323 protein-coding genes, 16 pseudogenes and 1 riboswitch (2 of these 340 only partly in view) are annotated in these 461,373 nt (G+C 73.6%); of the genes and pseudogenes, 157 read left to right on the top strand and 182 right to left on the bottom strand.

All coding sequences use genetic code 11. The features are described from left to right. The 12 genes from GHR20_RS34980 to GHR20_RS34925 all read right to left on the bottom strand — a co-directional run. Nucleotides 1-171 carry the 5' portion of a ferredoxin gene (locus GHR20_RS34980; protein WP_111582932.1) on the bottom strand. 24 nt of this gene lie to the left of the window's left edge, so only the first 171 of its 195 coding nucleotides appear in the window; it begins with the start codon at nt 169-171; its stop codon lies beyond the left edge, outside the window. A gap of 44 nt (nt 172-215) precedes the next feature. Further along, a complete protein-coding gene (locus tag GHR20_RS34975; RefSeq protein ID WP_111582931.1) occupies nt 216-1,430 on the bottom strand; it encodes a cytochrome P450 in 1,215 nt (404 codons plus the stop codon). 70 nt (nt 1,431-1,500) lie between these two features. Further along, complete coding sequence (locus GHR20_RS34970) at nt 1,501-2,700, bottom strand: cytochrome P450 (RefSeq protein WP_111582930.1); 1,200 nt, start codon at nt 2,698-2,700, stop codon at nt 1,501-1,503. 43 nt (nt 2,701-2,743) lie between these two features. Further along, on the bottom strand, nt 2,744-4,000 hold the full coding sequence (gene ccrA, locus GHR20_RS34965) for a crotonyl-CoA carboxylase/reductase (protein WP_153815533.1): 1,257 nt from the start codon (nt 3,998-4,000) through the stop codon (nt 2,744-2,746). Nucleotides 4,001-4,060: 60 nt separating this feature from the next. Next, nucleotides 4,061-14,170 carry a type I polyketide synthase gene (locus tag GHR20_RS34960; RefSeq protein ID WP_153815532.1) on the bottom strand — a complete coding sequence of 3,370 codons (10,110 nt, stop codon included), beginning with the start codon at nt 14,168-14,170 and terminating at the stop codon, nt 4,061-4,063. Nucleotides 14,171-14,216: 46 nt separating this feature from the next. Continuing rightward, a complete protein-coding gene (locus GHR20_RS34955; RefSeq protein ID WP_153815531.1) occupies nt 14,217-32,759 on the bottom strand; it encodes a type I polyketide synthase in 18,543 nt (6,180 codons plus the stop codon). A 46-nt stretch (nt 32,760-32,805) separates the two neighbouring features. Next, nucleotides 32,806-38,268, bottom strand: a complete 5,463-nt coding sequence (locus tag GHR20_RS34950) for a type I polyketide synthase (protein ID WP_153816266.1) — start codon at nt 38,266-38,268, stop codon at nt 32,806-32,808. 35 nt (nt 38,269-38,303) lie between these two features. Then, nucleotides 38,304-49,250, bottom strand: coding sequence for a type I polyketide synthase (locus tag GHR20_RS34945; RefSeq protein ID WP_153815530.1), 10,947 nt, complete (start codon nt 49,248-49,250; stop codon nt 38,304-38,306). Nucleotides 49,251-49,321: 71 nt separating this feature from the next. Beyond that, on the bottom strand, nt 49,322-72,736 hold the full coding sequence (locus GHR20_RS34940) for a type I polyketide synthase (protein WP_153815529.1): 23,415 nt from the start codon (nt 72,734-72,736) through the stop codon (nt 49,322-49,324). A gap of 781 nt (nt 72,737-73,517) precedes the next feature. Then, nucleotides 73,518-74,075, bottom strand: coding sequence for a MepB family protein (locus GHR20_RS34935; RefSeq protein ID WP_153815528.1), 558 nt, complete (start codon nt 74,073-74,075; stop codon nt 73,518-73,520). A gap of 73 nt (nt 74,076-74,148) precedes the next feature. Continuing rightward, on the bottom strand, nt 74,149-74,637 hold the full coding sequence (locus tag GHR20_RS34930; RefSeq protein WP_194859071.1) for a GNAT family N-acetyltransferase: 489 nt from the start codon (nt 74,635-74,637) through the stop codon (nt 74,149-74,151). Nucleotides 74,638-74,884: 247 nt separating this feature from the next. Then, nucleotides 74,885-75,817 carry a LysR family transcriptional regulator gene (locus GHR20_RS34925; protein ID WP_153815526.1) on the bottom strand — a complete coding sequence of 311 codons (933 nt, stop codon included), beginning with the start codon at nt 75,815-75,817 and terminating at the stop codon, nt 74,885-74,887. Between the two features lie 114 nt (nt 75,818-75,931). Between GHR20_RS34925 and GHR20_RS34920 the strand changes: the two genes are divergently transcribed. Continuing rightward, a complete protein-coding gene (locus tag GHR20_RS34920; protein ID WP_153815525.1) occupies nt 75,932-76,774 on the top strand; it encodes an alpha/beta fold hydrolase in 843 nt (280 codons plus the stop codon). Between the two features lie 418 nt (nt 76,775-77,192). Here the strand turns inward: GHR20_RS34920 and GHR20_RS34915 are convergent, their stop codons facing one another. From GHR20_RS34915 to GHR20_RS34855, 14 genes and pseudogenes are all read right to left on the bottom strand, one after another. Then, nucleotides 77,193-78,446, bottom strand: a complete 1,254-nt coding sequence (locus GHR20_RS34915) for an MFS transporter (protein ID WP_153815524.1) — start codon at nt 78,444-78,446, stop codon at nt 77,193-77,195. Beyond that, entirely contained in the window at nt 78,443-79,294 is an 852-nt protein-coding gene (locus GHR20_RS37920) for a GNAT family N-acetyltransferase (protein ID WP_243878229.1), read from the bottom strand. Before GHR20_RS37920 ends, GHR20_RS34915 begins: the two co-directional genes overlap by 4 nt. Before the next feature lie 155 nt (nt 79,295-79,449). Beyond that, nucleotides 79,450-79,653 (bottom strand): MbtH family NRPS accessory protein, encoded by a 204-nt coding sequence (locus GHR20_RS34905; RefSeq protein WP_046421857.1) that lies wholly within the window; start codon nt 79,651-79,653, stop codon nt 79,450-79,452. A gap of 149 nt (nt 79,654-79,802) precedes the next feature. Then, nucleotides 79,803-88,058 carry a non-ribosomal peptide synthetase gene (locus tag GHR20_RS38225; protein WP_275549829.1) on the bottom strand — a complete coding sequence of 2,752 codons (8,256 nt, stop codon included), beginning with the start codon at nt 88,056-88,058 and terminating at the stop codon, nt 79,803-79,805. A gap of 134 nt (nt 88,059-88,192) precedes the next feature. Beyond that, nucleotides 88,193-99,628 (bottom strand): annotated as a pseudogene (locus tag GHR20_RS38220) (amino acid adenylation domain-containing protein); the annotation flags it as partial. 94 nt (nt 99,629-99,722) lie between these two features. Next, complete coding sequence (locus tag GHR20_RS34895; RefSeq protein WP_153815523.1) at nt 99,723-118,460, bottom strand: non-ribosomal peptide synthase/polyketide synthase; 18,738 nt, start codon at nt 118,458-118,460, stop codon at nt 99,723-99,725. Between the two features lie 575 nt (nt 118,461-119,035). Further along, nucleotides 119,036-120,388, bottom strand: a complete 1,353-nt coding sequence (locus GHR20_RS34890; protein WP_153815522.1) for a serine hydrolase domain-containing protein — start codon at nt 120,386-120,388, stop codon at nt 119,036-119,038. A 105-nt stretch (nt 120,389-120,493) separates the two neighbouring features. Next, entirely contained in the window at nt 120,494-121,702 is a 1,209-nt protein-coding gene (locus GHR20_RS34885; protein WP_111582916.1) for a cytochrome P450, read from the bottom strand. Nucleotides 121,703-122,855: 1,153 nt separating this feature from the next. After that, a complete protein-coding gene (locus GHR20_RS34880) occupies nt 122,856-125,039 on the bottom strand; it encodes a discoidin domain-containing protein (protein WP_153815521.1) in 2,184 nt (727 codons plus the stop codon). 50 nt (nt 125,040-125,089) lie between these two features. Continuing rightward, a complete protein-coding gene (locus tag GHR20_RS34875; RefSeq protein ID WP_153815520.1) occupies nt 125,090-126,697 on the bottom strand; it encodes a glycoside hydrolase family 13 protein in 1,608 nt (535 codons plus the stop codon). Nucleotides 126,698-126,746: 49 nt separating this feature from the next. Then, a complete protein-coding gene (locus GHR20_RS34870) occupies nt 126,747-127,625 on the bottom strand; it encodes a carbohydrate ABC transporter permease (protein WP_148023459.1) in 879 nt (292 codons plus the stop codon). Beyond that, on the bottom strand, nt 127,622-128,575 hold the full coding sequence (locus tag GHR20_RS34865) for a sugar ABC transporter permease (protein ID WP_148023460.1): 954 nt from the start codon (nt 128,573-128,575) through the stop codon (nt 127,622-127,624). The genes GHR20_RS34870 and GHR20_RS34865 overlap by 4 nt, the downstream gene beginning before the upstream one ends. 5 nt (nt 128,576-128,580) lie before the next feature. After that, a complete protein-coding gene (locus tag GHR20_RS34860) occupies nt 128,581-129,933 on the bottom strand; it encodes an extracellular solute-binding protein (protein ID WP_148023461.1) in 1,353 nt (450 codons plus the stop codon). A 131-nt stretch (nt 129,934-130,064) separates the two neighbouring features. Further along, on the bottom strand, nt 130,065-131,063 hold the full coding sequence (locus tag GHR20_RS34855; protein ID WP_111582910.1) for a LacI family DNA-binding transcriptional regulator: 999 nt from the start codon (nt 131,061-131,063) through the stop codon (nt 130,065-130,067). A gap of 410 nt (nt 131,064-131,473) precedes the next feature. Between GHR20_RS34855 and GHR20_RS37900 the strand changes: the two are divergent. Continuing rightward, a pseudogene (locus GHR20_RS37900) lies at nt 131,474-132,090 on the top strand (MFS transporter); the annotation flags it as partial. 88 nt (nt 132,091-132,178) lie between these two features. Here the strand turns inward: GHR20_RS37900 and GHR20_RS34850 are convergent. After that, the gene (locus GHR20_RS34850; protein WP_153815519.1) at nt 132,179-132,817 is read right to left on the bottom strand and encodes a TetR/AcrR family transcriptional regulator; all 639 of its coding nucleotides are present in this window, start codon (nt 132,815-132,817) and stop codon (nt 132,179-132,181) included. Between the two features lie 74 nt (nt 132,818-132,891). On the opposite strand from GHR20_RS34850, the gene GHR20_RS34845 reads away from it, so the two are divergent. After that, a complete protein-coding gene (locus tag GHR20_RS34845; RefSeq protein WP_153815518.1) occupies nt 132,892-134,490 on the top strand; it encodes an FAD-binding oxidoreductase in 1,599 nt (532 codons plus the stop codon). 101 nt (nt 134,491-134,591) lie between these two features. On the opposite strand, the gene GHR20_RS34840 is transcribed toward GHR20_RS34845, so the two are convergent. Continuing rightward, nucleotides 134,592-134,975: a helix-turn-helix domain-containing protein gene (locus tag GHR20_RS34840; RefSeq protein ID WP_111582907.1), complete on the bottom strand. Its 384-nt coding sequence runs from the start codon at nt 134,973-134,975 to the stop codon at nt 134,592-134,594. Between the two features lie 94 nt (nt 134,976-135,069). Here GHR20_RS34840 and GHR20_RS34835 point away from each other — a divergent pair, with 94 nt between their 5' ends. From GHR20_RS34835 to GHR20_RS34820, 4 genes are all read left to right on the top strand, one after another. Beyond that, the gene (locus GHR20_RS34835; RefSeq protein ID WP_153815517.1) at nt 135,070-135,909 is read left to right on the top strand and encodes an NAD(P)H-binding protein; all 840 of its coding nucleotides are present in this window, start codon (nt 135,070-135,072) and stop codon (nt 135,907-135,909) included. A gap of 184 nt (nt 135,910-136,093) precedes the next feature. After that, nucleotides 136,094-136,486 carry a VOC family protein gene (locus GHR20_RS34830; protein ID WP_111582905.1) on the top strand — a complete coding sequence of 131 codons (393 nt, stop codon included), beginning with the start codon at nt 136,094-136,096 and terminating at the stop codon, nt 136,484-136,486. A 275-nt stretch (nt 136,487-136,761) separates the two neighbouring features. Further along, nucleotides 136,762-138,726: an ABC transporter ATP-binding protein gene (locus tag GHR20_RS34825; protein ID WP_194859164.1), complete on the top strand. Its 1,965-nt coding sequence runs from the start codon at nt 136,762-136,764 to the stop codon at nt 138,724-138,726. A 204-nt stretch (nt 138,727-138,930) separates the two neighbouring features. Beyond that, nucleotides 138,931-140,400 (top strand): MFS transporter, encoded by a 1,470-nt coding sequence (locus tag GHR20_RS34820; RefSeq protein WP_153815515.1) that lies wholly within the window; start codon nt 138,931-138,933, stop codon nt 140,398-140,400. Between the two features lie 241 nt (nt 140,401-140,641). Here the strand turns inward: GHR20_RS34820 and GHR20_RS36990 are convergent, their stop codons facing one another. Beyond that, a complete protein-coding gene (locus GHR20_RS36990) occupies nt 140,642-140,812 on the bottom strand; it encodes a hypothetical protein (protein WP_187278993.1) in 171 nt (56 codons plus the stop codon). A gap of 202 nt (nt 140,813-141,014) precedes the next feature. On the opposite strand from GHR20_RS36990, the gene GHR20_RS34815 reads away from it, so the two are divergent. Then, entirely contained in the window at nt 141,015-142,244 is a 1,230-nt protein-coding gene (locus tag GHR20_RS34815; RefSeq protein WP_153815514.1) for a cytochrome P450, read from the top strand. A gap of 34 nt (nt 142,245-142,278) precedes the next feature. Here GHR20_RS34815 and GHR20_RS34810 read toward each other — a convergent pair whose 3' ends face one another. Continuing rightward, nucleotides 142,279-142,761, bottom strand: a complete 483-nt coding sequence (locus GHR20_RS34810; RefSeq protein ID WP_148023468.1) for a hypothetical protein — start codon at nt 142,759-142,761, stop codon at nt 142,279-142,281. 233 nt (nt 142,762-142,994) lie between these two features. Here GHR20_RS34810 and GHR20_RS34805 point away from each other — a divergent pair, with 233 nt between their 5' ends. Next, nucleotides 142,995-145,406: a SpoIIE family protein phosphatase gene (locus GHR20_RS34805; RefSeq protein ID WP_153815513.1), complete on the top strand. Its 2,412-nt coding sequence runs from the start codon at nt 142,995-142,997 to the stop codon at nt 145,404-145,406. On the opposite strand, the gene GHR20_RS34800 is transcribed toward GHR20_RS34805, so the two are convergent. Beyond that, a complete protein-coding gene (locus tag GHR20_RS34800; RefSeq protein WP_153815512.1) occupies nt 145,390-146,016 on the bottom strand; it encodes a TetR family transcriptional regulator in 627 nt (208 codons plus the stop codon). The genes GHR20_RS34805 and GHR20_RS34800 overlap by 17 nt on opposite strands. A 108-nt stretch (nt 146,017-146,124) precedes the next feature. Between GHR20_RS34800 and GHR20_RS34795 the strand changes: the two genes are divergently transcribed. Next, nucleotides 146,125-146,817, top strand: coding sequence for a hypothetical protein (locus GHR20_RS34795; RefSeq protein WP_111582899.1), 693 nt, complete (start codon nt 146,125-146,127; stop codon nt 146,815-146,817). Nucleotides 146,818-146,894: 77 nt separating this feature from the next. Here GHR20_RS34795 and GHR20_RS34790 read toward each other — a convergent pair whose 3' ends face one another. Further along, nucleotides 146,895-147,503: a TetR family transcriptional regulator gene (locus GHR20_RS34790; protein ID WP_153815511.1), complete on the bottom strand. Its 609-nt coding sequence runs from the start codon at nt 147,501-147,503 to the stop codon at nt 146,895-146,897. Between the two features lie 103 nt (nt 147,504-147,606). Here GHR20_RS34790 and GHR20_RS34785 point away from each other — a divergent pair, with 103 nt between their 5' ends. Both GHR20_RS34785 and GHR20_RS34780 read left to right on the top strand, forming a co-directional pair. Next, entirely contained in the window at nt 147,607-148,032 is a 426-nt protein-coding gene (locus GHR20_RS34785) for a nuclear transport factor 2 family protein (RefSeq protein ID WP_148023472.1), read from the top strand. Beyond that, a complete protein-coding gene (locus GHR20_RS34780) occupies nt 148,029-148,877 on the top strand; it encodes an NAD(P)H-binding protein (protein ID WP_153815510.1) in 849 nt (282 codons plus the stop codon). The genes GHR20_RS34785 and GHR20_RS34780 overlap by 4 nt, the downstream gene beginning before the upstream one ends. A 13-nt stretch (nt 148,878-148,890) precedes the next feature. On the opposite strand, the gene GHR20_RS34775 is transcribed toward GHR20_RS34780, so the two are convergent. Beyond that, the gene (locus tag GHR20_RS34775; RefSeq protein ID WP_153815509.1) at nt 148,891-149,526 is read right to left on the bottom strand and encodes a TetR/AcrR family transcriptional regulator; all 636 of its coding nucleotides are present in this window, start codon (nt 149,524-149,526) and stop codon (nt 148,891-148,893) included. Between the two features lie 137 nt (nt 149,527-149,663). Here GHR20_RS34775 and GHR20_RS34770 point away from each other — a divergent pair, with 137 nt between their 5' ends. Continuing rightward, entirely contained in the window at nt 149,664-150,122 is a 459-nt protein-coding gene (locus tag GHR20_RS34770; protein ID WP_153815508.1) for a cupin domain-containing protein, read from the top strand. Between the two features lie 15 nt (nt 150,123-150,137). On the opposite strand, the gene GHR20_RS34765 is transcribed toward GHR20_RS34770, so the two are convergent. Next, nucleotides 150,138-150,965 (bottom strand): alpha/beta hydrolase, encoded by an 828-nt coding sequence (locus GHR20_RS34765; RefSeq protein WP_153815507.1) that lies wholly within the window; start codon nt 150,963-150,965, stop codon nt 150,138-150,140. 160 nt (nt 150,966-151,125) lie between these two features. Here GHR20_RS34765 and GHR20_RS34760 point away from each other — a divergent pair, with 160 nt between their 5' ends. After that, nucleotides 151,126-151,956, top strand: a complete 831-nt coding sequence (locus GHR20_RS34760; protein ID WP_153815506.1) for a DUF4097 family beta strand repeat-containing protein — start codon at nt 151,126-151,128, stop codon at nt 151,954-151,956. 210 nt (nt 151,957-152,166) lie between these two features. After that, the gene (gene gvpJ, locus GHR20_RS34755) at nt 152,167-152,535 is read left to right on the top strand and encodes a gas vesicle protein GvpJ (RefSeq protein WP_153815505.1); all 369 of its coding nucleotides are present in this window, start codon (nt 152,167-152,169) and stop codon (nt 152,533-152,535) included. Between the two features lie 42 nt (nt 152,536-152,577). Here gvpJ and GHR20_RS34750 read toward each other — a convergent pair whose 3' ends face one another. Both GHR20_RS34750 and GHR20_RS34745 read right to left on the bottom strand, forming a co-directional pair. Next, entirely contained in the window at nt 152,578-154,026 is a 1,449-nt protein-coding gene (locus GHR20_RS34750) for an aminotransferase class V-fold PLP-dependent enzyme (RefSeq protein WP_243878426.1), read from the bottom strand. A gap of 210 nt (nt 154,027-154,236) precedes the next feature. Beyond that, nucleotides 154,237-155,487 carry an NAD(P)/FAD-dependent oxidoreductase gene (locus tag GHR20_RS34745; protein ID WP_153815503.1) on the bottom strand — a complete coding sequence of 417 codons (1,251 nt, stop codon included), beginning with the start codon at nt 155,485-155,487 and terminating at the stop codon, nt 154,237-154,239. Nucleotides 155,488-155,725: 238 nt separating this feature from the next. Between GHR20_RS34745 and GHR20_RS34740 the strand changes: the two genes are divergently transcribed. After that, nucleotides 155,726-157,099: a deoxyribodipyrimidine photo-lyase gene (locus GHR20_RS34740; RefSeq protein WP_153815502.1), complete on the top strand. Its 1,374-nt coding sequence runs from the start codon at nt 155,726-155,728 to the stop codon at nt 157,097-157,099. 77 nt (nt 157,100-157,176) lie between these two features. Beyond that, entirely contained in the window at nt 157,177-158,685 is a 1,509-nt protein-coding gene (locus GHR20_RS34735; RefSeq protein ID WP_153815501.1) for a cryptochrome/photolyase family protein, read from the top strand. Between the two features lie 58 nt (nt 158,686-158,743). On the opposite strand, the pseudogene GHR20_RS34730 reads toward GHR20_RS34735, so the two are convergent. The 4 genes and pseudogenes from GHR20_RS34730 to GHR20_RS34715 all read right to left on the bottom strand — a co-directional run bounded on the left by GHR20_RS34730 (nt 158,744) and on the right by GHR20_RS34715 (nt 163,390). Further along, nucleotides 158,744-159,651, bottom strand: a pseudogene (locus tag GHR20_RS34730) (B12-binding domain-containing protein). Between the two features lie 149 nt (nt 159,652-159,800). Further along, entirely contained in the window at nt 159,801-160,397 is a 597-nt protein-coding gene (locus tag GHR20_RS34725; protein ID WP_153815500.1) for a sigma-70 family RNA polymerase sigma factor, read from the bottom strand. Between the two features lie 122 nt (nt 160,398-160,519). Continuing rightward, on the bottom strand, nt 160,520-162,646 hold the full coding sequence (locus GHR20_RS34720; RefSeq protein ID WP_153815499.1) for an MMPL family transporter: 2,127 nt from the start codon (nt 162,644-162,646) through the stop codon (nt 160,520-160,522). A 150-nt stretch (nt 162,647-162,796) separates the two neighbouring features. Continuing rightward, on the bottom strand, nt 162,797-163,390 hold the full coding sequence (locus GHR20_RS34715; protein WP_243878228.1) for a MarR family winged helix-turn-helix transcriptional regulator: 594 nt from the start codon (nt 163,388-163,390) through the stop codon (nt 162,797-162,799). A 250-nt stretch (nt 163,391-163,640) separates the two neighbouring features. On the opposite strand from GHR20_RS34715, the gene GHR20_RS34710 reads away from it, so the two are divergent. Further along, the gene (locus tag GHR20_RS34710; RefSeq protein WP_153815498.1) at nt 163,641-164,846 is read left to right on the top strand and encodes a phospholipase D-like domain-containing protein; all 1,206 of its coding nucleotides are present in this window, start codon (nt 163,641-163,643) and stop codon (nt 164,844-164,846) included. Nucleotides 164,847-164,871: 25 nt separating this feature from the next. Here the strand turns inward: GHR20_RS34710 and GHR20_RS34705 are convergent, their stop codons facing one another. Then, nucleotides 164,872-166,386: a DUF1254 domain-containing protein gene (locus tag GHR20_RS34705; protein WP_153815497.1), complete on the bottom strand. Its 1,515-nt coding sequence runs from the start codon at nt 166,384-166,386 to the stop codon at nt 164,872-164,874. 326 nt (nt 166,387-166,712) lie between these two features. On the opposite strand from GHR20_RS34705, the gene GHR20_RS34700 reads away from it, so the two are divergent. Continuing rightward, nucleotides 166,713-167,279, top strand: a complete 567-nt coding sequence (locus GHR20_RS34700) for a fasciclin domain-containing protein (RefSeq protein ID WP_243878227.1) — start codon at nt 166,713-166,715, stop codon at nt 167,277-167,279. Here GHR20_RS34700 and GHR20_RS34695 read toward each other — a convergent pair. From GHR20_RS34695 to GHR20_RS34675, 5 genes are all read right to left on the bottom strand, one after another. Further along, nucleotides 167,245-168,075 carry an ABC transporter ATP-binding protein gene (locus tag GHR20_RS34695; RefSeq protein WP_153815495.1) on the bottom strand — a complete coding sequence of 277 codons (831 nt, stop codon included), beginning with the start codon at nt 168,073-168,075 and terminating at the stop codon, nt 167,245-167,247. The genes GHR20_RS34700 and GHR20_RS34695 overlap by 35 nt on opposite strands. Beyond that, on the bottom strand, nt 168,072-169,046 hold the full coding sequence (locus GHR20_RS34690) for an iron ABC transporter permease (protein WP_153815494.1): 975 nt from the start codon (nt 169,044-169,046) through the stop codon (nt 168,072-168,074). The genes GHR20_RS34695 and GHR20_RS34690 overlap by 4 nt, the downstream gene beginning before the upstream one ends. 56 nt (nt 169,047-169,102) lie before the next feature. Then, a complete protein-coding gene (locus GHR20_RS34685) occupies nt 169,103-170,140 on the bottom strand; it encodes an ABC transporter substrate-binding protein (RefSeq protein WP_153815493.1) in 1,038 nt (345 codons plus the stop codon). Between the two features lie 99 nt (nt 170,141-170,239). Continuing rightward, nucleotides 170,240-170,614, bottom strand: coding sequence for a darcynin family protein (locus GHR20_RS34680; protein ID WP_153815492.1), 375 nt, complete (start codon nt 170,612-170,614; stop codon nt 170,240-170,242). Between the two features lie 73 nt (nt 170,615-170,687). After that, nucleotides 170,688-171,581, bottom strand: a complete 894-nt coding sequence (locus tag GHR20_RS34675) for an NAD(P)H-binding protein (RefSeq protein WP_153815491.1) — start codon at nt 171,579-171,581, stop codon at nt 170,688-170,690. Between the two features lie 107 nt (nt 171,582-171,688). Between GHR20_RS34675 and GHR20_RS34670 the strand changes: the two genes are divergently transcribed. After that, on the top strand, nt 171,689-172,669 hold the full coding sequence (locus tag GHR20_RS34670) for a LysR family transcriptional regulator (RefSeq protein ID WP_194859070.1): 981 nt from the start codon (nt 171,689-171,691) through the stop codon (nt 172,667-172,669). Nucleotides 172,670-172,703: 34 nt separating this feature from the next. Here GHR20_RS34670 and GHR20_RS34665 read toward each other — a convergent pair whose 3' ends face one another. The 13 genes from GHR20_RS34665 to GHR20_RS34605 form a co-directional block, all read right to left on the bottom strand. Next, the gene (locus GHR20_RS34665; protein WP_153815489.1) at nt 172,704-177,008 is read right to left on the bottom strand and encodes a non-ribosomal peptide synthetase; all 4,305 of its coding nucleotides are present in this window, start codon (nt 177,006-177,008) and stop codon (nt 172,704-172,706) included. Continuing rightward, entirely contained in the window at nt 176,995-177,276 is a 282-nt protein-coding gene (locus GHR20_RS34660; protein WP_153816264.1) for a phosphopantetheine-binding protein, read from the bottom strand. Before GHR20_RS34660 ends, GHR20_RS34665 begins: the two co-directional genes overlap by 14 nt. A gap of 147 nt (nt 177,277-177,423) precedes the next feature. Next, nucleotides 177,424-179,007 carry a long-chain-fatty-acid--CoA ligase gene (locus tag GHR20_RS34655; RefSeq protein ID WP_153815488.1) on the bottom strand — a complete coding sequence of 528 codons (1,584 nt, stop codon included), beginning with the start codon at nt 179,005-179,007 and terminating at the stop codon, nt 177,424-177,426. A 25-nt stretch (nt 179,008-179,032) separates the two neighbouring features. Then, nucleotides 179,033-179,581 carry an FcoT family thioesterase gene (locus GHR20_RS34650; protein WP_148023496.1) on the bottom strand — a complete coding sequence of 183 codons (549 nt, stop codon included), beginning with the start codon at nt 179,579-179,581 and terminating at the stop codon, nt 179,033-179,035. Further along, on the bottom strand, nt 179,578-180,468 hold the full coding sequence (locus GHR20_RS34645; RefSeq protein ID WP_153815487.1) for a TauD/TfdA family dioxygenase: 891 nt from the start codon (nt 180,466-180,468) through the stop codon (nt 179,578-179,580). The genes GHR20_RS34650 and GHR20_RS34645 overlap by 4 nt, the downstream gene beginning before the upstream one ends. 39 nt (nt 180,469-180,507) lie before the next feature. Beyond that, a complete protein-coding gene (locus GHR20_RS34640; protein ID WP_153815486.1) occupies nt 180,508-181,881 on the bottom strand; it encodes an MFS transporter in 1,374 nt (457 codons plus the stop codon). Between the two features lie 5 nt (nt 181,882-181,886). Then, nucleotides 181,887-182,642, bottom strand: a complete 756-nt coding sequence (locus GHR20_RS34635; RefSeq protein WP_153815485.1) for an aspartyl/asparaginyl beta-hydroxylase domain-containing protein — start codon at nt 182,640-182,642, stop codon at nt 181,887-181,889. Between the two features lie 289 nt (nt 182,643-182,931). After that, nucleotides 182,932-183,522: a sigma-70 family RNA polymerase sigma factor gene (locus tag GHR20_RS34630; RefSeq protein WP_243878226.1), complete on the bottom strand. Its 591-nt coding sequence runs from the start codon at nt 183,520-183,522 to the stop codon at nt 182,932-182,934. A 243-nt stretch (nt 183,523-183,765) separates the two neighbouring features. Continuing rightward, entirely contained in the window at nt 183,766-184,545 is a 780-nt protein-coding gene (locus GHR20_RS34625) for a hypothetical protein (RefSeq protein WP_153815483.1), read from the bottom strand. A 133-nt stretch (nt 184,546-184,678) separates the two neighbouring features. Further along, nucleotides 184,679-185,227 carry a copper chaperone PCu(A)C gene (locus GHR20_RS34620; RefSeq protein ID WP_153815482.1) on the bottom strand — a complete coding sequence of 183 codons (549 nt, stop codon included), beginning with the start codon at nt 185,225-185,227 and terminating at the stop codon, nt 184,679-184,681. Next, nucleotides 185,224-187,518: a heavy metal translocating P-type ATPase gene (locus GHR20_RS34615; RefSeq protein ID WP_343336035.1), complete on the bottom strand. Its 2,295-nt coding sequence runs from the start codon at nt 187,516-187,518 to the stop codon at nt 185,224-185,226. Before GHR20_RS34615 ends, GHR20_RS34620 begins: the two co-directional genes overlap by 4 nt. Further along, nucleotides 187,515-187,745 carry a hypothetical protein gene (locus GHR20_RS34610; RefSeq protein WP_153815481.1) on the bottom strand — a complete coding sequence of 77 codons (231 nt, stop codon included), beginning with the start codon at nt 187,743-187,745 and terminating at the stop codon, nt 187,515-187,517. The genes GHR20_RS34615 and GHR20_RS34610 overlap by 4 nt, the downstream gene beginning before the upstream one ends. A gap of 189 nt (nt 187,746-187,934) precedes the next feature. Then, a complete protein-coding gene (locus tag GHR20_RS34605; protein ID WP_153815480.1) occupies nt 187,935-189,026 on the bottom strand; it encodes a HoxN/HupN/NixA family nickel/cobalt transporter in 1,092 nt (363 codons plus the stop codon). 27 nt (nt 189,027-189,053) lie between these two features. After that, nucleotides 189,054-189,257: riboswitch (cobalamin riboswitch) on the bottom strand. 253 nt (nt 189,258-189,510) lie between these two features. On the opposite strand from GHR20_RS34605, the gene GHR20_RS34600 reads away from it, so the two are divergent. Further along, nucleotides 189,511-190,653, top strand: coding sequence for a ferritin-like protein (locus GHR20_RS34600; protein WP_243878225.1), 1,143 nt, complete (start codon nt 189,511-189,513; stop codon nt 190,651-190,653). A gap of 11 nt (nt 190,654-190,664) precedes the next feature. On the opposite strand, the gene GHR20_RS34595 is transcribed toward GHR20_RS34600, so the two are convergent. Further along, nucleotides 190,665-191,219, bottom strand: a complete 555-nt coding sequence (locus GHR20_RS34595; protein WP_153815478.1) for an ALF repeat-containing protein — start codon at nt 191,217-191,219, stop codon at nt 190,665-190,667. Nucleotides 191,220-191,340: 121 nt separating this feature from the next. Then, on the bottom strand, nt 191,341-192,072 hold the full coding sequence (locus GHR20_RS34590) for a GNAT family protein (protein ID WP_153815477.1): 732 nt from the start codon (nt 192,070-192,072) through the stop codon (nt 191,341-191,343). Between the two features lie 86 nt (nt 192,073-192,158). On the opposite strand from GHR20_RS34590, the gene GHR20_RS34585 reads away from it, so the two are divergent. Then, entirely contained in the window at nt 192,159-193,658 is a 1,500-nt protein-coding gene (locus GHR20_RS34585) for a PLP-dependent aminotransferase family protein (RefSeq protein WP_153815476.1), read from the top strand. Between the two features lie 189 nt (nt 193,659-193,847). Here GHR20_RS34585 and GHR20_RS34580 read toward each other — a convergent pair whose 3' ends face one another. Continuing rightward, nucleotides 193,848-195,098 carry an NAD(P)/FAD-dependent oxidoreductase gene (locus tag GHR20_RS34580; protein ID WP_153815475.1) on the bottom strand — a complete coding sequence of 417 codons (1,251 nt, stop codon included), beginning with the start codon at nt 195,096-195,098 and terminating at the stop codon, nt 193,848-193,850. 139 nt (nt 195,099-195,237) lie between these two features. Between GHR20_RS34580 and GHR20_RS34575 the strand changes: the two genes are divergently transcribed. Both GHR20_RS34575 and GHR20_RS34570 read left to right on the top strand, forming a co-directional pair. Further along, nucleotides 195,238-195,813 carry a TetR/AcrR family transcriptional regulator gene (locus GHR20_RS34575; RefSeq protein ID WP_181516216.1) on the top strand — a complete coding sequence of 192 codons (576 nt, stop codon included), beginning with the start codon at nt 195,238-195,240 and terminating at the stop codon, nt 195,811-195,813. A gap of 180 nt (nt 195,814-195,993) precedes the next feature. Then, on the top strand, nt 195,994-196,416 hold the full coding sequence (locus GHR20_RS34570; protein WP_153815474.1) for a hypothetical protein: 423 nt from the start codon (nt 195,994-195,996) through the stop codon (nt 196,414-196,416). Here GHR20_RS34570 and GHR20_RS38215 read toward each other — a convergent pair. Beyond that, nucleotides 196,398-196,529, bottom strand: a complete 132-nt coding sequence (locus GHR20_RS38215; RefSeq protein ID WP_275549803.1) for a hypothetical protein — start codon at nt 196,527-196,529, stop codon at nt 196,398-196,400. The genes GHR20_RS34570 and GHR20_RS38215 overlap by 19 nt on opposite strands. Before the next feature lie 68 nt (nt 196,530-196,597). Here GHR20_RS38215 and GHR20_RS34565 point away from each other — a divergent pair, with 68 nt between their 5' ends. Next, nucleotides 196,598-197,116: a TetR/AcrR family transcriptional regulator gene (locus GHR20_RS34565; RefSeq protein WP_194859069.1), complete on the top strand. Its 519-nt coding sequence runs from the start codon at nt 196,598-196,600 to the stop codon at nt 197,114-197,116. A 64-nt stretch (nt 197,117-197,180) separates the two neighbouring features. Here the strand turns inward: GHR20_RS34565 and GHR20_RS34560 are convergent, their stop codons facing one another. The 5 genes from GHR20_RS34560 to GHR20_RS34540 form a co-directional block, all read right to left on the bottom strand. Further along, on the bottom strand, nt 197,181-197,387 hold the full coding sequence (locus GHR20_RS34560; protein ID WP_111582857.1) for a hypothetical protein: 207 nt from the start codon (nt 197,385-197,387) through the stop codon (nt 197,181-197,183). A 494-nt stretch (nt 197,388-197,881) separates the two neighbouring features. Continuing rightward, nucleotides 197,882-198,787 (bottom strand): class I SAM-dependent methyltransferase, encoded by a 906-nt coding sequence (locus GHR20_RS34555; RefSeq protein ID WP_153815472.1) that lies wholly within the window; start codon nt 198,785-198,787, stop codon nt 197,882-197,884. Between the two features lie 89 nt (nt 198,788-198,876). Continuing rightward, nucleotides 198,877-199,983: an NAD(P)-dependent alcohol dehydrogenase gene (locus tag GHR20_RS34550; RefSeq protein WP_153815471.1), complete on the bottom strand. Its 1,107-nt coding sequence runs from the start codon at nt 199,981-199,983 to the stop codon at nt 198,877-198,879. A gap of 2 nt (nt 199,984-199,985) precedes the next feature. Further along, nucleotides 199,986-201,404 (bottom strand): aldehyde dehydrogenase family protein, encoded by a 1,419-nt coding sequence (locus GHR20_RS34545; protein ID WP_153815470.1) that lies wholly within the window; start codon nt 201,402-201,404, stop codon nt 199,986-199,988. Between the two features lie 8 nt (nt 201,405-201,412). Then, nucleotides 201,413-202,168, bottom strand: coding sequence for a (5-formylfuran-3-yl)methyl phosphate synthase (locus tag GHR20_RS34540; protein ID WP_153815469.1), 756 nt, complete (start codon nt 202,166-202,168; stop codon nt 201,413-201,415). Nucleotides 202,169-202,554: 386 nt separating this feature from the next. Here GHR20_RS34540 and GHR20_RS34535 point away from each other — a divergent pair, with 386 nt between their 5' ends. Next, nucleotides 202,555-203,820 carry an oxygenase MpaB family protein gene (locus GHR20_RS34535; protein ID WP_153815468.1) on the top strand — a complete coding sequence of 422 codons (1,266 nt, stop codon included), beginning with the start codon at nt 202,555-202,557 and terminating at the stop codon, nt 203,818-203,820. A 28-nt stretch (nt 203,821-203,848) separates the two neighbouring features. Here the strand turns inward: GHR20_RS34535 and GHR20_RS34530 are convergent, their stop codons facing one another. Beyond that, nucleotides 203,849-204,388: a GNAT family N-acetyltransferase gene (locus GHR20_RS34530; protein ID WP_153815467.1), complete on the bottom strand. Its 540-nt coding sequence runs from the start codon at nt 204,386-204,388 to the stop codon at nt 203,849-203,851. Between the two features lie 172 nt (nt 204,389-204,560). After that, a complete protein-coding gene (locus GHR20_RS34525; RefSeq protein WP_153815466.1) occupies nt 204,561-205,202 on the bottom strand; it encodes a hypothetical protein in 642 nt (213 codons plus the stop codon). A 136-nt stretch (nt 205,203-205,338) separates the two neighbouring features. On the opposite strand from GHR20_RS34525, the gene GHR20_RS34520 reads away from it, so the two are divergent. After that, nucleotides 205,339-205,692: a hypothetical protein gene (locus tag GHR20_RS34520; RefSeq protein WP_194859068.1), complete on the top strand. Its 354-nt coding sequence runs from the start codon at nt 205,339-205,341 to the stop codon at nt 205,690-205,692. 90 nt (nt 205,693-205,782) lie between these two features. Here the strand turns inward: GHR20_RS34520 and GHR20_RS34515 are convergent, their stop codons facing one another. Both GHR20_RS34515 and GHR20_RS34510 read right to left on the bottom strand, forming a co-directional pair. Next, entirely contained in the window at nt 205,783-206,505 is a 723-nt protein-coding gene (locus GHR20_RS34515; protein WP_153815465.1) for a DUF1990 family protein, read from the bottom strand. Nucleotides 206,506-206,508: 3 nt separating this feature from the next. Next, nucleotides 206,509-206,694, bottom strand: coding sequence for a hypothetical protein (locus tag GHR20_RS34510; RefSeq protein WP_243878224.1), 186 nt, complete (start codon nt 206,692-206,694; stop codon nt 206,509-206,511). Nucleotides 206,695-207,154: 460 nt separating this feature from the next. Between GHR20_RS34510 and GHR20_RS37895 the strand changes: the two genes are divergently transcribed. The 6 genes from GHR20_RS37895 (at nt 207,155) to GHR20_RS34480 (ending at nt 219,082) form a co-directional block, all read left to right on the top strand. Further along, on the top strand, nt 207,155-207,565 hold the full coding sequence (locus tag GHR20_RS37895; RefSeq protein ID WP_243878223.1) for a DUF1990 family protein: 411 nt from the start codon (nt 207,155-207,157) through the stop codon (nt 207,563-207,565). A 174-nt stretch (nt 207,566-207,739) separates the two neighbouring features. Next, nucleotides 207,740-216,136 (top strand): type I polyketide synthase, encoded by an 8,397-nt coding sequence (locus tag GHR20_RS34500; RefSeq protein ID WP_153815463.1) that lies wholly within the window; start codon nt 207,740-207,742, stop codon nt 216,134-216,136. Between the two features lie 128 nt (nt 216,137-216,264). Then, nucleotides 216,265-216,735, top strand: a complete 471-nt coding sequence (locus GHR20_RS34495) for a flavodoxin family protein (protein WP_153815462.1) — start codon at nt 216,265-216,267, stop codon at nt 216,733-216,735. 114 nt (nt 216,736-216,849) lie between these two features. Next, entirely contained in the window at nt 216,850-217,695 is an 846-nt protein-coding gene (locus tag GHR20_RS34490; RefSeq protein WP_153815461.1) for a PhzF family phenazine biosynthesis isomerase, read from the top strand. 168 nt (nt 217,696-217,863) lie between these two features. Continuing rightward, a complete protein-coding gene (locus GHR20_RS34485) occupies nt 217,864-218,697 on the top strand; it encodes an NAD-dependent protein deacetylase (RefSeq protein ID WP_243878425.1) in 834 nt (277 codons plus the stop codon). 181 nt (nt 218,698-218,878) lie between these two features. Further along, nucleotides 218,879-219,082 (top strand): cold-shock protein, encoded by a 204-nt coding sequence (locus GHR20_RS34480; protein ID WP_111582846.1) that lies wholly within the window; start codon nt 218,879-218,881, stop codon nt 219,080-219,082. 108 nt (nt 219,083-219,190) lie between these two features. Here the strand turns inward: GHR20_RS34480 and GHR20_RS34475 are convergent, their stop codons facing one another. Both GHR20_RS34475 and GHR20_RS34470 read right to left on the bottom strand, forming a co-directional pair. Further along, nucleotides 219,191-219,796 (bottom strand): lytic transglycosylase domain-containing protein, encoded by a 606-nt coding sequence (locus GHR20_RS34475; RefSeq protein ID WP_243878222.1) that lies wholly within the window; start codon nt 219,794-219,796, stop codon nt 219,191-219,193. 217 nt (nt 219,797-220,013) lie between these two features. Then, a complete protein-coding gene (locus tag GHR20_RS34470) occupies nt 220,014-220,778 on the bottom strand; it encodes an alpha/beta hydrolase (protein WP_153815459.1) in 765 nt (254 codons plus the stop codon). 612 nt (nt 220,779-221,390) lie between these two features. On the opposite strand from GHR20_RS34470, the gene GHR20_RS37890 reads away from it, so the two are divergent. Then, complete coding sequence (locus GHR20_RS37890; protein ID WP_243878221.1) at nt 221,391-221,681, top strand: hypothetical protein; 291 nt, start codon at nt 221,391-221,393, stop codon at nt 221,679-221,681. 188 nt (nt 221,682-221,869) lie between these two features. Here the strand turns inward: GHR20_RS37890 and GHR20_RS34460 are convergent, their stop codons facing one another. From GHR20_RS34460 to GHR20_RS34410, 11 genes are all read right to left on the bottom strand, one after another. Then, entirely contained in the window at nt 221,870-222,217 is a 348-nt protein-coding gene (locus GHR20_RS34460; RefSeq protein WP_111582844.1) for a VOC family protein, read from the bottom strand. Between the two features lie 178 nt (nt 222,218-222,395). Then, nucleotides 222,396-223,394 (bottom strand): type I glyceraldehyde-3-phosphate dehydrogenase, encoded by a 999-nt coding sequence (gene gap / locus GHR20_RS34455; protein WP_153815458.1) that lies wholly within the window; start codon nt 223,392-223,394, stop codon nt 222,396-222,398. Nucleotides 223,395-223,502: 108 nt separating this feature from the next. Next, nucleotides 223,503-224,459 (bottom strand): helix-turn-helix domain-containing protein, encoded by a 957-nt coding sequence (locus GHR20_RS34450; RefSeq protein WP_153815457.1) that lies wholly within the window; start codon nt 224,457-224,459, stop codon nt 223,503-223,505. 82 nt (nt 224,460-224,541) lie between these two features. Beyond that, on the bottom strand, nt 224,542-225,042 hold the full coding sequence (locus GHR20_RS34445; protein ID WP_153815456.1) for a hypothetical protein: 501 nt from the start codon (nt 225,040-225,042) through the stop codon (nt 224,542-224,544). 5 nt (nt 225,043-225,047) lie between these two features. Further along, nucleotides 225,048-227,429: a SpoIIE family protein phosphatase gene (locus tag GHR20_RS34440; protein ID WP_243878424.1), complete on the bottom strand. Its 2,382-nt coding sequence runs from the start codon at nt 227,427-227,429 to the stop codon at nt 225,048-225,050. Nucleotides 227,430-227,539: 110 nt separating this feature from the next. After that, entirely contained in the window at nt 227,540-231,796 is a 4,257-nt protein-coding gene (locus GHR20_RS34435) for a HAMP domain-containing protein (protein WP_148023526.1), read from the bottom strand. A gap of 411 nt (nt 231,797-232,207) precedes the next feature. After that, nucleotides 232,208-233,224, bottom strand: a complete 1,017-nt coding sequence (locus tag GHR20_RS34430; protein WP_153815454.1) for a LacI family DNA-binding transcriptional regulator — start codon at nt 233,222-233,224, stop codon at nt 232,208-232,210. 26 nt (nt 233,225-233,250) lie between these two features. Beyond that, nucleotides 233,251-234,270 (bottom strand): ABC transporter permease, encoded by a 1,020-nt coding sequence (locus GHR20_RS34425; RefSeq protein ID WP_153815453.1) that lies wholly within the window; start codon nt 234,268-234,270, stop codon nt 233,251-233,253. Then, complete coding sequence (locus tag GHR20_RS34420) at nt 234,267-235,235, bottom strand: ABC transporter permease (RefSeq protein ID WP_153815452.1); 969 nt, start codon at nt 235,233-235,235, stop codon at nt 234,267-234,269. Before GHR20_RS34420 ends, GHR20_RS34425 begins: the two co-directional genes overlap by 4 nt. Further along, entirely contained in the window at nt 235,232-237,025 is a 1,794-nt protein-coding gene (locus GHR20_RS34415) for a sugar ABC transporter ATP-binding protein (RefSeq protein ID WP_153815451.1), read from the bottom strand. Before GHR20_RS34415 ends, GHR20_RS34420 begins: the two co-directional genes overlap by 4 nt. A gap of 60 nt (nt 237,026-237,085) precedes the next feature. Further along, nucleotides 237,086-238,201 (bottom strand): ABC transporter substrate-binding protein, encoded by a 1,116-nt coding sequence (locus GHR20_RS34410; protein WP_243878220.1) that lies wholly within the window; start codon nt 238,199-238,201, stop codon nt 237,086-237,088. Nucleotides 238,202-238,685: 484 nt separating this feature from the next. Between GHR20_RS34410 and GHR20_RS34405 the strand changes: the two genes are divergently transcribed. After that, a complete protein-coding gene (locus GHR20_RS34405; RefSeq protein WP_208446858.1) occupies nt 238,686-240,578 on the top strand; it encodes an arabinofuranosidase catalytic domain-containing protein in 1,893 nt (630 codons plus the stop codon). A gap of 236 nt (nt 240,579-240,814) precedes the next feature. Continuing rightward, complete coding sequence (locus GHR20_RS34400; RefSeq protein ID WP_148023532.1) at nt 240,815-241,822, top strand: LacI family DNA-binding transcriptional regulator; 1,008 nt, start codon at nt 240,815-240,817, stop codon at nt 241,820-241,822. 108 nt (nt 241,823-241,930) lie between these two features. Here GHR20_RS34400 and GHR20_RS38210 read toward each other — a convergent pair whose 3' ends face one another. Together GHR20_RS38210 and GHR20_RS34395 are read right to left on the bottom strand one after the other, a co-directional pair. Continuing rightward, nucleotides 241,931-242,053, bottom strand: coding sequence for a hypothetical protein (locus GHR20_RS38210; protein ID WP_275549802.1), 123 nt, complete (start codon nt 242,051-242,053; stop codon nt 241,931-241,933). 27 nt (nt 242,054-242,080) lie between these two features. Next, the gene (locus GHR20_RS34395; RefSeq protein WP_153815450.1) at nt 242,081-242,536 is read right to left on the bottom strand and encodes a hypothetical protein; all 456 of its coding nucleotides are present in this window, start codon (nt 242,534-242,536) and stop codon (nt 242,081-242,083) included. Nucleotides 242,537-243,236: 700 nt separating this feature from the next. On the opposite strand from GHR20_RS34395, the gene uppS reads away from it, so the two are divergent. The 7 genes and pseudogenes from uppS to GHR20_RS34360 all read left to right on the top strand — a co-directional run bounded on the left by uppS (nt 243,237) and on the right by GHR20_RS34360 (nt 248,960). Beyond that, nucleotides 243,237-243,926, top strand: a complete 690-nt coding sequence (gene uppS / locus GHR20_RS34390) for a polyprenyl diphosphate synthase (protein WP_243878219.1) — start codon at nt 243,237-243,239, stop codon at nt 243,924-243,926. Beyond that, nucleotides 243,923-245,386 (top strand): oxygenase MpaB family protein, encoded by a 1,464-nt coding sequence (locus GHR20_RS34385; protein ID WP_153815448.1) that lies wholly within the window; start codon nt 243,923-243,925, stop codon nt 245,384-245,386. Before uppS ends, GHR20_RS34385 begins: the two co-directional genes overlap by 4 nt. Before the next feature lie 448 nt (nt 245,387-245,834). Further along, nucleotides 245,835-246,221 carry a nuclear transport factor 2 family protein gene (locus GHR20_RS34380; protein WP_111582832.1) on the top strand — a complete coding sequence of 129 codons (387 nt, stop codon included), beginning with the start codon at nt 245,835-245,837 and terminating at the stop codon, nt 246,219-246,221. 228 nt (nt 246,222-246,449) lie between these two features. Then, the gene (locus GHR20_RS34375) at nt 246,450-247,871 is read left to right on the top strand and encodes an FAD-dependent oxidoreductase (RefSeq protein WP_243878218.1); all 1,422 of its coding nucleotides are present in this window, start codon (nt 246,450-246,452) and stop codon (nt 247,869-247,871) included. A gap of 107 nt (nt 247,872-247,978) precedes the next feature. Further along, a pseudogene (locus tag GHR20_RS34370) lies at nt 247,979-248,074 on the top strand. A 72-nt stretch (nt 248,075-248,146) separates the two neighbouring features. Continuing rightward, on the top strand, nt 248,147-248,680 hold the full coding sequence (cpt, locus tag GHR20_RS34365; protein WP_153815447.1) for a chloramphenicol phosphotransferase CPT: 534 nt from the start codon (nt 248,147-248,149) through the stop codon (nt 248,678-248,680). Nucleotides 248,681-248,774: 94 nt separating this feature from the next. Beyond that, nucleotides 248,775-248,960, top strand: coding sequence for a hypothetical protein (locus GHR20_RS34360; RefSeq protein ID WP_153815446.1), 186 nt, complete (start codon nt 248,775-248,777; stop codon nt 248,958-248,960). Nucleotides 248,961-249,048: 88 nt separating this feature from the next. Here GHR20_RS34360 and GHR20_RS34355 read toward each other — a convergent pair whose 3' ends face one another. Beyond that, nucleotides 249,049-249,651: an AAA family ATPase gene (locus tag GHR20_RS34355; protein ID WP_194859067.1), complete on the bottom strand. Its 603-nt coding sequence runs from the start codon at nt 249,649-249,651 to the stop codon at nt 249,049-249,051. A gap of 340 nt (nt 249,652-249,991) precedes the next feature. On the opposite strand from GHR20_RS34355, the gene GHR20_RS34350 reads away from it, so the two are divergent. Beyond that, the gene (locus tag GHR20_RS34350) at nt 249,992-250,783 is read left to right on the top strand and encodes an IclR family transcriptional regulator (RefSeq protein ID WP_208446857.1); all 792 of its coding nucleotides are present in this window, start codon (nt 249,992-249,994) and stop codon (nt 250,781-250,783) included. A 115-nt stretch (nt 250,784-250,898) separates the two neighbouring features. On the opposite strand, the gene GHR20_RS34345 is transcribed toward GHR20_RS34350, so the two are convergent. Both GHR20_RS34345 and GHR20_RS34340 read right to left on the bottom strand, forming a co-directional pair. Beyond that, the gene (locus tag GHR20_RS34345; protein WP_153815443.1) at nt 250,899-252,167 is read right to left on the bottom strand and encodes a glucarate dehydratase family protein; all 1,269 of its coding nucleotides are present in this window, start codon (nt 252,165-252,167) and stop codon (nt 250,899-250,901) included. After that, a pseudogene (locus GHR20_RS34340) lies at nt 252,164-253,131 on the bottom strand (5-dehydro-4-deoxyglucarate dehydratase). Before GHR20_RS34340 ends, GHR20_RS34345 begins: the two are co-directional and overlap by 4 nt. 113 nt (nt 253,132-253,244) lie before the next feature. On the opposite strand from GHR20_RS34340, the gene GHR20_RS37885 reads away from it, so the two are divergent. From GHR20_RS37885 to GHR20_RS34320, 5 genes and pseudogenes are all read left to right on the top strand, one after another. After that, nucleotides 253,245-253,664: an NAD(P)-dependent oxidoreductase gene (locus GHR20_RS37885; protein WP_243878217.1), complete on the top strand. Its 420-nt coding sequence runs from the start codon at nt 253,245-253,247 to the stop codon at nt 253,662-253,664. Next, nucleotides 253,661-254,074 (top strand): hypothetical protein, encoded by a 414-nt coding sequence (locus GHR20_RS37880; RefSeq protein ID WP_243878216.1) that lies wholly within the window; start codon nt 253,661-253,663, stop codon nt 254,072-254,074. The genes GHR20_RS37885 and GHR20_RS37880 overlap by 4 nt, the downstream gene beginning before the upstream one ends. A 73-nt stretch (nt 254,075-254,147) precedes the next feature. Beyond that, nucleotides 254,148-255,653, top strand: coding sequence for an aldehyde dehydrogenase (NADP(+)) (locus GHR20_RS34330; protein ID WP_153815442.1), 1,506 nt, complete (start codon nt 254,148-254,150; stop codon nt 255,651-255,653). A 260-nt stretch (nt 255,654-255,913) separates the two neighbouring features. Further along, nucleotides 255,914-256,804 (top strand): DUF2804 domain-containing protein, encoded by an 891-nt coding sequence (locus GHR20_RS34325; protein ID WP_243878215.1) that lies wholly within the window; start codon nt 255,914-255,916, stop codon nt 256,802-256,804. Between the two features lie 98 nt (nt 256,805-256,902). Beyond that, nucleotides 256,903-256,998: pseudogene (locus GHR20_RS34320) on the top strand. Nucleotides 256,999-257,057: 59 nt separating this feature from the next. On the opposite strand, the gene GHR20_RS34315 reads toward GHR20_RS34320, so the two are convergent. After that, nucleotides 257,058-257,561 (bottom strand): DUF4232 domain-containing protein, encoded by a 504-nt coding sequence (locus GHR20_RS34315; RefSeq protein ID WP_153815440.1) that lies wholly within the window; start codon nt 257,559-257,561, stop codon nt 257,058-257,060. 206 nt (nt 257,562-257,767) lie between these two features. Between GHR20_RS34315 and GHR20_RS34310 the strand changes: the two genes are divergently transcribed. Then, complete coding sequence (locus tag GHR20_RS34310; protein WP_153815439.1) at nt 257,768-258,181, top strand: hypothetical protein; 414 nt, start codon at nt 257,768-257,770, stop codon at nt 258,179-258,181. 44 nt (nt 258,182-258,225) lie between these two features. On the opposite strand, the gene GHR20_RS34305 is transcribed toward GHR20_RS34310, so the two are convergent. Then, nucleotides 258,226-259,119, bottom strand: a complete 894-nt coding sequence (locus GHR20_RS34305) for a helix-turn-helix domain-containing protein (protein ID WP_153815438.1) — start codon at nt 259,117-259,119, stop codon at nt 258,226-258,228. Nucleotides 259,120-259,370: 251 nt separating this feature from the next. Here GHR20_RS34305 and GHR20_RS38425 point away from each other — a divergent pair, with 251 nt between their 5' ends. Then, nucleotides 259,371-259,859 carry a hypothetical protein gene (locus GHR20_RS38425; RefSeq protein WP_343336046.1) on the top strand — a complete coding sequence of 163 codons (489 nt, stop codon included), beginning with the start codon at nt 259,371-259,373 and terminating at the stop codon, nt 259,857-259,859. Then, nucleotides 259,742-260,845, top strand: coding sequence for an MFS transporter (locus GHR20_RS34300; RefSeq protein WP_343336044.1), 1,104 nt, complete (start codon nt 259,742-259,744; stop codon nt 260,843-260,845). The genes GHR20_RS38425 and GHR20_RS34300 overlap by 118 nt, the downstream gene beginning before the upstream one ends. Here GHR20_RS34300 and GHR20_RS34295 read toward each other — a convergent pair. Next, nucleotides 260,819-261,529: an adenosylcobinamide amidohydrolase gene (locus GHR20_RS34295; RefSeq protein WP_153816257.1), complete on the bottom strand. Its 711-nt coding sequence runs from the start codon at nt 261,527-261,529 to the stop codon at nt 260,819-260,821. The genes GHR20_RS34300 and GHR20_RS34295 overlap by 27 nt on opposite strands. A gap of 113 nt (nt 261,530-261,642) precedes the next feature. Here GHR20_RS34295 and GHR20_RS34290 point away from each other — a divergent pair, with 113 nt between their 5' ends. Further along, nucleotides 261,643-262,176, top strand: coding sequence for a GNAT family N-acetyltransferase (locus GHR20_RS34290; RefSeq protein ID WP_153815437.1), 534 nt, complete (start codon nt 261,643-261,645; stop codon nt 262,174-262,176). A gap of 547 nt (nt 262,177-262,723) precedes the next feature. Further along, nucleotides 262,724-263,278: a hypothetical protein gene (locus GHR20_RS34285; RefSeq protein ID WP_153815436.1), complete on the top strand. Its 555-nt coding sequence runs from the start codon at nt 262,724-262,726 to the stop codon at nt 263,276-263,278. A gap of 56 nt (nt 263,279-263,334) precedes the next feature. Here GHR20_RS34285 and GHR20_RS34280 read toward each other — a convergent pair whose 3' ends face one another. Next, complete coding sequence (locus GHR20_RS34280; protein ID WP_153815435.1) at nt 263,335-264,231, bottom strand: universal stress protein; 897 nt, start codon at nt 264,229-264,231, stop codon at nt 263,335-263,337. A 469-nt stretch (nt 264,232-264,700) separates the two neighbouring features. Between GHR20_RS34280 and GHR20_RS34275 the strand changes: the two genes are divergently transcribed. Next, a complete protein-coding gene (locus GHR20_RS34275) occupies nt 264,701-265,612 on the top strand; it encodes a universal stress protein (RefSeq protein ID WP_153815434.1) in 912 nt (303 codons plus the stop codon). A gap of 1,139 nt (nt 265,613-266,751) precedes the next feature. Here GHR20_RS34275 and GHR20_RS34270 read toward each other — a convergent pair. Together GHR20_RS34270 and GHR20_RS34265 are read right to left on the bottom strand one after the other, a co-directional pair. Beyond that, on the bottom strand, nt 266,752-267,426 hold the full coding sequence (locus tag GHR20_RS34270; RefSeq protein ID WP_153815433.1) for a CBS domain-containing protein: 675 nt from the start codon (nt 267,424-267,426) through the stop codon (nt 266,752-266,754). A 175-nt stretch (nt 267,427-267,601) separates the two neighbouring features. Further along, complete coding sequence (locus tag GHR20_RS34265) at nt 267,602-268,249, bottom strand: FMN-binding negative transcriptional regulator (RefSeq protein ID WP_153815432.1); 648 nt, start codon at nt 268,247-268,249, stop codon at nt 267,602-267,604. 265 nt (nt 268,250-268,514) lie between these two features. Here GHR20_RS34265 and GHR20_RS38420 point away from each other — a divergent pair. Continuing rightward, nucleotides 268,515-268,640 (top strand): annotated as a pseudogene (locus GHR20_RS38420) (glycosyl transferase); the annotation flags it as partial. 178 nt (nt 268,641-268,818) lie between these two features. On the opposite strand, the gene GHR20_RS34255 reads toward GHR20_RS38420, so the two are convergent. Further along, the gene (locus GHR20_RS34255; RefSeq protein WP_153815431.1) at nt 268,819-269,898 is read right to left on the bottom strand and encodes an acyl-CoA desaturase; all 1,080 of its coding nucleotides are present in this window, start codon (nt 269,896-269,898) and stop codon (nt 268,819-268,821) included. Between the two features lie 174 nt (nt 269,899-270,072). Then, on the bottom strand, nt 270,073-271,044 hold the full coding sequence (locus tag GHR20_RS34250) for a hypothetical protein (RefSeq protein WP_153815430.1): 972 nt from the start codon (nt 271,042-271,044) through the stop codon (nt 270,073-270,075). Between the two features lie 174 nt (nt 271,045-271,218). Between GHR20_RS34250 and GHR20_RS34245 the strand changes: the two genes are divergently transcribed. The 4 genes from GHR20_RS34245 (at nt 271,219) to GHR20_RS34230 (ending at nt 274,644) form a co-directional block, all read left to right on the top strand. Then, a complete protein-coding gene (locus tag GHR20_RS34245) occupies nt 271,219-272,007 on the top strand; it encodes an SAM-dependent methyltransferase (protein WP_153815429.1) in 789 nt (262 codons plus the stop codon). Nucleotides 272,008-272,130: 123 nt separating this feature from the next. Next, nucleotides 272,131-272,577 (top strand): MarR family transcriptional regulator, encoded by a 447-nt coding sequence (locus GHR20_RS34240; RefSeq protein ID WP_111582811.1) that lies wholly within the window; start codon nt 272,131-272,133, stop codon nt 272,575-272,577. Continuing rightward, complete coding sequence (locus GHR20_RS34235; protein ID WP_194859066.1) at nt 272,570-273,994, top strand: MFS transporter; 1,425 nt, start codon at nt 272,570-272,572, stop codon at nt 273,992-273,994. The genes GHR20_RS34240 and GHR20_RS34235 overlap by 8 nt, the downstream gene beginning before the upstream one ends. 92 nt (nt 273,995-274,086) lie before the next feature. Next, a complete protein-coding gene (locus GHR20_RS34230) occupies nt 274,087-274,644 on the top strand; it encodes a cysteine hydrolase (protein WP_153815428.1) in 558 nt (185 codons plus the stop codon). Between the two features lie 15 nt (nt 274,645-274,659). Here the strand turns inward: GHR20_RS34230 and GHR20_RS34225 are convergent, their stop codons facing one another. After that, a complete protein-coding gene (locus GHR20_RS34225; protein WP_343336034.1) occupies nt 274,660-275,769 on the bottom strand; it encodes a DUF6745 domain-containing protein in 1,110 nt (369 codons plus the stop codon). A 302-nt stretch (nt 275,770-276,071) separates the two neighbouring features. Then, complete coding sequence (locus GHR20_RS34220; RefSeq protein ID WP_153815427.1) at nt 276,072-276,398, bottom strand: hypothetical protein; 327 nt, start codon at nt 276,396-276,398, stop codon at nt 276,072-276,074. A 174-nt stretch (nt 276,399-276,572) separates the two neighbouring features. Here GHR20_RS34220 and GHR20_RS34215 point away from each other — a divergent pair, with 174 nt between their 5' ends. The 6 genes from GHR20_RS34215 to GHR20_RS34190 are packed head-to-tail and all read left to right on the top strand — an operon-like array spanning nt 276,573 to nt 282,741. Next, entirely contained in the window at nt 276,573-277,523 is a 951-nt protein-coding gene (locus GHR20_RS34215; RefSeq protein WP_148025720.1) for an STM4015 family protein, read from the top strand. 7 nt (nt 277,524-277,530) lie between these two features. Next, complete coding sequence (locus GHR20_RS34210) at nt 277,531-278,496, top strand: STM4015 family protein (RefSeq protein WP_153815426.1); 966 nt, start codon at nt 277,531-277,533, stop codon at nt 278,494-278,496. Beyond that, the gene (locus GHR20_RS34205) at nt 278,477-279,634 is read left to right on the top strand and encodes an STM4014 family protein (RefSeq protein WP_153815425.1); all 1,158 of its coding nucleotides are present in this window, start codon (nt 278,477-278,479) and stop codon (nt 279,632-279,634) included. Before GHR20_RS34210 ends, GHR20_RS34205 begins: the two co-directional genes overlap by 20 nt. A gap of 1 nt (nt 279,635) precedes the next feature. Further along, the gene (locus GHR20_RS34200; RefSeq protein ID WP_153816254.1) at nt 279,636-280,442 is read left to right on the top strand and encodes an STM4013/SEN3800 family hydrolase; all 807 of its coding nucleotides are present in this window, start codon (nt 279,636-279,638) and stop codon (nt 280,440-280,442) included. Then, nucleotides 280,439-281,821, top strand: coding sequence for an STM4012 family radical SAM protein (locus GHR20_RS34195; RefSeq protein WP_153815424.1), 1,383 nt, complete (start codon nt 280,439-280,441; stop codon nt 281,819-281,821). The genes GHR20_RS34200 and GHR20_RS34195 overlap by 4 nt, the downstream gene beginning before the upstream one ends. An 8-nt stretch (nt 281,822-281,829) precedes the next feature. Continuing rightward, nucleotides 281,830-282,741, top strand: a complete 912-nt coding sequence (locus tag GHR20_RS34190; RefSeq protein WP_153815423.1) for an STM4011 family radical SAM protein — start codon at nt 281,830-281,832, stop codon at nt 282,739-282,741. A 669-nt stretch (nt 282,742-283,410) separates the two neighbouring features. Here GHR20_RS34190 and GHR20_RS34185 read toward each other — a convergent pair. After that, nucleotides 283,411-284,304 (bottom strand): LysR family transcriptional regulator, encoded by an 894-nt coding sequence (locus tag GHR20_RS34185; RefSeq protein ID WP_153815422.1) that lies wholly within the window; start codon nt 284,302-284,304, stop codon nt 283,411-283,413. A 92-nt stretch (nt 284,305-284,396) separates the two neighbouring features. Here GHR20_RS34185 and GHR20_RS34180 point away from each other — a divergent pair, with 92 nt between their 5' ends. Continuing rightward, nucleotides 284,397-285,485: an alcohol dehydrogenase catalytic domain-containing protein gene (locus GHR20_RS34180; protein ID WP_194859065.1), complete on the top strand. Its 1,089-nt coding sequence runs from the start codon at nt 284,397-284,399 to the stop codon at nt 285,483-285,485. Nucleotides 285,486-285,531: 46 nt separating this feature from the next. Here GHR20_RS34180 and GHR20_RS34175 read toward each other — a convergent pair whose 3' ends face one another. Next, a complete protein-coding gene (locus tag GHR20_RS34175; RefSeq protein WP_153815421.1) occupies nt 285,532-286,482 on the bottom strand; it encodes an NAD(P)-dependent oxidoreductase in 951 nt (316 codons plus the stop codon). Between the two features lie 71 nt (nt 286,483-286,553). Here GHR20_RS34175 and GHR20_RS34170 point away from each other — a divergent pair, with 71 nt between their 5' ends. The 3 genes and pseudogenes from GHR20_RS34170 (at nt 286,554) to GHR20_RS34160 (ending at nt 289,222) form a co-directional block, all read left to right on the top strand. Next, nucleotides 286,554-287,006: a MarR family transcriptional regulator gene (locus GHR20_RS34170; RefSeq protein ID WP_148025727.1), complete on the top strand. Its 453-nt coding sequence runs from the start codon at nt 286,554-286,556 to the stop codon at nt 287,004-287,006. Between the two features lie 33 nt (nt 287,007-287,039). After that, nucleotides 287,040-288,005, top strand: coding sequence for an amidohydrolase family protein (locus tag GHR20_RS34165; RefSeq protein ID WP_153815420.1), 966 nt, complete (start codon nt 287,040-287,042; stop codon nt 288,003-288,005). Between the two features lie 130 nt (nt 288,006-288,135). Next, nucleotides 288,136-289,222: pseudogene (locus GHR20_RS34160) on the top strand (barstar family protein). A gap of 6 nt (nt 289,223-289,228) precedes the next feature. Here GHR20_RS34160 and GHR20_RS34155 read toward each other — a convergent pair. The 4 genes and pseudogenes from GHR20_RS34155 to GHR20_RS34145 all read right to left on the bottom strand — a co-directional run bounded on the left by GHR20_RS34155 (nt 289,229) and on the right by GHR20_RS34145 (nt 291,596). Continuing rightward, on the bottom strand, nt 289,229-290,071 hold the full coding sequence (locus GHR20_RS34155) for a class I SAM-dependent methyltransferase (RefSeq protein WP_153815419.1): 843 nt from the start codon (nt 290,069-290,071) through the stop codon (nt 289,229-289,231). A gap of 75 nt (nt 290,072-290,146) precedes the next feature. After that, complete coding sequence (locus tag GHR20_RS34150) at nt 290,147-290,749, bottom strand: nitroreductase family protein (RefSeq protein ID WP_153815418.1); 603 nt, start codon at nt 290,747-290,749, stop codon at nt 290,147-290,149. A 67-nt stretch (nt 290,750-290,816) separates the two neighbouring features. Next, nucleotides 290,817-290,960 (bottom strand): annotated as a pseudogene (locus tag GHR20_RS37875) (zinc-binding dehydrogenase); the annotation flags it as partial. Between the two features lie 117 nt (nt 290,961-291,077). Further along, complete coding sequence (locus tag GHR20_RS34145; protein ID WP_243878213.1) at nt 291,078-291,596, bottom strand: hypothetical protein; 519 nt, start codon at nt 291,594-291,596, stop codon at nt 291,078-291,080. Nucleotides 291,597-291,666: 70 nt separating this feature from the next. On the opposite strand from GHR20_RS34145, the pseudogene GHR20_RS34140 reads away from it, so the two are divergent. Continuing rightward, nucleotides 291,667-292,017, top strand: a pseudogene (locus GHR20_RS34140) (MerR family transcriptional regulator); the annotation flags it as partial. Between the two features lie 22 nt (nt 292,018-292,039). Here GHR20_RS34140 and GHR20_RS34135 read toward each other — a convergent pair. Further along, the gene (locus tag GHR20_RS34135; RefSeq protein WP_194859064.1) at nt 292,040-293,299 is read right to left on the bottom strand and encodes a TetR/AcrR family transcriptional regulator; all 1,260 of its coding nucleotides are present in this window, start codon (nt 293,297-293,299) and stop codon (nt 292,040-292,042) included. A gap of 295 nt (nt 293,300-293,594) precedes the next feature. Beyond that, nucleotides 293,595-294,743, bottom strand: coding sequence for an acyl-CoA dehydrogenase family protein (locus GHR20_RS34130; RefSeq protein WP_111583033.1), 1,149 nt, complete (start codon nt 294,741-294,743; stop codon nt 293,595-293,597). A 283-nt stretch (nt 294,744-295,026) separates the two neighbouring features. On the opposite strand from GHR20_RS34130, the gene icmF reads away from it, so the two are divergent. Then, a complete protein-coding gene (icmF, locus tag GHR20_RS34125; protein WP_153815415.1) occupies nt 295,027-298,257 on the top strand; it encodes a fused isobutyryl-CoA mutase/GTPase IcmF in 3,231 nt (1,076 codons plus the stop codon). 54 nt (nt 298,258-298,311) lie between these two features. Here the strand turns inward: icmF and GHR20_RS34120 are convergent, their stop codons facing one another. Both GHR20_RS34120 and GHR20_RS34115 read right to left on the bottom strand, forming a co-directional pair. Then, nucleotides 298,312-299,937 carry a multicopper oxidase family protein gene (locus tag GHR20_RS34120; RefSeq protein WP_153815414.1) on the bottom strand — a complete coding sequence of 542 codons (1,626 nt, stop codon included), beginning with the start codon at nt 299,935-299,937 and terminating at the stop codon, nt 298,312-298,314. A gap of 90 nt (nt 299,938-300,027) precedes the next feature. After that, a complete protein-coding gene (locus GHR20_RS34115; protein ID WP_153815413.1) occupies nt 300,028-300,528 on the bottom strand; it encodes a hypothetical protein in 501 nt (166 codons plus the stop codon). A gap of 237 nt (nt 300,529-300,765) precedes the next feature. Between GHR20_RS34115 and GHR20_RS34110 the strand changes: the two genes are divergently transcribed. After that, a complete protein-coding gene (locus tag GHR20_RS34110; protein WP_181516177.1) occupies nt 300,766-301,059 on the top strand; it encodes a heavy-metal-associated domain-containing protein in 294 nt (97 codons plus the stop codon). Nucleotides 301,060-301,175: 116 nt separating this feature from the next. Continuing rightward, nucleotides 301,176-301,640 carry a GNAT family protein gene (locus GHR20_RS34105; protein WP_153815412.1) on the top strand — a complete coding sequence of 155 codons (465 nt, stop codon included), beginning with the start codon at nt 301,176-301,178 and terminating at the stop codon, nt 301,638-301,640. Between the two features lie 513 nt (nt 301,641-302,153). Here the strand turns inward: GHR20_RS34105 and GHR20_RS34100 are convergent. Further along, nucleotides 302,154-303,116, bottom strand: coding sequence for an SDR family NAD(P)-dependent oxidoreductase (locus tag GHR20_RS34100; RefSeq protein ID WP_153815411.1), 963 nt, complete (start codon nt 303,114-303,116; stop codon nt 302,154-302,156). 562 nt (nt 303,117-303,678) lie between these two features. Further along, the gene (locus GHR20_RS34095; RefSeq protein WP_194859063.1) at nt 303,679-304,626 is read right to left on the bottom strand and encodes a DUF2218 domain-containing protein; all 948 of its coding nucleotides are present in this window, start codon (nt 304,624-304,626) and stop codon (nt 303,679-303,681) included. 125 nt (nt 304,627-304,751) lie between these two features. Between GHR20_RS34095 and GHR20_RS34090 the strand changes: the two genes are divergently transcribed. After that, nucleotides 304,752-305,324, top strand: a complete 573-nt coding sequence (locus GHR20_RS34090) for a winged helix-turn-helix domain-containing protein (protein WP_153815409.1) — start codon at nt 304,752-304,754, stop codon at nt 305,322-305,324. A 207-nt stretch (nt 305,325-305,531) separates the two neighbouring features. Here GHR20_RS34090 and GHR20_RS34085 read toward each other — a convergent pair whose 3' ends face one another. Together GHR20_RS34085 and GHR20_RS34080 are read right to left on the bottom strand one after the other, a co-directional pair. Beyond that, nucleotides 305,532-308,126 carry an MFS transporter gene (locus tag GHR20_RS34085; protein ID WP_153815408.1) on the bottom strand — a complete coding sequence of 865 codons (2,595 nt, stop codon included), beginning with the start codon at nt 308,124-308,126 and terminating at the stop codon, nt 305,532-305,534. Further along, a complete protein-coding gene (locus tag GHR20_RS34080; RefSeq protein ID WP_153816252.1) occupies nt 308,123-308,578 on the bottom strand; it encodes a MarR family transcriptional regulator in 456 nt (151 codons plus the stop codon). The genes GHR20_RS34085 and GHR20_RS34080 overlap by 4 nt, the downstream gene beginning before the upstream one ends. Nucleotides 308,579-309,365: 787 nt before the next feature. On the opposite strand from GHR20_RS34080, the gene GHR20_RS34075 reads away from it, so the two are divergent. From GHR20_RS34075 to GHR20_RS34060, 4 genes and pseudogenes are all read left to right on the top strand, one after another. Next, a complete protein-coding gene (locus GHR20_RS34075) occupies nt 309,366-310,361 on the top strand; it encodes a GNAT family N-acetyltransferase (protein ID WP_153815407.1) in 996 nt (331 codons plus the stop codon). A 171-nt stretch (nt 310,362-310,532) separates the two neighbouring features. Further along, the gene (locus GHR20_RS34070; protein WP_153815406.1) at nt 310,533-310,772 is read left to right on the top strand and encodes a hypothetical protein; all 240 of its coding nucleotides are present in this window, start codon (nt 310,533-310,535) and stop codon (nt 310,770-310,772) included. Between the two features lie 2 nt (nt 310,773-310,774). After that, a pseudogene (locus GHR20_RS34065) lies at nt 310,775-311,806 on the top strand (alpha/beta hydrolase); the annotation flags it as partial. Between the two features lie 89 nt (nt 311,807-311,895). Continuing rightward, nucleotides 311,896-311,991: pseudogene (locus GHR20_RS34060) on the top strand. A 45-nt stretch (nt 311,992-312,036) separates the two neighbouring features. On the opposite strand, the gene GHR20_RS34055 reads toward GHR20_RS34060, so the two are convergent. After that, nucleotides 312,037-312,465 (bottom strand): hypothetical protein, encoded by a 429-nt coding sequence (locus GHR20_RS34055; RefSeq protein WP_153815404.1) that lies wholly within the window; start codon nt 312,463-312,465, stop codon nt 312,037-312,039. A gap of 115 nt (nt 312,466-312,580) precedes the next feature. Here GHR20_RS34055 and GHR20_RS34050 point away from each other — a divergent pair, with 115 nt between their 5' ends. The 5 genes from GHR20_RS34050 (at nt 312,581) to GHR20_RS34030 (ending at nt 317,719) form a co-directional block, all read left to right on the top strand. Beyond that, nucleotides 312,581-313,324, top strand: coding sequence for a beta-phosphoglucomutase family hydrolase (locus GHR20_RS34050; protein ID WP_153815403.1), 744 nt, complete (start codon nt 312,581-312,583; stop codon nt 313,322-313,324). After that, entirely contained in the window at nt 313,321-315,708 is a 2,388-nt protein-coding gene (locus GHR20_RS34045; RefSeq protein WP_153815402.1) for a glycosyl hydrolase family 65 protein, read from the top strand. The genes GHR20_RS34050 and GHR20_RS34045 overlap by 4 nt, the downstream gene beginning before the upstream one ends. A 177-nt stretch (nt 315,709-315,885) precedes the next feature. After that, nucleotides 315,886-316,626: a beta-glucanase gene (locus GHR20_RS34040; RefSeq protein ID WP_111583030.1), complete on the top strand. Its 741-nt coding sequence runs from the start codon at nt 315,886-315,888 to the stop codon at nt 316,624-316,626. A gap of 38 nt (nt 316,627-316,664) precedes the next feature. Next, nucleotides 316,665-317,423 (top strand): PIG-L family deacetylase, encoded by a 759-nt coding sequence (locus GHR20_RS34035; RefSeq protein WP_153815401.1) that lies wholly within the window; start codon nt 316,665-316,667, stop codon nt 317,421-317,423. An 80-nt stretch (nt 317,424-317,503) separates the two neighbouring features. Further along, nucleotides 317,504-317,719, top strand: coding sequence for a hypothetical protein (locus GHR20_RS34030; protein ID WP_148025746.1), 216 nt, complete (start codon nt 317,504-317,506; stop codon nt 317,717-317,719). Nucleotides 317,720-317,802: 83 nt separating this feature from the next. On the opposite strand, the gene GHR20_RS34025 is transcribed toward GHR20_RS34030, so the two are convergent. Beyond that, nucleotides 317,803-318,387, bottom strand: a complete 585-nt coding sequence (locus tag GHR20_RS34025; RefSeq protein ID WP_243878212.1) for a putative immunity protein — start codon at nt 318,385-318,387, stop codon at nt 317,803-317,805. Between the two features lie 507 nt (nt 318,388-318,894). On the opposite strand from GHR20_RS34025, the gene GHR20_RS34015 reads away from it, so the two are divergent. Then, nucleotides 318,895-319,302, top strand: coding sequence for a cation transporting ATPase C-terminal domain-containing protein (locus GHR20_RS34015; protein ID WP_153816250.1), 408 nt, complete (start codon nt 318,895-318,897; stop codon nt 319,300-319,302). A 122-nt stretch (nt 319,303-319,424) separates the two neighbouring features. Further along, nucleotides 319,425-320,486 carry a cytochrome c oxidase assembly protein gene (locus GHR20_RS34010; protein ID WP_153815400.1) on the top strand — a complete coding sequence of 354 codons (1,062 nt, stop codon included), beginning with the start codon at nt 319,425-319,427 and terminating at the stop codon, nt 320,484-320,486. Between the two features lie 10 nt (nt 320,487-320,496). On the opposite strand, the gene GHR20_RS34005 is transcribed toward GHR20_RS34010, so the two are convergent. After that, nucleotides 320,497-321,087: a helix-turn-helix domain-containing protein gene (locus tag GHR20_RS34005; protein ID WP_153815399.1), complete on the bottom strand. Its 591-nt coding sequence runs from the start codon at nt 321,085-321,087 to the stop codon at nt 320,497-320,499. 40 nt (nt 321,088-321,127) lie between these two features. Here GHR20_RS34005 and GHR20_RS34000 point away from each other — a divergent pair, with 40 nt between their 5' ends. The 5 genes from GHR20_RS34000 (at nt 321,128) to GHR20_RS33980 (ending at nt 325,558) form a co-directional block, all read left to right on the top strand. After that, the gene (locus GHR20_RS34000; protein WP_343336033.1) at nt 321,128-321,643 is read left to right on the top strand and encodes an N-acetyltransferase family protein; all 516 of its coding nucleotides are present in this window, start codon (nt 321,128-321,130) and stop codon (nt 321,641-321,643) included. A gap of 111 nt (nt 321,644-321,754) precedes the next feature. Further along, nucleotides 321,755-323,134, top strand: coding sequence for a chloride channel protein (locus tag GHR20_RS33995; RefSeq protein WP_243878211.1), 1,380 nt, complete (start codon nt 321,755-321,757; stop codon nt 323,132-323,134). Nucleotides 323,135-323,342: 208 nt separating this feature from the next. Beyond that, nucleotides 323,343-324,314, top strand: coding sequence for an alpha/beta hydrolase (locus GHR20_RS33990; protein ID WP_153815397.1), 972 nt, complete (start codon nt 323,343-323,345; stop codon nt 324,312-324,314). Nucleotides 324,315-324,368: 54 nt separating this feature from the next. After that, a complete protein-coding gene (locus GHR20_RS33985) occupies nt 324,369-324,962 on the top strand; it encodes a YdeI/OmpD-associated family protein (protein ID WP_243878210.1) in 594 nt (197 codons plus the stop codon). A gap of 125 nt (nt 324,963-325,087) precedes the next feature. Then, nucleotides 325,088-325,558: a GreA/GreB family elongation factor gene (locus tag GHR20_RS33980; RefSeq protein ID WP_153815395.1), complete on the top strand. Its 471-nt coding sequence runs from the start codon at nt 325,088-325,090 to the stop codon at nt 325,556-325,558. Between the two features lie 29 nt (nt 325,559-325,587). Here the strand turns inward: GHR20_RS33980 and GHR20_RS33975 are convergent, their stop codons facing one another. From GHR20_RS33975 to GHR20_RS33955, 5 genes are all read right to left on the bottom strand, one after another. Beyond that, nucleotides 325,588-328,074, bottom strand: coding sequence for an ATP-dependent Clp protease ATP-binding subunit (locus GHR20_RS33975; protein WP_153815394.1), 2,487 nt, complete (start codon nt 328,072-328,074; stop codon nt 325,588-325,590). Between the two features lie 23 nt (nt 328,075-328,097). After that, on the bottom strand, nt 328,098-329,066 hold the full coding sequence (locus GHR20_RS33970) for a Dyp-type peroxidase (protein ID WP_153815393.1): 969 nt from the start codon (nt 329,064-329,066) through the stop codon (nt 328,098-328,100). Between the two features lie 499 nt (nt 329,067-329,565). Next, nucleotides 329,566-329,904, bottom strand: coding sequence for an NUDIX domain-containing protein (locus GHR20_RS33965; RefSeq protein WP_148025756.1), 339 nt, complete (start codon nt 329,902-329,904; stop codon nt 329,566-329,568). A 73-nt stretch (nt 329,905-329,977) separates the two neighbouring features. Continuing rightward, complete coding sequence (locus GHR20_RS33960; RefSeq protein WP_153815392.1) at nt 329,978-330,877, bottom strand: YegS/Rv2252/BmrU family lipid kinase; 900 nt, start codon at nt 330,875-330,877, stop codon at nt 329,978-329,980. Nucleotides 330,878-330,911: 34 nt separating this feature from the next. Further along, entirely contained in the window at nt 330,912-332,504 is a 1,593-nt protein-coding gene (locus GHR20_RS33955) for an FAD-binding oxidoreductase (RefSeq protein ID WP_111582769.1), read from the bottom strand. 152 nt (nt 332,505-332,656) lie between these two features. Between GHR20_RS33955 and GHR20_RS33950 the strand changes: the two genes are divergently transcribed. Together GHR20_RS33950 and GHR20_RS33945 are read left to right on the top strand one after the other, a co-directional pair. Then, a complete protein-coding gene (locus GHR20_RS33950; RefSeq protein WP_111582768.1) occupies nt 332,657-333,265 on the top strand; it encodes a TetR/AcrR family transcriptional regulator in 609 nt (202 codons plus the stop codon). Continuing rightward, entirely contained in the window at nt 333,262-334,824 is a 1,563-nt protein-coding gene (locus tag GHR20_RS33945) for a glycerol-3-phosphate dehydrogenase/oxidase (RefSeq protein WP_153815391.1), read from the top strand. Before GHR20_RS33950 ends, GHR20_RS33945 begins: the two co-directional genes overlap by 4 nt. Before the next feature lie 84 nt (nt 334,825-334,908). Here GHR20_RS33945 and GHR20_RS33940 read toward each other — a convergent pair whose 3' ends face one another. The 4 genes from GHR20_RS33940 to GHR20_RS33925 all read right to left on the bottom strand — a co-directional run bounded on the left by GHR20_RS33940 (nt 334,909) and on the right by GHR20_RS33925 (nt 340,211). Further along, the gene (locus GHR20_RS33940) at nt 334,909-336,360 is read right to left on the bottom strand and encodes a WGR domain-containing protein (protein WP_153815390.1); all 1,452 of its coding nucleotides are present in this window, start codon (nt 336,358-336,360) and stop codon (nt 334,909-334,911) included. Nucleotides 336,361-336,469: 109 nt separating this feature from the next. Further along, entirely contained in the window at nt 336,470-337,444 is a 975-nt protein-coding gene (locus tag GHR20_RS33935; RefSeq protein ID WP_153815389.1) for a threo-3-hydroxy-L-aspartate ammonia-lyase, read from the bottom strand. 116 nt (nt 337,445-337,560) lie between these two features. Continuing rightward, on the bottom strand, nt 337,561-338,211 hold the full coding sequence (locus tag GHR20_RS33930) for a PAS domain-containing protein (protein WP_148025762.1): 651 nt from the start codon (nt 338,209-338,211) through the stop codon (nt 337,561-337,563). A 113-nt stretch (nt 338,212-338,324) separates the two neighbouring features. Beyond that, nucleotides 338,325-340,211 (bottom strand): ATP-binding cassette domain-containing protein, encoded by a 1,887-nt coding sequence (locus GHR20_RS33925; RefSeq protein ID WP_153815388.1) that lies wholly within the window; start codon nt 340,209-340,211, stop codon nt 338,325-338,327. Between the two features lie 681 nt (nt 340,212-340,892). Here GHR20_RS33925 and GHR20_RS33920 point away from each other — a divergent pair. The 5 genes from GHR20_RS33920 (at nt 340,893) to GHR20_RS33900 (ending at nt 347,210) form a co-directional block, all read left to right on the top strand. Continuing rightward, nucleotides 340,893-342,371, top strand: coding sequence for a glutamate--cysteine ligase (locus tag GHR20_RS33920; protein ID WP_153815387.1), 1,479 nt, complete (start codon nt 340,893-340,895; stop codon nt 342,369-342,371). Nucleotides 342,372-342,554: 183 nt separating this feature from the next. Further along, nucleotides 342,555-342,836, top strand: coding sequence for a hypothetical protein (locus tag GHR20_RS33915; protein ID WP_111582761.1), 282 nt, complete (start codon nt 342,555-342,557; stop codon nt 342,834-342,836). 184 nt (nt 342,837-343,020) lie between these two features. Then, complete coding sequence (locus GHR20_RS33910) at nt 343,021-344,775, top strand: carbohydrate binding domain-containing protein (protein ID WP_153815386.1); 1,755 nt, start codon at nt 343,021-343,023, stop codon at nt 344,773-344,775. Between the two features lie 173 nt (nt 344,776-344,948). Continuing rightward, entirely contained in the window at nt 344,949-345,827 is an 879-nt protein-coding gene (locus GHR20_RS33905; RefSeq protein WP_153815385.1) for a DMT family transporter, read from the top strand. A gap of 156 nt (nt 345,828-345,983) precedes the next feature. After that, a complete protein-coding gene (locus GHR20_RS33900; protein ID WP_243878209.1) occupies nt 345,984-347,210 on the top strand; it encodes a hypothetical protein in 1,227 nt (408 codons plus the stop codon). Nucleotides 347,211-347,228: 18 nt separating this feature from the next. Here the strand turns inward: GHR20_RS33900 and GHR20_RS33895 are convergent, their stop codons facing one another. Both GHR20_RS33895 and GHR20_RS33890 read right to left on the bottom strand, forming a co-directional pair. Further along, on the bottom strand, nt 347,229-347,618 hold the full coding sequence (locus GHR20_RS33895) for a RidA family protein (protein ID WP_153815383.1): 390 nt from the start codon (nt 347,616-347,618) through the stop codon (nt 347,229-347,231). A gap of 43 nt (nt 347,619-347,661) precedes the next feature. Further along, nucleotides 347,662-348,513 (bottom strand): helix-turn-helix transcriptional regulator, encoded by an 852-nt coding sequence (locus tag GHR20_RS33890; protein ID WP_148025767.1) that lies wholly within the window; start codon nt 348,511-348,513, stop codon nt 347,662-347,664. Nucleotides 348,514-348,600: 87 nt separating this feature from the next. On the opposite strand from GHR20_RS33890, the gene GHR20_RS33885 reads away from it, so the two are divergent. Then, entirely contained in the window at nt 348,601-349,392 is a 792-nt protein-coding gene (locus GHR20_RS33885) for a glucose 1-dehydrogenase (protein ID WP_148025768.1), read from the top strand. 12 nt (nt 349,393-349,404) lie between these two features. Here the strand turns inward: GHR20_RS33885 and GHR20_RS33880 are convergent, their stop codons facing one another. Continuing rightward, nucleotides 349,405-350,277, bottom strand: a complete 873-nt coding sequence (locus tag GHR20_RS33880) for an SGNH/GDSL hydrolase family protein (protein ID WP_153815382.1) — start codon at nt 350,275-350,277, stop codon at nt 349,405-349,407. Nucleotides 350,278-350,706: 429 nt separating this feature from the next. Between GHR20_RS33880 and GHR20_RS33875 the strand changes: the two genes are divergently transcribed. The 8 genes from GHR20_RS33875 (at nt 350,707) to GHR20_RS33840 (ending at nt 360,714) form a co-directional block, all read left to right on the top strand. Beyond that, nucleotides 350,707-351,045: a GNAT family N-acetyltransferase gene (locus tag GHR20_RS33875; RefSeq protein ID WP_153815380.1), complete on the top strand. Its 339-nt coding sequence runs from the start codon at nt 350,707-350,709 to the stop codon at nt 351,043-351,045. Between the two features lie 317 nt (nt 351,046-351,362). Then, nucleotides 351,363-352,115: a GNAT family N-acetyltransferase gene (locus GHR20_RS33870; protein ID WP_153815378.1), complete on the top strand. Its 753-nt coding sequence runs from the start codon at nt 351,363-351,365 to the stop codon at nt 352,113-352,115. Nucleotides 352,116-352,414: 299 nt separating this feature from the next. Then, nucleotides 352,415-353,173: a polysaccharide deacetylase family protein gene (locus tag GHR20_RS33865; RefSeq protein WP_153815376.1), complete on the top strand. Its 759-nt coding sequence runs from the start codon at nt 352,415-352,417 to the stop codon at nt 353,171-353,173. Nucleotides 353,174-353,431: 258 nt separating this feature from the next. After that, entirely contained in the window at nt 353,432-354,583 is a 1,152-nt protein-coding gene (locus GHR20_RS33860; protein WP_243878208.1) for an EfeM/EfeO family lipoprotein, read from the top strand. Beyond that, on the top strand, nt 354,580-355,806 hold the full coding sequence (efeB, locus tag GHR20_RS33855; protein ID WP_194859173.1) for an iron uptake transporter deferrochelatase/peroxidase subunit: 1,227 nt from the start codon (nt 354,580-354,582) through the stop codon (nt 355,804-355,806). The genes GHR20_RS33860 and efeB overlap by 4 nt, the downstream gene beginning before the upstream one ends. 241 nt (nt 355,807-356,047) lie before the next feature. Then, a complete protein-coding gene (locus GHR20_RS33850) occupies nt 356,048-357,871 on the top strand; it encodes an alkaline phosphatase family protein (RefSeq protein ID WP_153815373.1) in 1,824 nt (607 codons plus the stop codon). Between the two features lie 107 nt (nt 357,872-357,978). Then, entirely contained in the window at nt 357,979-358,980 is a 1,002-nt protein-coding gene (locus GHR20_RS33845) for an aminoglycoside phosphotransferase family protein (RefSeq protein ID WP_153815371.1), read from the top strand. Between the two features lie 186 nt (nt 358,981-359,166). Further along, nucleotides 359,167-360,714 (top strand): N,N-dimethylformamidase beta subunit family domain-containing protein, encoded by a 1,548-nt coding sequence (locus GHR20_RS33840; protein ID WP_243878207.1) that lies wholly within the window; start codon nt 359,167-359,169, stop codon nt 360,712-360,714. Between the two features lie 11 nt (nt 360,715-360,725). Here the strand turns inward: GHR20_RS33840 and GHR20_RS36985 are convergent, their stop codons facing one another. Then, nucleotides 360,726-360,893, bottom strand: coding sequence for a hypothetical protein (locus GHR20_RS36985; RefSeq protein ID WP_181516173.1), 168 nt, complete (start codon nt 360,891-360,893; stop codon nt 360,726-360,728). Between the two features lie 110 nt (nt 360,894-361,003). After that, nucleotides 361,004-361,249: pseudogene (locus tag GHR20_RS33835) on the bottom strand (TetR/AcrR family transcriptional regulator); the annotation flags it as partial. A gap of 2 nt (nt 361,250-361,251) precedes the next feature. Between GHR20_RS33835 and GHR20_RS33830 the strand changes: the two are divergent. Both GHR20_RS33830 and GHR20_RS33825 read left to right on the top strand, forming a co-directional pair. Further along, nucleotides 361,252-362,643, top strand: a pseudogene (locus GHR20_RS33830) (amidohydrolase family protein); the annotation flags it as partial. Nucleotides 362,644-362,747: 104 nt separating this feature from the next. Beyond that, nucleotides 362,748-362,842: pseudogene (locus tag GHR20_RS33825) on the top strand. A gap of 48 nt (nt 362,843-362,890) precedes the next feature. On the opposite strand, the gene GHR20_RS33820 reads toward GHR20_RS33825, so the two are convergent. Beyond that, the gene (locus GHR20_RS33820; protein ID WP_153815370.1) at nt 362,891-363,769 is read right to left on the bottom strand and encodes a universal stress protein; all 879 of its coding nucleotides are present in this window, start codon (nt 363,767-363,769) and stop codon (nt 362,891-362,893) included. A gap of 359 nt (nt 363,770-364,128) precedes the next feature. Here GHR20_RS33820 and GHR20_RS33815 point away from each other — a divergent pair, with 359 nt between their 5' ends. Then, on the top strand, nt 364,129-364,764 hold the full coding sequence (locus tag GHR20_RS33815; RefSeq protein WP_343336032.1) for a CBS domain-containing protein: 636 nt from the start codon (nt 364,129-364,131) through the stop codon (nt 364,762-364,764). A 66-nt stretch (nt 364,765-364,830) separates the two neighbouring features. Here GHR20_RS33815 and GHR20_RS33810 read toward each other — a convergent pair whose 3' ends face one another. Beyond that, nucleotides 364,831-365,523 carry a pyridoxamine 5'-phosphate oxidase family protein gene (locus tag GHR20_RS33810; protein ID WP_153815368.1) on the bottom strand — a complete coding sequence of 231 codons (693 nt, stop codon included), beginning with the start codon at nt 365,521-365,523 and terminating at the stop codon, nt 364,831-364,833. 375 nt (nt 365,524-365,898) lie between these two features. Between GHR20_RS33810 and GHR20_RS33805 the strand changes: the two genes are divergently transcribed. Next, nucleotides 365,899-366,291 (top strand): VOC family protein, encoded by a 393-nt coding sequence (locus GHR20_RS33805; protein ID WP_111582743.1) that lies wholly within the window; start codon nt 365,899-365,901, stop codon nt 366,289-366,291. A 178-nt stretch (nt 366,292-366,469) separates the two neighbouring features. Beyond that, on the top strand, nt 366,470-366,820 hold the full coding sequence (locus GHR20_RS33800; RefSeq protein WP_111582742.1) for a metalloregulator ArsR/SmtB family transcription factor: 351 nt from the start codon (nt 366,470-366,472) through the stop codon (nt 366,818-366,820). Nucleotides 366,821-366,869: 49 nt separating this feature from the next. On the opposite strand, the gene bla is transcribed toward GHR20_RS33800, so the two are convergent. After that, on the bottom strand, nt 366,870-367,799 hold the full coding sequence (gene bla / locus GHR20_RS33795; protein ID WP_153815366.1) for a class A beta-lactamase: 930 nt from the start codon (nt 367,797-367,799) through the stop codon (nt 366,870-366,872). Nucleotides 367,800-367,926: 127 nt separating this feature from the next. Between bla and GHR20_RS33790 the strand changes: the two genes are divergently transcribed. Beyond that, on the top strand, nt 367,927-368,898 hold the full coding sequence (locus GHR20_RS33790) for a LysR family transcriptional regulator (RefSeq protein WP_153815364.1): 972 nt from the start codon (nt 367,927-367,929) through the stop codon (nt 368,896-368,898). Nucleotides 368,899-368,909: 11 nt separating this feature from the next. Beyond that, nucleotides 368,910-369,842, top strand: coding sequence for a serine hydrolase (locus GHR20_RS33785; RefSeq protein WP_153815363.1), 933 nt, complete (start codon nt 368,910-368,912; stop codon nt 369,840-369,842). A 36-nt stretch (nt 369,843-369,878) separates the two neighbouring features. On the opposite strand, the gene GHR20_RS33780 is transcribed toward GHR20_RS33785, so the two are convergent. Both GHR20_RS33780 and GHR20_RS33775 read right to left on the bottom strand, forming a co-directional pair. Then, the gene (locus tag GHR20_RS33780; protein WP_153815361.1) at nt 369,879-370,511 is read right to left on the bottom strand and encodes a response regulator transcription factor; all 633 of its coding nucleotides are present in this window, start codon (nt 370,509-370,511) and stop codon (nt 369,879-369,881) included. After that, entirely contained in the window at nt 370,508-371,710 is a 1,203-nt protein-coding gene (locus tag GHR20_RS33775) for a sensor histidine kinase (RefSeq protein WP_194859061.1), read from the bottom strand. The genes GHR20_RS33780 and GHR20_RS33775 overlap by 4 nt, the downstream gene beginning before the upstream one ends. Nucleotides 371,711-371,924: 214 nt before the next feature. Between GHR20_RS33775 and GHR20_RS33770 the strand changes: the two genes are divergently transcribed. Beyond that, the gene (locus GHR20_RS33770; RefSeq protein ID WP_153815359.1) at nt 371,925-372,491 is read left to right on the top strand and encodes a heme-binding protein; all 567 of its coding nucleotides are present in this window, start codon (nt 371,925-371,927) and stop codon (nt 372,489-372,491) included. A 165-nt stretch (nt 372,492-372,656) separates the two neighbouring features. On the opposite strand, the gene katG is transcribed toward GHR20_RS33770, so the two are convergent. The 4 genes from katG to GHR20_RS33745 form a co-directional block, all read right to left on the bottom strand. Continuing rightward, a complete protein-coding gene (katG, locus tag GHR20_RS33765) occupies nt 372,657-374,882 on the bottom strand; it encodes a catalase/peroxidase HPI (protein ID WP_153815358.1) in 2,226 nt (741 codons plus the stop codon). 33 nt (nt 374,883-374,915) lie between these two features. Further along, entirely contained in the window at nt 374,916-375,353 is a 438-nt protein-coding gene (locus tag GHR20_RS33760) for a Fur family transcriptional regulator (RefSeq protein WP_153815357.1), read from the bottom strand. Nucleotides 375,354-375,963: 610 nt separating this feature from the next. After that, nucleotides 375,964-376,701: a DUF1345 domain-containing protein gene (locus GHR20_RS33750; protein ID WP_153815356.1), complete on the bottom strand. Its 738-nt coding sequence runs from the start codon at nt 376,699-376,701 to the stop codon at nt 375,964-375,966. A gap of 102 nt (nt 376,702-376,803) precedes the next feature. Beyond that, nucleotides 376,804-377,517 carry an acetate uptake transporter gene (locus tag GHR20_RS33745; protein WP_243878206.1) on the bottom strand — a complete coding sequence of 238 codons (714 nt, stop codon included), beginning with the start codon at nt 377,515-377,517 and terminating at the stop codon, nt 376,804-376,806. Between the two features lie 349 nt (nt 377,518-377,866). Here GHR20_RS33745 and GHR20_RS33740 point away from each other — a divergent pair, with 349 nt between their 5' ends. Both GHR20_RS33740 and GHR20_RS33735 read left to right on the top strand, forming a co-directional pair. Next, entirely contained in the window at nt 377,867-379,051 is a 1,185-nt protein-coding gene (locus GHR20_RS33740; RefSeq protein WP_153815355.1) for a hypothetical protein, read from the top strand. A 20-nt stretch (nt 379,052-379,071) separates the two neighbouring features. Further along, complete coding sequence (locus tag GHR20_RS33735; RefSeq protein ID WP_153815354.1) at nt 379,072-380,346, top strand: Tat pathway signal protein; 1,275 nt, start codon at nt 379,072-379,074, stop codon at nt 380,344-380,346. 36 nt (nt 380,347-380,382) lie between these two features. Here GHR20_RS33735 and GHR20_RS33730 read toward each other — a convergent pair whose 3' ends face one another. Together GHR20_RS33730 and GHR20_RS33725 are read right to left on the bottom strand one after the other, a co-directional pair. After that, entirely contained in the window at nt 380,383-380,694 is a 312-nt protein-coding gene (locus tag GHR20_RS33730) for a hypothetical protein (protein WP_181516166.1), read from the bottom strand. Between the two features lie 103 nt (nt 380,695-380,797). Next, nucleotides 380,798-381,385 carry a TetR/AcrR family transcriptional regulator gene (locus GHR20_RS33725; RefSeq protein WP_153815353.1) on the bottom strand — a complete coding sequence of 196 codons (588 nt, stop codon included), beginning with the start codon at nt 381,383-381,385 and terminating at the stop codon, nt 380,798-380,800. Between the two features lie 87 nt (nt 381,386-381,472). On the opposite strand from GHR20_RS33725, the gene GHR20_RS33720 reads away from it, so the two are divergent. Continuing rightward, on the top strand, nt 381,473-382,402 hold the full coding sequence (locus GHR20_RS33720) for an SDR family oxidoreductase (RefSeq protein WP_153815352.1): 930 nt from the start codon (nt 381,473-381,475) through the stop codon (nt 382,400-382,402). A 116-nt stretch (nt 382,403-382,518) separates the two neighbouring features. Here GHR20_RS33720 and rox read toward each other — a convergent pair whose 3' ends face one another. Then, complete coding sequence (gene rox, locus GHR20_RS33715; RefSeq protein ID WP_153815351.1) at nt 382,519-383,952, bottom strand: rifampin monooxygenase; 1,434 nt, start codon at nt 383,950-383,952, stop codon at nt 382,519-382,521. Between the two features lie 327 nt (nt 383,953-384,279). Between rox and GHR20_RS33710 the strand changes: the two genes are divergently transcribed. After that, nucleotides 384,280-385,086, top strand: a complete 807-nt coding sequence (locus GHR20_RS33710; protein ID WP_153815350.1) for an SGNH/GDSL hydrolase family protein — start codon at nt 384,280-384,282, stop codon at nt 385,084-385,086. 27 nt (nt 385,087-385,113) lie between these two features. Here the strand turns inward: GHR20_RS33710 and GHR20_RS33705 are convergent, their stop codons facing one another. From GHR20_RS33705 to GHR20_RS33665, 9 genes are all read right to left on the bottom strand, one after another. Next, nucleotides 385,114-385,362 (bottom strand): hypothetical protein, encoded by a 249-nt coding sequence (locus GHR20_RS33705; protein ID WP_148025792.1) that lies wholly within the window; start codon nt 385,360-385,362, stop codon nt 385,114-385,116. Beyond that, nucleotides 385,349-385,606 (bottom strand): DUF6400 family protein, encoded by a 258-nt coding sequence (locus tag GHR20_RS33700; protein ID WP_153815349.1) that lies wholly within the window; start codon nt 385,604-385,606, stop codon nt 385,349-385,351. Before GHR20_RS33700 ends, GHR20_RS33705 begins: the two co-directional genes overlap by 14 nt. 174 nt (nt 385,607-385,780) lie before the next feature. After that, complete coding sequence (gene rpmG / locus GHR20_RS33695; protein ID WP_153815348.1) at nt 385,781-385,945, bottom strand: 50S ribosomal protein L33; 165 nt, start codon at nt 385,943-385,945, stop codon at nt 385,781-385,783. Nucleotides 385,946-386,131: 186 nt separating this feature from the next. Then, a complete protein-coding gene (locus tag GHR20_RS33690) occupies nt 386,132-387,088 on the bottom strand; it encodes a hypothetical protein (RefSeq protein ID WP_153815347.1) in 957 nt (318 codons plus the stop codon). A gap of 142 nt (nt 387,089-387,230) precedes the next feature. Then, nucleotides 387,231-388,541, bottom strand: a complete 1,311-nt coding sequence (locus GHR20_RS33685) for an FAD-dependent oxidoreductase (RefSeq protein ID WP_153815346.1) — start codon at nt 388,539-388,541, stop codon at nt 387,231-387,233. Between the two features lie 78 nt (nt 388,542-388,619). After that, nucleotides 388,620-389,759, bottom strand: coding sequence for an XdhC/CoxI family protein (locus GHR20_RS33680; RefSeq protein WP_153815345.1), 1,140 nt, complete (start codon nt 389,757-389,759; stop codon nt 388,620-388,622). Further along, nucleotides 389,752-391,887 carry a xanthine dehydrogenase family protein molybdopterin-binding subunit gene (locus GHR20_RS33675; RefSeq protein WP_153815344.1) on the bottom strand — a complete coding sequence of 712 codons (2,136 nt, stop codon included), beginning with the start codon at nt 391,885-391,887 and terminating at the stop codon, nt 389,752-389,754. The genes GHR20_RS33680 and GHR20_RS33675 overlap by 8 nt, the downstream gene beginning before the upstream one ends. Continuing rightward, on the bottom strand, nt 391,884-392,876 hold the full coding sequence (locus tag GHR20_RS33670; RefSeq protein WP_153815343.1) for a xanthine dehydrogenase family protein subunit M: 993 nt from the start codon (nt 392,874-392,876) through the stop codon (nt 391,884-391,886). Before GHR20_RS33670 ends, GHR20_RS33675 begins: the two co-directional genes overlap by 4 nt. Beyond that, a complete protein-coding gene (locus tag GHR20_RS33665; RefSeq protein WP_153815342.1) occupies nt 392,873-393,442 on the bottom strand; it encodes a 2Fe-2S iron-sulfur cluster-binding protein in 570 nt (189 codons plus the stop codon). The genes GHR20_RS33670 and GHR20_RS33665 overlap by 4 nt, the downstream gene beginning before the upstream one ends. A 279-nt stretch (nt 393,443-393,721) precedes the next feature. Between GHR20_RS33665 and GHR20_RS33660 the strand changes: the two genes are divergently transcribed. The 3 genes from GHR20_RS33660 (at nt 393,722) to GHR20_RS33655 (ending at nt 395,898) form a co-directional block, all read left to right on the top strand. Beyond that, a complete protein-coding gene (locus tag GHR20_RS33660; protein ID WP_153815341.1) occupies nt 393,722-394,300 on the top strand; it encodes a TetR/AcrR family transcriptional regulator in 579 nt (192 codons plus the stop codon). A gap of 124 nt (nt 394,301-394,424) precedes the next feature. Then, nucleotides 394,425-394,580, top strand: a complete 156-nt coding sequence (locus tag GHR20_RS36980; protein WP_146609769.1) for a DUF6131 family protein — start codon at nt 394,425-394,427, stop codon at nt 394,578-394,580. A 151-nt stretch (nt 394,581-394,731) separates the two neighbouring features. Further along, on the top strand, nt 394,732-395,898 hold the full coding sequence (locus GHR20_RS33655; protein WP_243878204.1) for a PP2C family protein-serine/threonine phosphatase: 1,167 nt from the start codon (nt 394,732-394,734) through the stop codon (nt 395,896-395,898). Between the two features lie 25 nt (nt 395,899-395,923). Here GHR20_RS33655 and GHR20_RS33650 read toward each other — a convergent pair whose 3' ends face one another. Continuing rightward, nucleotides 395,924-398,437: a SpoIIE family protein phosphatase gene (locus GHR20_RS33650; protein WP_153815339.1), complete on the bottom strand. Its 2,514-nt coding sequence runs from the start codon at nt 398,435-398,437 to the stop codon at nt 395,924-395,926. A gap of 358 nt (nt 398,438-398,795) precedes the next feature. Here GHR20_RS33650 and GHR20_RS33645 point away from each other — a divergent pair, with 358 nt between their 5' ends. Together GHR20_RS33645 and GHR20_RS33640 are read left to right on the top strand one after the other, a co-directional pair. Further along, a complete protein-coding gene (locus GHR20_RS33645; RefSeq protein WP_243878203.1) occupies nt 398,796-400,268 on the top strand; it encodes a penicillin-binding transpeptidase domain-containing protein in 1,473 nt (490 codons plus the stop codon). Nucleotides 400,269-400,440: 172 nt separating this feature from the next. Continuing rightward, nucleotides 400,441-401,442, top strand: coding sequence for an NAD-dependent epimerase/dehydratase family protein (locus GHR20_RS33640; RefSeq protein ID WP_153815338.1), 1,002 nt, complete (start codon nt 400,441-400,443; stop codon nt 401,440-401,442). Between the two features lie 11 nt (nt 401,443-401,453). Here GHR20_RS33640 and GHR20_RS33635 read toward each other — a convergent pair whose 3' ends face one another. Both GHR20_RS33635 and GHR20_RS33630 read right to left on the bottom strand, forming a co-directional pair. Continuing rightward, nucleotides 401,454-402,563, bottom strand: coding sequence for a HAMP domain-containing sensor histidine kinase (locus GHR20_RS33635; RefSeq protein ID WP_153815337.1), 1,110 nt, complete (start codon nt 402,561-402,563; stop codon nt 401,454-401,456). Between the two features lie 2 nt (nt 402,564-402,565). Continuing rightward, complete coding sequence (locus GHR20_RS33630) at nt 402,566-403,360, bottom strand: response regulator transcription factor (RefSeq protein WP_241670806.1); 795 nt, start codon at nt 403,358-403,360, stop codon at nt 402,566-402,568. 113 nt (nt 403,361-403,473) lie between these two features. Between GHR20_RS33630 and GHR20_RS33625 the strand changes: the two genes are divergently transcribed. From GHR20_RS33625 to GHR20_RS33615, 3 genes are read left to right on the top strand one after another with little or no spacing between them, the layout of a single operon-like run. Continuing rightward, nucleotides 403,474-404,166 (top strand): glycosyltransferase family 2 protein, encoded by a 693-nt coding sequence (locus tag GHR20_RS33625; protein WP_194859060.1) that lies wholly within the window; start codon nt 403,474-403,476, stop codon nt 404,164-404,166. Continuing rightward, complete coding sequence (locus GHR20_RS33620; protein WP_153815335.1) at nt 404,163-404,780, top strand: DUF2064 domain-containing protein; 618 nt, start codon at nt 404,163-404,165, stop codon at nt 404,778-404,780. Before GHR20_RS33625 ends, GHR20_RS33620 begins: the two co-directional genes overlap by 4 nt. Next, nucleotides 404,777-405,613 (top strand): class I SAM-dependent methyltransferase, encoded by an 837-nt coding sequence (locus tag GHR20_RS33615; protein WP_153815334.1) that lies wholly within the window; start codon nt 404,777-404,779, stop codon nt 405,611-405,613. The genes GHR20_RS33620 and GHR20_RS33615 overlap by 4 nt, the downstream gene beginning before the upstream one ends. A 322-nt stretch (nt 405,614-405,935) precedes the next feature. Here the strand turns inward: GHR20_RS33615 and GHR20_RS33610 are convergent, their stop codons facing one another. Next, nucleotides 405,936-407,219 carry a molybdopterin-dependent oxidoreductase gene (locus GHR20_RS33610; RefSeq protein ID WP_194859059.1) on the bottom strand — a complete coding sequence of 428 codons (1,284 nt, stop codon included), beginning with the start codon at nt 407,217-407,219 and terminating at the stop codon, nt 405,936-405,938. A gap of 194 nt (nt 407,220-407,413) precedes the next feature. On the opposite strand from GHR20_RS33610, the gene GHR20_RS33605 reads away from it, so the two are divergent. Further along, nucleotides 407,414-408,715, top strand: coding sequence for a hypothetical protein (locus GHR20_RS33605; RefSeq protein ID WP_153816242.1), 1,302 nt, complete (start codon nt 407,414-407,416; stop codon nt 408,713-408,715). Nucleotides 408,716-408,838: 123 nt separating this feature from the next. Then, nucleotides 408,839-409,528 carry an alpha/beta fold hydrolase gene (locus tag GHR20_RS33600; RefSeq protein WP_148025807.1) on the top strand — a complete coding sequence of 230 codons (690 nt, stop codon included), beginning with the start codon at nt 408,839-408,841 and terminating at the stop codon, nt 409,526-409,528. 94 nt (nt 409,529-409,622) lie between these two features. Here the strand turns inward: GHR20_RS33600 and GHR20_RS33595 are convergent, their stop codons facing one another. Beyond that, complete coding sequence (locus GHR20_RS33595) at nt 409,623-410,492, bottom strand: MBL fold metallo-hydrolase (protein ID WP_153815333.1); 870 nt, start codon at nt 410,490-410,492, stop codon at nt 409,623-409,625. Nucleotides 410,493-410,689: 197 nt separating this feature from the next. Between GHR20_RS33595 and GHR20_RS33590 the strand changes: the two genes are divergently transcribed. The 3 genes from GHR20_RS33590 (at nt 410,690) to GHR20_RS33580 (ending at nt 414,115) form a co-directional block, all read left to right on the top strand. Then, nucleotides 410,690-411,889, top strand: a complete 1,200-nt coding sequence (locus GHR20_RS33590) for a mannosyltransferase family protein (RefSeq protein ID WP_111582709.1) — start codon at nt 410,690-410,692, stop codon at nt 411,887-411,889. A 190-nt stretch (nt 411,890-412,079) separates the two neighbouring features. After that, nucleotides 412,080-413,768 (top strand): cytochrome c oxidase subunit I, encoded by a 1,689-nt coding sequence (ctaD, locus tag GHR20_RS33585; protein ID WP_111582708.1) that lies wholly within the window; start codon nt 412,080-412,082, stop codon nt 413,766-413,768. Next, nucleotides 413,765-414,115, top strand: coding sequence for a cytochrome C oxidase subunit I (locus GHR20_RS33580; RefSeq protein WP_153815332.1), 351 nt, complete (start codon nt 413,765-413,767; stop codon nt 414,113-414,115). Before ctaD ends, GHR20_RS33580 begins: the two co-directional genes overlap by 4 nt. Nucleotides 414,116-414,163: 48 nt before the next feature. Here GHR20_RS33580 and GHR20_RS33575 read toward each other — a convergent pair whose 3' ends face one another. The 4 genes from GHR20_RS33575 to GHR20_RS33560 form a co-directional block, all read right to left on the bottom strand. Then, nucleotides 414,164-414,877: a DUF2993 domain-containing protein gene (locus GHR20_RS33575; RefSeq protein ID WP_194859058.1), complete on the bottom strand. Its 714-nt coding sequence runs from the start codon at nt 414,875-414,877 to the stop codon at nt 414,164-414,166. 143 nt (nt 414,878-415,020) lie between these two features. Next, the gene (locus GHR20_RS33570) at nt 415,021-417,177 is read right to left on the bottom strand and encodes an MMPL family transporter (RefSeq protein ID WP_153815331.1); all 2,157 of its coding nucleotides are present in this window, start codon (nt 417,175-417,177) and stop codon (nt 415,021-415,023) included. 183 nt (nt 417,178-417,360) lie between these two features. Then, on the bottom strand, nt 417,361-418,200 hold the full coding sequence (locus GHR20_RS33565; protein ID WP_243878202.1) for a class I SAM-dependent methyltransferase: 840 nt from the start codon (nt 418,198-418,200) through the stop codon (nt 417,361-417,363). A 40-nt stretch (nt 418,201-418,240) separates the two neighbouring features. After that, nucleotides 418,241-418,906, bottom strand: a complete 666-nt coding sequence (locus tag GHR20_RS33560; RefSeq protein ID WP_111582705.1) for a ScbR family autoregulator-binding transcription factor — start codon at nt 418,904-418,906, stop codon at nt 418,241-418,243. A gap of 228 nt (nt 418,907-419,134) precedes the next feature. Here GHR20_RS33560 and GHR20_RS33555 point away from each other — a divergent pair, with 228 nt between their 5' ends. Beyond that, on the top strand, nt 419,135-420,028 hold the full coding sequence (locus GHR20_RS33555) for a TIGR01777 family oxidoreductase (protein WP_153815330.1): 894 nt from the start codon (nt 419,135-419,137) through the stop codon (nt 420,026-420,028). A gap of 79 nt (nt 420,029-420,107) precedes the next feature. Here the strand turns inward: GHR20_RS33555 and GHR20_RS33550 are convergent, their stop codons facing one another. Continuing rightward, on the bottom strand, nt 420,108-420,611 hold the full coding sequence (locus GHR20_RS33550; protein ID WP_243878201.1) for a lamin tail domain-containing protein: 504 nt from the start codon (nt 420,609-420,611) through the stop codon (nt 420,108-420,110). Nucleotides 420,612-420,844: 233 nt separating this feature from the next. Here GHR20_RS33550 and GHR20_RS33545 point away from each other — a divergent pair, with 233 nt between their 5' ends. Further along, complete coding sequence (locus GHR20_RS33545; protein ID WP_153816238.1) at nt 420,845-421,714, top strand: class II glutamine amidotransferase; 870 nt, start codon at nt 420,845-420,847, stop codon at nt 421,712-421,714. A gap of 12 nt (nt 421,715-421,726) precedes the next feature. Here the strand turns inward: GHR20_RS33545 and GHR20_RS33540 are convergent, their stop codons facing one another. The 4 genes from GHR20_RS33540 to GHR20_RS33525 all read right to left on the bottom strand — a co-directional run bounded on the left by GHR20_RS33540 (nt 421,727) and on the right by GHR20_RS33525 (nt 426,206). After that, on the bottom strand, nt 421,727-423,460 hold the full coding sequence (locus GHR20_RS33540) for an LCP family protein (RefSeq protein WP_202489383.1): 1,734 nt from the start codon (nt 423,458-423,460) through the stop codon (nt 421,727-421,729). 299 nt (nt 423,461-423,759) lie between these two features. Then, nucleotides 423,760-424,122, bottom strand: a complete 363-nt coding sequence (locus GHR20_RS33535; RefSeq protein WP_111582702.1) for a metalloregulator ArsR/SmtB family transcription factor — start codon at nt 424,120-424,122, stop codon at nt 423,760-423,762. A gap of 156 nt (nt 424,123-424,278) precedes the next feature. After that, nucleotides 424,279-425,520 (bottom strand): TerD family protein, encoded by a 1,242-nt coding sequence (locus GHR20_RS38205; RefSeq protein WP_153815328.1) that lies wholly within the window; start codon nt 425,518-425,520, stop codon nt 424,279-424,281. Between the two features lie 101 nt (nt 425,521-425,621). Then, nucleotides 425,622-426,206: a TerD family protein gene (locus tag GHR20_RS33525; protein WP_148025813.1), complete on the bottom strand. Its 585-nt coding sequence runs from the start codon at nt 426,204-426,206 to the stop codon at nt 425,622-425,624. 169 nt (nt 426,207-426,375) lie between these two features. On the opposite strand from GHR20_RS33525, the gene GHR20_RS33520 reads away from it, so the two are divergent. The 4 genes from GHR20_RS33520 to GHR20_RS33505 all read left to right on the top strand — a co-directional run bounded on the left by GHR20_RS33520 (nt 426,376) and on the right by GHR20_RS33505 (nt 429,079). Continuing rightward, the gene (locus GHR20_RS33520; protein ID WP_111582699.1) at nt 426,376-426,753 is read left to right on the top strand and encodes a BlaI/MecI/CopY family transcriptional regulator; all 378 of its coding nucleotides are present in this window, start codon (nt 426,376-426,378) and stop codon (nt 426,751-426,753) included. 6 nt (nt 426,754-426,759) lie between these two features. Further along, a complete protein-coding gene (locus tag GHR20_RS33515; RefSeq protein WP_111582698.1) occupies nt 426,760-427,695 on the top strand; it encodes a M56 family metallopeptidase in 936 nt (311 codons plus the stop codon). 22 nt (nt 427,696-427,717) lie between these two features. Next, nucleotides 427,718-428,656 carry an ADP-ribosylglycohydrolase family protein gene (locus GHR20_RS33510; protein ID WP_153815327.1) on the top strand — a complete coding sequence of 313 codons (939 nt, stop codon included), beginning with the start codon at nt 427,718-427,720 and terminating at the stop codon, nt 428,654-428,656. Nucleotides 428,657-428,719: 63 nt separating this feature from the next. After that, on the top strand, nt 428,720-429,079 hold the full coding sequence (locus GHR20_RS33505) for an STAS domain-containing protein (RefSeq protein ID WP_187279220.1): 360 nt from the start codon (nt 428,720-428,722) through the stop codon (nt 429,077-429,079). Nucleotides 429,080-429,103: 24 nt separating this feature from the next. On the opposite strand, the gene GHR20_RS33500 is transcribed toward GHR20_RS33505, so the two are convergent. Continuing rightward, on the bottom strand, nt 429,104-429,397 hold the full coding sequence (locus GHR20_RS33500) for a hypothetical protein (RefSeq protein ID WP_148025817.1): 294 nt from the start codon (nt 429,395-429,397) through the stop codon (nt 429,104-429,106). A gap of 454 nt (nt 429,398-429,851) precedes the next feature. Here GHR20_RS33500 and GHR20_RS33495 point away from each other — a divergent pair, with 454 nt between their 5' ends. Further along, nucleotides 429,852-430,310 carry a cyclic nucleotide-binding domain-containing protein gene (locus GHR20_RS33495; protein ID WP_111582694.1) on the top strand — a complete coding sequence of 153 codons (459 nt, stop codon included), beginning with the start codon at nt 429,852-429,854 and terminating at the stop codon, nt 430,308-430,310. 59 nt (nt 430,311-430,369) lie between these two features. Continuing rightward, nucleotides 430,370-430,981: a CBS domain-containing protein gene (locus tag GHR20_RS33490; RefSeq protein ID WP_111583012.1), complete on the top strand. Its 612-nt coding sequence runs from the start codon at nt 430,370-430,372 to the stop codon at nt 430,979-430,981. Nucleotides 430,982-431,071: 90 nt separating this feature from the next. Here the strand turns inward: GHR20_RS33490 and GHR20_RS33485 are convergent, their stop codons facing one another. From GHR20_RS33485 to GHR20_RS33475, 3 genes are all read right to left on the bottom strand, one after another. After that, nucleotides 431,072-431,674, bottom strand: a complete 603-nt coding sequence (locus tag GHR20_RS33485) for a hypothetical protein (protein ID WP_153815326.1) — start codon at nt 431,672-431,674, stop codon at nt 431,072-431,074. 32 nt (nt 431,675-431,706) lie between these two features. Then, on the bottom strand, nt 431,707-432,408 hold the full coding sequence (locus GHR20_RS33480; RefSeq protein ID WP_153815325.1) for a CBS domain-containing protein: 702 nt from the start codon (nt 432,406-432,408) through the stop codon (nt 431,707-431,709). A 121-nt stretch (nt 432,409-432,529) separates the two neighbouring features. After that, nucleotides 432,530-434,275, bottom strand: a complete 1,746-nt coding sequence (locus GHR20_RS33475; RefSeq protein WP_153815324.1) for a GAF domain-containing sensor histidine kinase — start codon at nt 434,273-434,275, stop codon at nt 432,530-432,532. Nucleotides 434,276-434,513: 238 nt separating this feature from the next. Here GHR20_RS33475 and GHR20_RS37860 point away from each other — a divergent pair. Then, a pseudogene (locus GHR20_RS37860) lies at nt 434,514-434,642 on the top strand (pyridoxamine 5'-phosphate oxidase family protein); the annotation flags it as partial. A 24-nt stretch (nt 434,643-434,666) separates the two neighbouring features. Here the strand turns inward: GHR20_RS37860 and GHR20_RS33470 are convergent. From GHR20_RS33470 to GHR20_RS33455, 4 genes are all read right to left on the bottom strand, one after another. Beyond that, nucleotides 434,667-435,734: a zinc-dependent alcohol dehydrogenase family protein gene (locus GHR20_RS33470; RefSeq protein WP_153815323.1), complete on the bottom strand. Its 1,068-nt coding sequence runs from the start codon at nt 435,732-435,734 to the stop codon at nt 434,667-434,669. A gap of 141 nt (nt 435,735-435,875) precedes the next feature. Then, nucleotides 435,876-438,269, bottom strand: coding sequence for a phosphoketolase family protein (locus tag GHR20_RS33465; RefSeq protein WP_243878200.1), 2,394 nt, complete (start codon nt 438,267-438,269; stop codon nt 435,876-435,878). 49 nt (nt 438,270-438,318) lie between these two features. Then, nucleotides 438,319-439,182 carry a universal stress protein gene (locus tag GHR20_RS33460; RefSeq protein ID WP_153815322.1) on the bottom strand — a complete coding sequence of 288 codons (864 nt, stop codon included), beginning with the start codon at nt 439,180-439,182 and terminating at the stop codon, nt 438,319-438,321. A gap of 189 nt (nt 439,183-439,371) precedes the next feature. Then, nucleotides 439,372-440,268: a universal stress protein gene (locus tag GHR20_RS33455; RefSeq protein WP_153815321.1), complete on the bottom strand. Its 897-nt coding sequence runs from the start codon at nt 440,266-440,268 to the stop codon at nt 439,372-439,374. Between the two features lie 228 nt (nt 440,269-440,496). Here GHR20_RS33455 and GHR20_RS33450 point away from each other — a divergent pair, with 228 nt between their 5' ends. From GHR20_RS33450 to GHR20_RS33435, 3 genes are all read left to right on the top strand, one after another. Then, nucleotides 440,497-441,159: a CBS domain-containing protein gene (locus GHR20_RS33450; protein ID WP_153815320.1), complete on the top strand. Its 663-nt coding sequence runs from the start codon at nt 440,497-440,499 to the stop codon at nt 441,157-441,159. A gap of 125 nt (nt 441,160-441,284) precedes the next feature. After that, nucleotides 441,285-441,986 (top strand): response regulator transcription factor, encoded by a 702-nt coding sequence (locus GHR20_RS33445; protein WP_153815319.1) that lies wholly within the window; start codon nt 441,285-441,287, stop codon nt 441,984-441,986. A gap of 357 nt (nt 441,987-442,343) precedes the next feature. Then, entirely contained in the window at nt 442,344-442,697 is a 354-nt protein-coding gene (locus GHR20_RS33435) for a CBS domain-containing protein (RefSeq protein ID WP_153815318.1), read from the top strand. A gap of 10 nt (nt 442,698-442,707) precedes the next feature. On the opposite strand, the gene GHR20_RS33430 is transcribed toward GHR20_RS33435, so the two are convergent. Beyond that, the gene (locus GHR20_RS33430) at nt 442,708-443,148 is read right to left on the bottom strand and encodes a universal stress protein (protein WP_153815317.1); all 441 of its coding nucleotides are present in this window, start codon (nt 443,146-443,148) and stop codon (nt 442,708-442,710) included. 205 nt (nt 443,149-443,353) lie between these two features. On the opposite strand from GHR20_RS33430, the gene GHR20_RS33425 reads away from it, so the two are divergent. After that, nucleotides 443,354-443,584 carry a hypothetical protein gene (locus GHR20_RS33425; RefSeq protein WP_111582682.1) on the top strand — a complete coding sequence of 77 codons (231 nt, stop codon included), beginning with the start codon at nt 443,354-443,356 and terminating at the stop codon, nt 443,582-443,584. Between the two features lie 15 nt (nt 443,585-443,599). Here GHR20_RS33425 and GHR20_RS33420 read toward each other — a convergent pair whose 3' ends face one another. Both GHR20_RS33420 and GHR20_RS33415 read right to left on the bottom strand, forming a co-directional pair. Further along, complete coding sequence (locus GHR20_RS33420; RefSeq protein WP_153815316.1) at nt 443,600-444,562, bottom strand: TIGR03943 family protein; 963 nt, start codon at nt 444,560-444,562, stop codon at nt 443,600-443,602. Continuing rightward, nucleotides 444,559-445,533: a permease gene (locus GHR20_RS33415; RefSeq protein WP_343336031.1), complete on the bottom strand. Its 975-nt coding sequence runs from the start codon at nt 445,531-445,533 to the stop codon at nt 444,559-444,561. The genes GHR20_RS33420 and GHR20_RS33415 overlap by 4 nt, the downstream gene beginning before the upstream one ends. A 291-nt stretch (nt 445,534-445,824) precedes the next feature. On the opposite strand from GHR20_RS33415, the gene GHR20_RS33410 reads away from it, so the two are divergent. The 3 genes from GHR20_RS33410 (at nt 445,825) to GHR20_RS33400 (ending at nt 448,638) form a co-directional block, all read left to right on the top strand. Beyond that, complete coding sequence (locus GHR20_RS33410) at nt 445,825-446,658, top strand: serine hydrolase (RefSeq protein WP_153815314.1); 834 nt, start codon at nt 445,825-445,827, stop codon at nt 446,656-446,658. Nucleotides 446,659-446,741: 83 nt separating this feature from the next. Then, on the top strand, nt 446,742-447,155 hold the full coding sequence (locus GHR20_RS33405) for an SRPBCC family protein (protein WP_111582678.1): 414 nt from the start codon (nt 446,742-446,744) through the stop codon (nt 447,153-447,155). Between the two features lie 175 nt (nt 447,156-447,330). Then, entirely contained in the window at nt 447,331-448,638 is a 1,308-nt protein-coding gene (locus tag GHR20_RS33400) for a hypothetical protein (RefSeq protein ID WP_153815313.1), read from the top strand. Nucleotides 448,639-448,671: 33 nt separating this feature from the next. Here the strand turns inward: GHR20_RS33400 and GHR20_RS33395 are convergent, their stop codons facing one another. Further along, a complete protein-coding gene (locus GHR20_RS33395; RefSeq protein WP_343336030.1) occupies nt 448,672-450,603 on the bottom strand; it encodes a hypothetical protein in 1,932 nt (643 codons plus the stop codon). 307 nt (nt 450,604-450,910) lie between these two features. On the opposite strand from GHR20_RS33395, the gene GHR20_RS37855 reads away from it, so the two are divergent. From GHR20_RS37855 to hypA, 9 genes are all read left to right on the top strand, one after another. After that, nucleotides 450,911-452,764 carry a hypothetical protein gene (locus tag GHR20_RS37855; protein ID WP_243878421.1) on the top strand — a complete coding sequence of 618 codons (1,854 nt, stop codon included), beginning with the start codon at nt 450,911-450,913 and terminating at the stop codon, nt 452,762-452,764. Further along, nucleotides 452,716-452,916, top strand: coding sequence for a hypothetical protein (locus tag GHR20_RS37850; RefSeq protein ID WP_243878199.1), 201 nt, complete (start codon nt 452,716-452,718; stop codon nt 452,914-452,916). The genes GHR20_RS37855 and GHR20_RS37850 overlap by 49 nt, the downstream gene beginning before the upstream one ends. After that, nucleotides 452,913-453,986, top strand: a complete 1,074-nt coding sequence (locus GHR20_RS33380; RefSeq protein WP_111582676.1) for a hydrogenase expression protein HypE — start codon at nt 452,913-452,915, stop codon at nt 453,984-453,986. The genes GHR20_RS37850 and GHR20_RS33380 overlap by 4 nt, the downstream gene beginning before the upstream one ends. Nucleotides 453,987-454,074: 88 nt before the next feature. Further along, complete coding sequence (locus GHR20_RS33375; RefSeq protein WP_148025832.1) at nt 454,075-455,868, top strand: nickel-dependent hydrogenase large subunit; 1,794 nt, start codon at nt 454,075-454,077, stop codon at nt 455,866-455,868. After that, complete coding sequence (locus GHR20_RS33370) at nt 455,861-456,433, top strand: NifU family protein (protein WP_153815311.1); 573 nt, start codon at nt 455,861-455,863, stop codon at nt 456,431-456,433. The genes GHR20_RS33375 and GHR20_RS33370 overlap by 8 nt, the downstream gene beginning before the upstream one ends. Further along, entirely contained in the window at nt 456,430-457,026 is a 597-nt protein-coding gene (locus GHR20_RS33365; RefSeq protein WP_153815310.1) for a DUF5947 family protein, read from the top strand. Before GHR20_RS33370 ends, GHR20_RS33365 begins: the two co-directional genes overlap by 4 nt. A 26-nt stretch (nt 457,027-457,052) precedes the next feature. Then, nucleotides 457,053-457,259 (top strand): hypothetical protein, encoded by a 207-nt coding sequence (locus GHR20_RS33360; RefSeq protein ID WP_037653844.1) that lies wholly within the window; start codon nt 457,053-457,055, stop codon nt 457,257-457,259. Between the two features lie 20 nt (nt 457,260-457,279). Next, nucleotides 457,280-457,468 carry a hypothetical protein gene (locus GHR20_RS33355; protein WP_111583010.1) on the top strand — a complete coding sequence of 63 codons (189 nt, stop codon included), beginning with the start codon at nt 457,280-457,282 and terminating at the stop codon, nt 457,466-457,468. A 7-nt stretch (nt 457,469-457,475) separates the two neighbouring features. Next, nucleotides 457,476-457,817, top strand: a complete 342-nt coding sequence (gene hypA, locus GHR20_RS33350) for a hydrogenase maturation nickel metallochaperone HypA (RefSeq protein ID WP_111582672.1) — start codon at nt 457,476-457,478, stop codon at nt 457,815-457,817. A gap of 75 nt (nt 457,818-457,892) precedes the next feature. On the opposite strand, the gene hypE is transcribed toward hypA, so the two are convergent. From hypE to hypF, 4 genes are all read right to left on the bottom strand, one after another. Beyond that, nucleotides 457,893-458,882 carry a hydrogenase expression/formation protein HypE gene (gene hypE, locus GHR20_RS33345; RefSeq protein WP_243878420.1) on the bottom strand — a complete coding sequence of 330 codons (990 nt, stop codon included), beginning with the start codon at nt 458,880-458,882 and terminating at the stop codon, nt 457,893-457,895. Nucleotides 458,883-458,982: 100 nt separating this feature from the next. Further along, nucleotides 458,983-460,125 (bottom strand): hydrogenase formation protein HypD, encoded by a 1,143-nt coding sequence (gene hypD / locus GHR20_RS33340; protein ID WP_153815308.1) that lies wholly within the window; start codon nt 460,123-460,125, stop codon nt 458,983-458,985. Beyond that, on the bottom strand, nt 460,122-460,412 hold the full coding sequence (locus tag GHR20_RS33335; RefSeq protein ID WP_111582669.1) for a HypC/HybG/HupF family hydrogenase formation chaperone: 291 nt from the start codon (nt 460,410-460,412) through the stop codon (nt 460,122-460,124). Before GHR20_RS33335 ends, hypD begins: the two co-directional genes overlap by 4 nt. 3 nt (nt 460,413-460,415) lie before the next feature. Further along, a protein-coding gene (hypF, locus tag GHR20_RS33330; protein WP_153815307.1) for a carbamoyltransferase HypF crosses the window boundary here: on the bottom strand, nt 460,416-461,373 show its end. The gene runs 1,376 nt beyond the window's last position; 958 of the gene's 2,334 nt are visible here — the last part of the coding sequence; its start codon lies beyond the right edge, outside the window — the gene reads right to left on this strand; the stop codon is at nt 460,416-460,418.

Here is a 461,373-nt window from a genome sequence, read left to right as displayed (position 1 = left end):
CTGGACCGGACAGGCCATGGGGACGTCACGCACGCGGGGGTCCCCCGCGCCGTCCTCCTGTCCCGGGACCAGGTCGACCAGTGCCTCGTCGTCCTGGGTGAAGACGCCGGGTGCGGTCATGACGCACTGGCCGGAGCCGATGCACCGGTCGCGGTCGATGGTGATGCGCAAGGCGTGGCCCGCCCCCCTTCGTTCGGTTCCTGGCGCCCGCGAGGTCACCAGGTGACGGGCAGTTCGATCGGGCCCTGTGCGTCGTGCCCGGCCTTCAGCGGCACCTCGTCCAGGGGTACGGCCAGCCGCAGGCCGGGGATGCGGGTGAAGAGCGCCCCGAGGGCGATCTCCAGTTCGGCGCGGGCGAGGTTCTGTCCCAGGCACTGGTGGATGCCGTGGCCGAAGCCGACGTGGTGTCGGGCGTTGCGGCGGGCGTCGAAGACGTCGGGGTCGTCGTACGCCTTGGCGTCGCGGTTCATCAGCGTGATGGAGACCAGGACGGCCTCCCCGGTCCTGATGGTCGTGCCGCCGACCTCGATGTCCTCCTTGGCCATCCGGACCATGTAGTCGGAGACGGAGGTGAACCGCAGCAGTTCCTCCACCACGCCCGGCACCGCGGCGGGGTCGTTCAGCAGCACCTCGATCTGCTCGGGGTGCTGCATGAGGGTGAGGGCGCCCAGCGCGATGGCGTTGACGGTGGTCTCGTGGCCGGCCACCAGCAGCACGAGCGCGATCATGACCACCTCGTTGTGGTCGAGTCCGCCCTCCTCCAGCTGGCGGGCGATCAGCTCGTCCAGGAGGCCGTCACCGGGCTCGGCCTGCTTCTTGGCGACCAGGCCGTGCAGGTACTGGTACAGCTTGGCGAAGGCCGCGTCGGCGTCCCCGGAGGTGGCGGCGCCCACGAAGTCGCGGGAGCACTCCTCGAAGAAGTCGTGGTCGTCGTAGGGGACGCCGAGGAGTTCGCAGATCGCCATGGAGGGCACGGGCAGGGCGAAGGCCGACACCAGGTCCACGACCGGGCCCTTGGCCAGCATGTCGTCCAGGAGCCGTTCGACCAGGCTCTGCAAGCTGGGCCGGATGGCGTTCATGCGCTTGACGCCGAAGCTGGGAATCAGCATGCGCCGCTGCCGGGCGTGCAGCGGGTCGTCCACGCCGATCAGCGGGAACGCGAGGCCGCCGCGGTCCTCGGTGCGCTGGACGACGACGGGGAAGACCGGGTGGCCCCAGTCGGAGGACAGCCGGGGGTCGGCGAGCAGCGCCCGGCCCTCGGCGTGCCCGGTGATCAGCCACGCCGGCCGGCCGTCGAACAGCGTGACCCGCGTCAGCGGGCTCTCGCCCCGCCATTCCGTGTACGCCTGCGGCGGCTGGTACGGGCAGGTCCGGTCCTGGGGGAAGGCCGGGGCCTCGGACCCGGTGTGGCGGATGTCGGTCTCGGTCATGTCGTGCCTTTCGGGCGATCGGCGGTGCGGTGGTTCGGCGGTGCGTGAACGGCCACGCGGGGCGGGGGCGTCACCAGGTGACGGGCAGCTCGTGCACGCCGTAGAAGACCATGTCGTCGCGGAAGCGGAGTTCCTCGACGGGCTTGGCCAGGCGCAGGGTCGGGAAGCGGCGGAACAGCGACTCGAAGGCGATCTGCAGCTCTATACGGGCGAGTTGCTGGCCGATGCACTGGTGTGCGCCGAAGCCGAACGCCAGGTGCGGGGCGGGGCGGCGGGTGATGTCGAAGCGCTCCGGGTCCTCGACGAAGGCGGGGTCGAAGTCGGCGGCGAGGACGTGCGCCACGACCTGCTCGCCCGCCGCGATGCGGACGCCGCCCAGTTCCACGTCCCGGGTGGCGACGCGCTCGCCGCCGAACTGGCCGATGGTGAGGTAGCGCAGCAGTTCCTCGACCGCGTTGCCCACCAGCGAGGGGTCTTCGCGCAGCAGGGCCAGCTGGTCGGGGCGGTCCAGGAGCAGCGCGGCGCCGAGGCCGATCATGCAGGCGGTGGTGTCGTGGGCGGCGATCAGCAGGGTGCCGGCCGCGTTCATGAGGAACATGTCGTCGAGGACGCCGTCGGGGTCCTCGGTGGTGGTCAGCGCCGAGATCAGGTCGTCGCCGGGGCTGCTGCGGCGTTCCTGGACGAGCTGGTAGAGCAGCCCGCCAAGACGCATGCCGGCGGCCTCGGTGGCGGCGGCGTCCTGGTCGACCCGCATCATCGCCTCGGCGATCTCCTGGAACTCGGGCCGACGTTCGACCGGGACGCCGAACAGGTCGGAGATCACCATGGCGGGCACCGGGTTGGCGAAGGTCTTCACCAGGTCGACGGTGCCGCCCTGGGCCGCGATGGCGTCGAGGCGTTCGTCGACGATGCGCTGGATGTTCGGCCGCAGCGCCTGCATGCGCCGGACGGTGAACTCCTTGGCGAGCAGCTTGCGGTCGGCGGTGTGTTCCGGCTCGTCCTGCCACAGCAGGCTGCCGCGGCCGGGCTTCTGGGTGACGATGCCGTCCTGGGTGTGCAGGGCGTGGGGCACCTGGACGCTGAAGGAGGGGTCGCGCAGCAGGGTGCGCACCTCCTCGTAGCCGCTCACCAGCCATGCCTCGTGGCCGCTGGTGAAGGTGGCCCGGGTCACCGGGGCGGCAGCGCGGACCTCGGCGATGCCGTCCGGCGGCAGGAACGGGCAGCTGCGGGCCTTGGGGACGGCGGGTGCGGCGCCGGTGGGCTCGGACATGACTCTCCTTGCGCTGGGGTGAGGGGTGCCGTGCGGCGGGTGGTCAGGCGGCGGGGAGTTCGAGCGTGCTCTCGCCGCGCCGGGGCGCGTTCACGAGGACGGCCATGTTCCCGGAGGGGTGCACGTTGTCGTGCATCATCTGGTGCATGCGCCCGATGTCCTGGAAGGTCTCGCAGGCGGCCAGGCAGGGGTCGAGCATGCCGTTGCCGACGAGTTCGATGACCTCGCGGCACTCGCGGGTGCCGGCGTAGTGCGAGCCCTGGAGGCGCTTGGAGCGCATCCACAGGTGGCGCAGGTCGACGTCCCCGTTGTAGCCGGAGGTGCCGCCGCAGATGACCACCATGCCGGCGTTGTCGCACAGGTACATCGAGGTGGGCAGGGTGTCCTGGCCGCTGTGCTCCAGGACGATCCGGGGGGACCTGCGCTCGCCGAGGATCTCCCAGATCTTCTTGCCGATGCCGCGGGCGCCGCGCAGGAATCGTGCCGATGCCTCGGCGTCCTGGAGGTCGGGCAGCCGCCCCCAGTGGTCGAAGTCGCGTCGGTTGATGGTGCCCGCGGCGCCGAGGCGGCGGCAGTACTCCGAGCGGTCCTCGCTGGAGACCATGGCGATCGGGACGCCGCCGGCCAGCCGGACGAGCTGGATGGCCATCGAGCCGAGACCGCCCGCGCCGCCCCAGATCAGCACGGGGTCGCCGGGGCGGACCGTGTTGCCCTGCCAGCCGAACAGCTGCCGGTAGGCGGTGGGCCCGGTGAGCAGGAAGGCCGCGGACTCCTCCCAGGACAGCCGGGCGGGCTTGGGGTGGCACTGGTACTCGTCGACGCGGCAGAACTGGGCGAAGGAGCCGTAGTTGGTCTCGTACCCCCAGGCCCTGATGCTCTCCGAGACCAGCGGGTCGGTGCCGAGCCGGATGTCCTCGGCGGTCTCGTCCCACTGGCCGCTGGTGAGCAGCACATGGTCGCCGATCTTGACGTGGCGGACGCCCTCGCCGACGGCCCAGACCACGCCGGACGCCTCGGAGCCGCCGATGTGGAAGTCCTCGGGCTGGCCCTGGCGCTGCCGCATGCCGATGACGTCGACGGGCTTGCCCAGCGAGGACCACACGTTGTTGTAGTTGATGCCGGCCGCCATCACGTAGACCAGCACCTGCCCCCGGCCGACCGCCGGGGTGTCGACGACCTCGGTGCGGAACGCCTGCTTGGGCTCGCCGAAGCGGTTCTGGCGGATCACGGAGGCGTACATCCGCTCCGGTACCTCACCGAGCGGCGGGGTCTCGCCGATCTCGTACAGGGTCTTGGTCATGGTTCTTCTCCCACGTCTGCTCGTCCGTGTCCTGAGGTGCTCGCGGTGGCCGCGGGCCGGTCATGCGGTGGTGGTGGTGTTCTCGGCCGCGGCGGGGCGGTGCGCGTCGGTGACGACGTCCGCCAGCCAGGAGTCCACGGCCGCGGCGGTGGCGCCGGCGTGGTCCTCCAGCATCGAGTAGTGGTCTCCGGTGACCTCGATAGTCGTGTCCACGTGCTCGGGCGGCGCCGCGCGCCCGCCGCCGTCCGCGGCGGCGGCCGGTACGGGTTCGCTCGCCCGCACCAGGAGGGTCGGGGCGGTGATCTCGGGCGCGGCCCAGTCGTCGAAGAGGCGCATGTAGCGGCCCATAGCGGTGAGTTGCTCGCCGCCGGACCTCATGAAGTCCAGGCGCTCCGACTGCGCCTGGGCCATCGCGTTGAGCACCTGGGGGTCGAAGGGGATCGCGCGGCTGAAGCTGTCGATCATGACCACGGCCGCGGGCCGCTCCCCCATGGCCTCCAGGTGCGCGGCGACGCCGTGGGCGAGCCAGCCGCCCGAGGAGTAGCCGAGCAGGACCACGGGCTTGCCGCCGGCGCACGCGCGTACGGTCCGGGCGTGCAGCCGGAGCACGGCGTCCGGGTCGGCGGGGACCGGTTCGTCCTTCTCGTAGCCGGGGTTGACCAGCGCCCACAGGTCGAGGCGGTCGCGGAAGGGCGCCGCGAACCGCGCGTACTGATGGGCTCCGGCCGGTACGACGTACGGCGAGAAGCACATCACCGCGTACGGCAGGTCGTCGCCCTGGGACAGCCGTACGGGGGCCGGGAGTTGCTCCAGGTCCTCGGGCTTTTCGAAGGAGGGCCGGAAGCGGGCCGCCTCCATCAGCATCCCCATGGCCTCGGCGGCCGTACCGGTCCGGCTGGCGTGCCGGTAGAGCTGGACCAGCATGTCGGTGGGCCGCTCCTGCGCCCCGCCGGCGGCGCCCTGGAGGAGGGTCAGCAGGTGCCGGGCGAGCCGGGCGGGGGTGGGGTGGTCGAAGGCCAGTCCGGCGGGCAGCCGCAGACCGGTGGCGGCCGACAGGCGACGGCGCAGGTCGATCGCGGTGAGCGAGTCGAAGCCGAGTTCCAGGAAGTGCGCGGTGGGCAGGACGTCCTCGGCGGAGGCGTGTCCGAGGACCACGGCGCTCTGCGCGCGGATGTGCTCCAGGAGCCTCTCCTCCCGCTCGGCCGGGTCGAGCCGGGCCAGTTCGGTGGCCAGTTCCGCTCCGGCGCCGCTCTCCTCCTCCTCGTCCCGCTCGGCCTCCAGGAGCCGTTGTACGTCGGGCAGTTCGGCCAGCAGCGGGCTGGGCCGCCCCACGGTGAAGGCGGGCAGGAACTTCGCCCAGTCGATCGGGGCGACGGTGAGGGTGGCCTCGTCGTGCTCGACGGCCTGGCGCAGGGCGGTGATCGCGAGTTCGGGGGGCATGACGCCGAGGCCCCGCCGCTCGCCGCGTTCCCGTACCGCGTCGTCGACCATGCCGCCGTCGGCCCAGCCGCCCCAGGCGACCGAGGTCGCGGTCAGGCCGCGGGCCCGGCGTCGCAGGGCGAGGGCGTCGAGGAAGGCGTTGGCGCCGGCGTAGGAGCCCTGGCCGCCGCTGCCCCAGACGCCCGCGCCGGAGGCGAAGAGGACGAACGCGTCCAGTGCGCGGCCGTCGAGGAGTTCGTCCAGGTGGACGGCGCCGGTGACCTTGGCGGCCGCGGCGTCGGCGAACTCCTGGAGGTCGGCGTCGGCCAGCAGGGAGGAGCGTGCCGTGCCGGCGGCGTGCAGCACCGCGGTGAGCGGATGCCGGGACTCGATGCCGGCGAGCAGCCGGGCGAGCGCGGCACGGTCGGCGATGTCGCAGGCGGCGATGGTCACTTCGACGCCGAGGGCGGTCAGCTCGGCGTGCAGTTCGCGCGCGCCGGGGGCGTCGGGTCCGCGCCTGCTGGTGAGCACCAGGTGCCGGGCGCCCGCACCGGCGAGCCAGCGGGCGAGGTGGCGGCCCACACCGCCGGTGCCGCCGGTGATGAGGACGGTGCCGCGCGGCTGCCACGGCGTGGCCGGCTCCGGACCGGCGGGCCGGGCCCGGACCAGGCGCCGGCCGTACACGCCGTCGGCGCGTACGGCGAGCTGGTCCTCGTCGTGCTGGGCCAGCACTCCGGCCAGTCGGCGCAGCGTGTGCTTGTCCACCGTCTCGGGCAGGTCGACCAGGCCGCCCCAGCGCCGGGGCAGTTCGAGTGCGGCGACGATGCCCAGGCCCCACAGCTGGGCCTGGCCGACGTCGTGCAGCGGGTCGCCGGGCCCGGTGGAGACGGCGCCGCGGGTCGCGCACCACAGGGGTGCCCGGACGTCCAGGTCGCCCAGTGCCTGCACGAGGGTGACGGTGGTGGCGAGGCTCGCGGACAGCGCGGGGTGGTCCGGGTGGGTGCCGGGGGCGAGGCCCAGCAAGGAGAGGACACCGGCGGGCTGTTCGCCGCCGAGTTCCTCGGCGAGCAGCCGCGCCGTCCGGGCGCGGTCGCTGTCGACGGGGATCTCCACGACGCGCACCTTGGCGCCGTGGGCGCCGAGCACGCCGACGACGCAGGGCGGCCACTGTCCGTCCGCCAGACCGGCGGGCAGGACGGCGAGCCACAGGCCGTCGAGACCGGGGGCCGGGTCGTCGGCCAGCCGCCGGAAGGAGACGCGGTAGCGCCAGCCGTCCACCGTGGACTTCTCGCGGCCGCGCCGCCGCCACGCGGCCAGGACCGGCAGCGCGGGCGCGACGAGGGCGGCGTCCTGTGTCCCGAACCGGTCGGTGAGCCCGGCGGCGTCCGCGTTCTCCACGAGTTCCCAGAACCCGGCCTCGACCGGATCGGTGCCCGCGGGGGCGGGGTCGGCGCTGTCCAGCCAGTACCGGCGCCGCTGGAACGCGTACGTCGGCAGGTCCACGCGCCGTACCGGATGCCCGGCGAAGGGCACCGTCAGGTCCACGGGCACGCCGCTGACGTGCAGTTCGGACACGGAGCGCAGGAAGCGGTCCATGCCTCCCCGGTCCCGGCGCAGCGAGGCGCCGGTGACGGCCTCCGTCTCGGCGTCCTCCGCGATCTCCTGCACCGCGTCGGCGAGCAGCGGGTGCGGGCTGCATTCGACGAACACGCCGTGCCCGTCGGCCAGGAGCGCGCGCACGGTCCCCTCGAACTCCACCGTGTGGCGCGCGTTGCGGTACCAGTACCCGGCGTCCAGGGCGGTGGTGTCCTGCGGGGCGCAGGTCAGGGTGGAGTAGAAGGGGATGTCCGCGCTGGCCGGGGTGACCGGGGCCAGCAGGTCGAGCATCTCCTCGCGCAGGCTCTCGACCTGGGCGGAGTGCCCGGCGCCGGTGGCGCCGCGGACCTTGCGCACCCGCACGCCCTCGGCTTCGAGCTCCGCGAGGAGGGCGTCGACGGCGTCGGGTTCTCCGGAGACGGTCAGGGCGGCGGGCCCGTTCACGGCGGCGACCGACAGCCGGTCGCCGTACTTCTCCAGACGGGCGCGCACCCGGTCGGCGGGCAGGGCGACGGCGAGCATCGCGCCCTTGCCGATGAGCTTGGTCAGGCTGCGGCTGCGCAGGGCCACGATCCGGGCCGCGTCGTCCAGGGTGAGCGCGCCCGCGACGTACGCGGCGGCGACCTCGCCCTGCGAGTGGCCGACGACGGCGGCGGGTGTCACTCCGTACGAGCGCCACAGCGCGGCCAGCGACACCATCACGGTGAACAGCGCGGGCTGGGCGACCTCCACCTCGGCGAGGCCCGGTGCGCCCGGTGCGGCGCGCAGCACGTCGAGCAGGGACCAGTCGAGGTAGGGGGCGAACGCCTCGGCGCAGGCCGTCGCCTGCTCGGCGAAGACCGGGGAGGTGTCGAGGAGTTCGCGGGCCATCTCCGTCCACTGCGAGCCGTGGCCGGGGAAGACGAAGGCGACCTTGCCGGCAGCCGTGGCGGTGCCCTGGACCACGTGGTCGGCGGGGGTGCCGGCGGCGAGCGCGGCGAGTCCGGTCCGCAGGTCGTGCCGGTCGCGGCCGACGACCACGGCCCGCTGGTCCAGCCGGGTCCGGGTGGTGACGAGGGCGCGGCCGGTGTCGGGCAGGGACAGCCCTTCGTCGCGGTCGAGGCGGGCCAGGAGCCGGCGGGCCTGCTCGCGCAGGGAGCCGGCGGTCTTGGCGGACAGGGCCCAGGGGTAGACCTCCGGGGGCGGGACGGCGCCGGCGGGCTCGGTGTGTTCCGCGGGGAGTTGCTCGGGCGTGGCTCGGGGGGCGGGGGGCCGTTCGCCGGCCGCGGCGGGCGCGGGCCGGGGGGCCGCTTCGATGATGGTGTGCACATTGGTGCCGCTCATCCCGAAGGAGGAGACGGCCGCGCGCCGGGGTCCCTGCCGCTCGGGCCAGGGGGTCTGTTCGGTGAGCAGGCGTACCTGGCCGCCGGACCAGTCGACGTCCGGGGTCGGTTCGTCGACGTGCAGGGTCCGCGGGAGGACGCCGTTGCGCATCGCCATGACCATCTTGATGACACCGCCGACGCCCGCGGCCGCCTGCGCGTGGCCGATGTTGGACTTCAGCGAGCCGAGCCACAGCGGCCGGTCCGCGTCGCGTTTCTTGCCGTACGTGGCCAGCAGGGCCTGCGCCTCGATCGGGTCGCCGAGCCGGGTGCCGGTGCCGTGGCCCTCCACGGCGTCCACCTCGTCCGGGGCGAGCCGGGCGTTGGCCAGTGCCTGCCGGATGACCTGCTGCTGGGCCCTGCCGCTGGGCGCGGTCAGGCCGTTGGACGCGCCGTCCTGGTTGATGGCACTGCCGCGTACGACGGCCAGCACCTCGTGTCCGTTGCGGTGGGCGTCGGACAGCCGCTCCACCAGGACCAGGCCCACGCCCTCGGCGAAGCCGGTGCCGTCGGCGGACGAGGAGAACGCCTTGCAGCGGCCGTCGGCGGACAGTGCGCGCTGCCGGCTGGACATGGTGAACGCGGACGGTCCGGCCATCACCATCACACCGCCGGCCAGTGCCATGGCGCACTCGCCGCCCCGCAGTGCCCCTACGGCGAGGTGGAGGGCGGTCAGCGAGGACGAGCAGGCGGTGTCGACGGTGACCGACGGACCGTGCAGGCCGAAGGTGTAGGAGAGCCGCCCGGAGATCACGCTGGCCGCGTTGCCGCTGGGCAGGTAGCCCTCGACGCCGTCGGGCACCTTGAGCGGGCGGCCGGTGTAGTCCTGGTAGCCGGAGCCGACGAAGACGCCCGTGGCGCTGGCGCGCATCGTGTCGGGTGCGATCCCGGCGCGTTCGAAGACCTCCCACGCGGTCTCCAGCAGCAGCCGCTGCTGCGGGTCCATGGCGACGGCCTCGCGGGGGCTGATGCCGAAGAGCGCGGGGTCGAACTCGTCCGCGTCGTGCAGGAATCCGCCCTGGGTGGTGTACGTCGTACCGGAGTGGTCGGGGTCCGGGTGGTAGAGGGCGTCGATGTCCCAGCCGCGGTTGCCGGGGAAGCGGGTGATCGCGTCGCGGCCGTCGGCGACCAGTTCCCACAGGTCCTCGGGGGAGCGGACGCCGCCGGGGTAGCGGCAGGCCATGCCGACGATGGCGATCGGTTCGTCCAGCACGGCGGCGGCCGCCGCCGCGGTGGCCGTGTCGTCCTGGCCGCCGGTGAGTTCGGCGAGCAGGCGGTCGGCGAGGTCCGCGGCCGTGGGGTGGTCGAAGACCAGGGTGGTGGGCAGGGTGAGGCCGGTGGCCTCGTTGATCCGGTTGCGCAGTTCCACCGCGGTCAGGGAGTCGAAGCCGAGGTCCCGGAAGGGCCGGTCCGCCTCGACGGCGCCCGCGGTGCGGTGGCCGAGCACGGTGGCGGCGTGGGTGCGTACGAGGTCCACGAGGGCGCGGGCGCGGTCCTTTGCCGACAGTCCGGCGAGGCTCTCGGCGAGGGCGCCGGTGCCGGGGCCCGCCTCGGGGGCTTCCTCGGTGAGCGCGTCGCGGACCTCGGGGAGGTCGCCGAGCAGCGGGCTGGGGCGGCCGAGGGTGAACGGCACGATGAACCGCGCCCAGTCCACGTCGGCCACGGTCACCAGGGTCTCGTCCCCGTCGAGCGCGCGCTGGAGGGCGCCGATCGCGGCGGCGGGAGGCATCGCGCACAGGCCGCGGCGGCGCAGCCGCTCCTCGTCGTCGCCGTCCTCGACCATGCCGCCGTCGGCCCACGGGCCCCAGGAGACGGCGGTCGCGGTGCGGCCCCGGTCGCGGCGGCACCGGGCGAGGGCGTCGAGGAAGGCGTTGCCGGCCGCGTAGGCGGCCTGGCCGCCGCTGCCCCAGACGCCGGAGATGGAGGAGAACAGCACGAAGGCGTCCAGCTCCTGGTCGCCGAGCAGTTCGTCCAGGTGTGCCGCGCCGTCCGCCTTGGCGGCGAGCGCGGCGGCGAAGGCGTCCGGGGTGGTGGCGTCCAGCATGCCGGGGTCGGCGACCCCGGCGGCGTGCACGACGGCGGTGAGGGTGTGCTCGGCGAGCAGGGCCGCGACGGCGTCCCGGTCGGCGAGGTCGCAGGCGGCGAGGGTGACCTGGGTGCCGAGGGCGGCCAGTTCGTCGCGCAGCGCGGCGGCGCCCGGCGCGTCGGCGCCCCGGCGGCTGGTGAGGACGAGGTGTTCGGCGCCGCCTCGGGCGAGCCAGCGGGCGACGTGGCCGCCGAGAGCGCCGGTGCCGCCGGTGACGAGGACGGTGCCGCGCGATCGCCAGCGGCGGCCGGCGGCGCGTGCCGGTGCGTGGACGAGCCGCCGGGCGAAGACACCGGAGGTGCGGAGCGCGAGCTGGTCCTCCGCCGGCCGGCCCGTCAGCGCCTGCCCCAGTACGTCGGCCAGGCGGGTGGCGGTCCGGTCGTCGAGGGTCTCCGGCAGGTCGATCAGGCCGCCCCAGCGGCGGGGCAGTTCCAGGGCGGCGGTGCGGCCCAGCCCCCAGACCTGGGCGTGCCGGGGTTCGCGTACGGCGTCTGAACCGTTCACGGCCACCGCGCCCGAGGTCAGGCACCACAGCGGGGCGTCGACGCCCGCGTCGCCCAGGGCCTGGAGGAGCCGCAGGGTGGGGAGCGCCGGGTCGCCGGTGAGGAGCAGCGAGAGCACGCCGTCGACCGGTCCGGTCCCGGCCAGTTCCCCGGTCAGTTCCCCGGTCAGGGTGGCGCGGTCGCTCGCCGCGCCGACGATCAGCGTCCTGAGCGTGGCGCCCCGGGCGGCGAGCGCGGCACGCACCGCGTCGGTCCGCTCGTCCGCCTCCTCGGGAACGGCCAGCAGCCAGGTGCCGCCGGTTCCGGTCGGGGCGGGTTCGCCGAGGCGCTGCCACGACTCGCGATAGCGCCAACGGTCCACGGCGGACTGCTCTTTGCGCTGCCGCCGCCAGGACGAGAGCCTCGGCAGTACGTCGCCGAAGGTGTCGCCCGCGTCGATGTGCAGGGTCTCCGCGAGGGCGGGCAGGTCCTCCCGCTCCACGGTGTCCCAGAACTCCGCGTCCACCGGGTCCACCGCCGTGCCGGCCGCGCTCTGGGGGGCTTCGACCCAGTACCGCTCGTGCTGGAACGCGTACGTCGGCAGATCGGTCGTGCGCGCGCCCGCGAAGAACGCGCTCCAGTCCACCGCCACGCCGTACGTGTGCAGTTGGGCCACGGCGGTCACGAGCGCCTGCCGCTCCGGACGCTCGCCGCGCAGGACCGGTACGGTGACGGCCTCGTCCAGGCAGTCCCGCGCCATACCGCTCAGGACGCCGCCCGGGCCGACCTCCACGAACGTGGTCACGCCCAGTTCGTGCAGGGTGCGGACGCCGTCGGCGAAGCGGACCGCCTCGCGGACGTGCCGGACCCAGTACTCCGGGGTGTAGGTCTCGACGGGGCGGCCCGTGAGGTTGGAGACGACGGGCAGCCGGGGCTTCTCGAAGGCCAGGCCGCGGACGACCTGGGCGAACTCCTCCAGCATCGGGTCCATCGACGGCGAGTGGAAGGCGTGGCTGACCTTCAGCCGGGACGTCTTGCGGCCCTGCCCGGCGAAGTCGGCGGCGATCGCCAGGGCCGTCCGCTCGTCACCGGAGACGACGACCGAGGAGGGGCCGTTGACGGCGGCGATGCTCACGGCGTCGGTGAGGTGGGGCAGGACCTCCTCTTCGGTGGCCTGTACGGCGACCATCGCGCCGTCCGTGGGCAGTGCCTGCATCAGCGTGGCGCGGGCACGGACCAGTGTCGCCGCGTCGTCCAGGGAGAGCGCGCCGGCCACGTGTGCGGCGGCGACCTCGCCAACCGAGTGGCCCATCACGAAGTCCGGTCGCAGGCCCAGGGATTCGAGGAGGCGGAACAGCGCCACCTCGACCGCGAACAGCGCGGGCTGGGTGCACCCCGTCTGATGCAGGGACTCGGCGTCGACGTCGAGCGGCATGTCCAGGCGTGCGCACACCTCGTCCCAGGCGGCGGCGAAGACGGGGAACGCGGCGTACAACTCGCGTCCCATTGCGAGGCGTTGAGAGCCCTGGCCGGAGAAGAGGAAGGCGGTCCTGCCACCGGCCGGGCGGCCCAGCAGGACCTGCGGTGACGGGGCACCGGCGACCAAGTCCGCCAGCCCGAGAAGGAGTTCGGCCTGGTCCTCCCCCACGACGGCGGCCCGGTGGCGCATGGCCGTGCGGGTGGTGGCCAGCGACAGCCCGATGTCGTGCGGCCGGGCCTCGCCGCGGGCGAGGGGCAGCAGCCGGGCGGCCTGCTCCCGCAGCGCCGTGTCGCTCTTGGCGGAGAGCACCCAGGCCAGGGGGCCATCGGCGGTGCCTGCGGCGGGCGCCGGGTCCTGGGCCGGGGCCTGTTCGATGATGGTGTGGGCGTTGGTGCCGCTGACCCCGAAGGACGAGATCGCGGCCCGGCGCGGGCGGTCCGTCTCCGGCCAGTCCACCGCCTCGGTCAGCAGCCGTACGTCACCGGCCGACCAGTCCACGTGCGGGGTCGGCTCGTCCACGTGCAGAGTGCGCGGGAGGACGCCGTGACGCATCGCCATGACCATCTTGATGATCCCGCCGACACCGGCGGCGGCCTGGGCATGGCCGATGTTGGACTTCAGCGAGCCCAGCCATAACGGCTGCCCTTCGGGGCGCTCCCGGCCGTAGGTGGCGAGCAGTGCCTGGGCCTCGATCGGGTCGCCGAGGGTGGTGCCCGTGCCGTGTGCCTCCACGGCGTCGATCTGGGCGGGAGACAGTCCGGCCGAGGCCAGGGCCTGGCGGATGACGCGCTGCTGTGCGGGACCGTTGGGCGCGGTCAGGCCGTTGGACGCGCCGTCCTGGTTGACGGCGCTGCCCCGGACGACGGCCAGCACCCGGTGCCCGTTGCGGCGGGCGTCGGACAGCCGCTCCACCAGCAGCATGCCCACACCCTCGGCCCACCCGGTGCCGTCCGCCCCGGCGCCGAACGCCTTGCACCGCCCGTCGGGCGACAGCCCGCGCTGACGGCTGAACTCCACGAACGGGGTGGGGGTGGTCATCACCTGCACGCCGCCGGCCAGGGCCATGGAGCACTCGCCGCCGCGCAGCGCCTGGACCGCCCAGTGCATGGCGACCAGCGAGGACGAGCACGCCGTGTCGACGGTGACCGCCGGACCCTCAAGACCGAAGGTGTAGGAGATGCGGCCGGACATCACACTGGCGGAGTTGCCGGTCCCGAGGTGGCCGTCGGACTCGCCGCCGACTCCGACGAGGAGATTGACGTAGTCCTGGTACCCGGAGCCGACGAAGACTCCGGTACGGCTGCCGCGCACCGACTCCGCGTCGATACCGGCCCGTTCGAACGTCTCCCACGTCGTCTCCAGCAGCAGCCGCTGCTGCGGATCCATCGCCACGGCCTCACGCGGCGAGATACCGAAGAAGGCGGGATCGAACTCCCCCGCGTCGTACAGGAATCCACCATGCCGCGCGTACGTCTTCCCGGACGCCTGCGGGTCCGGGTCGTAGAGGCCGTCCACGTCCCAGCCCCGGTCCGCCGGGAACTCGCCGACCGCGTCGCCGCCGGAGGCCACCAGCCGCCACAGGTCCTCGGGCGAGCGCACCCCGCCCGGATACCGGCACGCCATACCGACGATCGCGATGGGTTCCTGGTTCTTCTCCTCGACTTCGCGCAGGCGCTCCCGGACCTGGCGAAGGTCTGCGGTGACGCGCTTGAGATATTCGAGAAGCCTGTCTTCGTTGCTGCTCATCCGCCTCATCCGTCCTCGGCTGTCGTCAAAGGTAGAGCGCCAAGAACTAGGAATTTTCTAGATCTTGATCGATCAGATCGAAGATGTCGTCGACCGTCGCGTCCTGGAGCTGACGCTGTGCGTCGGCCGATCCGGTGTGCTGCTCGCCGGCGGAGTTCATCTGGGCCAGCAGCTCCTGGAGCCGCCTGCGCACGCCCGACCGGACCGTCTCCTCGGCGGTGGCGGCCGTCCCGATCACCGCCTCCAGCCGGTCGAGTTCGCTGAAGACCGACACCTCGTCCGGGCTTGTCCCGCCGGTGAGTTCGCCGTCCAGGTGGCGGGCGATCGCCTCGGGGGTCGGGTGGTCGAAGACCAGGGTCGCGGGAAGGGTGAGACCGGTGTCGGCGGTGAGCAGGTTGCGCAGCTCCACCGCGGTCAGGGAGTCGAAGCCGAGGTCCCGGAACGCCAGGTCCGGCTCCACCGCCGTGGCGCCGCTGTGGCCGAGTACGGCCGCCGCGTGCGCGCACACCGTGTCCACGAGCAGGCGCCGGCGTTCGTCCTCGGACAGGGTGGCCAGCTTCTCCCGCAGCGCGGACGGCTCCGTGCTCTGCCCGGCGGGCCGCCGGTCCGCGAGGGCGTCCCTGACCTCGGGCAGGTCGCCCAGCAGCGCGCTGGGCCTGCCGACGGTGAACGGGACGACGAACCGGGCCCAGTCCACGTCGGCCACGGTGACCGTGCCGTCGGCGCCGCTCAGTGCGCCGTGCAGCGCGGAGACGGCCCGCTCCGGCCGCAGCGCGGTCAGGCCGCGGCGGCGCAGCCGCTCCTCGTCGCCTGCGTCGGCGACCATGCCGCCCTCGGCCCAGGGTCCCCAGGCGATGGCGGTCGCGGCAAGGCCCCGGGCCCGCCGGTGCTGCGCCAGGCCGTCGAGGAAGGCGTTGGCGGCCGAGTACGCCGCTTGTCCGCCGCCGCCCCACACACCGGAGATGGAGGAGAAGAGCACGAAGGCGTCCAACTCCCTTTCCCCGAGCAGTTCATGGAGGTGCAGGGCGCCGAGTGCCTTCGGGGCGACCGTCGCCGCGAAGTCGCCGAGGTTCGTCTCGGCGAGCATGCCCGCCTCGGCGGTGCCGGCCGCGTGGACCACCGCGTCGACGGGGTGTTCGGCGAGCAGCGCGGCCAGCGCCGCACGGTCCGCGACGTCGCAGGCGGCGACGGTCACGCGGACGCCCGACTCCTGCAACTCCGCCTGCAACTCGGCGGCACCGGGCGCGTCGAGGCCCCGCCGACCGGTCAGCACCAGGTGCTCGGCACCCGCACCGGCGAGCCAGCGGGCCACATGCCCGCCCAGCGCACCCGTTCCCCCGGTGATCAGCACCGTGCCACGCGGGGACCATGAACGGTCGCTCCGGGTGGCGGGCAGCCGCGACAGGCGCCGTACGAACACGCCGCGCTCACGGATCGCGACCTGGTCCTCGGCCGACTGCGCGAGCACCGCGAGGAGCCGGCCCGCGATCCGGTCGTCGACCGTGCCGGGCAGGTCCACGAGGCCGCCCCAGCGCCGCGCGTGCTCCAGCGCCGCCACCCGGCCGAGCCCCCAGACCTGGGACTGGTGGGGGTCCGTCACCGTCTCGGCGGGGCTCACGCCCATCGCGTTCCGGGTCACGCACCACAGCGGGGCGTCGATCCTCGCGTCGCCCAGGGCCTGGACGAGCAGGACGGACAGCGCGACGCCGGCGGTCAGTCCGGGTGCCGCCGGGGCGGCCTCGCCGTCGACGGCGAGCAGTGACAGGACGCCCGCCACCGTCGCGTCACCGGCGGCCAGGGCGAGCCGGGCGGTCAGCTCCGCCCGGTCCGTGGACGGCTCGACCGGGACCGGCAGCGTGATCAGGCCCCGTTCGGTCAGCCCGCGCAGACAGGCGGTGATCCAGTCGTCGCCGTGGTGTCCGGCGCCGACGGGAACCAGCCACACACCGTTGCGGGCGGGGCTCTGCGGGGCGGGGTCGGATATCGCCTTCCAGGTGATGCCGTAGCGCCAGCCGTCCACGGTGGACTGTTCCTTGCGCTGCCGCCGCCAGGACGAGAGCCTCGGCAGTACGTCGCCGAAGGTGTCGCCCGCGCCGATGTCCAGGGTGTCCGCGAGAGCTTGCAGATCCTCCCGCTCCACCGTGTCCCAGAACTCGGCGTCCACCGGGTCCGTCGCCGTGTCGGCCGCGCTCTCGGGTGCTTCGACCCAGTACCGCTCGTGCTGGAACGCGTACGTCGGCAGGTCGGTCTTCCGCGCGCCCGCGAAGAACTGGCGCCAGTCCACCGTCGCGCCGTACGTGTGCAGTTGGGCCAGCGCCGTCACGAGCGCCCGCCGCTCGGGGCGTTCGCCCCGCAGGACGGGCACTGTCACGGCCTCGTCCAGGTAGCCCTGCGCCATACCGCTCAGGACGCCGCCGGGGCCGATCTCCACGAACGTGGTCACGCCCAGGTCGTGCAGGGTGCGGACGCCGTCGGCGAAGCGGACCGCCTCGCGGACGTGTCGTACCCAGTAGTCGGGGGTGTAGGGCTCGGCCAGGCGTCCGGTGAGGTTCGAAACGACGGGAATGCGGGGTTCGTTGAACGTCAGGTCGCCGATGGTCCGGGCGAACGCGTCCAGCATCGGGTCCATCAGCGGCGAGTGGAAGGCGTGGCTGACCTTCAGCCGGGATGTCTTGCGGCCCTGTTCCGCGAACGTCTCGGCGACCGCGAGGACCGCCTCCTCGGTGCCGGAGACCACCACCGACTGGGGCCCGTTGACCGCCGCGACACCGACGCCGTCGGTCAGATGCGGCAGCACCTCCTCCTCGGTGGCCTGTACGGCGACCATCGCACCGCCCTCGGGAAGCGCCTGCATCAGCGCGGCACGCGCCGACACCAGCCGCACCGCGTCGTCCAGCGACAACACCCCCGCCACATGCGCGGCGGCGATCTCCCCCACCGAATGACCGGCCACGTAATCCGGCCGCACACCCCACGATTCGAGGAGCCGGAACAACGCCACCTCGACCGCGAACAGCGCCGGTTGAGCGTTCCCCGTCTGGTGCAGGGACTCGGAGTCGACGTCGAACGGCGTGTCCAGACGCGCGCACACCTCGTCGTACGCGTCGGCGAACACCGGGAACGCCTCGTACAACTCCCGCCCCATTCCCAGGCGTTGTGATCCCTGGCCCGAGAACAGGAAGCCTGTCTTGCCTCCGGGCCGGCCCTGGACGACTCCGGGCGAGGGCGTTCCGGCGGCCAGCAGGCCCAGTTCGCGGCGGAGTTCGTCGTGGGTCTCGCCGATGACGGCCGCCCGGTGGCGCAGGGCGCTGCGGGTGGTGGCCAGGGAGAAGCCGACGTCGGCGGGTGAGGTGCCGTCCTGCACATGGGCCAGCAGCTGCCGGGCCTGGTCGCGCAGGGCGGCGCCGCTCTTGGCGGAGAGCACCCAGGGCAGGAGGCCGCCCGGGGCGGTGGCCGGCTCCTCGGCTTCGGTGGGCGGGGCCTGTTCGATGATGGTGTGGGCGTTGGTGCCGCTGACCCCGAAGGACGAGATCGCGGCCCGGCGCGGGCGGTCCGTCTCCGGCCAGTCCACCGCCTCCGTCAGCAGCCGTACGTCACCGGCCGACCAGTCCACGTGCGGGGTCGGCTCATCGGCGTGCAGGGTCCGGGGCAGGACGCCGTGGCGCATCGCCATGACCATCTTGATGATCCCGCCGACACCGGCGGCAGCCTGGGCGTGACCGATGTTGGACTTCAGCGAGCCCAGCCACAGCGGCCGGTCCTCGGGGCGCTCCCGGCCGTAGGTGGCGAGGAGGGCCTGGGCCTCGATCGGGTCGCCGAGCCTCGTCCCCGTACCGTGCGCCTCGACCGCGTCGATGTCGGCGGAGGTCAGACCGGCGGAGGTGAGCGCCTGCCGGATGACCCGCTGCTGCGCGGGACCGTTGGGCGCGGTCAGACCGTTGGACGCGCCGTCCTGATTGATCGCGCTGCCCCGGACGACGGCCAGCACCCGGTGCCCGTTGCGGCGGGCGTCGGACAGCCGCTCCACCAGCAGCATGCCGACGCCTTCGGCCCATCCGGTGCCGTCGGCCCCGGCGCCGAACGCCTTGCACCGCCCGTCGGGCGACAGCCCGCGCTGACGGCTGAACTCCACGAAGGCGCGCGGGGTGGACATGACCATCACGCCGCCGGCCAGGGCCATGGAGCACTCGCCGCCACGCAGCGCCTGGACCGCCCAGTGCAGGGCGACCAGCGACGAGGAGCAGGCCGTGTCGACGGTGACCGCCGGTCCTTCCAGGCCGAGGGTGTAGGCGATCCGGCCGGACATGATGCTCGCGGAGTTGCCCGTGCCGAAGAAGCCCTCGGAGTCGTCGATGGCGTGGAACGCCTGGGCGGCGTAGTCCTGGTAGCCGGAACCGACGAAGACTCCGGTACGGCTGCCGCGCACCGACTCCGCGTCGATACCGGCCCGTTCGAACGTCTCCCACGTCGTCTCCAGCAGCAGCCGCTGCTGCGGATCCATCGCCACGGCCTCACGCGGCGAGATACCGAAGAAGGCGGGGTCGAACTCCCCCGCGTCGTACAGGAATCCGCCGTGGCGGGTGTACGTCTTGCCGGAGGCGTCGGGGTCCGGGTCGTAGAGGCCGTCCACGTCCCAGCCCCGGTCCGCCGGGAACTCGCCGACCGCGTCACCGCCGGAGGCCACCAGCCGCCACAGGTCCTCGGGCGAGCGCACCCCGCCCGGATACCGGCACGCCATACCGACGATCGCGACGGGTTCGTCGTCCGCGGCGGGTGCGGTGGCCGATTCCGGTGCGGTCTCGAGAAGGCGGCCGGTGATCTCGGTGCGCAACTGCCGGGCGAGTGCCTGGGTGTTGGGGTGGTCGAAGACCAGGGTGGCGGGCAGGGTGAGGCCGGTCTCGGCGTTGAGCCTGTCGCGCAGTTCGACGGCGGTCAGGGAGTCGAAGCCGAGGTCCTTGAAGGCCCGGTCGGCCTCGACCTCGCCGATGCCGCTGTGGCCGAGGACGGCCGCCGCGTGGGTGCGGACGAGGTCGACCAGCAGGGTGTGCTGGTCCGTCCCGGGCATCCCGGTGAGGCGGTCGGCCAGGGGTGAGGCGGTGGCCGTGCCGGGTCCGGCCGGGGCGCTGTCCGCGGTGCGGAGCCGCTCGGCCTGCGGGAGGTCGCCGAGCAGGGCGCTCGGGCGGCCCAGGGTGAACGGGGGCAGGAACCGGTCCCAGTCGATGTCGGCCACCGTGGTGGTCGCCGCGCCGGAGTCCAGTGCCCGTCCGAGTGCGGCCACGGCGTGCGTGGCGGGCATCGGGAGCAGGCCGCGCCTGCGCAGCCGTTCGTCCGCGCCGTCGCCCTCGGCCATGCCGCCGCCCGCCCAGGGGCCCCAGGCCACGGCGGTCGCCGGCAGTCCTCGGGCGCGGCGGCGTTCGGCGAGTCCGTCGAGCAGGGCGTTGGCGGCCGCGTAGGCGGCCTGGTGGCCGCCGCCCCACACGCCGGCGATGGACGAGAAGAGGACGAAGGCGTCCAGCTCCCGGCCGTCGAGGAGCGCGTCGAGGTGCAGGGCGCCCGCCGCCTTGGCGGAGAGTACGTCGGCGAAGGTGCCCGGCGTCATGGTCTCCAGCGGGTCCAGGTGGTCGACGCCCGCCGTGTGCACGACGGCGTTCACCGGGTGCTCGGCGAGCAGCGCGGCCAGCGCCTCGCGGTCGGCGACGTCGCAGGCGGCGACGGTCACGCGGACGCCCGCCTCCTCCAGCTCCGCCGTCAACGCGGCGGCGCCGGGCGCGTCGAGGCCCCGGCGGCTGGTCAGCACCAGGTGCTCGGCGCCCGCACCGGCGAGCCAGCGGGCCACATGCCCGCCCAGCGCACCCGTACCGCCCGTGATCAGAACGGTGCCGCGAGGCGTCCACCCGGGGGCGGCGCCGGGGTGGCGGCGGGCGGTGGCCCGGGTGAGCCTGCGGCCGAAGACGCCGCGGGCGCGCAGGGCGATCTGGTCCTCGGCGGATTGGGTGAGGACCGCGGCGAGACGGCCGGTGATCCGGTCGTCGATCGTGTCCGGGAGGTCGATCAGACCGCCCCAGCGCCGCCCGTGCTCCAGCGCGGCGACCCGGCCCAGGCCCCAGACGGCGTGCTGGGCGGCGCTCGGCACCGGGTCGGCGCGGCCGGTGGACATGGCGGACCTGGTCAGCGCCCACAGCGGGGCGTCGATGCCCGCGTCGCCGAGAGCCTGGACGAGGGCGAGGGTCAGCGCGGTGCCGACGGAAAGGGCCGGGTGGGCGGCGTGCGGACGCTCGTCGGTGCCGAGGAGGGAGAGCACGCCCTCGACCGGTACGTCCCGTACGGCATCGGTGAGTCGGCGCAGCAGTGCGTCCCGGTCGGCGGCGGGGTCGACCGTCACCCGGATCAGCCGGGCGCCACGGGCGGCGAGCCCGTCGGCGACGGCGGACGCCCACGCGGCCTCGGTCGGCGGGGCAGCGGCCGTCAGGTTCTCGGCGGCCCGCGAGTCGTCCGCGCCACCTGACGTGCCCGACGGGTCCTCGGCGGTGGCCAAGAGCAGCCAGTCGCCCGGCAGTTCACCGGTCCGCAGACCGCTGAGCGGCTTCCAGTCCGTGCGGTAGGACCAGCCCTGCACGGCGGACTCCCGGCGCCGCTGCCGGCGCCACGCGGACAGCCGGGGCAGCACCGCGTCCAGCTGTTCGGCGGGCAGGTCGAGGGTGGCGGCGAGGGAGTGGGCGTCCTCACGCTCCACGCTCTCCCAGAACCCGGCCTCCACGGTGTCGGCCGCCGGGGCGGCGGCTGCCGGCGCGGTGGTCCGGAGCCAGTACCGCTGGTGCTGGAAGGCGTAGGTGGGCAGTTCGGCGCGCCGGGCGCCGCGCCCGGCGAAGAACGCCGGCCAGTCGACGGGGACGCCGAGCACGTGCAGGCGCGCGACGGCGCCGGTGATCGCCTCGGGCTCGGTGCCGCCGGACCGGGTGGCGGGCACGGTGACCGCGCCGTCCAGGCAGCCCTGGGTCATGGCGCTCAGCACCCCGCCGGGGCCGGTCTCCACGAAGGTGGTGACGCCCAGGTCGCCCAGGGTGCGGATGCCGTCGGCGAAGCGCACGGCCTCGCGGACGTGCCGGACCCAGTAGTCCGGCGTGTACGTGTCGACGAGTTCGCCGGTGAGGTTGGAGACGACGGGTGTCCGGGGCTTCTCGAAGCGCAGACCGCTGACGACGTGCGCGAAGTCCGCCAGCACGGGGTCCATCAGCGGCGAGTGGAAGGCGTGGCTCACCGTGAGCCGGTTCGTCTTGCGGCCCTGGCGGGCGAAGAGGTCCGCGACGGCCGTCACGGCGTCCTCGGTTCCGGAGACCACGACGGACTGCGGGCCGTTGACCGCCGCGATGTCGGTGCCCTCGGTGAGGTGCGGCCGTACCTCGTCCTCGGTGGCCTGTACGGCGATCATCGCGCCGCCGGCGGGCAGGGCCTGCATGAGCGCGGCGCGGGCGGTCACCAGGGTGGCGGCGTCCGCCAGCGAGAGGGCCCCGGCGACGTGCGCGGCGGCGATCTCGCCCACGGAGTGCCCGGCCAGGTAGTCCGGTCGTACGCCCCAGGACTCCAGCAGGCGGTGGACGGCGATCTCGTGGGCGAACAGGGCGGGCTGGGTGAAGGCGGTGCGGTTCAGTGCGGCGCCGTCGTCGTGGCCGTCGGCGCCGAAGGCCACCTCCCGCAGCGGCCGGTCGAGGTGCCGGTCGAGGTGGGCGCACGCCTCGTCGTAGGCCGCCGCGAAGGCCGGGAAGGCGTCGTACAGTTCGCGTCCCATGCCGACGCGCTGGGAGCCCTGGCCGGAGAACAGGAACCCGACCCGGCCGGTGTCGGCGCGGCCGAGGACGACGCCGGGGGCGGGCGTCCCGGAGGCGAGGGCCCGCAGGCCCTCGGTGAGGCGCTCGCGGCCGTCGCCGGTCACGGCGGCGCGGTGCTCCAGGGCGGCCCGCGTGGTGGCCAGCGAGAACCCGAGGTCGGTGAGGGAGGGTCCGGCGCCGTCGGCGGTCAGGGCGAGCAGGCGTTCGGCCTGGGCGCGCAGCGCGGTCTCGGTCTTGCCGGACAGCACCCACGGCACGGCCGGGGAGGCGACCTCGACGGGGGCGACGGGGGCCGGTTCGGCCGTCGGCGCCTGTTCGATGATGGTGTGGGCGTTGGTGCCGCTGACGCCGAAGGAGGACACGGCGGCCCGGCGCGGACGGCCCGTCTCCGGCCAGTCCGCGGGCTCCGTGAGCAGCCGTACCGCGCCCGTCGACCAGTCCACGTGCGGGGTCGGCTCATCGGCGTGCAGGGTCCGGGGCAGGACGCCGTGGCGCATCGCCATGACCATCTTGATGACGCCGGCCACGCCGGACGCCGCTTGGGCGTGGCCGATGTTGGACTTCAACGATCCCAGCAGGAGCGGCTGTTCGCGGTCCTGCCCGTAGGTCGCGAGCAGCGCCTGCGCCTCGATCGGGTCGCCGAGCGTCGTGCCCGTGCCGTGCGCCTCCACCGCGTCCACGTCGGCGGTGGTGAGCCCCGCGGAGGCGAGGGCCTGCCGGATGACCCGCTGCTGCGCGGGACCGTTGGGCGCGGTCAGGCCGTTGGACGCGCCGTCCTGGTTGACCGCGCTGCCCCGCACCACCGCGAGGACCTCATGCCCGTTGCGCAGGGCGTCGGACAGGCGCTCCACCAGCACCACGCCGACGCCCTCCGCCCAGCCGGTGCCGTCCGCTCCGGCGCCGAACGCCTTGCAGCGGCCGTCGGCGGACAGTCCGCGCTGGCGGCTGAACTCGACGAACGCGGCCGGTACGGCCATGACGTTGACGCCGCCCGCGACGGCCATGGTGCTCTCGCCGCCGCGCAGCGACTGGATGGCCAGGTGCAGGGCGACCAGCGACGACGAGCACGCGGTGTCGACAGTGACGGCCGGCCCCTCCAAGCCGAACGTATAGGCGACGCGCCCGGAGACGACGCTGGCGGCGCTGCCGGTGAGCAGGTGGCCCTCGACACCCTCGGGGACCTCCGGCAGGCCGGCGCCGTAGCCCTGGTAGGACATGCCGACGAACACGCCCGTGCGGCTGCCCTTCATGGCGGCCGGGTCGATCCCGGCCCGCTCGAACGCCTCCCAGGTGGCCTCCAGGAGCAGGCGCTGCTGGGGGTCCATCGCGAGCGCCTCGCGCGGCGAGACCCCGAACAGCGCGGCGTCGAAGTCGCCCGCGTCGTAGAGGAATCCGCCGTCGCGCGCGTACGTCTTGCCGGGGGTGCCCGGGTCGGGGTCGTAGAGTCCCTCGACGTCCCAGCCGCGGTCCTCGGGGAAGCCGGAGATCGCGTCGCCGCCGGAGGTCACGAGCCGCCACAGGTCCTCGGGCGAGCCGACGCCGCCGGGGAGGCGGCAGCTCATGGCGACGATCGCGATGGGTTCGTCGCCGTCGGCGACGTGGTCCCGCTCAGGCCGCGCGGCGTCCGGGGCGCCGAGCAGTTCCGTGCGCAGGAAGTGTGCCAGGGCGGTGGCGTCGGGGTGGTCGAAGACCAGGGTGGTGGGCAGTTTCAGGCCGGTGTCGGCCGTGAGTTTGTTGCGCAGTTCGACGGCGGTGAGGGAGTCGAAGCCGAGGTCGCTGAACGCCCGGTCCGGGGGCACGGCCGTGCCCCCGTCGTGGCCGAGCACGGCGGCGGCGTGGGTGCGCACGAGGTCCACCAGGGTGCGGTCCCGCTCGCCCGCCGACAGCCCGGCCAGCCGTGCGGCGAGCGCGTTGCCCGCCTCGGCGCCGCCGGCGGCCGGGGCGTCCAGGGCGCGGGCCGCCTCGGGCACGTCGGAGAACAGGGCGCTGGGCCGGGTGACGGTGAAGGGGCCGATGAACCGCTGCCAGTCGAAGTCCGCGACGGTGAGGGTGGTGTCGTCGTCGGCCAGTGCCTGCTGGAGCGCGGCGAGCGCGAGGGCGGGGCGCATCGGCGGCAGTCCGCGCCGGCGCAGCATCTCCTCGCCGTCGCCGACCTGGGCCATGCCGCCCTCGGCCCAGCCGCCCCAGGAGACGGCGAGCGCGGTGCGGCCGCGGGCCCGCCGGTGCTCGGCGAGGGCGTCCAGGCAGGCGTTGGCCGCCGCGTAGGCGGCCTGGCTGGCGCCGCCCCAGATTCCGGCGCCCGAGGAGAACATGACGAAGGCGTCGAGTTCCTGACCGGCCAGCAGTTCGTCCAGGTGGACGGCGCCGGCGGCCTTCGCGGACACCGTACGGGCGAACCCGGCCGGGTCGCTGTCCTCGATCATGGCGTGGTCGCCGACGCCCGCGGCGTGCACGACGGCGTCCACCGGGTGCTCGGCGAGCAGCGCGGCCAGCGCCTCGCGGTCGGCCATGTCGCAGGCGGCGACGGTCACGCGGACGCCCGACTCCTCCAGCTCCGCCGTCAACGCGGCGGCGCCGGGCGCGTCGAGGCCCCGGCGACCGGTCAGCACCAGGTGCTCGGCGCCCGCACCGGCGAGCCAACGGGCCACATGCCCGCCCAGCGCACCCGTACCACCGGTGATCAGCACGGTGCCGCGCGGCGACCACTCCCGTGCCGGGTGGGCGGCGCGGGTGGCCCGGACGAGCCGGCGCCCGTAGACGCCGGAGGCGCGGACCGCCACCTGGTCCTCGGCCCGCTGGCCGAGGACGGCGGCCAGCCGGGTCGCGGCGCGGGCGTCCAGCAGGTCGGGCAGGTCGATCAACCCGCCCCAGCGCTGCGGGTGTTCGAGCGCGGCGGCCCGGCCGAAACCCCACACCTGGGACTGGAGCGGGCGGTCGAGGCGGTCGGAGCGGCCGGTGGCCACCGCGCCGCGGGTGGCGCACCACAGCGGGGCGTCGATGCCCGCGTCGCCGAGCGCCTGCGTCAGGCAGAGGGTCGCGGCGAGGCCGTACGGCAGACCGGGGTGCCCGGCCGCGGCGGTCTCCTCCTCGGCGAGCAGGGAGAGCACGCCGCTGACCGGGCCGATGCCGGCCAGCTCGCGGGCCAGTGCGCGGCGGTCGGTGCCGGGCCGGGCGACGAGCGTGACCGGTGCCGGGCCGTGGTCGGTGAGCGCGGCGCGCACCGAGGCGGTCCACTCGCTCTCCCGGGCCACCACGAGCAGCCAGGGCCCGGCCGCGCCGGGTCGCGGGAGCGCGCCGAGCGGCTTCCAGGTGACGCGGTAGCGCCAGCCGTCGACCACGGACCGTTCGCGGCGCTGCCGGCGCCACGCGGACAGCCGGGGCAGGAGCGCGCTGAGCGAGGCGTCCGCGCTCACCCCGAGGGTCGCGGCCAGGGATGCGGCGTCCTCGCGCTCCACGCTGTCCCAGAACCCGGGGTCCGCGGCGTCGGCCGGGTCGCCGACGGCTGCCGGGTCCTCGTCGCCCGCCAGCCAGTAGCGCTCGCGCTGGAAGGCGTAGGTGGGCAGGGTGATCCGGTGGGCGCCGGGGACGAGGGCCCCCCAGTCGGGGGACGCGCCGCGCACGTACAGTTCGGCGAGCGCGGAGACGACGGCCTGCCCCTCGGGGCGGTCGCCGCGCAGGGCGGGCACGGCGACGGTGTCGTCCAGGCAGCCCTGCGTCAGGGCGGTGAGGACGCCGCCGGGGCCGATCTCGACGAACGTGGTCACGCCCAGGTCGTGCAGGGTGTGCACGCCGTCGGCGAAGCGGACCGCCTCGCGGACGTGTCGTACCCAGTACGCGGGGGTGTAGGGCTCGGCCAGGCGTCCGGTGAGGTTCGAAACGACGGGAATGCGGGGTTCGTTGAACGTCAGGTCGCCGATGGTCCGGGCGAACGCGTCCAGCATCGGGTCCATCAGCGGCGAGTGGAAGGCGTGGCTGACCTTCAGCCGGTTCGTCTTGCGGCCCTGGCGGGCGAAGAGGTCCGCGACGGCCGTCACGGCGTCCTCGGCTCCGGAAAGCACCACGGAGCGGGGCCCGTTGACCGCCGCGACACCGACGCCGTCGGTCAGATGCGGCAGCACCTCCTCCTCGGTGGCCTGTACGGCGACCATCGCACCGCCCTCGGGAAGCGCCTGCATCAGCGCGGCCCGCGCCGACACCAGCCGCACCGCGTCGTCCAACGACAACACCCCCGCCACATGCGCGGCCGCGATCTCCCCCACCGAATGACCGGCCACGTAATCCGGTCGCACACCCCACGATTCAAGGAGCCGGAACAGCGCCACCTCGACCGCGAACAGCGCCGGTTGGGCGTTCCCCGTCTGATGCAGGGACTCGGAGTCGACGTCGAACGGCGTGTCCAGACGCGCGCACACCTCGTCGTACGCGTCGGCGAACAGCGGGAACGCCTCGTACAACTCCCGCCCCATGCTCAGGCGTTGCGAACCCTGGCCCGAGAACAGGAAGCCGGTCCTGCCCTCGGAGCGGGCGTGCCCCACCGTCAGGTCGGCCGCCGGTTCGCCGGTGGCGAGGGCGGTGAGGGCGCGGCGGAGTTCGTCGGGGGTCCGGGCCAGGAGTACGGCGCGGTCCTCGAAGGTCTCGCGGGCGGCCAGGGAGCGGCCGATGTCGGGGGCCGTCCAGCCGTCCGTGGCGTCGAGGTGGCCGGCGAGCCGGGCCGCCTGGGCGCGCAGGGCCGGCTCACCCTTGCCCGACAGGACCCACGGCACCAGCGCGCCGGAGTCCGGGGTCGGCAGCAACTGCGCTGTCTCGGGGGCCTGTTCGATGATGGTGTGGGCGTTGGTGCCGCTCACACCGAAGGAGGAGATCGCGGCCCGGCGCGGGTGATCGGTCCGCGGCCAGTCGACGGATTCGGTCAGCAGCCGTACGTCACCGGCCGACCAGTCCACGTGCGGGCTCGGCTCGTCGGCGTGCAGGGTGCGCGGGAGCACTCCGTGGCGCATCGCCATGACCATCTTGATCACCCCGGCGACGCCCGCGGCGGCCTGGGTGTGGCCGATGTTGGACTTCAACGAGCCGAGCAAAAGCGGTCGTTCGCGGTCCTGCCCGTAGGTCGCGAGCAGCGCCTGCGCCTCGATCGGGTCGCCGAGCGTCGTGCCCGTGCCGTGCGCCTCCACCACGTCCACGTCGGCGGTGGTGAGCCCCGCGGAGGCGAGGGCCTGCCGGATGACCCGCTGCTGCGCGGGGCCGTTGGGCGCGGTCAGACCGTTGGACGCGCCGTCCTGGTTGACCGCGCTGCCCCGCACCACCGCGAGGACCTCATGCCCGTTGCGCAGGGCGTCGCTGAGCCGTTCCACGAGCACCACGCCCGCGCCCTCGGACCAGCCGGTGCCGTCCGCGTCCGCGCCGAAGGCCCGGCAACGGCCGTCGGGCGAGAGCCCGCGCTGGCGGCTGAACTCCACGAAGACGCTCGGACTCGCCATGACGGTGACGCCGCCGGCCAGGGCCATCGCGCACTCGCCGGCCCGCAGCGACTGCATGGCCAGGTGCAGGGCGACCAGGGACGAGGAGCAGGCGGTGTCGATCGTGACGGCGGGGCCTTCGAGGCCGAAGGTGTAGGCGACCCGGCCGGAGACGACGCTGGACGCGCCGCCGACCAGCCGGTGGCCCTCGACGCCTTCGGGCGTGCGCCGCACATCGGCTCCGTAGCCCTGGTAGGCCATGCCGACGAAGACGCCGGTGCGGCTGCCGCGCAGCTGTCCGGGGGTGATCCCGGCGCGTTCGAACGCCTCCCACGAGGTCTCCAGGAGCAGGCGCTGCTGCGGGTCCATGGCCAGTGCCTCGCGCGGCGAGATCCCGAAGAAGCCCGCGTCGAAGCCGGTCGCGTCGTAGAGGAATCCGCCGTCGCGCGCGTAGGTGGTGCCGGGGCGGTCGGGGTCGGGGTCGTAGAGCGCGTCGGTGTCCCAGCCGCGGTCGGCCGGGAACCCCGAGATGGCGTCGCCGCCGGACGCCACCAGGTCCCACAGGGCCTCGGGCGAGTCGACGCCGCCGGGCAGGTGGCAGCTCATCGCGACGATGGCGATGGGCTCGTCGTCGGCGGCGGCCGGGTGCCGCTCCTGCGGTGCGGCCGTGCGCGCGCCGAGGAGTTCGCTCTGAAGGAAGCGGGCGAGCGCGGTGGCGCTGGGGTGGTCGAAGACCAGGGTGGGCGGCAGGGCGAGGCCGGTCGCCGTGTTGATCCGGTCGCGGAGTTCGACGGCGGTCAGGGAGTCGAAGCCGAGGTCCTTGAAGGCCCGGTCGGGCTCGATCTCGGCGACGCCGCTGTGGCCGAGGACGGCGGCGACGTGCGCGCGGACCAGGTCGGTCAGGGCCTGGGCGCGCTCGGCCTGGGGCAGTCCAGCGAGCCGGGCCGTCAGGGGCGCGTCGCCGGTCCCGGGTGCGGCGGGCGCGGCGGTGCGGGCTTGGCGCACCTCGGGCACGTCGGACAGCAGGGCGCTGGGCCGGCCGAGGGTGAACGGTCCGATGAAGCGTGCCCAGTCGATGTCGGCCACGACGAGCGCCGTGTCGTCGCAGTCCAGGGCGCGCTGGAGCGCGGTCACGGCGAGCGCGGCGGGCAGGGTGGTGACGCCGCGGCGGCGCAGGTGTTCCTCGTCGGCGTCGGAGACCATGCCGCCGTCGGCCCAGGGGCCCCAGGCGAGGGAGGTCGCGGTCAGGCCCCGGGCCCGGCGCCGGGCGGCGAGCCCGTCGAGGTGGGCGTTGGCGGCGGCGTAGGCGGTCTGCCGGCCGCTGCCCCACACACCGGCGATCGAGGAGAAGAGCACGAAGGCGTCCAGGTCGCGGTCGCCGAGCAGGTCGTCCAGGTGGGTGGCGCCGTGGGCCTTCGCCGCGAGGGTGCGGGCGAAGTCGTCCGCCGTCAGTTCGCCGAAGGGGGTGAACTGGGGGACGCCCGCCGCGTGGAAGACGGCGGTGCAGGTGTGCTCGGCGAGGAGGGCCGCCACCGCGTCGCGGTCGGCGAGGTCGCAGGCGGCGAGGGTGACGCGGGCGCCCAGTTCCGCCAGTTCGGCGGCGAGCGCGGGCGCGCCGGGGGCGTCGGCGCCGTGGCGGCTGGTGAGCACCAGGTGTTCGGCGCCGGTGGCGGCGAGCCAGCGGGCGATGTGCCCGCCGAGGGCGCCCGTGCCGCCGGTGACCAGGACGGTGCCGCGCGGTGTCCACGGCCGGCCGGTGCCGCCGCGGGCGTGGTCGAGCCGGGCGGCGAACACACCGGAGGCGCGGACGGCGACCTGGTCCTCCCACTCCCCCTGGCCGTCGGTGCCGGCGGCTGCCTGGCCGTCCGTGGCGCCGGTCGCCCGGCCGTTCGCGGCACCGGTCGCCTGCCCGAGGACGGCGGCGATCCGCCCGGCGGCGCGTTCGTCCACGGTCTCGGGCAGGTCGATCAGGCCGCCCCAGCGGCGGGGGTGTTCCAGGGCCAGGGCACGCCCGAGGCCCCACACCTGGTTCTGTACGGGGCTGAGCGGGGCCTCGCCCGAGCGGCCGGTGGCGGCGGCGCCGCGGGTGGCGCACCACAGCGGGGCGTCGATGCCCGCGTCGCCCAGCGCCTGCGCCAGGGCCACGGTCTGGGCGAGGCCCCGGGAGAGCGCGGGGTGTCCGGGTGAGGGCGTCTCGTCGGTCGCGAGCAGGGACAGGACGCCGTCGAAGGGTCCGGCCTGGGCCAACTCGCGCGCCAGGAGGGCGCGGTCGGCGGTGGCACCGACCGCCAGCGGGACCAGCCGCGCGCCCCGTCCGGCGAGGGCCGCGCCGACCGCCTCGGCCCAGGTGTCGCCCTCGGGTGCGGCGAACAGCCAGGCGCTGCCGGAGAGATCGCCCGCGGAGAGGCCGTCCAGCGGCTGCCAGGTGATCCGGTAGCGCCAGCCGTCCGCGGCGGACTGCTCGCGCCGCCTGCGTCGCCAGGCGGACAACTTCGGTACGACGACGTCGAGTTCCCCGGGGCTCAGCTCCAGGGTCGCGGCGAGGGACTCGGCGTCCTCGCGCTCGACGCTCGCCCAGAAGTCGGCGTCGACCGCGTCCACGGCGGCCGTCTCGGTCTCCGTGGTCTCCAGCCAGTAGCGCCGCCGCTGGAAGGCGTAGGTGGGCAGGCCGACGCGCCGGGCGCCCGGGAAGAGGGCCTCCCAGTCGGGGGACGCTCCGTGCACCTGGAGTTCGGCGAGCGCGGTGACGACGGCCCGGGGTTCGGGGCGGTCGGCGCGGAGTGCGGGGATGGTGACGATGCCGTCGGCGCAGCCCTGTGCCATGCCGCTGAGGACCCCGCCGGGGCCGATCTCCACGAAGGTGGTGACGCCGAGACCGGCCAGGGTCCGGACGCCGTCGGCGAACCGGACCGCCTCGCGGACGTGCCGGACCCAGTACTCCGGGGTGTACGGCTCGGCCAGGCGGCCGGTGAGGTTCGAGACCACCGGGATGCGCGGCTCGTCGAAGGTCAGGTCGCCGACGGCCTCGCGGAACTCGTCCAGCATCGGGTCCATCAGCGGCGAGTGGAAGGCGTGGCTGACCTTCAGCCGGGACGTCTTGCGGCCCTGCTCCCGGAAGGCGTCGGCGAGCGCGGCGACCGCGTCCTCGGCGCCCGAGACCACCACCGACCGCGGCCCGTTGATCGCCGCGATGCCGACCTCGCCGGTCAGATACGGCCGTACCTCGTCCTCGGTCGCCTCCACGGCGGCCATCGCGCCGCCCTCGGGGAGCGCCTGCATCAGCGCGGCCCGTGCCGACACCAGCTTCGCCGCGTCCCGGAGCGACAGCACGCCCGCCACATGCGCGGCGGCGATCTCCCCCACCGAGTGACCGGCCACGTAGTCCGGCCGCACACCCCACGACTCGAGGAGCCGGAACAACGCGACTTCGAGGGCGAACAGCGCCGGCTGGGTGTGGCCGGTGCGGTTCAGCTGCTCCGCGTCCGTGTCGAGGGTGACGTCGAGGTGGGCGCGGATCTCGTCGTAGGCGGCGGCGAACGCGGGGAAGGCGTCGTAGAGTTCGCGGCCCATGCCGAACCGCTGCGAGCCCTGGCCGGAGAAGAGGAAACCGGTCCGGTCGCCGAGGCGGCCCGCGTTCTGCACGACGGCGGCCGCGGGGGCGCCGGACGCCAACGCCCTGACACCCTCGGTGAGTTCTTCCATGCTCGCGCCGACGACGGCCGCCCGGCGGTCCCAGGCGGTGCGGGTCGTGGCGAGGGAGAAGCCGATGTCGGCCGGTGAGCAGCCGGGTCCGTGGTCCTCCAGGAAGGCGAGCAGCCGCTGGGCCTGGGCGCGCAGCGCGGCCTCGCTCTTCGCCGAGAGCACCCACGGCCGTACGCCGGCGGGAGCTCCGGCCGGTGCGGTGGCGGGCTCCTCCTCGGGGGCCGGGGCCTGCTCGATGATGGTGTGCGCGTTGGTGCCGCTGACGCCGAAGGAGGAGACGGCGGCGCGGCGGGGGTGGTCGGACCCGGGCCAGTCGACGGCCTCGGTGAGCAGCCGTATCCCGCCCGTCGACCAGTCGACCTGGTCGGTCGGCTCGTCCACGTGCAGCGTCCGCGGCAGGACGCCGTTGCGGATGGCCATCACCATCTTGATGACCCCGGCGACGCCGGAAGCCGCCTGGGTGTGCCCGAGGTTGGACTTGACGGACCCGAGCCACAGCGGCCGGTCCTGCGGGTGCTCCTGGCCGTACGTGGCGAGCAGGGCCTCCGCCTCGATCGGGTCGCCGAGGGTGGTGGCCGTGCCGTGGGCCTCGACCGCGTCGACCTGGGAGGCGGTCAGGCGCGCGTTCTCCAGCGCCTGCCGGATCACCCGTTCCTGCGACGGGCCGTTGGGGGCCGTGAGGCCGTTGGAGGCGCCGTCCTGGTTGACGGCGCTGCCCCGGATGACCGCGAGGACGTCATGGCCGAGCCGGCGGGCGTCGGACAGCCGCTCCAGGAGCAGGACGCCGACGCCCTCGGACATGCCCGTGCCGTCGGCGGTGGCGGAGAACGCGCGGCAGCGGCCGTCGGGCGACAGGCCGCGCTGGGCGCTGAACGCGACGAAGGTGTTCGGGGTGGCCATCACGGTGGCGCCGCCCGCCAGGGCGAGCGAGCACTCGCCCCGGCGCAGCGCCTGGGCGGCCAGGTGGAGCGCGACCAGTGAGGACGAGCAGGCGGTGTCGACGGTGACCGCCGGGCCTTCGAGGCCGAGGGCGTAGGAGATGCGGCCGGAGACCACGGCGGCGGTGTTCGCGGTGACGAGGTGGGCCTCGATGTCGCTGTCGCCCGGCCGCTGGAGGTAGGCGTGGTCCTGCCCGTTGGTGCCGACGAACACACCGGCGCGGGTGCCGCGCGCGGTGGCGGGGTCGATGCCCGCGCGCTCGAACGCCTCCCAGGAGGTCTCCAGGAGCAGCCGCTGCTGCGGGTCCATGACCAGGGCCTCGCGCGGGGAGATCCCGAAGAACGCGGGGTCGAACTCCCCGGCGTCGTGCAGGAATCCGCCCTCGCGCACATAGCTGTGGCCGGTCCGGCCGGGCTCGGGGTCGTAGAGCGTGCCGAGGTCCCAGCCCCGGTCGGTGGGGAACCCGGAGATGCCGTCGCCGCCCGAGGCGACCAGCCGCCACAGGTCCTCCGGCGAGGCGACGCCGCCCGGGTAGCGGCAGGCCATACCGACGATGGCGACGGGCTCGGTGTCCTTCGCCTCCAGCTCACCCAGCTGCCTGCGGGTCTGGCGCAGGTCCACCATCACGCGCTTGAGGTAGTCCCTGAGCTTGTCGTCGTTCGACATGTTTTACGTCCTCGGTAGCAGTGCGTGAGAGGTGTGCGTGAGAGGTTCAGAGAGACCCGAGCTCTTGGTCGATGAGGTCGAACATCTCGTCGTCGGTGGCCGCGTCGATCCGGTCGAGGTCGAGAGCGCGGTCGGCGCCGGGGCCGGAGTCGGCGGTGTTCGACGCGCTGCCCCGGGTGGTGTCGGTCCACTTCCAGAGCAGTGCCTTCAGACGGGCGGTGACCTTGTCCCGTACGGCGTCCTGCGGGGCGAGCGCCGTGAGCAGCGCCTCCAGCCGGTCGAGTTCGCCGAGCACGGGCGGCATCCCGGCGGCCGGCTCCCGTACGAGGTTCTTGTGCAGGAGCCGGGCGACGGCGACGGGGTTGGGGTGGTCGAAGACCAGGGTGGGCTTGAGCCGGAGTCCGGTCGCGGCCTTGAGCCGGTTGCGCAGTTCCACGGCGGTCAGGGAGTCGAAGCCGATGTCCCGGAAGGCGGTGGTGGGTTCGACGCGGGCGGCGGTGGCGTGGCCGAGGGCGGCCGCCGCCTGGTTGCGGACCAGGTCCAGCAGGATCTTCTCCTGGTCGGCCTCCGGCTTCCCGGCGAGGCGGCGGGCCAGGGCGGGGATGCCCGGGTCCGTGGCCTCGCCGGACGCGGTGCCGGTGTCGCCGACGAGGCCGCCGAGGAGGGCGGGCAGCATGCCGGCGCGGGCCATGGCGCGCAGTCCCGGCACGTCCAGCCGGACCGGCACCAGCACCGGCCGGTCCACGGTGAGGGCTGCGTCGAACAGGGCCAGTCCCTCCGACGGGGTGAGCGGTACGACTCCGGCGCGCCCCATCCGGTTGCGGTCGGCGCCGGTGATCCGGTCGCCCATGCCGCCGTTGTCCGTCCACAGGCCCCAGGCCAGCGAGGTGGCGGGCAGGCCCGCGGCCCGGCGCCGGTGCGCCAGTCCGTCCAGGAAGGCGTTCGCGGCGGCGTAGCCCGCGGCGCCGGCGCTGCCGAGGACTCCGGCCAGAGAGGAGAAGAGCACGAACGCGGAGAGGTCGAGGTCCCGGGTCAGCTCGTGCAGGTTCAGTGCCCCGTCGGCCTTGGGCCGCAGCACGGTGTCCAGGCGCCGCGGGGTCAGGGCGGTGATCACCCCGTCGTCCAGGGCCCCCGCCGCGTGCACCACGGCCACCAGCGGGTGGGCGGCCGGGACCGAGGCCAGCAGGGCGGCGAGGGCGTCCCGGTCCGCGATGTCGCAGGCGGCCACGTCGATGTGGGCGCCCAGGCCGGAGAGTTCGGCGACGAGTTCGCCGACGCCCTCGGCCGCGGGGCCCCGGCGGCTGGCCAACAGGAGCCTGCGGGCGCCGCGTTCGGCGACGAGGTGGCGGGCGAGGGACCGTCCGAGGCCGCCGGTCGCGCCGGTGAGCAGCACGGTCCCCTCGGGGTCCCACGCGGGAGCGGTGGGTTCGTCGGGCGGGGTGATCCGGGCGAGGCGCGGCACGTACAGCTTTCCTGCGCGCAGCGCGGCCTGCGGCTCGTCGAGGGCGGCGAGCGCGGCGGTCAGCGCCGGGTCGGTGGTGACGTCCGCGACCGAGTCGTCCGCGTCCACGAGCAGGATCCGGTCCGGGTGCTCGGTCTGGGCCGACTTCACCAGACCGGCGACCGCCACGTGCGCCAGGTCGCCCTCCGGGCCGCCCGGTTCGACGGCGCCCCGGGTCAGCACGACGAGTCGCGCGTCGGCGAACCGCTCGTCCGTGACCCACTCCTGGACCACCGACAGCACACGGGCCAGCGCGTCGCGCGTCGCCGTGGCGGGGTCGCCCTCGCTCCGGGGGCAGGGCAGCAGGACGTGCCCGGGCAGGGCCGTACCGTCGTCCACGGCCTCGCGCAGCGCGTCGAGGTCGGGGCAGGGGCCCCCGTCGCCGAGGACCGTCCACCCCGCCTCGGCGGCGGGGGCGGGGGCGGACGTCGTGGTGTGCTCGACCCAGTCGACCCCGAACATCCAGTCCCGGTGGGCCACGCGCGAGGCCAGTACCTGCTGCGCGGACATGGTCCGGGTCCGGACGGAGGCGGCCGAGGCGACCGGAGAGCCGTCGGCGTCGGCCAGTTCGATCGCCACCGCGTCCTCACCGGCGGGCCGCACGCGGACGCGTACGGCACCCGGCCCCGGCGCGTGCACGGACAGACCGCTCCAGGCGTACGGCAGGGACACCTGGTCCAACTCCCCGGTACGCGGGAGGCCGAGGGCGGCGTCCAGCAGGGCGGGGTGCAGCGCGTAGCGGCCCGCCCGGCTCTGCTCGGCGGCGGGCAGTACGGCCTCGGCGTACAGCTCCTCCCCCACGCGCCAGGCGGCGCTCAGGTAGGGGCGGTCCTGGACGTCCACGGGTTCGGCGTCCGCCGGCGGCCAGAGCATCAGGTCGAAGTCCGGCGCCGGGGTGTTCCGGGTCAGCTCGCCGGTGGCGTGCCGGACCCATGGCTCGTCGGCGCCGCCCGCGGCGGGCCGGCTGAAGACGCGTACCGGGCGCCGGTCGGGGTCGTCGCCCGCGCCGAGCTGCACCTGGACACGGACGGCGCCCTGTTCGGCCAGGACCAGCGGGGCGTCCACGTCGAGCTGGTCCAGGTGCGGGAACCCGGCCTGCCGGCCTGCGGACAGGGCGAGTTCCACGAACGCGGTGGCCGGGAGCACCGGGACGCCTGCGACCGTGTGGTCCGCGGTCCAGGGCAGGTCGGCCGGGGACAGCCGGCCGGTGAACAGCAGGTCTTGCGCCCCGGCGGTCTCCACCACCGCGCCGAGCAGGGCGTGGGCCGCCGGGTCCAGTCCCGCCGAGGAGACGTCGGCCGCGGCCGTGCCCTCGAGCCAGTAGCGCTCGCGCTGGAAGGCGTACGTGGGCAGGCCGACCCGCCGGGCGGCGGGGAACAGCGTCCGCCAGTCGGGGGAGACTCCGTGCGCGTGCAGCTGTCCGAGGGCGAGCGTGAGCGCCTGGGGCTCGGGCCGGTCGGTGCGCAGGGCGGGCACGGTGACGAGGTCCGCGTCGTCGAGGCAGCCCTGGGCGAGGGCACTGAGGACGCCGCCGGGGCCGATCTCCACGAACGTGGTCACGCCCAGGCCGTCGAGGGTCTTGACGCCGTCGGCGAACCGGACCGCCTCGCGGACGTGCCGGACCCAGTACGCGGGGGTGTACGGCTCGGCGAGTCGTCCGGTGAGGTTCGAAACGACGGGAATGCGGGGTTCGTTGAACGTCAGGTCGCCGATGGTCCGGGCGAACGCGTCCAGCATCGGGTCCATCAAAGGCGAGTGGAACGCGTGGCTGACCTTCAGCCGGGACGTCTTGCGGCCCCGGCCGGCGAACTCCTCCGCGACCGCCAGCACCGCTTCCTCTGCTCCCGAAACCACCACCGCCTGCGGCCCGTTGACCGCCGCGACCCCGACCTCGCCGGTCAGGTACGGCAGCACCTCGTCCTCGGTGGCCTGTACGGCGACCATCGCGCCGCCACCGGGCAGCGCCTGCATGAGACGGGCCCGGGCCGACACCAGCTTCGCCGCGTCTTCGAGGGAGAGCACACCCGCCACATGCGCGGCCGCGATCTCCCCCACCGAGTGTCCGGCCACGTAGTCGGGCCGGACCCCCCACGACTCCAGCAGCCGGAACAGGGCCACCTCGACGGCGAACAGCGCGGGCTGTGCCGAACCCGTCCGATGCAGCTCGTCCGAGTCCACGTCGACCGGTGTGTCCAAGTGCGCGCACACCTCGTCGTACGCCGCCGCGAACACCGGATACGCCTCGTACAACTCACGCCCCATGCCCAGGCGTTGCGAGCCCTGTCCGGAGAAAAGGAACCCGGTCCTGCCCCGGTCCGCCCGGGCGCGTCCCGTCACCAGCTGGGGCGCGGGCTCGCCGGCCGCGAGGGCGGTCAGTCCCGCGCGCAGTTCGTCCCCGTCGGCGCCGACGATCGCCGCCCGGTGCTCCAGCGCCGAGCGGGTGACCGCCAGCGAGAAGCCCACGTCGGCGGGCGAGGCGGCCAGCAGGTCGGCGGACGACAAGAGTCGTCGTGCCTGTTCCCGCAGCGCCTGTCCGCTCTTCGCGGAGAGCACCCACGGCACCACGGTGGTCCGCGCCGGCGCCGGTGCCTCGGCCGGGGTGACCTCCTCGTCGGGCTCGGGCTCCGGTTCCTCGGGGGCCGCTTCGATGATGACATGCGCGTTGGTGCCGCTGATCCCGAACGAGGAGATCCCGGCCCGGCGGGGGTGGTCCGTCTCGGGCCACGCGGTCGCCTCGGTCAGCAGCTCGACCGAACCGGCCGACCAGTCGACCCGGGGGGTGGGCCGGTCCACGTGCAGCGTCTTCGGCAGCACACCATGCCGCATCGCCAGCACCGTCTTCATCACCCCGGCGACGCCGGCCGCGGCCTGCGCGTGCCCGATGTTGGACTTCAACGAGCCCACCAGCAGCGGGCGTCGGCGGTTCTGCCCGTAGGTCGCCAGCAGTGCCTGCGCCTCGATCGGGTCGCCGAGTTCGGTGCCCGTGCCGTGCGCCTCCACGGCGTCGATCTCCTCCGCGGACAGCCCGGCCCCGGCCAGCGCTTCGAGGATCACGCGCTGCTGCGAGGGGCCGTTGGGCGCGGTCAGGCCGTTGGAGGCGCCGTCCTGGTTGACGGCGCTGCCCCGGACGACCGCGAGCACCGGGTGGCCGAGCCGCCGGGCGTCCCGCAGCCGCTCCACCAGCAGCAGCCCGGCGCCCTCGGACCAGGACGCGCCGTCCGCCGCCGCCGCGAAGGACTTGCAGCGGCCGTCGGGGGCGAGCCCGCGCTGACGGCTGAACTCGACGAAGGCGGACGGGCCCGCCATGACCGTCACTCCCCCGGCCAGCGCCATCGTGCACTCGCCGCCCCGCAGGGCCCGCACGGCGAGGTGCAGGGCGACGAGCGAGGACGAGCAGGCGGTGTCCACGGTGACCGCGGGGCCCTCGAAGCCGAAGGTGTAGGCGATGCGTCCGGAGGCGACGCTGCCGGAGTTCCCGGTGCTCATCAGCCCCTCGACGCCTTCGGGGAGGACGCCGGGCGTGAAGCCGTAGTCGTGGTACATGAGGCCCGCGAAGACGCCGGTGCGGCTGCCCTTGAGGGTGGCGGGGTCGATGCCCGCGTGTTCGAAGGTCTCCCAGGCGGTCTCCAGCAGCAGCCGCTGCTGCGGGTCCATGGCCAGTGCCTCGCGCGGTGAGATCCCGAAGAAGTCCGCGTCGAAGTCGGCCGCGTCGCGCAGGAAGCCGCCCTGCCGGGTGTAGACCTTGCCGGGCCGCTCGGGGTCGGGGTCGTAGAGCGCGTCGACATCCCAGCCGCGGTCCTCGGGGAACCCGGAGACGGCGTCCGTGCCGTCGGCCAGCAGCCGCCACAGTTCCTCGGGGGTGCCGACGCCGCCGGGGAAGCGGCAGCCCATGCCCACGATGGCGATGGGCTCCTGGTCGCGGGCCTCCAGCTCGCGCACGCGCCGCCGGGCCTGGCGCAGATCGGTGGTGGCCCGCTTGAGGTAGTCCCGGAGCTTGTCTTCGTTCATCATCGGTGTTGCCCGCCCCTTTTGGCCTGCGCGGTTCAGGAGTTGCCCAGTTCGTCGTCGAGGAGGTCGTACAGCTCCTCGTCGCTGGCCGAGCTGAGGTCGTCGTCGGCCCCGGCTCCGCCGGTGTCTGACGGGTCGGCCGGCTCGTTCCCGTTCCAGCGGGCGAGCAGGGCCTTCAGACGCATGTTGATCCTGGTCCGGGTGACGTTGTCGAGACCGTCCGCGCCGGCGCCGTCCAGGGCGGCGGCGAGGCGGTCCAGCTCGTCGAAGACCGGTGCCGTGCCCGCCGTACCACCGGGAAGGTCCTTCAGGACCCGCTGTGCGAGCGCCGCGGGCGTCGGGTGGTCGAAGACCAGCGTCGCGGGCAGGCGCAGGCCGGTGGCCCGGTTCAGCCGGTTGCGCAGCTCCACCGCGGTCAGCGAGTCGAAGCCGAGTTCGCCGAAGGCTTGGTCGGGCTGGACGGCCTTGGCCGAGCTGTGTCCGAGGACGGCGGCGGCCTCGGACCGCACCAGGACGAGGACGGCGTCCGCGCGCTCGCTCTCGGGCAGCCCCGCGATCCGCTGCGCCAGCGGTACGGCGGACGCGCGGTCGGTACGGCGCGGCCGGCCGCCGACGAGTGCCTTGAGCAGCGGTGGGACCGGCGCGGTCGCGTTGCGCAGCGCGGCCAGGTCCAGCCGGGCCGGCACCACCACGGGGGCGTCCGACGCCAGTGCGGCATCGAGGAGTTCGAGGCCGTCCTCGTCGGACAGCGGCAGCACGCCGCCGCGGGCGAGCCGGCCGCGGTCGGCTCCGCCGAGGTCCTCGGTCATGGCGCCGGCGCGCTGCCACAGGCCCCACGGCAGTGACACCGCGGGGAGCCCCTGGGCGCGGCGCTGTGCGGCGAAGGCGTCCAGGTAGGCGTTGGCCGCCGCGTAGTTGGCCTGGCCCGGGGTGCCGAGGGTGCCCGCGAGGGAGGAGAAGACCACGAACGCCGAGACGTCGCCGACGAGTTCGTGCAGGTGGACTACGGCGTCGGCCTTGGGGCGCAGTACCGTGTCCAGCCGTTCCGGGGTGAGCGAGGGGAGCACACCGTCGTCGAGGACGCCGGCGGTGTGCACCACGGCCGTCACCGGGACACCGGACAGCGCCTCGGCGAGGGCGTCCCGGTCGGCCACGTCGCAGGCGGCCCAGCGCACTTCGGCTCCGGCCGCGGTCAGTTCCGCCTGGAGTTCCGCCGCGCCCTCCGCGTCCGCCCCGCGCCGGCTCATCAACAGCAGGCGGCGTACGCCGTGTTCGGCGACCAGGTACCGGGCGACGAGTCCGCCGAGGGCGCCCGAGGCACCGGTGAGCAGGACGGGACCGGACCCGAAGTCCGCCGTGGCCCGGGGGGCTTCGGCGGCGGTCCTGGTGAGCCGGGGCAGCAGGAGGGTGTCGCCGCGCAGCGCGGCCTGCGGCTCCTCGAAGGCGAGCAGCCGGGGCACGACGGTCGCCGCGATCCGCTCCACGCCGGTGTGCCCGTCGCCCTCGCCCTCGTCTCCGCTCTCCATGTCCACATCCGCGTGTGCCTGCGGGTGCGCGTCGGCGTCGGTATCGGCGTCGATGAGGACGATGCGGTCCGGGTTCTCGGACTGCGCCGAGCGGATCAGACCCCATACGGCGGCCTGCACCGGGTCGGCCGTCGCCGGGCCGCCCGCCTCCGGGCCGTCCCCCGCCTGCGGGCCGCCACCCGCCTCCGGGCCCTTACCCGCTTCCGGTCCGTCCCCGGCGACGACCGCGCCCCTGGTCACCAGCACCAGACGGGCGACCCGGTCCTCGGCCAGCCACCACTGGACCAGCCCCAGCACCTTGCGCAGGACGTCCCGGACGCGCTCGGTGTCGTCGCCCGACCCGACGGGGCAGGGCACGACCACGGCGTCCGTGTACGCCCGCGCACCGGTCTCCGTCGCGGGGGCGGCGAGCAGGGCGGAGATGTCCTCGTAGGCCCGTACGACCGTGGTGTGCCCGTCGGCCTGTGCGGTGAGCGGCGCCCAGTCCACGGTGAACAGGGAGTCCCGGGCGCTCGTGCGCAGTTGCTCGGCCGACACCGGGCGCAGCGTCAGCGACTCCACCGAGACGACGGGCCGGCCCGTGCCGTCGGCGGCCTCCAGCCGTACGGTGTCCCCGCCGGCCGGGGAGAGCCGCACCCGCAGGGTGGTCGCTCCGGTGCCGTGCGGGGTGACCCGGGACCACGCGAAGGGCAGCAGGGGACCGTCGGCGGCCGGTACCAGGCCGCCCGCGCCCAGCGCGTGCAGCGCCGCGTCGAGCAGGGCCGGATGCAGGCCGAAGGTGTCCGGCCGCGCCTCGTCGGTGACGGCGAGCTCGGCGTAGACCGCGTCGTGGCCGCGCCAGGCGGCACGCAGTCCCTGGAAGACCGGGCCGTAGCTCAGGCCGAGGTCCGCCAGGCGGTCGTAGAAGCCGTCCAGGTCCACCGGCCGGGCGTCGGCCGGGGGCCAGCTGCGCAGGTCGGTGCCGGGCGGGGTGGCGCCCGTGGTGAGGACCCCGGTGGCGTTGCGGACCCAGGATCCGGTGCCGGCGCGCGAGTGCACGCTCAGCGGACGGCGGCCGGAGTCGTCCTGGGCGCCCACGAGCACCTGGAGCGCGACGCCGCCCTCCTCGGGCAGGATCAGCGGTGCGTGCAGGGTGAGTTCCTCCACCAGGTCGCAGCCGGTCTCGGCGGCGGCGTGGGCGGCCAGTTCCACGAAGGCCGTGCCCGGCAGCAGGACCGTGCCGAGCACCGCGTGGTCGGCCAGCCAGGGCTGGGCCCGCAGGGACAGCATCCCGGTGAGCAGATGGCCGCCGGCGTCCGGCAGTTCCACCGCCGCGCCCAGGAACGGGTGGTCGGCGGCGTCCAGCCCGGCCGCCCGTACGTCACCGGCGGGGGCGGCCGCCTCCAGCCAGTACCGCTCGTGCTGGAACGCGTAGGTCGGCAGGTCGGTGCGGCGCGCGCCCGGCAGGACGGCGTCCCAGTCGATGCCGACGCCGTGCACGTGCGCCTGGGCCAGGGAGAGCATCAGCCGGTCGCGTCCGCCGTCGCGGCGGCGCAGTGTCGGTACGACCGCCGCGTCCGCCTCGGCGGCCTCGATGGCGTCCTGGATGCCCGCCGACTGCACCGGGTGCGGGCTGACCTCGACGAACACGTCGTACCCGTCGGCCAGGGCGGCCCGGATCGCGTCGTGGAACCGGACCGTCTGGCGCATGTTGCGGTACCAGTAGCCGCCTTCCAGCTGGTCCGTGTCCAGTTTTCCGCCCGTCACCGTGGAGTAGAACGGCACGGCGCCGGGGAGCGGGCCGACTCCGGCGAACCCCTCGGTGGCCCGGGCTTCGACGCGTTCGATCTGGGGCGAGTGCGCGGCGTAGTCGACGGCGACCCGGCGGGCCTGCACGCCCTCCTGGCGGCAGTGCGCGAGGAGTTCGTCCAGGGCGTCGGTGTCACCGGAGACCACGGCGGTGGCGGGGCCGTTCACGGCGGCGATGCCGAGGCGGCCGTCCCACCGGGCGACGAGTTCCCGCACCCCGGCGTCCGGGAGCGGCACCGAGGCCATGGCGCCGAGACCCTGGAGTTCGCGTACCGCGAGGCTGCGCCGGACCACGATGCGGGCGCCGTCCTCCAGGGAGAGCGCGCCGGCGATCACCGCCGCGGAGACCTCGCCCTGGGAGTGCCCGACGACCGCGTCGGGGGTCACCCCGAAGGAGCGCCACACCTCGGCGAGGGCGACGGTCATCGCCCAGAGCACGGGTTGCAGGACGTCGACCCGGTCCTGCTCCACCTCGGAGGTGCCGCGCAGTACGGCGGTCAGGGACCAGTCGACGTGCGGTGCGAGGGCGCGTTCGCAGGCGTCGACGCGGTCGCGGAAGACCGGGGAGGTCGCAAGCAGTTCGGCGGCCATGCCCGTCCACTGCGAGCCCTGCCCGGGGAAGACGAACACGGTCCTGCCGCCGCCGCGCGCGCTGCCGGTCACCGCGCCGGGCGGGGTGGCCCCGGCCGCGACACCGGCCAGTCGCTCGCGGAGTTCCGGGAGGGTCCGCCCGACCACGACGGCGCGGTGTTCGAAGGCCGCCCTGGTCGTGGCCAGCGAGTGCGCCACGTCGGCCAGGAAGGCCGCCGTGCCGTCACCGTCGTCACCGTCGTCACCGGGGACGCTCTCGTCGAGGTGGGACACGAGGCGGGCGGCCTGCGCCCGCAGCGCCGCCTCCGTCCTGCCGGACAGCACCCACGGCACGGCCGCGCCGGATGCGGACGCCGCCGGCGCTTCCTCGGCCGCGGGGGCCTGTCCGGTGACCGTGGGGGCCTGTCCGGTGACCGTGGGGGCCTGTTCCGAGACCGCGGGGGCCTGTTCGGAGACCGCGGGGGCCTGTTCGGAGACCGTGGGGGCCTGTCCGGTGACCGTGGGGGCCTGTTCGATGATCGTATGGGCGTTGGTGCCGCTGACCCCGAAGGACGACACGGCGGCCCGGCGCGGGCGGTCCGTCGCCGGCCAGTCCACCGCCTCGGTCAGCAGCCTGACCTCGCCCGCCGACCAGTCCACATGGGGCGTCGGCTCGTCCACGTGCAGGGTCCGCGGCAGCACACCATGCCGCATCGCCATGACCATCTTGATCACCCCGGCGACACCCGCGGCGGCCTGCGTATGGCCGATGTTGGACTTCAGCGAGCCCAGCCACAGCGGCTGTCCTCCGGCCCGTTCGCGCCCGTACGTGGCGAGCAGCGCCTGCGCCTCGATCGGGTCGCCGAGCTTCGTCCCCGTACCGTGCGCCTCGACGGCGTCCACGTCGGCCGGGGCGAGGCCGGCGGACGCCAGCGCCTGGCGGATGACCCGCTGCTGCGAGGGACCGTTGGGCGCGGTCAGGCCGTTGGAGGCGCCGTCCTGGTTGACGGCGCTGCCCCGGACGACGGCCAGCACGCGGTGGCCGTTGCGCTCGGCGTCGGACAGCCGCTCCACGAGGAGCATGCCGACGCCCTCGCCCCAGCCGGTGCCGTCGGCGCCGGCCGCGAACGCCTTGCAGCGGCCGTCGGGGGACAGTCCGCGCTGGCGGCTGAACTCCACGAAGACCGTCGGGCTCGCCATGACGGTGACACCGCCGGCCAGCGCCATCGTGCACTCGCCGCTCCGGAGGGCCTGGACGGCGAGGTGCAGGGCGACGAGCGAGGAGGAGCAGGCCGTGTCGACGGTGACGGCGGGGCCCTCCAGGCCGAAGGTGTAGGAGACGCGCCCGGAGGCGACGCTGCCGGAGCCTCCGGTGGTGAGCAGTCCCTCGACGCCTTCGGGCAGTTCGCGCGGGCCCTGCCCGTAGTCGTGGTACATCAGGCCGGTGAAGACGCCGGTACGGCTGCCGCGCATCGCCGCCGGGTCGATCCCGGCGCGCTCGAACGCCTCCCAGGATGCCTCCAGCAGCAGCCGCTGCTGCGGGTCCATGGCCAGCGCCTCGCGCGGCGAGATCCCGAAGAATCCGGCGTCGAACTCGGCCGCGTCGTGCAGGAATCCGCCGTCTCGCGCGTAGGTCTTGCCGAGGCGCTCCGGGTCGGGGTCGTACAGCCCCTCGACGTCCCAGCCCCGGTCGTCGGGGAACCGGGAGATGCCGTCGCGGCCGGCGGCCACCAGCCGCCACAGGTCCTCCGGCGAGCGTACGCCGCCCGGGAGGCGGCAGCTCATGCCGACGATGGCGATCGGCTCGTCCGCGTCGGCCACGGTCCGCCGTACCCCGGCCCCGGCCGTGGCGGCGGGGGCGTCGTCGAGGAGTTCGCGGCCGATGTGCCGGGCGAGGGCGGTGGGGGTGGGGTGGTCGAAGACGAGGGTGGCGGGCAGGCGCAGGCCGGTGGTCCCGGCGAGCCGGTTGCGCAGTTCGACGGCGGTCAGCGAGTCGAAGCCCAGGTCCTGGAAGGCGTGCCCGGGCTGGACGGCCCGGGGCGAGGCGTGCCCGAGCACGGCGGCGACCTCGGCGCGGACCAGTTCGAGGAGCGCCTCCGCGCGCTCGTCGCCGGTCAGTCCGGCGAGGCGCCCGGCCAGGGTTTTGGTGGCCGCGCGCTGGGCCGTGCCGCGCGGGGCGCCGCGCACGAGTCCGCGCAGCGGGGCCGGTACGGTCCCGGCCGCGCGGTCGCGCAGGGCGGTGGTGTCGAGGCGGACGGGCACGAGCACGGGCGCGTCGGCGGCGAGCGCCGCGTCGAACAGCCGTAGGCCGTCCTCGGTGGTCAGCGCCAGGACACCGGAGCGCGCCATCCGCGACCTGCCCGCCTCGTCCAGGGCGTCGGCCATGGCGCCCTCCTGCTCCCACAGGCCCCAGGCGAGGGAGACCGTGGGCCGGCCCTGGGCGCGGCGGTGCCGGGCGAAGGCGTCGAGGAAGGCGTTGGCGGCGGCGTAGTTGCCCTGACCGGGGTTGCCGAAGACGCCCGCGGCGGAGGAGAAGAGGACGAACGGCGTGCCCTCACCGGTGAGTTCGTCCAGATGGAGCACGGCGTCGGTCTTGGGCGCGAGGACGGCGCGCAGACGCTCAGGGGTGAGGGCGGCGAGCACGCCGTCGTCGAGGACTCCGGCGGTGTGGACGACGGAGTCGACCGGGTGGGCGGCCAGCAGCCGGGCGACGGCGGCACGGTCGGCGAGGTCGCAGGCGGCCCAGGTCGCTTCGGCGCCCAGCGCCGCGAGGTCGTCCGCCAGGTCCACGGCACCCGGCGCGTCCGCGCCCCGGCGGCTGACGAGGAGCAGCCGGCGCACGCCGTGCCCGGTCACCAGGTGCCGGGCGAGGGTGCCGCCCAGCGCTCCGGAGGCGCCGGTGAGGAGCACGGTGCCGAGGCCGGCGGCGCCGGGGGTGGGGGTGGTGCTCTTTTGCCCGGTGGAGGCCGCGCGGACCAGTCGCGGTACGCCGGCTTCTCCCTCGCGGACGACGACATGGGGTTCGCCGGACCGTACGATGCCGGGCACGAGGGTGGCCGCCTCGTCCGGGCGGTCGGTTTCGAGCAGCACGATCCGGCCCGGGTGCTCCGCCTGGGCCGAGCGCACCAGTCCGCCCACCGCGGCGTGCGCGAGGTCGTCGCAGCGCGCCACCAGGACGAGGCGCGCCGTGCGGTCCTCGGCCGTCCAGTGCTGGACCAGCCGCAGCGTCTCGGTGGTGACCGCGTGCACCCGCTCGGCCTCGCTCAGCCCTTCCGGCCCGTCGGGGCACGGCAGCACGACCACGTCCGGCTGCGCCGCCCCGCCGACGTCGGGATCGGCGTCGGAGTCGGCCAGCGCGTCGAGGTCCGCGACGTACGCGACGACCGTCCCGTCCGTGTCGTCCGCGGTCGGACCGAGCGGCGTCCGCTCGACGGTGAACAGCGCGTCACCGGAGCGCTCGCGAAGCTGCTCGGCCGAGACGGGCCGCAGCGTGAGCGACTCGACGGACGCCACCGGCCGGCCGGTGGCGTCGGCCACCGTCAGGGACACCGCGTCCGTACCGGTGGCCGCGAGCCTCACCCGTACGGTGGAGGCGCCCGTGGCGTGCACGGACACCCCGGACCAGGCGAACGGCAGCAGCGGCCCGTCGGTCTCGGCCACGAGCGGGCCGCCCGCGCCGATGGCGTGCAGCGCGGCGTCGAGCAGCGCCGGATGCACCAGGAAGGAGCCGGTGTCCGTGCCGTCGGGGAGGGCGACCTCCGCGAAGACCTCGTCGCCCTTGCGCCAGGCGCTCCGCAGCCCGCGGAAGAGGGGACCGTAGGCCAGTCCGAGGGCGGCCGACCGGTCGTAGAAACCGTCGAGTCCGAGCGGCTCGGAGTCCGCGGGCGGCCATGCGGTGAGGGTCCGGCCGGCGGTCGTGTCCTCCTCGCCGCTTCCCGTCGGGGCCCCTTCGGTGACGAAGCCGGTCGCGTGCCGGACCCACGGCAGGTCGGTGTCGTTCTCGGGGCGCGCGTGCACGGTCAGCGGCCTGCGCCCGGACCCGTCGGCCGCGCCGACCCACACCTGCACCGCGATGCCGCCCTGCTCGGGCACCACCAGGGGCGCTTCGAGGGTGAGGTCCTCCAGCAGGTCGCAGCCCGCCTCGTCGGCGGCGCGCACGGCCAGTTCGACGAACGCGGTGCCGGGCAGCAGCACGGTCCCGAGCACGGCGTGGTCGCTCAGCCAGGGATGGGTGCGCAGGGACAGCCGGCCGGTCAGCAGCCGCTCGTCGCCGCCGGCCAGGGAGACGGCGGCGCCCAGCAGCGGGTGGTCGGCCGAGCCGAGTCCGGCGGCGCGGACGTCCCCGCGGGCGGCCGGTGCGGTGTCGAGCCAGTAGCGCTCGTACTGGAAGGCGTACGTGGGCAGGCCGACGCGGCGGGCGCCGGGGAAGAAGGCGGGCCAGTCCGGGGAGACGCCGTGCACGTGCAGTTCGGCGACGGCGGCGACCAGCGCGGCCCGCTCGGGGCGGTCGGCGCGCAGGGCGGGCACGGTGACCGCGTCCTCGTCCAGGCACCCCTGGGCGAGCGCGCTCAGCACACCGCCCGGGCCGATCTCCACGAAGGTGGTCACACCCAGCTCGCCGAGGGTCCGCACACCGTCGGCGAAGCGCACCGCCTCGCGGACATGCCGCACCCAGTACGACGGGGTGTACGGCTCGGCGAGCCGCCCCGTGAGATTCGAAACGACGGGAATCCGCGCCTTGTTGAAGACGAGCCCCCCGACGACCTCGCCGAACTCCTCCAGCATCGGGTCCATCAGGGGCGAGTGGAAGGCGTGACTGACCTTCAGCCGGGACGTCTTACGACCCAGCTCGCGGAAGGTCTCAGCAATCGCGGTGACCGCGTCCTCGGTACCCGAAACCACCACCGACCGCGGTCCGTTGACCGCCGCGATGCCGACTCCGTCGGTCAGGTACGGCAGCACCTCGTCCTCGGTGGCCTGTACGGCGACCATCGCACCGCCGCTCGGCAACGCCTGCATGAGACGGGCACGAGCCGACACCAACTTCGCCGCGTCCTCAAGGGACAGCACACCCGCCACATGCGCGGCCGCGATCTCACCGACCGAGTGACCGGCCACGTAATCCGGCCGGATGCCCCACGACTCCAGGAGCCGGAACAACGCCACCTCGACGGCGAACAGCGCGGGCTGCGTCGAACCCGTCTGATGCAGGGATTCCGCATCGACATCGACCGGCGCGTCCAGGAGCCCGCACACCTCGTCGTACGCGGCAGCGAACACGGGGTACGCCGCGTACAACTCACGTCCCATGCCAAGGCGTTGCGAGCCCTGGCCGGAGAAGAGAAACGCGACGCGTCCGCCGGTGCCGGAGAGGCCGCGTGTGACGCCCGGGGCCGGGGCGCCGGAGGCCAGGGCGCGCAGGCCCGCGGCGAGTTCGTCCGGCGTCTCGCCCTGGACCACCGCGCGACGGTCGAGGGCCGTGCGTGTCGTGGCCAGGGAGAACGCGACGTCGAACGGGGAGACGTCGGCGTCCGTGCGGGCGAGCAGCCGTTCGGCCTGGGCGCGCAGGGCCTCCTCGGTCCTGCCCGAGATCACCCAGGGCACCGGTCCGCCCTCGGCCGGGCGCACGGCCTCCGGGGCGACGGCCTCGACGCTCTCCGCGCCGTCCTCCGGTGCTTCCGGGTCCTCGGTGTCCGGCGTGAACGCCTCGGCCGACGGGGCCTCTTCGATGATCGTGTGCGCGTTGGTGCCGCTGATCCCGAAGGAGGAGATGCCGGCCCGGCGCGGCTGGTCGGAGGCGGGCCAGGGCGTGTTCTCGGTGAGCAGCCGTACGGCGCCCGCCGACCAGTCGACGTGCGGGGAGGGGGCGTCGACGTGCAGCGTGCGCGGCAGTTCGCCGTGGCGCAGGGCCATGACCATCTTGATGATGCCCGCGACACCGGCCGCGGCCTGGGTATGGCCGATGTTCGACTTGATGGAGCCCAGCATGAGCGGCTTGTCGCCGGGGCGGCCCTGCCCGTACGTGGCGAGGAGTGCCTGCGCCTCGATCGGGTCGCCGAGCCGGGTGCCCGTGCCGTGCGCCTCGACCGCGTCGACCTGCGCGGTGGTCAGCCTTGCGGCCGCCAGGGCCTGGCGGATCACCCGTTGCTGGGAGGGCCCGTTGGGGGCGGTCAGGCCGTTGGACGCGCCGTCCTGGTTGACGGCGGAACCCCGGACGACGGCGAGGATCTCGTGTCCGTTGCGCCGGGCGTCGGAGAGGCGTTCCACCAGGAGCAGTCCGGCGCCTTCGCCCCAGCCGGTGCCGTCGGCGCCGGCCGCGAACGCCTTGCAGCGGCCGTCGGGTGCCAGTCCGCGCTGGCGGCTGAAGCCGACGAAGGTGGCGGGGCCGACCATCGCGGTGACACCGCCCGCCACCGCCAGCGAGCATTCGCCGTTGCGCAGCGACTGGACGGCCAGGTGCAGGGCGACCAGGGACGACGAGCACGCGGTGTCGATCGTGACGGCCGGGCCCTCGAGGCCGAAGGTGTAGGCCACCCGGCCGGAGGCGACACTGCCCGAGGTCCCCGTGCCCAGGTAACCCTCCAGGTCCTGCGGGGAGTTCTGGAGGGCGGCGAGGAACTCGTGGTTCATCACGCCGGTGAACACACCGGTCCTGCTGCCCGCGAGGGAGGCGGCGTCGATGCCGGCCCGCTCGAAGAGTTCCCACGACGTCTCCAGCAGCAGCCGCTGCTGGGGGTCCATGGCGAGCGCCTCGCGGGGCGAGATCCCGAAGAGAGCGGCGTCGAACCGCGCGAGGTCGCTCAGGAAGGCGCCCTCGCGGGCGTAACTGGTCCCGCGGGTCTCCGGATCCGGGTCGTAGAGCGCGTCCAGGTCCCAGCCGCGGTCGGCCGGGAACCCGGCGACGGCGTCACGGCCGCCCGCGACCAGCTCCCACAGATCCTCGGGCGAGTCGACGCCTCCCGGATAGCGGCAGCTCATGCCGATGATGGCCACCGGCTCCCCGGCGGCGTCCTCGTAGTCACGAAGGCGCCGCCGGGTCTCCTGGAGGTCAGCGGTGACTCGCTTCAGGAAATAGCGGAGCTTGTCCTCGTTCGCCACCGAAATCGTCCCTCACCCCTGCGATGACTTACCGGAATTCGGCAAGGGCTCACCGGGACGCGCCGGAGCGGTCAGGAAATCCCGAATTCCTTGCCGAGCAGATCGAATACTTCGTCGTCCGTGGCCGATTCCAGATCGCTGCCGCTCGCACCAGGGATTTCCTGGTCCGATGCCTTGCCGGATTCACCGGCGATCAGCAGCACTTCCTGGAGCTTCGCCAGGATCCGGTCGCGAGCTTCGCTCGCTGCCAACTTCGTGACCAATTCTTGTTCCACCTTGTCCAAGTCGGCAAGTAGGGAATCCACTAAAGCCGGTTCGGCAGCCCCCGTGACCTCGGTGAACACCTGACGGGCGAGCACAGCGGGTGTCGGGTGGTCGAAGACCAGGGTCGCGGGGAGCCGCAGCCCGGTGGCCCGGTTCAGCCGGTTGCGGAGTTCGACGGCGGTGAGGGAGTCGAAGCCCAGATCCTGGAAGGCGTGTTCCGGCCGGATCGTACGGTCCGAGGCGTGCCCCAGGACCGCGGCCACCTCGGCCCGCACCAGATCCAGCACGCTCTTCTCCCGCTCCCCCTCGGGCAGCCCCGCCAGGCGCTCGGCCAGCGAGGGCCCGGAGCCGGACGCGGACGCGGAGGAAGCGGCGCCCCGCACGCTCCTCCGGCCGGCCGAGGCGGGCACGAGGGCGCGCAGCAGCGGCGGTGTCTCACCGCCGCACAGGGCGCCGGTGTCGATACGGACCGGGGCGAGCATCGCCTCGTCCGTGGTCAGCGCCGCGTCGAACAGTCGCAGCCCCTCCCCGGTCGGCAGCGGCAGCACACCGCTGCGCGCCATCCGCGCCCGGTCGGCGGCGGCGAGACCGTCCGTCATCGCGCCGGGCTGCTCCCACACCCCCCACGCCAGCGAGGTGGCGGGCAGTCCCCGGGCGCGTCGGGAGCCGGCGAAGGCGTCGAGGAAGGTGTTGGCCGCCGCGTAACTCGCCTGACCCGCGCCGCCGATCAGACCGGCGACGGACGAGAACACCACGAAGGCGGCCAGGCCCATGTCCCGGGTGCACTCGTGCAGGTTCAGGACGGCGTCCACCTTGGGCCGGAAGACCTCCCTCATCCGCTCCGGCGTGACCGAGCCGACCACACCGTCGTCCAGCACGCCCGCGGTGTGTACGACGGCCGACAGCCGCCGGCCGTCCAGCAGCGCGGAGACGGCCTCCCGGTCGGCGACGTCGCAGGCCGCCCAGGTGATCTCGGCGCCCTGCGCGGCCAGTTCGGCGGTCAGGTCGGCGGCGCCCGGCGCGTGGGCGCCCCGGCGGCTCGCCAGCAGCAGCCGCCGTACCTTGTGTGCGGTCACCAGGTGCCGTGCGACGAGGGCGCCGAGCGATCCGGAGGCACCGGTCACGAGAACCGTGCCGTCGGTGAGGTCCGGCGCGCCGCCGTCACGGGCTCCGGCTGCCTTCACCAGGCGCGGCACGCACACCTCCCCGCCCCGGACCGCGAACTGCGGCTCACCGGCGGCCAGTACGGCAGGCAGCACCCGGACCACCTCGTCCGTGTCCTCGGCCTCCGCCAGCACGAACCGGTCCGGATGCTCCGACTGCGCGGACCGCACCAGCCCCCACACCGCCGCATGAACCAGCTCACCAGGACGCGTCACCAACACCAGACGCCCCGCACGCTCCCGCGCCGACCACCACTGGATCAGCGCCAGAACCTCGCTCGCGACGCGGTGCACGTGCTCGGCGGTCGGGGTACCGGGGATCTCCGGGCACGGTACGACCGCGACGGCGTCGGCCTCGGCTTCGTCGGCGTCGGCTTCGGCTTCGGCTTCGGCTTCGGCTTCGGCTTCGGGAAGGTCGGCGGACAGCGCGGCCAGATCCGGATAGACCCGTACGTCGAGTGGGGCACCCCCCTCCATGAGGGTCATGGGCTGCCACGCCAGGCCGAACAGCGAGTCGCCGGCATGCCCGCCGGGGCCGCCGGCCGCGAGCAGCTGCTCGCGCGACACCGGCCGCAGCGACAGCGAACCGACCGTGGCCACCAGAGCGCCCGACGCGTCGGCCACGGTCAGCGACACCGTGTCCGTACCCGTACGGGAGACCTTGACCCGCAGTGCCGTCGCGCCCGTGGCCCGCACTCCCACCGCGGACCAGGCGAAGGGCAGCAGCGGCCCGTCGGCCACGGGGACCAGACCGCCCGCGCCGATCGCGTGCAGCGCCGCGTCCAGCAACGCCGGATGAACGGCGAACGCGTCCGCCCCCTCGGGGAGGGCGGCCTCGGCGAGAGCGACCTCGGCGAGGACGTCGTCCCCGTCGCGCCATACGGAGCGCAGGCCGCGGAAGATCTGGCCGTAGCCCAGGCCGAGTCCGTCCAGGCCCTCGTAGAAGCCGTCGAGGTCGACGGGCTCCGCTCCCGCCGGCGGCCATACGCCGAGGTCCACGCCATGCGGCGGTTCGGGCAGCTCGTCCGTCAGGTAGCCGACGGCATGCCGGGTCCAGGGCGCGTCGTCCGGGGCGTCGTCCGGCCGCGCGTGCACACTCAGCGCCCGCCTGCCGGACTCCTCCTCGGGCCCGACCCACACCTGTACGGCGACCCCGCCCTGGTCCGGGACGATCAGCGGCGCTTCCAGTGTCAGATCCTCGACCTGGGCGCAACCGGCCTCGTCGCCCGCGCGCACCGCCAGCTCCACGAGCGCGGTACCCGGCAGCAGCACCCGGCCCATCACCATGTGGTCGGCGAGCCAGGGGTGTGTCCTGAGCGAGAGCCGCCCGGTGACCAGGAACCCACCGGCGCCGGGCAGCGCGACCACCGCACCGGCCAGCGGGTGCTCGGCCGCGCCCAGCCCGAGCCCGGCGGCAGCGGCACCACCGCTGAATTCCTCCGGCACCTCCAGCCAAAATCGCTCGTACTGGAAGGCGTAGGTCGGCAGATCGACCCGCCGCGCACCCGGGAGGACCGCCCGCCAGTCCGGGGAGACACCGTGCACATGCAACTCGGCGAGCGCGGTGACGACGGCCTGCGGCTCGGGACGGTCGCCCCGTACGACGGGGACGGTCACGATGTCGTCCGCACAGCCCTGGGCCAGAGCGCTCAGCACACCGCCCGGACCGATCTCCACGAACGTGGACACACCCAGCGCGTGCAGGGTCCGCACACCATCCGCGAAACGGACCGCCTCACGGACGTGCCGCACCCAGTACGACGGGGTGTACGGCTCGGCCAGACCGCCCGTGAGATTCGAAACGACCGGGACACGCGGCTCGTCGAAGGTCAAGCCTCCGATAGCCTCCGCGAACTCCTCCAGCATCGGGTCCATCAACGGCGAGTGGAACGCGTGACTGACCTTCAACCGGGACGTCTTACGGCCCAGCTCGCGGAAGGCGTCGCCGATCCCGACAACCACGTCCTCCGCGCCCGACACCACCACCGACTGCGGCCCGTTGACCGCCGCGATACCGACCTCCTCGGTCAGATACGGCAACACCTCTTCTTCCGTTGCCTGTACGGCGACCATCGCACCGCCAGCCGGGAGCGCCTGCATGAGACGGGCACGCGCCGACACCAACTTCGCCGCGTCCGCAAGGGACAGCACACCCGCCACATGCGCGGCCGCGATCTCACCGACCGAGTGCCCGGCCACGTAATCCGGTCGAATGCCCCACGACTCCAACAACCGGAACAACGCCACCTCGACGGCGAACAGCGCGGGCTGCGTCGAACCCGTCTGATGCAGGGATTCCGCATCGACATCGACCGGCACGTCCAGAAGCCCACATACCTCGTCGTACGCCGCCGCGAACACGGGGTACGCCGCGTACAACCCACGCCCCATACCGAGCCGTTGCGACCCCTGCCCCGAGAACAAGAACCCGACCTTGCCGTCGCTGGCCGGTTCGCCCCGCACGACCCGGGCGGGAGCCGGGGACCCTTCGGCCAACGCACGGAGACCGTCGAGGAGTTCGTCGCGGCCCTCCCCCACCACGGCGGCCCGGTACTCCAGGGCCGAGCGGGTGGTGGCGAGGGAGAAGGCGAGGTCGGCCGGCCGCAGTTCCGTGGTCGAGGCCAGGGACAGCAGGCGCTCCGCCTGGGCCCGCAGTGCCGTGTCGCTCTTGGCGGACAGCACCCACGGAACGACCGCACCGGACTCGGGAGCGGGCTCCGAATCCTCCGGGGCTGGTGCCTGTTCGACGATCACATGGGCGTTGGTGCCACTGATGCCGAAGGAGGAGACGGCGGCGCGGCGAGGACCGTCGTGCGCGGGCCAGTCCACGGCCTCGGTCAGTAGCCGTACGTCACCCGCCGACCAGTCCACGTGCGGGGTCGGCTCGTCCACGTGCAGGGTGCGCGGCAGCACACCGTGCCGCATCGCCATCACCATCTTGATCACACCACCGACACCCGCGGCCGCCTGCGCATGACCGATGTTCGACTTCAACGACCCCAGCCACAACGGCCGTTCCCCGGCACGCTCCTGACCGTACGTCGCGATCAACGCCTGCGCCTCGATCGGATCACCCAGCCGCGTCCCCGTACCATGCGCCTCCACAGCGTCCACCTGATCCGGAGACACACCGGCGTTCGCCAGCGCCTGCCGGATCACCCGCTGCTGCGCCGGACCGTTCGGCGCCGTCAGACCGTTCGACGCACCGTCCTGATTCACCGCCGTACCCCGGACAACCGCCAACACCTGATGGCCGTTACGACGGGCATCGGACAACCGCTCCACCAGCAGCATGCCCGCACCCTCAGCCCACCCCGTACCGTCCGCTTCCGCGCCGAACGCCTTGCACCGGCCGTCCATGGACAGACCCCGTTGCCGGCTGAACTCCACGAACGTCGAGGGAGTGGCCATCACGGTGACGCCGCCGACGAGGGCCATCGAGCACTCGCCGCTGCGCAGCGCCTGCGCCGCCAGATGCAGCGCCACCAGGGACGACGAGCACGCCGTGTCGACCGTGACCGCCGGGCCTTCGAGCCCGAAGGTGTACGAGACCCGGCCGGAGGCGATGCTGCCCGCGCTGCCGCTGCCCAGGTAGGCGTCCATGCCCTCCGCGGCCGTCTTCACCCGGCCGCCGTAGTCGTGGTACATCACGCCCGCGAAGACACCGGTCCTGCTCCCCCGCACCGTCGCCGGGTCGATCCCGGCCCGCTCGAACGCCTCCCACGACGTCTCCAGCAGCAACCGCTGCTGCGGATCCATCGCCAGCGCCTCACGCGGCGAGATCCCGAAGAAGGACGGGTCGAACTCGGCGGCCCGGTGGAGGAAACCACCGTGGCGCGCATAGGACTTGCCGGAGCGGTCGGGGTCCGGGTCGTAGAGGTTCTCGACGTCCCAGCCCCGGTCCTCGGGGAAGCTGGAGATCGCGTCGCCCCCGGAGGCCACGAGACGCCACAGGTCCTCGGGCGAGCGCACCTCGCCGGGGAACCGGCAGGCCATGCCCACGATCGCGATCGGCTCGTCCGTGCCGGTCACCGCGGCCACCGCGGCCTCGGGCCGCTCCTGGACGCCCAGGGTCTCGGCCAGCAGGAAGCGGGAGAGCGCCGCGGGCGTGGGGTGGTCGAAGACCAGGGTCGCGGGGAGCCGCAGCCCGGTCGCCGCGTTCAGGCGGTTGCGGAGTTCCACCGAGGTGAGCGAGTCGAAGCCGGCGTCCTGGAAGGCGTGTTCCGGCTGGACGGCCCGGGCCGAGGCGTGCCCGAGCACGGCGGCGACCTCTGCCCGCACCATGTCCAGTACCACCTGTTCGCGCTCGGCCGCGGGCAGCCCGGCCAGCCGCTCACCCAGCGAGCCCTTCGGCGCGCTCCGCGCCGCGCGCCGTACCGGTGCGACCCGTACCAGTCCGCGCAGGACCGACGGCACCGTGCCCTGGAGGCCGCTCGGGTCGAGTCGCAGGGGGGCGACGGTGGCCCGGTCCAGGGCGAGCGCCGCGTCGAAGAGCCGCAACCCTTCGTCGACGGCTATCGGGGCCAGACCCACCCGCTTGAGCCGGGTGAGGTCGGCCTGGTCGAGCCGGTCGGCCATGCCGCCGTTCTGCTCCCACAGCCCCCACGCGAGTGAGGTGGCGGGGAGTTGCTGGTCGCGGCGGAATCCGGCGAAGGCGTCGAGGAAGGTGTTCGCCGCCGCGTAGTTGCCTTGTCCCGCGCTGCCCAGGATGCCGGACACCGAGGAGAAGACGACGAACGCCGACAACTCGCCGGTTAGTTCATGGAGGTTGAGGACGGCGTCGACCTTGGGCCGCAGCACCTTCGCCATGCGGTCGGGGGTGAGCGAGGCGATCACGCCGTCGTCCAGGACGCCGGCCGTGTGCACCACGGCCGTCACCGGTGTGCCGGACAGCACCTCGGCGAGGGCGTCCCGGTCGGCCGCGTCGCAGGCCGCCCAGTTCACCTCGGCGCCCCACGCGGTCAGTTCGGCCTCCAGCTCGACCGCGCCGGGGGCCTCCGCGCCACGTCGGCTGAGGAGCAGCAGGCTCCGTACCCCGTGCTCGGCGACCAGGTGCCGGGCGACGAGGCCGCCCAGTGCCCCGGAGGCACCGGTCAGCAGCACGACGCCGGCGCCGAAGTCCGGCGTGTCGGTGACGGTCCCGGTTGCCTTCACCAGACGCGGGACGCACACCTCCCCGCCCCGGACCGCGAACTGCGGCTCACCGGCGGCCAGTACGGCAGGCAGCACACGAACCACCTCGTCCGTGTCCTCGGCCTCCGCCAGCACGAACCGGTCCGGATGCTCCGACTGCGCGGACCGCACCAGCCCCCACACCGCCGCATGAACCAGCTCACCCGGACGCGTCACCAACACCAGACGCCCCGCACGCTCCTGTGCCGACCACCCCTGCACCAGCGCCAGAACCTCGTCCGTGACGCGGTGCACCCGGTCGGCCTGCGTACCGGACCCCACCGGGCACGGAACGACCACGGCCGCCGCCCGTGACCCCTCCGACTCCCGCAGCGCGGCGAAGTCGGCGACCGTCTCGATCGGCACCGCCTCGGCCGCGGCGGGAAGAGCGCAGGGCGTCCACTCCAGCTCGAACAACTGCTGCTCGCCGCCGCCGACATCGCGCAGCTGCTCCGTCGAGACCGTCCGCAATGTCAGCGACTCGACCGAGGCCACCGGTTCACCGGCGCCGTCGGCCACGGCCAGCGTGAACGAACCGGACGCCGTCCGCGACAGCTTCACCCGCACCATCGCCGCACCGGCCGCCTGTACGAAGACGCCGGACCAGGCGAAGGGCAGCGCCGGGCCGTCGTCCAACGGCACCAGCCCACCGGCGGCCAGGGCGTGCAGGGCGGCGTCCAGCAGCGCCGGGTGCAGGGCGAACGCCGTCGCGTCCGCGGCCAGCTCCTCCGGCAGCTCGACCTCGGCATAGACGTCGTCCCCGGCACGCCACACCGAGCGCAGGCCCTGGAAGAGCGGGCCGTACTCCAGGCCCACGGCGGCCGTGCCCGCGTAGAAGTCCGTCAGGTCGACGGCCTCCGCACCCGCCGGCGGCCAGGACCCGGGGTCCACGGCGGACGGTGCCGACGCCGAGGACAGCACACCGGTCGCATGCTGCAGCCACGGCCCGGCACCGGTGCGGGAGTGCACGCTCAGCTGCCGACGGCCCCACTCGTCCTCGGCGCCGACGGCCACCTGAAGGGTGACGCCCTCACGCTCGGGCACCACCAGGGGGAGTTCGAGAGCCAGGTCCTCGATCCATCCGCACCCCGTCTCGTCACCCGCCCGGATCGCCAGCTCCACGAACGCGGTGCCGGGCAGCAGCACGGTCCCGTGCACGGCGTGATCGGCGAGCCATGGATGGGTTTCCAGGGAGAGCAGGCCGGTGAGCAGGACGCCGTCGCTGTCGGCCGTCGTGATCGCGGCACCGAGCAGCGGGTGATCCGCCGGTCCCAGACCGGCGGCCCGTACATCACCGGACGCCCGGGGAACGTCGAGCCAGTAGCGCTCGCGCTGGAAGGCGTAGGTGGGCAGGTCGACGCGCCGGGCACCGGGCAGCAGGGCCTGCCAGTCGGGCGAGACGCCGTGCGTGTGCAGCAGTCCGAGCGCGGCGGTGATCGCGTACGGCTCGGGACGGTCGGCGCGCAGGGTGGGCACGGTCACGATGTCGTCCGCACAGCCCTGGGCCAGAGCGCTCAGCACACCGCCCGGACCGATCTCCACGAACCTGGTCACACCCAGCTCGTGCAGGGTCCGCACACCATCGGCGAACCGGACCGCCTCACGGACATGCCGCACCCAGTACGACGGCGTGTACGGCTCGGCCAGACCGCCCGTGAGGTTCGAAACGACCGGGATGCGCGGCTCGTCGAAGGTCAAGCCTCCGATAGCCTCCGCGAACTCCTCCAGCATCGGGTCCATCAGGGGCGAGTGGAAGGCGTGGCTGACCTTCAGCCGGGACGTCTTACGACCCAGCTCGCGGAAGGTCTCAGCAATCGCGGTGACGGCGTCCTCGGTACCCGAAACCACCACGGACTGCGGCCCGTTGACCGCCGCAATGCCCACGCCATCGGTCAGATACGGCAGCACCTCTTCCTCGGTGGCCTGTACGGCGACCATCGCACCGCCACCCGGCAACGCCTGCATCAACGCGGCACGCGCCGACACCAGCTTCGCCGCATCCTCAAGGGACAACACCCCCGCCACATGCGCGGCCGCGATCTCCCCGACCGAATGACCGGCCACGTAATCCGGCCGGATGCCCCACGACTCCAGGAGCCGGAACAACGCCACCTCGACGGCGAACAGCGCCGGCTGAGTCGAACCCGTCTGATGCAGCTCGTCCGAGTCCACGTCGACCGGTGTGTCCAAGTGCGCGCACACCTCGTCGTACGCCGCCGCGAACACCGGATACGCCTCGTACAACTCACGCCCCATGCCCAGGCGTTGCGACCCCTGACCGGAGAACAAGAACCCTATCTTGCCCCCGACAGCACCGCCCGTCGAAGCCGCGCCGGAAGCGAGCGCCTCCAACTCCTGCCGCAGTTCCGCCGGATGCGCGCCCACGACCACCGCACGGCGTTCCAGTGCCGCACGCGATGTCGCCAGCGAGAACGCCACGTCCTCGGGACGGAGCCCGTTGCCCTCGGCACCCTCAGCGCCCTCAGCGCCCTCAGCGCCCAGGAAGGACAGCAGCCGGGACGCCTGGGCCCGCAGTGCCGTGTCGCTCTTGGCGGACAGCACCCACGGGACGACCGAACCCGACGCCGGAGTGGGCACCGACTCCACCGGGGCCGGGGCCTGTTCCACGATCACATGGGCGTTGGTACCGCTCACGCCGAAGGAGGAGACGGCGGCACGGCGCGGCCCGTCGTGCGCGGGCCAGTCCACGGCCTCGGTCAGCAGCCGAACCTCGCCCGCCGACCAGTCCACGTGCGGGGTCGGCTCGTCCACGTGCAGGGTCCGCGGCAGCACACCGTGCCGCATCGCCATGACCATCTTGATGATCCCACCGACACCCGCGGCGGCCTGCGCATGACCGATGTTCGACTTCAACGACCCCAGCCACAACGGCCGTCCCCCGGCACGCTCCTGACCGTACGTCGCGATCAACGCCTGCGCCTCGATCGGATCACCCAGCCGCGTCCCCGTACCATGCGCCTCCACGGCATCCACCTGATCCGGAGACACGCCGGCGTTCGCCAGCGCCTGCCGGATCACCCGCTGCTGCGCCGGACCGTTCGGCGCCGTCAGACCGTTCGACGCACCGTCCTGATTCACCGCCGTACCCCGCACAACCGCCAACACCTGATGCCCATGCCGGCGGGCATCGGACAGCCGCTCCACCAGCAGCATGCCCGCACCCTCAGCCCAGCCCGTGCCATCGGCCCCGGCCGCGAACGCCTTGCACCGGCCGTCCGCCGACAGGCCCCGCTGGCGGCTGAACTCCACGAAGACGCTCGGGCCGGCCATCACGGTGACGCCGCCGACGAGGGCCATGGAGCATTCGCCGCTGCGCAACGCCTGTGCGGCGAGGTGCAGGGCGACGAGCGACGACGAGCACGCCGTGTCCACCGTCACCGCGGGACCCTCAAGCCCGAACGTGTACGAGACGCGGCCCGAAGCGACGCTGCCCGCGCTGCCGTTGACGAGGTAGCCCTCCAGACCTGGCGGTGAGGTGTGCACCCGGCCGCCGTAGTCGTGGTACATCACGCCCGCGAAGACACCGGTCCTGCTCCCCCGCACCGTCGCCGGATCGATCCCGGCCCGCTCGAACGCCTCCCACGACGTCTCCAGCAGTAACCGCTGCTGCGGATCCATCGCCAGCGCCTCACGCGGCGAGATCCCGAAGAACTCGGCGTCGAAGTCCGCCGCGTCGCGCAGGAAGCCGCCCTCGCGGGTGTAACTGGTGCCCCACTGGTCGGGGTTCGGGTCGTACAGGTTCGCCACGTCCCAGCCGCGGTCCTCGGGGAAGCCCGACACGGCGTCGCGACCGGAGAACACCAGCTGCCACAGCTCTTCGGGCGACCGCACACCGCCGGGATAGCGGCAGGCCATGCCCACGATGGCGATCGGCTCGTCGGCCGCCGCGCCGGATGCTGGCCGGGTCGCCGGCACGGTCGCCGTCGCCTCGCCGGAACCCGCGGCCTCGGCGGTGAGGAAGCGGGCCAGGGTGAGCGGGCTCGGGTAGTCGAAGATCAGGGTGGCGGGCAGGCGCATCCCGACGGCCGAGTTGAGCCGGTTGCGCAGTTCGACGGCGGTCAGCGAGTCGAACCCGATGTCCTTGAACGCGTCGTCCGCGCCGACCGACCCGGCACCGGCGTGCCCGAGCACGGCGGCGACCTCACCGCGCACCAGGTCGAGGACCACCTGCTCGCGCTCGGCCACCGGCAGCCCGGCCAGCCGCTCACCCAGCGAGCCCTTCGGCGCACTCCGCGCCGCGCGCCGCACCGGTGCGACCCGTACCAGTCCGCGCAGGACCGACGGCACGGGCTGTCCCTGTGCCTCGCTCGGCCGGCCCTGTCCGCCGCGGAAGGCGGAGGTGTCGAGCCGGATCGGGGCGACGGCCGCCCGGTCGGTGGCCAGGGCCGCGTCGAACAGCCGCAGGCCGTCCGCCGGCGGGATCGGGGCGAGGCCCATGCGCTTGATGCGGGTGAGATCGGTGTGGTCGAGGCCGCCGGTCATGGCGCTCTCGCCGGCCTGCGCCCACAGGCCCCAGGCCAGCGACGTGGCGCGCAGTCCCAGGGCCCGGCGGTGCTCGGCGAGGGCGTCGAGGAACGTGTTGGCGGCGGCGTAGTTGCCCTGCCCCGGCGTGCCGAGGGTGCCCGCCGCCGAGGAGAAGAGCACGAACGCGGACAGGTCCCCGCAGAGTTCGGCCGCGAGATCGTGCAGGTTCAGCGCGGCGTCCACCTTGGGGCGGAACACGGTGTCCAGCCGCTCGGGGGTCAGCGATCCGATGATTCCGTCGTCCAGAACGCCGGCGGTGTGCACGATCGCGGACAGCTTCTGCCCCGGACCGGCCAGGAGTGCGCGGACGGCGTCGCGGTCGGCCACATCGCACGCGGCCCAGGTGATGTCGGCGCCCCGCGCGGTCAGCTCGGCGGTGAGGTCGGCCGCGCCGGGGGCGTCCCCGCCCCGGCGGCTGACGAGCAGCAGGCTGCGCACGCCGTGCTCGGCGACCAGATGCCGGGCCAGCAGCCCGCCCAGACCGCCCGACGCACCGGTCAGCAGGACGGTACCGGTGCCGAGGGCGGGGACCTGCGGCTCGGGGTCCGGCGTGGCGGCGCGGACCAGCCTCGGCACCCGGATCTCGCCGTCCGCGCGGACCAGGGCCTGCGGCTCGGCGGACGCGAGCAGGCCGGGCAGCGCCCGGGCCGGACCGGCATGGCCGGCACCGCTGCCGCTCTCGGTGTCCGCCGAGGTCTCGACCAGCACGATGCGGCCGGGATTCTCGGTCTGCGCCGAGCGCACCAGCCCGCGGACCGCCGCCTGGGCGAGGTCTCCGGTACGGGTCACCAGCACCAGGCGCGCCGGGCGATCCTCGGCCAGCCACCACTGGAGCAACTCCAGTACGGCGTAGGTGACTTCGCGGACCTGCGTGGCGAGATCCGTGCCCGTCCCGGTCGGGCAGGGCACGATCACGGCACCGGCGGCGGCATCGGCGTCCGCTCCGGCCGCCGTCACGGCCGGTGAGCCGGCGTCCCGGAGGGCGGCGAGATCGCCGTACGACTCGATCCTCGTGCCGTCCGGCACGGACGGCAGTCCGACCGGTGTCCACTCCAGGGCGAAGACCGCGTCGTCGCCGCCGGAACCGGCGCGCAACTGCTCCGCGGCTACCGGGCGCAGGGTCAGCGAGTCGATCCGCGCGACCGGTTCACCGGTGCCGTCGGCCAGCAGCAGCGACACCGTGGAGGCGCCGGCGCGCGAGACCTTCACCCGCAGGGCGGAGGCACCGGCGGCGGTCAGCCGCACCCCGCTCCAGGCGAACGGGAGCAGCCCGTGCCCGGTTCCGGCGTCGGGCTCCACCGCGCCGAGCCAGACGGTGTGCAGGGCGGCGTCGAACAGCGCGGGGTGCAGCCCGTACGCGCCCGCGTCCCTGCCGTTCGCCCCCGCATCCCTGCCGTTCGCGCCGTCCTCCGTGCCGTCCGCGCCGGGCAGCTCCACCTCGGCGAAGAAGTCGTCCCCGGCGCGCCAGGCGGCGCGCAGCCCCTGGAAGACGGGGCCGTAGTCGAGTGCCAGTGCGGCGAGGCGGTCGTAGAACCCGTCGACGTCGATCGGCTCGGCGCCCGCGGGCGGCCACGCGGCGAGCGCACCGTCCATCGGCTCTTCCGTGGCGACGGTCAGAGCGCCGGAGGCGTGCCGGACCCAGGCCCGCGCGGGGTCGTCCTGGTGGGGGCGCGCGTCGCCGTCGTCGGTCCGCGAGTGCACGGTGAGCGACCGGCGACCCGTGCCGTCGTCGGCGCCGACGCGCACCTGTACGGCGACGCCGCCGCGCTCGGGCACGAGGAGCGGTGTCTCCAGGGTCAGTTCTTCCAGCAGGTCGCAGCCCACGGCGTCGGCGGCGGTGACGGCCAGTTCCACGAACGCGGTGCCGGGCAGCAGGGCGATCCCGCCGACCGCGTGGTCCGTCAGCCACGGATGCGTATGGGTGGAGAGCCGCCCGGTGAGGAGATGTCCGTCGCCGTCGGCCAGCGGCACGGCGGCCCCGAGGAGCGGATGACCGGCGTCGCCCTGGCCCACCGCGCTCATGTCGCCGACGGCGGCGGGGGCGTTGAGCCAGTAGCGCTCGCGCTGGAAGGCGTAGGTGGGCAGGTCGACGCGCCGGGCCCCCGGGAAGAAGGCGTCCCAGTCCACTTCGGCGCCACTGACGTGCAGTTGGGCGTACGCGGTGGTGAGCGCCTGGGGTTCGGGGCGGTCGGCGCGCAGTACGGGGACGGTGACGACGTCGTCCACACACCCTTGCGCCATCCCGCTGAGGACACCACCGGGCCCGATCTCCACGAACGTACCGACACCCAGCCCGTGCAGGGTCCGCACACCGTCCGCGAAACGAACCGCCTCGCGGACATGCCGCACCCAGTACGACGGGGTGTACGGGTCGGCCAGACCGCCCGTGAGGTTCGAAACGACCGGGATACGCGGCTCGTTGAAGGTCAGCCCACTGACGACCTCGCCGAACTCCTCCAGCATCGGCTCCATCAGCGGTGAGTGGAAGGCGTGGCTGACCTTCAGCCGGGATGTCTTACGCCCCCGGCCGGCGAACTCCTCCGCGACCGCCAGGACCGCGTCCTCGGCACCGGAAACCACCACCGAACGGGGCCCGTTGACCGCCGCGATACCCACGCCATCGGTCAGATACGGCAGCGCCTCTTCCTCGGTGGCCTGTACGGCGACCATCGCACCGCCACCCGGCAACGCCTGCATCAGACGAGCACGGGCTGACACCAACTTCGCCGCATCCTCAAGGGACAGCACACCCGCCACATGCGCGGCCGCGATCTCCCCCACCGAATGACCGGCCACATAGTCCGGCCGCACACCCCACGATGCGAGAAGCCGGAACAACGCCACCTCGACCGCGAACAACGCGGGCTGCGTCGAACCGGTTTGATTCAACTCCTCCGAATCAACATCAACGGGCGCGTCCAGGTGCCCGCACACCTCGTCGTACGCCGCCGCGAACACCGGATACGCCTCGTACAACGCACGCCCCATACCCAGGCGTTGCGACCCCTGCCCCGAGAACAGGAAACCGGTCTTGCCCGTCGGTCGGGCGCGCCCGGTGACGAGGTTCGCCGCCGGTTCGCCCGCCGCGAGGGCCGCGAGGCCCGCCCGCAGTTCGGCGGGATCGGTGCCGATCACGGCGGCGCGGTGTTCCAGCGCCGACCGTGTCGTGGCCGTCGAGAATCCGGCGTCCACGGGCGACACCTCGTCGGTCGCGAAGGCCAGCAGCCGGTCCGCCTGGGCGCGCAGCGCCGCTTCGGTCCTCGCCGAGAGCACCCACGGCACGGGCACCGGGCGGTGCTCCCGCGCCGGTACGGCGGCGGCCGTGGCGGGCGCTTCTTCGAGGATCGTGTGCGCGTTGGTGCCGCCGATGCCGAAGGACGAGACCGCGGCGCGGCGGGGCCCGGCGGTCCCGGGCCAGGGCACCGGTTCGGTCAGCAGCCGTACGGTGCCCGCCGACCAGTCCACGTGCCCGGTCGGCTCGTCCACGTGGAGGGTCCGCGGCAGCCTGCCGTGCCGCATGGCCAGGACCATCTTGATTACCCCGGCGACACCGGCGGCGGCCTGCGTGTGACCGATGTTCGACTTGACCGAGCCCAGCCACACCGGCCGGTCGGCGGAGTGCTCGCGGCCGTACGTGGCGAGCAGCGCCTGCGCCTCGATCGGGTCGCCGAGCTTCGTCCCCGTACCGTGTGCCTCCACGGCGTCCACGTCGGCGGGGGCGAGCCCGGCGGACGCCAGCGCCTGCCGGATCACCCGCTGCTGCGAGGGCCCGTTGGGTGCCGTGAGCCCGTTCGACGCGCCGTCCTGGTTGACCGCGCTGCCCCGGACCACGGCCAGCACCTGATGGCCATTGCGCCGGGCGTCGGAGAGCCGCTCCACCAGCAGCAGTCCGACGCCTTCGCCCCAGCCGGTGCCGTCGGCGCCGGCGGCGAACGCCTTGCAGCGGCCGTCCGCCGACAGGCCGCGCTGGCGGCTGAACTCCACGAACAGGTCGGGTGTCGTCATCACGGTGACGCCCCCGACCAGGGCCATGGAGCACTCGCCGCTCCGCAACGCCTGCCCGGCGAGGTGCAGGGCGACGAGCGACGACGAGCACGCCGTGTCCACCGTGACCGCCGGGCCCTCGAGCCCGAACGTGTAGGAGATGCGCCCGGAGACGACCGAGGCCGCCTTGCCGGTGAGCGCGTACCCCTCGATCTCCTCGGGCGCGTTGCGCAGCCCGTTGGCGTAGTCCTGGCCGTTGGTGCCGATGAACACACCGGTGCGGCTGGCGCGGACGGACGCGGGGGCGATCCCGGCGCGCTCGAACGCCTCCCACGCGGTCTCCAGCAGCAGCCGCTGCTGGGGGTCCATGGCCAGCGCCTCGCGCGGCGAGATCCCGAACAGAGCCGCGTCGAAGCGGTCGGCGCCCTCGATGAAGCCGCCCTCGCGGGTGTACGTCGTGCCGGGCCGGTCGGGGTCGGGGTCGTAGAGCGCGTCGATGTCCCAGCCGCGGTCGGTGGGGAAGCCGGACATCGCGTCCCGGCCGGAGCCGAGCAGCTCCCACAGCTCCTCCGGGGTGCGGACACCGCCGGGGAAGCGGCAGCTCATGCTGACGATCGCGAGCGGCTCGTCGGCCGCGACGGCGGTCGTCGCGTGCGGTACGGCGTTCTCCGGGCCGGGTCCGCCGAGGAGTTCGCCGCTCAGGTGGCGGGCGAGGGCGGCGGGGGTCGGATGGTCGAAGACCAGGGTGGCGGGGAGTTCGAGACCGGTGGCCTGGCTCAGCCGGTGCCGCAGTTCGACGGCGGTGAGGGAGTCGAAGCCGGTCGCGCGGAACGTCCGGTCGGCGTCGAAGGTGGTCCTGCCCGTGTGGCCGAGCACCAGCGCGGACTGCTCGCGCACCAGGTCCAGCAGGACGCGCGCCCGCTCCCCGGGGGTGGCATCGAGGAGGCGCCGGCCCAGCGCGGAGGCGGGCACCTCGGTGCTCTGCGCGGCCCGGGCGCGCGCTTCGAGGACCTCGCGGGCCTCGGGTACGCCGTGCAGCAGCGGGCAGGGACGGGTGCCGGCGAAGGCCGGCACGAAGCGGTCCCAGTCCACGTCCGCGATCGTCACGGAGGTCTCGCCGTGGGTCAGCGCACCGTGCAGTGCGGAGAGCGCGGGGAGCGCCGCGATCGGTCGTACGCCGCGCCGCCGCAGGTGGTCACCGGCCGCACCGTCGGCCATGCCGCCGTCCGCCCAGGAGCCCCAGGCGACGGCCAGCGCGGGCAGTCCCTGCGACCGGCGCTGTTCGGCGAGCGCGTCGAGGAAGGCGTTCGCGGCACCGTAGGCGCCCTGGCCGCCGTTGCCCCAGACGCCGGTCATGGAGGAGAACAGCACGAAGGCGTCGAGGTCCTGGCGGTCCCGGGTCAGCTCGTGCAAGTGGAGCGCCGCGTCCGCCTTGGGCCGCAGTACGCCGTCGAGGCGCTCGGGCGTGAGCGAGTCGATCAGGCCGTCGTCGAGGACGCCCGCCGTGTGCACCACGGCGTTCACGGGGTGCCGGGCGAACAGTTCGGCGAGGGCGTCACGGTCGGCGGCGTCGCAGGCGGCGACGGTGACCCCGACACCCGACTCCTCCAGTTCCGCCCGGAGTTCGGCGGCGCCCGGGGCCTCGGGTCCGCGGCGGCTGACCAGCACCAGGTGCTCGGCGCCGGCACCGGCGAGCCAGCGGGCCACATGGCCGCCCAGCGCGCCCGTGCCACCGGTCACGAGCACGGTGCCGCGCGGCGACCAGGCCGTTTCCGCCGGTGCGGCGGTCTGCGGCGCCCGCACGAGGCGCCGTACCGACACACCGGAGGCGCGGACGGCGAGCTGGTCCTCGTCGGCCCGGTTCAGCAGACCGGCCAGGCGGGCCAGCGCGCGGGGGTCCGGTGCGGCGGGCAGATCGACGAGGCCGCCCCAGCGCTGCGGCTGTTCCAGGGCGGCGACCCGGCCCAGGCCCCAGAGCCGCGCGGCGGCCGGGTCGGTCAGCGGGTCCGCCGGGCCGGTCGACACCGCGCCGCTGGTCAGGCACCACAGCGGGGCCTCGAACCCAGCGTCGCCGAGGGCCTGGAAGAGGAGCAGGAGCCGGTGGAGGAGGAGTCGGTGAGACGCGCCGGTTCCCGCGTCCGGTGCCGCCGCGAAGAGGACCCGGTCGGGCCGCTGCTCGTGCGCGGCTTCGGCCAGGGACCGGGCGAGTGCGGCGCGGTCGGTGTCCTCGGTCATGGCGAACGGTACGAGTGTCACTCCGAGTTCCGTGAGCCCCGCGCGAATCGCCTCGGTCCACGCGGTCTCCTCGGGGACCACGTACAGCCAGGTCCCCGACGGAGCGGCTGCGACGGGATCACCGAGCGGCTGCCAGGTGATCCGGTAGCGCCAGCCGTCGGCGACGGACCGCTCGCGCCGCTGCCGGCGCCAGGCGGACAACTTGGGTGCCACTACGTCCAGTTCGGCGGGCTCCAGCCCGAGGAGCGCACCGAGCGAGGCCCGGTCCTCGCTCTCCACGGAGTCCCAGAACTCGGCGTCCGACGATTCCGGCGCCCCGCCGGTGACGGTCCGGGGTACGTCGAGCCAGTAGCGCTCGCGCTGGAAGGCGTAGGTGGGCAGGTCGACGCGCCGGGCCCCCGGGAGGAAGGCACTCCAGTCCACTTCGGCGCCGCTGACGCGGAGTTCGGCGAGCGCGGTCACGACGGCCCGCTGTTCCGGCCGACCGGCGCGCAGTACGGGGATGGTGGCGATGTCGTCCACACACCCCTGCGCCATCCCGCTGAGGACACCACCGGGCCCGATCTCCACGAACGCACCGACACCCAGCCCGTGCAGGGTCCGCACACCGTCCGCGAAACGAACCGCCTCACGGACATGCCGCACCCAGTACGACGGGGTGTACGGGTCGGCCAGACGGCCCGTGAGGTTCGAAACGACCGGGATACGCGCCTCGTTGAAGGTCAGCCCACCGACGACCGCGCCGAACTCCTCCAGCATCGGCTCCATCAGCGGCGAGTGGAAGGCGTGACTGACCTTCAGCCGGGACGTCTTGCGACCCTGCTCCCGGAAAGTCTCGGCAATCCCGGCGACCGCGTCCTCCGCGCCCGACACCACCACGGACTGCGGCCCGTTGACCGCCGCGATGCCCACGCCATCGGTCAGGTGCGGCAGTACCTCGTCCTCGGCGGCCTGTACGGCGACCATCGCACCGCCACCCGGCAACGCCTGCATCAACGCGGCACGCGCCGACACCAGCTTCGCCGCGTCCTCAAGGCACAGCACACCCGCCACATGCGCGGCCGCGATCTCCCCCACCGAATGCCCGGCCACGTAATCCGGCCGCACACCCCACGACTCCAGGAGCCGGAACAACGCCACCTCGACCGCGAACAGCGCCGGCTGAGTCGAACCCGTCTGATGCAGCTCGTCCGAGTCCACGTCGACCGGTGTGTCCAGGTGTGCGCACACCTCGTCGTACGCCGCCGCGAACACCGGGTACGCCTCGTACAACTCGCGCCCCATACCGAGGCGTTGCGAGCCCTGCCCCGAGAAGAGGAAGCCGAGCTTGCCGCCGACGGCACCGCTCACCGGGGCGGCCCCGGAGACGATCGCCTCCAACCCGTCACGGAACTCGGCGAGTTCCGCTCCCACGACCGCCGCCCGCCGCTCCAGCGCCGCCCGGGACGTCGCCAGCGAGAAGGCCACGTCCTCCGGTCGGGCGTCCGCGCCCCGGTCGTCCAGGAAGGACAGCAGCCGGGACGCCTGCTCCCGGAGCGCCGTGTCGTTCTTCGCCGACAGCACCCATGGGACGACCGCGCCCGAGCCCGGGGCCGGGGGCTCCTCGGCCGTGCCGGGTGCCTGTTCGACGATGACGTGCGCGTTGGTTCCGCTGATGCCGAAGGAGGACACCGCCGCCCGGCGCGGCAGTTCGCCCGCGGGCCAGTCCACCGCCTCGGTGAGCAGTCGTACCTCGCTCGCCGGCCAGTCCACGTGCGGGGTCGGCTCGTCCACGTGCAGCGTCCGCGGCAGTACACCGTGGCGCATCGCCATGACCATCTTGATCACACCGGCCACCCCGGCGGCGGCCTGCGTGTGACCGATGTTCGACTTGAGCGAGCCGAGCCACAACGGCCTTTCCGGTGACCGTTGTTGGCCGTACGTGGCGATGAGGGCTTCCGCCTCGATCGGGTCGCCGAGCCGGGTCCCCGTGCCGTGGGCCTCCACCGCGTCGACGTCGGCGGGCGCGAGTCCGGCGGCCGTCAGTGCCTGGCGGATGACGCGCTGCTGCGAGGGCCCGTTGGGTGCCGTGAGTCCGTTCGACGCGCCGTCCTGGTTGACCGCGCTGCCCCGGACCACGGCCAGCACCTGATGGCCGTTGCGCCGGGCGTCGGAGAGCCGCTCCACCAGCAGCATGCCGACGCCCTCGGCCCAGCCCGTGCCGTCCGCGCCGGCCGCGAACGCCTTGCAGCGGCCGTCCGCCGACAGGCCGCCCTGGCGGCTGAACTCCACGAACATGCCGGGCGTGGACATCACCGTGACACCACCGGCCAGGGCCATGGTGCACTCGCCGGCGCGCAGCGACTGGACGGCCAGGTGCAGGGCGACCAGGGACGACGAGCAGGCCGTGTCCACCGTGACGGCGGGGCCCTCCAGGCCGAACGAGTAGGCCACGCGGCCCGAGGCGACACTCGTCGTGGTGCCGGTCAGCAGATAGCCCCCGGCTTCGTCGGCCGGCTCGTGCAGCCGGGGGCCGTAGTCCTGGGCCGTCGCGCCGATGAAGACGCCCGCCCGGCTGCCGCGCAGGGTGGCCGGGTCGATGCCCGCCCGTTCGAACGCCTCCCAGGCGGTCTCCAGGACCAGCCGCTGCTGGGGGTCGATCGCGGCGGCCTCGCGGGGGCTGATCCCGAAGAAGTCGGCGTCGAAGTCGGCCGCCCCGTGCAGGAAACCGCCGTGCCGTGTCGAGGACGTGCCGGGGGTGCCGGGCTCCGGGTCCCAGAGCGCCTCGACGTCCCAGCCGCGGTCCGCCGGGAACCCGGAGACGGCGTCGCCGCCCGAGGCGAGCAGCCGCCACAGGTCCTCGGGAGAGCCGATGCCGCCGGGCAGGCGGCAGCTCATGGCCACGATGGCGACGGGCTCGTCGGGGTCGGCCACCGTCGTGGGAGTACGGTCCGCCGGGTCCTCGGCGCCGAGGGAGCGGGCCGCGAGGTGGCGGGCGAGCGCGGCCGGGGTGGGATGGTCGAACAGCAGCCCGCTGGGCAGGCGCAGACCGGTGGCGGCGCCGAGCTGGTTGCGCAGTTCCACCGAGCTGAGCGAGTCGAAGCCGAGGTCCTTGAAGGTCCAGTCACCGGCGACCTGGCTGCCCTCGGCGTGGCCGAGAACGGCGGCGATGTGTGCGCGGACCAGGTCGAGCGTGGCCTCTTCCCGTGCGGCGGCGGGCAGTTCGGCCAGCCGTCGGCCGAGGGCGCCGACCGGCGTGTCGTCGGTTTCGGCGACGGCGTCCGCCCGCGGGTCCGCGGGGGCCCGGCCGGGGGTGGTGGCGGGGGTGGTGGTGACGGGTGCGGTGCCGGCCGCGTCCAGCCAGTACCGCTGCCGTTCGAACGCGTAGGTGGGGAGCGCGACCTTGCGGTGCGCGTCATGTCCGCCGCCGAACAGGGCGTGCCAGTCCGGTTCCAGGCCGTTGACGTGCAGTGCGGCGACGGCCGTCAGCAGGGCGGACGGCTCGGGGCGGCGGGCGCGCAGGGCGGGGACGAACAGGGAGCCGGCGTCGGCCCCCGCGCGGGCCATGGAGGTGAGGACGCCGCCGGGGCCGAGTTCGAGGTAGGCGCGTACGCCGTGCTCGTCGAGGCGGGCGACGCCGTCGGCGAAGCGGACCGCCTCGCGTACATGGCGGACCCAGTACGCGGCGCCGCATCCCTCGTACGCCGGGAGCTCCCCGGCGAGCCGGCCCGTCACGTTGGACACGATCGGGATGCGCGGGGCGTGGAAGGTGAGGCCCTCGGCCACCTCGCGGAACTCCGCCAGCATGGGTTCCATGTGCGGGGAGTGGAAGGCGTGGCTGACCCGCAGCCGGCTGGTCCTGCGGCCGAGGGCGGCGAAGGCGTCGGCGATCTCGGTGGCGAGGTCCTCGTCGCCGGAGACGACGACGGAGTCCGGGCCGTTCAGCGCGGCGATGCTGACGCGGTCGGTGTGCGCGCCGACGCGCTCGCGGACCTCGGCCTCGGTGGCCTGCACCGCGATCATGGCGCCGCCGGCGGGCAGCGCCTGCATCAGCCGGCCGCGTGCGGCCACGAGGGCGCAGGCGTCGGCGAGCGAGAGGACACCGGCCACGTGCGCGGCGGCGAGTTCGCCGATGGAGTGGCCCATGAGCACGTCGGGGGTGATGCCCCAGCTCTCCAGCGCCCGGAACAGGGCGACTTCGAGGGCGAACAGCGCGGTCTGGGTGTACAGGGTCCGGTCGAGTTCGCCCGCCGCCTCGGTGCCCTCGGCGGCGAACATGACCTCGCGCAGCGGCCTCGGCAGCAGGGGGTCCAGGTGTGCGCACACCTCGTCCAGGGCGGTGGCGAACGCCGGTACGGTCTCGGCCAGTTCGCGTCCCATGCCGGCGCGCTGACTGCCCTGGCCCGAGAAGAGGAAGGCGAGTTCGCCGCGCGGTGCCGTACGGCCCGTGGTCAGCGCCGCGTCGACGCCGTCGGTGGACAGCGCGCGCAGGGCGCGCAGGAAGTCGGCGCGGTTCTCGCCGACGACGACGGCCCGGTGTTCGAAGGCGGTGCGGCCGGTGGCCAGCGAGCGGCCGACCTCGGGCAGGGCGAGCGCGGGATGTGCCTCGGCGTGGGCCAGCAGGGCGGCGGCCTGGCCGCGCAGCCCGGAGGCGGTCCTGGCGGACAGCGGCCAGCAGGTCGCGGCCGTACCCGCGCCCGGTTCCGGGGTGTCCGTCTCCGGCGTGCGCGCCGCTCCCGGGTCCGCGCCTTCCGGGTCAGCTCCCGTGCGGTCCGCCGCGGCCGGGGCCGTCGCCGTCCGGTGCTCCGCCAGCACGATGTGGCAGTTGGTGCCGCCCATCCCGAACGAGCTGACCCCGGCGACGAGGGGGCGGCCGTCCTGCGCGGCCCAGGCGCTGTGCTCGGTCTGTACGCGCAGGTTGAGCCGGTCCAGCGGGATCGCCGGGTTCGGTGTCTCGAAGTTGAGGCTGGCGGGCAGTTCGCGGTGGTGGAGCGCGAGGGCCGCCTTGAGCAGGCCGGTGATGCCGGCGGCGCCCTCCAGATGGCCGACGTTGGTCTTGGCCGAGCCGACCCGCAGCGGATCGCCGGGCGCGCGTCCGGTGCCGAGCACCGCGCCGAGCGCGGCCGCCTCGACGGGGTCGCCGACCTTGGTGCCGGTGCCGTGCAACTCGACGTAGCCGACGTGCGCGGGATCGATCCCGGCGCGCTCGCAGGCGAGCCGGAGCACCTGCTCCTGCCCGGACCGCAGGGGCACGGTCAGTCCGTCGCCGCCGCCGTCGTTGTTGACGGCGCTGCCGCGGATCACGCAGTACACGGGGTCGCCGTCCGCGACGGCTTGGGCGAGCGGTTTGAGGACGACGATGCCGCCGCCCTCGCCGCGGACGTAGCCGTTGGCGCGGGCGTCGAAGGTGAAGCAGCGGCCGTCGGGGGACAGCCCGCCGAACTTGGCCGCGCCCAGGGTGCTTTCGGGGACGATGTTGAGGTTGACGCCACCGGCGAGGGCGACCGTCGACTCGCCCTTGCGCAGGCTCTCGCAGGCCAGGTGGACCGAGACCAGGGACGAGGACTGTCCGGAGTCCACGGTCAGGCTGGGGCCGCGCAGACCGAGGAAGTACGAGACCCGGTTGGCGATGATGCTGCGGTGCAGGCCGGTGACGGTGTGCGGGGAGATGGCCGTGAGCCCGGAGCGGTGGTGCAGGGTCGCGTAGTCGTCCCAGATCGCGCCGACGAACACCCCGGTGCGGCTGGAGCGCAGGGTCCAGGGGCGGACGTGCGCGTCCTCCAGCGCCTCCCAGGCCAGTTCCAGGACGAGCCGCTGCTGCGGGTCCATCGCGGCGGCCTCCTTCGGGGAGAGCCCGAAGAACCCGGCGTCGAAGTGGCCGACGCGGTCGAGGAACCCGCCCCGGCGGATGTCGGTCCTGCCGGGCTCCGACGGGTCGGCGTCGGCCACCGCGGCCCCGTCCCACCGGTCCGGGGGTACGTCGGTGATCGCGTCCGTGCCCTCGCTGAGCAGCCGCCAGAAGGCCGCCGGGTCGGCGGCGCCCGGCAGCCGGCACGCCAGGCCGATGACGGCTATGTCACCGGCCGAATCCGCCGAAGCCGAACCGGCCCGATTCCCCGTCCCGTTGCGCTCGGACTCGACCATTTGCACTCCACCCGCCCACACAGAGAACGAAAAGGCACCGCACCGTTGCGGCCACGGCACGGGCGATCGGCACTGGTGATCGCCATGACCGGGGCGGCAACGGATTGCGGTGTGGCTCCAGTTTCGGCCCCATGGGCACGCCCCGCCGCTGTGGCGGATCAGTTTTAGGGGAATCCCCAAGGGGTGGAATCTCCGGGGGCGGAATATCTAAGGAGAACCCTAGGGACGGTCGTGAGACAACTGCACCTCATACGGCTTTCCCCAGCTCTCCTCCGATGACGAGGTCCGAGGATTTCATGGTGCATTCGCAAGCAGCCGAGAATCCCCCGGCGCGGCCTTTTCCCACGGCGCGCCCCGCTTCGCGGAAGCGCGCGGGGATGATTCGTCAACATGGACCCGACCGAGCACACCCGCTACCGCCGGCTGCTGAGCAAGCACTTCACCATCCGCCGCATCCGTGAACTCGACCACCAACATGCCGGCGCCGGGGACCTACGCCCTGCTGCGCTACCTCGGCGTGGTGCAGATCGGGCCGCTCCGGGTGGCCGCGCAGGACTTCGAGTCCGAGGGGCGGTCGATCCGCGCGGGCGAGGTCGTCACGGTGTCGCTGCCCGCCGCCAACCGCGACCCGCAGGGCTTCGAGGACCCCGACATCCTCGACATCCGCCGCGGCCTCTCCCGGGCACGTGGCCTTCGGCAACGGCCCCCACCAGTGCATGGGGCACCACTTGGCCCGGCTGGAACTCGCCATCGGCCACGAGTCGTTGCAGCGGTGCGCTGTTCAGGGCGCCGGACGGCCCGGTGTTGCGGACGTCCAGGGGTGGTACAGGGCGCGGGCGCGCGTCAGGTCGGCAGGGCCGGGCCGAGCGAGGTCGACGAAGTGGTTCACCTGCCACGCCTGGGTGGTGCGGGCCTGGCGGCTGGTCGTGGCCACCCAGGGCGGGTAGACGCGGAACCCGCGCTTTCCGCCGGAGCCGTCGCGGGCGACAATGCCCCGCTCGCACAACACCTCGCGCGGGAACACGAACTGTCCAAAGCCGTCGTCGTCACGGCTGCTGATGACGAAGAGGTCCACGCCGTCCTCCGTGTCGAAGGGCCGGATCGGCCCTTCTTCCGACCGCTGCCACACGGTGACGAACTGGCCCGCCTTCGTCGGGGTGGTCTTGGCCACGCGGAACCGGACCGCATGGTCGTCGAGCGTGAACGCGCACGCCGCGTACTCGGCGCTCTCCGGTTCGGGCACCGGCGACGAGCAGGCGAAACCGCTCGGGTCGTAGACCGCTGCCTTCGCTGCCAGCAGGTCACCGTGGACGCCCGTCCACGGCTGATTCGTCACCATGCCGCCATCCTGTCATCGCACCGGCGCACTGCCTGGCGGCCCTCGTGAGCTTCCGGGCCCGATCGGCGCCCCGTCACTCCGCAGGAATGCGGAATTCGAATTCGGGGCGGTCCCACGGCACGGCGGGCGGGTTCGCGCGTACGGTTCCGGTCCGGATCGCGCCGACGCGGTGGTAGAAGTCCGCGGCGGGCAGGTGCGACACGACCTTGACGCGGTCGAGCCCGGCGGCGCGGGCCTCGGACCGCATGTGCGCGATGAGCAGGCGTCCGATGCCCCGGCCCTGCGCCTCGTCGGCGACGAACAGCAGGTCGAGCTCCGGCGGGGCGAGGACGAGCGCGTAGAACCCGAGGACCCGGCCGCTGTCCTCCTCGCCGCCCACGGCCACGAAGCTGCGGTGGGCCTCGATGTAGTCGGGACCGACCCGGTAGCCCGCGACCGCGGACGCGTACTCGCCCGCGTAGGCGCCCGAGCCACGCACGAGCCGCGTGAGCCGCTTGGCGTCCCGGGCGACGGTCCTCCGTATCGTGATCTGCCGGCCGACCGGGGAAGTGCGTGAACTCATCGGGAGAGTATGTCGCACCGGGGAGCGCCCTCGTGCGGCGAGTCGGCCGCCCGGGCCGGCGATCCCGCCCCGCTCTCGGCAAACCGCTGGTGGAAGCGGGGCCGTGTGACGGGTGTCGCCGCCGCGTCCTTACGCGGAGTGTCCGAGGCACCACACCCGCACGGGTGATCTCCCGGCGGAAGCGCTCGCCCCGGGCGTCGGTGATGTGTACGGCGGTGGGCCCCTCCCTCGGCGGGCTCGGCCCGGATCACCTGGGGGGCCGGAGCCGGTCGTCGAGTGCGGCACCGACGTCGGGGCAGTTCTTCCGGATGGTGTCGAGGAAGGCGCGCAGCACCGGGGAGTGATCGCGGGCCGCGAAGGACAGGATGAGATCGGGCAGGGGTGTGCGCGGGGTCACCTCACAGAACCGCACGCCCGGACGCGGGACCGCCCTCATGCGGGACGGCCCCAGGCCGACGCCCACGCCGGAGGCGGCGAGGCCGATGATCGTGTGCACGTCCCTCGCGACGGTCGCGCCGCCGAGAGCCGAGGAGTCCGTGCCGAGCAGGGTGCGCAGTCCGGCGACGACGGCGGGCTCGTCCTCGCCGGCCGACACGATCAGCGGCTGTGTCCGCAACTGGTCGGCACTCACCGAGTGTTGACCCGCGTACGGGTGCACCGTACTCACCACGGCGATCACGTGGTCGCGTCCGATCGGGACGGACACGAGATGCTCGGCTCCGGCACCCCGTGGTGGGCCGAGGGTGAAGGCCACGTCCAGCTCCCCGGCGACGAGAGCCGGGCCGCTGCGGCTGGTCGCCATCTCGTGCAGTTCCAGCCTCACGTCGGGCCGTTCACGGCCGAACCTGCTCAGGACGCCCGGCAGCGGGTCGAGCAGGGCCGAGGCGATGAAGCCGAGACGCAGGCGTCCCGTCTCGCCGCGCGCGGCGCGGCCCGCGTCGACCGTGGCCGCCGCCATCTCGTCGAGCGCCCGGCGTGCCCGCACGAGGAACGCCTCACCGGCGGCGGTGGGGAACACCCCCTGGCGGGTGCGGTCGAACAGCCGGGCCCCGACCTCGCGCTCCAGGTCGGCGATCTGCTTGGACAGGGGCGGCTGCGCGATGCCCAGCGCGCCGGCCGCCCGGCCGAAGTGTTCGTGCTCGGCGAGAGCGACCGCGTACCGCAGATGTCGCGCCTCCACGACCCACGCTCCCTCGACGTCCCCTCGGCTGCCGACGATACCCCAAAGATATCGCCAAGCCGCCTACCAGATCTAGGAATGGATGGCGCCGTGGTTCCTGTCTGGAATGGAGCCATGAACGTCTCTCTGACCGACACCGTCTTCGTCTTCGTGCACGGTGCCTGGCACGGCTCCGGACAGTGGGCGGCGACGCAGCGCGCGCTGGCCGGACTGGGCGCCGCGAGCGTGGCCGTCGACCTGCCGGGGCACGGCTTCGACGCGCCCCTGCCCACCGGCTACCTGCTGCCCGGTCAGCCGGGCCTGCTGACCGAGAGGTCGCGGCTCGCCCCCTTGACGATGGACGACTGCGCCGAGGCCGTACAGAGCGTCCTGCGCCAGGTGCGTCACCATCGCGCTGTCGTGCTCGTCGCGCACAGCGCGGGCGGCGGTCCCGCGTCCCTGGTCGCGGAGCGGGCGCCCGGACTGGTGGACCGGATCGTCTACCTCTCCGCGTTCGTCCCGGGCGGGCGGCCGCGGTTCCACGACTACCTGGGCTCACCCGAGAACGCCACCGCGCTGGGCAAGGACCTGACCCTCGGCGACCCCGAGGCCCTGGGCGCCGTACGGATCAATCCGCTCTCACCGGACCCCGCCTACCTCGACGAACTGCGGGAGACCCACTACCACGACACCCCCCTGGACCGCTTCGACCGGTGGCGGTCCGCGCTGAGCCCTGATCTGCCCCTGGCGATCGCGACGACTCCGGTCACCCTGACCGCGGCGCGGTGGGGACGAATTCCACGGACGTTCCTGCGCTGCGCCGAGGACCGGGCGCTGGCACCGGCCGCGCAGGACCTGATGATCGCGGAAGCCGACCGGGCCTTCCCCGGCAACCCGTTCACCGTGCATACCCTGCCCGGCAGCCACAGCCCGTTCGCCGCCCGGCCGGGCGAACTCGCCGCGGCCCTCGCCTCGTGACCCGGCGTCGGACCGTGCGGGCTTCCCCGTCCCTGAGCCGGGGACGGCCCGCGGCCGGTGGCGGTGGGCGGCTCGTCCTGCCGGTCGTGCTGAGCGCGACATGCACGCGGTTGCGTGGCCGCGGCGGGGCTCGTCCACTTCGCACCCGCCACCGGCCCGGGCGCCGCGTTTCGGCACGCCATGATCTACGAGGCCGCCGTCTTCGCCCTCACCGCGCTGATCAGTCTTCGGATGCGCGAGGGCAACCGACCGGCCGCGCCGCGGGCGGATGCGGCGCGTGCCGCGGGGACGGTCGACGCACCCGGACCGCGAGCCCGTCGAAGCGGCGGGACGCGAGGCGGCAGAATCATGAGCCCTGACACCGAGTCGGCTTGCGGCCCCCTCCGCCTCCGCCGTCCACGAACTCGTGCTGAAACGATCAGCGAGGCGATATCGTCCGGATACCCTTGCTGACGGTGGCCGTCACCGCCGCGACGACGACCAGCGCCGGGAAGACCAGCATCGCCGGACCCGGGCTCCAGCGGGCCAGGAGCGCGCCGGCCAGGACGGGGGCGAGGGCGGCGGCCGAGCCGGCGGCGAGCAGGACGCCGCTGACCACGCGGCCCTGTAAGTGGTCGGGGGTGACGGCGGCCTGGTGGCCGAAGAGGGCGGCGTTCGCGGTGGGTCCGAGGAAGACGGCGGCGGCCAGCGGCACCGCGGCCAGGACGGAGCCGGACAGCAGGGTGCTGACCGCCATCAGGGCGGCGGTCACCCAGCACAGCAGGGTGATCAGGACGGGCAGCCGTATGCGCCGCTGAAGCGCCGGGGCGGCGAAGGCCCCGAGGAAGCCGCCGAGGGCGAAGATCGCCCCGGCGAAGCCCACCAGGACCGGTGCGACGCCGGCCCGGCGCAGCGCGAGGGTCATCGCGAAGATCATGCCGGTGAAGGCCATGTTCAGCGGCGCCGCGATCACCAGCAGGGCCCGCAGGAACGGGTGCCCCAGCAGGAAGCGCAGGCCCTCCGCGGTGGACGCGCCGACGGGCGCGGCCACCTCCTTGCGGGGCTGCTGGAGGGGCCGTCTGATCCAGCAGACGGCCGCCAGGGACACCAGGAAGCTCAGCGCGTTGCCCAGGAAGGGCAGGAAGCGGCCGAGCCCGAACAGCAGGCCGCCCAGGGGCGGTCCGGCGAGCGAGACGCCGTAGGTCCGGGCCTCGTTGCGGGCGACGGCGGAGGCGAGCTGGTCCGGGCGGACCAGGCTGCGCACCGAGGCGTGCTCGGCGGTGCTGAAGACGGCGGTGGCGGCGGCGCCGGCGATCACGACCGCGAGGATCACCGGCAGACCGGCGGCGCCGCTCAGGACCGCCCAGCCGAGCAGCGCGTACACGGCGATCCGCAGCGCGTCGCAGACGATCATCAGCCGGCGGCGGTCGAACCGGTCGGCGAGGACACCGGCCGGCAGCCGGCACACCAGGGTGGTGACGAGCCCGGCGGTGCCGACGACCCCGGCGCGTGTCGGGGACCCGGTCTGCTGGAGCACCAGCAGCGGCAGGGCCAGGTCGACCATGGCGCCGCCCAGGTCGGACAGGGACTGCCCGGTCCACAGCAGATTGAAGTCGCGGTTGCGCCACAGGCTCGGCGGCGGACCGGTGTCCGCCGCCCCGGTGGTCTCCTCGGCGAGCGGCGGCCGACTCATCCGGCCTCCCCGGCGCTCGCCGCCCCGGCCAGGCCGTCGCCACTGGTCGCCCCGGCCAGACGCTCACCGCTGACCGTACCGGCCAAGCCCTCGCCACCCCTGGTCACCCCGGTCAAGTCCCCGCCCCTCGTCGCCCCGGTCAAGTCCTCGCCTCTCGCCGCCCCGACCAAACCCGCGCCACCCGTCATCCCGGTCAAGTCCTCGCCACCCGCCGCCCCGACCAAACCCGCGCCACCCGTCACCCCGGTCAAAGCCTCGCCACCCGCCGCCCCGCCCGAGCCCGCAGCGCCCAGCGCTCCGGTCGGGGACTCGGCGGCCGTACGCTCCCCGGCGTCCCCCCACCCCAGTGCCGTGGGGATGATCAGCAGCTTCGTCACCGCGCCGTCGTCGCCGACGACATCGCGCAGATGGCGGAAGCCCAGGCGGCGGCACATGGCCAGGCTGGCCGTGTTCCCGGCGCCGACCATGCCGTACGCCTCGCTGAGGCCGAGGTGTTCGGCGGCGTGCCGGAGCAGGCCGCGGACCGCCTCGCCGCCCAGTCCCTGCCCCCAGTAGCCGGGGGCCAGCGCGGTGACGAGTTCGTGGCCCTCGACGTTGCCGGTCGGCTTCACCTCGGCGTGGCCGACGTAGCGGCCCGCCAGCCACAGGCCCCAGACGTCGAACCGGCCCTGGGGGTAGATGTCGTCGAGGATGGCGCGGAACACCTCGCGGATCTGCGGTTCGGGCACGAGGTCCTGGCCCATCCAGCGGCACACCTCCTCGTCGCGGAGCAGCTCGACGAAGACGTCCTCGTGCTCTGGCCGGTACGGCAGGAACTCCAGGCGTTCGGTGCGCAGTTCGGGGGTCATGACGGGCTCCTCAGGAGTGATGCGGTTGCGGTGAGGGCCGAGAGCGGTGGGGCGCCGGTGCGGCGGTCCGTACGTGGGGGGAGCGTCGGCCGGGGTGCCCCGCCGGGCCGGCACACGGCCGGCCCGGCGGGGTGGTGCGGATACGGTACGGCGGGTCAGGCGCCCGCGTTCTCCATGCGCTCGCGCAGGCTCTTGGGCCGCATGTCGGTCCACACCTCGTCGACGTAGGCGGAGCACTCGGCCTCGGTGCCCTCCTTGCCCGCGGGCTGCCAGCCGGCGGGCACCTCGATGTCGACGGGCCACAGGGAGTACTGCTCCTCGTCGTTGCGCAGCACCTGGTAGCGGGTGTTCTCGTCCATGTCGTTCTCCTTCGTGTTCGATCAGGTTCGGTTCGGTTCGGGTGGGTGGGCCGGAAGCCGCGGGCGGCCGGCGGCGCGGGTCGGGGCGCGGGGTGCGCGAGGACCGTGCCGGGCGGCGCGCCGGGACGGTGCCTCGTGGGGGAACGCCGTCATCGGCCTCCCCTGGCGTGCCGGGCGAGGTGGCGCAGGGCGTCCGCGAAGTCCTCCGCCACCCGGCGCACGCTCGCCGTGTCGTGGACGCCGGGCCGGTGGTGCCAGGTGAAGGCGAGCCGGCCGTGCTGGACGGCGCCCACCACCTCCACCAGGTGCGAGCCGGGGTCGCGGGGATCGTGGTCCTGCCCGAACGAGCCGTGTTCGGCCCGGATCAGGCCGCCGTCCCCGGTCTCGGGGCGGGCGTCCCACTGGCCGAGGTAGTTGAACACCACCTGGCTGTGGGCGTGTTCGCCGAGACGTTCGCGGACCTCGGGCGGCCCGAAGGTGCGCAGCGCGCCGAAGCCGATCCCGTTGCCGGGCACGGCGCGCAGCTGGCGCCGTACCGACTTCACCAGGGAGCGCCAGTCGCGGTCGGGCCCGAGGTCGGCGGGGTCGGCCACCTGGAGGGCGACCGGATAGACGGTGGTGAACCAGCCGACGGTGCGGGACAGGTCGACCCCGTCGAGGAGGTCCTCGCGGCCGTGCCCCTCCAGGTCGAGCCGGACCCGGTCGTGCCCGGTCCAGCGGGCCAGCGCGAGGGCGAGGGCGGCGAGCAGGACGTCGTTGACGCGGGTGCGGTAGGCGGTGGGCGCGGAGCGGAGCAGGGCGGTGGTGTCGTCCTCGTCGAGTTCCACGCTGACGGTGGCGGCCGGGCCCGCGTCGGCCGCGGGCGCGGGAACGGCGGGGACGGTTTCGGAGCGTACGGCCTCTTCCCAGTGGGGCAGTTCGTGGTCGAGGCCGCCCTCGGCGACGTGCGCGGACAGCCGCGTGGACCAGTCCCGGAAGCTGGTGCTGCGCTCCCCCAGGGTGACGGGGCCGCCCGCGTGGGCCTGCCGGTAGGCGGTCTCCAGGTCGTCGCGCAGGACGCGCCAGGAGACGGCGTCCACCACGAGGTGGTGGGCGACCAGCAGCAGGAACACGGGCCGGTCCGGGTCGCCGGTGAACAGGGCGGCGCGCAGTTGCGGGCCGTGGGCCAGGTCGAAGCCGGCGTGCAGTTCGTCGGCGGCCTTCGCCATGGCCGCGTCGGCGTCCTCGGCGGACAGTCCGCTCAGGTCGTACCGGGCGAGGAGGTCCTGGCCGGGGGCGGGCGGCGGGTTGAACTGCCGCCAGCCGTCCGCCTCTTGGGTGAACCGCATGCGCAGGGCGTCGTGGTGGTCGAGCAGGGCGTCCAGCGCGGCGCGCAGCGCCTCGGGGTCGGGGGCGCCGTCGAGTTCGAGCAGCGCCGACTGGTTGAAGTGGTGGTGGGCCGCGCGGGGCGTGGTGAGGAACCACGTCTGGATCGGGGTGAGCGGTACCTCGCCGGTCGCCGGGCCGTCGTCGGACCGCCCGGGCGCGGTGCGGACCACCGCGGCGAGTTCGGCGACGGTCTGGTGCGTGAACAGGTCGCGGGTGGCCACGTGCAGGCCGTCGCGGCGCAGCCGGGAGACGACCTGCATGCTGAGGATGGAGTCGCCGCCGAGCGCGAAGAAGTTGTCGTCGGCGCCGACCTCCTCGATGCCGAGGACGTCGGCCCAGATGCGGGCGACACGGCGTTCGGTGTCGGTGCGGGGCGCGGTGCGCGGTCCGTCGGCGGCCTGCGCGGGGCCGGGGGCGGGCAGGGCCTGCCGGTCGGTCTTGCCGTTGGGGGTGAGCGGCAGCTTCTCGAGCGGTACGAACACCGACGGCACCATGTGCGGGGGCAGCAGCCCGCCGAGGTGCAGCCGCAGCTCGCCGACGGGCAGCGCGGCGGGGGCCTGTCCGTCGCCGGCGGGCTCGGGCGTGGACGTCGGTGCCGGTACGACGTAGGCGACGAGCCGGTCCGGGGCGCCGGTCGTCTCCCCCGGGCGTACGACCACCACGGCGTCCCGCACCAGGGGGCTGGTGCGCAGCGCGCTCTCGATCTCGCCGGGCTCGATGCGGAAGCCGCGCAGCTTGACCTGGTCGTCGGCGCGTCCGGCGAACCTGAGCCGGCCGTCGGCACCCCAGCGGACCAGGTCCCCGGTGCGGTACATCCGCTCCCCCGGGCCGCCGAACGGGTCGGCCACGAACCGCTGGGCGGTGAGCCCGGGCCGGCCCAGGTAGCCGCGGGCGAGGCCGGGTCCCGCGATGTACAGCTCACCGGTCACGCCGGGCGGTACGGGGCGCAGGGCGGCGTCGAGCACATGGACGCGGGTGCTGCCGGAGGGCCGGCCGATGGGCGGGGCGCCGGTGCCGGGGGTGAGCGGTCCGGTCCAGGTGGCGACGACGGTCGCCTCGGTGGGCCCGTACGAGTTGATCATGCGGCGCCCGGGTGCCCAGACGGCGACGAGGTCGGCGGGGCACGCCTCCGCGCCCACGATGAGGGTGCGCAGGTGGGGCAGGGCGGCGGCGGTCTCCGGCGGGACGGTGGCGAGCGCGGCCGGCGGGATCAGCGTGTGGCTGACCCGTCGTACGGCGAGCACCTCGGCGAGCCGCTCGCCGACCAGCGGTCCCTCCTCGCCGGTCACCAGCGCGGCCCCGCTGAGCAGGGACACGCACAGTTCCAGCACGGAGGCGTCGAAGCTGGGCGAGGCGAACTGGAGCACCCGGTCGCCGGGGCCCGCCGCGTACCGTTCGGCGGCCGCGGCGGCGAAGGAGGCCAGGCCCCGGTGGGTGACGACGACGCCCTTGGGGGTGCCGGTGGAGCCGGAGGTGTAGATGACGTAGGCGGGGTGGGCGGGGGTCAGCGGGGCGGTGCGGTCGGCGTCCGTGGGCGCCGACTCCGGTCCCTCGGCCGCCCATACCTCGGCCGGGTCGCCGACGACCAGGTGGGCGCCCGCGTCCCGGATCATGAACTCCCTTCGCTGCTCGGGGTAGTTCGGGTCCACGGGCAGGAAGGCGCCGCCGGCCTTGGCCACGGCGAGCTGGGCCACGACGGTGGCCGCCGAGCGGGGCAGCGCCAGGGCCACCACCCGCTCCGGTCCGACGCCGTCCCGGATCAGCCGGTGGGCCAGCCGGTTGGCCGCCCGGTCCACCTGGCCGTAGGTGAGCTCCCGGTCGCCGTCCAGCAGCGCGACCGCGTCCGGGGTGCGGGCCGCCTGCTGTTCGAACAGGTCCGGCAGGGTGCGCTCGGCGACCGGCCGGAAGTCGCCCCGGCCCTGGTCGAGCAGTGCCTTCAGCTCGTCGTCGGAGGCCAGCGGAAGGGCGCCCAGCGGGCGTTCGGGATCGGCGGCGACGGCGTGCAGCAGGGTGCCGAGCTGACCGGCCATCCGCTCGGCCGTGGCCGGGTCGAACAGGTCGGTGTTGTAGGTGAGCAGGGCGTGCAGCTCCCCGGAACCGGTCTCGGCGAACTCCAGGGTGAGATCGAACGCGGCCTGGTCCGATTCGGGTTCGACGTCGGCGACCTCCAGTCCGGGCAGGTCGAGTCCGGCGGCCGGGGTGTTCTGGAGGACCACCATGACCTGGAAGAGCGGGCTGCGGCTGGTGTCCCGGACCGGCTGCACCTCGTCGACGACCCGTTCGAAGGGCACGTCCTGGTGGGCGAAGGCGTCCTGGACGGTCTGCCGTACGGCGGTGAGGAACCCGGAGAAGGGCGTCCCCGCCTCGGCCCGCGAGCGCAGCACGAGGGTGTTCACGAAGAACCCGACGAGGGCCTGGATCTCGGGCCGGTCGCGGCCGGAGGTGACGGTGCCGACCGCGATGTCCTCGGCGCCGGAGAGCCGGGCCAGGTATGCCTGGGCGGCGGCGACGAGGGTGGTGAACAGGGTGGTCCCGTGGTCGCGGGCGAGCCGGGTCAGGCCCCGTACGGTCCGGGCGGGCACCACCAGCCGGGCGGTGGCCCCGGCGCTGGTGCGCACCGGCGGCCGGGGCCGGTCGGTCGGCAGCTCCAGCGGGGCGGTGTCGGCCAGGTGCTCCTTCCAGTGGGCGAGGTGCTCGCCCGCGCCGGTGTCCTGGGTGCGCTGCCAGTGCGCATAGTCGGCGTACTGCACCGGCAGCGGCGGCAACGGCTGCTGTACGACGCCGAGTTCGGCCCGGTAGTAGTGGGCGAGGTCGCCGAGCAGGACGGAGGTGGACCAGCCGTCCGTGACGATGTGGTGCAGGGCGAGGGTGAGCACGTGCTCGTGTGCGGCGAGCCGGACCAGGCCGGCGCGCAGCAGCGGGCCCTCGCGCAGGTCGAACGGCCGGGCGCGTTCGGCGGCGAGCAGCCGGCGCAGCCCGGGCTCCCGCTCGGCGGCGGCGAGCCCGGTCAGGTCGTGCACCGGCAGCGGGACCTCCCGCGGCGGGTGCACGCGCTGGACGCCGTGCCCGTCGACGCTGTCGAAGGTGGTGCGCAGCGACTCGTGCCGGGCGACCACGGCGGCGAGGGCCGCGCGGAGCGCGCCGGTGTCCGGGGTGCCGTGCAGCCGCAGCGCGAGCGCGGTGACGTACTCGGCGCCGGCGGGTTCGAACTCGTGCAGGAACCACAGGCGTTGCTGGGCGTGGGACATCGGTGCGACGGCGTCCCGGGCGACCGGGACGATGGCCGCGCGGCCGGAACCCTGCCGGTCGCCGAGCAGCCGGGCCAGCGCCGCCGGGGTGGGGTGGGTGAACACCGCGCGGGGTGTGACCTCGGTGTCGAAGACCTCCGCGAGGCGGGAGGCGAGCCGGATACTGAGGATCGAGTCGCCGCCCAGCTGGAAGAAGTCGTCCTCGGCGCCGGGCGGTTCGCTGCCCAGCACCTCGGCGAAGACGTCCGCCGTGCGGCGCTCGGCCTCGGTGCGGGGCGCCACCCGGGCGTGCCCCGGCCCTTCCTCGGGCGCGGGCAGGGCCGCCCGGTCGACCTTGCCGTTGCGGCTCAGCGGGAGCGCGGCGAGCGGGACGAACGCGGCGGGGACGAGGTAGTCGGGCAGGGTGCGGGCGGCGAAGGCCCGCAGTTCCGCCAGGTCGTCGGCGGCGGGTCCGACGACGTACGCCACGAGCCGCTTGGCGCCGGGCCGGTCCTCGCGGGCCACCACGGTGACGTCGGTGATGTCCGGGTGGGCGGCGAGCGCGGTCTCCGCCTCGCCGGGCTCCACCCGGAAGCCGCGGATCTTGACCTGGTCGTCGGCGCGGCCGAGGAACTCGACGGTGCCGTCCGGCCGCCTGCGGGCCAGGTCGCCGGTGCGGTACATCCGCTCGCCGGGCGCCCCGGACGGATCGGCGAGGAAGCGGGCGGCGGTGTCGCCGGGACGGCCCAGGTAGCCGCGGGCGACGCCTTCCCCCGCCAGGTACAGCTCGCCCGCGCAGCCCGGCGGCACGGGCCGCAGCCGGGCGTCGAGGACGTGGACGCGCATGTCGTCGAGCGGGCGGCCGATGGGCACGGTGCCGGGCACCGCCTCCGGGTCGGCGAGCGCGAAGGTCGTGGCGAAGGTCGTCGTCTCGGTGGGGCCGTAGCCGTCGACGACGGTCAGGCCGGGGCAGGCGGTGAGGACCCGGCGCACGGCCGGGGCGGGCACCACGTCACCGCCGGTCCACACCTGCCGCAGACCGCGGAAGCAGTCGGGGGCGTCCTGGGCGAGCAGCCGGAAGAGGCCGGCGGTCAGCCACAGCGCGGTCGGCCCGTCGCCGTCGGCGTACCGGCGCAGCAGGGCGGCGTCCACGGCCCCCTCCGGCGCCACGATCACACGGCCGCCGTTGAGGAGTGGTGCCCACACCTCGAAGGTGGCGGCGTCGAAGGCGACCGGCGAGTGCAGCAGCACCCGGTCGCACACGCCGTCCGTGAACCGGCTGTCGGTGGCCAGCGCGGCCACGTCCCGGTGCCGTACCGCGACCGCCTTGGGCAGGCCGGTGGAGCCGGAGGTGAACATCACGTAGGCCAGCCGGTCGGGGTCGGCGGCCGGGAGGTGCTCCGCGGGGCCGCCGGTCCGGGCGGCGGCCACGTCGGCGGCGGTGAGCCGGACCGTGGCGCCCGCCCCGTCGAGCAGGGTCTGCCTGCGCTCCTCGGGGGCCCGGGTGTCGACGGGCAGGTAGGCGCCGCCGGCCATGAGCACCGCGAGCTGGGCGACGACGAGTTCGGCGGAGCGGTCCAGGAGCAGCGCCACCCGGTCCTCGGCCGCCAGGCCGTCGGCGAGCAGGCGCCCGGCCAGCGCGGCGGCCCAGTCGCGCAGCTGCCGGTAGGTCAGCTCCCGCTCGCCGTCCTGGACGGCGAGCGCGTCGGGGGTGCGATCGGCCTGGTCGGCGAACAGGTCCACCGGGCTGCGCGGGGCGGCCGGCCGGGCGGTGGTGTTCCAGGCGGCGAGCAGTGCGCGGTCCGCCGGGACGAGCAGGTCGAGCCGGTCCAGGTCGGTGTCGAGGCCGTCGGCGAGGACGGTCAGCAGGGCGGCCAGCCGGTCCGCGGCGCGTTCGGCGGTGGCGGGGTCGAACAGGGCGGGGTCGTAGGCGAGGTCGAAGCCGAGCCGTCCGGCGAGGTGGGCGCGCAGACACCAGGGGAAGGTGGTGGCGTCGTCGGCGCGCACCTCCTCGACCCGGACGCCGGTACGGGCCGTCGCCGACTCGTCCACCGGGTAGTTCTCGAAGACCACCATGCTGTCGAACAGGGGCTCGCCGGGCGGGACCTCGCTCACGGCCTGGATGCGGGGCAGCGCGAGGAAGTCGAAGCGGCGGGCGTCGCTCTGCCGCTCCTGGAGGCCGCGCAGCCACGGCAGGACCGGGCCGGCGGGGACCGGGACGCGGGTCGGCACGGTGTTGATGAACATGCCGATCATGCCTTCGACGCCGGGCAGTTCGGCCGGGCGGCCGGAGACGGTGGTGCCGAACACCACGTCGTCCTGGCCGCTGGAGCGGGCCAGCAGCAGGGCCCAGGCGCCCTCCAGGACGGTGTTGACGGTGAGTCCGGCGCGTGCCGCGCCCTCCCGCAGCCGTTGCGAGACGTCCGCGTCCAGCTCGTGGTGGACGGCGGCGGCCGACCGGGCGCGGTGGGCCTCGGCGGGGGTGCGGTCGTACGGCAGCGGGGTGCGGGCGGTGAAGCCGGACAGCGCCTCTGCCCAGTGCCGTTCGGCCGCCGTCTCGTCCTGGGCGGCGAGCCAGTGCAGGAAGTCCGCGAACGGGCGCCGGGCCGGCGGCGCCGGGTCCGGGCCGCCGGTCAGGGCGGCGTAGCGTTCGCACACCTCGGTGAGCAGCTGCCCGGTGCTCCAGCCGTCGAGGACGATGTGGTGGGTGGACCACACCAGCAGCACCTCGTCGCCGGGCAGGGTGGCCAGGGTGAGCCGGGTGAGCGGGGCGGTGCCGAGGTCCATGCCGGCCGCGCGGTCCTCGGCGAGCAGCCGCTCGGTGGCCTCGGCGCGCTGTGCGGGGGTCAGGGCGCGCCAGTCGAGCCGGGTGACGGGCAGTTCGGCGTGCCGGTGGACCACCTGCACCGGGTGGGGCAGGCCGTGCCAGTGCACGGAGCCGCGCAGGGCGGGGGTGCGGTCGGTGATCTGCTGCCAGGCGGTGGCGAAGGCCCCCGGGTCGGCCACCCCGGCCAGTCGTACGGCGGTGCGGTCGAAGTAGGCGTGCTCGGTGTCCACGAGGCCGTGGAAGAGCATGCCGGACTGGAGCGGGGTGAGCGGCAGGACGTCCTCGGTGTCGCGGCCGGTGCCGACGAGCCGGTCCAGCTGGTCCTGGGCGAGTTGGGCGAGCGGGAAGTCGGAGGGGGTGCGGCCGCCCGCGGTGGGCAGGGCGCAGTGGGCCACGATGTCCCGCAGGGCGGCGAGGGTCTCCTCGGCGAGCCGGCGCACGGTGTCCTCGTCGTGGACGGCCGCCGGATAGGTCCAGCCGAGTTCGAGGCGCCCGTCCTGGACGACCCCGGTGATGTCCAGCACGTAGGGGCGCGGTTCGTCCGGGTCGGTGTCGCTGCCGGCCGGGGGCAGGGAGCCGCGGACCAGGCCGCCGCTCCCGGTGCCGCCGGTGTCCCACTGCCCGTGGTAGTTGAAGCCGATCTGCGGGGCGGGGGCGCCGGTCAGCGGGCTGCCGGGGACGAGGTGGCGCAGGGCGCCGTGGCTCAGGCCGCGCAGCGGCACCGCGCGCAGCTGCTCCTTGACCGAGCGGAGGGTGTCGTGCCACCCGGCGTCCGGGTCGGCGGTGAGGGCGAGCGGGTACTCGGCGGTGAACCAGCCGACGGTCCGTGACAGGTCGGCGTCCTCGAACAGGTCCTCCCGGCCGTGTCCCTCCACCCCAAGCAGCACGGTGTCGCGTCCGCACCAGCGGGCCAGGGTGCGGCCGAGGGCGCTGAGCAGCACGTCGTTGACCTGGGTGCGGTAGGTGTCCGGGACCTTGCGCAGCAGGGCGTCGGTGGTCGCGGCGTCCAGGGTGACCGTGAGGGTGGCGGCGGTGCCGTGGGTGTTGGGGCCGGGCCGGCCCGGGGCAGCGCGGCCGGGGCGGCGGCGGTGCGTGTCCAGTACGCCAGGTCGGCGTTCAGGGCCCCGGAGCGGGTGTGCCGGTCGAGCCGGGTGGCCCAGTGGGTGAAGGAGGTTCCGGTGGGGGGGAGTTCGACGGGCCGGCCGGCCGCCGCCGCGCGGTGGGCGGTCTCCAGGTCGGCCAGCAGGATGCGCCAGGAGACGCCGTCGATCACCAGGTGGTGTGCGGTGATGACGAGTTGGGGCGGCTGTGCCGGTCCCCGGTCGACGAACAGCGCGCGGACGACGCGGCCCTCGGCGGGGTCGAGCGCGGACCGCGCCTCGTCGGTGAGCCGCTGGACCTCGCCCTCCAGCGCGGCGCCGTCCAGGCCGGCCGTGTCGTGGTGGCTGAAGACGCCGTCCGGCGCCTGCGGCAGGGCTTCCTGCCGCCAGCCGTCGGCGGTGCGGTGGAACCGGGTGCGCAGGGCCGCGTGGTGGCGGACCAGGGCGTCGACGGCCGCGCGGACGGCCGGTTCGCCGGTGCCGGGGGCGAGTTCGAGGCGCTGGGTCATGGTGAAGCGGAGCCGGTCCCCGGGGTCGCGGCCGTCCAGGTACCAGTGCTGGATCGGAGTGAGCGGGGCCTCGCCACTCTCTTCGGCGGCGATGGTCCGGGGCGCCGACTCCTCGGTGCGCAGCGCCAGTTCGGCCACGGTCTGGTGGCGGAAGACGTCCTTGGTGGTGAGGGCGAGTCCGGCCTGCCGGGCGCGGGCGACGATCTGGATGCTCAGGATGGAGTCGCCGCCGAGCGCGAAGAAGTTGTCGCGGGCGCCGACCCGTTCCACACCGAGCACCTGCGCCCAGATCGCGGCCAGGCGCTCCTCCGTGCCGGGCCGGGGCGCGACGTAGGCGGTGGCGCTGTCGGGCTGCGCGGGCGGGGCGGGCAGGGCGCGCCGGTCGGTCTTGCCGCTGGTGGTACGCGGGATGCGGGCCAGCGGGACGAACGCGGTGGGCACCATGTGGTCGGGCAGGGTGCGGCGCAGCGCGAGGCGCAGGACGTCGGCGGACGGGACGCGGTCGCCGGCCGGCACCACATAGCCGACGAGCATGAGGCGGCCGCCGTGCTCGCGGGCGGCGACGGCGGCGTCGCCGACGTCCGGGTGGTCGAGGAGGGCGGCCTCCACCTCGCCGGGCTCGATGCGGAACCCGCGGATCTTGACCTGCTCGTCCACCCTGCCGAGGAACTCCAGCAGCCCGTCCCGGTCCCAGCGGGCCCGGTCCCCGGTGCGGTACATCCGCTCGCCGGGCGCCCCGAACGGGTCGGCGACGAAGCGGGCGGCGGTGAGGCCGGGCCGGTCGAGGTAGCCGCGGGCCACCTGGTCCCCGGCCAGGTACAGCTCGCCCGGCACCCCGGGCGGCACCGGACGCAGGGCGCCGTCGAGCACGTAGGCGCGCAGGTTGCCGCCGGGGCGGCCGATGACGGGCCGCTCGGGGCGGTCCGCGACGCGGCCGTAGACGGCGTCGACGGTGCACTCGGTGGGCCCGTACATGTTGTACACCGCGACCTGGAACTCGCTCTCCACCCGCACGAGTTCGCGCCAGTCGGCCGGGGTGACGGCCTCGCCGCCGACGAGCAGCAGGCCCGGGTGGTGGCGGCCGGGGGCCAGCAGTCCGGCGGAGGTCAGTTCCCGCAGGAAGGACGGGGTGACGTTCACCAGGTCGAGGCGGCGGTCGGCGACCCGGGCGCAGAACGCCTCGGGATCCAGGCGTACGTCCTCGTCGATCAAATGCACCTCGTGGCCGAGGGCGAGCAGCAGCGGCCCCTCCCAGGAGGTGTCGAAGGAGAAGGAGGCGCTGAGCGCGGCCCGCAGCCGGCGGCCGTCCGCGGTGTGCGGGGCGAGCAGGCCCGCCTCGTGGTCGCGGCACAGGTTGACGAGCTGCCGGTGTTCGACGGCGACGCCCTTGGGGCGGCCGGTGGAGCCGGAGGTGTAGATGACGTAGGCGGTGTGGCCGGGCAGCAGGGGCCGGACGCGGTCGACGTCGGTCGGGTCGTGGGCGGGCAGCCGGTCCCAGGGCACCTCGGCGAGGTCGGCGAGCAGGGTGTGCGGCCGGGCGTCGGTGAGCAGGAAGTCAGCCCGCTCCTCGGGGAGTTCGGGGTCGAGGCTGAGCAGGGTGGCGCCCGCCTTGGCGACCGCGAGCAGCGCGATCACCTGCTCGGAGGTGCGCGGGAGGCGTACGGCGACGACGTCCTCAGGGCCGACGCCCCGGGCGATCAGGTGGTGGGCGAGCCGGTTGGCGCGCTCGTTGAGCGTGCCGAAGCCGAGGGTGGTGTCGCGGGCGACCAGGGCGGTGTGGTGCGGGGTGCGGGCGGCCCGGGCCTCGAACAGGGCGGGGAAGGTGGTGTCCGGCTCGGGCAGCCGGGCGCCCTCGCCGAAGCGGAGCACCTGCCGCCGCTCGTCGTCGGTCATCAGCGGCAGCGCGCCGACGGCCCGTTCCGGGGACTCGGTCGCGGCCTCCAGCAGGACGCGCAGCCGGCCGGCCAGGCGCTGGACGGTGTCGCGGTCGAAGAGCCCGGTGTTGTACTCCAGGTAGCCGGTCAGGCCGTCGCCGGTCTCGACGAAGTCGAAGGCCAGGTCGAAGGTGGCGTTGCGGACCGGCGGGGTCACCGGCTCCGCGGTCAGGCCGGGCAGCCGGGGCGGCTCGGCGTCGAGGTTGTGCAGGGCCACCATGACCTGGAACAGCGGGGTGCGGCTGGTGTCCCGCTCGGGCTGGACGGCGTCCACCACCCGCTCGAAGGGCACCTCCTGGTGGGCGAACGCGGCCAGGACGGTCGTACGGACCTCGGACAGCAGCTCGCGGAAGGGCAGTTCGGGGCGGACCCGGGAGCGCAGTACCAGGGTGTTGACGAACATGCCGACGACGTCGTGCAGTTCGGGCCGGTCGCGGCCCGCGGTCACGGTGCCGACGGTGATGTCCTCCTGCCCGGCCCAGCGTGCGAGCAGGAGCTGGCAGGCCGTCACCAGGGTCATGTACAGGGTGGCGTCGGCCTCCCGGCCGCGCTCGCGCAGCCGCTCGGTGAGCGCGCCCGGCAGGGTGAAGGTCACCAGGTCGCCCTCGCGGGTGCGGACCGCCGGGCGCGGCCGGTCGGTGGGCAGCTCCAGCGGGGTGACGCCGTCCAGCGCCGCTCGCCAGTGGGCGAGTTCGGTCTCGGCGCGGTCGGCGCGGGCCCGCTGCCAGGCGGCGTGGTCGGCGTAGCGGACGGGCAGCGCGGGCAGTTCGGGCCGGCGGTCCGCGAGGGCCGCCGCGTACAGCTCGCTCAGGTCCCGGCCGAGCACGCCCATGGACCAGCCGTCGGTGACGATGTGGTGCACGGCCAGGACGAGGACGTGGTCGTCGGCGGCGAGGCGGGCGAGGCGGGCGCGCAGCAGCGGCCCGGTGGTCAGGTCGAAGGGGGTGGCGGCCACCCGCTCCAGGAAGCCGTCCAGGGCCGCGGGGTCCGGGAGTTCGGTCACCGGCAGCTCGACGGGGTGCGCCGGGCGGACGATCTGCCGTGCCTGGCCGTCCTGTTCGGCGAACGTGGTGCGCAGGATCTCGTGCCGGGCGACCAGGCCGTCCAGGGCCACGCCGAGCGCGGCGGTGTCCAGCGGGCCGCGCAGCCGCAGTGCGGACAGGGTCGTGTACTCGGTGCTGCCGGGTTCGAACCGGTCGAGGAACCACAGGCGTTGCTGCGCGTACGACAGGGGGGCCGGGGCGTCGGCGGGGAGGGCCGGGATGACGTCGGCGGTGTGCGCGGGTCCCGGTGCGCCGAGCGCGGCGGCGAGGGCGGACAGCGTGGAGTGGGTGAACAGCAGCCGGGGCGAGACGTCGGTGCCGAAGGCGGCACGCAGCCGGGAGGTGACCCGCACGGCGAGGATGGAGTCGCCGCCGAGGGCGAAGAAGTCGTCGTCGGCGCCGACCTCGTCGGTGTCCAGGACGTCCGTCCAGGCGGCGGCGACCAGCCGTTCGGCGTCGGTGCGCAGGGGGGTCCGCTCGCGGTCGGCGGCGAAGCCGTCGGGGCCGGGGGCGGGCAGGGCGCGCCGGTCGAGCTTGCCGTTGACGGTGAGCGGCAGCGCGGCCATCGGCACATAGGCCGCGGGCACCATGTGCGCGGGCAGCAGCCCCTCCAGATGGGCGCGCAGTTCGGCGGCGGGCGGGGGCGGCGCGGTGCGGTCGCCGGAGCCGGTGCCGACGACGTGGGCGACCAGCCGGCGGGTCCCGGTGGTGTCCTCGTACACGCCGACGGCGGCGGCGCCCACGCCCGGGTGGGTGTGCAGGGCGGCCTCGATCTCGCCGGGTTCGATGCGGTAGCCGCGGATCTTCACCTGCTGGTCGGCGCGGCCCAGGTATTCGAGGGAGCCGTCGGCCCGGCGGCGGGCCCGGTCCCCGGTGCGGTACATGCGGGTGCCGGGCCGGCCGAACGGGTCGGCGAGGAACCGGGTCGCGGTGAGGCCGGGCCGGTTGAGGTAGCCGCGCGCCAGGCCCTCACCGGCGACGAACAGCTCGCCGACGGCGCCGGGGGGCACCGGCCGCAGCAGCTCGTCGAGCACATGGACCCGCAGGTCCGGGATGCCGGCGCCGATGGGGCTCGCGGCGCCCGTGCGGGCCGTCGCGCGGTCCAGCGGGGCGTAGGTGACGTGCACGGTGGTCTCGGTGATGCCGTACATGTTGACCAGGCGCGGCGCGGTGTCCGGGTGGCGCAGGTACCAGTCGGCGAGCCGGTCCACGTCCAGCGCCTCACCGCCGAAGATCACCGTGCGCAGCGCCAACCGGGCGCTGACGTCGGGAAGTTCGGCGTCCGCCCGGGCGAGCGGGTAGAACGCGGAGGGGGTCTGGTTGAGGACGGTGACCCGTTCGTCGGCGAGCAGCCGCAGGAAGTCCTCCGGGGAGCGCGCGGTGTCCTCGGGGACGATCACCAGCCGGCCGCCGTGCAGCAGCGGGCCCCACAGCTCCCACACCGAGAAGTCGAAGGCGTAGGAGTGGAACAGCGTCCACACGTCGTCGGGGCCGAAGCCGAACCAGTGCCGGGTGCGGCCGAACAGCCGGACCACGTTGGCGTGCGGGACGACCACGCCCTTGGGGCGGCCGGTGGAGCCGGAGGTGTAGATGGCGTAGGCGGGGCTGTCGGGCAGGGCGCGGCGGGCCGGGCCCGCGGCCGGACGGCGGGCCAGGTCGGCGCGGACCTCGGGGTCGTCCAGCGGCAGCAGCGGTACGACCGGGTCGGTCTGGGCTCCGGCGGTGGTCACCAACGCCACCGGGGCGGCGTCGGCGAGCAGGTGGCGTACCCGTTCGGCAGGCAGCCGGGGGTCGATGGGCAGGTAGGCCGCGCCGGTCTTCAGCACGGCGAGCACGGCCACGACCAGGTCGGTGGAGCGGGGCAGCGCCAGGGCGACGAACGTCTCGGGTCCGGCGCCGAGTTCGGCGAGCCGGTGGGCGAGCTGTCCGGAGCGGGCGTCGAGGGTGGCGTAGTCGAGCCGGTCGGCGCCGCAGCTGACGGCCTCGGCGCCGGGGGTGCGGGCGGCCTGGGCGGTGAAGAGGCCGTCCAGGGTGTCGGCGGGCCGGCCCTCCTCGGTGCCGTTCCAGCGGACCGGGAGGTGCCGCCGTTCCTCGGCGGTGATCCAGGCGAGGTCGCGCACCGGCCGCTCCGGGTCGTCGGCCAGCTCGGTGAGCAGCAGGCACAGCCGGTCGGCGAGGTCCCGTGCGGTCGCGGACTCGAACAGCTCCGGGTCGTAGGCGAGGTCGAAGCCGAACCGGTCGCCCTGGTAGGCGCGCAGCACGAGCGCGTAGTTGGTGGCGTCGCGGGCGGACACCTCCGCCAGGCGTATCCCGGTGTCGGCCGAACGGGCCTCGTCGAAGGGGTAGTTCTCGAAGGCGACCATGCTGTCGAACAGCGGGCTGCCGGACGGCACGTCGCTCAGCGCGGTCAGCTCGGCGAGGGACACCGCCGCGAACCGCCGTGCGTCGGCCTGTGCTTCCTGGAGTTCCCTGAGCCACGCGGTGGCGGTACGGCGGCCGTCGACGCGGACGCGGGTGGGCAGGGTGTTGATGAACATGCCGACCATCGACTCGACGCCGGGCAGGTCGTCGGGGCGCCCGGAGACGGTGGTGCCGAACAGCACGTCCTGCTCGGCGCTGTAGCGGGACAGCAGCAGCGCCCAGGCGCCCTGCACCACGGTGCCGAGGGTGAGTCCGGCGGCGCGGGCGGTGCGGGCCAGCCGCGCGGAGACCTCGTCGGAGAGACCGGCCGTGTGCAGGCCGCCGGAGCGGGTCTCGTGTCCCGGGCGCCGGGTCCGGTCGGCGGGCAGCGGGGTGGGGGTGGCGAACCCGGCGAGGACGTCCCGCCAGTGCGCGCGGGCCGCCGCGCCGTCCTGCCCGGCGAGCCAGCGCACGTAGTCGCCGAACGGACGGCGGGCCGGGGGCCGGGGCGTGGCGCCGGTGGTCAGCGCCGTGTACTCGGCGAACACCTCGGTGAGGACCTGGGCCAGGCTCCAGCCGTCCAGGATGAGGTGGTGGGAGGTCCACAGCAGGTGCAGCCGGTCCCCGGGCAGCCGGACCAGGGTGAGCCGCATCAGCGGGGCGGCCGTGAGGTCCACTCCGCGCGCGAGGTCGGCGGCGCGCAGCCGGTCCCAGCGCGTGTCCCGCTCCGCCGCGTCCAGCTCCCGCCAGTCCACCTGCTCGATCGGCACGGTGACCTGGCGGTGCACGGCCTGGAGCGGGACCGGCACGCCCTCCCACACCACGGAGGCGCGCAGGGCGGGGGTGCGGTCGGTGACCCGCTGCCAGGCCCGGGCGAGCGCACCGGGGTCGGTGACGCCCTCCAGCAGCAGGGCGGCCTGGTCGACGTACACGTCGTCCGGTCCGCCGACCAGCCGGTGGAAGAGCATGCCCTCCTGGAGCGGGGTGAGCGGCAGCAGGTCCTCGATGTCCCGGCCGTCGCCGGCGATACGGTCCACACCGGCCTGGTCCAGGCGGGCCAGCGGGAAGTCGGAGGGGGTACGGCCGCCCGCGCCGGGTCGCGCGCAGTGCTCGGCGATGGCGCCGAGGGCCCGCGCCATGCCGTCGGCCAGCCGCTCCACGGTGGCGGCCCGGTGCACCTGGTCGCTGTAGTGCCAGGTGATCTCCAGCTCGCCGTCGGCGACCAGGGCGGACACGTCGAGCAGGTGGTCGAGGGGCTCGCCGGGGTCGGTGTCCCGGCCGGGCACGTCGGCGACGGGTGCGAAGTCGCCGCCGGCGGGCGCCTCCCACTGGCCGTGGTAGGTGAAGCACACCTGGGGCAGCGGGAGTTCGCCGAGGGCGCGGGCCTCCGCGCGGGGCGAGCCGAGGTGGGCCAGCGCCTGGTAGCCGAGGCCCCGGCGGGGCACGGCGCGCAGCTGCTCCTTGACGGCCTTGAGGGTGCTCCCCCAGTCGTCCGGTCCGGCCGGGGTCAGGGTGACCGGGTACTGGGTGGTGAACCAGCCCACCGTGCGGGACAGATCGGCGCCCTCGGCCAGGTCCTCCTCACGGCCGTGGCCCTCCAGCGCGACGGTCACCCGGTCGGTGCCCGTCCAGTCGGCCAGCACCCGGCCGAGCGCGCTCAGCAGTACGTCGTTGACCTGGGTGCGGTACACCCCCGGGACGCGCCGCAGCAGGGCCTCGGTGGTGGCGCGGTCCACCCGGGTGCGGACGGTGCGCACGGAGCCGGCGAGCGGGGTGCCGGGCAGGTCGACGGGGAGCGGGGTGCGGGGCTGGGCGGCCTCCCGCGTCCAGTGGGGCAGGTCGTCGTCGAGGCCGCCGGACCGTACCAGTTCGGCCAGTTCGCGCGCCCAGTCGGCGAACGCGGTGTGCTCGGGCTCGGGCCGGGGCTCCTCCCCCGCCGCCGCCTGCCGGTAGGCGTCCGCCAGGCCGGTGAGCAGCACCCGCCAGGAGACGCTGTCGACCGCCAGGTGGTGGACGGTGAGGAAGAGCCGCGGGCGCTCTGCGCCGGTGAGCAGGGCCGCGCGCAGCAGCGTCCCGGTGGCCGGGTCGAGGGCGGCGCGGGCCTGCTCGGCGGCCTCGGCGGGCGGGGTCCCTGGAGCGTGCCGGGTCAGCGGCGGGGTGTCCGTCCCTGCGCCGGGGTGCTGGAGCCAGGTGTCCCCGGAGCGGACGAAGCGGGTGCGCAGGGCGGGGTGCCGGGCCACCAGGACGGCCAGCGCCTGTTCCAGGGCCCGCTCGTCGAGGTCGTGCGGCAGGTCGAGCACCATCGACATGCTGAAGTGCCGCAGCGGGCCGTGCGTGGCGAAGAACCACTCCTGGACCGGCGTGAGCGGGGCGGGCCCCTCCTGCCTCGGGCGGCGGGGCGCCGGCACGGCGGCGGTGGCGAGGCCCGCGGCGGCGGCCAGATCGGCGACGGTCTGGTGCCGGAAGACGTCCTGCGAGCCGATCCGCAGCCCGGCGGCACGGGCCCGCGAGACGGCCTGGATGCTCAGGATGGAGTCGCCGCCCAGCTCGAAGAAGTTGTCCGTGACGCCGACCCGGTCCACCCCGAGCACCTCGGCCCAGACGGCCGCGAGGGTCTCCTCCTCGGGGGTGCGGGGGGCGACGAACTCCCGTTCCGTCTCCGGGGTTTCGGGGGCGGGCAGGGCGCGGCGGTCCAGCTTGCCGCTGGTGGTCAGCGGCAGCGTGTCCAGGGCGGTGAAGGAGGACGGCACCCAGGCGTCGGGCAGCACGCGGCGCAGGGCCGCCCGCAGGTCGGCGGGGGCGGGCCGGGGGGCGCCGGGCGCGGGCACCACGTAGGCCGCGAGCCGGGTGTGGCCCTGCGCGTCGGGTACGGCCACGACCGCGGCGGCGGTGATGCCGGCCAGCGCGAGCAGGGCGGCCTCGATCTCGCCGGGCTCGATGCGGTGGCCGCGCACCTTGACCTGGTCGTCGGCGCGTCCGAGGTAGTCGAGGCGGCCGTCGGCGGTCCACCGGGCCAGGTCGCCGGTGCGGTACATGCGGCCGCCCGCCGGGCCGAACGGGTCGGGCAGGAACCGGGTGGCGGTCAGACCGGGGCGGCCGGTGTAGCCGCGGGCCAGCTGGCCGCCCGCGAGGTACAGCTCGCCGCCGACGCCGGGCGGGACCGGCTGGAGCCGGTCGTCCAGCACATAGGCGCGCACGCCGAGCAGCGGTCGGCCCACCAGCGGGCGGTCCCCGCCGTCGATGCGGCAGGACAGCGCGTCGACGGTGCACTCGGTGGGGCCGTAGAAGTTGTGGGCGGCCACGTCCGGGTGGGCGGCCAGCTCCCGCCAGAGCGCGGGCCCGACCGCCTCGCCGCCCAGCATGAGGACGCGGGGGTGGTGCCGGGGGTCGGTGAGCAGCCCGGCGGGCAGCAGCTGCCGCAGGTAGGAGGGGGTGACGTCGAGGAAGTCGACGCGGTGCTCGACGACGTACTCGACCAGGGCGGCCGGGTCCATCCGGGTCACCTCGTCGACCAGGTGCAGCGGGTGGCCGTCGGCCATCAGCAGCACGCCCTCGAGGGAGGTGTCGAAGGAGAACGAGGCGGTGAGCGCGATGCGGAGCGGGCCGCCGCCCGCCTCGGCGACGAAGCCCGCCCGGTGCGCGGCGAGCAGGCGCGTCGCCGAGCGGTGGGACACGGCGACGCCCTTGGGGCGGCCGGTGGAGCCGGAGGTGTGGATGACGTACGCGGTGTGGTCCGCATCCAGCGGGGCGCGCCGGTCGGCGTCGGTCGGGTCGGTGTCCGGGGCGCTCGCGGGTACGGCGCGCAGCGCGGCCTCGTCCAGGACCAGGGCAGGGCGGGCGTCGTCCAGCAGGAACTGGACGCGCTCCTCGGGCAGCGCGGTGTCGAGCGGGAGGTAGCCGGCGCCGGACTTCCAGACGGCGAGGATCGCGGTGATCATGTCGGCGGTGCGCGGCAGCCGCAGCGCGACGAGTTGTTCCGGTCCGGCGCCGCGCGCGATGAGGTGGTGGGCGAGCCGGTTGGCGCGGGCGTTGAGCGTGCCGTAGTCGAGGCGTTCGCCGCCCGCGACGAGGGCGAGGGCGTCCGGGGTGCGGGCGGCCCGGCGCTCGAACAGTGCCGCGTGCGGGGTGTCGGGCTCGGGGTGGTGCGTGCCGGGGTTCCCGAAGCCGAGGACCTGGCGGGTCTCGGCCTCGGAGAGGAGGGGCAGGGTGCCCAGCGGGCGGTCGGGGGCGGCGGTGGCGCCCTCCAGGAGACGCAGCAGCTGTCCGGCCAGCCGTTCGGCCGTGGCCGCGTCGAACAGGTCGGTGCGGTACTCCAGCAGCCCGGTCAGGCGCTCGCCGTCCGGTACGAACTCCACGCTCAGGTCGAAGGTGGCGGCCTGCCGGGGCACGTCGACCGGGCTGGCGGCGAGGCCGTGCGGGGATGCTGCGGCGGGCGGGTCGGGGTGCAGCAGGACGAGGACGTCGAACAGCGGGTTGCGACCCGGCTCGCGGGGCGCGCCGACCGCCTCCACGACCCGTTCGAACGGCGTGTCGCCGTGCGCGAAGGCGTCGTTGACGGTGTCGGCGGCCCGCTCCAGCAGTGCGCGGAAGGAGCCGGCGCGGTCCACCGCGGTGCGCAGCACGACGGTGTTCACGAAGAAGCCGACGGTGCGTTCCAGCTCGGTGCGGGAGCGGCCGGGGGTCAGGGAGCCGACGGTGATGTCGTCCTGTCCGGACCAGCGGGCCAGCAGGGCCTGCGTCGCCGCGACCAGGGCGGTGTGCAGGGTGCTGTGCTGCTCCCGCGCGAGGGCGCGCAGCCGGGTGGTGAGCGCGGCGGGGACGGTGAAGGTGTGGACGGCGCCGGTGCCCGCCTCCTCGCCGCGCCGCGGCCGGTCCAGGGGCAGCTCCGGTGCCACCGCGCCGGTCAACCGCTCCTTCCAGTGCGCGAGTTGGCCGTCGAGCCGGGCGCCCGCGAGCTGTTCGCGCTGCCACACCGCGAAGTCCGGGTACTGCGTGACCACCGGCGGCAGTTGGGGCGCGGCACCCCGGGCGAGGGCGTCGTAGGCGGTGCACAGCTCGTCCAGGACGACACCCATGGACCAGCCGTCGGTGACGATGTGATGAGCCGTCAGCAGCAGGACGTGCGCGGTGGCGGACTCGCGCAGCAGCAGGGCGCGCAGCAGCGGGCCCTGCCGCAGGTCGAAGGGGCGGGCGTACTCCGCTCTCAGGTCCGCGTCCGGGTCGGCGGTGTCGCGTACCGGCAGCGGCACCGGGCCCGCCGGGTGCACGCGCTGCGCCGGGCGGCCGTCGGTCTCCTCGAAGGTGGTGCGCATGGCCTCGTGCCGGGCCACGACGGCGGCCAGGGCGGCGCCCAGCGCCTCCTGGTCCAGCGAGCCGGTGAAGCGGACCGCGACCGCGCTGTTGTAGCGGGGGTCGCCGGGCGTGAGCCGGTCCAGGAACCACAGGCGCTGCTGGGCGAAGGACAGCGGCAGCGGGCGCTCCCGGTCGGCGCGCGGGATGCCCGGCCGGGCGGCGGGGGCCGCGCCGCCGGCCCGTCCGGCGAGCCGGCGGCGCAGCGCCTCGCGCATCTGCTCGGGCAGTGCCTCGGCGCGGTCCCGCCGGGAGGGGCGGGCGGGGCCGGAGGAGTTCGAAGGGGTCGAAGACGTCATGGTCGTCGGATCCTCACCGTTCGTGGTCGTTGCCGCCGAGCGCGGCGTCTTCGTTGTCGTGGCTGTCGAGCGCGGCGTCTTCGTCGTCGCTGTCGGGTGCGGCGTCCTCGTCGTCCTGACCGTCGTGGCCGGTGCCGTGGTCGTCGTCGCCGTACGCGGCGTCCTCGAATTCGCTGAGGATCTGCTCCTCCACCAGGAGTGCCAGGGCGGCGACGGTGCGGGAGACCAGGACGTCCCGGGGGGTCAGCGTGATGGCGAACGCGTCGTTGGCGCGGGAGGCGATGAGCAGGGCGCGCATGGAGTCGCCGCCGAGCAGGAAGTAGTCGTCCTCGGCGCCGACGGACGTCCCCAGGGTCTCCTCCCAGATCTCCGCGACCGCCTCCTCGGTGGGGGTGCGCGGTGCCACGTACTCGGGCCGGTCCCGCTCCTCCTCCGGTGCCGGCGCGGGCAGGGCCGCCCGGTCGGTCTTGCCGTTCTCGGTGAGCGGGAAGCGCTCCAGCGCCACGAACGCCGACGGGACCATGTGGCCCGGCAGGAACCGGGCGGCCAGGGACCGCAGTTCGGTCGGGGCGGGGGGCTCGGCGCCGGGGGCGGTGAGCAGGTGGGCGACCAGGCGCGGCAGGCCGGGTTCGTCCTCCCGTACGGTCACCACCGCGTCCAGCACGTCCGGGTGGCGCACCAGGGTCGCCTCCACCTCGCCCGCCTCGATGCGGTGGCCGCGCAGCTTGAGCTGGTGGTCGGTGCGTCCCAGGTAGTGCAGTTCGCCCGCGCTGTCGCGGCGCACCAGGTCACCGGTGCGGTACATGCGGGTGCCGGGCGGCCCGAACGGGTCGGCGCGGAAGCGGCCGGCGGTCAGTCCCGGGCGGCCGAGGTAGCCGCGGGCCAGCGCGGGCCCGGACAGCCAGAGTTCGCCGGGGACGCCGTCGGGCACCGGCCGCAGCCGGGCGTCGAGGACGTAGGCGCCGGTGGCGGGCAGCGGGCGGCCGATGGGCGGAGCGCCGCCGTCGGCCGTCAGCGGTGCCGACCAGGTGGCGACGACAGTGGCCTCGGTGGGGCCGTAGGAGTTGACCATGCGGTGGTGCGGCGCCCAGCGGGCCACGAGGTCGGCGCCGCACGCCTCGGCGCCGACGATCAGCGTCTTGAGGTCCGGCAGGGTGCCGGGCGTGCCGGGGGGCAGGGTGCCCAGCGCGGCCGGGGGCAGCAGGGTGTGGGTGATGCGTTCGGCCCGCATCACGTCGGCCAGTTCGGCGCCGAGCAGCGGTCCGGGCCGGGGGACGACGAGCCGGGCGCCGTGCGGCAGGGACATGCACAGCTCCAGCACGGAGGCGTCGAAGCTCGGCGTGGCGAAGGCCAGCACCCGGTCTCCCTCGGCCACTTGATAGTGGGCGGCCTCGGCGGCGGAGAACGCGGCGAGCCCGCGGTGGGTGACGACGACGCCCTTCGGGGTGCCGGTGGAGCCGGAGGTGTAGATGACGTAGGCCGGGTCGTCCAGGTCCAGCGGGCGCCTGCGGTCGGCGTCGCCGGGCCGGTGTCCGGGGGCCTCGTCCGGCGGCGCGGCGAGCAGTCCGGCGATCTCCTTGGCGTCGAGGGTCAGGGCGGGGGCCGCGTCGCGCAGCATCAGCGCGATCCGCTCCTCGGGGTAGGCGGGGTCCACGGGCAGGAACGCGGCGCCCGCCTTGGCCACCGCCAGCTGGGCCAGCACCATGTCCACGGAGCGGGGCAGCAGCAGCGCGACCACGTCGCCGGGTCCGGCGCCCCGGGCGATGAGCCGGTGCGCCAGCCGGTTGGCCCGCGCCTCCGCCTCGGCGAAGGTGAGCAGGGCGCCGGGCGCGGCGAGCGCGGGGGCGTCCGGCCGGCGGTCGACGGCCGCCTCCACCAGGGCGGGCAGGGTGACGGCCGCCACCTCGGCGGGCTCCGGGCGGGAGGGCCCGCGCAGCAGCCGCTCGCGCAGTGCGGGCGGCAGCACATCGAGGTCGTCCAGGCGGGCGGTGCCGTCCGTACCGGCCAGGGTGTGCAGGGTGTGCAGCAGCTGCGCGGCGAGGGAGCCGGCGGTGTCCGCGTCGAAGCACCGCGGGTCGTAGCCGAGTTCGACGGCCAGCCGGTCGCCGGGCGAGACCACCACGGTGAGCGGGTAGTTGGTGGCCTCCCGGGCGTCCAGGTCGCGCAGGGCGAGCCCGTGGGCGCCCGCGGTCGCGTCGCCGACCGGATAGTTCTCGAACACCACCAGGCTGTCGAACATGCCGGTGCCGGAGGGCAGTTCGCTCAGCGCCCGCAGCGCGTTCAGGGGCAGGTGGTCGTGGCGCCGGTCCTCCGCGCGCGCCTCCTGCACCGCGCGCAGCCAGCCGGCCGCGGGCGCGGCGCCGTCGACGGCGATCAGGGCGGGCAGCGTGGTGATGAACAGGCCGGTGATGGTGTCGGCGCCGGGCAGGTCGGCGGGCCGTCCGGAGACGGTGGTGCCGAAGCACACCTCCGGCTCGCCGCTCCACCGGGCCAGCAGCAGCGCCCAGGCGCCCTGCACCAGGGTGTTCAGGGTGAGGCGGTGCCGGCGGGCGAACTCCTGGAGCCGGGTGGTCTCCTCGGTGCCGAGCCGCTGCGACAGCCAGGTGCCCGAGCGGGCCGTGGTGCCGGGGGCGGGCCTGCGGTCGTACGGCAGCGGGGTCGGGGTGCGCAGTCCGGACAGGACGCCGCGCCAGTGGTCCTCGGCGGGGCCGGTGCCGCGGGCGGCGAGCCAGGCGGCGTAGTCCGCGAACGGGCGGCGCTCGGGGAGCCGGGGCCGCTCGCCCCGGGCCAGGGCCTCGTGGGCGGCCAGCACGTCGGCGAGGACGTGGAAGACGCTCCAGCCGTCCAGCAGGACGTGGTGGAAGGTCCACACGACCCGTACCGCGTCCGGTCCGAGCCGGACCAGGGCGAGCCGCAGCAGCGGGGCGCGCTCCAGGGCGAGACCCCGGGCCCGTTCCTCGGCGAGCAGCCGCTCCAGCTCCGCCTCCCGCCGCTCCTCGGGCAGCGCGCTCCAGTCGTGCTCGGTGACCGGCAGGACCACGTCCCGGTGGACGATCTGGAGCGGTACGGGCACGCCGTGCAGGGCGACGGAGGTGCGCAGCACGGGGGTGCGGTCGACGACGTGCTGCCAGGCCGCCGCCAGCATGCCCGGGTCGCGGGCGCCGTCCGCCACGAAGGTGATCTGCTCGACGTACAGGCCGTGTTCGGCCTCGTCCAGGCCGTGCATCACCATGCCGGTCTGGGTCGGCGTGAGCGGGTACACGTCCCCGACGTCCGTCCCGCTGCCGACGAGCCGGTCGACAGTGGTCTGGTCCAGTGGCGCGAGCGGGAAGTCGGACGGGGTGCGACCGCCGGCGCCGGGTTCGGCGCAGTGCCGGACGATCTCGCGCAGTTCACCGGCCAGTTCGGCCGCGAGCCGGGCGACGGTCTCCGGGCGGTGCACCTCGCGGGAGTAGGACCAGGTGAACTCCAGCCGGTCGCCGGTGACCCGGCCGAGGACGTCCAGCAGGTGGGGGCGGTCGGCGGCGCGGTCCATGCCGCCGGTGAGGCCGTCGCCGTGGGGTGCGCCCAGCAGGCCGCCCCGCGTGGGCGTCCGGTCCTGCCGGCCGAGGTAGTTGAAGCACACCTGCGGCAGGGCGGGCAGGGCGGCGCCGGCCGTGGGGTGCAGATAGCGCAGCGCGCCGTAGCCGAGGCCGCCGTTCGGTACGGCCCGCAGGTTCTCCTTGACGGATTTGAGCACGGCACCGGTGCCGGCGTCCCGGGGCACGTCCAGGGCGACCGGGTAGACGGTGGTGAACCAGCCGGTGGTGCGGGCGAGGTCCGTGTCGGCGAAGAGTTCCTCGCGGCCGTGGCCCTCCAGGGTGACCGCCACCCGGTCCCGGCCCGTCCAGCGGGCCAGGACCCGGCCCAGCGCGGTGAGCAGGACGTCGTTGACGCGGGTGCGGTACGCGTCCGGCACGTCCTGGAGCAGGCGGCGGGTCTCCTCGGCGTCGAGCCCGGCGGTCAGGCTCTCCTCGACGGCGACGGTGTTCGCGCCGCCGGTGTGGTCGGCCGGCAGGGCGGTCATGGCGTCGACGCCCTGCCAGTGGGCGAGTTCGGCGTCGAAGCCGCCCGCCTCGGTGTGCTCGGCGAGCCGCCGGGCCCACGCCTGGAAGGACGTGCTCTTGGCGCCGAGTCCGGGCCGCTCCCCCTCCCGCAGGGCGCGGTAGGCGCTCTCCAGGTCCTCCAGGATCAGCCGCCAGGACACGGCGTCCACGACGAGGTGGTGGGCGGCGAGCAGCAGCACCGGCCGTCCGGCGCCGCCCGTCCGGCACAGGGCCGCGCGCAGCAGCGGCCCGTGGGCCAGGTCGAACCCGGCGCCGAGGGCGGCGGCCACCTCGCGGGGCTCCGCGTCCCGGTGCACCTCCAGGTGCGGGGCGGTCTCGCCGGGCGCGGTGCCGTACTGCCGCCACCGGCCGTCCCCGGCCGCCTCGAAGCGGTGCCGCAGCGCGTCGTGGTGCTCCAGTACGGCGGCGAGCGCGTCCCGCAGCACCGACTCGTCGGGATCGGCGGCCAGTTCGAAGGCCACCGTCTGGCTGAAGTGCGCGGGGTCCCCGGTGAGCGTGTCGAGCAGCCAGTGCTGGACGGGGGTGAGCGGGGCCTCGCCGGTCACCGGGCCCTGCTCGGCGCCGGACGTGACGTGGTCCGGCACCTTCTCGGCCGCGGCGGCGAGTTCGGCGAGGGTCTGGTGGGTGAACAGGTGCCGGGGGTTCAGGGCGAGCCCGGCGCGGCGGGCGGCGGAGACGATCTGGATGCCGAGGATGGAGTCGCCGCCGAGCATGAAGTAGTTGTCGTCCGCGCCCACTTCGGGCACGCCCAGCACCTCGCACCAGATGGCCGCGAGGGCGTGCTCCGCCTCGGTGCGCGGCGGCCGGCCCGCGCCGGTGGCGGCCGCGGCCCGCTCGGGGGCGGGCAGGGCGCGCCGGTCGAGCTTGCCGGTGGCGCCGAGCGGCAGCCGCTCCAGCGGCAGTACGAGGGCGGGGACCAGATGGTCGGGAAGGCCGGCCGCGAGGAAGGCGCGCAGTTCGGCGGGGTCCGGCAGGCCGGCCGCGCGGGGCACCGCGTAGCCGATGAGCCGGCGGTGGCCGTCCTGCTCCACCACCCGGGCCGCCGCTCCCGCCACGGCCGGGTGGCGGGCCAGCGCGGCCTCCACCTCGCCGAGTTCGATGCGGAAGCCGCGCACCTTCACCTGGTCGTCGCCGCGCCCGAGGTAGACGAGGTCGCCGTCGGCCGTCCAGCGGACCCGGTCTCCGGTGCGGTACATGCGGCTGCCGGCGGGGCCGAACGGGTCGGGCAGGAAGCGGGACGCGCTCAGGCCGGGGCGGCGCAGATAGCCGCGGGCGACGCCGGTCCCGGCGAGGAACAGCTCGCCGGGCGCGCCGACGGGCACCGGGCGCATCCGCTCGTCCAGCACATAGGCGCGGGCGCCGCCGAGCGGGCGGCCGATCGGCGGGTCCCGGTCGGGGTCGGCCGGGTCGCAGGTGAAGGCGGTGGCGTAGACGGTGGCCTCGGTGGGCCCGTAGATGTTGCGCACCTCGCTGCCGGGGACGGCGTCGCGGACCCGGCGCACGGTCCGCGCGGGCAGCCCCTCCCCCGCGAGGACGACGGTGTCGGCGGTGAGCTGTACGGCGTCCTCGGCGAGCAGCCGGTCCAGGGCGGAGGGCACCGCGCTGAGCAGTCCGGCCCGCCAGGGACCGGGACGTTCGGCGAGGGCCAGCAGGTCGCGGACGATCTCGACGCAGCCGCCGGAGAGCAGCGGGGAGAAGATCTCGAAGACCGACACGTCGAAATTGAGCGAGGTGGAGGCGATCACATGGGCCAGTCCGCGGCCGGTGAACTCGGCCGCCGCCCAGTCGGTCAGGGCGAGGACGGAGGCGTGGCTGACGACGACGCCCTTGGGGCGGCCGGTCGAGCCGGAGGTGTGGATCACGTAGGCGGGGTGGCCGGGCAGCAGGGCGGTGCGGCGTTCGGTGTCGCCGACCGGGGTGTCGGGCACCCCGGGGTCCGGTTCCTCGTCGAGCAGGATGCGGGTGAACGGGCCCTCGGGCAGCCGCCCGGCGGTCGCGGCGGCCGTGATGACGGCGTCGGGCCGTACGTCCTCGAAGAGGAACGCGACGCGCTCGGCCGGATACTGGGGGTCGACCGGCAGGTATCCGGCGCCGCTGGTGAGCACCGCGAGGAGTGCCACGATCAGGTCGGCGGTGCGGGGCAGGCACAGGGCGACGAAGCGCTCGGGTCCGGCGCCGGCGGCGATGAGCTGGCGGGCCAGCCGGTTGGCGCGGGCGTCGAGTTCGGCGTAGGTGAGGCTCTGGTCGCCGTGGCGGACGGCGACGGCGTCCGGGGTGCGCTCGGCCTGTCGCCTGAACGCCTCCGGCAGGGTGCCGTGCGGCAGCGCGGCCACCGGTCCGCCGAGGCGCTCCACCAGGGTCCGCGCCCCGGCCTCGTCGAGCAGGGGCAGTTCGGCGAGGGTGCGGCCGGGGTCGTCGGCCATGCCGGTCAGCAGGGTGCGCAGGCTCTCGCCGAGCGCCCCTACGGTCGTGGCGTCGAAGGCGTCCGGGTCGTAGTCCAGGTTCACGGCCAGGGTGTCGCCGGGTGCGACGACGACGCTCAGCGCGTAGTTCGTCGGTTCCAGGTCCCGTTCCTGCTCCATGGACAGGCCGTGGCGGGCCAGCGCGTGCTCGTCGAACGGGTAGTTCTCGAAGACCACGATGGAGTCGAACAGGCCGGTGCCGCCGGGTACTTCGCTCCAGGACTGCAACTGGGCGAGGGAGACGAAGTCGTGGCGGCGGGCCTCGGACTGGGCGGTCTGGAGTTCGCGCAGCCAGTCCAGCAGCGGGCGCTCCTGGTCGACGCGGGCGCGGGTGGGCAGGGTGTTGATGAACAGGCCCACCATCGAGGTGACGCCGGGCAGTTCGGCGGGCCGGCCGGAGACGGTGGTGCCGAACACCACGTCGCTGCCGCCGCCGTAGCGGGCCAGCAGCAGCGCCCAGGCGCCCTGGAGGACGGTGTTCAGGGTGAGTCCGGAGCGCTGGGCGGTCTCGCGCAGCCGGGCCGAGACGTCCGGGGCGAGGGTCATCCGCACCGTCTCGCAGGAGGAGGCGCGGTGGGCCTCGGCGGGGCGCCGGTCCCGGGGCAGTTCGGTGGGGGCCTGGAAGCCGGCGAGGGCGGCCCGCCAGTGCCGTTCGGCCCGCTCGGTGTCCTGCGCGGCGAGCCAGCGCAGGTAGTCGGCGAACGGTTTGCGCTCGGCGGGCCGCGGGCGGCGCCCGGAGGTGAGCGCGGCGTAGCGCTCGCAGACCTCGTCGAAGACCTGGGCGGCGCTCCACCCGTCGAGCAGGACGTGGTGGAACGTCCACACCAGGCGGACCCGGTCGGGCGCGAGCTTGATCAGGGTCAGCCGCATCAGCGGCGCGGCGCCCAGGTCGATGCCCTGCTCCCGGTCCTCGGCGAGCAGTCGTTCCAGGTCGTCGGCGCGGTGGCCGGCGGGCCCGTCGGACCAGTCGTGGTGGGTGACGGGCACGGTGGCGCGGTGCCGGACGACCTGGAGCGGTTGCGGGGTCTCCTGCCACACCAGGTGGGTGCGCAGGACCGGGTTGGCGTCCGCGGTCTGCTGCCATGCCTCGGCGAGCGCCTGCGGGTCGGCGACCCCGTTCAGCACCAGTTGCACCTGGTTGACGTAGGTGCGGCCGGCCGGGTCGAGCAGGCTGTGGAAGAGCATGCCGGCCTGCATCGGGGTGAGCGGGTAGAGGTCCGCGACGTCCCGGCCGGTGCCGGCGACGCGGTCGACGGCGGTCTGGTCCAGGCGGGCCAGCGGGAAGTCCGAGGGGGTGCGGCCGCCCGCCTCGGGGCGGGCGCAGTGCGCGACGATGTCGCCCAGTGCCCGCAGGACGCCCTCGGCGAGCGCGGTGACGGTGTTCTCGTGGTGCCGTCCGGCGCTGTAGTACCAGGTGATCTCCAGCCGGTCGTCCTCGACCCGGGCCACCACGTCGAGGAGGTGCGGGCGTTCGGTGCCGGGCGCCTCGGCGCCGCCCAGGCCGCCGGGTACCGCCCCGACCAGGGTGCCGCCGGGCCCGGACCAGTCGAAGCGGCCCAGGTAGTTGAAGCTGATGGCGGGTTCGGGCGTGCCGGTGAGCCGGGGGTCGCGCACGAGGTGGCGCAGCACGCCGTAGCCGAGGCCCCGGTCGGGTATGGCGCGCAGCTGCTCCTTGACGGTCTTCAGGGCGGTGCCCCAGTCGCCGTCCGGGACGGTCAGGGCGACCGGGAAGAGCGAGGTGAACCAGCCGACGGTGCGGGACAGGTCGACGTCCTCGAACAGCTGGTCCTCGCGGCCGTGGCCCTCCAGGCCGACGGCGACGGTGCCGTGCCCGGTCCAGTCGGCGAGGACCCGGCCGAGCGCGGTGAGCAGGACGTCGTCGACGCGGGTGCGGTAGACACCGGGGACGCGGCGCAGCAGGGCGTCGGTGCGGTCGCGGTCGAGGCGGACGGTGACCTCGCGGACGTCGGCCATGGTGTTGCCGCTGGTGCCGTCCACGGGCAGCGGGTCGGCGCAGTGCCGGGCGGCCCGCTCCCAGTGGTCGAGCCGGGCGGCGAAGGTGCCGGCGTGCTCGCGCAGCCGGCCGGCCCACGCGTCCACGGAGGTGGTGCGGGCGGGCAGTCGTACGGGCTCGCCGGTCAGGGCCTGCCGGTAGGCGGTCTCCAGGTCCTCCAGCAGGATGCGCCAGGAGACGCCGTCGACGACCAGGTGGTGGGCGACCAGGAGCAGCCGGGCGGGCCGGGTGCCGTCGGCGGTGAACAGGCGGGCGGTGAACAGTCCTCCGGTCGCCAGCCGGAGTCCGGCGTGGGCCGCCGCCGTGACGGACTCCTCGGCGCGCGGGTCGTGGATCTGGAGCAGGTCGGGTGCCGGGGCGCCGGTGGCGGGGATGTCCTGCCGCCAGGTGCCGTCGGGGTCGGCGGTGAACCGGGCGCGCAGGGCGTCGTGCTGGGTCCACAGGGCGGTGAGGGCGCGGCGCAGCGCGTCCTCGTCCACCGGTCCGGCCGCCTCGATGACGACGGACTGGTCGAAGAAGTCGGCGTGCGGTGGCCGGGGGCCGAGGAACCAGTGCTGGATCGGGGTGAGGGCGGCCGCCCCGCTGACCGGTGCGGTGCCGGTGACGGCGGGCGCGGACGAGCCGTCCGCGGCGGCCAGTTCGGCGACCGTGGGGTGCCGGAAGAGGTCGCGCGGGGTGAGGGTGAGTCCGGCGGCGCGGGCGCGGGAGACGACCTGGATGCTGAGGATCGAGTCGCCGCCCAGCATGAAGAAGTTGTCGTCGACGCCGACCCGTTCGACGCCCAGCAGCTCCGCCCAGATCCCGGCGAGCAGCCGCTCGGTGTCGGTGGCCGGGGCGCGGTGGGCCGACTCGGCGCCGGCCCCCCAGTCGGGTGCGGGCAGCCGGCGCCGGTCGACCTTGCCGTTGACGGTGAGCGGCAGCTCGGACACGGTGACGAAGGCGGCGGGCAGCATGTAGTCGGGCAGGCCGTCGGCGAGGTGGGCGCGCAGCCCGGCGGCGGCCGGCATCTCGGCGCCGGGGGCCGGCACGAGGTGGGCGGCGAGCCGCTTGCGTCCGGCGTCCTGGTAGAGGGAGACGACGGCCTCGGCGACGGCGGGGTGGGCGGTGAGCCGGGCCTCGATCTCGGCGGGTTCGACGCGGAAGCCGCGGATCTTGATCTGGTCGTCCGCGCGGCCGACGAAGTGCAGTTCGCCGTCGGCGCTCCAGCGCACGATGTCACCGGTGCGGTACATCCGTTCCCCGGCCGGCCCGAAGGGGTCGGGGAGATAGCGGGCGGCGGTCGCGCCGGAGCGGCCCGCGTAGCCCCGGGCCAGGCCGGCGCCCGCGATGTACAGCTCGCCGGGGATGCCCGGCGGCTGCGGCTGGAGGGCGGCGTCCAGGACGTAGACGCGGGTGTCGTCCAGCGGGCGGCCGATGGGCAGTACGGCGGGCAGCGGGTCGCCGGAGCGGAAAGGGCGGCGGGTGGCGAAGGTGGTCGTCTCGGTGGGGCCGTAGCCGTCCACGACGGTCAGGCCGGGGCAGGCGTCCAGCACCCGGCGCACCACCGCGCCCGGCACCGCCTCGCCGCCGGTCCACACCTCGCGCGCGCCGCGCAGGCAGGTGGGATCCTCCTGGGCGAGGAGCCGGAACAGTCCCGCGGTCAGCCAGAGGCAGCTCACCCCCTGTTCCGTGACGGCCCTGCGGACGAGGGCGGTGTCCAGGTCGGCGGGCGGGGCGAGCACGGCCGTGCCGCCGCGCAGCAGCGGCGCCCACACCTCGTAGGTGGCGGCGTCGAAGGCGTGCGGCGAGTGCACGAGGACCCGGTCGTGCCCGGCGAAGGCGCGGTCCAGGGCGAGGGCGGCGACGTCCCGCTGACGTACCGCGACGCCCTTGGGGGTGCCCGTGGAGCCCGAAGTGAACATCAGGTACTGGACGTTGTCGGGGTGGACCGCGGCCGCGGCCGGGGCGGGTACGGGATCGTCCGCGTCCGGGGTGCCGTCGGCGCGCAGCACGCCCTCGCCGGGCAGCACCTCGCGGGCCGTGTCCGCCCAGGCGGCGTCGGTGAGCAGCAGCTCGGCGCCGGCCTCGGCCAGCATCCCGCGCAGCCGCTCGGCGGGCGCCCTGCCGTCCAGCGGCACGTACACCCCGCCGGTGCGGACGAGGGCCAGCTGGGCGACGATCAGCGCGACGGAGCGGTCCATCAGCACGCCGACGGCGCGTTCGGGCCGTACCCCGCGGGCGGTCAGCCGGGCCGCCAACTTGGCCGCGCGGGCGTCGAGTTCACCGTAGGTGAGATGCTCGTCGCCGGCTTCCAGGGCCACGGCGTCGGGAGTGCGGCGCACCTGCGCGGCGAACAGGTCGGCGACGGTGGCGGCGGGCCGGCCGGTGGCGGTGTCGTTCCAGGCGCGCAGCACCTGTTCGCGGCGGTCCGGGGCGAGCAGCGGGAGCCGGGCGGGCGGGCGCCGGGTGCCCTCGGTCATCCCCGCGAGCAGCACGGTCAGGTACTCGGCCAGCCGCTCGGCGGTCCCCGCGTCGAACAGGTCGGGGTCGTACCCGAGGCGCAGGGTCAGCTCCGGACCGGGGTAAGCGGTCAGGCTCAGCGGGTAGTTGGTGGTCTCGATGCCCTCCAGGCCGCTCAGGCGCAGCCCGTGGGCGGCGGCGAGGTCGTCGTCCACCGGGTAGTTCTCGAAGACGACGATGCTGTCGAACAGGGCGACGCGTTCCGGCAGTTCGGTGAGGGCGCGCAGCCGGGTGAGCGGTACGTGGTCGAACCGCCGGTCCTCGCTCTGGTCGTGCTGGAGGGCGCGCAGCCAGTCGAGCAGGTTCCCGTGGTCGGGGACGGCGGCCCGGGTCGGCAGGGTGGTGATGAACAGGCCGGTCATGGCGTCGGCGCCGGGCAGCTCGGGCGGGCGGCCGGACACGGTGGTGCCGAACACCACCTCGTCCCGGCCGGACTGCCGGGCCAGCAGCAGCGCCCAGGCGCCCTGCACCAGGGTGTTGAGGGTCAGCCCCGAGGTCCGCGCCAGCTCCTCCAGCGCCCGGCTCGCGGCCTCGGGCAGGGTGGCCCGTACGGCGTGGGTGGACTCGGCGCGGTGGCTCTCGCGCGGCTCGCGGTCGTACGGCAGCGGGGTGGGCTCGGTCAGGTGGGCCAGCCGGCGCTGCCAGTGCCGTTCGGCCTCCGCGGTGTCGCGGGCGCGCAGCCAGGCGACGTAGTCCCGGTACGGCGGGCGGTCAGGGAGGGTGTCCGGCCCGTCGCCGCCGGTGAGGGCGAAGACGTCCGAGAGGACCTGGAACAGGCTCCAGCCGTCGAGGAGCAGGTGGTGGAAGGACCACACCACGCGGACCTCGGTGTCCGAGACCCGGGCGAGGAGCAGGCGCTGGAGCGGGGCCCGTCCGAGGTCGATGCCCTCGGCCCGGTCGCGGTCCAGGACGTCGTCCAGCCGGGTGCGCCGCTCCTCCTCGGTCAGCTCCCGCCAGTCCAGATGGGTGACCGGTACGGGGGCGTGCCGCCGCACCACGAGCAGCGGTTCGGGCACGTCCTGCCAGACGACCCCGCCGCGCAGCACCTCGGCGCGGTCGGTCACCTCCTGCCAGGCGGCGGCGAGGGTCCGCGGGTCGGGCACGCCGTCCAGGACGAAGGTGAGCTGCTGGAAGTAGACGCCCCGGTCGTCCTGGGACAGGCCGTGGAAGAGCATGCCCGACTGGGTCGGGGTGAGCGGGAGGATGTCCGCGACGGCCGCCGGGTCGGTGCCGGTGAGGCGGTCCACGGCGGTCTGGTCGAGCCGGGACAGCGGGAAGTCGGACGGGGTGCGCCCGGCGGATCCGGGCCGGGCGGCGAACCGGGCGAGGTCCGCGAGCGCGTCGGCGAAGCCTGCGGCCAGCTCCCCGATCGTGTCCTCGGCGTGCAGCCGGTCCGAGTAGAACCAGGTGAACTCCAGCTGGTCGTGCACCAGTTGGCCGACGACCTCCAGGGCGTGCGGGCGCTCGGCGGCCGGGTCGGCGTCCAGCTCCAGCGGCCGGACGGTGCCCCGGTACAGCCCGTCAGGCGCGTCCGACGCGCCCATCCGGCCCAGGTAGTTGAAGCTGATCCGGGCGTCCGGGGTGCCGGGGTCGCCGCCGGGTCCGGCCAGGTGGCGCAGCGCGTCATGGCCCAGGCCGTGCCGGGGTATCGCGCGCAACTGCTCCTTGACGCGCTTCAGTACGGCGTCCCAGTCGTCCTTCCCCGGGGCGGCGAGGGCGACGGGGTAGCGGGTGGTGAACCAGCCGACCGTGCGGCTGATGTCCAGCTCGGGGAAGAGTTCCTCGCGGCCGTGCCCCTCGACGTCGACCAGCACCCGGTCCCGGCCGCTCCAGGCGCGCAGGGCCCGGCCGAGCGCGCTGAGCAGGACGTCGTTGACCTGGGTGCGGTAGGTGTCGGGCAGGGTGTGCAGCAGGACCGAGGTGTCCTCGGGGGCCAGCCGCACGGTGAACGCCCGCTGGGAGGCGTAGGTGTTGGCGCTCTTCTCGGTCGCTGCCGGTACGACGGGTTCGGTGTCCGGGACGGCCCCGGTCCAGTACTCCCGCTCGTCCTCGAAGCCGCCGTCCGCCGCGTGGGCGGCCAGCCTGCGGGCCCACTGCCGCAGCGGCGAGGACTTCGCGGGCAGTGCCGCCGCGCCGTCGGCGCCGGTACGGCGGGCCTGGTAGGCGCGGTCGAGGTCCTCCAGGAGCACCCGCCAGGACACGCCGTCGACCACCAGGTGGTGGACCGCGAGGTGCAGCACGGCGGGCCGATCGGCTCCTCTGTCGTGCAGCACGGCGCGCAGCAGCGGTCCCCGGGCGAGGTCGAAGGGGCCGAAGTGCGGGGTGTCCGTGTCCGGGCCGGTGTGCCGGGCCAGCCGGATGCGGGGCATCCGCTCGTCGATGAACCAGACGGCCTCGCGCCCCTGGCCGCCGGTGTCGGCGAACCGGGAGCGCAGGGCGTCGTGGTGCCCGGCGAGATCGTTGAGCGCGTCCTCCAGCGCGACCGCGTCCAGGTCGTCGGGCAGCTGGACGGACAGCGCCTGGGAGAAGTGCCCGGCGTCCCGTACGCCGGCGCCGAACAGCCAGTGCTGGATGGGCGTCAGCGGGGCCGTGCCGGTGGCCTCCTCCGGGGCCGGGGCGGCCTCGCGGAGCCGGCCCGCGGCGTCCGCGCAGCGGGCCAGGGCGGCGACCGTCTGGTGCTGGTAGACGTCCCGCGAGGTCAGTGCCAGGCCCTCCTGCCGGGCGCGGGCCACGACCTGGATGCTGAGGATCGAGTCGCCGCCGAGCTCGAAGAAGTTGTCGTCGACGCCGATGCGGTCCGCGCGCAGCACCTCCGCCCAGATCGCGGCGAGCGCCCGCTCGGTGGGCGTGCGGGGCGCGACATGCCGTACGGCGCGCACGGCGGGGCCGGGGTCGGGGAGCCTGCCGCGGTCGACCTTGCCGTTCGGGCTGAGCGGCAGGGCGGCCAGCACGACGACCGTCGACGGGACCATGTAGTCGGGCAGGGTGCGGCCGAGTTCGCGGCGCACCGCCTCCGGTTCCACCGCCTCGCCCGCGGCCGGGACGACGTAGCCGACCAGGCGCCGGTGGTCCTCGCCCTCGACGGTGACGGCGGTGGCCGCGGCCTCGGCGACGCCCGCGCAGCCGCGCAGCGCCTCCTCCACCTCGCCCAGTTCGATGCGGAAGCCGCGCACCTTGACCTGCTGGTCGATCCGGCCCACGTACTCGAGGCCGCCGTCGGCGGCGCGGCGCACCAGGTCGCCGGTGCGGTACATGCGCTCGCCGGGCGCGCCGAACGGGTCGGCGACGAACCGGGCGGCGGTCAGTCCGGGACGGCGCAGATAGCCGCGGGCCAGGCCGCAGCCGCCGAGGTACAGCTCACCGGTGACGCCGACCGGCTGGGGCCGCAGCCGGCCGTCCAGGACGTAGGTCCGGGTGAGCGCGACCGGTTCGCCGATGGGCGGCGCCTGGTCGGGCAGCCGGTCACCGGCGAACCAGGCGGTCGCGTAGACGGTGGCCTCGGTGGGGCCGTAGATGTTGGCGATGCGGGCCGCGGGCATGGCGGCGCGCAGGTCGTGCACGGTCTGCGCGGGCAGGGCCTCACCGGCCAGCACGACGGTGTCCGCGGCCAGCGGCGCCGTACCGCCCGCGACCAGGCGGGAGACGACGGAGGGCACCCCGCTGAGCAGCCCGGCGCGCCGGGGGCCCGAGCCGTCGGCGAGGGCCGGCAGATCGGCGACCACCTCGACCGTGCCGCCGGCCGTCAGCGGGCACAGCAGCTCGAAGACCGAGACGTCGAAGTTGAGGGAGGTGGAGGCGATCACATGGCCGAGTCCGGCGTCCTCGAACCGCTCGCCCGCCCACGCGGCCAGGGCGGCGACGCTGCGGTGGGTCACCACCACGCCCTTGGGGCGGCCGGTGGAACCGGAGGTGTAGATGACGTAGGCGGGATGGTCCGGCAGCAGCGGCCGGAGCCGGTCGGCGTCGGTGAGCTCCGTGTCGGCCCACGCGGCGTCGTCGCAGTCGTCCAGCAGCAGCGGCGCGCAGTCCCCGGGCAGCGCGGAGGCGGTCTCGCGGGTGGCGACGACCAGGGCGGGCCGGGCGTCGCCGAGCATCAGCCGGACCCGCTCGGCCGGATAGCCGGGGTCGATCGGGAGGTAGCCGGCGCCCGAGGTGAGCACGGCCCACAGCACGGGCACGAGGTCGGCGGAGCGCGGCAGGCAGAGCGCGACCAGGGTCTCGGGTCCCGCGCCGCGCGCGACGAGGAGCCGGGCCAGCCGGTTGGCGCGCCGGGCGGCCTCGGCGTAGTCGAGCCGGGTGGGGCCGCAGACGACGGCGGTACGGTCCGGGGTGCGGGCCGCCTGCGCGTGGAACAGCTCGGGCAGCGTGCCGTGTCCGGTGCCCGCGGAGCGGCGGGCGGCCGGGTTCCAGGTGTCCACCAGCGTGCGCTGCTCCTCGGCCGAGAGCATGGGCAGCTCGGCGAGCGGGCGGCCCGGTCCGTCGGCCATGCCCTCCAGCAGGCGGTGCAGGTGCGCGGTCAGACGGGCCACGGTCGCCGGCTCGAACAGGTCCGTGTTGAACTCCGCGGTCAGCACGCAGCCGCCGTCCGCGTCCGGCGTGAACTCCAGGACCAGGTCGAAGCGCGCGGCCGGGCGGGGCAGCGGGTGCTCGGCGAGGCGCAGTCCGCCGGCGGACGGCGGGACGGGCAGGGCGGTCTGCTGTACGACGAGCACCTGCACCAGCGGGGTGCGGCTGGGGTCGCGGGGCGGGGCCAGTTCCTCCACGACCCGGTCGAACGGCACCCCGTCGTGGGCGAAGGCGTCCAGCACCGTCGTCCGCATGGTCTCCACGAACCGGTCGACGCTGGCCCGTTCGTCCACCTCGCCGCGCAGCACCACCGTGTTGGCGAAGAAGCCCGCCACGTCCTCCAGGTCGCGCCGGCCGCGTCCGGTGGTGACGGTGCCGAAGGCGATGTCCCGCTGGCCCGAGTAGCGGGCGAACAGCAGCGCGGCGGCACCCGCGTACAGGGTGAACACGGTGGTGCCCCGCCCGGTGGCCAACTGCCGCAGTCTGTCCACCAGTTCGGCGGGCAGCGGGTGCCGGTGGGCGGCTCCCGCGGTGCTGCGCACGGCCGGGCGCGGCCGGTCGGCGGGCAGCTCCAGGTGCTGGATTCCGTCCAGGTGCCGCTTCCAGTAGGCGAGGTCGGCCGCGTCCGCGCCGGACGTCCGCTGCCGCCCTTCCCACACCGCGAAGTCCGGGTACTGCACGCCCGGCCGCGCGAGACCGTCCGGCTCGCCGGTGGTCTCGGCGTGGTAGAGGGCGGCGAGCTCGCGGGTCAGGATGCCCACCGACCAGCCGTCGGTGACGATGTGGTGCTGGGCGAGCAGGAGCAGGTGGTCCTCGTCGGCGAGCCGCACCAGCAGGGCGCGGGTGAGCGGCCCGGCCGCCAGGTCGTGGGGGCGGCCCAGTTCCTCGGTGAGCAGGTCCTCGGCGGCCGCGGCGCGGCGCTCCGCGGGCAGGTCGCGGACGTCGGCCGTGCGCAGCGGCAGGTCCGGCTCCGCCGCGATCCGCTGGCGGGCCTGCCCGTCCGCCGTGGCGAACGTGGTGCGCAGGGCGGCGTGCCGGGCGGCGAGGCGTTGCAGGGACCGGTGCAGCGCGGCCGGGTCCAGGGCGCCGCGCAGCCGCAGGGACACACCGGTGTTGTACTCGGTGCCGCCCGCGCTGAGTTCGTCCAGGTACCACAGCCGCCGCTGCGCGCTGGACAGCGGCAGCCCGTCCGCGTGCGGGACCGGGGATATCGGCTCGGCGGGTGCGGCGGCCGAGGGGTCGGCGAGGAGCGGGGCGAGGGCGGCGACGGTCCGTGCCGAGAAGACGTCCCGCACGGTCAGCCGGACACCCAGCTCGTCCCTGATCCGGGACAGGGTCCGGGCGGCGAGGATGGATTCGCCGCCGAGGTCGAAGAAGTCGTCCGTCACGCCGACCTCGTCCACGCCCAGGACGTCCGCCCAGATCGCCGCGAGCGCTCGTTCCTCGTCGGTGCGCGGCGCCAGGTGTCCGGCCGCGGCCGTGCGCTCCGGCGCGGGCAGGGCCCGCCGGTCGATCTTGTTCTGCGGGGTGAGCGGCATCCGGTCCAGCACCACGACCGCGGCCGGCACCATGTGGGCGGGCAACCGCGCGGCCACGGCGGCACGCAGGGCCGCGGGGTCCAGGACGCCCGCGGGGCGGGACGAGGGGGCGGCGGGGTCCGGGGCGGGAGTCGCCGGGTCCGGGTCCGGGGCGGCGGCGGGTACCGGACCGGCCGGGGTGACGTAGCCGACGAGGCGCTGGTGACCCGGCTCGTCCTCGCGTACGACGACCACGGCCTCGCCGACGGTGTCGGCGCCGGCCAGGCGCAGGGCGGCCTCGATCTCGCCCGGCTCGATCCGGAAGCCGCGGATCTTCACCTGCCGGTCGAGGCGGCCGAGGAACTCCAGCTCCCCGTCGGGCGTTCGGCGCGCCCGGTCCCCGGTGCGGTACAGGCGGGCCCCGGCCGGTCCGAAGGGATCGGGCACGAAGCGGATGGCGGTCAGGCCCGGGCGGCCGAGGTAGCCGCGGGCCACCGCGTCGCCGCCGATGAACAACTCGCCGTCCGCGCCGGGCGGTACGGGCCGCATCGCGGCGTCGAGCACATGGGTCCGGGTGTGCGGCAGGGCGTCGCCGATCGTCGGGGTGCCCCGGCCCGCGGTGAGCGGCCCGGTCCAGGTGGCGACGATGGTGGCCTCGGTCGGACCGTACGAGTTGATCATGCGGCGGCCGGGCGCCCAGGTGTCCACGAGCCCGGCCGGGCAGGCTTCGGCGCCCACGATCAGTGTGCGCAGATGACGCCCCGCGCCGGTCTCCGGCCCCGGCAGGGTGGCGAGCGCGGCGGGCGGGATGAGGGCGTGGGTGATGCGGTGCTCGTCCAGGACACCGGCGAGTTCGTCGCCCAGCCAGGGGCCCTGCGGCGGTACGACGAGGGTGGCGCCGGACAGCACCGAGATGAACAGCTCCAGGACGGAGGCGTCGAAGCTCGGCGAGGAGAACTGGAGCACGCGGTCGCCGGGACCCACGGCGTACCGCTCGGCCGCGGCGGTGACGAACCCGCCGATGCCGCGGTGGGTGACCGTCACGCCCTTGGGGGTGCCGGTGGAACCAGAGGTATAGATGACGTACGCGGCACTGTCGGCCCCGGCGACCGGCTCCCCCGCAGGGCGCCCGCCGTCGGCGTCGGCATCGGCGTCGAGCAGCTCGCCGACCCGGCCCGCGTCGTCGAGGGTGACGGCGGGTGCGGCGTCGGCGAGCATCAGGGCCCGGCGCTCGGCGGGGTAGGCGGGGTCCACGGGCAGGAAGGCGGCACCGGCCCGGGCGACGGCCAGTTCGGCGGCGATCAGTTCCATGGAGCGCGGCAGGACCAGGGCGACCACCCGGTCGGGTCCGGCGCGCCGGCATGTCAGATGTGCGGCCAACCGGTCGGCCCGGTCGGCCAGTTGGCGGTAGGTCCAGGTCCGCCGGCCGTCCGTGAGGGCCGGTGCGTCCGGGGTACGGGCCACCCAGGCGGCGAACAGCGCGCCGAGCATCGGGGGCGCCCCGGTCGTGCTGCTCTCCGTCGCACCGGCGGGGCCGGAGCGCGGCAGGGAGGGCGCCGATGCGGGCTTGTCGTGCGGGTCCGTCATGGGTGTAGTCCTTTGGAGAGCGGGACGATGGGGCACGGGCCGTGGGGGCGGCCCGGGCCCACCGCGGGGGCGGCGCGCTGGAACGGGGGCGCACCGGGCGGGGACGACGGTGCTGGACGAACGGGCCGGCGGGGCCGGTCGGGCTGACCGGTACCGCGCGTGACGAACGGGGTGACAGGGGGGTGGCGCTTCCCGCGCGCCCTCCGGCAGGGCGACGGCCGGGCCGCCGCGCCGGGTGACACGGCGGGGCACGGGCCGGGTACGCGATGCCGGGCGGACCGCGCGTACCGGGTGCGGGCGCCCCGGTGGGGACGGGAGGGGATGACGGGGCGAGACGGGCGGCCGGGGCTACGAGCTCCGGGCGGGACATCCGCCGCACCCGGGCGGGGACCGGACACCGGCACGCCGACCGGGGCCGGACCTCACCGGGCCGTGACCGGGGACCATGCCCTGTCCGGGACCGGACCCCGCACGGCACCGGACCGGCGGCTCAGGACCGATGACCGGCCCGAACCCGCCCGGGGCCCGGAGCCGTGACCGACACGCGGTCCGGCCTGCCCCGTCGGCCCCGTCCGTCAGCCGTCGTCGGTGCGGCGCGCCGTGCGGCCGGATATCTGTATTCGGTCGATGCTCCCGGTGACCGGGTCACGGTGGAAGCGGCCACCGGGCTCCAGGCTGCCGGTGGCCGGGTCGCGCAGGTCGTACGACAGGTCGGCGTAGCAGACCAGCGGGAGCGCCAGGTCGCCGTCCACGGACAGGGCGGGCTCGCCGTCCGGGCCGGCCGTGACGCGGTAGCCCGTGCCGCCGTTGCGGTACAGACCCACGCACTCGGGCAGGGCGGCGCGGCGCCCCCCGTCCACGGGGTGTCCGCCGGCCGGTACCCGGATGCCGGTGAGCCGGGCGAGTTCCCCGGTGAGGTCGCGCCACAGCGCGGTCGCACCGCCGGCGTTGCCCGTGAAGGCCACCACGACCCCGCTCTCCGGGTCGGTGCGCAGATGGCAGGACGTGCCCTGGGCGTTGCCGTCGTGGCCGAACCAGGCACGGCCGTCGTGCTGGTAGAGGGCGAGTCCGGGGGTCCAGCCGTCGGCCAGGGTGCCGGGCCGGGCGGCGGGTTCGGGGCGGCGCATGTCCTTCGCGACGGCGGGCGGCAGCAGATCGCCGCGGCCGATCAGCGCGTTGCCGAACGCGGCCAGGTCCGCGGCGCTCGCGAGCAGCGCGCCAGCCGGCGCCTCCAGCGGTGCCAGGTTCTGCCGGGCCGCGAGGGCCTGTCCGGTGGCGGTGTTGACCGCGTGTCCCGCGGCCACGGGACGGCCGGGCGCGGCCTCGCCGATGAACGCCGGTGCGACACCGAGCGGTTCGAGCAGCAGCGACCGGACCGCCTCGCCCCACGGCATCCCGGTGACGGTCTCCACCAGCCGTCCGGCGGCGACGTAACCGGCGTTGGAGTAGGAGAAGTCGGTGCCCGGCGAAAAGAGCAGGTCACGGGCGGTGCACACCGATGCCAGATAGCGGGCGGCGGTGGTCGCGGCGGCGGTGTCGGAGTCCGGCCCGGTGGGCAGCCCGCCGGTGTGGCTGAGCAGCTGACGGATCGTCACCCCGGGGACGGAGCGCAGCTCCTGAAGGTGCAGGGCGGCGGGCTCGTCGAGGTCCAGGTCACCGTCGTCGGCGAGGAGCATCACGAGGGCCGCGGTGAACGGCTTGGTGAGCGAGCCCAGGGGGACGGCCGTGTCCCCGGTGAGGAGGGTGCCGGCGGAGACGTCGGCGGTGCCGGTGTGTATGGATATGACGTCGGTGCCGGTGTCGAGGACCAGTTGGGCGCCGGGCACCCGGTGGGTCCGGGCGAGCGCGTCGAGGCGGTCCCGCAGTTCCCGGCGTAACAGCGAGGGCGTCCGGGAGACGGGCGGAGCGGCGGGGATGGTGTACGGCATGAGAAGGGGACTCCCGTTGGATGGGTCTCATGTGCGGGTGTTTCCGGTCCGGCCCGGGTCTGAGCGGTACGGGGGCCGACCGGGGCGCTGCGTGTGCGCCGGGGATTACGCTCGGCCGACCTCGACGGGCAGATGCCGTACGCCGACGATCACGGCCGGATTCTGGTAGGTGATGTCCTTGTGGGACGGGACCGCCAGCATGCGGAATCGTTCATGCAACATACGCAGAGCGATCCGTGCCTCCAGCCGGGCCAGCGGCGCACCGAAACAGAAGTGGATGCCGTGCCCGAAGGTCAGATGGGGATTGGGTGAGCGGGTCACGTCGAAGACGTCGGGCGCGTCGAAACGGGCGGGGTCCCGGTTGGCGGCGCCCAGATGTGCCATCAGCAGGGTGTCGGCGGGGATCTCGTGACCGCCGAGGACGACGGGCCTGGTCACCCGGCGGCCCAGTTCGGGGAAGGGGGGCAGCCAGCGCAGCACCTCCTCGACGGCGGTGGGGATGCGCAGCGGATCGGCGCGCAGCGCCGCGTCCGTGTCGGGGTAGCGGTCGAAGGTGACGATCGCGTTGCCGAGCAGCGCGGTGGTGGTGATGTGTCCGGCGACCAGCAGCAGCGCCACGAAGCCGACCATCTCCTGGTCCCGCAGGCGCACGCCGTCCACCTCGGCGGCGATGAGTCTGCTGGTCAGGTCGTCGCCGGGGGCGGCGCGCCGGGCGCGTATGTAGTCCAGCATGTAGCTGTTCATCTCGCGCACGGTCGGGGCGATGGCCTCCAGCGCCCGTTCCAGATCGGCCATGTCCGGCGCCTCGCCGAGTTGGTCGCCGCCGAACAGCACGCTCGCCCACTCCTGGAAGAGGCGGTGCTCCTCGGCGGGGATGCCGAGCAGTTCGGCGATCACGATGATCGGCAGCGGGTAGGCCAGCGTGTCGACCAGGTCGAACCGGTCGTGGTCGGCGACGCCGTCCAGCAGCCGGGCGCAGATGGCCTCGATACGGGGTTCGAGCCCTTGCACGACCCGGGGGGTGAACGCCTGGCTGACCAGGGTGCGGAGTTTGCGGTGCTCCGGGGGGTCCATGCCGACGAAGTTGCCCTGGGTGAAGGTCTCGAAGTCGGCCTGGGTGGGGCTGAGGGCGGAGAGGTCCGAGGAGTACGTCGCCGGGTCGGCGAGCACGGCGGCGACGTTCTCGTGGTCGAGCACCTGCCAGGTGCCCTGGACCTCGTCGTGCCGTACCGGACCGGCCTCGCGTAGACCCCGCCAGCGGTCGGGCAACTCCTCCAGGAGGAGCTGGCCGTCCGTCGGTTGCCTGCTGATCACCTTGTCTCCTTGCTAGCGCGTGCGGGCACAGCGGAGCCACACACACGGGGAACGGCGCGAACCCGCACGGGCCGGCCGGCGGAAGATCCCGGGCACCGCCGCGCGAAAATCCGGAGCGGAGCAGCGCGTGACCCGTGTGGTGTGCTGATGACTTGCCTTGGAACGGCGGAACGGTCGGCTGCCGTCGGTCCGCCGCCGGGACGGATCGGGAACCGTCAGCACATACGGCGCAGGACGCGGCGGCTGCGCGGCCGGCCACGGCCCCGCGGCAAGCCCGGTCGTACGGCGCACCAACCCGACATAGCCCATCCCCCTTGGCGAAACCTCCCGCGCGGTGATGGCGCGGGACCCTCCCGGTTCGTATACGGACAGCAGGGGCCGAGGGCCCCGACTACTCGGAACGCGATGTGACGATACGCAATCGCGGAGCATGCCGCCCCACGAATGGCATGATGCGCACCCCGTCACACCTTCGTTTCGATGGATCTCGGCCACAGTCTTCACGGTGAGTCACGCGTAAGCAACCCCCTGAAGTTGAACGGAGAGTACTCTGCCGGTGTTTTTGCGTCACCATCGGGCAATCTCCGACGGGCCGTGCGCGCGCCCGGAATCGCGGCCGAATCGTCGCCCGCCCGGGTGCCCCGGCACCCCGCGCACAAACCGGCGCCGCGAAAAATTCCTCACCCGTACACAGGTCGGAACGTCGCACGTCGCGGCACCTCCGCGGTCCGGCGACGCGCGACACGCCCGGGCGCGATGGCCGAACTCCGGCCCTGATCTGGGCTGATTATCCGACAGAGAGGGTTGCTCGTAGGCCACTTTGAACGACGCGCGCGATATGCCAGAAGCACGTCCCATATCTGTCCGACACGCCACCCCACCCCGCCCGCCCCAGCGGCACCCCTTGACAGCCCCCGGACGGGGGAAGCAAAGATTCCGGCCGGAACGAGCGTTTTCAGCCAACCTGGCGCGTGAGGGGCGCACTTGAAGATCTCACTCATCACGCGCGCTCCCCCGACGTGGCCGGGCGCGCGCCGTCCGCCGCGCGAGGCTGCGCTGCCCGGTCGCAGGTGATGCCGGTGCCCGGGCTCTCACCCCCGGGCACCGGCACCTGGAGACGGCTCCGGCGAGCCGCCCGGTCCGCAGCGGGACGTCAGGGGGTGAGGTACGCCTCCACCTCGCTGAACTGCCCCGCCGGCCAGCCCGTGTTGGCGCTGACCGACAGCCGCAGGTACCGCAGGTTCGCATCCCCCGGCAGCGACACCGTGGCGGTGTTGCCGGTGGCCGGGTCGAAGCGGTAGCCCTGGGAGCCGGCCACGGTGGAGTAGGCGGAGCCGTCGGTGCTGCCGAGCACGGTGACGGTCTGGGTGCGGGCGCCCCACGCCGAGGACGGCGGCAGCTTCAGCACCAGCCGGCGCACCGCGTACGACGAGCCCAGGTCGACCGTCAACGACTGCGGGAAGGCGTTGTTGGCGGACTCCCAGTACGAGTTGGCGTCACCGTCGACCGCCTTGCCCGGCGTGTAGACGTCCTGGAAACCGGTCGCGGTGGCCGGCCGGCCCTTGGCGAGGTTGCGATTGGGATCGGGCGCCGGATTGCCCTGGCCGGGCTGGGGCCAGCTGGAGCAGTCCGACCAGCTGCCGGACCAGCCGGAGTTGCCGCCGCCGTCGGTGAGCGTGAAGGGCCCGGAGTTCGCCGGATACGGGCAGTTGTACACCCCGGCCGAACCGACACCGGTGGCGGTGACGTTCTTGAACGTGGCCGCTCCCTGCGCCTCCGCCTGCACCACGACCGTGCCGGTGTTCCGCACCGTCGCCCCGGTCACGTTGACGTTCCGCACCGGATAGCCCTGGCCGCCGCCGGAGACGAACTCGAAGGCGCTGTAGGGGCTGTCGGTGATCGTCGTGTTCGTGATGTTCACCGTGGCGTTGATGGCACTGTCGTACGAGTCGACGCGCAGCGCGCCCATCGGATGGTTCCAGTTGGGGTTCATCGCGCCGGCGCGCACCAGCGTGTTGCCGTCGACCGTGATGGTGCCGGCCAGCGGCGAGAACGGGTCCAGGAACTTCTGGTTGGAGATGGCGATACCGCTGCCCAGGGCGTTGGTGTCGGAGACCAGATTGCCGCGCACCGTGATGTCGGTACCGCCGTAGATGGCGATGCCGTTGGCCAGGTTGGGCTGGGAGATGGTGTTGTTCTCGAAGCTGGAACCGGTGTCCGGGCCGTACAGCGACCACATGGCGAGGGAGTCGTCGCCCTGGTTGCGCAGGAAGTTGTCGCTGACCCGGACCCCCTTGGCGGTGCCGTTGAGGTTGATGCCGTCGGCGGTGGTGTCGAGGATCCGGTTGTTCTCCACGACCAGGTTGTCGTTGGTGCCCGTCAGCCACAGGCCGCACTTCAGATGCTGGATCCACATGCCGGAGACGGACGAGCCCGGCCCGAGGGAGCCGTTGACGAAGTTGTCCGGGCTGGAGTCGACGCGTTCGGTGACCTCGCCGATCACCGCGAAGTCCTTGATGTGGACGTTCCCAGCGGAGCTGGACTGGTCGATGAAGCGGGAGGTGTGCACGACCGAGTACCAGCCGCCGGCCCCCTGAAGGGTCACGTTCTGTACCCCGTTGAGGGAGGAGGTGAGCTTGTAGTCGCCCGGCGGGATCCACACCGTTCCGCCCTGGGCGGCGGCGATGGCGTCCCGGAAGGCCCCCGTGGAGTCGCCGTTGCCGCTGGGGTCGGCGCCCTTGGAGACGACGGACACCGATCCGGACGGCTGTGCGGCGGCGGCGGCGACCTGCTCGAAGTCGGCCACGTCCACGGTGACTTGTGTACCGGTCGCGACGAACGCGACCTTGTCCCCGGCCTGGACGTTCTGCCCCAGCAGCAGCCGGGCGTCGTCGAAGAAGTGGTGCGTCCTGCTGCCGGTGATCCAGCCGGTGTCGACGTAGGAGTACTTGGAGGTCACCGGAAGGGTCCTGGCCAGCTTGGTGCCGTTGACGTACACGTCGAGCGAGCCGGACTGGCCGTCCGGGACGCTGTAGGAGACGTTCACCGCGTTGGCCGCGCGCGGCACGGTGAACTCCACCCGCTGGCCCGAGGACAGCTGGACGGCCTGCCGGCCGGACGCCTCCGAGGCGAGCGTGCCCTGGGTGTAGTCCGGCCCGATCTTCGTGCCGGTGGTGGTGGCCGACTCGGCCTCGACCGAGGTGAAGGGCAGGGTGGCACCCGCGGCCGCGGCCGCGTGCGCGCTGGGTGCCACCGCGACGAGCATGCCGGCGGCGAGGGCGACGACCGCCCCGATGGCCGGCATGCGCCTGACAGATCTGACGGTGCTGGTGTGCATGAGCTGTTCCCTTCGGGGTGGGGGTGCGCGGGACAGCGGTGCGCCGCGGCTCAGGCGTGCAGCCAGACCGCGGTGTCCTGCGGCAGCCGGCCGGACTCGGCCAAGGGGCCGCTGCTGAGCAGGAGTTCGGAGTGCGCGGGCAGGTCGGCGGGGGTGGCGGAGAAGTTCACCGCGCAGATCGCGCCGTCCGCGCGGGAGAAGGCGAGGACGCCGTCGGGGGCCGGGAGCCAGGTGAGGGGGCCGGTGCCGAACCGGGGGCGCAGGGCGATGGCCCGGCGGTAGAGGGTGAGCAGGGAGCCGGGGTCGCGCTCCTGGCGGTCGGCCGCGTACGACGCCCAGCCGGCCGGCTGCGGCAGCCATGGCTCGCCCGTCGAGCCGAAGCCCGCGTACGGCAGGCCGGCGGTCCACGGCAGCGGCACCCGGCAGCCGTCCCGGCCGGGGTCGGCGCCGCCCGAGCGGTGGTACATCGGGTCCTGGACGCGGTCGAGGGGGATCTCCGCCTCCGGCAGCCCCAGTTCCTCCCCCTGGTACAGGTACACCGAACCGGGCAGCGCGAGGGACAGCAGGGCGGCGGCCCGCGCCCGGCGGGTGCCGAGCGCCGGATCGGTCGGGGTGCCGAACGCCTTGGTGGCGAAGTCGAAGGCGGTGTCCTCGCGGCCGTACCGGGTGACCGTGCGGGTGACGTCGTGATTGCACAGCACCCAGGTGGCGGGGGCCCCGACCGGGGCGTGTTCGGCGAGGGTGGTGTCGATGGCGGCGCGCAGCCGGCCGGGCTGCCAGGGGCAGGACAGAAAGGAGAAGTTGAAGGCGGTGTGGAGTTCGTCGGGGCGCAGATAGCGGGCGAAGCGCTCGGCGTCGGGGAGCCAGACCTCGCCGACGAAGACACCGTCGTAGGCGTCGGCGACGGCGCGCCAGGAGCGGTAGATGCCGTGGAGTTCGTCGCGGTCGACGAACGGGTGCGGCTCCGGACGGGTGGCGAGGTCCGGCAGGTCAGGGTCCTTGGCGAGCAGGGCCGCGGAGTCGATGCGGACACCGGCGACGCCCCGGTCGAACCAGAAGCGGAGGATGTCCTCGTGTTCCTGGCGGACTGCCGGGTGGGCCCAGTTGAGGTCGGGCTGCTCGGGCGTGAACAGGTGCAGGTACCAGTCGCCGTCGGGCAGCCGGGTCCACACCGGTTCGGTGGTGCCGGCGAACTGCGACGGCCAGTCGTTGGGCGGGAGTTCACCGTGGGCGCCGCGGCCGGGCCGGAAGTGGAACAGGTCCCGCTCGGGGCTGCCGGGGCCGGCGGCGAGAGCGGCCCGGAACCAGGGGTGCTGGTCGGAGACGTGGTTGGGGACGATGTCGATGAGGGTGCGGATGCCCAGCGAGCGGGCCTCGTCGATGAGTTTCTCCGCCTCGGCGAGGGTGCCGAACGCCGGGTCGACGGCGCGGTAGTCGGCGACGTCGTAGCCGCCGTCCTTCATCGGTGACCGGTACCAGGGGTTGAACCACAGTGCGTCCACGCCGAGTTCGGCCAGGTAGGGCAGCCGGGAGCGGACGCCCGCGAGGTCACCGGTGCCGTCGCCGTCGCCGTCGGCGAAGCTGCGGACGTAGACCTGGTAGATGACGGCGGAGCGCCACCACTCGTGGTCGCTGAAGGCATGGGTGGGCTGTCCCACTGGGCTGTGCCTTTCTGTAGACGGGCGGTCGGCGAGCGGGCGGCCGGCGTCAGCCCTTGGTGCCGCCCGCGCTGATCCCGGCGATGATGTGCCGCTGGAAGACGAGGAACAGCGCCACCATGGGGATGCCGGCGATCACCATCGCGGCGAGGAGCACGGTGAGCTGGATGTTCTGCGACAGCTGGACCAGGGCCACGCTGATGGGCTGCTTGTCGGTGTCGGAGAAGACCATCAGCGGCCACAGGAAGTCCTGCCAGACGGCGACCAGCGCGAAGATGGACACGACGCCGAGGACCGGCCGGGACATGGGCAGCACGACGGACCACAGGGTGCGCAGCTTGCCGGCCCCGTCGATCTCGGCGGCCTCCAGCACATCGCGGGGCAACTGGTCGAAGAACCGCTTGAGCAGATAGAGGTTGAAGGCGTTGGCGACCGCCGGGAGCCAGATGGCGAGCGGGTCGTTGAGCAGGCTGGTGTGCAGCAGCGGCAGATCGGCGACGGTGAGGTACTTGGGTACGACGAGTGCCTGCGCCGGCACCATCAGGGTGGCGAGGATGCCGCCGAGGATCACCTTGCCGAAGGCGGGCCGCAACTTGGACAGGGCGTAGGCGGCGGCCGTGCAGAACACCAGCTGGAGGGCCCAGGCGCCGGCCGCCTGGACGACGGTGTTCCACAGGTGCCGCGGGAGCTGCATCAGGTCCCACGCGTCGGTGTAGGCACCGGTGTGCCAGTGCTGCGGCACGAGCGTCGGCGGGGTCCTGGCCACCTCGTCGGGGGACTTCATCGCGCCGGTGACCATCCAGTACACCGGGAAGAGGAAGGCGAGCGCGAAGAGGACGACGACGGCGGTGAACACCGTCCAGTAGATCGCTCTGCCGCGTGGGCGGGCGAGGGTGGCCGGGGAGATCAGGGTGCGGGTGGTGGTCATGCGGTGTCCCCCTCGTTCCGGGTGAGCCGCAGGTAGCCGGCGGAGAAGGCGCCGAGCAGCAGCAGGAGCATGACGCTGAGGGCGCAGGCGCCGCCGAAGTCGTTGTAGAGGAAGGCGTATTTGTAGATGAGGTAGAGCACGGTGACGGTGGCGCTCTCGGGGCCGCCGCCGGTGATGACGTACGGCTCGGTGAACACCTGCATGGTGGCGATGATCTGGAGGAGCATCAGCATCATGATCACGAAGCGGGTCTGCGGGACCGTGATGTGCCGGATGCGCTGGAGGAGGTTCGCGCCGTCGAGTTCGGCGGCCTCGTACAGCTCGCCGGGGATGGACTGGAGGGCGGCCAGATAGACGAGGACCGTGCCGCCCATGTTGGCCCAGGTCGCCACGATCACCAGGGAGACGAGTGCGGTGTCGGTGCCGTTGGACCAGTTCGAGGTGGGCAGGTGGACGAAGCGCAGCGCCTCGTTGGCGAGTCCGGCCCCGGGGTCGTAGAACCACTTCCACAAAAGGGCGCTGACCACCGGCGGGATCATCACCGGCAGGTAGACCACGACTCTGAAGAACGCCTTGGCGTGCCGCAGTTCGTTCAGGACGAGGGCCAGCAGGAAGGGGACGGCGAAGCCGATGAGCAGGGCGAGCAGTGTGAAGCAGAAGGTGTTGCGCCAGGCGGCGGCGAAGTCCGGGTCGTGCCAGACGCGGGTGAAGTTGGCGGTGCCGACCCACTGCGGCGGGGAGCCGGGGGTGTACTTCTGGAAGGCGATCACGACCGCGCGGATCGCCGGGTACCAGGAGAACAGGACGAAGCAGAGCAGGCCGCCGAGGAGGAAGGCGTAGGCGCGCAGCTGGTCGATCAGGCGGCGCCGGCCCCGGTCCCCTGCCGGGGCCGGCGCCGGGACCGGGGGGACGGCGGCCGCCGTCCGCTGCCGCTCGGCCGTCTTCGTCATGGCGGTCAGCTCCGGGCCAGAATGCTGTCGATCTTGCCGGACGCGTCCTTCAGGAGCCCGTCGAGGTCGGCGTCCTTCTTGGTGAGGACGGCGGAGACGGTGCCGTCGAGGACGGAGTAGATCTGCTGCGCGTCCGGCGGCTCGATCTTCATCCGGAGCTTGGTGTTGCCGTCCAGGAAGCTCTGGTAGTTCTCCACCGGGACGTTGGCGTTGGCCTTCTTGATCTTCTGGTCCTCGGCGTCGGCGGCGCCGGTGAACAGGCGCGGCTCGGGCAGCCCGACCGGGGCGTTGTTCCGCTTGGCGCGGGCGTAGTCGCCGAGGAAGCCCTTGCCGGGGGTGAGGTACATGTACGTGAGCCATTCGAGGCCGGCGCGGATCTGGGCGGGCGAGTCGTGCTTGTTGAACATGTAGCCGTCGCCGCCGATCAGGGTGCCCTGGCCGCCGGGCATGGGGCCGATGGCGATGTCGTCGTAGCCGGCGCCCTTCTCCTTGACGAGGATCGGGATGTTGTCGGGGGCGGCGAGGTACATGCCGAGCTTGCCCGCGCCCATCATCTGCTGCGCGTCGTTGATGACGAGGAGTTGCTTGCTGCCCATGGAGTCGTCGGTCCACCGCATGTCGTGCAGGTTCTGCAGGACGGCGTGGCCCTCGGGGGTGTCGACGGTCGCCTTCTTGCCGTCGGCGCTGACGACGTCGCCGCCCTGCGCGTACAGCTCGGCGGTGAAGTGCCAGCCGCCCTGGTTCTGGGCGCTGTAGTCGGCGTACCCCACGGTGCCGCCCCCGAGGGCGGCGATCTTCTTGGCGTCGGCGCGGACCTCGTCCCAGGTCGTGGGGGGCTGGTCGGGGTCGAGGCCGGCCTTCTTGAACAGGGCGCGGTTGTAGATCAGCCCCATGCTGTATCCGGTGCGCGGTATGCCGTAGACCTTCCCGTCCACGGTGTAGATGTCCCGCAGCTGCTTCTGGAGGGTGCCGTAACTCTTCATCTCCTTGAGGTACGGCGTGAGGTCGGCGGCCTGGTGGATGTCCACGACATGGCCGACGTCGGTGAAGTACGTGTAGAACACGTCCTCCATCTGGCCGCCGGCGAGCTTGGCGTCGAAGGTCTTGGGGTCCTCGCACGGGAAGGCGTCGTGGGTGACGACGTCGATGTCCGGGTTCTGCCGCTCGAAGGAGGCGACGTCCGCGTCGAAGAACTTCCGGTCGGTTCTGGAGCTCTTCGGCGGCTCGCAGTTGACGGTGATCCGTGTCTTGCCGCTCGCCGCACCACCGCCGCCCGCGCCGCAGGCGGTGGCGGCGAGGGCGAGGGAGGAGCAGACGCCGATCGCGACGAAGGTGCGGCGGAACCCGGTACTTGTCATTCGTTGGACCCCTCGGTGGCACTCATGGCGGGAGCTGCGGGCGCGGCACACTCAAGCACCGCCGACAAGGGTCCGCAAGATGTCGCGCGACTTCTGTAATTATTTGACAGTCGCCCGGATGTACCGGCGCCTCAGTCGTGCGGTGCCTGCCCGGTCGATCCGCGCACCACCAGTTCGGGTTCGAACAGAAGCTCCTCGGCGGGTACGGCGGCGCCGCCGATCTGCGCGTTCAGCAGTTCCACGGCCGCGCGGCCCATGGCCTCGATGGGCTGGCGGACGGTGGTGAGCGGAGGCTCGGTGCAGTTCATGAACGCCGAGTCATCGTAGCCGACGACGGAGATCCGGCCCGGGACGTCACAGCCCTTGCGCCGGGCGGCCCGGATCGCGCCGAGGGCGAGGGGGTCGCTGGCGCAGATGATGCCGGTGACGCCCCGGTCGATCAGCCGCGCGGCGGCGGCGTGGCCGCCCTCGATGGAGAAGATGGCCCGCGCGATCCGCTCTTCCGGGAGTCCGCCGGTGAGGGCGTGCGCGGCGGCCAGTTTGCGGGCGGAGGGCATGTGGTCGCCGGGGCCGAGGACCAGCCCGATGCGCTCGTGGCCGAGCGAGGCGAGGTGCCGCCACGCCTGTTCGACGGCGACCGCGTCGTCACAGGACACGCCCGGGAAGCCGAGGTGGTCGATGGCGGCGTTGACCAGGACGACGGGGATGTTGCGGTCGGCGAGCCGCCGGTAGTGGTCGTGCGGGGCGTCGGCCTGGGCGTAGAGGCCGCCGGCGAAGACGACGCCGGACACCTGCTGCTGGAGCAGCAGTTCGACGTAGTCCGCCTCCGAGACACCGCCCTTGGTCTGGGTGCACAGCACGGGGGTGAGCCCGAGCTGGGCGAGCGCGCCGCCGATGACCTCGGCGAACGCGGGGAAGATGGGGTTCTGGAGCTCCGGCAGCACCAGGCCGACGAGCCGGGCGCGTTCGCCGCGCAGCTGGGTGGGGCGCTCGTAGCCCAGGACGTCGAGGGCGGTCAGCACCGCCTGCCGGGTGGCGTCGGAGACCCCGGGCCTGCCGTTGAGCACCCGGCTGACCGTGGCCTCGCTGACCCCGACCTTCTTCGCCACTTCCGCAAGTCGTCGCGTCATGCGCGCAAGAATAGCGCGGTCTACGTAAGCGGCTTGCGTAAAGTTGCGGGAGGCCGAGCGGGCGCGCGGCCGGCTGCGCAGAACCGCGGGGCGGGCCCCGACGGGCTCTCCCAGTCGGCGACGGCCACGGGTTCGACCTCGCGGTGGGCGATCTCCGCGACGCGCCCGCTGCCGCCCGCGAACACCCGGTAGGCCGTCCTGCCCTTCGCGGATACCGCCACCTGACCGCCCGCGCCCGTCCCTGAAGCGCATCTTCACGGAGAAGACGGCGTCGCGTCCGTCCGGGTTGCCGACCTCGACGCACGCGTACGGGTCCGCCACACTCGCGCGGCGCACGAGCACCGCGGTGCCGTTCTCGAGGGGCCGGGGCCTGGCGGAGGGGGACGCCGCAGGGATGGACGTGCGGGCGGGCCGCGGCCGGGACGGTCCGCCCGCACGCGTCCCCGGCCGCCGCACCGGCCGGGGACCCGGCCGACGGGCCCGCGCCCCGGATGCGCGCGCTGCCGGCGGCCAACGTCGTCTACGTCTTCCGCCTCGACGTCCCCGAGATCGCACTCCCCCTGGTCCTGGTGACCCGGCTGCACGCGTCCCCGGTGTGGTCGGCGGCGATCTTCGTGGCGAACACGGTGTTCGTGATCACCCTTCAGGTGCCGGTCACCGTCCTGTTGTCCCGCTTCTCCCGGCGGAGCGTGCTCGCTCTCTCCGGTGTGGTGCTCGCCGCTTCCTATCTCGGCTTCCTCGGCGCCACCGCACTGGGCGGCGGCTGGGCCGCCCCGGCCGCCGCCCTGGTGTCCGTGGTCCGCACCATCGGCGAGATCGTCCACGCCGGCAGCGCCACCGCGCTCGTCACCGCCCTCGCCCCGGCCCATGGCCTGGGATGCGCCCGTGCCCGCTTCCAGCTTTCTACCGGCTCGGCCTCGCCGCCTCCCCCGCCGCGGCCCTTCTCTCCCCCTCCGCCGTCGCCACGGAGAGGGACCGGGCAGCCCGGCTCGGAAGCTGCCCCGGCCCGGCCCGGGCGGCTTCGTGAGTCCGGCGCCCGTCACCACGCACACCGAGGAGGTCGGCGACCTTCCTTTGCTCGGGAGGGAGTTGAGCCGCGCTGCCGGCCGCCGCGTTCACGTGCTGTCGTCGCCGTTCGCGAAGGCCGTGCGGGCGGCGTCCAGGAGCCGGGCGCAGCGCCGGGTCATGGCCTCGGCCGACTGGTCGGGGTGGTTGATCCACCAGCGCACCAGCGCGGTGCACAGGCCGCGCCACGCGTATGCGAGGGCGTCGGCGTCGAGCGGGTCGCCGCCTCCGGCGGCGCGCAGCAGGTCGGCGGTGCCGGTCGCGGCGAGGTCGTCGATGGCGTCGCGGAAGTGGGCCGCGCGGCGGGCGGCCTCGCTGTCGGGCGGCAGCGAGGGATCGTAGAGGACGAACCACGCCTCGCGCCGCCCGTCGAGAGCGGTGAACAGGGCGCGCAGCACGCGCAGGGGCGTCGACGGCGCACCGGTGTCCCCTTCGGCCATCGCGGCGCGGATCGCGCCCAGCAGCCGCTCGCCGACCGGGTCGAGGCAGGCGAGGTAGAGGTCCTGCTTGCCGCCGAAGTACTGGTGCACGAGCGGCTTGGTGACGCCGACGCGGGTGGCGACGGCGGCCACCGTGGTGGCCTCGTACCCGCGCCGGCCGAACTCCTCGGTGGCCGCGGCCAGGAGCTGCCGTTCGCGCGCGGCCCTCGGCACGCCCTTGGTACCGGCCCCGGAGGAGAGCGTTGTCATGGGACCAGATCTTACCCTAGGGTAATTTACCGCTGGGTAAATTCCTGTCCCCCGGACCCCGTTGGAGCGCCTCCGTGCCTGCCACCGCGACCGACCCGCACACCTCCCGCACCCGCTCCTGGTGGGGCTGGGGCTACGTCGACGCCCACCCCGACGACGCCGAGTGCGTCGCGACCGGTGCCCTGCTGCCCGGCACCCTCGCGCGCCCGCTCCCGGTCCCCCGGATCGCCGACCTGCCCATCGGCCGCCCCGCCGCGACGCCCCCGGCCGCCCTGGCCCACCTGGTCACGGCCGACCCGCGGGCGCGCGCCGCCCACGCCATGGGCAAGGCGTACCGCGATGTCGCCCGGGCCCTGCGCGGCCGGCCGGGGCGCATCCCCGATCTCGTCGCCCGCCCGGCCCGCGACCAGGACGTGACGGACCTGTTGGACTGGGCCGGCGGGCACGGCGTGGCCGTCATCCCCTTCGGCGGCGGCTCCTCGGTGGTCGGCGGCGTGGAGTACCGCGGCGACGCCCATCGCGCCGTACTCTCCCTCGACCTGACCGCGATGGACCGCGTCCTGGAGATCGACACCGCAAGCCGCTCGGCCCGTATCCAGGCCGGGGTCCTCGGCCCGGCGCTGGAGGCCCAGTTGCGGCCCCACGGCCTGACCCTGCGTCACTTCCCGCAGAGCTTCGAGTTCTCCACCCTCGGCGGCTGGCTGGCCACCCGGGCGGGCGGCCACTACGCCACCGGCCACACCCACATCGACGACTTCGTGCAGTCCCTGCGCGTGATCACGCCCGCCGGGACGGGCACCTCCTGGCGGCTGCCCGCATCCGGCGCCGGGCCCTCGCCGGACCGGTTCTTCCTCGGCTCCGAGGGCACGCTCGGCGTCATCACGGAGGCGTGGACGCGGCTGCGGGAACGCCCCCGGCACAAAGCCTCCGCGTCCGTGGCCTTCACCGGCTTCGCACGTGCGCTGGAGGCGGTGCGGGCCATCGCCCAGTCCGATCTCTCTCCGGCCAACTGCCGTCTGCTCGACCCGGGCGAGGCCCTGCTGTCCGGTGCCTCCCACGACGGCTCGGCCGTCCTGGTCCTGGGCTTCGAGTCCGCCACCGCCCCCGTCGACGGCCGCCTCGCGGCCGCCGTGGACCTGGCCCGCGCCCACGGCGGCCGCGGCTCGGCGGCGGACCGCGACGCCCCGCAGGACGCGGCGGTGAGCGCCTGGCGCTCGGCGTTCCTGCGGATGCCCTACCTGCGCGACGGGCTGGCCCGGATGGGGGCCGTCGTCGAGACCTTCGAGACCGCCGCCACCTGGGACAGGATTCCCGCCCTGATCGACGCCGTCCGCACCGAGGTCGGGGCCGCCGCCGCGCGGGCCACCGGCCACCCGGCGACCGTCAACTGCCGTCTCACCCACGTCTACCCGGACGGCGCCGCCCCCTACTTCACCGTGGCCGTCGCCGGTCGACCCGGCGACGAGGTCGAGATCTGGGACGACATCAAGGCCGCCGCGAACGATGTCCTGCACCGCCACCGCGCCACCATCACCCACCACCACGCCGTCGGCCGCGACCACCGCCCCGGCTACGACCGCCAGCGCCCGGACCCCTTCGCGCTGGCACTGCGCGCCGCCAAGGACGCACTGGACCCCCACGGCGTCCTCAATCCGGGCGTTCTGCTCGACTGACACGACGGCGGCGCCGACGGGAGGCGACGAGCACCGCGGCCCGACCCCTGACCTACGCCACCAAGGCCGCCAAGAGCCGCGTCCACCCGGGACGGCTGCGCTCAGCCCTCGCGCGGCGGACGGAGGTCCGCCGGGAGCCGCTTGGTGATCCGGTCGAACAGGTCGGTGAGCGGCTCGCCGATGTCCTGGCCGAACTCGGTCAGCCCGTAGGTGACTTGCGGTGGTGTCGTCGGCTCGACCTCGCGCCGGACCAGGCCGTCCTGGACCAGCGCGCGCAAGGTCTGGGCGAGCATCTTCTCGCTGACGCCCTGGATGCTGTCACGCAGCTCGTAGAACCGAAGGTCGTTGCTCCGCAAGGAGATCAGGACCCAGATACCCCACCTGCTGGTGACGTGGTCGACCATGTCACGCGCGGGGCAGTCGGTGTGAAACACGTCATACCGCCGGACTGCCTCGGCCTGCCTCAGCTGCGCGCCTTCCCCCATGTCAGGAGCTTACCTCCGGGTACGTCCTTACGGAGAACAAGCCCCGCCTCCTAGCGTCAACCGCCGTACCGCACAACGGACGAGGAGCTTGAACATGATCGTGGTGACCGGGGCTACCGGAAACGTGGGCCGGACCCTGACACAGGCCCTGGCGGAGGCGGGCGAGCAGGTGACAGCGGTGTCGCGGCACACCGCACAGGTGCCGCAGGGGGCCCGGCACATGCGGGCCGACCTGGCCGAGCCGCAGACCCTCGCCCCCGTACTGGACGGTGCGAAGGCGCTGTTCCTCCTGCTCTCCGGCGACCTGCACGCCCCCGGTGCCGGGCCGACCGGCATCATCGACCTGGCCGCGGCGAGCGGGGTCCGCCGGGTCGTCCTGCTGTCCTCGCAGGGCGTGGCGACCAGACCGCTCGGCCCCACACGGATCGCGATGCGGGAGCTGGAGGACGCGTTGCGGGGGTCCGGCCTGGACTGGGCCGTGCTGCGACCGGGCGGCTTCGCCTCGAACGCCTTCGCCTGGGCGGAGTCCGTCCGGGCGCACGGGGTGGTCGCCGCGCCCTTCGGCGACGTCGGGGTTCCGGTCGTCGACCCGGCGGACATCGCGGAGGTGGCGGCGGCCTGCCTGCTGGACGACCGGCACAACGGCGGAGTCTTCGAACTGACCGGGCCCGAGGTGATCACACCGCGGCAGCAGGCGCGGGCCATCGCCGCCGCGCTCGGCTCCCCGGTGCGCTTCCACGAACTCACCCGGGAGGAGGCGAAGGCCGCGATGACCCGGTTCGTGCCGCCGGAACTCGCCGACGACACCCTGGACATCATCGGCGCCCCCAACTCCGCCGAGTCGCGGATCAGTCCGGACGTGGAGCGCGTCCTCGGCCGCGCCCCGAGGCCCTTCGGCGACTGGGTCGCCCGCAACCTCGCCGCCTTCAGCTGAGTCCCGGCCCGGCCGAAGCGACCCGCCGGATTCCCGGACCGGCCGCCCGCGGCTCGCGGCCGGTCCGGGAATGTGGACGCGACCGCCGGGATGCGCGGCCGACGCGCCGGCGCGCGCCGCCGTCCGCCGACTGAATCCGGCGGCTGGGGATATCCGCAGAAGAGGTCATCCCCTGGGAGGAAGCATGACACTGGTGAACGCGGGCCTCGTGGTCCTCGACTGCGCCGAGCCCGAGAAACTGGCCGTGTTCTACAAGGAGTTCCTGGAGGGTGAGCAGACGGACGCCTCCGCCAACCTCGTGGAGATCCGTGGCGCCGACGGCATCCGGATGGGATTCCGCCGCGACATGAACGCCGTCTCGCCCAGCTGGCCCCGCCCGGAGAACTCCCTCCAGGCCCATCTGGTCTTCCTCGTGGCGGACTTGGACGATGCCGAACGGCGCGTGGTGGGACTCGGCGGCCGCCCGATCGAGACGAGGGACGCGGCCGGGCCGTACGAGGAACGCGGCTACACGGACCCGGCCGGCCACTCCTTCACCCTGCGCCTGGTGCCCATCACGGCGCCGAAACAGGGCTGAACCCCGAGGCCCGCGCGCACTCGCGTATCCGCCCCGCGCGCGGGCCACGACCGGTACCGGCCGTCATGCGGAGCCGTACCGGCTCGAAGCACCGCGCAGCGTGCACCATGCACCGCGCACCATGCACCGTTCCGGGTACCTCCACCGGAAAAATCCCGACGGACCACCACCCACCGGCGCTATCTTCCCCATGCTCACCCACGCCCGTCATACCGGGCACCGAACTGGGTCACCTCGGGAGGCGTCCTGTGAAGAGGTTCTTCGGACCGGTGAAGATGGCGGAGCCCCGGGTCTCCGACGCCGAGCAGGAGCTGTTCGGCGGCCCGCTGCGCTACGACCTGGGCTGGTCGCAGTACGAGCACGCGGGGCTGGACCTGACCATGATGTCCGCGCTGCGCTCCATGCCCGGCCTCGTCGGGGCCACGCTGCGCATGGCGTGGCAGGCCGACCGGCGCGCGCTGCTCGCCGTGGCGGCCGGCGAGATCGGCCAGGGCATCGCCGCCGCCGTGAACCTGCTCGCCGTCAACGCCGTGATGCACGCCCTGCTCGCCGGCGGCGGCACCGCCGCCCATCGGCTGCACGCGCTGTTACCCGGTCTGCTGGCCGCCGCCGCCGTCGCCGTCGTCAACTCCGCCCTCTCCGCGTGGTCCACCTCGCGCGCGGGCCGCCTGGAACCCAAGGTCGAGCGGATCGCCACCACCCAGTACCTGACCGCCGCCGCGGGCGTCGAGCTGGAGGCGATCGACGACCCCGACTTCCGGCGGCTCGTGGACGTCGCCGAACACGGCCCCAGCGCGGCCCGCCGCATGATCGGCGCCTGCGTCGCCGCGCTGAACGGACTCATCTCCCTGATCACCACCGCCGGCGTCCTCACCGTGCTGCACCCCCTCCTGCTGCCCATGCTGATCCTCATCGCGGCTCCGCGCGGATGGGGCGCCATGCGCGTGGCCCAGGAGCGCTACGTATCGGTGATGAGCTGGATCGAGCACGTCCGCGCGAGCCGCCTCATCGGCAGCCTGCTCACCGAGCGCACCGCCGCCCAGGAGGTCCGCCTGCACGCCGTCGGCGCCTTCCTCCTCGGCCGCTACCAGCGCATGGCCGAGAGCGCCGAGGCGGAACAGGAGCGCCTCGCCTCCAGCAAGGCCCTGACCGAATGGGTCGCCTCCGCGCTGTCGGGCCTCGCCATGGCCGCCACCTACGGGACCATGTTCTGGCTGATCACGGCCGGTCAGATGAGCCTCGCCCTCGCGGGCACCGCCGTGATCGCGGTCCGCACCGGATCGGCGAGCCTCGGCGCGCTGGTCATGAACGTCAACCAGCTGCACGAGGAATCCCTCTACGTCCGCGATCACGGCCGGTTCCTGGACCAGGCCGCGCGACGGGTCATTCCCTCGGGCGGCGACCCGGTCCCCGAGCGGGTCGGGGAGGTCGTCCTGGACCGCGTCGGCTACCGCTACCCCGACCGTGACACGCCTGCCCTGGACCAGGTGTCGCTGACCCTGCCGATGGGCTCGGTCACCGCCGTGGTGGGCGAGAACGGCTCCGGCAAGAGCACGCTGATGAAGATCCTCTCGGGGCTGCTGCTCCCCCAGACCGGCACCCTGCGCTGGGGCCGGGCCGACCTCGCCGGACTCGACCGCTCACAGGTCTTCGAACGCGTCAGTCTGCTCACCCAGGACTTCCAGCGCTGGCCCGTGACCGCCGGGATGAACATCCGGCTCGGACGGCCCGCCCACGCCGTCACACCCGAGGGCCTGCGAGCGTCGGTCGACTACGCCGGCGCGGGCCCCGTCGTCGCCAAGCTCCCCGACGGCCTGCGCAGCCTGCTGGCCCGCGTGTTCCGCGGCGCCATCGAACTCTCCGGCGGCGAATGGCAGAAGATCGGCCTGGCCCGCACCCACTGGCGCGGCTCGACCGCACAGGCGGAGAACATCCTCATCGTCGACGAGCCCACCTCCGCGCTCGACCCCGAGGCCGAGATCGAGGCGTTCGACCGCATCCGCCGCCTCGCCGCCCCGAACCGGGCCGTCGTCCTGGTCACCCACCGCATGTCCGGGGTCCGCCACGCCGACCGGATCCACGTGCTCGACGCGGGACGCCTCGTCGAGCAGGGCACGCACGACGAACTCGTCGCCGCGCGGGGCCGCTACGCCGCCATGTTCGCCGCCCAGGCCGCCCAGTACGCGCCCGCGGCCACCGTCCCGAAGCCCGCCGGGCCCATCGTCGCGGACCCCGCATGACCCGGCCCTTACGGGTCACACGAGCCACGGACGCACCGTACGCCCGGACGGACGTCCCAGCGTGCGCGCTGCCGTGGCACGGGCACAGGATGCGGTGGGTGATCCTGCCGACGGCGAAGGGCTGACTGCCGCGTGAGTGATGCGACGTCCGAAGGGCCCACCGGCCCGCTCCGGAACACCAGGCTGCCGAAGTCCGTCGTGGAGATGCCACGACAGGTACGGGAGGAGCTGACCCGGCGGCTGCGCCGCAACAAACGGGCCTTCCGCGAGGACGACATCCAGGTCGTCGAGGGCCCGCTGCTGCGGCGCGCGGTCGGCGCCTCCGCCCTGGGCAACTGCATGGAGTGGTTCGACTTCGGCATCTACAGCTACCTGGCCGCGATCATCGGCAAGGTGTTCTTCCCGTCGGCCTCGCCGACCGCCCAGCTGATCTCGTCGTTCGCGACGTTCGCCGCCGCCTTCGTGGTGCGACCGCTCGGCGGGCTCGTCTTCGGGCCGCTCGGGGACCGGGTCGGCCGGCAGAAGGTGCTGGCCACCACCATGATCATGATGGCGGCCGGCACCTTCTCCATCGGCCTGATCCCCGGCTACACGACCATCGGTGTCGCGGCTCCGGTACTGCTGCTGATCGCCCGGATGGTGCAGGGCTTCTCGACCGGGGGCGAGTACGGCGGAGCCTCCACGTTCGTCTCCGAGTACGCGCCCGACCGCCGCCGGGGCTTCCTCTCCAGCTGGCTCGACTTCGGCACCTTCGTCGGCTACGCGCTCGGCTCCGCCCTGGTCACCGTGCTGAACCTGACGCTGAGCGATGCGGAGATGCTCTCCTGGGGCTGGCGCGTGCCGTTCCTGATCGCCGGTCCGCTCGGCGCCATCGGCCTGTACATCCGGCTCAGGCTGGAGGAGTCCCCGGCCTTCCAGCAGCAGCTGGACGAGCACGAGAAGAGCCTCGCCCAAGGCTCGGTGCGCGGCGAGTTCAAGGACATCATCGGCAGGCACTGGCGTGAGCTGCTGCTGTGCATGGGCATCGTGCTGCTCTACAACGTCACCAATTACATGGTGACCGGGTTCATGCCCACCTATCTGACCGAGGACCTGCACCGCTCCGCCACCTTCGCCGACCTGCTGGTCCTCATCGGCATGCTGTGGATCGTGCTGCTGATCACGTTCATCGGCCGGCTCAGCGACCGCGTCGGCCGGCGCCCCGTCTACGCGGTGAGCGCCGCCGCCATGATCGTCCTCGCGGTCCCGTCGTTCCTGATGATCACGCGCGGGGGGACCTGGCTTCCGCTGTTCGGGATGCTGATCCTCGCCACCCTGCTGGCGTGCTTCGCGGCGCCCAGCGCGGCCACCCTGCCCGCCCTGTTCCCGACGGCGGTGCGCTATGCCGCCATGGGAATCGGCTTCAACGTCGCGGTGGCCGCGTTCGGCGGTACGACACCGCTGGTCACCGAGGCGCTGGTCAATGTCACCGGCGACAATCTGGCGCCCGCCTACTACCTGATGCTCGCCGGTGCCATCGGTCTGCTCACGGTGCGGTTCCTCCCGGAGTCGGCCCAGATGCCGCTGAACGGATCGCGGCCGATGGTCGGTTCCCGGCAGGAGGAACAGGAACTGATCAGCACCTCGCGGGAGCTGTATCTGCTGGCGGAGGACGGCCCGCCACGCGCCGTCTAGAGCCGCCGCCGGGCCGTCCAGGAACCCGCGCGCAAAGGAGGGCGCCGGCCCGAAGGGTGCCGGCGCCCGTCTCTATGCGATCGAGTCCTCACGACATGCGGTCGGGCCCTCAGGACTGGGGGCGCTTGCCGTGATTGGCGGCATGGTTGCGTCGCGCCTTCTTCTTCCGGCGTCGCTTCGACGACATGGAGACCTCCTGGACGGTGGGTAACGGTGCGAGAACGCGTGCGGACGGGGACCGTCAGTCCTCCTCGCGTTCCATCTCGGCCTGCTCTTTCTTCACGTCCCGCCGGTCCTCGCGGGTGCGCTCGGCGAGTTCCGCCTCGTCGGGCCGCCGCGGCATACCGCGCCCGTGCCCGGTGTCCGGGTTTCCCTCGACCTGCTCATTGGACTTGTGGTGATGGTGCGACATGGGATCCTCCTGGCTGGATTCCCCGGGGTACTCACTGAACCCCGCCGCACACCACGCCGCAAACGGAGGAAGGCGCTGCTCCCGGCCGTGCTGTCCGCTCCCCCGGACACCCGGTGCCACCGCCCCGCGTGCCGAGGCGTCCTTGACCGGCTGCCGGTGCGGCTTGTGTCATAAGCCGGTCACCGCATCCGAGGGAGCCCCCATGTCCACCGCGCGGCAGGTGCCCGACATCCTCTCGCCCGCGTTCGCCGCGGACCCCTATCCGGCGTACCGCCTGATGCGCGACACCGCTCCCCTGCTCTGGCACGAGGCGACACGGAGTTACCTCGTCTCGCGCTACGAGGACGTCGAGCGCGTCTTCAAGGACAAGGACGGGGAGTTCACCACCGGCAACTACGACTGGCAGCTCGAGCCCGTGCACGGCAGGACGATCCTCCAGCTCGGCGGCCGTGAGCACGCCGTGCGGCGAGCCCTCGTCGCCCCGGCCTTCCGCGGCGCCGGCCTCCGGGAGAAGTTCCTGCCCGTCATCGAGCGCAACTCCCGCGAACTGATCGACGCCTTCCGTCACTCCGGCTCCGCCGACCTGGTCGGCGACTACGCCACCCGCTTCCCGGTCCAGGTGATCGCCGACATGCTGGGCCTCGACAGGGCGGACCACGCGCGCTTCCACCGCTGGTACACGTCCGTCATCGCGTTCCTCGGCAACCTCTCGGGCGACCCGGAGGTGGCCGCGGCGGGCGAGCGGACCCGTGCCGAGTTCGCCGCGTACATGCTGCCGGTCATCCGGGACCGCCGCGCGCATCCGGGTGAGGATCTGCTGTCCACGCTGTGCGCCGCCGAGGTCGACGGGGTGCGGATGAGCGACGAGGACATCAAGGCGTTCTGCAGCCTGCTGCTCGCCGCCGGCGGCGAGACCACCGACAAGGCGGTGGCCGGCATCTTCGCGAACCTGCTGCGCCACCCCGGCCAGCTCGCCGCCGTCCGCGCGGACCGCGGCCTGATCCCGCGGGCCCTCGCCGAGACTCTGCGGTACACCCCGCCCGTGCACATGATCATGCGGCAGTGCGCGACCGAGGTGACGCTCAGCGGCGGCACCGTTCCCGCGAGCGCCACCGTCACCTGCCTGATCGGCGCCGCGAACCGCGACGAGAGCCGCTACCGCGACCCCGACCGCTTCGACCTCTTCCGCGACGACCTGACCACCGCGACCGCCTTCTCCGCCGCCGCCGACCACGTCGCCTTCGCGCTCGGCCGGCACTTCTGCGTCGGCGCGCTGCTCGCCCGGGCGGAGGTCGAGACCGGCGTCGGCCAACTGCTGGACGCCATGCCCGACATACGTCTCGCGGACGGGTTCGAGCCGGTCGAGGAAGGCGTCTTCACCCGCGGACCGCGTAGCCTGCCGGTGCGTTTCACGCCCGTATCCGCCGTCTGACCGGCACCGTGGCCCCGGGACGGCCGGTGGCGCGTCATTCGGTCCAGGTGCGCCGCTGCCGCCCGTACGCGTCCCAGTCGGCCGGCGGGTAGGTCGCCTGCGGGGCGGCGAGGGCCACGTCGACCGCGATGGAGATCTCCGCCTCGAAGAAGCCGAGGTCCCGGATCAATTCCATGGCCTGTACGGTGGCTTCGCCCAGCGGACGCGCCATGCGGTCCGCACCGGACGGGAAGCCCACCGGGTACATCCGCGCCGTGACCAGCTCGTGTTCGGCCCGCCTGTCCATGCCGAGAGAGGTGTAGCCGGCGGCCAGGGCGACCCGGGTGAGCGCCTGGGACATGGCCCCGGACAGCAGCGTGACGCCGTACAGCGTCTGTGTCGGACTGCCCGCCGTGGCATCGGCGTACGAGTTCCGTTCGCACTGCTGCTCAAGGCGCTTGCGGTCGGTCTCCAGCAGCGCGTGCGCCTCCTCCAGCGCACGGCCAAAACGCGTCAGCTCGGCCAGGTCAAGGGACATCTCGTTTCCTTCCCGTCAACTGGCCCGACCCTATGGGCGGTTGCGGTGCGCGCGGCGGCTGTCACGCATAGTCGGCCTGATGTCGTCGCAGCGTACGGACGCCCCGGCATCCGACCTGGGCGAGCGGCCGGCGTCACCGCCGGTGACACCGAGCGGGCGGCCCGTTCGTCTGCCACCCTGGACGTGGACGACGAGCGGGTGACGCCGGCCTCCTCCGGGACGGGAGGGTTGCCATGACCACGGCGGACGCGGGGCGGAGCGGCGACGTACCGGTGACCCCGCGGGCCAGGATTCTCCTGGCCGCCGACGAGACGATCACCGAGTGGAGCCCGGAGGCGGAGCGGCTGCTCGGCCACCGGTCCGAGGACATGGTGGGACGGCCCCTGTCGTCGCTCCTCGTCCGGCCGGAACCGGCCGAGGGGGCGGGTCTCCCCCACGCCCCGCCCGCTTGCGACGGCTGCCGGGTGCGCCTGCGCGGCCGGTCCGGGCCGCCCGTGGAGGTCGCATGGTGGATGTGCCCCCACCGGACCGCCGGGGGCCGGGCGGCATGGGCCGTCTTCCTCACCCCCGCGCGCGACACCTGCCCGTGCGCGTTCGACCGGGCGATCCTCGACGCGCTGCTGACCGAGTCACCGGTCGGACTGCACGTCCTCGACACCGACCTGCGCCTGATGCGGTTCAACATCGCCTCGCCCGGGATGCGCGGCGTTCCCGCCGAGGGCGTCGTCGGGAGACCGGCCCGTGAGGTCGCGCCGACCTTGGTGACCGACACCACCGAGCGCCTGCTGCGGGAGGTCCTGGGCACGGGCGAGCCCGTCATCGACTTCGTCCAGCCCGGGTACCCGCCCGCCGACCCCCACGGCGAACACACGTTCTCCCTGTCGGCCTTCCGGCTGTGCGGCCCCGGAGGAGAGCCCCTCGGCGTGGCGACGCTGGCCATCGACATCACCGAGCGCCACCGGTACCGGGCCCGCCTGGAACTCCTCAACGACGCCAGCACGCGCATCGGCACGACCCTCGATCTGGCGCGCACCGCGGAGGAACTGGCCGAGACCGCGGTGGGCCGTGTGGCCGACGCCGTCAGCGTGGACGTGCTCGACTCCGTCCACCGGGGCGAGGCACCCGAGCCCGGTCCGGTGCCCCCCGAGACGACCTTCTGCCGCACCGCGTTCCGCACCATCGGGGCCGCCGGACTTCAGCCCGCCTACGCCGTCGGTGAGCGGGCCTCGTACCGCTTTCCGACGCCGCTCACCCAGTGCCTGGCCGATCTGCGGCCCCGGCTGATCCGGGAGGTCGAGGACGGGGAATGGCTGGCGCACGATCCGCTGCGCGCCGAGCGTATGCGCGCCGGGCGGGTGCACTCGATGATGGTGGTGCCACTGACCGCCCGCGGGGTGGTGCTCGGCATGGCCGGTTTCTACCGTTCCGTGACCGCCGCGCCGTTCGACGACGGCGATCTGACCATCGCCGCGGAACTCGCCGCGTACACCGCCCTGGGCCTGGACAACGCCCGCCGCTACACCCGCGAGCACACCGCCGCGCTCGTCCTCCAGAACAGCCTGCTGCCCGGCCGGCTGCCCGCGCAGAACGCCGTCGAGGCGGCGTTCAGCTATCTGCCCGGGCACGCGGGCGGCCCGTGGTACGACGTCATCCCGCTGTCCGGCGCGCGGACCGCGCTGGTGGTCGGCGATGTGGCGGGGCACGGCATGCGCGCCGTGGCGAGCATGGGCCGGCTGCGCGCCGCGATCCACAGCCTGGCCGCCCTGGACCTGGCCCCCGACGAGGTCCTGGCGCACCTGGGCGACCTGGTGCTCGAACTCGCCGAGGAAGGCTACCCGGCCCTCGCCAACGACCCGCTGGAGGTCCGGCCCACCACCGCCACCTGCGCCTACGCGGTCTACGACCCGGTGAACCGGCGCCTGGTCACGGCCCGCGCCGGACATCCCGCGCCGCTGCTCGTCGGGCCCGACGGGCATGTGGCACCCGCCGACGCGCCGTGCGGTCCGCCGCTGGGCGTCGACGGACCGTCCTACGAGACATGGGAGACCGAGCTGCCGGAGGGGAGCCTGATCGCCCTCTACACCGAGGGGCTGGTCGGCGGGCCGCAGGACGGTGCGCAGGACGCGCGGCTGCGCCGCGTCCTGGTACAGCGGCACCCGAGCGTGCGGGAGGCGTGCGACGCGGTGATCTACGCGCAGCTGTCCGGACGGACCGGGGAGAACGTCGTACTCCTCCTCGCCCGGACCCGCGCCCTGCACGACGACCAGCTGGCCTCCTGGACCTTCCCCAGCGACCCGGCGATCGTGGCCACCGCGCGTACCCTGGCCGAACGGCAGCTCGCCAGCTGGGGGTTGTCCGATCTCGTGTTCACGACCGAGATGATCGTCAGCGAGCTGGTCACCAACGCCATCCGGTACGCGCACGGCACCATTCAGGTACGGCTGATCCGGGACCGCTGCCTGATCTGCGAGGTCACCGACGGCAACAGCGCGGCCCCGCATGTGCGCCACCCCCGGACCACCGACGAAGGCGGCCGGGGACTGCTCCTGGTGGCCCGGCTCAGCGACCGCTGGGGCACCCGCCGCACCGGCGGCGGCAAAACCATCTGGACCGAGCAGCGGCTGCCCGCTAGTGAAGCGCCGTGAAGCCCGTGCAGAGCAGGCGGATGCTGCGGACGAACTTCTCGCCGTGGCTGAGTCGCGGGATCAAGTCGCCCATGACGAGCGGGAATCGCTCGCGCAGATCGGCGTACTGACCGGCGGTGACGGTCGGCGGGGCGGCCGGCCGGTTCTGTTCCTGGAGCACGAACCCGGTGACGTGGCTGAGCAGGGTGTCGGCGGCGATGCCGCAGTGGGCGGCGGGAAGTCCGCCGTCGAGCAGGGTGCGCAGCAGGCGTTCCATCAGCAGGAACGCGCCGGTGCTGAGCATGCCGGGGCTCTCGGCGAGGAGTTGGGCGCCCCCGGGGTGCTGTTTGATCTCCGCGCGCAGGGTGGTGGCCTGGGCTTCGACCCGGTCCTGCCAGGTGGCGGTGGACGGCAGTGCGGCCAGGGCGTCGGTGCCCGCGTCGTGGGCGCGGCGGCAGACCCGGTCGGCCAGCAGAGCGAGCAGTTCCTCCTTGCCGCGCACGTGGTAGTAGAGGCTGCCGGCGTGGGCGTCGAGGCGGTCGGCGACCTGGCGCATGGACAGGTTCTGGTAGCCGGCCTCCGCGAAGACGGCCATGCCCGCGTCGACGATGCGCTCCTTGGTGAGCTTCATGAGTTCACCGTACAGCGTTTTCCAACACCGTTCGAAAACTGTGTTAGTTTTGCGCCGTCAGATTTCGAACGGTGTTGGAAACACCGGAAACCGGGGGGAGTGGCAGGCATGGGGGCGATCGTCTTCAACGTGACCACGGCTGCGCTGATGGTCATGATGGTCAACTGCGGTCTGGGGGTGGTCGGCCGGGACACGCTGCGCGGGCGCCCGATCCCGTGGGCGGCGGTCACCCTGACCGCGATCGCCGTCGGCGGTGTGCTGCTCCAGCTGGTCTGGTCCGGTGCCATGGACGCGCTGGACGCGGACCCCGCGAAGTCCGGCTGGTGGCGCGAGTTCACCTCGGTGTTCATGCAGAACGGCGGCGTCTTCGGCGACCTGTGGAACCTCGTCACTCTCGCCATCGTCGCCGCGCTCGCCCAGTGGTACTGGGGCGGCACGCTGACCTTCGGCTTCTTCCTGGCCGGCATCGTGCTGCCGGGCCGGATCGACACGCTGCTCGGCTTCGGCGACGGCCCCAGCACCGACCCCCGGAACTTCGCGGGCAGCTCCGGCGCCACCTACTTCCTCGGCGCCACCCTCGCCCTGGCCTTCCTCACCCGCACCCGCCTCCCCAAGGAACTCGCCCTGGCGATCGGCGTCCCGGTGCTGGGCCTGGCGATGTGGCTCGCGCAGGACAACGGTCACGGCCTGGTCTCCGTGTACGGCTTCGCCCTCGGCGCGGTGGCCTGGGCGGCCCGCACCCGGTGGCACGGCGGAGCCGCGCACGCGGACACGGACCGCCCGACCGAGCACGCCCGTTGATCGAGTCCTGTCCGAGTCGACGCCGTTGGACGCTCTTCGCCGACGCGTCGACTCGTACGGACTCGCCCGATCCTCGCTCACTCCCGCGCGGCCACGCCTTCTGACGGCCCGGAGGCCAGCAGCCTGGCGGCGAAGTCCGCCAGCTGCGCCCGCATCTTCTCCCTCGGTACCCGCTCCTCTCCGGCCAGGTGCTCCACCAGATCGGCCCGGGTGGCGGCGAGCAGGGCATGGGCGATGAAGTCGCCGTCGGCCAGGCCGGGGATCTGTTCCAGCACGGCCCGGAGCAGGCCGTGCCACCGTTCGTAGTGCTCCGCCCGGTACGGGCTGCCGCTCCCGCCTTCCTCCAGAGCCAGCGCGAGGCGCCGGTTGTCGAGTTTGAAGCACAGGACGGCATCGAGCAGCGCGGGTACGCGCTCCCCCGGTGCGGCCGCGGGCCCCAGGGGCGGCGGGCCGGTCTCGACGGCCTCCCTGACCGGTTCGAGCCGCACCTCGTACAACGCGCGGAGCAGCCCGGCGCGATCGCCGAAGGCCCGGAAGATCGTGCCCTTGCCGACCCCGGCCGCGGCCGCGACATCGGCCATCGTGACGTCCTCGGGACTGCCGCAGCGGGTGAAGAGGCCGTCCGCGGCCGCGAGCACGACCTCCCGGTTGCGGGCCGCGTCCTTGCGGGACCTGCGCTCCGTCATGCCGCTCCTTCCTTCATGGTGCTCCCTCGTTTGCAAAGCGGACCCGTGGTCCGTATCGTAAAAACGGACCCACGGTCCGTATTCTACGAGCTGGAGGACACCCATGTCCGCACCGACGTCCCCGGCGGATCTGTACCGCCACAGCCTGCGACTGCTGCTCGACAAGGACATTCCCGCCTGGGTGGCGCTGTGGGCCGAGGACGGCCTCATGGAGTTCCCCTTCGCCCCGGCGGATCGGCCCCGGCGCCTGGAGGGCAAGGAGGCCGTCGCCGCCTATATGCGCCACTATCCCGACCACATCGATCTGCACGACTTCCCCGATCTGCGCATCCACCAGACCACCGAGCCGGGGACGATCGTGGTCGAGATGCGCGGCGTCGGCCGCATGGTGGAGACCGGCGCCCCCTTCGACATGACGTACATCGCCGTCGTGACCGTTCGGGACGGACGCTTCACCTCGTACCGCGACTACTGGAACCCCCTCGCCGTCCAGGAGCCCGGCACCGACTTCACCGGGAGCAGCCGATGACCTCCACCGGGACCACCTTGGTCATCGGCGCCACGGGCACCACCGGCAGCCGTACCGCCGCGCGGCTGACGGCCGCGGGCCACCGCGTCAGGGCCGCCGGCCGCCGCGGCACCCCGGTCGCCGGCGCCGAGCCGGTCGCCTTCGACTGGTACGAGCCCGCCACCCACGCGGCGGCCCTCGACGGAGTCGACCGCGTCTACCTCGTACCGCCTCCGGGAGAGCCCGACCCCGCGCCGCTCATGCTGCCGTTCCTCCGACAGGCCCGCGCCGCGGGGGTACGCCGAGCGGTCCTGCTGAGCTCGTCGGCGATTCCCGAGGGCGGCCCGGCGGTGGGCCTGGTGCACCAGGCCCTGCCCGGCCTGTTCGGCCAATGGGCGGTTCTCCGGCCCTCATGGTTCATGCAGAACTTCACCGGCGCGCACGCGCACAGCCGCAGCATCCGCGAGGAAGGCACGCTCTGGACCGCCACGGGAGCCGGCCGGGTCGGTTTCGTCGACGCCGAGGACATCGCGGCGGTGGCCGTGCGCGCCCTGACCGACGAGCGGGCCCCCGACACCGACCTCGTCCTCACCGGACCCGAGACGCTCGGCTATGACGACATCGCCGCGACCCTCACCGAGGTCACCGGCCGGCCCGTGGTGCACCGCCGGCTGTCCTACGCGCACATGCGCGACCGGCTCGCGGCCCAACTGCCGCTGGAGTTCGCGGAGATCCTGGCCGGCATGGACCGCGCCATCGCCGAGGGGGCGGAGGACCGCGTCACCGACACGGTCGAGCGCCTGACCGGCCGGCCTCCGCGCAGCTTCCGGGCCCTCCTGGAGAGCGAGCCGCGACACGGCGGCTGAGATCCCGGGACGCTCAGCGGTTCTGCCGCAGGGCGGCACGGGTGAGGGACGCCGCGGTGGCCACGACGCTGGCGATGGCCTCCTCCGGGTCCAGGCCGTACAGGTCGGTGAGGTTGAAGAGCGCCTCGGCGCTGACCACCACCGCGAGGCCGCGCTTGAGCTGTTCCAGAGCGGCGGGGTCCATCGCCTCGGCCCCCGGGGCCAGCGCGTGCTCGATCAGCCCGAACCGCAGTCCGGGACGGGCGGACCGCTCGGGGCGGGCGACGGTTCCGGCGATCATGGCGCGGACCACGCCCTGCCGGGCCAGTACGTGGCGCAGCAGGAACTCGGTCGCGGCGGCGACGCGTTCCACCGGATCGGTGGAGTGCTCGACCCCGGCGAGCGCCTCCCCCGGTTCGGGGAGCCGGCCGGCGATGGCCTCCTGGAGGAGGCTGACCAGATCGGGGAAGTAGCGGTAGGCCGTGGCCTCGGACACGAGGGCCGCCGCGGCGATCTCGGCCATCGTCACCTCCTGCCCGGTACGGCTCAGTTCGGCCGCGGCCTGCACGATCGCCCGCCGGGTGCGGAGCTTCTGGTTGGCGCGGCCGGTCATGCCGGAGGCCGATGAGGGCTGCGAGGTCCGCGAGGGCTGCGAGGGCTGCCAAGTCATTGGGTCGGCCTTTCGGTCCGCGGCGGGGAGCATCTCTCCCGCGATCGACCCGCGATCAAGAGGTGCGTGAAGGGTTGCATCATATGATGCGACCGACCTATTTTCATGCGAGAGATCTCTCATGAAGGAGTCGGGTCATGAACAGCGTCGCGATCGTTCCCCCTGACGGGGGCGAGGTGATCGAGTTGGGACCGGCGAGCGTGCGCATCCTGGAGGACGGCGGCACGACCGCGCACCGCCTCGGAATCGGCGAGATCACTCTCGCCCCGCACAGCGCGGGACCGCCCCAGCACCGCCACGCCGAACACGACGAGGGCTTCTACGTGGTCTCCGGCACGGCCCGGTTCACCGTGGGCCACGAGGACCACGAGGCCCCGCCCGGAACCCTGGTGATGGTGCCGCCCGGCGTGCCGCACACCTTCGCCAACCCGGGCGACGAACCCCTCGTGATGGTCAACACCTTCACGCCCGACCTGTATGTGCGCTACTTCCGCGACCTGCGCGACACGGCCACGCGGGACGGGGAGCTGACGGGTCCCGCCACCGCGCGGGTGATGGCCCGTTACGCGACCACGCCGGCCACGGAGTACGACTAGGGCCTCCCGTTCGGCTCAGGCCGCGGACGGCTGGTTCACCACGGTGTCGGCGAAGTCGCCGATGGCACCGAGGGTGCGCCCCAACTGCTCGATGTGCGGGAAGTGCCCGGCCTCGGGGATGGGCGCGAAGTGTCCGTGGGGGAAGGACGTGGCGTAGCCGCGGCCATAGGCCGTGGAGGCGATGCCGTCCCGCTCGCCCCAGACCACCAGCACCGGCACGTCCACGCGGTGCAGACGGCCGCGCAGCTTCGGGTCGTACGAGAACTCCTCACCCCCGTAGACCGCGAGGGTCCGCTGGTTGGCGGCCCCCTGCGCCCGCTGCTCGTCGCTGAAGGAGGAGAAGTCGGGGCGGAAGGCCGGGTCGGCGAAGGACAGTTGAGCGAGTTCGGCCGGCGCCAGGGTGCGGACGTCGATGACCGCGTCCCGCTGCTGCACCGCGTGGATGCCCACTGCGTTGATCAGGGTGAGACTGCCTATCCGGCCCCTGGTGTCCCGCAGGGCCATCTCGGAGGCGATCCATCCGCCGACCGAACTGCCGATCACCATGACCTCGTCCAGACCGAGGAGGTCGAGCAGGTCCAAGTAGGCGACGGCGAGATCGGCCGGCGCATCGCACCACTCGGGACGGGGCGTCCCCTGGAAACCCGGGTGGGTCGGAACGACGGTGTACGCGTGCTCGGCGAGCGCCTCGGCCAGCCCGGTCATCGTCCGGGGGCCCGCGCCGCCGTGCAGCAGCAGGAAGCCCCTGCCGCCGGAACTGGTGCCGCGCTCCTCGATGGTGACGGAGAGGCCGCCGGGGAGGTCGACGGTGCGGGTGCTGCTGGTGGGAACAGGGGAGGTCATGGGAACGCCCTTCATGAGAGTTGACTCTCATGAATATAGGGTGGTCGCACTTCTTCATGCAAGTGGACTCTCATGACAAGAGTGCTCCTCTGTCGAGCAGTTGGATCGCAGTGCGGGATCGACGTGCGGGAAACTCGTCCCTCCCGGGCACACGCAACCCATGACGTCATCGTGGAGCAGGCCGAGCCATCCGAACTCCGTACGAAAGTCCCGCCGTCGCGGGCGCGTGGCCTGGGCCGGGTGCGCGCTGGTGCCGCTCCTCGCGCTGACGGCCTGCGACCGCGGCGGTGACCGGGCGGCCGTGCCGGGGGCCGTGCCCAGCGGGCGCGGAGGGGGGTTCGAGAAGGCCGCGCTCGCGGACGGCAGCCGTCTCGTCATCACCACCCAGGGCGGGGTGCGGGTCGTCGGGACGGACGACGGCAGCGTGTCGGTGGACGGCGGGACCCTCGCCCGCTGGGACGGGGACGGCGGGACGCACACCCTCGACCTGCCCTGCGACGAGGGCGACGACCGGGCCAGGGACAACTGCGGCGGAATGCCGCTGGTTCACGTGCCCTCGGGGGTGACGCTCACCGTGCGGGCCCGCAACGCCGGGATCGATGTGAGCGATGTGCGGGGCGAGTTGAGCCTGAGCACGGTCAACGGTGATGTCACCGTGCAGGATTCGGGCACGAAGGGGGCCCGTCAGCACCTGGTGACCCGTAACGGTTCCGTCCGCGCGACCGGCCTCGCGGTGCGCGAGGTGGGGGCCGAGACGGTCAACGGTGACGTCGACCTGCTGTGCACGACCTCGCCCGACGCGCTCGACGGTGTGACCCGCAACGGCTCCGTGCGCGTGACCCTCCCGGCGGGCGCGCCGCCGTACGCGACCGACGCGAGCACCGTCAACGGCCGCTCCACCGTGGACCTTCCGGCCGCCGACTCCACCGACCACCGGCATCGGCTGACTCTGCGCACCGTCAACGGCGACACCGAGGTCCACCGGGGCTGACCCGCACCGCCGTCGTCCGGCCGCGCGCGCCCACGCGGGACGCCGGCCGCGGCGACGGCCGGTTTCCGCCGCTCCACGCGCGATTGCCGCACCGACCTGCTCGTACACACGTTTGATCGCGGAAGGCCGGGTCACACGAACAGGCAGCCTTCGTCGCTGCCGGCGCGGTGTCGACGGGAAATCCGGACTGGGAAAAGGGAGTTGGTCGTGATGACCGTGGCGACACAGGGTGGTGGCGGTGGCGGTTCCAGTGGCCTCTACGACGTGCTGGAGCTCATTCTCGACCGGGGGCTGGTGATCGACGCGTTCGTGCGGGTCTCCCTCGTCGGTATCGAGATCCTGAAGATCGACATCCGGATCGTGGTCGCCAGCGTCGACACGTACCTGCGCTTCGCCGAGGCGTGCAACCGGCTGGACCTGGAATCGGGGCCGCGGAAGCCGGCCGGGCTCACCGAACTCCCCGGGAAGCTCAAGGAGTCCGGCGGGCACGGTGCGGCCAAGGGTGTCCTGTCCGGGGCCGCGGAGGCGATGTCGGACGCCTTCCACCAGGCGCGGAGCGACCGGCCCCGGCGCGCCTGACGCGTGCGGGTGCCGTACGGCGGATCGGATGCGCAAGGGCGATCAGATACGGAAGAGCGACCCGACGAACTCCGTCAGCATCCGCTCCTTCAGCCGGGACGGCAGGGTGTCCAGCAGGGCCAGTACCGGCGCCGTCCGCGACGGCAGGCCCCGTGCGCCGCCCAGCCCCGCGAAGGCCAGGAATCCCGTCACGTCCTGAGGCGTGAGGGTGTCGGGGTCGAGCGTGGCGGCCAGTTCGGCCAGCGCCGGGTCCACGGCCGGCGGCTCGCACGCGCGCGCCGCCACCAGTGACTCGGCCAGGTCCGCCAGCAGTGGTTCGACCCGGTCGCCGGTCGCCGGGGTCAGGGTCAGATGCAGGTTCGGCGGGAGACCGTCGCAGGAGAGCTGCGGCTGGAGATACCAGCCGCGCTCCCGCATCTCGTCCGCCATGTGCAGCACCAGCCCCAGATCGGGCGTGCCGTCCGGACCGTGCACGGTGAACGCGATCAGGCTGCCCGCCGGTTCGCCCAGTACCCGGACGCCGTCCAGCGCCCGCAGGCCGGGGAGCAGCCGGTCCGCGGCCAGCGCCACCCGGCGGGCCAGGGCGGTGTACCCGTCGTGGCCGAGGTGGTGCAGCACCGCCCACGCCTGCGCCAGCAGCCCGCCGGATCTGGTGCCCTGCGCGGTCGGGTTGACCACCGGATAGCCGGGCCAGCCCGCGTACGCGAAGTACTGGTGGCGGCGCAGCCCGGCGTCCCGGTACAGGACGACCGAGGCCCCCTTGTGGGCGTAGCCGTACTTGTGCAGGTCCACCGAGATCGAGGTGACGCCCGGGACCGAGAGGCCGAACGGTTCGACCGGGACCCCCGCGCGGGCGAGGAACGGCAGGAACCAGCCGCCGACGCACGCGTCGACATGGCACAGCACGCCCCGCGCCGCGGCGGCCGCGGCGATCTCGGCCACCGGGTCGAGCACTCCGTGCGCGTACGACGGGGCCGACGCGACCACCAGGGCGGTGCGGTCGGTGACCGCGCTCGCCATGGCCGGGGCGTCGGCGCGGAAGGTCAGCGGGTCGACCGGGACCACCACCGTCTCCAGCCCCAGGTAGTGGGCCGCCTTGTGGAAGGCCGCGTGGGCCGTCGAGGGCAGCACCAGCTGCGGCCGGGTCACCCCGCGCACGGCACGGGCGTGGTCCCGGGCAGTCTTGACGGCGAGCAGGATCGACTCGGTGCCGCCACTGGTGAAACTGCCCTGCGCGCCGGGCACCCCCAGGATCGCGGAGACCGCGCCCACCACGTCGTTCTCCAGCCGGGCCACGCTCGGGAAGACCGTCGGGTCCAGGCCGTTGACCGTGGCGAACACGCCGTACGCGGCCTCGGTCAGCTCGTCCACCTCGGGCAGCCCCGCGTCGTAGACGTAGGCGAACGTCCGGCCGCCCCGGGTCGGCGCGTCCGCGGCCCGCAGGTCGCGCAGCTCGGACAGGAGTTGGCCGGCCGGGCGGCCCGGGGGCAGCGCGGACGGGGGGCGTACGGCGGGGGCGGTCGGCTCGGCGGGCTCGGCTGCGGACTCACTGGGCACGGTCAGTTCCTGTCTGTCCCAGGCACGAGGGCTGTCTCCGTGCCCGACGGGCGTGGGAAGCGCGGCGCAGCGTCAGGGTTATCCGCAATTCCCGTTCCGCACAAGATGACGGGCGGCAAGATGTCCGGCCGCGCCGCCTCGCGCTCACTTTCCGCCGAGGTCCTCCAGCACCTCCCGGGCCGCCCGCGCGCCCGAGGCGAGGGCGCCCTGGACGGAACCCGTCCCCCGGTGATCCCCGCAGACGTAACGCCGCTGCCCGGTACGGCAGGTGCGGGTCAGCGGCCAGGGCGGCGGCATCGCGGGCAGCGCATCCTCGATGGTGCGCGCGGTCAGCAGGTCCCAGGCGGTGGTGTCGGTGTCGTACATCTCGGACAGGGCCGTGGTCACGGCCGACCGCACACCGCCCTCGTCGCCGCCCAGCACCGAGGTGGCGACGAGGGCGCTGCCGCGCGGCGCGTACCCGGGGGCGACCTCGCTGAGGACGCAGGTGTTCAGCACGCGGCGGCGGGTGTCGACCAGCAGGACGGGCTTCTTGAGGGGGGAACGCGGGGCGACGTGGTAGTACGTGGTGACCGTGCGGTGGGCGGGCACGGCCAGGCCGGGCAGCAGCCGTGCGGCGGCACCGGCGCCGGTCGCCACCACGACGGCGCGCGCGGGCAGTTCCCTGCCGTCCGCCGTGAGCACGCCCCGGTCGGCGAGCCCGGACACGGGGGTGCCGAGCCGTACGGTGCCCTCGGGCAGGGCCGCGGCCAGGGCGCGGGGCACGGACTGCACGCCGAAGGCCGGCAGGCACAGGGCGCCGCGCAGCATGCTGCGCCACACGAGGTGGAACACCCGGCTGGACGTCTCCAGGGTGTCCTCCAGGAAGACCCCGGCGAGGAACGGCCGGAAGAAGTCCGCCACGAACGGTTCGGAGAAACCCGCGTCGGCGAGTGCGGTGCGGGTGGTGTGCTCGGGTGCGTGTGTGAGGGTCCGGGCCGGGGCGAGCGCGTCGCGGGCGCCGAGCGCGGCCAGCGCCATCAGGTCGCGCGGCCCCGCGAACCGCCCGGTCAGCAGTGCGGCCACCGTGTCGGGGCGGCGGCGCGGGTCGGCCAGCAGCACGCGCCGGTCACCGGTGTGCACCAGGACGCCCGGCAGAAAGGGGCGCGGGTCGACGAACCGCATGGGCAGGCGGCGGCGCAGCTGCGGGTAGGCGGGGTTGACGACCTGGAAACCCCGGTCCACCGTGAAGCCGTCCAGGCGGTCCGTGCGCATCCGCCCGCCCACCGCGTCGTCCGCCTCCAGCACGGTGACGCCGAGCCCGGCGGCCGCCAGGTCGTGGGCGCAGGCCAGTCCGGCGACCCCGGCACCCACCACGACGACGTCCGCGACCACGGATCCGTCCACCACGGCCATCACCTCTCCTCGTTCCTTCAGCGCCGACCGCCGGCACGCGTCCGGGCGCCGGCACCGGCCTCGCTTCCGGCAGCGGCCACCTCCGCCGGCGCCCGCTGCCCTCCACACTTCCCCGCCATCCGCCGCCGCGGATGCGTCTGCACCAGAACGGGGGAATACCGGCGGCCCGCCGCATCCGTGACCGGCCGTCGGGGCGAATCCGTTCGAGACTCACCTCACCGGAAGTGGAAGCGAGCCCATGCAGACCTCGATCGTCCTGTTCACCTGCGACCTGCGCCTGTCGGACCACCCGCCGCTGCGCGCGGCCGTGCACGGAGGAGGCCAGGTGATCCCGCTCTTCGTGCGCGACCCGGCCGTGGACCGAGCGGGTTTCGCCGTGCCGAACCGGCTCGCGTTCCTCGCCGACTGCCTGCGGGACCTGGACGCGGGACTGCGCGAGCGGGGCGGCCGGCTGGTGCTGCGCGAGGGCGACACGGTCACGGAGGTGTGCCGGGTGGCCGCCGAGGCGGACGCCGACGAGGTGCACATGGCGGGCGACACGAGCGCCTTCGCGTGCGTGCGCGAGCGGCGGTTGCGCCGGGCCCTGGAGGCCGACGGGCGGCGCCTGTACGTGCACGACACGGTGGGCACCGCCGTGGCCGCGGGCGCGGTGACGCCGGCCTCCTCCGACCACTTCGCGGTGTTCACGCCGTACTTCCGGCGCTGGTCCGAACAGTCCCTGCGGGGCGTGCTGGACGCACCGCGCGCGATCACCGTGCCCGCGGAGGTGGGGTCCGCCCCGCTGCCGGAACGCGGCGAGGTGAGCGGCGTGTCGCCGCAGCTGTGCGCGGGTGGTGAGACGGAGGGCCGGCGCCGGTTCACCGCGTGGCTGCGCTCCGGTGTGCACACGTACGCGTCACGGCACGACGACCTGGCGGGCGACGCCACCTCCCGGCTCTCCCCCCATCTGCATTTCGGCACGCTGTCACCGGTCGAGGTGGTCTGCCGGGCCCGCGCGACCGGCGGCGCGGACGCGGAGGCGTTCGTACGGCAGATCGCCTGGCGCGACTTCCATCGCCAGGTGCTCGCCGCGCGCCCCGACGCCGCCGCGCACGACTACCGCACGCACCGCGACCAGTGGCGGGACGGGAAGGACGCGGCGGCGGAGGCCGAGGCGTGGCGGCAGGGCCGCACCGGCTATCCGCTGGTGGACGCGGCGATGCGGCAGCTGCGCCAGGAGGGCTGGATGCACAACCGGGGCCGCCTGCTGACGGCGAGCTTCCTCACCAAGACGCTGTACCTCGACTGGCGGCTGGGCGCCCGGCACTTCCTGGACCTGCTGGTCGACGGCGACGTGGCGAACAACCAGCTGAACTGGCAGTGGATGGCCGGCACGGGCACCGACACCCGGCCCAACCGGGTGCTCAACCCCCTCGCCCAGGGCAAGCGCCACGACCCGGACGGAGCCTATGTGCGGCGGTGGGTGCCGGAACTCGCGGACATCGAGGGGGCGGCCGTGCACGAGCCGTGGAAACTTCCGGAGCCGGAGCGCTCCCGGACCGGCTATCCGGAGCCGGTGGTCTCCCTCGCGGAGGGCCTGGACCGCTTCAAGCGGGCCCGAGGGCGTTCCTGAGGCCGCCGGAAGTCCGCCCGCCGAAAGCCCGCCGGTCTCGCCCCGCACCGTAACCGCGCCCAGTGAAAGGCAGCTCGATGACCACCCCGCACTGGCTCTTCGGCGACCAGCTCGGCCCGCACTTCCTCACCCCGGACGGCGCGGACGGACCCGGCCGCGAGGCCCCCGTGGTGATGATCGAGGCCAGGTCGGTCTTCCGGCGGCGCCGCTTCCACCGGGCCAAGGCGCATCTGGTGCTCTCCGCGATGCGGCACCGCGCGGCGGAACTGGGCGAGCGGGTGACGTACGTACGGGCCGAGACCTACCGCGAGGGCCTGCGCCGGGCGGTGGGGGACGCGCCGGTCACGGTGTGCCATCCGACCTCGTACGCGGCGCTCCGGCTGGTGCGGTCGCTGCCCCGGGTGCGGGTGCTGCCCGCCCGGGGCTTCCTGGTGGCCCACGAGGAGTTCGCCGGCTGGGCCGGGGAACGCGGTGAACGGCGGCTGCGCCAGGAGGACTTCTACCACTGGGTACGCCAGGGGCACGACCTGCTGATGGACGGCGACCACCCGGCGGGCGGCCGGTTCAACCACGACCACGACAACCGCGAGCCCCCGCCGGGCGGCGCCCGGGAACTCGACGTACCGGCTCCGTACCGTCCGCGTGAGGACGGCATCGACGCGGAGGTGCGCGAGGACCTCGACCGGTGGGAGCGCGAGGACGGCGTGCGCTTCGTCGGCCGGGACGGCCCCCGCCGCTTCCCCGCCACCCGGCGGGAGGCGCTGTCGGCCCTGCGGCGTTTCGTGGCACACCGGCTGACGTCCTTCGGGCCGTACGAGGACGCGATGCTCACCGCCGATCCGGTGATGAGCCACAGCCTGCTGTCGTCCTCGCTGAACCTGGGGCTGCTGCACCCGGCGGAGTGCGTGGAGCGGGCCGAGCGGGCCTGGCGGGAGGGCGCCGTGCCGGTGAACAGCGCGGAGGGCTTCGTGCGGCAGATCGCGGGCTGGCGGGAGTACGTCTGGCAGCTGTACTGGCACTTCGGCGAGGACTACCGGCACCGGAACGCGCTCGGGCATACGGCGCAACTGCCCGACTACTTCGCCGAGTTGGATGCGGACGCGGTCACCGCGCACTGTCTGGCCACCGTGCTCGCCCAGGTGCGCGACACCGGGTGGACGCACCACATCCCCCGGCTGATGGTGCTGGGCAGCCACGCGCTCCAGCGCGGCTGGGACCCGGGCGCGGTGACCGACTGGTTCCACCGCTGCTTCGTCGACGGCTACGACTGGGTGATGGTGCCGAACGTGGTGGGCATGTCCCAGTACGCGGACGGCGGCCGGATGACCACCAAGCCGTACACGTCGGGCGGCGCCTACATCCACCGGATGAGCGATCTGTGCGACGGGTGCGCCTACCGGCCCACCGAGCGCACCGGCCCGCACGCCTGTCCCTACGCCGCGGGGTACTGGGCCTTCCTGCACCGGCACCGGCGGCTGCTGTCCGGCAACGCCCGGGTGCGGCGGGCGGTGCAGGGCCTGGACCGGCTCGGTGACCTGGACGAGGTGCTGCGGCAGGAGCGGCGGCGGGCCGGCGAGGTGCCGTGAGGGCGGCGGGGACGTGGGCGACGGGGACGTGGGCGACGGCGGGGACGTGGGCGCCTGCTCACCCCGCGGTGCACAGCGTGCGCAGCGCCTCCACCGCCTGGGCCAGTCCGGCCGGCCTGAGGACACCGGCCGGCTGGGACGGGCTCCAGCCGGGGCCGCCCAGCAGCACCGCGGGGCCGCGCCGGGTGCCCTTCATGCCCCAGCGCGTCGCGGCGATGTGCCGGGCCAGCGCCGGGGCCGCCCGTGCGCTCTCCTGGGCCCACAGCACGACTGCCACCGGGCCCAGCCGGCGCACGGCCGCGTCCAGCGCCTCGGCGGGCACCGCCGCCCCCAGCATGCGTGCCGGCAACCCCGCACGGCCGAGCGCCGCGTGCAGCGCCTCCAGGGGCAGGGTGTGCTGCTCGCCGGGTACGCAGGCCAGCAGGACGCAGCCGGTCGCCGGGGAGACCGGGTCGGCGGCGGACGGCACGCAGCGGCGCAGCACCGTGGAGACATGCCAGGAGAGCAGGTGCTCCACCTCCACGTACTGGTCGCCCGAGGAGGCCCAGCGGCGTCCCACGGCATGCAGGGTGGGGGCCATCACCTCCTGCCAGGCCGCGACCACGCCGTGGCGCTCGACGGCGGCGGTGAGCTGCTTCTCGAGCGCGGGAGCGTCCAGCCGTACGGCGGCCCGCGCCAGGCCGCGGCACTCCTGGCGCACATCGCCGAGGGGCAGGGCGCCGGCGGCCCGGGATCGCCCGGGGGCGGTGCGGGCGGCGGAGCGGCGGCGTCCTTCGCCGCGGGGAGCGGGCGGGCGGCGGTGCCGAGGACGGCGCGGGCCGCGTCGGCGGGCGGGACGCCGGTCGCCGTCAGCCGGCACATCTCCTCGACCGTCGCCACGTCGGCCGCCGTCCAGCGCCGGTGGCCGCCACCGGTGCGTGCCGTCGGTCCGATGCCGTAGCGGCGGTCCCACGAGCGCAGGGTCATGGGCGACACGCCGAGGCGGCGGGCCAGCACGCCCGTGGTCAGACCGGCGTCGCCCGGTACAGCGGGTGCGGCCGGGGGCGGGGGCGCGGAGGAGTTCACGGCGGTCAGGGGTTCCCTTCGTCCTGGGGGCGGCTCAACGAACCGGCCGGTCAGCGGGCTCGCTCCCCGGCCTCGACGTCCAGGTTCCCCGCCAGGCGCAGCAGCCCACGCCGGGCGTGGCTCTTGACCGTACCCAGCGGCCATCCCGTCACATGGGCGATCTGCGTCTGTGTCAGGTCGCCGTAGAAGGCCAGGCACAGGACCCGCCGCTGCACCTCGGGCAGGCGGCGCAGCTCCCGGGTGACGTCCACGCGGCTCAGGACGGCGTCCTGCGCGGACGACCGGTCCTGCGGGCGGGCCGACTCCCGTGCCGCCGCGACGGTGACGTCCGAGCGCCGGGTTCGGGCCGCCAGCGCGTCGGCGATCTTGCGCCGGGCGATGCCCACGAGCCAGGCGGGCAGCGGACCGCGGGCCGGGCGGTATCCGTGGCGGCCGCGCCAGGCGGCGAGGAACACCGTCTGGGTGACGTCCTCGGCCTCCGCGCCGTCCCCCAGCGACTGCCGCGCCAGGGACAGGACGAGGGGGGCCCAGCGGCGGTAGACCGCTGCCATACCGTCCTCGTCCCCGGCCAGGAAGCGCGAGACCAGGTCGGGCTCCGGGTCCGCCGCGGGCGCGGGCGGGGCTTCGGTGACAGCGAGTGCGGTCATGTGGCCAGCTCCTAGTGCCGGTGGATCCTGCCTCATGACCACGCTCCGTCCGGCGCCCGCGTCCCGGCAACTCGCATCGGATCTGCATCGGATCGATGCTGGCGGCGGGCGCGCCGTGTCCGTCAGGCGCGCTCCTCGTCCGGCAGGGCGGCCGTCCGCCCCGCCGCCGCGGTGCGGCCGTCCGCCTGCGCGGTGCCGGGCCGGGTGGGCCACCACACCCGGTCCCCCAGGTCCCGCACGAGCGCCGGCACCAGCAGGGATCGCACCACCAGGGTGTCCAGCAGCACCCCGAAGGCCACGATGAAGGCGATCTGCACCAGGAACGCCAGGGGGATCACGCCGAGCGCCGCGAAGGTGGCCGCGAGGACCACGCCGGCGGAGGTGATGACTCCGCCGGTGGTGACGAGCCCGCGGCGGATGCCCTCGCGGGTCCCGTGCCGCAGGGTCTCCTCGCGGACCCGGGACATCAGGAAGATGTTGTAGTCGACACCCAGGGCGACCAGGAAGACGAACCCGTACAGCGGGACCGACGGATCGGTGCCGCTGAAGCCGAACAGGTCGCGGAAGACCAGCGCCGCCACCCCGAGGGTCGCCGTGAAGTTGACGGCGACGGTCAGCACCAGCAGGACCGGCACGGCGAAGGAGCGCAGCAGCAGCACGAGGATGGTCAGGATGACGGCGAGCACCACCGGGACGATGACCATGCGGTCGCGTTCGGCCGCGCGCAGTGTGTCGTACTGCTGCGCCGTGTAGCCGCCTACCCGTGCGTGCGCGCCGGGCAGCGCGTGCAGCGCCGTGCGCAGCCGGGCCACGGTGTCACGGGCGGTCTGGGTGTCGGGGGCCGCCTTCGCGGTCGCTTCGAAACCGACCCTGCCGTTCACCGCCTTCGGATGGGCGGCCGGGCGGCCCAGGGCGCCGGTCGCGGTCACCGCCGCCACGCCCTCGGTGGCGCGTACGGTGCGCTCCACGCGGTCGGCAGAGGCGGCGTCGGCGATGACGACCACGGGGATGCCCGCGCCGGCCGGGAAATGGCGGGCCAGGGTCTGCTGCGCGGCGACGGACGGTACGTGCCGTACGAACGTCTCGTCCAGCGGCACGCCCCGCGAGTCCAGGGTGAGGGCGCCCGCCGAGCAGACGAGCAGTCCGGTCAGGGCGAGCGCCCACACCCGGCGCGGCCTCCGGTCGACCAGGCCGGCGACGCGCTGCCACAGACCCGTGGCCCCGGCCGCGCTCCCGGGCCTGGCCGGCCAGTAGGCGCGGCGGCCCAGGAGGGCCAGGGCGGCGGGCAGGAAGGTGAGCGCGCTCAGGACGGCGCAGGCGATCCCGACGGCGCCGACCGGTCCGAGGGCCCGGTTGTTGGTGAGGTCGCTCAGCAGCAGGGCGATCAGCCCGAGGGCGACGGTGCCCGCGCTGGCCAGGACGGCCGGTGCCGAACGGCGTACGGCGGCTCGGGCGGCGTCGTGGCGGTCCCGGCCCGCGGTGAGTTCTTCCCGGCAGCGGGCGGTGACCAGGAGCGCGTAGTCCGTCGCGGCGCCGATGACCAGGATCGAGAGGATGCCCTGCACCTGGCCGTCGACGCGGACCAGGCCGTGATCGGCCAGGGCGTAGACGACGGCGCAGGCCAGTCCCAGCGCGAACACCGCACCGGCGATGACGACGAGCGGCAGCAGCAGGGAGCGGTAGACCAGCAGCAGGATGACGAGGACGGCGGCCAGGGCGACCGCGAGCAGGACGCCGTCGATGCCGGAGAAGGCGTCCGCCAGATCGTTCCGGGTCGCGGCCGGGCCCGCCAGCCGCACCTGGGTGCCGGGCACCTTCTCGGCGACCGCCCGCACTCGTTCCAGCGTGGGCGCGAGCCGGTCGCCCAGGTCGGGGCGCAGCGGCACGACGGCCTGGAGGGCGGCGTGGTCGCGCGAGGGCAGGGCGGGCGACGGGGACCCCGCCATGCCGGGCTCACCGCTGAGCCCGGCCAGGGCCGCCGTGGCGGGCCGCTGCCGCCCGTCGACGGCCTTTCCGTCGTCGGCGGTCCACAGCACGATGACCGGCAGTGTCTCGCGCTGCTGGAAGGCGGACTGCTCGCGCAGGACTCGGGTGGACTCGGCGCTGCGCGGCAGGAAGGCGGCCTGGTCGTTGGTGGCGACCTCGCCGAGCCGTCCGGCGAACGGGCCGAGCAGCGCCCCGACCACCAGCCATACGGCGATCAGTGCGATGGGGACGAGTCCGCGGGGCGGGCGGTGCGCGGGTGTCATGTGACTCCTCGGAGTCGGAGCGGGCGGCCAAGAACCTCGACAGTGAACAATCTCAATGATCAAGCAGCATTTCATTGAAATGTCATCGGGCTGCTTCTCCGGATGCCCGCGGATCGGATGCGCCTGCCGCCGGAATCGGTTCGAACGGCCTCAGCGGCCGGCGGGCAGCCCGGGGACCTCGGCGAGGGAGTCGTTCAGGGCGGTCAGGAAGCGCAGGACCACGGTCAGCTCGTGCTCGTCGAAGTCCGCACCGGAGCGGACCAAGGCGTCGGCGAGCGGACGGAAGTGGGTGCGGGCGGCGGCACGGGCATCGGCGGCGTAATGGAGGTGCACCACGCGGCGATCGGTGTCCTCGCGCACCCGGCGGACCTGACCGGCGCGTTCGAGCCGGTCGACGCAGGCGGTGACCGCACCGGAGGTGAGGCCCAGCACGGCGCGCAGCCCGGTGGGCGTCATCGGCTCGGGCGCGTCGAGGATGGCGGCCAGCGCCTGGACGTCGGTGACATGCAGGTTCTGTCGGGCCGCGTACTGCTGGATGACCCGGCCGACCTCGCCGTGCATGCGGCGCAGCTGCACCGCGAAGGCCGCCAGGTCGCCCGAGAACGGCGGGAGGCCGTCGGTGGCCGCGCCCCCGGCGGCGCGGCCCGCGGTCGCGGTGTGCCCGTCACCGGCGGCAGGGGGAACGCCGTCGGCGGTCCCACCGTGCGGTCGCGCCGGGTGCCCTCCGCTCGTCTCCATGTCCACCGGCGCATCGTACCGGGGCGGGCACGGATCTCCGCTGGGCCGCCTCCGCTTGCGGTGTTACGGCCGAGCGTGCGGACGGGACGCCCTCCCCCGGAACCCGCGGCCTCGTCGGTGATCCGGACGGGCAGGTGCGGACCGGTCCGTGTCCGCGGTGGAGGACTAAGGCCCACCTCGCCGGGAATCCGCTCGGTCGGGCTCGTCCGGCAGCCCGGCACTTCGGCTTTCTGTCCCGATGGAGGGATTCGGCGTGATGCTCGACAGGGTACCGGCACCTCCCGTCCGCGAGACGGCGTTCGACGCGGCGGCGCGCAAGCAGCGCCTGCGCCGCCGGCTGGAGCGGCTGATCGGCGTGGCGGCCACCGAGGGCAACGAACTCGTGCCGCTGCGCAACGGTGACGCGATCTTCCCCGCGATGCTCGGGGCGATCCGCGAGGCCCGGCACACCATCGACATGATGACGTTCGTGTACTGGCGGGGGCAGGTCGCCCACGACTTCGCCTACGCCCTGGCGGAGCGCGCCCGCGCGGGGGTGCGGGTACGGCTGCTGCTCGACGGGTTCGGCGCCAAGAAGATAGAGCGCACGCTGCTGGACCTCATGAGCGCCGCGGGCGTGCAGGTGGCGTGGTTCCGCAGACCCGTGCTGCTGTCGCCGTTCAAGCAGAACCACCGCTGTCACCGCAAGGCCCTCGTCGTCGACGAGCAGACCGCCTTCACCGGCGGTGTCGGCATCGCGGAGGAGTGGTGCGGTGACGCCCGGGACGCCGCCGAGTGGCGCGACACCCATGTACGGGTGCGCGGCCCGGCCGTGGACGGCATCGCGGCGGCGTTCGCGCAGAACTGGGCGGAGTGCCATGACGAACTCTTCGACGACCGCGACCGCTTCACGGAGCAGCCACAGCCCGGCTCGGCGGTGGTGCAGGTCGTCCGGGGCTCCGCGAGCATCGGCTGGCAGGACATGCAGACCCTCATCCGCGTCATGCTCACCTCCGCTCAGGAGCGCTTCCGGCTGGCCACCGCCTACTTCGCCCCTGACACCTACTTCATCGACCTGCTGTGCGCGACCGCCCGGCGCGGTGTGCGGGTCGAGATCCTGCTGCCCGGCCCGCACACCGACCAGCGCGCCTGCCAGCTCGCCGGTCAGCATCATTACGCGCGTCTGCTGCGGGCCGGTGTGCGCATCCGCCAGTTCCAGCCGACCATGATGCACGCCAAGATCATCACCGTGGACTCGGTCGCGTCCCTCATCGGGTCCACCAATTTCAACCGCCGCTCGATGGACCACGACGAAGAGGTCATGCTCGCCGTCCTGGACGAGGAGTTCACCGCGTCGCTCGACCGCGACTACGACGCGGACCTGAAGCGCAGCACGGAGATCGACCTCGGCCGCTGGAGGCGCCGGGCGGCGCTGCAACGGGCCAAGGAGGCCGCGGTCACCCCGCTCCGCCGCTTCCTGTGATCCGCCAGGACCGGGTGGTGAGCCGTCAGGCGACCCGGGTCAGCGGCGGGCATTCCCAGGTCGCGTCGAGCACCGCCGCGCCGGGCCGGTACAGCCGCAGGGCCACGAACCAGGTGCCCTGCGCCGCGGTGGGCAGCCAGTTGGCTTCCGCGTCCCGCCCGGGCGGATCGCCGCGCAGGTGAAGGGTCAGGCCGCCGTCCGCGTCATAGCGCAGTCCGGCGCTGCGGTCGCCCACCGAATAGCGGTCGGCCGGGTTGGGGATGAGGTTCATGTCCTCCCCGTAGGCGGTCAGCGACCAGAAGGCGTCGACCGGGGGCAACGCGCCTGCGGGGAACCGTAGTTCGTACCGGCCCGCGGAATCCAGCTTGTTCCCGTCCGCGTCCTCGAAGTTGAGCAGGTAGACCGCCTCGGCGGGATCGTTGGCGGCGACACCGATCAGCGACTGGTCGGCGGCCCGCTTGAGGAAGTCGTCGCCGAACCGCCCCATCTCCGGCGGCGGGTAGCGCCAGCCGTGGACGAGTTCGGCCCAGTCCCCGCTGAGGATCTGCTGTCTGAGCAGGGGCACGCCGACGGCGGCGGCCCGGACCAGGCTGCGTCTGACCGCCTCGGGCTGGGCCTCGACGTCGAGCCCGGGGCCGATGCCGATCCGGGCGAACTGCTGGAGGAGTACCTGGTGATGGGACGGCGGCGGGTTCTCGGCCAGCATCAGGTTGAGGGTCTTCCAGGGCCCCAGGGGATCCTCCTCCGCCGGGACGGGCCTCGGCACGGCACGGTCCTCGGGGACCTTCGCGTGCTTCTTGCCGAACAGGCTGAGCGGGGTGAGCCGGTACCGCTCCTGGAGTTCCCGGACGCGGGGCACGTCGTCCGGGCCGTCGACCAGGGTGCGCCCGAGCACGAGGACCCAGGGGCTGGGGGCCTTCTTCAAACGGCGTACGCCGGCCGGGAGTTTGCCCTTCCAGCCCGGGCCGACGAGGGCGAAGTCGCCCGCGCCGGAGCCGGTGGTGCGCTGACCGACGTAGTCGAAGTTGTCGGAGGTGATCCCCACCAGCTCGAAGGTGAAGTACCGGTCGCCCATGTCCGGGTGGGACAGGATGACCGGCTCACTGCCGAGATGCACCCACGCCGTCGAGTACAGGGTGTCGTTGTTGGGGCAGCCGCCGTCGCGGTACGTCGCGTCCAGCAGGCGCTCGGCATGCCAGAAGTGGTTGACGGGCGCGTACGGGATCGTGGCCGGGTTCCGTGGCCTTGTCACCCAGTCGTATCTCAGCTGGGCGTTGTAGATGTACGGGAACCCGTAGACGAACGCCTGCTCGCCGAGCGTGTAGGCGTACTCGCCCCGCCAGTCGTCCGTGCGGCCCGTCAGGATCGGTTTCACCGCGCGGCCGAGCGCGGGCACGATCTCCGGCAGGTGGCGTGCGCGGTCGATCGTGGACCTCGGGTGGAGGGCCACGTGCCCGGCGGCCCGTGCCATCGTGACGGCCGCGCCGGCCACGTCCTCGGGGATGCGCCGCCAGGCAGGGCTCTGTGAGGGTTCGGACATATCGACACCACTTCGCTCGACCGGCTGTGACCCGACTTCGCTCGACCGTATGAAGTGCCCCGGTCAGGGCGCCTTGTCGCGTCTCCCCCGCCGTCCATCCTCCTCCGCGTCGCCGGTCGTCGCAGCCGGAGGCTTCGAGATGCGGTCACCCGTCCCCGCTGGATACGCTCGCTGGGCAGCCGGGGAACGGCTAAGGGCCGGGGCGCCGCAGCCGCTCACCCCGCGCGCGGAATCGAGGACGGCTGCGGAAACGACGTTTTCCGCAGCCCGGACCTCTTCACTGTTCACGCCTCCACGGGAGGAAGGTTGCCATGAGGTTCACCGGCATGCGTACAGCGAAGGCCACCGCGGCGGCTCTGGTGGCCGTACCGCTCGCGCTCGGGGGTATGGCGTCGCAGAGCCAGGCACAGACCGCGTCTCCCAGCCCGTCGGGCACGTTCGGTCCCGGGTGTCCTTCGGTCTCCCAGAAGATCGACACGGTCAAGGACAAGGTCACGGAGGCCGCCGCCGCGTATCCGCAGCTCAGCCAGCTGGTCTCGGGCGCGGTCAGGGCACGCCTGAACGGCACCCTCGACAGCAAGTCCCACATCACCGTGTTCGCCCCCAGCGACCAGGCGTTCAAGAAGGTGAGCGCGTCGCAGCTCACCACGCTGCTCAAGAACCAGGGCCGGCTGAAGAAGGTGCTGACCTACCACGTCGTGGACAAGCAGATCACGCCGGACGAACTCTCCCACGGCTCCTTCACGACGGTGGAAGGCGGCAAGCTGACCACGTCGGGCTCGGGCACCGACTTCAAGGTCAACGGGAAGGCGAGCATCGTCTGCGGCAACATCAAGGCCGCGAACGCCACCATCTACGTCATCGACTCGGTTCTCCAGCCTCCGTCCTCGTGACGCGTGGGCTGGACCTCGCCTCCCGCGCGAGTGGCCGGGCCGCGTACGTGATCCGGATGACGCCGTCGGCGTGCCGCTCGGTCGTCGCGCGGACGCCGAAGACGTCGGCGAGCAGGTCCGGGGTGAGCACCTTTAGGACCGGTCCCGCCGCGGCCACGGTTCCCTCGCGCAGGACGACGAGGTGGTCGCAGAGGCGGGCGGCGAGATCGAGGTCGTGCAGCACGGCGAGGGTGGTGACGCCGGTGGCGCGGATCAGGTCCAGGAGTTCGAACCGGGCCCGGATGTCCAGGTGGTTGGTGAGTTCGTCCAGCACGAGAAGCCTGGGGTCCTGGGCCAACGCCCGTGCCAGCAGGACGCGTTGACGCTCACCGCCCGAGAGGGAGGCGTAGTCCCGGTCCGCGAAGGGCCGTACGCCGCAGCGGTCGATGGCGTCGGTCACGGCCGCGCGGTCCTCGGCGCCGTCGCGGCCGAGCAGCCCGTGATGGGGGGCGCGGCCGAGGGCCACGATCTCGCCGACCGTCAGGCCGGCGGTGTTGCCGCCCGCGTCCTGGAGGACGGCCGCGGTACGGCGGGCGGCCTCTCGGGGCGACAGCTCCCACACGTCGTCCGCACCGACCCGGACCGCCCCGTCCGCCGGGCGCAGCGAGCGGTAGACGGTGCGCAGCAGGGTGGACTTGCCGCTGCCGTTGGGTCCGACGAGGCCGACGATGTCGCCCTCGCGTACTTCGAGGCTCACGGCGCGCAGGATCGGGGTGCGGTCGAGGGTGACGTGGAGCCGGTCGACGTGGAGTTTCATGCGGTTCGGTCCAGGCCCTTGTCGCGGCGCAGCAGCCAGAGGAAGAAGGGGGCGCCGAGGAGCGCGGTGAGGATGCCCAGGGGCAGTTCGTCGGGGCGGGCGAGGGTGCGGGAGAGGAGGTCGACGAGGACCAGGTAGACCGCGCCGAGCAGGGCCGTCAGGGGCAGCAGCCGGCGGTGGTCGGCGCCGGTGGTCAGCCGTACCAGGTGCGGGATCATCAGTCCGACGAAGCCGATGCTGCCGGCGACCGCGATGACCGTGCCGGTCAGCAGCGCGCTGAGGACCAGCAGGACGGCGCGCAGCCGGTTGACGTCGACGCCGAGCGCGGTCGCCGACTCGTCGCCGGCGAGGAGCACGTTGAGGCGGCGGCCGAACAGGGACAGCAGGACGGTCGTGGCGAGCACCACGGCGGCCACCGTGGGGAGTCGGTCCCACTGGGCGCCCGCGACGCTGCCCAGCATCCAGAACATCACCGTGCGCAACTCGGTCGGGGTGGCCTGGAGTTGCACGAAACTGGTCGCGGAGAGGAAGACGTAGCCGACGGCGACACCGGCCAGGACCAGCCGGGTCGGCGCCATCCGTCCGTGGCGCCGGCCGAGCGCGAAGACCAGGGCTCCGGCGGCCACCGCGCCGAGGAACGCCGCCGCCGACACCCCGAGACCGGCGAGCGCGACGCCGCCGCCGAGGGTGATGACGAGGACCGCGCCGAGCGTGGCGCCGTAGGAGAAGCCCAGCACGACGGGGTCGGCCAGCGGGTTGGTCACCACGGTCTGGAGCACCGCGCCGGACACGGCCAGGCCCGCGCCGACCAGGGCCGCCAGGACCACCCGGGGGGTGCGGAAGTTCCAGACGATCTGGTCGAGGGCGGGATCGGCGGACCCCGTGCGCGCGCCGGTGACATGGTGAAGGACGATCCCCCACACGTCACCGACGGGCACGTTCACCGCACCGATGCTGATCGCCACGATCATGGTGACGAGCAGGGCGACGGGCAGCAGCGTGAAGGCGAGCGGGACGTGGAGCCGGGTCAGAAGGCGTCGGGGTGCAGCATCCCGGCGATCTTCCGCACGGCCAGGTCGTTGCTGGGGCCGAGGTACATCGAGTCGGAGAGCGTCACGTACGTGTTGTTCTTCGCGGCCGGCCACTGGGGGAACTCCTTGAGCAGTTTCCTGGCGTAGGCCGCCGGGTTCGGGTCGTTGTAGCCGATGACGACGAGGGCGTCCACGTCGGTGGCGGCCACCTTCTCCTTGCTGAGATCGGCGAAGGAGCCCTTGGCCGCGTTCTCGAAGGCGTTGGAGCCGCCGGCCCGGGCGAGGATGTCGTTGTAGACACCCTTGGCGACGACCGAGCCGAAGTCGTTGCCGCCCATGGACATGTTGGAGAAGAGCACCATCACCTTCGGCTTCTTCTTCCCCTTCACCTTGGCGGTGACGGCCGCGATGTTCTGCTCGGACGCGGCGATCAGCTTCTCGGCCCTGTCGCTCACGTGGAAGACCTCGCCCATGTCGCGCAGCAGCCGGTAACTGTCGGCGATGGTCATCTTCGACGTGTCCTGGTCGCAACCCTGCGGTGAGACATAGGTGTTGGCGCCGACCGCCTTCAACTGGTCGCGGGTGGCGAAGCCGTTCTTCCGGTCGAAGCCGTACGACGTCGTGGACAGCACCAGATCCGGGCGCAGGCCGAGCATGGCCTCCCGGGGGATGTCGTAGGCGTCGTTGAGCTTCACGTCCCCGGTGGGCAGCTTCTTGATCGCCGCGGCCCGGCCGGGCACCTCGGACATGCCGTAGGTCTGCTCGTTGGCGACGATTCTGTCGCCGAGGCCGAGGGCGAGCAGCGTGGAGACCTCGGCGACGGAGGCGCCGTTCATCACGACGACCCGGCTGGGGGCCTTCTCGAAGGTCTCCTTCACACCGCAGTTGTCGATGGTCACCGGATAACCGCTCTTCGAACCAGCGGCCCCGGCCGGGTCGTCGTCCGCCCTGCCCGCGGACGACGACCCGCACGCTCCCGCGAGCAGACACAGGGCCGCGGCCAGGGCGGCAGCGGCCGGCCGATTCATCGACATGCGGGCTCCTTGCGTCAGGTGTGTGCCCATGGGAGGTGGGCTCTGATGCAGTAGTCGGAGCGAAGCGGGCTCGGGTTCCCGCGAGTTGCCGTACGCAGGTCAGGTGACGATGGTGGCGACGGGTTCGAGGCCGTACGTCCGCGCGTAGCCGTTCTCGGTGCCGACGAGGAGGTCGACGATCTCGAAGTAGCGGTCCCAGAACGGGGTTTCGCGCAGTGCGTCGATGAGGAGCTGGTAGGCGTGGTGGTCCTCGGCCTCCCACACCCAGACGTCGGTGACGCGCGTGGAGTAGAACTCGGTGTCGTAGAAGCGTGACCGGACGCCGGTGGTCCTGGCCTCGATGGCCGGGCGGACCTGGGTGGTGAAGGCGTCCACCCGTTCCTGGACGGTCAGGGCGAGCCATTCGGGCGTGGTCTTCACCAGCATGAACGCGGTGACGGGCGGTTCGGTGCGGTCCGTCTGGTCAACGGGCATGGAGATACCTCCGCAGGGGGTGGATGCCGGGCCTCGGGAGAGGACGGCGGGATTCAGGAGAGGACGGCGGGTCTCAGGAGAGGACGGCGGGCTTGAGGGTCCGGGCGCACCACTGCTCGAAGGTGGTGGGGGAAGCGGTGTCGGGGGTGCGGGCGACTCCGGCGTCGAGGCCCTCGTCCTTGGCCCGCTTCATGTCGACGACGCCTCGCGCGAACTCCTCGTCGAGGCCGTAGCCGGCGAGGGTGGTGTACAGCTCGTCGAGCGGCCGGCGTTCGTAGCGGACGGGGCGGCCGAGCTGTTCGGTCATGATGCGGGCCAGGTCGTCGGGCGACAGGTCCTCGGGCCCGAGGACCGGGACGCTGCCTGTGCCGGTCCAGGAGCGGTCCAGCAGCAGGCGGGCGGCGACGGCCGCGATGTCGGCGACGGCGACGAGCGGTGCCCGGCGGTCGGCGGCGACGGTGTCGGTGAAGACGCCCTTCTCGCGGATCGAGTCGGCCTCCTCCAGGAGGTTCTCGAAGAAGGAGGGGTTGGCCAGGGCCCGGTAGGCGACGCCGGTGCCGGCGATCAGGTCGTCCACGGCGAGCGAGGCGGTGACGAGTCCGGCCCGGTCGGCGAGCGGGGTGCCGCGGCCGAGCGCGGAGACGCCGACCACATGACCGACGCCGTGGGCGGTGAACGCCTCGGCGGCGGGGCGGGTGAAACCGGTGTACGCGTCCCCCGGGGGCAGGGAGGCGTCCGGCGGGACGAGCCAGAAGACGGCGTCCGCGCCCTCGAAGGCCCGGTCGAGGACGCCGGCGTCGCCGTGCGAGCCGGTGACCACCTCGACGCGTCCGCGCGCCGCGTCCGGAAGCCGGGCGGGGTCACGCACGATCACGCGCAGTTCCTCGCCCGCCGCGGGGGCGGACTCCAGGAGCAGGGAGAGCAGATGACGGCCGATGTTCCCGGTGGGAGCCGTAATGACGATCATGAAAACCTCGCAGGTCGTGCTGATCGGGTACGTCCCTCATCCTGCTGAGCGGCGCCGTGCTGCCACAATGGGAACTTCGGCACGGAATCATTGACTGAAATGGAATAATGCTGGTGAGCAGCCCTGATCCGGTCATCGACGCCAATCTCGCCATCGCGCTGGACGCCCTGCTGGCCGAGCACAGCGTGACGCGCGCCGCCGCGCGTCTGCACACCTCGCCCGCCGCCATGAGCCGTACCCTCGCCCGGCTGCGCCGCATCCTCCAGGACCCCCTGCTGGTCCGGGCCGGGCAGACCATGGTCCCCACCCCGCGCGCCCAGGCCCTGCGCGAGGAGGCCGCCGCCGTGGTGCGCGGCCTCGGAGCGCTGCTCAGTCCCGGCACGAGCGTCGACCCGGCCGGACTCGACTGCACCTTCACGTTGCAGGCCGCCGACCTGGTCGGCGCCGCGCTGGCCCCGGGGCTGCTGGAGCTGTCGCGGCGGGAGGCGCCGGGGGTCTCGTTCCGCATCCGGGCCGAGGAGCTGGAGGCCGGACCGGCCCTGCGCGACGGCCGGATCGACCTGGAGATCGGGGCCATCGACCATGTGGACCCCGAGACCCGGGTCGAGGAGCTGGTGAACCTCCGTATGGTGGCGGCCGTCCGGGCCGGCCACCCCCTCACCGAGGGGCCGCTGACCCCGGCCCGGCTCGCGGCCGCCCAGCATGTCGCGGTCAGCCGCCGGGGCCGGTTCACCGGGCCGCTCGACGCCGCTCTGTCCGAGCGGGACCTCCGGCGGCGGGTCAGCGTCGTCCTGCCCGGGCATCTGGCCGCGATGGCCCTCGCCGCGCGCAGCGACCTCGTCTGTCTCGTGCCCGCCGCGCTGCCGGGCGCCGCGCCCTCGCCCCTCACCCATGACGCCCACGCCCTCGGACTGCGCCTCCTCGACATCCCCGTGGCGCTGCCGCCGCTGGCCATCGGCATGGCCTGGCACCCCCGGCACACGGCCGACGGAGCCCATCGCTGGCTCCGCGACGCCGTCCGCCGGGCGCTGCGGGCACCGGCGACGGCCTCGGGCCCGACCACGGCGGAGGCGGTGGAGGCCGGGTAACAGGACGACCAACGGCGAACACGGGAGCCCCGGTTCAGCGGGAGGGGGCGGACAGGGCACCGGTCGTCACACAGTGGTCCAGGTACCGGAAGAACAGGTCGCGGTCGACGGGCGGGCAGGTGATGCCGCCGCGCGCCAGACCCGCGCGGACCCGGTCGGCGCGGACGTGCCCGAGACGCAGGTCGGTGGCACCGCCCCGGCCGTCCGCGCCCGCCGCGGCGGAGTCGAAGAAGGCGAGCGTCGTGGCCGCCGCCTCGGCCGAACGGGGTAGCCGCTCCCGCCAGTTCGCGAGCGGCAGGACCCGTACCGGATAGCCGTACTCCCGCACCCAGTCGTACACGTCCGCGAGCCGGACGCGGGGCAGGGTGGCGTGGTGGAAGACCTGCCCCGCCTCCGTGTCGTCGTACTGGCGCAGGCACAGGTGGACGAGCGAGCGGGCGACGAGGTCCACCGGTGTCCAGACCTCGTCCTCGAACAGCTCCGGGACGATCCTCTCCGGTATCCCCGCGCGCAGCACGCTCCACAGGAAGTCCCGCTCGTTGACGTATCCCGTGGCGGCGGGCCCGACCACCCGGCCGAGCCGGTGGACGGTGACCGGCAGACCGCGCTCGGCCGCCTGTTCCAGGAGGTGCTCGGAGGCCCACTTGGACTGCTGGTAGCCGTACCGCAGGCCCGCGTGGAACGGCAGGAACTCCTCCGGCACCTCGGGGAGGTGGCCGGCCGGCGGGGCGACGGACAGGGTGGAGACGTAGTGCAGGGGTGTGGTCCCGACGGCCGCGAGGCGCAGCAACTGCCGGGTGGACTCGGTGTTGGCGGCGCGCAGGGTGGCGTAGTCGCGCAGGATGCTGACGCTCGCGGCGTTGTGGAAGATCGCGTCGGTGGTCGCGGCCAGGTCGGACCGGGTTTCCCCCGGCAGGCCGAGACCGGGGCGGGCCAGGTCGGCGGGCAGGGCCGTCAGACGGGCCGCCGCCCGTTCGCCGGGCGTGATCCCGTGCCGGACGAGCGCCGCGTGGACGCGGGCGGTGGCCTCCGGTACGTCGGCCGCGCGGACCGTGCAGACGATCTCGGCGTCCGTGTCGGCCAGGAGCCGCGCCAGCAGGTGGGCGCCGACGAAGCCGGTGGCGCCGGTGAGCAGGATGCGCCGGGGGGCGTCGCGCGGGGTGCGCCGGGCGCCCGGCGGGATGTCCGGCCGGATGTCCGGATCGAGTCCGGCGTCGGAAGGGAGGGCCGTGCGGGCGGCCACGGCCGGGGCGGGGCGCGGCCGTTCGGGGGCGGAGTCCGTGTCGGCTTCCGCCTCGGTGAGGAACCGGGCGAGGCCCGCGGCGGTGGGGTGCTGGAAGAGCCAGGCGACCTTCACGGCCCGGCCGAGTGCCACGCCGAGCCGGTTGGCCGCCTGGATGACCTGGAGGGACTGGGCGCCCAGGTCGAACACGTCGTCGTCCACGGCGACGGCGTCGATGCCGAGGAGCCGCCGCCAGACGCCGGTGACGGTCCGCTCCAGGGGACTGCCGCCGGCGGTCGCCCGGCGGGCGGGCGGCCCGGTGAGCGCGGCCCGGTCGATCTTGCCCGAGCCGGTGCGGGGCAGCCGGTCGACGACCTCGACGGCCGAGGGGACCATCGCCGCGGGCAGCCTCGCCCGCAGGTGCGCCCTGATCTCGGCGGCGGTCGGTGCCGGGGGCTCGGCCACCACCTGCGCGACCAGCCGCCGGGTGCCGTCCGGCAGGATCTGTCCGGCGACGGCCGCCTCCCGGATGCCGGGACGGGTGAGCAGGGCGTTCTCCACCTCGGCGGGCTGCACCCGGTGCCCGCTGATCTTGAACTCCGTGTCGGCCCGGCCGAGATGGCGCAGCTGCCCGTCCTCGCCGATGCGGACCAGGTCCCCGGTGCGGTAGGCGCGGGGCGCGTCCGCGAGGGCCCTGAGCGGGGCGAACCGCGCGCCGTCCGGCAGCTCTCCCCGGTAGCCGTCGGCGAGGGTCGGGCCCAGCAGGTACAGCTCGCCGTCGACGACGGCTGCCCTGGTGCCGGGCAGGGGCAGGCCGATGGGCACCTCACCGGCGGCGAGCCCGGGGGCGCTCAGGTCGGCGACGGTGGCGACCACGGTGGCCTCGGTGGGGCCGTAGGTGTTCAGCAGCGTGACCGAGGTGCCCACCCCCGCGCGCCAGCGTGCGACCCGTTCCGGCAGGGCGGGCTCGCCGCCGATGACGACGGTCCGCACGCCCTCGGGCAGGGTGGCGGCGCCGGTCGAGACCGCGTGGGCGAGTTCGTGCCAGTAGGCGGTCGGCAGGTCCAGCACGCTCACCCGCAGCCGGGCGCAGGCGGCGAGGAAGTCCGGTACCGAGTCCGTCATGTCGTCGGTCCGCACCACCAGGGTGGCGCCCGCGCACAGGGTCAGGAAGATCTCCTCCACGCTGGCGTCGAAGTGCAGCGGCGCGAACTGCAGGACGCGGTCCTCCCGGCGCAGCCCGTAGCGGTGCGTGGCCGCGGCGACGAAGTGCGCGAGCGCGGCATGTCCGACCGCCACGCCCTTGGGCCGCCCGGTGGAGCCCGAGGTGTGCAGGACGTACGCGAGGTCGGTGAGCCCGGGCGCCGAGGGAGTGCCGGTGGGGGCGGGCTCGCGGGCGGTCTTTGCCGGCGTGAGTACGGGGTGGCCCGCGAACCCGGCCGCGCGGTCACCCGTGGTCAGGACGAGCGCCGGGGCGGCGTCGGCCAGCAGCCGGGCCGCACGGTCGGCGGGGGCCCCGGGGTCGAGGGGGCAGTAGGCGGCGCCCGACAGCAGCACGCCGAGCAGGGCGGTGACGGCGTCCGTCCCCCGGGGCAGGGCTACGGCCACCACATCGCCCTTCCCGACGCCGCGGCCGGCGAGTTGCCGGGCGAGGTCGCGTGCGGCGCCGAAGAGTTGGGCGTAGGTCAGGATCGCCCCGGCGTGCTCGACGGCGACGGCCGCGCCCCGCCGGGCGGCGTGGTCGGCGATCAGGCTCAGGACCGGGCGGGCCGGGCCGGGCAGGGGGCCGCCGTCGAGCACGGCCACGGTCCGGTGCGCCCGCGGTGCGCCGAGCGGCCGGTCCGGGTCGGTGAGCGCCGCCGTCAGCAGGGCGAGCAGCCCTTCCTGGAAGGCGGCCGTCTCGGACTCGGTGTACAGGCCGGGATTGGTGTCCACGGCGATGCGCGGCCCGGTGCCGTCCGCGCGGTCGTAGACGTTGACGGCCAGGTCGTCGACGGGGCCCGCGGACACGTTGTGGACGGTGCTGGGATGCCCGGCGAATTTCAGGTCGTACTCGAACGGCATGATGTTCACCCCCGGCCCGGACAGCCGGCGCTGCCCGCCCACCAGCCGCAGATCGCGGCGCAACCGCTCGTAGCGGTAGCGCTGGTGCGGCAGGGCCGCGCGCAGTTCACGCGAGAGGCGGGGGGCGAGGTCGCGGAGGCTGTCGTCGGAGGTGACGGGGACCCGCAGGGGCAGGATGTTGCGCACCATGGCGGGCACCCGCAGCGCCACCGATCCGAGGCGGCCCGTCGCGGGCAGGCTCAGGACGATCTCGGGCGCCCCGGTGAGCCGGTGCAGATGGGCGACGGTGACCGCGAGCAGCACTTCCGACCAGGTGACCGACAGGTCGCGGGCGACGGCGCGCAGCCGGCCGGCCGCCGCCGGGTCGAGGTCGGCCGCGTGCCGGTGGAAGGTGCGGGCGGGCAGGGCGGAGCGGCCCGCCGGGGTGGCCACCGGGGGGTGGTCGGCGTAGCGGCCCGTCCAGTAGGCGCGGTCCGCGGCGTGCCGGGCGGACTCCCGGTAGGCGCTCTCCTCGGCGCGGACGGATTCCAGGGTGCCGAATCCGCTCTCCGGAACGGGGTCGCCGGCCATGAGGACGGTGTAGACCTGCGCGACACGCCGGGCGACGAGGGAGAGGCCGAAGCCGTCGAGCGCGATGTGGTGGACGCGGTGGTACCAGAGGAACTCCGCCGGCGCGGTCCGCAGCAGCGCGTGGCCGAAGAGCGGGCCGCGGGTGAGGTCGACGGGGCGGGCCATGTCCTGGTCCATCCAGGCCGAGGCGCGGGCCTGCGGGTCGGGTTCGGCGGTGAGGTCCGCGCGGTGGAGGTGCCAGTCGCCGGCCGGGGTGTCGATCTGCCAGGGGCGCCCGGTGCCGTCGGTGACGAAAGTGACGTTCAGCGCCTCGGTCTCGGCGACGGCATGGCGCAGGGCCCGCTCGAAGACGGCCGTGTCCAGCGGTCCGGCGATGCGCACGTACTCGGCGGTGTTGTACGCCGGGCTGTCCGTGTCGAGTTGCTGGCCCGCCCAGATGCCCTCCTGCGCGGCCAGCAGCGGACGTCGCTCAGGCGTCGGCATGCCCGGCTCCTCCGGTGCGTTCGCTGAGCAGCCGCCACCACTGGGCGAAGGAGGTGCGCTCGGCGAGGTCGACGAAAGTCACCTCGGCGCCCGCCGCCTGCCAGCGCTCCAGCAGGGTGACGATGCGCAGCGAGTCCAGTCCCGCGTCCAACGGGCTCTCCTCCAGGTCGACTTCGCCGGGTTCCAGGAACAGGCACTCCGCGAGGTCCGCGCGGAAGCCGTCCAGGGTGAGGGGCGCGGGCGGAGGAACGGGCGGAGGAAGGGGCAGGGATGCGGGCAGGGGGACGGGCAGGGATGCGGCCGGAGACTCAGGCAGGGGTTCAGGCATGGGGCTCTCTCTCGGTGGCTCGGCCGCCGGTGCGGGTACGGCTCGCCGGTGGGCCCGCGCCGGACGCGAACGGCGCGGGCGGGGAGGTCAGTTGACCTTGCGAGCGGAGTCGCGCCAGTAGCGGTCGCGCAGCTCGCGGCGGAGGATCTTGCCGCTCGGGTTGCGCGGGACGTGGTCCGTGAACTCGTAGCTCGCGGGCAGTTTGAACGCGGCCAGCCGCGGGACGAGGAACGTGTGCAGGTCCCGCCTGCTGGGCCGCGCACCGGCCGCGGGGACCACGAAGGCGTGGACCTTCTCGCCCCACCGCTCGTCGGGGACACCGATCACGACGGCCTCCCCCACCTCCGGGTGGCCCTCCAGCACGTTCTCGATCTCGGCGGGGTAGACGTTCTCCCCCGCGACCAGGATGGCGTCCTTGATGCGGTCGTGGAGGAAGAGGTGGCCGTCCGTGTCGAGGTACCCGGCGTCACCGGTGTGGACCCAGCCGTCCACGAGCGTCTGCGCGGTCATGCCGGGCAGTCCCCAGTACTCGACCATCCGGGCGGGGGTGCGCAGGCAGACCTCCCCCACGGCGCCCGGCGGCAGTTCACGGCCCTGGCCGTCGATCGTCCTGGCCCGCACTCCCGGGTAGGGGCGTCCGGCGGCCCGCAGGAGGGGGCCGCCGGGGACATGGGCGGCCGGGGGCAGGCAGAGGGCGGTGTTGCCGGTCTCGGTCAGGCCGTAGATCTGGGCGAACTCGCAGTCCAGCATGGCAAGGCTCTGCTCCAGCAGCGCCTCGGAGATCGGGGAGCCGCCGTACACCGTCTTGCGCAGGGTGGTGAAGTCCCGTGCGCTCACGCCGGGTTCGGTGAGCATCATGCGGAGCATGGCCGGGACCACGCAGGCGGTGGTGACGCCGAGGTCGCGGACGAGGTCCACGGCCTGCCGGGCGGCGAAGGCGCGCATCGCCACCACCGTCGTTCCGGCGTTGAGGTTCTGCGTGGCCCACCACAGGCCGCCGACATGGAATCCGGGGATGCCGATCAGGGCGATGTCGCCCTCCCGCCAGTCGATCCAGTCCAGTTGCTCGCTCGCGAGCGCGTCGCGGATCGCGAAGAAGCTGCGGTGGGCGAGTACGACCCCCTTGGGCAGCCCGGTGGTCCCGCTGGTGTAGAGCTGCGCGACCGGTGTGTCAGGGGTGGCCTCGAACTCCGTTTCGCTGGCGGGGTGTTCGGCACGCCAGGCGGTGATCGTGTCCACCGGGACGACGGTCTCCGGGGGCCGGGTGGGCATGGCCGCCACGATCGGGGCGAACTCGCCCTCCAGGAAGAGCAGTCGGGCGCCCGAGTCCTGGAGGATGTGGCTCACCTCGGGCGCGGCGAGCCGCCAGTTGACCGGGACCAGCACGGTGCCGGTCTTGGCGCAGGCGAAGAGCGCCTCGTAGTAGTGCTCGGACTCCTTCCCGAGGTAGGCGACCCGGTCGCCCTCGCCGAGGCCGGCGGCGCGCAGGGCGTGCGCCATGCGGTTGCCGGCGCGGTGCAGTTCCCCGTACGTCAGGGTGCGGCCCTCGCAGATCACCGCGACGGCCTCGGGCCGGCGGGCGGCGTGGAAGCGGGTGGTGTGGACGAGGGTGCTCAGTTCGGGGTGGTGGAGCCTCGCGCCCCGGGGCCGCGGGGCCGTGGTCGTGTCCATGAGCGGTCTCCCTTCGGTGAGTGGTTCAGGGGACGTTGACGAACGCGAGGGTCACCTCGCCGTCGCACCGGCCGCCGTGGGCGTCCTGGTAGCGGAACACGGTCGGGGCGTGCAGGAAGGGACCGGCCGTGCCGGAGGTGCGCCGGGTCACGGAGCGGAACTCCATCTCCCCGGTGAAACGGCGAGGGTCGACGGGCCGCCGGAAGTTCGCCGCGAAACGCGCGATGAGGATGTCCGGGAGCTGGTGGCGCCAGAAGTCGTCGAGGGTCCAGTCCTCGAACCCGGTCAGCAGCCGCTCCTTCACGGACTTGGCGACCAGGTAGTACATCATCTGGTTGTAGGCGATGTTGACCTCGACCGAGTTCAGATGGCCGGTGTCGTCGATGTAGCAGGACTCCGGGATCGCGAACGCGCAGCGGGCGGAGGCGAGTCCGCCCGACGCCGTGACCTCGGCGGATCTCAGGTACGCGCAGTGCTCCTTGTAGGGAGCCAGGACCCGGGCCAGCAGTTCCTCGTCGGTGGGGTACGACCGGTGCGGTCGGGCTGCGGCACGGTCGGCGGCGGGAGAGCTCACGCGGCCACCATCCCGTCGTACAGGGCCCGCTCGTCGTGGACGGTGACCCGGTACGACACGGTGGGTTCCGGGGTGGTGGTGTGGCGGGCGCGGTGGATGAGGCTGCGGTTGTCCCAGACCAGCAGGTCGCCCTTCTCGAAGCCCTGAAGGTGGATGCCCTCGTGTGCGAAGGTGTCGTCGAGCTGGCCGGTGGCCTCGAGGAGGCCGGCGAGGAGTTCCCCGCCGAGTGGTGCACCGTCCTGGCCCTCGATGCCGACGGTGAAGCCCTCGCTGATGTAGAGGATCGTTTCCCCGGTCATCGGGTGGGTGAAGGTGGTGGGCTGGACGACGGGCGGGGTCTTCGTCTCGACCTCGTCGATGACCTCGGAGAGCGGCCGGTAGACGTCCTGCGGCCGGATCTTGAAGTACTTCCGCACCGAGTGCCGGCAGCGTGTTCCGGCGACCGCCGCTCTCAGCTCCTCGGGCAGCCGCGCGTACGCCCTGCCCATGTCGATGAAGTAGGTGCCGCGGTTCTTCTCCGGGATCACCTGCGGGTGGATCAGGGTGAGGCCGAAGGGGTCGGGCATGAACTGGTAGTCGGCGTGCCAGAACTTGCCCGTCTTCGGCACACCTATCTGCTTGCCGCCCTCCGGGACGTTGGAGGAGACGAACACCTCCGGGACATCCGGGTGCCGGTACATCGGCTCGTAGTACGTCTCGGGACGGCCCAGGCGCCTGCCGAGGGCGAGGAACCGCTCGGGAGAGAGGTCCTGCCCCTTCAGCACGGCGATCTTCTTCGTGTAGACGGCTTCCTTGAGGGCCTGGATGTCCGCTTCCGAGGCCGTGGTGTGGTCGAAGCCCTCGACGGTGACGCCGAGCGCGGCACCGGGCTGGTCCTTGATGTGCATGACTGTCGGTCCTTCCTTGTTCTGGGCGGGGAGAGCCGACTACGCGGCGGGGGTACGGCCGGTGCGCAGGGCCAGGGTGAGCGGGGCGCCGCAGCAGAGGGCGGCCGCGACGGCGAAGACGGCGATCCGTATGCCGGTGAGCTGGTTCCCGTCCGGTGGGCCATGAGCGGCACCCGAGGACAGGGCGACCAGCAGGGCGAGGCCGACCGCGCCGCCCACCTGGAGGGTGGTGGACGCCATTCCGGAGGCCACCCCCTGGTCCTCGGCGGCCACTTCGGAGGCGGCGGCGATCCACATCCCGGTCCAGGCGGCGCCCTGCCCGATCCCCAGGAGCACGATGCCGGGCAGCAGCAAGAGGTACGACCCGTCTCCGGTGAGCGCGAGTCCGAGTGCGACGGCTCCGCCCGCGCCCAGCGCCATGCCGCCGGCCAGCATGCGCGGCACTCCGACGCGGGCGACCGCCAGTTCACCGGCCCTGGTGCCCAGGGCGGTCACCACGGCGGGGACGAGGAACGCGAGGCCGGTCGTGAACGCGCCGTAGCCGCGCACGCTCTGGAAGTAGAGGGTCAGGAAGTACGGCAGTGAGCTGAAGGTGGCGCTGTAGAGCGCGGTGAGCGCCATCGCCGCGAGCAGCCCCCGGTGGGCGAACAGCCGCGCCGGGACCAGCGGATCGCGGGCACGGATCTCCACGACCGCGAAGACCGTGAGCAGGACGGCCGCGAGCGTGGCGCCGAGCAGCGTGGAGGGACTGGTCCAGCCCGCTTCGGGCGCGTGTATCAGCGAGAACACCAGGAGCGTGATCCCGCCGGTGCCGGCCAGCGCGCCCGTCACGTCGTACCGGCGGGGGCCCGTGCGCGGGCCGTCCGCCGGGAAGAGCCTCCGTCCCGCCCAGGCCAGCGCGGCCGCCACGGGCACGTTGACGAAGAAGACGGACCGCCAGCCGAACGCCTCGACGAGCACGCCGCCCAGCAGCGAACCGAAGCAGAGGCCGGCGGCCCCGGCGGCGCCCCAGACCGCCACGGCACGGTTCCGGGCCGAGCCCTTTGCGTAGAGGGTGTTGATCAGCGCGAGGGTGGCCGGGAACAGCAGGGAGCCGCCGATGCCCTGCGCCGCGCGGACGGCGACCAGGGCGCCCGCCGACTCGGCCAGGCCGCCCGCCAGCGAGGAACCCGCGTACACGAGGGCCGCCGCGACGAAGGTCCGGCGCCGTCCCAGCAGGTCGGCCGTCCGGCCGCCCAGCAGGAGGAAGCCGCCCGTCGTCACGACGTAGGCGCTCACCACCCACTGGAGATCGTGCGGGGAGAAGCCGAGACCGGCTCCGATGTCGGGAAGGGCGACGTAGACGATGTTGTAGTCGAGCGCGATGACCAGCTGGGCCAGCGCCAGAACGAGAAGGGAGAACCGTGCCCGCACCGGTTTCAGCCGTCCGCCATGAGGCGCCTGATCTCACCGATGAGCACGGTGAGGGCCAGCCGCTCCGGAAGGGTCGTCCCCGGATGCCAGAGGTCCACGAGGAGGCAGGTCCGCGGCCGGTCGCCGTCGTTGCGCGCCGTGTGCTCGAAGGAGTAGTCGAAGAGCAGACACTCCCCCTCCGTCCAGGACCGGGTCTCCCCCGCCACCGTGAGGGCGCAGCCGTCCGGGATGTCCACGGCGAGATGCAGGTTGATGCTGAAGTTCCACAGGTCGCAGTGCGGGGCGATGACCGCACCCGGCAACAGGATGGAGAAATGGGATTCCAGGAGGGGGCATATCTTCTGCGTCCGTACGGCGAACTCGTCGAGCACCTGGTACGCCGTGGGCGCGAGGCCCGCCGTTTCCTCGACCAGCCCGCCGTCCCGGTACAGATGGAGCGCCTGCCAGTCCTCCTGGCGGCTCAGGTAGTGCTCGTAGCCCGAGAACGCCTCCGGGCGCCCCTCCCAGGCGGCGGTCAGCTCCTCCTTGATCAGCGGATGAGCCGCTTCGAACGCCGCGACGAGCGGGGCCAGTTCAGGATGACCGCGGGGGTCGTGCCAGGGGGTGGGCGCCAGCCCCGGCAGGATCCACCTGGCGCCCCGCTGGAGCGGGTGCCGCGGGCCCCCTGCCCCGGGCTGGAGCATGAGTTCCACACGGTGGAGGGAGTCCGTGCCGTGCGCGCTTCTGATCGCCGCGAACGCGTCCTCTGTCTCGGGTGTCATACGGGCCCTCCTGGTCACTGCCGTCGCGGCCGACCGTCGGGCCGGTGTCGTCGCGGTAGGAGTCGGGGCGAGGAGCCGTTGAGTTCCCACGAGTTTCGACGAGTTGCCGCCGGTTCCTGCCGATTTCCGCATCCAGCACGGGAGTTGCCCGCTCCCTACGGTCCGCCGACGATGCCCGCACCGCAGTAGTCGTCCGCCCCCGCCGTCGAGTTCCCGGCGGCACGGTCCCCCGCCGAGGACCGTGCCGCCGCGCGCCGTCACGAACGTTTGGCCCTCAGCGGGCTCGGCGTCAGCCGGCCGGCGCGCTCACCGCCTCGGCCTCCCGCAGCACCCGTTCGAGGGTCGCCCGGGCGCGGGACACCCGGGAGCGGACCGTGCCGACGGGACAGCCGGCGAACCCGGCCGCCTCCTCGTACGACAGCCCGACCATTTGGGTCAGCAGGAACGCCTCGCGGCGTTCGTCGGGCAGGGTCTCCAGAAGGCCGAGCAGGGCGATGCCGTCCTCGAAGCCGGGCAGACCGCGGGGCTGCGCGCCCTCCACCGCCGTCCGCCAGTCGACGGTGTCCGCGATCCGGGGGCGGACCGCGGCGCGGCGCAGGCTGTCGGCGACGGCGCGGCGCGCGATGGAGAGCAGCCAGGTACGGGCCGAGGCCCGCCCTTCGTAGCGGTGCAGGCTGCCGAAGGCCCGCGCGAAGGTGTCCTGGGTCAGGTCGTGGGCGGTCTGGGGGTCGCCGCTGAGGTAGGTGACGTAGCGCAGGACGTCGCCGTGCAGGGCGCGGACGAAGTGGTCGGCGGCGTCGGGGTCTCCGCCGCGGGCGGCCAGCGCCCAGGCGGTCGCCGACTCGTCCGCGGCGGCACGGTCCGCCCGTGGAACGGGCATGACAGAGATCATCGTGTGAGGTCCTTCTCGGGTCTTCCGGGGCCGCCCGCGCGGGGGCATGGCTCACCGGGTCATGGGGTGCGCCCGTACGCGGAGGCAGGGCGATGCCCGGAGCCCGTGGGGAACGGTCCGCTCACGGCCTCGCGTCGAGGTGCCGGGCAGAGAGTTCCGGGCACATCCGCGCGCGAGGGCGCACGAGACGAGAGGACGAGGGAACGAGGGGCTCCGGTGGATCCGGCTGTCTCAGCGGACAGCGGCACCCACGGGCGGCCCCCGGAAGGTGAGGGAGCAGCACAGGAGAAGACGCACCGGGGCCGGCGCGTCGACGGCGCGGCGCCCGTGCACGCCGGGACGGCGGTACGGCGTGGGCAGCGCCCCGAGCAGCCGCAGCGGGGCCGCGAGCCAGGCGGCCGTCGCCCGCAGGACGCGGAAGACGGCCCGCTCGCCGTAGGCGAGCCACAGCCCGCACAGGACCGCGGCCAGGAAGTGCGCGGCGAACATGCCGACCGAGGCCGCACCGCTCATGCCGGCCATGTCGTGCACAGGGCCGAGTCCGGCCATGCCGTGGACCGACTGGCCCGCGGACCCCATGTCCATCCCGCCCATGGCACCCGTGTGCATCGAACCCATGGACCCCATGGAGTTCATGGACCCCATGGAGTTCATGTGCATCGAACCCATCGAGCTCATAGGGCTCATAGGGTCCATACGCATGGCGCTCGTGCCCGTCGGCGGACCGGCGTGGGCCATGGTCATGGGGCCGGACGCCGAGGACTGCGCCAGCGAGAAGGTCTCGTGGAGCACCACCTGGGCAGCGGTCACGACCGCGACGATCGATGTACGGCCGCGCTCCCGCCCGGCGAGCAGCCAGCCCGCCGCGCCGGTCCCGGCCGCCCCCGCGGCCATGGCCCACCAGGGGACGGCGGTTCCCGACATCGTCGCGTGACCGAGGGCGGCGAGCAGCACACAGGCCGCGGCGAACACGCCGGCCCGCACTGCGCGGCACCACCCTGGGACAGTCATAGCCCGCTCATCCTCGCACCCGGGATCCGGTCGCCGTCAGGGGGTGGGCGCGAACCCCGCCCCTCGGCCCACCGGCAATGAGGCGACACAACTCACAGCAGACGCACAGGAACTCGGAGAGCACGGGAAGCGACTACCGCGCCGACACCGTACCCGGCCGCACCACCACGGCCAGGACCCTGACCGGGCCGCTGCGCCGGAACTCCAGCGTGAACGGCACGAGATCACCCGAACGCCACGCCTTCGAGGGCACGGGCACCGTCAGATCGACACCGATCGGCGACATGGCGAGACGTTCGCCCGCGGCGACGGACACGGAGTCGGTCTCGGCACGGTAGGCCGTGTTGCCCCGCGTCATGACGTGCCGGGAGAGCGCGACCTCGCCGGGGACGCCACGCGCCGTGATCCGGACGAGCGTGTCGGCGGAGCCGCCGTCGTTGGCGACGCGGAAGAACGCCGCCGTCTCCGGAACACCGACGGACGGCAGCAGGACCCGCCCCTCCGTGACACGGATACGCGCCGGACTGCCGGCCCGGCCCGCGCCCACCCAGGCGGTCAGCCCCGCCAGCGCCGCACAGCACGCCACGACGGGCGCCAGGACGGCCAGTGCGCCGTCCCGCACCCGCCGCCGGTCCAGGCCCCGCGCCCGCGAGACCCGGTCCCTGATTCCGATCCACGTCATCGCGCACCCGCCTTCCCGGCACGCGCCCCGTGCGCCCGGCCTCGGGCCGCGGCCGGCCGCCAGTTGCGCAGCCGGAGGCTGTTCGCCACCACGAGCACGGAACTCGCCGACATCGCGGCGGCCGCGACCATGGGATCGAGCAGGCCGACCATGGCAGGCGGCACGGTGACGACGTTGTAGCCGAACGCCCAGGCCAGGTTGGCCCGGATCGTGCCCAGGGTGCGCCGGGCCAGACGCACGGCGTCGACCAGCGCCTCGATGTCCCCGCGGGCCAGGGTCAGGTCGGCCGCGCCGATGGCCACGTCGGCGCCGCTGCCCAGGGCGATGCCCAGGTCGGCCCCGGCGAGCGCGGCGGCGTCGTTCACCCCGTCCCCCACGACCGCCACCCGTGCGCCCTCGTCTCGCAGTCTCCGCACCAGGGCGGCCTTGCCCTCCGGGGTGCAGCGGGCGTGCACCTCGTCGATGCCGAGCGCGGCGGCGACGGCCTCGGCGGACGCCTTGCGGTCTCCGGTGGCCAGCACCGGGCGGATGCCGAGCCGCCGCAGCCGGTCCACGGCCCGGTAGCTGCCGGGGCGCAGCACGTCGCCGACGGCGATCAGCGCCTTGGCGCGCCCGTCGACCCGTACCAGGACCGGGGTGTGCGCGGCCTCCTCCGCCGCGGCCAGCGCCTTGGCCAGTTCGCGCGGCAGCTCGCCCTCCGGGGAGCCCACCTCGACCGCCAGACCGTCCACCCGGCCGTGGACCCCGTACCCGGGGACGGCGGCGAAGTCCGTCACGTCCGGCAGGGGTCCCACCTCGCCCGTGCGGCGGGCGTACGCGGTCACGGCCTGTCCGATCGGATGCTCGGAGCCCTGCTCCACGGCGCCGGCCAGCCGCACCAGCGCCTCCTGCCCGAGCGCGCCCGGCAGCGCGGTGACCCGGGCCACCGTCATATGACCGCTGGTCAGCGTGCCGGTCTTGTCCAGGACGACCGTGTCCACGTGCTGAAGGGCCTCCAGTGTCCGCGGTCCCCGCACCAGCACGCCCAGCTGCGCCCCGCGCCCGGTGGCGGCCATCAGCGCGGTGGGCGTCGCCAGCCCGAGCGCGCAGGGGCAGGCCACGACGAGTACGGCCACGCAGGCGGTGAGGGCCGCCTGCGGATCGGCGCCGGCACCCAGCCAGAACCCGAGGACGGTCACCGAGAGGGCGAGGACGACGGGTACGAACACTCCGGCGACCGCGTCCGCCAGCCGCTGCGCCCGTGCCTTTCCGGCCTGTGCCTCGGTGACGAGGCGGGTGATCCGCGCGAGCCGGGTGTCCGCGCCGACCGCCGTGGCCTCCACCAGAAGCAGCCCGCCGGCGTTGACGGCGCCGCCGACCAGGGCCGAGCCCGGACCCACCGCCACCGGCTCGCTCTCGCCGGTCACCAGGGACAGGTCCACGGCGGAGGTGCCCCGCGTCACGCGTCCGTCGGTGGCGACCCGCTCCCCCGGCCGCACCACGAAGGTCTGCCCCACGCGCAGCCGCTCGACCGGGATCGACCGCTCGCCGAGCTCGTCGCGCACCGAGACCTTCTTGGCCGCCAGCTCGGCGAGCGACCGCAGCGCCGCCCCGGTCCCCCGCCGGGCCCGCCCCTCCAGGAACCGTCCGGTCAGCACGAACAGCGGGACGCTGACGGCCGCTTCCAGATACAGGTGCGCCCTGCCGTCCGACGCGGAGGGCAGGAGGCTGAACGACATCCGCATCCCGGGCTCACCCGCCCCGCCGAGGAACAGCGCGTACGCCGACCACGCGAACGACGCCACGATCCCCAGCGAGACCAGGGTGTCCATCGTGGCCGTGGAGTGGCGCAGCCCCCGCAGCGCGCGGAGGTGGAAGGGCCAGGCGCTCCACACGGCCACCGGAGCGGCCAGCACGAAGCACAGCCACTGCCAGTTCCCGAATTGCAGGGCCGGCACCATGGAGAGCACCAGCACCGGTACGGCCAGCAGCGCGGTCACCGTGATGCGCTCCCGCTCGCGCCGGGACCCGGCCTCCTCCTCGTCCTCGGCCCTCGCAGCCACCTCGGCGACCTCGGTCACCGGCAACGCGGCCTGGTACCCGGCCTGTTCGACCGCGGTGACGAGGCTCTCGGGCGCGACATCGGCCGGGTGGCTGACCCGGGCGAGCCCCGTGGCCAGGTTGACCGTGGCCGTGACGCCGTCCAGCCTGCCGAGCTTCTTCTCCACCCGGCGGACACAGGCCGCGCAGGTCATCCCGCCCACGGTGAGGTCGGTGACGACGAGTTCCGCCGCCGGTTCGAGAGCGGTCACTCGCCGCCCCCATGACTCATCCCGGGCATGTCGCCCGTACCGCCGCCGCTCCCGCCGCTCCCGGTGCCGTGCATGCCGGGTGCCACCGGCCCCGCCGCCGAGCCGACGGCGTAGGACACCGAGAACAGCAGCACCAGCAGGAGCAGGAATCCGCAGAGCGCGGGAGGCGGCAGCAGCCTGCCGGGGGTCGTACGGGTGGAGCCGGGTGACAACGGGATATCGGCCATGCCCGACCTTCCTGGTCGCATCGGACCGTCGTGCGAGAGCTGGCGGTGGAAGCCGTACCGTCGCAGTAGTCGGACCGGTGGAGCGTCGAGTTCCGGGGCATGATCGTGACGTACGCCATAGCCGTCGGCGCCCCCGGTGCCCACCGGCGCTGACGACGGCTCACGGAGGTCCCGGGAGCGGCCGGAGGGTCAGCCGCCCTCGCCGAGCCGGCCCGCCCACCGCTGCTCCACCCTGGCCAGCCGCCAGTACGCCAGGGCCGCCGCCCACACGACCACGAACAGGCCGACGATGACGTACCCCACGTTGTCCAGGTCCAGATCGGCGATCCAGCCGGTCACCGCGTCGCTCAGGTCGAGCTTCTCGTGCAGCACGCCGACCAGTTCGATGGTGCCGATCAGGAAGGCGACCGCGATGGACAGGCCGGTGATGGTCAGGTTGTAGAACACCTTGCGCACCGGGTTGGAGAACGCCCACTGGTAGGCGAAGTTCATGAAGGTGCCGTCGAGGGTGTCGAACAGGCTCATCCCGGCGGCGAACAGCAGCGGCAGGCACAGGATCGCGTACCACGGGAGCCCGGCCGCGGCGCCGCTGCCCGCCATCACCATCAGGGTGACCTCGGTCGCGGTGTCGAAGCCGAGCCCGAACAGGAAGCCCAGCGGGAACATCTGCCCGGGCCGGGTGATCGACCTGGTGAAGCGGCCCAGGAACCGGTTCATGAACCCCCGCGAGTCCAGGTGCTGTTCCAGCGCGGTCTCGTCGTACGTGCCCGCTCGCATCGCGCGGAAGACCCGCAGAATGCCCGCGAGCGCCACGAGGTTGAGCGCCGCGATGAGGTAGAGGAACGTCCCGGAGACCGTGGTGCCGACGACGCCGAGGGTCTGGTGGGTGCGGGAGTCGTCGTCGAGCAGGGTGCCGGCGAGCTGTGCGCCGCCCGCGACCAGGGCCGCCATGGCGACCACCACGCTGGAGTGGCCGAGCGCGAACCAGAAGCCGACCGACACCGGACGCTTGCCGTCGGCCATCAGCTTGCGGGTGGTGTTGTCGATCGCGGCGATGTGATCGGCGTCGAACGCGTGCCGCATGCCCAGGGTGTACGCGGTCACCCCGAGGCCGATCCCGAACGCCTTGGAGCCGATCTCGTAGTGGCCGGGCACGACCAGCAGGAACAGGATGCCGAACGCCACGACGTGCAGGGCGGCGATCACCACCAGCAGCCCGGCGGTACGGACGGTGTCCTCGCGCCGCCAGTGAAATCGGGTCGGCTCTGCGGGCAGGGTCATGCGGTCACGCTCCAGCACCTCGTGGATCAGCTCGTGAAGTGCCGTGGCCGGTCTCCTGGCTTACGGGTGCGCGCGTGTACGTCCCGGCCTTCCCGTCCGCCGGGCGGCGAACAGTGACCGTGCAGAACTGGGACGGGCACTCCCCGATCACAGTGGCGAGGGCCGCTCCGGTCTGAGCCCCGCTGAGGGCTGTCACCGGTCTTCCCGAACACCACGGCCCGCCCACCGTAGAGCCGTCCCCCCGCTTGCGCGCAACCACGGCTCCGCTCGGGTATCCAAGATCACATCCGGTCTCCCGGTACGGGCGACCCGTCGATCCCCAGGTAGTCGTCGCGAGCCGCGGCCTGGTTCCCGGTTCTGGACCGACGGCGTGAGAAGCCGCGTCGGCCGTCGCGGACACCCCTCAGGGACCGGGCGAGGCTGCTAGCTTCGCGCACCTGGTTCGAGGGCGATGCCGGGAGCACCGGCGGGTACGGAGGCGGCGGTGACGAAGGCGACCGGAATTCCCGAGGAGCCGGCCGGATCTCCTGTGCGGCGTCGCAGTCTCCTGGCGTCCGCCGCGCTGGCCGCGGGCACGCAGGTCTCGGCGGCCGCGTGCGCTCCCGGTCGCCCGCCCGCGAAGCCCGCACGGCACATTCCGGCACGGCGCGGGAGGGTGGCCCGCCTGATCACCGTCCCCGAGAAGCACCGCGGTGTCGACTGGCTCAGATCGGCCCTCCAGGTGGCCGTGGAGATCGAGTTCTCCACCATCCCGCCCTATCTGTGCGGCTGGTGGTCCATCAAGAACCGCACGTGCGACGCCGCCCGGCTGATCCGGCGCATCGTCTCCGACGAGATGTACCACCTCGGGATCGTCTGCAATCTGCTGGTCGCGCTGGGGGGCCGCCCCCGGATCAAGGGAGCGGCGCCGGTCTACCCGGGCCCGCTGCCGGGCGGCGTGCATCCGGGGGTGGACGTATACCTGTCAGGCTTGACCAGGGCGCTCGTACGGGACGTGATGATGGCCATCGAGGCGCCCGCGGCACCACTGACCGGCAGCGCGCGCGACCCTCTCAGCATCGGCCACTTCTACGACGAACTGCTCACGGCGTTCCGGTCGGTGGCCCCGGATCTGTCCGCCGACCGGCAGCTGTGCGAACGCGTCGGCGAGGACGTCCTCAGGCCCGTCAGAACGCTCGACGACGTCGAGCGCTCGATCGAGGTCATCAAGGACCAGGGGGAGGGCACCTCGGTCTCCCCCGCCGACGACCTGGGAGACGGACACCTGGCGCACTACTACGCGTTCGCCGAGATCTACCACGGACGTCGGCTGCGGGAGGCCGACGGCACATGGCAGTTCACCGGGGCTCCGGTCCCCTTCCCCGACACGCGGCCCATGTCCGTCGTCCCGGCGGGCGGCTGGCCCCGGCCGCCCGCCGGGGCCCGCAGGCTCCTGGACGACTTCGACGACACGTACACCACGGTTCTCGACGCGCTCGAAACGGCGTGGCGGGAGGGCGACCACCACAGCCTGAGGACCGCCGTGCGTCGTATGCGCAGGCTGGAGACCCCCGCCGTGGAACTGATGGAGATGCCTGTCACCGGCCCCGGGGCGACCTACGGCCCTCAGTTCCGTCCGCGCGGCTGACCAGGGGCCGGTCAGACCTGGTACTGGCCGACGGTGATGAAGTAACGCAGCTCCTCCGGCGTGCCGTCCATGGCCTTCTCGGCCGCGGCGCGCAGGGCCTTGCTGATGCCGGGGCGGGCCAGGATCCGGGCGGTGGCGACGCGGTCGTCCTCCGCCCGGGCGAGCCGCAAGCCGCTCTTCAGGAACGCGGCCCGGTCGGCCGGGCTGCCGTCGAGAGCCTTGTTCGCCTCCCGCTTGACGGCCTTGCCGGAGGCCGGGTCGGCCAGCAGCCGAACGATGGCAAAGGCGTTGTCCTCGTCCTGGGCCTTGGCGTAGCCGGTGGCGAGGAACGCGGCCCGGTCGGCCGGCGTGCCGTCGAGAGCCTTATTGGCCTCCCGCCTGACGGCCTTGCCGGCGGCCGGGTCGGCCAGGATCCGGGCGATGGCGACGGCGTTGTCCTCGTCGGAGCCGGCCACCGCGGACGTGTGCGGGACGGCCGGGGCGGCGGCGAAGGACGGGCCGGCCAGCAGCAGTACCGGAGTCAGTGCGGTGGCGGCCAGGACGAGCGTCGCGCGGGTCTTGTTCATGGGTCCCCCTCGTCGGAACCGGTCTGGTGACCGATCCCGTTGGTCAACAGAAGGAAATGATCTTATGTCAGATGATCATTCGGATCGATGGCCTGTGCTGTCCGTACGGCGAGCGCCGGCGTCACGGCTTCTCGTCGAGCGCGCCGGCCGAGCGCAGATCGGCAAGGGACCGCTTCTGGCGGCCTCGCGCGTCGAAGTTGTCGGGCGAGAGCCACTCCCGCAGGGCCTTGCCGGCCTGTGGCCACTCGGAGTCGAGCAGGGAGTACCAGGCCGTGTCACGACTGCGGCCCTTGTAGACCACGGCCTGACGGAAGATCCCCTCGAAGGTGAAGCCCAGGCGCAGGGCCGCCCGGCCCGAGGGCGCGTTCAGGCTGTCGCACTTCCACTCGTAGCGCCGGTAGCCGAGTTCGTCGAAGACATAGGACATGAGCAGGAACTGGGCCTCCGTGGACGCCGGAGTCTGCTTCAGCAGCGGTGAGAAGGCCACGCTGCCGACCTCGACGACGCCGTTGGACGGATCCTGGCGCATCAGGGAGAGCATGCCCGCGGCCTTGCCGGTGCGGACGTCGACGACCGCGTAGAACAGGGGGTCGTCCCCCCGGGCCACCGCGGTCACGTGGGCGCGGCAGGCGGCCGGGTCGTCGAAGGGACCGGCCCCCATGTACGTCCAGTCGCCGCCGTCCGGCGCGAGGGCGTAGGCGGAGTACAGATCCTCGGCGTGGCGGTCCGCGTCCAGGGGCTCCACCCGGCAGAAGCGGCCGTCGAGGGTGACCCGGGCGGGCGCGGGACGGGCTGTCCAGCCGGGCAGCGACGGGCCGACGGGCTGACCGTGTTCATTGAGACGCGCGGACATGCTCTTCTCCTGGTGTGTGCTGATCTCTCCCGCTCAGGCTAGGCCGCCGCATGGACCCTCGATAAGGTCCACCGTAGGGTCATTTCATGGAGCCACGCGCGGGGATCGCACCAGGACCGGACGACCGTGAAGCCCTCGGGCCGCCGTTCGACTTCCTGCTCCAGGCGCCGCTGTCCCGGGCCCGCGGCGGGGATTCCCTGCAGAAGCAGCTCCTGCACCGCCTGCGGGCCGCCGTCCTCGACGGCCGCCTCCCGGCGGGCAGCCGCCTGCCGGGCTCGCGCGCCCTGGCCCAGGGCCTCGGGGTGTCACGCAACACCGTGACGCTCGTGTACGACGTCCTGAGCACGGAGGGCTATATCGAGCCGAGCAGACAGGGCACCCGCGTCGCCGCCCTGGCCCGCCCGCGGCCGGAGACCCCTGCCCGGCCGGCCCCGGCCACCCTGTCACGACGCGGCGACCGAATCCGCACGCCCGGCCCGGCGGACGCCGACTCGCTCGCCTTCACCCCGGGCGTCCCCGCTCTGGCCCAGTTCCCCCTGGCCTCCTGGCGGCGTTCCCTGGACCGGGCCCTCCAACAGGGCGGAACACAGCTGCTCGGCTACGGCCCGCCACGGGGCGAACCGGCCCTGCGGACCGCCATCCTGCGCCACCTCGCGCTCGCCCGCGGCATCGACTGCACCCCCCGACAGCTCGTCATCACCGAGGGAGCGCAGGAGGCGCTCTCCCTGTGCGTCCGGCTGGTCACCGACCCGGGCGACACCGCCTGGCTGGAGGACCCCGGCCACCGGGGCGCACAGACCGCGCTGGCCTGCGGCGACCTGAACGTCATCCCCATGCCCGTCGACGCGGAGGGCCTGCGGACCACCGCCGCCGACTGGAAGCGGCACCCGCCCCGCCTCGTCTGCACCACTCCCGCGCACCAGTACCCGACCGGCGCGGTGCTCACCGCCTCCCGGCGCCTCGACCTGATCGAGAAGTGTCGCCTGCACGGCGCCTGGATCGTGGAGGACGACTACGACAGCGAGTTCCGCCACACCGCGGAGCCCCTCGCCTGCATGCAGGGCCTGACCCCCGGCGCACCCGTGTTCTACGTCGGCACCTTCAGCAAGACCCTCTTCCCCTCCCTGCGCCTGGGCTTCCTCGTCCTGCCCGAGGCGCTGGCGGACCGGGCGGCACCGGTGGTGGACGAGCTGCTGCGCGGCGGACACCGCGGCGAACAGCTCGCCCTCGCCCACTTCATGGAGAGCGGGCAGTACGCCAGACACCTCGCCCGTATGCGCCGCCTCTACCGCCGCCGACGCGACGCGCTCAGGACGGCACTGGCCGACCACCTCGGCGTGCCTCACACCGTCACCGGCGGGGACAGCGGCATGCACCTGACCGTACGGCTGCCGGCCGACGTCCCCGACCAGCCCCTGGCCCGCGCCGCCCGGCGCCACCGGCTGGCCCCCTGGCCGCTGTCCCAGTACTCCCTGCTCCCCGGCACCACCCACAACGGCCTCGTCCTGGGCTACGGCAACACCCCCGAATCCGCGTACGCGCCCGGCCTGCGCCACCTCAACCGCCTGATCAGGAACCCGGACTGAGCGCATCGGCGGGATCGGCGGCGGCGCCTAGGGTCTTTCGTTTGGATCAGGCCGGATCAGGGAGCGGGGTCTGGTGCCGTGCGTCGCAAGGCGGAGGAGGGCGACATGGCGGAGCCATGGCAACCGACGACAACGCCGCGAGGCGCGGCACCAGACCCCGCGAGCCCGGCAAGATCCAAACGAGAGGCCCTAGGCCCCGGTCCGCTCGCCCCTCCCCCGGGCCCGCTCCCGCCGGTACGCCTCCGCCCGGGCAAGGTAGTCCCGGTGTTCCTGCTCCTGGTCCGGCGGGAGGTCCGGCTCGTCGGTGGTGGCGAAGAACCGCACCAGGGCCTCGTTGGAGCTCGCGGCCAGCTCGCCGGAGCGGGCGAACATCTCCGACTCGTACTGGGCGACCGCCTCGTCGAGGGTGGCCGACGGGTCGGGGCCGACGGCCCGGCGGACGGCGTGCGCGAGTTCCGCGCCGTCCAGCATCGCGAGGTTGGCGCCGTGACCGCCGAAGGGGGCCATCAGGTGGGCCGCGTCCCCGATCAGCGTGACGCCGGGGACGTGTTCCCAGGTGAGCGGGGCGGGCAGCGCCCAGAAGGACCGCGGGACGTAGTCGCCGTCGTTGCGCACGATCAACGCGCGCATGTCCGACGACCAGTGGCCGAACTCCCGTACGAGGTACGAGCGGACGCTCTCCCGGTCGGCGAGGTCCACACCGGCGGCGACGTGCCAGTTGGGCGCGGCACGGAACGCGAGGTAGCCGCGGACCACGCCGTCGCCGTTGCGCTGGAGGATCACCGCGCGGCCGTCGTTGTCGTTGGAGAACATGTGGCCGGCGCCGACGATCCCGGCGACCTCGGGGTGGCGTGAGTCGACCTCGTCGAACCGGGCGTCCAGGAAGCAGACCCCCAGGTGCCGCGGGGCGGCCTCGCTGACCAGGGGGCGGACCTTCGACCACGCTCCGTCGGCGCCGATCACCAGGTCGGCCGCCACGGTGGTGCCGTCCGCGAACTCCAGACCGTGCCGGCCCGCGCCGAGCGGGTCCACGCGGACGAGCCGGTGGCCCCAGCGGACGGTGCCGGGCCGCAGGTGGTCGAAGAGCATGCGGCGCAGCCGGCCGCGGTCGATCTCCGGCGCGGCCTCGTCGCCGGGGCCCGGCACGAACTCCGCCAGGACCGCGCCCTGGTGATCGCGGCGGGTCTTGGCCTGCCCCTCCGGCCGGGCCCGCGCCATGAAGGCGTCGAGCAGCCCGGCGTCCTCGAGGGCGATCTGCCCGGAGTCGGCGTGCAGGTCGAGCGTGCCGCCGGGATCACGGGAGTCCACGGCGTCGTCCGCGTCGTACACCGTGACCTCGATGCCCTGTCCTTGCAGGACACGGGCGCAGGTCAGGCCGGCGGGCCCGCCGCCGATCACACAGACGCGCGGTGCGGTGGGCCGGGGTGTGCTGTTCGTCATCGGGACCTTCCCCTCGGGTGGCGCGGGTCGCGAACGAGTCGCGACAGCACCCCCTCCGGAGGTGCAACCGCTAAAAAAGCGTAACAGCTCAACTTTCTGATTCGCTCCACGATCGGGATAAGGTGGTCCGGTGACCGAGATGGGGCGCCGAGAGCGCAAGAAGGCAGCCACCCGCCAGGCCCTCGCCGACGCGGCGCTGCGGCTTTTCTCCGAGCGGGGCTACGACGACGTCGGGGTGCGCGAGATCGCCGACGCGGCCGACGTCTCGGTGACCACGCTCTTCAAGCACTTCCCCGACGGCAAGGAGGCGCTGGTCTTCGACCAGGACGTGGACCGCGAGGCGGCGCTGGTCGCGGCGGTCCGCGAGCGCCCCTCCGGCCAGTCCGTGCCGCAGGCCCTGCACCGGCTGCTGAAGGGCGAACACTCCCGGCGGGTGCACACCGATCCCGGGTTCGACGACTTCCTGCGCCTGATCGACACCACCCCGGCACTGCGCGAGTACGCCCGCCGGATGTGGCTGCGGCACGAGCACGCCCTGGCCGCCGCGATCGCCGACGACGCCGGACTGCCCGCCGATGACGCGGGCTGCCAGGCCCTGGCCCACTTCGCCCTGGAGGCACCCGTCCTCGTCCGAGGCTCCCGCGATCCCGACGCGGCCCTCGACCGGGTCTTCGGCCTGCTCGCCGACGGCTGGACCGGGACCCGCGCCGGCTGACCCGGGCCCGGGGCCACCGCCCGCGGACGGAGCACAGGCAGAAGTAGCCGTACGGCAGTTCTGCCTGTGCTTCCGCATGGTCCGGGACAACTCCGCCGTGATCGACTTCCTCAGGCCGGTGAAGGGGCATCAGCCCCGGCGCCGCCGACCGGAACCCCGGCTCACGCGAAGGAATCGGACATGAACAAGATCAAGGCCGCTCTCGTCGCCGCCACCGTCGCCCTGGGCGGTCTCGGCATCGCCGCCGCGCCGGCCCAGGCCGGCACCTGCAAGCTCATGGGCAAGGCGTACAACTGCGGTTACACCGTGACGTCCGAGCCGCTCCCGAACGGCACGGAGCAGGTGTTCGTCATCGGCACCGACAGCGCCGTGTGGACGAACTGGAGCCTGCCCGACGGCAGTTGGTACGGCTGGGAGTCCATGGGCGGCGTCGCCCGGAGCGGGATCTCCGTCTGGGACGTGAGCGACGGCGGCTGGGTGTTCTCGATCGTCGTCACCGGCACCGACGGCAACCCCTGGCACCGCACCCGCTCCGCCGGCGGCACCTGGTCGCCCTGGTCCCTTCCCACCTGCCCCGAACCGGACTACAACTCGGCGTGCTGACGCCCGGCCGCTCCGCGCCGTACGGCATGCGGGTCCGCGCCGTACGGCGTCCGGGCGTCCGGCGCCGACCCGCCCGAGCGGGTGAGGCGGACCGGGCCGGGGGCCTGCGGCATGAATGAGAATGGTGGCCATGGCGAGGCAGAACGCGGATCAGCGTCGGGAAGCGGTACTACGGGCCGCCATGACGGAGTTCGGGCGCTTCGGGCCGGACGGCGCGTCGACGACGGCGATCGCGCAGGGCGCCGGAATCTCGCAGGGGTACCTGTTCCGGCTGTTCCCCAGCAAGCGGGCCCTGTACCTGGCGGCCGTGGAGCGCGCCTTCCAGGAGACGGAGACCGCCCTGCGCGGTCGCGCCGGGAACCTCTCCACGTTTCCCGAACTGCGGCGGCGATATGAGGAACTGGTGTGCGGCGGGGATCTGCTCCGTCTGCAACTGCATGTCTACTCGGGGGCGTTGGACGACCCCGAGTGCCAGGAGATCGCCCGGCGGGGCTTCCTCCGGATCTGGCGGACGGTGGCCGGACTCACCCAGGCGCCGGCCGCGGAGGTCCTGGACTTCCTCGCTCACGGCATGCTGCTGAACGTCCTGGTCGCGCTGGGCTTCCCGCTTCCCACGGGGCGGGAGGCGCCGGCCTCCTCGTTCGAGACCTGGGCGGCGGACAGCCGCGCGGAACCGCCCGCGTCGCGACCTGCCCCGTGATCACGATTCCTGTGCGCGGCACGCACAGGAATCCGCCCGGCGACACCCCCAACCCGGCGGCGGTCTACGCCCTGGGCAGCTGGAGCGCGGCTCGCGCGGAGGCGTCGGGCTGGCGCATCGGCAGCGGGCCGGTCGAGAGGGCGGGCAACGCCATTCCCCCCATCACGTGGTCGAGTTCACGCAATATGCTCGTCGCCGCGTCCCGTACGCGCGCAGGTACGTCGCCACGCTCCGCGACAAGTTGGTGGTAGATCGGAGCGTCCTGGAACATGGGGTCCCTTCCCGTAGTGATCATGACTGGTACGGGCGCCGAGTCTAAGGGCTGTCCGCCGCCGGTTGTGCCGGGTGACCGAACGGTGACCGATTACGTCGAGTCCCGGCCCCTGGCGCGCACGCCCGTCCGCAAGCCTTTCCGGGCTGCACGAATCCCTGTCCTCCGGGCCGCGTTCCGAAGGCCGTGGAAACCCGCTCACCACCAGGTCGTGATCGACCTCACGCCGGGGATGTCCGCTGCGTCACACTCCACGACAGCCGCCTTCCGCGCGCGCGTCCCAGGGCCGGACGGCTCACACGGCGGCCCCCATGACGGCCATCGGCGTTTCGGCCACCTCAAGAACTCCCCGACCGGGCCGCCCGGCCAAGGGTCGATGTATCCGGCACGCACGCGCATGCGCCTCGCGCCGGGATTCCCGCCACGTCCAAAAACGTGTCTTCGACGCGGGGGCGTCCGGTTGCCGTTGCCGAGCGGACAAGGCCCGGCTCCGGTCAGAGGCGGGCCTTGTCCGCGAACACCCATCGGTTGCCCTCCAGCGCGTCGTTCGGCTCGGGGAGGGGGCCGCGGCCGTGTCGGTCGGTGAATTCGAAGGGAGTGTGGACCGAGGCGGACCAGCCCCTGTCCGTCAGCTGGGCCGCGGAGTCGGGGCGGGGCCCCTTGTCGAAGAGGTGGAGCAGGTCGATACCGATCTGTGCGCGGGTCGCGGTGTAGATCGCGCTGTCACGGTACTGGAGCAGGTCCTTCTCCAGCTTGGCCTCGTAGGCCAGGGCGCTGCCCTCGGCGCTCAGCCGGTCCACCCTGTCGATGAGGGAGGTCTCGGCGGGGCCCGGCAGGTAGAAGAGCAGGCCCTCGGCCAGCCAGACGCTCGGCACGGCCGGGTCGAAGCCGGCGGTGGACAGCGCGGTGACCCAGTCCTCGCGCAGGTCGACCGGTACGGGAACGCGCTTCACCCTCGGCGTGGCCGACAGCTCCGTGAGCACCTGGTGTTTGAACGCCAGCACGCCCGCCCTGTCGATCTCGAAGACCACGCAGTCGGACGGCCAGTCCAGCCGGAAGGCGCGGGTGTCCAACCCCGCGCCCAGCAGCACCACTTGGCGGGCGCTCGCGCGCACCGACCGCAGGACGAAGTCGTCGAGGACCCTGGTGCGCAGGCCGAAGTAGCGTGCGAACCGCCCCCACAGCGGGTTGTCGTCCCCGTCCGGGACCTGCTGGATGCGCACCGGCCAGTCCGCGCACGCCGGGGCGGCGCGCACGAAGGGCTCCGCGTAGATGTCCTGGGCCAGGCTGTCGTGGCGGTGGGTCTCGATCGCCCGTGCCGCGGCGACCAGGAGGGCGGTCAGGCCCACTCCCCCGTCCACGCCTTCCACGTCCGTGTGCTGGGGCGCCGTACCGGCCATGTCTCCTCCGTCGACGGGGGGTGCGGGGGTGGGGACTGCGAGGGGCCTGCCGGTCGGACGCGGTGGGTCCGGAGTGCCGTATGCCGCGCTCATCGGCCTCTTCCTTCCGGCAGGAGCACGGGTTTGACCACGCGGCCCTCGTCGCAGTCGCGTTCGGCCCGGTTGATCTCGGACAGGGGGTAGGCGCGGATCAGTTGGTCGAAGGGGAAGCGTCCGGCCCGCCACAACCCGGTCAGCCGGGGTATCAGCAGTCCGGGTACGGCGTCCCCTTCGCAGATGTGGCGGATGCCGCGGCCCCGGTCCAGCGTGCCGGGTTCGAGCGGCAGCGCGGTGTGCAGGCGTGCCACCAGGCCGAGGGTTCCGGTGGGGCGCAGGGCGCGGAGCGCGTCGTTGACGAGCGGGGGCGAGGCCGTGGTGTCCAGCGCGTACTGCGCGCCGCCGTCGGTCAGCCGCCGGATGCGCTCGGGCAGTCCGGCCGTTTCGGCGGGCAGCGGGATCGCGCCGAACCGTTCGGCCAGGGCCAGCCGCCGGGGATGCCGGTCGACGGCGACGGCCGGGGCGCCGGCGGCGGTGGCCGCCATCACCGCGGCCAGGCCCACCGCGCCCGCGCCGAGGACCACGAGGGTGTCGCCGGGGCCTGCGCCGAAGGTGTTCAGGACGGCTCCGGCGCCGGTGAGGAAGCCGCAGCCGAGAGGTCCGAGCAGTTCGAGGGGCAGTGCGGGGTCCACCCGTACGGCGTTGCGGGCGGGGACGAGCGCGTAGCGGGCGAACGAGGACTGGCCGAACCACCGGGGGGCCAGCGCTGCCCCGGTCGCGTCGGTGAGGCGCGGGGTGTCCTCCGCGCGGCCTCCGAAGAGGTTGAGGGCGGCGAAGGAGTCGCAGTAAGCGGGGGCCGCGCCAAGGCAGTTGCGGCAGCGCCCGCAGGAGTCGAAGCTCAGTACGACGTGATCGCCGACGCCGATCGCGGCCTCCGGGCCGCCGCAGGTCCGCACGACGACCCCGGCCCCCTCGTGGCCGAGCACCGCGGGCAGTGGGCTGCGGCCGGCCGATCGCCGTACCGCGAGATCGGTACGGCACATCCCGCAGCCCGCGATCTCGACCAGGATCTCGCCCTCGGCGGGTTCCGTGCGCAGGGTCACCTCCTCGACCGTGAACGGGCCGTCGTACGAGCGCAGTACGGCCGCCTGGAACCTCATCGTCATTCCTCCTCCGGGCGGTGGACGACGAAGGGCCGGAGATTGCCGTAGAGCCCCCACGGTCCGCCCGCGACGCCGACGCCGCTGTCCTTGATGCCCGCGAAGGGCTGGGCGAGGGAGAGTTCGGCGTGGTGGTTGATCCAGGCGGTGCCGCATTCGAGCCGGTCGGCCACCGCCTCGGCCCGGTCGGTGTCGGTGCCCCATACGGAGCCGCCCAGGCCGAAGCCGGTGCCGTTGGCCGCGTCGACGGCTTCATCGAGGCCGCGGTACGGCAGCACCGGCAGGACGGGGCCGAACTGTTCCTCCGTCACCACCGGGCTGTCGGGCGGGACGTCGGTGAGGATCGTGGGTGCGAAGAAGTAGCCCGGCCCGTCCAGCCGGTGGCCCCCGGCCGCGGCGCGGGCGCCGTCGGCCAGGGCCCGCCGCGTGAGGTGCTCGACCCTGGCCAGCTGGGGGGCGTTGTTGACCGGGCCCAGCCGGGTGTCCGGGTCGAGGCCGGATCCGACGGCGACGGCCTTCGCGCGCCGGGCGAGGGCTTCCACGACCTCGGCATGGAGCCGGGCCGGGGCGTAGACGCGCTTGACCGCCATGCAGACCTGTCCGCAGTTGCGGAACGCGGCCCAGAACAGCCGGTCCGCGATCCGGTCCACGTCGACGTCGTCCAGCAGCACCGCGGCGTCGTTGCCGCCCAGTTCCAGGGTGACCCGGGCGAGGGAGGCCGCCGTCGCCCTGGCGACGGCCCGCCCGGTGGGCACCGAGCCGGTGAAGGTGACATGGCGGATGCGCGGGTGGGAGGCGAGGCGGGCGCCGAGGGGTTCCCGGCCGGTGACGACGGTCAGCACGTCCTCGGGCAGCGCGGTGGCGAGGACGGAGCCGAGCAGCCGGGTGGCGAGGGGCGTGCACGGTGACGGCTTGAGGACCACCGTGTTGCCCGCCGCGAGCGCGGGCGCGAACTTCGCCGCCGCGAGCTGGAGCGGGAAGTTCCACGGCACGATCGCGGCGACGGGCCCGAGGGGCCGCCAGCGGACCTCGCTCCGTACGGGCCGGCCGTCGCCGATCCGCCTGGTTCTGGGGGCCAGGCCGGCGAAGTAGCGCAGGCGGGCCGCCGTACGGGCGATCTCCGCGTACGACTCGGCCAGCGGCTTGCCCTGCTCCCGGGTGAGCAGCCGGGCGAGATCGTCACCGGCCGCCTCCACCGCGTCGGCCGCCCGGCGCAGGGCGGTGGCGCGGGCGGCGGGATCGGCGCGCCAGTCGTGCCACGCCCGGTGGGCCCGGTCGACCACGGCGTCCAACTCGTCCGGCTGCTGGTCGGGAGCCTCGTCGAAGGTCTCCCCGGTCGACGGATCCACGACGGCGAAGCGCGCGTCCCCGCGTCCGGGGACGCGGTCGGGCCCGGATGTCGGGGGCTCGGATGTCGGCATGCCGGCGGTCAGTTCGCGGCGGCGACGCCGGCCGCGTGCTCCTGGGCCTGCCGGTCCATCTCGGCCCGGAAGGCGGCCACCAGATGCGGCTGGATCCTGCCGGCATCGCGGTCACCGCCCTCGCAGACCGCTCCGCGCACGCCGACGATGTCGGTGCCGATGCGGGTCAGCGCACCGAGGTCGGCCGGTCGGACACTGCCGGCGAGGGCGGCGAGCCGGCCGGCGGCATGGGCCAGCCGGACGAACTCGGCGCAGACGTCGGGCGGAACGTGGTCGAACAGCCGGGTGCCGTCCTTGACGGCGGTGTCGAGCATGGCCGCGTCGGCGCCGGAGCGGGCGGCGATGTCGGGTACGGCGAGCGGGTTGACGCAGCCGATGCGAGGGGCGTCGGCGTACCCGGAGGCGACGACGAGCGCGTCGGGACGGTGGTCCTTCACCGCCCGTACGACCGCGCGCATGACCTCGATGCCCTGCTCGGGCGTGGTGCATCCGTAGAGGCCGACCTTGATGTACGTGGCGCCGGAGACGGCCGCGCCGAGCGCCGCCTGGGCGACCGTGCCGGGCTTGTACGGTACGTCCCCCACGGTGGCGGAGACCGGCTTGTCGGCCGGGACGGCGTCGCGGATCTCCCGGATGACCCAGGGGAAGTTGGCGCCGAGCGAGCCCTCGTCGGGCTTCTTGACGTCGACGATGTCGAGGTACTCCGCCGCCTTCGCACAGTCGAGGGCCTCCTCGACACTGTCCGGGGAGATGAGAAGCAACACCGTGAGCTCCTTCCGCCGCGGGCCCGCCCGGCCCGGGGGCAGGGGGGTGCGGATCACCTGGTTCGTGTGCGGTGCGCTCATCATTTCCGCCGTCTGCGGGCGCCGGTAGAGCGTGCGGGGTTCCCGTGCGGCGCGCGCGAGGATGCGCTGTGCGCCGCGTGGACCGGCGTGGACCGGCCCATGTGAGCGGCCGGTCGGCCCGCATCGCCTGGGGCAGGGTCGCCTGCCTGGTGACCGCGCCGCCGCCGGCACGGTGAGTTCTTCGATCGGTTCCGCGCGCCGGCTCGCGGGCCGTCCGAGGACCCGCCGGGCGCCGAGCGCCTCTGTCGCGCCTTCCGCGCCGCATGCGTTGTATGCGAGTGAATGTTCGCGTTACAACGGATGGTATGACGCAGAGCAGCGAGGTCCGTGACGGCGCCCGCTTCCCCCGCCGCTTCCGGGAGGCCGAGCGGCGCGGCCGCAAGATCGCCCGTGCGCTCTTCCTCTTCACCGGCATCGACGACGAGGTCGACGAGGCCCTCATGGAGCGGGTGGGCGACGCTCTCCTCCAGCGGGACGAGCTGGGCGCCGCCCTCGCCGAGGCGATGCGGCGGCCGGCCGGAGATCCGGGCCGGGTCACGCACGCGCAGATCGGCCGGGCGCTGCGCGCGGCGGACGCGTCCCACGATCTGCCGCCCGCGCTGCGGTCATTCCTCGAACAGGCGACGACCGTACCCGAGTGGGTGGACTGGGACCGGATCGAGCGCGGAGCCGCGGCGTACCGTTTCCTGGGCCGCAACAGCGGCGACGTGCTCACCCTCCTCTCCCTCATCGGCGGCTACCGCTTCGGCGGCCCGGCCGACCTGCTCGTCCTCACCGGCGGGCTGTCGGGCGGGACGACTCTGCGGCGCCTGGGCGAGACGAGCACGTGGTCCCATGCCGTCACCCGGGCCGGGGGCCTGCGGCCCGGCGCGGAGGGCTGGCGCCTCACCGTGCATGTGCGCGCCATGCACGCCCTGGTGAACGCCCGGTTCGAATCCCGCTGGGACACCGGACGCTGGGGCTGTCCGGTCAACCAGGCCGATCAGGCGGCCACCCTCGGGCTCTTCGACAGCACCGTGATCATCGGCTGCCTCGCCCTGGGTGTGCGGCTGACCCGTGCGCAGCGCGACGACCTCATGCACCTGTGGCGGTACGTCGGCTGGCTGATGGGTGTGTCGCCGGAGTGGCTGACCGATGTCGAGCACGTCCGGCACCGCTGGAACTACCACATCCTGCTGGCCGCCGGCGGGCAGACCCAGGCAGGCCGGGATCTGGCCCGGCTGACTCTGGACGCCCAGGCCGAACGGGACTTCGGGCACCGCGCTCCCACCGTCGAGCGGCTCCACCGGCGCTATGAGCGGGCCCGGCAGGCGAGCATCCTCAGCGCCTTCATGGGGAAGGACGGGATGCGCGATCTGGGACTGCGACGCCGGTTCCCCTGGGCCCTGCTGCTCGCCCTGGCGGGGAACACCCTCCGCTACCGGCTCCTCGGGGTCCTGCCCGGCGGCCGGGAGCGGCTCGAGGTACGCGGGGCGCGGGCGCAGGACCGGCAGCTGGCCTCGATGTTCCACGACGGCCGGCCTGCCGGCGTGGCCCGGCTGCCGGAGGCCGCGCGAGAGGCCGCCGCCTGAGAGGCGGGTTTTGAGCGCGTGCCGCGGCTCAATGGGGCCGGGTGGCCGGGGGCCGTATGCCGAGCCACTGTTCGGCGTCCCATGCCACGAACCGCTCCGCCTCGGTGAACCCCAGCTTCGCCGCGAGCCGCATCGAAGCGGCGTTGGCGCTCTGGGTGGTGAGCACCACCGGCTCGCCGGGCAGCGTGTCCTGGAGCCAGCCGAGTGCCGCCGCGCACGCCTCGGCGGCGTACCCGAGTCCCCACGCCCGCGGCAGGAACAGATAGCCGAGGTCGGCCTTCCCCGCGGCGGCGGGGCGAGCGTGCCCCGTGGCTCGCCTGAGCAGGATCTGTCCGATCATCGCCCCGTCCAGATCGACGACGAAGCTGCCGGGCCACCGCTCGGGCACCTCGGGCATCTCGCGTTCGAGCTCGTCACGCGGGCGAGGGCCGCCGAGGTAGGTGTGCGCCTGCGGCGAGGCGAGCAGTTCGATGAACGCCGCGCGGTCCCGGGCCTCGGGCTCACGGAGCACGAGCCTCTCGGTCCTGATCGGCTCGGGCGGCCAGGCCACGGCCCCAAGATCTTCCATCCGCGCACGCTAACAGCCGGTCGAACCGATCAAAAGGGAGCGGCTCGGCGGGCGCAGGCCGGAGCGGTACGCGGATGGCGGGTTCCGCGTGATGGCGGACCTGAGGGCGATGAATTCTGCGCCATCCCCGAGGGTTTCTTCGCACTCGAAGCCGAAGGGCGTGCGGACTGCCTCAGCCGACCGCCAGTTCCGTCAGCCAGCCGTGTCCGGGATGCACCCGCGTCAGCCACTCCCCGAGACGCTCGCGCCGCGCCGCGTCCAGCAGCGGGAGGACCGCCCCGAAGTCCGCCCGGTCCTTGGGGCGTGCCGCCTTCGCCTTGAACAGCAGGACCAGTTCCGGAATCAGATAGGGGATGCCGTCCGCGGTCCGCTCGATGATCGCGTCGTAGGGCAGCCGCAGGCTCTCGTCCCGTCGGCAGATCCACGTCTCCCCGTCGTGCGGCTCGCGGAAGACGTCGAACAGGTAACGGCCGCTCGCCGGGTCCCGTAGCCACGTCTGGTGGGTGGCGGCGAGTGCCTCGGCTCCCGCGCCCGCCCAGATCTTTCCCGAGCCCACCGCGTCACACACGTACCCGGGGAAGCGGTCGCGGATCTCCGTGAACCCCGCTGCGGGGACCGCGAGTTCCAGGTCGCCGTGGGGCCGGGTCTGTTTTCCGCGGAACAGGTCAAGCGCCCACCCCGCCGCCACGCACCAGGGCACACCGACCCCGTGCAGCCGCTCCGCGGCCTGTTCGGGCCGCCAGGCATGCGCCCACCGGGCATCCAGTTCGTCCGCGTCGAGAACAGCGCCGCCGGGCGGCAGGGATTCGGTCATCGGATCAACGTACCGCCATCCCCCTAAGGGCATGTCCGACCCACGCGGCGACCCGTTCGAGGGACAAAGCGCCTATCCAACTGTTTTCGGGGCATCGCTGGCACTGACCCCATCAACACCCGAAAGAGAGATCTCGATGTCCGCTCGCTCCCTCACCGCGGCCCTCGGCGCCGCCTGTAGTGCCTTTGTCCTGCTGCTGTCCGCACCCGGTTCGGCCTCGGCGGCGACCGGCCAGTTCCGCTACGCGTACACCACCGCCGAGGGATACGAAGCCGTCGGCTTCCTGAACCACCCCGTCAGCGGCGAGTGCATCAATCTGCGCGGCCCGGGTTCCGAGCCGGGATCGGCCGCCAGGGCCCCCAAGAACCACACGGACGCCACCGCCACCGTCTTCCTCGGCCCCGACTGCGAGGGCGACATCTACTACACCCTGCCTCCCGGCGCGGGCGCGGGCGACCGGCTCCGCCTGCGGTCCGTCGTCTTCTCCTGACCTGCCGGCCCCCGAAGGGCCGGGCCTCAGGCCGCCCCCTGTCCGTGCGGCCCCGCGCGAGCGAGCCTTCACACCACGGCCTGCCGTACGTCAGGCCGGCGAGACCCGGCGGAAGGCCAGCGCGTCCAGGCGACGGGGCCGCGCGTCCGAGGGGGCGTACACCAGGTGATCGACCCTCACCGGCGGGCGGCGTGGGACGGGCTCGCCGCGCGACGCCGCCTCGACGAAGCGCCGCATGCGTGCGCCGCACCGCCGGTAGAAACGCAGTTGGGTGCGGCGGCCGAACAGCCGCCATCCGAGCGCGATGACCGGACCCAGGGTGGGCGCGCCCTGGGAATGGCAGGTGACCAGGAACTCGACCGCGCCCGTCCGGCTGTTCTTCACCACCTCGTAGGTGACTTTGCCGCGCTCCAAGTGGCCGTCGAGGGTCTCGTAGGCCCAGCCCCAGACGTGGTCGGTGCCGTCGCGCGTCTCGTCGACGACTTCGGTGACGCGGACGCCGCAGTAGAAGTGCAGGCCGTGGAACCTGGCTTCGAGCAGCATGTCACGGCCGAGGAGGGGGGCCGCCGGGTCGTACAGCGCCCGTACGATCTCCGGTGGCGAGAACTCGTAGTCGCGCACGAGACGGCAGGCGTGCGTCCAGGACCCCCCGGACGCGGGAGGTCCCGGGGGTTCGGCGGGCAGCGGGATGCGGTGGACGTCGATGTTCCACGCGGGGCGGCGTACCTCGTCGAGCGAGTAGTTGACGGAGGCGCCCGCGAGCTCTTTCCACGCCCGTACCGCGTCGAACCGCCCGAAGGGCCGGTCGTCCACGGGTCATCGCTCCGGTTCCCGCAGTGATTCACCGATCAGCCACAGCATCGGCGGCCACAGGCCCACGAAGAGCGCGCGCCGTTCGGCGTTGCCTCGCTGCTCCTGGTCGATGGCCTTCGCGCGCACCCACAGCGTCACGCACAGACCGATCGCCCCGAGCGAGGCGAGGTGCAGCTGCGTGCTGCGCATGCCCGCTCGGTGCAGCAGCCGGACCACCATGCGCGCCTCCCGGTTCATCCGCTCGTGTCACACCACCGTGTCACCAGCCCTATACCAGGGTATGCACCTATTCATACATATTTATGCTTTATGCCCATCCGATGATGCGAGGGGGTTCGGTGCCCCGACAGCGCTGGCAACGGGGGCTGACCGTGCTGTCGCGGTGGCTCCTGGGCACGATGCTGGTCACCTGGCGTTACCTCTGGGAGACGACGCCCCTGTACCGCGCCGGCGAGTGCGAGGGCGACGAACGGGACCGCCCGCCGGCGCTTCCCGCCGCGGCGGCCGACGAACGGGTGCAGCCGGCCGAGGACGGCTGCGGCCCGCTGTTCCACCGGGTCTTCCGGGTGCGTATCGCGGGGGCCGACGTCGACGGCGTCGGACTCCTCGACCACGTCTGCCGTCACTTCGAGCGCTTCGTCCCTCGGAGGTGGTCGGTATCCGCGCGGGTGAACTCCGCACCCAGGGCCTGGACGTCGCGGACGAGTTGGTGGTGGAGGTGCCGGGCCCCTGGAACGGCCCGGTGCGGGTCCTGCGCCGCGAACCGGGGTCGCTGCACCTGGTGACGCTGCGCGGTCACATGGAGGCCGGGCAGGTGCGGTTCGGCGCACACGAGGACGGCGACCTGCTCGTGTTCGAGATCGAGTTGTGGGCACGCGCCGCCACCCGCCTGGTGCACGTCCTCTACTCCTACCTGCGCGTGGCGAAGGAGATCCAGCTCAACATGTGGGTCCGCTTCTGCCTGTCCGCCGTCGCGGACTCGGGCGGCCGGCTGGTGGACGGCGTCCACATCCGCACCCGCCGGCTCCGGCCGTCCCGCTCGACACCGACGGCGGGGTGAGAAGCGCTCCCCCCTGCCCAGCGCCCCCTGCCCAGCGCCCCCTGCGGAGCGACCCCTCCAGCCGACTCCGCCGTTGCGCCACGACGGCGTACCCCCCGCTCGTTGAACCGGGTGGGCAACCAGCTCGATCGCGCGGCCGTCCTCAACGACGGTTCGTCTCAAGGGGGTTAAGCCGTGGGTACGCACGCCGATGTCGTCAGGCCGCTGCCGGAGCTGCTCGGGGAACACGCTCGTCGTCTCGGGGACAAGGTCTGCTTCCAGGACCGGTCCCGTCGGCTGACCTACCGGGAGCTGGCGGAGCGGACCGCGCGGCTCGCCGGTCATCTGGCCGGGCTCGGGGTGGCCCGTGGTGACCGGGTGGCCGTGCTGCTCGGCAACCGTGTCGAGGCGGTCGAGAGTCTGCTCGCCGTCACCCGGGCGAGCGGCGTGGGCGTGCCGCTGGACCCGGGGAGTGCGCAGGAGGAGCTGGCCCGCTTATTGGACGACAGCGGGGCGCGGGTGCTCATCACCGACGACGCCTGTCCGGCGCGGCGGCGCGCGCTGTCGTGCCGGCCGGGGCTGACCGTGGTGGTGGCCGAGGGCGGCGAGGAGGGCGGAAGCGGCGGCGGGCCGGCCTCCCGCGCGGACATCGAGGGGCCGGCGGACGGAGCCGCCACGGACGGGGACGGGGCCGCCACGGACCGGGACCGGCCCGGCGCGGACGGGGACCGGCCCGGCGTCGCCCACCGCGAGCTGTCGTACGAGGAGTTGGCGGCCACGGAGCCCCGGACGCCCGCCCGGGACGATCTCGCGCTGGACGAAGTGGCCTGGCTGCTCTACACCTCGGGCTCCTCCGGCGTACCCAAGGGTGTCCTGTCCACGCAGCGCAACCGTCTCTCGCCGGTGGCGACGGGCCTGGCCGGCGTCCTGGGTCTGTCCGAACGGGACCATGTGCTCTGGCCGTTGCCCCTCCATCACGCCATGAGCCAGATCGTGTGCTTCCTCGGGGTCACCGCGGTGGGGGCGAGCGCGGTGCTGCTGCCCAGGTTCTCGGTGGCCGGCGTGCTCGGTGAACTGCGCGGCGGGGACGCCCCGTTCACCCTGCTCGGCGGGGTCCCGACCACGTACTCCGCGCTGCTCGACGCGGTCCGCGGCGAGGCGGACGGGGTCGGCCTCGGCGCCCCCGCGCTGCGGGCCTGCATCAGCGGTGGCGCGGCGGCGGGGCCCGGCTTCCGCACGTCCTTCGAGGCGGTGTGCCGTGCCCCCTATCTGGAGCACTACGGCAGTACGGAGGCGGGCCCGGTCACCATGGCGGGGCCGGGCGAGGCGACGGCGGAGGGGGCGTGCGGCCGGGTGCTGCCCGGGACCCGGGTCCGGGTCGGCGGGGGTGCCGACGGGCGGGACACGGGTGAGGGAGAGCTGTGGGTCAACGGGCCCGGGATCATGGCCGGTTACCACGGTCGGACAGAGGACACCGCGGAGGTCCTGCGCGACGGCTGGTTCCGCACGGGCGACCTGGTCAGGATCGACGGCCGCGGTGAACTGACGATCACCGGCCGGGCGAGTGATCTGATCATCCGGGGTGGGGTGAACGTCCATCCCTCGGAGGTGGAGGCGGTGCTACGACGCCTCCCGGGGGTGGCGGACGCGGCCGTGGCCGGACGCCCGCACCCCGTCTTCGGCGAGGTGCCGGTCGGCTATCTGGTCGCCGGGCCCGGTGGCGGCGCGCTGGACAGGGGACGCGTCCTCGCCGCCTGCCGCGCGCGGCTGTCCGCCGCCAAGGTGCCCGTCGAGCTGTTCGAGGTGGCGGGCATTCCCCGTACCGTCTCCGGAAAGATCGTGCGCCGGGACCTCGCCGGTCTGCCGGCGCGGGCGCTGGGAGCGGAGGCCGCCGAGGGGCCCGCGGAGCGGCGAAGGGGCGAGCCCGCCGATCCGCGCCGGTCGCCGTCGCGGGACCTGCTGGGCCTGGTGCGGAGCGAGGTGGCGGCCGTCCTCGGGTGTGCGCCTCGGTCGGTGGAGCCGGGCACCGCCCTGCGGGACCTGGGGATGGACTCCCTGACGGCGACGGTGCTGCGGGAGCGGCTGTCGGCGGTGACCGGGCTGCCGCTCTCCGAGGCCGTCGCGTTCGACTTCCCGACGGCCGCCGCGCTCGCCGCGCACCTCGGGGAACGCGCCGCCGCCGCGCCGGCCGGGGCCGGGCCCGTGCACCGGGACGCGGTCCGGTCGGACGACGACCCCGTGGTGATCGTGGGGATGGCGTGCCGCTATCCCGGAGGGGTGAGCTCTCCGGAGGAACTGTGGCGGCTGGTCGCCGACGGGAGGGACGCCATCGGCCCCTTCCCCACCGACCGGGGCTGGGACACCGGGGCGTTGTACGACCCGGATCCCGGGCGGCCCGGGCGGACGTACGTGCGCGAGGGCGGATTCCTTTCCGGCGTGGACCGTTTCGACCCCGGCTTCTTCGGCATCTCCCCTCGCGAGGCGCTGGCCATGGACCCGCAGCACCGGCTGCTGCTCGAAGTGGCGTGGGAGGCGTTCGAGGACGCCGGTCTCGTCCCCGCCGTCCTGCGCGGCTCGGCGACCGGGGTGTACGTCGGGCTGATGTACAGCGACTACGCCCGCCGGCTGACCAGGACGCCCGAGCAGGTCGAGGGGTATCTCGGCCTCGGCAACGCCGGAAGCGTCGCCTCGGGTCGTATCGCGTACACCTTCGGGCTCGAAGGTCCGGCCCTCACGGTGGACACGGCGTGTTCGTCCTCCCTGGTGGCCCTGCATCTGGCGGCCCAGGCGCTGCGCCGGGGTGAGTGCGCCTTCGCGCTGGCCGGGGGTGCCACGGTGATGTCGGGTCCCTCCTCGTTCGTGGAGTTCAGCCGCCAGCGGGCGCTGGCACCGGACGGCCGCTGCAAGGCGTTCGGCGCGGGCGCCGACGGCACGGGGTGGGCCGAGGGTGCCGGAATGCTGCTGCTGAGCCGGTTGTCGCGGGCGCGCCGCGCGGGACTCCCGGCGCTGGCCGTGGTGCGCGGCTCGGCGGTGAACCAGGACGGCGCGAGCAACGGGCTGACCGCACCGCACGGACCGGCGCAGCAGCGGGTGATCCGGCAGGCGCTCGCGGACGCGGGACTGGTCCCCGGGGACGTCGACGCGGTGGAGGCGCACGGAACCGGCACCCGGCTGGGCGACGTCATCGAGGCGGAGGCGTTCTTCGCGACGTACGGCCACGACGCGCGGCGGCGTCCGCTGCTGCTGGGCTCGGTGAAGTCGAACATCGGGCACACCCAGGCCGCCGCCGGAGTGGCCGGTGTGATCAAGATGGTGCAGGCGATGCGGCACGGCGTGCTGCCGCGCACGCTGCACGCCGACGAGCCGACCCCCCGGGTCGACTGGTCCTCGGAGCGGATCGCGCTGCTGAGCCGGGCGGTGGAGTGGCCCGCGACGGATCGTCCGCGCCGGGTGGGGGTGTCGTCCTTCGGCATCAGCGGCACCAACGCCCATGTGGTGCTCGAAGAGCCTTTGGGGGGCGCGGAGGAGGACGGGGCGGCAAACCGCCGGGAGGTACGGGAAGGTACGGCGGCCCCGGGGATGCGCCCTGTGCCGCCGCCCGGGCGGGCCGCGGTGGCCTTTCCCGTGTCGGCCAGGAGCGTGCCGGCGCTGCGGGCCCAGGCGCGACGGCTGTACGAACAGGTGGCCGCCGCCCCCGACGCGTCCCTGCCGGACCTCGGGTACTCGCTCGCCACCACCCGGGCCGCCTTCGAGCACCGGGCCGTGGTGGTGGCGCGGGACCGTACCGAACTGCTCGACTCCCTGAGGGCGTTGGCGGAGGGGGACAGCCCCTGCGGAGTGCACCGGGGCATGTCCCGCGACCTGAGCCGCGTGGCCCTGCTGTTCACCGGCCAGGGCAGCCAACGCGTCGGCATGGGACGTGCGTTGTACGAGTCGCGGGATCTGCACCCTGCCTTCGCCCGCGCGCTGGACGAGTGCTGTGCCCTGCTCGACCCACTGTTGCCGGTGCCCCTGCGGGACGTCATGTTCGCCGCGCCCGGCACGGAGACCGGCGGGCTGCTGCGCACGACCCGGTTCGCGCAGCCGGCCCTCTTCGCCCTGGAGACGGCCCTGTTCCGGCAGTTCGCGGCCTGGGGTGTGCGCCCCGCCCTGGTGGCCGGGCACTCGGTGGGCGAGGTGACGGCGGCCCATGTCGCCGGGGTGCTGTCCCTGGCGGACGCGTGCACGCTGGTGGCGGCCCGAAGCCGGCTGATGGACGCGCTGCCCGCGGGCGGCGGGATGGCGGCGGTGGCCGCCGGTGCGGACGAGGTGGCCGCACACCTCGCCGGGACCGGGTGTACGGCGGAGATCGCGGCGGTCAACGGGCCCGCCTCCGTGGTCGTCTCCGGCGACGAGACCGCGGTGCGGGATATCGCCGGGCACTTCCGGGCACAGGGCCGTTCGGTGACCTTGCTGCGGGTCGGCCATGCCTTCCACTCCGCCCGGACGGAGCCCGCGCTGGCCGGCTTCGCGGACGTGCTCCGGCACCTCTCCTTCGCCGCGCCCCGGTTGCCGCTGCTCACCGCGGTCGCGGGCCGCGCGGCCACCGACGAGGAGCTGTGCACACCGGAGTTCTGGGTGGACCATGTCCGCCGCCCGGTCCGCTTCGCCGACTCGGTGACGTACCTGGGCGGGCAAGGGGCCACGCATTACGTCGAGTTGGGTCCGGACGGGGTGCTCACCGGCCTGGTGCGGGACTGCCTCGCCGTGGCGGGGACACACCCGGCGGCACGCGACGGTGAACGGGACCCGGAACCGGTGGTCCTGCCGACCCTGCGCGCCTCGCGGCCGGAAGCGGACGCCCTGCTCGACACACTGGCGGCGCTGCACGCGCACGGCGTGGCCGTCGACTGGCCGGCCGTCTTCGCCGGGCGCGGCGGCCGGCGGGTCGCGCTGCCCACGTACGCCTTCCAGCGCCGCCGGTACTGGCTGGCGGCCGACGCCGCCCCGCCTCCGCCCGTGATCCCGGCGGCCGGGGCCACCCACCCCCTCCTGCGGTCGTGCATCCGCACCGCCGACGACGACGGCCTGCTGCTGAGCGCATTGCTCTCGGTGCGCGACCAGCCGTGGCTCGCCGACCATGTGGTGGCCGGAGAGATCCTGCTGCCGGCCACCGCCTTCGTCGATATGGCCCTGCACGCGGGCGAGTCGGCGGGGGCCGACGTGCTGGACGAGCTGGTTTTGACCGCGCCGCTGCCATTGCCCCCGGACGGCGCGGTCGCCGTGCAGGTGAAACTGGCGGGGCCGGACGACGCGGGACGACGGACCGTGTCCTTCCACTCCCGGCCACATCCCGCAGCGGGTGACGAGCCCTGGGTCCGGAACGCCGTCGGAACGCTCATGCCGGCACCACCGCCCGCGGACCGGGGAGCGGCCGGGGCCGAGGGCGCGTCCTGGCCGCCGGAGGGGGCGGTGCCCCTGCGGGCCGGGGGTCCGGGAAGCGGAGCGTACGACCGGCTCGCCGCCGACGGGCTGCGCTACGGTCCCGCCTTCCGGGGCATGCGTGCCGCCTGGCGGCGCGGGGAGGAGCTGTACGCCGACGTCGAGCTGCCCGAAGCGGCCCGGGGGCCCCAACCAGAGTCTGGTGAACCGGAGTTCGTCCTGCACCCGGCACTGCTCGACGCGGCGCTGCACGTCCGGGCCCTGGCCGGCCTCCTCCCGGCCGGTCCCGGGGCGGACGCCCCACCGGCCGGGGGGCTGTCCCTGCCGTTCGCCTTCGGTGGCGTGCGCGTGCACACCACCGGTGTACGACGCCTGCGGGTCCGGGTGGCCCCAGGGCCCGACGGGCGGACCCGGGTGGAGCTGACCGACGAGACGAACACGCCAGTGGCCACGATCCGTTCGCTCACGCTCCGGCCCCTGCCGCGGACCGGCCCGGCGACGACGGGCACGCTCACCGGTGCCCTCCACCGCATGGACTGGGTGCCGCTGCCCGAGCCGCCCGCGCCCGCGGCGATGCCCCGCTGGGCGGTTCTGGGCACGGCGGGCGAACCGCTGATGGACGCCCTCGCGCCGCCCGGTTCCGGTGTCCCCGTGTACGCGCGCCCGGCGGCATGCGACGCCTCGTCGGCCGTCGTCGTGGCGCCCTGCCCACCGCCCGGCACGGACGGCGACGCGCGGGACGGGGCCGCCGAGTCGCTGGCGGCGGCGGACCGGGCGCTGAGGCTCGTACAGGAGTGGCTCGCGGAGCCGCGGCTGTCCCGCTCCCGGCTCGTCCTCGTGACGTCCGGTGCCGTCGCTCCGGTCGACGACGGTTTCCTCCCGGAGGCGGTCGCCGGTGGCCGGTCGGGCGACGCGGCGGCCGTGCCGTCACACGCACCGGTATGGGGGCTGATCCGCTCGGCCCTGCGCGAGCACCCGGGGCGCTTCGCCCTCGTCGACGTGGACGAACACCCCGATTCCTGGGCCGCGCTGCCCGCCCTGCTCGCCGCCTCGGTGCCGGAGGCGGCCGTCCACCGGGGGACGGTGCGCGTGCCGAGACTCGTACAACTGGCCGAGGCCACAACGGAGTCGCGGACGCGGCGGCCGCTCGACCCGAAGGGCACCGTCCTGGTCACCGGCGGCACCGGTTCGCTCGGCAGGCTGGTGGCGCGGCATCTGGTCACCGCCCACGGCGTGCGTCATCTGCTGCTCGTCGGGCGACACGGCCCGGACGCCCCCGGGGCCCCAGAACTCGTCGCGGAGCTGGGCGAGGCGGGCGCCGAAGTGACCGTGCGCGCCTGCGACGTCGCGGACCGGACCGCGCTGGCCGCCCTGCTCGGCACGGTACCGGCGGCCCACCCGCTGACCGGCGTCGTCCATACCGCCGGGGTACTGGACGACGGTGTCGTCACGGCGCTCACCACCGGCCGGCTGAGGCGGGTGCTGCGCCCCAAGGCGGACGCCGCGCTCGCACTGCACGAGCTGACGCGCGGTCAGGATCTGCCCCTGTTCGCGCTGTTCTCCTCCGTGGCCGGCACCTTCGGCTCCGCCGGCCAGGCCAACTATGCCGCCGCCAACAGCGTGTTGGACGCGCTGGCACGGCATCGGGTCCGGCTCGGGCTGCCCGGTACGTCGATCGCCTGGGGCCCCTGGCGGCAGGACGACGGCATGATGGCGCACCTCGACGAAGCGGACCGGCGGCGGATGACCCGTGCCGGATTCGCACCGCTCGGGCAGGAGGAGGGCCTGGCCCTCTTCGACGCCGCCGTGGACGGTTGCGAGCCCGTGGTGGTGGCGGCCCGTCTCGCGCCGGCCGCCCTCCACGGCACCGGCCCCACGGCGCACCGGGTCCGGGCCCGCGCCGCCGACCGCGGCGGGGCCCGACTCGCCCAGGCGCTGGCCGCCGCCCCGCCCGGCGCCCAGGCCGGGGTGCTGCTCACCGAGGTCCGGACCCTGGCGGCCCGCGTCCTGGGCCACCCGGACGGGGCGAGCGCGATCGACGCGGACGCCCTGCTGGCGGACCTGGGGCTGGACTCCCTGGCCGCGGTCGATCTGCGCAATGAGCTCGCCGCGTGGACGGGGCTCGCGCTGCCGACCACGCTGCTGTTCGACTTCCCGACCCCGCGCGCGCTCGCCGCCGAGCTGGCGCGCGGGTACGCCGCCGAGGCGCCTTCTCCGGCCGCCACGCCCGATGGTCCGGCGGGGTCCGAGGCCGTCGGCCCTCCGGGTTCCCCGGGCGAGGCGGGCGGCGGCCAGGCCGCATACGGCTCCCCGGACACCGCCGGCCCACGGGCCGCCGACGCGCCGGACGCCGACGCGGCCCCGGACTCCCTGGGCGCTCTCTTCCGTACCGCGTGCGCCCGGGGACGGACCTGGGACGGCATGGTGCTCCTCACCGTCGCCGCGCGCCTGCGCCCGGTGTTCGACAGGTCCGGTGCGCCCGGCGCGACGCACGAGCCCGTCATGCTGGCGGCGGGCGGCACGGGGGCCCGGCTGGTCTGCTCCCCCGCGCTCAGCGCGGTCTCCGGGCCGCAGGAGTACGCGCGCCTCGGTGCCGGGTTGCGCGGTCTGCGGCCGGTCTCCGCGGTACGGCACCCGGGGTTCGCCCCCGGAGAAGCCCTGCCCGCCACGCTGGACGCGCTGGTCACCGCCCAGGTCATGGCCGTCCGCGCGGCCGCGGCCCAAGGCCCCCTGGTCCTGCTCGGGCGGTCGGCCGGTGGCTGGGTGGCCCACGCCGTGGCCGAACGCCTGGAGTCCGAGGGTGCCGGCCCGGCCGCCGTGGTGCTGCTGGACACCTATCCCCCGGGTCACGGCGACCGGGATCAGGCGCTCTCCGCGATGACGTCGGACATGCTGCGCCGGGCGGCGACGTACGCCTCCGCCAGCCCCGAGCGGCTCACCGCGATGGCCGGATACTTCGAGCTCTTCGACGGCTGGAAGCCCGCGCCGCTCGCCTGCCCCACCCTGTACGTACGGGCCCAGGACACCCTGCCCGGCGCCGGGCCCGCGCCGGCCTGGAGCCTGCCGCACGCCGGGATCACCGTGCCCGGGGACCACTTCACCCTGCTGGAGGAGCATGCCCGCACCACCGCGCTCGCCGTCCACCAGTGGCTGGGGGACGGGCCGGTCTGAGGACGCCCGGGGAGAGGGGCGGAGCGGGACGGAGCCGCGGGATGTGGGCGCCGTCACGCTCGCCGCATGTCACATCCGACGCCGCCGCGCCGGTCCTTGATACGGAAGCGAGAGAAGGGATCGTGAGGATGAAGACCGTCATCGTGTGCGCCTCCGTGTCGCACGGCAACACGCGTCGTGTCGCCGACAGCATGGCCGAGACCCTGGACGCGAAGGTCGTCTCCCCGGAACAGGCCGACCCGGCGGAGCTGGCCGCCGCCGACCTCGTGGGATTCGGATCGGGCGTCTTCTACAGCAGGCTCCACCCCCGGCTGACCGACTTCGCCAAGGCGCTGCCCGCCGGGCGGGGCCGGGCGTTCGTGTTCGCCACCAGCGGGCTCCCCGAGCTCCCCCTGATGCCCTTCGCCCGCCCCCTGGTCCGGCTCCTGGAGGCCAAGGGCTTCGAGGTGGAAGGGAGCTTCTCCTGCCGGGCGTTCGACACCTGGGCGCCCTTCAAGCTGCTCGGTGGCATCAACAAGCAGCGGCCGAACGCCGGGGACCTGGCCGCCGCACGGGCCTTCGCCGGGCGACTTTGGGACGGGCGGGCGTCGGCGTCCTGAGACGTCCCGCCTGAACGTCGTACCGCCGGAACGCGGTCGATGCCCGCAGGACGGCAACCTCCTTGCCGTGGAACACCTTTGACCGCCCAACGACGGGGCGTCTACCGTCGCCCGATGGACATCCTGCGCTACGTGGCCTTCAGCAGTGACCCCCTGGGCGGAAACCCGGCGGGTGTGGTGCTGGACGCCACCGGCATCGACGAGGCGACGATGGCCGCCACCGCCGCCGAAGTCGGCTACTCGGAAACGGCGTTCGCCGTCGCCCGCCCCGACGGGTCGCTCGACATCCGGTACTTCAGCCCGCAGGCCGAGGTCCCGTTCTGCGGCCACGCCACCATCGCGACGGCCGTCGCACACGCCTCCCGGCACGGCGTCGGCCGCCTGCTGCTGCACACCAAGGCCGGACCCGTCCCCGTGACCACCTCGACCACCCCGGACGGCGCGGTCACGGCCACCCTGGTCAGCGTCGAGCCCCGTACGGCGGAGCTCTCCGGCACCGATCTCGCCGAACTCCTCACCGCCCTGCGCTGGTCCGCCGCCGACCTCGACCCGGCGCTGCCGCCGCAGGTCGCCTACGGCGGCGCCTGGCACCCGGTCATCGCCACCGCCGACCGGGCACGGCTGGCCGACCTCGACTACGACATGCCCGCGCTCAACGCCTTGATGGTGCGGCGGGATTGGACGACCATCGCCCTCGTGCACCGCGAGTCGGACTCGGTCTTCCACGCCCGCAACCCCTTCCCGCCGGGCGGTGTCGTCGAGGACCCGGCCACCGGCGCGGCGGCCGCGGCCCTCGGCGGTTACCTCCGCGGCAACGGGCTCGTCACACCGCCCGCGGTGCTGACCATCCACCAGGGCGTGGACATGGGCCGCCCGAGTCTCCTGACGGTGAAGATCCCGGCGGATCCGTCCAGCGGCATCGAGGTGACGGGCACGGCGGTCCCCATCTCCGTCTCCTGAACGGCGCCGGTCCCGCCGAAACGGGCGCGGACGCGGGCGCGGCGCGGGGCGAAGCCGCGCTTGCCCTTCGGGGGCGCACTACGCCGGTCGGCGTCCTAAGCTGCTGATATGCGTATGCGTCCGATCGTCGGTCCCCTGCCCGACACCGGTACACGTCCCGCCGGCGGGATGGACGAGATCGCCGGGCAACTGGCCGCCGGCAAGGTGGCGGTGCTGACCGGGGCCGGGATCTCCACCGAGTCCGGTATCCCCGACTACCGGGGCGTGACCGGGCGGCACCGGCGGCACTCCCCCATGACGTACCAGGACTTCGTGGCGGACGAGGCGAACCGGCGCCGCTACTGGGCCCGCGGCTATGTCGGGCGCCGGGCCATCGCCGAGGCCCGGCCCAATGCCGGTCACCACGCCGTGCAGGCGCTGCGCGCGTCCGGGTACGTCGATGCCGTGATCACGCAGAACGTGGACGGGCTGCACCAGGCGGCCGGGACGACGGACGCAGTCGCCCTGCACGGCAGTCTGGACCGGGTCGTATGCCTCGACTGCGAGACGATCAGCCCGCGCGACGAACTCGACGCGCGGCTGCTCGCCGCCAACGGGGAACTCCTCGCCGCGCGGGACGCCGCCGGGCTCCGGGTCAACCCCGACGGCGACATCGAGCTGCCCGACGACCTCGTGCACACGTTCCGCGTGGTGCCGTGCGAGCGGTGCGGTGGCGTGCTCAAGCCGTACGTCGTGTTCTTCGGTGAGAACGTGCCCAAGCCCCGCACCCGGCGCTGCATGGACCTGATCGACGCGGCCGGCTCGCTGCTCGTCCTCGGCTCGTCCCTGGCCGTCCTGTCGGGCCTGCGGTTCGTCCGACGCGCCGCCAAGGACGGCAAGCCCGTCTCCGTCATCAACCTCGGCCCGACACGCGGCGACGACCTCGCGCACGCGCACGTGGAGATGCCGCTCGGCCAGGCCCTCACCGAACTGACCGAACGCCTCGGCCTCACCCTGCCGTGATCCCGGGCGCGGCCGAATGGGGTGCGCAACGGGTTCTCCGCGACGACGCCACACCGACTGCTGTGTCATGAGCCGGATAGGCGGCGGTGCTCGGGGTAGAAACGATGTCGGCTCCTACTGCCAAGGGAGCCGGAGCGGCCCCGGACATGGGTGGCTCCCGGTATGAACGAAGGATCGATCGATGGCCAGCGGCACCGTGAAATGGTTCAACTCCGAGAAGGGGTACGGCTTCATCGCCCAGGACGGCGGAGGAGCTGACGTCTTCGCGCACTATTCCGAGATCCAGGGCGGTGGATTCCGCGAGCTCACCGAGGGCGAGCAGGTCACCTTCGACATCGGCCAGGGCCAGAAGGGCCCCCAGGCCCAGAACATCATCCGGGGCTGACCGGCCACACCCGTGACCTTCCGAGGCGGCTGCCGTACGGCGGCCGCCTCTCACGGGTGCGGGCCGCCCCGGCTGGGGCACCCGCCTGTTCCGCCGTTCCGCGGCCGCTCATTCGGCCGCCGTGCCCCACGGGTCACGGCGATCCGCCGCGGCGAGGGCCTCGGCGGCACTCCCCCGGTAGGCGCGGAACCGGCGCAGGTACGACCGTGCCATGGGGCCCGGCAGGACACCCCGGGCGAAGGCCCGCATATTGCGTTCGCCCGTGTTATAGCCCAGGGCGAGCAGTTCGTCGCGGGTGTAGCGGCGCACGTGCCGTCGCGGAAGCCTGCGGTCGAGGTCCTTCAGGTGCAGCGCCGCCGCGTGGATGGCGAAGGCCGGATCGTCGCGCAGGTCCTGCCACCGCCCCGGCAGGTCGTGTGCCCGCCGCACCCCCTCGAAGGTCGCGCGGTGCATGTTGGCCACACCGAAGGACGCCCCGGGCTTCCACCACTGCCACAGCCGCTCCAGCAGCGGATGGTGCGGCTTGTACGCCTCGTTGTGGAGCACCGTCATGACGAGCAGCGCCGACACTCCGGCCTCCTCGGCGCTGCGTACCACGATGGCGGCGTAGTCGGCCGGGTCGTAACCGCCGGGCCGTATCGGCGGCACCCGCACCTCGTCGCGGTCCCCCGCCGAGGGCTCCTGCCCCGGCTCCACCGTCGATTGCCTGCTCACCCGCACCCACCCCTCCCGCCGCCTTCGTCTCGGGCCACCGCCCCGAAGCAGCGCGTCCATCGGCCTGCGGTCCGCCTTCCCGCCCGCCCCGGCCGCAATCCTGGCGATCTGTACGACGGTGACGGGAACCGGTCGGCGGGAACCGGTCGGCGAGAGCCGCGAGGTGACGACGCCGCGGCGCCCGGTCCGTCGGACCGGGCGCCGCGCGCGCTCACCGTCAGGCCGGTACGGTGACCGCCCGGCCGAGGTGCCGGGCGAGGAACCGGACCGCGCTGTCGGCCTCGAACCTGGGCCAGTCGAAGTGCTTGCCCGCGTTGGCGTGCAAGGTCTTCTCCTTCGAGGCGAAGGCATCGAACAGCGCGAGGCTGGCCGCGCGCGGGATGCGCTCGTTGTCCCACTGCATGTCGAACTCGACCGGGACGGTGATCCGCCCGGCCGTCTCGGTCAGGGCGTCGGGCCAGTGCATGCCGAAGACCGCGGCCTTGATCCTGGGCTCGGCCGCCACCAGCGGCACCCCGATCGCGGTGCCCAGGCCGAGGCCGGTGTAGCCCACCGGCCCGTCGGCGCCGATCTCGGGAAGCCGCTGGAGGGCGTCCAGGACCGTCTGCCACTCGGGCACGGCGAGCTCGGCCAGGCGGGCGTTGTACGGGACGACGACCGGGCCTTCCGGCGCGCCCGCCGCCTGCGCCTCGCGCAGCGCTGCGATGTCCCGCTCGTCGTGGGCGGTGCGCAGCCGGTCGCCGTGACCGGGCGCGTCGATGGCGGCGGCGTGGAGGCCGTAGCCGTTCACGAGGAGGCGGGCGCGGCCCGTCATGGCCGGCTCCTTCTTGTGCCTGCCGCCGCCGTGGCCCATCAGGACCAGGGGCGCGCGGTCGCCGCCGGAGGCCGGCGACCAGAGGACTCCGGGGATGTCCCCCACGGTGAAGTCGCGCTCGACCAGGCCGTCCGACGACGACTCGGCGGTGAAGTGCAAAGAGAGCATGGGTGTTGCCTTTCGGGAGTGCCTTGGTGTGGAGGCGCTCCCGGCGACGCCTACGTCAATCGCCGGCCGTGACGGAAAGGGGGAGCACCCACGTCGATACAGCGTTCATGGGTCTCACCTCCTCGGGCGGTGTCACGGTCGACTGCAAGCTACAAGCGAGGTCGTCGTCCCGTCCAACCCTTTTCCGGGACGACTTCAAGGACGACTTCCGGGACGGGCTTCCGGGACGACGCGGGCGCGCCCCGGAGCGGGCGCCGGCTCTCCTGGGGCGGGCCGGGGACTTGGGCCGCGGCCGTCTACGCTTCCCGGTATGCGGCGCGGCGATGTCACTCGGGGAGACGGCACCTGGGTGGGCCTGTCTCTTGACGTACCGGGGCGCCGGGAGCCGGGGTTGTGCGTGTTCAGTGCGGAGCGGCGGCTGCTCGTCGCGCAGCGGTCGCGGACCGTACTGCTCGCCGTTGTCGACGAGCACCTTCAGGACGTGGACTTCTGGCGCACCGACGAGTACCGCTCCTTCGTCCCGCCGCTCCGCGCCGAGACTTCGCACGGAGACTACTGGCGCTCGATGCTCGTCGAGGGTCATCCGGACGGGTACATCGACTGGTTCTCCAGTTGCACCGCACGATGCCGGGCGACGAACTGGCCGCGGGCGTCGATGACGCCGTGGGCTTCTACGCGTCCGAACTGGCACGCTTCGCCCGGCTCCGCGCCGCCCACGGCCCCACCGTCCCGGACGGCACCGCCAGCGCCGGTCCGCGACTCGCCCGCGCCCTCCACGACCTGGACACGGCGGAACGACCGACGTGGGCCTGGCCGTTGCCCGGTGGGGAGGCCGAGTGGCGTCGCATCGCGCGCGAGGTGACCGGGAACCGGGGCCCCGCACCCGCCCCGGACAGGGGCTGAGCATGCGGTCGATCACCTCGCGTCCGGCGCTCCGGCGCTGTGCAGGGCCGACAAGACGGTGAAGGCCGGTTCGTGGACCGCCACCCGTCCTCTCTCGCGGGGTCTCGCGACCTGGCCGCTCGGCTCCCCCGCGGCCGAGCGGTCGCCGAGGGCGCCAGCACGCCGTTCGCCTCCGCGTGCGACCAGCGTCAGCGGTGGCTCAGGACATTGATCACGCGACCGCTCGGATCGCGGACGAAGAAGCGGCGTACTCCCCACTCCTCGTCCCGCAGCGGGTGGACGATCTCCGCGCCGGCGGCCCGCATGGCCGCGTAGGCCGCCTCCACGTCGTCCACCTCGATGCTCATGTCCGGGGTGACCGGGGCGGTCCGGTCGGTGGACACGACGCTGATCTGTGCCGCCGGGGTCGACGGCGAGGCGAGTGTCATCACCCAGTCGAGATTCATGACCTCCTCGAAGCCCAGCAGGCCGTAGAAGTCACGGCTCTCCTCCGCGGCCGCGGAATGGATGATGGGCATGACACGGCGAACGGCCATCTGCGACTCCAAGGGCAACAGGACGCGACAGGTACGGGTACGAGGCTACGAGACCCTCCGGGTGGCAGGTGTGCCTTTTCGGGAGGGGCTTCGCCGCCGAGGTCCCGCGGCGCGGTCACCAGGGGGTCGAGCAGCGCGCGGTGACGTGGACGGCCACGCCACCGCTGCGGCGGCGATGTCAGCGGGTGGCGAGCAGGGTGAGGGTGTCGATCACGCGGTTCGAGAAGCCCCACTCGTTGTCGTACCACGCGACCACCTTGATGTGGCGGCCGTCGACCCGGGTGAGGGCCGAGTCGAAGATGGAGGAGGCGGGGTTGCCGGTGATGTCGGAGGAGACGAGCGGGTCGTCCGAGTACTCGAGGACGCCGGCGAGGGGGCCCTCCGCCGCGGCGCGGTAGGCCGCCAGCACCTCGTCGCGGGTCACGTCGCGGGCGACGGTCGTGTTGAGTTCGACGATCGAGCCCACCGGCACCGGGACGCGGATCGAGTCGCCCGACAGCTTGCCTTCGAGGTTCGGCAGGACCAGGCCGATCGCCTTGGCGGCGCCGGTCGTGGTCGGCACGATGTTGACGCCGGCGGCACGGGCGCGGCGGGCGTCGCGGTGCGGACCGTCCTGGAGGTTCTGCTCCTGCGTATAGGCGTGCACCGTGGTCATGAACCCGTGCTCGATACCGGCGAGTTCGTCGAGGACGGCGGCGAGCGGCGCCAGCGCGTTGGTGGTGCAGGAGGCGTTCGAGACGATCGTGTGCACCTGCGGGTCGTAGGCGTCGGTGTTGACGCCGAACGCGAGGGTGACGTCGGCGCCGTCGGACGGCGCGCTGACGAGCACCTTCCTCGCACCGGCGTCGAGGTGGGCGCGGGCGGCCTTCGCCGAGGTGAAGCGGCCGGTGGCCTCCAGGACGATGTCGACGCCGAGTTCGGCCCAGGGCAGCTGCGCCGGCTCACGCTCGGCCAGCACCGTGATCCGGCGGCCGTCCACCACGAGGGTGTCGCCGTCGACGGTCACCGGACGCCCGAGCCGGCCGGCCGTGCTGTCGTAGGCGAGCAGCCGGGCGAGGGTGGCGGGCTCCGTCAGGTCGTTGACGGCGACGACCTCGAGGGCGCTGTCCCGTTCGAGCAGCGCGCGCAGCACATTGCGTCCGATGCGGCCGAACCCGTTGATGGCGATGCGAGTCATGTGTGGTGTCCCTTCCGTTCGCCACCAGGCTCGCTCGCGGTGCGCGCCGCTGACAGTGGCGGGATCGCCATGGTTCAAAAGGATTCCGCCATATGGTGGCCGTGCGGGTCACTCGCCCCGGGTGAAGGTGCGCCGGTACTCGCTGGGTGTGGTGCCGAGGATGCGCTGGAAGTGCAGGCGCAGGTTCGCGCCGGTGCCGAGCCCGACGTCGGCGGCGATCTGTTCGACACCGCGCTGGGAGCGTTCGAGCAGTTCGCGGGCCAGGTCGATGCGGGCGCGCATCACCCACTGCATCGGCGTGTAGCCGGTCTCCTCGACGAAGCGCCGGGAGAAGGTGCGCGGCGAGACCCCCGCCTGCCGCGCCAGCGTGTCGAGGGTGAGGGGATCGCCGAGCCGGTGCAGCGCCCACTCGCGGGTGGCGCCGAAGCGTTCGCCGTGCGGTTCGGGGACGCTGCGCGGCACGTACTGGGCCTGGCCGCCGCTGCGGTAGGGGGCGGCGACCAGCCGCCGGGCCGCGTGGTTGGAGGCGGCCACGCCGACGTCGCCACGCAGGATGTGCAGGCACAGGTCGATACCGGAGGCGGCGCCGGCCGAGGTGAGCACGCTGCCCTCGTCCACGAACAGCACGTTCTCGTCGACCCGGACGAGCGGATGGCGGGCCGCGAGCGCCTGCGTGTAGTGCCAGTGCGTCGTGGCGCGTCTGCCGTCGAGCAGGCCGGTCGCGGCGAGCGCGAAGGCGCCCGTGGAGATGGCGGCGAGCCGCGCGCCCCGCTCATGGGCGGCGATCAGCGCGTCGACGACGGCCTGCGGCGGGTCCTCGCGGTCCGGGAAGCGGTACCCGGGCACGAACACGATGTCGGCCCATGCGAGCGCGTCCAGGCCGTGGGCGACCTCGTACGCGAGCCCGTCGCCCCCGGCCACGAGCCCGGGTTGGGCCCCGCACACCCGCACCTCGTACGGCATGCTCGCGCGGGTGGTGAACACCTGCGCGGGAATCCCGACATCGAGCGGCTTCGCGCCGTCGAGGACGAGGACGGCGACGCGGTGCAGACGAGGGGCGGACACAGGAAGAGGGTACGTGGGCAGGGGACTTCGGCACGCCCGCGAGGTGCCCCCATGAGCTGCTCTCGTAGGCGTCCCCCCATGGTCACGGCGCCAAGCCGGCCTCGGCCGCCCCGCGGAAGACGTCGCCGCAGGTGGCGGACCGTGCCGGCGGGCGTTCGGCCAGGACGACCAGCGCGTGGCGCACCTCGCCGCTCAGCCGGAAGACCCGGAGGCGGGTCCGATGGCTCGCGTGGGCGCACCGGCGGAAGAGGTCGACGGCCTGTTCCTCGCGGACGTCGGTGAAGGTGTCCGGGAGCCCGGCGAGCAGTCCGGCATCGCGCTTGCCGGTCAGGGCCCCGGCCACGGCGAGCAGGGGCAGGCCGTCGAACTCCGCCGGGGACACGGAGGCGTCGAGCGCGACGGCGTGGGCGGCCGGCACCGCGAAGATCTCGATCAGCCGCTCCCCCACCGCCGGGTCGACGCCCCGGTCCCGCGGGTCCTCCCGGCGGCGGGACCGACGCCATGGCTCCTGGTCCACCAGCGGCAGCAGGACACGGCCCAGGTACGCGCACCGGCGCCCCACCAGGTCGTGGTCCGGGGTCACGCGCCTCAGTCCACCCTGATCCCCACGATGCACGTGTCGTCGTCGGTGTCCGACCTGCTGTACGTGAGCAGTCTGTCCAGCTGCTGGTCCAGGGTCCGGGGGCCCGAGCGGGCCTGGTCCAGGAGGTGGGTGAGGGATTCCTCGACCGAGCGGTCGCGGCGTTCGATCAGACCGTCGGTGTACATGAGGAGGGTGTCGCCGGCGGCCAGGCTCAGTTCGGTCTCCTCGTAGACCGCCTCCGGGAGGGCGCCCAGCAGCAGACCGCTGAGGGTGGGCAGGGGGGTGGCCTCCTGCTCTCGGACCAGGACGGGCGGCAGATGACCGGCCCGCGCCCAGCGCAGGGTGCGGGTCTCCGCGTCGTACAGGCCGCACACCGCGGTCGCGGTGACGGCGCCCGTCAGATGGTGGGCGACGATGTTCAGCCAGGACAGCAGCTGCGCCGGGCCCGCCCCGGTGACGGCGAGGCCGCGCAGCGCGTTGCGCAGGACGACCATGCTGGTGGCCGCCTCGATGCCGTGTCCGGCGACATCGCCGACGCACAGCAGGATGAGTCCCGAGGGGAGCACCACGGCGTCGTACCAGTCGCCGCCGACCAGATGCTCCGTCTCGGCCGGCCGGTAGCGGACCGCCACCTGGATGCTGGGCACGCGCAGCGGTGCCTGGGCGGGGGGCATGATCGCGTGCTGGAGCTGGAGGGCGAGCCGGTTGCGTTCGGCGGCCTGCTGCTCGGTGTGGGCGAGCTGGTCGCGGGTCGCGGCGAGGGCGACCTCGGTCCAGTGCTGGGCGGAGATGTCCTGGTAGGCGCCGCGCACCCCGAACAGCTGGCCGTCGGTGTCGAGGACCGGTTCGGCGACCAGGCGCATGTGCCGGGACACGCCGTCCGGCCGCTGCAGCCGGAACGCCGCCGAGGCCGGCCTGCGGTGGTGCAGCAGGGTGCGCAGGAACCGCCCGATCTGGACGGCGTCGTCCGGGTGGGAGTAGGCGGGCAGTTCCTCCAGGGCGACCGGGGAGCTCGTGGCCGGGCGGCCGTAGAGGGTGAACAGCTGCCCGTTCCAGGTGATCTCGCCGGTCAGCAGGTTCTCCTCGAAGCCGCCGATCCGGCCGAGCCGCTGGGCGTGCTGGAGCAGGCTGGCCAGGCGCGCGGTCTCGTCCTCGATGCGCCAGATGAGCAGCAGGGTGGAGCCGTGGCGGCTGATGCTGATGTCGGCGACCGCGGAGAGCGGGACCTGGTCGACCAGCGCGGTGAGCCGCACGCGCTGGGCGCGGAACGGCTCGCCGGTGGCGTAGACCCGCTCCACGCGCTGGAACAGCTCGCTGGTGCCGGCCGCCATCGGGTACGCCTCCAGCAGCAGGGCGCCGCCGATGACGGCCCGCGGGCGGCCCGCCGGGTCGAGGAAGTGGTTGTTGACGTGCTGGATGCGGAAGTCGAGGAGCCGGCCCGCGTCGTCGAGGTGCGGCACCAGCACCAAGGCGGGGTCGTGCAGGCCGTCCGCGAGGTCCATCAGCTCCGCGACGTCCGGCATGACCCGGGATTCCGGGCTGGGCACGGCGGAGGGGACGAAGTCGTCCAGGGTGTGCGCGCACAGTTCGGCGAGCGTCTCCACCTGACGCAGCACGGGGCGCGGCAGCGGTCCCTCGGGCTTGGGCCAGGCGATCTCCAGGACGCCGTGGATGCGGCCGCCCGCACCGGCGGGTACGGCGATCCGGGCGCCCTCGGCGTACTCGCGCCGCCCGATGGTGGGCAGCCCCGACTCGGCGAGCGAGGGCAGCCACTGTCCGTCGGGCTCGGTCAGGCCCCGGCGGGCCACCGTGGCCACGTCCGGCGGGACGTAGCACCAGCGGGCCGCCTCGGCGGAGGTGAAGCCCGCGCTGCCCGCGAGGGTCAGCGAACCGTCCGAGCCGGCCGCCCAGATGGCCACGGCGACGGCGCCGAGCGGACGCAGGGCGTGTTCGAGCAGGGAGGCGGCCATCGTCTCGGTGTCGTGGGCGGCCAGCACCCCGCTCTCGGCGGCGCGCAGCCGTACGGCGGCGGAGTCCTCGTCCGGGGCGCCGGGGTCCGCGGTCGTGGAGAGGAACGCCTCGGTCACCTCGGCGACCCGGTCCCTGGCCGCCTGGTTGATGACGTCCACCGCCAGTTCCAGCGGTGTCACCTGCGCCTGTTCGGTCAGTTCGGCGAGCTGCCGGGCGGCCTGGGCGGGCCCGCAGCCGAGGCGTTCGACCAGGATGCCCTTGGCCAGCTCGATCAGTGCCCGGCCCTCGGCCTCCGCCTGTGCGGTCCGCACCTCGCTTCGCAACCGCTCCACGGTGGCGGCGAGCCTGCCCACCGGGGAGTCCGCGGGCACCTCGGCCACCGCCACCACGTCCACCGGCGGCAGCGGGGCCGGCACACCGTTCGACGGGTCGAGCGGGGTGCCGGGGTCGGCGGGCGGCTGGATGTTCACCGGACGGGTACTCCTCGGCCTGCGGACGGGCGGTTGCGCGGTGTCGTGGTCCGGCTTCATGCGGGCAGCCAGCGCCGGACGCAGGCGATGAGGTCGCGGGTGTCCACCGGTTTCGTGACGTAGTCGCTGGCGCCGGAGGCGAGGCTCTTCTCCCGGTCGCCCTGCATCGCCTTCGCGGTGACGGCGATCACCGGCAGGTCCGCGTACCGCGGCATGCTGCGGATCTCGGCGGTGGCGGCGTACCCGTCCATCTCGGGCATCATCACGTCCATCAGGACGAGTTCGACGTCCGAGTTGTTCAGCAGCGTCTCGATGCCCTTGCGGCCGTTCTCCGCGTGCAGGACGCGGAAGCCGTGCAGTTCGAGGATGCCGCTGAGCGCGAAGAGGTTGCGCGCGTCGTCGTCGACGACGAGGACGGTACGGCCCCGGTTGTACTCGTCGACCTGGTCCGGGGTGTGCTGGAGTTCCTCGCCGCGGACGAAGGTGAGCACCTCGCCGGGCTCCTCCGCGGACAGGTGGAGGGCGATCCGCTCGCGCAGCTCGTCCAGGCTGGAGAGGTACTCCAGCGAGCCGCCCGGCTCCGCCTCCGGGTACTCGGCGCGGTGGGAGCCGTTGTGCACCAGCACGGGGACGCCGGCGAGGGCCGAGTCGCCGTGCAGCGCGTGCAGGAACCGGGCCGACTCCCCGTCGGAGGCGCCCAGTTCGACGACGACGCAGTGGCAGGGTTCGGCGGCGAGGGCGCCGGCCGCCTCCTGGGCGCCGACCGCGGTGATGATGTCGACGGGGATGCCGTCGGCGTGCCCGTGGTCGAGATCGCCCACGACGCTCTCGGCGACCAGGGTCAGCAGGCCGCGCGGACGCTCCTCCACGACGAGCAGCCTGCGGGCGCGCGGCCGCTTGGCGGAGACGAGGGGCGGCGCCGCCTTCAGCTCGTGCGGGGCGGTGGCGTCCGCGTGCTCCAGTTCGGCCGGTTCGACGGTGCCGCGGACACCGCGCAGGTGGTCGTCGAAGTCGGGCCGGGCCACGGGCAGGAAGAGGGTGAAAGTGCTGCCCTTGCCCGGTGTGCTGTCGACGGTGACGGCACCGCCGAGCAGATGGGCGATCTCCCGGGTGATGGACAGGCCGAGCCCGGTGCCGCCGTACTTGCGGCTGGTGGTGCCGTCCGCCTGCTGGAACGCGCCGAAGATGCTCTCCAGTTGCTGTTCCGGGATGCCGATGCCGGTGTCCGTCACCCGGAAGGCGACCACCGCGCCGCCGCGGACCACGGCGCGGGGCACCTCGTCGTCGGCCGCGGGCTCGACGCACAGTTCGACCCCGCCCTGTTCGGTGAACTTCACCGCGTTGGACAGCAGGTTGCGCAGGATCTGACGGAGCCGGGAGTCGTCGGTGAGCAGGTCGGCGGGCGCGCCGGCCGACGTGGTGATGGTGAACCCGAGGCTCTTCTGCGAGGTCATCGGCCGGAAGGTGGCCTCGACGTACTCGATGAGCTGGCGCAGCGGGACCCGCTCCGGGGTGACGTCCATCTTGCCCGCCTCGACCTTGGACAGGTCGAGGATGTCGTTGATCAGCTGGAGCAGGTCGGAGCCCGCCGAGTGGATGATGCCCGCGTACTCGACCTGCTTCGGGGTGAGGTTGCGGGAGGGGTTCTGGGCGAGCAGCTGGGCCAGGATGAGCAGGCTGTTGAGCGGGGTGCGCAGCTCGTGGCTCATGTTGGCGAGGAACTCGGACTTGTACTTGGAGGCCAGCGACAACTGCTGGGCGCGTGCCTCCAGTTCCTGCCGGGCCTGCTCGATCTGGAGGTTCTTGCCCTCGATGTCGCGGTTCTGCTCGGCGAGCAGCGACGCCTTCTCCTCCAGTTCCGCGTTGGAGCGCTGGAGTTCCTCCTGCTGGGCCTGCAACTCGGCCGAGCGGGCCTGGAGTTCGCTGGTGAGCCGCTGGGACTCCTCGAGCAGTTCGTCGGTGCGGGCGTTGGCGACGATCGTGTTGACGTTGACGCCGATGGTGTCCACGAGCTGCTGGAGGAAGTCCCGCTGCACGGTGGTGAACCGGGAGACGGAGGCGAGTTCGATGACGCCGAGCACCTGCTCCTCGAAGAGGATGGGCAGCAGCAGCAGCGCGGTGGGCTCGATCTGTCCGAGTCCGGAGGAGATGGTGACGTAGCGGGGCGGCAGCTCGTCGACCGCGATCGTACGGCGGCTGCGGGCGGCCTGGCCGACCAGGGAGCGGCCGAAGGGGATGCGCTCGGGGCGCTCGTCCTCGTCGGGTCGGCCGTAGTCGCCGACGAGCCGCAGCTCGGGGCCGGCGGCGGCGTCCTCGGCGAGGTAGAAGGCGCCGTACTGGGCGGACACCTGGGGCACCAGCTCGTCCATGATCAGCTCGGCCACGACGCGCAGGTCGCGGTGGCCCTGCATGAGGCCGGAGAGCCGGGCGAGGTTGGTCTTGAGCCAGTCCTGTTCCTGGTTGGCCCGGGTGGTCTCGCGCAGGGACTCCACCATGGAGTTGATGTTGTCCTTGAGGTCGGCGACCTCGCCGGAGGCGTCGACGGTGATGGAGCGGGTGAGGTCGCCCTCGGCGACGGCGCTGGCGACGTCGGCGATGGCGCGGACCTGCCGGGTGAGGTTCCCGGCGAGCTCGTTGACGTTCTCGGTGAGCCGCTTCCAGGTGCCGGAGACGCCCTCGACCTCGGCCTGACCGCCGAGCCGGCCCTCGGTGCCCACCTCGCGTGCGACACGCGTGACCTCGTCGGCGAACGCGGACAGCTGGTCCACCATCGTGTTGATGGTCGTCTTCAGTTCGAGGATCTCGCCGCGCGCGTCGACGTCGATCTTCTTCGACAGGTCGCCCTTGGCCACGGCGGTGGTCACCAGCGCGATGTTGCGCACCTGGCCGGTGAGGTTGTTGGCCATGGAGTTGACGTTGTCGGTGAGGTCCTTCCAGGTGCCCGCCACGTTGGGCACATGGGCCTGGCCGCCGAGCCGGCCCTCGGTGCCCACCTCGCGGGCCACGCGGGTGACCTCGTCGGCGAACGCCGAGAGCGTGTCGACCATGGTGTTGATGACGTCGGCGAGCGCGGCGACCTCGCCCTTGGCCTCGACCATGATCTTCTGCGAGAGGTCGCCCTTGGCGACGGCCGTGGCGACCTGGCTGATGGAGCGGACCTGGCCGGTGAGGTTGGAGGCCATCACATTGACGTTGTCGGTGAGGTCCTTCCAGGTGCCGGCGACTCCCCGCACCTGCGCCTGGCCGCCGAGCCGGCCCTCGGTACCGACCTCGCGCGCTACGCGCGTCACCTCGTCGGCGAACGCGGACAGCTGATCCACCATCGTGTTGATGGTGCTCTTCAGCTCCAGGATCTCGCCCCGGGCATCCACCGTGATCTTCTGCGACAGATCACCCTGCGCCACCGCGGTGGCCACCTGGGCGACGTTGCGCACCTGGTTGGTCAGGTTTCCGGCCATGAAGTTGACCGAATCCGTGAGGTCCCGCCAGGTTCCCTTCACGCCCTTGACGTCGGCCTGGCCGCCGAGCCGGCCCTCGGTACCGACCTCGCGCGCTACGCGCGTCACCTCGTCGGCGAACGCGGACAGCTGATCCACCATCGTGTTGATGGTGGACTTCAGCTCCAGGATCTCGCCCCGGGCATCCACCGTGATCTTCTGCGACAGATCACCCTGCGCGACGGCCGTCGTCACCTGGGCGACGTTGCGCACCTGGGCGGTGAGGTTTCCGGCCATGAAGTTGACCGAATCCGTGAGGTCGCGCCAGACGCCGGCGACGCCCGGGACCTGCGCCTGACCGCCGAGCCGGCCCTCGGTACCGACCTCGCGGGCGACGCGGGTGACCTCGTCGGCGAAGGCGGAGAGCTGGTCGACCATCGTGTTGACGGTCTCCTTCAGCTGAAGGATCTCGCCGCGCGCCGGGACGTCGATCTTCTGCGACAGGTCACCCTTGGCGACCGCGGTGGCCACCTGGGCGATGTCGCGGACCTGGGTGGTGAGGTTGCCCGCCATCGCGTTGACCGAGTCGGTCAGGTCGGCCCAGGTGCCCGAGACCCCCGGCACCTGCGCCTGGCCGCCGAGGGTGCCCTCGGTGCCCACCTCGCGGGACACGCGGGTGACCTCGGAGGTGAACACGGACAACTGGTCGACCATGCCGTTGAAGACGGTGGCGATGTCGCCCATGAGCCCCGGGGAGTCGTCCGGCAGCCGGGTACCGAAATCCCCGTCACGGACCGCGGTCAGCCCCGCGAGCAGTCGTCTCAGTTCTTCGTCGCCCGGTACCGCGTCGGTCGTCCCGGTCGCCTTGCCGGCCATGCGCGCCTCATTCCGCACCCCAAGGAGCCCTCGGTGGGGGAGGGCTCGGAACCATCGCCGGGCACGCGGCCTGACCCGGCGGTTCACATGTGCATTTCCCCAGTTCACGGATTTGTACGAGGGGAAAATACGCCGCAGGTTAACCCAGTCCCCCGGCCTTGTACAAAAGTCGTCGCCGACCCCGGACGGTCAGCGAAGCGATCGGTCGCCGCGCGGGTACGACCGCTGTCCGGACCGCGGGCGTCCGGGCGTGGCGGCGCCGGCGGAGCGGGCCGGGGCGTGATGGGTGTTTCGTCCTCGTCCACGCGGTGCGCGGGGAAAGCCGGCAGAGGCGCCGAAGGTCACCGGGGCGTGCGTGCCGGGGTGCGGCCGCACGGTCCGCTCCGCGGTCGTACCGGCACCGTCCCCGTCTCAGCCGCGCCGCTCCACCGTCGACTCCCGCACCACGAGTTCGAAGCCCGGCAGGATCCGGCGTGGGACCGGTGCGGTCCGGGCGGCGATGCGTTCCACGACGCAGTCCACGGCGATCTGGGCGATGGCGCGTTTGTCGGGGGCGATGGTGGTCAGGGCAACGGCCGCGTAGCGGGCCTCCTCGATGTCGTCGAAGCCGGCGACGGCGATGTCCTGAGGGACGCGCAGTCCGCGGCTGGCCAGAACACGCATGGCGCCGAGGGCGACGAGGTCGTTGAAGGCGAAGACGGCGTCCGGCCGTTCACCGCGGTCCAGGAGGGCGGCCATCGCCACGGCGCCGTCCTGGCGGTCGTAGCCGTCGGTGGCCATGACCAGGGGTTCGGGTGGCCGCAGACCGGCGGCGGTGTGTGCCTCGCGCCATCCGCGCAGCCGCAGGCGGGCGGGTTCCCGCGCGCTCTCGTGGCGGGCGCCGAGGAAGGCCACGCGGCGCCGGCCGGTGTCGAGCAGGTGCTGCACCGCGGCGCGCGCCGCCGCCACGTTGTCGATGGCGATGTGGTCGAAGGGGGCTTCGTACTCGCGCTCCCCGAGGAGGACCAGGGGCGAGGTGTCCGTGCGGGCGAGCAGGTCCTCCGTCGCCATCCGGATCGGGCTGAGGATCAGGCCGTCGATGATCTGCGCGCGAAAGCCCTGGCAGACGAGGATCTCCTTCTCCCGCAGCCCCGCCGTGTGGTCGAGCAGCACGGTGTAGTCGTGCCGGGCGGCCGCGTCGATGACGGCGCCGGCCACCTCGGAGAAGTAGGGGTTGCCCAGCTCGGGGACGGCCAGCGCGATGATGCCGGTACGGCCGTTGCGCAGATGGCGGGCGACGAGGTTGGGCCGGTAGCCGAGTTCGTCGATGGCCCGCTGCACCCGTGCCCGGGTGCCGGGGGAGACATGGACATAGTTGTTCACGACGTTCGACACAGTCTTGACGGAAACCCCGGCGCGCTGTGCGACGTCCTTCAGGCTGACGCCCACGGGACTCCTTCGGTAGGTCGGCGGCGTCAGTCCGTCTGCCGGGTGCGGCTGAGCAGGGCCTGGACGAGGACCACGACGGCCAGGAACGCGCCGTTGACCGTGTCGGTGAACGCGGAGCCGTACGGGGAGAAGTAGTGGTCGATCAGGTTGTGGATGACGGCCAGCACCAGCACACCGCTCGCCGTGCCGCCGATGGAGCCGCTGCCGCCGGTCAGCAGCGTGCCGCCGATCACCACCGAGGCGATGGCGGTGAGTTCGTAGCCGACGCCGATGGTGGTGACGCCGGAGCCCAGGCGGGCGCTGCCGAGTGCGCCGGCGCCGGCAGCGAGGGTGGCGGACAGGACGTAGACGAGGACCTTGGTGCGGGCGACGGGGAGGCCCATGAGCGTGGCGGCGTTCTCGTTGCCGCCCAGCGCGGTGACCGTGGCGCCGAACCGGGTGCGGGTGAGCAGCAGCGCGCCGGCCGCGAAGAGGGCTGCCACGAGGAGGACCGGCACCCAGGTGCCGTCGCCCAGGCGGCGGAAGGCGGAGTCGGCGGGGACGAGGTAGGTGGTGGCCCCCTCGTCGGTCAGCGCCTGGAGCAGACCGCGCGCGCCGAGCAGTCCGGCGAGGGTGACGATGAAGGGGGCCATCCGGGCGCGGGCGACGAGCAGTCCCTGGGCGGTGCCCCAGAGCGCGCCGACGGCCACGGGCAGGACGACGGCGAGCCAGGTGCCGCCGGTGTGCGCGCCGTAGGCGCCGAGCACCCCGCCCAGCGCGTACACGGAGCCGACGGACAGGTCGATGCCACCGGTGAGGATGACGAAGGTCATGCCCAGCGCCAGCAGCCACACGAAGGCGTTGTTGCCGAGGATGCTGGAGATGTTGGACCAGGTGGGGAAGGTGGACGAGGTCGCGGAGGCGAGGGCGGCCATCAGCACCAGCACGGCCAGGGCGCCCCGGCGCTGGATGTGGGAGGCCAGCCACTCGCGCAGGGCGGCCGGCTGCGCGGCGTCGGACGCAGGGCGCGGTGGCAGGGTGGCGGGCCGCAGGGCGGAGGGGGTCATCGGGTACCTCGCTCCTGTGAGGCGTAGACCGCGAGGCAGATGATGACGGCCTCCACGAGTTGGGTGTAGGACGTGTGCACGTTGTGCTGGGTGAGGACCGCGGTGATGAGCTGCATGAACAGCGCACCGGCCACGGTGCCGAGGACCCGGACCCGGCCACCGGTGAGCGGGGTGCCGCCGACCACGACGGCGGTGATGGCGTCGAGCTCCATGTTGAGACCCTGGTTGGCGGGGTCCGCCTCGGCGCCGTGGCCGACGATCATCGCGCCGGCGAGGGCGGCGAGGACGCCGGACAGGACGTAGACGGTGACCAGCACCCGGCGCACCGGCAGCCCGGCCAGCTTGCTCGCCCGGCGGTTGTCCCCGATGGCCACCAGCTGCCGGCCGAAGGTGGTCCGGCGCACCAGCAGCGCGGTCAGCACGGCGCACGCCCCGGCGATCCACGCCATCACGGGGGCACCGGCGAACCCGTCCGAACCGAGGCCCAGCAGTCCGGAGTCGGTGACCGGCTTGGCGGAGTTGCCGTTGATCAGCTCGGCGACGCCCCGCAGTCCGATCATCAGGGAGAGGGTGGCCACGATCGGCTGGATGCGGGCGAAAGCGACCATGGTGCCGCCGACCGCGCCGGAGACCGCGCCGCAGACCAGGGCGATCAGCACCGCGAGCGGCGCGCCGTAGCCGAGGTAGAGGGGGACGACCGAGGCGGCCAGGGCGATCACGGCGCCGACCGAGAGGTCGACGCCCTCCGTGCCGATGACCAGGGCCATGCCGAGGGCGACGATCAGGGTGGGGGCGACCTGGAAGAGCTGGATGCGGACGTTGCCCGCGGAGAGGAACGAGCCGTCCAGGGCGGCGGCCACGGCGAACAGGACGAGCAGCGCGGCGTAGACGCCGTACGACTGGAGCAGGCGGGTCAGCCGGGCCCGGTCCAGCGGGCCGGGGGCGGCCCAGGCCGTGGGCGTCATCGGGGCTCCTCCTTCGTCATGGCCGGGGCGGTCGGACGTCCTTGGGCCTGCGTCGGGTTGTCGTCGGGGGGCGGGGCCGGGGCTTCCCCGTGCGGGTCTTCACCGTGCGGGTCCTCGTGGTGCGGGTCCTCGCTGTGCGGGTCCTCGTGGCGCGGGTCCTCGTGGTGCGGGTCCTCGGAGGACGAGGCGGCGGCGAGCGTGTCCAGGACGGTCCGCTCGGTGATGTCCCCGCCCTGGAAGTGGCCGACCGCCCGGCCGTCCTTGAGGACGACGAGCCGGTCCGAGCCCTCGATCAGTTCCTCCAGGTCGGAGGAGATCAGCAGCACCCCGATTCCCTGTTCGGCGAGTTCGTCGATGAGCGCCTGCACCTCGGCCTTGGCACCCACGTCGATGCCCCGGGTGGGCTCGTCCAGGAGCAGCACCTTGGGGTCCAGGCACAGCCAGCGAGCGAGCAGGACCTTCTGCTGGTTGCCGCCGGAGAGGTCGCTGACCTTCTGGTCGGGACCGGACGCCTTGATGCGCAGGCGCTCCATGAAGAAGCGCACGACGTCGTCCTGTCTGGCCCCCGAGACCACGCCCCCGCGAGCGAGCCGGGGCAGCAGGGCCAGCGAGATGTTCTCCCGGACGGAGAGGTTGGGCAGGATGCCCTCGGACGTGCGGTCCTCGGCGAGCATCACGACGCCCGCCTTGATGGCGGCGGCCGGGCTCCGGCGGGCGAGGGGGACGCCCTCCACCTCGACGGTGCCGGCGTCGGTGGCGAGGGCGCCGGTGATCGCCTTGGCGGTCTCGCTGCGGCCCGCGCCGAGCAGGCCGCCCAGTCCGACGACCTCGCCGTGGCGGATGTCGAGGCCGACGCCGTGGACCTTGTGGCGGACCGTCAGGCCGGTGGCGCGCAGCACCGGAACGTCGTCACGGCCGCCGCGCCCGCCGTCCCCGTTGTCCTCTCTGTCCCCGTCGTGCCGACCGTCCCCGCCGTCCGCGCCGTGCGGCCCGTGCCGGCCGTCACCGAACGCCGTGGCGCCCTTGGTCCGCACGGTGGACATCTCGCGGCCGAGCATCAGCGAGATGAGCTTCAGCCGTTCCAGGCCGGCCATGTCGCCGGTGTGCACGACCGCGCCGTCGCGCATCACGGTGACCCGGTCGCAGATCTCGTACAGCTCGTCGAGGCGGTGGCTGACGTAGACGACGGCGATGCCCTGGCTCCGCAGGCCGCGGATCACCGAGAAGAGGGTCTCGACCTCGCGGGGTTCCAGCGAGGAGGTCGGTTCGTCCATCACCACCACGCGGGCGTCGATCCGCACCGCGCGGGCCAGCGCCACCATCTGCTGGGCGCCCAGCCCGAGGCTGCCGAGCGGGCGGGTGACGTCCACGTCGACGCCGTAGCGTGTCAGCGTCTCGCGGGCCATGCGGTTGACGGCCCGTACGTCGACCAGGCCGAAGCGGCGCGGTTCGCGGCCCAGGCACAGGTTGCGGGCCACCGACATCAGCGGGACGAGGTTCACTTCCTGGTAGATGGTGGAGATGCCGGCCGCCTGCGCCTCCAGAGGGTTGCGGAAGGCGCGGTCCTCCCCCGCGAGGCGGACCCGCCCCGCGTCGGGCCGGTACACACCGGTCATCACCTTGATCAGCGTGGACTTTCCGGCGCCGTTCTCGCCGATGAGGGCGTGCACCTCACCGGGGCGCAGGCGGAAGTCCACCCCCCGCAGGGCGTGGACGCCCGCGAAGCTCTTGTCCACCTCGGCGACTTCGAGGATCCAGTCGCTCTGAGGTGCCCGGCCCTGCTGGACCAACGTCTTCCTCCTCGTGCGGGCCGCCGGCGGCAGCCGCCTGCCTCGCCTTTCGGCCGTGGCTCAGTAGACGAGGCCCTGGTCGAGGGCCTGCTTGGCGTTGTCGGCGGTGAAGTGGCCGTCCTTGATGATCACCTTGGGCTGTACGCCGGTGGTGCCGTAGAAGTCCTTCAGCGCCTGGAGGGCCAGCGGGCCGAAGCGCGGGTTGGTCTCGATGTCGGACACCATCTGACCGGCGCCCACGTTCTTGACGGCCTGCTCGATGCCGTCGATGGAGACGACCTTGACGTCCTTGCCGGGCGTCTTGCCCGCCGACCTGATGGCCTGGATCGCGCCGAGCGCCATCTCGTCGTTCTCCGCGTAGACGGCGTTGATGTCCGAGTGGGACTGGAGCAGTTGCTCCATGACCTTCTGGCCGTCGGTCTGGGCGAAGTTGCCGGTCTGCGAGGCGACGACCTTCATCTTCGGGTACTTCGCCTTGGCCCGGTCCTCGAAGCCCTTGGTCCGGTCGGTGGTGACGTTGTTGCCGGGGGTGCCGGTGAGGATGGCGACATGGGCGTCGCCGCCCCCGGTGGCGCCGGCGAGGTCGTCGGCCGCGAGCTGTGCCTGGTGGTAGAAGTCCGAGCCGATGAAGGCCATGAAGTCGGTGCAGGCGGCGCCGCCGACGGTGCGGTCGATGGTGAGCACGGGGACCTTGGCGGACTTCGCCTTGGCCAGGGCGGGGCCGAGACCGTCGGAGTTCTCGGGCGCGACGATCAGGACCTTGGCACCCTGCGCGATCATGTCCTCGATCTGCGAGTTCTGGGTGTTGACGTCCGCGTTGGCGTTGCGCTCGATGAGCTTCACACCGAGCTTCTTCGCCTGCTGCTCGATGCTCTTGGTCTCGGTGGCGCGGAAGGGATTGCTGGTCGACTCCGACTGGGAGAAGCCGACGACCGTCCTGCCGTCGGTGATGTCCAGCCGGGGAACGCCGCCGCCGTACGTCTTGTAGGTACAGCCGGGGCCCGCCGCCGAGGGTGAGGCGACCTGCTGGGAGGCGGCCGAGCCGTTGTTCGCGGCCGCCGAGGCGCCCGAGTCGCCGCCGGCGGAGTCCGACTTGGTGCATCCGGTGGCGGCCAGGCACAGGCCGGCGGTGAGCACTGCGGCGGTCAGAGCCTTGGCTCGGGGGGAGACGTTCACGCGCCGATCACATCCTCAACGATGCAACGAAGGGGCGGGGGCTGAAGAGACGAGGCCACCTGGACCCTCGATCGCGGAGGGTGGTACGACAGGCGGGCTTTTCAACGTTGTAGACATTGATGGAACGTCAAACCCGATGTCAACCCGCGGTACGCAACTCTTCGAGCGGGGCTTTTCGTCGCCGTGAAGGGTGGCCCGGCGGAGTCTCCGGAGCACCTGCGCTCTTCGACGAGCCTGCCACGGGCGCCGCCAACTCCCTTATGAGCAGCGGGTTTACGGTCCTCCGTCGGATCGCGGCCGGGCGTGCGGCCGGATTCGCGCACGGGGATGGACGCCCCCGTGGGCGCTGTGCTGTCATGTGGCGGATCCCGTTTACAACGTTGGTAGAGCCCGGCGCCGCGAAGGTGCCGAGCCGAGTGCGCCCTGCCGCCGCCTCGGCAGGCCGAGCTCCACTCCCCCTCTCCCCCAGCACCGGGAGCACATCATGCGCAGAGAAAAATCCACCGCAGGAGGCGGTTTCCGCCGGTCCTCGCGGCGGGCGCTCCTCCGTCCCGTGCGCCATCTGCTGTCCGCCGTCGCGGCGATCGGGCTCGTCCTCGGCGCCCTGATCGCCCTGCCGGGCGTCTCACAGGCGGCGGGCTCGCTGCCGTGCGACATCTACGGCGCCGCCGGCACCCCCTGCGTCGCCGCGCACAGCACGACGCGCGCCCTGCTGTCGTCGTACAACGGCCCCCTCTACCAGGTCACGCGTGCCTCGGACGGGGCCCGCGCGGACATCGGGCCGCTGTCGGCGGGCGGATACGCCAACGCCGCCCAGCAGGACACGTTCTGCCAGAACACCACCTGCCGGATCACCAAGGTCTACGACCAGACCTCGCGGCACAACGACCTGACCCCGGGTCCGGCCGGCACCTCCGGCATGGGCGCCGACCGCGGCGCGGACGCGAGCGAGATCGCGGTGACGGCGGGCGGCCACAAGGTGTACGGCATCTGGATCTCGCCGGGTGTGGGCTACCGCTACACCGGGGTGGCCTCCGGCGTCGCGGTCAACGGGCAGGCCGAGGGCGCCTACATGGTGGCCAGCGGGACGCATGTCGGCTCCGACTGCTGCTTCGACTACGGCAACGCGGAGAGCACCCCGGCCGACACCGGCAACGGCCATATGGACGCCGTCTCCATCGCCACCACCTGCTACTTCGCGCCGTGCACCGGGTCGGGGCCGTGGATCGAGGCCGACATGGAGAACGGCATGTTCCAGGGCGACAACGGCTCCAACACCGCCAACCGGGGCAACAACAGCCCCTTCGTCACCGCCGTGCTGAAGAACGACGGGCAGACCAAGTACGCGCTCAAGGGCGGCAACTCCCAGTCGGGGGCGCTGAGTACGTGGTGGGACGGCGGTCTGCCCACCCGCTCCGGCTATCGGCCCATGCACCAGGAGGGCGGCATCATCCTGGGCACGGGCGGTGACAACAGCAACTGGAACCGGGGCACCTTCTTCGAGGGCGTGATGGTCGCCGGCTACCCGTCCGACGCCGCCGAGAACGCCGTCCAGTCGAACGTGGTCTCCGTCGGCTACTCCGGTGAGACGGACGTGCCCAACGGGCCCCAGGGCACGATCACCGGGCCGGGCGGCAAGTGCGTGGACGTCGCCGCGGACGACACCGGCACCAACGGCACGGCCGTACAGCTGTGGGACTGCCAGAACTGGGCCGAGGACCAGCACTGGCAGCACAACGCCGACGGCTCCCTGAGCACGATCGGCCGATGCCTGGACATCGAGGGCAACGGCACGGCCAACGGTGCCAAGGTCGAGCTGTGGGACTGCGACGGCGTCGGCGGACAGAAGTGGGTACAGCAGGCGGACGGATCGCTCCTCAACCCCCAGTCCGGGCGCTGCCTCGACTCCCCCAGCGGCGCGACCGCCAACGGCACCCGGCTCCAGATCTGGGACTGCAACGGCGCCGCCGCGCAGAAGTTCTCCGTCGACGGCGGTGCGCCGGTCGTCGGCACGGGCGCGAAGTGCGTCGACGTGGCCGCCGATGACAGCGGCGGCGACGGGGCGGCCGTACAGCTGTGGGACTGCCAGTCCTGGGCCGCCGACCAGCACTGGTTCCACAACGCCGACGGCTCGCTGCGCACCCTCGGCCGCTGTCTCGACATCAACGGCAACGGCACGGCCAACGGTGCCAAGGTCGAGCTGTGGGACTGCAATGGCGTCGGCGGACAGAAGTGGGTACAGCAGGGCGACGGATCACTGCTCAACCCCCAGTCCGGCCGCTGCCTCGACTCCCCCAGCGGCGCCACCGCCAACGGCACCCGGCTCCAGATCTGGGACTGCAACGGATCCGCCGCACAGAAGTTCAAACTGAGCTGACGACACGTCAACTCATCCTGTGAGGATCTGCATTCGAAGGGTGCGGGAGCCCCGTCATGGCTCCCGCACCCCCTCCCCGTTGCCCCGCCGGTGACCGGGCTTGCCAGGACGGAGCACGGGACCGTATAACGTTGGAAAACCGGCGTCGACCCGTTCGGAACGCCGGGTGCGGTCCGGTCGCCGGGCCTGGAACGGTTCGTCGGCCCGGGGGTCCTGCCCGGACGGGGAGGAACGTCGTGCGGGTGAGCCTCAAGGACGTCGCGTCGCACGCGGGTGTCTCCATCAAGACCGTGTCCAACGTGGTGAACGACCAGCCGCATGTCACCCCCGCGATGCGGGCCCGCGTCCAGAAGTCCATCGACGAACTCGGCTACCGCCCGAACCTCACCGCCCGGCATCTGCGCAAGGGCCGGACCGGGATCGTCGCCCTGGCCCTGCCCGAGCTGGGCAATCCCTACTTCGCCGAGCTGGCCGCCGAGGTCGTCGACGCGGCCGCCGAGCACGACTACACCGTCCTGCTCGACCACACGGGCGGCCGCCGCGACCAGGAGACCCTGGTCAGCCAGGGCTTTCGCAGCCGGGTGATCGACGGGCTGATCCTCAGCCCCATCGAACTGGAGGCGGACGATCTGCGCGAGCGGGCTCCCGTCCCGCTCGTCCTGCTCGGCGAGCGCGAGTACGACCTGCCCTACGACCACATCTCCATCGACAATGTCGCCGCCGCCCGCGAGGCGGTGCGCCATCTGATCTCCCTGGGGCGGCGGGACATCGCCTTCCTGGGCGCCCGGCGCGGCCGCAGCCAGCCCGCCCACCTGCGGTTGCGCGGCTGGCGCGAGGAGCTGGACGCGGCGGGCCTCGTGGCCGACGGCCGGCTGGTGGCCGCCACCGACGGCTGGGGGCACGCCGACGGGGCGGCGGCCATGGCACGCCTGCTGGACGCGGGCCATCGGCCGGACGCGGTGTTCGCCTACAACGACCTCATCGCCATCGGCGCCCTGCGCGTGCTGTCCGAACGCGGGCTGCGCGTCCCCGAGGACGTCGCGGTCGTCGGCTTCGACGATGTGGTGGAGGGCCGCTTCGGCGCCGTCACCCTCACCTCGGTCTCCCCCGACAAGGCGTCCATCGCCCGGATGGCGGTCGAGTCGGTCCTCTCCCAACTCGACGGCGCCCCACGGCAGCGGGCCCGCCGGATCCACGCCGGTTACACCCTGGTGCACCGCGAGAGCACCCTCGGACGCGACTGACCGCGCGCCCTCGTCCTCGTCGCCCCGGAGAGGGCGTGTCAGGCGCTCAGCCCCGCAGGGCCGCGGCCGTGCGGGGCTGAGCCGACAAGCTGCTTGTGCAGGGGGCGGTCAGCACGTGTCGGGCAGCTTGACCGTCTTCGGATCTCCGTACTGGTAGGCGTTCGCGACACCGCTGGTGGCGCCCAGCTGCACCGTCAGCCCCTCGCCGGGCTTGCGGCTGCCGGTGACCATGATCTTCCGGGGCAGCTCCGTGAAGGCTCAGGTCTTGTACTGCCAGGAGCCGGAATCCGTCTTGTAGCCCAGGGTCGCGGAATTGGCGGCCACCACACCCGGCGGCTCGGCGCCGTCGAGGGTTCCGGTGATGACGAACCCGGTCTCTCCGTCGGCGCGGGCCGAGCCTTCGAACCTCACGTCGTACGTCAGCGCGTCGTACGAGTCGAACTTCTGGTACGACGCGCTGAGACGCTGGGCCGGGCCGCCGGCCACCGACGTCACCTCGGGGCCGTCCTTGTAGGAGCCGTCCAAGCCTTCGTTGAGGCCGACGTAGAAGTCCACGGTGTCATTGGTCTGGCGGCTGCCCCGGCCCTCCACTTGGTAGGTGTTCTCCCGCTCGACGCCCTTGATCTCGAACTCCATGCGCTCGTACTTGTTCTTGGTGCCCCCGTGCCCGAGGCGCACCTGGTTGGGGAAGCCGGCGTGGCTGCGGTCGAGCATCGTGATGGCGGTCAGGGTGCCTTCGAACGCGAGCCGGTCGCCCCGTCCGCCCAGACGTGCCCCTCGAACCTGGCCCAGTTCTTGGAGTTGACCCTGAATTCGGCCTTGATCGTCGGCATGGTCATCCCTTCGTCCGTGTCCGCCCTGATCCGGCGGCCACCGCCACAGAGCCGGGGCCGCCTGCCGGCCCCGCCCCTCCAGCAGACTTCGCATCCGGCCGTCAGGACCGGCGATCCACCGGACATCCATCCGATCCGATGAGCGTGCGCCCCCGGCGCGCCACCCCGGCCGGGTGCGCCCCCTCTCCCCGCCGATGCCGTGGGCCTGCTGCGGACCGCACCGTCGACGCCCCCTGCTGTGCGGCCGGCGCCGTCCCGCCCTCCTTGATCCTCCGGCTCCGCGGACGGGCTCGGTAAGTAACGTCGAACGGCTCCGGCTCGAACGCCCGCACCAAGGGTGAATCTCCTCCGCCAGCACGCCGTGTGCGAGCGCGAGATGGCAACCTTCCATGTGGTGATCAGCTCATACGCACACGTCGGGACGGGTGCGTGACGGGGTGGAGGCCGGCTTCCGGGTGGTGGGCGGCCGGTGTCGCGTGGGGTGGGGGGAAGGCATGGCGTCTCGGTCGGCCGTCGAGGGCGCGGGCTCCTCGCCCGAGGGTTCCGGCAGGCGTCCGGTTCCTCGGCATGTCGCGTGCGTGATGGACGGGAACGGCCGGTGGGCGGCCCAGCGTTCATTGCCGCGTACGGCAGGCCACCGGGCCGCGGAGAGCACGGTGATCGACGTCATCGAGGCGGCGCGGTCGGCCGGGGTGGAGTGGCTGAGCCTGTACGCGTTCTCCACGGAGAACTGGCGTCGGCCCGATGCCGAAGTCACCTTTCTCATGCGGCTGGTACGGCACGCGGTGCGCAAGCACGCCCCGCTGTTGCAGGCGCGGGGGATCCGCTGCCGTTTCCTCGGCGTGAGCCACCCGCGCATCCCCCCGGCGCTGACCCAGGACTTCGCCGACCTGACGACCCTGACCGGCACGAACCGGGGCATGACCCTGACCGTCGCCTTCGATCACGGCGGTCGCCGGGACATCGTGGCGGCGGCCCGATCCCTCATCCGCAGCGGGGTACCGGCCGAGGCCGTGACCGAGGAGAGTTTCGCCGCTCACCTGCCCTTCCCGGACACACCGGACGTCGATCTGGTCATCCGTACCTCGGGGGAACAGCGCATCTCCAACTTCATGCTCTGGCAGGTCGCCTACGCCGAATGGGTCTTCCCGCCCGTCCTGTGGCCCGACTTCCGCGCACCGCACTTCCTTGACTGCCTGCACACCTATCAGCAGCGCCAGCGCCGGTTCGGCGGCCTGGGCCCGCTGCCGAAGCAGAACGGAGAACCGTGACCGTGAGCAACACAGCCGACGGCACCGCACAACCGCCCCTGTTCGGGCCGGGATCGCAGTTCCACGAGCTCTTCGACGACCCGCGCTGGGCCTTCGCCCTGGTCCGGGCCACCGTGCTGGAGGCCGCGCATCCGCAGATCGGCGGCGCGCTGATCGACAACTCGACTTTTGTCACCCACCCTTGGCGCCGGTTGCGCAACACGTTCCTGAGCCTCCAGCGCATGTTCGGCGCCGACGACGAGGTGCGCGCCAAGGAGGCGGCGCGGCTCAATCGCCTGCACACACGGCTGACGGGCAGGGACGCGAACGACCGTCCCTACGACGCGATGGACCCCGGCGTACGGGCCTGGGTGGTCGCGACGCTGTTCGAAAGCGCCGTCACCATGTGCCGGTTGAGCGGCCGGCCGCTGCCGCCGAGCGCGGTGGAGCGGCTGTACACCGAATTCCGGGCGTACCACGCGGCCTTCGGCGACGAGGCCGGTCAACTGCCTCCCAAACTGACGGAGTTCTGGTCCTACTACGACCGCATGGTGGAGGAGGAACTGGAGAACACCGAGGCGATGCGCATCATCCTCTACAAGCTCTTCGACCACCTTCCCGCTCCCCCGCTGCTCCACGGCCTTCCCACCCTGTGGGCACTCGGCCGGGCCGTCGTCGGGCCCGCCATCGGAACGATCACGGTGGCGTCCCTCCCCGAACCGTTCCGCCGCCGGGCCGGCCTGCCGGAAGTCCTCGGCGCGGGAGCCCTGATGCAGGGCGCCTACCTGGCGGCCGACCTGGCCCGTTTCCTGCCCGAGGGCTGGCTCAGGGCCCAGAACGTCGCCGATCTGCTGGCCCTCTCCCCCGGCGGCGACGACCCCCGGGCCAGGACCGTCACGGCGCTGCACGAGCGGATGCGGCGGGCCGGCGCGCTGCTCCGCCTCATCACCCCGACGTCCTTCCAGCCCGCCCCCGCGGCACCACCGTCGGGACAGCGCAGCGCGGAGGAGTTCTTCCGCGACGTACTCGACCAGACCGGCGACGGATACCTCACCTGGCCCGATCTCGCCGCCATGGCACGGGAGTTGTGCGGCCGGCTCGACCTGGACGAAGCCGCCGAGAACCGGCTCTACGACGCCTTCGCCGACTGGTGGCGCGAGCTCCAGACGGCTCTCGACACCGACGGCGACGGCCGCGTCAGCGCCGAGGAGTACGCCGCGGCCGCGCCCTCCCTGGCCACACCCGCGCTGATCAGGACCGCCGAAGTCCTCTTCGACACCGCCGACAAGGACGGCGACCAGCGCATCGACGAGACCGAGTACCGCGCTCTGTTCCGCACGGCGTTCCACCGTGACACCACCGGCGATGCCGACACCGGCACCACCGTCTACACCCGCAGCGCCTTCGTCCGGGACTTCCTGTCCTTCATGTCCGGCCGCCGGCTCTCCACGCCGTACGACCCCCTGCTCGCCGACGCGTGAACTCCCGCCCCGGCAGCGGGCGTCAGCATCGTGTCAGCACCCTCTGCCACGCTCTTCCATGTGAACGGCGGCGGGCGGAGCACCCGCCGCCGGACACGAGGAGAGGTGCCCGGAGTGGCTGATCGGGGACCAGCGAGCATGTCTCGAGGTCGGGCCTCCCGGGGCCCACGCAGGTTCACATCCTGCCCTCTCCGCCACGCCCCACCGCCCGGGGCCCGCTGCTCTTCGCCGCTCGACTCGCCCGCGCCGCACACATCGGATCGGGTCCCGGGCCGGAGTGCGCCGGCCCGGAACCCGATGACTCCACTGTGCCGCGCCCGGCCGAGCCGCGCGATTACCTCACAGGTAAGGGCGTATCAGAAGCCCTGAACGGCGAGGAAGAAAGCCTGGCCGTCGCCCCAGTGACCCGGCGTGCGACGGGCCCGGTCGCCTGCGCGAAGATGCCCGTATGAGCCGAGAGGTCGATGAGGTAAACCAGGCGATCGCGGGCGAACTGCGTCTGATGGATCCCACCGTGCGCGTGTCACGCCCGCTCGCCCGGCAGCTGCTGGCCCCGGACTTCGTGGAGGTCGGCTCTTCGGGGCGGCGGTGGACGTACGACGAGATACTGGCCGCGATGCCCGAGATGGACGGTGCCACGGAGAGCGGCCCGCGCTACGAGCCCTCGGAGTTCGCCGGTGTCCTGCTGGCGCCCGGCCTGGTGCATCTCACCTACGAGACCACGCTGGACGGCGACCGGGCACGGCGCAGTTCGCTCTGGCGCAAGCGGGACGCGGACGGGACCTGGCAGATGTACTACCACCAGGCCACCCCCGTCCCGTCCGACAGCGTATGAACGCGGGCTCGGTGGGGTACGGCGGCCCGTAGGCCGTCGTAGCCCGCAACGGTCATCCGGTCGCCCGCACCCTGGAGCGGCGGTACGCCACCCCGGCCGGATGCCGGCCACGCCCGGCCCGACGGGCTGGCGTGCCGAGGACCTGGTCCCGCTGTCCCGCGCGCCCGGCTCGCCCGTGGTCCAAGATCTCCGCGCACACCCCCGTCTCCCCGCAGAAAGCAGCCGACCATGAGTGAAGCCATCCGGCACCGCCCCGCCCGCGCCGTCGTCATCGGGGGCAGTATGGCCGGCATGCTCGCCGCGGCCGCCGTCAAGGACCAGGTGGGATCGGTGGAGATCATCGAGTCCGGCGATCTTCCCGAGGGGCCGGAACCGCGCGTCGGCGTCCCGCAGGCCGTACATATCCATCTCTTCCAGTCCGGGGGTGTGGACGCGCTGGAGGAGTTGCTGCCCGGCGTGGTCGACCAGTTGGCGGTCGCGGGGGCACATCGCATACCGGTGACCACCAACATGGTCATCTACTCGCCCGAGGGCTGGTACCGGCGCTGGCGGCGCGCCACCCACCGGCTGCTGACCGCGAGCCGGGACCTCACGGACCATGTCATCAGGGAGCGGGTGCTCAAGGAACCTCACGTCAGCGTCCGTACGCGGGCCAGGGCGGTCGGGCTGCTCGGCGACGGGCGACGGGTCACCGGAGTGCGCGTCCGGACCGCGGGCGAGGGTGCGGGCGAGCACGAGAGCGAACTGCGTGCCGATCTGGTGATCGACGCGTCCGGCCGGGCCTCCCGTCTGCCCCACTGGCTCGCCGAGCTGGGCATCGGCGGACTCGCCGAGGACCGCGTGGACTCCGGCCTGGTCTACGCGAGCCGCATGTACCGCGCGCCCGTGCCCACCCGCGGCTGGCCGGTGGTCAGCGTGAACGCCGACCCACGGCTGCCCGAGCCCGCCAGGGCCGGCGGCATCCTGCCGATCGAGGGCGACCGCTGGCACGTCAGCCTGATGGGCGCTCCCGGCGGGCGGCCCACCCGGGACGCGGACGCCTTCGAGCCCTTCGCGCGCACCCTGCGGCACCCGGTCATCGCCGACCTGCTGGAACTGGCCGAGCCGCTCACGGACGTCAGCATCACGCGCAGCACGGCCAACCGGCGCCACTACTACGAGCGGCTCGCGTCCTGGCCCGACGGGCTGGTGGCGCTGGGCGACTCCGTGGCGGCCTTCAATCCCGTGTACGGGCAGGGCCTTTCGGTGATCGCGCGGGGGGCGCTGGCGCTGCGTGACCTGGCCCGCGGCGGCCTGGTCCCGGGATTGTCCCGGCGTGCCCAGCGGGCGATCGCACGGCCGGTCGAGGCGGCGTGGGCGCTGACCGTCGGGCAGGACATCCACTTCGCCACGACCACCGGCAGGAACCCCCACTTCGCCGACCGGCTGCTCCAGCGGTACGTCAGCCGCCTCTCGCGCACCGCGACCGGCTCCTTCCGCACGGCCACGGCCCTGACCGACGTGCTGACGCTGCAAGCTCCGCCCACGTCCTTGGTCCGCCCCGGCGTGCTGCTCTCCGCTCTGCTGGGGCCGCTCCGGCCGCAGTTGGAGGGGCCCCAGTTCACGCCTCGGGAGCTGGAGCTGCTCGACGGGGTGCGTGCGCGGTCATAGGCCGGGCGGGGCTCGGAAGCGCCGGTGCCGCGTCAGTCCCACGTCAGCGGACCGTGTCACTCTCTCTCCTGTGAACGGTTCGGGGCACCGCCCGGGGCCGGGAACAGGGAGAGGTGCCCGGAGCGGCTTATCGGGGACCACCGAGCCACGCCTCATGGTCGGGCCCTTCGCGGCCCACGCAGGTTCAAATCCTGCCCTCTCCGCCCCAGAGCCAGCCGGGTACGCCCGGCGGAAACACGTTTCGCGGGTCGCACCGGCGCCTCTACTGTGGCGCGGTGACGACTCAGGTGATCGTGGTCAACGGCGGTTCCAGCTCGGGCAAGTCCGGGATCATCCGGTGCCTCCAGGCGATCCTGCCGGATCCCTGGCTGGCGCTCGGGACGGACACGATGGTGGCGGCGCTGCCACCGGCCATGCGGGCGTCGGACGCCGGTATCGAGTTCGCCGCCGACGGACAGGTCGGTGTCGGGCCCGGGTTCCGGGCGCTGGAGGCGGCGTGGATCGAGGGGATCGCCGCGATGGCCCGTGCGGGCGCGCGGATCGTCGTCGACGAGGTCTTCCTCGGCGGACCGTACTCCCAGCAGCGATGGCAGAAGGCGCTCGACGGGCTGCGGGTGCTGTGGGTGGGGGTCCGTTGCGAGGCCGCGGTCGCCGCCGGCCGTGAACTCGCGCGGGGCGACCGGGCCGTGGGGATGGCGGCCACTCAGGCGGCGGCGGTCCACCGGGGCGTGACGTACGACCTGGAAGTCGACACCACGCACACGGAGGCGGTGGAGTGCGCCCGGGCCATCGCCGCACGGGTCGGGTGACGCGTTGGCTCAAGTTCAGCTCAGAAGGTGCGCGTACGGCCGGGAAACTGCTGCACAATTTCCGATAAGACCACGTTCACCTGGGGGAACACTGATGAAGAGTCTGCTCACCCGCGTCATGACGCGTATTCAGGACACCGTCTCGGGCCGCCGGGACATCGAGGAGTACGAGGCCCGCGAGGGCGAACACCACAGCGCGCACAACCGTGACGCCAACCTGGCCCAGCACTACATCCCGACGGCACCGCAGATCCCGACGAGCGGTCCCGGCACCATGTGAGTTCCCCTCGTCGGGAGCGTGGCGGATGCGCGGGACGGGGCCGCGCGTCCGCCGCGGCGGAGGACCCGGGCAGAGTCGCCCGGCAGCCTCAGGGCAGCGCAATCGCCGCTGGACCGGGAGCCGTCAGATCGGGGCGCAGTTCCGCGCGGAGCTGCTCGAACGCCGTCGGGGTCGGGCGCCGGGACAGGAAGGCGCTGATCCGGCGGGCGCAGTCCCGGGGGCTCATCGTGGTGGTGTCGCATTCGATGTCGTACCGGCCGTGGGCGTGGACGAGTTCCAACTGCCGTGCCGCCAGGCCCTTTGGGCGGTCGCCGCGGGCCTGTTCGCGCCGGTGGAGTTCCTCCGGCGAGCACCGCACACCGACGAGGACGACGTCTTTCGCGGTGGAGAGCTCCAGGCAGTCCAGCAGGCGCCATTCCTCGCTGAGCACATGATCGACCACGACGTGGTTGCCGGCCGCGGCCATGCCGGCGACCGCGCGGTGAAAGCCCGCCCAGGTGCGCCGCAGAATGCCGGGCAACTCGTCCGGATCGACCTTTCGGCGCGTCCGCATCGCGTGGAAGGCGTCCACCGGCAGATGGAAGCCCGGCTCCTCCATCACCTCCAGCAGCTCCCTCGCGATGCTGGACTTGCCTGAACTCGACGTCCCGTTCAGGAAGATGATCAGTCCGTTCCGAACGCCTCCGGGCACGCGGACTCCCTCGCCATGGCCAATGTGGTCTGATCATCATCGTCCACGTGCCGTCCCGGTGTCAGCGATCCGTCATCCTGGGGTGTCCGCGCTCACGGCGCCACCGGACCGCTCTTCCGGATCGCCTTCTGCTTCCACTGCCATGGTGCCCGGCTGTAGGCGACGAAGACCGCGGCGCTGTATCCCGACATGTGAGGGGAGATAGAAGCTCGACTTGACCTAGCTGTCTACGTACGTAGACTCAATTCTCATCCATGCTTTTCAGCGCGCACGTGAGCCTCGCATACAGGGGCGGTCGATGTTTCGGAGGTTTCCGTTGACGCGACGGGGAGAAGACGCCGTGACCGGGACGAGTGAGGCCGGGCGCGGGCCGGTGAAGTCGGCGGAGCGCACCGTCCAGATCATGGAAGTGCTGGCGGCCTCGCCGGAGCGGCTCACCCTGGGCCGGCTCCAGGAGCTCACCGGCTACCCGCGCTCAAGCCTGTACGCGCTGCTGCGCACCCTGGTGGCGCTGAAGTGGATCGAGGTCGAGGAGGGCGGCGAGGCGGCCGGCTTCGGCATCGGCCCGCGCGCCCTGCTGTGCGGCACGGCGTACCTGGACCGGGACCCGGCGCTGCCGCACGCGGTGCGCCGGATCGAGCAGTTGCGCGCGGACGTCGGCTACACCACCCATTACGCCCGTCTGGACGGCTCGAACGTCATCTATCTCGCCACCCGCGAGGCCACGGACTCCCGCCGGCTGACCTCCCGCGTGGGCCGCCGGCTCCCGGCGCACGCCACGGCCCTCGGCAAGGCGCTGCTCTCCGAGCTGACCGCGCGGGAGGTGGACGCGCTGCTGCCCGAGCAGCCCCTGGAGGCGCTCACCCCGCACACGGTCACCCGCCGCCCGGCCCTGCGCGAGGAACTGGAGCAGACGCGTACCCGGGGCTGGGCGCTGGAGAGCGAGCAGAACACGCCAGGGCTGTGCTGCGTCGCCGCGACGGTGTCGTACCGCATCCCGGCGACCGACGCGATCAGCTGCTCGATCCCGCTGGACCACGCCACGGACCAGGAGATCGAACGGGTCGCGGAGGCGGTCACCCGGCACGCCGCGGCGCTGGCGGGGACCCTGCGGCGCAACGGCATCCGCTGAGGTCCGTTCCGCACGCGCAGCCCTCTCCGCGCGCGTCCCGGCCGCCTCACTCCACACGGACCGGGCGCCTCACTCCACACGGACCGGGCGCCTCACTCCACACGGACCGGGCGCCTCACCAGCGCGGGACCTTCTTCTCGTACGACGGATCGACGCGCCGCATATAGCCGGTGTCGTCGCGGTTGCGCAGGCCGCAGGCGACGTACTGCTCGTGCAGGCGGGCCAGCGCGTCGCGGTCGAGTTCGACGCCGAGACCGGGGCCGGTGGGTACGGCGACGGAGCCGTCGCGGAACTCCAGGACGCCCGGCGCGACGACCTCCTCGGTCTTCCACGGCCAGTGCGTGTCGCAGGCGTACGTCAGGTTCGGCGTGGCCGCCGCCAGATGGGTCATCGCGGCAAGGCTGATGCCGAGATGCGAGTTGGAGTGCATGGACAGGCCCAGCTCGAACGTGTCGCAGATCCCGGCGAGCACCTTCGAGCGCTGGAGGCCGCCCCAGTAGTGGTGGTCGGAGAGCACGATCTGGACCGCGTCCAGGGCCACGGCGGGCCGGAGTTCGTCGAAGGCGACCACGCACATGTTCGTGGCGAGCGGCATGGGCGCCTCACGGGCGACCCGGGCCATGCCCTCCTGCCCCGGTGTGGGGTCCTCCAGGTATTCGAGGACGCCGTCGAGCTCGCGGGCGACCCTCAGTGAAGTGTCCACCGTCCAGGCGGCGTTCGGGTCGAGCCGCAGCGGCCGGTCGGGGAACGCCTCACGCAGGGCGCGGACCGCCTCGATCTCCTCCTCGGGCCGGAAGACCCCGCCCTTGAGCTTGATGGCCGTGAATCCGTAGTCGTCGATCATGCGCCGGGCCTGCGCCACGATGCCCTCGGGGCCGAGCGCCTCACCCCAGGGGTCGTCCGCGTCACCGGGGTGCGCGGCCCATTTGTAGAACAGGTAGGCGCTGAACGGAACGTGGTCCCGTACGGCGCCGCCGAGCAGGTCGGAGACCGGCCGGCCGGCGGCCTTGCCCTGGATGTCCAGGCAGGCGACCTCGAAGGGCGAGAAGACCCGGTCCACCGTGCTGCTGCTGGTGATCACGCCGGTGAGGCCGTGGCCGTCGCTGCCGGCGTCGCCGCCGAGCGCGGCCGCGACCGCGGCGTGCATCCGGCCCAGCCGGTACACGTCGAGCCCCACCAGGGCGTCGGCGGCCCGCCGCAGCCGGCGCAGATGGCCCTCGTCGGCGTAGGTCTCGCCGAGGCCGGTGATCCCCTGGTCGGTGTGCACCTCCAGGACCGCGCGCAGCGCGAACGGCTCGTGCACACCGACCGCGTTGAGCAGGGCCGGGTCGCGGAAGGCGACGGGGGTGACGGTGACGTCGGTGATACGGATCGCGTCGCTCATCGGGCGAAGTCCTCCACCAGGGTCAGGCCCGCGTCGGTGATCCGGCGCAGGGCGTCGAGGTGTTCGGGGCCGGGTCGACCAGCGGGGGGCGCACCCCGCCGACGTCCAGGCCCTGTTGGCGCACGCCGGCCTTGACCAGTGCGACGGCGTAGCCCGGGACGAGGTCGCGCAGGGCCACGAGCGGGTGGAAGAACTCCCGCTGGAGCCGCTCCACTTGGCCCGTGTCGCCCTGCTCGACCGCGCGATAGAAGGCGTTGGAGATCCGGGGGGCGAAGCAGAAGACGGCGGAGGAGTACAGGGTGACGCCGATGCCGCGGTAGGCCGGGACGGTCACCTCGGCGGTGGGCATGCCGTTGAAGAACTGGAACTCCTTTCCGGTTCCCGCGAGTTCATGGCGTACGGCGGTCACGACGCGGGAGAGCCGGTCGAGGTCGCCGACGCCGTCCTTGAAACCGACCACCTTGTCGTGGCGGGCCAGTTCGGCGGCGGTGGCGGCGTCGAAGCGGGCGTTGGAGCGGTTGTAGACGATGAGCGGCAGTTCGCCGGCGTCCGCCACCTCGCGCGCGTAGGCGGCAAGTCCGGCGGCCGGGGCCTCGACCAGGTAGGGCGGCAGCAGGAGGAGGCCGTCGGCGCCCGCGTCCTGGGCGATACGCGCGTACCGGCGGGCCAGGGGCAGCGGGCCGCCGGTGCCGGCGTACACCGGGACGCGGCCCGCCACGGTCTCGACCGCGGTGCGCACCGCGTCGCCGTACTCCTCGGGGCCCAGCGCGTGGAACTCGCCCGTACCGCAGGCGACGAAGACCCCGCCGGGGCCGGCGGCCATCCCGCGACGCAGATGCTCGGCCAGCACCTCCCGGTCGACCTGCCCCGACGCCGCGAAGGGCGTCACCGGGAAGAACAGCACGCCGTCGAACAGGGGCACGTGACACTCCTCGTCGTCTACATATGCAGACAGGCTCCACATTTGCGAACTTGCCTGTGAACTGTAAGACTCGCCCCGGAGTACGGTCAAGGCGCCCATGGACACGCCGGCCGCCGCGGAGCCGGACCGGAGCCGTCACGAAGGAGATGAGGCGAGTGAGTCAGCGCATCGTGATCACCGGAGCCGCGGGAGGGGTCGGCACCCTGCTCCGTCCCCGGCTGGCCCGCGAGGGCCGGACCCTGCGGCTGCTCGACGTGGCACCGGTGCCCGGCGTGGCCGAGGGCGAGGACGTGGAGACCGTCCGGCTGTCGGTGACGGACCTGCCGGCGATGCGCGAGGCCCTCACCGGCGCGGACGCGGTGATCCACCTCGGCGGGCTGAGTGTCGAGGGGCCGTGGGACGAGATTCTCGACATCAACATCAACGGCACCCGCACGGTCCTGGAAGCGGCCCGCCGGGCCGGTGTGCCCCGGGTGATCATCGCGAGCAGCAGCCACGCGGTGGGGTTCCACCCCCGCAGCGAGGACGAGGCGCCCGACTATCTCTTCCCCGCCCCGACACCTACTACGGCGTGAGCAAGGTGGCCGCCGAGGCCCTGGGCAGCCTGTACCACGACCGCTACGGCCTGGACGTGGTCTGCGTCCGCATCGGCGGCTGCTTCGAACGCCCCGTCGCGACACGCCAGTTGGCTACCTGGCTCTCCCCCGACGACTGCGCCCGCCTGATGGAGGCGCTGATCGCGGCGCCCTCGCCCGGGTTCCGCGTGGTGTGGGGCGTCTCGGACAACACCCGCCGCTGGTTCTCGCTGGACGAGGCACGCGCGCTGGGCTACGAGCCCCAGGACGACGCCGAGCGGTTCGCCGGGGAACTCGAGGGCCGCCACGACCCGTTGGACGAGATCTACTTGGGCGGAGCTTTCTGCTCGCCTTCACTGGACGCGGATGACGGCGCGGACGGCGCGGACGGCGCGGACGGTAAAGCCTGATGCGGCGCGCAACTCCTCTATCAATCGCGCGAGTTCATGCTCACTTCCCCCATACGGCCCGGAGGTTCGATCGATGACCGGCACCACGTCCGCCCCGCTGCGGGGTATCAGCCCGCGTACCGGTGAGCCCGTCGGCGACCCGGTCGCCGTGTCCACCGCGCAGGACGTCGACGTGGCGGCGCGCGCCGCCGCCGGCGCGTTCCCCGTCTGGTCCGCGGTGCCCGCCGCCGACCGGGCGCGCGCCCTGGACGCCGCCGCCGACGCGCTGGACGCGGCCCGTGACGAACTGGTCGCCGTCGCGGACGCGGAGACCGCGCTCGGGGAGGCCCGGCTGACCGGCGAGGTGGGCCGCACCAGTGGTCAGCTCCGCCTCTTCGCCGAGGTGCTGCGCGACGGCGGCCATGTGCAGGCCGTACTCACCCCGGCCGACCCGGCCGCCGGGCGTCCCGACATCCGCCGGATGCGGCAGGCGATCGGACCGGTGGCGGTGTTCGGCGCCTCCAACTTCCCCTTCGCCTTCTCCGTGGCGGGCGGCGACACGGCCTCCGCGCTCGCGGCCGGCTGCCCGGTGGTCGTCAAGGCGCACGAGGGGCACCCGGGGACCTCGGCCGCGGTCGCGCGCATCGTCGCCGGGGCGTTGCGCGAGGCGGGGGCGCCCGAGGGAGTCCTCGCCCTGGTCACCGGTTTCGAGGCCGGGGCGGCGCTGGTGAACCACCCGGCCGTCAAGGCCGCCGGCTTCACCGGCTCGCCATCCGGCGGGCGGGCGTTGTACGACCTCGCCGCCGCCCGGCCCGAGCCGATCCCGTTCTACGGCGAACTCGGCAGCGTCAACCCGGTGGTGGTCCTGCCGGGCGCGGCGGCCGAACGCGCCGGGGAGATCGCGGAGGGGTACGCGCAGTCGCTCACCCTGGGCACCGGCCAGTTCTGCACCAACCCGGGTCTGCTGTTCGTCCCCGAGGAGGGTGCGCTGATCGACGCCGTCGCGGCCAGGGTCGGCGCGACCGCGACCGGGGCGATGCTGACGTCCCGCATCCGGGACGGCTACCGGGCCGGGGTGGCGGAACGGGACGAGGCCCCGGATCTCCTCCCGCTGGCCTCCGGAAGCGCGGGCGGCGACTCCTTCGCGGTGGCGCCGCGCGTATGGCGGCTGTCCCTGAAGTCCTTCGCGGACCGCCTCGACAGCCTGGCCGAGGAGTGCTTCGGCCCGGCCGGACTGGTCGTGACCTACCCGGACCTGGAATCCCTGACCGAGGTCCTGGTGTCCCTGCCCGGCAGCCTGACCGGCTCGGTGCACGCCACGCCCGGCGACGCGGCGGCGGCCGCGCGGGTGCTGACGGCGCTGCGGCACCGCGTCGGCCGCCTCATCCACAACGGCTGGCCGACCGGCGTCGCCGTCTGCTGGGCCATGCACCACGGCGGCCCCTGGCCCTCGACGACGGCCCCGCTGCACACCTCGGTCGGCGCGACGGCGATCGACCGCTGGCTGGTCCCGATCGCCTACCAGGACTGCCCCGACGACCTCCTCCCCCCGGAACTCCAGAACACGAACCCCCTGGGAATCCCCCGCCGGGTGGGCTGACCCGCCCCCGCCTCCGGACGCTTGGCTGCTCCGGCGCCGGTGGACGTCATCGTGACGCGGCGGCCGGGGCGGCGACTCAACACCGCACTGTCCGCGCGCTGTTGACCCGCGTCGGCGCCCTGGGCAGACTACCCGCCATGTCCACCCCTGAGCGCCTGGTCGAGGGCGGTACGCGTCGTTGGGGCCGGCTGGCCGATCGGCCCGCTGTGGCCGATCCTCTTGAGGTGTACGGCGGTGGGCTTGTCCGGCGGTGGAAGAGGATGCGGCTCAAGAAGTGGGTCGGGTTCACGCTGTCGCAGCCGGACTGGTACGCGTCGCTGATCATCCAGGACGCGGGCTATCTCGCCAGTTCGGAGATCTATGCCTATGACCGGGCGGGCGGAGCGCTTCACCAGCACGCGGCCAACGCGGCCGGGGGCAGTCCGGTGTTGCCTGCCGAATTGCTGGAGAGCGCCTGCCGGTTCGAGCGTGGTGGGTATCGGGTCACCTATGCCTTTTCGCGGGCCTCGGCGCGGCATCGGATCGAGATCGACATCGCGCCGACGGCGAAGGCCCCGGCCGTCCGGGGCGCGCTGGAGCTCGACGCCGCGGCGGCCACCGCGCCGCTCTCGGTGAGCTCGCGGTTGCCGGGTGGAAGCATGTACACGCACAAGGCCGCCTTCCCCGCCTCCGGAGTGCTCCGGGTCGGGGACGCCGAGGTCGTCTTCGAGCCGGATCGCGATCTGGCGATACTCGACGAGCACCGCTCGCTGCTGCCGTACCGGACCGACTGGGTCTGGGGTACGTTCGCGACGTCGACGGACACCGGCCCGCTCGTGGGGGCCAATTTCGCGGCGCGGCCCGAACTGCCCGGGGAGCCGGAGGAGTCCTGCCTGTGGTCACCGGGCCGGTGCGAGCCCCTCGGTGACATCGTCTTCGAGCCCGCGTCGGCCGACCCGTCGGCCCCCTGGCACATCGCCTCCCGGGACGGCCGCCTCGATGTCGTCTTCGAGCCGGAAGGCCGTAAGCGGGTGAAGCACAACCTCGGCCTCTTCGCGGTCGACTACTTCCAGCTCTTCGGGCGCTACCGCGGTGTGCTCCGCGCCGCCGGGGGCGACTTCCGGATCGAGGACGTGCCCGGGGTCTGCGAGAGCATGAAGGCCCGCCTGTGAAGGCCCGCCTGTGAGCCTTGCGCGTCAGTCCCGCGTCAGCCGGGTCTGCCACTCTTCTTCATGTGAACGGAGCCCGGGAGACCGGGAACCGGGAGCGAGGAGAGGTGCCCGGAGTGGCTTATCGGGGACCGGCGAGCGCGTCTCGGAGGTCGGATCCGTAAGGGTCCACGCAGGTTCAAATCCTGCCCTCTCCGCACACCGGAGTGTCCCGCGGCCGTGTGCCGCGGGACACTCCTCTGTCAGGCGGTGCCGGTCAGGCGCCGCGCTGGACCGGGCCGATCAGGGTGCCGGAGGCGACGGAGAACTTACCGTCGGCGAAGGACGTACCGGGGATCTCACCGCCCGGGGCCCGAAGCGTGAACGACGCCTCGTTCGAGGCCGTGCCGCGGTGCATGTTCGGAACCTGGATGTCGAAGTGCACCGGGTGGCCCGGGCCGAAGGTCACCTTGGTCTTCTGGTCGCCGTAGTGCCCGGCCGCGACACCGGTCTGCTTGCCGTGGTTCGAGAACCGTACGCCGGTGGGCGAACCCGCCAGCACACACGACTCGTACCCGCGCGCCGCGGTCAGGGTCACGCGGTAGTGGCTGTGCCCCGAGCTGGCGGGCGCCGCCTTGATCGTCGCCGTGTGGTTGGCCGGACGGCAGGCCGAGGGCATCTCGCTCTTGGCCGTCGCGGGTGCGGCCACCGCGACTCCCCCGCTCGCGGTGACCGCCAGCGCGAGTGCGGCCACGGCGGCGAATGCGTGCTTCTTGCTCATATGAACACTCCTTGTCGTGCAATGGCCCTGCGGGTGTTCTCCGCGGGGACCATGGTCGACTTCAGCCTGCCCCCGATCTCGCGTTCGGAATGTCTCAGTATGGGTACAGGCGTCACGGGTCGGTCACGAGGCCGCCCGCCGTACCGGCGAGCGACGGACAGCGGGCCCAGCCGTTCCGGAGCCGGCCTCGAAGGGATGCGGTCGCCATGGACGAGGAGCGCGCCAAGCGGGTGGTGGCGGCGTTGCGGGACCGAGGAGTCATGGCCCATCTCGTCGAGGCCGGGGTCTACGCGTTCGGCATCAGGGTCGTCCTGGACACGGGCATCGAGGCGCTGTGGGACACCGACGGGGTCTCGGGGCTGGACGCGGAGGTCGTCAGTGACGGTGTGCTCATAGGTTTTGTGCCCCATGTGCCCGGTTCGGAGGACTTCACCGAACAGCAGATCGTGGACAGCATCGCGACCACTCGCTACTCCACCGAGGGTCTCCGCCCGCCCCAGGACGGCACGGCACCGCCACCGGCCGCCGCGCAGCCCCGCCCCGGAGAGCCCGCGCCCGCCACCCCTCCGGTCAGCCGCCACCAGCGCTGGGCGCGGTGGATGCGCCGGGGCAGGCGCTGACCGGTGTCCCGGGGACGAGCGCGCCCGGCCGTTTGACCGGCTGTTCAGCTCCGGTGAGGGGCGGGTTCGGCCGCCGGGCGGAGCTCGGGTGCCGCGTCCTCCAGCCCGAGCATGGCGTCCTCGTCGGCGGTGCCGGGAGCGGCCTGGTAGACGACCATCCGCTGACCGCCCGTCCGTGCCAGCCGCATGACCTCGTAGGTGAGGGTCATGGGTCCGACCTTGGGGTGCCGGAAGTTCTTCTGGCCGCCGCCGCGCTCGCAGACGTCGTACCGTTCCCAGAGGCGGGCGAAGTCCGGTGACTTGAGGACCAGTTCGCCGACGAGGGTGGTCAGCTCGGGGTTGTCCGGGTCGGCGCCCGCGACCGCCCGCAGGTGGGCGACCGAGACGGCGACGGTGTCCTCCCAGGGTTCGTAGAGCGTTCTGCCCGTCGGATGGAGGAAGAGGTAACGGGTCACGTTGCGCTGGTGTTCGGGCCAGTCCCACAGGCCGGGCAGCAGTCGCCGGCCCGGCGGGTTGGCGGCCAGGACGCGGTTGTAGCGGCTCACGATGTAGGCGGGCAGCGGGCGTACCGATTCCAGCAGGCGCAGGACCGACTCGCGGACGGCGTGGTCCGCGCAGGCCGGGAGCTCGGCGGTGCGGCCGGCGGCCAACTCGGCCAGTTCGTGCAGGCGTTCGTAGCCGTCGCCGCGCAGGCGCAGGGCGCGGCCGAGGGCATCGACCACGGCGGTCGAGGGGTTGGTCTCCCGGCCTCGTTCGAGCCGGATGTAGTAGTCCACGCTCACACCCGCGAGCGCGGCCAGTTCCTCCCGGCGCAGTCCGGGCGTGCGGCGCAGGCCCGCGCCGGCCGGGAGGCCGACGTCCTCCGGGCGTATCCGCGCCCTGCGGGCCTTGAGGTATCTGCCGAGTTCGGTGCCCCGCACGTCTGTCGCTGCTGCCATTCGGTCAATTGTGGCAGGTCTCCCGGGGTGTTGGGGGGCCGTGTCAGGACCTGGAACGGCGCACCCCGGGCGGGGCGCGGGCTGCCGAACGGCACGGCAAGGGGGCAGAGTTGTTCCCGGAGCGGGCGGCCCGACGGCGCGGAACCCAGGGGGTGCGTGACACCGGACCGCGGTCCCGGCGTTCGTGGCCGCCCGCCGATTCGTCCCCGACGGGAGACCGTCGACCGTGCCTGATCGTCCAGGAGGCCACCATGCCGGGCACCCCTTCCCCCTCCCCGACCGCCGCCGGCGCCCGCGGGCGCGTGCCCGAGGTGCCGGTGCTGCGGCCGCGGCGACGGCACCCGGACCGTGCCCGACCAGCCGAGGCGGGCGCCGATACCACGGCGCCCCGGCGGGCCGGGATCGCGCTGGTCGCCTCGCTGCTCGGGTTCACCGTGATCACCATCGACGTGTCCGCCGTGAACATCGCGCTGCCCTCGATCCGGGAGTCCCTCGACGGCGGGATGGCGGGGCTCCAGTGGGTGGTGGACGCGTACACGCTGATGTTCGCCGCGCTGATGCTCTCCGCCGGTGCCGTCGCCGACCGCGCGGGCGCCCGGCGCGCCTACGCCTGGGGGTCGCCCTGTTCACCCTGGCCTCGCTCGGCTGCGCGCTGGCGCCGGGCATCGGTGTGCTGGTCGCCGCGCGGGTGGCGCAGGGCGGGGCCGCCGCGGTCGTGCTGCCGGCCTCGCTGGCGCTGATCCGGCAGGCGCACGAGGACAGCAGGGAGCGGGCGCGGGCCATCGCGCTGTGGACCGTCGGCGGTTCGGTGGCGATGGCCGCGGGTCCGGTGCTGGGCGGGCTGCTCACCGAGTCGGCCGGCTGGCGGGCGGTGTTCCTGCTCAACCTCCCGGTGGGCGCGGTGATTCTCGGGCTGCTGATACGGGTGCCGCGCTCGCCGCGCCGGCCCGCCGCGCTGGACGGCCCGGGCCAGCTGACCGCCGTACTGGCCCTGGCCGGGCTGGCCGTCGCGGTGATCGAGGGCGGCCGGCTGGGCTGGACCAGCTGGCCCGTGCTGGGCGCGGGCGCGCTCGCCGTCGTCTCCGGGTTCGCGTTCCGCCTCGTGGAGTCCCGGCACCGGCAGCCCATGATCCCTCCGGCGCTGCTGAGGGATCGCCGGGTGGCCGTTCCGCTCGCGGTCGGTTTCGCCGTCAACGCCGCCTTCTACGGCGGGATCTTCCTGCTCGGGCTGTACTACCAGCAGTTGCGGGGGATGTCGGCGACGGCGGCCGGGCTGATGTTCGTGCCGATGTCGGCGGTGGTGACGGCGACGAATCTGGTCTCGCCGCGGCTCGCGGAGCGGTTCGGGCGACGGTCGGTGATCGTGGTCGGCCAACTGGTCTTCACCGTCGCGATGTTGGCCATGCTGCCGCTGGCCGGGGACACCCCGGTGTGGCTGGTGCTCATCCTGCTGCTGCCGCTGAGCATGGGCGGCGCGGTCGCGGTGCCCGCGCTGACCGCCCTGCTGATCGACGCGGCCCCGGCGGAACGCGCCGGAACGGTCTCGGGCCTGCTCAACTCCCTGCGCCAACTGGGCGGCGCCCTCGCCGTCGCGCTGTTCGGCGGCCTGCTCGCGGGTTCCGGCGACGGCTTCTCGCTCCCCGGGATGCGCGTCGGGCTGCTGGCCGTCGCCGCGCTGCTGCTGGTCACGGCGGGAATGTCACGGCTGCTGCTGGCGCGGGACTGAGTCGCGTCGGCGGGGGTCCGCCATCGCGGCGGCCGAGGTGCGGGAGCCACCGCGCACCGGCTCCACGGCGGCACACACCGCGGCGTGAACCGCGCGGGCCAGCCGGGCGCCCCACAGGGAGCGGGGGCCGGCGAAGGACTGCGGCTCCTCGCCGGACCGGGGGATCCAGGCGGCGACGCACACCGCGTCCGTCGGGGTGCCGGAGCAGTCGTAGCCGCAGTCGAGGAGGGCCTGGACCTTGGCCTCGGTCGCGGTGGTGGCCGCGTTGACCAGGGCGGCGTCGGTCAGGGCGGTGGGGAGGGCGGCGATGATGTTGATGGTGCCGGGGGCGGGTGGCAGAGGTGTGCCCGGGGCGGGAGTGGCGGCCCAGCCGTGGACGCCGAGGCCCGCGGTGACCACCGCCTCGACACCGTCGTCGTCCCCGCGGCCGTACCGCAGCACGTCGGCGGCCGTCATCAGCCCGACGCCCGGCCCCCGCGCCCCGGCCTCCTGGGCGAGTCGCGCGAGATGGGCGTCGGGGTCGGTGCGGCTGTAACCGTGCGAGACCTGGGCGTTGAGGACCCAGGAGCGCTCGCCGATGCCGCCGCCGAGAACCGCGCTGCTGATCATCCGCCAGCCGGATCCCGCCCGCCACAGCAGCGCCGACAGCTGCTCGTCGCACTCGACGCGGGTCAGCGTCCGCATCGGAAGGACGCCGGTGGCGGCGCGGGGCGGTGGGGCGACGGTCACTGGGCTGGACTCCTCGGAGCGGATGATCCTGATGATCGTACCGAGGGACCGGGTCCGCCCCGCGCGAGGTGTTCGCCGGTTTCCGCGTCAGCGGGCAGATCCGGGCGCGGCATGTGGACGCCCCGCCCGAGCGGGTCGACGGTGTCACCGCGCGGCCGATGACACCGGCCGAATATTCCGGCTGGCTCGCCCTCGAAAAGGCGTCCTACGTCGGCGACATCGTCCGGTCGGGAGCCCTGAGCCGCGAGGAGGCCGAGCGTAAATCGGACGAGGACTTCGCGGCGCTGCTGCCCGAGGGGCCGGCGACGCCCGACACCGCGCTCCTGGTGCTGGAGGCAGCGGGCGAGCCGATCGGCACGGCGTGGCTGCGGCACGGGTATCTGCCGGGGGTCACCTACGGGTACGCGCTGCACATCCAGGAGGAACACCGCGGCAAGGGGTACGGGCGGGCCGCGATGGCGGTCGGCGAGCGGGCCGTCCTCGCGGCCGGTGAATCGGCGCTGATGTTCTCGGTGTGGGGCGGCAACGACGTGGCCATGGGCCTCTACACCAGCGCGGGGTACCGAATTCTGGACGAGGAGCGTTCCATCGATCTGCCCTGACGGAGCCTCACGGCGTCACCGGCGGCGGCGCGAGGGTGGTCCAGCGCCGTCGGCGCGGCTCCGATGGGCGGGAAGAGCGGCAGGGCGACGGTCTTGCGGTGGTCGCCCCATTCGACGGTGCCGATCTCGTGGCTGCCGTCGGGCGGTTCGTCCAGCTCCTGTTCGGCGAGGGTGGCGCGGAGAGTCGGCGCGGTCGCGGCGGATCAGGGCGACCTCGTCGCCGCGGAAGACCAGAGCCCCCGTACGGACCTTGACGCGGGAGAAGGGGACCGTCGGCTCGGCGGGAGTTGCTGTCATGGCGGGCAGTATCGCGGCGCCCGGGGCGGGGCGTCGTCGAGGCCGGGCTCTCTGGACCGGCTCGGTCGGACTCGTTCCAGGGGCCGCGTGCCTGCCCATGGTCACCGGAAAAGGGCCCCATGGCCCCCGTCCGGCATCGAATCCGGACCCGGGCGGCCCGCCGTGGAGGCCCCTCGGCCCCTGTGGGCGTGGGCCCCGTCCGAGGCAGCGTCGGAGGCGAAGGATCCGGCACGAGGCGGAGGTCTCCGTGATGAGCGGCAAACGACATCTGTGGCGGTGGCGGAGCAACCCGCTGCGACGGCGCGAGGACGTCCTGGAGGCATGGATCGTGCCGGCCGTCTGGGCGGTCGTGGTGCTCGTCGGCCTGGTCGTCGCACCGCTGGTGTTCCGCAGCGCCGAGCACCGGTTCGCGGAGCAGCGCGCTCAGCGGCACCCCGTACAGGCGGTCCTGGTGGCCGACGCGCCGCAGGACATCGCCGCCCAGTGGTCGGCGGACGGGCGGGTGCGGGACACCGTGCGCTGGGTGGCGCCGGACGGTACGCCCCGCACCGGACACACGCTGGTGGACCCGAGCCTGCCCCGGGGCGCGACGGTGCACCTGTGGCAGGACGACCGGGGCCGGCTCGTCACGACGGCTCCCACGGGCCTCGCCGGGGGACGCATCGAGGCAGGTCTCCTCGCCGTCGGTGCCGCGCTGGTCGCCGCCGCTCCGGTGCTCGGCGCGGGCGCCCTCGCGCGGGCCCGTCTCGACCGGCGCCGGCTGGCCCTGTGGGACCGGGAGTGGGATCTGGTGGGTCCCCGGTGAGGGGCGTTCGCGGGCGGGACTCCGGTGCGCGGACCGGCCGTCGTACGCGTGGACCGTCAGCTGTGCGGGACGACCGCGACCGGGGCGGCGATGTGGTGCAGGGCGGAGTGCAGGACGTGCCCGAGGTGGAAGCCGAAGGCGCGGGTGCGGATGCGGCGGCCGACGGCCACGAGGCAGGCGTCGTGGGACTGGTCGACGAGGACCTGTGCGGCGCTGCCGCAGCGGCTCGCCTCGATCACCTCCACGTCCGGGTACCTCTGCTTCCAGGGGCGCAGCACCTCGGTCAGCAGGGCGGCCTGCCCGCGCTGTAGGTCGTCGTAGAGTTCGGCGTCGCCGTAGAAGCGGTAGAAGGAGGTCGGCGGCTCGGGCCAGACATGGACGGCGCGCAGCGGGACCCCGTGCAGCGAGGCGGCGTCGAAGGCGAACTCCAGCAGGGCTTCTGCCGGGTCGTCGGCGTCGAGGCCGAGCACCACGGCCCCGGTGCCGGGCGGTGCGCCCGCCGGTTCCGTCCGGGGTGCGTCGCCGGTCTCCTCCCCCGCCCGCACCAGCACCACCGGGCGTTCGGCGCGGGCCACGACGGCGAGGCTCACCGAGCCGACCAGGAACCCGCCGAGCCGGCCGAGGCCCCGGGAGCCCAGCACGAGCAGTTCGGCTTCGCCGGCGGCCTCGCACAGCACGTCGGCCACGGTCCCCGTGAGCTGCGCGGTGCCGACGTCGAGGCCCGGATGGCGGGTCCGGATGCCGGTGGCGGCCTCTTCCGCCATCCGCTCGGCCCAGCGCCGGTAGCTGTCGAGGTCGAACAGCGGGGTCCGGGCCGCCATCCGGGGTGTGGGCTCCTGGACGTACACGATCTTCAGGGGCAGGCCGCGCAGCCGCGCCTCGCGTGCCGCCCACTCGGCGGCGGCCCGGCTCTCGGGCGAGTCGTCGATGCCTGCGGTGACGGTTCGGGGCATGGTCCGCGCCTCCGGGGTGGGTTCCGGCACCGGCGTGATGCCGCGGTGGCGACCGGTGCCGGGTGCCTGGGGCGAGGAGGGTCTTCGCCTCGACACCTCGATCCCTCGGCCGCGCCGGCGAACCGCTCGGTCTCCGCGCGCAGCCGCCGCGAGGTCACTGCGGGTGGCCACCGCGGGTGGTCCGCCGCAGGTGGTCGCCGCGGGTGGTCCGCCGGGTATCCGTCCGGTCAGTTCCACGATGCCGTCGCGCACGGCTGTCCGCACGGCGTCCCGGCCGTCCGCACGGCGTCCCCGTCGCCCGGCGGCCGTCCCTTCCGCGGAGAGCTCCTCCGGTCCGGCGCGCGAGGACGGGGTCCTGTCCTCGTGCCGAGGGGCCCCGCCGGGGGCCGATGGTCCCCTGGCAGGGCCCCCGGTTCCGGGCTTTCATGGAAGTCGCGGCGGTGCTCCGCCGCAGGGAGGAGATGGGGCGATGTCCGCTCCCGTACCCGCGAGCAAGGACGACCGGAACCCCGGCCCCGGCCGCCGGCCGATCGTGGTGGGACTCGATCCCGACCCCGCCCGGCGGACGGCACCGGCCTGGGCCGCGGACGAGGCCGCCCGCCGCCGGCTGCCGCTGCGTCTGGTCCATGTCGAGGGCGTACCGACCCCCGGCGATCGGAGAACGGCGGTCCCGCCCTCCTGGGAGGGGTGGAACGAGGCGCTGCACGAGGCCGGGAAGAAGGTGCTGGAGGAGGCCGCGGAGTTCGTCACGGCCCGGCACCCGGGGCTTGAGGTGGACACGCTGCTCGCCGAGGGCGATCCGGTGTGGACGCTGTGCGAGCAGAGCCGCGACGCCACCTCGCTCGTCCTCGGCTCGCACCACCTGAGCCGGCGCCAGGAGGTGTTCGGGTCCGCGTCGATCGCCCTCCCGGTGATGGCCCGTACCCACTGCCCGCTGGTGGTCGTGCCGGAGCCGGAGCACACCACGCAGGACCCGCCGTACTACGTCGTCGGCGTCGACGGCAGCGAACGCTCCGCGGCGGCGGTGGACGTGGCGTTCGAGGAGGCGGCGCTGCGCGGCGCGGGGCTGCGGGCCCTGTTCGTGTGGGAGCACGGTCCGCTGCGGGTCTTCGACGAGCGCGGGCCGCAGGCGGAGTCCCGCCGGCTCCTCTCCGAGATCGTGGCGGGCCGCCATGCCCGCTATCCCGAGGTGGACCTGCGCCACGAGGTGGTGGCGGGCCATCCGGTGCAGGTGCTGACCGAAGCCGCGGAGCACGCGCTGGGCCTGGTGGTGGGCACGCGCGGGCGCGGCGGCTTCGCCGGCATGCTGCTGGGCTCGGTGAGCCAGGGTGTGCTGCATCATGCCCGCTGCCCCGTGATCGCGGTCCCGACGCACGGGTGAGCCGGGGCGCCGGGCCGGTACGAGGGGAGCCACCGTGACCGTGGTGCCCCTCGCCGTGCGCTCGGTCACCGCGCTCGTCACGGACGCCACCGCGGCGCTCTCCCTGGGCAACGCGCGGCCCTGGGCGTTCCGTTGCCTGCGGGACGCGGGCGTGCTGCGGCTACGGCTTTACGCCGACCCACAGCGCGCGTTCCCGCACGCCGACCCGGAGAACCGGGGCCTGCGCCTGGGCGCCGCAGGGCCGTGCTGCCGAACCTTCGGGCGTCCGCCGCCGCGGCGGGGCTCGCCCCGGGCGTACCGCTGCCGCCCGGCCCGGTACGGACCGAGCTGCTCGCCGAGGTGTGGCTGGCCGGCGGCACCAGGTCGCCCGACGACATGCCGACCGCGCCGCAACCGGCGGTCGCGCGGCGACACCCCAGCCGCTTCCCCTGCCGCGCCGAGGACATCCCCACCGACGTGCGGGAACGGTTGGCCGAGGCGACGCGTGCCGAGGGCGCCGCGCGTGCCGAGGGCACCCAGCTGGTGCTCCCGGGCGTCTGGCACATGCGGTCGATCCTGGGCCTGGTGCGGGACGCCGAGGGCCGCGAGGCGAGCGATCCGGCCGCGCGGGCAGAGGGAGCGCTGGACGCGTGGGCAACCGGCCGCGGCGGGCGCCGGAGGCCCGTCCGGCGGCATCCCCGCCGAGGCGCCCGCGACGCGGCTTCGCCGCAGGCCGTACGGTGCCCGCGCGCGGCCGGGCGGTCTTCGAGGAGACCCCGCCCCGAAAGTCGCGCTGCCGGGCACGGCCGAGGACGGTCCGGTGGACTGGGTCTGCGCCGGTCAGGCGCTGGAGCGCGTCCTGCTCCGGGCCACCACCGACGGGCTGGTGGCCACTCGCCTCCCGGCCCCTGGAGTGTTCCGAGATCCGCTGGGCCGTCCGCGACCCCGTCTCGGCCATGGGCTACGTCCGGATGGTCCTCCGGCTCGGCTACGGCCCCAAGGGTCCCGCGAGCCCTCGGCAACCGGTGGCCGACGTGCGGGACGCCGTCCGAGCGGACTTCGACGCGCAGCGCGGGCTTCGGCGCGCAGCGGAAAACGGTCGTTCGAGGTCATTCCGGCGGCGGGTCCGGGGCGGGTCCTCGGCGGGCGGACACCCGCGTTCAGGTGCCGGTGGGCGCGCCCCGGGCGTCGTCCGTGCGGAAGGTGAGGTCCCCGGACACCGACACGACCCCGTCGACGCCGCGGCACAGCTGCTCGACCACCGGGATCTGGCTCTTGAACTCCACGATGCCGGAGAGGGTGACCCGGCCGTCGCGCACGTCGGCCGTCACATCCCGGGGGTCCAGGAGCAGCGTGCCCCGCAGCAGATCCCGGTTGATCTCCTCGCGGATCGCCTCGTCGCGGCGCAGGAAGATCCGCAGCAGGTCGGCACGGCTGACGATGCCCACGAGCCGGTCCGCCTCGTCCACCACGGGCAGGCGTTTGACGTGCTGGGTCTCCATGAACCGGGCGGCCTCGACCACGGTCCACTCGGGCCTGGCGCACACCGCGGGGGCGGACATCACTTCCTCGGCGCGGGCGCCCTCCGCCTTGGCCCGCTCCCATGCCTCCAGATGCGGGACGGGGGTCGGTCCCGACGGGTCGGCCTGATCGGCGCTCTTGCGCAGCAGATCGGCCTCGGACACCACGCCGACCGGACGGCCCGTCTCGTCCACCACGGGTACGGCGGTGATGTCGTTCTCCTCCAGCAGCCTCGCGATCTCCTTGAACGAGGTGTCACGCCGGGCCCGGACGACGTCCCGAGTCATGAGCTCCTCGACCGTGCGGTGGTGCATGTCGCCTCCCGGATACGGGGCGCCCACCTCGCGGAGACCGGGCTGCGGCCCCGTACGACGGTGAGGCCCGCGTGGCAGGTCGGATACAGCACCATTCTGCGGAGAGTACGGCGATCATGCGAGCTCACCCGGCGACCGGCCCGGCGCCGGGGTGAGGCGTGGTCCGGTGGCCGGGTCAGGGCTTCCAGGTGCCGACGCGGTCCACGCGGCGCAGCTGCTGGCGGGCCGTGGGCACGTCGAGGCCCTCGCCGCGTTCGGTGAGGCGGTCGGCGACGGTGGTGCGCAGTTCCACGGGCTTCTGGTTGTCGTACTTGAACTTGGCCCGCACCTCGACGACGTCCAGTTCCAGACCCCGGATGCCAGGCAGCATCCGGCCGTAGGGCGGCTGGTCGACCTCGACGGGGGCGTGGTCGCCGTCGGGCTGGAAGTGCGCCAGCTGGCGGCGCAGCAGCTCGGCCTTGGCCTCGGGGTCGTCGATGACGCGGGCGCGGCAGGTGAACTGGACGGCCGCGTAGTAGCTGGTCGGCACGCCGTCGGTGGGCGGGACGCCGGGCGCGGCGCGCCAGGTGCCGGGGATGAAGGCGTAGTCGCCGCTGACGTCGAAGGTGACGTTCGGGTCGCGCTCGATCGCCTTCCAGACCGGGTTGGGCCGGGCGAGGTGGATCAGCAGGCGGTTGCCGTCGGTGACGAAGTGGGTGGGGACGACGACGGGCGCGGCACCGGGCAGTCCGTTGACGCAGAGGTGTCCGAAGTCGTGGCCGTCGGCTATCCAGGTCTGCCATTCGGCGTCGTCCAGACCGGCGTCCCAGGGCTGGATGAACATACGGGTCTCCTCGACGGTGCTGCGGCGGGTCGGGCGGCACCGGGCACGGCACGTCCCTCACCAGCGGTGGAACGAGTGGACCGTACAACAGCTCGACCCGGCAGCGTCAACCACTTGACCATGCGGTCCCTTTCACCGCACCACGCCCCGGCGGGGACCGGACGACGGGCCCGCGCCAATCGGCGCCCGGGGCGGCACGCACCACGATCATGGAACAGCCCGCCACAGCCGAGCCCCCCCCCCCCCCCCCCCGAGGAGCCCCCAGTACGCCGGCATGGGCGGCTGCGGCGAGGGGCTGCGGGCGGGGGTTCCGATGATCGCCGTGCCGCAGGCCGCCGAGCAGTCCATGAACGCGGACCGGCTGGTGGAGCTGGGTGTGGCCCGTCGTATCGACACCGGTGACGCCACCGCCGACGCCCTCCGGGCCGCTCCGCTCGGCGCGGCTGAGTGCGGAGGCGCGGGCCGAGGGCGGCACCGTGCGCGCCGCCGATCTGATCGAGGAGATGCTGGGCTGACCCTCGCGGTTCCCGGGGCCGCTCGCGGAGACCGGGCGGCCCCGGGGCCGTACGTCAGGAGGCCGTCCTGCGCTGCCGCCTGATCGGCTCTCCCACCCGGTGCATATGGGTGAGCGCCTCGCGGTAGGACCGGATCAGTCCGGTCTCGTGGTACGGCACGCCTATCTCCGCGCAGTACGCCCGCACGACGGTCCGGGCCTTGCGCAGATGGGGCGTGGGCATGCTCGGGAACAGGTGGTGCTCGATCTGGTAGTTGAGTCCGCCGAGCAGCACATCGGTGAGCAGGCCGCCGCGCACATTGCGGGAGGTGAGCACCTGGCGGCGCAGGAAGTCGGGCCGTTCGTCGCCGCTGAGGGTCGGCATGCCCTTGTGGTTCGGTGCGAAGGTGCAGCCCAGATAGACGCCGAACAGGCACTGGTGCACGGCGAGGAACGCCACCGCCTTCCCGGGGGACAGCACCAGGAACAGCGCGGCCAGGTAGGCCGCCATGTGGAAGAAGAGCAGGGAGCCCTCCAGCAGCCGGTTCTTCGTCTGCGGCGAGCGCAGTGCGCGCACGCCGGCCACATGCAGGTTGAAGCCCTCCAGGGTCAGCAACGGGAAGAAAAGGAACGCCTGGTGGCCTCCGACGAGCCGGGCCAGCCCCTTGCTCCTGCGGGCCTGGCCGGTGGACCACACCAGGATGTCGGGGGCGACATCGGGGTCGAGTTCCTCGTGGTTGGGGTTGGCGTGGTGGCGGGTGTGCTTGTTCATCCACCAGCCGTAGCTCATGCCGATGGCGAGGTTGCCGAAGAGCCGGCCCCAGGTCTCGCTCGGCCGGCGCCGCCGGAAGACCTGCCGGTGGGCCAGGTCGTGTGCCACCAGGGCGACTTGGCCGAAGACCAGGGCGAGGAAGGCGGCGACCGCGAGTTGCCACCAGGTGTCGCCGAGCACGGCGAAGGCACCCCAGCCCGCCGCCAGCAGCGCGATCACCAGGCCGAGCCGCACCGTGTAGTAACCGGGGCGCCGCTTCATCAAACCCGCCTCGGTGATACGCCGGGAGAGTCCGGCGAAGTCGCTGCCGGCCCGCGGCGGCGAGGTGCGGGAAGGGGCGGCGGATGGGCCCGTGACCACGGGTGCGTCGGTGGAAATCGTCATGCGTCGAGTCTCCCGACGGCCGTCCGCCCGGGACAGCCTGCCAGCCACCGGACCGACGGGGGGCTGCCCCCCGGTCCGGTCAGGGGGTAGCCACCCCGGTCCAGGTCAGGGGGCTGCCGCCCCGGAGTCGCCCCCGGCGAAGGCGGGCCGCTCCAGGGCGGTCGGTGAGGGGCGTCAGGAGTCGGACGGGGGCTTGTACAGGCGCACCGTGGCGGCGATCTTCCGTACCGTCTCGTCCGTCACCTCGCCGGAGACCCCCTTGGCGCCGAAGAAGGACCAGGAGACCAGGTCGCCCTGGCCGTTCTTGAAGGCGAAGGTCCACGCCTTGCCGTCCGTCACGCACTTCTGGGACTTCTTGACCCCTGTCGACCAGGCGCTGCCCAGGTCGCCCTCGATCCCGGAGGCGGTGGTGAAGGGTTCGACGGCGCCGGACTTCACCTTGGCCTTGTCGGGCTGGGTGTAGGCGCCGTAGACCCAGGTCCTCGGGTCGGCGCCGGCTATCTCCTCGGTGCTGCGCGCCCCGTTGTTGCGTCGGCTGCCCGCGGTGGCCAGGGCGGTGTCGTCCACGGTGCCGTTCTTGTCGGTGTCCGCGGAGCACCACTCGGGCTGGAGGGACGCGGGGGCCTGGACCCCGATGAGCGGCTTGTCGTCGGGGTCGTCGTTCTTGGAGACATAGGTGACCCAGTCGGGGGTCTGCAGCTTCCACTGCGGCGGGACGTCGAAGGCGATGCCCTGCGCCGGGTTGGTGACGACCTTCCAGCCCTTGACCGTGGCGGTACGGCCGTCGGGGCTGCGCGGATTGTCCGTGCTCTGCCGCGGCGCACCGGTCGGGGCCGGGGTGGGGTCCGGGTCCACCCGGTCGTGCCTGTCTCCGCCGAGCAGCACGAAGCCGGTGACACCCGCGGCGAGGACGACGGCCGCGGCGGCGATGACCGCGACGAGCCTGGTACGGTCCCGGCCGGGTCCGCCACCCGTCGGCGGGGGCACGGGCGCGCCGGCCGGCCCGGTGGGCGCGTTCCACGGTGGGGGCTGCTGATAGGGGTTCGGCTGGTGGTACCCGGCCTGCTGGTACGGGTTCGGCTGATGTTCGACCGGGGGCTGCTGCGGTTCCTGTCCGCCCCCCGGTGGCTGCTCTCCTGGCCACATGTGAGGCAACGATACGGCGGGCGTCCCCCGCCCCCGGACGGGGGTGATCGCCCCGAGGGACGGTCTCCACGCACGTCGCCCACCGCGGGGCACACCGGGGCGAAGGCACGCGCATCCGGCTCGGCGGATACCTACGATGACGCCGACGACGGTGCGAGGAAGGGGAGTCGGCCCATGGCGGCGGACGCGGACGGACAGAAGCCGAGCATTGCCCGGGTGTACGACTATCTGCTCGGCGGCAAGGACAACTACCCCGTCGACCGGGAGATCGGCGACCACTTCAAGGTGAACCTGCCGGGGTCGGTCGCCATCGCCCGTACCAACCGAGGGGCGTTGATCCGCGCGGTCCGCACCCTCGCGCGCGGCGGTGTCCGGCAGTTCATCGACCTGGGGAGCGGACTGCCGACGGCCGACAACGTCCACCAGGTCGCCCAGCGCCATCAGCCCGGGGCGGCCGTCGTCTACGTCGACACGGACCCGACCGTCCTCGCCCACGGCCGGGCGCTGGTGGCGGGGAGCGAGTCCACGACCGTCGTCGACGGCGATGTCCGCGACCCCGACGCCATCCGCCACCACCCGGATACCGAGCGGCTGATCGACTTCGGGCAGCCGGTCGGCGTCATCCTCAGTGCCGTCCTGCACCATCTTGAGGACGACGAGGACCCGGCCGGGATCGTCCGCCACTGGGCCGGGCTGGTCGTGCCCGGCAGCCACGTCTTCATCTCCCACTTCCGCTCCGGCCACAACGCGGAGACCGAGGCCGCCCAGGCCAAACTCATCGACACCTTCGGCCGCGGCCGCTGGCGCACGGACACCGAACTCCACGCCCTCTTCGGCACCCTGTCCCTCCAGCCCCCGGGCATCGTCCCCGCCGTCCGATGGCGCCCCGACCTCTGCGAGGAGGCCCGGACACCGACCGTGTGGGAACAACTCATCGCGGCGGGACTGGCGAGGAAGGCATAGGAATCCCCCGCCCGAAGCACGTCGGCGGCCGGACGGCGGGCATTCCCGTGACCCGATGGCCGTACAGACGAAACTGTACAGGTGTAGTTGTACAGGCATGACTGTACAGATTAGAGTGCGGGTATGAGTGAGAATCCGAGTCTGCCGCCCTCGGCGGTCGAGGCGTCGCGTGAGGTCCGCGCGGTGATCAGCCGGTTGCGGCGGCGCATCCTGAAGGCTTCCGAGGCCGAGGACATCACGCTGGGGCAGGCGTCCGTGCTGGCCCGGCTGGCCGACAAGGGAGGGGTCACGGCGAGCGAGCTGGCCACGGCCGAGGGGGTGCGGCACCAGTCGATGACGGCGATGGTCGCCGCGCTCGTCGCGCTGGGCCTGGTGGAGCGCGCCCCGGACCCGGACGACGGGCGGCGGCTGCTCATCGAACTGACCGCGGCGGGCCGCCGCCGGGTGGAGAAGGGACGGCAGGCCCGCACGGAGTGGCTCGCCGGCCGGTTGCAGGAGCGGTGCACGGAAGAGGAACGCCGCACGGTGATCGCCGCCATGTCCGTACTGGAGCGGCTGACCCATGACTGAGACGGAACCGGGGGCGATACGGGAGACGGACCGGCCCGGATTCGACCGCCGGCTGCTGCCGCCGATGATGCTGGGCTCGGTCCTGAACCCGATCAACTCCACCATCATCTCCGTCGCGCTCGTCCCCATCGGCAGGGCCCTGGGCGCACCGGCCGCGCAGACCGCGTGGCTGGTCTCCGCCCTCTATCTGGCCACCTCCCTCGGGCAGCCGGTGGTGGGCCGGCTCATCGACCTCTTCGGGCCGCGCAGGCTCTTCCTCGCCAGCACCAGCCTGGTCGGCGTCGCCGGTGTCGTCGGCACCCTGGCCCCGAACATGGCGGTGCTGATCGTCGCCCGAGTCCTGCTCGGATTCGGCACCTGCTCCGGCTATCCCGCCGCGATGGCCCTGGTGCGCAGCGAGGCCAAGCGCACCGGGCGGGACAGCCCCGGCGGGGTGCTGACCGCGCTGGCGGTCGCCAACCAGACCGTCGCGGTCATCGGCCCGCTGCTCGGCGGACTGCTGATCGCGGTGGGCGGCTGGCGGGCCACCTTCGCCCTGAACGTGCCGCTGTCCGTCGCCTCCGTGGTGCTGGGCCTGCTCTGGCTGCCCAGGTCGGCTCCCGTGACGGACGATCCGGCCGGGCGGCGCGGCGGCCTGGCCGCCCAACTCGACCTGCCCGGCATGGCCCTGTTCGCCGCGACCCTCACCTCGCTGCTGCTGTTCCTGATGAACCCCCATCCGCGCGACGGGTACCTGCTGGTCGTCGCCGCGGCCCTGGGCGCCGGGTTCGCGGCGCGGGAGCTGCGCGCCGCCACCCCCTTCATCGACCTGCGGGTGTTCGGCGGCAACATGCCCCTGCTGACCACGTACCTGCGCGCCCTCGTCGCGTACGTCGTCGCCTACGCCTTCCTCTACGGCTTCAGCCAGTGGACCGAGGAGGGCTACGGGCTGTCCCCCTTCCGCGCCGGGCTGGTGCAGATCCCCACGTTCCTGGTCGCGATCGGTGTCTCCATCGTCTCCGGGCGGCGGCCGGGCGTGCGCGGGAAGCTGCTGGTCGGCGCGGCGGGGCAGATCGTCGCCTGTCTGCTGATGCTCACGCTCGCCGGGAGCAGCCCGCTGTGGACGCTGTTCCTCGTCACGCTGGTCTTCGGCATTCCGCAGGGGCTGAACAATCTGGCCCTCCAGAACTCCGTCTATTTCCAGGCCGATCCGGAGCGCATCGCGTCCTCGGCCGGGCTGCTGCGCACCTTCGCCTACATCGGCTCGATGATCGCCTCCTCCGCGGCCGCCGCGTCCTTCGGGAAGCACATCGACACCGGTGGTATGCACCACCTAGTGTGGATCATGCTCGGCGCCGGAGTGCTCTACCTGCTGCTGACCGTCCTCGACCGCTCCCTCGACCGGGCCCCGGCTCCGGACAGCCAGGCGGCGAAGTAGTCCCGAAGCCGCCCCTCCCGGGGGCCGAGGACCGCACCCCCCCGTATGTCCGCACGACCGTAATTCCGCACGACCGTACGAAAGGCACCACCATGCCCCACACCGCGTTACTGCTCATGGACGTCCAGAACTGCCACCTCCCCCAGGTGGCCGACGGCTACCTCCCCCATGCCGTGCGCGCCCTGCGCACCGCCCGCGCCGCCGGTGTCCCGGTCATTCATGTGGCGCTCCAGCTGCGTCCCGGCCACGTCGACGCCCACCCCTGCAACAAGACCTTCGGCGGCCTGCCGACGCACCTGTTCACGGCGGACGACCCGGGTGCCGCTATCCACCCGGACGTCGCCCCCGCGGACGGGGAGATCGTCGTGTACAAGAACCGGGTCAGCGCGTTCAGCGGAAACAATCTCCAGCAGATCCTGGGCGCTCAGGGCATCGACCATCTCGTCCTGGCGGGCATAGCCACCAGTGGGATCGTGCTGTCCACCGCGCTCCAGGCCGCCGACCTCGACTACCGGGTCACCGTGCTGTCCGACGCCTGCGCCGACCCCGAGCCCTCGCTGCACGACGCCCTCGTCAGCGGCGTCCTCCCTCAGCGCGGCGAGGTCACCACGGTCGAGGCATGGGGACACACGCTCCAGACCGGGTCCTGAGCGGTCCCGGCCGGCTCAGGTCTGGCGCATCGGCGTGTACTCCGCCTCCTCAAGGCCGAAGGTCCAGGCGACGCCCTCCCGTGCGGTGCGGGTACGGGGCGGGACGCGGAGCCAGTAGGTGCGGTGGGTGCCGTCGGGTTCCGGGGTGGAGTTGACGACCTCGACCATCACCTGCGGCTCGTCACCCTCCAGTTCGAGGCGCCAGAGCACACCCGTCTCGTCCCGCTGGGCCGGCGCGGCCTCGGACTCCTTCAGGTAGCGGTCGTAGCCGTAGTGCTCCAGCATCACGCGGCGCAGTTCGGCGTTCTCCTCCTCACGTATCCGCCGGGGCGTCAACTCGGTGAGTTCGCGGAGAAATTCGGGCGGGACGGGCATGCCGCGCCAGGCGTACAGGGCGAAGCCGCCGGGGAAGGCGAGCGCGGGGCGGTCGCCCCGGTCGAGCCGGCCCGCCTCGTCCAGGTGGAGTTCCGCGGGGCGCTCGCAGACGATCGCCGTCCTCTCGTACGGCCACCACCAGCCCGCGGTTCGGGCCACCGCGGCGATACCGGCGAGCGCCTCCCCGCCCTCCTGGCCGTCGAACGCCGCCAGCCACGCGGCGTCGTGCTGGCCCAGGACGGCATCGAGGAGCGTCAGGCGGACGGCCTGTTCGGCGGCCGCCGCTCCCTTCGCCGCCGTTTCCGCATCGACCGGGGTACCGTTCGCCTGGTTCGAAGTGGCCGCGGGGCCGGCCAGTTCCTCGACCAGCCCGGTCCGTATCCGCTCGGTCAGCATCACCAGGCCGTCCCACAGCTGAGCCCCGGTCAGGGCCCAGTGCTCGGCCCAGCCGTCCGGGCCCAGCCGGTCGAGGAGGCGCCGACGGGCCGCCGCCCACGGCCGGGTGCGTACCGCGTCGCGGACACTTCGCCCGGGGGTGCCCTCCGCGGTCAGCCGGGCGGCCAGGGCCGCGCCCTCGCGGGGCGAGTCCGCCCAGACGACGCTCTCGGGCTCGGGCAGCCCCGCGAGCCGGTAGGCCAGACGCACGCCCGCCTCGGCGGCCGCGCGGTCCGCGGCACCGGTCGCCGAGGCCACCGCCCGCCAGGTGTGGGCGGCCTCCGCCGTCGCCACCGCGCCGCCTCCCGTCGTCACCGCACCGCTCCCCGCCGTCACCACACCGTCCCCCGTCATCACCGCACCGCTCCCCGTCATCACCGCACCGCTCCCCGACGTCATCGTCTCCCCGGCTTCCCCACCGACCGCGCTCATCGATCCCCCATCTCCCCCGACAACCGCCCCCGCCGTTTCCCCTGTTGTCCCACCGACCGCCACCATCGAGCCCTCGGCTCCCCCGCCAGCCGCTGCCGCCGTCGGTCCCCCCGCATCCCCGCCGACCGCCGTCATGACTCCCCCGCTCCCCGCACCGACCGCCGTCACCGTCATGCCCCGCCCGCTCAGTCGGCCACGACGCGGACCGCGCCGGGGACGTACTCGCGCTGGCGCACCACGCGGTACCAGCCCTTGGGCAGCGGTATCGCCGCGTGTTCCTCGTGCACCACCCGTCCGCCGTCCGGGAGATGGAGGTACGCGGTGCCGAACGGGCCGCTCTCGCGGACCAGGGTGCCCGGCCCGACCACGGCGTGCGCGTGGCCGGTGACCTCGCCGAGGTCCAGCACCAGCCTGCCCCGGGCGTCCCGCGGCTGACGCGGCAGCCGGTCGGTGCCGGGCGGCACGGCCTCCTCCGCGACGGGCACGATCAGGACGTCTCCTTGCCGGTACACAGCTGTCTCCCTCCCCGTCGGCACCTCGCCGACCGATGACCACGACGCTACGCGGGGGGTCTGACAACGGCCCCGCGAGCGGCTTCCCCACAGCCCGTCATCCGCGTTGTCAGTGCGGGTTGGTAGAACTCTTGCCACCACCGCACGATCACGGTCCCAGGAGGCCAGCGCGTCATGTCGAACGTCGAGCATCTGAAGGAACTGCACGGCCTCCCGGCCTTCGAGTTCGAACCCGAGCCGCAGCGGGAGCTGCCGGAGGCGGGCGCCGTGGCATGGCGGCTGGCCGTCGATCCGTACGGGGACTCGGACATCGCCTTCGAGGAACTGTGGGACCGCTTCCTCGGGGCCGTGGATCCGGCCGGGATACGCGCGATCATCGTGGGCCCGTGGGGCGAGGCGTACGACAACGACTCCGAACTGATCGTGAGCCGCCTGGTGAAGGACCGGGAGCGGCTGACCGGACTGCGGGCCGTGTTCATCGGTGACCTGGAGATGGAGGAGGCGGAGATCTCCTGGATCGAGCAGACCGATGTCACCCCGGTCCTCGCCGCCTATCCGCGGTTGGCGGAGCTCGGGATCCGCGGCGGCTCCGGGCTGCGCTTCCCGGCGGTGCGCCATGAGGGCCTGCGCACCCTCCGGTTCGAGGCCGGCGGTCTGCCCGGCGAGGTCGTGCGCGGTGTCGCCGGCAGCGAACTGCCCGCGCTGGAGCACCTCGACATGTGGCTCGGTGTGCCGGAGTACGGAGGCGACGCGACGGTGGCCGACCTCGCGCCCGTGCTCGCCGGGGGCGGCTTCCCGGCGCTGCGCCATCTCGGCCTGCGCAACAGCGAGATCCAGGACGAGATCGCCGCCGCCGTCGCGAGCGCCCCGGTCGTCGCCCAGCTGGCCTCGCTCGACCTGTCCATGGGCGTGCTCACCGACGAGGGGATGACCGCGCTGCTCGGCGGGCAGCCGCTCACCCATCTGACCAGGCTCGACCTGCACCACAACTATGTCACCGAGGCGGTGGCCGAGCGGGTCCGGGCGGCGCTGGAGCCGTCCGGTGTCGAGGTCGACCTGTCCGAGCCCGGCGACACCTGGGAGCACGAGGGCGTCGTGCACCGCTACACCGCGGTCGCGGAGTGAGGCCGACATGACCTTCGCCGAACACTTCGAGACCTTTCACGGACTGCCGGTCTTCACCCTGCCGGAGCCGGGCGGGGAGCCGCTTCCGGCCGCGGGTGACGTGGCCTGGCGCCTGGACTGCTTCGAGGCCGGGGACATCCCCTTCCCCGAGGTATGGCGGAGCTTCACGGAGCGGGTGCCGAGCGCGGAGGTCCGGGCGCTCGTCATCGGGCCCTGGTGGGAGGACGAGTACAGCGAACTGCGTCCGGTGCTGGAGCTGATCCTGGCCGATGCCGGGCGCTTCCCCGCGCTGCGCGCCCTGTTCCTCGCCGATGTCACCGGCGAGGAGTGCGAGATCTCCTGGCTCCAGCTCACCGACGTCACCCCGGTCCTGGAGACGTTCCCGCTGCTGGAGGAGCTGGGCGTGCGCGGCGGCGACTCGCAGGGGCTCGGCGAGGAGCCCCTGTCGCTGCGGCCGGTACGGCACGAGGCGCTGCGTGTGCTGCGGTTCGAGTCGGGCGGCCTGCCCGGACAGGTGGTGCGGGCGGTCGGCGCCTGCGAACTGCCCGCCCTGGAGCGGCTGGAGCTGTGGCTCGGGGTGGCGGCGTACGGTGGCGACGCGACGGTGGCCGACCTCGCGCCCGTCCTCGCCGGGGGCCGTTTCCCGGCGCTGCGCCATCTCGGCCTCCAGGACAGCGAGGTGCAGGACGAGATCGCGGCCGCGATCGCCGCCGCGCCGGTCGTGGCCCAGCTGGAGTCGCTGAACCTGTCCATGGGTATCCTCACCGACGCCGGCGGCGAGGCCCTGCTGCGCGGCCAGCCGCTCACCCATCTCAAGCGGCTCGACCTGCATCACCACTTCCTCGGTGACTCCATGGCCGAGCGGATCGAGGCGGCCGTCGGCTCCGCCGGGACCGAGGTGGACCTGTCGGGGCGTCAGGAGCCGCATCGCCGGCGGGACGAGGAGTGGCGCTATGTGGCCGTCTCCGAGTGAACCGGCACCCGGCGCGGGCCTCCGGTTCGCCGTCGTCGGCAACCCCGAGAACCGCCGGACCACCCTGTTCGCCGACGCCGTACGCACCGCGGGGCATCCGGCCCCGCGCGTGCTCGCCTGGGGCGATGTGCTGCGCGGGCGGTACGAGTTCGCGCCGGGTGAGCGGGTGCGGATCGACTCCCCAGGTGAGAACGCCGAGGTCGACCTGCTCCTGCGGGGCGTCGATGAGCCGACCCGGGTCGAGGGCACGGCGCTCTGGTACCGCCGTTTCACCTCCGTGGTGCGGGAGTTGACGCGAGCGGCACTCCACGCGGGCGCGGTGACGAGCGCTGACCCGGAGGAGATCGCCGTGATGTTCGACAAGCGGCGCTGCCATGCCCGGCTCGCCGCCGCCGGCGTCCCGGTACCGCCCGCGCTGACCGGACCGGTCGACGGCTGGGACGGGCTTCGCCGGCAGCTCAAGGAGGCCCGCTTCTCACGGGCGTTCGTGAAGGCGGCCCATGGCTCGTCGGCCTCCGGTGTCGTGGCGCTGTCGGTGGCGGGCCCGGGGCGGGTCAAGGCGACGACGTCCGTGGAGCGGACCGAGGACGGCCGGCTGTACAACTCGCTGCGGGTGCGCGACTACACCTCGGAGTGTGAGGTCGCCGCCCTGGTCGACGCGCTGGTCCCGGACGGCGTCCATGTGGAGCGGTGGCTGCCGAAGGCCATGCGGGACGGCCGGGCGGCCGATCTGCGGGTGGTCGTGGTCGCTGGCCGCGCCACGCACGCCGTCGTACGGACCAGCCGGCACCCCATGACCAATCTGCATCTCGGGGGCGCCCGGGGCGATCTGGCCGCGGTCCGCGCGGCGATCCGGGCCGCGGGCGGCGAGTTCGCCGACGTCCTCGAGGTGGCCGAGCGGGCGGCCGCGTGCTTCCCCGGCACGCTGTGCGTCGGCGTGGACATCCTGCCCGCCACCGGATGGCGCCGCTTCACCGTCGGCGAGGTGAACGCCTTCGGGGACCTGCTCCCCCGGCTGACCGGTCTCCCCGGCAGCGGCGCCGAACACCTGGACACCTACGCCGCGCAGGTCGCCGCGGCCCGGACCGCCGTCCGGCGGCCGGAACACGAGGAGCACCACCATGACATCCCCGCTTGACATGACCGAGATCGTGGGCAGCCACGATCTGCTGCTGGTCACGCTCGACACCCTGCGCTACGACGTGGCGCAGGAGCTGGCGGCGGCCGGGCGCATCCCGAATCTGGCGCGCCATCTGCCGGGCGGCACCTGGGAGCGACGGCACGCGCCGGGCAGTTTCACCTACGCCTCCCATCAGGCGATGTTCGCGGGTTTCCTGCCGACGCCGGCCGCGCCGGGTCCGCATCCGCGGCTGTTCGCCGCCCGTTTCGCGGGCAGCGAGAGCACCGCGCCGGGCACCTTCGTCTACGACACGCCCGACCTGGTCTCGGGTCTGGCCGCCGAGGGCTACCGCACGGTGTGCGTCGGCGGGGTGGGCTTCTTCAACAAGCGGGGCCCGCTGGGCTCGGTGCTGCCGGGAATGTTCCAGGAGAGCCACTGGGAGCCGGAGTTCGGGGTGGCCTCCCCCACCTCGTTCGAGGCCCAGGTGGCGTGCGCCGAGAAGGTCGTCGCCGATCTCCCCGCGGACCAGCCGCTGTTCCTCTTCGTGAACGTGGCGGCGCTGCACCAGCCCAACTGGTTCCATCTGTCCGGCGCCACCCGGGAGGCGGGTGACACCCGGGAGTCCCACGCCGCCGCCCTGGAGTACGTGGACCGGCACATGGGCCGTCTCCTGGCCGCCGCCTCCGCGCGCCGCCCGTGCCTCGCGATCGTCTGCTCCGACCACGGCACCGCCTACGGCGAGGACGGCTACACGGGCCACCGCATCGGCCATGACGTCGTCTGGACCGTCCCCTACGCCCACTTCTTCGTCGACGAGGCCCGATGACCAGCGCCACCGCGACGGCCACCGCCGTCCGCCCGTACCAGCAGTACGTCTACGCCTATCCGCACAAGACGGCCTACCGCCCGCTGCCCCGTGCGCAGGCGTCGCTGCGCGACCTGTGGGCGGACGAGCCGAAGGGCGCCCTGTCGCTCTACTTCCACATCCCGTTCTGCGAGGTGCGCTGCGGTTTCTGCAACCTCTTCACCCGGATCGGCGCGCCGGACGGCCTGACCGGGGCCTATCTGGACGCGCTGGAGCGGCAGGCGTCGGCGGTGCGCGAGGCGCTGGGCGAGGGGGCCCGGTTCGCGAACGCGGCCTTCGGCGGCGGCACTCCGACCTTCCTGGAGGCGGCCGAGCTGGAGCGGCTGTGCGATCTGGCCGAGCACGGACTGGGCGCCGATCTGGCCGCGATCCCGCTGTCCGTGGAGGCATCGCCCGCCACCGCGAGTGCCGACCGGCTGGCGGTGCTGGCCGAGCGGGGCACCACCCGGCTGAGCCTGGGCGTGCAGAGCTTCGTCGACGCGGAGGCCCGCACGGCCGTACGGCCGCAGCGGCGGGCGGACGTGGAGGCGGCGCTCGCCCGGGTCCGCGCGGTGGGCATCCCGGTCCTCAACATCGATCTGATCTACGGCATCGACGGCCAGACCGAGGAGTCCTTCACCCGTTCCCTGGACGCGGCCCTCGCCTGGCGGCCGGAGGAGCTGTATCTGTATCCCCTTTATGTGCGCCCACGCACCGGTCTCGGCCGGCAGCGCGAGCGGGCGCTGTCCGCCGACGCCGACCGGGCGGTGTCCGCCGACGCCGAGTGGGACGAGCAGCGGCTGCGGCTGTACCGGCACGGCCGGGACCATCTGCTCGCCCACGGCTATGAGCAGGTGTCGATGCGCATGTTCCGCCGCGCGGACGCCCCGGACACCGGCGCGGGCGACTACGCGTGCCAGACGGACGGCATGGTGGGTCTCGGCTGCGGCGCGCGGTCGTACACCTCCCGGCTGCACTACTCGTTCGACTACGCGGTGGACATGCACCGCATACGCGGGATCATCGACGCCTACACCGGCCGCTCCGCCGACGCTTTCCGGCACGCGGACTTCGGCTGGGAGATGACCGGGGACGAGGCGCGCCGCCGCCATCTGCTCCAGTCGCTGCTCCAGGCCGAGGGCATGCGGGTGGCCGGGTACCGGGAGCGGTTCGGCAGCGCGCCCGGCGACGACTTCGCGGCCGAGCTGGACCGGTTCGCCGAGCGGGGCTGGCTGGACGGCTCGGCGGGCCCCGGACTGCTGCGACTGAGCCCCGAGGGGCTCGCGCATTCGGACGCGGTGGGTCCCGAGCTGTTCTCCGCGGCCGTGCGGGCGCGGATGGCCGCGTACGAGGTGAAGTGACGGCACGCGTGGATCTGACAATTCTCTACCGGGGCCCGCTGGCGTCGTGCGACTACGACTGCCCGTACTGCCCGTTCGCCAAGCGGCGTGACAGCCGCGCCCAACTGACGGCCGACCGGGCCGCGCTGGAGCGGTTCGCCGCATGGGCGGCCGCGCAGCGGGGCGACCGGCTCTCGCTGCTGTTCACGCCGTGGGGTGAGGGCCTGGTGCGGTCCTGGTACCGGCGGGCGCTCGTGGAGCTGAGCCGGTTGCCGCACATCCGCAGGGTGGCGATCCAGACCAACCTCAGCTGCCGCACCGACTGGTTGGCGGCCGCCGACCTGGACACACTCGCGCTGTGGTGCACGTACCACCCGGGGCAGACGCCGTACGACCGCTTCCTCGCCAAGTGCCACGACCTGGCGGCGGGCGGGGTCCGGCACAGTGTCGGCGTGGTCGGTCTGCCCGAACACCTGGAGCACGCCCGGCGGTTGCGCGCCGAGCTGCCCGAGCGGGTCTACTTGTGGATCAACGCCGCCGAGGGGCACACGTACACCGACGCCGAGGCGGCCGAGTGGACCGCGCTGGACCCGCTCTTCCCGTACAGCCGCCATCCGCACCGCAGCGCGGGCCTGCCCTGCCGTACCGGGGAGTCGGTCATCTCGGTGGACGGCGAGGGCACGGTACGCCGCTGCCACTTCGTCCGCGCGGAGCTGGGAAACCTCTACGACGGCTCGTACCGGCGAGCGCTGCGGCCCCGGGCCTGTCCGCTCGCGGTCTGCGACTGCCACATCGGCTACGTCCATCTGGAGACGCTGCCGCTGTACGACGTCTTCGCGGGCGGGGTGCTGGAGCGGATACCGGCGTCGGCCCCACCCCGGAGCACCGCCGGCGGCGATCCGGGCCGCGTCGTCATCGGCATGCCCTCATCACCGCCATGAACACGGCCGGGACGACGGTGATCCCCAGCGGCGGTCCCGGGTGCGCGGCGTGGCACTGCCGCACGGAGCGGCCCCCCCGGTGGTGGACACGAAGCCGCCGAGGGCGAGCACCGTGGAGTGGTCGGAGGGGCCGAGCGCGGTCCCGGCGGCCTCGGTGGCGGTCCACACTCCGGTGCACGCGCCCGCGCGGGCGCCATCGGTTCCCGGCGAGACGACAGCCGCCGGCCCACAGCGCGGCCGGGGTTCCGGACAGGTCGCGCGTCGCCGGTCCGGCCGGGCTGCTGCCCGCGCCCGAGTGCCATCTCGGTGGTCCGAGCGGCCGTGCTCGGCGTCGGATTCGGTGCGGGACAGACGCTGTCCGGGGTGCTCTGCGCCCCCGTGGCAGCGATCACGACCAGGTGGCGGCGACTCTGTCCACCATGGCCCAGACCTTCTGGTTCTTCGTCGCCGCGCCCCGGTCCCGTCCTCGCCAACCGCGGCGCGCTCCGCCACCGGCTCGTCAACCGCGCCACCGGCCGCCCTCGTCGCCGCCCTGCACGTCTGCGCGGTGGCGGGCGTGCGGGCCGGCCACGACCCCGAGTGACCGCGCGCCCGTCTCCGGCCCACGTCGGGGCAGAGGCGCGACCGGCGCTGTCCCGACCGGCGTTCCCGCCGGGGCGGCGCCCTGGATCACACCGCCGAGGTGATCGCGCGCAGGACGGCGGCGATCCCCGGTCCCGGTCGGCCGGGGAGCCGGGCCGTGAGGATCCGGCGGACCTCGGTGGGCACCCCCTCCACGCGGAGCAGGCTCACGCCGGGCGGCAGCACGGTGGCCATGCGGGACGGGATCGTCGTCACACCGAAACCGCCCGCGACCAGCCGGAGTTTCGTCAGCCAGTCCCGTGTGGTGTGGACGATCCGGGGCCGTCCGGGCAGTCCTGGCCAGACGCCGAGCAGGGGTTCGGCGCCCGTGGACGGGGCGGCGATCCAGGGAGCGTCCGCGAGTTCGTCGACGTGCACCTCGCCACGGCCGGAGAACTGCCCGGTGGCCGACGCCCCGAGCAGCAGTTCGGTGTCCTCGACGGGGGCGATGTGCAGCCGGGGCGACTCGCCGTCCGAGGGCCGGTGCGGTGGGCGGGACGTCAGTACGGCGATGTCGATCGAGCCCGCGCGCAGGGCCCGGAGCAGGGCGGGCGTGGTGCCCTCGCGGGTCGTGACGGTGACCTGCGGGGCCGCCGCCGCGAGCCGGGTGAGCACACCGGGCAGGATCACCGCGCCCGCGCTGGGGAACAGCCCCAGCCGCACCGGTGCCGTCGGCGCGGCGGGGCCGGTGAGTTCCCGCTCGGCCGCCGCGACGGAGTCCAGGATCGTCCGCGCGTGCCGCAGCAGGGTCAGGCCCGCGGGAGTGAGCCGCACCCCGTCGGGGCGGCGCTCGAACAGGGCGGCGCCCGCCGTCCGTTCGAGGGCTGCCGCCTGGCGGGAGATCGCCGACTGGGTGTAGCCGAGCTGGGCGGCGGCCGCGGTGAAGCTCCCCGAGTCGGCGACCTGCCGCAGAACCCGTAGAGCCGTGCTGGAGAAGTCCATGCGCACTACGCATACCAGATGTGCGAGATCGTCGCTTGGCGCATGTCCCGCGCGCTCCTAGCCTCGGGGTCAGGCGATCAAGGAGGCCGCGGATGCGCGCAGCAGTTCTGACCGGGTTCGGTGCCCCGCTGACCGTGCGGAAGGTGCCCGAGCCCGAAGCCTGCGGCGGAGAAGTGGTGGTCGAGGTCCTGGCCACCTGTGTCCTGCCGTACACCGGGGAGGTGTTCAGCGGCCGGCGGAACTATCCGCTCGAACCCCCCGTGGTGCCGGGCCCCGGTGGTGTGGGGCGCGTCGTCCGTGCCGGACCGGACGCCACCCGGCTGCGCGTCGGCGATCTGGTGTGGTGCGATCCGACGGTGCGTGCCCGCGACGACGCGCTGACTCCCGACATCATGCTTCAGGGCCTGAGTTCCCGGGGCGAGGGCGGCGCCCGGCTCGCCCGCCATCTGCCCGACGGATCGTTCGCCGAACGCATGCGGGTGCCCACGGAGAACGTCCATCCCCTGCCACCCGAGGCCCGGGACGACCCGGCCCGCTGGTCCTCCCTCGTCGTCTACGCCATCCCCTACGGGGGGCTGCTGGCGGCGGGCCTGCAAGCCGGGGAGACGGTGCTCGTCAGCGGGTCCACCGGCAACCTCGGCAGCGCCGCGGTCGCCATGGCGCTCGCCATGGGGGCGGGCCGCGTGGTCGCGCCGGGCCGTGACCGGGACGCGCTCGGCCTCCTCTCGGACCGGTTCGGGCGGCGCGTGCGGACGGTCGGACTGACCGGCGACGAGGACACCGACCGCGCGGCCATGACCACGGCCGCGGGGGGCCCGATCGACGTGGTGATCGACCTGCTCCCGCCCGCCGCGCCCAGTGCGGTGACGCGGGCGGCGGCCATGACGGTCCACGAGTACGGCCGCGTCGTCCTCATGGGCGGCGTCGGCATGCTCGGCGGCGCGGACCTCGCCCTTCCCTACCCATGGCTCATGCGCAACTCCGTGACCGTGCGCGGCCAGTGGCTCGCCCCGCGCACGGCGAACGTCGGGCTGATCCGGCTCGTCGCGTCCGGCACGCTCGACCTGTCCGCCGACCGGATCCGGACCTTCCCGCTCGACGCCGTGAACGACGCCCTCGCGTACGCGGCCGCGCACGGCGGTCCGTTCGACCGTACGGTCCTCACCCCGCGCGTGGCCTGACCGCCGCGCCCTCCTCGGCGCGTGTCGGTCCTCGTGCCGCCCGGCCCTATCGTTCGTTGCCCGCGCGCAGCCAGGTGATGTAGTCGGCGGCGGCCGCGGCGGTGTCGTACGCCGGGGTGAAGCCGGTGTCCTCGCGCAGGCGGGTCGTGTCGAGCCACTGGCGCGCCGCGGCGGTGTCCCGGGAGGGCAGTTCGAGGTGGAAGCCGGGCTCGGTCGCGGCGATCGCGGCGATCACCTCCGCGTTGCTCGTCGCGCGGCCCGAGCCGACGTTGTACGCGGTGTGGCGCAGTTCCGGCGTGAGCTGGAGGAGGGCGAGGGCGCGGCCGGTGTCCTTGACGTAGCAGAGGTCGAGGGCGTCCTCGGCGTACGGCCGGTGCGCGAGGCCGGACAGGTCGGGGGTGGTGCGCCGCGCGGCGGCGTGGGCGAGTGACGGGGCCGGGAAGAAGGGGTCCGGCAGGTGGCCGCCGGGGCCCCAGGTGCCGGAGATGCGTGCGGCGACGATCTCGACGCCCGACTCGGCCGCGAGCTGTCCGGCCAGCAGTTCGGTGATCTTCTTCAGGGTCGGGATGGCGTGGAAGTGCCGCATCGGCAGCGGCAGGTCCTCGCCGAGCGCGCCCTCGACGTCCACACCGCCGTAGACACCGATGGTGCTGGCGACGACGACACGCCGTACGCCCCACTCCTGCGCGACCCGCACGATGTTGAGGAATCCATCGAGCGCGCGGCTCACGGCCCCGACCGCGTCCGTGTCGCCCGCCGCCCACGGCGGGACGATGGCGAGATGGACGATCCCGGTGATCGCGTGCCGGCGGCCCGCCTCGCGCAGGCTCTCCAGATCGGCGATATCGCCCTGTGCCATCGCCGCGGGCACGTCGGCCAGCCGCGGCGGCAGCGCGGGGGTGCGGCGCTGGAGGAGGACGCATTCCTCTCCCGCCTCGTGGAGCGCGCGAACGGTGTGCGAGCCGATGAAGCCGGCTCCGCCCGTCACAAGAATCATCATTGCCTCTTTCGTCGGCCACACTGATTGTCAGTGCTACTGATTATCAGCCTAGAGATAGAGTGGCGGGTATGCCAACCCCCGCCCCGCACGCCAGAGAGCCGCACGACGCGCTCGGGTATCTCGTCAAGCACGCCCATCTGCGGCTGACGGCGCTGACCGACGCCGCGCTCGCCCCGCTCGGCATCGACAGCAAGGACTTCGGCGTGCTGCGCGTGCTCGTCGGGCGCGAGCCGATGTCGCAGCAGGCGGTCGCGGCGAGGCTCGGCGTCGACCGGACCACGATGGTCGCCCTGATCGACGGCTTCGAGGCCAAGGGCATCGTCACCCGCAAGCCCGATCCGGCCGACCGCCGGCGCAACGCCATCGAGCTGACCGGCCCCGGGCTCGCGCTCTACCAGCAGGCCGACGCGGCGTACCGCGCGGCGGAGGACGCGTTCCTCGCCCCGCTCGACGCGCCCACGGCCGCGCTGTTCCGGGAGGCGCTACGGGCCGTGCTCGCTCCGGCGCGGGGACGCGATTGACGTGAGCGACGGCGCGGGACGATCGTGAGCGGCATGAACGATCACCGACCGGCCCCCGCCGAAGCCGCCTCCGCGAGCCCCGCCGTGAACAGCTCCGCGCGTCGCTCCGCCGAGAAAGCCGCCGAGGAGGCCGCCGAGGTCCGCCGTTTCTGGGGGCGGCTGGGGCTGCCCGGTCTGATCGACGTGCACACGCACTTCATGCCCGAGCGGGTCCTGAACAAGGTCTGGGAGTACTTCGACGCGCGGGGTCCGCTGACCGGCGGGCTCGCCTGGCCGATCAGCTACCGGCAGCGGGAGGCGGAACGCGCGGCGGTGCTGCGGCGGTTCGGCGTCCGTGCCTTCACCGCCATGCTCTACCCGCACAAGCCCGGCATGGCCCGCTGGCTCAACGACTGGGCGGCCGGTTTCGCGCGGCGGACCCCCGACTGCCTGCACACCGCCACCCTGTTCCCCGAGCCGGGTGTCGAGACGTACGTCCGCGAGGCGATCGAGGCGGGCGCGCGCGTGTTCAAGGCGCATGTGCAGGTGGGGGCGTACGACCCCGCCGACGAACTGCTCCGGCCGGCCTGGGGAGTGCTCGCCGAGGCCCGCGTCCCCGTGGTGATCCACTGCGGGTCCGGGCCCGCGCCCGGCAAGCACACCGGCCCCGGACCGATCGCGCGGGTCCTGGCGCGGCATCCGAGGCTGCGGCTGATCGTCGCGCATCTGGGGATGCCCGAGTACGAGGATTTCCTCGGCCTCGCCGAGCGGTACCGGGAGATACGGCTGGACACGACGATGGCGTTCACCGACTTCACCGAGGCGTTGACGCCCTTCCCCCGCCGCGCCCTCCCCCGCCTCGCGGCCCTCGGCGACCGCGTCCTGCTCGGCTCCGACTTCCCCAACATCCCCTACCCCTACCTGCATCAACTCCAGGCCCTGGAGCGGCTGGACCTCGGAGAGGAGTGGCTGCGGGCCGTCTGCCACGACAACGCGGCGGAGCTGTTCGGGCCGGCGTGAGGCCGGTGCGGCCGTTGCCGACGAGACGGACGCGGACCGGACGGCGGTCGGCGGACCCTCTCCGGGAGGTCGGGGCCGGCCGGCGGGAAATTCCCTGGTCGTGGGCGTGCGGCACCGGCATCATTCCCGGGTGCACGAGGATCGCGGCGACAGAACGCGGTCCACGCTGACCGACACGGAGGACGGGGGCAGCTGGGGCGTCTGCGCCGAGGTGGAGGGGCTGTTCGGGGTTTCCCGGCGCGGGACCTACGAGTTGTTCGGGTGGGTGCCGCCGGACGGAGGTGCGGGGCCGGGTCGGCGACCGGGTGTGGCTGGTGCCGGACGACGACACGCTCGGACCCTGACTGCTGGAGGACGCGGAGTGCCCGGACCTGGGCCGGTCGCGCGGGACGGACGGCCTGGTGCTCACCGGCCTGGACGACTACGAGGGCCCGCCCGAGGGACACCGGGGGCTCGTCCATGTGCACGACGGGCGGCGCCGGCTGGGCTCCTGCCGGGAGTTCACCCGCGTCCTGCCGGCCGCCGAGCCGTCGGCACCCCGGCTCGTCCTGCGGGGACTCGCCCCGGCCGGGCGGCTGCGGGCGGCGCTGGCGAAGGGCACCCGGCGGGCCCTGGACCTGGAGCAGGCCGCGCTGGAGATCCACGACGACCGGGGCGTACTCCTGGCCGATCGCCTCTTTCGGAGCAGGGTCATCGCGTGGCGTCCGTCCGCGTACGGGCCGGATCTGATCGACCTGGAGCTCGACGGAGACCACTTCACGCCCGTCCCGGAGTACGCACGGCCCGTCTGGGAGCGGTGGCTCGCCGGGCCGCCGGCCACCCCGGGGTCCTGGAACGGACTCGGTATCAGGCAGCGCGGGGTCTGGCTCGACCTCGTCCGGGAGCGGGGCTGCCGACGCGCCCACCGTGACCGGCCGCCCGGTCACGCCTACGTACTCGACGGCCGGCACACCACCGACGAACCGGGCCTCTACCTGGCGCTCGGCGAGGCGTTGAACGGTCCCGGCGGCTACTTCGGCGGCTGCCTCGCCGCCCTGGACGACTGCCTGCGCGGCTCCTTCGGCCACACTGCCCCCGCGACCCTGCGCTGGCGGAACGCCGCGACCGCGCGGGAGCACCTGTCCGGGGCCCTGACCCCGGACGGCGATCCCTACGATCTGTTCGCCCTGGTCCTCGAAGCGCTGGCCGACTGCGGCATGGAGGTCACGCTGGCGTGACGTGCGTCAGTCGCCGGAAACGGCCGGGGCTGTTTCCAGGACGAAGAACAGGAAGCATAGGAAGCGGGGCGCGGCCGTAAGGGCCTCGGGGAACAGTTCGCGGGCGGCGGCATCGGGGGCCGGCTCGCTGATCACCGTGATCCGGAAGCCCGCCGCGCCGAAGGCGTCGGTCATCGCGTGGAGCGGCCGGTGCCAGCGGCTCATCAGAGCGGACCGGCCGCTCATGGTCCACTCGTCGGTCCAGTTGGTGGTGTCGAAGTAGTTGTACTCGGCCTCCCGTCCGGCCTGGCGGTGCATCAGGTTCATCGCGAAGGGGTGTTCCACGGACGCGATCAGCCGCCCGCCGGGCTTGAGCACCCGCCGCAGTTCGGCCAGCGCCGGTCCCCAGTCCTTCAGGTAGTGCAGCACGAGGGACGCCACGACGTCGTCGAACGTGTCGTCGGCGTAGGGAAGGGGGCCGCCCAGATCGGCCACTCGGAAGTCCACGTCGTCGCCGAGCCGCCGCCGGGCCAGCTCCACCATGCCGGCGCTCGAGTCGAATCCGCTCACTCGGGCGCCACGGGCATGCAGGGCCGTGGCGAGGGGCCCGGCGCCGCAGCCGGCGTCCAGGATTCGCCGCCCGGCCACGTCCCCGGCAAGATCGAGCATCGCGGGCCGCTCGTAGTGGGCGTTGAGCAGATTGGTCTCGTTGTCGGCCGCGTACGCCTCGGCGAAGCCGGTGTAGTCGTTGACCGTCGGCGAGACCACGGCGACCGCGGGCGTCGAGGCGGGCGCGGTACGGCCCGCGTACTCGTGCCGCGCCTGCCGCTCGTGCCCCGCCTGTTGCTCGTACCGCTCGTGAGAAGTCATGCGGCGAGAGACGTCTGCGGCAGGTGCCCGGTTCCTGAGGAAGCGACCAGGGCTGCCCCCGGTCCGCCGCCGGAATCAGTCGTGTCGGCCCCAGTTCCCCCGGTGGATGACCTCCTCCGCGCTGCGGCGCCGTGCTTCGACGTTCGGGTTCTGCGGGGGCAGGTCGGTGGCGCGGTAGCCGATGGTGAGGGCGCCGACGGGGGCGTACGCGTCCGGGATGTCGAACTCCTCGCGGAACGGCTGGATGTGTTCGGGCATGATGCCGAAGAAGCACGCGCCGAGGCCCTCGTCGACGGCGGTCAGCAGCATCAGCAGGGAGGCCATGCCGGTGTCGACGTACCAGTACGGCGCGGGCCAGCGGTCCTCGGAGCGGTCCTCCCAGCCCTTGCCGGGTTCGGCGTAGCGGTCGAGATACGCCTCCTTGTGGGCCAGCGGCACCACGACCAGCGGGGCGTCCTGCATCGTCGGTGTCTTCTCCACCCGGACGGGGACGAAGGGCCAGAAGCGGGCGCGGTCCGCGGGGTCGGTCAGGGCGAGGAAGGCCCAGCCCTGGGAGAAGCCGGCCGAGGGGGCACGCAGGGCGGAGGCGAGGATCCGCTCGGCCACCTCGGGTGTCAGCGGCTTGTCGCTGTAGTGCCTGACCATGCGCCTGCGGCGGATCACCTCGGAGAATTCCATGGTGGCGGATCCTGCCACGAACACCCGGCGCCGCCCGCCGGTTCCCGCCACCGGCCACCGGCCGGGCTCACAACAGCAGCACGACCTTGCCCGGCAGACCGCCCGCCTCGAAGCGTTCATGGGCCGTCCGCACCTGGGTGAGGGGGTAGTACGCGGCCACCCGCGCCTTCAGCCGCCCCGCGTCGACCAGGCCCACCAGTTCGGCGAGGTCCTCGCGTGGAGATCGAGAGGTACGACCCGCCGTCGGTGAACGCCCGGGTCACGTCGGCGCCCGCCGTGTCGAGCACCGCGTCGTACGCCCCCTGGGGAAGTTCGGCGACGGAGTGCGTCACGGTCGAGGCGCCGAACTCCCGCACGATTCGGATGTGTTCGGGACGGGAGACCAGCCCGTCGACCGACACGCCCGCTTGCCGGGCCAGTTGGACTGCCAGCCCGGCGAGCGGCAGCGTCGCGGCCTCGGCCGGGGTGAGCGTCCTGGGGCGTGGGCGAGCAGCCGTGCCGGCAGGAGGACCAGTTCGGCCCAGGTGTCCAGGCCGGTGGCCAGCTGCGCGGACATCGCGATCACCCGGTCGCCGGCCGCGAACTCAGGCGCCGAACTCGCCACGACGATCCCGGCCAGGTCCCAGCACAGCGTCACCGGCAGGGCGGGGCCCACGTCCCAGGCACGGGTCTTCCAGTCCACCGGGTTCAGGCTGCTCGCGGCCGTCCGCACCAGCACCTCACCGGCGCCCGGCCCGGTCTCCCCGGCCGCGTCCGGCCCCGGCCGGGATTCCGGCTCCGGGTCGGCGACCTCCCGTACGGTGAGCACCTCGGGACCGCCGTGGACATCGACCCGAACAGCGTGCACGGCGACAACTTCTCATGTTCCAGGCCGTGTTCCGGCCGGGCGGCGACCGTCGTGGTGCCGCGAGGCCGCCATGCGGATCGGTGAGATGGTGCGGCGCACAGGGGTCAGCGAGCGGCTGTTGCGCCACTACGAGGAGCAGGGCCTGCTGACACCGGAGCGCCTGCCCGGCGGGTACCGCGTCTACGGCGAGCAGGACGTCGAGACGATCCGCCGGGTCCGCGCCCTGCTCGCCGCCGGACTCACCACGGACACCATCGCGAAGGTGCTGCCGTGTGTCCGCGAGGAGGGCGAACGGCTGATACCGGTCTGCGCGGACCTCGTCGCGGGGCTGCGCAAGGAGCGGGAGCGGATCAGCCGCGCGATCGACGGCCTCCAGGCATCGCGCGGCCCGCAGGACATCGTCATCGAGGCGGGCCCGCGGCGGGAGCACGGTAGGGCGGGCGTCACTCGGGCAGCGGACCGGCCGCCGACTCCAGCAGTTCGCAGCCCAGTTGGTACAGGGCCCGGTCTATCCCCGGCCGGGTGGCGAGCCGGGGCGTGCGGGCCACGTCGTTGACGACGGTGAGGACGGTCTGCACCCGGACGCGGGCCTCGGCCGGGGTCATGTCCGGGTGGACCGCGTGCAGCAGCTGCAGCCACTCGGCGATGTAGTCGCGCTGGAACTGCCGGGTGCGCAGCCGGTCCGCCTCCTGGAGATGCTCGGCCTCGGTGGCGATCACGGTCACCAGGTGCCGGGAGACCAGCGCCATGCGGACGTAGCGCCACACCAGGCGCCGTAGCGCGCCCGCGTGGTCGGGGGCGCAGGCGAGCACCTCGGCCAGGTCGACCCACAGCCGTTCGACGCCGCGGTGCACGGCGGTGGCGAGGAGGTCGTGCTTGCTGGCGAAGTGATGGTAGATGCTCTGCCCGGCGATCCCGACGGCCGCGCCGGTGTCCTCCAGGCTGACCGAGGCGTAGCCGCGCTCGGCGAACAGCTCGGTCGCGGCGGCGAGCAGCGCCTCCCGGCGGGAGCGGTGGCGCAGGGTGCCCCGGGGCGCGTCGGGCCGGGGCGCGCCGAGTCCGGGCGGGGCCGACGTGGCGACGCGGTGCATCAGGCGCGCGACGAGATCCGGCGTCGCCAGTTCCACGTGCTGGTAGGCGAGGCTCGCGGCCACCCCGAGCGTGCCCCAGGAGAGCAGCTCGGTGTGGGCGGGGTCCAGCCCCGGCCGGGCGGCGGTCAGCTGCCCGGCGAGGGTGCGCCGGGCCGCGTGCAGCCGCCGGGTGAGTTCCGCGTGCTGCGCGGCGGGCAGGTGCCGGGCCTCCCGCTGCCACAGCACTCCCAGTTCACGCCGGGCCAGCGCGGACGCGGCGAAGTCCCGGACCAGGACGTCGAGTTCACCGGGACCGGCCGGGTACAGCCCGGCAAAGCAGGAGTCGAGGGCCTCGGTGACGACGGCGTGCAGCAGCTCCTGCTTGCCGCCGAAGTGCCGGTACAGGGCGGAGGGGCCGATGCCCACGGCCGCCGCGATGCCGCTCATCGCCGCGTTGGCGTAGCCGTCCCGGGAGAACAGCTCGCGCGCGGCGGCGATGATCAGCTCCCGTCGGTTGCGCGGCCGCGTCGCCCGCACGAGCGGGGCGGCAGTCTCCGCACCGGGTCCCGTCACCGCCGTACCGCCCGGGGCGACCGGCTCCACAGGGGTACCGGTCGCCGCCCCACCGCTCACAGCGACCGTCCCCACACCAGGTCCCAGCCCAGCCGTACCACCCCGCGCGACCGACTCCCCACGGGTACCCGTCGCCGCCCCACCGCTCACAGCGACCGGCTCCACACCAGGTCCCAGCGCGGCCGTACCGCCCCGCGCGACCGACTCCCCACAGGTACCCGTCGCCGTACTCCCCAGAGCGACCGGCCCCGCACCAGGCTCCGGCGCCGTCGCGCGCACGCTCTCCGGGTCCGACCCGACCTCGACCCTCACCGGCACCTCCAGACAGCGAGCCGACTCGTCCTGGACCGGCGGTCTAGCCGAGTTCCAGCGAACGGCCGATGATCTCCTTCATGATCTCGGTCGTGCCCGCGTAGATCCGGCTCACCCTACTGTCCTGCCAGGCCCGGGCGATCGGGTACTCGAGCATGTAGCCGTATCCGCCGTGCAGCTGGACGCAGGCGTCCATGACCCGGCCCTGCAGCTCGGTGCACCACCACTTGGCCTTGGCGGCGTCGACCACCGTCAACTCGCCCGAGTTCAGCGCGAGTACGCAGCGGTCGAGGTAGTGCTGGGCGATCTCGATCTCGGTGTCCAGCTCGGCGAGGCGGTGCCGGATCACCTGGAGGGAGCCGATCGGCTTGCCGAACGCCTTGCGCTCGCGCACGTACTCGACGGTCCAGTCGAAGGCCGCCACCGCCTGCGCCAGACCGGCGATCGCGACCGACATCCGCTCCTGCGCGAGATTGCGCGTCAGCGCGAAGAAGCCCTCGCCCTCCGCGCCGAGCAGGTTGGCCGCCGGCACCCTGGCGCCGGTGAAGACCAGTTCGGCGGTGTCCTGGGCGTGCAGGCCGACCTTCTCCAGCTTGCGGCCGCGTTCAAAGCCGGGGGTGTCGCGCTCCACGACGATCAGGCTGATCCCGCGGTGCGGGTGCTCGCCGGTGCGCACGGCGACGACGACCAGGTCCGCGTTGATGCCGTTGGTGATGAACGTCTTCGCGCCGTCGATGACGTAGTGGTCGCCGTCGCGGACCGCCTTGGTGCGGATGCCGGACAGGTCGGAACCGGTGCCGGGCTCGGTCATCGCGACCGCCGTGATCGTCTCGCCGGAGGCGATGCCGGGCAGCCAGCGGGCCTTCTGCTCGTCGTTCGTCTGGTCGAGGAAGTAGGGCAGGACCACGTCCGCGTGCAGGGTCGGGCCGAGGATCGCCGGGATGGCGCCCACCCGCGCGCCCTCCTCGTGCAGGATCGTGTTGTAGCGGAAGTCCTTGATCCCCGCGCCGCCGAACTCCTCGGGCACGGCGATGCCGAGCGCGCCGAGCTCGCCCAGACCGGTGAACAGCTCACGGGGCACGATGCCCGCCTTGTCCCAGTCCGCGTAGTGCGGCACCACATGCTTGGTGATGAAGGCCCGCACGCTCTCGCGGTAGTCCTCGTGCTCGGCTTCGAAAAGGGTTCGCTTCATGACCAGCTTTCTCAGAGGGATCGAGAACCGCGGCGGCGCCTCGTGCACCCGAGTGCGCCAGCGGAGACTACTCGGGATTCACTTGCGGCGGAAGTGGTCCAATGACGGCGCGTGAAGCGGGGTGACTGAATCCGACGCGCCGCTTCCGCACACTGATCCGGATTCACAAAGACGCGCCGCCGACTGTGCCGCTGCTCACATCGCGTCCGACTACTGCGCTTTACTAGGACGTCCTAGTATTTCTCTGATCAGCGTCCCCCCGACCTGTCCCGGAAGGCCCCCGATGAGCGCACTGCACTCCCCCGTACACCCCGTACGCCTGGTCACCGCATCCGCTCTGTTCGACGGGCACGACGCGTCGATCAACATCATGCGGCGCATCTTCCAGTCCCAGGGCGCCGAAGTGATCCACCTCGGGCACAACCGGTCGGTACAGGAGGTCGTGAACGCGGCACTGGAGGAGGACGCGCACGGCGTGGCCGTCTCCTCGTACCAGGGCGGCCATGTCGAGTACTTCGAGTACCTGGTCGAGACGCTGCGCGAGCGGGGCGCGGAGCACATCCGGGTGGTCGGCGGCGGGGGCGGCGTGATCGTGCCCGAGGAGATCACCCGGCTGCGCGCGCACGGGGTGACCATCTTCTCGCCCGAGGACGGCCAGCGGATGGGCCTCGCCGGGATGATCAACTCGGTCGTACGGGACTGCGACTTCGACCTGTGGGAGGGCAAGCCCGCCGACGCGGACGCCGTGCTCGCGGGCGACCGGTTCGCCACCGCCCGGGCCATCACGGGCGCCGAACTCGGCAAGCTGCCCCCGGAGTTCCTCGACCGGCTGCGGGCCGCCGCGGCCGGCCGGGTGGTGCCGGTGCTGGGCATCACGGGCACCGGCGGCTCCGGCAAGTCCTCGCTGACCGACGAGCTGGTGCGCCGCTTCCGCGTGGACCAGCAGGACAAGCTGCGCATCGCGGTGATCGCGGTCGACCCGACCCGCCGGCGCGGCGGCGGCGCCCTGCTCGGCGACCGCATCCGGATGAACTCCCTGGACGGGAACCGGGTGTTCTTCCGCAGCCTGGCCACCCGCGGCAGCCATGAGCTGCCCGAGCACCTCACCGATGTGATCGACGTCGTCAAGGCCGCCGGGTACGACCTGGTGATCGTGGAGACCCCGGGCATCGGCCAGGGCGACGCGGCGATCGTGCCGTTCGTCGACACCTCGCTGTACGTGATGACGCCGGAGTTCGGCGCCGCGTCCCAGCTGGAGAAGATCGACATGCTCGACTTCGCCGACGTGGTCGCGGTCAACAAGTTCGAGCGGCGCGGCGCCAAGGACGCGCTGCGCGACGTGAGCCGCCAACTGGTGCGCAACCGCGAGGCGTTCGACAAGAAGCCCGAGGACATGCCGGTGTACGGCACCTCGGCCGCGACCTTCCACGACGACGGGGTCACCGCGCTCTTCCAGCATCTGCGGTCGTGCCTGGACGAGAAGGGCCTGCACCTCCAGGAGGGCACCCTCGCGCCCGTCGACGTGCGCCACTCCTCCGGGATCCGCCAGGTGGTGCCCGCCGACCGGGTGCGCTACCTCGCGGAGATCACCGAGTCGGTCCGTGCCTACCACGCCGAGACCGAGGTGCTCGCCGAGGCGGCCCGTCGGGTGCAGCGCCTGGACCTGGTCAAGGGCGAGCTGACGGCGGCCGGTTCGGCCGCGGACAACGTGGACGCGCTGCTCACCGACGCCCGCAGGCAGCTCCCGCACGAGGTCGGCGAGCAGATCGAGAACTGGCCCGCCGTCGTGGCGTCGTACTCCGGTGACGAGCAGGTCGTGAAGATCCGCGACCGGGAGATCCGCACCAAGCTGACCCGCGAGTCGCTGTCGGGCAACAAGGTCCCCCGGGTGGCGCTGCCCCGGTTCACCGACCACGGCGAGCTGGTGCGGTTCTGGCGGCGGGAGAACCTGCCCGGCTACTTCCCGTTCACCGCGGGCGTGTTCCCCTTCAAGCGCGACGGCGAGGACCCGGCGCGGATGTTCGCCGGCGAGGGCGACCCCTTCCGCACCAACCGCCGCTTCAAGCTGCTCTCCGAGGGCCAGCCCGCCACCCGGCTGTCCACCGCCTTCGACTCGGTGACCCTCTACGGCCGCGACCCGGGCGAGCGCCCCGACGTCTACGGCAAGGTCGGCACCTCCGGCGTCTCGGTGGCGAACCTGGACGACATGAAGGCGCTGTACGACGGCTTCGACCTGATCGCGCCGACCACCTCGGTGTCGATGACGATCAACGGCCCGGCGCCCACCGTGCTGGCGTTCTTCCTCAACACCGCGATCGACCAGCAGATCGAGCGGTTCCGCGCCGCCGAGGACCGCGACCCGTCCGCCGAGGAGGCGGAGCGGCTGCGCGCCCACGCGCTGGCGAGCGTGCGGGGCACGGTGCAGGCCGACATCCTCAAGGAGGACCAGGGCCAGAACACCTGCCTGTTCTCCACCGAGTTCTCGCTGCGGATGATGGCCGACATCCAGGAGTGGTTCATCGCCCACAAGGTCCGCAACTTCTACTCGGTGTCGATCTCCGGCTACCACATCGCCGAGGCGGGCGCGAACCCGATCAGCCAGCTGGCGTTCACCCTCGCCAACGGCTTCACCTATGTGGAGGCGTACCTGGCGCGCGGCATGGACGTGGACGACTTCGCGCCGAACCTGTCGTTCTTCTTCTCCAACGGCATGGACCCCGAGTACTCGGTGCTCGGCCGGGTCGCCCGCCGGATCTGGGCGGTCGCGATGAAGCGGAAGTACGGCGGCAACGAGCGTTCCCAGAAGCTCAAGTACCACGTCCAGACCTCGGGCCGCTCGCTGCACGCCCAGGAGATGGACTTCAACGACATCCGCACCACGCTCCAGGCGCTCATCGCCATCTACGACAACTGCAACAGCCTGCACACCAACGCCTACGACGAGGCGGTCACCACCCCGACCGAGGAGTCGGTCCGCCGCGCCCTGGCCATCCAGCTGATCATCAACCGTGAGTGGGGGCTCGCGATGAACGAGAACCCGCTGCAGGGGTCGTTCATCATCGACGAGCTGACCGACCTGGTCGAGGAGGCGGTGCTGCTGGAGTTCGAGCGGATCAGCGAGCGCGGCGGTGTGCTCGGCGCCATGGAGACCGGCTACCAGCGCGGCCGTATCCAGGACGAGTCGATGCTCTACGAGCAGCGCAAGCACGACGGTTCGCTGCCGATCATCGGCGTCAACACCTTCCGCAACCCGCACGCGGAGGGTGCCGAGCCGGGCGCCATCGAGCTGGCCCGCGCGACGGAGCAGGAGAAGCGCTCCCAGCTGGAGCGGGTGCATGACTTCCAGGCCCGGCACCAGCAGGAGGCGCATGCCGCGCTGAGCGCCCTGAAGGCGGCGGCGGTCGAGGGCGAGAACGTGTTCTCGGTGCTCATGGACGCCGCGCGGGTGTGCACCTTGCAGCAGATCACCGAGGCGTTCTTCGAGGTGGGCGGCCAGTACCGGCGCAACGTCTGACGCGCGGGAGGGGGGTGGTGCGGGCCGTCCGGCGCGCACCACCCCCTCGCGCTGTCACGCCTGGTACGCCAGCAGCGCCATCATGCCCGCCTCGCCGTGATAGGCGTTGTGGCAGTGCAGCATCCACTGGCCGGGGTTGTCGGCGTCGAAGTACACGGACACCGTGCGGCCGGGCAGCACGATGGTGGTGTCCTTGCGCGGGCCGCCCGTACCGAGCTGGTACGTGTGTCCGTGCAGATGCATCGGGTGCCACATGCCGGTCTTGTTGACGAAGTCCAGCCGGACCCGCTGGCCCTGCTCGACCAGGACGGGATCGGCGGCGGGGTGCTTCATGTCGTACCGCCGGCCGTTGATGCCCCAGTCGTACCCGGCCATACCGCCGGTGAGTTCGATCCGGTGGACGCGGTCGGTCCTCCTCGTGTCCAGGCGGACCTCGTCGGCGGCCTTCAGCCCGGCCGCGTTCATGATCATGCCGTTCAGCTCCCCGGGGCGGACGGTCGCCTTCGGCGCGGCGCCGGACCCGGTGCGCACCAGCGCCAGACCGCTCGCGTCCTTGCCCTCGGCGAGGGCGACCAGCGGGAAGACCCCGTCGGCGAGCGTGACGAGGACGTCGTACCGCTCCCCCATGCCCACCAGCAGCGCGTCCACCTGCCGATGGGCGACCGGGAAGCCGTCCGTGTGGGTGATGGTCAGCTTGTGGCCGCCGAGCGCGACGCGGTACGCCGTGTCGCCGCCGGCGTTGACGAGGCGCAGCCGCACCCGCTGGCCCGGCTTGCCGGTGTAGACGTCGGGGTCGGCCGGCACCCGGCCGTTGACCAGGTGGTACGGGTACTTGACGTCGCCGGCGTCGCCGCCGAGCAGGCCGCTGCGGGCGCCCATGAGCATGAACTTCATCGAGCCGGACGACGACGCCTCGCCGCCCGCGCCCGCGCCGCCCCCGCTCATGTCCATCCCGCCCATGTCGCCCATGTCATGGCTGGAGGAACCGCCGCGGCCCGGGCCACCGTGGCCCGAGTCGCCCATGTCCATGTCGCCCATGTCGCCCATGCCGTGGCTCAGTTCGGCGAGGACCTGGTCGGGGGTGCCGGTGACACCGTCGACCCAGTCGTCCAGGACGACGACCCACTCGTCGTCGTACGACAGCGGTTCCCTCGGGTCCTCCACGATCAGCGGGGCGTGCAGTCCCCGGTCGAGCTGGACGCCGACGTGGGGGTGGAAGAAGTAGGTGCCGGGGGTGTCGGCGAGGAAGCGGTAGGTGAAGTTGCGGCCGGCGCGTACCGCGTCCTGGGTGGCCGGGGGCACGCCGTCCATGTCGGCGCGCAGGGCGATGCCGTGCCAGTGGACGGAGGTCGTGGTCCGGTCCGGGAGCTGGTTGGAGAGTTCGGCCGCGAGGGTGTCACCGGCCGAGAGCCGGATCTCCTTGCCCGGGGTCCGGCCGCCGTAGGCCCAGCTCTTCGCCGTCACCTTGCCGCCGAGGTCGAGCACGGCCGGCGCCGCGGTCAAGTTCACCTCCCGCACCTTGCCGGTGCCCTTGCGCTTCCTCTCGGTGGTCGCGACCACCTTGCTGTCGGGGCTCACCAGGGCCGGCGTGGACCCGGAGCCGCCGCACGCGGCGAGTGCTCCTGTCCCGGCGACGGCGAGACCGGCCAGCAGGGCGGTACGACGGTTGATGCTGTCCATGTGCGATGCCTCTTCTCGAGATGCCGTTGACCTGCGCGCATGCGGCATCGCCCCCACGGGGTACGGGGGAACGGGCCGCGCGGGGGCGGCCTAGATCAGCAGTCGGGAGAGGACGGAGAGGTCGGGCGGCGCGCGGTACGGGTTGCCCGGCAGCCCGCGCCCGGCGAGGACGCCCCGCGGCGGAACGGCCTGGACGGTGTGCGTGGGCACGGCCGGCGGATCGAGCCACTGCGGCGAGCCGACGGCACCGGAGGTGCAGTGCTGCATGCCGGCGCCGGAACAGGCGCCGCCGATGTCATGGCTCATGGCGGAGGACAGGGCCACGACGGCCATGTCCTGCCCGGTGACGCGGTGCCCGGTCACGCGGTGCGTGGCCATGTGCCGAGCGGTCATGTGCTGCACGGTCGTGTTCCGCGCGGTGTGATCCATCCCGGGCATCGCGCTCATGGCGGTCGTGGCGGTCGCGGGTGCGGCCGGGGTCGCGCTCACGTCGTGGTGGACCAGGACGACGAAGGCGGCGAGCAGGGCCAGGACGGCGGCCCACGACCGGCGCGTCGCGCCGCCGCCGGGTCCGGTCCGCCGGTACGTCACCTGCCGCCCTCCCCTTTCCGAGGCCACGTCTGAGACCCCGTGTCCCGGGACCACGTCCCGTCCGCCACAGGTGTCAGGCCCGCCACTATACCCCCTAGGGGTACGGCGTCCAGCCGACCCCCCGAGATGACGATCACACGAACATGTACCCCCCAGGGGTATATCGTTCCTGCTGTCGGAAGGCCGGGCGACCGTCCTTCCGCGAACCGAACCATGCCCACAACCGAGGAAGAGGCCATGACCGAACAGACGAACTCCGGCTCCTGCTGCGGCTCCTGCGGCACCGGCGCGGCGACCGACGTACAGGTCCACGGCGGCGGCGTCACCACCGTGTACAAGGTCTCCGGCATGACCTGCGCCCACTGCGAGTCCGCCATCTCCTCGGAGGTCTCCGCCCTGGACGGCGTCACCGCGGTCACGGCCGTCGCCGACACCGGGGAGGTCACGGTGACCTCCGCCGCCCCGCTCGACCAGGAAGCCGTCCGCGCGGCCGTGGACGAGGCGGGCTACGAACTCGTCGGCCGGATCTGAGACCGGCGCGCCGACGGGGCGCGGCAACCGCCGGGGCCGAAGGCTCCTCCACCTCCCCCCGAGGGGCCGCCTCGGTCACGCGGCGGACCTGTTATGTTCCGGCCAAGTGATCACCCATGGACGGACGCACAGACGGATGGACGGGCGGATGTTCCCGGAGACAGTGCTGCACACGGACCGCCTGGTGCACCTCCGTCTCCCACGCCCTGCGCGAGTCCGGTGACGGCATCCACTTCGCCGTCACCGACCGGCGCACCGAGCGCCTGATGGGCACGGTCGGTCTGAAGAAGACCGACTGGCGGGGGCGGACGAGCGAGGTCGGCTACTGGGTCTCCCCCTGGGGACGCGGCCACGGCATCGCCGCCGAGGCGACCCGCGCCCTCGCCCACTGGCTGCTGACCGGCCACCGCTTCGAACGCCTCGAACTCCGCGCCGCCACCGCCAACACCGCCTCCCGGAAGACCGCCCTCAGATGCGGCTTCCACCGCGAGGGCATCCTGCGCAACGCGGGGTTCGTGCATGACGGGCGGGTCGATCTGGTCCTGTTCTCGCTGGTCGCGGACGACCTGAGGGCAAGCTGAGCGAATGCCCGCATCGGACGATCACCGAGCCACCCTGACCCACCCGTGGCAGGCCCACCTGGCCCACAGGGCGCCGAGCGGGCCGGCGTCGACATGATGCTGATCGAGGCTGGTGAGCCCCCGGGCCGCACCTTGAGCCGCGTCTGCGCCGCCATGCCCGAGATCTCCAAGTGCACCTGCCCGAGGGCGATATCGGAGCCCGCGCCGCCCCCGCTCCCGCGGACCACCGCCGGGCGGCCCTCCGCGTCCGGCACCTCCGCGAACCCGGCGGGTTCATGCCCCTTTCCGGCCGGCCTGGTGCGACGCCGCACAGCGTCCCGGGCCGCGCGGAAGGCTCCCGGCGGGGCCGTACCCGGCCGCACTCCGACGGCGCGCGCCGGAGCGCACGACAGGGAGGCGGCGCGGGTCCGGTGCGCGGACAGGTGATGGCGGCAGACGGGTGACGGCGCCGGACAGCCGATGGCGGCGGACGCCTCACCCCCGTGACGCGCGCGGCCCTACGGATGGCGCTGGTCAGGATGCGAACGCGTCCACCCCGGTCAGCTCGGCCGACAGCGTCCACAGCCGGGCCGCCTGTTCCGGGTCGATCGCCCAGTCCTTGACGCCCACGCGTTCACCGTTGTCCGGGGCGGGCTCGGCGACGTCGCAGTCCTCCAGGTAGAGGCCGCCGAGACCGTCGAGCCGCGGGGAGGTCGCCGCCCAGACCTGGGTGGCCGCGCCCTGCTGCGGAGTCTTGAACACCTCGGGGTGGAGCAGATTGCCCTGCTCGTCGATCCAGCCGCGCTCGACCATCTCCTCCTTGGCCAGGTGCCGTTGGAGCGGCGTGAGAATGCCACCGGGGTGCAGGGCGAAGGCGCGGACCCCGGCATCGCGGCCGAGCCTGTCGAGCTGGACGGCGAACAGGACGTTGGCGGTCTTGGCCTGGCCGTACGCCTCCCACTTGTCGTAGCCCTGCCGCCAGTGGACGTCGTCCCAGCGGATGCCGGAGGTGTGGTGGCCGAGCGAGGACACGGAGACGACCCGGGCGCCGCCCGGCGCGATCGCGGGCCACAGCCGGTTGACGAGGGCGAAGTGGCCGAGGTGGTTGGTGGCGAACTGCGCCTCCCAGCCGTCGCCCACCCGGGTCTCCGGGCAGGCCATGATCCCGGCGCTGTCGATCACGATGTCCAGGCTCCGCCCGGTTCCGAGGAACCGCTCCGCGAACCGGCGCACGCTCTCCAGGTCCCCGAGGTCCAGCTCGTCCACCTCGACACCGGGCAGCCCGGCCAGCGCCTGCTCCGCGGTCTCCGGACGGCGCGCCGGTACGACGACCCGGGCGCCGGCCTTGACGAGCGAACGGGTGGTCTCCAGCCCGATCCCCGAGTAACCCCCGGTGACCAGGGCCAGTTTGCCGCTGAGGTCGATGCCTTCCAGGACCTCGTCGGCGGTGCTGGTGGCGCCGAATCCGGACCCGATCTTGTGCTGTGCAGTACTCATGCCCAAAACGCTACGAATTGGAGTGCTCTCTAAGTCAAGCGGCACACGCAGCCGTCGTCCCCGCGAACCTCGGGCGGCCTGCCCCGCACGGCCCGCACCGGTCGCGGCACCAACCGTCCGGGCCCCTCAGATGATCGCCATGCCGATACCCGTACACGCCCTCGCCCACCGGCCGTTGCCCGCCGAGGCCCTCGCCGAACTGGTCACCTTGCCGTACGTGTCCCCATGGAAGAGGACGACGAGGGGAAGGTCAACGGCACCCCGCTGAAAGGGTCCATGGAGGGGCGGGAGCAGGTGCCCGGCCGGCGCGGCATGCGGCCCGCCACCGATCCTGATCCTCGGCCCGTCCGCCGACGAGGGCCCCCACGGCCATCTCACCCATCTCCAGCTCTCCCCCACCCCCTCTCCCGCGCCCCGGACCTGCCGCCCGCCTGCACCGGGACAACCCCCTGCGGCGAACACCCACTGGCCGACCGGATCACGGCCCACACCAACTGGTGACCGCGGCACCGGCAACCGGTGGCCACGACAGCGGTGACCACGACACCGGCGCGCCCCCGCCTCACCGCCGCCGCGCGACGGTCACCCCGTCCCGCACCGGCAGCATCACCGCGTCCACCCGCTCGTCCGCGGCGATCAAATCGTTGAGCCGCCGCATCGTCACATGGCGCGCCTCCCGGTACGCCGGGTCGAGGACCCGCCCGCCGAGGAAGACGTTGTCCAGCACCACCAGGCCGCCGGGACGCAGCCGGGTCACCAACTCCTCGTAATAGAGCGGGTAGTTTTCCTTGTCCGCGTCGATGAAGGCGATGTCGACGGCCGGTTCGGAGGGCAGCGCGCGCAGCGTCTGAAGCGCCGGGGCGATACGCAGGTCGATCCGGTCCGCGACCCCCGCGCGCTCCCAGTACGGCCGTCCGATCGCCGCCCACTCCTCGCTGACGTCGCAGGCCAGCAGCCGTCCACCGGGAGCCAGACCACGGGCGATGCACAGGCTCGAATAGCCGGTGAAGACGCCGACCTCGACGGCGAGCCGGGCCCCCGTGAGCCGGGTCAGCATGGTGAGCAGGGCGCCCTCGTCGGCGGAGACCTGCATGTGCGCGGCGTCGGCGGCGGCCTCTCGGGTGGCGGCGGCCAGCTCTCCGAGGATGCCGTCGGCCGGGGTGTGATGGGCCAGCAGGTACTCGTCGACGACGGGGTGGGTGGGGCTTAGGTCGCCGCCGTGCAGCGGGGCCGTCCATTCGACCGTGAGCCGCTCCTGGGTGGCGAAGCGCACCAGATGGCGGGTGATCACGTCCTCGACCCCGGCCAGCCGCTCCTCGTCGACCGCGGCGGCGGTCAGCTCCAGCCGGTCCGGGGCGGGCGTGAGGGTGCAGGTGCCGGCGGCCACCGTGATGGTGCCGCGGCCGTCGGGAGTGAGCGTGGCGGCGGCCTTGTGGCCCAGGTGGGAGACGAGTTGCTTGATGTAGCGGCCCGAGCGGGCGGTGGCGACATGAGCCGTCGAGAGGGGCATGGAACTCCTTGGGTGTCCGGTCATCCGATCAAGCGACGAGATTTCTCGCCACTTCCTGATGCGGGATTCTGCGGCCACGGCCCGGGAGTTGTCAAAAGTATTTAAGTTCCTAGACACTTTCCCCCATGGCAGCGGAACAGCCACCCGACGGCACCCCCGAGCACACCCGCGACGAGCAGGGCCACCTGGTCCTGCACTCGACCGAGCAGTTCAAGGCCCTCGGGCACCCGATACGGCATCGCATGGTCAACCTGCTGCGCCAGCGCCCCGCGACGCTGCGGCAGCTCGCCGGCGCGCTGGGGATGAGCAAGGGCACCATCGGCTACCACGTACGGGTGCTGCGCGAGGCCGGGCTGGTGCGGCTCGCCGAGACCCGTCAGGTGCGCGGCGGCACCGAGCAGTACTTCGCGCTGGTCAGCCGCACCTTCACGATGCGTCCGGAGGGTACCGGCGGGGCGGAGTTCCTGATCAGGGCCGCGCTCGGCGAGATGGTGCCGGGCGAGCCGGGGCAGGCGTCGGACACGATGCTGCGCCATCTCTGGCTCAGCGATGCCGAGGCCCACGCCCTGGAGGAGCGGCTGCGCGCAATGGCCGAAGGCCCGCATCCGGCGGACCCCGCGCACGGGGCGCCGTACGGGCTGCTGATCAGCCTCTTCCGGGCCGATGTGCCGAGCCTGCCGCCGGACGACGCGGACTGACCGGGCGGCGACACGGACCGGCCAGGCGGCGACGCGGACCGACCGGGCGGCGGCCTCTCGCGTCGAAGAGCTCAGGCGAACGACCCGGCGCGCGGCCCTTACGGGGAGCCCGCACATGACATCAGGGCCCGCGATCCGGTGGATCGCGGGCCCTGACAGGACTCCCCCAGGGGTGCTCCGAACGCCTGGGGATGCTCCGAACGCGCGCTACTTGGCGAGGTCCTCGTGGGACAGTTCGAGGTCGAAGTCCGTGGTGCCGCCGGCGTCCACGCGGACGGAGGTGGCGACCGGGGCGTACCCGCTGGCGATGACGGTGTACTCACCGAGGTCGAGGTCGGTGAAGCCGTAGGCGCCGTCGGGGCCGGTGGTCGCGGTGCCGAGCACATTGCCGGCCGCGTCCAGCAGCGTCACCTTGGCATCGCCGAGCGGTCCGCCGGTGGCGGCGCTGATGACGCCGTGCAGCTGGGCACCGGCTTCGAGACGGATCTCGCACGGCTCGGCCGCACCCGGGGTGACCTCGACGGGGACGGCGGCCGGACGGTAGCCCGGCGCGTTCACGGCGAGGGTGTAGCTGCCCGGGACCAGGTCCGCCAGCGAGAACCCGCCATCGGCGGCGGAGGTCGCGGAGGTCACGACCTCACCGCGCAGGTCGGTCGCGACCAGCAGGGCGCCCGGCAGCGGGTTCCCGTGGGCCGCGTCCCGGACGGAGCCGGCGAGCGCGGCGCCGCTGCCGCCGAGAACGAGGTCGCAGATCACCGGCTCGTCGCCGACCAGCACGGTGACGGCCTGCGGCTGACGGGCACCGGCGGCGCCGATCAGCACATAGGTACCGGCGCCGGGCACCGACGCCGTGTAGGTGCCGTCCACGCCGCTGACCGCGCGGTCGAGCTGCCGGCCGCGGACGTCGATCAGGGTGACCGCCGCCTGCGGAACCGGGGCGTTCGCACCGTCGAGGACCCGGCCTCGGACGGTCTGCCCGGCGGCGGGCACGGAGGCGACGGCCACGGGAGCGTCCTCGACGAGCGGGACGGCGGGCGCCTGGCCGCTGTCGGCCGCCACGGCGTTCACCTGGGCGTCCTTCACATCGGCGGCCTCGGCCTGGGTGCCGTTCGCCTCGGCCGCGCGCGCCTCCAGGCCGGAGACCTTGCGCAGCGGCACCTCCTTGGTCCACACCGCGACCAGGAAGCCGAGCACCATGATGGCCGCGGCGCACAGGAACACCACGTGCATCGCGTCGGTGAAGCCCTCCTTGAAGGGCTGCGCCAGCCGGGGGTCGAGCTGCTGGATGAAGGAGGAGTCGTCCAGCACCCCCGAGCCGCCACCGCTCGCCGCGGGGTGCTTGATCATGTCCAGCACCGGGGCGTTCGCCGGGTCGGCGCGGACGGCCGGGTCGTGCAGGGCGGCCTGGAACGCCGGCGTCTGGGCGGCCGACCGGAACGCGGAGCCGATCTTGTCGCCGACGGTGCTGAACAGCACGGACAGGAAGATCGCCGTACCGGCGGTGCCGCCCATCTGCCGGAAGAAGGTGGCGGACGCGGTGGCGACGCCCATGTCCTTGGGCTCGACGGAGTTCTGCACGGCCAGGGTCAGGATCTGCATACAGCCGCTGAGGCCCAGGCCGAACAGCGCCATGTAGGCCATGGTCTCCGGCAGCGGGCTGTCCCACTGGACCCGGTAGTGGAACAGCAGCATGGCGGCGATCAGCAGGACCGTGCCGATGATCGGGAAGATCTTGTACTTGCCGGTCTTGGAGATGATGCGGCCGACCACCATGGTGCCGGCGATCATGCCCACCATCAGCGGCAGCATCAGCAGGCCGGACTTGGTGGGGCTGACACCCTTCACGATCTGGAGGTACAGCGGGACCATCATCATCCCGCCGAACATGCCCATACCGATGAGCACGGACAGCAGGCTCATCTTGCTGAACACGGAGCTGCGGAACAGGCGCATCGGGATCAGCGCCTCGTCGCCCATTGCCCGCTCCACGAGGACCCAGGCCACCAGGCCGACCACGCCGATGCCGTAGCAGACGTACGACCTGGTGGAGGTCCAGCCCCAGGTCTGGCCCTGCTCGGCCACCAGCAGCAGCGGCACCACGCCGACGGCGATGGTGAGCGCGCCCCACCAGTCGATGCGGTGCTCGCGCCGGGTGTGCGGAAGGTTCAACACCTTGGCGACGACGAAGAGCGCGATGATGCCGACCGGGACGTTGACGAGGAACACCCAGCGCCAGCCCGCGATGGCCAGGATGCTGCTGCGACCGGCCAGGAAGCCGCCGATCAGCGGGCCGAGGACGCTGGAGGAGCCGAACATGGCGAGCATGTAGCCCTGGTACCGGGCGCGCTCGCGGGGCGGCACGATGTCACCGATGATCGCCAGCGCCAGCGACATCAGACCGCCGGCGCCGATGCCCTGGAAGGCGCGGAAGGCCGACAGCTCGTTCATCGAGGTGGCGAAGGAGCAGGCCGCCGAGCCGGCGATGAAGATCGTGATGGCCGCGAGGAAGAAGGGTTTGCGGCCGTAGAGGTCGGAGAGCTTGCCGTACAGCGGGGTGCTGATGGTCGACGTGATCAGGTAGGCGGTGGTGACCCACGCCTGCGCGCTGAGTCCGTGCAGATCGTCCGCGATGGTGCGGATCGAGGTGCTGACGATGGTCTGGTCGAGGGCGGCGAGGAACATGCCCAGCATGAGACCGCTGAGGATCGTCATGATCTGGCGGTGCGTCAGCCGGCCGGCCGGTGGTGGCGGCTCGGATATCGCTGGTGTTCCCCCGCGGGCCGGGGACGCGGACATGGTCATGCGTGCAGATCTCCTTGCCTCGCCTCGCCCACCGGGGGCTGCCCGGTCCCGAGGCTCGTGTACGTGCTGTCCACCAGGTCGTCGTTGAGGCGCTTCAGCAGACGGGTGAGAAGGGTGCGGTCCGCGGCCGGCCACGGTTCGAGGAGCCGGGTCAGTTCCGCCTCGCGGCGGCGTACGGCGCTCTGGTACGCGGCGCGGCCGGCCTCGGTCGCGCTGAGCAGCGAGCCGCGCCGGTCCTCCGGGTCCGGGTGGCGTTCCACCAGTTGCCGGTCCACCAGCGAGCGCACCTGCCGGCTGACCGTCGACAGGTCGAGGAAGACGTCCGCGGCCAGGTCGGTCGCGCGGCACCGGCCGCGGGTCACCAGCCGGGCGAGCAGCACACGGTCGGCGGCCCCGCACTCGAATCCGGCGCGCTGGGTCCAGGCGGCGAAGAGCCGCATGAGGCGGACCATCTCGGCACCCAGGCCCGACGCGGCCGCCTCGGCGCTGACGGCCTCCGCGATCGCCGCGGCCTCGGCGCTCACCGGGTCGGCGAGCGCGGTCGCGGCCTCGGTCCCGGGGTACGCCGCCCCGGCGGACGGCGCGTCGTCGGCGCGCGCGTCGCCCGGCCGTTCGGCATCCGCCGGCACGACGTCCGCCTGTACGACCTCCGCCTGTACGACGTCCATCCGTACGGCGCCCTCATGGCCTCTGCGGCTCTCTGTGCCGATCATCACTCACATTCCGTTGCTTGCGGCTACCAAGTGAGTGTAGGGCCTGGCCGGCGCCGCCTGTACGCCAGTGTCCGGTCATGCTTCGGCAATACGGCGTCCGGCGTGGTGGGGGGAGCAGGGTACCCGGCCGGCCTGTGTGCCCCGGCCGCGCGCGCCGCCGGCCGGGCATCGCGGTACGGCCCGGCGGCGGGGCGGAACACGCTCCAGGGCGACCGCTGCGGCGCCTCGCCCGGGGGTACGGGAGGCGCCGGACGCGCACGCGCGGGTGGGGGCGGGGGCTGCCATGCGGTCTGGGCCGGGCCGGGTGCCGGGGGCGGCAGCGCTCGTGGCGCGGTGCGCGTCTGGGAAGTCCGAGCAGCGGCCGACCGGGCCGAACGCGGTGCCGTACTACGCCGACCCGGCTCACTGACCCAGGCCGTACGGCCGGCCTGTCCCGACCGGGTGCACAAGGGCCCCTGGCCGCGCCGGTGCCGGACGGGGGCCTTCCCCCTGTTTCCGGTGGGGTGTGCCGGTGCAGGGTTCCTCCATGGCTGATTCTTCCGCTGGAGCATGGCCGGCCGGCTATCGGGTCCGCCCCGCCACCGCGGCCGACACCGACGCGGTGCACCGCCTGGTCGGCGCGGGCGAGCGCGCGCTGCACGGACTGGTGACGACCGACGCCGACCGCGTCGCGGCCGATCTCGGCATGGCCGGGGACGCGCCGGCGGGTGACACGGTGCTGGTCACCGGTCCCACCGGGGACCCGGCGGCGTGGGGCTGGGTGCGGGGGCGGCGGGCGAGCGTCCATGTGCACCCCGGGCACCGGGGGCGGGGGCTCGGCACCGCTCTGCTCGCCTGGTCCGAGGCGCGGGCCCGGGAGCTGGGCGGCGACCGGCTCGCCCAGACGATCTCCGACAGCGATCTCGCGGCCGCCGCGCTGCTGCGCTCCGGCGGGTACGCCAGGATGGTCACCGAGTGGCTGCTGGAGCTGCCGATGCCCGCCGAACCGGTGGTGCCCCGGCCGCCGGCGGGGATCACGGTACGGACGTTCCGCGCGGGCGACGAGCAGGCCGCGTACCGGCTCACCGAGGACGCCTTCGACGAGTGGCAGCAACGGCGGAAGCCGTACGCGGAGTGGGCGCGGCTCACGGTCGGGCGGGCGACGTTCGCGCCGGAGGCGTCGCCGCTCGCCTTCGAGGGCGACCGGTTGGTCGGGGTGGTGCTGTCGCTGGATCCGGGGGCGGGTGCGGGGGCGGCCGACGGGGTGGCCGCGGGTCCCGTGCCGGGGACGGACCTGGTGGCCGGGGCGCCGGACGGCGGCGAGGGGTACGTCGAGCGGGTCGCGGTCCGCCGCGATCGGCGCGACCGGGGTATCGCGCGGCTGCTGCTGCACGAGGCGTTCCGCGCCTTCTACTCCCGGGGGAGGCGGAGTTGCGTCCTGTGGACCCATTCGGACACGGGGGCGCTGGGGCTGTACGAGCGGATCGGGATGACGGTGCGGCGCGGTTCCACGGTGTACGGCAGGGCGCTCGTCGCGGGGTAAGTCCCGGGGCGAGCGGCCGAGGGCTTCCGGCTTCCCCCAGCGCGCGGGCTGGTGCTGGCCCCCGCACGGGTCCGGCTGCCTGCCGGAGTGATCGCGCCCCTGGCGATCTCTACCGTGGTCCACATGGCAATTCCTTTACTTCCACCCGTACTTCGCAGAGGTACCGCGCTCATGGCCGGGGCCGCCGCCCTGGTGCTGCTCGCCGCGCCACTGGCCGCCGCCCGGCCACCGGACGCGTCCCGCGCGTGCGGCACCCGCGAGGCCGTACGGCGGTCCGTGCACCGGCTGGTCACCGAGGACAGGATCGCCGGGGCCGCGGTGCTCGTCGACACGCCCGCCGCCGAGCCGGGCTGTGCGCGCTGGTCCGTCACGGACGGCGTGGCCGACCTGCGCACCGGCCGCCGTGCCTGACGGACCGGATGGTGTCCTTCTCCGCCGGCCTCGCCCGCCGCTGCCGCGCCCACGCCGGCGACCTGGTGCCGTACGCGAGCACCCGCAACAGCGCCCGCGACATGGACGTGATCCGGGCCGCGCTGGGCGAACGCCGGATCTCCTACCTCGGCTATTCGTACGGCAGTTACCTCAGCGAGGTGTACACCACGATGTTCCCGGGCCGCACCGACCGGGTGGTGCTGGACGGTGTGATCGACCCGGCCCGCTACGGTCCGCGACTGCTGCGGGGCACGGAGGCCGCGGGGAAGCACGCCCTGCGCGGCTGGGCGGACTGGACCGCCGCGCACGACGAGGACTACGGCCTGGGCCGTACCGGCGACGCGGTCCTCGCGACGGTGGAGGAGGTCCAGTCGGCCGCCGAGCGCGCCCCGCTGCGGGTCGGCGCGTACCGGGTGGACGACCAGGTTCTCCCCACCCTCGTCTTCAACGGCCTCTCCCAGGACAATCCCTCGGCCTACGGCGACTTCGCCCAGGGAGTGCGGGAACTGCGGCGCGCCGCCGGGGGCGACCCGGTGTCCCCGTCGCCCTGGCTGGCCGAGTTGCTCCAGTTCCTGCTGACGGGACACGACTCCGCCTACGGCAGCGCGCAGACGGCGATCCTGTGCGGTGACGGGACCGCGCCCCGCGATCCGGAGACCTACTGGCGCTCTCTGCGGCGGGCCGATCCCCGGGACCGGTTCTTCGCCCCGGTCACGAACGACATCAACGCCTGCGCGTTCTGGGGACCGCCGCGCGAACGGCCGACCGCCCTCCGCGCCGATCTCCCGGCCCTGCTGGTCAACGCCACCGGCGACCCGCGCACCCTCTACTCCGGTGCCGAGAGGGTCCACCGCGGCTGGCCCAGCTCCCGTCTGATAACCCTGCACGACGCCGACCAGCACGTGGTGTTCGGCGTCTTCGGCAGCGCCTGCGTGGACGACGCGGTGAACGCCTACCTCGCGTCCGGCCGGCTGCCCGCCACGGACGTGTCCTGCCCCCGGACCCGGTCCTGACGCGTCAGGGACACATCAGCGCCCTGTCAGGGGCCGCTGCCATCCTCTTCTTGTGAACGGAACGGAGCACCGCCCCGGACCGGGAACAAGGAGAGGTGCCCGGAGCGGTTTATCGGGGACCCACGAGCTCGCCTCGAGGTCGGACCCCCATGGGGTCCACGCAGGTTCAAATCCTGCCCTCTCCGCCGCTACGGTCCGCCCTCAGCCCCTCGGGGGCATGGGGTTCGCCCTCAGCCCTCGTCGTCCGTCGGCGGGGACCAGGGCTGTTCCAGGGGCGGCGGCCCCTCCCACGCGCCGCGGAGCATCTCCTTGAGGGTCTTCGGCGGGGTCTCCTTCTCCTCCCGCACATGCATGAGCCGGGCGGTGCTCACCCGTATGTGGCACTGATATCCGCGCAGTCCGACGAGGACCACCCACGAGCCGTCCTGGGCGAGGAAGGCGTGCCGCGCCGGCTGGTCCCCCGGTTTGGCGTGGCGGCCCAGGGTGGTCGGCAGGTGGTGCAGGGCCGCGTCCTCGGCCACGGCGGCGATCCGGGCCTCGTCCCCCGTGACACGGTGCGCGGCCGCCAGCTTCCACTGGTGCAGCCTGAACTCGATGGCCTGGAGATGTTTCGTGTTCCGTATGTCTTCCTCGATGAGGATGTACCAGTCAGCACTCATGATCCGCGCATCCTGTCATGGGGCCCGGCGCACGCCTCCACCGAGCGGGTGCCTTCCGGCGCGCCGGGCCGGTGTCCCCACGCCGTCGGCCACCGGTGGCTCCTAGCCTCGGAACATGCCCCGGCTTCCCGCACATGTACGCGCCTGTCTGTTCGATCTCGACGGGGTGCTCACCCGGACCGCCAAGGTGCACGCGGCGGCCTGGAAGGAGATGTTCGACGCCTGGCTGCGAGAGCGCGCGCGGCGGGAGGGCACCGAGTTCGTGCCCTTGGACGCGGTGCGGGACTACGACGAGTACGTGGACGGGCGGCCCAGGGAGGACGGGGTGCGGACGTTCCTCGCGGCGCGCGGGGTGCGGTTGCCCGAGGGGTCGCCGGAGGATCCGCCGGACGCCGAGACGGTGCGGGCGCTGGGTGCCCGCAAGAACGAGCTGGTGCTGCGCCGGATCCGGGAGGACGGGGTGGAGCCGTACGAGGGCTCGGTCCGCTTTCTGCACGAGGTCCGCGCGGCGGGTCTGGCCTGCGCGGTGGTGTCGTCCAGCGCGAACGCCCGGGACGTGCTGGCCGCGGCCGGTATCGCGGACCTGTTCGACGAGCGGGTCGACGGAGTGGTGACCCGTGAGCGGGGGCTGCGCGGCAAGCCCGCCCCGGACACCTATCTGGAGGCGGCGCGGGAACTGTCCGTGGAGCCCGGCGCGGCGGCCGTGTTCGAGGACGCGCTGGCCGGTGTCGAGGCCGGCCGGGCGGGAGAGTTCGGGCTGGTCGTGGGGGTGGACCGGGTGGGGCAGGCGGAGCAGCTGCGGGCGCACGGCGCCGACGTGGTCGTCCGCGACCTGGCGGAACTTCTGGAGTCGTCGTGATCACGCATCCCAGCTACACCGTCGAGCCGTGGTCCCTGCGCGAGACCGAGCTGAACCTGGACGTGCTCGCGCAGAGCGAGTCGGTGTTCGCGCTGTCCAACGGGCATGTCGGCTGGCGCGGCAATCTGGACGAGGGCGAGCCGCACGGCCTGCCCGGCGCCTATCTCAACGGCGTCCACGAGCGGCATCCGCTGCCGTACGCGGAGGCCGGGTACGGCTACCCCGAGTCCGGCCAGACGGCGATCAACATCACCGACGGCAAGGTCGTCCGGCTGCTGGTGGACGACCACCCGTACGACCTGCGCTACGGCCGGCTGCTGTCGCACGAGCGGGTCCTGGACTTCCGCACCGGTGTGCTCAGCCGCACCGCCCGCTGGACCTCGCCCGGTGGCCGCACGGTCCGTATCACCTCGCGGCGGCTGGTGTCCTTCACCCAGCGCGCGGTGGCCGCCGTCGTCTACGAGGTGGAGCCGGAGGACGGCCCCGCCTCGGTGGCCATCCAGTCCGAGCTGATCGCCAACGAACAACTCCCGCATGTCGAGGGCGATCCCCGGGTCGCCGCCGCGACCGACTCGCCGCTGACGGCGGAGGAGCACTACGCCGAGGAGACCCGGCTGCGCCTCGTGCACCACACCGACCGCAGCGGGCTGCGGGTGGGCGCGGCGGCCGACCATCTGGTGGAGGGGCCCGAGGGCACCCGCTGGTCGGCGCAGTGCGAGCCGGACGTCAGCCGGCTGACGGTGACCGCGGACCTGGCGCCCGGACAGCCGCTGCGGCTGGTCAAGTTCGTGGCCCACGGCTGGTCCGGGGAGCGTTCGCTGCCCAGCATGCGCGACCAGGTGGACGGGGCGGTGGCGGTCGCCGTGAGCACCGGCTGGGACGGGCTGGTCGCCGAGCAGCGGTCCTATCTGGACGAGTTCTGGGCGGGCGCGGACGTCGAGGTGGAGGGGGACGCGCAGATCCAGCAGGCGGTGCGGTTCGCCCTCTTCCATGTGCTCCAGGCGGCGGCCCGCGGCGAGAACCGGGCGATCCCCGCGAAGGGGCTGACCGGGACCGGGTACGACGGGCACTCCTTCTGGGACACCGAGGCGTATGTGATGCCGGTGCTGACGTTCACCGCGCCACAGGCCGTGGCGTCCGCCCTGCGCTGGCGGCACAGCACCCTGCCGGCGGCCCGCGAGCGCGCCCGTCAACTGGGCCTGGCGGGCGCGACGTTCCCCTGGCGGACCATCGACGGCGCCGAGTGCTCCGCCTACTGGCCGGCCGGGACCGCCGCCTTCCACATCAACGCGGACATCGCGCTGGCCACGGTCCGGTACATCGCGGCGACCGGGGACGAGGAGTTCGAGCGCGGGGTCGGGTTCGACCTCCTGGTGGACACCGCCCGGCTGTGGCGCTCCGTCGGCCACCACGACCCCGAGGGCGTCTTCCACATCGACGGGGTCACCGGGCCCGACGAGTACAGCGCCATCGCCCGGGACAACCTCTACACCAACCTGATGGCCCGCCAGAACCTGCTGGCGGCGGCCGATGTGGCCATTCGCCACCCGGACCGGGCCGACGAACTCGGCGTGGACGACGAGGAGGCGGCGGCCTGGCGGGACGCGGCGGCCCGGATGGCGATCCCGCACAACGAGACGCTGGGTGTGCACGAACAGTCCGCCGGATACACGCACTTCCAGCGCTGGGACTTCGAGGGGACCCCGCCCGAGAACTATCCGCTGCTGCTCAACTACCCCTATTTCGACCTGTATCGCAAGCAGGTGGTGAAGCAGGCGGACGTGGTGCTGGCGATGATGGAGTGCCCGTACGCGTTCACCGAGGAGGAGAAGGCGCGCAACTTCGCCTACTACGAGGCGCTGACGGTGCGCGACTCCTCCCTGTCGGCGTGCTGCCAGGCGGTGCTCGCCGCCGAGACCGGGCACCTCCGGCTGGCGTACGCCTATCTCGGCGAGGCCGCGCTGATGGACCTGGACGACCTGGAGCACAACACCCGCGACGGGCTGCACATCGCCTCCCTCGCCGGGACGTGGATCGCCGTCGTCGGCGGTTTCGGCGGCCTGCGCTGGCATCTCGGCGAGGACGAGCGGCCGGATGTGCTCGGCTTCGCGCCGCGGATGCCGGAGACGCTGTCCCGGGTGGTGTTCACCGTGCAGGTGCGCGGGCGCCGGCTGAAGGTGGACATCGGTCCGCGGCAGGCGCGCTACCGGCTGGTGGAGGGCGATCCGCTGACGATCCTCCACTACGGCGATCCGGTCACCGTGTCCGCCGACGCGCCGCAGGACCGGCCGATCCCGCCGCCACCGGTGCGGCCGGAGCCGCAGCAGCCCCGGGGAAGGCGCCCGGAGGGGCTCGCCGAGCAGGACGAGACGGCGGGGTCATAGCCGTACAGGCGGCCCGGGTCGGCCACCGCGCCGCCCGCGGGGAAGCGGGTGCCGGGCAGGCCGGTTCCGGAGGGGCGCATACCGGCCGTTCACCCGGATGGGTATATCCCGCCAAGAGTCATGGCGCGGGCGCATGACCGGCCGCCAGGCGGTGAGACATCGGTCATGGCGATGAACATGGACGAACCGCCGCGGGGCGACCCGTTATCGGGCGCCCCGCGTTTCCCGGCCGCGACCGACGTGGTGTTCACGGCGGATTTCACCTCCACGACCCAGTGGGTCGCGGGCCGTTCGCGGGCGTTCCCGGGCGGCGGCCCGGCCCATCCGGACGAGGATCGGCTGGACCGGCTGGTGGCCGATCCCGGCTACTGCCGCTCGGGCGTCTTCCGGGCCACCCGCCGGGCGGACGGCCGCTGGGACACGGGGCTGCTGACCACGGAGGGCAGCCGGGAGGGGTTCACCGTGCAGCCGGGCGACGTCCTGGAGGCACGGGTGCGGCTGCCCCGGGAGACCGGCGCCTGGCCGGCGATCAGGACCTGGCGGGACGGCGGCCAGGGAGTGGACGTGTTCGAGTACCACGTGGACAACCCCGACCATCTGGAGTTCATCAACCGTGTGCGCAGCGCCAGTTGCTACCTCCATGACGAGGCGGTCCGTCCGGGGGCCTGGGTCGATCTGCGCACCGAGTTCGGGCCGCGCTGTGTGATCTGGTCGCTGAACGGCGCCTCGGTCTTCGCCGACCACCGGGGCGTGGGGCAGGCGTGGCGGGCCCATCTCATCGTCGCCCTCTCGGTGTGCGCCGGGCGCTACCACCCGCCGCCGGAGCCCGCGACGAGCGAGATGTCGTTCGAGGTGAGGGGACTGACCGTGCGCCGTCCGTATGGCGGCGGGCGGACGGCGTACGCGGGCCCGGTATGAGCCGTCCCCCGGTTCCCCAAGCTGAAGGCGGTCCGTCCGTGTCCGTGCCGAGTCTGCTCGCGGTGTTCGCCCACCCCGACGACGAGTCGCTGTGCGCGGGCGGGGTGCTGGCCCGGCACGCGGCCGCGGGCGCCCGTACCGGGGTCGTCACCTCGACGTGGGCGGCGGGCACCGGTCGCGCGGCGGAGCTGGCCGAGGCGCTGCGGATCCTCGGCGCCGGGGAGCCCCGGTTGCTGGGCTACGCGGACGCGCGGGTGCCGTGGTCGGCGCCGGGCCGCGCGCGGTTCTGCGACGCGCCGTTGGACGAGGCGGTACGGCGACTGGTGGCGCACATCCGCGCGTTCCGCCCGGAGATCGTCGTCACGCACGACGCGTACGGCGGGATGACGGGGCACCCGGATCATGTGCACACCCACCGGGTGACGCTGCTCGCCGCCCAGGCGGCCGGGCTGGCGCGGTTCCATCCGGAGGCCGGTGCCCCCTGGCAGCCGCGCGCCCTGTACCTGGCGACCCATCCGCACTCGGCGGTGCCGGCGCTGCGGGAGGTGGTCGGGGAGCGCAAGACGGCTTACAGCGTGCCGGACGAGCAGATCACGGCGACGGTCGATGTCGTCCCCTGGCTGGAGCGGAAGGTCGCCGCCGTACTGGCGCACCGCTCCGAGGTGGAGCGCGGGGCGGTACCGGGTCTGCTGGCCCCTCTCTCCGTGCCGGAGTTGCGGCGGTTCATGGGCACGGAGTGGTTCATCCGGCACGATCTCGCCACCACGGCACCGGCGCGCACGGAGCTGACCGTCTGACCGGCCGCCGAGAGGCGGGCGCCCGTCCCATTGGCCATGCTGGGCTGAGACCGGCAGTTCTGCGCGACAAGGAGCACGGCATGCCGACGGACGTGATCGGACGATTCATGGCGGCTCTGGACCCCGAGCAGCGGGAGGCCATCGGCGCGAAACCGCGCGCCGAACAGGAGCAGCTGGCCGCGGCCTGGGAGCGGGAACTGGAGGCCGACGACGAGCTGGACACCCTGGACGAACTGTCCCCGCCGGCGGCCGAGGCCGAGGCGGCGCGCCGGGTGCTGCATCGCGAGGCGGGCTGAGCCGCGCGGACACCCGGCCGGGCCGGGTGATCGGCTGCCGTCCCGGCTTCGCGACCGCGCCGCCCGCCCCGGATCACGAGGGCTCAGGACCGCCCCGGGCCGCGGGGCTCATCCGCTCCCGCACGCAGCGCACGGTCCAGGCCGCGCAGGTACTCCCCCACGCGCCCGCCCCCGGCGGGAGCGGCGGGCAGCCGGGCGAGGACGGTGGTGACGGCGGCCGGGGCGTGTTCGCGTGCCCAGGCGAGGGCCTCGGCGGCTGCGGTCGGGTCCTCGTCCGCCGCCAGTTCCCTCGCGCGTGCGGCGTGGGCCGCCGCGCCGAGGATGTGCTTGACCTGATGGGCGTCGGCGAGGGGGTGGAGGAACGCGGCGCCCGCCGCGTGGCTCGCCGCGCGGGCGGCGTCGGCGGCGGCCGGTGGGGCGGGCTCGCGGGCCGCGCGGAACGCCGCGAAGCCGCTCATCCGCAGCGCCTGGGTGCGGCGGCCGCCGTCCGCGAAGGCACGGGCCGCCTCGACGGCCTCGCGGGGCCGCCGGTCGGCGGGAAGACTCTGTTCGAACAGGTGCAGGACCCGGCCCGCGCAGTCGGCCGCGTAGCCCGTGATCTCCCGCAGTTCGTCCTCGGTCAGTGCTATCCGGTCCGTCCGGTCGGTTCTGTTCGCGTTGGTCGGCACGGGGCCATCCTGCCGCACACCGGGCCCGCGCCGGGGCCGTTGGGCGGGCGGGGGATGGACCGAACGGCCCCGTGGCGTTCACGGGGCGGACGCGGAGACTGGTGATCGAGCGGCCGCAGGGCCGGCGTCCCGGCGGGCAGGAGCGTTCTCGTCATGCGGAACCCCAGCGGCATCGATCCCCGCGGCCCCTCATGGTGACCACGGCCGTGGACGCCGGACCGGGCGCCGCGAGCGGGATCGGCGCGGCGGCGGCGCGGCCCGGCGAGGACGTGCTGCGCGAGCTGGCGGCGGAGCGGACCGGGCTGACCGAGCGGGAGGCGGCCCGGCGGCTGGAGCGCTGGGGGCCGAACGCGGTCCGCTCGCACCGGGCGCGGGGGCTGCTGGTCCTCTGGCACCAGGTGCGCTCCCCGCTGCTCGGCCTGCTGCTGGCCGCCGCCGTCGTGTCGTACTTCGTGGGCGAGCGCAACGACGCGGTGATCGTGGCGCTCTCGGTGGGCCTCGGTCGTGATGCTGTGGGTCTTCCACGCCGGGCCCGCGCAGTTCCGCACCGGCTGGTTCGTGGAGTCCCTCGCCACGCAGACGCTGGTCATCTTCGCGATCCGGACCCGGCGCAGCCCGTTCTGGCGCAGCCGGGCGAGTCTGCCGCTGGTGCTGACCACCCTGGTGGTGGTCGTGGTGGGTGCCCTGCTGCCGTTCACCCCGCTCGCGCCCACCCTCGGCTTCCAGCGGCTCCCGCTCGGCTACTTCGCCGCGCTGGCCGGGATGGTGCTCTGCTATCTCGCCCTGGTGGAGGTGGGCAAGCGCCTCTTCTACCGGACCCGGCCGGGCGCGACCGGCTCCCGCGCCGAGGTCGGCCACCGCCATCTGCGGCGCCGCGCGGCCCGCTTCAGCACGTCCGGCCGGCTGGCCCGCTGAGGCCGACCCTGCCGACACGGCGCGTGCGGTCAGCCGCTACTGTCACCTGTCGTCCGGTGTGCCCCGGTCCGGTGTGAACCGGTCCGGTGCGCCCCCTAGAGGCAGGTGGAGGAAGCTTTTCCATGTCTGGTCACGCGACGGCCGCGCTGGCGGTCGGCAGCCTGCCGGAGCTGACACCCGCACGCGCGCTGGGGTCGTGGCAGCTCGACGTGCCCGCGCTGATCCTGATCGCGCTCCTGGGCGGTCTGTACGGCTGGGGCGTGCTCCGGGTGCGCCGGGCCGGCGGGACCTGGTCACCGGGCCGGATCCTCGCGTTCGGGCTGCTGGGTCTCGGCGGGCTCGCGGTGGCCACCATGTCGAGTCTCGCGGTCTACGACCATGTGCTGTTCTGGCCGGCCGCGGTGCAGAACGTCCTGCTCGACCTCATCACCCCGCTGGGCCTGGCCCTGGGCGATCCGCTGCGGCTGGCCATCGAGGCGCTGCCGGGCGAGGGCGCAGGGCGGGTGCGGCGGGCGATGAGCGGACGGGTCGTACGACTGCTCACGTTCCCGCTGGTCAGCACGGCCCTGGTGCTGGGGACCGAGCTGACGGTCTACTTCACGCCGTACTTCGCCACCGCGCTGCGCGTCGGCTGGCTGCACGAGCTGATGTATCTGCACCTGCTGGCGGCCGGCTGCCTGTTCGTCGTACCGGTGCTCACCCGGGAGGCGGCCCTGCCCACGTGGTGCAACCACCCGGTGCGCGCGGCGCTGGTGTTCCTGGACGGCATCATCGACGCGGTGCCCGGCCTGGTGGTGATGACCCACGGCACGCTGATCGCCGGCGCCTGGTACCTGCACCACGCGCCCGCCTGGTCGCCGGACGTCCAGCACGACCAGCAGATCGGCGGCGGCGCCATGCTGAGCATCGCCGAGCTGGTCGCGCTGCCCTTCCTGCTGGCGATCCTGGCGCAGTGGGCGCGCGCCGAGCGTGTGCAGGCCGCGGCCCTGGACCGGCGGCTGGACCGGGACCTCGCGCCGGCCGCCTCCCCGGTGGCCGCGCCGGGCCGCGCGCGGGCGGCGTCCGACGAGGCCGAGGCCGTACGGGCGTCCGACGGCACCGGGGCCGTACGGGTACGGCCCTGGTGGGAGACGGAGCAGAACGAGGTGGCCGCCCGGATCCGCCGCCAGCACGGCGAGGACTGACGGGCGTGGATCAGGGCCGGGCGCCCCGGGACAGGATGACGGCGTAGCGGCACTCGGCGCCGGTCGTGTTGGCGAAGACGCGCGGGGCGGGGTCGCCGAGTTCGAGGGTGTCGCCCGGGCCGAGTTCATGGGTCTCGTCGCCGTCGTGGAAGGTCAGGCGGCCGTCGAGGACCCAGACGACCTGGCGTACGAAGGCGAAGGCCGCGGCCGGGTACGGCACCCGGGCCCCGGCGGGCAGCCGGATCTCGGCGACGTCCGCGGGGAAGTGCGCGCCGGTGATCTGGCGGCGCCGGTAGCCGGTGGCGGGGTCCTGCCACTCGGGCGCCTCTCCGTGGCGGCGCACGCCCGCTTCCTCCCCGGTCGCCGGCCGCGTGCCCTCCGCGAGGGCGAGCAGTGAGGCGATGCTCAGCTGGAAGGCGGCGGACAGCTTGCCCAGCACGACGGCGGTGGGGCTGCTCTCGCCGCGCTCGATCCGGTTGATCATGGCGCGGGAGACCCCGGACGCCTCCGCCAGCTGGGCCAGGGTCCAGCCGCGCCGTTCGCGCTCGGCACGGATCCGGGCCGCGATCCGCCCCACCAGGGGATCTACTATGTTGGACATGCTTCCAATATATGAGAGAGACGACGCGGGAGGTCCTACGGTGACCGTGCGCCTGGCGTGCGCCGGTGATGCGGAGGCGGTGCGTACGATCCGCAACCACGCGATCGAGCACTCGACGGCCCTGTGGACCGAGGTCCCGCAGTCGCCCGCCGAGAGCGCGGCCTGGCTGGCGCGGCACCTGGAGCGCGGTTCGGCGTTCGTGGCCGAGACGGGCGGCGAGGTGGCGGGGTTCGCCGTGTTCGCGCCCTGGCGGGACCTGGAGGGATACCGGCACACCGTCGAGGACTCGGTCTACGTCCGCGAGGGCCGGCACGGGCTCGGCATCGGCTCCACACTGCTCACCGCGCTCATCACGGCGGCGCGCGCGGCGGGCCATCACCTCATGATCGCCGGTATCGAATCGGGCAACGGCGCCTCGGTCCGGCTCCACGAGCGCTTCGGGTTCGAGCATGCCGGGACGATCCGGGAGGCCGGGATCAAGTTCGGTCGCCGGCTCGATCTGACCCTCATGCGGCTGGCGCTGGACGAAACCGCCGCGCCCGGGTCCCTGGGCTGATCAGACGCCCGCCGAGATGCGGGGCGGGGCGGGCGGCCGTTAACTGAAGCCCGCCCGGTGCGTTGCCGAACGCCGTCCGAGGGCGCCATGGGCGGTGGAGGTGGAGCGGGCGTGAGCGGCACGGTCGGGCAGCCTTCCGCGGCCGACGACGGGCGGTCCCCGGCGGACAGCCACGGGCGGTCCCCCACGGCCGGCGACCCGACGCGGACGCTGCTGAGCCCGGGCTATCTCCGGCTGCTGGCGCTCTCGCTGGGCCTGGGCGTGCCCATCGCGCTCGCCAGCTTCTTCTTCGTCAGCCTCCAGCACTGGCTCCAGCACCAGGTGTGGCAGGAGCTGCCGCACACGCTCGGGCTCGGGCACGCCCCCTGGTGGTGGCCGCTGCCCACGCTGGCGCTCGCCGGTCTGATCCTGGCTCCGGTCGTCACCCGGCTGCCCGGAGCCGGCGGACATGTCCCGGTGCACGGTCTGGGCGGGGACCCCATCGGACCCCGCGCGCTGCCGGGCGTGGTGCTGGCGGCCGTCCTCACGCTTCCGCTGGGCGTGACCCTCGGCCCCGAGGCGCCGCTGATGGCGGTCGGCTCCGCGCTCGCCCTGCTCGGGGTGCGGGCGCTGCGGCGGCACCCGGCGGGCGCCGCCTCGGCGACGGTCGTGGCCACGGCGGGCTCCACGGCGGCCATCTCCACCATCCTGGGCGGCCCGGTGGTGGCCGCCATCATGGTCATGGAGGCCGCCGGTCTCGCCGGGCCCCGGCTCGCCATGCTGTTGCTGCCCTGCCTGGCCGCGAGCGGGGCGGGCGCGCTGGTGTTCACCGGGTTCGGCCACTGGACCGGCCTGTCGATCGGCGCCCTCGCGCTGCCGGAGGTGCCGCCGGACACCGTCCCGGACGCGGGCGACTTCCTGTGGGGGCTGCCCGCGGCCGCGCTGATCGCCGTGATCGTCTCGGTGGCCCACGGGCTCGGCGAGCGCACCCATCGCTGGACCTCCGCGCGCGGTACGGCGGCCCGCACCGTGGTGTGCGCCGTGGCCGCCGGGGTCTGCCTGACGGCGTACGCCCTGCTGACCGGCCGCTCGCCCGAGGAGGCGGCGCTGTCGGGGCAGACGACGCTCGGGCAGCTGGCCGAGAACCCGCACGGGTGGTCGGTGCTCGCGCTGGTGGCGCTGGTCCTGTGCAAGGCGCTCGCCTGGGGCATCAGTCTGGGCAGCCTGCGCGGCGGCCCGATCTTCCCGGCCGTGCTGCTCGGGGTGGCGACCGGACTGGCCTGCGCGGGTCTGCCGGGGCTCGGCACCACCCCCGCGTTCGCGCTGGGCATCTCGGCGGCGGCGACCGTCGTCACCGGGCTGCCGCTCACCAGCTGCGTGCTGGCCGTACTGCTGCTGGGCCGGGACGCCTACAACCAGATGCCGCTGATCGTTCTCGCGGCGGTGACCGCCCTGCTGGTCGGCCGGCTGCGGGCGAGCCGCCGGCCGACGCCCGCCCCGGCCGACGCATAGAGACGTCACGTCGACGGGAGACGTTCACTCCGACCGGAGACGCCACCGTGCACGGCCGCCGGACCGCCCGGCGGGGACCTCGACCTCGGCGTACCGGCCGTGCAGGACCAGTGCGCTCCGCGTGCGACACCCGGCGAAACCGTGCAGGGTGGGAACGTCGGCCGTCCGTCCGCCGGTCCGGCGGCCCGGAGATGTTCGAGGAGTGTCGATGTCCGATGCCGTAGCGCCCCCGCAGCCGGTACTGGAGCCCGCGGCGGCCGAGTTCGCGGCGGCGACCGCGAAGCCGCCGTTCCTGTTCGACCTGCCGCCCGCGGAGGGCCGCAAGGCGGTCGACGAGGTGCAGTCCGGGGACATCGAGAAACCGGCGGTCGACGAGGAGTGGATCACCGTCTCGGGCGGGCCGACGGGCAGTGTCCGAGCACGGATCGTCCGGCCCGCCGGCAGCTCGGGCAGCCTCCCGGTCGTCCTCTATGTGCACGGCGCCGGCTGGGTGTTCGGCAATGCCCACACCCATGACCGCCTGGTGCGCGAACTCGCCGTCGGGGCGCGGGCCGCGGTGGTCTTCCCCGAGTACGACCTCTCCCCCGAGGCCCGCTACCCCGTCGCCATCGAGCAGAACTACACCGTCGCCCGGTGGGTGGTGGAGCAGGGCGCGACCAAGGACCTGGACGGCTCCCGGATGGCGGTGGCCGGGGACTCGGTCGGCGGCAACATGTCGGCCGCGCTCACCCTGATGGCCAAGGAACGCGGCGGTCCCGCGCTGGTGCAGCAGGTGCTGTTCTACCCGGTGACCGACGCGAGCTTCGACACGCCGTCCTACCACCAGTTCGCCACCGGCTACTTCCTGCGCCGCGACGGCATGCAGTGGTTCTGGGACCAGTACACGACGGATGCGACCGACCGCGCCCAGATCACCGCCTCGCCGCTGCGCGCCACCGCGGAGCAGCTCAGCGGTCTGCCGCCCGCGCTGGTCATCACCGGCGAGGCGGATGTGCTGCGGGACGAGGGCGAGGCGTACGCGGCCAGGCTGCGCGCGGCCGGCGTCCCGGTGACCGCCGTACGGTTCCAGGGCGTCATCCACGACTTCGTCATGCTGAACGCCCTGCGCGACACCCACGCGGCGCGGACGGCCATCGAGCTGGCGACCCGCACGCTGCACCGGGCGCTGCACGCGAACTGACCTTGGTCCGCGCCCGATTGACCGGCCCGGGGCCGGCGGGATTTCATGAGGACCATGTCTGGCGGCTCATCCCACGCGACCGATCCGGTGCTGTTCTTCGCCACCCCCGAGGAGTGGGAGAAGTGGCTGGCGGACCATCACACGGACGCCGCGGGGGTCTGGCTGAAACTGGCCCGCAAGAGCGTCGCCGGGCCCGGCGGCGTCGACTATCCGGGCGCCCTGGAGTCGGCGCTCTGCTTCGGCTGGATCGACGGCCAGAAGCGGAAACTGGACGAACAGCACTGGCTGCAGCGCTTCACCCCGCGCCGCCCCACCAGCAGGTGGTCCCAGGTCAACCGGGACAAGGCCACGCGGCTCATCGAGGAGGGCCGGATGCGGCCCGCCGGGCTGCGCGAGGTGGAGCGGGCCCGCGCGGACGGCCGCTGGGCGGCGGCCTACGCCGGTCCGCGCGCGGCCACCGTGCCCGACGACCTGCGGGCTGCCCTGGACGCCGAGCCGGCGGCCGCCGCGTTCTTCGCCACCCTGGACGGCCGCAACCGCTACTCGGTCCTCCACCGGATCGAGGAGGCGAAGAAGCCCGGGACCAGGGCGGCCCGCATCGCGAAGTTCGTCGCCCTGCTCGCCGAGGGGAAAAAGCTCCATCCCTAGCGCGAGCCGGGTCCCGGTCCGCCGCCGGTCCACCGCTTACGATGCGGAAGCGAACCCCTTCTGTCCCGTTTCGTTTCCCCTCGATCCGTCTGGATCCGCCCCGATCCCCGTCGACTGGAGCAGCGATGACCGATGGCCCCGAACCGATCAGTGCCCAGGCGCGGCGCGCGCTGGAGCAGGAGCTGGCGGATCTGCGGGAGGAACGACGGATGGTCGCCGGGACGTTGAAGGGCAATCCCGACGTGGGCGACCAGGCCGATCAGGCGGACGAGTTGCAGCGGGTGGACCAGCTCGACCGGCTGGAGCGGCGGATCGCGGACATCACCGAGCGGCTGCGCGAGGCGGACCAGGCCGGGCCGGCGCCCACCGATGTGGTCGGGGTGGGCAGCACGGTCACCGTGCGGTTCGCGAACGGCTCGGTGGAGACGCTCTCCATCGGTGAGGGGGCCGAGGCGCTGGACCAGAACCTGGTCACCGAGGATAGCCCCCTCGGCCGCGCCCTGCTCGGGCGCCGGGCCGGGGACAGCGTGCGGTACGACACCCCGGACGGGCCCGCGACCGCGGTGGTGGAGTCGATCGGCGGAGCGCCCTCGTAGCGCGGGGCGCCCCGGGAGCGGGCGTCGCGTCAGTTCTCGGGTTTGCTGACCGAGCAGTGCAGCGTGTCCTTCACGACGTCGGCGGTGATCGTGTCCCCGGGCTCCGCCTCGCCGCCGAGCAGCAGCGTGGCGATGCGGTTGTCCAGCTCCGCCTGGATGGTGCGGCGCAGCGGGCGGGCACCGAACTCCGGCTGGTGGCCGTGGGCGATGAGCAGTTTCTTCGCCGCCTCCGTGACCTCCAGCCTCATGCCCTGGGCGTGCACCCGGTGCTTGCTCCGGTCCAGGAGATGGTCCACGATCTGCGACAGATCGTCCTCGGTGAGCCCGTGGAAGATGATGATGTCGTCGATGCGGTTGAGGAACTCGGGCAGGAAGCGCCCCCGCAGGTCGTCCATCAACGCGTCCTTCAGGTCGGACACATCGCCCTTGTGGTCGAGGATGCGGTGCGCGCCGATGTTGGACGTCATGATGATGACGCAGTGCCGGAAGTCGACGGTGCGGCCCTGGGAGTCGGTGAGGCGGCCGTCGTCCAGGATCTGGAGCAGGGTGTTGAAGACGTCGGGGTGCGCCTTCTCCACCTCGTCGAACAGCACGACGCTGTACGGCTGCCTGCGCACCTTCTCGGTGAGCTGGCCCGCCTCCTCGTAGCCGACGTATCCGGGCGGGGCGCCGACCAGCCGGGCGACGGTGTGCTTCTCCTGGAACTCGCTCATGTCGAAGCGGACCATGCGGTCCTCCTCGCCGAACAGCAACTCGGCGAGTGTCTTGGCGAGTTCGGTCTTGCCGACGCCGGTCGGGCCGAGGAACAGGAAGGACCCGACGGGCCGGTCGGGGTCGCCCATGCCGGCCCGGTTGCGTCGTACGGCCTGGGAGACGGCGGTGACGGCCTCGTCCTGGCCGACGATGCGGGCGTGCATCTCCTCCTCCAGCTTGAGGAGTTTCTCCTTCTCGCTGGCGGTGAGCTGGGAGACGGGGATGCCGGTGCGCCGGGAGACGATGTCGGCGATGTCGGCGGCGGTGACGGAGACGACGCCCTCGCGGCGCTCCTCGATGCCGGCGAGTTCGGCCTCCACCTCGGCGAGCTGTCGCTTCAGGTCGGAGGCCCGCTCGAAGTCCTCGACGGAAACGGCCTGTTCGAGTTCGCGGCGCAGCTTGGCGATGCGGTCCTCGCGGCTGACGACCTCGGTGGAGCGGCTGGCGCTGCGCAGCCGTACCCGGGCGCCCGCCTGGTCCATGACGTCGATGGCCTTGTCGGGCAGGAAGCGGTCGGTGATGTACCGGTCGGACATCTCGGCGGCCGCCGCCAACGCGCCGTCGTCGAAGCGGACTTGGTGGTGCGCCTCGTAGGCGTCCCGGAGTCCTTCGAGGATCTGCACCGTCTCCTCGACGGTCGGCTCGGGGACCATCACCGGCTGGAACCGGCGTTCCAGGGCGGCGTCCTTCTCGACGTACTTGCGGTACTCGTCGATGGTGGTGGCGCCGACCACGTGCAACTCGCCGCGCGCGAGGGCGGGTTTGAGCATGTTGCCCGCGTCCATGGAGCCCTCGCCGGTGGCGCCGGCGCCGACGACCGTGTGCAGTTCGTCGATGAAGAGGATGATGCTGCCGCTCGCGGCCTGCACGTCCTCGATGACCTTCTTCAGCCGCTCCTCGAACTGGCCCCGGTACTGGGCGCCCGCCACCATGCCGGACAGGTCGAGCGCGACGACCCGCTTGTCCTTCAGGGTGTCGGGGACCTCGCCGGCCACGATGCGCTGGGCGAGGCCCTCCACGATGGCGGTCTTGCCGACCCCGGGTTCGCCGATCAGCACGGGGTTGTTCTTCGAGCGCCGGGACAGGATCTCCACCGTCTGCTCGATCTCCTCGGCGCGTCCCACCACCGGGTCCAGCTTCCCGGCCCTGGCCTCGTCGGTCAGGTCGCGGCCGTACTCGTCCAGGGTGGTGGCCGGCTGCTTGCGCTCGGCCGGTGAGTTCTCGGCGCGGGCCGCCTGTTCGGCGAGGCCCGAGAGCTTCCGGGTGTCCATGCCCTCGGCCCGCAGCAGCCGGGCGGCGCCGGTGTCGCTGTCGCCGAGCAGCGCGGCGAGGATGTGCTCGGGGCCGATGTACGACACCCCGGCCGCCTGGGACTGGGCGTAGGCGGCGCCGAGGGTGCGCTTGGCCGCGGGGGTGAGCCCGGGTTGCGCTGCGGGCTGTCCCGACTCGTGCGGCAGGACCTTGGCGATCTCGTTCGCGAGGGTGTCGGGGTCCACGTCCACCTGGAGCAGCAGCCTGCGGGAGGACTCGACCTTGGTGGCCGCCCAGAGCAGATGCTCGGTGTCGAGGTCGGAGGTGCCGTCCTCGGCGGCCCGCTGCGCGGCCAGGTTGAGGAGTTCCTGCGAGGACTCCGTCAGCAGCCGCCCGATCGGGACCCGCTGCACGGCGGGCGGCGAGGACGCCGGCGACATCCCGAAGAAGCGATTCAACAGTTCACTGAACGGGTCCTGGGAACCGAAAGGGGCGCCGAACGACATCGACATGAGAACTCCTGGAGCGCAAGGGGTCAGTTCTCACTGAACCCCGGCGCCGAGCGGCCCGCAAGCGGAGGCCGGTCCGGGGGATCGTCGAGGAAGGCGATGGTCGGCACATGGAAGAGACAGCCCGTGACCGGCACCGAGAAGTCGAGGATCCGGTCGTGCGAGGCGGGGCCCCGGCCGAGGAACATGTTGCGCAGCATGGTCTCGGTGACGTCGGGGGTGCGGGCGTAGCCGATGAAGTAGGTGCCGTACTCGCCCTGCGCGATGTTCCCGAAGGGCATGTTCTCGCGCACGATCTTGCGTTCGTCGCCGTGCTCGTCGGTGACGGTGTTGAGGGCCACGTGGGAGTCGGCGGGTTTCACGTCGTCGGGGAACTCGATGTTGGCGAGCCGGGTGCGCCCGATGGTCCTCTCCTGCTCCTCGACGGGCAGCGCGTTCCATCCCTTCATGTTGTGCAGGTACTTCTGCACGATGACATAGCTGCCGCCGCGGAAGCCGGGGTCCTCGTCGCCGACGAAGACCGCCTCGTCCGCGATCTCGCCCTCGGGGTTCTCGCTGCCGTCCACGAAGCCGAGCAGATCGCGTTCGTCGAAGAACTTGAAGCCGTGCACCTCGTCCACCACGGTGGCGGCGCCCTCAAGCCGTTCGGCGAACAGGCGGGCCAGCTCGAAGCAGAGGTCCATCCGGCGGCAGCGGACGTGGAAGAGGATGTCGCCGGGCGTGGCCGGGGCCTGGTGGCGGGGGCCGTCCAGTTCCTTGAACGGGTGCAGCTCGCGCGGGCGCGGCCCGCTGAACAGCCGGCTCCAGGCGGCGGAGCCGATGCCGACGACGCAGCTCAGCTCCTCGGGCGGGGCGCGGAAGGCGACCGAACGGCGCAGGGCGGAGACGTCCTGCAACAGGTCCCGGACGGTGTCCTCGCCGCCCTGGTCGATGGTGACGACGAGGAACACGGCGGCCCGGGCGGGCGGGACGACGACGGGCTGCGACTCGGGCACGGGGACCTGCCTCCTCGTACGGGGCGGAGCCGGACCGTTCCAGCATGGCCCGGCCTCGCGGGCTCGGCAGGTCGGAGAGCCTTTCGGCGCCTTGGCGTGGAGGGATGCGCGACGAGGCGCCGGACGCCGGCCAGTGTCCGAGGTGCACCGGGTGACCGATGCCGACACCGCGCGGGCGCTGGGCAGCGGCGAGGCGCCCGTGCTCGGCACGCCCCGGCTGATCGCGTGGCCGGCGGCGGCGACCGTGCGCGCCGCCGCGCCGTTCACCGGGGCGGGCGAGACCTCCGTGGGGACCGCCGTCCGGGTGCGGCATCTGCGCGCCACACCCGTCGGCGGCCGCGTCGGGGTGACGGCCCGGCCGCCGGACCGGGCGGACGCGCGGCGGCCGACCTTCGCGGTACGGGCCGTCGACGCGGCGGGCCCGCTGGTCGCGGAGGGCGAGATCGACCGGGCGGTGGTGGACCGGCGGCGGTTCCGCGAAGGGAATCCCCGAGCCGGGTCACACGGGGGTGTGCCCCGCCAGGTAGTCGCGTACGGCCTCGGGCAGCGCGAGGGCCGCGGCCTCCTCGTTCGGCGTCCAGCGGATGTCCTCGGGGGCGAGCCGGGCGCCGTCCGAGGGGTCCTCGCTGAGGAGTTGGCACAGCACGGCCGAGCCGCCGTCCAGCGCCGCGGAGCCGTCGGCCAGGTAGCCGGTGATTTCGTAGACGACGCGCGCGGCGGTGGCCTCCGCCGTCTCGGCCGGCTGCCCGGTGCCCGACGGCAGCCCCCACACGTCCGCCTCCCGGACCAGCAGCAGCCGCCCGTCGTACACGACGACGGCCTGTATTGCGTTCTCCATGCCCTTACTCCCCCTCGTCCACCGCTCCCCCGGTCGCTGCTCGCCTACCCAAGTGGGCGGGCCCGCACACGGGTCAGGCGGTGTCCGCGGGCCGGTACAGCACCGGCAGGTCCCCGGGCCGTACCCGGACGGTCACCGGCAGGGTGGCCTCCACCTCGCCGTCGGCGCCGTAGGGAACCGGGCCGGTGGACTCGATGCGCAGCTCCTTGGCGCGCAGGACGCGTACTTCGGGGCGGTGTATGTGGGTGCCGGTCTTCAGCTCGTTCATCAGGGTGAAGAAGAGCCGGCGGGGCGCCTCCTTGATCATCACGATGTGCAGCAGGCCGTCGTCGACCCGGGCGCCGGGCGCGATCTGCCGGCCGGAGCCGTAATAGGGGGAGTTGGCGGCGACGACCGTGTAGCCGCGGTGGGTGTGCTCCTCGCCGTCGGCGGTGACGCGGTAGTCGGCGGGGCGCCAGCTGGTCACGGCGCGCAGTCCGCCCGCGTAGTAGGCGGCGGCGCCGCGCAGCAGCCGGGTCTGGTTGGCGTGCCGGTTGGCCAGCGCGTCGACCCCGGCGTACACGCTGCCGAGGACCACGGTCCGCCGGTGCACGGCGGACTCCACCTCGAGGGTGTCGACGGGCCGGGGCTCGGCGTGCAGCAGGACGTCGGCGAGCGCGGCGGGGTCGGCGGGCAGGTCGAGGGCGCGGGCGAAGTCGTTGCCGCGTCCGGCCGGCACGATGCCGAACACGGTTCCGGTGCCGCTCAGCGCGCCCCCGATGCCGCCGGTGATGCCGTCGCCGCCGACGGCGAGCACGATCCGGCCCCGCTCGCCGGCCTTGCGGGCGATGTCCTGGGCGTGGGCCAGGCTGTGGCTGTACTCGGTCTCCAGACCGGCCCCGGCCTCCCTGAGCAGGCGGGCCACCTGGAGCAGCGTGGCCGCCGCGGTGGAGCCGCCCGCGGTCGGGTTGACGACGGCGGTGAACTGGCGCATCGGGGGTGCCTCCGGGGCAGGCGGTGGGGTGGGGTCAGTCGGTGGGCAGCAGGACGCCGGGGTTGAGCAGCCCGTCGGGGTCCAGGCGGCGCTTGACGGCGCGCAGTGCCTCGACGGCCAGCTCGCCGGTCTCCCTGACATACCAGTCGCGGTGGTCGGTGCCCACCCCGTGGTGGTGGGAGATGGTGCCGCCGGCGGCGCCGATCGCCTCGTTGGCCGCGTGCTTGGCGGGCGTCCAGTGGGCCACCGGGTCCTCGCCCTGGGCGCTGACGACGGTGAAGTACAGCGAGGCGCCGTTCTCGTACACATGGGAGATGTGGCACATCACCAGCGGCGGGGTGCCCGCCTCGGTGAGGGTCTCGGTGAGCGCGGTGCGCACGGCCGCGTACAGCTCGGGGATCCGGGACCAGAAGGCGGCGGTCTCCAGGGTCTCGGCGAAGGCGCCGACGTCGAGGAGGGCGTCGCGCAGGTACGGCGCGGAGAAGCGGCCGTGCGCCCAGCGCTCGCCGGACTCGGTGCCGAGCGGGGTGCCGCCGCAGGCGGTGAGGACGGCGGCGGCTCGCTCGCGCCGGTACGCGGTCTCCTCGGGCGTGCCCTCGTAGCCGGCGATGGCGAGGCAGCCGGCGTCGCTCTGGCCGAGACCGGCGCCGATCTTGTCGGGCGAGGCGAGCCCGATGAGGGTCTCGGTCTCGTCGGACAGGCGCAGCACGGTCGGGCGCGGTCCGTCCTGGGCGAGCCTGCGCAGCGCGGCGGCGCCCTCCTCGAAGGAGGCGAACCGCCAGCCCTCGTAGACCTTCGCCTCGGGCAGCGGACGCACCCGCACGGTGACCGAGGTGATGACGCCGAAGGCGCCCTCGGAGCCGAGGATCAGCTGGCGCAGGTCGGGGCCCGCGGCGGAGCGGGGGGCGCGGCCGGTCTCGACGGTGCCCTCGGGGGTGGCGACGGTGAGGCCGAGGACCATCTCGTCGAAGCGGCCGTATCCGGCGGACGCCTGGCCGCTGGAGCGGGCCGCGGCGAAGCCGCCGATGGTGGCCCACTCGAAGGACTGCGGGAAGTGGCCGAGGGTGAAGCCCTGTTCGGCGAGGAGCGCCTCGGCCTCGGGGGCGCGCAGGCCGGGCTGGAGGACGGCGGTGCGCGAGACGGGGTCGAGGTCCAGCAGAGCGTCCATGCGGCGCAGGTCGAGGGCGACGAACGCGCCGCGCTCGGGGGCGAGTCCGCCGACGACGGAGGTGCCGCCGCCGAACGGGACCGCGGCCAGGGCGTGGTCCGCGCAGGCGCGCAGGACGGCGAGGACCTCGTCGTGGCCGGCGGGCAGGACCACGGCCTGCGGGACGTCGCCGACATCGCCGGTGCGGATGCGCAGCAGGTCGGGGGTGGACTTGCCGCGGGTGTGCCGGATGCGGCTCTCGGCGTCGGTGCGCACGTGCTCGGCGCCGCCGACGGCCTCGGCGAGCGCCGCCAGGGCGGCGGGACCGGCCGTGGGGGCGGGCACGTCGAGGTCGTCCAGGGCGAGCGCGGGGGTGCTGCGCGGCTTGACGCCGAGCAGGTCGCGCAGCAGCCCGGTCACCGAGTCGGGCAGCGGTGCCGCCTTGGCCGGGTCGCCCCAGCCGTTCCACAGCATGTCCATTGAACGGTCGTCCTCACAGGTCGGTGGCTCGGTCCGGGCGGTGTCGAGCGGTGTCAAGCGGTTTCGGGCGGACCGTTGCGGCCGGCCGCGCGGCCGGCCGTACGGCGGCGGTCCGCTGCTTCCGCCCGGCCCGGGGCGTTACACTGTTACACATGACGCCTATTCGTCACAACGGTGCGGAAGACCCCGAGAGCGATCCGATCCTCGACGCGGTGCGCGACTGCGTGCTCGCCGTCGGGGTCCGTCGTACGACCCTCGCCGACGTGGCCCGCCGCGCCGGGGTCTCCCGGATGACCCTGTATCGGCGCTGGCCGGATCTGCGCACACTGGTGGGCGATCTGATGACCCGTGAGTGGATCGGTGTGGCCAGCCGGGCGATCCCCGCGCCCGCGCCCGGCCTCGACACACGCACCCGGATGGTGGAGGGGCTGGTGGCGGGCGTCGAGGCGTTCCGGGCGCACCCGCTGTTCCACAAGATCGTCGACGTCGATCCGGAGCTGCTGCTCCCCTATGTGCTCGACCGGCGCGGGGCGAGCCAGCTGGCACTGCTCGCGCTGCTGACCGAGAGCCTGCGCGAGGGCCACGAGGACGGCTCCGTGCGTCTGGCGCACACCGAACGGCAGGCGCGTGCCCTGCTGTTGACGGTGCAGTCCTTCACCCTGTCCCTGCGCACGATGACCGACGAGGACGATCCGGAGCTGGACTCCGCCGCCTTCCTCGGCGAGCTGCGCGCCCTCCTGGAGAGGATCCTCAGGCCATGAGTCACACCGAGGCGATACCCGGCTCGTCCCTGAGCGCGGCCCGGCGCACCCGGGAACTGACCGAGGCGGCGGGGCGGGTGGCCGATGTGCTGGTCGTCGGGCTCGGCGCCACCGGGGCCGGGGTCGCCCTGGACGCGGCGGCCCGCGGTCTGGACGTCGTCGCGGTGGACGCCCACGACCTGGCCTTCGGCACCTCGCGCTGGAGCTCCAAGCTGATCCACGGCGGGCTGCGCTATCTGGCGTCCGCGCAGTTCGAGGTGGCGCACGAGAGCGCGGTGGAGCGTGGGGTGCTGATGACCCGCACCGCCCCGCATCTGGTCGCGGCGCAGCCGTTCGTGCTGCCGCTGACGCCGATGGTGTCCACGGCCCAGGCGTCCCTCGCCTGGGCCGGGTTGCGGGCCGGGGACATGCTGCGGCTGGCCGCGCGCACCCCGCGCCAGGTGCTGCCCTCTCCGCGCCGGCTCTCGGCGACGGAGGCGCGGCATCTGGCGCCCGCGGTGCGCGGGGCCGGGCTGCGCGGCGGACTGCTGTCCTGGGACGGGCGGGTCACCGACGACGCCCGGCTGGTGACCGCGCTGGCCCGTACGGCGGCGGCGCGCGGGGCGCGGGTGCTGACCCGGGTGCGGGTGCTGGAGCTGACCGGTGGCGGTGCCCGGGTCCGTGACGAACTCACCGGCGAGGAGGGCGAGATCAGGGCCCGGGTGGTGATCAACGCCGCCGGGGTGTGGGCGGGCGGCCTGGTCGACGGCATCCGCATCCGGCCCTCGCGCGGCACGCATCTGGTGCTGCGCTCGGAGCGGCTCGGGGAACTGCCGGCAGGTCTGCACATCCCGATCCCGGGCGAGACCAACCGCTTCGTGCTGGTGCTGCCGCAGGGGGACGGCCGGGTGTACGTCGGGCTCACCGACGAGCCGGTCGACGGGGACGTCCCCGATGTGCCGGAGGTGCCCGAGACGGACATCGGCTTCCTGCTGGACGTGCTCGGCTCGGCCCTGGACGTGCCCGTCGCCCGGGACGAGGTCGTCGGCGCGTTCGCCGGGCTGCGGCCCCTGCTGGACATGTCGGAGGGCGGCGCGGGGACCCGCACGTCCGACATCTCGCGCCGGCACGCGGTGCTCACCTCGCCGGACGGGGTGACCACGGTGGTCGGCGGCAAGCTGACCACGTACCGCCGGATGGCGCAGGACGCCGTGGACGCGGCCGCCGCGGCCAGGGGGATCGCCGTGCCCCCGTCCCCCACCGCGGATCTGCCGCTGGTCGGCGCCGCCGCGCCCGAGCGGCTGCGGGCCCTGCCGGTGCCGAGCCGGCTGGTCCGCCGCTACGGCACGGAGGCCCTCGCCGTGCACGCCCTCACCACGGAACACCCGGCCCTCGCCGAACCGGTCCTGCCGGGCCACCCCGTCACCCGCGCCGAACTCGTGTGGGCGGCCCGGCACGAGGGCGCCCTGGACGAGTCCGATCTGCTGGACCGCCGCACCCGCATCGGCCTGGTACCGGAGGACCGGGAGCAGGCGCTGGCCGTGGCCCGGGAAGTGGTGACGGAGGGGGTGTCGGGCTGAGGGGAAATGCTGGGCCGAGGGGCGTACGCCGCCGATCGCCGTCGCGTTCCTCATCCCCGCCCCCTCCCCCCTCATCACGCCCCCTCACACCAGCCGCCGGATGTCCCCCCGCACCCGGTAGAAGCCTCCCGCCGCCGGGTGCAGGGCGTCCACGACGTAGCGGGCGCCCGGGACGCGTATCGCGCGGGGGAACTGGACGTTCCAGGAGGAGTCGTAGTCGCCGGAGACGACGTGGACCCGCAGGCGGCCGGATTCCTGGACGCACTCGACGACGACCGAGCCGGTCGGCGCCTGGGCCACGGTGGCGACCGCCTCGACGGCGGTGGCGGGAGCGTACGCGGGGAGCGCGGCGGCGAGTTTGACGTCCCGGACGACCGGCACCGAGCCCTGCTGGGCCGCGCCGATGGCACTCTCGCTCGCGTCCACGCACACCAGGGAGCCATCGGTGGTCACCAGGTACAGCCGCTCGTCGCGGTACTGCATCGACAGCGCCGAGCCGCTGCCCGTGCCGAGCTTCCACAGCCGGGTGCCGTCGCGGTCGAAGCAGTAGACGGACGAGGCCGCGTCACCGGCGAACACGAACCGCCCGCCCGGCGAGGTGGCGCAGGAGTACACCGCGCTGTCGCAGGCGTACGTCGCCTCGATCGCGCCGGTCGCCTTCGACAGCCGCTGCACCACCCGGTGCCCGGTGCCCGCGTACACCGCGTCGTCCTCCTGCCAGCCGAACAGCACCCCGCCGCGGGTGCGGGTGTGCCACAACTCGCCGCCGCCGTCCGGCCGGTAGGCGGTGACGCCCTGCTGGTGGCCGTGATAGACGGCGCGGTCGTCGGCACGCACCATCCAGGCGTGCTCGCCCTGGCTGCGGCGGGCCCACTGGTGCTCGTCCTCGTGGTCGATGACGGTGAGCCGGCCCTCCCGGTCGGAGACGTCGAGCACGCCCTCGTGGATGTCCAGCCAGAAGATGTCGACGTCGGCGTTGATGTCGTACGCGGCGAAGGGCAGTTTGGAGGACAGGTCGTACACCTTGCCGTCGTCGCAGCCGGCGTAGATCCAGAAGTCGTCGGCGACCAGGCACTTCACGCCGTCCGGCAGCCCGAAACGGGCCAGTACGGCGCCCTCGTGGTCCAGGGTGTAGACATCGCCCGCCTGGTTGCCGACCCAGCAGTGCTCGTCGTCCACATGGATGCCGAACGCCGCGGAGCCGGTCCGGAACCGCCACAGCACCGGTGCCACGGCGCGGGCGGTGGACGGGGCCGAGCTGACCTGGCGCCGGGTCACCGCCCGCGGGGCGCGCCCGCCCGGCACCGCCGGGGCGTACCCCTTGCGGACCTTCTCCCCCACCTTCTTCGCCGCGGCGGCCCGTGCCTTCTCCATGGTCGGGAACGTGCTGGTCTGGGTCTGGCCGTCGGCACCGATCCGGCCGTACCGCACCGTCACCACCGGACCGTCGACGCGCACCTCGTAGAACTTGTGCGCGCCCCCGCCCTCCTGCGACAGCTCCAGATACGTCGTCTCCGCCGCGGACACCGCAGACATGGCACACCCCTCCCCACAGCGGACCCGCGGCCGTTCCCGCAGGTCCTCACTGATCACACCGTAGGCGGGGGCACTGACAGTCGGCCGGGGCCCGGGGCGCCCGTACCGCTCAGCCGCCGAGCAGCTCGGCGAACCGCCGGGTGTCGATGTTGCCGCCCGACGCGATGACGCCGATCCGGGGCGGGAGATCGCCGGCGCGCCCGGCGAGGAGGGCGGCCAGACCGGTGGCGCCGCTGGGTTCGAAGACCGCCTTCAGCCGGTCGAAGGCGAAGCGCATGGCGTCGATGATCTCGGCGTCGCCGACCAGCGCGACGGAGTCGACCAGGTGCCGGTTGATCTCGAAGGTCAACTCGCCCGGGACGGCGACCGCCTGGCCGTCGGCGACGGTACGGGGCACCGGGACGGCCACCCGGGTGCCGCGCTCCAGGGACCGCTTGGTGTCGTCGCTGCCCTCCGGCTCCACGCCGATGACCCGGATGTCCGGGTGCAGCCCCTTGGCCGCGACGGCGCTGCCGGCGATCAGGCCGCCGCCTCCGACGGGCACCAGCAGGGCGTCCAACGGGCCTGCCTCTTCGAGGAGTTCGAGAGCGGCCGTACCCTGGCCCGCGATGACGTCCGGGTGGTCGTACGGCGGGATCAGGGTCAGGCCCCGCTCCTTCGCGAGTGCGGTGCCGAGCGCGACGCGGTCCTCGGTGTAGCGGTCGTAGGTGACGATCTCGGCGCCGTACCCGGCGGTGGCCTCCATCTTGGAGCACGGGGCGTCCTCGGGCATCAGGATGACGGCGCTGGTGCCGAGTTCGCGGGCGGCGAGGGCGGTGGCCTGGGCATGGTTGCCGGAGGAGAACGCGGCGACGCCCTTGGACCGTTCCTCGGGCGCGAGCCTGGCGATGGCGTTGTAGGCGCCGCGGATCTTGAACGCGCCCATCCGCTGGAGGTTCTCGCACTTGATGAACACCCGCGCGCCCACCCGTTCGTCGAGGGTGCGCGAGGTGAGGACCGGGGTGCGGTGGGTGAAGCCCTCGATGCGCGCGGCGGCCGCGCGGATGTCGTCGAGGGTCAGGGGCAGGTGGGCGGCGCCGGACATGGCGAAGTCCTCTTTCTGTACCGGGTGTTCGTCGGGTGCCGCTGCTTCGGCCGCGTGCGCGTCGGCGCCCCCGGCCTGCGCTGGACCGGTCCGAGCGGTGAGGGCCGTCCCTCGGCTCATCGCGGGTCCGACGGCGGTTTCGCGTAGTTGTAGACGGTCGCCCGGGACACACCGAGGAGGTCGGCGATGGTCCGCGCGGCGTCGCGGGACTCGAAGTAGCCGTCCCGGCCGAGCTGTCGCACGAGCGCCCTCTTGTCCGTCCGGCTCAGCGACCGGGGCGGGGCGCCGCGCTCGGCGGAGAACTCCTCCACGGCCCGGCGCAGTTCGCGTGCCTGGCGGTCGCGCAGTGTCTCCAGTGGCGTGTCGCCGTGGCCGCCGTCGGTGGCCACGAGGTTCGCCAGGGTGAGTGCCACGGGCGACAGGACGGAGACGTCGAGGTTGAGGCAGATCGCCGCGATGTACCGGCCCTCGGCGTTCTTGATGCCGATGGAGGTGCTTTTGGCCGGGCGGCCGTCGGGGAAGCGGTTGGGGTAGTTCTGGACGACATCGGGGAAGGCGGGGTCGGCGATGCGGCTGAGCCCCAACTCGGTCGCGGGATCGCCTGGCTGACGGCCCGACAGGTTGTTCTCGATGGCCCGGACCGAGCGGTCCGGGTCGCGCAGGTCGTGCAGCACCACCTCGCACAGGCCCGGGAACATCCGCCCGAGGGCGACGGCGATCTTCTCGGCCTCCCCGACGAGATGCTCGTCCGCCGCCCCGCCGTCCATCCGCCGACCCCTCCCCCGAGGCCACTTGGCCTCAAAATCTATTTCTGGACAATGAGGCTAAGCGATCGGCCGGCCGCTGTCCAGGGAGCACCCGCGGGACCGGTCCGGGCAGGTCAGCGGTCCTTGGCCAGGGCGACGAGTTCCGCGAACAGCCCACCCCCCGCCACGAGTTCGTCATAGTGCCCCTGTTCCACGATGCGCCCCCGCCGCATCACGACGATCCGGTCGGCGAGGCGGGTGTTCTCCAGCTGGTGGGTGACCACGATGGTCATGCGCCGGGCGGCGATCCGCTTGATCTCCAGGAAGATGCGGTGCTCGCCGCGCGGATCCATCTGCGAGGTGGGTTCGTCCAGGATGAGCAGCGGCGAACGGCGGTACAGCGCGCGGGCGCAGGCCAGCCGCTGCCACTGGCCGCCGGACAGCTCGACGCCGCCGTAGACCTCCCGGGCGAGCAGGGTGTCGAGGCCGTGCGGCAGTCCCTCGACCGCCTCGCGCATGCCGACGGCCTCCACGGCGTCCCACACCGGGGCGTCGTCGTGGGTGCGCGGCTGGCCGAGGGTGATGTTCTCCCGGGCGCGCAGCGGCCAGCAGGCGAAGTTCTGCGGCACCAGCGCGGTGCGGGACCAGACGGACTCGGGCCGGGCGCCGGCCAGATCGGTGCCGTCCCACAGGACGCGGCCCTTGTCCGGCAGCAGGATGCCGGTGAGCAGCCTGGTCAGCGTGGACTTGCCGGAGCCGTTCTCGCCGACGATCGCGAGGATCTCGCCACGGCGCAGGGTGAGCGAGACACCGTCCACGGCGGGCTCCGCCTTGCCGGGGTAGCGGTGCACCACCTCGTCCAGGCGGATCTCCTCGATCTCCGCAGGGACGACCGACTCCCCGCGCCGCGGGGCCCGTTCGGCGGCCAGGTCGAGGAAGGCGCGCATGTCGGCGAGGTAGAGGGAGGTGTGGAACATCGCGGCGCCGTTCTGCACGAACTGGGTCAGGGCGCCGAGCGTGGTCTGCACGGCGACGACCGCGGTGGCGGCGACGGGCAGCGCCACCCGCCCGGTCATCGCGAGCCAGGCGAGCGCGGCCCAGGTGACCAGCAGGAACAGTCCGCCGAGCGCGGAGGTCGCGAGGACGATACGGAGCATGCGGGGCGCGGCGTCGAGGATGCGCCGGTCGATCCGCTCGGACAGCGCGCGGTACCAGTGGACGAGATAGCCGGTCATCCCGTTCGCGCGGACCTCGTCGCCGTGCCGGGAGTACGCCGCCCACCAGCGCATCATGCCGCGTACGTTGCGGTCGGCGAGGTTGAGGTAATGGGTCTCGTAGTCGACCCGGGCTGAGAGCACCGCCCCGAGGCCGGCGGGCAGCACCGCCAGCAGCAACAGCGGCAGCATCAGCCAGTGCAGTGCGGTGATCACACCGCCGGCGGCGATCATACGGACGAGGGCGGCCATGAACCGCTGGGCGTCCTTGACCATGGTGGTGGTGCGGGTGACCCCGACCTCCGCGGCCTCCTGCCGGTCGGCGAAGCCGTCCTCGCCGTAGGCGGACGCCTCCACATGGCAGACAGCGGAGACGAGCGCCACATCGGCCTCGGTGACCAGGCGCGGGGTGATCCGGCCGTCGGCGTAGGAGGCGAGGGCCGAGCTGATCCGGCCGGTGGCGGCGGCCGCGGTGACCACGGCGAGGGCGGGCAGCGCTCCGTGCAGGCGTTCGGACACCGGGCCCAGGCCCAGGATGTGGGTCATGGCCCGCGAGGTGGCGGTCAGCACGAGGGCGGCGGCGACGCCGGTGACGAGCTGGCACACGAGCAGCAGCACGACACCGGGCCGGTCCACCGCCCAGGCCATGCGCGCGGTCCGGCCGAGCACCGCGGGCAGCCGGCCGCACATGGTGCGGAAACTGGCCTCTTCCAGCGGATTCCGGCCCGACTCCCCCTCGTAGCCGATCGTGGCCGGGGGTGGCGGCGGCGGTGGGGTCGGGAAGCTTTCGGTCGAGGTGTCGGTCACCTGCGTCCCTCCTCAAGATCGGCACCGCACCTGGGTGGTCCGGTGGTGCCAGGCTCAACGAGGAGAGAGCGATTCGAACGCGCTCGATTCCGGACGAACAGGCGGCCCGCGATCCGGGGACCTCGAACGCACGGTCGCAGCCGGGACAAGGGCTCTCGCGCCGGCGGGCGTGGCCGAAACGCCGGTGCCGGAGGCGGGTGGGGCGTGTGTGACCGGTGAGGTTCACCGGCCGGACCGGACTCGGCAGGCGACGACGCGGGGGGAGGGTGAGGAAGGCGGGGCGGGGAGACAGGACGGGGCGGGGAACTACCCGAGCGCAGTGGATTAACCGTTCCCCGCCCCGGGTCGACCCACCGCCGGTACATCGCCGACAGTGCGACGATGGGGCGGGGGCCGGTCTGGGGCGCCGCGGCGCGCAGGAGCGTGCCGCGGGCGTGCTGGAGCCGTACCGCGACGCACGGAGGCGGACCGCGGCGATCGAAGATCTCGTTCAGACCTTGCGTCGCCGGCCGCCCGGCGGCCAGCGGAGACGGACCGACCGGGTGACGCCCCTCCCCCGTGCCACCGATCCGGCGCCCGCACCGGTCGCGGGCCCGGCCGCCGGGCGGTGCATGGCGGCCCCCCAGCGATGGTGCGACATTGGGATGAGACTGTCCGACGAGGGGTAATCCTGGAGGCGCGATGGGGCGCGACGTCCCGGCGCTCGTGTTCACCCGCGAGGACCGCCGCCGGTACCGGGTCAAGATGCAGGAGTGCCTGGACGCGTTCGCGAAGATGCTCCGGGAGTCACGGTTCGACTCCGAGCGGCCGCAGGTCGGCCTGGAGATAGAGCTGAATCTGGTGGACGACGACGCCGAGCCCGCCATGCGCAACAGCGATGTGCTGGAGGCGATCTCCGATCCCGCGTGGTCCACCGAGCTGGGCCGGTTCAACCTGGAGATCAATGTGCCGCCGAGGCGGCTCACGGCGGGCGGTCCGGACGCCTGGGAGTCGGAGATACGGGGCGCGCTCGACCACGCCGACGAGCGGGCCCGTTCGGTCGGCGCCCGGCTGATCACGGTCGGGATCCTGCCCACGCTGCGGCAGGAGGACATCGGCGAGGAGACGCTCTCGGAGAACCCCCGTTACCGGCTGCTCAACGACCAGGTCTTCGCGGCCCGGGGCGAGGATCTGCGGATCGAGGTGGACGGCGTCGACCGGCTGCGCACCTACGCGGACAGCATCACCCCGGAGGCCGCCTGCACCAGCACCCAGTTCCATCTCCAGGTCTCCCCCGAGGAGTTCGCCGACTACTGGAACGCCGCGCAGGCCATCGCCGGGGTCCAGGTCGCGCTCGCGGCGAACGCGCCCTTCCTGTTCGGCAAGGAGCTGTGGCACGAGACCCGGATCCCGCTGTTCGAGCAGGCCACGGACACCCGTCCGCAGGAGATCAAGGTGCAGGGCGTACGGCCCCGGGTGTGGTTCGGGGAGCGGTGGATCAACAGCGTCTTCGATCTGTTCGAGGAGAACGTGCGCTACTTCCCCGCCCTGCTCCCGCTGTGCGACGACCAGGACCCGGCGGAGACGCTGGACCGCGGCGACGTGCCGGAACTCGGTGAACTCACCCTGCACAACGGCACGATCTACCGCTGGAACCGCCCCGTCTACGCCGTCGCCCGGGACCGCCCGCACATCCGCGTGGAGAACCGGGTGCTGCCCGCCGGCCCGACCGTCGCCGACACCCTCGCCAACGGCGCCTTCTACTACGGGCTGACCCGCGCGCTGGTCGAGGAGGACCGGCCGGTGTGGTCGCGGATGTCCTTCAAGGCCGCCGAGGAGAACCTGCACAGCGCCGCCCTGTACGGCATGGAGGCGCTGCTGTACTGGCCCGGCGCGGGTGAGGTCACGGCGCCCGAGCTGGTGCTGCGCCGGTTGCTGCCGCTCGCCCACCGGGGGCTGGAGCGCTCCGGGATGGACGCGGCGTGGCGGGAGCCGCTGCTCGGCATCGTCGAGCAGCGCTGTGTCGCGGCCCGCAACGGCGCGGTGTGGCAGAAGGAGATGTTCCACCACCTCCTCGACACCACCCACTGCTCCCGGCACGAGGCGCTGCGGCGCATGACGGAGCTGTACATCGACTACATGCACCTCAACGCGCCGGTGCACACCTGGCCGGTCGACTGAGGCACGGCTGCCTCGACTCGGCCTTCGGCACGGTCCTGCGGCCGCTCGGGGCGGGGGGCGCGGGCCGTTCACGGGATCGCGGCGGACACCGCTGCCTCCAGCCGGGGGTGAGCGGGGGGCCGGACACGCGCGGGGGCGGGCCGGTCCGGGTGTGGCGGCCGCCGTGATGGAACCCTGCGGCCCATGAGCAACCCACCGAGCGTGAACAGCTATGTCGACCGGGTCACCGCGGGACCCGGCGGGGCGATGACGGACGAGGCCGGGATCATCACCGGCGATCTCACCGTGGCCACGATCCTGCGGTCCGACGGCCGCACCGCGCGCGTCGCCGTCCAGCACTTCGGCGGTGACACCTGGTACACCCTCACCGGCAGTCCGGCGCCCGTCCCCGAGGGACGGCTCGCCGCCTACCACCGGGACCTGCTGGGCCGTATCCGCCGAGGTGGCGGCACCCGCGCGACCTGACCGGCAGTCAGTTCCGGTGCGCGAGCGAACAGTTGATTCTTTCATGAACACGCAAAAAGGCGGCTCCCGCACCTTGACCGGGGTTTGGTCCAGACCAATTATGGCCTAGACCAGTAGCCCCGGCCGGGCCCTACCGTGCGCCACCCCGCTCGATCGACTGTCGTTCGCCAACCGGGAGTACCCGATGACACGTCCGAGATCCGTACGCGCCCTGCTCACCGGCGTGGCCACCCTGGCCGCTTCCGCGGGGCTGGCCCTGGGGATCGGGGGCACCGCGCACGCGGCGACCCCGCTGCCCGCGCATGTCTTCGCCCCCTATTTCGAGGCATACAACGGCGACAGCCCCGCGGCGCTCGCCCAGTCCTCCGGCGCCAAGTACCTGACCATGGCCTTCATCCAGACCGAGAAGAAGGGCTCCTGCACGCCCTACTGGGACGGTGACACCAGCACCCCCATCACCTCCTCGGTCTACGGCTCCGACTTCGGCACCATCCGCTCGCGCGGCGGCGACGTCATACCCTCGCTCGGCGGGTACGCCGCCGACAACGGCGGCACCGAGATCGCCGACAGCTGCACCAACGTCGACTCCATCGCGGCCGCGTACGAGAAGATCATCACCACGTACGACGTCTCCCGGCTCGACATGGACGTCGAGGACAACTCGCTGACCAACCAGGCCGGCATCGACCGCCGCAACCAGGCGATCAAGAAGGTCCAGGACTGGGCCGCCGCCAACGGGCGCACGGTGCAGTTCTCGTACACCCTGCCCACCACCACGAGCGGGCTCGCCGACAGCGGCCTCGCGGTGCTGCGCAGCGCCAAGAGCGCGGGCGCCAAGGTGGACGTCGTCAACCTCATGACGTTCGACTACTACGACGGCGCCACCCACCACATGGCCACCGACACCCAGACGGCCGCGACCGGGCTGCACGACCAGCTCGCCTCGCTGTACCCGAACCTGTCGGACAGCCAGCTGTGGAACATGATCGGCGTCACCGAGATGCCCGGCATCGACGACTACGGCGCGGCCGAGACCTTCACCACCGCCGACGCCACGTCGGTGTACAACTGGGCGGTCTCCAAGGGCCTGAACACCCTCTCCTTCTGGGCCCTGCAGCGCGACAACGGCGGCTGCCCCGGCACCGGCGGCTCCGACAGCTGCTCCGGCATCAGCCAGGACACCTGGTACTTCACGCACACCTTCGCGCCGTTCTCGGGCGGTACGACCACTCCGCCGGCCAACGACTTCTCGGTCTCCCTCTCCCCCGCCACCGCCGCCCTCGACCCCGGTGCGTCCACGACGGCGACCGTGAAGACGTCGGTGACCTCCGGCAGCGCCCAGTCCGTCGGCCTGACGGTCAGCGGTGCGCCGAGCGGGGTGACCGCGACGCTGAGCCCCACCTCGGTCACCGCGGGCGGCAGTTCCACGCTCACTGTTCAGACGGCCGCCTCCACGGCGCCGGGCACCTACCCGCTGACCGTCACCGGCACGGCGGGCTCGGCCACGCACAGCTCCACCTTCAGCCTGACCGTGAACGGGTCCGGCGGCGGCACCCCGACGGCGCTGGCCAACGGTGACTTCGAGAGCGGTTCGCTGTCGCCCTGGACCTGCGACAGCGGGGCCTCCGTGGTCACCTCCCCGGTGCACGGCGGCGGCCACGCCCTGAAGACCGCGCCGACCTCGTCGGCGACCGGCCAGTGCGCCCAGACCCTCACCCTCAAGCCGAACACCTCGTACGCGCTCAGCGGCTGGGTGCAGGGGTCGTACGCCTACCTCGGGGTCAGCGGTGGCGCGACGGCCAGCACCTGGACCTCCTCCGCCGCCTGGCAGAAGCTGACGGTGCCGTTCACCACCGGTTCCTCCGGCACGGTCACCGTGTACGTGCACGGCTGGTACGGCCAGGGCACGGTCTACGCGGACGACCTCGCCGTCTCCTGACCCGTCTCCCGCTCCGTCCCTGTCACGTCCCCGCGGCTGGGCCCATCCGGTGAACGCACCGGGTGGGCCCGCCCGTCGTTCCCGCCCCGTCGCACGGTGATCTTCCGCGGTCTGCGAGAGGCTGTCCGTCAGGGCTCCTCGGGACGACCTCACCGCAGGCAGGAGAGACGGCCGTGATCGAACTGGCCGCGGCGTTCGCCGTCGCGGGCGCGGCGAGCAACGCCGTCGGCACCGCGTTCCAGCGCAAGGCCGCCGCCGCGAGCAGCCGCGGCGGCATCCGGCTGCTCGCGGAGCTGGTGCGCCGGCCGTTCTGGATGATCGGCATGGCCGGGGTGTTCTGCGCGGCCCTGTTCCAGAGCCTGGCCCTGGTCAACGGGCCACTGGCGCTGGTCCAGCCGCTGTTCATCCTGGAGCTGCCCTTCGCGCTGCTGGTCGCCGCCCCGCTGATGCACCGGCGGCTGCCCCCCTCGGGCTGGTGGGGGGTGGCGAGCTGCGTGGCCGGGCTCGCCGTACTGCTGATCGCGGCCGCGCCGCACGGCGCGCTGGACCAGGCGCCGCTCACCCGCTGGATTCCGGCACTGCTCCTGTGCGTCGGCGCCATGGCCTGCGCCGTGCTGCTCGCCGCACCCGGACGCCCGGCCGCCCGGCGCGCCGCGCTGCTGGCGGTCGCCTCCGCCACGGGCAACGCGCTGACCGCGGCGCTGCTGAAGTCGGCCTCGGGCACCTTCGCCGACGACGGGTTCTGGGCGTTCCTGCGGTCGTGGCAGACGTACGGCTTCGCGCTCGCCGGGGTGGCGGCCGTCCTGCTCCTGGAGAACGCGCTCCAGGCGGGCCCGCTGGCCGCGGCCCAGCCCGCGCTGACCATCGGCGACGCGGTGGTGAGCCTGGCCCTCGGCATCGCGCTGTTCCACGAGCGGATCCGCACGGGCTGGTGGCTGGTGCCGGAGGCGTCGGGGGCGCTGATGATCGTCGCGGGCGTGCTGGTGCTGAGCCGGGCCGTGCAGCGGATCACGCTGGTGCCGGTGGCGGCCGAGGAGGAGATCGCGACCTGAACGGCCCGGGCCGTCGGCCCTGAGCGTTCTCGGACGGGCTCTCGTGACCGTCCTTTTGTGCACCACGCCGCGCCAAATAATGCCGTTCGTATGCTTATCGTCCATATTATGCGACGCGTCCGACGAATCGAATGCCCCGGTCGAGGAGGCGATGGCGTGCCGTCGAGTGGAATCAGCCGCCGGAGTGCGGCCCGCCTGGGTCTCGGTGCCGGTCTCGGCGTGGCGGCCGCCGCGCTGGCCGGATGCGACGGCGGCGGGCTGGGCCCCGGCTCGTCGGGGCCGGGCGGACAGCGGCAGGCGCCCCGGCTGATCGGCGACGGCTCGACCGCGTACACCGGGCGCCAGCCGAACCAGCCGGACGCGCCCACCCGGCTGGAACCGGGCGAGACCCCGCCGCAGTTCGTGGTGTTCTCCTGGGACGGCGCGGGCGAACTGGGCACCGGGCTCTTCCCGCGCTTCCTGGACCTGGCCCGCGAGCACGACGCCCGGATGACCTTCTTCCTGTCCGGCCTCTATCTGCTGCCGGAGGACAAGAAGCGGCTGTACCGGCCGCCGAACAACCCGGTCGGCGCCTCGGACATCGGCTATCTCACGAACGAGCACATCAAGGAGACCCTGAAGTACGTGCGCCAGGCATGGCTCGACGGGCACGAGATCGGCACGCACTTCAACGGGCACTTCTGCGAGGGCTCCGGATCGGTGGCCGACTGGACCCCGGCGCAGTGGCGCTCGGAGATCGAGCAGGCCCAGAGCTTCGTCAAGTCCTGGCGCACCAACACCGGTTGGCACGACGAGCCGCCGCTGCCCTTCGACTACGACAAGGAACTCGTGGGCGGCCGCACCCCCTGTCTGCTCGGCCAGGAGAACCTGCTGCCGACCGCGCGCGCACTGGGCTGGCGCTACGACGCCTCGTCACCGGGCGGGGTGCAGCGCTGGCCGCGGAAACGGGACGGCGTATGGGATCTGCCGTTGCAGGGCATCCCGTTCCCGGGGCGGAGCTTCGAGGTGCTGTCCATGGACTGGAACATGCTGGCCAACCAGTCCCTGAACTCGACGCGCGCGCCGTCGTACAACTACCCCTACTGGCGCGCCCAGACCTCGCAGGCGTACCTGGCGGGCTTCGACCGGGCCTATGAGACGAACCGCGCGCCGCTGTTCGTCGGCAACCACTTCGAGCAGTGGAACGGCGGCATCTACATGGACGCGGTCGAGGAGACGCTGCGGCAGATCGCCGGGCGGCCGGAGGTACGGCTGGTCTCCTTCCGGCAGTTCGTCGACTGGCTCGACGCCCAGGACCCGGCGCTCCTCGCGCAGCTGCGTACCCTGGAGGTCGGCGAGAAGCCGGTGGACGGCTGGAGTTCGTTCCTGCGCCCCGCCAAGTAAGGCCACTGCCGGGCGGGTTCAGCCTGCGGCGCGGCGGGCGTACACCTCGATCTCGATCTTCATCCGCGGATCGGCGAGTCCGCACTCCATCATCGTGGCGGCCGGACGGACGTCCCCGAAGCAGGCGCGCAGCACCGGCCAGCAGGGCTCGAAGTCCGCGCGGTCGGGCAGCAGATACCGCACCCGCACCACGTCGGCGAACGCGCACCCCGCCTCGGCCAGCGCGGCCCCGACGTTGCGCAGGCACTGCTCGGCCTGCTCCACCACGTCGTCCGAGATGGTCATGGCGGTGTAGTCGAACCCGGTGGTCCCGGACACATGCACGCAGTCGCCGTCGACCACGGCACGGGCGTAGCCGATCTGCTCCTCGAAGACCGAACCGCTGAGGATGGCACGTCGCTCTGTCATGATCCGAACGCTAAGGCGACGACCGTGATCCCGTCCACCGCGCTCAGCCGGGGGTCGTCATGCGCTGGGTGCCGATGACGGACAGCAGCCGCAGGGCCTCGTCGGAGGACGAACCGGGGACGGCGGTGTAGATGACCACCCGCTGGTCGCGGTCGGTCAGTTCGAGGGCGTCGCAGTTGACGGTGACCGGGCCGACCAGCGGATGCCGGAAGGTCTTGCGCACCGTGGGCTCGCCGTCCACCGCGCGGGCGGCCCACAGCCGGGCGAACTCCGCGCTTCCGTCGAGGAGTTCGCGGATCAGTCCGGTCACCTCGGGGTCGTCGGGATAGCGGACGGCGGCGGTGCGCAGGCGCTGTGCCGCGTGTCGCGCGAACGCGGCGGCGTCGGACACCCCGTACAGCCGCCGGCCGTCGGCGCCCGGCCCGAGGAAGGCCCGGCGGGCGAGGTTGCGGTCGCGGCGCGGCAGGGCCGAGAAGTCCTCCATGAGGGCGGCCGCCAGGTCGTTCCAGGCGAGCACCTCCAGGGTGGCCGAGGTGACGAAGGCGGCGGCGCCCGGCAGCCGGTGCACCAGGTCGAGGACGCTCTGCCGCACCTCGCGCGGGGGTCCGGGCGCGGGGCTCGGCGGGGTGCCGGCCAGCCGGTGGAGGTGGTCGCGTTCGGCGTCCGTCAGCCGCAGTGCGCGGGTCAGCCCGGCCAGCACCTCGCGCGAGGGGCGCGGGGCGCGGGCCTGTTCGAGCCGGGCGTAGTACTCGGTGGAGATGAACGCCAGCGCCGCCACCTCCTCGCGTCGCAGTCCCGGCGTACGACGGCGCGGCCCGAGGGGCAGGCCGACGTCGGCCGGTCCGATCCGCTCGCGCCTGCCGCGCAGGAAGGCTCCCAGTTCCGTTCGGTCCACCGTTTTAGTGTGCGCGCCCGCCGGATGGCCGAGCCAGGTACAGCTGGTGCCTGGATACGGACCGCGTCATGGCGCAGGCTCGTAGACATGAACACCACACAGAACACGGAGACAGCGCCCGCTGGGCTGCTGGCCGGCAAGGTCGCCTTCATCAGCGGCGCCGGACGCGGCATCGGCGCGGCGGCGGCGCGACTGTTCGCCCGGGAGGGCGCGCGGGTGCTGCTCGCGGCCCGGACGGAGGACCAGTTGAAGGCGGTGACCGAGGAGATCCGGGCGGCGGGCGGCACCGCGGAGCACGTGGTGTGCGATCTGGCCGACGGGGCGAGCGTGCGCGCGGCGGTGGACCGTGCCGTGGAGCGGTTCGGCCGGCTCGACGTCGCGTTCAACAACGGGGCGACGATCCAGCGGCCCGGCCCCATGGACGAGCTGCCGGAGGCCGACCTCGACCAGATCTACACGGTGAACATGAAGGGCGTCTGGCTGGCCATGGCCGCCGAGGTCGCCGCGATCCGGGCCAGTGCCGGGACCGGTGCCATCGTCAACAACTCGTCCGTGGGCAGCCTGCGCGGGAACCCCGAGCTGCCCGCCTACGCCGCGACGAAGCGGGCGGTGAACAGCCTGACCGCGTCGGCCGCCGTGACCTACGGCCCGGAGGGCATCCGCGTCAACGCGATCGCGCCCGGCTTCACGCTGACGGAGATGACCCGGACGTGGGAGACGGAGTCGCCCGGGGTCCGGGAGCGGATCACGGCGGGGATCCCCCTGGGCCGGGCCGCCGCCCCGGAGGAGATCGCCGAGGCCGCCGCGTGGCTCCTCAGCGATCGGTCCTCCTTCGTGACCGGCACGGTGCTCCGGGTCGACGGGGGCGCCCGCGCCTGATCCGGTTCCGCGTCAGCCGAGGCCCAGGACGCTCATCGTGCGCTCGGCCATGCGCTGCTCGCCGAGCGCGTTGGGGTGGACCGGCACGATGTTCGTGCCGAACAGCAGCGGCTCGATCCACCGGGTGCCGGAGGGCTGGCAGGCGTCGTGCCCGTCGGACGCCTGGGAGAGGTCCACGAAGGTGGCCCCGGTCTCCTGGGCGGCGCGCTGCACGACGGAGTTGAGGTGGGCCTGGAGCGCCCGCAGGTACGGGATGTCGCCGGAGGCGATCGGCAGCTTCACGAAGCAGGACGCCTCGAAGGCGGAGGGCACGATCCAGGGGTAACCCAGCACCGCCACGCGGGCGTTGGGCGCCTTGGCCCGCAGGGCGGTCAGGGCGCTCTTCAGCGCGGGGTAGGTGTTCGTGTCGATCGCGTCGTCGAAGGACGTTCCGTACTTGTCCTTGCACGGGTGGCCGAAGCCGGCGCTGAGGACGCCGGCGGTGCCGCAGTCCACGATGGCGCTCAGGAAGGTGCTGTTGTCGTTGCCGCCGATGGTCAGCGTCACCAGGTCGGTGTTCGCGTTCACCGCGTCCAACTGCGGTGCCACGCCCGCGTACTGGGACTGGGTGAAGTCCTTGGTCTCGGCGCCGCCGCAGGTGACGTCCGTCAGCGAGGCGCCGGTCGACCGTGCGAGGACGTGCGGGTAGTTCACGGTGGAGCGCAGGCACAGCAGATTGCTGGTGTCGATCGGCGTGACGCCCGAGCCCGCGCTGTAACTGTCACCGAGAGCAACGTAGTTGAGGGGAGTCGCGGCATGGGCGGGGGCGGCGGTGAGGCCGAGGGCCAGCGTGCCGGCGAGTGCGGATGCCGCGGCGGCGGCACGGCGCAGGGCAGGGGTGGGCATGAGGAGTGCTCCCTCTTCTACGCGATGGGTGGGGGCATGGGGGATCGCCGGCCGCCGGGGCGCTGCGTGGGGTGCGCACAACGGCGGCCGTGGAGCAGGGAGTTGCGGTACTACCAGCGAGTTCTACTGCTAGGTAATGTGCGGGCGGCTGATCGCCGAGTCAACATTGCGGACCGAAGTTCTTGAAACGCTCATGAAATATGGATGTCAAAATGCCGTCACAACGGGCGGAGTTGGTGCCGGTATGACATCCGGGCGCCGGTGAGGGGCCCTCGGCGCGTCCCGGCGGTACAAGGGGTGCATGACGGATCATTCGAGCACGGATGCACCCGGGAGCGGTGGACCGGCGGGCAGGAACCCGGTCGTGTCGGTGCCGGTAGCCTTCCGAGTTCCGTCACCACCGGTGACCCCTCCCCCGAAAGGACGACCATGGGCCAGTCCTCCCCCGCGCCGACCGTGGAGCGCGTGGACGCGCGGCACCGTTACGAGATCCTGGTCGGCGGCCGACGCGCCGGCCTGACCGCCTACCGCGACCGGGGCGAGCAGCGGGTCTTCTTCCACACCGAGATCGACGACGCCCACGCCGGGCAGGGGCTGGCCGGGAAACTGGTCGAGCACGCCCTCACGGATGTGCGCGCGCTCGGCAAGCGGATCGTGCCGGTGTGCCCGTACGTCGCCAAGTTTCTCGAGAAGCACGAGGAGTTCGCCGACATCACGGACGAGGTGACCCCCGAGATCCTGAGCTGGCTCGACACCCGGCACGGCTGACCCGCGGGGCCCGACCCGGCCCCGGCGCGAAGGGCTTGCCATCCCCGCCGCGGCGATGGCAAGATCCCACCAGCTCGAACAGCGGCCTCAAGGCCCGCATTTCATCCCGCACTTCCTCGCGAAGGACTGAAGTCCATGGTTTCGGCGTCCCGCAGCGGCCGCCGTCGGAACTGAGCCCCCTGCCCCGGCAGCGCGCTCACACGTTCCCACGCTCTTCTCACGGCGGTCCCACGACGCGGTGTCCGGCACACCGCCGCCTCGCCCACCGAGGCGATGCCTCGTACGCACGACCGCTTTCACCGTGAGGACTTCTCCGCGTGCACACCGATGTCCAGAGCTTTGCCGTCGCCCATCTCCTGCGCCGCCCCGCGGCCTGTCGAGTGGGCGGCTTCGTCGTGGGATTCGATCCGGCCACGACGAGCCCGTACGTCAACTACGCCACCCCCGTCCCGGGCGCCGAGCCCACCGACGCGGACGTCGCGGATCTGATCGCCGCGTTCCGCACGCGCGGTCTCACGCCCCGGCTGGAGTTCGCCCCGGACGCCGCCCCCGGGGCCGAACCGGCGCTCCGCCGCGCGGGGTTCACCACGGAGGCGGTGCACGCCTACCTGGTCTGCACCCCCAAGACGCTCACGGCCGCGACCGGGGGCGGGGTCCGGGTCGAGGCACCGGTCACCGACGCCGACTACGTCGCGATCGACACGGCGCTCTCCGAGGCGTTCGGCGGCGAATGGCCCCCGTCCCCGGAGGGCGCGGCCCGCTTGCGGCGTACCGAGGAGGGCGGCGGGGCGGTCCGCTTCGTGCGCGCCGAGGACGGCGGCTGCGCGGGCGGTGCCCTGTGCTCGGCACCGGCCGAGGGCACCGCGGAACTGGCGGGCGTCGGCACCCTCCCCGCGTACCGGGGCCGGGGCATCGCCGGGGCGGTGACCGCGGCCCTGGCGGGGACCCTGTTCGCCCGGGGCGCCCGCACCGTATGGCTCGAATACTCCGGCGCCGGCTCCCGCCGGGTATACGAACGCGTGGGGTTCAGGCCCGGCGGCACACGGGTGTATCTGAGGCACGAGGGCTGACGCCGAGACCGCCGCGAGGGCCGGGGCAGCGGCTCGGTCGCCGGGGGCGGTCCGGCCCCGGCGACCCCGCCATCATCCGGATCACCCCGTTCCACGGGCCTCGTGCCGCGCGTCCCCGTCACGGGGCAACCCTTCCTCCGCCGGCGCGTGTCCCCTCGTCACGGGACACCAGGTCCAGGCGCTGTCGCGGAATTGTCCGTGATCGGTAACAGCGGGAGCGCGGGCGCTCTCCCCGCCGTCCTGGCAGATGCAGTGCAGGACACAAGGCCGGGGACACGGCGGGGAGCAGGGGGCGGGACATGGCGCGGCACTCTGGGCGGGGCTGGTACGGACGGATGGTCGGGGCGGCGGTGGGCGTCACGGCGGTGGCGGCCGCCGCCTCCGTGTGGACCGCGCAGGCGGGGCAGAGCGCCCCGGCCGCGCCGGCTCACCGCACCGCGCCGAAGACGGTGGCCGTGTCCCCCGTCATCGCCCACTCCTCCGACGGCGGCGCGCACGCCGTCAACATCACCATCGACGACGGTCCCGACCCGACCTGGACCCCGCAGGTGCTCCAGGTGCTGCGGGAGAACGGCGTCAAGGCGACGTTCTGCATGATCGGCCCCCAGGCGCAGGCGCATCCGGACGTCGTCAAGCAGGTGGTCGCGGCCGGACACCGGCTGTGCGACCACACGGTGTCGCACGACACCGGCATGGACCACAAGTCCGAGTCCTACCAGTCGCAGCAGATCCTGGACGCCGAGCGGCAGATAACCGAGGCGTCCGGGGGCGTCCGCCCGATGTACTACCGGGCGCCGGGCGGCGCGTTCACGCCGTACAGCCGGGGGCTCGCCGCGTCGCACGGGATGCGGCCGCTGGGCTGGAACGTGGACTCCAAGGACTTCGAGCGGCCGGGTACCGCCGCCATCGTGTCCACCGTCCGGGGCGAGCTGGCCAACGGGCCCACCCTGCTCTTCCACGACGCGGGCGGCGACCGCTCGCAGACCGTGGCCGCGCTGCGCACCCTGCTGCCGTGGCTGAAGCAGCAGGGCTACGGCTTCGGCTTTCCCGTGCGCTGAACGAGGCGCCCCGGGCCCGTGCCCGGCCCGCTCACCGGCCGGACCCCCGGTCGAGCCTCCGGCCGGTGAACCCCCGGGAAATTCTTGGCCACCGAACACCCCGGACGGGTGTTCGGTTCCCTCCGGGTGTCTACGATGAGGCCGTTCCGCCGGCGGTCGGCCCGCCCCGCGGACCGCTGCGTACGTCGTCCGGAAAGGCTCAGCATGCCGTTGCCCCGCCTCGGCACGCGGTCGCATCGTCTCCGGACGGCGCCGACCGTGTTCCTCGTACTCGCCGTGGCGCTCGCCCTGGTGGCCCTGTGCTTCGGCGGCTCGGAGCAGAACCCGGAGCAGAAGAAGACCGCCGCCCGGCGCCTCGTCGTCGAGGTCTCCGAGAGCCACTGCGGCCGGGGCTGGAGCCGGCCCGAGCCCGGGGTGCAGACCTTCGACCTGCACAACACCTCCGACGGCGCCGCCGAGGTCTACCTCGAGGACCCCGGCACCCACGCGGTGTACGGCGAGGTCGAGGACATCGGCCCCGGCACCACACGGCAGTTGACGGTCCAGGTGGGCAAGGGCGCGTACGCCTTCAAGTGCGTGCCCGACGACGCCGACGCCGTCACCGGCCCCACCGTCCGGGTCACCGGCGGCGAGCGCGGCCCCGGCGCCACCCCGGTCACCGAGCACGATCTGATCCCGCCCGCGCTCACCTACCAGACGTGGGTGGGCGGCGGACTCTCCACGGTCGTACGGCTTTCGGCCAAACTCAAGGACGCGGTCGACCAGGGCGACCTCGCCGCCGCCCGTTCCGCCTGGCTGCCGGCGCACCTCCAGTACGAGCGGCTCGGAGCGGCGTACGACGCCTTCGGCGACGCGGACGGCGCGATCAACGGCACCGACGCCGGACTGCCCGGCGGGGTGCGCGACAAGGACTTCACCGGGTTCCACCGCATCGAGTACGGCCTGTGGCACGGCGAGTCCGCGAGCGGGCTGCGCGCCCCGGCGGCCGCCCTGGTCAAGGCGCTCACCGGGCTGCGCGACAGCTGGGCGCAGAGCCGCATGGCCCCCGCCCAGCTCGGGCTGCGCGCGCACGAGATCCTGGAGAACACCGTCCAGTTCGAACTGACCGGCCGCACCGACTACGGCAGCGGCAGCAACCTCGCCACCGCCCGCGCCAACCTCGACGGGACCCGCGAGGTACTGTCGCGGCTGCGTCCGCTGCTCACCACCCGGTACGCCGATCTGCCGGACCTGGAACGGGAGTTGACGCGGACCGCGGGGACCCTCGACGGGTTCCGGCACGACGGGCGCTGGACCGCGCTCGACCGGCTGACCCGCGCCCAGCGGGAGCGGATCGACTCCGCGCTCGACGACCTCGTGGAGCGGCTGGCGTCGGTGGCGACCCTGTGCGACCCCCGGAGGACCGTGTGAGCACCGCCGAACGACCCCACGGACTGGCCCGGCGCGGCTTTCTGCGCGGCGCCGCCCTCGCCGGCGCGGGGCTCGCCACCAGCGCCGCCGCCCCGGACCCGGGCACCGCCGAGGCGGCGTCCGCCGTCGCACCGTTCCACGGCGTCCGCCAGGCGGCGGCGATCGCGGCCCCCCGCCGTACCTGTGTGTTCGCCGCGCTCGACGTGACCGCCGAGAGCCGCGCCGAACTCACCGACCTGCTGCGTACGTTGACCGAGCGGGCCCGGCTGCTCACCGCCGGCGGCACCTCGGACCCGGTGGGTGTCACCGGACCGCCCGCCGACTCGGGCATCCTCGGCGACCGGCTGCCCGGCGGGCAGCTGGCCGTCACCGTGGGCGTCGGCGCCTCGCTGTTCGACGACCGGTTCGGGCTGAGCGCGCACAGGCCGAGGCGGCTGAGGGCCATGCCCGCCTTCCCCGACGACGACCTCAAGCCCGAGTGGTGCCACGGCGACCTCAGCCTCCAGCTGCACGCCGACGACCCGGACACCACCCTGCACGCGCTGCGCGACATCGCCCGGCACACCCGGGGCGGCATCCAGGTCCGCTGGCGGATGGACGGCTTCGCCAGCCCGCCCCGGCCCTCCGGCACCCCGCGCAATCTGCTGGGCTTCCGGGACGGCACCGCCAACCCGGACACCGGCAGCGCCCGCGAGATGGACCAACTGATCTGGGTGGACCGGGAGTCGGGCGAGCCGGACTGGGCCGTCGGCGGCAGCTACCAGGTCGTCCGGCTGATCCGGATGCTCGTGGAGTTCTGGGACCGGGTCTCGCTCAGCGAGCAGGAGCGGATGATCGGCCGGTCCCGTTCCTCCGGCGCACCGCTGGACGGCGACCGCGAGCACGACGTGCCGCAGTACGCCGACGACCCCAAGGGCGATGTCATCCCGCTGGACGCGCACATCCGGCTGGCCAACCCGCGCACCCCGGCCACCGCCCGCCAGCGTCTGCTGCGCCGCGCCTACAACTACGACCTGGGCATGGACGCCAACGGCAATCTCGACATGGGCCTGCTGTTCTCCTGCTACCAGCAGGACCTTGTACGGCAGTTCGAGACTGTCCAGCACCGGCTGGCCGGCGAGCCGCTGACCGACTACATCAGCCCGTTCGGCGGCGGCTACTTCTTCGCGCTGCCCGGGGTGCGTGATGTCCAGGACTGGTACGGACGCGCCCTGTTCGCCTGACGTGTCCGGTCTCCCAGGGGGCCGGACCGGGCCTTCTCCCCTGTCTGACCGGGCAGTTCACCCGAACCTGTCCGGACAACCCGGCGGGCCGCTCGGTCAACACACCGTCAAGTTTTCCCACAGGTTCCCTGACTCGGTGTTCACCCACGCGACATCATGGCTCCGCCATCGCGCCCCGCACGGCGCGCAGCATGCCTGCTCGTACACCGCACAGACGTTCTGTCCAAAGGGGTAGACCACCATGGCCAGCAGAGGAAGACGAGCCGCGATGCGCAGCCTGGGCGCGCTCGCGGGAGTCGCGGCGCTCACCGCGCTCGGCAGCAACGCGCCCGGGTGGGCGGCGACGTCGGCCCACGGTCACGGGGCCTCGTCGACCGCGACGCCGATCAAGCATGTCGTCGTGCTCTTCGACGAGAACATCTCCTTCGACCACTACTTCGCCACGTACCCGAAGGCCGCCAACACCGACGGCACCACGTTCACGGCGTCGAGGCACACCCCGAAGGACATCGACACCCTCGCCAACGCCGGGCTGCTGGAGCACAACCCGAACCAGTACGCGCCCAAGCGGCTGTCCCCGTCCCAGGCCCTGACCTGCGACCAGAACCACTCCTACGGCCCGGAGCAGTACGCCTACAACGGCGGCAAGGCCGACCAGTTCGTGCAGAACACCGAGGTCGACAAGTGCAGCGGCGGCCTGTTCGGCGAGCCGGGCCTGGCGATGGACTACTACGACGGCAACACCGTCACCGCGCTGTGGAACTACGCCCAGCACTACACGCTGAGCGACCGCGCCTACAGCTCCAACTACGGGCCGTCCACCCCCGGTGCGCTCAACCTGGCCTCCGGCAACACGCACGGCGTGGTCTCCATCGACCCGGCGACCGGCGAGCAGACCGCCAAGCCGGACGCGTACGCGGTCCAGTCCCCTGACGCCCATGGTGTCGGCACGGTCGTCAACGACCCCGACCCGGCCTGGGACGACTGCTCCGACAAGGACCACACGAGCGGCAACGCGCTGGCCTCGATGCAGGGCAGGAACGTCGGTGACCTGCTCAACGCCAAGAAGGTCTCCTGGGGCTGGTTCCAGGGCGGCTTCCGTCCGTCGACCGCGTGGGACGGCCAGTCCGGCTCCCACGCGAAGTGCGACACCACGCACAACAACGTGGGCGGCGCGGCCGCGGTGGACTACAGCCCGCACCACAACCCGTTCTCGTACTACAAGTCGACGGCCAACCCGCACCACCTGCCGCCGAGTTCCGTCTCCGAGATCGGCCACGACGGTCAGGCCAACCACAACTACGACCTGACCGATTTCTCCGCCGCGCTCCAGGCGGGCCACCTCCCGGCCGTCAGCTTCCTCAAGGCCGGCGAGTACCAGGACGGCCACGCCGGGTACTCGGACCCGATCGACGAGCAGCACTTCCTGGTCGGTGAGATCAACGCCATCCAGAGCTCGCCGCAGTGGAGGTCCACCGCGATCGTGGTCGCCTACGACGACTCCGACGGCTGGTACGACCACGCGTTCGTCGCCCCGCGCAACGGCTCGACCGACACCTCGGTCGGCTCCAACGGCAGGACCGTCGACAGCCCGGCCTGCCAGAGCGGCCCGAAGGCGGCCGGCGGCTACGCGGACCGCTGCGGTCCCGGCACCCGTCAGCCGCTGCTGGTCATCTCGCCCTACAGCAAGGTGAACAAGGTCGACCACACGCTGACCGACCAGGCGTCCATCACCCGCTTCATCGAGGACAACTGGCGCACCGGCCGCATCGGTGACGCCTCCTTCGACGCCACGGCGGGCTCGCTCGGCGGGATGTTCGACTTCCGGCACCCGAACGGCAGGCAGGTGCTGCTGAACACCGACGGTTCCGTGAAGTCCGTCGGCCCGATCCGGCACATCGCCCCGGTGCACACCAGCATCACCCCGGGCCCCGCCCTGCAGAACGCGGCCGACACCTCGGACGCGTCCTTCCCGGCCCTCCCGGTCGGCCTCGGCGCCGGCGCCCTGCTGGCCGCCGGTCTGACGGGCACGTACTTCACGATGCGCCGCCGTCAGCGGGCCTGACGACAGCGGGTTCCCCAGGTGTGCCCCCGGCCGTCGGCCGGGGGCACACCCGTGTCCGCGCGGAAAACCGTTGGTCGGCGCCGTGGCCCTGCTGCTGGGATGGCGGGATGCACAGCGAGATCTCGATGACGGTGGACCGGGGCGCCTTCCCGGACGCGGTGACGCCCTGGGAGCAGGAGTCCTGGCGGGCCGCGGCCCTCGGCTGGATCCAGGAGCGGCTGGCCGAGCGCGGTCTGCGCGGGGACGGGGAGCTCAGGGTGCGGCTGCGGCCGTGGTCGGTACTGGCGCGGGTGCCCGTGGCGGGCCGGGAGGCGGTCTGGTTCAAGGCGAACCCGCGGGCCGCCGCCTTCGAGGGCCCGCTGACCGCCGCGCTGGCCCGCTGGGTGCCCGGACATGTACTGGAGCCGCTGGCCGTGGACGCGGCGCGCGCCTGGTCGCTGCTCCCGGACGGCGGCGATCTGTTCCGGCAGGTGCTGGCGCGGGAGCCCGTCGGACCGGAGGTCTGGGAGGACCTGCTGCGCCAGTACGCGGGCGTGCAGCGCGCCCTGACCCCGTACGCCGGGGAGTTGGAGCGGCTGGGCGTCCCGAAGGCCCGCACCCGCGATCTGCCCGAGGTGTTCGACCGGCTGCTCGCGGCGAACACCGCGCTCGATCCCGGGTCACGCGCCCGGGTGGCGGCCGTACGGCCCCGGCTCGTGGACTGGTGCGCCGAACTCGCCGCCCTCGGCATCGAGGACACCCTCGACCACGCCGATCTGCACGACGGGCAGCTGTTCCGCCCGGCGCCCGGCCGGTTCACGTTCTTCGACTGGGGGGACGCGGCCGTGTCCCACCCGTTCTGCAGCCTGCGGGTCACCGGCGAACAGGTGCGGGAACGCTACGGCGCGCAGGCGCTGCCCCGGCTACGGGACACCTATCTGGAGCCCTGGACCCGCGCCGGTCTCACGGCCGCCGAGCTGCGCCGGGCCGCGAGCCTCGCCTGGCGGCTCAGCTCCCTGGGCCGCGCCACCTCCTGGAGCCGGATGTTCCCCGACCCCGGACGCCCCGCGCCCGGCGCCGCACAGAGCGCGGAATGGCTGCTGGAACTGCTCAACGAGCCGCCGTTCTAGCGGCCGCCGCGCACTCGCGGGTCGCGGACTCGGTCTCGGCCGGGCAGCGGGGCCCGTCGGCCGGGCCGTCGGCGCCCCGGTCGGGCGGCCCTCCAGGTGGTCCGCGTCCCGTGCCGCGTCCGGCGACGGGGCGCGCCGCCGGCCGACGGGTTGCGTCGCCACCGGGACCGCCCCGACGCTGGAGCGGTGACGCATCCGGGATTCGGCGGTGCCCCGGCGGACGGCCCCGGGCTCGGGCGGCGGCGGTTCCTCGCCCTGTGCGCGGGCGCGGGGCTCGGTACGGCCGCCGCGTGCACGGCCGCGCCGTCCCGGACCGGGGCGGGCCGGCTGCGGCCGGAGTCGGAGCGGGACGCGCCCGGCACCACCGCCTGGCGGCTCGGTCCGACCGGTCCCCCGGACGCGGTGAGCGGCTACGCGGACCGGGTGAGCGTGACCCCGGGCGAGACCTTCGGCCTGCGGGTGTCGACCACGGCGGCGGCGTTCCGGGTCTCGGCGTTCCGCATCGGCTGGTACGGCGGCGCCGGGGCCCGGCGGATCTGGGCCTCGGGCCGGACACCGGGGCGGGCGCGGGCCGCCCCCGGGGTGCCGGCCGCCACCCGTACCGTGCGCGCCGACTGGCCGCTCACGCTGCCCGTGGACACCACCGGCTGGCCGGAGGGCGCCTATCTGCTGCGTCTGGAGGCGGAGACCGGCCATCAGCGGTACATCCCGTTCGTGGTCCGCTCCACCGACGGCACGGGCCGTACGGTGCTGCTGCACGCCCCGGCCACCTGGCAGGCGTACAACCGCTGGGGCGGCGCCAGCCTGTACGCCGGAGCGGACGGCACGTACGCCACCCGCTCCCTCGCGGTCAGTTTCGACCGGCCCTACGACGGAACCGGGGCGGAGAAGTTCCTGACGTACGAGCGGGCGCTGGTGGTGCTCGCCGAGCGCCTCGGCATCCCGCTCGCGTACAGCACCGGTACCGACGTCCACCGGGACCCCGGGGTACTGCGGGGCGCGCACGCGGTGGTCTGTCTGGGGCACGACGAGTACTGGACGCCGGAGCAGCGCGCCCATGTCACCGCCGCCCGGGACGCCGGCGCGAACATCGCCTTCCTGGGCGCGAACACCTGTTTCCGCCGGGTGCGGCTGGAGCCCGGGGAGGGCGCCGGGGACCGTACGGTGGTCTGCTACAAGAGCGACTACCGCGCCGACCCGGCCTATCCGTCCGCGCCGGCCCGGGTCACCACCGACTACCGGAGCGCGCCCGGCGCCGACCCCGAGTCCGCGCTCACCGGTGTGCTCTACGAGGGCTATCCCGTCGACGCGCCGTACGTCGTGCGGTCGGCCGGGCACTGGGCGTACGAGGGCACCGGTGTGCGTGCCGGGGACGGCTTCGCGCATCTGGTGGGCGTGGAGTACGACCGGGTCACGCCCGGCGCCCCGACCCCCGGCCCGCTGGAGATCACCGCGCATTCCCCGCTGGTGTGCGAGGGCCGGCCGAGCCACAGCGACTCGGCGTACTACACCACCCCCGCCGGGGCGGGCGTGTTCGCGACCGGCACCATGCGCTGGGTGGAGGGTCTGCTGGCCGGGACGGGCGAACTCGGCCGCGATCACGGGATGGACGCCCGCACCCGCCTCTTCGTCACCCGCACCACGGAGAACGTGCTGCGGATGTTCGCGCGCGGCCCGGCCGCCCGGCACGCGCCGCCGCCCGACGCCGACCCCCGTGCGGTGTACGGCGGTTGACCGTGTGCCGGTCAGACCTCGGTGGACCGCAACTGGTTCTGGCGGGCCTTGTTGAACAGGCGCCACAGGTGCTTGGCCACGGCGCACGGCGCGGCGTCGGCGCGGCACTGGCGGCAGGCGCGGGTGTGCTGCTCGTACTGGATACGGGCGTCTTCTAATGCGTCACTGACAGCAGACATGGACATCTCCGGGAAAGGCAGGACGCCGAACGGCGCGCCGACTTGACTGGCCGATACAACCAGTCACAAAGGTGATCATGTTACTTGCGGTACTGGGAAATTCGGGGCCCTCAGGAGCCATGGATTCCGGACAGCGTCCGGGCATGTGCCATGAAGGCGGCCAGCCCGACCTCGAAGGCGCGGTCGGCCCGGTGGCCGCCCACGGCGGCGAGGGCGGCGGCGAGACGGGGCGTCCTGGCTCGGTCCGGAAGCTCCCACATCGTCTCGGGGGCGGCGAGGTCGAGGGCCGAGCCCAGCACCAGGTTCTCCAGCGCGGTGACCAGCGCCATGATCCCGGCGAGCTCGAACCCGGCGTCCGCCCGGTCTGGTCGACTCCCACAGCCATCCGGTGTGGGGCCTGGAGATGGCGACCGGCGTGGATCTGTCGGGCGTACGCGATCTGGCCGGTCTGCGCGCCGCGTTGGCGGGTGCCGCGCGGATCGGGGGCTGGGTGCTCGGGCACGGCCTGGACCACAACGCCTTCGAGGGCCGCCCGATCCACCACGAGCTGGTGGCCGACGTGCTCGGCGACGCCCCCGCGCTCCTGCGCCTGTACGACGGCCACTCCGCCCTCGCCGACGCCGCCGCCCTCGCCGACGCCGGAGTGTCCGGGCCGCGCACCTTCGACCAGCGCGCGGAGGTGGTGTGCGACGCCTCCGGCCGGCCCACCGGGCACCTGGTCGAACACGCCGCGATGGACCTGGTGACGGCCGTGGCACCGCGCCCCTCGGACACCGAACGCCGTTCGCGACTGGTGGAGTTGCTGTCCGCGATGGCCGCCACGGGGCTCACCGGCGCCCATGTCATGGACGGCGGGGACCTGGAGCTGGTGGCGGCGGTGGCGCGGGAGACGGTCCTGCCGGTACGGCTGCGGTTCGCGCCCTGGTGTATGCCGGGCGCGGACGCGGACGCGCTGCGCGAGCTGATCGGGCTCCAGGGGCGGGGCGGCCGGCACTGGCTGGTCGGCGGGGTGAAGTTCTTCATGGACGGCACCGTGGAGGGCGGCACGGCGTGGCTGGAGCATCCCGACTGCCACGGTCGGGGCACGGACGCCTTCTGGCCGGACCCGCGCGCCTACGCGGAGGCCGTCCGCACCCTGCACACGGCCGGGGTGCGCACCGCCACCCACGCCATCGGGGACGCCGCCGTACGACACGTCCTGGACACCGTGGCCTCGCTCGGGCCGGGCGGACGCGGGGCGCACCGGATCGAGCACATCGAGACGGCCCCGGACGAACTCCTGCCCCGTTTCGCCGAGTTGGGGGTGGCCGCCTCCATGCAGCCGCCGCACACCGGGTACACCCGGGACGACGGCAGCGACGAGTGGTCGCGCCGTCTGGGCGGCGAACGGGCCGCCCGCGCCTGGCGGTTGCGGGATCTGCGGGACGCGGGCGCCACCGTCGCGCTCGGCTCGGACTGGCCCATCGCGCACTTCGACGCCCGCGCCGTGCCGGCGACCGCCCGCCGTCCCAAGGGAGCCGCCGCGCACCGCGCGGGCCTGACGGCGTCGCAGGCCCTGGAGGGCTGCACCAGCCACGCGGCCGCGGCGGCGGGCGAGTCGGGGATCGTCGGCCGTATCGCCCCCGGGTTCCGCGCCGACCTGACCGCGCTGGGCGTGGACCCCGTGCGCGCGTCCGCCGGCGAACTCGCGGACGCGCCGGTGACGTTGACCGTGACGGGCGGGCAGGTGGTGCACCGGGCCGCCCGCTGACGGACGCCGGGGATCAGCCGTGCGTCAGCGCGCGGTCAGCGTCTGCCGGCACTGTTGTTCCTGTGAGCGGGACGGGAAACCGGAACCGGTCACAGGAACGACAGGGAGAGGTGCCCGGAGTGGTTTATCGGGGACCAGCGAGCACAGCTCACGGTCGGGCCCTTCGGGGCCCGCGCAGGTTCGAATCCTGCCCTCTCCGCTCGATACGGCTCCTGCCCTGCGCGCTCGATGCGCCTGTCCGCCGCGCTCAGTCGTGCGGTACGACCGCGACCGGGCACTCGGCATGCTGGACGACCGCGTGGGCGACCCGGCCGAGGCGTTCGCCGAGCCTGCTGCCGCTGATCCGGCGGCCCACCACCACGAGCCCGGCGCCGTCCGTGGCCCGCACGAGTCCGTCCCCCGCCCGGCCCTCGGTGACGGTCGTGGCGACGGACACGTCCGGGTACTTCTCGTGCCAGGGCCGCAGCAGCGCGACGACGGCGTGCTCGGCGGCGGCCGCCCCCTCGGGTGTGGCGCCGCCGTCCGGCTCGTGGACATGGCACACGCGCAGCTCGGTGCGGCGGCGCCGGGCGGCCTCGAAGGCGAACCCGATCGGTTCGTCGCACGCGCTGTCGACGTCCAGGCCGAGCACGACGGCGCGGTAGGGGATGCTCGGGATCTCGTCCGGCGCGAGTCCGGGAGCGGCCGGCAGATGCTCGTCGGCGGCGCAGCGGCCCGCCCGCACCAGGACCACCGGGCACGGGGCGCGGCCCGCGACCCGCAGCGAGACCGAGCCGACGAGGACCCCGGCGGCCCGGCCGAGCCCGAGCGTGCCCACCACCAGCGTGTCCGTGTCGGCGGCCACGGACAGCAGCGCGGGCACGGGCGAGTCGGCGATCAGCCTGCCGGTCACGGCCAGCGTCGGATGCGCCGCGCGCACGCTGTCGACCGCCTCCCGCAGCACCCGCTCCGCCCAGCCGCGTTCCGTGCTGTCCCGGGTCGCGAGCGGTGCCGGCCGCACATCGGTGACCCACGCGTGCGCCACGACCAGTTCGCTGCCCCGGCGCACCGCCTCCTGCGCGGCCCAGTGAGCGGCGGCGACACTCTGCGGGGACCCGTCGACTCCCACCGCGATACGACCAGCCATGACGTGTCCCTCCGGATCCGACCCGACGCTTCCCACCGTCCACCGAGCGCTCTCCCGTACGACAAGCGTGCCTCTTGCGGGGGACTCGCGCCCGTGGGCCGGGTGGGCCGTCCGGGGGCCGGGTGCCCCCTGGAGAAAGCACCCCGGCGGAGCCGGAAGGGGTCCGGGGACGGGACCAAAGGTCCCGTTCACGGGGGCGCCCGGCCCTCGGCCCCGGGCACGGGACGCGGCACGCTGGTGGTACCGGCTCGAAACGGACGGCGGGGACGCGCGTGGCCGGGCGTCGAGCGGGCTCACGAAGGCGGGAGACCACCGCCACCCGGCGAAGAGGGCCCGCCCACCCTGAAGGAGGAAGAGCCGTGAACCAGAGCACGATCGGCGAGTTGATGACCGGCGATGTCGTCACCGCGTCGGAGACGATGTCGTCCGCGGCCGTGGCCCGGCTGCTGGACCGGTACGGGATCGGCGGGCTGCCGGTGATCGATCACGACGACAAGGTGCTCGGCGTCGTCTCGGCCTCCGACCTGGTGCGCGAACGGGCCGCCCGGCGGGCGCAGGCTCCCGACGAGCCGGTACGGGAGGCACCGGCACGCGATCTGATGTCGACGCCCGCCGTCACCGTCCACCCCGAGCAGCGGGTCTCCGACGCCGCCCGGCTGATGGAGCGGCGCGGCGTGGAGCGCCTGCCCGTGGTGGACGAGGAGGACCGGCTGATCGGCATCGTCACCCGCCGTGACCTGCTCCGGGTCTTTCTGCGCGGGGACGACGAGATCCGCCGGCAGGTGTCCGAGGAGATCGTGTCGGGCGAGCTGGGCCTGCCGCCGGAGGCCGTCACGGTGTCCGTGCGGGACGGTGTCGTCACCCTCGCGGGCGGCGCGGAACTGCGGGGCGACATCGCCCGCGCCGGTTTCGCGGCCTGGCGGCTGGACGGGGTCGTCGGCGTGGTCAACCTGGTGCCGTCGGCGACGCCCGAAGGGGTGGCGCGCCCGGGATGACGCCCGTGCAACGGGGTTCGTCGTGGGGAGTCCCGGCGGCACCTGTACGCGCCGGGCCCCTCGCCCTCATCCCGCTTCGATACGACGGCCCGTGTACGCCGTGGGCTCGATCCGCACCCACAGATCGCGGTCCCCGCCGGCCCACGGGGTGCTGTACGCGCGCTCGGCCAGCCGCTCCGCCTCGGCGGGATCGTCCACCACGCGGGCGGTCCCGCGCACCAGCACGCTCCAGCCCTCGCTCAGCGCGTCGTCCACCCGGTCCACCTCGAAGGCCACCTCGCGGTCGAGTCCCTGGCCGATCACCGAACCCTCGCGGGTGCGGAACACGATCGCGCCGTCCACGACGGTGTAGTTCACCGGCAGGACGACGGGCGCGCCCTCGGTGCTGACGGAGAACCTCCCGACGCCGTGCGTCGACAGCAACTCCCTGCACTCCTGTTCGCCGAGTTCGCCCATCCGGGGATTGCGGGCGGCCTGCCCCAGCCCGGACGGCAGCCCGGCGTGTCCGCCGCCGAGTTCCTGCGGGCTGGTGCGCAGCGCCCCGGCGAGCCTGAGCAGGGTGCCGGAGTCGGGCGCGGCGGTGCTGTGCTGCTCCAGATGGGCGACGTACGCCTCGGCCATCCCGGCGCGCTCGGCCACCTCTTCGCGGCTGAGCCCGAGTTCGGTCCGGCGCCGCTGGAGCCGGCGTCCGAGATCGCCCCGCGCGAGGCCGTCCTCCGGCTCGGGCGCGCCGTGCCCGGGTGTGGGGCGTTCTGCCATGCTCGCTCACTCCTCGCCGGGTTCCCGGACCGCCGGTGCGCACGGTGTCCGCGTCCGCCCTCGGGCGGACGCGTTCGCTCCTCGGGCGGCCGGGGCCCTGGCTCGTACCACGTCTACCACCGGGGCACCCCGGCTACCACTCGGGTCCGCCGGGGCATCCGGTGACCGTCGCGCCCGGCCTCCCCCCGCTGGGGGCCGGACACGACGCCGCCCGACCGGAAACCCAGGAGCCACCCCACCCCACCCGCCATGGACCGGACGGCCCCGCCCCCTCCGCTACGCCGAACGGCTGACTACACTGGACGGCGGCATCGCGTGCCGGTCACCGGCCGGGTGAGGCATGGAGGTGCCGGGAGATGCCTCTGGAGGCATTCCTTGCCCGTCGATCTGAACCACACCATCGTCCACGCCCGGGACAACCGGGAATCCGCCCGCTTCTTCACCGAGATCGTGGGTCTGGACATCACCGGGGAGTGGGGGCCGTTCGTGGCCGTCGCCCTGGGCAACGGCGTCACGCTGGACTTCGCCACCGTCCCCGAGGGCACGATCACCCCGCAGCACTACGCGTTCCTGGTCTCCGAGAAGGAGTTCGACGCCGCGTACGCCCGCATCACGGAGCGCGGCATCGAGCACTACGCCGATCCGCACCAGAAGCACCCCGGCACCATCAACCGCAACGATGGCGGCAAGGGCGTGTACTTCATGGATCCGGTCGGACACGCCATGGAGCTGCTCACCGTTCCCTACGGCGGCTGGCCGAGCGCGTAAGCGCCCGGGCCCCGCGACCGGCCGGCGACGGCCGGGGCGCGGGGTGTCCGGGGCCGATTCGGTCCCCGTGGGGCCGCCGGGTGAGGATGGACCCCATGGTGTTGACGTATGGGTCGATGGGACGGGCCGGGACCGGGCCGCGGCGGGCGGGTCGCCGGACCGGCGAAGGGACGGTCCGGTGAGCAAGCCGCTGTACCAGCTGAAGGCCGAGTTCTTCAAGACGCTCGGCCATCCGGCCCGTATCCGCGTGCTGGAGCTGCTCAGCGAACGCGAGCACGCGGTCGCCGAGATGCTGCCCGAGGTGGGCATCGAGCCCGCCCACCTCTCCCAGCAACTGGCCGTGCTGCGCCGCGCCAACCTGGTCAAGACCCGCAAGGAGGGCTCGAACGTCCACTACTCCCTGACCAGCCCGCATGTGGCCGAACTGCTGCGGGTGGCACGGACGATCCTGTCCGGCGTCCTCGCGGAACAGGCGGAGCTGCTCGCCGACCTCCAGGCGTCGCAGGGCGAGCCGCCCGGGCGGCCCTGACGTCGGCGGGCCCGGCCCCGGCCGCGTCACCGACCCGTCCCCTCGGGCCTCACTCCCCCGGTGCCACCGTCCGCGCGGCGATGCGGGCCGCCTCCGCGATGAGCGCCTCGTCGACCGGGGCGTCCTTGTCGTCCGCGCCCTCCTTGGTCGACAGCACGGCCAGGACGACGGGGGTCCGCCGGGTGGTCCAGGCGACGGCCACGTCGTTGGCGCTCGCGTAGTCGCCGGTACCGGTCTTGTCGGCGATGCTCCAGCCCTCGGGCAGTCCGGCGCGGAACCGTGCGCCGCTGGTGGTGTTGCCCTTCAGCCAGCCGACGAACCGCTCGCGGTCGGCGGCGGCCAGGGCCCGGCCGAGGGCCAGCCGCTCGATGCTCGCGGCGAGGGCCTCGGGGCTCGTGGTGTCGCGCGGGTCCCCGGGGATCGCCGTGTTCAGTTCGGGCTCCCACCGGTCGAGCCGGCTCACGTCGTCACCGAGCGAGCGGAAGAACCGGGTGAGACCGGCCGGCCCGTCCAGCTGGCGCAGCAGCAGGTTGCCGGCCGCGTTGTCGCTGTACTGGATCGCCGCCGCGCACACATCGGCCATGGCCATACCGGTGGCCTGGTTCTCCTGCGTGCGGGGCGAGTTGGGCAGCAGGTCGTGCGGCGGATAGTGGATCACCTTGTCCATCGGCGCGCAGCGCGCCTCGTCGCGCAGCACGGCGGCCGCCGCGAACGCCTTGAACACCGAGCACATCGCGAACCGCTCCCCCGCCCGGTGGGCGAGCACCCGCCCGGTGCGCGTGTTGCGCGCGTACACGCCGAGCCGGGCGCCGTAGCGCCGCTCCAGATCGGCCAGCTCGCCGGAGCGCGGGGCGGCGGGGGCGGCCGGGCCTGCCGGGGCGGCGGCGGCCCGCCCGGCGAAGGCCACGGTGGCCGCGGAGGTGAGCGCGACGCCTGCCTTCAGCAGGCCACGACGCGCGAACGGTCCGGAAGCGGTCATGGTGAAGTCCTCCCAGGTCATGCCCTGTCGGGCGGGGTGATCCGCGGGGACCAGCGAAACAGCACGAGGAGGTCCATGTCCAAGAGTGATCCGTGCACACCTCATGCCTTATTGATATGACTAGGGGATGGATCTACTCGCGCATCTGGAGGCGTACGTCGCGACCGCCGACGAGGTGAGCTTCTCCCGGGCGGCCGACCGGCTCGGTATCGCGCAGCCGTTGCTCAGCCGGCGGATCAAGACGCTGGAGGGCCACTTCGGCGGCCTGCTGTTCGACCGCTCCCGGCGCCAGGTCACGACCACCGAACTGGGCGTCCTGCTCCTCCCCCACGCCCGCGACGTCCTCGACCGCGCCCAGCGGCTGCGGCAGGCCGCCCACTCGGCCCGGCACGCGCGGGTCCGTGCCGTCGGCGTGCCCGCGGACTGCGCCCCGGCCGCCCTGGCCCGCGCCCTGCACGCCGGCACCGAGCGCGGGATCACCCTCGGCATGCGCGAACTTCTGCCCCTGGAGCGGGAGTCCGGCCTGGCCGACGGCTCGCTCGCCTGGGCGCTCGTCCGCGTCGCACCCGAACACGCCGCCTTCCGGGTGCCGTTGGGGCTGGCCTCCGCGCCGGCCGGCACCCGGGAGGCGCCGCGCGCCCTCCACCTCGAAGAGCTGCGGCCGCGTCGCCGCCGTACCGGCGAACCGCCCGCGTCCCCGCCGCCGATCCTCGTCCTGGCGGAGGACCAAGTCCCCTGCTTCGAGGAGCGGTTGGCCCGGGCCATCGCGCGGGCCGGGCTGCCCGAGGGACGGATCGGACCGGCCGGTCCCGCCGCCGACGCGCTCACCGAGACCCTGGCCGGGCGCGCCCTGCTGCTGTGCACCGAGCCGTACGCCCGCCGGTACGAGGCCCGGTGGGCACCCCTGAGCGACACCGCCCTGCACCGGGGGTACGACGTGAGCGCACCACCGGGCCCGCGCGGCACACCGGACGTACCCGGATGGCTGACTCCACTGCTGGCCACGGCAGTTGGGGCGGTCGAAGCGGCACGGCACGGTGACAGCGGTGACCTCCGGGCCGCCGGTGACGCCCCCGCCCGGCTGGCGGCCCGCGGATGAGCCCCGTGGACATGAACGGCACCCGGCACCGGCCCGTCTGCGTGGGCGACGACGGCGCCCTGCTGGATGTCGCCGAGGCGGTCGCCGCGGACTGGTCGGCGCTCGGGGTGCGCGGCTCCTTCCTCGCCCTGAACCTGGACACGGGCGCCCGGCTCGGCTTCGGCATCGACGAGCCGACGCCGCTCGCGTCCGTCGCGAAGGTCCCGCTGGCCCTGGTCGTACTGGACCGGATCGCGGCCGGGGAGCTGGACGCGGCGCAGCCGGTGACCGTCGATCCGGCCCGGAGCAGCGTCGGCTCCACCGGTCTGTCGGCGTTCCGGCACCCGGCCGCCGTGGCGGTCGGCGATCTGCTCCTGCTGATGCTGTCGGTGAGCGACAACGCGGCCGCGGACGCGCTGTTCGACCTGGTGCCGGTGGCGGAGGTGGACGCGCGGCTGCGGGCGTGGGGGTGCGACGGCATCCGGATGCGGCACCGGATGAACCATATGTACGAGTGCGCGGCCGGCGCCGCCGGCAACGACTTCTCGCTCGCGCTGGAGCTGGCCGTACGGGACGAACGGGCGGGCCTGCCCACCATCGAGACCCTGGACCCGGCGCACGCCAACACCGGCTCGGCGGCGGCGCTCGTCGGCCTGCTGCGGCGGGTGTGGTGCGACGAGATCGCCGCCCCCGGGGCGACGGCCGAGCTGCGGCGGCTGATGGGCTTCCAGGTCTTCACCCAGCGCCTCGCGTGCGAGCTGCGCGCGGACTCGCTGCGGTGGAGCGGGAAGACCGGCACGTTCCTGCATCTGCGGCACGAGATCGGCGTGGTGGAGGCGGAGTCGGGCGACCGGGTCGCCCTGGCCGCGCTCACCCGTGCGGACCGGCGGGCCGGTCTCGCCCCGGACATCGAGCTGGCGATGGGCACGGCGGCGCGGGACGCCTTCGAGGCGCTGCGCCGCTGACGGGATCGCGCGACGGGCCGCGCCACGACGCGCCGGTCAGGACAGCAGCCGCTGTTCCTTCGCCACCGCGACCGCGCCCGCGCGGGTGTCCACGCCGAGCTTGTCGTAGATGCGCCGCAGATGCGTCTTCACCGTGGCCTCGCTGATGAACAGGGCGCGGGCGATGGCGTGGTTGGGCAGCCCCCGGGCGAGCTGGGCGAGGATGTCGCGTTCGCGCGGGGTGAGGGCGGGGCGCGGGTTGCGCAGCCGGGACATGACACGGTCGGCGACCGGGGGCGAGAGCGCGGGGCGGCCCTGGGCGGCGGCGTGGATCGCGGTGAACAGGTCCTCGGCGCGCTCGGCCTTGAGCAGATAACCGGTGGCGCCCGCCTCGACGGCCCGGGTGACATCGGCGTCCGTGTCGTACGTGGTGAGCACGAGGACGTGCGGGGCGGGGCTGGTGGCGCGCAGCCGCCGGGTGGTCTCGACGCCGTCGATGCCCGCGCCGAGCTGGAGGTCCATCAGGACGACGTCCGGCGCGGTCTTGCGGGCCAGCGCCAGGGCCTCCTCGCCGCCGCCGGCCTCGCCGACGACCTCGATGTCCGGGGCGCTGTGCAGCAGAGCGAGCAGTCCGGCGCGTACGACGGCGTGGTCGTCGCAGACCAGGATGCGTACGGGGCGCTCGCTCATCGTCGCTCCAGGGGGATCGCCGCCGACAGGGCCGTGCCCTCGCCGGGCGCCGACTCGATGGTGAGGGTGCCGCCGAGCTGGCGCAGCCGGGCGCGGATGGCGGGCAGGCCGTGGCCGCGGCCCTCGCCCCGGGCGGCGGTGCGGTGGTCCCCGGCGGGGTCGAAGCCGTGGCCGTCGTCCATGACGTCCAGGACGATCTGGTCGTCCAGGCAGGTCAGTGTGAGGGTGGCGGTGGTGGCGTCCGCGTGTTCGCGGACGTTGGCGAGGGCGCCCTGGGCGATGCGCAGCAGGGCGGACTCGACGGGCGCGGGCAGCCGTTCGGGCGCGGCGCCCTCGGTGTGCACGCGGACGGTGAGCCCCGGTGCCGTCTCGCGCTCGGCGACCGCGCGCAGGGCTCGCGGCAGGCCGCCGCTCTCGGCGAGGTCGGCCGGAGCCAGATCGCGCACGAAGCGGCGGGCCTCGGCGAGGCCGCGCTCGGTGATCAGCGCGGCGGTGCGCACGTGCTCGTGGGCGGTGCCGGGTGCGGTGTCCCAGAGCCGGTCGGCGGCCTGGAGCAGCATGCGCTGGCTGGACAGGCCCTGGGCGAGGGTGTCGTGGATCTCCCGGGCGAGCCGTTCGCGTTCGGCGAGGGTGCCCTCGCGGCGCTCGGTGGCGGCGAGTTCGCGCCGGGTGCGGACCAGGTCGTCGATGAGGTCGCTCTGCCGGGCGGCCTGGCGGTGCATGACGACGTAGACGGTGGCGGCGACGGCGGCGACGGCAGGCGGGGCGAGCAGCACGTTCGGGTCGGGCCAGCCGGCGAGTTCCAGCTGGGCGGCCACCGCGAGCGCGGTCAGCAGCGCGACCAGCGGGATCGCGGCGCGCGGGGGCAGGGTGCGCAGGCCGGTGTAGAAGAGCGGGACCGCGCACCAGGCGAAGCTCGGGGCCAGGACGACGAGCAGTGCCCAGGCCGCCACGACCAGGCCGAGCCAGGTCAGTCGGCGCGGGGTGGGGCGGGTGCCGAGGGCGGGGCCGAGGACGTAGAGCACGGCGAGCAGCGCGGAGAGGGCGACGATCCAGGGGGTGTGGGGGCTCTCGCCGTGCCGGGTGAGGTAGCGGGCGAGCGAGGCGGCCAGCAGCACGAAGAACGCCGTGTGCATGACGATCGTGAGGGCGCGGGGGTCGTCCCGTGCGGGTTCCGGCACCGCCACCACCTCCCGCATCACCGCGCTGAACTGGGCAAACGAACTGGGCGAACCAAGTCCATTGTGCCCCGGCCCCGGGCGCGCGGGGTCGTCCGATCGGATGACCCCGGGGACCACCGGTCCACCGACGGGAGACGGCGGAGGGCGGCCCGAGGATCGGTACCGAGGCGACCGCGCCTCGGCCCGGCCGCACCTCGGCCGCGGCCCCACCGCCACCGGAAGGTTGCCCGTCATGTCCAGCCGTAGGAAGCCGTCCCGCCGTACCCGTGTCCTCGTCGGTGGTGCCGCGCTGGCCGTCGTGGGCGCGGGTGTCGCCGGCACCGTCGCCGCCCAGGCCGCCGATGCGGCCGGCGCCGCCCCGGCCGCCGCGCCCGCCGCCGTACGTTCCGGCGATCTCACCCAGAGCGCGCACCTGACCGTGAAGGGCGCGGAGAGGGCGGCGCGGGCCGCGCTGGACGCCGCGGTCAGGGACGGCCGGCAGGTGTCCGTGGCCGTGGTCGACCGCGACGGCAATACGCTGGTCACGCTGCGCGGGGACGGCGCGGGCCCGCAGTCGTACGAGTCCGCCGAGCGCAAGGCGTTCACGGCGGTGTCCTGGAACGCGCCCACCTCGGAGCTGACCGGGCGGCTGGCGCAGGCGCCGACCCTGAAGGACATCCCGGGGACGCTGTTCCTCGCGGGCGGCACCCCGGTGACCGCCAAGGGCGCCCCGGTCGCGGGCATCGGCGTCGCGGGCGCCCCCTCCGGCGACCTGGACGAGAGGTACGCGCGGGCGGGCGCGGCGGCGCTTAACCGCTGACGGTCCGGCGCGCGCCGGGGCGTCGTCACCGTTCGTCGCGCCGGGGATGCCGTAACCGCTCGTTCCCACCGCGCTGACTCCCGACGCGCTGATTCCCACCGCGCTGATGAGACGACGATGTCCGGGCCGCCCGCCGAGGGGCGGCCCGGACATCGTGCCGGCGGATCAGGCCAGGTCGAACCGGTCCAGGTTCATGACCTTGTCCCAGGCGGCGACGAAGTCCTTGACGAACTTCTCCTTCGCGTCGTCGCTCGCGTAGACCTCGGCCAGGGCGCGCAGTTCGGAGTTGGAGCCGAAGACGAGGTCGGCACGGCTGCCGGCCCACTTCAGCTCGCCCGTCACGGCGTCGCGGCCCTCGAAGGCGGTCTGGTCCTCGGAGGTCGACTTCCAGGTCGTGCCCATGTCGAGCAGGTTGACGAAGAAGTCGTTGGTGAGGACGCCGGGCGTCTTGGTGAGGACACCCTGCTGCTGGGCCTGGGCGTGGTTGGCGCCGAGCACGCGCAGGCCGCCGACGAGGACGGTCAGCTCGGGGGCGCTGAGGGTGAGCAGGTTGGCGCGGTCGAGCAGCAGGTACTCGCCCGGCAGCCGGTTGCCCTTGCCGAGGTAGTTGCGGAAGCCGTCCGCGGTCGGCTCCAGCGCCTCGAAGGACTCGGTGTCGGTGTGCTCCTCACCGGCGTCCACCCGGCCCGGCGTGAACGGCACCGTGACCTCGAAGCCGCCCTCCTTGGCCGCCTTCTCCACCGCGGCGGCACCGCCGAGGACGATCAGGTCGGCCAGCGAGACCTTCTTGCCGCCGGCGGCGTCGAAGTCCTGCTGGACGCCCTCCAGGACGCGCAGCACCTGGGCCAGCTCGTCGGGCTGGTTGACCTCCCAGCCGCGCTGCGGGGTGAGGCGGATGCGGGCGCCGTTGGCGCCGCCGCGCTTGTCGCTGCCGCGGAAGGTGGACGCGGAGGCCCACGCGGTGGTGACCAGCTGGCCGACGCTGAGCCCGGAGCCGAGCAGCTTGCTCTTGAGGGCCGCGATGTCCGCGTCGTCGAGCAGCTCGCCCTCGCGCTCCGGCAGCGGGTCCTGCCAGATCAGGGTCTCCTCGGGGACCTCGGGGCCGAGGTAGAGGGACTTCGGGCCCATGTCGCGGTGGGTGAGCTTGTACCAGGCGCGGGCGAAGGCGTCGGCGAACTCCTGCGGGTTCTCGTGGAAGCGGCGGGAGATCGGCTCGTAGACCGGGTCGAAGCGCAGGGAGAGGTCCGTGGTGAGCATCGTGGGCAGACGCTTCTTGGACGGGTCCTGCGGGTCGGGGATCGTGGCCTCGGCGTCCTTGGCGACCCACTGCTTGGCGCCGGCCGGGGACTCGGTCAGCTCCCACTCGTAGCGGAACAGGTTGTCGAAGAAGCCGTTGCTCCACCGGGTCGGGGTGGAGGTCCAGGTGACCTCCAGGCCGGACGTGATGGCGTCCCTGCCCTTGCCGCTGCCGTAGGTGCTCCGCCAGCCCAGGCCCTGCTCCTCCAGGCCGGCGGCCTCGGGGTCGAGGCCGACGTGGTCGGCGGGGCCGGCACCGTGGGTCTTGCCGAAGGTGTGGCCGCCGGCGATCAGGGCGACGGTCTCCTCGTCGTTCATCGCCATGCGGCGGAACGTCTCGCGGATGTCGCGGGCGGCGGCCAGCGGGTCCGGGTTGCCGTTCGGGCCCTCGGGGTTGACGTAGATCAGACCCATCTGGACGGCGCCGAGCGGGCTCTCCAGCTCGCGGTCACCGGTGTAGCGGCGGTCGTCGAGCCAGGTGGTCTCGGGACCCCAGTAGACGTCCTCCTCCGGCTCCCAGACGTCCACGCGGCCGCCGCCGTAGCCGAAGGTCTCGAAGCCCATGGACTCCAGCGCCACATTGCCCGCGAGGACCATCAGGTCGCCCCAGGAGATCTTCTGGCCGTACTTCTTCTTCACCGGCCACAGCAGGCGGCGGGCCTTGTCCAGGCTGACGTTGTCGGGCCAGCTGTTCAGCGGCGCGAAGCGCTGCTGGCCGTGGCCGGCGCCGCCGCGGCCGTCGCTGATCCGGTAGGTGCCGGCGGCATGCCAGGCCATACGGATGATCAGACCGCCATAGTGGCCGAAGTCGGCGGGCCACCAGTCCTGGGAGGTGGTGAGCACCTCCTCGATGTCCCGTTTCACCGCCGGGAGGTCGAGGCTCTGGAAGGCCGCCGCATAGTCGAATTCCTCGCCCAGCGGGTTGGCCACGGGCGGGTTCTTGGCGAGGATCTTCAAGTTGAGCCGCTCCGGCCACCACTGGCGGTTGCCACCGCCCTGGGTCGGGTGCAGGGCCCGGTCGTGAACGACGGGGCAGCCACCGCTCCCCTCCTCCGACTTCGCGTCTGTGACGATCGCGTCGTGGTTCTCAGTCATGGCAATCCTTCCGAACTATGCGGAACCAGGTGCTCAGGAACTGCGGCCGGTGGAACAGTCGGGGCACACGCCCCAGTAGACGACCTCGGCTTCGTCGATGGCGAAGCCGCGGTCGTCGGCGACGCTCAGGCAGGGCGCCTCGCCGACGGCGCAGTCGACGTCGGCGACGGCCCCGCACGACCGGCACACGAGGTGGTGGTGGTTGTCGCCGACGCGCCCCTCGAACCGGGCCGGATGACCGGCCGGCTCGATACGGCGCACGAGCCCCGCCGCGGTGAGCGCGTGCAGAGCCTCGTAGACGGCTTGCAGGGATATATGGCCTACGCGGTCACGGACCCCGGAGGCGATCGCCTCGACACCGAGGTGGTCGCCGTCCCGGACCGTCTCCAGCAGCGCGACGCGAGCCGCCGTCACGCGCAGGCCGGCACCGCGGAGTTCCTCGGCGGTGGTCGGAGTCGGGGAGGCGGTCATGGCGCCGAACCTACTCTCACAAACACGAAGGATTCAATAAAACGAACGATGCAATTCTGGCTTTCCGCCGGTGTACGGCGTTCACCTTCGCGTTCACGGCTGTGCGGCATCGCTCCACCCACCGGGCGGCGCCGGCCCGGTGGCCGCGCGGGGACTCGGAGGCCGCGCGGGGACCCGTACGGATCATGTGCCCCACCCCACTCTCCCCGGACAGCGCGAATCGAACCGTCCACCGATCGGGTGAGCTGGGCGGAGGGCGATGCGCGGGCGGTCCTGACGGCGTTCGCGGACCAGCTGATGCGGGGACAGAGCAGGGACCCGGTGGCCTCGCCGGGGGACGCGGGGCGCCGGCTCGCCGGGCAGGACGAGCGGTGGCGGGGCGGGAACGGCCTTCGCGTTCGCTGTCGTGGACGAGCGGGACGAGGTCCTCGGTCAGGTGGCCGTGAGCGCGATCGACCGGCGCCACTCGACGGGCTGGGTGTCCTGCTAAGGCAGTGCTGGAGTACGACGGGGTGCGCCACGGCGTCGAGACGCACGCCCGGCTGGCCACCGACCCGGAGCCCGCCGGGGCCGGTCGGTCCGACGCCCCGCCCGCCTGACCGCCTGACCGTTACCTGAGCACGTTGACGGCGCGGGCCACCACGAGGCCGACGGTCACCAGGGACACCGACGACTGGAGCATCATCAGCATCTTGGCCCACCTGGACAGCGGCATCACATCGGTGGGGCTGAAGGCGGTGGCGTTGGTGAACGAGAGGTACAGGTAGTCGAGGAACTCCGGTTCCCAGTCCGGGGGCGCCATGTCGGGGCTCTGCATCTGGACGAACAGGAAGTCGGCGTACTGCTGCCGCCCGCGCACCCGCGCCATCGGGCCGCCGCGGTCCGACTCCCAGTACCAGAGGGCGAAGACGATGACATTGGTGAACCAGATGACGGCTCCGGCCCGCAGCAGCGGCACCGCGTCCTGGCCGCCGATGCCGTGCACCAGGTCCCAGACGAGCTGGGCCGCCGACCAGCCGTTGGCCAGGCTGATGACGCCGATCAGGAGCAGCCCCAGCCACCGCCACCACACCGTACTGGGCTCCACCCGCCGGGGGTTGCTCGCCACCAGGGCGGCCAGCAGAACCAGTTCCAGCACCGGCAGGACCCAGACCGGACGCAGCAGCACGAGCCGGTGCGGCAGGACCAGTTGCAGGGCGACCGCCGCCAGCATGACGGTGGTCACGGCCCAGCGCGTCTCGCCCCGGGTCGCCCGGCGCCAGGCCGGCTGAAGTCCGCGCTCACCGCTCTGGAGCAGCCGTTCGATCCTGGCCAGGCGTCCGTCGGCGTCGTCCATGTCCTCGCTCATGCCGGACATTGTCGCGGGCGCGGGGGCATGGGGGTGCGCGGGTGCGGGTGCGGGAGGAGGCGGCGGGACGGACGGGACGGTACGGCGGTCGCGCCGCCCCCGTCAGACGGATCGCCCGGATCGCTCGTCGTGGCGCACCCGTTCGCCCGGCTCGGCCCGGCCCGGAAGCGAGCCGAGCGGCACCACGGTGCGCCCGTGCGCCGCGTTGATGACACCGGCCGCCGACGCGTACCAGGCGGCGAGCCCCGTGAGGATGCCGAACCAGCCGCCCACCTCGGTCATGACGTGCCCGGCGCCGCCCTGGAACGACCCGATGGCCAGAAAGAGGAAGGTCAGGGTCAGCAGCACGAACACCGCGAGCACCGGGAGGCTGACCCGCAGGGCGCCGATGGTCATGTAGGCGGTGAAGATCGCCCAGCCGAGCAGGAACAGGCCCAGCGCGTTGTGCGCGTCACCGGCGAGCGCCACGCGTGGCGCGATCCACCAGTAGGACAGCCAGAACGCGGCGAAGGAGACGAACGCCGTCGCGCCGAAGGTGTTGCCCCGGCGGAACTCCATGAGCCCCGCGGCGAACTGGGCGAGGCCGCCGTAGAACAAGGCGAGACCCAGGACGGGCAGGATGCCCGCGGTCTCCTTCAGGAGATTGGTGTTGATGATCGACAGCAGCAGAGTCGTGAGGGCGAAGCCGGCCAGGCCCAGGGGGGCGGGATCGGCCCAGGCCGCCGCGCGCGGGGCCGCCTCGGGCGCGGCGGCCCTGGGCGGAACCGCCCCGGGCGGCGGCTGCTCCGGGTGCGGGCTCCTCATGTCCTCGTTCATAACCGGCATCCCTTCGACCAGTGGTCAGCAGGGCCGGAGGCCCTTGCTCGCCGAGCCCGCAAACATGCTGGTCAGTGCCCCCGAGGCGGGCTGTGACACTCGCGTGCCACGTAGATACACCTGTACAGAATGTACCCATTTACCCCGCTTCATAGCATGTGCGTCTCGTACGACTTCGCCGCTGACGCCGCCCCACTTCGTCGGCCGAGCGGTGCCGGAGCGGTGCGGGGCCGTCGCCGTGACCACTCCGCGGCGCGCCGGGGCCGCCCGCCGCCGTGGTGCGTTCTTCCGCCGCGTCGGCCCCGGGCCTAGGGTGAGCCGTCAGGTACCCCTGCCGCGAAGGGAACTGATGGTGCGTAGAATCCCGGGCTTACGTCACCTCGCCGTCTGCGCGGCCGCTCTGCTGCTGGCGGGCGCCCCGGCCGCGGCGGCTTCGGCCTCGCCGGCCCGGTCGGCGGCCCAGTCCGCTCGGCCGGCTCCGACGGGTGCGGCGAAGGGGGCGACGGCCGGGCCGAATCCGGTCGCCGCCCGGCTCGACGCCTATTGGACGGCGGCCCGCATGACGGCCGCCCTGCCCGCCGGCACGAAGGGTTCCGAGACGGGCCCGGCCGTCTCCCCAGCGGTGGACGGCCCCCGGCCGGGCGAGTACATTCCGCCCAGCCACAGCTTCGGCGGCATCCCACAGGCCGGCACCTTTTTCTGGACCGACACCCAGGGCACCGGGCGTACCTGTAGCGGTTCGGTCGTCCGCAGCCCCGGGCGCGACCTGGTCCTCAGCGCGGGCCACTGCCTGAAGGGGTACTCCGGTACCGCCCCGCAGCGCCGGCTGGCCTTCGTCCCCGGGTACCACGACGGGATCAAGCCCTACGGGGTCTTCCCGGTCGGAACCAACGGCGTCTACGTGCCGCAGCAGTACTACGACCTGGGCGAACACGCAGGCGCGGCCTACGATTTCGGCTTCGCGGTGACGGAACCCGACCAGGACGGAACCTCCTTGCAGGACGCGGTCGGCGGAGTACGGCTGCTCACGGGGGCGGGGTACCACCACGCGCCGGTACGGATGATCGGCTATCCGGCGGGCGCGGACGAACCACTGGAGTGCTGGAGCCGGACCACGAGGTGGGCCAGCGACGATCCGGCCGACCCGGGGACGTTCCCGCGCATCGCCTGCGACGCCTTCGTCGGTGGGACGAGCGGCGGCCCCATGCTCGTGCCGTGGGTCGACGGGTGGGCGGTCGTCGGCGTGATCGGCGGCTACCACACCGGCGGCAACACCGCGCAGGTCTCGTACAGCGCGTACTTCGGCTCCGCGACGCGCGCGTTGTACGACGCCGCCGTCACCGGGGCGCCGCCCGCGGGGCGGGTGGCGTACGGGGGTGACGCTGGCCGGGCGCCGGGAATCCGGGACCCGGCGTTCACGACCCACCGCGCCACATCCGGCCCCGCACCCGGCCTGCCGCACCCCACATCCCGCATCCCCTACGGATACCCCGAGGGAAAAGACCGGGGTTCGTCCCCGATGTGCGGTTGGTGACGGGCCGTCACCCTTGGAGCATGACCGATGACCACCCGCGCCTCCGCCGCGGGACGACGGGGCTACGAGCGCTCCTCGCCTGCGCGGTCGCCGCGCTCTGCACTCTCGCGGCGGCCCTCCCGGCCGGAGCCACCACGCCCACCGGCGCCGCCCCCGCCGCGCCGCCCACGCACCGCCTGACGCTGCCCTCCCCCACAGGACCGCACCCCGTCGGCGAGACGACGCTGCACCTGGTGGACCGCACGCGCACCGATCCCTGGCAATCGGGCCGGATACACCGCGAGTTGATGGTCAGCGTGTTCTATCCGGCGACGCACACGGCCCACCGGCCGCCGGCTCCGTACATGCTGCCCGCGGCGGCCGCCCATTTCGACCGGGTCACCGCCAACGGCTATCTCCGGCTCGGGACCCCGGCGGGCCGGGCCGACTGGGCCGGCGTGGTCACCCACGTGACCCGCGACGCCCCCGTGGCCCGGGGGCGAGGGGGACGGCTCCCCGTGGTGCTCTACTCCCCCGGACTCGGCGAACCCCGCACCTGGGACACCACGCTGGCGGCGGACCTGGCCGGCCGCGGCTATGCCGTGGTGACCGTCGACCACACCTACGAGTCACCCGAGGTCCAGTTCCCGGACGGCTCGCTCGCCACCATGGTGCCGCCCGGCGACCCCGACGCCTTCGTCCGCAAGGCACTGGCGGTCCGGGTCGCCGACACCGGCTTCGTACTGGACCAGCTCCGCCTGCTCGGCAGCGGGCACAGCCCCGACGCGGACGGACGGCGCCCGCCCCGGGGGCTGGCCGGTGCGCTGGACCTGTCGAGGGTGGGCATGTTCGGCCACTCGATGGGCGGCAGCGCGGCCGCGCTGGCGATGGACGCCGACGACAGGATCACCGCCGGTATCGACATGGACGGCAATCTGACCTACCTGGACGGCTCACCGATGCCGGTGGCCCGGCACGGTCTCGACCGCCCGTTCCTGCTGCTGGGAAAGGACGGCGAGACGGACACCGGACCCGGCTGGCGGGCGTTCCGGGCCCACACCCCGGGGTGGACGCGTCAACTCACCCTGCGCGGCTCGGAACACGCCTCGTTCACCGACGCGGAGGCCCTTCTCCCGCAGCTGGGTCTGCCGGCGTCCGTCCTGACCGGCGACCTCGGCACGATCGCTCCGGCCACGGCGATCCGTACGACCGAGGCGTATGTGGCGGCCTACTTCGACCACTGGTTGCGCGGTGGCGACGGACGGCTGCTGGAGAGGCCGTCGCCGATATATCCGGCCATGGAGTTCGTGGACTGAGGACGCCGACGGGAGCGGGCGCGCGGCGGGCCCGGGTCAGCCCTGGCCGAGGGAGGCGGGCGCGTACCGGGCCAGCTGGTCCTTCACCCACGGGTCGAACACGGCCAGACGGCGCGCCGCCGCGGGGTCGAACTGCGCCAGCTGTCCCTCGATCCAGGGGTCGAGCCGGTGCCCGCCGCGGTGAGCGGTGCCGCCGGGCACTGCGGTCTGGCTCGCGGTGGTGCGGGCGGGGAGGTGCGCGGTGCTCTGCGGGGCCGCCGTCGCGGTCCCGGCGGTGGCGAGCAGGGCCCCACCGACCAGCGCCGCCGAGGCTCCGACCGTACCCGCGTGCCGTGCCAGCTTGATCATGTTCTTCTCCTTCCTGTACGGCCGGTGACGAGCCCCGGGCACCATGTAACGGATTGCCCGACTTTGCCGCTCGACCGGCCGGTGGGGGCGCCTACCCCACCCGTCACACCTCATTCATCGGAGTGTGGCCGCCCATGGCGACGGTCCTGAGTTCGTCGAGCGACTCCCGCGCGAGCCGGGTGAGCGAGCGCCTCTCGTCGGCGGCGATCCAGCGTTCGAAGGCCACCTTGAAGACGGCGACACCGGCCTCGGCGGTGAGGCCGGCGGCCGAGGGCGGGACACCGCGAGCGCGGAGGGCCTCGGTGAAGGCGGCGGCGAGGGAGGCGAGTTTGATCAGTTCGCGCTCACGGAGTTCCGCGGTCGCCCAGATCACGGCCTGGCGCTTGCGCGCGAAGTCACGCCGTTCCTCGAACTCCGCACAGATCGCGTCCAGGCCCGACGCCACCGCGTCGATGGGTGCGGCGGACGGCGGGGCGTCGGCGACCGCCCGCGTCAACAGCTGCTCGAGTTCGATCGCGCCGGAGAACAGCACCTCACGCTTGTCGGCGTAGTGCCGGAAGAACGTGCGCTCGGTGAGTCCCGCGCTCCTGGCGATCTCCGCCACGGTGGTCTGCTCGTACCCACGCTCGCCGTACAGGTCCAGCGCCGCCTTCGCCAGGCGCTCGCGCGCGTTCGGCTCCCATCTGCCCATGGTCCACATCCTACAGCGATGACAGCGACTGACATCAGTGCTAGCGTTGATGTCAGTAACTGACATCGCACTGTCTGGGGATCTCTCATGCGTGTTTTCGTGACCGGGGCATCGGGCTGGATCGGTTCGGCCGTCGTTCCGGAGCTCATCGGCGCGGGCCATCAGGTCGTCGGCCTGGCCCGTTCCGACGCCTCCGCCGAGGCGCTGACCGCGGCCGGCGCCCAGGTCGTCCGGGGCAGCCTGGACGATTTGGACGTACTGCGTGCCGCGGCCGCCGGCGCGGACGGGGTGATCCACCTCGCCTTCAAGCACGACGTGGCCTTCTCCGTCAGCTTCCAGAGCGCCGCGGAGGCCGACCGCAGGGCCGTCGACGTGCTCATCGAGGCGCTCGCCGGCAGCGACCGCCCGTTCGTGCTCGCCTCCGGGCTGGCCGGGCTCAAGCCGGGGCGGGTGGCGACGGAGCAGGACGTGCCGGTGGTCGAGGGCGGCTCGCCGATCCTGATGCGTGCCGTCACCGCACAGGCCGTCCTCGCGAGTGCGGAGCGCGGCGTGCGGTCGTCCGTGGTACGGCTCTCCCCCACCTGCCATGGCGACGGGGACAACGGCTTCATGACCTCGCTGATCGGCACCGCGCGCGAGAAGGGCGTCTCCGGCTATCCCGGTGCGGGCGCCAACCGCTGGCCGGCCGTCCACCGGCTGGACGCGGCGCGGCTGTTCCGGCTCGCGCTCGAGAAGGCCCCGGCAGGCACGGTGCTGCACGGCGTCGCCGAGGAGGGTGTGCCGCTCCGCGAGATCGCCGAGGTGATCGGCCGCCAGCTGAAGCTGCCGACGGCGTCGGTGGCCGCCGAGGACCTGGCCGGGCACTTCGGCTGGCTGAGCGGCTTCGTCGGCCTCGACGCCCCCGCGTCGAACACCGCCACCCGCGCCCTGCTCGACTGGGACCCGACCGGACCGAGCCTCGTCGCCGACCTGGAGGAGGGCCACTACTTCCGGACCGCCGAGGACAGCGCCGTCTGACACGGGGGGGGCGGCGGCCCGGGCGCGCGCGAGCGCAGCCGGGCCGCCGCCCTGCGGAACCCCCTTGCGGGGACCGGACCCCGCGCCCTGATCCGGCCTGATCCCGACGACAGGCCCTAGCGGGGCGAGCCGGGTGCGCCGAACCACCTCGGCAGCCGTTCGGCGAGGTCGGACGGGTCCTCGCCCGCCCAGGCCACATGGCCGTCGGGCCGCAGGAGCACGGCGGGGACGTCCAGTTGGTCGCTGCCGTCGACGACGTGGTCGATCCGGTCGGCCCAGCCGGACACCGAGAGGCGGCCGGTACGGTCGAGCAGCAGGCCCCGGCCCCGGTGCAGCAGCTCGTAGAGGCGTCCCTGCTTCAGGGGCAGGTCCGGGAGGCGGCGGCCGAGGAGTTCGTGGCCGTCGCCGAGGTCGTAGCGGATGCCGGTGGCGATGATCTTCTCGGTCAGACGGCGGTTCACCTCCTCGAAGTCCATGAGTTCCGCGAGCAGTCGGCGCACCGCCTGGGCCCCCGGTTCGAGGGAGACCAGTTCCATCTGGGCCCGGGTGTTGTCGAGCACGTCGGCGGCGACGGGGTGGCGTTCGCGCTCGTAGCTGTCGAGCAGTCCCCGCGGTGCCCAGCCGGCGATCTCGGCGGCCAGTTTCCAGCCCAGGTTGAACGCGTCCTGGACGCCGAGGTTGAGCCCCTGTCCGCCCATCGGCGGGTGCACGTGCGCCGCGTCACCGGCCAGCAGGACGCGCCCGTCCCGGTAGCGCTCGGCCTGCCGGGTGCCGTCGCCGAACCGGGAGAGCCAGCGCGGGGCGTGGATGCCGAAGTCGGTGCCGGCGACGGCCCTCATCTGCCGTCGTACCTCGTCCAGGGTCGGCGGGGCCGTGCGGTCCTCGGCGACGCCGTCGGCCGGTACGACGACCCGGTACATCCCGTCACCGAGGGGCCCGGCGCCGAACCGCAGCTGGGTCTTGCGGATCTCGGTCACCACGGCGTCCACCTCCTCGGGCGAGGCGGTCAGCCGTGCCTCGCCGAGCAGGGTGTCGACGCGGGAGGGCTCGCCGGGGAAAGCGACGGCGAGCAGCTTGCGCACCGTGCTGCGGCCGCCGTCGCAGCCGACGAGGTAGCGCGAGCGCAGCCGGGTGCCGTCGGCCAGCTCGACGCTCACCCCGTCCTCGTCCTGTCGCAGCCCGGTCACCTCGGCGCCCCGGCGGATCTCGGCGCCCAGCTCCGTGGCGTGCTCGGCGAGCAGGCGGTCGGTGACGGGCTGCGGGATGCCGAGGACGTACCCGTGCGCGGTGTCCAGGCCGGTCGGGGACGGCTTGCGGATGCCCGCGAAGAAGCCGCCGAGCGGGTACTTCTTGCCCTGGGCGAGGAAGCGATCCAGCAGGCCGCGCTGGTCCAGCACCTCGATGCTGCGCGCGTGCAGCCCGAGCGCCCGGACGATCGGGGTGGGCTCGGTCTCCTTCTCCAGCACGACGGTGCGGACGCCGTGCAGCCGTAGCTCGGCGGCCAGCATCAGACCGGTCGGGCCGCCGCCCGCGATGATCACGTCGATCATGAAACCCCTCACCCACACCAGGCGTCCCACCTGCGGTTCGCCGTCCAGAGCGGAGATTGTGCGGCATGACGGGGGCCTTGCCGCAAGGCCCCCCACCCGCTATAAGTTGAGAGTGGCAAGGAGTACGCACTCCTTGCCCTTTCTGTTTCCGTTCGCCCGTGCGGGTGACGTCCGTCCGGGTGAACACCGGGCGGGGCGGCGGCCCGGCGGCGTCGCGCCCGATGCCTTTTGCCCCGAGTTCCGGCCATTGGGGCATCGACGGAGCGGATTGTCAACGTCGCGGACCGTGACGAGGCGGGGGCGTCGGGGGTCCGCGATAAACGGGGCATGAGACCGTTCCGCATCCAGTCCTGGGCCGCCGCCGTGTCCCTCGCGGGCGCCTGCACCCTCGCCGGTCCCGCCAGCGCGCCGGCGGCGCCGAACCGCTCGGCCCTGGACTACGTGGCGCTCGGGGACTCCTACTCGGCCGGTGTCGGCGCCGGCGACTACCTCCCCGAGGGCGCGAGCTGTCTGCGCAGCAGCCGGGCGTACCCCGCGCTGTGGGCCTCGACGCACGCCTCGTCCTTCGCCTTCGCCGCCTGCAACGGCGCCAAGACCGGGGACGTGCTGGACAAGCAGCTGGGGGCGCTGAGCGGCCGTACCAACCTGGTCAGCGTCACCGTCGGCGGCAGTGACGCGAGCTGGGCCAAGGTGATGGGGCTCTGCGCGCTGCCCGGCACCAAGGCGTGCCTCGGCGCCGTCGACACCGCGCGCGCCTACGTCGACAAGACGCTGCCCGCGAATCTGGACCGGCTCTACTCGGCGATCAGGGGCAAGGCGCCGGGCGCCCGCGTCGTGGTGCTCGGCTATCCGCACTTCTACCAGCTCCACGGCTCCTGCTCGCGGGGCCTGGAGGACTCGGAGCGGGCGGCGCTCAACGCGGCCATCGACCACCTCGACGGCGTGATCGCCCGGCATGCGACCGGTCACGGGTTCGCGTTCGCGGACGCCCGGACCGCGTTCGACGGGCACGAGATCTGTTCGGCGGGGCCGTGGCTGCGCAGCGTCGAGGTGCTGGACCTCACCGAGTCGTACCACCCGAACGCCAACGGGCAGATCCTCGGCTACCTGCCGCTGTTCACGCGCGCGGCCTGAGACCGGGCGCCCTCGGTCAGGCAGGGCTCAGCGGTCGTCCGACGCCCGGTTCGGGCGGCCGCGGCTCGCGCCGAAGCCCGTCTCGTGGTCCCAGACGTGGGTGCAGGTCGGGCACTGGAGGTGGAGCGTGCTGCCGGTGTTCGACAGCAGATAGCGCCAGTGCCGGGTGCACCTGCGGCGTTCCCCGCAGGTGGCGCAGTCCTGGTGGTCCGAGCAGTTCGGGCAGGTCACCCAGGCGCGCCTACCGATGTCCGCCTGCGGATCAAGCGGCAGCACGGCCGTCTCCGCGCCGGGGCAGCACACCGGCGGCGACCAGCTCGTCGTAGATGCGCTGCTGCTCCTCGTCGAGGCCGGAGTAGAGCAGGTCCCGGGCCGCGTCCTCGTCCCGCAGCGCCTTGACGGGGTCCCACGTGGGGCCGACGGCGTCCATGACGTGGGCACGCCGGAGCATTTCGTGGGCGGTGAGGTCGACGGAGAACTCGACCGGCTGGGCGGACGGGGTGGGGTCATAAGCGGACATACATACGAACTTAGGTAGCCCTTGCACGCCACGACAAGGGTGGGTGGGGGACATCACAGGGCATCGCAGCGGGCCGGCGCGGCCCCGGACGGCGGCCGGCCCGGTGCCGCCGCACGCGGAACCGGGCCGGTCGATCATCGGAGAGTCCGGGGTCACGGGGTCGCCCCCGTGGGCTCAGCGCTCCTCGCGGAACGCGACGTGCGCCCCGGCGACCGGGTCGTACTTGCGCAGCACGAGGCGGTCGGGGTCGTTGAGACGGTTCTTGCGCGTCACGTAGGTGACGCCGGTCCCGGCCGTCGACCTCAGCCTGACGACGGGACGCGCGGTGCTGCGTGCCATGAGATGCCTTTCCGCCCGGCCCTCGCTCGCCCTGGTCGGGCTCTGTGTTCCGGGCATGCCAATCAGGTCACGTCAACGGGACCCCCACCCCCGATATTCCGGCACCGGCGAGCCCCCGGAAGCGGGTCCCGGCGCTCCGTCGTCACCGGCCGACGGTGACGCCGCCCCAGGCCGACAGCGGCGCCGTCACAGACCGACGGTGGCCCTGCGCTGCGCCTGGTCGTACTCGGCGAGGGCCTCGCCGCCGAGGTTCCAGGGCCAGGAGGTGACGACGCCGCCGAGGGCCTCGAAGACGGGCGCGGCGTCGCGACGGCGGTCGGCGGCCATCAGGGCGTAGGCGAGCAGATTGAGATCGGCGAGCGCCCTGGCGTGGCGGAGGAATCCCGGCTGGGGCCAGGTGTGGGCCACGCGGTCGAGGGCCTGGGCGGCCATGGCGTGGGACCAGTGGTTGCGGGCCACCAGCGCCTCGAAGCCGCCGCGGCCGAGGACGGAGTGGTACTGGAGGACCTGGGCGGTGAGTTCGACACCCGCGCAGGGGGCGTTCGCCGGCATCCGGGCGGACAGGGTGTCCACGAACTCCAGGACCTGGATGCGCGAGCCGCCCTCCTCGGGGCTGAGGTAGCCGAGCATGCACAGGTATGCCTCGCGGTTCCAGCGGTCGCGGGCGAGCACCTCGTTCCACACGCCGAACGCCTGGGGCTGCGCCCAGCGCTGGAGGCGGGCCACGGCCAGCAGGGCGATCCAGGGGGTGGGGTCGTCGGGGGCGATCTCGGCGGCCCGCAGACAGATGTCGGTGGCCTCGGCGGCGTCCTCCGGGCGGCCCTGGGCGCGGGCGTCGGCGACCAGGGTCCAGGCGTGCAGCACCAGCGCGTCGGCCTTGCGCGGTTCGCGCGCGGCCCAGGAGCGCGGCAGGTGCGACGCCGTCAGGAAGTCCGCCAGGACGTCCATGCGGTGGGTACGGCGGTCCCAGTCACCCGGGTCCTGGTCGAGCAGGCGGGTGATCTGCGCCGCGCAGAGGTCGGTCGTCGCGATCGTGCCCGTCCGGGTCGTCGCCCGCAGGGACTTGAGAAGTCTGCCCAGCTCCTGGTCGTCCAGCTCCGGGGCCAGACGCGTTCTCCTGCGGCGACTTGAAAGAAAAGCCATGGGGGGAGGCTAGGGGTGTTCGTCCCTTGCGCAAGGTCTGCGCCAAGATCGTTATGGATTACCCCGCTTACCCGCGGTTACCTGTCCATCCACTGGGAATTTCCTGTCCGGACGACACCCCGTCAGTAGGTTTTCCCCGCTTCTACGACGCCTCGCCCGGACCCCCCGCACCGGCTCGGGCGCCCTTGCGGACCGCCGCCGCGGGTGGCCGCTCGCGCCGGGCGCCGTACGCGATGAAGTAGGCGGGCAGCCTGCGCAACCGCCGGGAGCCGGCCAGCAGATGGGCGACGCGCCGGGCCCGGTCCGCGTTGCCGAGCGGGGGCCGGCCCTCCAGCACGGGGCGGATGAGGCGGGCGTGGGCCAGCCGCTGGAGCGTCTGGGTGGCCACCGTGGTGGGCCGGCGCCGACGCTGCACCCCGCGCAGCTCGCGCTCGCCCACCGCACCCCGGCGCAGCGGTCCGGCGAGGCGGCGGGCGGTGGCCACGGCGTCCTGGACCGCGAGGTTGATGCCGATCCCGAAGACCGGGGACATGGCATGGGCCGCGTCGCCGATGCACAGCAGCCCGGGGCGGTGCCAGCGGCGCAGCCGGTCCAGGCGTACATCGAGGAGCTTGACCTCGTCCCAGGAGCGCAGGGCGTCGGCGCGGTCGCCGAGCCAGGGCACGGCGGCGGTGAACTGGGCCCGGAACCGGTCGAGTCCGGCGGCGCGACGGCTCTCGTCGGTGCCCTTGGGGATGAGCGCGGCGCACTGCCAGTACTCGCCGCGGTCGATCATCGCGGTGAGGAAGCGGTCGCCGGCGCCGCCGACCAGCCCGTTCGGATCGCCCGCGCGGCGCGGCAGCCGGAACCACCAGGCGTCCATCGGGCAGTCGAAGGAGCGCGGCCCCAGCTCCCGCCGGGCGCGGGCGAGCGAGCCCCGGCCGTCGCAGGCGACGGTGAGCAGGGCACGCAGTTCGCCGGTGCGGCCGTCGGCGGTGCGGTAGCGCACCCCGGTCACCCGTCCCGCCTCGGTCAGGAAGCCGGTGACCTCCGTGTTCATCCGCAGCTGGAAGGAGGGTTCGCGGCGGGCCTCGTCGGCGAGCAGGTCGAGGAGGTCCCACTGGGGCACCATCGCCACGTAGTTGTAGGGGCCGCGCAGCACCGACAGGTCCGCGACGGTGACCTGCGGCCGGCCGGGGTCGACCGGCAGCCGCACGGTGCGCACCCGGCGCTGCGGCAGCCGGGCGAACCGCTCGGCCAGGCCCAGTTCGTCCAGCAGCGCCAGGGTGGAGGGGTGCACGGTGTCGCCGCGGAAGTCGCGCAGGAAATCAGCGTGTTTCTCCAGCACCGTCACCGCCACGCCGGAGCGGGCCAGCAGCAGGGCGAGCACCATGCCCGCCGGGCCGCCGCCCACCACACAGCACATGGTCCGTTCGACGGCGCCCCCCGTGCTCGCCGCGTCCACCGTGTCCATCGCGGTCCCGCCCTTCGCCGGAGCAGCAATTCATCGAACGGTGAATATCCTGGTCCTCCGCTACCCACCGTCCCCGCTTCACAAGCCCGCCGCCACGGCGGGCGGCCGCTCCCGGTGGATCGGCGCCCGGCCACCGGTCAGCGGCGTCCCGCTGCCGCCCCGCCGGGCGGCGACGATCTCCGCCACGATGGACAGCGCGGTCTCCTCGGGCGTACGCGCGCCCAGGTCGAGGCCGATCGGCGAGCGCAGCCGGGCCAGTTGGCGCTCGCTCACGCCCTCCGCGCGCAGCCGCCGCGCCCGGTCCTCGTGGGTGCGCCGGGAGCCCATCGCGCCGACGAACGCCAGCGGCATGCCGAGAGCCACCTTGAGCAGCGGTACGTCGAACTTCGCGTCATGGGTGAGCACGCACAGCACGGTCCGCGCGTCGGTCGCGGTGCGCCGCAGATAGCGGTGCGGCCAGTCGACCACCACCTCGTCGGCGTCGGGGAAGCGGGCCGGGGTGGCGAAGACGGGACGGGCGTCGCAGACGGTCACCTGGTGGCCGAGGAACTTCCCGGCCCGCGCCAGCGCCGACGCGAAGTCCACCGCACCGAAGATGATCATGCGGGGCGGCGGCACATCGGACTCGACCAGCAGGGTGAGGCCGCCGGGGCAGTGCGAGCCGTCCGCGGAGATCTCGACCGTCCCGGTGCGGCCCGCCTCCAGCAGGGCGCTCGCCTCGGCCACCGCCGTCCGGTCGAGGTCCGCGTGGCCGCCGAGCGTGCCCTCGTGGGTGCCGTCGGGCCGCACCAGCAGGGTCCGGCCCAGAAGTTCGCCGGGGCCGCGGGCGACCCGGGCGAGGGCCGCCGGCTCGCCCCCGGCGGCCAGCGTGAGGGCCGCGGCGAGGACCGGCCGGGCGGGCGCCTGCGCGCCCACCGGCACGACCAGGACATCGATCACTCCGCCGCAGGTCAGCCCCACGGCGAAGGCGTCCTCGTCGCTGTACCCGAACCGCTCGACGACGCTCCGGCCGCTCTCCAGGGCCTCCTGGCACAGCTCGTAGACCGCGCCCTCGACGCAGCCGCCGGAGACCGATCCGATGACGGTGCCCGCGCGGTCGACCGCGAGGGCGGCGCCGGGATCGCGCGGGGCGCTGCCGCCGACGGACACCACGGTGGCGACCGCGAACTCCCGCCCCTCGGCCAGCCATCGGGTCAGCTCGGTGGCCAGGTCAAGCATCCGGCGCCCCCGCCATCAGGACGCGCCGGGGACTGATCGGCAGGTCGCGGTGGCGGGCGCCGGTCGCGTGCCAGACGGCGTTGGCCACGGCCGCGGCGGCGCCCACGATGCCGATCTCGCCGATGCCCTTGATGCCGACCGGGTCGTCCGGGCTGGGGTCCTCGATCCAGTCGGCCTCGATGCGCGGGACATCGGCGTGGGTCGCGACGTGATACCCGGCGAGATCGGCGCCGACGAGGCCGCCCGAGGCGCGGTCGCGCAGCGCCTCCTCGTGCAGGGCCATGGAGATGCCCCAGGTCATGCCGCCGAGGAACTGGTTGCGCGCGGTGAGCGGGTTGATGATCCGGCCCGCCGCGAAGATGCCGAGCATCCGGCGCACCCGTACCTCGCCGGTGGTGACGTCCACGGCCACCTCGGCGAACTGCGCGCCGAAGGAGTGCCGTTCGGCGGCGGCGAGGGCGCCGATGGCCGCGGTGGTGTCGGAGCGTACGGTGATGCCGTCGGCCGGGATGTCGGCGCCGAGCGCGAGCCGCTCGCGCAGTTCCTCGGCCGCGAGCTTGACCGCCCAGGACCAGGAGCGGGTGCCCATGGAGCCGCCGGCGATCATCGCCGGTCCGAAGGCGCTGTCGCCGATGCGGACCCGGACCCGCTCGGGTGCCACGCCCAGCGCGTCCGCGGCGACCAGGGTGAGGGCCGTACGGGCTCCGGTGCCGATGTCGGCGGCGGCGATCCGGACGGTGAAGCCGCCGTCCGGGTGGGCGGTCGCGGTCGCGGTGGAGGGCGCCGCGCCCGCCTGGAAGGAGGCCGCGGCGGTGCCGGTGCCCAGCAGCCAGCGGCCGTCCCGGCGGATGCCCGGGCGCGGGTCGCGGCCGGCCCAGCCGAACCTGCGGGTGCCCTCCTCGAAGCAGTCGGCGAGCCGCCGGCCCGCGAACGGCAGGCCCGAGACCGGCCCGCGCTCGGCGTCGTTGCGCAACCGCAGTTCGATCGGGTCGAGCCCGCAGGCGACGGCGAGTTCGTCCAGCGCGGACTCCAGCGCGAAGGAGCCCGGTGCCTCGCCCGGGGCACGCATGAAGGTCGGGCTCGGCACGTCGCGCCGTACCACGCGGTTCTCGGTGCGGTGGGCGTCGGCGTCGTACATCACCCGCGCCACCCCGGCGCTCGGCTCCACGAACTCGTAGACGGTGGACGTGTGGCTGAGGGCGCGGTGCTCCAGGGCGCGCAGCCGTCCCTCCGCGTCGGTGCCGAGCCTGACCCGCTGGACGGTGGGGCTGCGGTGACCGGCCAGCGTGAACATCTGACGCCGCGTCATGACCACGCGCACCGGGCGCTTCAGCACGCTCGCGGCCATCGCGGCGGCCACCTGGTGGGCCCGCACGCCCTTGCTGCCGAAGCCGCCGCCGACGTGTTCGGAGCGCACCCGTACGGCGGCCGGGTCGATCGAGAAGAGATTGGCGAGGTCGCCCCCGACCCAGGTGGCGCCCTGGTTGGAGTCGACCACCTCCAGGCGGCCCTCGTCCCACAGGGCGGTGGCCGCGTGCGGCTCCATCGGGTTGTGGTGCTCTTCGGGGGTGGTGTACTCGGCGTCCGACACCACGGCACAGGCGGCGAGTTCGGCCTCGATGTCGCCCTTCTCCGTCAGTGCCGGCATGACCCCGTCCAGCGGGTAGGCGTCGGGGGTGTCCGCGGTGAAGTCGGTCGTGTGCGGCTCGGGTTCGTAGTGCACCACGAGCGACTCGGCCGCCTCCCGGGCCTGTTCGGAGGTCTCGGCCACGACGAGCGCCACCGGCCAGCCCAGGTGCGGCACCTGGTCGTGCTGGAAGACCGCGCAGGTCGGGTCGGGCCGCATGCCCAGCAGGCCGGCGAAGTCGGTGTTCAGGCGCGGCGCGTTGCGGTGGTCGAGGACCGCGAGGACGCCGGGCATGGCGAGCACCGCGTCGGTGTCGAGGGCACTGATCCGGCCGCGGGCGACCGTGGAGAGGGCCAGCCAGCCGTGGGCGAGGCCGGCGAAGGGGATCTCGCCCGCGTACCGCGCGGTGCCGGTGACCTTCTCCACGCCCTCCACGCGGGTGCGGGCGGTGCCGACGGACGGCGCGCGGGTGGCCGTCCCGGTGGTGGTGACGGTGGTCATCGGGTGGCCTCCTCGGCGAGTTCGGTGAGCACGGCCACGACGAGGTTGCGCATCAGGGTCACCTTGTATCCGTTGTGCGGCAGCGGCCGGGCGGCGGCCAGTTCGGCCTCGGCCGCGGCGGCGTAGGTCTCGGGTACGGCCGGTGCCCCGGTCAGCACCTCTTCGGCGGCCCGGGCCCGCCAGGGCCGGGAGGCGACGGCGCCGAGGGCCAGCCGCGCCTCGTGCACCACTCCGTCCCGGACGTCGAGCGCGGCCGCGAGGGAGCCGATGGCGAACGCGTACGAGGCGCGCTCGCGCACCTTGCGGTAGCGGGAGCGGGCCGCGACGGGCGCGGGCGGCAGGACGACACCGGTGATCAGCGCGCCGGACGGCAGGACGGTCTCCAGGTGCGGGGTCTCGCCCACCGGCAGATAGAAGTCCGCGAGCGGCGACTCGCCCGGCCCGTCGGCGGTCTCGTAGTGGACGACGGCGTCGAAGGCGGTGAGCGGGACGGCCATGTCCGAGGGGTGTACGGCCACGCAGTGCTCGGAGGCGCCGAGGATCGCGTGGTTGTGGTGCTCGCCCTCGACGGCGGGGCAACCGCTGCCCGGAATCCGCTTGTTGCAGGGCCGGGTGACATCGGTGAAGTAGCCGCAGCGGGTGCGCTGGAGCAGATTCCCGCCGACCGTGGCCATGTTGCGCAGCTGCCCGGAGGCACCGGCCAGCACGGCCTGGGCGAGCGCCGGGTAGCGGCGGCGCACCTCGGGGTGGGCGGCGAGGTCGGCGTTGGTGACGGTGGCGCCGATGCGCAGGCCGCCGTCCCGCGTGGACTCGATCCGGTCCAGCGGGAGTTCACGGATGTCGACCAGCCGGGTGGGGCGCTCGACGCCGGTCTTCATCAGGTCCACGAGATTGGTGCCGCCGCCGAGGTAGCGGGTGTCCGGGTCGGCGCCGAGCAGGGCGACGGCGCCCGCGACGTCGGTGGCCCGCCGGTAGTCGAACTCCCTCATGCCATGGCCTCCTCGGACTCGGTCGCGGTACCGGTGCGCGCGCCGTCCGCCGCCCTGGCCACGGCCTCGACGATGGCGACGTAGGCGCCGCACCGGCACAGGTTGCCGCTCATGCGCTCCCGGATCTCCTCGGCGGTCAGCGGGGGCGGTCCCGCCTCGGGCCGGATGTCGTCGGTGACGGCGCTCGGCAGGCCCGCCGCGTGTTCCCGGAGCACCCCGATCGCCGAACAGATCTGCCCCGGGGTGCAGTAACCGCACTGGTAGCCGTCGAGTTCGAGGAACGCCTGCTGCACGGGATGCAGCCGGTCCCCCTCCGCGACGCCTTCGATCGTGGTGATCTCCCGCCCCTCGGCCGCCACGGCCAGTTGCAGACAGGAGACCGTCCTGCGCCCGTCCACCAGGACGGTGCAGGCCCCGCATTGCCCTTGATCACAGCCTTTCTTGGTGCCGGTCAGGGCGAGGCGTTCACGCAGCGCGTCGAGCAGGGTGGTGCGGTGGTCGACGGGCAGTGTGAACTTCTCGCCGTTGATGTGCAGGGTGATGACACTGGACGTCGAGGAGGCCATGGCAGCTTCTTTCGCATTTCCAGAAACACAGGGGGTGCAGAACCGTTGTATGCCGAGCCGTTGGTGTGCGGAGGGGTGACCGGCGGAGCCGGTCCGGATCGCGGTGAAGGGGCCGACGCGGACCGCCGTGGTGGGGGGCGGCGGCCCGATGGGTGCCGCGGCGACGGCTCCGCGGCTATCGTGGAGTCAACCGGACAACTGTCCGTTACTCCGGAAACGTAACGGACACCTGTCCGCTTAGCAAGGGCGAGGTTCGGCCACGACCCTCGGGGAGGACGAGTGCCACACATGAAGGACTCACCACGGCGCTCGGACGCGCAGCGCAACCGGGAGCGCATCCTGGAGGTGGCCCTGGCCGAGCTGTCGCGCTGCCCGGACGTCCCGCTGAGCGTCATCGCCCGCAAGGCGGGCGTCGGCCAGGGGACCTTCTACCGCAACTTCCCGGGCCGCGACGCGCTGGTCCTGGAGATCTACCGCCATGAGATGGGGCATGTCGCGGACAGCGCGGCGCAGTTGCTGGACACCCGGCCGCCCGCGCAGGCCCTGCGCGCCTGGATGGACCGGCTCTCCGAGTTCGCCATGACCAAGGCCGGCCTGGCCGGCGCGATCCGGCAGGTCACCGGCGCGCCGGGCGGTCCGGCCAAGCCCGCCCACACCCCGGTGACCGACGCGGCCGCGCTCCTGCTGCGGGCCAACGAGGAGGCCGGCACCATCCGGCCCGGCGTCACCGCGGACGACTTCATGCTCGCCATCGCCGGCCTGTGGCAGCTCGACCCCCGCGAGGACTGGCGCCCGCGCGCCACCCGGCTGCTGGACCTGGTGATGGACGGCCTGCGCCGGGGCGCGCCCGGGAACTGAGCCGCGATTCCCGGGAAAACGGCGTCCCGAAAGATATCCGGTCAGAATTTCGCATCCCGGATGATGACTCGGCGTACTTCGGGGCACCCGTCCACCAGGAACGTTCGTCGACAGGAGGCGGGCCATGATCGCCCTCGGCATCATCTTGCTCATCGTCGGATTCCTCACCGGGATATCCATTCTGTGGACCATCGGAATCATCCTTCTGGTGGTCGGCGCGGTGCTGTGGATCCTCGGTTCGATGGGACACGCGGTCGGAGGCCGCCGGCACTACTGGTGATCCGTTCCCCCGGCCGGGCGTCCCGGCCCCCCGGTAGGGCCCGTTGGCCCCCGGGTACCGGAACATGCCGCTGAGTGGAGCAATCACCGGTGCGGCGTGGACCCGCACACCAGGCTGGATTTTCGTCCAGCCCGTGTGACAGGAGTCCCGTGTGCGCAGTCCACGTCGCCAGCCGGAGGTCGGTGCCGCCACGCGCATCGGAGCGCCGGCGCCTCCGAGGTGGATGCGCTGGCTCCCGGTGTTCTACGTCGCGGCCGTACTGATCCTCGAACCGATCACCCCCGTCGACTGGCCCGTGAGCTTTCTGCTGGTCGCCCTGCCACTGGTGGCCGCGTTCGCACACGGGCCGCGCGCGGTCGCGGGCGCCACGGTCTTCGCGGTCGTCATAGAGGCGGTCCTGGCGGGCACGCCGTGCTGCGCGGGCCGCCCGGTCGGCTATCTGTGGGACCGCCACTACGTCGCCGACTACGTCTGCACGGCCCTGGTCGGCGCGCTCGGCACGATCCTCGCCGCGCACCGCATCCGCCGTGAACGCACCCTGGCCGACGTGCGGTTCGTGGCCGAGATCGCGCAGCGCGTGCTGCTGCGACCGCTTCCGCAGCGGATCGGCAATCTGCTCCTGGAGAGCCTCTACCTGTCCGCCGCCGCGGAGGCGCGCATCGGCGGCGACCTCTACGAAGCGGTGCCCACCGCGTTCGGGGTACGGCTGCTCATCGGCGATGTGCGCGGCAAGGGACTGCTCGCGGTGGAGACGGCCGCGGCGCTGCTCGGCGCGTTCCGTGAGGCCGCGCACGACGAGCCCGATCTCGCCGCCCTGGCCCTGCGCATGGAGCGCAGCATGACGCGCCGGGCCGAGCACCTCGGCGGCAGCGAGATCGGCGAGCGGTTCGTGACCGCGGTCTTCGCCGAGATCCCGGCCGACGGGCGGATCATCCGGGTCGTCAACTGCGGTCATCCGCCGCCGCTGCTGATCCGTGCCGAGGAGGTCCTGGAGCTGGACAGCGGGTGTTCGGGTCCCCCGCTCAACCTCGGCGTGCTGCTGCCGGACCCGCACCACGTCGACAGCTACCCCTTCGAACCGGGCGAGCAGCTGCTGCTGTACACGGACGGCGTGACCGAGACCCGGGACGCGTCCGGCACCTTCTACCCGCTGGTGCGGCGCCTGCGCTCCTTCGGCCCGCTGCCCCCGCACGAACTGCTGGAACGGCTGCACCACGATCTCCTGGAGTACAGCGGCGACAACCTCCAGGACGACACGGCGGCGCTCGCGGCGTGCCTGCTCGCCGACGACGGAATCCGCGCCGTGGACAGGCCGTGAGTGTCCTGGCCGGGCCATCCGTCCCCTACGGGGTTCCCCGGTCGTCGGGGATCCGGTAGTCCGCCGAGAGCTGCTGCTCGGCGGGGATCTTCTGCTCGGCCCAGATGATCTTCCCCTCGCCGGTGTAGCGGGCGCCCCAGCGCAGTGACATCTGGGCGACGAGGAACAGTCCCCGGCCGCCCTCGTCGGTGCTGCGGGCGTGCCTGAGGCGGGGTGCGGTGCTGCTGGCGTCGGCGACCTCGCAGGTCAGCCGGGAGTCGCGCAGGAGCCGTACCCGGATGGGCGGGGCGGCGTAGCGGATCGCGTTGGTGACCAGCTCGCTCACCAGGAGTTCCGTCGTCATGGCCAGTTCCCCGAGGCCCCATTCGGTGACCTGGCGGGCGGCCAGGGTGCGGATCTCGCCGACGGCGGCCGGGTCGTCGGGGACGTCCCAGGAGACGGCGTGGTCGGCGCCGAGGACGTGGGTGCGGGTCAGCAGCAGCGCGATGTCGTCGGGCTGCGGCCCGGGGACGAGGTCGTGCACGGCGGCGGCGCACAGCCGCTCCAGGTCCGGCTCGGGGCGGGCGAGTGCCTCGGCGAGCCGGGTCATGCCGCGCTCGACGTCGTCGCATGCCTGGATGAGGCCGTTGGTGAACAGGCCGAACAGGCTGTGCTCGGCCAGCTCGATCTCGGTGGCCTCGAAGGCCATGCCGCCCAGGCCCAGCGGGGGTCCCGCGGCGATCTCCGGGAAGTAGGCGGGCCCGTCCGGGGGGACGACGACGGGCGGCGGATGGCCGGCGCGGGCCATGGTGCACCGCCGGGAGACGGGGTCGTACACGGCGTAGAGGCAGGTCGCTCCGGTGAGGGCGGCGGTGCCCCGGGCGTCGGCGCCGGAGACGGTCTCCTCGCCGCCGAGGCGCAGCACGAGGTCGTCCAGATGGGCGAGGAGCTCGTCCGGGGGCAGCTCCATGTCGGCGAGGGTCTGTACGGCGGTGCGCAGCCGTCCCATGCTCGCGGCGGCGCTGATCCCGTGGCCGACCACATCGCCGACGACGAGCCCGACCCGCGCCCCGGACAGCGGGATCACGTCGAACCAGTCCCCGCCGACGCCGCCCGCCGAGTCGGCCGGGAGGTAGGAGGAGGCCACGTCCAGCGCGGTGCCGCCGGTCAGGGCCGGGGGCAGCAGGCTGCGCTGGAGGGTGAGGGCGGCCGTGTGCTCCCTGGTGTAGCGGCGGGCGTTGTCCAGGCAGACCGCGGCCCGTGCCACCAGTTCCCGGGCCAGCAGCACGTCGTCGGAGCCGAAGGGCTCCGGGTTGGTCGTACGGGCGAAGGTGGCGAGGCCGAGGGTGGTGTCGCGGGCCCGCATGGGGACGGAGATCAGCGAGTGGATGCCGAACTCGCGGATGCGGTCGGCGCGCCGCGGCTCGGCGGCGACCCAGGGGCCCTGATCCGCGTCGAGGACCGGGATGAACAGCGGATCGCCCGTGATGAGCGTCCTGGCGTCGTGCGGCGGGCCGAGGAACCCGACCCGCTCGCCGACCCGGTAGACGGCCTCGGGGCAGCCCTCGCGCACCGAGCGCAGGGCGGCGCGGCGCAGCGCGGGCCGGGCGGGCGGCGGGCCGGCGTCGCCGAGCAGCGCCTCGTGGCTCTCGCTGCCGACCACGGGTTCGAGCAGGTCCACGACCACGAAGTCGGCGAAGCGCGGGACGGCGAAGTCGGCCAGTTCCTCGGCCGTGCGCAGCACGTCGAGGGTGGTGCCGATGCTGGTGCCGGCCTCGTTGACCATGGACAGGATCCGGCGGGCGGCCCAGCGTTCGGTGACGTCCAGGACCATGTAGCAGATGCCGGTGACGGTGTCGCCGGCGTCCACCAGGGGGAAGAACGACGCCGAGTAGGCGTGCCTGCGGTGCGGGTCGGCCCAGCTCCAGCCGTCGTACTCGTAGTCGGTGACGGGCACGCCGGTGGCGAGCACCTTGCGCATCAGCTTCTCCAGGGCCTCGCCCTGCAACCCCGGCAGCAGTTCGCTCAGGCGCCGGCCGAGCCGCTCCTCCCGGGGCACCCCGCCGAGGTGTTCCAGGGTGCCGTTCAGCCAGACGTAGCGCAGGTCGCGGTCGAGGACGGCCATGCCGACCGGTGAGCGGGTGAGGAAGCCGTCGAGGACGGACTGGGCGATCGTCCACCGCTCGCGCTCCTCGCGCGCCGACAGCAGGAAGCAGTCCCGGCCGGCCATGCGGAAGGCGGCCGAGACCCGCAGCAGGACGTCGATCGGGCGGCCGTCGCGGTGCCGCACCCGGATCATGCCGCTCCAGCCGTTTCCGGCGCGGCAGCGGGCCGCGATGCCGCCGATCCGGGCGGGGTCCCCGGGCCCGGCGAGCAGGCGCCCGGCGGAGGTGCCGACCATCTCCGGCGCGGAGTAGCCGAGCAGTGCCTGCGCGCCGCGGGTCCAGCCCATCACCGCACCGTCCTGCGCGATCACCGCGGCCGCGTCCGTGGACGCGTCGAAGAGGTCCGCCGACCCCACGGACGTGGCTGCGGTGTCGCTCTCGCGCGCTGGTTCCATCAGTCTCACTTTTACACCAGTATCGACTGGTTTAATCGTCCGATGGCCGGGGACGGTGGCACCGCCGGGGCCGGCACGTGCGCCCACGCCGGATTTTTGAGCGGTCCGTCTTGACATTCCGGTAACGATCCCGCCGTAGCCGTCTCGTCACTTCATGGAACGTACATACGATCCGGCGCATGAACAGAGCTGTGAAGATCGGCATCGCCGGTACGTCCACCGCCCTGCTCGTTCTGGGGGAATAGGCACCTACAACCTCCTGCACGGGCTGACCGGCGGCAGGGCCGGGGACCGGGCGCAGGACACGGGTTTTGATCCGTCGGCGGCCTCGACCACGCCGCCCTCCGGAACCGAGGCGGTGAAGTCGGCCCGGGCATTCCTGGACCACTGGGCCGGGCAGAACCTCGGCGGTGCGGCCGCCGGGACCGACGAGCCGGACGCGGCCGCCCTGGCGCTGCGGCGGTACAAGGACGGGCTGCATCTGGCGAAGGTGACGTTCGACAACGTTCTCTCGGCGGGTCCTTCGACCGTGACCGCCGGGGCGACGAAGGTCACCTTCACCGTCACCGCGCAGGTGGCGGGCGGCAGTTGGAGCTACCCGAGCGCGGTGGCCGTGCGCAAGAGCGACAACGGCGCGACGGCCGTGCACTGGAACAACTCGGTGCTGTACCCGGGGCTCGGGGACGACCAGTCGCTGACCGCGGGCACCCTGCCCGCGGGTTCGAGCGACGCCAAGGTGGTGGCCGCCGACGGGAAGACGGATCTGTCGGGGTTCGGCTCGCTGCGGGACATCGCGGCCACGATCCGGCAGAACGGCGAGGCCACCGGCGGCCGGCCCGGCACCGGAGTGGCCGTCGTGGACTCCGACGGGGCGGGCGTGAAGACGCTGAAGACGTTCAAGAAGGGCACTGCGCCGGTCATCAGGACCACCATCGACACGCGGCTCCAGACGGCGGCCGAGCAGGCGGTGAAGGACGCGCATCTCGGGGGCAGGCCCGCGGGTTCGGTGGCCGTCGACTGGAGCAACGGGCACATCCTGGCGGTCGCGCACACGGGCACGGACGGGGACATCGCCATCAACGGCATCAAGTCCCCCGGCTCCACGATGAAGATCATCACGTCGGCGGCCCTGTTCGACAAGGCGGGCCTGACCCCGGCCAGTCCGGCGCCGTGCACCGACTCCCTGACCGCCAACAGCCAGTCGTTCCACAACGACCCCGGGGTGAAGGCGAATCCGGGATCCGATCTGGCGCGGGCGTTCGCCGTGTCGTGCAACACCTCCTTCATCAAGGACGGTTTCCACTACCTCGTGCACGACGGTGACGCCTCCGCCCTGCACGACGAGGCGGTGAGCGTCTTCGGCATGGGCAGCTGGTCCATCGGGGGCGGGGTCGCCACCACCGACCCGAGCATCCCGGTGGACGCCCAAGGCGGCGACCAGGCCGCCCAGTTCATCGGGCAGGGCCGGGTCTCCGCCACCCCGCTGTTCATGGCGTCGGTGGCGGCGACGGTGCGGGCCGGCGGCTTCCGGCAGCCCGTCATCGTGCCGGGGCAGCAGCAGATGAACGCGCCGCGGCCCATCACGCCCCGTACCGCGGGCTACCTCCGGTCGATGATGCGCGCGACCGCCACCGGTGGCACCGCCGCGCCGCGCCTGGCCGGACTCGCCGGTGTCGGCGCCAAGACGGGCACCGCCGAGGAGGGCGACCACACCAACGGCTGGCTGACCGCCTACAACGCGCACATCGCGGTCGCGGCCCTGGTCGAGGGCGGCGCCTCCGGCGTGGACTCCGCCGGCTATGTCGTACGACGCCTGCTGACGACCGGCTGACCGGCGCCTCCGGTCCGGTGGACGTCCACCGGACCGGGGCCCGTCGCCCGCTCCGGGACGCCACGGGCGTCTTCGCCCCCGCACCGGCTGAGCCCCCGCCCATGTCTTACGGAGCCGTGACGTGACCCGCGCGTTCCGGCTGCGCGGCGCGGGGCGCGTCTAGCGTGGCCGTATGCGCGTATTGGTCACCGGCGGTGCCGGTTTCATCGGTTCCCATGTCGTCGAGGCGCTGCGGGCGCGCGGCCACGAGCCGCTGGTGTACGACGTCCGTACGGAGCCGGGCGCGGACGTGCGGGACGCGGCGGCGGTGACGCGGGCGCTGGCCGGGGTGGACGCCGTATGCCATCAGGCGGCGAGGGTCGGACTCGGCGACGGCGTCGCCGACGCCGCGGAGTACGTCTCGCGCAACGACCTGGGTACGGCCGTGCTGCTCGCGGCGATGGCAGAGGCGGGCGTGGGACGTCTGGTGGTCGCCGGGTCCATGGTCGTCTACGGCGAGGGCCGGTACACCTGCCCGCGCCACGGCGTCGTCCGGCCGGGCCCGCGCGCCGTCGCCGACCTCGACGCGGGCCGGTTCGAGCCCCGGTGCCCGGCGTGCGGGGCGGAGCTGTCCCCCGGCCTGGTCGGGGAGGACGCCCCGGCCGACCCCCGTAACGTGTACGCGGCGACCAAGCTCGCCCAGGAGCACCTGGCCGCCGCCTGGGCCCGGGCCGCGGGCGGTACGGCGGTGTCCCTGCGCTACCACAACGTGTACGGTCCGCGGATGCCCCGTGACACCCCCTACGCCGGGGTCGCCTCCTTCTTCCGCTCCGCGCTCGCCCGCGGACAGGCGCCCCGGGTCTTCGAGGACGGCGGCCAGCGGCGGGACTTCGTGCATGTGCGGGACGTGGCCGCGGCGAACGTGGCCGCGCTGGAAGCGGAGTCCGCGCCGGGCGCGCTCACCGCGTACAACACCGGCAGCGGCGAGCCCCGTACCGTCGGCGAACTGGCGCGGGCGCTCGCCGAGGCGTGCGGCGGCCCGGAGCCGGTGGTCACCGGGGAGTACCGGCTGGGGGACGTACGGCACATCACCGCGGACTCCGCCCGGCTGCGGGCCGCGCTGGGATGGAAGCCGCAGGTCGATTTCGCGGACGGCATGCGGGAGTTCGCGCGGGCCGGGCTCAGCGCGGACTGAACTCCCTCACCTCATCGCGCGGTGGGCAGCGTGACCTCGAAACGGCAGCCGCCGGGGATGTTGCGGACGGTGGCCCGGCCCCGGTGGGCCTCCACGATGCCCCGGACGATGGCGAGGCCGAGTCCCGCGCCCGCCGGGGGTGTCCGGGCGTCGGTGCCGCGCCAGCCGGTCTCGAAGACCCGCGGTAGATCCTCCTCCGGGATGCCCCCGCAGCCGTCGGTGACGGACAGCACCACACCGGTGTCGGTGCGCTCGGCGGCGATCGCGACCGTGCCGTCGGCGGGCGTGCGGCGGATGGCGTTGACGAGCAGATTGCCGAGCACCCGGCTCATCTCCCTGCCGTCGACCTCCACCGGCACCGGCTCGACCCGCTCCCCCACCAGCCGCACCCCGTGTTCCCTGGCCAGCGGGTCGGCTCCGGCCAGCGCGTCGCCGACCAGGTCGTACAGGGAGATCCGGGCGAGGCTCAGGGAGAGGGTGCCCGCGTGTATCCGGGAGAGTTCGAAGAGGTCGCCGACCATGTCGTTGAGGCGTTCCACCTCGGCGCGGATCTGCTTCAGATAGCGGTCGGGGTCGGCGGCCACGCCGTCCTCCAGGGCCTCCGCCATGGCCCGCAGTCCGGCCAGCGGGGTACGCAGGTCGTGCGAGATCCAGGCGACCAGCTCACGCCGCGATGCCTCCAGCGCCCGCTCCCGCTCCCGGGACTGGGCGAGCCGGGCGCTGGTCGCGGCCAACTCCCTGCTGAGGTCCTCCAGTTCGGCGGTCGCGGGCCCGTCCGGCGCGGCGAAGGCCCCGCCGTCCCCGAACGAGCGGGCCGCGACGGCGAGTTCACGGCTGCGGGCGACCACCCAGCGACCCATCAGCAGGGCGGTCGCCAGGGAGACCACGGCCGCCATGGCGACGACGGTGGTGACCACGGACAGGTCGTGCGGGGACAGGAACATCGCCCAGGCGACCGCGAGCGTGCCGGCGAGCATGGCGACGACTCCGACGGCCGCGACCACGGCGAGGGAGGCGGTGAGCGAGCGGCGCCGGATCAGCCGCAGGACGCAGGCCCCGGCGACACCGGTCGCGGCGGCGCCGGCGAAGGCGTAGAGGGCGATGAGGAGGGTGGCGTGCACGGTCAGTCCACCGCCCCGCCGGGCTCGAAGCGGTAACCGACGCCCCACACCGTCTGGATCAGCCGGGGCCGGGCCGGGTCGTCCTCGATCTTGCCGCGCAGCCGGCGCACATGCACCGTGACCGTCGAGAGGTCTCCGAAGTCCCAGCCCCACACCTCCCGCATCAGGTCCTCCCGGCCGAACGCGCGGCCGGGATGGCGCAGGAAGAAGGCGAGCAGGTCGAACTCCCTGAGGGTGAGGGCCAGTTCACCGCCGTTCTTGGTGGCGCGGCGGGCGTTCGGGTCGACCGAGAGACCGGCCGCGGCCAGCCGGTGGCCGCCGTCGGCGGCGGGGCGGCTGCGGCGCAGCACGGACTCGACGCGCAGGACGAGTTCCCGGGGGCTGAAGGGCTTGGTGACGTAGTCGTCCGCGCCGACCTCCAGGCCGAGGACGCGGTCCTCCTCGTCGCCCCGGGCGGTCAGCATGATGACCGGCACGGGTCCGTGCTCCCGCAGCCGCCGGCACACCTCCAGGCCGTCCATGCCGGGCAGCATCAGGTCGAGCACGACGAGGTCGGGCCACCGGGCGCGGGCGCGGGTGAGCGCCGCCGGGCCGTCGTCGGCGCGGTCCACCGCGTAACCGGACCGGTCCAGGTATCCGGCGACCACCTCGGCGACGGTGGGGTCGTCGTCCACGACCAGGACCCGGGCGCGGGCTCCGTCCCGGTCTGGGTCTCGGTCCCGGTCTCGTGCCAGGTCCCGGTCTCGTGCCAGGTCGTCGGGGGTGACGGCCCGGTGGGGCTCGTACGGCGATCGCATGCCTCAAGCGTCCCACCGCCCGCGGTCCCCGGGTACGGCGGCGGGTTCGGCGTCCGCGTTTCGTAAGGACCGGAAGTCCGTTATGCCCGGTTCGCGTTCGTAGGGTGAGAGCCATGACGATCTCTTCTTCGGACGTCGACGTGGTGCTGCCCTGTCTGGACGAGGCCGAGGCCCTGCCCTGGGTGCTCGGCCGGATTCCGGCGGGCTGGCGGGCTCTCGTCGTCGACAACGGCTCCCGGGACGGCTCGGCCCGGATCGCCCGGGCCCTGGGCGCGACCGTGGTGGACGAGCCGCGCCGCGGCTTCGGCGCCGCATGCCATGCCGGGCTGACCGCGGCCACGGCCGGCATCGTGTGCTTCTGCGACTGCGACGCCTCGCTGGACCCGGCGCTGCTCGCGCCCTTCGTCCAGCGCATCCACGAGGGGACGGCGGATCTGGTGCTGGGCAGGCGGCGCCCGGTGGCCCGGGGCACCTGGCCGGTGCACGCCCGGGCCGGGAACCTCGCGCTGGCGCGGATGCTGCGCCGCCGCACCGGTCTGCGGCTGCACGACCTGGGGCCCCTGCGTGCCGCCCGGCGCGAGGCGCTGCTCGGGCTGGGTCTCACCGACCGGCGCAGCGGGTACCCGCTGGAGATGGTGGTACGGGCCGCCGACGCGGGCTGGCGGGTCGCCGAGTACGACGTGCCGTACCTCCCGCGCACCGGTACGTCCAAGGTGACGGGCACCTGGGCCGGTACCTGGCACGCGGTGCGGGACATGCGCCGGGTGCTGACCGCGTCCCCGGCCCGGGAGAGGGCGGCACAGTGACCACCTTGCTCGTGATCGCCAAGGAGCCCCGCCCCGGAAGGGTCAAGACCCGGCTGACACCGCCGTTCACCCCGAGGGAGGCGGCCGGGCTCGCCGAGGCGGCGCTCGCCGACACCCTGCACACGGTGGCGCGGACACCCGCCTCCCGGCGGGTCCTGGTGCTGGACGGGACGCCGGGGGCCTGGCTGCCGCCCGGCTTCGAGGTCGTACCGCAGTGCGCGGGCGGCCTGGACGAGCGGCTGGCGGACGCCTTCGCGCACTGCGCCGGACCCGCGCTGCTGATCGGCATGGACACCCCGCAGGTGACGCCGGAACTGCTGACCGTGGACTTCGCGGACTGCGACGCGTGGTTCGGCCCGGCGCGGGACGGCGGGTTCTGGGCGCTGGGGCTGGCCGAGCCCGACCCGGCGCTGCTGCGCGGCGTGCCCATGTCGACGCCCGGCACCGGGGCCGCGCAGCGGGCCCGGCTGACCGCCGCCGGGCTGCGGGTGCGGGAGCTGCCCCGGCTGCGGGACGTCGATGTCGCCGCCGACGCCCGGGCGGTGGCCGAGCTGGTTCCGCACGGCCGGTTCGCCGCCCGGCTGGCCCGCTGCGCCGCGGGGCTGCCCCGATGAGCGGCTCGGTCGCCTGGGCCGCCGCCGACCCGTACGCCACCGCGCTGCGCACCGGCCGGGGCCCGCTGTTCCTGCGCCGCGCCGACGGCTGGCTGCTGCCCCTGGAGGTGGAGCGCTGGTGCGGCCGGGCCGACCTGGTCGACCTCGCGGTGCTGGACCGCTGCGAGGGCTCCGTGCTGGACGTCGGCTGCGGCCCCGGCCGGCTGGTGGCGGAACTCGCCGCCCGGGGCCGTACCGTGCTCGGCATCGATGTCAGCGACGCGGCGGTCGCGCACACCACCGGGCTCGGCGGTCCGGTGCTGCGCCGCTCGGTGTTCGAGGCGCTGCCCGGCGAGGGCCGCTGGGACACCGTGCTGCTCATGGACGGCAACATCGGCATCGGCGGGGACCCGGTCGCGCTGCTGGGGCGGGTGGCCGCGCTGCTGCGGCCGGGCGGCCTGCTGATCGCGGAGACCGCGCCGGTCGACATCGACGAACGCGCCCAGGTCGAGGTGGTCGACGTGACCACGGGCCCGGGCGACATGACCGCGGGCCCGGACGACATGACCGCGGGCCCGGACGACATGACCGCGGGCCCGGAGGACGTGACCGCGGGGCCGGGCACCCGCGGCACCCCGTTCCCGTGGGCCCGGCTCGGCACCCCGGCCCTGCTGCGCCACGCCCGCGGGGCCGGGCTGCGGCGGGTCGCTCAGTGGGGCGCCGGCGGCCGGTGCTTCGCCGCCCTGCGCACCCGCCACGCCAGCAGCGCGGCGGAGCCGCCGAAGAGCGCCGCGCTGATCAGCAGCCAGCGGGCGAGGAAGCCGTCCGGGGACAGACCGGTCGCCGACCGGTAGCGCTCGGCGGCCATGCCGCTGATCAGCGGGAACCAGACGAGGAGCAGCAGGGCGGACAGCGCGGCCGGGACCCGCACGAAGGGGGTCCAGGCGCGCCGTCCGGCTGCCGCGAGGCCGTGGATCACCGCCCGGTCGGCCGCCGCGTACAGGGGCACCAGCACCAGATCGTGCAGCAGGGCGGCGCCCACGATCCACAGCGCCACCGCGAACCAGTCACCGGCCAGCAGCCTGATCCCGGCGTACGCGGCGAGCGCGAACGAGCAGGCGAGCAGCAGCAGTTGGAAGGGGCTGCCGAGCGCGACGCGCAGTCGTCGGGGCATCATCACAGGGCTCCGAAGGTCAGCCGGGCCACCCATTTGGTGTTGAGCACACCGGGTGCGGCGGGCACGATGACCCGCGCCGGATGGCCGTGATCGGGCGAGAGTTCCTCGCCGTTGACATACAGGGCGAGCAGGGTGCGCGGATCGGCCACCTGGTTGGCGCGCAGGGCGGCCCGGCGGAAGGCGCCGTGCCGTTGCAGGGACTCCACGAGCACGTCCGGCGGATCACCGTCGTGGCCGACCAGCGCGGCGAGGTCGCGCAGCCGTACCCCGCGCCACCACTGGTCGGCGGTCGACCAGCCCTCCACGCAGGCGATGGGCAACGAGGCGCTGTGCAAGGGGAGTTCGAGCAGCTGGGCGCGGCTGAGGCGGACGGTGCCGGTCCGGCCGGTGACGACGAGCCGCCAGGCGTCCTCGTGGGTGTCGGCCGCGGTGATCCCGGCGTACGCGGCGGTCTTGTTGATCTGGAAGCCGTTGGGGCCGCCGTTCGGATCGGCCGTGCCGTGCGGGGCGAGCAGGGCGGTACGGCGCAGGGGTCCGCCGAGGCTCTGGCCGACCGTGGTCAGGAACAGCAGCAGCGAGCCGCCGCCGACCAGCCCGAGGGCGCCGCGCCGGGAGACGGTGGGCCGGTCGGGGCGCGGGGCGACCAGGGTGCCCGGTCCGGGCACGCCGCTCTCCTCGGGTCGCTCCTCGGGCACCTCCTCGGGTTCGCCGCGCAGCCGCCGTCGTACGGTCCGCAGCGCGGTGGGCGTCTTCAGCGCGGCATGGGCGACGAAGGCCGAGAAGAACACCCAGGCGCCGTAGAAGTGCAGCGGGTAGAAGGAGCCCGGGAAGACGTAGGCCAGCTGGATGTTGAGCACGCCGGTGGTGAACTCGAACAGGCCGCCGCCGACCAGCAGCAACAGGGAGATCCGTTCCAGCGCGTGGGCGACGGAGCGGGCCGGCGGCAGGGTGAACAGCCTCGGCACCACCGACCACAGCTTGGCCAGCAGGACGGGGATCAGGGTGATGCCCAGGGTGACATGGACGCCCTGGGTGAGGCGGTAGAGCCACACCGGGCCGGTCGGCCACGCGAAGAGGTAGAAGCCCAGGAATCCCTTGTCCGGGGTCGTGTCATTGACCCGGGACAGGCCCGGGTTGTAGGCGGCGTACGACACCAGGCCGGTCACGAACAGCACGGTGACGCCGACGAGGAGGACGAGGCCGAGCACCGAGGTGAACCACGGGCCGCGCAGCGGGCTGCGCCAGAAACCCGGTGAGGTGGGGAGGCGGTCTTGGTCGCGCATGGCCCGACCGTAAGCCGCGAGAGGTCCGGAACAGGCGGTACGACAGGTGACGAAACCCTGACGTCCGGCCCGGACGGCGGCCCGGGGCCGCCCGCCCGCCCTAGCGTCTTGGTGTGACCCGTTCCCTCCACCGAGACCTCGCCCCCGAGCGTGCCCCGGATCGCGCCGGCGCCTCCCGCGCCACCCGCCGCGATCTGTACGCCGCCGCTGCCGCCGCCCTGCTCGTGACGGCGGCGGTCCTGGCCGGCCGCCATGTGCAGGCCGTCCACCGCACACTGTTCGTGCACTGGCCCCCGCTGTTCGCCGACTGGGACCCGCACCTCGGCCCCGGCACCCCCGCCGCACTGGCCGTGGCCGCGGCGATCGCGGCCTGGGGCCCCGTGCCGGCGGCCCGGCTGCCCTGGCGCGGGCTGCTCGCGGCGGCCTGGGCGAGCGCGCTGGCGTGGATCGTCTCGCTGGCGCTGGTGGACGGCTGGCAGCGGGGTGTCGCGGGCCGGCTGACCACCCGTGAGGAGTACCTCCGGGTGATCGGCCGCTTCCCCGACGTCCCGGCCGCCCTGCGCGGCTTCACGCACCACATCGTCAGCGGCTCCCCAAACCCGTGGCCCGCCCATGTCGCGGGGCATCCCCCGGCGGCCACGCTGACCTTCGTCCTGCTCGACCGGATCGGGCTGCGGGGCGGCGGCTGGGCCGGGATGTTCTGCGTGGTGGCCGCCGCGAGCGGATGCGTGGCGGTGCTGATCGCCGTGCGCGCCCTGGCCGGGGAGGCGCTCGCGCGGCGGGCGGCGCCGTTCATGGTGCTGGCCCCGGCCGCGGTGTGGCAGGGCGTCTCCGCCGACGGCTACTTCGCGGCGGTCGCCGCCTGGTCGGTGGCCCTGCTCGCCCTCGCCCTGACCCGCCCCTCCCCCTGGGCGGCCGCCGGCTCGGGCCTGCTGTTCGGGCTGACCTGCTACCTCTCCTACGGCCTCACGCTCTTCGCCCTCGTCGGCGCGGCGGTGCTCTTCCTCGCCCGCCGCGAACTACGCGCCCGCCCCATCCTGTTGCTGCCCCTGCTCGCCGGACTCGCCGTCTTCCCCTTGGTGTTCACGCTCGCCGGTTTCAACTGGTGGCACGGCTACCAGCTCCTGACGATCCGCTACTACCAAGGCGTGGGCGGCATCCGCCCCTACGGCTACTGGGTGTGGGCCAATCTCGCGTGCGCCGCGCTGATCACCGGCCCGGCCACCGCGGCGGGCCTGCGCCGCACCGGCGCCGTACTCCTGAGCCGCCGCACCGGCTCCCGGGCGCGGCTCGCCCTCCTCGTGGGGGCCGCGCTGCTCGCCCTGCTGGTGGCCGACCTGTCCGGCATGAGCAAGGCCGAGACCGAGCGGATCTGGCTGCCCTTCGCGCTGTGGCTGCTGCCCGCCTGCGCGCTGCTCCCCCGCCCGCGCCCCTGGCTCGCCGCCCAGGCGGTGCTCGCCCTGCTCCTCAATCATCTGCTGCTGACCGGCTGGTGAGGGTGACCGGCGACGGCCCCGGTCCTGCGGGTGCCGGGGGCCGCCTCCCGTGGGCATCATGGGAGGTGGACATCCGGGCCGTATCGCTCGGCGGGAACGGCGCCCCGGGAAGGGTTGAGGCCGATGATCTCCGAGATGGTTCTCGTCCGCATGGACGACGCCGCGCTCCACGGCGACCTCGTGGTCCAGGCACCCTCGCGTGCGGTGGTGCTCTTCGCCCACGGCAACGGCAGCTCCCGGCACAGCACCCGCAACCGGACCGTGGCCGCCGAACTGCGCACGGCCGGGTACGGCACGCTGCTGCTCGATCTGCTCAACGAGCGGGAGGAACGGCACGACGCGCGAAACGGCGAGCACCGCTACGACATCCCGCTCCTCGCGCACCGGCTGGTCGGGGCGATCGACTGGCTCGCGGAGCAGCCCGACACCCGGGGCACCCCGGTGGTGCTGTTCGGCGCGAGCACCGGCACCGCCGCCGCGCTGACGGCCGCCGTCGAGCGGCCCGACCGCGTCCTCGCCGTGGTCTCCCGGGACGGACGGCCCGATCTGGCGGGCGAGGCGCTGGAGCGGGTCCGGGCGCCGGTGCTGCTGGTCGTCGGCGGGCAGGACCACGAGATCCTGCGGCTCAACCAGGACGCGGCCCGGCGGCTGCGGGCCCCGCACGCCCTGCACGTCGTCCCCGACGCCACCCATCTCTTCGAGGACCCGCGCGCGCTGGCCCAGGTCTCCGCCGCGGCCAGGCGGTGGTGCGACGAGCGGCTACGGGCCACGGAGGAGGAACAGGAGCGGGAACTGGAGACGCACGGGCAGTGAAGCGCCCCCGGCGCGGGGACTCGCCACCGTGCGGTCCCCGGGCGGTCCCGGGCTCGGCCCGGCTCCGGCCGCCCGCTCCCGCACACCGCTTTCCTCACCACCGTACGGCCGTGAAGTCGACGGGACGCGGGCGCAGCGAGCGGGTGCGCCCGGTCAGCTCACGCAGCCGGCGGGACATCTCGTCGGCCGGCAGGTGCCTGCGGTCGCCGTGGCCCGGCAGGACCCACTCGAAGCGCAGCCGGTCCGCCGTACGCGCCAGGGAGGCGGCCAACTCCTCGATGGAGTACCAGGTCACGCTGTCCGCGACGGCGAGATCGCCCAGCGCGCGCGACCAGTAGAAGCTGTCGCCGGTGAAGCAGTACCGGTCGTCCGCGAGATACAGCACGCTGCCCCGGGTGTGGCCGGGCAGCGGGTGCACGGTGACGCCCGCGCCGATCTCCACCGGGTCGAGGCCGCGGATCACCCGGTCCGCGTCGGGCGCCGCGTCGAGGTCGCCCTCGTGGATCCACAGCCGGGCGCCGAGGTGGTCGGCCCAGCGGCGGCCGTGGGCCGCGTGGTCGCGGTGGGTGAGCAGCACGTCCGTGATCCGGCCCAGGGCCGTGTACCGGTCGGCCAGGGCGGGGCTCCAGCGGGGGGTGTCGATCATCATCTGGGTGCCGTCGGGCCGGCGCAGCAGGTAGGCGTTGGCGGCCGCGGTGTGCCGCGAGTTGTGGCCGCACAGCAGCACACCGTCGTCCAGGGCCAGGGGGAACGGGTCGAGCGCCTGGTCGGGCTGTCCGGTGGTGGGGCGGATCGAACGGGTGTGGCAGGCGAAGACGGCCGCGTGCAGCCGCCGGTTCTCCTCCTCGGTCCCGGGCTGCCGCACGATCCGGGAGGTGCCGTTCTCCTCGTCGATCAGGTCCGGCGCCAGCTGCCGGGCGACGTCGCAGTTGGTGCAGCGGTCGTCGACGTACCAGCCGTCCACAGGGACTCCTTCCGCGGGGCGCGGCCCCGGGCGGGCCCGCCGTTCCAGGATGACCCGCGCGCACCGGGACCGGTAGGTGCGTCCGGTCTTGTGTTTTCCCGTGTACAACGCTCTGACCAGCAGATAAAACAAGACAGAACTGGCCGGATCGGCGTGGTCCCATTGCGTGGACGTCCGGCTCCGATGAAGGTCAGGGGGTGAGTACGTTCTCCCCGCGGCACGGTGCCGCCTCCGCCCTCGAACGGCCCGGTCCGCCCCTGGAGGGGCGCGAGCGGCGGACGTGGCCGCCCGGGGTGCAGCGGGCGCTCGTCCTCTTCGGTGCCGTCCGGCTGGCCGGGGCGGTCCTCGTCGTCGTGGTGAACCTGCTCACCGGCCGTTCGATACTCAAGGGCCTGGCCCATTCCTGGGACTCCGTCTGGTACCTGCACATCGCCACGCACGGCTACGGCACCCGGATGCACATCACCAGCTCCGGCGCGGTGCAGACCGACTGGGCGTTCTTCCCCCTGTACCCGGGACTGGTCCGGGTCCTCGACTGGATCCCCCTGCTGACCCCGGGCGTGGCGGCGCTGCTGATCGCCTGGACCGCGACCGCGCTGGCCGCCGTCGGCGTCTACGCGATCGGGCACCGGCTGTACGGCCGCGCGGTGGCCACCGCGATGGTGGCCCTGTGGGCCGTACTGCCGCACTCGGTCGTCCTGACGCTCGCCTACACCGAGCCGCTGTTCATCGCGCTCGCCGTGTGGTGCCTGTACGCGCTGCTGGACGAGCGCTGGCTGACGGCCGGCGCGCTCGCCGCGCTCGCGGGTCTGACCCGGCCGAACGGCTACGCCGCCGCCGCGGCCGTCCTCGGCGTGGCGGCCTTCGAGGCCGTACGGCGCCGGGGGCGCGTGCCGTTCGGTCTGTGGGCCGGTGCCCTCGCCGCCCCGCTCGGCTGGACGGCGTACCTGCTGCTGGTGGGGCACCGCACGGGCGACCTGCTGCACGGCTACTTCCAGGTGCAGAGCGCCTGGGAGTCGCGTTTCGACGGGGGCCTCGGCACCCTTCGCTTCCTCGCGACGGTGCCGCTCACCGACGGCGTCGTCTACCCGGTGGCGCTGGTGGTCGTGGCGGTCGGCGTGTACCTGTTCGTCCGGCTGTGCCAGGAGCGCGTCCCGCTGGCGCTGCTGCTGTACACCGCCGCGCTGCTGCTGCCGGTCGTGCTGGTCTCGGGCCCCTTCGAGTCCAAGCCGCGCTTCCTGCTGCCGGCGTTCCCGCTGCTCATCCCGGCGGCGCAGGCGCTGGTCCACCGGTGGCGCACCGACCCCGACACCACCCGCAGGCTGTGCGGGTACCTCGCCGCCTTCTCGCTGCTCTACGGCACGTATCTGGCGACCTTCGCCAACCACTCCCCCTGAGCCCCGGCCCGCCCCGGCGCCCCCGCGCCCCGGCCGCCCGTTGCTCCGAACGGGGTGTCCGGCTGCTCCGTCCGGGTGCGAGCGTCAGCCGTTCGGCCGTGTCCCGGCCCTCGAGGGCTCCGGCGGCGAGCCCGGTGCCGCGAGGATGTCGGATGACTGACGTCTGCGAGCGCCGGGAGGCGTACCAGCTGTGAGCATTCTGAACGAGCCCAAGGGGCCGGCCGACGCCTACGACACCGAGGTGGCGGTACGGCGCAAGCAGCCCGGCAATGTCGTGGTGAAGTGGCTGACGACCACCGATCACAAGACGATCGGCACGCTGTACCTGGCGACGTCGTTCGCGTTCTTCCTGATCGGCGGAGTCATGGCGCTCATCATCCGCGCCGAGCTGGCCCGCCCGGGGCTGCAGATCGTCTCCAAGGAGCAGTACAACCAGCTGTTCACGATGCACGGCACCGTGATGCTGCTGATGTTCGCGACGCCGCTGTTCGCCGGGTTCACCAACTGGATCATGCCGCTCCAGATCGGCGCGCCCGATGTCGCCTTCCCGCGGCTGAACATGCTCGCCTACTGGCTGTACCTGTTCGGCTCGCTCATCGCGGTGGGCGGCTTCCTCACCCCCGAGGGCGCGGCCGACTTCGGCTGGTTCGCCTATGCCCCGCTGCACAACGAGGTGTTCTCGCCCTATGTCGGCTCCGACCTGTGGATCATGGGTCTGGCCTTCTCCGGTTTCGGGACGATCCTCGGCTCGGTCAACTTCATCGCGACGATCATCTGCATGCGCGCGCCCGGCATGACGATGTTCCGCATGCCGATCTTCGTCTGGAACGTCCTGCTGACCGCCGTCCTGGTGCTCCTGGCCTTCCCGGTCCTGGCCGCCGCGCTGTTCGCCATCGAGGCGGACCGCCAGTTCGGCGCCCATATCTACGACTCGGCCAACGGCGGGGCGCTGCTGTGGCAGCACCTCTTCTGGTTCTTCGGCCATCCAGAGGTGTACATCATCGCGCTGCCGTTCTTCGGCATCGTCTCGGAGATCATCCCGGTCTTCGCCCGCAAGCCGATGTTCGGTTACATGGGTCTGATCGCGGCGACCATCTCCATCGCGGGGCTGTCCATCACCGTGTGGGCGCACCACATGTACGTGACCGGCGGTGTGCTGCTGCCGTTCTTCTCCTTCATGACCTTCCTGATCGCGGTGCCGACGGGGGTGAAGTTCTTCAACTGGATCGGCACCATGTGGAAGGGCTCGCTGTCCTTCGAGACGCCGATGCTCTGGGCGACCGGCTTCCTCGTCACCTTCCTCTTCGGCGGTCTGACCGGCGTGATCCTGGCCTCGCCGCCGATGGACTTCCACGTCTCCGACTCGTACTTCGTGGTGGCCCACTTCCACTATGTGGTCTTCGGTACGGTCGTGTTCGCCATGTTCGCCGGATTCCACTTCTGGTGGCCCAAGTTCACCGGCAAGATGCTGGACGAACGCCTCGGCAAGATCACCTTCTGGACGCTGTTCATCGGCTTCCACACCACGTTCCTGGTGCAGCACTGGCTGGGCGCCGAGGGGATGCCCCGCCGGTACGCCGACTACCTGGCCGCCGACGGGTTCACCGCCCTGAACACGGTCTCGTCGATCGGTTCGTTCCTGCTGGGCCTGTCGATGCTGCCGTTCCTCTACAACATCTGGAAGACGGCCCGGTTCGGGGTGCCGGTCGGTGTGGACGACCCCTGGGGCTTCGGCCGCTCGCTGGAGTGGGCGACCTCCTGCCCGCCGCCGCGGCACAACTTCCTGACCCTGCCCCGCGTCCGCAGCGAGTCCCCCGCGTTCGACCTGCACCACCCGGACATCGCGCTGGCCGAGGCCGAGGCGCACAGCGCGGTATGAGCGACCCGAGTCTGCGGCAGGGGGCCACCGAGGGGGCGCTGGGCAACGAGGTGGAGGGGTACCTGCTCTGGCAGGCCCGTGTCGCGGAGGCCGAGCAGCGTGCCCAGGAGTTCGTCCGGCCCATGGACTGGCTGACGACCGCCCAGCGCACGGAGATCGAGCGGAGCTACGTCGAGGACGCGCTGCGCCGCGCCCGGAAGGACCTGGAGCGCATCGCCGGCCGCTGCGCCTCGCTGCGCGCCGAGTACGAGAACAGGTACCGGGAGCTGCGCCGGCGGTGCGTGGGCTGGACGCTGGGCGTGTGCGTGGGACTGGTGGCGGCGGTGACGCTGCTGCTGCTCCTCTGAACCTCTCCGGGGCCGCCGCCTCCCTGACGGAGCGGCGGCCCCGGGCGCTCAGCGGGAGAAGCGCGAGGTGCCCAGGTTCACCAGGTGGCCGACCAGGTCGATCCGGACGCCGTCCGGGGTGGCGCGGGCGGCGCTGAAGCCGACGTTCTCCGGGAGTTCGACGCGCCAGGTGGCCGCGGCCTGTGCGGCGCCGGGCGCGCTGAGGGAGAGTTCGTTGCCCTGGGCGAGCAGCGTGCCGGTGCCGTCGGCCTGCCGGCCGCCGACGGTGCCGCTGATCCCGACCCGCGCCGCCTGACCGTCCGAGCCCGGCGCCTGCGACACCTTGACGGGACCACCGCTGCCCGCCAACCGCGTGAGCACGCCGGACAGTTGGTCGTAGGACAGGGTCAGTGTGCCGGTGACGAGGTCCGCCTCGGCGCTGCGGGCCGTCAGTGAGGTCACCGTCACGCCGTGCAGGTCGAGTCGGAGCCGCTGGACGCTCAGGTAGCCGCCCTGCGCGTTGCCCGTGGTGTCGACGGTGAAGTTCTCGGCCGTCAGGGCTACATGGTCGAAGTCCCGGGCGAACGCCTGCGTCAGGAAGGGAAAGCCCTTGATCGACACGTCGACACCGCCGTCGGTGGAGTTGCCGTAGCCGTACTTCTGCTCGGCGAGCCGCGCGGCCTCCTTGTCCGCGTAGTGCACGGCGACCCGGTCGGCGACGGTGAACAGGACGGCCAGGACCACGACCGTGATCGCCAGCACCTTCACCCAGCGTCGTCTCATCTCAATTCCCCCGCGGGATATGGAGTTGGAACGCACGCTCCCCGCGTGCGCTCCCGATCATGCACCACGGGCGGGCCGCCGGAGGCAGCGGGGGCGCACCGGGGCCCGTGCCCTGGTGCGCCCCCGTGGAGCGGTGCCCGGTGTCAGCGGCCGTGGCCCGCCGGGTCACGTTCGTCCGCGGCCCGCGCGGGGACGGTGCCGGGGGTCTCCGTCGCCCGGTCGCCGTGGCCCGGCCACCAGGCCGCGTGCCCGATGAGCGCGGTGAGGCTCGGCGTGGAGAACATCGCCATGACGAACGCGGCGATCGCGATGCCGAAGGAGACCGCGAAGCCCATCTCCGTGAGCAGCGCGTTCCCGGCCAGCATCATCGTGGCGAAGGTCGCCGCCAGGATGAATCCGGCCGCGGCCACGGTCGGACCGGCGTGCCGCAGGGCCTGGCCCGCCGCCTCGCGCGGATCGCGGCCCTCGCGGGCCTCCTCCCGCAGCCGGGCGATCATGAGGATGTTGTAGTCCGTGCCGATGGCGACCACGAAGAGATACATGATCACCGGGAGCATGAACATCAGGCCGGAGTGCCCCTCCCCCTTCTGGAAGATCCACACCGTGGCGCCGAGGGTGGCGCCGAAGCCGAGGCCCACCGAGGCCATCAGGTACCAGGGCGCCACGACGCTGCGCAGCAGCAGGCCGAGGATGATCATGATGAGGAGGGCCGCGACCGGGAACACCGTGCGGTAGTCGTGGTCGACCGCCGTGTCGATGTCCTTGTAGATCGAGGACATGCCGCCGACCAGCGCCTTCGTGCCGGCGGGCGCGTCCGCGTGGGCGGTGTCGCGCACCCGCCGCACGGCGTCGAGCGCCTGGTCCGTGGACGCCTCGTACTTCAGGGTGACGGTGAAGTCAGCGGTGGTGCCGCCCTTGTCGAGCTGGCTCATCCGGACGCTCGCGACGCCGTCGACCGCGCCGAGCTTGCGCGCGTAGCCGGCGAATCCGCTCTTGTCGAGCGGCTTGCCGTCGGTGCTGGAGAGGTAGACGTCGGTGGGCGCGGCGGCGCCCGCGGAGTACGCCTGCTGCATCCGGTCCTGGACGACCATGGACTCCTTGGTCTTGGGCATCGAGCCCGAGGCCAGGTCGAAGGTGGCCTGGTAGCCGAGGGTGCCGGCCGACAGGGCGAGCAGGACCAGGCCGGAGGCGACGGCGGCCAGTGCCGGGCGGCGGCGCACCGCGTGGCCGAGCGCGGCGAACCGGGCGTTCTCCGGCTCCTTCTGCCAGGACTTGGACGGCCAGAAGACCTTGGGACCGATCAGCGAGACCACGGCCGGGATCAGGGTGAGGCCCGCGACCAGGGTGGCGGCGACCGCGATGGCGAGCGCGGGACCCATCTGCTTGAGGAAGCCGAGGGTGGACAGGACCAGCGCGAGGAAGGCGATGATGACCGCGCCGGCGGCCGAGGCGATGGCCTCGCCGACCCGGCCGACCGCGTTGATCATGGCTTCCTTGGACTCGTCACCGGCCCTGAGGCGTTCGCGGTAGCGGAACATCAGGAACAGGAAGTAGTCCGTGCCCACGCCGAAGAGCACCACGATCAGGATGGACGAGATCGAGCTGTTGGCCTGGAGCCCGAACAGCTTGGTGGCGTAGGCGATCAGGCCGTTGGCGACGGCCGAGACCAGGCCGATGAGGATCAGCGGCAGGATGGCCAGGATCGGCGCCCGGAAGATGATCAGCAGGGTCACCAGGATGATGACGAAGGTGCCGATGCCGATCAGCGCCTGGCCGCGCTTGGAGGAGTCCTGCTGGTCGAGGGCCTGCGCGGCGGAACCCCCGAGCTGCACGTCGAGATGGGTGCCCCGGGCCAGTTGTCTGACGTCGGCGCGCAGGGTCTTGGCCGCGTCGGCCTGTTTGGGCTGGCCGGCGTTCTTGCTGTCCATCTGGACCAGGGTCAGGGAGTACCTGCCGTCCTTCGACGGCGGGCCGGGGACCACCTTCTGCACCTGATCGATCTTCTTCTCGCCCAGCTCGGTGGTGATCCGGGCGATGTCCTTCTGGTCGGCGGCGGTCAGCCGGCCGCCGTCGGTGCGCTGGTAGAGCGCGATCGCGGACGGGGTGAAGGCACTGGGGAACGCCTTCTGCTGGAGATCCGCGGCTTGGATCGACTCGTAACTCTTGGGCAGGAAACTGCTCTCGTCGCTGTTGGAGGGCAAGCCTGGGGCGGTGGCGACGATCGCCACCGCGGCGATCAGCCATGCCACGATCGTCCAGACCGGGTGCCGTACGACGGCAGCGCCAATACGTCGGAACATGCGGGAGGGTCCTCCTGTACAGGAAGATCACCGCAGCCCGGGGAGCGGTCCCTGGCATCGGCGACCCCGACCGGCCCAGTCCGAGGGGCCGGTCGAATGGTTGTCTGAGGGATCACATCGTAGTGACCGACGATACGTTTTTCGCACCGAATTCCCGGTGGCCGGTACCGTGCCTCAAGCGGATCAAACCGGTCCGGAATTCCGCCAGATGAACACCTCGGTACTGGGGGCTCGCTCGGCGAAACACCCCGTTGGGGAGACCTCGGCGAGCAGCCCGCGCAGCTCCGCCTCGAAGGAGTCCAGACGCGCGCCGAACAGGTGCGGGGCGGCGAAGGAGTGCGAGAAGGTCCAGACGACGACGTCGTCGGCGGTGCGCTCCAGCACCGCGCCGCCGGGTACGACACGGCGCTCGGGGTCGAGGAATCCGGCCTCCGCCAGGATCCGGGCCTCGCCCCCGGGCGTGCCCTGGGGCAGCAGCCCCCGGCCCGCGCGCCGGACGGGCCCGAGGTACTCCTTGACCAGCGCGGTGATGCTCTCGTGGGGCACGGCGGGGTAAGCCGCTCCCCCGGCCGTCCGGCGCTCCCCCTTCAGGTCGGCGAGGTGGACCAGCGTGCCGCCGGGCCGCAGCATCGCGCGGACGGTGCGGGCCACCCGGGCGCGGTCGGTCCAGTGGAAGGACTGCGCGAAGACCACGGTGTCGAACAGGCCGAGTCCGGCCGGGAGTTCCTCGGCCCGCAGCCGTGCCCAGCGGACCCGCCGGGCCACCCCCGCGGCGGCGGCCCGGCGTTCGGCCGCGCGGAGCATCCCCGGGTCGGGGTCGACGCCGACGGCCTCATGGAACAGCGGGGCCAGCGGCACGGTGACGGTGCCCGGACCGCAGCCCACGTCGAGCAGCCGGCCCCGTCCGTCGGCGGACAGCTCCTGGGCGAGCAGGGGTACCAGGCCGGGGGCGTACGGCAGCCTGCCGCGCTCGTAGTGCTCGGCCGCTCCGGCGAACAGGGTCTCGTCCCACTCCCAGGTCACATGACGGCCTTCCTGCGGGGGCGGTTCGGGCTGTGACGTCTCAGCTGGAGGCGCCGGCCAGCGCGGCGCGCGAGCGGCGTCGGGCCTCGGCGATCACCCGCGCGCCGCGGTCCGGGGCGGTGTCGAGGCGGACGAGGACGGACGGGGTGGCGATGGCGGGGAGCAGATGGCCGAAGAGCGCCGACATCCGCTGGTCCAGATCGGCCCAGTCGGCGACGGCCTGCGAGACGAACTGCACTCCTATCCACGCCCCGAGGAAGACCTGCGTGGTCTCCTCCGGCACCACGTGCGGCAGCACTTCGTCCCTGGCCTTGGCCTCGGTCAGCAGGGACGCGGTGAGTTCGGCCCAGGCCGGCCAGGCGCTGCCGAAGACGTCCCGCCCCTGGAGGTCGGCCGAGAGCCGGACCGCGGCCAGCAACAGGGGTTCGCGCGGCAGCCGGTCGGCGAGCGTCATCCCGGCGTCCACCCACTCCTGGAGCTTCAGCTCCCGGGGGACGTGGTACTCGCCCGATATCCGCTCCTCCAGCACACCCCGGGCGAGGGCCGCCTTGGAGTCGAAATGGAAGTAGAGGGCGCCCTTGGTGACACCGGCCCGGTTCAGTATCTCGGCGATGGTCGCCGCGGCATACCCACGCTCGGCGAACACCCCGGCGGCGGCCTCCAGAACAGCCCGCCGGGTCCGCACAGCTCGCTCCTGCTGAGCCATGGACCCTCCCCAAGCTGAACGTTAAACCAATCCGTAGCCTACCCCACAGCCTCTCTACCACCCGGTCCGCGCGGGCCGTTGGGAAGTCCGGGCCAGCGGGAACGGGCCGGGGAAACGGAACCGGGAACGCGCACGGGAAAACACATGGCGTACGCCGCGAACCGCGCCGGTTCGGGTTTGAATCGGGACAGACATCGCACCAACTCGCCGCCGCCTCAGGAGGACGCCATGCGCGTCGCGATCACCGGGTCCCATGGGCTCATCGGTTCCGCTCTCGTCCGCTCCCTGTCCAAGGACGGGCATCAGGTCGTCAGGCTCGTCCGACAGGGGGCGGATCGCGCTCCGGGGGACGGGAGCGAGACGGTGACCTGGGACCCGGCCGGGGACGGGGTGCGGCTGGCGGGGGTGGACGCGGTGGTGCATCTGGCGGGGGCCGGGGTCGGGGACCACCGGTGGAGCGTGTCGTACAAGCGGGAGATCCGGGAGAGCCGGGTGCGGGGGACCCGGGCGATCGCACGGGCCTGCGCCGACGCCGAGGTGCCACCGCGGGTCCTCGTGTCGGCGTCCGCGACCGGGTACTACGGGGACACCGGTGAGCGGATCGTGGACGAGAGCGCACCCGCCGGTGACGACTTCCTGGCGTCCGTCTGCGCCGACTGGGAGGCCGCGGCCGAGCCGGCCCGGGCGGCGGGAATCCGGGTGGTGCATCCGCGGACCGGGCTGGTGGTCGCGGGCGAGGGCGGGGCGTTCGGCAGGATGATGCCGCTGTTCCGGCTCGGGCTGGGCGGGCGGATCGGATCGGGCGACCAGTACTGGCCGTTCGTCTCGCTGACCGACCACCTCGCGGCGCTGCGGTTCGCCCTGGACACCGACGCGCTGTCGGGGCCGGTCAACTTCACGGCCCCCGAGCCCCTGCCGGAACGTGAGGTCTCGCGGGTGATGGCCCGCCTCCTGCACCGCCCGGCCGTCGTCCCCGCCCCCGCCTTCGCGCTGCGCGCCGCGCTCGGGGAGTTCGCGACGACCCTCACGTGCAGCACCCGCGCGGTCCCGGCGGCGCTGACCGAGGCGGGCTTCGCCTTCCGCCACCCCACCTTCGAACAGGCCCTGGGCTCCGTGCTCTGAACCGCCGTCGCAGCGACGGGCGGTACGCCGCTCCGAGAGCCGCGCACCGCCCGCGCCGTTCACCTCAGCCGGTCGGCGTTCAGTGGCGGCCGCCGCCCTGGCGCGGGTGGCCCGTGGCGCGGTGCTGGTTCCAGGAGACCTGGTCGACGAGGCGCCCGCGGTCGTTGCGCAGCTTGGCGGTGTCGGACTTGTCCCAGACCTGGGACCGGCGGTCCTGGAACAGGTCGGACCTGGTGTCCCGGCCGATGCCGGTGTGGACGCGGACCGTGGCGCGGGCGCCGAGGGAGTAGTGGTGGAAGGTGAAGGTGTGCCCGGCGGCGTCCGACAGCCTCCAGCCGTCGAGGTTCACCGCCCGGCGCGACTCGTTGGTGACGGCCACCCACTGCTGGTTCAGGGCGACGTTGGTACGGGCCCCCCGGCCCGTGCTGTCGTACCGCACATTGCTGATGTACACCACGCCGTGCGAGCGGCCCGAGTGGTGGCCGGCGGCCGCGGCGGGCAGCGCGGCGGCGCCGACGACGGCGGCGGCCACGGCGGTGGCGGCGCTCAGCCGACGGACGGTCGTGAGAACAGAAACGGACACAGAGGTCCCCCTTTGTACATGGTGCTGTGCAGGGTGCGTAGTGCTGGTGACGGCCGGGTGACCGCACCCCCACACTGTGCAGCGCTTCGGGGGATTCCGGGTGGAAAACGTCATGCATTGCGCTTCCTTCAGGTTCCCATGACTCTTACTCCCTCTTGCCGGTATCTTCCGTTTGCCTGGGGTATGAACGGATTGACCTTGTGTTCGGAGGAGCCGACACCTCGGAGGACCCCGTGTGCCGCCTGTTCGGACTGACCAGCGCTCCCCGGCGCACCCGTGCCACCTTCTGGCTGCTGGAGGCGCCCGACAGCCTCAGCGCGCAGAGCCACCGCGAACCGGACGGCACCGGTCTCGGGTACTACGCGGCCGACGGCACGCCGGAGGTGCACAAGGCGCCGATCGCCGCCTACGAGGACCGGGCCTTCGCCGAGGAGGCCCGCGAGGTGGAGTCGGCCACCTTCCTCGCGCACATCCGGTACGCCTCCACCGGCGGCCTGGACGTGCGCAACACGCACCCCTTCGAGCAGCGCGGGCGCCTGTTCGCGCACAACGGGGTGATCGAGGGGCTCGACCTGCTCGACCGTCACCTGGGCGCGGACCGGGCCCTGGTGCACGGCGACACCGACTCCGAGCGGTTCTTCGCCCTCGTCACGCGGGAGACCGGGGCGAGCGGCGGTGACGTGTCCGCGGGACTCGTGACGGCGGCCCGCTGGGTCGCCGGGAACCTGCCGCTGTTCGCGCTGAACGTCATCCTCGTCACGGCCGACGAGCTGTGGGCGCTGCGCTATCCGGACACCCATGAGCTGTACGTCCTGGAGCGGCCCGCGGGCGGCCATCACGGTTCACGTCATCTGGACCACACCGGCCGGCACGGACGGCTGCGGGTGCACTCGGCGGCGCTGGCCGGCCTGTCGTCCGTCGTCGTGGCCAGCGAGCCCCTGGACGAGAGCCCGCACTGGCGGCCGCTGGCGCCCGGCGAACTGCTGCACGTGGACCGCGACCTCGGCGTCACGTCCCGCATCGCGCTGCCCGACCCGCCGGCGCATCCGCTCACCCTCGCCGACCTGCGCCCCGACGCGGCCGCCTCGCAGCGGCCCTCCTGACGGCGTCCGGGGTCAGGAGTCCGAGTCCGGCTTGTCCCTGGCCTCCGCGTACGCCTCGGAGGGCGTCAGGGACACCCCGTTCAGGGTGACGGTCTTGTAGGGGCTGACCTTCGCGCACGCCTTGGCCTGGTCGGCCGTGGAGGCATGGGCGTTGGAGACCGCCGCCTTGGTGTCGGCACTCCCGGCCGAGCCGCCCGGGAAGCTGTTGCCGGAGGCCCAGTCGCCGCCGATGACCAGGGTCAGGCCGGTGCCGGTGCCCTGCTTGAGGTGCGAGCCGGACAGCCCGAGCGCCTTGGCGACCGTCTGGGCCTCGCCCTTCTGCCCGTCGCCGTAGGTGAGGGTGGTGGTCGCCGACGGGCTCGGCGCGTTGGCCGTGGTGGTGCCGGAGCTGAAGCCCTGGTCGGTGAGCGCGGTGGCGATGGCGGAGGCGCGGCCGGTGACGGCGGTGCCGTTCTCCACCGTCACGGCGATCCGCGCGGCGGGCACGCTCGGCGTGGTGGCCTTCTTGGTGGCGGAGGCCGCCGCGCTCTTGCCGCCGGACCCGGTGGTCAGGGCCTGGTCGCCGGCGATGGTGGCGAAGAGCGTCTTGGCGCCGGGGCCCACCACCACGCGGTTGTCGTTGGCCGGGTCGGCCGCGGTCTGCATGGTCGTGAAGGTCATCCGCTTGGTGGGGACCTTGTTCACGTCCGAGGCGAGCCCTATCAGCTTCTTCACCGTGTCGAGGCCGTCGTCCACGGTGAGCGCCTTGGTGGCGGCGTCCGCGAGGTCGTAGACCGCGCCGGGGTCGGTGAGGGTGCCCGCGCTCTTGAACTTGCGGATCATCGAGCTGAGGAAGATGTGCTGGGAGATGGTGCGGCCCAGGTCGCTGCCGTCGCCGAAGCCGTGCCGGGAACGCACGAACTCCAGGGCCGCGACGCCCTTGAGGGTGTGGGTGCCCTTGGACAGCTTCAGGTGCGAGTAGGTGTCGTACACGTTGTCGCTGACGCAGACGGGGACGCCGCCGACCGCGTCGGACATCTTGACCACGCCGGAGAAGTCCAGCTTGACGAAGTGGTCGATGGTGATGCCGGTGAGCTGGTGGACGGTCTCCACCTGGCAGGCGGGGCCGTACTGGAGGGCGCTGTTGATCTGGCCGAAGTAGCCCGGGGTGGACTGGCCGTTCTCGGTGTTCTTGCAGGCCGGCACCTGCGTCATGGTGTCGCGCGGGATGCTCATCACGGTGGCGTTGGAGCGGTCGGCGGATATGTGCACGACCATTTCCACGTCCGCGTTGCTGCCGGTCTGCACCCCGGTGTGGGAGCAGCCGCCGCCGAGCTTGCAGTCCGCCGCGTTGGTGCGCCCGTCCGAACCCATCACCAGGATGTTGATCGGGGTACGGCCGAAGGCGTCGGGCTTCTCGGTGCCGCCCTTGCCGTCGAGGGAGAGGCTGTGGATGTTGCCGTTCAGATGGTCGTAGAACCACCAGCCGGCGCCGGCGGTGACCACGATCAGCGTCGACAGCGATATCGCCGCGATCTTCAGCACGCGCCTGGCGCGCGGCACCGGGCGGGCCCGGCCCCTGCGGGCGCGCTTCGCGCCGCGGGCGCGGGCGGCCTCGCGGGCCGCGGCCCGGCCGCCCTGGGCGCGGCCCTCGGAGGGGGCCGCCTCGGCGCGTGCCGCGTCCGGCTCGGGGGCCCGCTGGCCGGGCACCCGACGATCACGGCGGCGCGTGGTCTGGCCGGCCGGCCCGTCCCACGGGTCGCTCATCTCCCACTCCCCTGAACGGTTGGGCCGGGCCGTCGACACTGCGGCCTGGCTTGCGCGGTGGTGTACGAGGCGCTGGCGTACCGCCCCATCTCGATTGCGTAGTTGCGCAATCTAACAAACAAATGCCCCGGAACAGCAGTGATGCACACGAGATTCACAGGTGAGGCACCTCATGGCACCGGCGGGCCCTGGGGGGTGGTACGGCAGCCGGAGTCTACGCGCCCCGTCTGTGAGCGGAGCGTACAGGCGAGCGCTCTTACCTGGGCCGGATGCCCGGTGACCGGGAGGGCCGGTGACGCTCAGCCGCCGATTCCGTGCAGCCGGCGAACGGGGGCGGCGGTCTGCCGGGAGCGGGCGGTCAGTTGCCCGACCATGACACGCACGAGGGTCACCACGTCCGGGTCGTCGATGTAATAGACCTGTCGTCTTCCCTCGCGGCGGGCGCGGACGAGCCCGGCGAGCTTCAGCTTGGCCAGGTGCTGGCTGACCGCGGGCAGGGCGCCGCCCACCCGGTCGGCGAGGTGCGTGACATCGCTCTCACCCTGTGACAGGGCCCACATCAGATGGAGCCGGGCGGAGGAGGCGAGCAGTCCGAACGCGGCGGCGGCCTCGGTCAGCACCTCGGCGGGCGGATCGTCGTACCCCCCGGCGTTGTCCGTCACGGTCCTCTCCCGTCCCCGCCCTCAGCACAGCCGAACGCGGATGCGCCGACCCAGTGTAGGCGTCCGCCCCGGCGGCGGTCCGGCGCCGGGAACGGACCGCCCCCCGGGGCGGGGGTGCGCCGGGCGGGGCGCGGCGCACCCTGCCCGGGACGGGCGTCAGTCCTCGTAGAAGTTGTTGACGACGTCCGGTTCGTCGTCGTCGAACGCCTCGTTCAGCAGGGCGCCGCCGATGAGTCCGGCCGCGCCGGCGCCGATCAGCGCGCCCGTGCCGAACCGGCGGCCACCGCCGTGCTCGTCGTGGTCGTGGTCGTGGTGGCGGTATTCGTGCGCACGGTCGTCGTACGGCTGCCCGTACCCCTGCTGCGGGTAGCCCTGTTGGGGATAGCCCTGGGGGTAGCCCTGCTGCGGGTAGCCCGGGGCCACCGGCTGGGGGTAGCCCTGCTGGGGCGGGGTGTAGAAGGGCGGGACCGTGGTCTGCACGCGCTGGGCGCAGCCGCCGCAGGTCTGGACGGGCCGGGGCACGCCCCACTGCGGGGACCAGCTCACGGTGGTCACACCGGGGCCGTGGTTGGGGTCGAAGAAACAGGTCATGGCGGAACTCCCGGTGGGATGCGCGGATACGGCGGACACGGGGGCGGGCGGGGCCGGGGCGGGCGCCGGCGGCGGGGCGGGCGGCAGCGGGGCGGCGGGCGGGGCCGGGGCCTGGTGGGGCATCGGTTCGCGCGCCGCCGAAGGCTTGTGCGGCGCCGGTTCAGGCGCCGCCGGGGCCTTGTACGGCGACGGTTCCGGTGCCGCCGAAGACTTGGGCGGCGCCGGTTCGGGTGCCGCCGCCTCCCCCGGCACCGTCACTCCGTAGTCGCTCGCGACGCCCGCGAGGCCGGAGGCGTAACCCTGGCCCACGGCGCGGAACTTCCACTCCGCGCCGTGCCGGTACAGCTCGCCGAGGACCAGTGCCGTCTCGTGCCCGAGGGCGCCGCCGGCCACCTCGTAGCGGGCCAGTTCGGTGCCGCCGTCCTGGTCGAGGACGCGGATGTGGACGCGCCGCACCTGTCCGAAGGTGTGGCCGCGGCCTGCCGCTTCGTACAGGGAGAGGGGGAAGGCGACCTTCTCCACGGCGTCCGGGAGCCGGGTGAGGTCGATCCGGATCCGCTGGTCGTCCTCGCCGGCGGGCCGGCCCTGGCCTTCGTGCCGCACCGAACCGTCGGGACTGCTCGGGTTGTTGAAGAAGACGAAGTGCTCGTCGGAGAGCACCCGTCCGTCGGCGTCGCACAACAGCGCGCTGCCGTCCGGCTCGTAGCCGTTCCCGGCCTGCCAGCCCAGCCCGACCGTCACGGCGGTCAGGCCGGGGGCCTGCCTGCTCAGCGACACATTGCCGCCCTTGGCCAGGGTCGTGCTCATGCATGTCCTCCAGAGACACCGCGGGAGTCCGCGTCCATGTTGATCAACGTGTTCCGCCCGTCACCGGTTCCACGCGCGCGCAATGATTTGATCAAGAAGGGTCACAGGTGCGCGGAGATCGCGGGCAGCAGGTCCTGGAAGGTGCGGCCCGAGGCCGGTGCGCCGAGGGCCTGCAACTGCCAGCCGGTGCCGGTGCGATGGAGCTTCGCCATGATCTGCGCCGTGTACGCGCCGCCGCCGCTGAGGGTGTAGCGGGCAAGTTCCGCGCCGGTCCGCTCGTCGACCAGCCGGCAGAAAGCGTCCTGCACCTCGCCGAAGGTCTGCCCGGTGAAGGAGTTGACGGTGAACACGATCTGGTCCACGTGGCCGGGGACGCGCGCCAGGTCCACCAGGATGACCTCGTCGTCGCCGCCGGCGCCCGCGCCGCCGACCAGGTTGTCGCCGAGGTGCCGTACCGACCCGTCGTCGCTGGCCAGATGCTGGAAGAAGACGACGTCCGCGAGCCGCCCGCCCGCGAACAGCAGCGCGGAGGCGTCCAGGTCGATCTCGCGGGCGCCGGCCAGTTTGGCCAGGAACCCCTTGCGCGGCGCGGCCCGCCAGCCGAGGCCCATCCGCACGGCGTCCAGCGCGCCGCCGTCCGCCTTGTCCAGACTGATCCGCTGACCCTTGCTCAGGTTGACCGACACGGGTCCGCTCCCTTGCTCTCGTCGCCCTCACCGGTTCGCCGGTGCGAATCTACAACACTGTAGAAGAAAGCCGCCGCAGGTCCGCTCTGTACGATGTGACGCTCCTTCGGCACGAGGGGTTGAGGTACACAGAGGCACACGGGCGGCAGGCAGGGAAGGGAGAACGCGGGTGGCGGAGCCGGACGCGCACCGTCGGCGCAGGGCGCAGGGGGCGTTGGAGACACGGGTGCTCGGGGCGCTGCACGCGGCCGGCGGTCCGGTGACCGCGGGCTGGGTGCGCGACCATCTGGCCGCCGGGCTCGCCTATACGACCGTGATGACGGTCCTCGGCCGGCTGCTGGCCAAGAACGCCGTCACCCGCAGGCGGGAGGGGCGCTCCTTCGTGTGGCTGCCGGCCGCGGACGAGGCGGGCCTGGCCGCGCTGAAGATGCGCCGGGTCCTGGACGGCGAGCAGGACCGGCACGCGGTGCTGGCGAGCTTCATCACCGCGCTGCCCGAGGGCGACGAGCGGCTGCTGCGGGCGCTGCTGGAACCCGGCGGCGACTGAGCGCCCATGGGAATCTTCGTCTTCCTGCCCCTCGTCCTGCCGCTGACGGCCTGGCCGATCGCCCGGCTGGCCGAACAGCGGCTGCACCCGCGCACCGCGACCGTGCTGCTGACCTCGGTCTCCACCGTGCTGGCGCTGTGCAGCGCGGTGTGCCTGGCCCTGCTGATGGTGGTCGGCACCGCCCAGCTGCCCGGCAATCCGCTGCCGGACGGCTGGTCCGACCCCGAGGTGCGCGAGAGCGTGCCCCGGCACGAGATCGCGGGCAAGGCCGCGATCCCCGCGCTGCTCGTCGTCCTCGGCGCGTGCGGCCGTACCCTGGCGCGTCATGTGCGGGTACGGCGGCGGGCCCATCGGGCGCTGGCCGGGTTACCGGGCACCGAGGTGGCCGTGCTGCCCGACCGGGCGCCGTACGCCTACGCGCTGCCGGGCGGGCGGCGGGACCGGATCGTGGTGTCCCGGGGGATGCTCGGATCGCTGGCCGCGCGGGAGCGGCGCGCGCTGTTCGCGCACGAGCGGGCGCATCTCGCCGCCCGGCACCACCGCCATCTGCTGCTGGTCCGACTCGCCGCCTGCGCCAACCCGTTCCTGCTGCCGCTGCGCACGGCGGTGGCGTACACGGCGGAGCGGTGGGCGGACGAGGAGGCCGCGCGGGCCGTGGGCAGCCGCCGGGTGGTGGCGCGCGCGATCGGCAGGGCGGCGCTGGCCGCCACCGCTGCCGCGCCCGCGCCGACGCTGCCCGCGCTCGCCGCGCCGGGGCCGCTCCCCCGCCGGGTCGCGGCCCTCCTCGGCCCCGAACCCGCCACCCGCGCCTGGCCGTCCCTGTTCACCACGGCCGGTCTCGCGGTGTGGACCGCGGCCACCGGGGCCGCCCTGTCCGCGATGTTCTCGGCCAACTCCGCGCTCACCCTGGCGTTTCTGCTGCACGCCGCCACACCGCTGTGACCCGCCGGGCAGAATCGGGACCATGACCGTCACCGCGACCACGGACCGTGCCGCCGCCCGCCGCAGCCTGGAGGGCCTGGCGCTCGGCGACGCCTTCGGCGAACGCTGGTTCCCGCTCTTCCGCGAACCCCGCCGGGCCCTGCGGGAGATACGCGCCCGGCAGGCCCCCGAGGAATCGCCGTGGCACTGGACCGACGACACGGCGATGGCCCTTGCCGTGCTGCGGGTGCTGGACGAGCACGGCGAGATCCGCCCGCGCGAGCTGGCCCTGTCCTTCGCGCGCGGCTACGACGCCGACCCCGCCCGGGGATACGGCCACGGCATGCGCCAGTTGCTGCCCCGCCTGCTCGCACTGCCGGACCGGTGGCGGGAGTTCGCGCGCGAGCTGTTCGGCGGCGAGGGCAGTCTCGGCAACGGTTCGGCGATGCGGGTGGCACCGCTCGGCGCGTTCTTCCACGGCAGCCTCCCCCGGGTCGTGGCGGAGGCGACGCGCTCCGCCGAGGTCACCCACGCCCATCCCGAGGGCATCGCGGGAGCGGTCGCCGTGGCGGTGGCGGCCGCGCTGTCCGTGCGCGGCACGCCGAGCGTCGCCGAGGTGGCGGCCCTGACGCCGGACGGCACGGTCCGGGACGGCCTGGTCCGCGCCGCCGGGGTGCCCTTCGCCACCGAGCCGCGGCGCGCCGCGGACCTGCTCGGCAGCGGGCAGCGGGTCCGGGCCGACGACACGGTGCCGTTCGCCGTGTGGTGCGCCGCCCGCCACCCCGGTGACCTGGTGTCCGCCCTGTGGACCACGGCGGAGGGGTTCGGCGACGTGGACACCACGTGTGCCATCGCCGGGGGCATCGTGGCCGCGCGCACCGGCGTCGCGGCCGTGCCGCGCGCCTGGCTGGAGCGCCGGGAGCCGCTGCCGGACGGAAACGGGTCGGCATCGTCCGGCGAAATCGGGGCAGACGGCCTGTGAGCGGGGGCCGAACAAGGACTTGAGGAACCTTCGAACAGGGCCGAGGTACGGGTGACGGACAGCGTGAGCATCGACGAAACAGTGGAGCCGGGTGGGCTGGCGATCGGCCGCACGCCGCGCGGCGGGGCCGTCGTCGTGGCGGTGACGGGCGAGGTCGACCACCAGACCGCCGGTGCCCTGCGGCGCGCGCTGATGCCCCCGGCCATGACGGACGCCCCGCGCACGGTCGCCGACCTCACCGGGGTGGGGTTCATGGACTCCAGCGGCATCAACGTGCTCATCGCCGCCCACCAGGCCCATGAGCCGGCCGGCTGGCTGCGCCTGGCCGGGGTGCGCAGACCCGTGCTGCGCACCCTGGAGATGGTCGGGCTCACCGGCCTGATCCACTGCTATCCGAGCGTGGACGCGGCGCTGGACGCCTGACCCGGGCGTGACGGCGCCGTGCCGCTACGGGGTGGCGGTCTGGTGGAACCGGGGAACGGTGGCCTCGGCGCCCGCCCTGATGGACTCGACGACCTCCTGGTGCAGGTCCCGGCTGGCCCGCTCGGAGCGGCAGGACACCGGGCTGCCGCTGAGCGTGAACCACTGGGAGGTGCCGCTGTACTGCACCGCCACATCGGCCCTGCGGCCGTCCCAGGTGGTGTGGACGGTCAGGTCGCCGGTGAGGACGCCCGCCTCCACGGTGCGCGCGCCGCCCCGGCCGGTGAAGACCCCGGGGGTGGTCCACGATGCGAAGACCATGCTCTCAGCCTCTCTTCTCCGCTCCACGCCCCCATGACGGGTTTGCGTGTTTATATCCCCGTACGCTTGTCATCCATAGTGCGCCATCGGGGCGGGATACGACCGGGGCCGTACGGCCCTGCCGCCTGACCGCCCCGGACCGGACGGCACTGGTGCGCCGGCGGTTCTCGTGGTGTGCTGGTAGTGGCGGGAAGAGCCGTTGAGACGCGGAGAAGCGGCCGGGAGCCGCGCACCGCGCAATCCGGATCCGCGAGAAGCGGGTGGCCCTTCCCGCCCTTCACGCCTCACGCCCTTCGTTGCCCCTCGCGCCTCACGCCCTTCGCGTTCCGGCTCCGCCGCGGCCGGGTGCCCGCCCCTGGGCCGAAAGGCCCCCGCCCGGGTCCGGGTGACCTGTGGCGGCGCCGGGCGGACGCGCCCACGCTGGGATCACCACCCCAGGAAGGGAGCCGGTGCGATGACCTCCGCGACCACCATGACCACGGCGCTCGACCCCGTGCGGCGCGAACGGCTGATGAGCCTCGCCCGCGAGGTCTCCTTCGAGGCCGGCACCCGGCTGTTCGAGGAGGGGCGGCGCGCCGACCGCTTCTGGATCGTGCGCACCGGCACGATCGCCCTCGACCTGCGGGTACCCGGCCGCCGGCCCGCCGTCATCGAGACCCTCGGGCACGGCGAACTGGTCGGCTGGTCCTGGCACTTCCCGCCGCACATCTGGCAGTTGGGCGCCGAGGCGACGAGCCCGGTACGGGCCTGGGAGTTCGACGCCGGTCCCGTGCTCGGGCTGTGCGACGAGGACCCGGAGTTCGGGCGGGCGATCGCGCTCTGGGTCGGCCGCGTGGTCGCCCAGCGGCTGCACGCCTCCCGGGTCCGGCTGCTCGACCTCTACGCGCCCTACGGCAGCGGGAGCGCCGAGTGACCGCCCGCCCGCCCGTCAGGGAGGCCGGGACCGGGGGCCCGAGCCGGGTCGGCGACGTGATGACGCGCGCCGCGGTGGCGGTGGGCCGTACGGCCCTGTTCAAGGACATCGTGGCGCGGATGGAGCAGTGGAACGTCAGCGCCCTGCCCGTCCTGGAGGGCGACGGCCGGGTGGTCGGCGTGGTCTCCGAGGCGGATCTGCTGCCCAAGGAGGAGTTCCGGGACAGCGATCCCGACCGGCTCACCCAGCGGCGCCGGCTGGACGACCTGGCCAAGGCGGGCGGGCTGACCGCCGGGGACCTGATGAGCACGCCCGCCGTCACCGTGCACGCCGACGCCACGCTCGCGGAGGCGGCGCGCATCATGGCGCTCAAGCGCGTCAAGCGGCTGCCGGTGGTGACCGCGGAGGGGGTGCTGGAGGGCGTGGTCAGCCGGGGCGACCTGCTCAAGGTGTTCCTGCGCGAGGACCGTGAACTGGCCGACGAGATCCGGCGCGAGGTGCTGGACGTGCTGTTCCCGGCGCCGGTCGAGCCGGTGCACGTCGTGGTGGTGGACGGGGTCGTGACGCTGACCGGGAAGGTCACGGACGGTACGCGCATCCCGCTCGCGGTGCGCATGGTGCGGGGTGTGGAGGGCGTGGTGGGGGTGGACTGCCATCTGACGGAGGGCTGAGCACCGGCGGAGGACGCCCGCGGCCCCACGGAAGACGCCCGCGGCCCCATGGACCGGGATCGTCGTAGCCCCTCGGTCCGGTGTCGTCGTTCACCCGCGCCCGCCGCTGAGGTTCCCCCAGCGCGGCCCTATCTGCTTCCACTCCTCGTCCCACTCGGCCATCCTGCGCCGGATCAGCCGGCCCCGGACCAGCCGGCCCGCGCACCACACGGCCGCGCCTGCCGAGGGGCCGACGAGGACGCCCGTGAGGGCCGCCTGGAGGTCGGCCGAGGCGCCGGTGACCGGCGGGGCGACCACATGGCCGGCGCGGTTCGCCCAGACCGTGACGCTGCTGCCCGCGGGGGCGCCGGAGGCGGCCTTCGCCCGGTCGGTGTGCACCGAGCCGTCCGCGTCGGTCCAGCGCACGCTCGCCCACACCCGCCCGTCGTCGTAGCCGGTGCCGGCGGCCGGGGTCGTGGGGGCCGGGTCGGTGAGCACCGCCGTGACGGGGTGCACCTGGGCGAGCCGGGCGGCGTACGAGGCGGCGGACGCCCGGGCCGCGAGCAGACCGGCGGCCACGCCGCAGACGAGGACGAGCACCCAGGTGGCGAGGACGATCCATGCCTCGACGACATCGCTGTGCCGCCGCAGCGGATTGCGCCGCCACCGCCACAGCCGTACCGGCCTGACCGTCGTGGCAGGTGTCCGTGTCATCGTCACCGCCTCCTCTCGCGCCCGGCGGCCCCTCAGCGGGTGCGGGCCGACTCGGCGTCCGGCAGGTCCGGGTCCAGATCCGGGTGGCGCGGCGGCCCGGCCAGCGCGCACCGCACGTCCACCACACCGGGCACGGCCCGCGCGAGGCGCGCGGCGAGCGGGACGAGCACGGTCTCCCGGACCCGGCCGCTGAGCGTCACGACACCATCGTGCACCTCCACCCGGATCCCGGCCGCTTCAGCGCCGAAGAGCCGGGTGACGACGTCGCCGCCGACCTCGTCGGCGATCTCCGCGTCGCCGCGCAGGAACACCTTCAGCAGGTCGGAACGGCTCACGATGCCCAGCAGGGTGCCCTCGGCATCCACGACCGGGAGCTGCTTGACACGGGCGCGGGCCATGACGCGCGCGGCGTGGCCGAGGGTGGCGTCCGGCGCCACGGTGACCGCCGGGGTGGTCATCAGCGCCTCCGCGCCCGCCGCCTCGGCCTTGGTCAGCTCGGCGAGGTGGCGCATCCTGCCGTACCGGTCGAGATCGCGGTCGCGGTACTCCTCCTTGGGCAGCAGATCCGCCTCGGAGACCACGCCGACCACGTGCCCCGCGTCGTCCAGTACGGGCACGGCGCCGACCCGCCACTCGCGCATGGCCTGCACGATGTCCTTGAAGCCCGCGCCGGTGCGCAGGGCGAGCACCCTGCGGGTCATCACGTCGTCCACGGTGGTCGGAGTGCCGTCCATGGCTTCCTCCAGGGGCTCTGGTACCGCGCCGCACGTTCAGCCTGCGCCGCCGCCCGGCCGCTGTCACGGGCCGACCGGACCCGTTCGGGTGCCCACCGGACCCGCGCCCCGGGAACCCGGGTTACGAGGCGGGCAGCGGGACCCGCCACTCCAGTGTGGCCCCGCCCCCTTCGCTTTTCGTCACGTCGAGCCGGCCGCCGAGCCGCTCGGCGCGTTCCGCCATGTTGCGCAGCCCGCTGCGGCGGCCGCCGGCGGGGATGCCGACGCCGTTGTCGCGGACCCGCAGACGCACCTCGCGGCCGGCGGCGGTGAGCAGCACCTCGGCGCGGTCCGCGTGGGCGTGCCGGGCGATGTTGGTGAGGGCCTCGGAGAGGACGGCGACCACGTGGTCGGCGATCTCGCCCGGTACGTCGGTGTCGACCAGGCCCTCCATGCGCACGCTCGGCGCGAAGCCCAGCACCGGGGCGGCCTCGCCCGCCACCCGGACCACGCGGGCGCGCAGCCCGCCGGCCGCGGTGCCCTCGCGGGCGCGCAGCCCGAAGATGGTCGACCGGATGATCTTGATGGTCTCGTCCAGGTCGTCCACGGCGCGCAGGACCCGCTCGGACGCCTCGGGGTGCTCGATGAAGCGGCCCGCGCTCTGCAGGGTCATGCCGGTGGCGAACAGCCGCTGGATGGCGAGGTCGTGCAGATCCCGGGCGATGCGGTCGCGGTCCTCCAGGAGGGCGATCTGCTGGGCGGCCTGCCGGCGCTCGGCGAGCTCCATGGCGATCGCGGCCTGCGCGGCGAAGCCCCGCAGCATCTCGGTCTCCTTGCCGGAGAACGCCGGCCGGTCGCTCTCGCGGGCCAGCAGCAGCACACCGCGGGCGCCGCCCTCGGCGGTGCCGATCGGGACGGCGACGGCGGGGCCGAGGCCCTCGAAGCGGGGCGGGTCCTGGCCGACGCGCAGGTCATGGGCGACGTCGTCGCTGGTGACCGGCGCGGCGGCGGCGAAGGCCAGGCCCATCAGGCTGTGGTCCAGCGGCAGGACGAGTCCGCGGTGGGCGTCGGCCTGGGCGCCGACCGCGATCTCCACGCCGAGCGCCTCGGTGTCCGGCATCGGCATCGCGACGGCGGCGAGCGCCGAGCCGGTGATCTCCCGGGCGCGTTCGGCGATCAGGTCCAGGGCCTCGGCGCGCTCGCTGCCGGACATCAGGCTGTGGCTGATCTCGGCGTTGGCCAGCAGCCAGCGTTCGCGCAGCCGGGAGTCCTCGTAGAGGCGGGCGTTGTCGATGGCGACGCCCGCGGCCACGGCGAGGGTGGCGAGGACCGACTCGTCCTCCTCGTCGAAGTCGGCGCCACCGCGCTTCTCGGTGAGGTACAGATTGCCGAAGACCTGGTCGCGGACGCGGATCGGGACGCCGAGGAAGGTGTTCATCGGCGGGTGCCCGGCCGGGAAGCCGTACGACGAGGGGTGGGCGGAGAGCTTCGGAAGGCGCAGCGGCTCCGGGTGGCGGATCAGCTCGCCCAGGATGCCGTGGCCCTCCGGGTAGGGGCCGATGTCGGCGATCCGCTCCTCGGACAGGCCCACGGTGTGGAACGCGGCGAGGGTCGTGCCGTCCGGGCCGATGACGCCCAGCGCCGCGTACTCCGCGTCCACCAGCGCCGCCGCGGCCTCCACGATGGAGTGCAGGACCTGCTCCAGCTCCAGCTCGCGGCCGACGGAGAGGACCGCCTCCAGCAGGCTGTGCACCCGGTCCCGGGTACCGCGGGCCGCGTCGATCCTGGCCTGCAGTTCCTCCAGCAGCTCGTCCAGCTTCAGCTGCGGCAGCCGCACGCCGGGCCCCTCCGTTCCGGTCACCACGTCCTCCACCTCCCGTCGGGCCATGCCTCGGACGACGGGTTCCGAAGGACACGGTAGCCGCTCGGAGCAGGGCGGGGATACGCGGCCGTCGCTTCCGCGCCCTGTGATCCTCGGCATGCCGGGGGCATGTGCCCCCAGGGCGCGGGCTGGGCCGTACGGCCCCGGGGCGGGTCCGAACGGCACTGTGGAGAGTCGTACGGCCTGGGCGAGAATGTCCTCAGGAGCGGCACCGATCCCCCGCGGTGCCGCTCCCTTCCGTCCCGGCTGGAGCGTCGTGGCGACGAGGTACGCCCGGCTGGTCACCGATCCGGCCGAACTGGCCCGGCTGCGGGCGCTGTCGCACCCCTGGGCGCCGCCGGAGGACATGGACCAGGCAGTGCGTGTACGGCCGTACGCGCACCGCCCGCCGTCCGGATCAGGCCGTGGGGACGGCCAGTTCGTGGCGCTCCCCGCCGAGGACGACCTTGAGGGCGCCGGTCTCGGCGGCGCGGGCGAAGACGTCGTACGCCCGTTCCATCTGGTCCAACGGGAAGGTGTGGGTGACCAGTCGGCCCGTCGGCAGCCGGCCGGCCGCGGCCATCTTCAGCAGGGTCGGCGTGGAGCAGGTGTCCACCAGGCCGGTGGTGATGGTGACGTCCCTGATCCACAGGCCTTCCAGGTGCAGCGTGGCGGGTCCGCCGTGCACGCCGACGTTGGCCACGTGTCCGCCGGGGCGCACCACGCGGGTGCACAGTTCGAAGGTGTCCGGCAGGCCGACAGCCTCGATGGCCACGTCCGCGCCGAGCCCGCCGGTGAGGTCCGCGACCAGCTGGTGCGGGGCCTCGCGCGCATCCGCGACCGCGTCGGCGCCGAACCGCCGGGCGGCCTCCAGACGGGCCGGCGCCAGATCGACGGCGATGATCCGCTCCGGCGAGAACAGGCGGGCCGTGGCGATCGCCGCGAGCCCGATCGGACCGGCGCCGACGATCACGACGGTGTCGCCGGGCCGCACCCGCCCGTTGAGCACGCCCACCTCGTAGGCGGTGGGGAAGATGTCCGCGAGCAGGACGGCGTCCTCGCTCGCCAGGGTGCCGGGCAGCGGGTGCACGGACAGGTCGGCGTACGGGACGCGGACGTACTCGGCCTGCGTGCCGTCGATCAGGTGGCCGAGGATCCAGCCACCGCCGCCCAGGCACTGGCCGTAGACGCCCTCCCGGCAGTAGCGGCAGCGGCCGCAGGAGGTGACGCAGGAGAGCAGCACCCGGTCGCCGGGGCGCACGGTGCGCACGTCGCCACCGGTCTCGACGACCTCCCCGACGGCCTCGTGGCCCAGCACCGTGCCCGGCCGCACCTCCGGCACATCGCCCTTGAGGATGTGCAGGTCGGTGCCGCAGATCGTGACCGCCCGGACCTTCACGACGGCGTCGGTCGGCTCCTTGATCCCCGGGTCCGGGACGTCCTCCCAGGACGCCTTGCCGGGCCCGTGAAAGACATAACCCTTCATGCCGCTCCTCACCCTCTTCGCTCGGTGTGCCGCGGAGCCGGGCCGCACGGGTCGATGCGTCCCGGTATGTCCAGCTTGGGCGATCCGGGACGCGCGTGCATGGGCCGTTCGGCCCGCGCTCTCCGAGCGCTTCTCCGTGTCTCAGCCGCCCCAGGTCCACTCCGCGACCTCGGGCAGGTCCGTGCCGTGCTCGCGGATCCAGTCGTGGTGGCGGCTGCGGGCGTCGGCCATGGTCTGGCGGACGGCGGCGGCGCGTACCGCGAGGCCCGGGACGCGGTCGATGACGTCCATGACGAGCCGGTAGCGGTCGAGGTCGTTGCGCACGACCATGTCGAACGGGGTGGTCGTGGTGCCCGACTCCTTGTAGCCGCGCACATGGAGGTTCTGGTGGCCGGCGCGGCGGTAGGCGAGGCGGTGGATCAGCCAGGGATAGCCGTGGTAGGCGAAGATGACGGGCTTGTCGGTGGTGAACAGGCCGTCGTACTCGAAGTCGGGCATCCCGTGCGGGTGTTCGTCGTGCGGCAGCAGCCGGGTCATGTCGACCACGTTGACCACCCGCACCGCGAGGTCGGGCAGGTGCCGGCGCAGCAACTGGGCGGCGGCCAGCACCTCTTGGGTGGGGACGTCACCGGCGCAGGCGAGCACGACATCGGGTTCGGCGCCGTTCTCGGTGCCGGCCCACTCCCAGATCCCGGCGCCGCGCGCGCAGTGGGCGCGGGCCTGGTCCATGGTCAGCCAGTCGAAGCAGGGCTGCTTCCCGGCGACGACGACATTGACGTAGTCGCGGCTGCGCAGCACATGGTCGGCCACCGACAGCAGGGTGTTGGCGTCCGGCGGCAGATAGACGCGGACGACCTCGGGGCTCTTGTTCAGGACGTGGTCCACGAAGCCGGGGTCCTGGTGCGAGAACCCGTTGTGGTCCTGGCGCCAGACGTGCGAGGTGAGCAGGTAGTTGAGGGAGGCGATGGGGGCCCGCCAGTGCAACTCCCGTGATGTCTTGAGCCACTTGATGTGCTGGTTGACCATCGAGTCGACGATGTGCACGAACGCCTCGTAGCAGGAGAACAGTCCGTGCCGGCCGGTGAGCAGGTAGCCCTCCAGCCAGCCCTGGCAGAGGTGTTCGGAGAGGATCTCCAGGACCCGGCCGTGCCGGGAGAGGTTCTCGTCCATCGGGAGCACCTCGGCCTGCCATGCCTTGCCGCTGGCGTCGAAGACGGCCTGGAGCCGGTTGGAGGCGGTCTCGTCCGGGCCGACGAGGCGGAAGTCCCGGCGCTCGCGGGTGTCCTCCATGACCTGTTCGAGGAGGTCGCCGAGGACCCGGGTGGGTTCGTGCAGGGCGGTGCCCGGCTTGTCGACGGCCACGGCGAAGGTGTCCAGGGGCGGCAGCGGCAGATCGCGCAGCAGGACGCCGCCGTTGGCGTGCGGGTTGGCGCCGAGGCGGCGGGCGCCCTCGGGGACGCAGGCGAGGACGTCGGCGCTGGGCCGGCCGTCCGGGCCGAACAGTTCCTCGGGCCGGTACGAGCGAAGCCACTGCTCCAGCTGCCGCAGATGCGCGGGGTTCTCCCGGACGCCCGGCAGCGGGACCTGGTGGGCGCGCCAGGTGCCCTCGACGGGGAGGCCGTCCACCTCGGCGGGGCCGGTCCAGCCCTTGGGGGTGCGCAGCACGATCATCGGCCAGTGCGCCCGCTCGGTGCTCCCGCCCTCGCGGGCTTCGCGCTGCATCCGCGCGATCCGGTCCAGCGCGTCGTCCAGGGCGGCGGCGAGGGCGCGGTGCACCTCGGCGGGGTCCGAGCCGGTGACGTACAGCGGCTCGTGGCCGTATCCCCGCAGCAGGGCGTCGAGTTCGCTCTCGGGGAGCCGGGAGAGCACGGTCGGGTTGGCGATCTTGTAGCCGTTGAGGTGCAGGACGGGCAGGACGGCGCCGTCGTGCACCGGGTCGAGGAACTTGTCGGAGTGCCAGGAGGCGGCGAGCGGCCCGGTCTCCGCCTCGCCGTCGCCGATCACGCAGGTCACCAGCAGATCGGGGTTGTCGAAGGCGGCGCCGTAGGCGTGCGCGAGGGAGTAGCCGAGTTCGCCGCCCTCGTGGATGGAGCCGGGGGTCTCGGGGGCCACATGGCTGGGCACGCCGCCGGGGAAGGAGAACTGCCGGAACAGCAGCTCCATGCCGGCCCCGTCCCGGCCGATGTCCGGGTAGGTCTCGCTGTAGCTGCCCTCCAGCCAGGAGCCCGCGAGGACCGCCGGGCCGCCGTGCCCCGGCCCCCAGACGCACAGCGCGTCCAGGTCGCGGGCCTTGATGACGCGGTTGAGGTGGGTGTAGACGAGGTTGAGTCCGGGCGAGGTGCCCCAGTGGCCGAGCAGCCGCGGCTTGATGTGCTCGGGGCGCAGCGGCTCGGTCAGCAGCGGGTTGGCCATGAGATAGATCTGGCCCGCGGCCAGGTAGTTGGCGGCGCGCCAGTGCGCGTCCAGGGTGCGCAGCTCCTCCTCGCCGAGCGCGGCTTCCTGGGGGGCGGCCTGGGTCATGGGGACTCCGATCATCGTCAGATTGGTGCGCGGCCGGTGGTGCGGGAGCGTGGCGTGGGCGGGGTCAGCCGGATTCCGGTACGACGGCCACCGGGCAGGCCGCGTGGTGCAGCACCCCGTGGGCGACCCGGCTGAGCCGGGGGCCGGTGTGGCCGACGCGGCGCCGGGCGCCGACGACGAGCAGTCCGGCGTCCCGGGAGGCGTCGACGAGGATGTCGCGGGCGTGTCCCTCGGCGGTGCGCCGATGCTGGTCCAGCCCCTCGGGGACGTCCCGCAGGGCCTCCTCCAGCGCCTCGGCGGCCTCCTCCTCCTGTGCCTGGGCGGGCCCCCCGGCGAGCGGTGGATACCCGGTGGTGCTGTGCGCGGGCCGCCGCCACGCCCGTACGGCCTCCAGGGGCACCCCGCGCAGCGCCGCCTCCTCGGCGGCGAACCGCACGGCGGCCGGGCCCGCGTCCTTGCCGGCGACGCCGAGCACGACGCGTCCGGGGGTCGTCCGCCGCCCGGGACCCCCGCGCAGCACGATCACCGGGCAGTGGGCGCGGGCGGCGACGGACAGGCTCACCGAGCCGAGCAGCAGCTCGGTGACGGCGTTGCGGCCCCGGCAGCCGACGACCACGAGGCGGGCGGTGCTGCTCTCGTTCACCAGTCCGAACGAGGGCTCGTCGGCCAGCACGGAGGTGGTGAGCCGCAGTTCCGGGTGGTGCCGGTGGGCCCGGCGTTCGGCGGCGTCCATGATGTCCTGGCCCATCACCTCCTCGGCCGGTTTCCCGACCTCCTGGGCGATGAGGGAACCCTCGTAGCGCTCCCAGAGCGAGGCGTGGACGAGGCGGAGCGGTGCCCCGCGCAGGGCGGCCTCCTCGGCGGCCCGGTCCACGGCGCGCAGGCTCTCCTCGGAGCCGTCGACGCCGACCAGCACGGGCAGGTCCATCGTGTTCACTCTCCCTGGTCGAGCCCTGGCAGAGCCCCGGTAGAGCCCTGGTGGAGGTCGGCGACGAGGCGGGCCCGCACCCCATCGTCGACGGATTCGGGGGCGCACGCGAGCCGTACCGCAGCGTTCCGGCCGGTCCGGCCGGGGGCCGCGCCGCACGCGGCCGGCCGTCTGGTCACCGGGGCCGCCTCAGCTGTGCGCGAGGACGGCCACGGGCGCGGCGACATGGTGCAGGACGGCGTGGGTGACATGGCCGATGTGGATGCCGTAGGGGCTCCTGCGCACGCGGCGCCCGACGATCACCAGGGAGGCGTCCCGGGCCGCGTCGATCAGGACCGGCGCGGAGTTGCCCGCCCGGCTCACCTCGCTCACCTCGACGTCCGGGAACTTCTGCCGCCAGGGCCGCAGCACCTCGGTCAGCAGGGTGGCGGCCCGGCGCCCGAAGGCGGGCAGGACCGGCGGTTCGGCGGGGATGCCGTACGCGGCGTACGGCGGCGGCGTCCAGCCGTGCACGACCCGCAGCCCGCCGCCGCGGCGGGCTGCGGCGTCGAAGGCGAACTCCAGCAGGGCCTGGCTGGGGCCCTCGGGGTCGTCGATGTCCAGGCCGAGGACGACGGGCCGGAAGGGGGTCGCGGCGGACGGCACGCCCGAGGGGTCCGGCTGGTGTTCGTCGGCGGCCGTCTCACCCGCGCGGACCAGTACCACCGGACGCGTCGTGTGCGCGATGACGTAGAGCCCGGCCGAGCCGACCAGGAACCCGCCGAGCCGGCCGAGTCCCCGCGAGCCGAGCGCCAGCAGCTCGGCGCCGTCGGCCGCCTCGGCCAGGGCCCCGGCCGGTTCCCCGGTGGCCTGGTCGGTGACGACCTCGATGCCGGGGTGGCGCAGCCGCAGGCCCGCCGCGAACTCGCGGACCGTGCGGGCCCATTCCTCGGCGGCGGCACGGTCGGCGTCGGTGGCCGGCTCCGGCTCCCGCACATGGAGGATCCGCAACGGCAGGTCGCGCAGCGCCGCTTCGCGCGCCGCCCATTCGACGGCGGCCCGGCTCTCGGGCGAGCCGTCGAGGCCCGCGGTGACGGTTCGGGTCATGGTTCCACCTCTCTGGGCGTCGCCCGGGGGGCAGGAGCGACGGTTCCAGCCTCGGGCAGGACCGGCGAGCCGGTCAGGGGCCGCTGGTCCCCCGCCGGGACCGACCGGCCCGGGTGCGGGCGCCCCGGGGGGCCGGGCGGCCCCTGTGCCGACCGGGCGCGTCCGGCGCACGCTGGGGACAGCGGAACTCCCGTCGAGAAGCTCGCGTCGAGAAGCCACGGAGTCACCATGTACGGCACCCCGCACACCGTCAGCGACGTCATGACGAGCACCGTCGCCGCCGTCGGCCGGCGTGCTCCCTTCAAGGAGCTGGTGGAGATGATGCAGGACTGGCAGGTCAGCGCCCTGCCCGTGATCGAGGGCGAGGGCCTGGTGGTCGGCGTGGTCTCCGAGGCCGACATGCTGCCCAAGGAAGAGCTGCGCGACGATCCGGCCGAGGAGTACCGGCGGCTGCGGCCGCCCGCCGACCTGGCCAAGGGCGAGGCGATCACCGCGGGGGACCTGATGACCTCCCCCGCCGTCACCGTGCGGGCGGACGCCACCCTCGCCGAGGCCGCCCGGACCATGGCCCGCGCCCGGGTCAAGCGGCTGCCCGTGGTGGACGGGACCGGGATGCTGGAGGGCGTCGTCAGCCGCGCGGATCTGCTCAAGGTCTTCCTGCGCGAGGACCGGGAGATCGAGGAGGAGGTGCGGCGGGAGATCGTGGCGCGGCTCTTCCCGCCGCCGGACTCGGCCGTGGAACTGCGGGTGGAGGACGGCGTGGTGACCGTGATCGGCCGGATCCGGGACACCTCCCTGGTCCCGGTGGCGGCCCGCCTGGTGCGGGCGGTCGAGGGGGTGGTGGACGTGCGCTTCGACCTGGCGCCCGGTCGGCCGGCGGCCCGGGCGTGACACCCTGGGGACGGGCCGGTCCCGGGAAGTGGGGCCGGTCGGCCCTAGTGCGCGCGGGCTCGCCCGGCGATGATCGGCCGGTGACAGGCCGCAGTCTGTCCGCTTTCCGGGAACGAGAGGCCGAGATGACCGAGACCCGCACCTTCACGGCACAGGACCCGATCCGGGTGTTCCTCCTGGACGACCATGAGGTCGTCCGGCGCGGTCTGGCGGATCTCCTGGACGCCGAACCGGACATCTCCGTCGTCGGCGACGCCGACACCGCCGCGCACGCGCTGGTCCGGGGCCCCGCCCTGCGCCCGCACGTCGCGGTGCTGGACGTACGGCTGCCCGACGGGGACGGCATCTCGGTCTGCCGGGAACTGCGCAACCGGATGCCGGAGCTGGCGTGTCTGATGCTCACCTCGTTCGACGACGAGGACGCCCTGCTGGACGCGATCATGGCCGGCGCGTCCGGATATGTGCTCAAGCAGATCAAGGGCTCGGACCTGGTCTCGGCGGTGCGCACGGTCGCCTCCGGGCAGTCGATGCTGGACCCGGAGACGACGGCCCGGCTGATGCGCTCGCTGCGGGCCGACCCGCAGGAGACGCCGTCGCTGCCGCCGGAGCTGGCAAGCCTGTCGCCGCGCGAGCGGGACATCCTGGCGCTGATCGGGGACGGCCTGACCAACCGTGAGATCGGCAGGCGGCTGTACCTGTCGGAGAAGACGGTCAAGAACCACATCTCCCGGCTGCTGGCCAAGCTCGGTGTGCAGCGCCGGGTGCAGGCCGCCGTGCTCGCCTCCCACCTGGAGCCGCAGGGCACGAAGGAGCACTCCGGCCGCTGACCCCCGCGCCTCCTCGGACACGGGGGCGGGTCACGGCAGTCGGGGTACGACGGCCACCGGGCACCCGGCGTGCTGCGGCAACCGGTGCGTCACCCGGCCGGCCCGCCCCGGCCCCGGCTGCCGGTCACCACGGCGGTGGCGCCGTCGCCCTCGGTGAGCAGCGCGGCCACCCGTCCGGCTCTCCACGCTCGCACGGCCGAACGGGTGAGCCGATGGGTACATCGTCCCCTTCGGCGGGAATCGGACCACCCCGGCCAGGTCCGGGCGGCCCCTGCCCCGGGCGGCCCGCCCGGCGCAGCCTGGAGACGGCATCCCCCCGGTGCCGTAGTCCCTGTCGGTGCCCCGAAAGAGGTCCTGATGACCCGTCTCCCCCCGGCCGGTCCCCCGCCGGGCGCGCCCTCCGCGGCGGGTCAGGCCGCTGTCGGCCGGCTGATGACCGCGCCGCCCGTGACCGTCGCGCCGGACGTCACCCTGGCGGCGGCCACCCGGCTGATGTCCGAGACCGCCGTCGGCTCCCTGCTGGTCGTCGAGGACGGCACCCTGCGCGGCATCGTCACCGATCGCGATCTGGCCCTGCCCGTGCCGGCCGAGGGCCGGCCGGTGGGCGTGCTCACCCTGGACGATCTGCTGCTGGACGTGTTCCGGCGGCTGGCGGACCTGCTGGGGCCGGTGGCCTGGAGCGTGCTGCGGGAGCCGCCGGGTCCGCCGTGAGCCCCCGGGCTCAGCTCTCCTCGGAGCGGACGATCACGACCGGGCACTCGGCGTGCGCGGCGACGCGCTGGCTGACCGAGCCGAGCATGACGCGGGCGAAGCCGCCCCGGCCCCGGCTGCCGACGACCAGGACCTCGGCGCCCTCGGCGGCCCGGAGCAGGATCTCGGCGGGGTTGCCGTGGGCCACGCGGGTGCGCACCCCGGCGGCCGCGTCCGCGCCGAGCACCTCGGTCAGCTCCTGCGCCATCTCCTCGCGGGTCGCCTCCTCGTCGATGTACATGTCCACCGCGGGCGCGGACCAGCCGTACAGCGGCACCTCCCAGGCCGCGACGGCCTCCACCGCGCCGCCGACGAGCCCGGCGTAGCGCACGGCCCAGCGCACCGCCTCGAAGGAGGACGGCGAGCCGTCGACGCCCACCACGACCCGGGGCTCGGAGACGTCCTGGTCCATCTGTCCCACCTCTCTGCGGCGGCGGCGCCGGCCACGGCTGTTGCCCCCTGCGCTCTACGCTGCGCGACACACCGCCGCCCCGCCAGAAAAGAGCGTCCGTTCGGCCCTGCCGCCGGGCTCCGGGGCGGTGCATCCTGCCGTAAGGGGAACGCCGTAGGGAGAACGCCGTAGGGAAAACCTGTAGGGAACGGGAGGTGAGGCACGGATGGGCAAGCGGAACAGGAAGAACGGCAAGGCGAGGGCCCCGGGGCCGCGTGCGGGCCGCGACTGCGGGGCCCCGCTGCCCGCACGCCGGAACGCGCGTCCCCGCGCCGGCGACGTGGCCCCCGGAGCGGGTCACTGGCGCGGTCACGGCCCCGGCAACCAGTGGCTGCTGCTGCCCGGCGGCACCTGGCGCCGGGTGGAGACGATCCGGGTGCGCGGGCTGTTCGGCTGAGCGGACGTCCCGGTTCTAGCCCGGGGTGATCGGCAGATCGTCGCTGAAGGCGTTGATCGGCCGGGCGATCGGGGCGGTCTCGCGGACGTCGAGCGCGGCCGGCGCCGACGCGGTGCCGAGGGTGCCCGCCGGATGCCAGGTGCCGGTGACCGCGAGCCAGGTGTCGGCGGCGGGCGGCTCGGCGGAACCGGGCTCGTACACATGGATCTTGACGGTCTGGGAGTCGGCGGCACAGCAGGTGAAGATGATCCGGGTCAGATACCAGCCGTCGCCCGCCGCGTCGGGGGTGACGAAGCCGGTCAGGCGGACGGTACGGCCCTGGATGGCCCGGCTGCGGTCCTGCTGGACGCGCTTGGTGAAGTCGGTGAGGGTGAGCGGCAGCGGGGAGGTCGCGGGCAGCGGCTCGAAGCCCTTCTTCTGCACGGCGACCGGCCCAGCGCCGGAGCGGGCGGCGGTGTAGGCGCCGAGGGCCGGCGGGGCGAAGAGGAGGAGGCTCAGGGCGGGGAGGGCGAGGAGCCAGGCGATCTTGGGGGTGCCCGAGTGGTCGTGGCCGTCGTGACCCTCGTGGCCGTCGTGCCCCTCGTGGGAGTCGTGCCCCTCGTGGGAGTCGTGCCCCTCGTGGCCGTCGTGGGCGCGCCCCTCGTGGCCGTCGTGGGCGCGCCCCTCGTGGGCGTCGTGGGCGTGCCCCTCGTGGCCGTCGTGGGCGCGCCCCTCGTGGGCGTCGTGGGCGTGCCCCGCGTGGGCGTCGTGGGCGTGCCCCGCGTGGGCGTCGTGCGTGGCGTGGGCATGCGCCCCGCTCCCGCCCCTACGGGAGAAGGCCGCCGCGATCCCCAGCAGGAGCAGGACGGCACCGGAGGCGATGAGCACGGGGCGCAGTCCGGGCTTGACGTAGCGCAGGTAGGTGTCACCGAACAGCGTGATGCGCAGCAGGCCGAGGCCGGTCAGTTTCAGCAGCAGGCTCGGGAGGAGGCGTCTCACAGCAGGGCCCCTCCGGTCAGGGCGCTGGCGGCGACGGCCACGACCGTGGTCGCCGTGCAGAACCGCCAGGCGAAGGCGCGGCCGAACGTGCCCGCCTGGAGGGCGATCAGCTTGAGGTCGACCATCGGCCCGACCACCATGAACGCGAGCCGGGCGGTCGGCGAGAACCCGGTCAGCGAGGCGGCGACGAACGCGTCGGCCTCCGAGCAGACCGCCAGCAGGACCGCGAGGCCCGCCAGGAAGAGCACCGAGAGCCAGGGCGTGCCGGAGAAGGCGTCGAGGACGGCGCGCGGCACGGCCACGTTGAAGGTGGCGGCGGCCATCGCACCGAGCACGAGGAAGCCGCCGGCCTGGAGGAAGTCGTACTGGAAGCCGGTCCGGAACTCCCGCCAGCGGCTCCCGCCGTGCGTGTGCCCGGTGTGCCGCCGGCGCAGCGCCGGGCGCAGCCACTTCTCCTCGCCCCGCCAGAGCCAGAGCCAGCCCATCACGGCCGCCGTGCCGAGGGAGGCGAGCAGCCGGGCGGCGATCATCGCGGGGTTGCCCGGGAAGGCGACGGCGGTGGCGGTGAGCACGACCGGGTTGATGGCGGGCGCGGACAGCAGGAAGGCGAAGGCGGCGGCCGGGGTGACGCCCCGGCGGATCAGGCTGTGGGCGACCGGGACGGAGGCGCATTCGCAGCCGGGCAGCACCGCGCCGGCGACGCCCGCGACCGGCACGGCGAGCGCGGCCCGCTTCGGCAGCACCCGGGTGAACAGATCGGCGGGCACGAAGGCGTTGATGGCTCCGGAGAGCACCGTGCCGAGCACGAGGAACGGAATCGCCTGGACGACGATGGCCAGGCAGACGGTGCGCCAGGCCCCTACGGCGGGCCGGTCCAGCCACCCGGCACCGCCGAGGAGGAGTAGGGCCGTCGCGCCCGCCGCGAGCAGGACGGCCGCGCCGAGCGGCCAGGGCCCGGGGCGGCGGCGCACGGACGGAGGCGGAGGGACGGGGACGACCGCCGCACCCTCCGCCGCGGCAACCAGCTCATCCGCAACCAGTTCATCCGTTTTTTCCATGATCACTCCGGATGTCGGTGTCCGGCCGAAGATAAGCGAGGACCGCGGCCGGGCAGCGCATACACGCCGCCGCGAGGACCGCCGTGCACCGCTTGGCCGCCCCCGGCCGCCCCTCGGTGACTCTTCTTACAATCCGGGCGAAACCGGGTCCGGAGTGACGGCAGCCACTTCGCACCGGGCGGGTTTTGTCTACGTTCAGGTGCCATGTCCTCTCACCCGCGGTCCTCGCACCCGCGCCGCACGGCCGGCGTCCTTCTGGCCTCGGTGACCGCCCTGCTCACCGCCGGCATCCCGGCGGCGGCCGCCGCCACGCCCGCCCCGAAGCCGAAGCCGGCCCCGACGACCGAGGCGCCGCAGGCCCCCGCCCCCGTCCCCGATCCGCACGCCACCGTCGCCGTCCTCGATCTCGACGCGGGCGCCGCCACCCCCGTGATCCAGGGCGAGGACCGCGCCTACGACACCGCCAGCATCGTCAAGGTCGACATCCTCGCCGCGCTGCTGCTCAAGACGCAGGACGAGCGGCGCGCCCTGACCGACGAGGAGCGCGGCCACGCCGAGCCGATGATCCAGCGCAGCGACAACGACGCGGCGGACGCCCTGTGGAAGGCGATCGGCCGGGACCCCGGGCTCGCGGCGGCCAACGAGCGCCTGGGCCTGACCTCGACCACGCCCGGCACCGGCGGCAAGTGGGGGCTGACCAGGACCACCGCGAGCGACCAGATACGGCTGCTGCGCGCGGTCTTCGACGACAGCGCGGCGAGCCCCCTCACCGCCGATTCCCGCGCCTACATCCGCACCCTGATGAGCGAGGTCCTGCCCGAGCAGTCCTGGGGCGTCTCGGCGGTGGACGCGGCCGGCCCGGAGCTGAAGAACGGCTGGCTCCAGCGCACCACCACGGGCCTGTGGGACGTGAACAGCATCGGCGAGGTCACCCTCGGCGGCCACCGCTGCCTCGTCGCCGTCCTCTCCGACGGCAGCGCCTCCATGAGCGACGGCGTCTCCCTGGTGGAGCGCACCGCCCGCACCGCCGTGTCCTGACGGCCGGGCGGGGGCGCTTTTCGGCCGTCGCGGAAGGGGCACGCGGGCGGGGTACGACTCCCGACCCGAGGAGTGATGCCACCATGGCCGAGTACGAACGTTCCCGTACGATGCCCGCCCAGCCCGAGCACGTCTTCGACCAGGCGGCCAATCTCCACCAGCTGGACTCCTGGCTGCCGGGCGCCCTGCACGTGGCCCCCGAGGAGCTGCCCGCCGTCAGCGTGCACGAGGACGGTTCCGACCACGACACCCCGGCCCTGCTGCGGGCCCAGCCCGAGCAGATGCGCCTGGAGTGGGGCACCCGCGAGCAGGGCGACTACGCGGGCTGGCTCCAGGTCGCGGGCATCGGCAGCGGCGCCAGCGAGGTGACCGTCCACCTGTCCTTCTTCGACAAGCACCACGACCCGGGCGAGCGCGCGGCCGCCGAAGCCCTGGAGGACAGCCTGCGCCGCCTGGAGGAGCAGGTGCGCCTGCGCACGGACAACGCGGCCGGCTGAGGCGACCGGACCCGGGGAGCGCGGCCGGGGCGCGGACAGGGGCGAGGGGCGCGATGGAGCCGGAACGATCTCTCGTACAACCGTTCCGGTGGCACAGACGTCTCACAGGAGCGGGGGAACTGCCGTCCCCTCGAACACCGTTCGTCCGCCACTGTCGCTCCAGTCAGAGGATTCCATGCCTTTCAGCTCTTCCGGCCCCCGTGCGGTGCGCCAGACCGCGGGCGCGTTCGGCGCCGTCGCCCTGATCGCGCTGTGCGCCGCGCCGGCCGTGGCCGCCGACGGCCCCGCGACCGGCCTGGCGCTGGGCACCATCGCGCCGTTCGACAAGGTGAAGCCGGGCAGCGAACTCCCGCTGTCGCCCGCCTTCACCAACACGGGCACCGCGGCGCTCGACAAGGTCTGGCTGTCGTACTCCGCCACCCGCGGCCTGGGCCAGACCGCGCTCCCCTCCAACTGCCTGAGCTACACGGTCGGTTCGGCCGCCGAGGAGCCGGGCCACGCGCAGGTGGTGTGCGAGTTCGACCAGCCGGTGCAGACGGGTGTCGTCTACGCCCCGGAGCGGCCGCTGAACCTCAAGGCCCTGGACCGCGCCCTGTACGAGCACGTCCAGGTGGCGGTCGACTCCTCGGCCCCGGTCCCGGACGACGGCGCCACCCCGGTGCACGGCACCGCCCCCGCCCTGAAGCTGGTCGAGCGGCCCGACGAGAAGACCCCGCCGGCCGGCGCCGCGTCCAGCGCGGACGTCGCGGTGACCGCCGCCAACGCGGCCGACTTCCAGGTCGGCGGCGCCCAGTTGAAGGGCAAGGCCGGGGACACGGTCACGCTGCGGGTGAGGTTCGCCAACGCGGGGCCCGCCTGGGTGCTGCCGCAGCCGGGTCAGCGCGCGGCCCATGTCCTCATCACGCTGCCCGAGGGCACCTCGGCGGTGCGGACCGACAAGCTGTGCACGAACACCGGGGCCGAGTCCTACGCGTGCAACACCGGCGCGCCCTGGGTGAACGAGCACGAGAGCAGGACGTACACCTTCAAGGTCAAGCTCGACAAGGCGGTGCCCGGCGCCCGCGGCTACGTCGAACTCGGTTCGGAGGCCAGGCCGTTCGACCACGTCAAGAAGAACGACACCGCCCGGATCGCGCTCTCCGTCACCGGCGGCACCGACACCACGGGCGGCGGCTCCACCGGGGACGGCGGCTCGAAGGGCGGCGGCGGCTCGACCGGTGGCACCGGTTCGACGACGTCCACGGGCGGCACCGGCACGGGCACCACCGGCGGTACCACCACGACGGGCGGCACCACCGGCACCACGTCCGGCACCGGCACCACCGGTGACCTCACCACCGGCGGTTCCGGCAGCACCGGTGGCAGCCTCGCGAGCACCGGCGCCGGTTCCGCGCTGCCCCTCGCGGGCGCCGCGGGCGCGGCCGTGATCGTCGGCGCGGGCGTCGTGGTGGCCGCCCGCCGCCGGGGCCGCCGCGAGGACTGATCCCCCGCCCGGCCTGACCGGCGGCGACGCCGGTCAGGTCCCCGAGCCGCCGAAGCCCTGGGTGGTGTACGCGCACTCGGTGTAGAGGTAACCGGGGCGCAGTTCGGCCGTGTCGGACCCCGCGGTCGTCGCCCGGCCGCCGTTCGGCTTGTGCACGAAGTACGTGGTGCCGACCGGGAGTCGCAGGGTGCGCTGCGGATAGTCCTTGCCGCCGGCACAGGGCTTGAAGGTGGACATCAGCGTGTCGGCGAGCAGGTACGACCGGCAGCCGCCGCAGCCCTTCAGGGTGAAGCTGCCGGTGACCGGGCCGGTGTAGAGGACGGTGACGTCGTCCGGGCTGTCGTTCTTCACCGTGACGGAGATGCCGCCGCCGCTCCCGGTGGTGGGCAGCTTCCTGCCCGCCGCCGGGATGGTCTGGGCGACCTCGGCGGCGATGGCGATCTTCTGGGCCCGCGCCCGGTTCCTGTGGTGCGGGTGTCCGGCGACGAACGTGTCCATCGTCTGCTGGGCATTGCCGAAGTCGCCGCTCTTGTACTCCTGCACCCCGCAGTCGTACGCGCCGTCGTCACCGCCGCGCCCGGCCCGGGACGCGGCGGAGGCGAGCTTGCCGCCGGGGTCGCCCGCGGCCGTCGTCAGATCGCCGATCCTGGTGTCGAGCTGCCGCAACTCCGCGACGGCGGCGCAGGATCCGGAGCCGCCCACGCTCTTCTGCGCCTTCCGCACGGCCGCGTCGACGGCGGGGACCACCTTCGCCGTCTGCGCGGAACCCGGGAAGGTCTTCATCAGGTCGCCGAAGCGGGTGACCCAGTCCTGGTCGCCCGTGGACAGGCTCTGTGATCCGCACGCGTACAGCGAGGTCGCGAGGCGGTCGTCGGGCCAGCCGGCGAGGGTGCCGACGGTGGCCTTGGGCAACTCCGCGGGGACCGTGCGCAGATACGTCAGCGGGGCCACGGCGGTGCAGTAGTCCTGACTGTCGTAGGGCGCGGCGACCTTGGTGTAGTAGGTGCGCAGGCTGGCGGGGACCTTGTGGGCGGCGCGGGAGCCCGGGTGGTCGGCGACGAGGCCGCGGTACACCCCGAGGACCTCGCGGTAGTCCGGTTCGGCGGTGCCGAACGGCTTGCCCGCGTCCGCCGCCACCAGATGGTCGGCGCTCGCGAGCCGGTCCAGGAGCGCCTGCTGTACGGCCTCGTCCCGCGCGTCCTGGTACCAGAGCGCGCCACCGGCCGGTACGGCGAGCAGCACCAGGCCCAGCAGCAGCGCGAGGGGCACCCGGCCGGGCCGGGCGAGGCGGGTGCGCAGTCCGATGGACGCGCCGTGGGCGGCCGCCAGCAGCAGGAGGAGCGCGTAGAGCGCCAGCAGGGCGCCCGGGACGCCGTCGGCGTCGGCGGGCAGGGCGACGACCAGCAGGACCGCGGTCGCCACCCAGCAGGCGGCCATGAGCAGCCGGCGCCGTGTGAGCGCGTAGCCGAGGCCGAGGCCGCTGAGGTTGAGCAGCGCGACGGCGACGGCCCGGCCGGTGTCCGGGGGCGCGGGCGGCGGAGCGGCGGGCATGGGCGGCACGCCGAAGCCCTGGCCCGGGCCAGGTCCGTACGCCCAGGGGCCGGAGGCCGCACCCGGGACGCTGGGCCCACTGGGGCCGCCAGGTCCGCCGAGACCACCGGGCCCGCTCGGGCCGCCAGGCCCGCTCGGGCCGCCAGGGCTTCCGGGGGCCCCTATGGGGCTACCGAGTCCGGCAGGGCTCCCGGGAGTCCCGGGCCGCTCAGGGTTCCGGGGCCCACCACGCCCTCCATGTCCACCGAACCCTCCGGAACCTCCAGGCCCCTCTGGTCCGCCGGGTCCGCCGTGGCCGCCGAACCCTCCCGTTCCACTGGCTCCCCCGGTTCCACCGGGCCCGCCCGGGCCCTGGGATTCCCCGGTTTCTCCCGCGTCTCTCGGACCCTCCGGGCCCCCGAAACCTCCGGACATGACGACTCCCCCCCGTGTGCCACAGCCCCCGCTGTGCGTGGCCTTTGATTCTAGCGTTCGGCGACCTCAGCCGAGCCCCAACACCCGTTTATTCAAAGGCACTTGGGGCCCGTCGTCCCCCTCTCTCCACCCGGGCCGCACCCGAGGGGCTCACCCGCCCCTCCGCAACCCGGAAACGGGCACATCGCCTGACCGGCCCAATGCGGGTGCGTCGGAGGGGCGCGGAGCCATGACGGGTGTGACCGTGGTGGGAGGAATCCCCGGGTGCGCGACCGAGCGCCCGGTTGCCCAGCGACGAGGAGGCGGGATGCCGGACCAGGTCGGCGTGCGCGAACCCCTGTTCACGGACGATGCCGACGCCGAGCACGCGCGGGCCTTCGAGCAGCTGGGCGCCGTCGCGGACGCCGTGCTGTACGAGGGTTATCTGCTGTACCCGTACCGCCGGTCCTCCCCCAAGAACCGCGTCCGCTGGCAGTTCGGGGTGCTGCTGCCGCGCGACTGGGTGGAGCGCTTCGGTCCGGTGGCGCCCGGTGTCTCCGGCTCCGCGGACTCCTGGTACCAGCAGACCGAGTGCCTGGTGCGCGCCCGGAACGACGCGGTCGTACGGCTGCGGGTGCGCTACCTCCAGATGCAGCACAAGCAGGTGGAGGACGCGGGCGGGTCCCCGGTGGAGTTTCTGCGCACGGCGGACGGCACCACGCATCTCTCCTTCGACGAGGCGATCCCCCGCGAGACCGGGCTGACGGTGCCGCTCGCGGAGCTGCTGGACGGCGGTCGTACGGTCGACGCGGGCGCGCCCGGCGGGGACGCGTACGAGCCGCTGCCCGCGGACGCGGGACGGATCGTGCGACGGCACCGGGAGCTGCGGGCCGCGACCACGGTGGCCGCCGAGCCGCTCGCGCCGGGCCTGTTCCGGCTGCGGGTGCGCACCGAGCACACGGGTGCGGCGGCCGATCCGGGTGCCTGCCGGAACGAGGCGCTGCGCGAGGCGCTGATCGCCACGCACACGGTCCTCGGCGGCGAGGACGTGGAGTTCGTCTCGCTGATCGATCCGCCGGCGGCGCTGGCCGAGCGGGCGCGCGGCTGCCGCAACGCGTTCACCTTCCCGGTGCTCGGCGGCGCGCCCCCCGAGGCCGCCGACGGCGAGGGCGACGGCGAGATTGGCCCGGCGATGCTCTCGGCGCCGATCATCCTCCCGGACCATCCGCAGGTGGCGCCGGAGAGTCCCGGCGATCTGCACGACGCGGCGGAGATCGACGAGATCCTGACGCTGCGCACGATGCTGCTGACCGACGAGGAGAAGGCGGAGGCGCGGGCCACCGATCCGCGGGCCGCGCGCATCCTGGACCGGGTCGACAGCATGCCCCGCGAGGTCTTCGAACGCCTGCACGGCGCGATTCGCTCGCTGACACCGGCGGGATCACCGGGCGCCCGGACGCCCGACCCGTCGACCGGGACGCATGCTTCGGCCGGCCCCGCCCGGCCCGCCACCCGGGCGCCCGAACCACCCGCCGAGGCCCCCTCGTCCGCCCCGCAGACCCCCCGCGAAGCCCCGACGCCGGAACCGGCCACCGCGACCCGACACAAAGCCCGGGCACCCGAACCACCCGCCGCGCCGCGCCCCCCGGGCCCGGGAGCCCACCGCGAGACGCCGGCGCACGAACAGCCCGCCACGACTCGCGCAACGGCCACGGCGACCCGCCAGGAACCCTCGGTGACCGGACCGCCCACCGCGGCACACTCCACCGGCCCGGCGGTCCGGCGCCAGACCCCGGCGCCGAAACCGGCCACCACGGCCCCGGCAGCGGTCCCCGCGGTCGACCGCGAGGTCCCGGTGCGCGAGCCGGCCGTCGCGGCCCACCTGCCAGCGTCCTCGGCGGTCCGCCCGGAGGGCGCGGCCCCCGAGGACGAGCCATCTGCCCCGTTCCCCGGCTCCCCCACCCCGAGCGCCCCGCCTGGTGGCAGGAGGGCGGGGACGAGGGGCTGTCGCCGACGACCGACACCGTGCTCGTGGCCGATGTGCCCCTCGGTGCCGGCAGTCCGGTGCTGCTGCGGCCGCGCACGCGCGGGGCCGACGCCCAGGACATGTTCCTGGACGGGCGGTCCGCCACCGTGGCCGGGGTCTTCCACGACGTGGACGGCGGCGTCCGGCTCGCCGTGACCGTGGACGACGACCCGGCCGCCGAACTGCACGGCTGGTACGGCCGATTCCACTACTTCCGGCCCGACGAGGTCGAACCCCTCGCAACCACGGGCACCCCGGCCACCCCCGGCCGGGACCACGACCGACTGCGACGGAGGCCGCAGAGATGACCACACAGAGCGGTACCACCGAGGCCCGCGCCGACGCCCCCGAGGGCTTCGACGAGATCACCATCCTGTGGATCTCCGAGGGCATGAGTTGCGACGGCGACACCGTGTCGCTGACCGCCGCCGGGCAGCCGTCCATCGAGGACGTGGTGCTCGGCCTCATCCCGGGCCTGCCGAGGGTCAACCTCGTCAACAAGGTCCTCTCCCCGAGCCTGGGCGGCGAGGACTTCCTCGCGCCGTACCGCAAGGCGGCCCGCGGCGAGCTGGAGCCGTTCATCCTGGTGATCGAGGGCTCGATCCCGAACCAGAACATCATCGAGGGCGACGGCTACTGGACGTCGTTCGGCAACGACCCCGCGACCGGTGAGCCGCAGACCCTGAACTGGTGGATCGACCAACTCGCGCCCAGGGCCTGGGCGGTGGTCGCGGCCGGTACCTGCGCCACGTTCGGCGGCATCCACGCCATGGCCGGCAACCCGACCGGCTGCATGGGCCTCGCGGACTACCTGGGCTGGGAGTTCAAGGCGCGCTCGGGCCTTCCGGTGGTCAACGTGCCCGGCTGCCCGATCCAGCCGGAGAACTTCATGGAGACCCTGGTCTGGGTGCTCCAGCACGCCGCCGGCACCGCTCCCCCGCCGCCGCTGGACCACATGCTGCGGCCGCAGTGGCTGTTCGGCAAGACCGTGCACGAGGGCTGCGACCGGGCCGCGTACTACGAGCAGGCCGACTTCGCCAAGGACTACAACTCCCCCAAGTGCCAGGTGAAGGTGGGCTGCTGGGGTCCGGTCGTCAACTGCAACGTGCCCAAGCGGGGCTGGATGTCCGGCATCGGCGGCTGCCCGAACGTCGGCGGCATCTGCATCGGCTGCACCATGCCCAGCTTCCCCGACGCGTTCATGCCGTTCATGGACGAGCCTCCGGGCGGCACGCTCTCGTCGATGGTGATCAAGCCGTACGGAGCGGTCATCCGCCGGCTGCGCGGCATCACCAACGACATGGTGAACCACGAGCCACGCTGGCGGCACAACAAGCAGAAGCTGACCAGCGGTTACAACCCGCACTGGCGCGCGTGACGCCGTATTCCCCCGGCCCGCGCACCACTTCGCCGCACGCTCCGCCATCCGCTCCGCCCGACCCGAACAGCGAGGGACAGTACCGCAGATGACCACCACCGACGCGCGGACCTCAGGACGCAAACCAGCCCAGCTCGTGGACATGAACTGGGATCCGATCACCCGGATCATCGGCAACCTGGGTATCTACACGAAGATCGACTTCGCCAACCGTGAGGTCGTGGAGTGCCACAGCACCTCGTCGCTGTTCCGCGGCTACTCGGTGTTCATGAAGGGCAAGGACCCGCGCGACGCCGGGTTCATCACCTCACGGATCTGCGGCATCTGCGGCGACAACCACACCACCTGCTCCAACTACGCCCAGCAGATGGCCTACGGCGTCAAGCCGCCGAAGCTGGCCGAGCACATCACCAACCTGGGCGAGGCGGCGGAGTACATCTTCGACCACACGATCTTCCAGGACAACCTGGTCTTCGTGGACTTCTGCGAGGCGATGGTCAAGGCCACCAACCCCGGGGTGCTGGCCCGCGCCGAGCGCACCGACGCGCCCCGCGGGGACGTGCACGGCTACCGCACCATCGCCGAGATCATGAAAGCCTTCAACCCCTTCGAGGGCGAGGTCTACAAGGAGGCGCTGAAGGTCAGCCGGATCACCCGGGAGATGTTCTGCCTGATGGAGGGGCGCCATGTGCACCCCTCCACGCTCTACCCGGGCGGCGTCGGCACGATGCCGCAGCCGAGCGTCTTCACCGACTACCTCAGCCGCCTGATGCGCGTCATCGACTTCGTCAAGAAGGCGGTGGCGATGAACGACGACGTCTTCGACTTCTTCTACGAGGCGCTGCCGGGCTACGAGGAGGTCGGCAAGCGCCGTATCCTGCTGGGCTGCTGGGGCGCCTTCCAGAACCCGGACGTGGTCGACTACCGGTACGCCACCATGAACGAGTGGGGCAAGGCGATGTACGTCACCCCGGGCATCGTGGTGGACGGCAAGCTGGTCACCAACAACCTGGTCGACATCAACCTCGGACTGCGCATCATGCTGGGCAGCTCGTTCTACGAGGACTGGGTCAACGAGGACCCGTTCGTCACCCACGACCCGCTCGGCAACCCGATCGACATGCGCCACCCGTGGAACCAGACCACGGTCCCGGTGCCGCAGAAGCGCGACTTCCAGGGCAACTACAGCTGGGTGATGAGCCCGCGCTGGTACCACCCGGACACCGGCGAGCACCTCGCCCTGGACACCGGCGGCGGCCCGCTCGCCCGGCTCTGGTCGACCGCGCTGAGCGGCCTGGTGGACACCCCGTACGTGAAGGCGACCGGGGGCGGCATCCGCATCACCCTGCCCAAGGGCGAGAAGCTGCCGGAGACCACCCTGGAGTGGCGCATCCCGAAGTGGAGCAACACCCTCGAACGCGACCGCGCCCGGCCGTACTTCATCGCCTACGCCGCCGCCATGGCCCTGCAGTTCCTGGAGGAGGCCATGGGGATGCTGCAGAGCGGCGACACCAAGGTCTTCGAGAACTTCGAGGTGCCGGACGAGTCGATCGGCTGCGGTTTCCACGAGGCGGTGCGCGGGGTCCTCTCGCACCACCTGGTGATCCGGGACAAGAAGATCGCCAACTACCACCCGTACCCGCCGACCCCGTGGAACGCCAGCCCCCGCGACATCTACGGCACGCCCGGTCCCTACGAGGACGCGGTCATGGGCCAGCCGATCTTCGAGGAGAACGGGCCCGACGACTTCAAGGGCGTCGACATCATGCGCACGGTGCGCAGCTTCGACCCCTGTCTGCCCTGCGGTGTCCACATGTACATGGGCAAGGGCAAGACCCTGAGCACCGTGCACTCGCCGACGTACGGGGCCAACCATGGCTGACCCGGCCGGACGCCTGGCGGATCCGGCGGTGGAGGCCCGGCTCGCCCGGCTCGACGAGGTGCTGGCCGGTCTGGAGCACACACCGGGTCCGGCCCTGGAGGCGGTGCGGCTGCTGACCGAGGTCTACGGCGAGGCCCTCGCCCGCGTCCTGGACGGCGCGGACGAGCGGCTGGGCGCGCGGCTGGCCGGTGACGAGCTGGTCGGGCACCTCATGGTGCTGCACGGGGTGCACCCGCAGCCCCTGGCCGAGCGGGCCGAGCGGGCGATGGAGCGGCTGCGGCCCGCGGTGCGCGAGCGCGGCGGCGACCTGACGTGGGCCGGGGTCGAGGGCGAGATCGCACGGGTGCGGCTCGACTCGGGCGGCGGCGCCAAGGGCGGCTGCGGCGGTGGGTGCGGGAGCGGCTCCGCGGACATCGCCGCGGCGGTCCGGGAGGCGGTCCTCGCGGTGGCCCCCGAGCTGACCGAGGTGGAGATCGTGCAGGCCGTCGAGGAGCGCAAGGCCGCCCCCGCCTTCGTACCGCTGAACACGATCAAGCGCCGGTCCGTGCCGCAGGAGGCCGGGTGAGCGCGGACGGGGCACTCGCCCGGGTCATCCGCTCCGCCGCCGACCGCGCGGCCACGGCCGACGCGGAGCACTGCGAGCTGTGCGCGGCCCGGGTGGCGGACGAGCACCCTCATCTGTACGACACCGGGGCCGCCGAGGTGCGCTGTGTGTGCGGCCCCTGCTCGGTGCTGTTCGCGGACGGCGCGGCGGGCGAGGGCCGCTACCGGCTGGTGCCCCGGCGCCGGCTGCGGCTCCCGCCGGTCGACACCGCGGTGCTGGGCGTCCCGGTGGGGCTGGTGTTCTTCGTGCCGCGCTCCGACGGGGCGGTCACGGCGCAGGGGCCGAGCCCGGCCGGGGCGATGCGCTGGGAGGTGGACGCGGACGCCTGGCGGCGGCTGGCGGCCGAGGTCCCGCAGGTGGCGGCCATGGCCCCGGACGTGGAGGCACTGCTGGTGAACACCGTGCGGGGCCTCACGGAGCACTGGATCGTGCCGGTCGACGACTGTTTCCGGATGACGGCGGTGGTCCGCCGCGAGTGGCGGGGCCTCTCCGGTGGCGGGGAGGTCTGGGCCGCCGTAGAACAGTTCTTCAGGGACCTCACCGAACGGTCGTAGCCGTACGGCCTGGAAGGAGAGCGGACATGGGCACCATCCGAGTGGGCCGCCCGGAGGCGAAGCCCGACACCCCGAGCCATGTTCCCGGACTGCACCAGGGCAACAAGGGCCCGTACCAGGAGCAGACCGGACACCACCGGGACGGCAGCTCCGACGCGCGCCGCTCCACCGGTATCCACTGGAAGCGGCATGACGCCCTGGGCGAGAGCATGCCGAACATCTCGCCCGGCTGAGAGAACGGAAAGTGACCGACATGAGCGAGTGCAGACGCAGAAGACGCACGCGATCGGGGATCTCCGGACGGCAGCTGCTGCTGCTCCAGGCCGGGCTGGCCGGCGGTGTGATCACCGTCCTGGTCATCAAGGAACTCCCGGGCATCATGAGGGAGTTGCGGATCTTCCGGATGACCGGCGGGCCGGGCGCGAACCGGCGCTACCCCTGAGGCGGCCGTGCACGAACTGTCGATCGCGTCGGCGATCGTGGAGCAGGCCGAGGAGATCGCCCGCGCGGACGGTGCGGACCGGGTGTCCGCGGTGACCGTCCGTGTCGGCGAGCTGTCCGGGGTGGTGCCCGACGCGCTGGACTTCGCCTTCGAGGTGGCCCGCGACGGTACGGCGCTCGCGGACGCCCGGCTCGTGGTGGAGCCGGTGCCCGCGCTGGCGTGGTGCGACGGGTGCGCCGAGGAGTTCGCGGTGGGCATGCCGCCGTTCTTCTGGTGCCCGCACTGCGACCGCCCCTCCCAGGAGCTGCGCAGCGGACGCGAGCTGGAGATCACGGGCGTCGATACGTAGGAAGCCGCCCCGTGGCAAGAGGTCCGGCCCCCGCCGAGGACGGCGGGGGCCGGACCCTTTCCGTACCGCTCCCGGTCAGCAGATCCGGGGCAGCTGCTCGCCCAGCGGCAGGTCCACGACCCGGGTGCCGCCGAGGCCGGTGGCGACGACGACCATGCCCGGATGGTCGGCCACGCACTCGCCGATCAGCGCCGCGCCGGTGCCCTGCGGGTGGGCGTGCATGGCGGCGAGCACCGCCTCGGCGTGCTCGGGCGGTACGAAGGCGACGAGCCGGCCCTCGTTGGCGACGTACAGCGGGTCCAGGCCCAGGAAGCCGCAGGCGTTCGCGACCTCCTCGGGGACCGGGATCGCCCGGTCGCGCAGCCGCACACCGGTGCCGGAGGCGCGGGCGATCTCGTTCAGGGAGGCGCCGAGGCCGCCCCGGGTGGGGTCGCGCAGGACGTGCAGGTCCTTGGTGACCGCCAGCATGGCCGCGACCAGACCGGCCAGCGGGGCGGTGTCGGAGGTGATCCCGACGCCGAACTCCAGGCCCTCGCGCACGCTCATGACGGCCACGCCGTGCTGTCCGAGCGGCCCGCTGACGATCACCGCGTCGCCGGGCCGGGCACGCTGGGGGCGGATGTCGACACCCTCGGGGACCAGGCCGACACCAGCGGTGGTGACGTAGACGCCGTCGCCGTGCCCGGACTCCACCACCTTGGTGTCGCCGGTGGCCACGGTGACGTCCGCGGCCCGCGCGGCGGCGCCGATCGCGCGCGCGATCCGCCCGACCACGGCCAGTTCCACGCCCTCCTCCAGGACGAAGGCGGTGGAGAGGAAGGCGGGCCGGGCGCCGCTCATCGCGAGGTCGTTGACGGTGCCGTTGACGGCGAGGTCGCCGAGGCTGCCGCCGGGAAAGAACAGGGGCCGTACGACGTAGGAGTCGGTGGAGAAGGCGAGACGGGCGCCGCCGAGGTCGAACACGGCGGAGTCGGCGAGGCCGGCGAGGAGCGGGTTGCCGTAGGCCGGGGCGAAGACCTGCTCGATCAGCTCGGCGGAGAGCGCACCGCCGCCGCCGTGGCCCATGACGACGACCGGCTGGTCGCGCAGCGGGGCGGGGCAGGTCCAGTTCGCCGGGTCGACGGCGGACTCGGGGGTGGCGGTCGCGGCGGCGGGGGTGGCGAGGTCAGCCAACGGGGTTCATCTCCTCCCGCGGGATGCGCGATCCCTGCGGTGCCGGGGCGTTCATACGGCGGTAGAGGTAGTAGGCGGCGCAGGCGCCCTCATTGGAGACCATGGTGGCGCCGAGCGGGGTGCGCGGGGTGCAGGCCGTGCCGAACGCCTCGCACTCGGTCGGCTTGATCAGGCCCTGGAGGACCTCGCCGGCCCGGCACACGGCCGGTTCCTCGGTGCGGATGCCGGAGACGTCGAAGCGGTGCTCGGCGTCGTGTTCGCGAAAGGCGTCGGTCAGCCGCCAGCCGCTGGCCGGGATCGGGCCGATGCCCCGCCAGTTGCGGTCGGCGACCTCGAAGACCTCCTCCAGCATGCGCAGGGCGGCCGGGTTGCCCTGCTCGCGCACGGCCCGCGGATAGGCGTTCTCCACCCGGTGCTCGCCGCGCTCCAGCTGGCGCACGGCGCGCCGGATGCCCTCCAGGATGTCGAGGGGTTCGAAGCCGGTGACGACGACGGGGACGCGGTGCTTCTTCGCGAGGTCCGGGTACTCGGCGGTGCCCATCACGCTGCACACGTGTCCGGCGGCGAGGAAGCCCTGCACCCGGCAGCTGGGCGCGGTCATGATCGCCTCGATGGCCGGGGGGACCCGGACATGGGAGACCAGCAGGCTGAAGTTGCCGAGGCCCAGGCGGCGGGCCTGGTGGACGGCCATGGCGTTGGCGGGGGCGGTGGTCTCGAAGCCGATGGCGAAGAACACCACCTGCCGGCCGGGGTTCTTGCGGGCGATCTCGAGCGCGTCCAGCGGGGAGTACACCACGCGTACGTCGCCGCCCTCGCCCTTGACCCGGAACAGGTCGCGGTCGGTGCCGGGCACCCGCAGCATGTCCCCGAAGGAGCAGAAGATCACCTCGGGGCGGGCGGCGATGTCCAGGGCCTTGTCGATGACGTCCAGCGGGGTGACGCACACCGGGCAGCCGGGTCCGTGGATCAACTCGACATTCTCCGGCAGGAGTTGGTCGATGCCGTGCCGGATGATGGAGTGGGTCTGGCCGCCGCAGACCTCCATCAGGGCCCAGGGGCGGGTGGCCGTGGCGTGGATCTCGTCCAGCAGCCGGCGGGCGCGCTCGGGGTCGTGGAACTCCTCGATGTACTTCACCGGGCCTCACTCTCGTTCTCCTGGCGGGCCGCCTGCTCCCAGGCATCGCCGAACTCCTCGTCCAGCAGCCCGAGTTGATCGAAGAGCTCCAAGGAGGCGCGGGCCGACTCCTCGTCGAGGCGCTGGAGCGCGAAGCCGACGTGCACGATCACGTACTCGCCGACCCGTACATCGGGCAGGTACTCCAGGCATGCCTGCTTCTGGACGCCGCCGAAGTCGATCAGGCCGGTGAGGGGGTCGGCCTGGTGGTCGATGGACACGACCTTGCCGGGCACTGCCAGACACATGGCTCACTCCGTCTCGTGGTGGGGTGCGGTGGCCGCGGCCATCAGCTGGCCGAGCGCCAGCCCGCCGTCGTTCGGGGGTACTTCGCCGTGCCGCAGGACCCTGAAGCCGTCGGCACGCAGCAGGGTCGTGCACGTCTCCTCCAGCAGGGCGTTGGCGAACACCCCGCCGGTGAGGGCGACTGTGCCGAGGCCGGTCGCGCCGCGGGCCCGGCGGCAGATCTCGGTGACGGCGCGGGCCACGCCCCGGTGGAAGCGGGCCGCGAGGACCGGGGCCGGGGTGCGCCGGCGGCGGTCGGCGAGCAGCGCGCGCAGCATCGGCGCGGGGTCGCAGGCGAGGGTGGCGCCGCCGGTGAGGCCGAAGGGGTACGCCACCGCGTCCGCGCCCCGTGCGTCGAGGGCCGCGGCCTCCAGCTCCAGCGCGGCCTGTGCCTCGTATCCGGCGCGGTGGCACACGCCCGCGAGGGAGGCGACGGCGTCGAAGAGGCGGCCCATGCTGGAGGTGGGCACGCAGGCTACCCGGCGGTCCAACTGCTGGCGCAGGAGGGTGAGTTCGCTCGGGGAGCAGGCGGTGACGCTGGGCAGTTCGGGGTCCCAGGGCAGGCCCGCGGCCCACAGCCGGGCCAGGGCCAGCCGACAAGGGTTGGCCACGCCCGCGTCGCCGCCGGGCAGCGGGGCGGGGGCCAGGTGGGCGAAGCGGCGGTAGCCGGTGTAGTCGGCGAGCAGGATCTCGCCGCCCCACACGGTGCCGTCGTCGCCGTATCCGGTGCCGTCGAAGGCGACCCCGATGACCGGGGTGGTGCCGTCGAGGCCGTGTTCGGCCATGGCGGAGGCGATATGGGCGTGGTGGTGCTGGACGAGCCGCAGCGGGAGCCGGGCGCCCGCGCGTCTGCGGGCCCAGCCGGTGGAGTGGTACCCGGGGTGCCGGTCGGCGGCGATCAGCCCGGGGGTGATGTGGGTGAGC

The organism is Streptomyces sp. SUK 48, from assembly GCF_009650765.1.
GTDB lineage: Bacteria > Actinomycetota > Actinomycetes > Streptomycetales > Streptomycetaceae > Streptomyces.
Note: the sequence above shows the minus strand (reverse complement) of the source record. Positions and strands in the feature narration are given on the sequence as shown.

What these genes read in the sequence shown, in the direction of transcription:
- GHR20_RS34975 (WP_111582931.1), bottom strand. Translation starts at nt 1,430, where the DNA reads ATGACCGAGACCGACATCCGCCACACCGGGTCCGAGGCCCCGGCCTTC.
- GHR20_RS34970 (WP_111582930.1), bottom strand. Translation starts at nt 2,700, where the DNA reads ATGTCCGAGCCCACCGGCGCCGCACCCGCCGTCCCCAAGGCCCGCAGC.
- ccrA (WP_153815533.1), bottom strand. Translation starts at nt 4,000, where the DNA reads ATGACCAAGACCCTGTACGAGATCGGCGAGACCCCGCCGCTCGGTGAG.
- GHR20_RS34960 (WP_153815532.1), bottom strand. Translation starts at nt 14,170, where the DNA reads ATGAGCAGCAACGAAGACAGGCTTCTCGAATATCTCAAGCGCGTCACC.
- GHR20_RS34955 (WP_153815531.1), bottom strand. Translation starts at nt 32,759, where the DNA reads ATGTCGAACGACGACAAGCTCAGGGACTACCTCAAGCGCGTGATGGTG.
- GHR20_RS34950 (WP_153816266.1), bottom strand. Translation starts at nt 38,268, where the DNA reads ATGAACGAAGACAAGCTCCGGGACTACCTCAAGCGGGCCACCACCGAT.
- GHR20_RS34940 (WP_153815529.1), bottom strand. Translation starts at nt 72,736, where the DNA reads ATGGTCGAGTCCGAGCGCAACGGGACGGGGAATCGGGCCGGTTCGGCT.
- GHR20_RS34935 (WP_153815528.1), bottom strand. Translation starts at nt 74,075, where the DNA reads ATGGTGACGAATCAGCCGTGGACGGGCGTCCACGGTGACCTGCTGGCA.
- GHR20_RS34930 (WP_194859071.1), bottom strand. Translation starts at nt 74,637, where the DNA reads ATGAGTTCACGCACTTCCCCGGTCGGCCGGCAGATCACGATACGGAGG.
- GHR20_RS34920 (WP_153815525.1), top strand. Translation starts at nt 75,932, where the DNA reads ATGAACGTCTCTCTGACCGACACCGTCTTCGTCTTCGTGCACGGTGCC.
- GHR20_RS34915 (WP_153815524.1), bottom strand. Translation starts at nt 78,446, where the DNA reads ATGAGTCGGCCGCCGCTCGCCGAGGAGACCACCGGGGCGGCGGACACC.
- GHR20_RS37920 (WP_243878229.1), bottom strand. Translation starts at nt 79,294, where the DNA reads ATGACCCCCGAACTGCGCACCGAACGCCTGGAGTTCCTGCCGTACCGG.
- GHR20_RS34905 (WP_046421857.1), bottom strand. Translation starts at nt 79,653, where the DNA reads ATGGACGAGAACACCCGCTACCAGGTGCTGCGCAACGACGAGGAGCAG.
- GHR20_RS34895 (WP_153815523.1), bottom strand. Translation starts at nt 118,460, where the DNA reads ATGACGGACCCGCACGACAAGCCCGCATCGGCGCCCTCCCTGCCGCGC.
- GHR20_RS34890 (WP_153815522.1), bottom strand. Translation starts at nt 120,388, where the DNA reads ATGCCGTACACCATCCCCGCCGCTCCGCCCGTCTCCCGGACGCCCTCG.
- GHR20_RS34880 (WP_153815521.1), bottom strand. Translation starts at nt 125,039, where the DNA reads ATGCACACCAGCACCGTCAGATCTGTCAGGCGCATGCCGGCCATCGGG.
- GHR20_RS34870 (WP_148023459.1), bottom strand. Translation starts at nt 127,625, where the DNA reads ATGACCACCACCCGCACCCTGATCTCCCCGGCCACCCTCGCCCGCCCA.
- GHR20_RS34865 (WP_148023460.1), bottom strand. Translation starts at nt 128,575, where the DNA reads ATGACGAAGACGGCCGAGCGGCAGCGGACGGCGGCCGCCGTCCCCCCG.
- GHR20_RS34860 (WP_148023461.1), bottom strand. Translation starts at nt 129,933, where the DNA reads ATGACAAGTACCGGGTTCCGCCGCACCTTCGTCGCGATCGGCGTCTGC.
- GHR20_RS34855 (WP_111582910.1), bottom strand. Translation starts at nt 131,063, where the DNA reads ATGACGCGACGACTTGCGGAAGTGGCGAAGAAGGTCGGGGTCAGCGAG.
- GHR20_RS34850 (WP_153815519.1), bottom strand. Translation starts at nt 132,817, where the DNA reads ATGACAACGCTCTCCTCCGGGGCCGGTACCAAGGGCGTGCCGAGGGCC.
- GHR20_RS34840 (WP_111582907.1), bottom strand. Translation starts at nt 134,975, where the DNA reads ATGGGGGAAGGCGCGCAGCTGAGGCAGGCCGAGGCAGTCCGGCGGTAT.
- GHR20_RS34835 (WP_153815517.1), top strand. Translation starts at nt 135,070, where the DNA reads ATGATCGTGGTGACCGGGGCTACCGGAAACGTGGGCCGGACCCTGACA.
- GHR20_RS34830 (WP_111582905.1), top strand. Translation starts at nt 136,094, where the DNA reads ATGACACTGGTGAACGCGGGCCTCGTGGTCCTCGACTGCGCCGAGCCC.
- GHR20_RS34825 (WP_194859164.1), top strand. Translation starts at nt 136,762, where the DNA reads ATGGCGGAGCCCCGGGTCTCCGACGCCGAGCAGGAGCTGTTCGGCGGC.
- GHR20_RS34820 (WP_153815515.1), top strand. Translation starts at nt 138,931, where the DNA reads ATGCCACGACAGGTACGGGAGGAGCTGACCCGGCGGCTGCGCCGCAAC.
- GHR20_RS36990 (WP_187278993.1), bottom strand. Translation starts at nt 140,812, where the DNA reads ATGTCGCACCATCACCACAAGTCCAATGAGCAGGTCGAGGGAAACCCG.
- GHR20_RS34815 (WP_153815514.1), top strand. Translation starts at nt 141,015, where the DNA reads ATGTCCACCGCGCGGCAGGTGCCCGACATCCTCTCGCCCGCGTTCGCC.
- GHR20_RS34810 (WP_148023468.1), bottom strand. Translation starts at nt 142,761, where the DNA reads ATGTCCCTTGACCTGGCCGAGCTGACGCGTTTTGGCCGTGCGCTGGAG.
- GHR20_RS34805 (WP_153815513.1), top strand. Translation starts at nt 142,995, where the DNA reads ATGACCACGGCGGACGCGGGGCGGAGCGGCGACGTACCGGTGACCCCG.
- GHR20_RS34800 (WP_153815512.1), bottom strand. Translation starts at nt 146,016, where the DNA reads ATGAAGCTCACCAAGGAGCGCATCGTCGACGCGGGCATGGCCGTCTTC.
- GHR20_RS34795 (WP_111582899.1), top strand. Translation starts at nt 146,125, where the DNA reads ATGGGGGCGATCGTCTTCAACGTGACCACGGCTGCGCTGATGGTCATG.
- GHR20_RS34790 (WP_153815511.1), bottom strand. Translation starts at nt 147,503, where the DNA reads ATGACGGAGCGCAGGTCCCGCAAGGACGCGGCCCGCAACCGGGAGGTC.
- GHR20_RS34785 (WP_148023472.1), top strand. Translation starts at nt 147,607, where the DNA reads ATGTCCGCACCGACGTCCCCGGCGGATCTGTACCGCCACAGCCTGCGA.
- GHR20_RS34780 (WP_153815510.1), top strand. Translation starts at nt 148,029, where the DNA reads ATGACCTCCACCGGGACCACCTTGGTCATCGGCGCCACGGGCACCACC.
- GHR20_RS34775 (WP_153815509.1), bottom strand. Translation starts at nt 149,526, where the DNA reads ATGACTTGGCAGCCCTCGCAGCCCTCGCGGACCTCGCAGCCCTCATCG.
- GHR20_RS34770 (WP_153815508.1), top strand. Translation starts at nt 149,664, where the DNA reads ATGAACAGCGTCGCGATCGTTCCCCCTGACGGGGGCGAGGTGATCGAG.
- GHR20_RS34765 (WP_153815507.1), bottom strand. Translation starts at nt 150,965, where the DNA reads ATGACCTCCCCTGTTCCCACCAGCAGCACCCGCACCGTCGACCTCCCC.
- GHR20_RS34760 (WP_153815506.1), top strand. Translation starts at nt 151,126, where the DNA reads ATGACGTCATCGTGGAGCAGGCCGAGCCATCCGAACTCCGTACGAAAG.
- gvpJ (WP_153815505.1), top strand. Translation starts at nt 152,167, where the DNA reads ATGACCGTGGCGACACAGGGTGGTGGCGGTGGCGGTTCCAGTGGCCTC.
- GHR20_RS34745 (WP_153815503.1), bottom strand. Translation starts at nt 155,487, where the DNA reads ATGGCCGTGGTGGACGGATCCGTGGTCGCGGACGTCGTCGTGGTGGGT.
- GHR20_RS34740 (WP_153815502.1), top strand. Translation starts at nt 155,726, where the DNA reads ATGCAGACCTCGATCGTCCTGTTCACCTGCGACCTGCGCCTGTCGGAC.
- GHR20_RS34735 (WP_153815501.1), top strand. Translation starts at nt 157,177, where the DNA reads ATGACCACCCCGCACTGGCTCTTCGGCGACCAGCTCGGCCCGCACTTC.
- GHR20_RS34725 (WP_153815500.1), bottom strand. Translation starts at nt 160,397, where the DNA reads ATGACCGCACTCGCTGTCACCGAAGCCCCGCCCGCGCCCGCGGCGGAC.
- GHR20_RS34720 (WP_153815499.1), bottom strand. Translation starts at nt 162,646, where the DNA reads ATGACACCCGCGCACCGCCCGCCCCGCGGACTCGTCCCCATCGCACTG.
- GHR20_RS34710 (WP_153815498.1), top strand. Translation starts at nt 163,641, where the DNA reads ATGCTCGACAGGGTACCGGCACCTCCCGTCCGCGAGACGGCGTTCGAC.
- GHR20_RS34705 (WP_153815497.1), bottom strand. Translation starts at nt 166,386, where the DNA reads ATGTCCGAACCCTCACAGAGCCCTGCCTGGCGGCGCATCCCCGAGGAC.
- GHR20_RS34700 (WP_243878227.1), top strand. Translation starts at nt 166,713, where the DNA reads ATGCGTACAGCGAAGGCCACCGCGGCGGCTCTGGTGGCCGTACCGCTC.
- GHR20_RS34695 (WP_153815495.1), bottom strand. Translation starts at nt 168,075, where the DNA reads ATGAAACTCCACGTCGACCGGCTCCACGTCACCCTCGACCGCACCCCG.
- GHR20_RS34690 (WP_153815494.1), bottom strand. Translation starts at nt 169,046, where the DNA reads ATGATCGTGGCGATCAGCATCGGTGCGGTGAACGTGCCCGTCGGTGAC.
- GHR20_RS34685 (WP_153815493.1), bottom strand. Translation starts at nt 170,140, where the DNA reads ATGTCGATGAATCGGCCGGCCGCTGCCGCCCTGGCCGCGGCCCTGTGT.
- GHR20_RS34680 (WP_153815492.1), bottom strand. Translation starts at nt 170,614, where the DNA reads ATGCCCGTTGACCAGACGGACCGCACCGAACCGCCCGTCACCGCGTTC.
- GHR20_RS34675 (WP_153815491.1), bottom strand. Translation starts at nt 171,581, where the DNA reads ATGATCGTCATTACGGCTCCCACCGGGAACATCGGCCGTCATCTGCTC.
- GHR20_RS34670 (WP_194859070.1), top strand. Translation starts at nt 171,689, where the DNA reads ATGCTGGTGAGCAGCCCTGATCCGGTCATCGACGCCAATCTCGCCATC.
- GHR20_RS34665 (WP_153815489.1), bottom strand. Translation starts at nt 177,008, where the DNA reads ATGCCGACGCCTGAGCGACGTCCGCTGCTGGCCGCGCAGGAGGGCATC.
- GHR20_RS34655 (WP_153815488.1), bottom strand. Translation starts at nt 179,007, where the DNA reads ATGGACACGACCACGGCCCCGCGGCCCCGGGGCGCGAGGCTCCACCAC.
- GHR20_RS34645 (WP_153815487.1), bottom strand. Translation starts at nt 180,468, where the DNA reads ATGCACATCAAGGACCAGCCCGGTGCCGCGCTCGGCGTCACCGTCGAG.
- GHR20_RS34635 (WP_153815485.1), bottom strand. Translation starts at nt 182,642, where the DNA reads ATGACACCCGAGACAGAGGACGCGTTCGCGGCGATCAGAAGCGCGCAC.
- GHR20_RS34630 (WP_243878226.1), bottom strand. Translation starts at nt 183,522, where the DNA reads ATGCCCGTTCCACGGGCGGACCGTGCCGCCGCGGACGAGTCGGCGACC.
- GHR20_RS34625 (WP_153815483.1), bottom strand. Translation starts at nt 184,545, where the DNA reads ATGACTGTCCCAGGGTGGTGCCGCGCAGTGCGGGCCGGCGTGTTCGCC.
- GHR20_RS34620 (WP_153815482.1), bottom strand. Translation starts at nt 185,227, where the DNA reads ATGACGTGGATCGGAATCAGGGACCGGGTCTCGCGGGCGCGGGGCCTG.
- GHR20_RS34610 (WP_153815481.1), bottom strand. Translation starts at nt 187,745, where the DNA reads ATGGCCGATATCCCGTTGTCACCCGGCTCCACCCGTACGACCCCCGGC.
- GHR20_RS34605 (WP_153815480.1), bottom strand. Translation starts at nt 189,026, where the DNA reads ATGACCCTGCCCGCAGAGCCGACCCGATTTCACTGGCGGCGCGAGGAC.
- GHR20_RS34595 (WP_153815478.1), bottom strand. Translation starts at nt 191,219, where the DNA reads ATGAACAAGACCCGCGCGACGCTCGTCCTGGCCGCCACCGCACTGACT.
- GHR20_RS34590 (WP_153815477.1), bottom strand. Translation starts at nt 192,072, where the DNA reads ATGTCCGCGCGTCTCAATGAACACGGTCAGCCCGTCGGCCCGTCGCTG.
- GHR20_RS34585 (WP_153815476.1), top strand. Translation starts at nt 192,159, where the DNA reads ATGGAGCCACGCGCGGGGATCGCACCAGGACCGGACGACCGTGAAGCC.
- GHR20_RS34580 (WP_153815475.1), bottom strand. Translation starts at nt 195,098, where the DNA reads ATGACGAACAGCACACCCCGGCCCACCGCACCGCGCGTCTGTGTGATC.
- GHR20_RS34575 (WP_181516216.1), top strand. Translation starts at nt 195,238, where the DNA reads ATGGGGCGCCGAGAGCGCAAGAAGGCAGCCACCCGCCAGGCCCTCGCC.
- GHR20_RS34570 (WP_153815474.1), top strand. Translation starts at nt 195,994, where the DNA reads ATGAACAAGATCAAGGCCGCTCTCGTCGCCGCCACCGTCGCCCTGGGC.
- GHR20_RS38215 (WP_275549803.1), bottom strand. Translation starts at nt 196,529, where the DNA reads ATGCCGCAGGCCCCCGGCCCGGTCCGCCTCACCCGCTCGGGCGGGTCG.
- GHR20_RS34565 (WP_194859069.1), top strand. Translation starts at nt 196,598, where the DNA reads ATGACGGAGTTCGGGCGCTTCGGGCCGGACGGCGCGTCGACGACGGCG.
- GHR20_RS34560 (WP_111582857.1), bottom strand. Translation starts at nt 197,387, where the DNA reads ATGTTCCAGGACGCTCCGATCTACCACCAACTTGTCGCGGAGCGTGGC.
- GHR20_RS34555 (WP_153815472.1), bottom strand. Translation starts at nt 198,787, where the DNA reads ATGGCCGGTACGGCGCCCCAGCACACGGACGTGGAAGGCGTGGACGGG.
- GHR20_RS34550 (WP_153815471.1), bottom strand. Translation starts at nt 199,983, where the DNA reads ATGAGGTTCCAGGCGGCCGTACTGCGCTCGTACGACGGCCCGTTCACG.
- GHR20_RS34545 (WP_153815470.1), bottom strand. Translation starts at nt 201,404, where the DNA reads ATGCCGACATCCGAGCCCCCGACATCCGGGCCCGACCGCGTCCCCGGA.
- GHR20_RS34535 (WP_153815468.1), top strand. Translation starts at nt 202,555, where the DNA reads ATGACGCAGAGCAGCGAGGTCCGTGACGGCGCCCGCTTCCCCCGCCGC.
- GHR20_RS34530 (WP_153815467.1), bottom strand. Translation starts at nt 204,388, where the DNA reads ATGGAAGATCTTGGGGCCGTGGCCTGGCCGCCCGAGCCGATCAGGACC.
- GHR20_RS34525 (WP_153815466.1), bottom strand. Translation starts at nt 205,202, where the DNA reads ATGACCGAATCCCTGCCGCCCGGCGGCGCTGTTCTCGACGCGGACGAA.
- GHR20_RS34520 (WP_194859068.1), top strand. Translation starts at nt 205,339, where the DNA reads ATGTCCGCTCGCTCCCTCACCGCGGCCCTCGGCGCCGCCTGTAGTGCC.
- GHR20_RS34510 (WP_243878224.1), bottom strand. Translation starts at nt 206,694, where the DNA reads ATGCGCAGCACGCAGCTGCACCTCGCCTCGCTCGGGGCGATCGGTCTG.
- GHR20_RS34495 (WP_153815462.1), top strand. Translation starts at nt 216,265, where the DNA reads ATGAAGACCGTCATCGTGTGCGCCTCCGTGTCGCACGGCAACACGCGT.
- GHR20_RS34490 (WP_153815461.1), top strand. Translation starts at nt 216,850, where the DNA reads ATGGACATCCTGCGCTACGTGGCCTTCAGCAGTGACCCCCTGGGCGGA.
- GHR20_RS34485 (WP_243878425.1), top strand. Translation starts at nt 217,864, where the DNA reads ATGGACGAGATCGCCGGGCAACTGGCCGCCGGCAAGGTGGCGGTGCTG.
- GHR20_RS34480 (WP_111582846.1), top strand. Translation starts at nt 218,879, where the DNA reads ATGGCCAGCGGCACCGTGAAATGGTTCAACTCCGAGAAGGGGTACGGC.
- GHR20_RS34470 (WP_153815459.1), bottom strand. Translation starts at nt 220,778, where the DNA reads ATGCTCTCTTTGCACTTCACCGCCGAGTCGTCGTCGGACGGCCTGGTC.
- GHR20_RS34460 (WP_111582844.1), bottom strand. Translation starts at nt 222,217, where the DNA reads ATGGCCGTTCGCCGTGTCATGCCCATCATCCATTCCGCGGCCGCGGAG.
- gap (WP_153815458.1), bottom strand. Translation starts at nt 223,394, where the DNA reads ATGACTCGCATCGCCATCAACGGGTTCGGCCGCATCGGACGCAATGTG.
- GHR20_RS34435 (WP_148023526.1), bottom strand. Translation starts at nt 231,796, where the DNA reads ATGGCCGGCAAGGCGACCGGGACGACCGACGCGGTACCGGGCGACGAA.
- GHR20_RS34425 (WP_153815453.1), bottom strand. Translation starts at nt 234,270, where the DNA reads ATGACCCCCTCCGCCCTGCGGCCCGCCACCCTGCCACCGCGCCCTGCG.
- GHR20_RS34420 (WP_153815452.1), bottom strand. Translation starts at nt 235,235, where the DNA reads ATGACGCCCACGGCCTGGGCCGCCCCCGGCCCGCTGGACCGGGCCCGG.
- GHR20_RS34405 (WP_208446858.1), top strand. Translation starts at nt 238,686, where the DNA reads ATGCGCAGAGAAAAATCCACCGCAGGAGGCGGTTTCCGCCGGTCCTCG.
- GHR20_RS38210 (WP_275549802.1), bottom strand. Translation starts at nt 242,053, where the DNA reads ATGGTCACCGGCAGCCGCAAGCCCGGCGAGGGGCTGACGGTGCAGCTG.
- GHR20_RS34395 (WP_153815450.1), bottom strand. Translation starts at nt 242,536, where the DNA reads ATGCTCGACCGCAGCCACGCCGGCTTCCCCAACCAGGTGCGCCTCGGG.
- uppS (WP_243878219.1), top strand. Translation starts at nt 243,237, where the DNA reads ATGGACGGGAACGGCCGGTGGGCGGCCCAGCGTTCATTGCCGCGTACG.
- GHR20_RS34380 (WP_111582832.1), top strand. Translation starts at nt 245,835, where the DNA reads ATGAGCCGAGAGGTCGATGAGGTAAACCAGGCGATCGCGGGCGAACTG.
- GHR20_RS34375 (WP_243878218.1), top strand. Translation starts at nt 246,450, where the DNA reads ATGAGTGAAGCCATCCGGCACCGCCCCGCCCGCGCCGTCGTCATCGGG.
- GHR20_RS34360 (WP_153815446.1), top strand. Translation starts at nt 248,775, where the DNA reads ATGAAGAGTCTGCTCACCCGCGTCATGACGCGTATTCAGGACACCGTC.
- GHR20_RS34345 (WP_153815443.1), bottom strand. Translation starts at nt 252,167, where the DNA reads ATGAGCGACGCGATCCGTATCACCGACGTCACCGTCACCCCCGTCGCC.
- GHR20_RS34330 (WP_153815442.1), top strand. Translation starts at nt 254,148, where the DNA reads ATGACCGGCACCACGTCCGCCCCGCTGCGGGGTATCAGCCCGCGTACC.
- GHR20_RS34325 (WP_243878215.1), top strand. Translation starts at nt 255,914, where the DNA reads ATGCGGCTCAAGAAGTGGGTCGGGTTCACGCTGTCGCAGCCGGACTGG.
- GHR20_RS34315 (WP_153815440.1), bottom strand. Translation starts at nt 257,561, where the DNA reads ATGAGCAAGAAGCACGCATTCGCCGCCGTGGCCGCACTCGCGCTGGCG.
- GHR20_RS34310 (WP_153815439.1), top strand. Translation starts at nt 257,768, where the DNA reads ATGGACGAGGAGCGCGCCAAGCGGGTGGTGGCGGCGTTGCGGGACCGA.
- GHR20_RS34305 (WP_153815438.1), bottom strand. Translation starts at nt 259,119, where the DNA reads ATGGCAGCAGCGACAGACGTGCGGGGCACCGAACTCGGCAGATACCTC.
- GHR20_RS38425 (WP_343336046.1), top strand. Translation starts at nt 259,371, where the DNA reads ATGCCGGGCACCCCTTCCCCCTCCCCGACCGCCGCCGGCGCCCGCGGG.
- GHR20_RS34295 (WP_153816257.1), bottom strand. Translation starts at nt 261,529, where the DNA reads ATGCGGACGCTGACCCGCGTCGAGTGCGACGAGCAGCTGTCGGCGCTG.
- GHR20_RS34285 (WP_153815436.1), top strand. Translation starts at nt 262,724, where the DNA reads ATGAGCGGCAAACGACATCTGTGGCGGTGGCGGAGCAACCCGCTGCGA.
- GHR20_RS34280 (WP_153815435.1), bottom strand. Translation starts at nt 264,231, where the DNA reads ATGCCCCGAACCGTCACCGCAGGCATCGACGACTCGCCCGAGAGCCGG.
- GHR20_RS34275 (WP_153815434.1), top strand. Translation starts at nt 264,701, where the DNA reads ATGTCCGCTCCCGTACCCGCGAGCAAGGACGACCGGAACCCCGGCCCC.
- GHR20_RS34270 (WP_153815433.1), bottom strand. Translation starts at nt 267,426, where the DNA reads ATGCACCACCGCACGGTCGAGGAGCTCATGACTCGGGACGTCGTCCGG.
- GHR20_RS34265 (WP_153815432.1), bottom strand. Translation starts at nt 268,249, where the DNA reads ATGTTCATCCAGCCCTGGGACGCCGGTCTGGACGACGCCGAATGGCAG.
- GHR20_RS34255 (WP_153815431.1), bottom strand. Translation starts at nt 269,898, where the DNA reads ATGACGATTTCCACCGACGCACCCGTGGTCACGGGCCCATCCGCCGCC.
- GHR20_RS34250 (WP_153815430.1), bottom strand. Translation starts at nt 271,044, where the DNA reads ATGTGGCCAGGAGAGCAGCCACCGGGGGGCGGACAGGAACCGCAGCAG.
- GHR20_RS34245 (WP_153815429.1), top strand. Translation starts at nt 271,219, where the DNA reads ATGGCGGCGGACGCGGACGGACAGAAGCCGAGCATTGCCCGGGTGTAC.
- GHR20_RS34240 (WP_111582811.1), top strand. Translation starts at nt 272,131, where the DNA reads ATGAGTGAGAATCCGAGTCTGCCGCCCTCGGCGGTCGAGGCGTCGCGT.
- GHR20_RS34235 (WP_194859066.1), top strand. Translation starts at nt 272,570, where the DNA reads ATGACTGAGACGGAACCGGGGGCGATACGGGAGACGGACCGGCCCGGA.
- GHR20_RS34230 (WP_153815428.1), top strand. Translation starts at nt 274,087, where the DNA reads ATGCCCCACACCGCGTTACTGCTCATGGACGTCCAGAACTGCCACCTC.
- GHR20_RS34215 (WP_148025720.1), top strand. Translation starts at nt 276,573, where the DNA reads ATGTCGAACGTCGAGCATCTGAAGGAACTGCACGGCCTCCCGGCCTTC.
- GHR20_RS34210 (WP_153815426.1), top strand. Translation starts at nt 277,531, where the DNA reads ATGACCTTCGCCGAACACTTCGAGACCTTTCACGGACTGCCGGTCTTC.
- GHR20_RS34205 (WP_153815425.1), top strand. Translation starts at nt 278,477, where the DNA reads ATGTGGCCGTCTCCGAGTGAACCGGCACCCGGCGCGGGCCTCCGGTTC.
- GHR20_RS34200 (WP_153816254.1), top strand. Translation starts at nt 279,636, where the DNA reads ATGACCGAGATCGTGGGCAGCCACGATCTGCTGCTGGTCACGCTCGAC.
- GHR20_RS34195 (WP_153815424.1), top strand. Translation starts at nt 280,439, where the DNA reads ATGACCAGCGCCACCGCGACGGCCACCGCCGTCCGCCCGTACCAGCAG.
- GHR20_RS34185 (WP_153815422.1), bottom strand. Translation starts at nt 284,304, where the DNA reads ATGGACTTCTCCAGCACGGCTCTACGGGTTCTGCGGCAGGTCGCCGAC.
- GHR20_RS34180 (WP_194859065.1), top strand. Translation starts at nt 284,397, where the DNA reads ATGCGCGCAGCAGTTCTGACCGGGTTCGGTGCCCCGCTGACCGTGCGG.
- GHR20_RS34175 (WP_153815421.1), bottom strand. Translation starts at nt 286,482, where the DNA reads ATGATTCTTGTGACGGGCGGAGCCGGCTTCATCGGCTCGCACACCGTT.
- GHR20_RS34170 (WP_148025727.1), top strand. Translation starts at nt 286,554, where the DNA reads ATGCCAACCCCCGCCCCGCACGCCAGAGAGCCGCACGACGCGCTCGGG.
- GHR20_RS34165 (WP_153815420.1), top strand. Translation starts at nt 287,040, where the DNA reads ATGAACGATCACCGACCGGCCCCCGCCGAAGCCGCCTCCGCGAGCCCC.
- GHR20_RS34155 (WP_153815419.1), bottom strand. Translation starts at nt 290,071, where the DNA reads ATGACTTCTCACGAGCGGTACGAGCAACAGGCGGGGCACGAGCGGCAG.
- GHR20_RS34150 (WP_153815418.1), bottom strand. Translation starts at nt 290,749, where the DNA reads ATGGAATTCTCCGAGGTGATCCGCCGCAGGCGCATGGTCAGGCACTAC.
- GHR20_RS34130 (WP_111583033.1), bottom strand. Translation starts at nt 294,743, where the DNA reads ATGAAGCGAACCCTTTTCGAAGCCGAGCACGAGGACTACCGCGAGAGC.
- icmF (WP_153815415.1), top strand. Translation starts at nt 295,027, where the DNA reads ATGAGCGCACTGCACTCCCCCGTACACCCCGTACGCCTGGTCACCGCA.
- GHR20_RS34120 (WP_153815414.1), bottom strand. Translation starts at nt 299,937, where the DNA reads ATGGACAGCATCAACCGTCGTACCGCCCTGCTGGCCGGTCTCGCCGTC.
- GHR20_RS34110 (WP_181516177.1), top strand. Translation starts at nt 300,766, where the DNA reads ATGACCGAACAGACGAACTCCGGCTCCTGCTGCGGCTCCTGCGGCACC.
- GHR20_RS34105 (WP_153815412.1), top strand. Translation starts at nt 301,176, where the DNA reads ATGGACGGACGCACAGACGGATGGACGGGCGGATGTTCCCGGAGACAG.
- GHR20_RS34100 (WP_153815411.1), bottom strand. Translation starts at nt 303,116, where the DNA reads ATGAGTACTGCACAGCACAAGATCGGGTCCGGATTCGGCGCCACCAGC.
- GHR20_RS34095 (WP_194859063.1), bottom strand. Translation starts at nt 304,626, where the DNA reads ATGCCCCTCTCGACGGCTCATGTCGCCACCGCCCGCTCGGGCCGCTAC.
- GHR20_RS34090 (WP_153815409.1), top strand. Translation starts at nt 304,752, where the DNA reads ATGGCAGCGGAACAGCCACCCGACGGCACCCCCGAGCACACCCGCGAC.
- GHR20_RS34085 (WP_153815408.1), bottom strand. Translation starts at nt 308,126, where the DNA reads ATGACCATGTCCGCGTCCCCGGCCCGCGGGGGAACACCAGCGATATCC.
- GHR20_RS34080 (WP_153816252.1), bottom strand. Translation starts at nt 308,578, where the DNA reads ATGGTCCGCCTCATGCGGCTCTTCGCCGCCTGGACCCAGCGCGCCGGA.
- GHR20_RS34075 (WP_153815407.1), top strand. Translation starts at nt 309,366, where the DNA reads ATGGCTGATTCTTCCGCTGGAGCATGGCCGGCCGGCTATCGGGTCCGC.
- GHR20_RS34070 (WP_153815406.1), top strand. Translation starts at nt 310,533, where the DNA reads ATGGCCGGGGCCGCCGCCCTGGTGCTGCTCGCCGCGCCACTGGCCGCC.
- GHR20_RS34055 (WP_153815404.1), bottom strand. Translation starts at nt 312,465, where the DNA reads ATGAGTGCTGACTGGTACATCCTCATCGAGGAAGACATACGGAACACG.
- GHR20_RS34050 (WP_153815403.1), top strand. Translation starts at nt 312,581, where the DNA reads ATGCCCCGGCTTCCCGCACATGTACGCGCCTGTCTGTTCGATCTCGAC.
- GHR20_RS34040 (WP_111583030.1), top strand. Translation starts at nt 315,886, where the DNA reads ATGGACGAACCGCCGCGGGGCGACCCGTTATCGGGCGCCCCGCGTTTC.
- GHR20_RS34030 (WP_148025746.1), top strand. Translation starts at nt 317,504, where the DNA reads ATGCCGACGGACGTGATCGGACGATTCATGGCGGCTCTGGACCCCGAG.
- GHR20_RS34015 (WP_153816250.1), top strand. Translation starts at nt 318,895, where the DNA reads ATGCTGTGGGTCTTCCACGCCGGGCCCGCGCAGTTCCGCACCGGCTGG.
- GHR20_RS34010 (WP_153815400.1), top strand. Translation starts at nt 319,425, where the DNA reads ATGTCTGGTCACGCGACGGCCGCGCTGGCGGTCGGCAGCCTGCCGGAG.
- GHR20_RS34005 (WP_153815399.1), bottom strand. Translation starts at nt 321,087, where the DNA reads ATGTCCAACATAGTAGATCCCCTGGTGGGGCGGATCGCGGCCCGGATC.
- GHR20_RS33990 (WP_153815397.1), top strand. Translation starts at nt 323,343, where the DNA reads ATGTCCGATGCCGTAGCGCCCCCGCAGCCGGTACTGGAGCCCGCGGCG.
- GHR20_RS33985 (WP_243878210.1), top strand. Translation starts at nt 324,369, where the DNA reads ATGTCTGGCGGCTCATCCCACGCGACCGATCCGGTGCTGTTCTTCGCC.
- GHR20_RS33980 (WP_153815395.1), top strand. Translation starts at nt 325,088, where the DNA reads ATGACCGATGGCCCCGAACCGATCAGTGCCCAGGCGCGGCGCGCGCTG.
- GHR20_RS33975 (WP_153815394.1), bottom strand. Translation starts at nt 328,074, where the DNA reads ATGTCGATGTCGTTCGGCGCCCCTTTCGGTTCCCAGGACCCGTTCAGT.
- GHR20_RS33965 (WP_148025756.1), bottom strand. Translation starts at nt 329,904, where the DNA reads ATGGAGAACGCAATACAGGCCGTCGTCGTGTACGACGGGCGGCTGCTG.
- GHR20_RS33960 (WP_153815392.1), bottom strand. Translation starts at nt 330,877, where the DNA reads ATGCGCCAGTTCACCGCCGTCGTCAACCCGACCGCGGGCGGCTCCACC.
- GHR20_RS33955 (WP_111582769.1), bottom strand. Translation starts at nt 332,504, where the DNA reads ATGGACATGCTGTGGAACGGCTGGGGCGACCCGGCCAAGGCGGCACCG.
- GHR20_RS33950 (WP_111582768.1), top strand. Translation starts at nt 332,657, where the DNA reads ATGACGCCTATTCGTCACAACGGTGCGGAAGACCCCGAGAGCGATCCG.
- GHR20_RS33945 (WP_153815391.1), top strand. Translation starts at nt 333,262, where the DNA reads ATGAGTCACACCGAGGCGATACCCGGCTCGTCCCTGAGCGCGGCCCGG.
- GHR20_RS33940 (WP_153815390.1), bottom strand. Translation starts at nt 336,360, where the DNA reads ATGTCTGCGGTGTCCGCGGCGGAGACGACGTATCTGGAGCTGTCGCAG.
- GHR20_RS33935 (WP_153815389.1), bottom strand. Translation starts at nt 337,444, where the DNA reads ATGTCCGGCGCCGCCCACCTGCCCCTGACCCTCGACGACATCCGCGCG.
- GHR20_RS33930 (WP_148025762.1), bottom strand. Translation starts at nt 338,211, where the DNA reads ATGGACGGCGGGGCGGCGGACGAGCATCTCGTCGGGGAGGCCGAGAAG.
- GHR20_RS33920 (WP_153815387.1), top strand. Translation starts at nt 340,893, where the DNA reads ATGGGGCGCGACGTCCCGGCGCTCGTGTTCACCCGCGAGGACCGCCGC.
- GHR20_RS33915 (WP_111582761.1), top strand. Translation starts at nt 342,555, where the DNA reads ATGAGCAACCCACCGAGCGTGAACAGCTATGTCGACCGGGTCACCGCG.
- GHR20_RS33910 (WP_153815386.1), top strand. Translation starts at nt 343,021, where the DNA reads ATGACACGTCCGAGATCCGTACGCGCCCTGCTCACCGGCGTGGCCACC.
- GHR20_RS33895 (WP_153815383.1), bottom strand. Translation starts at nt 347,618, where the DNA reads ATGACAGAGCGACGTGCCATCCTCAGCGGTTCGGTCTTCGAGGAGCAG.
- GHR20_RS33885 (WP_148025768.1), top strand. Translation starts at nt 348,601, where the DNA reads ATGAACACCACACAGAACACGGAGACAGCGCCCGCTGGGCTGCTGGCC.
- GHR20_RS33880 (WP_153815382.1), bottom strand. Translation starts at nt 350,277, where the DNA reads ATGCCCACCCCTGCCCTGCGCCGTGCCGCCGCCGCGGCATCCGCACTC.
- GHR20_RS33875 (WP_153815380.1), top strand. Translation starts at nt 350,707, where the DNA reads ATGGGCCAGTCCTCCCCCGCGCCGACCGTGGAGCGCGTGGACGCGCGG.
- GHR20_RS33865 (WP_153815376.1), top strand. Translation starts at nt 352,415, where the DNA reads ATGGCGCGGCACTCTGGGCGGGGCTGGTACGGACGGATGGTCGGGGCG.
- GHR20_RS33850 (WP_153815373.1), top strand. Translation starts at nt 356,048, where the DNA reads ATGGCCAGCAGAGGAAGACGAGCCGCGATGCGCAGCCTGGGCGCGCTC.
- GHR20_RS33845 (WP_153815371.1), top strand. Translation starts at nt 357,979, where the DNA reads ATGCACAGCGAGATCTCGATGACGGTGGACCGGGGCGCCTTCCCGGAC.
- GHR20_RS36985 (WP_181516173.1), bottom strand. Translation starts at nt 360,893, where the DNA reads ATGTCTGCTGTCAGTGACGCATTAGAAGACGCCCGTATCCAGTACGAG.
- GHR20_RS33820 (WP_153815370.1), bottom strand. Translation starts at nt 363,769, where the DNA reads ATGGCTGGTCGTATCGCGGTGGGAGTCGACGGGTCCCCGCAGAGTGTC.
- GHR20_RS33810 (WP_153815368.1), bottom strand. Translation starts at nt 365,523, where the DNA reads ATGGCAGAACGCCCCACACCCGGGCACGGCGCGCCCGAGCCGGAGGAC.
- bla (WP_153815366.1), bottom strand. Translation starts at nt 367,799, where the DNA reads ATGACCGCTTCCGGACCGTTCGCGCGTCGTGGCCTGCTGAAGGCAGGC.
- GHR20_RS33790 (WP_153815364.1), top strand. Translation starts at nt 367,927, where the DNA reads ATGGATCTACTCGCGCATCTGGAGGCGTACGTCGCGACCGCCGACGAG.
- GHR20_RS33785 (WP_153815363.1), top strand. Translation starts at nt 368,910, where the DNA reads ATGAACGGCACCCGGCACCGGCCCGTCTGCGTGGGCGACGACGGCGCC.
- GHR20_RS33780 (WP_153815361.1), bottom strand. Translation starts at nt 370,511, where the DNA reads ATGAGCGAGCGCCCCGTACGCATCCTGGTCTGCGACGACCACGCCGTC.
- GHR20_RS33775 (WP_194859061.1), bottom strand. Translation starts at nt 371,710, where the DNA reads ATGCGGGAGGTGGTGGCGGTGCCGGAACCCGCACGGGACGACCCCCGC.
- GHR20_RS33770 (WP_153815359.1), top strand. Translation starts at nt 371,925, where the DNA reads ATGTCCAGCCGTAGGAAGCCGTCCCGCCGTACCCGTGTCCTCGTCGGT.
- katG (WP_153815358.1), bottom strand. Translation starts at nt 374,882, where the DNA reads ATGACTGAGAACCACGACGCGATCGTCACAGACGCGAAGTCGGAGGAG.
- GHR20_RS33760 (WP_153815357.1), bottom strand. Translation starts at nt 375,353, where the DNA reads ATGACCGCCTCCCCGACTCCGACCACCGCCGAGGAACTCCGCGGTGCC.
- GHR20_RS33750 (WP_153815356.1), bottom strand. Translation starts at nt 376,701, where the DNA reads ATGAGCGAGGACATGGACGACGCCGACGGACGCCTGGCCAGGATCGAA.
- GHR20_RS33745 (WP_243878206.1), bottom strand. Translation starts at nt 377,517, where the DNA reads ATGAACGAGGACATGAGGAGCCCGCACCCGGAGCAGCCGCCGCCCGGG.
- GHR20_RS33740 (WP_153815355.1), top strand. Translation starts at nt 377,867, where the DNA reads ATGGTGCGTAGAATCCCGGGCTTACGTCACCTCGCCGTCTGCGCGGCC.
- GHR20_RS33735 (WP_153815354.1), top strand. Translation starts at nt 379,072, where the DNA reads ATGACCGATGACCACCCGCGCCTCCGCCGCGGGACGACGGGGCTACGA.
- GHR20_RS33730 (WP_181516166.1), bottom strand. Translation starts at nt 380,694, where the DNA reads ATGATCAAGCTGGCACGGCACGCGGGTACGGTCGGAGCCTCGGCGGCG.
- GHR20_RS33725 (WP_153815353.1), bottom strand. Translation starts at nt 381,385, where the DNA reads ATGGGCAGATGGGAGCCGAACGCGCGCGAGCGCCTGGCGAAGGCGGCG.
- GHR20_RS33720 (WP_153815352.1), top strand. Translation starts at nt 381,473, where the DNA reads ATGCGTGTTTTCGTGACCGGGGCATCGGGCTGGATCGGTTCGGCCGTC.
- rox (WP_153815351.1), bottom strand. Translation starts at nt 383,952, where the DNA reads ATGATCGACGTGATCATCGCGGGCGGCGGCCCGACCGGTCTGATGCTG.
- GHR20_RS33710 (WP_153815350.1), top strand. Translation starts at nt 384,280, where the DNA reads ATGAGACCGTTCCGCATCCAGTCCTGGGCCGCCGCCGTGTCCCTCGCG.
- GHR20_RS33700 (WP_153815349.1), bottom strand. Translation starts at nt 385,606, where the DNA reads ATGTCCGCTTATGACCCCACCCCGTCCGCCCAGCCGGTCGAGTTCTCC.
- rpmG (WP_153815348.1), bottom strand. Translation starts at nt 385,945, where the DNA reads ATGGCACGCAGCACCGCGCGTCCCGTCGTCAGGCTGAGGTCGACGGCC.
- GHR20_RS33690 (WP_153815347.1), bottom strand. Translation starts at nt 387,088, where the DNA reads ATGGCTTTTCTTTCAAGTCGCCGCAGGAGAACGCGTCTGGCCCCGGAG.
- GHR20_RS33685 (WP_153815346.1), bottom strand. Translation starts at nt 388,541, where the DNA reads ATGGACACGGTGGACGCGGCGAGCACGGGGGGCGCCGTCGAACGGACC.
- GHR20_RS33680 (WP_153815345.1), bottom strand. Translation starts at nt 389,759, where the DNA reads ATGCTTGACCTGGCCACCGAGCTGACCCGATGGCTGGCCGAGGGGCGG.
- GHR20_RS33675 (WP_153815344.1), bottom strand. Translation starts at nt 391,887, where the DNA reads ATGACCACCGTCACCACCACCGGGACGGCCACCCGCGCGCCGTCCGTC.
- GHR20_RS33670 (WP_153815343.1), bottom strand. Translation starts at nt 392,876, where the DNA reads ATGAGGGAGTTCGACTACCGGCGGGCCACCGACGTCGCGGGCGCCGTC.
- GHR20_RS33665 (WP_153815342.1), bottom strand. Translation starts at nt 393,442, where the DNA reads ATGGCCTCCTCGACGTCCAGTGTCATCACCCTGCACATCAACGGCGAG.
- GHR20_RS36980 (WP_146609769.1), top strand. Translation starts at nt 394,425, where the DNA reads ATGATCGCCCTCGGCATCATCTTGCTCATCGTCGGATTCCTCACCGGG.
- GHR20_RS33650 (WP_153815339.1), bottom strand. Translation starts at nt 398,437, where the DNA reads ATGGAACCAGCGCGCGAGAGCGACACCGCAGCCACGTCCGTGGGGTCG.
- GHR20_RS33640 (WP_153815338.1), top strand. Translation starts at nt 400,441, where the DNA reads ATGCGCGTATTGGTCACCGGCGGTGCCGGTTTCATCGGTTCCCATGTC.
- GHR20_RS33630 (WP_241670806.1), bottom strand. Translation starts at nt 403,360, where the DNA reads ATGCGATCGCCGTACGAGCCCCACCGGGCCGTCACCCCCGACGACCTG.
- GHR20_RS33625 (WP_194859060.1), top strand. Translation starts at nt 403,474, where the DNA reads ATGACGATCTCTTCTTCGGACGTCGACGTGGTGCTGCCCTGTCTGGAC.
- GHR20_RS33615 (WP_153815334.1), top strand. Translation starts at nt 404,777, where the DNA reads ATGAGCGGCTCGGTCGCCTGGGCCGCCGCCGACCCGTACGCCACCGCG.
- GHR20_RS33610 (WP_194859059.1), bottom strand. Translation starts at nt 407,219, where the DNA reads ATGCGCGACCAAGACCGCCTCCCCACCTCACCGGGTTTCTGGCGCAGC.
- GHR20_RS33600 (WP_148025807.1), top strand. Translation starts at nt 408,839, where the DNA reads ATGATCTCCGAGATGGTTCTCGTCCGCATGGACGACGCCGCGCTCCAC.
- GHR20_RS33580 (WP_153815332.1), top strand. Translation starts at nt 413,765, where the DNA reads ATGAGCGACCCGAGTCTGCGGCAGGGGGCCACCGAGGGGGCGCTGGGC.
- GHR20_RS33575 (WP_194859058.1), bottom strand. Translation starts at nt 414,877, where the DNA reads ATGAGACGACGCTGGGTGAAGGTGCTGGCGATCACGGTCGTGGTCCTG.
- GHR20_RS33570 (WP_153815331.1), bottom strand. Translation starts at nt 417,177, where the DNA reads ATGTTCCGACGTATTGGCGCTGCCGTCGTACGGCACCCGGTCTGGACG.
- GHR20_RS33560 (WP_111582705.1), bottom strand. Translation starts at nt 418,906, where the DNA reads ATGGCTCAGCAGGAGCGAGCTGTGCGGACCCGGCGGGCTGTTCTGGAG.
- GHR20_RS33555 (WP_153815330.1), top strand. Translation starts at nt 419,135, where the DNA reads ATGCGCGTCGCGATCACCGGGTCCCATGGGCTCATCGGTTCCGCTCTC.
- GHR20_RS33540 (WP_202489383.1), bottom strand. Translation starts at nt 423,460, where the DNA reads ATGAGCGACCCGTGGGACGGGCCGGCCGGCCAGACCACGCGCCGCCGT.
- GHR20_RS38205 (WP_153815328.1), bottom strand. Translation starts at nt 425,520, where the DNA reads ATGAGCACGACCCTGGCCAAGGGCGGCAATGTGTCGCTGAGCAGGCAG.
- GHR20_RS33515 (WP_111582698.1), top strand. Translation starts at nt 426,760, where the DNA reads ATGGGAATCTTCGTCTTCCTGCCCCTCGTCCTGCCGCTGACGGCCTGG.
- GHR20_RS33510 (WP_153815327.1), top strand. Translation starts at nt 427,718, where the DNA reads ATGACCGTCACCGCGACCACGGACCGTGCCGCCGCCCGCCGCAGCCTG.
- GHR20_RS33500 (WP_148025817.1), bottom strand. Translation starts at nt 429,397, where the DNA reads ATGGTCTTCGCATCGTGGACCACCCCCGGGGTCTTCACCGGCCGGGGC.
- GHR20_RS33495 (WP_111582694.1), top strand. Translation starts at nt 429,852, where the DNA reads ATGACCTCCGCGACCACCATGACCACGGCGCTCGACCCCGTGCGGCGC.
- GHR20_RS33490 (WP_111583012.1), top strand. Translation starts at nt 430,370, where the DNA reads ATGACGCGCGCCGCGGTGGCGGTGGGCCGTACGGCCCTGTTCAAGGAC.
- GHR20_RS33485 (WP_153815326.1), bottom strand. Translation starts at nt 431,674, where the DNA reads ATGACACGGACACCTGCCACGACGGTCAGGCCGGTACGGCTGTGGCGG.
- GHR20_RS33480 (WP_153815325.1), bottom strand. Translation starts at nt 432,408, where the DNA reads ATGGACGGCACTCCGACCACCGTGGACGACGTGATGACCCGCAGGGTG.
- GHR20_RS33475 (WP_153815324.1), bottom strand. Translation starts at nt 434,275, where the DNA reads ATGGCCCGACGGGAGGTGGAGGACGTGGTGACCGGAACGGAGGGGCCC.
- GHR20_RS33470 (WP_153815323.1), bottom strand. Translation starts at nt 435,734, where the DNA reads ATGAAGGGTTATGTCTTTCACGGGCCCGGCAAGGCGTCCTGGGAGGAC.
- GHR20_RS33465 (WP_243878200.1), bottom strand. Translation starts at nt 438,269, where the DNA reads ATGATCGGAGTCCCCATGACCCAGGCCGCCCCCCAGGAAGCCGCGCTC.
- GHR20_RS33460 (WP_153815322.1), bottom strand. Translation starts at nt 439,182, where the DNA reads ATGGACCTGCCCGTGCTGGTCGGCGTCGACGGCTCCGAGGAGAGCCTG.
- GHR20_RS33455 (WP_153815321.1), bottom strand. Translation starts at nt 440,268, where the DNA reads ATGACCCGAACCGTCACCGCGGGCCTCGACGGCTCGCCCGAGAGCCGG.
- GHR20_RS33450 (WP_153815320.1), top strand. Translation starts at nt 440,497, where the DNA reads ATGTACGGCACCCCGCACACCGTCAGCGACGTCATGACGAGCACCGTC.
- GHR20_RS33445 (WP_153815319.1), top strand. Translation starts at nt 441,285, where the DNA reads ATGACCGAGACCCGCACCTTCACGGCACAGGACCCGATCCGGGTGTTC.
- GHR20_RS33435 (WP_153815318.1), top strand. Translation starts at nt 442,344, where the DNA reads ATGACCCGTCTCCCCCCGGCCGGTCCCCCGCCGGGCGCGCCCTCCGCG.
- GHR20_RS33430 (WP_153815317.1), bottom strand. Translation starts at nt 443,148, where the DNA reads ATGGACCAGGACGTCTCCGAGCCCCGGGTCGTGGTGGGCGTCGACGGC.
- GHR20_RS33425 (WP_111582682.1), top strand. Translation starts at nt 443,354, where the DNA reads ATGGGCAAGCGGAACAGGAAGAACGGCAAGGCGAGGGCCCCGGGGCCG.
- GHR20_RS33410 (WP_153815314.1), top strand. Translation starts at nt 445,825, where the DNA reads ATGTCCTCTCACCCGCGGTCCTCGCACCCGCGCCGCACGGCCGGCGTC.
- GHR20_RS33405 (WP_111582678.1), top strand. Translation starts at nt 446,742, where the DNA reads ATGGCCGAGTACGAACGTTCCCGTACGATGCCCGCCCAGCCCGAGCAC.
- GHR20_RS33400 (WP_153815313.1), top strand. Translation starts at nt 447,331, where the DNA reads ATGCCTTTCAGCTCTTCCGGCCCCCGTGCGGTGCGCCAGACCGCGGGC.
- GHR20_RS33395 (WP_343336030.1), bottom strand. Translation starts at nt 450,603, where the DNA reads ATGTCCGGAGGTTTCGGGGGCCCGGAGGGTCCGAGAGACGCGGGAGAA.
- GHR20_RS37855 (WP_243878421.1), top strand. Translation starts at nt 450,911, where the DNA reads ATGCCGGACCAGGTCGGCGTGCGCGAACCCCTGTTCACGGACGATGCC.
- GHR20_RS33380 (WP_111582676.1), top strand. Translation starts at nt 452,913, where the DNA reads ATGACCACACAGAGCGGTACCACCGAGGCCCGCGCCGACGCCCCCGAG.
- GHR20_RS33375 (WP_148025832.1), top strand. Translation starts at nt 454,075, where the DNA reads ATGACCACCACCGACGCGCGGACCTCAGGACGCAAACCAGCCCAGCTC.
- GHR20_RS33370 (WP_153815311.1), top strand. Translation starts at nt 455,861, where the DNA reads ATGGCTGACCCGGCCGGACGCCTGGCGGATCCGGCGGTGGAGGCCCGG.
- GHR20_RS33360 (WP_037653844.1), top strand. Translation starts at nt 457,053, where the DNA reads ATGGGCACCATCCGAGTGGGCCGCCCGGAGGCGAAGCCCGACACCCCG.
- GHR20_RS33355 (WP_111583010.1), top strand. Translation starts at nt 457,280, where the DNA reads ATGAGCGAGTGCAGACGCAGAAGACGCACGCGATCGGGGATCTCCGGA.
- hypE (WP_243878420.1), bottom strand. Translation starts at nt 458,882, where the DNA reads ATGGGCCACGGCGGCGGCGGTGCGCTCTCCGCCGAGCTGATCGAGCAG.
- GHR20_RS33335 (WP_111582669.1), bottom strand. Translation starts at nt 460,412, where the DNA reads ATGTGTCTGGCAGTGCCCGGCAAGGTCGTGTCCATCGACCACCAGGCC.